Annotated in this window: 384 protein-coding genes, 1 tRNA gene, 1 other RNA gene and 1 riboswitch (1 of these 387 cut by a window edge); of the genes, 208 read left to right on the top strand and 178 right to left on the bottom strand. The window is 61.5% G+C overall.

Features of this window, described 5'->3' with window-relative positions; genetic code table 11:
- The first annotated feature begins 298 nt into the window (after positions 1-298).
- The gene (locus LPB73_RS17405) at positions 299-1,258 is read left to right on the top strand and encodes an AraC family transcriptional regulator (RefSeq protein WP_231077678.1); all 960 of its coding nucleotides are present in this window, start codon (positions 299-301) and stop codon (positions 1,256-1,258) included.
- Between the two features lie 197 nt (positions 1,259-1,455).
- Complete coding sequence (locus tag LPB73_RS17400) at positions 1,456-4,113, top strand: autotransporter outer membrane beta-barrel domain-containing protein (protein WP_231077677.1); 2,658 nt, start codon at positions 1,456-1,458, stop codon at positions 4,111-4,113.
- Positions 4,114-4,188: 75 nt separating this feature from the next.
- Here LPB73_RS17400 and mobA read toward each other — a convergent pair whose 3' ends face one another.
- The gene (gene mobA / locus LPB73_RS17395; RefSeq protein WP_231077676.1) at positions 4,189-4,818 is read right to left on the bottom strand and encodes a molybdenum cofactor guanylyltransferase MobA; all 630 of its coding nucleotides are present in this window, start codon (positions 4,816-4,818) and stop codon (positions 4,189-4,191) included.
- Between the two features lie 70 nt (positions 4,819-4,888).
- Here mobA and LPB73_RS17390 point away from each other — a divergent pair, with 70 nt between their 5' ends.
- From LPB73_RS17390 to LPB73_RS17370, 5 genes are all read left to right on the top strand, one after another.
- The gene (locus LPB73_RS17390; RefSeq protein WP_231077675.1) at positions 4,889-5,137 is read left to right on the top strand and encodes a sulfurtransferase TusA family protein; all 249 of its coding nucleotides are present in this window, start codon (positions 4,889-4,891) and stop codon (positions 5,135-5,137) included.
- Between the two features lie 200 nt (positions 5,138-5,337).
- A complete protein-coding gene (locus LPB73_RS17385) occupies positions 5,338-6,996 on the top strand; it encodes an OFA family MFS transporter (protein WP_231077674.1) in 1,659 nt (552 codons plus the stop codon).
- 87 nt (positions 6,997-7,083) lie between these two features.
- Positions 7,084-7,347, top strand: coding sequence for a hypothetical protein (locus LPB73_RS17380; protein ID WP_089267466.1), 264 nt, complete (start codon positions 7,084-7,086; stop codon positions 7,345-7,347).
- A 159-nt stretch (positions 7,348-7,506) separates the two neighbouring features.
- Positions 7,507-7,803, top strand: a complete 297-nt coding sequence (locus LPB73_RS17375; protein WP_199712044.1) for a hypothetical protein — start codon at positions 7,507-7,509, stop codon at positions 7,801-7,803.
- On the top strand, positions 7,800-7,982 hold the full coding sequence (locus LPB73_RS17370; protein WP_231077673.1) for a hypothetical protein: 183 nt from the start codon (positions 7,800-7,802) through the stop codon (positions 7,980-7,982). The genes LPB73_RS17375 and LPB73_RS17370 overlap by 4 nt, the downstream gene beginning before the upstream one ends.
- Here LPB73_RS17370 and dapA read toward each other — a convergent pair.
- Both dapA and LPB73_RS17360 read right to left on the bottom strand, forming a co-directional pair.
- Positions 7,979-8,953, bottom strand: a complete 975-nt coding sequence (gene dapA / locus LPB73_RS17365; RefSeq protein WP_231077672.1) for a 4-hydroxy-tetrahydrodipicolinate synthase — start codon at positions 8,951-8,953, stop codon at positions 7,979-7,981. The genes LPB73_RS17370 and dapA overlap by 4 nt on opposite strands.
- A 10-nt stretch (positions 8,954-8,963) precedes the next feature.
- Positions 8,964-9,233, bottom strand: a complete 270-nt coding sequence (locus tag LPB73_RS17360; RefSeq protein WP_231077671.1) for a hypothetical protein — start codon at positions 9,231-9,233, stop codon at positions 8,964-8,966.
- Positions 9,234-9,417: 184 nt separating this feature from the next.
- Between LPB73_RS17360 and LPB73_RS17355 the strand changes: the two genes are divergently transcribed.
- Positions 9,418-9,678: a DUF6496 domain-containing protein gene (locus LPB73_RS17355; RefSeq protein WP_256461199.1), complete on the top strand. Its 261-nt coding sequence runs from the start codon at positions 9,418-9,420 to the stop codon at positions 9,676-9,678.
- A 148-nt stretch (positions 9,679-9,826) separates the two neighbouring features.
- Here the strand turns inward: LPB73_RS17355 and LPB73_RS17350 are convergent, their stop codons facing one another.
- Both LPB73_RS17350 and LPB73_RS17345 read right to left on the bottom strand, forming a co-directional pair.
- Positions 9,827-10,063, bottom strand: a complete 237-nt coding sequence (locus LPB73_RS17350) for a hypothetical protein (protein WP_231077669.1) — start codon at positions 10,061-10,063, stop codon at positions 9,827-9,829.
- Positions 10,064-10,082: 19 nt separating this feature from the next.
- Positions 10,083-10,970 carry a Ku protein gene (locus LPB73_RS17345; RefSeq protein WP_231077668.1) on the bottom strand — a complete coding sequence of 296 codons (888 nt, stop codon included), beginning with the start codon at positions 10,968-10,970 and terminating at the stop codon, positions 10,083-10,085.
- 143 nt (positions 10,971-11,113) lie between these two features.
- Between LPB73_RS17345 and ligD the strand changes: the two genes are divergently transcribed.
- A complete protein-coding gene (ligD, locus tag LPB73_RS17340; protein WP_231077667.1) occupies positions 11,114-13,837 on the top strand; it encodes a DNA ligase D in 2,724 nt (907 codons plus the stop codon).
- Between the two features lie 107 nt (positions 13,838-13,944).
- Here the strand turns inward: ligD and LPB73_RS17335 are convergent, their stop codons facing one another.
- On the bottom strand, positions 13,945-14,109 hold the full coding sequence (locus tag LPB73_RS17335) for a DUF3309 family protein (RefSeq protein WP_081422059.1): 165 nt from the start codon (positions 14,107-14,109) through the stop codon (positions 13,945-13,947).
- A gap of 155 nt (positions 14,110-14,264) precedes the next feature.
- Between LPB73_RS17335 and LPB73_RS17330 the strand changes: the two genes are divergently transcribed.
- Positions 14,265-14,576: a polyhydroxyalkanoic acid system family protein gene (locus LPB73_RS17330; protein WP_231077666.1), complete on the top strand. Its 312-nt coding sequence runs from the start codon at positions 14,265-14,267 to the stop codon at positions 14,574-14,576.
- A 227-nt stretch (positions 14,577-14,803) separates the two neighbouring features.
- Here the strand turns inward: LPB73_RS17330 and treY are convergent, their stop codons facing one another.
- The 6 genes from treY to LPB73_RS17300 are packed head-to-tail and all read right to left on the bottom strand — an operon-like array spanning position 14,804 to position 28,841.
- Positions 14,804-17,596, bottom strand: a complete 2,793-nt coding sequence (gene treY, locus LPB73_RS17325; RefSeq protein ID WP_231077665.1) for a malto-oligosyltrehalose synthase — start codon at positions 17,594-17,596, stop codon at positions 14,804-14,806.
- Positions 17,596-19,362 (bottom strand): malto-oligosyltrehalose trehalohydrolase, encoded by a 1,767-nt coding sequence (gene treZ, locus LPB73_RS17320; RefSeq protein WP_231077664.1) that lies wholly within the window; start codon positions 19,360-19,362, stop codon positions 17,596-17,598. The genes treY and treZ overlap by 1 nt, the downstream gene beginning before the upstream one ends.
- On the bottom strand, positions 19,359-21,437 hold the full coding sequence (gene glgX / locus LPB73_RS17315; RefSeq protein WP_231077663.1) for a glycogen debranching protein GlgX: 2,079 nt from the start codon (positions 21,435-21,437) through the stop codon (positions 19,359-19,361). Before glgX ends, treZ begins: the two co-directional genes overlap by 4 nt.
- A 3-nt stretch (positions 21,438-21,440) precedes the next feature.
- Complete coding sequence (gene glgB / locus LPB73_RS17310) at positions 21,441-23,582, bottom strand: 1,4-alpha-glucan branching protein GlgB (RefSeq protein WP_231077662.1); 2,142 nt, start codon at positions 23,580-23,582, stop codon at positions 21,441-21,443.
- The gene (treS, locus tag LPB73_RS17305; protein WP_231077661.1) at positions 23,579-26,878 is read right to left on the bottom strand and encodes a maltose alpha-D-glucosyltransferase; all 3,300 of its coding nucleotides are present in this window, start codon (positions 26,876-26,878) and stop codon (positions 23,579-23,581) included. The genes glgB and treS overlap by 4 nt, the downstream gene beginning before the upstream one ends.
- A 10-nt stretch (positions 26,879-26,888) precedes the next feature.
- Positions 26,889-28,841, bottom strand: a complete 1,953-nt coding sequence (locus LPB73_RS17300; RefSeq protein WP_231077660.1) for an alpha-1,4-glucan--maltose-1-phosphate maltosyltransferase — start codon at positions 28,839-28,841, stop codon at positions 26,889-26,891.
- A 198-nt stretch (positions 28,842-29,039) separates the two neighbouring features.
- Between LPB73_RS17300 and malQ the strand changes: the two genes are divergently transcribed.
- Both malQ and LPB73_RS17290 read left to right on the top strand, forming a co-directional pair.
- Entirely contained in the window at positions 29,040-30,992 is a 1,953-nt protein-coding gene (malQ, locus tag LPB73_RS17295; protein ID WP_231077659.1) for a 4-alpha-glucanotransferase, read from the top strand.
- 24 nt (positions 30,993-31,016) lie between these two features.
- Complete coding sequence (locus LPB73_RS17290) at positions 31,017-32,816, top strand: glycoside hydrolase family 15 protein (protein WP_231077658.1); 1,800 nt, start codon at positions 31,017-31,019, stop codon at positions 32,814-32,816.
- A 40-nt stretch (positions 32,817-32,856) separates the two neighbouring features.
- Here the strand turns inward: LPB73_RS17290 and LPB73_RS17285 are convergent, their stop codons facing one another.
- From LPB73_RS17285 to pqqA, 15 genes are all read right to left on the bottom strand, one after another.
- Positions 32,857-33,666: an HAD family hydrolase gene (locus LPB73_RS17285; RefSeq protein WP_231077657.1), complete on the bottom strand. Its 810-nt coding sequence runs from the start codon at positions 33,664-33,666 to the stop codon at positions 32,857-32,859.
- Between the two features lie 11 nt (positions 33,667-33,677).
- On the bottom strand, positions 33,678-34,157 hold the full coding sequence (locus LPB73_RS17280) for a gluconokinase (protein ID WP_231081172.1): 480 nt from the start codon (positions 34,155-34,157) through the stop codon (positions 33,678-33,680).
- Positions 34,158-34,212: 55 nt separating this feature from the next.
- The gene (gene pgl / locus LPB73_RS17275; RefSeq protein ID WP_231077656.1) at positions 34,213-34,953 is read right to left on the bottom strand and encodes a 6-phosphogluconolactonase; all 741 of its coding nucleotides are present in this window, start codon (positions 34,951-34,953) and stop codon (positions 34,213-34,215) included.
- 4 nt (positions 34,954-34,957) lie between these two features.
- Positions 34,958-36,484, bottom strand: a complete 1,527-nt coding sequence (zwf, locus tag LPB73_RS17270) for a glucose-6-phosphate dehydrogenase (RefSeq protein WP_231077655.1) — start codon at positions 36,482-36,484, stop codon at positions 34,958-34,960.
- 5 nt (positions 36,485-36,489) lie between these two features.
- The gene (gene gnd, locus LPB73_RS17265; protein ID WP_231077654.1) at positions 36,490-37,518 is read right to left on the bottom strand and encodes a phosphogluconate dehydrogenase (NAD(+)-dependent, decarboxylating); all 1,029 of its coding nucleotides are present in this window, start codon (positions 37,516-37,518) and stop codon (positions 36,490-36,492) included.
- A 64-nt stretch (positions 37,519-37,582) separates the two neighbouring features.
- The gene (locus LPB73_RS17260) at positions 37,583-40,435 is read right to left on the bottom strand and encodes a bifunctional transaldolase/phosoglucose isomerase (RefSeq protein ID WP_231077653.1); all 2,853 of its coding nucleotides are present in this window, start codon (positions 40,433-40,435) and stop codon (positions 37,583-37,585) included.
- 334 nt (positions 40,436-40,769) lie between these two features.
- Entirely contained in the window at positions 40,770-41,222 is a 453-nt protein-coding gene (locus LPB73_RS17255) for a DsrE family protein (RefSeq protein ID WP_231077652.1), read from the bottom strand.
- Positions 41,223-41,251: 29 nt separating this feature from the next.
- The gene (locus tag LPB73_RS17250; protein WP_231077651.1) at positions 41,252-41,884 is read right to left on the bottom strand and encodes a hypothetical protein; all 633 of its coding nucleotides are present in this window, start codon (positions 41,882-41,884) and stop codon (positions 41,252-41,254) included.
- 88 nt (positions 41,885-41,972) lie between these two features.
- Positions 41,973-42,641 carry a DUF4286 family protein gene (locus LPB73_RS17245; RefSeq protein ID WP_231077650.1) on the bottom strand — a complete coding sequence of 223 codons (669 nt, stop codon included), beginning with the start codon at positions 42,639-42,641 and terminating at the stop codon, positions 41,973-41,975.
- Between the two features lie 10 nt (positions 42,642-42,651).
- The gene (gene pip / locus LPB73_RS17240; protein ID WP_231077649.1) at positions 42,652-43,629 is read right to left on the bottom strand and encodes a prolyl aminopeptidase; all 978 of its coding nucleotides are present in this window, start codon (positions 43,627-43,629) and stop codon (positions 42,652-42,654) included.
- A complete protein-coding gene (gene pqqE / locus LPB73_RS17235; protein WP_231077648.1) occupies positions 43,619-44,833 on the bottom strand; it encodes a pyrroloquinoline quinone biosynthesis protein PqqE in 1,215 nt (404 codons plus the stop codon). The genes pip and pqqE overlap by 11 nt, the downstream gene beginning before the upstream one ends.
- Positions 44,830-45,150, bottom strand: a complete 321-nt coding sequence (gene pqqD, locus LPB73_RS17230; RefSeq protein ID WP_231077647.1) for a pyrroloquinoline quinone biosynthesis peptide chaperone PqqD — start codon at positions 45,148-45,150, stop codon at positions 44,830-44,832. The genes pqqE and pqqD overlap by 4 nt, the downstream gene beginning before the upstream one ends.
- Positions 45,151-45,160: 10 nt before the next feature.
- Positions 45,161-45,931, bottom strand: coding sequence for a pyrroloquinoline-quinone synthase PqqC (pqqC, locus tag LPB73_RS17225; RefSeq protein ID WP_231077646.1), 771 nt, complete (start codon positions 45,929-45,931; stop codon positions 45,161-45,163).
- Between the two features lie 32 nt (positions 45,932-45,963).
- Entirely contained in the window at positions 45,964-46,893 is a 930-nt protein-coding gene (pqqB, locus tag LPB73_RS17220) for a pyrroloquinoline quinone biosynthesis protein PqqB (RefSeq protein ID WP_231077645.1), read from the bottom strand.
- A 107-nt stretch (positions 46,894-47,000) separates the two neighbouring features.
- Positions 47,001-47,081, bottom strand: coding sequence for a pyrroloquinoline quinone precursor peptide PqqA (pqqA, locus tag LPB73_RS17215; RefSeq protein WP_089267584.1), 81 nt, complete (start codon positions 47,079-47,081; stop codon positions 47,001-47,003).
- 292 nt (positions 47,082-47,373) lie between these two features.
- Between pqqA and LPB73_RS17210 the strand changes: the two genes are divergently transcribed.
- From LPB73_RS17210 to LPB73_RS17170, 9 genes are all read left to right on the top strand, one after another.
- On the top strand, positions 47,374-47,631 hold the full coding sequence (locus LPB73_RS17210) for a DUF6894 family protein (RefSeq protein WP_089267437.1): 258 nt from the start codon (positions 47,374-47,376) through the stop codon (positions 47,629-47,631).
- 256 nt (positions 47,632-47,887) lie between these two features.
- Positions 47,888-49,258: a PQQ-dependent sugar dehydrogenase gene (locus LPB73_RS17205; protein WP_231077644.1), complete on the top strand. Its 1,371-nt coding sequence runs from the start codon at positions 47,888-47,890 to the stop codon at positions 49,256-49,258.
- Between the two features lie 194 nt (positions 49,259-49,452).
- Positions 49,453-50,019, top strand: a complete 567-nt coding sequence (locus LPB73_RS17200; RefSeq protein WP_231077643.1) for a c-type cytochrome — start codon at positions 49,453-49,455, stop codon at positions 50,017-50,019.
- Positions 50,020-50,805: 786 nt separating this feature from the next.
- Positions 50,806-52,209: an amidase family protein gene (locus LPB73_RS17195; RefSeq protein ID WP_231077642.1), complete on the top strand. Its 1,404-nt coding sequence runs from the start codon at positions 50,806-50,808 to the stop codon at positions 52,207-52,209.
- 14 nt (positions 52,210-52,223) lie between these two features.
- Positions 52,224-52,700 carry a glutathione peroxidase gene (locus tag LPB73_RS17190; protein ID WP_089267434.1) on the top strand — a complete coding sequence of 159 codons (477 nt, stop codon included), beginning with the start codon at positions 52,224-52,226 and terminating at the stop codon, positions 52,698-52,700.
- Complete coding sequence (locus LPB73_RS17185) at positions 52,697-52,951, top strand: DUF3297 family protein (RefSeq protein ID WP_068732134.1); 255 nt, start codon at positions 52,697-52,699, stop codon at positions 52,949-52,951. The genes LPB73_RS17190 and LPB73_RS17185 overlap by 4 nt, the downstream gene beginning before the upstream one ends.
- A 198-nt stretch (positions 52,952-53,149) precedes the next feature.
- Positions 53,150-53,992, top strand: coding sequence for an ABC transporter ATP-binding protein (locus LPB73_RS17180; RefSeq protein ID WP_231081171.1), 843 nt, complete (start codon positions 53,150-53,152; stop codon positions 53,990-53,992).
- On the top strand, positions 53,992-54,774 hold the full coding sequence (locus LPB73_RS17175; RefSeq protein WP_231077641.1) for an ABC transporter permease: 783 nt from the start codon (positions 53,992-53,994) through the stop codon (positions 54,772-54,774). Before LPB73_RS17180 ends, LPB73_RS17175 begins: the two co-directional genes overlap by 1 nt.
- Before the next feature lie 7 nt (positions 54,775-54,781).
- On the top strand, positions 54,782-55,546 hold the full coding sequence (locus LPB73_RS17170; protein WP_231077640.1) for an ABC transporter permease: 765 nt from the start codon (positions 54,782-54,784) through the stop codon (positions 55,544-55,546).
- Between the two features lie 158 nt (positions 55,547-55,704).
- Here the strand turns inward: LPB73_RS17170 and LPB73_RS17165 are convergent, their stop codons facing one another.
- Genes LPB73_RS17165 through LPB73_RS17145 form a run of 5 tightly spaced genes read right to left on the bottom strand, consistent with a single transcriptional unit; the run spans position 55,705 to position 61,436 of the window.
- Positions 55,705-56,646 carry a 3-hydroxybutyryl-CoA dehydrogenase gene (locus tag LPB73_RS17165; protein ID WP_231081170.1) on the bottom strand — a complete coding sequence of 314 codons (942 nt, stop codon included), beginning with the start codon at positions 56,644-56,646 and terminating at the stop codon, positions 55,705-55,707.
- A 50-nt stretch (positions 56,647-56,696) separates the two neighbouring features.
- Positions 56,697-57,791, bottom strand: coding sequence for an NAD/NADP-dependent octopine/nopaline dehydrogenase family protein (locus tag LPB73_RS17160; protein ID WP_231077639.1), 1,095 nt, complete (start codon positions 57,789-57,791; stop codon positions 56,697-56,699).
- The gene (locus tag LPB73_RS17155; RefSeq protein WP_231077638.1) at positions 57,788-59,326 is read right to left on the bottom strand and encodes a class I adenylate-forming enzyme family protein; all 1,539 of its coding nucleotides are present in this window, start codon (positions 59,324-59,326) and stop codon (positions 57,788-57,790) included. Before LPB73_RS17155 ends, LPB73_RS17160 begins: the two co-directional genes overlap by 4 nt.
- Positions 59,327-59,328: 2 nt before the next feature.
- Positions 59,329-60,612: an acyl-CoA dehydrogenase family protein gene (locus LPB73_RS17150; protein ID WP_231077637.1), complete on the bottom strand. Its 1,284-nt coding sequence runs from the start codon at positions 60,610-60,612 to the stop codon at positions 59,329-59,331.
- Entirely contained in the window at positions 60,609-61,436 is an 828-nt protein-coding gene (locus LPB73_RS17145) for an alpha/beta fold hydrolase (protein ID WP_231077636.1), read from the bottom strand. Before LPB73_RS17145 ends, LPB73_RS17150 begins: the two co-directional genes overlap by 4 nt.
- A 250-nt stretch (positions 61,437-61,686) precedes the next feature.
- On the opposite strand from LPB73_RS17145, the gene LPB73_RS17140 reads away from it, so the two are divergent.
- Entirely contained in the window at positions 61,687-62,862 is a 1,176-nt protein-coding gene (locus LPB73_RS17140; RefSeq protein WP_231077635.1) for an acyl-CoA dehydrogenase family protein, read from the top strand.
- Between the two features lie 68 nt (positions 62,863-62,930).
- Here LPB73_RS17140 and LPB73_RS17135 read toward each other — a convergent pair whose 3' ends face one another.
- Both LPB73_RS17135 and LPB73_RS17130 read right to left on the bottom strand, forming a co-directional pair.
- A complete protein-coding gene (locus tag LPB73_RS17135; RefSeq protein ID WP_231077634.1) occupies positions 62,931-64,433 on the bottom strand; it encodes a flavin-containing monooxygenase in 1,503 nt (500 codons plus the stop codon).
- A gap of 114 nt (positions 64,434-64,547) precedes the next feature.
- On the bottom strand, positions 64,548-64,997 hold the full coding sequence (locus tag LPB73_RS17130) for a cupin domain-containing protein (protein ID WP_175367248.1): 450 nt from the start codon (positions 64,995-64,997) through the stop codon (positions 64,548-64,550).
- Between the two features lie 270 nt (positions 64,998-65,267).
- Between LPB73_RS17130 and LPB73_RS17125 the strand changes: the two genes are divergently transcribed.
- From LPB73_RS17125 to LPB73_RS17105, 5 genes are all read left to right on the top strand, one after another.
- A complete protein-coding gene (locus LPB73_RS17125; RefSeq protein ID WP_175367247.1) occupies positions 65,268-66,296 on the top strand; it encodes an AraC family transcriptional regulator in 1,029 nt (342 codons plus the stop codon).
- An 86-nt stretch (positions 66,297-66,382) separates the two neighbouring features.
- A complete protein-coding gene (locus LPB73_RS17120) occupies positions 66,383-67,144 on the top strand; it encodes an SDR family NAD(P)-dependent oxidoreductase (protein WP_175367246.1) in 762 nt (253 codons plus the stop codon).
- Between the two features lie 53 nt (positions 67,145-67,197).
- Positions 67,198-68,040 (top strand): enoyl-CoA hydratase family protein, encoded by an 843-nt coding sequence (locus LPB73_RS17115; protein WP_175367302.1) that lies wholly within the window; start codon positions 67,198-67,200, stop codon positions 68,038-68,040.
- Between the two features lie 264 nt (positions 68,041-68,304).
- Positions 68,305-70,656 (top strand): bifunctional salicylyl-CoA 5-hydroxylase/oxidoreductase, encoded by a 2,352-nt coding sequence (locus tag LPB73_RS17110; RefSeq protein WP_175367245.1) that lies wholly within the window; start codon positions 68,305-68,307, stop codon positions 70,654-70,656.
- A 58-nt stretch (positions 70,657-70,714) separates the two neighbouring features.
- Entirely contained in the window at positions 70,715-71,965 is a 1,251-nt protein-coding gene (locus tag LPB73_RS17105; protein ID WP_231077633.1) for a flavin-dependent oxidoreductase, read from the top strand.
- Between the two features lie 94 nt (positions 71,966-72,059).
- Here the strand turns inward: LPB73_RS17105 and LPB73_RS17100 are convergent, their stop codons facing one another.
- The 6 genes from LPB73_RS17100 to LPB73_RS17075 all read right to left on the bottom strand — a co-directional run bounded on the left by LPB73_RS17100 (position 72,060) and on the right by LPB73_RS17075 (position 77,222).
- A complete protein-coding gene (locus LPB73_RS17100) occupies positions 72,060-72,515 on the bottom strand; it encodes a cupin domain-containing protein (protein WP_231077632.1) in 456 nt (151 codons plus the stop codon).
- Positions 72,516-72,575: 60 nt separating this feature from the next.
- Positions 72,576-73,274: an ABC transporter ATP-binding protein gene (locus LPB73_RS17095; RefSeq protein ID WP_089267418.1), complete on the bottom strand. Its 699-nt coding sequence runs from the start codon at positions 73,272-73,274 to the stop codon at positions 72,576-72,578.
- A complete protein-coding gene (locus tag LPB73_RS17090) occupies positions 73,274-74,026 on the bottom strand; it encodes an ABC transporter ATP-binding protein (RefSeq protein ID WP_231077631.1) in 753 nt (250 codons plus the stop codon). Before LPB73_RS17090 ends, LPB73_RS17095 begins: the two co-directional genes overlap by 1 nt.
- Positions 74,023-75,012: a branched-chain amino acid ABC transporter permease gene (locus tag LPB73_RS17085; RefSeq protein WP_184514561.1), complete on the bottom strand. Its 990-nt coding sequence runs from the start codon at positions 75,010-75,012 to the stop codon at positions 74,023-74,025. The genes LPB73_RS17090 and LPB73_RS17085 overlap by 4 nt, the downstream gene beginning before the upstream one ends.
- 12 nt (positions 75,013-75,024) lie before the next feature.
- Positions 75,025-75,945 carry a branched-chain amino acid ABC transporter permease gene (locus tag LPB73_RS17080; protein WP_231077630.1) on the bottom strand — a complete coding sequence of 307 codons (921 nt, stop codon included), beginning with the start codon at positions 75,943-75,945 and terminating at the stop codon, positions 75,025-75,027.
- 101 nt (positions 75,946-76,046) lie between these two features.
- The gene (locus LPB73_RS17075) at positions 76,047-77,222 is read right to left on the bottom strand and encodes an ABC transporter substrate-binding protein (RefSeq protein WP_089267580.1); all 1,176 of its coding nucleotides are present in this window, start codon (positions 77,220-77,222) and stop codon (positions 76,047-76,049) included.
- Between the two features lie 338 nt (positions 77,223-77,560).
- Between LPB73_RS17075 and LPB73_RS17070 the strand changes: the two genes are divergently transcribed.
- The 4 genes from LPB73_RS17070 to LPB73_RS17055 all read left to right on the top strand — a co-directional run bounded on the left by LPB73_RS17070 (position 77,561) and on the right by LPB73_RS17055 (position 81,201).
- Positions 77,561-78,067 (top strand): MarR family winged helix-turn-helix transcriptional regulator, encoded by a 507-nt coding sequence (locus LPB73_RS17070; RefSeq protein ID WP_170849792.1) that lies wholly within the window; start codon positions 77,561-77,563, stop codon positions 78,065-78,067.
- Between the two features lie 10 nt (positions 78,068-78,077).
- The gene (locus LPB73_RS17065; protein WP_231077629.1) at positions 78,078-78,896 is read left to right on the top strand and encodes an alpha/beta hydrolase; all 819 of its coding nucleotides are present in this window, start codon (positions 78,078-78,080) and stop codon (positions 78,894-78,896) included.
- A gap of 144 nt (positions 78,897-79,040) precedes the next feature.
- Positions 79,041-80,708, top strand: a complete 1,668-nt coding sequence (locus tag LPB73_RS17060) for an AMP-binding protein (RefSeq protein ID WP_414716911.1) — start codon at positions 79,041-79,043, stop codon at positions 80,706-80,708.
- Positions 80,709-80,742: 34 nt separating this feature from the next.
- Complete coding sequence (locus LPB73_RS17055; RefSeq protein ID WP_414716800.1) at positions 80,743-81,201, top strand: RidA family protein; 459 nt, start codon at positions 80,743-80,745, stop codon at positions 81,199-81,201.
- 6 nt (positions 81,202-81,207) lie between these two features.
- Here the strand turns inward: LPB73_RS17055 and LPB73_RS17050 are convergent, their stop codons facing one another.
- On the bottom strand, positions 81,208-82,008 hold the full coding sequence (locus LPB73_RS17050) for an AraC family transcriptional regulator (protein WP_231077627.1): 801 nt from the start codon (positions 82,006-82,008) through the stop codon (positions 81,208-81,210).
- A gap of 63 nt (positions 82,009-82,071) precedes the next feature.
- On the opposite strand from LPB73_RS17050, the gene LPB73_RS17045 reads away from it, so the two are divergent.
- Complete coding sequence (locus LPB73_RS17045) at positions 82,072-83,250, top strand: MFS transporter (RefSeq protein WP_231077626.1); 1,179 nt, start codon at positions 82,072-82,074, stop codon at positions 83,248-83,250.
- A gap of 226 nt (positions 83,251-83,476) precedes the next feature.
- Positions 83,477-84,592 (top strand): helix-turn-helix transcriptional regulator, encoded by a 1,116-nt coding sequence (locus LPB73_RS17040; RefSeq protein WP_231077625.1) that lies wholly within the window; start codon positions 83,477-83,479, stop codon positions 84,590-84,592.
- 229 nt (positions 84,593-84,821) lie between these two features.
- Here the strand turns inward: LPB73_RS17040 and LPB73_RS17035 are convergent, their stop codons facing one another.
- On the bottom strand, positions 84,822-86,045 hold the full coding sequence (locus LPB73_RS17035; RefSeq protein ID WP_231077624.1) for a polyhydroxyalkanoate depolymerase: 1,224 nt from the start codon (positions 86,043-86,045) through the stop codon (positions 84,822-84,824).
- A gap of 180 nt (positions 86,046-86,225) precedes the next feature.
- Here LPB73_RS17035 and LPB73_RS17030 point away from each other — a divergent pair, with 180 nt between their 5' ends.
- Together LPB73_RS17030 and LPB73_RS17025 are read left to right on the top strand one after the other, a co-directional pair.
- On the top strand, positions 86,226-86,879 hold the full coding sequence (locus tag LPB73_RS17030; protein WP_231077623.1) for a glutathione S-transferase family protein: 654 nt from the start codon (positions 86,226-86,228) through the stop codon (positions 86,877-86,879).
- Between the two features lie 274 nt (positions 86,880-87,153).
- A complete protein-coding gene (locus LPB73_RS17025; protein ID WP_231081168.1) occupies positions 87,154-88,293 on the top strand; it encodes a glucuronate isomerase in 1,140 nt (379 codons plus the stop codon).
- A gap of 49 nt (positions 88,294-88,342) precedes the next feature.
- On the opposite strand, the gene LPB73_RS17020 is transcribed toward LPB73_RS17025, so the two are convergent.
- On the bottom strand, positions 88,343-88,552 hold the full coding sequence (locus tag LPB73_RS17020) for a hypothetical protein (protein ID WP_089267405.1): 210 nt from the start codon (positions 88,550-88,552) through the stop codon (positions 88,343-88,345).
- 118 nt (positions 88,553-88,670) lie between these two features.
- On the opposite strand from LPB73_RS17020, the gene LPB73_RS17015 reads away from it, so the two are divergent.
- Positions 88,671-89,051, top strand: a complete 381-nt coding sequence (locus LPB73_RS17015) for a hypothetical protein (RefSeq protein ID WP_170849791.1) — start codon at positions 88,671-88,673, stop codon at positions 89,049-89,051.
- 12 nt (positions 89,052-89,063) lie between these two features.
- Here LPB73_RS17015 and LPB73_RS17010 read toward each other — a convergent pair whose 3' ends face one another.
- From LPB73_RS17010 to LPB73_RS17000, 3 genes are all read right to left on the bottom strand, one after another.
- Positions 89,064-90,257 (bottom strand): ABC transporter substrate-binding protein, encoded by a 1,194-nt coding sequence (locus tag LPB73_RS17010; RefSeq protein ID WP_231077622.1) that lies wholly within the window; start codon positions 90,255-90,257, stop codon positions 89,064-89,066.
- A 198-nt stretch (positions 90,258-90,455) separates the two neighbouring features.
- Positions 90,456-91,682: an ABC transporter substrate-binding protein gene (locus tag LPB73_RS17005; RefSeq protein WP_120288995.1), complete on the bottom strand. Its 1,227-nt coding sequence runs from the start codon at positions 91,680-91,682 to the stop codon at positions 90,456-90,458.
- A 173-nt stretch (positions 91,683-91,855) separates the two neighbouring features.
- Entirely contained in the window at positions 91,856-92,683 is an 828-nt protein-coding gene (locus LPB73_RS17000; protein WP_231077621.1) for an enoyl-CoA hydratase/isomerase family protein, read from the bottom strand.
- 179 nt (positions 92,684-92,862) lie between these two features.
- Between LPB73_RS17000 and LPB73_RS16995 the strand changes: the two genes are divergently transcribed.
- The gene (locus LPB73_RS16995; protein WP_231077620.1) at positions 92,863-93,798 is read left to right on the top strand and encodes an SMP-30/gluconolactonase/LRE family protein; all 936 of its coding nucleotides are present in this window, start codon (positions 92,863-92,865) and stop codon (positions 93,796-93,798) included.
- A 70-nt stretch (positions 93,799-93,868) separates the two neighbouring features.
- On the top strand, positions 93,869-94,462 hold the full coding sequence (locus tag LPB73_RS16990) for a GNAT family N-acetyltransferase (RefSeq protein WP_231077619.1): 594 nt from the start codon (positions 93,869-93,871) through the stop codon (positions 94,460-94,462).
- 3 nt (positions 94,463-94,465) lie between these two features.
- On the opposite strand, the gene LPB73_RS16985 is transcribed toward LPB73_RS16990, so the two are convergent.
- On the bottom strand, positions 94,466-95,044 hold the full coding sequence (locus tag LPB73_RS16985) for a TetR/AcrR family transcriptional regulator (RefSeq protein WP_231077618.1): 579 nt from the start codon (positions 95,042-95,044) through the stop codon (positions 94,466-94,468).
- A gap of 203 nt (positions 95,045-95,247) precedes the next feature.
- On the opposite strand from LPB73_RS16985, the gene LPB73_RS16980 reads away from it, so the two are divergent.
- A complete protein-coding gene (locus LPB73_RS16980; protein WP_231077617.1) occupies positions 95,248-96,387 on the top strand; it encodes an MFS transporter in 1,140 nt (379 codons plus the stop codon).
- Between the two features lie 3 nt (positions 96,388-96,390).
- Here LPB73_RS16980 and LPB73_RS16975 read toward each other — a convergent pair whose 3' ends face one another.
- The 6 genes from LPB73_RS16975 to LPB73_RS16950 all read right to left on the bottom strand — a co-directional run bounded on the left by LPB73_RS16975 (position 96,391) and on the right by LPB73_RS16950 (position 102,695).
- Positions 96,391-97,368 carry a PDR/VanB family oxidoreductase gene (locus LPB73_RS16975; protein WP_175367225.1) on the bottom strand — a complete coding sequence of 326 codons (978 nt, stop codon included), beginning with the start codon at positions 97,366-97,368 and terminating at the stop codon, positions 96,391-96,393.
- A gap of 11 nt (positions 97,369-97,379) precedes the next feature.
- Positions 97,380-98,135 (bottom strand): GntR family transcriptional regulator, encoded by a 756-nt coding sequence (locus tag LPB73_RS16970; RefSeq protein ID WP_120289000.1) that lies wholly within the window; start codon positions 98,133-98,135, stop codon positions 97,380-97,382.
- A gap of 4 nt (positions 98,136-98,139) precedes the next feature.
- Positions 98,140-99,189 carry an aromatic ring-hydroxylating oxygenase subunit alpha gene (locus LPB73_RS16965; protein ID WP_068732211.1) on the bottom strand — a complete coding sequence of 350 codons (1,050 nt, stop codon included), beginning with the start codon at positions 99,187-99,189 and terminating at the stop codon, positions 98,140-98,142.
- Between the two features lie 192 nt (positions 99,190-99,381).
- Complete coding sequence (locus LPB73_RS16960) at positions 99,382-100,224, bottom strand: AAA family ATPase (protein WP_068732213.1); 843 nt, start codon at positions 100,222-100,224, stop codon at positions 99,382-99,384.
- 94 nt (positions 100,225-100,318) lie between these two features.
- Positions 100,319-100,561, bottom strand: coding sequence for a GlsB/YeaQ/YmgE family stress response membrane protein (locus tag LPB73_RS16955; RefSeq protein ID WP_068732215.1), 243 nt, complete (start codon positions 100,559-100,561; stop codon positions 100,319-100,321).
- A 217-nt stretch (positions 100,562-100,778) separates the two neighbouring features.
- Positions 100,779-102,695, bottom strand: coding sequence for a diguanylate cyclase (locus LPB73_RS16950; protein ID WP_231077616.1), 1,917 nt, complete (start codon positions 102,693-102,695; stop codon positions 100,779-100,781).
- A 304-nt stretch (positions 102,696-102,999) separates the two neighbouring features.
- On the opposite strand from LPB73_RS16950, the gene LPB73_RS16945 reads away from it, so the two are divergent.
- The 3 genes from LPB73_RS16945 (at position 103,000) to sseA (ending at position 105,594) form a co-directional block, all read left to right on the top strand.
- Positions 103,000-104,181, top strand: a complete 1,182-nt coding sequence (locus LPB73_RS16945) for a vWA domain-containing protein (protein ID WP_068732219.1) — start codon at positions 103,000-103,002, stop codon at positions 104,179-104,181.
- On the top strand, positions 104,178-104,588 hold the full coding sequence (locus tag LPB73_RS16940; RefSeq protein ID WP_231077615.1) for a rhodanese-like domain-containing protein: 411 nt from the start codon (positions 104,178-104,180) through the stop codon (positions 104,586-104,588). The genes LPB73_RS16945 and LPB73_RS16940 overlap by 4 nt, the downstream gene beginning before the upstream one ends.
- Before the next feature lie 151 nt (positions 104,589-104,739).
- Complete coding sequence (gene sseA / locus LPB73_RS16935) at positions 104,740-105,594, top strand: 3-mercaptopyruvate sulfurtransferase (protein ID WP_231077614.1); 855 nt, start codon at positions 104,740-104,742, stop codon at positions 105,592-105,594.
- Between the two features lie 12 nt (positions 105,595-105,606).
- Here the strand turns inward: sseA and LPB73_RS16930 are convergent, their stop codons facing one another.
- Positions 105,607-106,413 (bottom strand): hypothetical protein, encoded by an 807-nt coding sequence (locus tag LPB73_RS16930; protein ID WP_231077613.1) that lies wholly within the window; start codon positions 106,411-106,413, stop codon positions 105,607-105,609.
- Between the two features lie 358 nt (positions 106,414-106,771).
- On the opposite strand from LPB73_RS16930, the gene LPB73_RS16925 reads away from it, so the two are divergent.
- Positions 106,772-107,947, top strand: coding sequence for a L,D-transpeptidase family protein (locus tag LPB73_RS16925; protein WP_231077612.1), 1,176 nt, complete (start codon positions 106,772-106,774; stop codon positions 107,945-107,947).
- Positions 107,948-108,026: 79 nt separating this feature from the next.
- Here the strand turns inward: LPB73_RS16925 and LPB73_RS16920 are convergent, their stop codons facing one another.
- Together LPB73_RS16920 and LPB73_RS16915 are read right to left on the bottom strand one after the other, a co-directional pair.
- Positions 108,027-108,986 carry a D-2-hydroxyacid dehydrogenase family protein gene (locus tag LPB73_RS16920; RefSeq protein WP_231077611.1) on the bottom strand — a complete coding sequence of 320 codons (960 nt, stop codon included), beginning with the start codon at positions 108,984-108,986 and terminating at the stop codon, positions 108,027-108,029.
- A gap of 114 nt (positions 108,987-109,100) precedes the next feature.
- Positions 109,101-109,307 (bottom strand): hypothetical protein, encoded by a 207-nt coding sequence (locus LPB73_RS16915; protein ID WP_231077610.1) that lies wholly within the window; start codon positions 109,305-109,307, stop codon positions 109,101-109,103.
- A 231-nt stretch (positions 109,308-109,538) separates the two neighbouring features.
- Between LPB73_RS16915 and ettA the strand changes: the two genes are divergently transcribed.
- The 4 genes from ettA (at position 109,539) to LPB73_RS16895 (ending at position 113,956) form a co-directional block, all read left to right on the top strand.
- A complete protein-coding gene (ettA, locus tag LPB73_RS16910; protein WP_089267386.1) occupies positions 109,539-111,188 on the top strand; it encodes an energy-dependent translational throttle protein EttA in 1,650 nt (549 codons plus the stop codon).
- A gap of 13 nt (positions 111,189-111,201) precedes the next feature.
- Positions 111,202-111,972, top strand: a complete 771-nt coding sequence (tam, locus tag LPB73_RS16905) for a trans-aconitate 2-methyltransferase (protein WP_120289006.1) — start codon at positions 111,202-111,204, stop codon at positions 111,970-111,972.
- A gap of 107 nt (positions 111,973-112,079) precedes the next feature.
- A complete protein-coding gene (locus tag LPB73_RS16900; RefSeq protein WP_120289007.1) occupies positions 112,080-112,706 on the top strand; it encodes a TIGR00645 family protein in 627 nt (208 codons plus the stop codon).
- Positions 112,707-112,720: 14 nt separating this feature from the next.
- Positions 112,721-113,956, top strand: a complete 1,236-nt coding sequence (locus LPB73_RS16895) for a lytic murein transglycosylase (RefSeq protein ID WP_231077609.1) — start codon at positions 112,721-112,723, stop codon at positions 113,954-113,956.
- A 96-nt stretch (positions 113,957-114,052) separates the two neighbouring features.
- Here LPB73_RS16895 and LPB73_RS16890 read toward each other — a convergent pair whose 3' ends face one another.
- Together LPB73_RS16890 and LPB73_RS16885 are read right to left on the bottom strand one after the other, a co-directional pair.
- The gene (locus LPB73_RS16890) at positions 114,053-114,349 is read right to left on the bottom strand and encodes a hypothetical protein (protein ID WP_068732235.1); all 297 of its coding nucleotides are present in this window, start codon (positions 114,347-114,349) and stop codon (positions 114,053-114,055) included.
- 245 nt (positions 114,350-114,594) lie between these two features.
- On the bottom strand, positions 114,595-114,906 hold the full coding sequence (locus LPB73_RS16885; protein ID WP_068732237.1) for a hypothetical protein: 312 nt from the start codon (positions 114,904-114,906) through the stop codon (positions 114,595-114,597).
- 380 nt (positions 114,907-115,286) lie between these two features.
- Between LPB73_RS16885 and LPB73_RS16880 the strand changes: the two genes are divergently transcribed.
- Positions 115,287-115,574, top strand: a complete 288-nt coding sequence (locus tag LPB73_RS16880) for a (2Fe-2S)-binding protein (RefSeq protein WP_231077608.1) — start codon at positions 115,287-115,289, stop codon at positions 115,572-115,574.
- 150 nt (positions 115,575-115,724) lie between these two features.
- Complete coding sequence (gene bfr, locus LPB73_RS16875; RefSeq protein WP_068732242.1) at positions 115,725-116,210, top strand: bacterioferritin; 486 nt, start codon at positions 115,725-115,727, stop codon at positions 116,208-116,210.
- A 20-nt stretch (positions 116,211-116,230) separates the two neighbouring features.
- Here bfr and LPB73_RS16870 read toward each other — a convergent pair whose 3' ends face one another.
- The 5 genes from LPB73_RS16870 to LPB73_RS16850 all read right to left on the bottom strand — a co-directional run bounded on the left by LPB73_RS16870 (position 116,231) and on the right by LPB73_RS16850 (position 118,681).
- Positions 116,231-116,794 (bottom strand): hypothetical protein, encoded by a 564-nt coding sequence (locus tag LPB73_RS16870; protein WP_175367214.1) that lies wholly within the window; start codon positions 116,792-116,794, stop codon positions 116,231-116,233.
- A gap of 143 nt (positions 116,795-116,937) precedes the next feature.
- Positions 116,938-117,543, bottom strand: a complete 606-nt coding sequence (locus LPB73_RS16865) for an MSMEG_1061 family FMN-dependent PPOX-type flavoprotein (RefSeq protein ID WP_231077607.1) — start codon at positions 117,541-117,543, stop codon at positions 116,938-116,940.
- A gap of 93 nt (positions 117,544-117,636) precedes the next feature.
- Positions 117,637-117,921, bottom strand: a complete 285-nt coding sequence (locus LPB73_RS16860; RefSeq protein ID WP_231077606.1) for a hypothetical protein — start codon at positions 117,919-117,921, stop codon at positions 117,637-117,639.
- Between the two features lie 12 nt (positions 117,922-117,933).
- Entirely contained in the window at positions 117,934-118,179 is a 246-nt protein-coding gene (locus LPB73_RS16855; protein ID WP_068732250.1) for a DUF2188 domain-containing protein, read from the bottom strand.
- 148 nt (positions 118,180-118,327) lie between these two features.
- The gene (locus LPB73_RS16850; protein WP_231077605.1) at positions 118,328-118,681 is read right to left on the bottom strand and encodes a hypothetical protein; all 354 of its coding nucleotides are present in this window, start codon (positions 118,679-118,681) and stop codon (positions 118,328-118,330) included.
- 252 nt (positions 118,682-118,933) lie between these two features.
- Here LPB73_RS16850 and LPB73_RS16845 point away from each other — a divergent pair, with 252 nt between their 5' ends.
- On the top strand, positions 118,934-119,998 hold the full coding sequence (locus LPB73_RS16845) for an alpha/beta fold hydrolase (protein ID WP_231081167.1): 1,065 nt from the start codon (positions 118,934-118,936) through the stop codon (positions 119,996-119,998).
- Between the two features lie 79 nt (positions 119,999-120,077).
- On the opposite strand, the gene LPB73_RS16840 is transcribed toward LPB73_RS16845, so the two are convergent.
- Positions 120,078-120,674: a collagen-like protein gene (locus LPB73_RS16840; protein ID WP_231077604.1), complete on the bottom strand. Its 597-nt coding sequence runs from the start codon at positions 120,672-120,674 to the stop codon at positions 120,078-120,080.
- A 199-nt stretch (positions 120,675-120,873) separates the two neighbouring features.
- Here LPB73_RS16840 and LPB73_RS16835 point away from each other — a divergent pair, with 199 nt between their 5' ends.
- The gene (locus LPB73_RS16835) at positions 120,874-121,377 is read left to right on the top strand and encodes a DUF2380 domain-containing protein (RefSeq protein ID WP_175367210.1); all 504 of its coding nucleotides are present in this window, start codon (positions 120,874-120,876) and stop codon (positions 121,375-121,377) included.
- Positions 121,378-121,383: 6 nt separating this feature from the next.
- On the opposite strand, the gene LPB73_RS16830 is transcribed toward LPB73_RS16835, so the two are convergent.
- The gene (locus LPB73_RS16830; RefSeq protein WP_231077603.1) at positions 121,384-121,764 is read right to left on the bottom strand and encodes a RidA family protein; all 381 of its coding nucleotides are present in this window, start codon (positions 121,762-121,764) and stop codon (positions 121,384-121,386) included.
- Positions 121,765-121,902: 138 nt separating this feature from the next.
- Here LPB73_RS16830 and LPB73_RS16825 point away from each other — a divergent pair, with 138 nt between their 5' ends.
- The gene (locus LPB73_RS16825) at positions 121,903-122,253 is read left to right on the top strand and encodes a hypothetical protein (protein WP_231077602.1); all 351 of its coding nucleotides are present in this window, start codon (positions 121,903-121,905) and stop codon (positions 122,251-122,253) included.
- 9 nt (positions 122,254-122,262) lie between these two features.
- Here LPB73_RS16825 and LPB73_RS16820 read toward each other — a convergent pair whose 3' ends face one another.
- Positions 122,263-122,484, bottom strand: a complete 222-nt coding sequence (locus LPB73_RS16820) for a helix-turn-helix domain-containing protein (protein WP_089267375.1) — start codon at positions 122,482-122,484, stop codon at positions 122,263-122,265.
- Positions 122,485-122,964: 480 nt separating this feature from the next.
- Here LPB73_RS16820 and LPB73_RS16815 point away from each other — a divergent pair, with 480 nt between their 5' ends.
- Together LPB73_RS16815 and LPB73_RS16810 are read left to right on the top strand one after the other, a co-directional pair.
- Positions 122,965-123,624 carry a hypothetical protein gene (locus LPB73_RS16815; RefSeq protein WP_231077601.1) on the top strand — a complete coding sequence of 220 codons (660 nt, stop codon included), beginning with the start codon at positions 122,965-122,967 and terminating at the stop codon, positions 123,622-123,624.
- Between the two features lie 105 nt (positions 123,625-123,729).
- On the top strand, positions 123,730-124,110 hold the full coding sequence (locus LPB73_RS16810; protein WP_231077600.1) for a hypothetical protein: 381 nt from the start codon (positions 123,730-123,732) through the stop codon (positions 124,108-124,110).
- A 134-nt stretch (positions 124,111-124,244) separates the two neighbouring features.
- Here LPB73_RS16810 and thiC read toward each other — a convergent pair whose 3' ends face one another.
- The 7 genes from thiC to LPB73_RS16775 form a co-directional block, all read right to left on the bottom strand.
- Entirely contained in the window at positions 124,245-126,173 is a 1,929-nt protein-coding gene (gene thiC / locus LPB73_RS16805) for a phosphomethylpyrimidine synthase ThiC (RefSeq protein ID WP_231077599.1), read from the bottom strand.
- Positions 126,174-126,204: 31 nt separating this feature from the next.
- Positions 126,205-126,813, bottom strand: a complete 609-nt coding sequence (locus LPB73_RS16800) for a thiamine phosphate synthase (RefSeq protein ID WP_231077598.1) — start codon at positions 126,811-126,813, stop codon at positions 126,205-126,207.
- Positions 126,800-127,582 (bottom strand): thiazole synthase, encoded by a 783-nt coding sequence (locus LPB73_RS16795; RefSeq protein ID WP_231077597.1) that lies wholly within the window; start codon positions 127,580-127,582, stop codon positions 126,800-126,802. The genes LPB73_RS16800 and LPB73_RS16795 overlap by 14 nt, the downstream gene beginning before the upstream one ends.
- 186 nt (positions 127,583-127,768) lie before the next feature.
- A complete protein-coding gene (thiS, locus tag LPB73_RS16790) occupies positions 127,769-127,966 on the bottom strand; it encodes a sulfur carrier protein ThiS (RefSeq protein WP_068732274.1) in 198 nt (65 codons plus the stop codon).
- Positions 127,957-128,994 carry an FAD-dependent oxidoreductase gene (locus LPB73_RS16785; protein ID WP_231077596.1) on the bottom strand — a complete coding sequence of 346 codons (1,038 nt, stop codon included), beginning with the start codon at positions 128,992-128,994 and terminating at the stop codon, positions 127,957-127,959. The genes thiS and LPB73_RS16785 overlap by 10 nt, the downstream gene beginning before the upstream one ends.
- Positions 128,982-129,126: riboswitch (TPP riboswitch) on the bottom strand. Its footprint overlaps the gene before it by 13 nt.
- Positions 129,127-129,190: 64 nt before the next feature.
- Positions 129,191-129,700 (bottom strand): hypothetical protein, encoded by a 510-nt coding sequence (locus tag LPB73_RS16780; RefSeq protein WP_231077595.1) that lies wholly within the window; start codon positions 129,698-129,700, stop codon positions 129,191-129,193.
- 454 nt (positions 129,701-130,154) lie between these two features.
- Entirely contained in the window at positions 130,155-130,661 is a 507-nt protein-coding gene (locus LPB73_RS16775; RefSeq protein WP_093760568.1) for a lytic transglycosylase domain-containing protein, read from the bottom strand.
- Positions 130,662-130,879: 218 nt separating this feature from the next.
- Between LPB73_RS16775 and LPB73_RS16770 the strand changes: the two genes are divergently transcribed.
- Complete coding sequence (locus tag LPB73_RS16770; RefSeq protein WP_231077594.1) at positions 130,880-132,367, top strand: hypothetical protein; 1,488 nt, start codon at positions 130,880-130,882, stop codon at positions 132,365-132,367.
- Positions 132,368-132,370: 3 nt separating this feature from the next.
- Here LPB73_RS16770 and LPB73_RS16765 read toward each other — a convergent pair whose 3' ends face one another.
- Positions 132,371-133,693 (bottom strand): ATP-binding protein, encoded by a 1,323-nt coding sequence (locus LPB73_RS16765; RefSeq protein ID WP_231077593.1) that lies wholly within the window; start codon positions 133,691-133,693, stop codon positions 132,371-132,373.
- Positions 133,694-133,703: 10 nt separating this feature from the next.
- Positions 133,704-134,441 (bottom strand): response regulator, encoded by a 738-nt coding sequence (locus tag LPB73_RS16760; protein WP_093760564.1) that lies wholly within the window; start codon positions 134,439-134,441, stop codon positions 133,704-133,706.
- A 170-nt stretch (positions 134,442-134,611) separates the two neighbouring features.
- Between LPB73_RS16760 and LPB73_RS16755 the strand changes: the two genes are divergently transcribed.
- The 3 genes from LPB73_RS16755 to LPB73_RS16745 all read left to right on the top strand — a co-directional run bounded on the left by LPB73_RS16755 (position 134,612) and on the right by LPB73_RS16745 (position 136,362).
- Positions 134,612-135,205 carry a hypothetical protein gene (locus LPB73_RS16755; RefSeq protein WP_231077592.1) on the top strand — a complete coding sequence of 198 codons (594 nt, stop codon included), beginning with the start codon at positions 134,612-134,614 and terminating at the stop codon, positions 135,203-135,205.
- A gap of 157 nt (positions 135,206-135,362) precedes the next feature.
- The gene (locus LPB73_RS16750; protein ID WP_120289287.1) at positions 135,363-135,740 is read left to right on the top strand and encodes a PRC-barrel domain-containing protein; all 378 of its coding nucleotides are present in this window, start codon (positions 135,363-135,365) and stop codon (positions 135,738-135,740) included.
- A gap of 79 nt (positions 135,741-135,819) precedes the next feature.
- A complete protein-coding gene (locus LPB73_RS16745; RefSeq protein WP_175367198.1) occupies positions 135,820-136,362 on the top strand; it encodes a PRC-barrel domain-containing protein in 543 nt (180 codons plus the stop codon).
- A 106-nt stretch (positions 136,363-136,468) separates the two neighbouring features.
- Here the strand turns inward: LPB73_RS16745 and LPB73_RS16740 are convergent, their stop codons facing one another.
- From LPB73_RS16740 to LPB73_RS16720, 5 genes are all read right to left on the bottom strand, one after another.
- Positions 136,469-138,019 (bottom strand): DUF4403 family protein, encoded by a 1,551-nt coding sequence (locus LPB73_RS16740; RefSeq protein WP_231077591.1) that lies wholly within the window; start codon positions 138,017-138,019, stop codon positions 136,469-136,471.
- 74 nt (positions 138,020-138,093) lie between these two features.
- Positions 138,094-138,789, bottom strand: coding sequence for a L,D-transpeptidase (locus LPB73_RS16735; RefSeq protein ID WP_089267363.1), 696 nt, complete (start codon positions 138,787-138,789; stop codon positions 138,094-138,096).
- A 218-nt stretch (positions 138,790-139,007) separates the two neighbouring features.
- Positions 139,008-139,862 (bottom strand): ABC transporter permease, encoded by an 855-nt coding sequence (locus LPB73_RS16730; protein WP_231077590.1) that lies wholly within the window; start codon positions 139,860-139,862, stop codon positions 139,008-139,010.
- Position 139,863: 1 nt separating this feature from the next.
- Positions 139,864-140,667, bottom strand: a complete 804-nt coding sequence (locus LPB73_RS16725) for an ABC transporter ATP-binding protein (RefSeq protein WP_231077589.1) — start codon at positions 140,665-140,667, stop codon at positions 139,864-139,866.
- 2 nt (positions 140,668-140,669) lie between these two features.
- Positions 140,670-141,680 carry an ABC transporter substrate-binding protein gene (locus tag LPB73_RS16720; protein WP_089267360.1) on the bottom strand — a complete coding sequence of 337 codons (1,011 nt, stop codon included), beginning with the start codon at positions 141,678-141,680 and terminating at the stop codon, positions 140,670-140,672.
- 466 nt (positions 141,681-142,146) lie between these two features.
- On the opposite strand from LPB73_RS16720, the gene LPB73_RS16715 reads away from it, so the two are divergent.
- Positions 142,147-143,397, top strand: a complete 1,251-nt coding sequence (locus tag LPB73_RS16715; RefSeq protein WP_231077588.1) for an extensin family protein — start codon at positions 142,147-142,149, stop codon at positions 143,395-143,397.
- Between the two features lie 9 nt (positions 143,398-143,406).
- On the opposite strand, the gene LPB73_RS16710 is transcribed toward LPB73_RS16715, so the two are convergent.
- On the bottom strand, positions 143,407-144,039 hold the full coding sequence (locus LPB73_RS16710; RefSeq protein WP_068732302.1) for a TetR/AcrR family transcriptional regulator: 633 nt from the start codon (positions 144,037-144,039) through the stop codon (positions 143,407-143,409).
- A 185-nt stretch (positions 144,040-144,224) separates the two neighbouring features.
- Between LPB73_RS16710 and LPB73_RS16705 the strand changes: the two genes are divergently transcribed.
- The 5 genes from LPB73_RS16705 to LPB73_RS16685 all read left to right on the top strand — a co-directional run bounded on the left by LPB73_RS16705 (position 144,225) and on the right by LPB73_RS16685 (position 151,251).
- The gene (locus LPB73_RS16705) at positions 144,225-145,457 is read left to right on the top strand and encodes an HlyD family secretion protein (protein WP_231077587.1); all 1,233 of its coding nucleotides are present in this window, start codon (positions 144,225-144,227) and stop codon (positions 145,455-145,457) included.
- Positions 145,458-145,471: 14 nt separating this feature from the next.
- Positions 145,472-147,055 (top strand): DHA2 family efflux MFS transporter permease subunit, encoded by a 1,584-nt coding sequence (locus tag LPB73_RS16700; RefSeq protein ID WP_231077586.1) that lies wholly within the window; start codon positions 145,472-145,474, stop codon positions 147,053-147,055.
- Positions 147,056-147,457: 402 nt separating this feature from the next.
- Complete coding sequence (locus tag LPB73_RS16695; protein ID WP_231077585.1) at positions 147,458-149,260, top strand: ABC transporter ATP-binding protein; 1,803 nt, start codon at positions 147,458-147,460, stop codon at positions 149,258-149,260.
- A gap of 207 nt (positions 149,261-149,467) precedes the next feature.
- Positions 149,468-150,427 carry a helix-turn-helix domain-containing protein gene (locus tag LPB73_RS16690; protein WP_256461197.1) on the top strand — a complete coding sequence of 320 codons (960 nt, stop codon included), beginning with the start codon at positions 149,468-149,470 and terminating at the stop codon, positions 150,425-150,427.
- A gap of 95 nt (positions 150,428-150,522) precedes the next feature.
- Positions 150,523-151,251 carry an alpha/beta hydrolase gene (locus LPB73_RS16685; RefSeq protein ID WP_231077583.1) on the top strand — a complete coding sequence of 243 codons (729 nt, stop codon included), beginning with the start codon at positions 150,523-150,525 and terminating at the stop codon, positions 151,249-151,251.
- Between the two features lie 80 nt (positions 151,252-151,331).
- Here the strand turns inward: LPB73_RS16685 and rnpB are convergent.
- Positions 151,332-151,766: RNase P RNA component class A (gene rnpB, locus LPB73_RS16680), an RNA gene on the bottom strand.
- Positions 151,767-151,965: 199 nt separating this feature from the next.
- Between rnpB and LPB73_RS16675 the strand changes: the two genes are divergently transcribed.
- Both LPB73_RS16675 and LPB73_RS16670 read left to right on the top strand, forming a co-directional pair.
- Entirely contained in the window at positions 151,966-152,316 is a 351-nt protein-coding gene (locus LPB73_RS16675) for a YciI family protein (protein WP_068732310.1), read from the top strand.
- Positions 152,317-152,320: 4 nt separating this feature from the next.
- Positions 152,321-153,580 carry an RNA polymerase sigma factor gene (locus LPB73_RS16670; protein ID WP_231077582.1) on the top strand — a complete coding sequence of 420 codons (1,260 nt, stop codon included), beginning with the start codon at positions 152,321-152,323 and terminating at the stop codon, positions 153,578-153,580.
- Here LPB73_RS16670 and LPB73_RS16665 read toward each other — a convergent pair.
- A complete protein-coding gene (locus LPB73_RS16665; protein ID WP_089267353.1) occupies positions 153,577-154,428 on the bottom strand; it encodes an N-acetylmuramoyl-L-alanine amidase in 852 nt (283 codons plus the stop codon). The genes LPB73_RS16670 and LPB73_RS16665 overlap by 4 nt on opposite strands.
- A gap of 512 nt (positions 154,429-154,940) precedes the next feature.
- On the opposite strand from LPB73_RS16665, the gene rsmH reads away from it, so the two are divergent.
- The 10 genes from rsmH to LPB73_RS16615 all read left to right on the top strand — a co-directional run bounded on the left by rsmH (position 154,941) and on the right by LPB73_RS16615 (position 167,243).
- Complete coding sequence (gene rsmH / locus LPB73_RS16660) at positions 154,941-155,936, top strand: 16S rRNA (cytosine(1402)-N(4))-methyltransferase RsmH (protein ID WP_231077581.1); 996 nt, start codon at positions 154,941-154,943, stop codon at positions 155,934-155,936.
- 2 nt (positions 155,937-155,938) lie between these two features.
- Positions 155,939-156,319: a cell division protein FtsL gene (gene ftsL / locus LPB73_RS16655; protein ID WP_089267351.1), complete on the top strand. Its 381-nt coding sequence runs from the start codon at positions 155,939-155,941 to the stop codon at positions 156,317-156,319.
- On the top strand, positions 156,316-158,079 hold the full coding sequence (locus tag LPB73_RS16650; RefSeq protein ID WP_231077580.1) for a peptidoglycan D,D-transpeptidase FtsI family protein: 1,764 nt from the start codon (positions 156,316-156,318) through the stop codon (positions 158,077-158,079). Before ftsL ends, LPB73_RS16650 begins: the two co-directional genes overlap by 4 nt.
- A 93-nt stretch (positions 158,080-158,172) precedes the next feature.
- Positions 158,173-159,627: a UDP-N-acetylmuramoyl-L-alanyl-D-glutamate--2,6-diaminopimelate ligase gene (locus tag LPB73_RS16645; protein ID WP_231077579.1), complete on the top strand. Its 1,455-nt coding sequence runs from the start codon at positions 158,173-158,175 to the stop codon at positions 159,625-159,627.
- Positions 159,624-161,060: a UDP-N-acetylmuramoylalanyl-D-glutamyl-2,6-diaminopimelate--D-alanyl-D-alanine ligase gene (locus LPB73_RS16640; RefSeq protein WP_231077578.1), complete on the top strand. Its 1,437-nt coding sequence runs from the start codon at positions 159,624-159,626 to the stop codon at positions 161,058-161,060. The genes LPB73_RS16645 and LPB73_RS16640 overlap by 4 nt, the downstream gene beginning before the upstream one ends.
- Before the next feature lie 10 nt (positions 161,061-161,070).
- Entirely contained in the window at positions 161,071-162,153 is a 1,083-nt protein-coding gene (mraY, locus tag LPB73_RS16635; protein ID WP_093760528.1) for a phospho-N-acetylmuramoyl-pentapeptide-transferase, read from the top strand.
- A gap of 4 nt (positions 162,154-162,157) precedes the next feature.
- Positions 162,158-163,555 (top strand): UDP-N-acetylmuramoyl-L-alanine--D-glutamate ligase, encoded by a 1,398-nt coding sequence (murD, locus tag LPB73_RS16630; protein WP_231077577.1) that lies wholly within the window; start codon positions 162,158-162,160, stop codon positions 163,553-163,555.
- A 353-nt stretch (positions 163,556-163,908) separates the two neighbouring features.
- Complete coding sequence (ftsW, locus tag LPB73_RS16625; protein WP_089267347.1) at positions 163,909-165,057, top strand: putative lipid II flippase FtsW; 1,149 nt, start codon at positions 163,909-163,911, stop codon at positions 165,055-165,057.
- On the top strand, positions 165,054-166,157 hold the full coding sequence (gene murG / locus LPB73_RS16620) for an undecaprenyldiphospho-muramoylpentapeptide beta-N-acetylglucosaminyltransferase (protein ID WP_231077576.1): 1,104 nt from the start codon (positions 165,054-165,056) through the stop codon (positions 166,155-166,157). Before ftsW ends, murG begins: the two co-directional genes overlap by 4 nt.
- Before the next feature lie 51 nt (positions 166,158-166,208).
- Entirely contained in the window at positions 166,209-167,243 is a 1,035-nt protein-coding gene (locus LPB73_RS16615) for a phosphotransferase (protein ID WP_231077575.1), read from the top strand.
- Between the two features lie 17 nt (positions 167,244-167,260).
- Here the strand turns inward: LPB73_RS16615 and LPB73_RS16610 are convergent, their stop codons facing one another.
- A complete protein-coding gene (locus tag LPB73_RS16610; protein ID WP_093760520.1) occupies positions 167,261-168,163 on the bottom strand; it encodes a LysR family transcriptional regulator in 903 nt (300 codons plus the stop codon).
- 130 nt (positions 168,164-168,293) lie between these two features.
- Between LPB73_RS16610 and LPB73_RS16605 the strand changes: the two genes are divergently transcribed.
- The 3 genes from LPB73_RS16605 (at position 168,294) to murB (ending at position 171,990) form a co-directional block, all read left to right on the top strand.
- Positions 168,294-169,466 carry an MFS transporter gene (locus LPB73_RS16605; protein ID WP_231077574.1) on the top strand — a complete coding sequence of 391 codons (1,173 nt, stop codon included), beginning with the start codon at positions 168,294-168,296 and terminating at the stop codon, positions 169,464-169,466.
- Positions 169,467-169,660: 194 nt separating this feature from the next.
- Positions 169,661-171,064 carry a UDP-N-acetylmuramate--L-alanine ligase gene (gene murC, locus LPB73_RS16600; RefSeq protein WP_120289046.1) on the top strand — a complete coding sequence of 468 codons (1,404 nt, stop codon included), beginning with the start codon at positions 169,661-169,663 and terminating at the stop codon, positions 171,062-171,064.
- Positions 171,022-171,990: a UDP-N-acetylmuramate dehydrogenase gene (murB, locus tag LPB73_RS16595; protein WP_231077573.1), complete on the top strand. Its 969-nt coding sequence runs from the start codon at positions 171,022-171,024 to the stop codon at positions 171,988-171,990. Before murC ends, murB begins: the two co-directional genes overlap by 43 nt.
- A gap of 66 nt (positions 171,991-172,056) precedes the next feature.
- On the opposite strand, the gene LPB73_RS16590 is transcribed toward murB, so the two are convergent.
- Positions 172,057-172,866 (bottom strand): DUF4239 domain-containing protein, encoded by an 810-nt coding sequence (locus tag LPB73_RS16590; protein ID WP_093760512.1) that lies wholly within the window; start codon positions 172,864-172,866, stop codon positions 172,057-172,059.
- A 133-nt stretch (positions 172,867-172,999) separates the two neighbouring features.
- Between LPB73_RS16590 and LPB73_RS16585 the strand changes: the two genes are divergently transcribed.
- The 8 genes from LPB73_RS16585 to ligA all read left to right on the top strand — a co-directional run bounded on the left by LPB73_RS16585 (position 173,000) and on the right by ligA (position 185,242).
- Entirely contained in the window at positions 173,000-174,013 is a 1,014-nt protein-coding gene (locus LPB73_RS16585; RefSeq protein ID WP_089267569.1) for a D-alanine--D-alanine ligase family protein, read from the top strand.
- A gap of 516 nt (positions 174,014-174,529) precedes the next feature.
- Positions 174,530-175,534: a cell division protein FtsQ/DivIB gene (locus tag LPB73_RS16580; RefSeq protein ID WP_231077572.1), complete on the top strand. Its 1,005-nt coding sequence runs from the start codon at positions 174,530-174,532 to the stop codon at positions 175,532-175,534.
- Positions 175,531-176,856, top strand: a complete 1,326-nt coding sequence (ftsA, locus tag LPB73_RS16575; RefSeq protein ID WP_068734085.1) for a cell division protein FtsA — start codon at positions 175,531-175,533, stop codon at positions 176,854-176,856. Before LPB73_RS16580 ends, ftsA begins: the two co-directional genes overlap by 4 nt.
- 98 nt (positions 176,857-176,954) lie before the next feature.
- The gene (ftsZ, locus tag LPB73_RS16570; RefSeq protein WP_231077571.1) at positions 176,955-178,724 is read left to right on the top strand and encodes a cell division protein FtsZ; all 1,770 of its coding nucleotides are present in this window, start codon (positions 176,955-176,957) and stop codon (positions 178,722-178,724) included.
- 345 nt (positions 178,725-179,069) lie between these two features.
- Positions 179,070-180,035 carry a UDP-3-O-acyl-N-acetylglucosamine deacetylase gene (lpxC, locus tag LPB73_RS16565; protein ID WP_089267338.1) on the top strand — a complete coding sequence of 322 codons (966 nt, stop codon included), beginning with the start codon at positions 179,070-179,072 and terminating at the stop codon, positions 180,033-180,035.
- Between the two features lie 289 nt (positions 180,036-180,324).
- Positions 180,325-181,221: an outer membrane protein assembly factor BamD gene (locus tag LPB73_RS16560; protein WP_120289304.1), complete on the top strand. Its 897-nt coding sequence runs from the start codon at positions 180,325-180,327 to the stop codon at positions 181,219-181,221.
- Between the two features lie 13 nt (positions 181,222-181,234).
- A complete protein-coding gene (gene recN / locus LPB73_RS16555; RefSeq protein WP_231077570.1) occupies positions 181,235-182,908 on the top strand; it encodes a DNA repair protein RecN in 1,674 nt (557 codons plus the stop codon).
- 183 nt (positions 182,909-183,091) lie between these two features.
- Positions 183,092-185,242 carry an NAD-dependent DNA ligase LigA gene (ligA, locus tag LPB73_RS16550; protein WP_231077569.1) on the top strand — a complete coding sequence of 717 codons (2,151 nt, stop codon included), beginning with the start codon at positions 183,092-183,094 and terminating at the stop codon, positions 185,240-185,242.
- Positions 185,243-186,203: 961 nt separating this feature from the next.
- On the opposite strand, the gene LPB73_RS16545 is transcribed toward ligA, so the two are convergent.
- Positions 186,204-187,427 (bottom strand): multidrug effflux MFS transporter, encoded by a 1,224-nt coding sequence (locus LPB73_RS16545; protein WP_120289306.1) that lies wholly within the window; start codon positions 187,425-187,427, stop codon positions 186,204-186,206.
- Between the two features lie 78 nt (positions 187,428-187,505).
- On the bottom strand, positions 187,506-189,344 hold the full coding sequence (locus LPB73_RS16540) for an aminopeptidase P family protein (protein WP_231077568.1): 1,839 nt from the start codon (positions 189,342-189,344) through the stop codon (positions 187,506-187,508).
- A gap of 189 nt (positions 189,345-189,533) precedes the next feature.
- Here LPB73_RS16540 and LPB73_RS16535 point away from each other — a divergent pair, with 189 nt between their 5' ends.
- Positions 189,534-189,749 (top strand): hypothetical protein, encoded by a 216-nt coding sequence (locus LPB73_RS16535; protein WP_231077567.1) that lies wholly within the window; start codon positions 189,534-189,536, stop codon positions 189,747-189,749.
- A gap of 71 nt (positions 189,750-189,820) precedes the next feature.
- Here LPB73_RS16535 and LPB73_RS16530 read toward each other — a convergent pair whose 3' ends face one another.
- A complete protein-coding gene (locus LPB73_RS16530; RefSeq protein ID WP_231077566.1) occupies positions 189,821-190,711 on the bottom strand; it encodes a 50S ribosomal protein L11 methyltransferase in 891 nt (296 codons plus the stop codon).
- 203 nt (positions 190,712-190,914) lie between these two features.
- Positions 190,915-192,516, bottom strand: coding sequence for a phytoene desaturase family protein (locus LPB73_RS16525; RefSeq protein WP_231077565.1), 1,602 nt, complete (start codon positions 192,514-192,516; stop codon positions 190,915-190,917).
- Between the two features lie 249 nt (positions 192,517-192,765).
- Between LPB73_RS16525 and LPB73_RS16520 the strand changes: the two genes are divergently transcribed.
- Entirely contained in the window at positions 192,766-195,042 is a 2,277-nt protein-coding gene (locus LPB73_RS16520) for a spermidine synthase (RefSeq protein ID WP_231077564.1), read from the top strand.
- 60 nt (positions 195,043-195,102) lie between these two features.
- Here LPB73_RS16520 and LPB73_RS16515 read toward each other — a convergent pair whose 3' ends face one another.
- Positions 195,103-195,891 carry a L,D-transpeptidase gene (locus LPB73_RS16515; protein WP_231077563.1) on the bottom strand — a complete coding sequence of 263 codons (789 nt, stop codon included), beginning with the start codon at positions 195,889-195,891 and terminating at the stop codon, positions 195,103-195,105.
- Positions 195,892-196,169: 278 nt separating this feature from the next.
- Here LPB73_RS16515 and LPB73_RS16510 point away from each other — a divergent pair, with 278 nt between their 5' ends.
- Positions 196,170-196,496 carry a hypothetical protein gene (locus LPB73_RS16510; RefSeq protein ID WP_089268246.1) on the top strand — a complete coding sequence of 109 codons (327 nt, stop codon included), beginning with the start codon at positions 196,170-196,172 and terminating at the stop codon, positions 196,494-196,496.
- Positions 196,497-196,560: 64 nt separating this feature from the next.
- Here LPB73_RS16510 and LPB73_RS16505 read toward each other — a convergent pair whose 3' ends face one another.
- From LPB73_RS16505 to LPB73_RS16490, 4 genes are all read right to left on the bottom strand, one after another.
- On the bottom strand, positions 196,561-197,322 hold the full coding sequence (locus LPB73_RS16505) for an ABC transporter permease (protein WP_068734061.1): 762 nt from the start codon (positions 197,320-197,322) through the stop codon (positions 196,561-196,563).
- 1 nt (position 197,323) lies between these two features.
- Positions 197,324-198,244: an ABC transporter ATP-binding protein gene (locus LPB73_RS16500; protein ID WP_089268247.1), complete on the bottom strand. Its 921-nt coding sequence runs from the start codon at positions 198,242-198,244 to the stop codon at positions 197,324-197,326.
- Positions 198,245-198,398: 154 nt separating this feature from the next.
- Positions 198,399-198,680 carry a type II toxin-antitoxin system HicB family antitoxin gene (locus tag LPB73_RS16495; protein WP_089268248.1) on the bottom strand — a complete coding sequence of 94 codons (282 nt, stop codon included), beginning with the start codon at positions 198,678-198,680 and terminating at the stop codon, positions 198,399-198,401.
- Positions 198,681-198,682: 2 nt separating this feature from the next.
- Entirely contained in the window at positions 198,683-201,151 is a 2,469-nt protein-coding gene (locus tag LPB73_RS16490; protein ID WP_231077562.1) for an ATP-dependent helicase, read from the bottom strand.
- A gap of 271 nt (positions 201,152-201,422) precedes the next feature.
- Between LPB73_RS16490 and LPB73_RS16485 the strand changes: the two genes are divergently transcribed.
- Complete coding sequence (locus LPB73_RS16485; protein ID WP_115033412.1) at positions 201,423-201,596, top strand: DUF1328 domain-containing protein; 174 nt, start codon at positions 201,423-201,425, stop codon at positions 201,594-201,596.
- A 3-nt stretch (positions 201,597-201,599) separates the two neighbouring features.
- On the opposite strand, the gene LPB73_RS16480 is transcribed toward LPB73_RS16485, so the two are convergent.
- Positions 201,600-202,106 (bottom strand): thioesterase family protein, encoded by a 507-nt coding sequence (locus LPB73_RS16480; RefSeq protein WP_092151116.1) that lies wholly within the window; start codon positions 202,104-202,106, stop codon positions 201,600-201,602.
- An 81-nt stretch (positions 202,107-202,187) separates the two neighbouring features.
- Here LPB73_RS16480 and LPB73_RS16475 point away from each other — a divergent pair, with 81 nt between their 5' ends.
- The 3 genes from LPB73_RS16475 to LPB73_RS16465 all read left to right on the top strand — a co-directional run bounded on the left by LPB73_RS16475 (position 202,188) and on the right by LPB73_RS16465 (position 209,011).
- The gene (locus LPB73_RS16475; RefSeq protein WP_231077561.1) at positions 202,188-203,603 is read left to right on the top strand and encodes an FAD-binding oxidoreductase; all 1,416 of its coding nucleotides are present in this window, start codon (positions 202,188-202,190) and stop codon (positions 203,601-203,603) included.
- Positions 203,604-203,797: 194 nt separating this feature from the next.
- The gene (locus LPB73_RS16470) at positions 203,798-205,114 is read left to right on the top strand and encodes an MFS transporter (RefSeq protein WP_231077560.1); all 1,317 of its coding nucleotides are present in this window, start codon (positions 203,798-203,800) and stop codon (positions 205,112-205,114) included.
- A 225-nt stretch (positions 205,115-205,339) separates the two neighbouring features.
- Positions 205,340-209,011, top strand: coding sequence for an AsmA family protein (locus LPB73_RS16465; RefSeq protein WP_231077559.1), 3,672 nt, complete (start codon positions 205,340-205,342; stop codon positions 209,009-209,011).
- 56 nt (positions 209,012-209,067) lie between these two features.
- On the opposite strand, the gene LPB73_RS16460 is transcribed toward LPB73_RS16465, so the two are convergent.
- The 4 genes from LPB73_RS16460 to LPB73_RS16445 all read right to left on the bottom strand — a co-directional run bounded on the left by LPB73_RS16460 (position 209,068) and on the right by LPB73_RS16445 (position 211,841).
- Positions 209,068-209,325 (bottom strand): ribbon-helix-helix domain-containing protein, encoded by a 258-nt coding sequence (locus LPB73_RS16460; RefSeq protein WP_068734045.1) that lies wholly within the window; start codon positions 209,323-209,325, stop codon positions 209,068-209,070.
- Entirely contained in the window at positions 209,322-209,510 is a 189-nt protein-coding gene (locus tag LPB73_RS16455) for a DUF4169 family protein (protein ID WP_068734044.1), read from the bottom strand. Before LPB73_RS16455 ends, LPB73_RS16460 begins: the two co-directional genes overlap by 4 nt.
- A gap of 294 nt (positions 209,511-209,804) precedes the next feature.
- On the bottom strand, positions 209,805-211,217 hold the full coding sequence (fumC, locus tag LPB73_RS16450; protein ID WP_231077558.1) for a class II fumarate hydratase: 1,413 nt from the start codon (positions 211,215-211,217) through the stop codon (positions 209,805-209,807).
- A 108-nt stretch (positions 211,218-211,325) separates the two neighbouring features.
- Positions 211,326-211,841 (bottom strand): SspB family protein, encoded by a 516-nt coding sequence (locus LPB73_RS16445; protein WP_089268256.1) that lies wholly within the window; start codon positions 211,839-211,841, stop codon positions 211,326-211,328.
- Between the two features lie 256 nt (positions 211,842-212,097).
- On the opposite strand from LPB73_RS16445, the gene LPB73_RS16440 reads away from it, so the two are divergent.
- The 11 genes from LPB73_RS16440 to LPB73_RS16390 all read left to right on the top strand — a co-directional run bounded on the left by LPB73_RS16440 (position 212,098) and on the right by LPB73_RS16390 (position 222,314).
- Complete coding sequence (locus tag LPB73_RS16440) at positions 212,098-212,700, top strand: chromate transporter (RefSeq protein ID WP_231077557.1); 603 nt, start codon at positions 212,098-212,100, stop codon at positions 212,698-212,700.
- The gene (locus LPB73_RS16435) at positions 212,697-213,233 is read left to right on the top strand and encodes a chromate transporter (RefSeq protein ID WP_120289067.1); all 537 of its coding nucleotides are present in this window, start codon (positions 212,697-212,699) and stop codon (positions 213,231-213,233) included. The genes LPB73_RS16440 and LPB73_RS16435 overlap by 4 nt, the downstream gene beginning before the upstream one ends.
- Before the next feature lie 92 nt (positions 213,234-213,325).
- Positions 213,326-213,826: a tripartite tricarboxylate transporter TctB family protein gene (locus LPB73_RS16430; protein WP_089268259.1), complete on the top strand. Its 501-nt coding sequence runs from the start codon at positions 213,326-213,328 to the stop codon at positions 213,824-213,826.
- A gap of 13 nt (positions 213,827-213,839) precedes the next feature.
- The gene (locus tag LPB73_RS16425; RefSeq protein WP_170849787.1) at positions 213,840-215,405 is read left to right on the top strand and encodes a tripartite tricarboxylate transporter permease; all 1,566 of its coding nucleotides are present in this window, start codon (positions 213,840-213,842) and stop codon (positions 215,403-215,405) included.
- Positions 215,406-215,532: 127 nt separating this feature from the next.
- On the top strand, positions 215,533-216,516 hold the full coding sequence (locus LPB73_RS16420; RefSeq protein ID WP_231077556.1) for a tripartite tricarboxylate transporter substrate-binding protein: 984 nt from the start codon (positions 215,533-215,535) through the stop codon (positions 216,514-216,516).
- A 166-nt stretch (positions 216,517-216,682) separates the two neighbouring features.
- The gene (locus LPB73_RS16415) at positions 216,683-217,477 is read left to right on the top strand and encodes a thymidylate synthase (protein ID WP_231077555.1); all 795 of its coding nucleotides are present in this window, start codon (positions 216,683-216,685) and stop codon (positions 217,475-217,477) included.
- Complete coding sequence (locus LPB73_RS16410) at positions 217,474-218,010, top strand: dihydrofolate reductase (RefSeq protein WP_256461196.1); 537 nt, start codon at positions 217,474-217,476, stop codon at positions 218,008-218,010. The genes LPB73_RS16415 and LPB73_RS16410 overlap by 4 nt, the downstream gene beginning before the upstream one ends.
- A 153-nt stretch (positions 218,011-218,163) precedes the next feature.
- Positions 218,164-219,318: an FtsH protease activity modulator HflK gene (gene hflK, locus LPB73_RS16405; RefSeq protein ID WP_089268263.1), complete on the top strand. Its 1,155-nt coding sequence runs from the start codon at positions 218,164-218,166 to the stop codon at positions 219,316-219,318.
- Positions 219,315-220,208: a protease modulator HflC gene (gene hflC, locus LPB73_RS16400; protein WP_089268264.1), complete on the top strand. Its 894-nt coding sequence runs from the start codon at positions 219,315-219,317 to the stop codon at positions 220,206-220,208. The genes hflK and hflC overlap by 4 nt, the downstream gene beginning before the upstream one ends.
- A 168-nt stretch (positions 220,209-220,376) precedes the next feature.
- Positions 220,377-220,577 (top strand): DUF2065 domain-containing protein, encoded by a 201-nt coding sequence (locus tag LPB73_RS16395; RefSeq protein ID WP_068734021.1) that lies wholly within the window; start codon positions 220,377-220,379, stop codon positions 220,575-220,577.
- A gap of 198 nt (positions 220,578-220,775) precedes the next feature.
- On the top strand, positions 220,776-222,314 hold the full coding sequence (locus LPB73_RS16390) for a Do family serine endopeptidase (protein ID WP_120289070.1): 1,539 nt from the start codon (positions 220,776-220,778) through the stop codon (positions 222,312-222,314).
- Between the two features lie 1,029 nt (positions 222,315-223,343).
- Here the strand turns inward: LPB73_RS16390 and serB are convergent.
- Positions 223,344-224,234 carry a phosphoserine phosphatase SerB gene (gene serB, locus LPB73_RS16385; protein ID WP_231077554.1) on the bottom strand — a complete coding sequence of 297 codons (891 nt, stop codon included), beginning with the start codon at positions 224,232-224,234 and terminating at the stop codon, positions 223,344-223,346.
- A 3-nt stretch (positions 224,235-224,237) separates the two neighbouring features.
- Here serB and miaA point away from each other — a divergent pair, with 3 nt between their 5' ends.
- From miaA to ilvC, 8 genes are all read left to right on the top strand, one after another.
- A complete protein-coding gene (miaA, locus tag LPB73_RS16380; RefSeq protein ID WP_231077553.1) occupies positions 224,238-225,164 on the top strand; it encodes a tRNA (adenosine(37)-N6)-dimethylallyltransferase MiaA in 927 nt (308 codons plus the stop codon).
- 40 nt (positions 225,165-225,204) lie between these two features.
- Positions 225,205-225,501, top strand: a complete 297-nt coding sequence (locus LPB73_RS16375; RefSeq protein WP_231077552.1) for a type II toxin-antitoxin system RelE/ParE family toxin — start codon at positions 225,205-225,207, stop codon at positions 225,499-225,501.
- Positions 225,502-225,509: 8 nt separating this feature from the next.
- Positions 225,510-225,818 (top strand): HigA family addiction module antitoxin, encoded by a 309-nt coding sequence (locus LPB73_RS16370; protein WP_089267874.1) that lies wholly within the window; start codon positions 225,510-225,512, stop codon positions 225,816-225,818.
- A 495-nt stretch (positions 225,819-226,313) separates the two neighbouring features.
- Positions 226,314-228,092 carry an acetolactate synthase 3 large subunit gene (locus tag LPB73_RS16365; protein ID WP_231077551.1) on the top strand — a complete coding sequence of 593 codons (1,779 nt, stop codon included), beginning with the start codon at positions 226,314-226,316 and terminating at the stop codon, positions 228,090-228,092.
- 163 nt (positions 228,093-228,255) lie between these two features.
- The gene (gene ilvN / locus LPB73_RS16360) at positions 228,256-228,798 is read left to right on the top strand and encodes an acetolactate synthase small subunit (protein ID WP_068738461.1); all 543 of its coding nucleotides are present in this window, start codon (positions 228,256-228,258) and stop codon (positions 228,796-228,798) included.
- 18 nt (positions 228,799-228,816) lie between these two features.
- A complete protein-coding gene (locus tag LPB73_RS16355) occupies positions 228,817-229,689 on the top strand; it encodes an EamA family transporter (RefSeq protein WP_231077550.1) in 873 nt (290 codons plus the stop codon).
- Between the two features lie 4 nt (positions 229,690-229,693).
- The gene (locus LPB73_RS16350) at positions 229,694-230,296 is read left to right on the top strand and encodes a LysE family translocator (RefSeq protein ID WP_068738457.1); all 603 of its coding nucleotides are present in this window, start codon (positions 229,694-229,696) and stop codon (positions 230,294-230,296) included.
- Between the two features lie 154 nt (positions 230,297-230,450).
- Positions 230,451-231,470: a ketol-acid reductoisomerase gene (gene ilvC, locus LPB73_RS16345; protein ID WP_089267877.1), complete on the top strand. Its 1,020-nt coding sequence runs from the start codon at positions 230,451-230,453 to the stop codon at positions 231,468-231,470.
- Positions 231,471-231,611: 141 nt separating this feature from the next.
- Here the strand turns inward: ilvC and LPB73_RS16340 are convergent, their stop codons facing one another.
- Entirely contained in the window at positions 231,612-232,100 is a 489-nt protein-coding gene (locus tag LPB73_RS16340) for an energy transducer TonB (protein WP_231077549.1), read from the bottom strand.
- A 119-nt stretch (positions 232,101-232,219) separates the two neighbouring features.
- Between LPB73_RS16340 and LPB73_RS16335 the strand changes: the two genes are divergently transcribed.
- From LPB73_RS16335 to LPB73_RS16315, 5 genes are all read left to right on the top strand, one after another.
- A complete protein-coding gene (locus LPB73_RS16335) occupies positions 232,220-233,068 on the top strand; it encodes an SDR family NAD(P)-dependent oxidoreductase (RefSeq protein WP_231077548.1) in 849 nt (282 codons plus the stop codon).
- 73 nt (positions 233,069-233,141) lie between these two features.
- The gene (locus LPB73_RS16330; protein ID WP_231077547.1) at positions 233,142-233,885 is read left to right on the top strand and encodes a FadR/GntR family transcriptional regulator; all 744 of its coding nucleotides are present in this window, start codon (positions 233,142-233,144) and stop codon (positions 233,883-233,885) included.
- Between the two features lie 151 nt (positions 233,886-234,036).
- Entirely contained in the window at positions 234,037-235,260 is a 1,224-nt protein-coding gene (locus tag LPB73_RS16325) for an ABC transporter substrate-binding protein (protein WP_231077546.1), read from the top strand.
- Positions 235,261-235,442: 182 nt separating this feature from the next.
- Positions 235,443-237,188 (top strand): sulfatase-like hydrolase/transferase, encoded by a 1,746-nt coding sequence (locus LPB73_RS16320; protein ID WP_231077545.1) that lies wholly within the window; start codon positions 235,443-235,445, stop codon positions 237,186-237,188.
- A 181-nt stretch (positions 237,189-237,369) separates the two neighbouring features.
- Positions 237,370-239,076, top strand: coding sequence for a sulfatase-like hydrolase/transferase (locus LPB73_RS16315; RefSeq protein ID WP_231081165.1), 1,707 nt, complete (start codon positions 237,370-237,372; stop codon positions 239,074-239,076).
- Between the two features lie 91 nt (positions 239,077-239,167).
- Here the strand turns inward: LPB73_RS16315 and LPB73_RS16310 are convergent, their stop codons facing one another.
- On the bottom strand, positions 239,168-240,724 hold the full coding sequence (locus LPB73_RS16310) for an ABC transporter permease/substrate-binding protein (RefSeq protein ID WP_231077544.1): 1,557 nt from the start codon (positions 240,722-240,724) through the stop codon (positions 239,168-239,170).
- Positions 240,721-241,521, bottom strand: coding sequence for an ATP-binding cassette domain-containing protein (locus LPB73_RS16305; RefSeq protein WP_231077543.1), 801 nt, complete (start codon positions 241,519-241,521; stop codon positions 240,721-240,723). Before LPB73_RS16305 ends, LPB73_RS16310 begins: the two co-directional genes overlap by 4 nt.
- Before the next feature lie 368 nt (positions 241,522-241,889).
- Between LPB73_RS16305 and LPB73_RS16300 the strand changes: the two genes are divergently transcribed.
- Both LPB73_RS16300 and LPB73_RS16295 read left to right on the top strand, forming a co-directional pair.
- Positions 241,890-242,696, top strand: coding sequence for an ABC transporter ATP-binding protein (locus LPB73_RS16300; RefSeq protein ID WP_231081164.1), 807 nt, complete (start codon positions 241,890-241,892; stop codon positions 242,694-242,696).
- Positions 242,693-243,481, top strand: a complete 789-nt coding sequence (locus LPB73_RS16295; protein WP_231077542.1) for an ABC transporter permease — start codon at positions 242,693-242,695, stop codon at positions 243,479-243,481. Before LPB73_RS16300 ends, LPB73_RS16295 begins: the two co-directional genes overlap by 4 nt.
- Before the next feature lie 117 nt (positions 243,482-243,598).
- Here LPB73_RS16295 and LPB73_RS16290 read toward each other — a convergent pair whose 3' ends face one another.
- A complete protein-coding gene (locus LPB73_RS16290) occupies positions 243,599-244,060 on the bottom strand; it encodes a cupin domain-containing protein (protein ID WP_175366846.1) in 462 nt (153 codons plus the stop codon).
- A 130-nt stretch (positions 244,061-244,190) separates the two neighbouring features.
- On the opposite strand from LPB73_RS16290, the gene LPB73_RS16285 reads away from it, so the two are divergent.
- The 3 genes from LPB73_RS16285 to LPB73_RS16275 all read left to right on the top strand — a co-directional run bounded on the left by LPB73_RS16285 (position 244,191) and on the right by LPB73_RS16275 (position 247,001).
- Entirely contained in the window at positions 244,191-245,246 is a 1,056-nt protein-coding gene (locus tag LPB73_RS16285; protein WP_414716799.1) for an ABC transporter substrate-binding protein, read from the top strand.
- Between the two features lie 9 nt (positions 245,247-245,255).
- Complete coding sequence (locus LPB73_RS16280; protein ID WP_231077541.1) at positions 245,256-245,963, top strand: NUDIX hydrolase; 708 nt, start codon at positions 245,256-245,258, stop codon at positions 245,961-245,963.
- A 66-nt stretch (positions 245,964-246,029) separates the two neighbouring features.
- Complete coding sequence (locus LPB73_RS16275) at positions 246,030-247,001, top strand: polyphosphate kinase 2 family protein (protein ID WP_231077540.1); 972 nt, start codon at positions 246,030-246,032, stop codon at positions 246,999-247,001.
- A 154-nt stretch (positions 247,002-247,155) separates the two neighbouring features.
- On the opposite strand, the gene LPB73_RS16270 is transcribed toward LPB73_RS16275, so the two are convergent.
- The gene (locus LPB73_RS16270) at positions 247,156-248,049 is read right to left on the bottom strand and encodes a dihydrodipicolinate synthase family protein (RefSeq protein ID WP_231077539.1); all 894 of its coding nucleotides are present in this window, start codon (positions 248,047-248,049) and stop codon (positions 247,156-247,158) included.
- Between the two features lie 500 nt (positions 248,050-248,549).
- Here LPB73_RS16270 and LPB73_RS16265 point away from each other — a divergent pair, with 500 nt between their 5' ends.
- From LPB73_RS16265 to LPB73_RS16235, 7 genes are all read left to right on the top strand, one after another.
- On the top strand, positions 248,550-250,130 hold the full coding sequence (locus LPB73_RS16265; RefSeq protein ID WP_231077538.1) for a 2-isopropylmalate synthase: 1,581 nt from the start codon (positions 248,550-248,552) through the stop codon (positions 250,128-250,130).
- Between the two features lie 333 nt (positions 250,131-250,463).
- Positions 250,464-251,465: a TRAP transporter substrate-binding protein gene (locus LPB73_RS16260; RefSeq protein ID WP_231077537.1), complete on the top strand. Its 1,002-nt coding sequence runs from the start codon at positions 250,464-250,466 to the stop codon at positions 251,463-251,465.
- 144 nt (positions 251,466-251,609) lie between these two features.
- Entirely contained in the window at positions 251,610-252,185 is a 576-nt protein-coding gene (locus tag LPB73_RS16255) for a TRAP transporter small permease (RefSeq protein WP_068738416.1), read from the top strand.
- Positions 252,182-253,507 carry a TRAP transporter large permease gene (locus LPB73_RS16250; protein ID WP_175366840.1) on the top strand — a complete coding sequence of 442 codons (1,326 nt, stop codon included), beginning with the start codon at positions 252,182-252,184 and terminating at the stop codon, positions 253,505-253,507. Before LPB73_RS16255 ends, LPB73_RS16250 begins: the two co-directional genes overlap by 4 nt.
- A 138-nt stretch (positions 253,508-253,645) precedes the next feature.
- Positions 253,646-254,299 carry a Spy/CpxP family protein refolding chaperone gene (locus LPB73_RS16245; RefSeq protein ID WP_231077536.1) on the top strand — a complete coding sequence of 218 codons (654 nt, stop codon included), beginning with the start codon at positions 253,646-253,648 and terminating at the stop codon, positions 254,297-254,299.
- Between the two features lie 173 nt (positions 254,300-254,472).
- A tRNA-Lys gene (locus LPB73_RS16240) sits at positions 254,473-254,548 on the top strand.
- Between the two features lie 381 nt (positions 254,549-254,929).
- A complete protein-coding gene (locus tag LPB73_RS16235) occupies positions 254,930-255,205 on the top strand; it encodes a hypothetical protein (protein WP_093760270.1) in 276 nt (91 codons plus the stop codon).
- 352 nt (positions 255,206-255,557) lie between these two features.
- Here LPB73_RS16235 and LPB73_RS16230 read toward each other — a convergent pair whose 3' ends face one another.
- From LPB73_RS16230 to LPB73_RS16190, 9 genes are all read right to left on the bottom strand, one after another.
- Entirely contained in the window at positions 255,558-255,794 is a 237-nt protein-coding gene (locus LPB73_RS16230; protein WP_231077535.1) for a hypothetical protein, read from the bottom strand.
- 340 nt (positions 255,795-256,134) lie between these two features.
- A complete protein-coding gene (locus LPB73_RS16225; protein ID WP_231077534.1) occupies positions 256,135-256,554 on the bottom strand; it encodes a hypothetical protein in 420 nt (139 codons plus the stop codon).
- 354 nt (positions 256,555-256,908) lie between these two features.
- Positions 256,909-257,655 carry an SDR family NAD(P)-dependent oxidoreductase gene (locus LPB73_RS16220; RefSeq protein WP_231077533.1) on the bottom strand — a complete coding sequence of 249 codons (747 nt, stop codon included), beginning with the start codon at positions 257,653-257,655 and terminating at the stop codon, positions 256,909-256,911.
- Between the two features lie 39 nt (positions 257,656-257,694).
- Positions 257,695-258,654, bottom strand: a complete 960-nt coding sequence (locus LPB73_RS16215) for a sugar kinase (RefSeq protein WP_231077532.1) — start codon at positions 258,652-258,654, stop codon at positions 257,695-257,697.
- Between the two features lie 33 nt (positions 258,655-258,687).
- The gene (locus LPB73_RS16210) at positions 258,688-259,374 is read right to left on the bottom strand and encodes a class II aldolase/adducin family protein (protein ID WP_231077531.1); all 687 of its coding nucleotides are present in this window, start codon (positions 259,372-259,374) and stop codon (positions 258,688-258,690) included.
- 76 nt (positions 259,375-259,450) lie between these two features.
- Complete coding sequence (locus LPB73_RS16205) at positions 259,451-260,020, bottom strand: peroxidase-related enzyme (RefSeq protein WP_231077530.1); 570 nt, start codon at positions 260,018-260,020, stop codon at positions 259,451-259,453.
- Positions 260,021-260,035: 15 nt separating this feature from the next.
- Positions 260,036-262,348, bottom strand: a complete 2,313-nt coding sequence (locus tag LPB73_RS16200) for a molybdopterin-dependent oxidoreductase (protein ID WP_231077529.1) — start codon at positions 262,346-262,348, stop codon at positions 260,036-260,038.
- A gap of 33 nt (positions 262,349-262,381) precedes the next feature.
- Positions 262,382-263,149: a CoA transferase gene (locus LPB73_RS16195; protein ID WP_231077528.1), complete on the bottom strand. Its 768-nt coding sequence runs from the start codon at positions 263,147-263,149 to the stop codon at positions 262,382-262,384.
- Positions 263,149-263,955, bottom strand: coding sequence for a CoA transferase subunit A (locus tag LPB73_RS16190; protein WP_120290474.1), 807 nt, complete (start codon positions 263,953-263,955; stop codon positions 263,149-263,151). The genes LPB73_RS16195 and LPB73_RS16190 overlap by 1 nt, the downstream gene beginning before the upstream one ends.
- A 251-nt stretch (positions 263,956-264,206) precedes the next feature.
- Here LPB73_RS16190 and LPB73_RS16185 point away from each other — a divergent pair, with 251 nt between their 5' ends.
- The 5 genes from LPB73_RS16185 (at position 264,207) to LPB73_RS16165 (ending at position 269,866) form a co-directional block, all read left to right on the top strand.
- Positions 264,207-265,358, top strand: a complete 1,152-nt coding sequence (locus tag LPB73_RS16185; RefSeq protein WP_231077527.1) for an ABC transporter ATP-binding protein — start codon at positions 264,207-264,209, stop codon at positions 265,356-265,358.
- Positions 265,355-267,148, top strand: a complete 1,794-nt coding sequence (locus LPB73_RS16180; RefSeq protein WP_231077526.1) for an ABC transporter permease subunit — start codon at positions 265,355-265,357, stop codon at positions 267,146-267,148. Before LPB73_RS16185 ends, LPB73_RS16180 begins: the two co-directional genes overlap by 4 nt.
- A 31-nt stretch (positions 267,149-267,179) precedes the next feature.
- Positions 267,180-268,268 (top strand): extracellular solute-binding protein, encoded by a 1,089-nt coding sequence (locus LPB73_RS16175; RefSeq protein WP_231077525.1) that lies wholly within the window; start codon positions 267,180-267,182, stop codon positions 268,266-268,268.
- Positions 268,269-268,354: 86 nt separating this feature from the next.
- Positions 268,355-269,110 (top strand): IclR family transcriptional regulator, encoded by a 756-nt coding sequence (locus LPB73_RS16170; RefSeq protein WP_231077524.1) that lies wholly within the window; start codon positions 268,355-268,357, stop codon positions 269,108-269,110.
- Positions 269,111-269,650: 540 nt separating this feature from the next.
- Positions 269,651-269,866: a hypothetical protein gene (locus LPB73_RS16165; RefSeq protein WP_175366776.1), complete on the top strand. Its 216-nt coding sequence runs from the start codon at positions 269,651-269,653 to the stop codon at positions 269,864-269,866.
- 69 nt (positions 269,867-269,935) lie between these two features.
- On the opposite strand, the gene cysK is transcribed toward LPB73_RS16165, so the two are convergent.
- Positions 269,936-270,991 (bottom strand): cysteine synthase A, encoded by a 1,056-nt coding sequence (gene cysK, locus LPB73_RS16160; RefSeq protein WP_231077523.1) that lies wholly within the window; start codon positions 270,989-270,991, stop codon positions 269,936-269,938.
- 253 nt (positions 270,992-271,244) lie between these two features.
- Here cysK and LPB73_RS16155 point away from each other — a divergent pair, with 253 nt between their 5' ends.
- The 5 genes from LPB73_RS16155 to LPB73_RS16135 all read left to right on the top strand — a co-directional run bounded on the left by LPB73_RS16155 (position 271,245) and on the right by LPB73_RS16135 (position 277,291).
- Positions 271,245-273,026, top strand: a complete 1,782-nt coding sequence (locus tag LPB73_RS16155; RefSeq protein WP_231077522.1) for an adenylate/guanylate cyclase domain-containing protein — start codon at positions 271,245-271,247, stop codon at positions 273,024-273,026.
- A 617-nt stretch (positions 273,027-273,643) separates the two neighbouring features.
- On the top strand, positions 273,644-274,027 hold the full coding sequence (locus LPB73_RS16150; protein ID WP_231077521.1) for an acyltransferase family protein: 384 nt from the start codon (positions 273,644-273,646) through the stop codon (positions 274,025-274,027).
- 241 nt (positions 274,028-274,268) lie between these two features.
- The gene (locus LPB73_RS16145; RefSeq protein WP_231077520.1) at positions 274,269-274,919 is read left to right on the top strand and encodes a glutathione S-transferase family protein; all 651 of its coding nucleotides are present in this window, start codon (positions 274,269-274,271) and stop codon (positions 274,917-274,919) included.
- A gap of 44 nt (positions 274,920-274,963) precedes the next feature.
- Positions 274,964-275,743: an enoyl-CoA hydratase/isomerase family protein gene (locus LPB73_RS16140; protein ID WP_231077519.1), complete on the top strand. Its 780-nt coding sequence runs from the start codon at positions 274,964-274,966 to the stop codon at positions 275,741-275,743.
- Positions 275,744-275,899: 156 nt separating this feature from the next.
- Positions 275,900-277,291, top strand: coding sequence for a hypothetical protein (locus tag LPB73_RS16135; RefSeq protein WP_231077518.1), 1,392 nt, complete (start codon positions 275,900-275,902; stop codon positions 277,289-277,291).
- On the opposite strand, the gene LPB73_RS16130 is transcribed toward LPB73_RS16135, so the two are convergent.
- From LPB73_RS16130 to LPB73_RS16100, 7 genes are all read right to left on the bottom strand, one after another.
- Positions 277,292-277,975, bottom strand: a complete 684-nt coding sequence (locus tag LPB73_RS16130) for a class I SAM-dependent methyltransferase (protein ID WP_231077517.1) — start codon at positions 277,973-277,975, stop codon at positions 277,292-277,294.
- Positions 277,976-277,989: 14 nt separating this feature from the next.
- The gene (locus tag LPB73_RS16125) at positions 277,990-278,982 is read right to left on the bottom strand and encodes a glycosyltransferase family 2 protein (protein WP_231077516.1); all 993 of its coding nucleotides are present in this window, start codon (positions 278,980-278,982) and stop codon (positions 277,990-277,992) included.
- Positions 278,983-279,136: 154 nt separating this feature from the next.
- Complete coding sequence (locus LPB73_RS16120; protein WP_231077515.1) at positions 279,137-280,567, bottom strand: hypothetical protein; 1,431 nt, start codon at positions 280,565-280,567, stop codon at positions 279,137-279,139.
- Between the two features lie 97 nt (positions 280,568-280,664).
- Positions 280,665-281,678 (bottom strand): UDP-glucose 4-epimerase GalE, encoded by a 1,014-nt coding sequence (gene galE, locus LPB73_RS16115; RefSeq protein ID WP_231077514.1) that lies wholly within the window; start codon positions 281,676-281,678, stop codon positions 280,665-280,667.
- Between the two features lie 128 nt (positions 281,679-281,806).
- Positions 281,807-282,772 (bottom strand): metallophosphoesterase, encoded by a 966-nt coding sequence (locus tag LPB73_RS16110; protein ID WP_349768788.1) that lies wholly within the window; start codon positions 282,770-282,772, stop codon positions 281,807-281,809.
- A 7-nt stretch (positions 282,773-282,779) separates the two neighbouring features.
- Positions 282,780-283,211, bottom strand: a complete 432-nt coding sequence (locus tag LPB73_RS16105) for a GlcG/HbpS family heme-binding protein (protein WP_175366765.1) — start codon at positions 283,209-283,211, stop codon at positions 282,780-282,782.
- A 12-nt stretch (positions 283,212-283,223) separates the two neighbouring features.
- Complete coding sequence (locus LPB73_RS16100; RefSeq protein ID WP_231077513.1) at positions 283,224-286,193, bottom strand: FAD-binding and (Fe-S)-binding domain-containing protein; 2,970 nt, start codon at positions 286,191-286,193, stop codon at positions 283,224-283,226.
- 232 nt (positions 286,194-286,425) lie between these two features.
- Here LPB73_RS16100 and LPB73_RS16095 point away from each other — a divergent pair, with 232 nt between their 5' ends.
- The 5 genes from LPB73_RS16095 to LPB73_RS16075 all read left to right on the top strand — a co-directional run bounded on the left by LPB73_RS16095 (position 286,426) and on the right by LPB73_RS16075 (position 291,966).
- Positions 286,426-287,625: a pyridoxal-phosphate-dependent aminotransferase family protein gene (locus LPB73_RS16095; protein ID WP_231077512.1), complete on the top strand. Its 1,200-nt coding sequence runs from the start codon at positions 286,426-286,428 to the stop codon at positions 287,623-287,625.
- Positions 287,626-287,736: 111 nt separating this feature from the next.
- Positions 287,737-288,534, top strand: coding sequence for an enoyl-CoA hydratase/isomerase family protein (locus LPB73_RS16090; protein ID WP_231077511.1), 798 nt, complete (start codon positions 287,737-287,739; stop codon positions 288,532-288,534).
- 191 nt (positions 288,535-288,725) lie between these two features.
- Positions 288,726-289,733 (top strand): tripartite tricarboxylate transporter substrate binding protein, encoded by a 1,008-nt coding sequence (locus LPB73_RS16085; protein ID WP_184514932.1) that lies wholly within the window; start codon positions 288,726-288,728, stop codon positions 289,731-289,733.
- A gap of 162 nt (positions 289,734-289,895) precedes the next feature.
- Entirely contained in the window at positions 289,896-290,438 is a 543-nt protein-coding gene (locus LPB73_RS16080) for a tripartite tricarboxylate transporter TctB family protein (RefSeq protein WP_231077510.1), read from the top strand.
- Positions 290,439-290,448: 10 nt separating this feature from the next.
- Positions 290,449-291,966: a tripartite tricarboxylate transporter permease gene (locus LPB73_RS16075; RefSeq protein ID WP_231077509.1), complete on the top strand. Its 1,518-nt coding sequence runs from the start codon at positions 290,449-290,451 to the stop codon at positions 291,964-291,966.
- Between the two features lie 29 nt (positions 291,967-291,995).
- Here LPB73_RS16075 and LPB73_RS16070 read toward each other — a convergent pair whose 3' ends face one another.
- A complete protein-coding gene (locus LPB73_RS16070) occupies positions 291,996-292,925 on the bottom strand; it encodes a glycosyltransferase family 2 protein (protein ID WP_231077508.1) in 930 nt (309 codons plus the stop codon).
- 122 nt (positions 292,926-293,047) lie between these two features.
- On the bottom strand, positions 293,048-294,241 hold the full coding sequence (locus LPB73_RS16065) for a CaiB/BaiF CoA transferase family protein (RefSeq protein ID WP_231077507.1): 1,194 nt from the start codon (positions 294,239-294,241) through the stop codon (positions 293,048-293,050).
- Positions 294,242-294,764: 523 nt separating this feature from the next.
- Between LPB73_RS16065 and LPB73_RS16060 the strand changes: the two genes are divergently transcribed.
- Entirely contained in the window at positions 294,765-295,628 is an 864-nt protein-coding gene (locus LPB73_RS16060; protein ID WP_231077506.1) for an SDR family oxidoreductase, read from the top strand.
- Between the two features lie 80 nt (positions 295,629-295,708).
- Positions 295,709-296,635, top strand: coding sequence for a glycosyltransferase family 2 protein (locus tag LPB73_RS16055; RefSeq protein ID WP_231077505.1), 927 nt, complete (start codon positions 295,709-295,711; stop codon positions 296,633-296,635).
- 12 nt (positions 296,636-296,647) lie between these two features.
- On the opposite strand, the gene LPB73_RS16050 is transcribed toward LPB73_RS16055, so the two are convergent.
- From LPB73_RS16050 to LPB73_RS16035, 4 genes are all read right to left on the bottom strand, one after another.
- Positions 296,648-297,637: a rhamnan synthesis F family protein gene (locus LPB73_RS16050; protein ID WP_231077504.1), complete on the bottom strand. Its 990-nt coding sequence runs from the start codon at positions 297,635-297,637 to the stop codon at positions 296,648-296,650.
- Between the two features lie 22 nt (positions 297,638-297,659).
- A complete protein-coding gene (locus tag LPB73_RS16045; protein WP_231077503.1) occupies positions 297,660-298,406 on the bottom strand; it encodes an ABC transporter ATP-binding protein in 747 nt (248 codons plus the stop codon).
- A gap of 41 nt (positions 298,407-298,447) precedes the next feature.
- Entirely contained in the window at positions 298,448-299,221 is a 774-nt protein-coding gene (locus LPB73_RS16040; RefSeq protein WP_414716910.1) for an ABC transporter permease, read from the bottom strand.
- 294 nt (positions 299,222-299,515) lie between these two features.
- Positions 299,516-301,666: a glycosyltransferase family 2 protein gene (locus tag LPB73_RS16035; protein WP_231077501.1), complete on the bottom strand. Its 2,151-nt coding sequence runs from the start codon at positions 301,664-301,666 to the stop codon at positions 299,516-299,518.
- A 334-nt stretch (positions 301,667-302,000) separates the two neighbouring features.
- On the opposite strand from LPB73_RS16035, the gene LPB73_RS16030 reads away from it, so the two are divergent.
- The 16 genes from LPB73_RS16030 (at position 302,001) to LPB73_RS15955 (ending at position 322,090) form a co-directional block, all read left to right on the top strand.
- On the top strand, positions 302,001-303,431 hold the full coding sequence (locus LPB73_RS16030) for a UbiA family prenyltransferase (protein ID WP_231077500.1): 1,431 nt from the start codon (positions 302,001-302,003) through the stop codon (positions 303,429-303,431).
- Positions 303,432-303,487: 56 nt separating this feature from the next.
- Positions 303,488-304,756 carry an FAD-binding oxidoreductase gene (locus LPB73_RS16025; RefSeq protein WP_231077499.1) on the top strand — a complete coding sequence of 423 codons (1,269 nt, stop codon included), beginning with the start codon at positions 303,488-303,490 and terminating at the stop codon, positions 304,754-304,756.
- A complete protein-coding gene (locus LPB73_RS16020) occupies positions 304,753-305,505 on the top strand; it encodes an SDR family NAD(P)-dependent oxidoreductase (protein WP_231077498.1) in 753 nt (250 codons plus the stop codon). The genes LPB73_RS16025 and LPB73_RS16020 overlap by 4 nt, the downstream gene beginning before the upstream one ends.
- Positions 305,506-305,508: 3 nt before the next feature.
- Positions 305,509-306,438, top strand: coding sequence for an NAD-dependent epimerase/dehydratase family protein (locus tag LPB73_RS16015; RefSeq protein ID WP_231077497.1), 930 nt, complete (start codon positions 305,509-305,511; stop codon positions 306,436-306,438).
- A 10-nt stretch (positions 306,439-306,448) separates the two neighbouring features.
- A complete protein-coding gene (locus LPB73_RS16010; RefSeq protein ID WP_231077496.1) occupies positions 306,449-307,756 on the top strand; it encodes an NAD(P)/FAD-dependent oxidoreductase in 1,308 nt (435 codons plus the stop codon).
- The gene (locus LPB73_RS16005) at positions 307,753-308,139 is read left to right on the top strand and encodes a GtrA family protein (protein WP_231077495.1); all 387 of its coding nucleotides are present in this window, start codon (positions 307,753-307,755) and stop codon (positions 308,137-308,139) included. The genes LPB73_RS16010 and LPB73_RS16005 overlap by 4 nt, the downstream gene beginning before the upstream one ends.
- 30 nt (positions 308,140-308,169) lie before the next feature.
- A complete protein-coding gene (locus LPB73_RS16000) occupies positions 308,170-310,548 on the top strand; it encodes a hypothetical protein (protein WP_231077494.1) in 2,379 nt (792 codons plus the stop codon).
- Between the two features lie 138 nt (positions 310,549-310,686).
- Entirely contained in the window at positions 310,687-312,165 is a 1,479-nt protein-coding gene (locus tag LPB73_RS15995) for a hypothetical protein (RefSeq protein WP_231077493.1), read from the top strand.
- Positions 312,166-312,325: 160 nt separating this feature from the next.
- Positions 312,326-312,895 (top strand): dTDP-4-dehydrorhamnose 3,5-epimerase, encoded by a 570-nt coding sequence (rfbC, locus tag LPB73_RS15990; protein WP_231077492.1) that lies wholly within the window; start codon positions 312,326-312,328, stop codon positions 312,893-312,895.
- Between the two features lie 3 nt (positions 312,896-312,898).
- Positions 312,899-313,948 (top strand): dTDP-glucose 4,6-dehydratase, encoded by a 1,050-nt coding sequence (gene rfbB, locus LPB73_RS15985; RefSeq protein ID WP_231077491.1) that lies wholly within the window; start codon positions 312,899-312,901, stop codon positions 313,946-313,948.
- A 7-nt stretch (positions 313,949-313,955) separates the two neighbouring features.
- On the top strand, positions 313,956-314,843 hold the full coding sequence (gene rfbD / locus LPB73_RS15980) for a dTDP-4-dehydrorhamnose reductase (RefSeq protein ID WP_231077490.1): 888 nt from the start codon (positions 313,956-313,958) through the stop codon (positions 314,841-314,843).
- A 14-nt stretch (positions 314,844-314,857) separates the two neighbouring features.
- The gene (gene rfbA, locus LPB73_RS15975) at positions 314,858-315,727 is read left to right on the top strand and encodes a glucose-1-phosphate thymidylyltransferase RfbA (RefSeq protein WP_231077489.1); all 870 of its coding nucleotides are present in this window, start codon (positions 314,858-314,860) and stop codon (positions 315,725-315,727) included.
- A 72-nt stretch (positions 315,728-315,799) separates the two neighbouring features.
- Complete coding sequence (locus tag LPB73_RS15970) at positions 315,800-316,747, top strand: glycosyltransferase family 2 protein (protein WP_231077488.1); 948 nt, start codon at positions 315,800-315,802, stop codon at positions 316,745-316,747.
- Between the two features lie 204 nt (positions 316,748-316,951).
- Entirely contained in the window at positions 316,952-317,941 is a 990-nt protein-coding gene (gmd, locus tag LPB73_RS15965) for a GDP-mannose 4,6-dehydratase (RefSeq protein ID WP_231077487.1), read from the top strand.
- An 8-nt stretch (positions 317,942-317,949) separates the two neighbouring features.
- On the top strand, positions 317,950-318,915 hold the full coding sequence (locus tag LPB73_RS15960; protein ID WP_256461195.1) for an NAD-dependent epimerase/dehydratase family protein: 966 nt from the start codon (positions 317,950-317,952) through the stop codon (positions 318,913-318,915).
- A 199-nt stretch (positions 318,916-319,114) separates the two neighbouring features.
- Positions 319,115-322,090, top strand: a complete 2,976-nt coding sequence (locus tag LPB73_RS15955; protein WP_231077485.1) for a class I SAM-dependent methyltransferase — start codon at positions 319,115-319,117, stop codon at positions 322,088-322,090.
- A 73-nt stretch (positions 322,091-322,163) separates the two neighbouring features.
- Here LPB73_RS15955 and LPB73_RS15950 read toward each other — a convergent pair whose 3' ends face one another.
- The 9 genes from LPB73_RS15950 to LPB73_RS15910 form a co-directional block, all read right to left on the bottom strand.
- Positions 322,164-325,178 carry a methyltransferase domain-containing protein gene (locus LPB73_RS15950; RefSeq protein ID WP_231077484.1) on the bottom strand — a complete coding sequence of 1,005 codons (3,015 nt, stop codon included), beginning with the start codon at positions 325,176-325,178 and terminating at the stop codon, positions 322,164-322,166.
- On the bottom strand, positions 325,168-326,766 hold the full coding sequence (locus LPB73_RS15945; RefSeq protein WP_231077483.1) for a GMC oxidoreductase: 1,599 nt from the start codon (positions 326,764-326,766) through the stop codon (positions 325,168-325,170). Before LPB73_RS15945 ends, LPB73_RS15950 begins: the two co-directional genes overlap by 11 nt.
- Positions 326,763-328,061, bottom strand: a complete 1,299-nt coding sequence (locus LPB73_RS15940) for an NAD-dependent epimerase/dehydratase family protein (protein ID WP_231077482.1) — start codon at positions 328,059-328,061, stop codon at positions 326,763-326,765. Before LPB73_RS15940 ends, LPB73_RS15945 begins: the two co-directional genes overlap by 4 nt.
- Positions 328,062-328,187: 126 nt before the next feature.
- Complete coding sequence (locus LPB73_RS15935; RefSeq protein ID WP_231077481.1) at positions 328,188-329,243, bottom strand: glycosyltransferase; 1,056 nt, start codon at positions 329,241-329,243, stop codon at positions 328,188-328,190.
- 26 nt (positions 329,244-329,269) lie between these two features.
- Positions 329,270-331,126 carry an asparagine synthase (glutamine-hydrolyzing) gene (gene asnB, locus LPB73_RS15930; protein ID WP_231077480.1) on the bottom strand — a complete coding sequence of 619 codons (1,857 nt, stop codon included), beginning with the start codon at positions 331,124-331,126 and terminating at the stop codon, positions 329,270-329,272.
- Positions 331,127-332,185: a glycosyltransferase family 2 protein gene (locus tag LPB73_RS15925; RefSeq protein ID WP_231077479.1), complete on the bottom strand. Its 1,059-nt coding sequence runs from the start codon at positions 332,183-332,185 to the stop codon at positions 331,127-331,129. It lies immediately after the preceding gene.
- Positions 332,186-332,267: 82 nt separating this feature from the next.
- Positions 332,268-333,206, bottom strand: a complete 939-nt coding sequence (locus LPB73_RS15920) for a lysylphosphatidylglycerol synthase transmembrane domain-containing protein (RefSeq protein WP_231077478.1) — start codon at positions 333,204-333,206, stop codon at positions 332,268-332,270.
- A 58-nt stretch (positions 333,207-333,264) separates the two neighbouring features.
- Positions 333,265-334,140 carry a class I SAM-dependent methyltransferase gene (locus tag LPB73_RS15915; RefSeq protein WP_231077477.1) on the bottom strand — a complete coding sequence of 292 codons (876 nt, stop codon included), beginning with the start codon at positions 334,138-334,140 and terminating at the stop codon, positions 333,265-333,267.
- Positions 334,141-334,284: 144 nt separating this feature from the next.
- On the bottom strand, positions 334,285-336,690 hold the full coding sequence (locus LPB73_RS15910; RefSeq protein ID WP_231081284.1) for a hypothetical protein: 2,406 nt from the start codon (positions 336,688-336,690) through the stop codon (positions 334,285-334,287).
- Here LPB73_RS15910 and rffA point away from each other — a divergent pair.
- The gene (rffA, locus tag LPB73_RS15905) at positions 336,571-337,707 is read left to right on the top strand and encodes a dTDP-4-amino-4,6-dideoxygalactose transaminase (RefSeq protein ID WP_231077476.1); all 1,137 of its coding nucleotides are present in this window, start codon (positions 336,571-336,573) and stop codon (positions 337,705-337,707) included. The two genes, LPB73_RS15910 and rffA, sit on opposite strands and share 120 nt — an antisense overlap.
- 9 nt (positions 337,708-337,716) lie before the next feature.
- Here the strand turns inward: rffA and LPB73_RS15900 are convergent, their stop codons facing one another.
- Positions 337,717-338,694, bottom strand: coding sequence for a methionyl-tRNA formyltransferase (locus LPB73_RS15900; RefSeq protein ID WP_231077475.1), 978 nt, complete (start codon positions 338,692-338,694; stop codon positions 337,717-337,719).
- 6 nt (positions 338,695-338,700) lie between these two features.
- Complete coding sequence (locus LPB73_RS15895; RefSeq protein ID WP_231077474.1) at positions 338,701-339,414, bottom strand: class I SAM-dependent methyltransferase; 714 nt, start codon at positions 339,412-339,414, stop codon at positions 338,701-338,703.
- Between the two features lie 372 nt (positions 339,415-339,786).
- On the opposite strand from LPB73_RS15895, the gene LPB73_RS15890 reads away from it, so the two are divergent.
- From LPB73_RS15890 to LPB73_RS15880, 3 genes are all read left to right on the top strand, one after another.
- Complete coding sequence (locus LPB73_RS15890) at positions 339,787-341,805, top strand: hypothetical protein (protein ID WP_231077473.1); 2,019 nt, start codon at positions 339,787-339,789, stop codon at positions 341,803-341,805.
- 195 nt (positions 341,806-342,000) lie between these two features.
- Complete coding sequence (locus tag LPB73_RS15885) at positions 342,001-343,425, top strand: MBOAT family O-acyltransferase (RefSeq protein ID WP_231077472.1); 1,425 nt, start codon at positions 342,001-342,003, stop codon at positions 343,423-343,425.
- A gap of 8 nt (positions 343,426-343,433) precedes the next feature.
- The gene (locus LPB73_RS15880; RefSeq protein ID WP_231077471.1) at positions 343,434-344,585 is read left to right on the top strand and encodes an alginate O-acetyltransferase AlgX-related protein; all 1,152 of its coding nucleotides are present in this window, start codon (positions 343,434-343,436) and stop codon (positions 344,583-344,585) included.
- Here the strand turns inward: LPB73_RS15880 and LPB73_RS15875 are convergent.
- Both LPB73_RS15875 and LPB73_RS15870 read right to left on the bottom strand, forming a co-directional pair.
- Positions 344,582-345,019, bottom strand: a complete 438-nt coding sequence (locus tag LPB73_RS15875) for a GtrA family protein (protein WP_231077470.1) — start codon at positions 345,017-345,019, stop codon at positions 344,582-344,584. The genes LPB73_RS15880 and LPB73_RS15875 overlap by 4 nt on opposite strands.
- Positions 344,971-345,759 (bottom strand): class I SAM-dependent methyltransferase, encoded by a 789-nt coding sequence (locus LPB73_RS15870; protein WP_231077469.1) that lies wholly within the window; start codon positions 345,757-345,759, stop codon positions 344,971-344,973. Before LPB73_RS15870 ends, LPB73_RS15875 begins: the two co-directional genes overlap by 49 nt.
- Positions 345,760-346,751: 992 nt before the next feature.
- On the opposite strand from LPB73_RS15870, the gene LPB73_RS15865 reads away from it, so the two are divergent.
- Complete coding sequence (locus tag LPB73_RS15865; RefSeq protein WP_231077468.1) at positions 346,752-347,912, top strand: AGE family epimerase/isomerase; 1,161 nt, start codon at positions 346,752-346,754, stop codon at positions 347,910-347,912.
- 13 nt (positions 347,913-347,925) lie between these two features.
- Here LPB73_RS15865 and LPB73_RS15860 read toward each other — a convergent pair whose 3' ends face one another.
- Both LPB73_RS15860 and LPB73_RS15855 read right to left on the bottom strand, forming a co-directional pair.
- Positions 347,926-348,378, bottom strand: a complete 453-nt coding sequence (locus LPB73_RS15860) for a GtrA family protein (RefSeq protein WP_089268162.1) — start codon at positions 348,376-348,378, stop codon at positions 347,926-347,928.
- A 91-nt stretch (positions 348,379-348,469) separates the two neighbouring features.
- Complete coding sequence (locus LPB73_RS15855; protein WP_231077467.1) at positions 348,470-349,699, bottom strand: phenylacetate--CoA ligase family protein; 1,230 nt, start codon at positions 349,697-349,699, stop codon at positions 348,470-348,472.
- A 73-nt stretch (positions 349,700-349,772) separates the two neighbouring features.
- Between LPB73_RS15855 and LPB73_RS15850 the strand changes: the two genes are divergently transcribed.
- Positions 349,773-350,399 carry a TVP38/TMEM64 family protein gene (locus LPB73_RS15850; RefSeq protein ID WP_231077466.1) on the top strand — a complete coding sequence of 209 codons (627 nt, stop codon included), beginning with the start codon at positions 349,773-349,775 and terminating at the stop codon, positions 350,397-350,399.
- On the opposite strand, the gene LPB73_RS15845 is transcribed toward LPB73_RS15850, so the two are convergent.
- The 4 genes from LPB73_RS15845 to LPB73_RS15830 form a co-directional block, all read right to left on the bottom strand.
- Positions 350,396-351,235: an ABC transporter ATP-binding protein gene (locus tag LPB73_RS15845; RefSeq protein WP_231077465.1), complete on the bottom strand. Its 840-nt coding sequence runs from the start codon at positions 351,233-351,235 to the stop codon at positions 350,396-350,398. The two genes, LPB73_RS15850 and LPB73_RS15845, sit on opposite strands and share 4 nt — an antisense overlap.
- Before the next feature lie 164 nt (positions 351,236-351,399).
- Complete coding sequence (locus LPB73_RS15840; protein WP_231077464.1) at positions 351,400-352,680, bottom strand: ABC transporter substrate-binding protein; 1,281 nt, start codon at positions 352,678-352,680, stop codon at positions 351,400-351,402.
- Positions 352,681-352,740: 60 nt separating this feature from the next.
- Entirely contained in the window at positions 352,741-353,814 is a 1,074-nt protein-coding gene (locus LPB73_RS15835) for a branched-chain amino acid ABC transporter permease (RefSeq protein WP_231077463.1), read from the bottom strand.
- 5 nt (positions 353,815-353,819) lie between these two features.
- Entirely contained in the window at positions 353,820-354,713 is an 894-nt protein-coding gene (locus LPB73_RS15830) for a branched-chain amino acid ABC transporter permease (RefSeq protein ID WP_089268124.1), read from the bottom strand.
- A 78-nt stretch (positions 354,714-354,791) separates the two neighbouring features.
- Here LPB73_RS15830 and LPB73_RS15825 point away from each other — a divergent pair, with 78 nt between their 5' ends.
- On the top strand, positions 354,792-355,199 hold the full coding sequence (locus tag LPB73_RS15825) for an endonuclease domain-containing protein (protein ID WP_231077462.1): 408 nt from the start codon (positions 354,792-354,794) through the stop codon (positions 355,197-355,199).
- 128 nt (positions 355,200-355,327) lie between these two features.
- Here the strand turns inward: LPB73_RS15825 and LPB73_RS15820 are convergent, their stop codons facing one another.
- Together LPB73_RS15820 and LPB73_RS15815 are read right to left on the bottom strand one after the other, a co-directional pair.
- A complete protein-coding gene (locus LPB73_RS15820; RefSeq protein ID WP_231077461.1) occupies positions 355,328-357,259 on the bottom strand; it encodes a long-chain fatty acid--CoA ligase in 1,932 nt (643 codons plus the stop codon).
- Positions 357,256-358,077: an ABC transporter ATP-binding protein gene (locus LPB73_RS15815; RefSeq protein WP_093760123.1), complete on the bottom strand. Its 822-nt coding sequence runs from the start codon at positions 358,075-358,077 to the stop codon at positions 357,256-357,258. Before LPB73_RS15815 ends, LPB73_RS15820 begins: the two co-directional genes overlap by 4 nt.
- Positions 358,078-358,305: 228 nt before the next feature.
- Here LPB73_RS15815 and LPB73_RS15810 point away from each other — a divergent pair, with 228 nt between their 5' ends.
- The gene (locus tag LPB73_RS15810; protein ID WP_231077460.1) at positions 358,306-358,980 is read left to right on the top strand and encodes a Crp/Fnr family transcriptional regulator; all 675 of its coding nucleotides are present in this window, start codon (positions 358,306-358,308) and stop codon (positions 358,978-358,980) included.
- A gap of 68 nt (positions 358,981-359,048) precedes the next feature.
- Here the strand turns inward: LPB73_RS15810 and LPB73_RS15805 are convergent, their stop codons facing one another.
- The 7 genes from LPB73_RS15805 to LPB73_RS15775 form a co-directional block, all read right to left on the bottom strand.
- A complete protein-coding gene (locus tag LPB73_RS15805) occupies positions 359,049-359,744 on the bottom strand; it encodes an ABC transporter ATP-binding protein (RefSeq protein ID WP_089268120.1) in 696 nt (231 codons plus the stop codon).
- Positions 359,744-360,493 carry an ABC transporter ATP-binding protein gene (locus tag LPB73_RS15800; RefSeq protein WP_231077459.1) on the bottom strand — a complete coding sequence of 250 codons (750 nt, stop codon included), beginning with the start codon at positions 360,491-360,493 and terminating at the stop codon, positions 359,744-359,746. Before LPB73_RS15800 ends, LPB73_RS15805 begins: the two co-directional genes overlap by 1 nt.
- Positions 360,490-361,803 (bottom strand): branched-chain amino acid ABC transporter permease, encoded by a 1,314-nt coding sequence (locus LPB73_RS15795; RefSeq protein ID WP_231077458.1) that lies wholly within the window; start codon positions 361,801-361,803, stop codon positions 360,490-360,492. The genes LPB73_RS15800 and LPB73_RS15795 overlap by 4 nt, the downstream gene beginning before the upstream one ends.
- Complete coding sequence (locus LPB73_RS15790; RefSeq protein ID WP_068738207.1) at positions 361,800-362,747, bottom strand: branched-chain amino acid ABC transporter permease; 948 nt, start codon at positions 362,745-362,747, stop codon at positions 361,800-361,802. Before LPB73_RS15790 ends, LPB73_RS15795 begins: the two co-directional genes overlap by 4 nt.
- 202 nt (positions 362,748-362,949) lie before the next feature.
- Complete coding sequence (locus tag LPB73_RS15785) at positions 362,950-364,182, bottom strand: branched-chain amino acid ABC transporter substrate-binding protein (RefSeq protein ID WP_089268117.1); 1,233 nt, start codon at positions 364,180-364,182, stop codon at positions 362,950-362,952.
- A 128-nt stretch (positions 364,183-364,310) separates the two neighbouring features.
- On the bottom strand, positions 364,311-366,755 hold the full coding sequence (locus LPB73_RS15780) for a CaiB/BaiF CoA-transferase family protein (RefSeq protein WP_231077457.1): 2,445 nt from the start codon (positions 366,753-366,755) through the stop codon (positions 364,311-364,313).
- A 61-nt stretch (positions 366,756-366,816) separates the two neighbouring features.
- Positions 366,817-367,653 carry a uroporphyrinogen-III synthase gene (locus LPB73_RS15775; RefSeq protein WP_231077456.1) on the bottom strand — a complete coding sequence of 279 codons (837 nt, stop codon included), beginning with the start codon at positions 367,651-367,653 and terminating at the stop codon, positions 366,817-366,819.
- Between the two features lie 144 nt (positions 367,654-367,797).
- Here LPB73_RS15775 and purU point away from each other — a divergent pair, with 144 nt between their 5' ends.
- Positions 367,798-368,658, top strand: coding sequence for a formyltetrahydrofolate deformylase (purU, locus tag LPB73_RS15770; RefSeq protein ID WP_231077455.1), 861 nt, complete (start codon positions 367,798-367,800; stop codon positions 368,656-368,658).
- Between the two features lie 33 nt (positions 368,659-368,691).
- Here the strand turns inward: purU and LPB73_RS15765 are convergent, their stop codons facing one another.
- Together LPB73_RS15765 and LPB73_RS15760 are read right to left on the bottom strand one after the other, a co-directional pair.
- On the bottom strand, positions 368,692-368,871 hold the full coding sequence (locus LPB73_RS15765; RefSeq protein WP_092147566.1) for a hypothetical protein: 180 nt from the start codon (positions 368,869-368,871) through the stop codon (positions 368,692-368,694).
- Positions 368,872-369,070: 199 nt separating this feature from the next.
- The gene (locus LPB73_RS15760) at positions 369,071-370,795 is read right to left on the bottom strand and encodes a winged helix-turn-helix domain-containing protein (RefSeq protein WP_231077454.1); all 1,725 of its coding nucleotides are present in this window, start codon (positions 370,793-370,795) and stop codon (positions 369,071-369,073) included.
- Between the two features lie 213 nt (positions 370,796-371,008).
- On the opposite strand from LPB73_RS15760, the gene LPB73_RS15755 reads away from it, so the two are divergent.
- Both LPB73_RS15755 and LPB73_RS15750 read left to right on the top strand, forming a co-directional pair.
- Positions 371,009-373,804: an autotransporter outer membrane beta-barrel domain-containing protein gene (locus LPB73_RS15755; protein WP_231077453.1), complete on the top strand. Its 2,796-nt coding sequence runs from the start codon at positions 371,009-371,011 to the stop codon at positions 373,802-373,804.
- 231 nt (positions 373,805-374,035) lie between these two features.
- On the top strand, positions 374,036-377,206 hold the full coding sequence (locus LPB73_RS15750) for an autotransporter outer membrane beta-barrel domain-containing protein (RefSeq protein WP_231077452.1): 3,171 nt from the start codon (positions 374,036-374,038) through the stop codon (positions 377,204-377,206).
- Positions 377,207-378,442: 1,236 nt separating this feature from the next.
- Here LPB73_RS15750 and LPB73_RS15745 read toward each other — a convergent pair.
- Positions 378,443-380,410 (bottom strand): acyltransferase family protein, encoded by a 1,968-nt coding sequence (locus tag LPB73_RS15745; RefSeq protein WP_231077451.1) that lies wholly within the window; start codon positions 380,408-380,410, stop codon positions 378,443-378,445.
- A 265-nt stretch (positions 380,411-380,675) separates the two neighbouring features.
- The gene (locus LPB73_RS15740; RefSeq protein WP_231077450.1) at positions 380,676-380,969 is read right to left on the bottom strand and encodes a hypothetical protein; all 294 of its coding nucleotides are present in this window, start codon (positions 380,967-380,969) and stop codon (positions 380,676-380,678) included.
- A gap of 422 nt (positions 380,970-381,391) precedes the next feature.
- Between LPB73_RS15740 and LPB73_RS15735 the strand changes: the two genes are divergently transcribed.
- Positions 381,392-381,763, top strand: a complete 372-nt coding sequence (locus tag LPB73_RS15735) for a hypothetical protein (protein WP_231077449.1) — start codon at positions 381,392-381,394, stop codon at positions 381,761-381,763.
- A 1,721-nt stretch (positions 381,764-383,484) separates the two neighbouring features.
- Here LPB73_RS15735 and LPB73_RS15730 read toward each other — a convergent pair.
- The 3 genes from LPB73_RS15730 to LPB73_RS15720 all read right to left on the bottom strand — a co-directional run bounded on the left by LPB73_RS15730 (position 383,485) and on the right by LPB73_RS15720 (position 387,347).
- Positions 383,485-385,878, bottom strand: coding sequence for a M10 family metallopeptidase (locus LPB73_RS15730; RefSeq protein ID WP_231077448.1), 2,394 nt, complete (start codon positions 385,876-385,878; stop codon positions 383,485-383,487).
- A gap of 259 nt (positions 385,879-386,137) precedes the next feature.
- Positions 386,138-386,368 carry a hypothetical protein gene (locus LPB73_RS15725; protein ID WP_231077447.1) on the bottom strand — a complete coding sequence of 77 codons (231 nt, stop codon included), beginning with the start codon at positions 386,366-386,368 and terminating at the stop codon, positions 386,138-386,140.
- Between the two features lie 622 nt (positions 386,369-386,990).
- A complete protein-coding gene (locus LPB73_RS15720; RefSeq protein ID WP_231077446.1) occupies positions 386,991-387,347 on the bottom strand; it encodes a hypothetical protein in 357 nt (118 codons plus the stop codon).
- Between LPB73_RS15720 and LPB73_RS15715 the strand changes: the two genes are divergently transcribed.
- Entirely contained in the window at positions 387,346-387,588 is a 243-nt protein-coding gene (locus tag LPB73_RS15715) for a hypothetical protein (RefSeq protein ID WP_231077445.1), read from the top strand. The two genes, LPB73_RS15720 and LPB73_RS15715, sit on opposite strands and share 2 nt — an antisense overlap.
- A 795-nt stretch (positions 387,589-388,383) precedes the next feature.
- Here LPB73_RS15715 and LPB73_RS15710 read toward each other — a convergent pair.
- The gene (locus LPB73_RS15710) at positions 388,384-388,875 is read right to left on the bottom strand and encodes a MarR family winged helix-turn-helix transcriptional regulator (protein WP_231077444.1); all 492 of its coding nucleotides are present in this window, start codon (positions 388,873-388,875) and stop codon (positions 388,384-388,386) included.
- A gap of 248 nt (positions 388,876-389,123) precedes the next feature.
- Between LPB73_RS15710 and LPB73_RS15705 the strand changes: the two genes are divergently transcribed.
- The 6 genes from LPB73_RS15705 to LPB73_RS15680 all read left to right on the top strand — a co-directional run bounded on the left by LPB73_RS15705 (position 389,124) and on the right by LPB73_RS15680 (position 395,045).
- Entirely contained in the window at positions 389,124-390,293 is a 1,170-nt protein-coding gene (locus LPB73_RS15705) for an ABC transporter substrate-binding protein (RefSeq protein ID WP_231077443.1), read from the top strand.
- Positions 390,294-390,489: 196 nt separating this feature from the next.
- Entirely contained in the window at positions 390,490-391,356 is an 867-nt protein-coding gene (locus LPB73_RS15700) for a branched-chain amino acid ABC transporter permease (protein ID WP_231077442.1), read from the top strand.
- Between the two features lie 7 nt (positions 391,357-391,363).
- A complete protein-coding gene (locus tag LPB73_RS15695; RefSeq protein WP_231077441.1) occupies positions 391,364-392,407 on the top strand; it encodes a branched-chain amino acid ABC transporter permease in 1,044 nt (347 codons plus the stop codon).
- A complete protein-coding gene (locus LPB73_RS15690; RefSeq protein WP_231077440.1) occupies positions 392,404-393,156 on the top strand; it encodes an ABC transporter ATP-binding protein in 753 nt (250 codons plus the stop codon). Before LPB73_RS15695 ends, LPB73_RS15690 begins: the two co-directional genes overlap by 4 nt.
- Positions 393,149-393,895: an ABC transporter ATP-binding protein gene (locus LPB73_RS15685; protein ID WP_120290649.1), complete on the top strand. Its 747-nt coding sequence runs from the start codon at positions 393,149-393,151 to the stop codon at positions 393,893-393,895. The genes LPB73_RS15690 and LPB73_RS15685 overlap by 8 nt, the downstream gene beginning before the upstream one ends.
- A gap of 31 nt (positions 393,896-393,926) precedes the next feature.
- Positions 393,927-395,045 (top strand): cobalamin-independent methionine synthase II family protein, encoded by a 1,119-nt coding sequence (locus tag LPB73_RS15680; protein ID WP_231077439.1) that lies wholly within the window; start codon positions 393,927-393,929, stop codon positions 395,043-395,045.
- Between the two features lie 86 nt (positions 395,046-395,131).
- On the opposite strand, the gene LPB73_RS15675 is transcribed toward LPB73_RS15680, so the two are convergent.
- Positions 395,132-396,442 (bottom strand): UDP-glucose dehydrogenase family protein, encoded by a 1,311-nt coding sequence (locus tag LPB73_RS15675; RefSeq protein WP_231077438.1) that lies wholly within the window; start codon positions 396,440-396,442, stop codon positions 395,132-395,134.
- 178 nt (positions 396,443-396,620) lie between these two features.
- Here LPB73_RS15675 and LPB73_RS15670 point away from each other — a divergent pair, with 178 nt between their 5' ends.
- The 3 genes from LPB73_RS15670 to ahcY all read left to right on the top strand — a co-directional run bounded on the left by LPB73_RS15670 (position 396,621) and on the right by ahcY (position 400,857).
- Positions 396,621-397,976: a hypothetical protein gene (locus LPB73_RS15670; RefSeq protein WP_089268228.1), complete on the top strand. Its 1,356-nt coding sequence runs from the start codon at positions 396,621-396,623 to the stop codon at positions 397,974-397,976.
- Between the two features lie 60 nt (positions 397,977-398,036).
- Positions 398,037-399,230 (top strand): methionine adenosyltransferase, encoded by a 1,194-nt coding sequence (gene metK / locus LPB73_RS15665; RefSeq protein ID WP_231077437.1) that lies wholly within the window; start codon positions 398,037-398,039, stop codon positions 399,228-399,230.
- Between the two features lie 205 nt (positions 399,231-399,435).
- Positions 399,436-400,857 (top strand): adenosylhomocysteinase, encoded by a 1,422-nt coding sequence (gene ahcY / locus LPB73_RS15660; protein WP_231077436.1) that lies wholly within the window; start codon positions 399,436-399,438, stop codon positions 400,855-400,857.
- 23 nt (positions 400,858-400,880) lie between these two features.
- On the opposite strand, the gene LPB73_RS15655 is transcribed toward ahcY, so the two are convergent.
- The 6 genes from LPB73_RS15655 to LPB73_RS15630 all read right to left on the bottom strand — a co-directional run bounded on the left by LPB73_RS15655 (position 400,881) and on the right by LPB73_RS15630 (position 407,436).
- A complete protein-coding gene (locus tag LPB73_RS15655; protein WP_231077435.1) occupies positions 400,881-402,281 on the bottom strand; it encodes a S8 family serine peptidase in 1,401 nt (466 codons plus the stop codon).
- Between the two features lie 22 nt (positions 402,282-402,303).
- A complete protein-coding gene (locus tag LPB73_RS15650) occupies positions 402,304-402,600 on the bottom strand; it encodes a hypothetical protein (protein ID WP_231077434.1) in 297 nt (98 codons plus the stop codon).
- Between the two features lie 96 nt (positions 402,601-402,696).
- A complete protein-coding gene (locus tag LPB73_RS15645) occupies positions 402,697-403,722 on the bottom strand; it encodes an LLM class flavin-dependent oxidoreductase (RefSeq protein WP_231077433.1) in 1,026 nt (341 codons plus the stop codon).
- Between the two features lie 79 nt (positions 403,723-403,801).
- Positions 403,802-404,500, bottom strand: coding sequence for a fumarylacetoacetate hydrolase family protein (locus LPB73_RS15640; protein ID WP_231077432.1), 699 nt, complete (start codon positions 404,498-404,500; stop codon positions 403,802-403,804).
- A gap of 78 nt (positions 404,501-404,578) precedes the next feature.
- Positions 404,579-406,381, bottom strand: a complete 1,803-nt coding sequence (locus LPB73_RS15635) for an ABC transporter ATP-binding protein (RefSeq protein ID WP_093761976.1) — start codon at positions 406,379-406,381, stop codon at positions 404,579-404,581.
- Positions 406,382-406,626: 245 nt separating this feature from the next.
- Positions 406,627-407,436, bottom strand: a complete 810-nt coding sequence (locus LPB73_RS15630) for an outer membrane protein (protein WP_231077431.1) — start codon at positions 407,434-407,436, stop codon at positions 406,627-406,629.
- Between the two features lie 350 nt (positions 407,437-407,786).
- Between LPB73_RS15630 and LPB73_RS15625 the strand changes: the two genes are divergently transcribed.
- A complete protein-coding gene (locus LPB73_RS15625; RefSeq protein WP_231077430.1) occupies positions 407,787-408,752 on the top strand; it encodes an AraC family transcriptional regulator in 966 nt (321 codons plus the stop codon).
- A gap of 9 nt (positions 408,753-408,761) precedes the next feature.
- Here LPB73_RS15625 and galE (LPB73_RS15620) read toward each other — a convergent pair whose 3' ends face one another.
- A complete protein-coding gene (gene galE / locus LPB73_RS15620; RefSeq protein ID WP_231077429.1) occupies positions 408,762-409,775 on the bottom strand; it encodes a UDP-glucose 4-epimerase GalE in 1,014 nt (337 codons plus the stop codon).
- 115 nt (positions 409,776-409,890) lie between these two features.
- Between galE (LPB73_RS15620) and LPB73_RS15615 the strand changes: the two genes are divergently transcribed.
- Positions 409,891-410,949 carry a glycosyltransferase family 4 protein gene (locus LPB73_RS15615; RefSeq protein WP_231077428.1) on the top strand — a complete coding sequence of 353 codons (1,059 nt, stop codon included), beginning with the start codon at positions 409,891-409,893 and terminating at the stop codon, positions 410,947-410,949.
- Here the strand turns inward: LPB73_RS15615 and LPB73_RS15610 are convergent.
- Together LPB73_RS15610 and waaF are read right to left on the bottom strand one after the other, a co-directional pair.
- The gene (locus LPB73_RS15610; protein WP_231077427.1) at positions 410,931-411,461 is read right to left on the bottom strand and encodes an HAD family hydrolase; all 531 of its coding nucleotides are present in this window, start codon (positions 411,459-411,461) and stop codon (positions 410,931-410,933) included. The two genes, LPB73_RS15615 and LPB73_RS15610, sit on opposite strands and share 19 nt — an antisense overlap.
- Entirely contained in the window at positions 411,458-412,531 is a 1,074-nt protein-coding gene (waaF, locus tag LPB73_RS15605; protein ID WP_231077426.1) for a lipopolysaccharide heptosyltransferase II, read from the bottom strand. The genes LPB73_RS15610 and waaF overlap by 4 nt, the downstream gene beginning before the upstream one ends.
- Positions 412,532-412,722: 191 nt before the next feature.
- Between waaF and rfaD the strand changes: the two genes are divergently transcribed.
- From rfaD to LPB73_RS15590, 3 genes are read left to right on the top strand one after another with little or no spacing between them, the layout of a single operon-like run.
- Positions 412,723-413,703, top strand: a complete 981-nt coding sequence (rfaD, locus tag LPB73_RS15600; RefSeq protein WP_231077425.1) for an ADP-glyceromanno-heptose 6-epimerase — start codon at positions 412,723-412,725, stop codon at positions 413,701-413,703.
- Positions 413,704-413,725: 22 nt separating this feature from the next.
- Positions 413,726-415,195, top strand: a complete 1,470-nt coding sequence (gene rfaE1 / locus LPB73_RS15595; RefSeq protein ID WP_231077424.1) for a D-glycero-beta-D-manno-heptose-7-phosphate kinase — start codon at positions 413,726-413,728, stop codon at positions 415,193-415,195.
- Positions 415,192-417,102 carry a nucleoside-diphosphate sugar epimerase/dehydratase gene (locus tag LPB73_RS15590; protein ID WP_175366703.1) on the top strand — a complete coding sequence of 637 codons (1,911 nt, stop codon included), beginning with the start codon at positions 415,192-415,194 and terminating at the stop codon, positions 417,100-417,102. The genes rfaE1 and LPB73_RS15590 overlap by 4 nt, the downstream gene beginning before the upstream one ends.
- 7 nt (positions 417,103-417,109) lie before the next feature.
- Here the strand turns inward: LPB73_RS15590 and LPB73_RS15585 are convergent, their stop codons facing one another.
- Positions 417,110-418,123 (bottom strand): MraY family glycosyltransferase, encoded by a 1,014-nt coding sequence (locus LPB73_RS15585; protein WP_231077423.1) that lies wholly within the window; start codon positions 418,121-418,123, stop codon positions 417,110-417,112.
- A gap of 256 nt (positions 418,124-418,379) precedes the next feature.
- Here LPB73_RS15585 and LPB73_RS15580 point away from each other — a divergent pair, with 256 nt between their 5' ends.
- From LPB73_RS15580 to LPB73_RS15545, 8 genes are all read left to right on the top strand, one after another.
- Entirely contained in the window at positions 418,380-419,378 is a 999-nt protein-coding gene (locus tag LPB73_RS15580) for an NAD-dependent epimerase (protein WP_231077422.1), read from the top strand.
- A gap of 9 nt (positions 419,379-419,387) precedes the next feature.
- Positions 419,388-420,800, top strand: a complete 1,413-nt coding sequence (locus LPB73_RS15575) for a mannose-1-phosphate guanylyltransferase/mannose-6-phosphate isomerase (protein WP_231077421.1) — start codon at positions 419,388-419,390, stop codon at positions 420,798-420,800.
- Positions 420,801-421,192: 392 nt separating this feature from the next.
- Entirely contained in the window at positions 421,193-422,776 is a 1,584-nt protein-coding gene (locus LPB73_RS15570; RefSeq protein WP_093761952.1) for a TolC family outer membrane protein, read from the top strand.
- Between the two features lie 216 nt (positions 422,777-422,992).
- Positions 422,993-425,179: a type I secretion system permease/ATPase gene (locus LPB73_RS15565; protein WP_231077420.1), complete on the top strand. Its 2,187-nt coding sequence runs from the start codon at positions 422,993-422,995 to the stop codon at positions 425,177-425,179.
- The gene (locus LPB73_RS15560) at positions 425,166-426,500 is read left to right on the top strand and encodes an HlyD family type I secretion periplasmic adaptor subunit (RefSeq protein ID WP_116660556.1); all 1,335 of its coding nucleotides are present in this window, start codon (positions 425,166-425,168) and stop codon (positions 426,498-426,500) included. The genes LPB73_RS15565 and LPB73_RS15560 overlap by 14 nt, the downstream gene beginning before the upstream one ends.
- Before the next feature lie 224 nt (positions 426,501-426,724).
- Positions 426,725-427,762, top strand: a complete 1,038-nt coding sequence (locus LPB73_RS15555; RefSeq protein WP_231077419.1) for a transglutaminase-like cysteine peptidase — start codon at positions 426,725-426,727, stop codon at positions 427,760-427,762.
- A 124-nt stretch (positions 427,763-427,886) separates the two neighbouring features.
- Complete coding sequence (locus tag LPB73_RS15550; protein WP_089268234.1) at positions 427,887-428,231, top strand: hypothetical protein; 345 nt, start codon at positions 427,887-427,889, stop codon at positions 428,229-428,231.
- A gap of 637 nt (positions 428,232-428,868) precedes the next feature.
- Positions 428,869-446,706 carry a VCBS domain-containing protein gene (locus tag LPB73_RS15545; protein ID WP_231077418.1) on the top strand — a complete coding sequence of 5,946 codons (17,838 nt, stop codon included), beginning with the start codon at positions 428,869-428,871 and terminating at the stop codon, positions 446,704-446,706.
- A gap of 121 nt (positions 446,707-446,827) precedes the next feature.
- Here the strand turns inward: LPB73_RS15545 and LPB73_RS15540 are convergent, their stop codons facing one another.
- Positions 446,828-447,319 (bottom strand): hypothetical protein, encoded by a 492-nt coding sequence (locus LPB73_RS15540; protein ID WP_231077417.1) that lies wholly within the window; start codon positions 447,317-447,319, stop codon positions 446,828-446,830.
- A 274-nt stretch (positions 447,320-447,593) separates the two neighbouring features.
- Between LPB73_RS15540 and LPB73_RS15535 the strand changes: the two genes are divergently transcribed.
- The 5 genes from LPB73_RS15535 to LPB73_RS15515 all read left to right on the top strand — a co-directional run bounded on the left by LPB73_RS15535 (position 447,594) and on the right by LPB73_RS15515 (position 454,349).
- The gene (locus LPB73_RS15535) at positions 447,594-448,604 is read left to right on the top strand and encodes a Gfo/Idh/MocA family protein (RefSeq protein ID WP_089266940.1); all 1,011 of its coding nucleotides are present in this window, start codon (positions 447,594-447,596) and stop codon (positions 448,602-448,604) included.
- 78 nt (positions 448,605-448,682) lie between these two features.
- Positions 448,683-449,834 (top strand): DegT/DnrJ/EryC1/StrS family aminotransferase, encoded by a 1,152-nt coding sequence (locus LPB73_RS15530; protein WP_231077416.1) that lies wholly within the window; start codon positions 448,683-448,685, stop codon positions 449,832-449,834.
- A 43-nt stretch (positions 449,835-449,877) separates the two neighbouring features.
- Positions 449,878-451,410 (top strand): murein biosynthesis integral membrane protein MurJ, encoded by a 1,533-nt coding sequence (gene murJ, locus LPB73_RS15525; RefSeq protein ID WP_231077415.1) that lies wholly within the window; start codon positions 449,878-449,880, stop codon positions 451,408-451,410.
- 102 nt (positions 451,411-451,512) lie between these two features.
- Entirely contained in the window at positions 451,513-453,810 is a 2,298-nt protein-coding gene (locus LPB73_RS15520) for a xanthine dehydrogenase family protein molybdopterin-binding subunit (RefSeq protein ID WP_231077414.1), read from the top strand.
- Between the two features lie 92 nt (positions 453,811-453,902).
- Positions 453,903-454,349 carry a c-type cytochrome gene (locus LPB73_RS15515; RefSeq protein ID WP_093761935.1) on the top strand — a complete coding sequence of 149 codons (447 nt, stop codon included), beginning with the start codon at positions 453,903-453,905 and terminating at the stop codon, positions 454,347-454,349.
- Between the two features lie 77 nt (positions 454,350-454,426).
- Here LPB73_RS15515 and LPB73_RS15510 read toward each other — a convergent pair whose 3' ends face one another.
- The gene (locus LPB73_RS15510; RefSeq protein WP_089266947.1) at positions 454,427-454,849 is read right to left on the bottom strand and encodes a CHRD domain-containing protein; all 423 of its coding nucleotides are present in this window, start codon (positions 454,847-454,849) and stop codon (positions 454,427-454,429) included.
- A gap of 164 nt (positions 454,850-455,013) precedes the next feature.
- Here LPB73_RS15510 and LPB73_RS15505 point away from each other — a divergent pair, with 164 nt between their 5' ends.
- From LPB73_RS15505 to LPB73_RS15495, 3 genes are all read left to right on the top strand, one after another.
- Entirely contained in the window at positions 455,014-455,934 is a 921-nt protein-coding gene (locus tag LPB73_RS15505; RefSeq protein WP_231077413.1) for a c-type cytochrome, read from the top strand.
- Positions 455,935-456,091: 157 nt separating this feature from the next.
- Positions 456,092-457,066, top strand: a complete 975-nt coding sequence (locus tag LPB73_RS15500) for a DMT family transporter (protein WP_231077412.1) — start codon at positions 456,092-456,094, stop codon at positions 457,064-457,066.
- A 275-nt stretch (positions 457,067-457,341) separates the two neighbouring features.
- Positions 457,342-458,772 (top strand): aldehyde dehydrogenase family protein, encoded by a 1,431-nt coding sequence (locus LPB73_RS15495; RefSeq protein ID WP_068738114.1) that lies wholly within the window; start codon positions 457,342-457,344, stop codon positions 458,770-458,772.
- A gap of 199 nt (positions 458,773-458,971) precedes the next feature.
- Here LPB73_RS15495 and LPB73_RS15490 read toward each other — a convergent pair whose 3' ends face one another.
- Complete coding sequence (locus LPB73_RS15490; RefSeq protein WP_231077411.1) at positions 458,972-459,931, bottom strand: SMP-30/gluconolactonase/LRE family protein; 960 nt, start codon at positions 459,929-459,931, stop codon at positions 458,972-458,974.
- A 146-nt stretch (positions 459,932-460,077) separates the two neighbouring features.
- Between LPB73_RS15490 and LPB73_RS15485 the strand changes: the two genes are divergently transcribed.
- Positions 460,078-460,893, top strand: a complete 816-nt coding sequence (locus LPB73_RS15485) for an NAD-dependent epimerase/dehydratase family protein (RefSeq protein ID WP_231077410.1) — start codon at positions 460,078-460,080, stop codon at positions 460,891-460,893.
- A gap of 321 nt (positions 460,894-461,214) precedes the next feature.
- Positions 461,215-461,373 carry the start of an IlvD/Edd family dehydratase gene (locus LPB73_RS15480; RefSeq protein ID WP_231077409.1) on the top strand. It continues 1,548 nt past the right edge of the window, so the window shows 159 of its 1,707 coding nt (coding positions 1-159); it begins with the start codon at positions 461,215-461,217; its stop codon lies beyond the right edge, outside the window.

The following is a 461,373-nucleotide window of genomic DNA, read 5'->3' as shown; positions in this document are numbered from 1 at the left end:
GGCGAGCAGAGCTCATCGCGACGCTTTGACATATTGTAGTTGTATGCTAGTTGCCGCGCGCAGCGGAAATCATCACAACGCGCTCGCCTTTCGATGGGGCGGAATGCAAAGTTGCCGTGCCCGGATCGAACGAAGTGCGATCTCAACACGACACATGCCTGCGCCTTGCCAGAGGCGCTTGACCGATAACCCGTCCGGCACGTGTAAGGCTCCATGAGCTGTGGACGGGGAGATCAAGGACCATCGGTAAAGATGCCGACGCGATCATCCCAAAATCCTGAATACCGAAAGGCCGCCCATGCAAAAGACTGCGTTTTCGTCCAAGGACTTGCCGACTCATCTGGGCGAAAAGGCCAAGTTTGACTTGTGGCAGGATATTCACGTTGCGGAAATCTGGTCGGTCGAATACGCGGTGTCCGATAAACTGCCTTTCGAAGCTCTGATCGAGGCGACGAGCATCGGGCCGGTGGTGGTCGGCCAGATGGCCGGAACGATCAGGCAGGCGACGCGAAAGGCCCGCAATATCGCCGATGATGGCAATGATAGTTATCTCCTGCTGATCAACAAGGCCGATACCGAGTTGATCGGCGGGCAGGTCGGTCGCGACTATGCCGTCGGTCTGGGCGAAGCGGCCTTGGTCACGGCCTCGGAGCCGCTGAAAATGCTCGGTGCCGACAAGAATGTCTGGATGAACGTGGTGATTCCGCGCGAAGTTCTGACGCAAGCATTTCCGCACATCGATAGCAGGCTGGCACTGAAAATCGGCGACGACAACGAAGCGCTGGGTCTTCTCAAACGTTATTGTCACCTTCTTGAAACCGGCCCGGCTCTCGTGGATCCGGGTCTCGTTGCGCATGCGGCAACGACGATCGTCGACCTCATCGGTCTGGCGACGGGTGCGAAGGGCGGGACCGCCGAACTGGCGGGTCTGCGGGGGCTCCGTGCGGCGAGGCTACAGGCGGTCCTGGCGAATATTGCCGACAATTACGCCAACCACGGCATTTCGGCGCAAGGCGTTGCGCGGGAGCTCAAGCTGTCGGCGCGTTACGTTCATGATCTCTTGCAGGAGACCGGCATCAGCTTTTCCGAACGCGTGCTCGAATTGCGACTGCAGAAGACCTACAGGATGCTGCAGGACCGGCACAGCAGTGCGATGCGTGTCAGCGAGATCGCCATGATCTGCGGCTTCAACGACATCGCCTATTTCAATCGATGCTTTCGCCGTCGCTTCGGCTGCACGCCGAGCAGTGCGCGATAGTCACTACACGATCACGCAGTTGCACGTGCGCAATGACGATTGGCGCTGTTAACCGATCAAGCGTTGCCTGACGGGCACACCGTTCGGGAAAGCAACGCGTCTCTCTCCAGGACAATTCCTCTGCATTCCAGCCCAAGACAGCGCCTCGCAGCAATGCGACTTCTGGTGCACGGCTACCGGTTCGCAAGAGGGAATATATGTCTCCACGTTCGACGACCAGCACCATCGAGAGATCCCGGCGATACCTGACGAATGCCAGTCATCTGGCGCTCGCGATTGGCTGCGTGGCGCTTGTGTGCATTGCCTTGCCCGCTCCGGCCATGGCGGTCGATTGGACGGGGACGATATCCACGAACTGGTACACACCCGGAAATTGGGATCTCAACGCGATCCCGACGTCAGTCCAATCGGTCGTGATCAACACCACCGGCCCCAATGCGACGCTGATCAGCGGCGGGACGGCGGCGGCCGGCACAACGAATATCGGCCTGAATAATACCGGCATGCTGACAATTTCGAACGGCGGCACCCTGGCGGGCGGTCAGGCCTTCCTCGGCAATCTGTTCGGCTCGGTTGGCACTGCGACCGTTACGGGCGCGGGCTCGGTCTGGAATGCTGAGGGAATGGTGGTCGGCTATCGTGGCGCCGGCACGCTGAATATCCTGAACGGTGCGGCCGTCGACACCTCAGTGTGGGAGTTCTCTATCGGAGATCACTTTGGTGGTTCCGGGGCGGCGACCGTCGATGGTGCAGGTTCGATTTTGACCGCCAGCGATTTTGTTGTCGGTAACGGTGGAACAGGCACGCTGATGGTTTCGAACGGCGGCACGGTCGTTGGTACAACATGGACGAGCTATATAGGGCAGGCCGCAGGTTCGGTTGGCACGGCAACGGTCACAGGTCCGGGCTCCCATTTGATCGTCGCCAATAATGGCCTCGCTATCGGTCAAATGGGAAACGGCACGCTCACGATTGCAAATGGTGGTGTCGTATCGGTCAGCGGCAATGTGCTTCTTGGCTTTCAAGCAGGCTCGGTGGGTACGCTCAATATCGGCGGCGGCACCGGAGCGGCGGCGACCGCGCCGGGCACGCTCGATAGTGCGTCTGTCTTTTTCGGCAACGGGACCGGCGCGATCAATTTCAATCATACCAGCACCGGCTATACTTTTGCCCCGGATATCAGTGGGCCCGGATCGATCAACCAGCTTGCCGGCACAACTATCCTCACGGGCGATTCGGGCGGCTTCTCCGGCGCGACCAGCGTGACCGGTGGGCGGCTGGCCGTGAACGGCTCGCTCGCCAATTCGGTAGTGACGGTGTCGGGCGGCGGCATCCTGGGCGGCACGGGCACGGTCGGCGGCATCGCGGCCAATAGTGGCGGCATCGTCGGGCCCGGCAATTCGATCGGTACGTTGAACGTCAATGGCAATGTGACGTTTGCAGCGGGATCGATCTATCAGGTGGAGACCAATGCAGCCGGGCAGTCGGATAAAATTGCAGCGACAGGAAGCGCGACGCTGAACGGTGGCACAATCGTCGCCTCCGGTGCCGCGCCTCTCGGGAGCCAGTTTACGATCCTGACGGCAGCCGGCGGCATCAATGGCACTTTCGCCAGCGCCAGCGGAGCGACGGTGACGCCGTTCCTGGCCTACGGCCTGACCTACGATGCAACCAACGTCTATCTTGGCGTCAGCCGCAGCAACGTCACCTTCGCCTCGGTCGGATCGACCCGCAATCAGATCGCGGCTGGTGGAGGAGCAGATAGTCTACCGGTTGGCAGTCCATTGGTGGGCGCACTGGTGCAGCTCGATGTGGTGCAGGCCCGCGGGGCCTTCGACCAGATCTCTGGCGAGGTGCATGCCTCGGTCAAGGGCGTCATGATCGAGGATAGCCGCTTCCTGCGCGAGGCAGCGATCGATCGGCTGCGCGCTGCGTTTGACGGCGTCGGCGCGGCTGCCGCGCCGGTCACGACCTATGTCAACGGCCGCCCCGTGCTTGCACCAGCCGCCACCGACGGCATTGCGGTTTGGGGCCGCGGCTTCGGCTCCTGGGGGCAGTGGAACGGCGACGGCAATGCTGCAACCGTCAAGCGCGATATCGGCGGCTTCATGGTCGGTGCCGATGCGCCGTTCGTCGATGGATGGCGCGTCGGTGCAATCGGCGGCTACAGCCGATCGAGTTTCCGCGTCGCCGGTCGCAGCTCTTCCGGCGCCAGCGACAACTACCATGGCGGCCTTTATGGCGGCACGCAGTGGGGCGATCTCGCTTTCCGCTCCGGTCTTGCCTATACGCGGCACGATCTCTCGATCAATCGCTCGGTGGGATTTCCGGGCGTCGCCGAACTGCTGAGGAGCGACTACAGCGCCGGCACCACGCAAACCTTCGGCGAGTTCGGCTATCGCATCAGGGCAGGGCGGACGCCGCTTGGCCATCTGGCTTTCGAGCCTTTCGCCAATCTCGCTTATGTGAATCTGTCGACCGATGGTTTCACCGAGAAGGGCGGCGCCGCCGCGCTCACCAGCCGGGGCGATACCACTGGCGTCATCTTCACGACGCTGGGGCTTCGGGCGTCGACCGGCTTTGATCTCGGCAACGGCATGACCGCGACGGCGCGCGGCATGCTCGGCTGGCGTCATGCCTTTGGTGATGTCACGCCGACCTCGACGATGGCTTTCGCCGGTGGATCGCCCTTTGCCATCGCCGGTGTACCGATCGCCAGGAACGGCGCGGTCGCTGACCTTGGCCTTGACGTCAACGTCACACCAAACGCCGTGCTCGGTCTCACCTATGGCGGACAGTTCGGCTCCGGTGTCACCGACCAGACCTTGCGAGGCAATTTCGCTGTCAGGTTCTGACGCGATCGCATCACTTCGAGAGGTGGCCTGACGGCCGCTTCTCGGGTCGATGCCATTCCAAATGGCGATACGTCGCTAGTTGTCATCCAGCTCCGCAAGCCGCTCGGCTTCCGCGATGTCGTCCATCGTATTGGCATTGAAGAACGGATCGATGGGATCGGTCGGCCATTCGACGGTTGCGAGTCTGTAGCGGGACGTCCAGCGGCCGACCTTGCGGATGTCCTCGTTGACGAGCGCGTGCCGTAACTCATGGCGCAGGGAGATATCCCACAAGCCGACGACGGGGTGCGACTGTCCTACGGACGAGGCGACGGCAAGCTGCGCATTCTCCGTGGTGCGGGCGTGATGCAAACGCAAGACGAGGTCGCGCGGCAGGAACGGGCAGTCGCCGGCGACGCTGAGCATCCATGTGACGTCCGTCCGGTTGGCAGCTGTCCATTCCAGACCTGCGAGAATGCCGGCGAGGGGGCCGGGAAAATCCGCGACGTCGTCGGCAATCACCGGCAGACCGAAGGACGCAAATCGCGCGGGATCACCATTGGCGTTTAGCACCAGTCCGTCGCATTGCGGCGCGATGCGCGCGATCACACGGGCCAGGATGCTGCGGCCACCGATCTCGCGCATCGGCTTGTCGCCGCCGCCCATCCGGCGCGCGAGACCGCCCGCGAGAAGCACGCCCGGAGTGGCCGGATATGTGTTCGTCATCGCCATACCGCTGCATATGACATTTGATGCCAGCCCGATATAACGCAGTTGCACCAAGTGGAACCGCGCGATGCCTGTGACCAAGCTCGACCTGACCGGATTGAAATGCCCGTTGCCGGCGCTGATGACGCGCAAGGCGATGAAGGCACTGTCGGTGGGCGACCGGCTCGAAGTCCACTGCACGGACCCCCTCGCGGTGATCGACATCCCTGCGTTGATTCAGCAAAGCGGCGATCAGATCGAGACCTCCGAACGCAGCGGCGATGTGATCGTTTTCTTCATCGAAAAACGAAATGCTGCGATTGCAAATCACGATTGAATTGCTGCGATGCAGTGGAAATCATTGATAAATTTTCGCTCCTGATACCTTTGGACTATCGACTCCCGCAGTCGCTTCTGGCCCTGTTCTAAAGTGCGAGCGTGCGTGAATCTTTGTCCGCGCGCCGCAGGGGAATTGACGAAGCGACTTTTTCAAATCGTAGACCGGCTCAGAAGGGTCGGCTGCAGGGGAGAACTTTCATGACAAGTGTGGGCAACGCCGGAACACTGTCTGGCACCAAGCCAGGATTGCTGGAACGCGAACGCATCATTGCGACCGCCGGCTTCAACCGGTGGCTGGTTCCACCTGCTGCACTCTGTATTCATCTCTGTATCGGCATGGCCTACGGCTTCAGCGTGTTCTGGCTGCCGCTGTCGCAAGCGATCACGACACCTGCGTCGAAGGAAGTGTGCGATGGCATGAGCCTCGCCACCGAGCTGTTCACCACCACCTGTAATTGGAAGGTCGCCAGCCTCGGCTGGATGTACACGCTGTTCTTCGTGCTGCTGGGCGTTTCCGCTGCCATCTGGGGCGGCTGGCTCGAGCGCGTCGGGCCGCGCAAGGCCGGCTTCGTCTCGGCGATGTGCTGGTGCGGCGGTCTCGTGCTCGGTTCGATCGGCGTCTACACGCATCAGCTCTGGCTGCTGTGGATCGGCTCCGGCGTGATCGGCGGTGTTGGTCTCGGCCTCGGCTACATCTCGCCGGTGTCGACGCTGGTGAAGTGGTTTCCGGATCGTCGCGGCATGGCCACAGGCATGGCCATCATGGGCTTCGGCGGCGGTGCGATGATCGGCTCGCCGCTCGCCAACCTCTTGATGAACTATTTCAAGACCCCGACCGATGTCGGCGTCTGGCAGACCTTCCTCGCCATGGGCGTGATCTATTTTGTGTTCATGACCATTGGCGCGTTCTCCTATCGCATCACGCCACCGAACTGGAAGCCGGAAGGCTGGACCCCGCCGGCTACGGCGAATGCGATGATCACCACCGGCCACGTACATCTCGACAATGCGCACAAGACCAAGCAGTTCTGGCTGATCTGGGGCGTGCTCTGCCTGAACGTGTCGGCGGGCATCGGCGTCATTGGCATGGCCTCGCCGATGCTGCAGGAAATCTTTGCGGGCAAGCTGATCGGTGCGCCTGACCTCTCCTTCAGCCAGCTCTCGGCTGCACAGAAAACGGCGATCGCCGGCATCGCCGCCGGCTTCGCGGGTCTGATCTCGCTGTTCAACATCGGCGGCCGCTTCTTCTGGGCGTCTTTGTCGGACAAGCTCGGCCGCAAGAACACCTACTACACGTTCTTTATTCTCGGCATCGTGCTCTATGCACTGGTGCCGACCTTCGCGGCGATGGGCAGCAAGGTTCTGTTCGTGCTGGCCTTCGGCATCATCCTCTCGATGTATGGCGGCGGCTTCGCGACCATCCCGGCCTATCTCGCCGACATCTTCGGCACCCAGTTCGTCGGCGCGATCCACGGCCGGTTGCTGACGGCCTGGGCGACTGCGGGCATCGTCGGTCCGGTGGTGGTGAACTACATCCGTGAATTCCAGATCGCTGCCGGCGTGCCGCGGGCGCAGGTCTATGACTTCACGATGTACATCCTCGCCGGCATGCTGGTGCTGGGACTGATCTGCAACATGCTGGTGAAGCCACTGGCGCCGCATTGGTTTATGAAGCCCGAAGAAGTCGCGAAGTTGCAGGCCAAGGGCGCCGAGGCGGCGTCGGCCGGTGGAGGCTCCTATGGCATTGGCAAGGGCGGTTTCGACGGCGCCGCCATTGCCTTCTGGGCTTTCGTCGGTGTCCCGCTGTGCTGGGGCGTCTGGCTGACGCTGCAGAGCGCCGCGCGCATCTTCCAGTAAAACCTGCGCGGGACCGGCAGCGGAAGCTTCCGGTCCCATTTCACATCTGACGAACAATCTTCAAAACAAGCACATTCGGGGATAACGATGACACGCATCACTACGGGCCTCTTGGCCGCACTGTTCGTTGTGACTTCAATGGGCGTTGCTTCGGCACAGGCGCCTGCGACGCCGGCAACCCCTGCTGCGCCCGCCAAGATGAAGCTGAACAAGCAGAGTCTGAAGGACATGAAGGCGAAGTGGAGCGCCAACAAGGGCAAGCTCAAGGCCTGCCGCAAGGACGTCAAGGTCAAGGGTCTCGCCGGCGACGACCGCTGGTTCTACATCGAAGACTGCATGGCCAAGAGCTGAGCGAGCGCTGGTCTTTCCGGCAGTTCCAGCCTCCTGATCTTTATGCCGCGCCTATGAACAGGCGCGGCTGCCCGTCTCGATTTCATATGGCGACGTCCGCATCTTCTCATCATCCCGACGCGCTCATGCGCCAGGGATTTGAGAAGACGGACAACGACCATGACGATGTTCTACAATCGCGATACGCAGCTGCACGATTTCTCGGCCGACAGCGCCTATCGCAGCTACCTCATCAGCCGCAATCAGCCGCCGATCGTCCATCACTCAGGCGATATCCAATGGAAACGGCTTTGCGTAGCCATCAGGCTGACGCGTAACCACATCAAGGGCTTCTTCGCCGCCATCCACATGGCGCTGGTGGCCGACAAGATGCGCCGCGCGCGGCGTGAACTTGCGCGGGTCCGTGTGCGCGCCGCCGATACGCCGGTGCTTCCGGATCGCCGGAGCGTGCCATGAGGGAAGACCGTTCTGCAGCGCTGTTCGCGCGTATCGCCTCCTATGCGACCATCATGCCGGGCATTCTCGCCCGGCTATGGCGTTTCGTCATTGGACCTGCTGTCTATCGGCCGGCCGCGCATTATATGCGCGGACCCGGCCCGAAATGTCGTGAGAAGAACGAGCGCCCGCAAGCCTAGCGGGCGCGGCGCAGGGGCGGCGCGTCGTCGGGCTGTGCCCAGATCGCGTCCATCGCGGTGTGTACCTGCTGCTGCTCGGCATCTGTAAGCTCGATCAGCGGCAGGCGCACGGCGGCACTCCCCAGGCCCCGCAAGGTCAATGCATATTTCACCGCCGATGTAACCTGGTCCGGCGGCAGAGCTGCTGCGAGCGGCGCCAGCATGTCGGAGATGGTCGTCGCATAGCGCGGGCATCCCTGGCGGGCCGCGTAATACATGCCGCGGCAGAGCTGCGGCGCCACATTGGCCATCGCGGAGACAACGCCGTCGCCGCCGAGCAGCAGATAAGGCAGGGCTGCGGTGTCCTGTCCCGTCAGCATCCGGAAACCCGCTGGCAGCAGCGGCCGCAATCGCGCCAGTCGCCCGGCGTCGCCGGTGTCGTCGCGCAGGCCTATCAATCGTGGCGAGGCGGCGAGACCGATGAGCGTGTCGTCGGTCAGCTCACGGGCACAACGCGACGGTGCGTCATGCACAATGACCGGCAGCAATGTCGCCTCCAGGATCGCACGGAAATGCGCTGCGATGCCACTTGCTGTCGGGCGGTTGTAGTACGGCACGACCGAGATGACGGCATCGGCGCCGGCGGCCCATGCCAGCCGCGTCGATTCAATGGCGCGGCTGGTGCAGTTCGATCCCGCGCCGGCAATGACGTGGATGCGCCCGCGGGCGACGCCGGCGGCAGTCCGGATCAGCGTGGCGCGCTCGTTCGAGGTGAGCGTGTCGGCTTCGCCAGTGGTCGCACCGACGACGATGGTACTAGCGCCGGCACAGACCTGACGCTCGCACAACCGCGCGAAAGTGAGGAGATCAAGCGCACCATGCGCGTCGAACGGCGTCGGCACGTCGGCGATGATGCCGTGCAGCCAGTCGTTGGCGTGATGGGAGGCATGAGCTTGCGGGAGGGCGTGAACCCGAAGAGCAACTGTGGACATGGCGGGAAGCTCAGGCGACGCGCCGTTGTTGTAACCGTTCGACGGAGGTTGCTGCCGTGAAAGGCAGGGCGTTCATATCGAGTTCGATGAGGCCCGCCATCTCGATGATAGCTTCGGGGCGATGGCCGTTCTCGAACAGAGCATAACGCACGGCATTCGCGCGGCTGACGAATAACCCGCCGAATAGGCCGTTTTGTTCCTGCGCGACCCACTGGCCGCGGCCGTTCTTGCCGATGAAAACGAGGGATGAGCTACACGAGGGAGGTTCGATGGTGATCACTTGCAGTCTCCAGTTCATTCGCTTGAGCGAATGGCTGCAAGATGATCGGCCGCTCGTTTGAAAACGAGATGAGATGCGGTGCTGCGTTATAGGGATTTCATAAGTGCGTCCGTTCGCACATCACCCACGCGGAACCATCACCGATGATGACGATTGATCGTTTCGATCACAACGGGAGCATGGAATGGCGAAATATTCCAAGAAGGCCGCCGCGAAGGTCGCGCGGGCCATGAAGAAGCGCAAGGCCGGCACGCTGAGAAGTGGTCGTTCGAAAAAGAAGGTGACCAGCCGCAAACAAGCGATCGCTATCGGCCTGTCCGAGGCTCGCGCCGAGGGCAAGAAGGTGCCGAAGGCGCCGAAGAAAAAGACGGTGAAGAAAGCCAGCAGGAAGACGGCGGGGAAAAAGAAAGCGGCCAAAAAATCCCGGAAGTCGACGAAGGCCTGAGGCTGCGCCGATGTACGTTGATCGACGCATATGAACCAATCTTCGTCATGCCCGGGCTTGTCCCGGGCATCCACGTCTTGGGGAGAGAAAAGACGTAGATGGCCGGGACAAGCCCGGCCATGACAGTTTCGACCGAAGCGGCATCGCCTCACTTGGTCTGCAGCGTCGCCTTCAGCAGGTGGTCCTTACATTCATCGTCCTTGCCCTCCGCCATTGCTTCGCTGGCCAGGCCGATCTCGTCGGAAGCGGTCTTCTTTTGCTTGCCGTCGGCCATCTTGGCGATGGCTTCGGCGACGAAGGCGATATTCGAGGCGTTGCATTCCCTTGTCTGTAGCTGCTGCGTCTGCGCTGCCACGGTCGGCATCACCGCGAGGCCTATGATCATTCCCAAAATCTTCATGCGCTCAGCTTGCCTTGCGGTGCCGCGCCGATGACCGCGCGGCCTTCTTGGCCGGACGCTTGCGTGCTACATGCGGTCGTGACGACGAAGCGCGTTTGGTCGACTTGCCCTTGCCACCCTTGAGGCTCGCCTTCAGCGCATCCATGAGGTTGATGACGTTGTCCGGCTTCTCCTCCTTCTCGACGACCTTCACCGGCTTGCCCGCGGCCTTGCGCTTCACCAGCGTCTTCAGCGCGGTCTCATATTCATCCTTGAACCTGCTGGGATCGAAATGCGACGCCTTGCTGTCGAGGATATGCACCGCAAGGTCGATCATGTCCTTGGAGATCTTCGGCGACTTGATATCGTCGAAATAGTCCTCCTCGTCACGCACCTCATAGGGGAAGCGCAGCGTGGTGCCGAGCAGGCCCTTGCCGAGCGGCTCGATGGCGATGATGTGCTCCCGATTGGTGAGCACGATGCGCGCCAGCGCCACGCGGTTCTTGTCCTTCATGGCATCGCGGATCACGGCGAACGCATCGGCGCCTGCCTTGCCGTCGGGCGCGATGTAATAGGGGTTGTTCAGATAGCGCCGGTCGATCTCGTCGCGCGGCACGAAGTTGTCGATATCGATGGTGTGATTGCTCTCGATCTGCACGGCCTCGAGCTCTTCCTTCTCGATTTCGACATATTCGCCCTTGCTGATCTCGTAGCCGCGGCCCTTCTGCTCCTTCTCCACGACGTCGCCAGTCTCGGCATCCACCATCTGCTGCTTGAGCCGGTTGCCGGTCTCGCGGTTGATCATGTGAAATTTGGTTTTCTCGACCGAGGTCGCGGCCGGATACAGCACCACCGGGCAGGTGACGAGCGACAGCTTGAGAGAGCCTTTCCAATAGGCGCGGGGCGGGGCCATACTCGTCCTCCAACTCGATCTACAAATGAAGCGCGCAGACCGCAAAGTATTGCGCTGGCGTGGATTTCCAGGAACTTCAACGGCAGTTGCCGGTTTTGGTTCCGGGCCGGATCATGCGCCCAATGCGGTGAGTGGGGGACGGTGTGGCCGACAAGCAGCTTCAGATCTACCGCCGGAAACGTGATTTCGCGCTCACCAAGGAGCCCTCCGGCCAGATCGTGGTCGCGCCGGCGAAGCGCCGCCGCTTCGTGATCCAGAAACACGATGCCACGCGGCTGCATTACGATCTGCGGCTGGAGATGGACGGGGTGTTCAAGTCGTGGGCCGTCACGCGCGGGCCATCGATGGACCCTGCCGACAAGCGCCTCGCTGTCGAGGTCGAGGACCATCCGCTGGACTACGGCGATTTCGAAGGCACGATTCCCCGCGGACAATACGGCGGCGGCACGGTGCAGCTGTGGGACCGTGGCTATTGGGAGAGCGACGATCCGGACAAGGGCCTCAAGAAGGGCGACCTGAAATTCACGCTGGACGGCGAGAAGCTGCATGGCGGCTTCGTGCTGGTGCGCATGAAGCATGACCGCAATGGCGGCAAGCGGACCAACTGGCTTCTGATCAAGCATCGCGACGACTTCGTGATGGAAGGCAAGGCCAACACCATCCTCGACGATGACAAGTCGGTGGCGTCCGGCCGGACCATGAGCGCCATCGCCTCAGGAAAAGGGAAGGCGCCGAAACCGTTCATGATCGCGAAAACGGCAAAGATCAAACCCGATGCTATCTGGGATTCCAGCGAGGGCAGTGCTGCCGATGCGCGCGCTAATAGGGGCGGCAAGACCAAGGCTGATGTAGGGGGGGCGAGGACCGAGAAAGCTGCAGGCAAAAATGCCGTGAAAAGGAAGGCGGCCAAACCATCGGCGAAGCCGGCCAAGGTCGCGAAGATGCCTGGTTTCGTCGCGCCTCAACTTTGTACCGTTGTGGATCGGCCGCCCTCCGCGGATGGCTGGGCGCATGAAATCAAGTTCGACGGCTATCGCGTGCAACTCCGCGTCGAAGACGGCGAGGCCACCCTGAAGACACGCAAGGGGCTCGACTGGACGGAGAAGTTTCAGGCCATCGCCAGGGAAGCCACCGGCCTGCCGGACGCTATCATCGATGGCGAGATCGTCGGCCTTGACGCTCATGGCGCGCCGGATTTCGCGGCGCTGCAGGCGGCGCTGTCGGATGACGAGACCGATACGCTTATTTTTTTCGCGTTCGACCTTCTGTTCGCCGAAGGCGAAGATCTGCGGAAGCTGCCGCTTGGCGAGCGCAAGGAGCGATTGAAGGCGCTACTCGACAAAGCCCGCGGCCGTCGCAAGGAAAGCCTGATCCGCTATGTCGATCATTTCGAGACTGGTGGTGACGCCATTCTGCAGTCGGCCTGCAAACTGTCACTGGAAGGCATCGTCTCCAAGAAGCTGTCGGAGCCCTATATGTCCGGCCGCTCGCAAAACTGGACCAAGGCCAAATGCCGGGCCGGTCATGAGGTCGTGATCGGCGGATGGAAGAGTAATGCCGGCAAGTTCCGGTCGCTGATGGTCGGCGTCAACAGAGGCGATCATCTGGCCTATGTCGGCATCGTCGGCACCGGCTTCGGCCAGGACAAGGTCACGCGCATCATGCCGGCATTGAAGAAAGCGGCGGCGAAGACCAGCCCGTTCGGCGGCAAGGAGACGCCGCCGGGTGGCCGGGACGTGCACTGGCTCAAGCCCGAACTGGTGGCCGAGATCGAATTCGCAGGCTTCACCGGCGCGGGCATGGTGCGTCAGGCGTCATTCAAGGGGCTGCGGCAGGACAAGGCGGCCGATGAGGTCGAGGCCGAGACTCCCAAGAAGACCGAACTTGCCGAGCCGACGCCGAAGCGCAGCGCGAAGAAGACTGCCAAAAGCTCCGCAAGAAAAACCGCGCCCGCAAAAGCTGCGGCAGGTAATGCCGTTGTCATGGGCGTATCGATCTCCAAGCCTGACAAGGAGCTATGGCCAGATGCCGGCGATGGCGAGCCGGTCACCAAGCGCGATCTCGCGGTATATTTCGAGGCCGTGGGCGATTGGATGATGGACTATCTCAAGGGCCGCCCGTGTTCGATCGTGCGCGCGCCCGACGGCATCGACGGGCAGCAGTTCTTCCAGCGCCACGCCATGCCGGGGACATCCAACCTGCTCGAACTCGTGAAAGTCTCCGGTGACCGCAAGCCTTACTTGCAGATCGATCGGGTCGAGGGTCTTGCGGCCGTCGCGCAGATCGGCGGGCTCGAACTGCATCCGTGGAATTGCGCGCCTGATGCTCCGGATACACCGGGGCGTCTGGTGTTCGATCTCGACCCGGCGCCTGATGTGGAGTTCATTGCCGTCGTGGATGCGGCACGCGAGATGCGCGAACGGCTCTCGAGCCTCGGCATGGAGAGTTTCTGCAAGACGACCGGTGGCAAGGGCCTGCATGTGGTGGCACCGCTGCTGCACGGCGCGAAGGACAAGGTCGACTGGAAAACGGCGAAGACTTTTGCGCAGGCCGTGTGCCAGCAGATGGCCAGTGACGACCCCAAGCGCTACCTCCTCAACATGTCGAAGAAGCTGCGTGGTGGAAAGATTTTCCTCGATTATCTGCGCAACGACCGGATGTCGACCGCGGTCTCGGTGTTGTCGCCGCGAGCGCGAAAGGGGGCCACGGTGTCGATGCCGCTGACATGGCCACAGCTGCGCAAAGATCTGGATCCGAAGAATTTCACTGTGCGCAGCGTCCCGTCGCTAATGGCGAAGAGCAAGGCGTGGGCGGGTTACGAGGATGCTGCGTCGTCGATCAAGTCGGCGATCGGGAAAATGAAATGACGCTCACCGTCATCACTCGCCTTCGCGGGTGATGACGGTGAGAGCGTACGCACATGGAAAAGCGCGCGATCCTTCCGGATCGCGCGCCTTGAAATCAACATCCGCTCTTACAGCTTACCAAGCAGCAGGAGGATCAGCAGAATTACCACGATGAGGCCGAGACCGCCGCCGCCGTAATAGCCGGTGCCGTAGAACGGACCGCCGCCGATACCGCTGAAACCACCAAGCAAGGCGATAATCAGAATGATCAGAATGATAGTACCAATGGACATGGATTTCTCCTCAGCCTGGCAGACGGACAAGCCTGCTGCCTTCATGCGATAAAAACGCGCAGGCATCCCCAAGGTTCCATGAGTGAAACTTTGATTACGACTACCGTCGGGCGAAATCGCGCTTACATCCGTGTGAGCTAACAAAGGATCATGAGATGTCTGCACCGCTCGTCGTTTCCATTCCGCACAGCCTCGGCCGCGAGGAAGCTGCGCGCCGGCTCAAGACAGGACTGACACGGGCAACAACTAATGTACCAATGTTGAAAGTTGACGAGGAGCGCTGGGACGGCGACCGGATGATCTTCCGCGTCCGTGCCATGGGGCAGGCGGCGTCCGGTCATGTCGATGTTGCCGAGGATCATGTCACCGTCGAAGTGGTGCTGCCCTGGCTCCTGCAGCGCTTCGCCGAGGTGGCGCAGGCAGCGATCAAATCGCGCGGAAATCTGCTGCTCACGAAAAAGAGTTGAAGCGGCGATTGCGGCGTGCAGAAAATCTCACGCATCTTCAATGTCTGTTGCTGTGCAACATAAAAATGCCGTGCGATAGTGCGGCGCACGCGAGTTTGATCGTAAACCACTCGCAAACAATTTGATGAAAAGCTTTGAGCACGCGGAGGAAGGGAACGACCTTTCTCGAGTCGGCACGACATCCGCCAGGCCGTCCGGCCGTTGATCCCGGACGGCCTTGTCGTGTGCTATCGCAAACGCGTCGGGCGAATGCGTTTCGGCGCGGCATGTGCCTTCACGATCGCCATCGGAAGCTGCCTGAAGAGCTTGGCAACGGAGAGCTGGATCGCGCCGTTCTTCTGCGCAGAACCTTCAACGAGGTAGCCGGGCGCGATCACTGTCGCGTCGAAGGCCGTCGCCTCCGGCCAATGCCGCCCGCCTTGTGTCGCTTCGGAAAAAGCGCGTGGGATCACGACGATTGCCGCGTCGCGCTGATGCCGCCGAGCAAAGGCGATGATGTGCGCGGCATGAGGTCCGGTCACTTCAAGTGGTTCGTAATCGCCATCGGTGAAGACGGCCGCCATCTCGGTGCGGCGTTTCAAAAGCTCGCGCGTCCAGGCGAGCTTGATGTGGCCATCATCCCAGTGCTGCGCCAGTGCCGCCCAATCCGGTTGCTGCAGTGCCTTCAGCACTTTCGCGCGTTCGGCGAAATCCACCGGGCGGCGGTTATCGGGATCGACCAGCGAGAAATCCCAGAATTCGGTGCCCTGATAGAAGTCCGGCATGCCGGGAATGGTCGCTTTCAGCGTGATCTGGCTGAGTGAATTCAACGCGCCGATCAGCGATGTGCGTTTGGCAAAGGTCTCAAGCGCTGCAAGAAATTCCGGCGACTGGGTTGGGTCGAGAATGTGCTCCAGAAACGTGCGCAGACCCTTCTCATAGGCGTCGTTGGGGTTGAGCCAGCTCGTTTCCTGCTTGCCCTCGCGCGCCGCCTTCAGCGCATAGGCCTGCATCCGCTCGAGGAAGGAATTGTCCTGCCCGCCGAGCGGCCACGCGCCGATAAGCGCCTGATACAACATATACTCAAACGCTGCTGAGGGCGCGCGCATTTCGCCGTCAACAATCAGATGCGGCGCGTTCAGCAACTTCCAGCGGCTGACAGCACTGGCCCATTCACCGGGCATTTCGGCCAGCGCCAGCAAACGCGCGCGGGCATCCTCGCCGCGCTTGGTATCGTGGGTGGCCGTCGAAGTCATGCCATGCGGCCGCTCGAGCGCGCGTGTGATCATTATCTCGTGGAACGTGGTGACAGGTATCGCTTCCGCTGCCGGCTCGCCGCCAACTTCGTTGAACGCCAGCAGGCGATGATAGCGATAGAAGGCGGTGTCTTCGAGCGACTTCGCCATCGTCGGCCCGGTGAACTGCTGCACCTTCAATGCAAAGCGTCGCACCCGCGGCTTGCTATGCGCGGGGCGGCCGGGCTTCAGCAGGTCCAGCGTCAGAGCGTCGCGCAAGAAGTCGAACAAGCCTTCATCGGCGCCGAACCAGTCGGCGCGAGCTTTCTCGATGGTCGTGGCGATCAGTTGCCGGTCGAGGGCAGATGGACCGGCGGTGGAGAGATAGGTGCGATAGACCGGGAAATGCAGCACGTAAAGTTCGAAAGCCTGACGCAGCGTGTCGGCGGAGAAGTCGCGCGTCGAATAATGCCCGTTGGCGATCCGTGCCAACAGACGCGTCAGCACGGTGAATTCGCTGAGCAGCAGCGTATCGAGCACGCGGCGCTTGGCTTCCACCAGTTGCGGTTCGAATTTCGGCGAGACGTTGCTCACCTGTCGCCAGGTTTCGCCCAGTGGTTCCAGGCCTTTTTCTTGGACCAGCACCTGCGTGATCACATTGAGCCATTCATAGCCGGTGGTGCCATGTACGCCGGCGAAGGGCACCAGCTTCTCGTGCTCGCCGAGAATCTTCTCGACCACGACATAAAACGGTTTGGTGCTGTTGCCATGCGCCTCGCGGATCAGCCGGCGCAGCCGTTGGAAATATTGCGAGGGATCGTGAAGGCCGTCGATATGGTCCAGCCGCAACCCCTGCAGCTTGTCTTCGGTAATCAGCTGTTTGACCAGCGAATGGATCGCCTCGAACGTATCGGTGTCCTCGATACGCAGACCAGCGAGCGTATTGACGTCGAAGAAGCGGCGGTAGTTGATCTCGCTCGATGCCAGGCGCCACTGACCGAGCTTGTAGTGCTGGCGCTCCAGCAGCATGTGCATGGCCTGAATCTGGGCGGGCCGATCCAGCCCGGCGCGATAGGCGTCGAGGCCACGCGTGATAACCTCGGCAGCGCCGTCGATCGACGCCAGCTGCTGCTTGAAAGCCGGCGCTTCCCGCCGGTTGGGATGGCGGAGGCCCTTGTGCTTGGCCGCCAGTGTCAGGATTGCCCGGCCGGCTGGCGTGTTGCCGGCATCGGCTTCCTTGACGATGGTGCGCAGCATCTCGCTGTAGCGCTCCGGCGCGATCGGCAGCCGATGTTCGAAATACCAGGCCGAGAAGCTGCCTTCCTCGGCGTCGTATTTCAGCTCGATCTCGCCGTTGTCCAGTGCCTGGCCATAAGAGCTACCGATGATCGGTAGCAGCAGACCGCCGCGTGCGCGATAGGGCAGGGTGTCCCAGTCGATGTCGAAGGAGACGGCGTGCGGCGAGGCCTGTCCCCATTCCAGCACGTCGAGCCACCACGGATTGTCTGCGAAATGCACGCCCACATGATTGGGCACAAAGTCGAGGATCAGGCCGATATCGTTGGCCTTCAGCACGGCACTCAGGCGCTCGAAACCTTCTTCGCCGCCCAGCTCCGGATTGAGCTTGGTGTGATCGACAATGTCATAGCCATGGGTCGAGCCGGCGCGCGATTTCATGAAGGGTGAGGCATAGAGATGCGTGATGCCAAGCGCCTTCAGATAGGGGACGATGCCCGCGGTGGCATCGAAATCGAAATCCTTGGTGAGTTGAATACGGTAGGTCGCGATGGGAATCGCAGGAGCCATTATCTATCTCCGATCCGCCATACGACGGACCACGGCGTCCCCACGCCGGTGGTAGTGTTGCCCCAAATCGTTGTGCCTGTGCTCGGCGGTGCTGCGTTGACGGCCTTGTCGGAAAGATTGGCCATGAGATGCAGCCTGCTGCCGTCACCCATTGTCCAGAAGGCCGTGAGCAAGCCGTCGTCGCTCGCCTCAGCCTGGCCGAACCGTGCGCCAGCGAGGCGCGGCACGATGTGCTGCTTGCGCAATGCGAGCAGCTCGCGAACCAGCGTCAGCCGCGTCTTGCCCACCGTCGTTTCGCGATTGTCCCAATCGACGAAGGCCGAGCGGAACGAGCTCTCGTCCAGCGGATCGGGAATCTCGTCGCGATACTTTTCGTACGCGCTGGCGAATTCTTTCTTTCGGCCATTACGCACGGCATTGGCGAGATCGCCTTCGAAATCGCAGAAAAACGGGAATGGCACCTTCGAGCCCCATTCCTCGCCCTGAAACAGCATCGGCACCATCGGCGCCAGCAATGTAATGGCCAGCGCAGCTTCGATGGCCTCGGGCTTGGCCAAGGTCTCCAGCCGATCGCCAAGCGCACGATTACCGATCTGGTCGTGGTTCTGCAGGAAATTCACGAAGGCGGCCGGTGCGAGTTCGCCTGATGGTTCGCCGCGCGGTGCGCCGTCGCGATGCGCCGACGACTGGCCCTGATAGGCGAAGCCCGAGCCCAGCGCCCGTACGATATGATCGAGCGGCTTCGGTGCGTAGTCGCTGTAATAGCCCTTGTCCTCGCCGGTGAGCAGCACGTGCCAGGCATGGTGGTAGTCGTCGTTCCACTGCGCGCGATATTTGCCGCGCGGCGGGTTGGTGGCGGGATCGAGCAGAGTGGCGCGGTTGTCGTCGTTCTCGAGCACCAGATGGATCAGCCGGCCGGTGTCGGCGGCTAGCTTGCCGACCTCGCGGCTCAGCTCGTGCAGCATCGGGATCTCGCCCTGTTCGGGGATCGCATGCACAGCATCGAGCCTGAGCCCATCGAAGCGATAGTCGCGCAGCCACGCCACGGCATTCTCGATCGCGTAGGCCCGCACCTCCGGCAGGTGATAGTTGATCGCCGAGCCCCACGGCGTATGCGCATCGCCGAAGAAGGACGGTGCATATTGCCCGATGTAATTCCCTTCCGGGCCGAAATGGTTATAGACGACGTCCAGAAACACCGTCAGCCCACGCAGATGCGCCTCGTCGATCAGCGCCTTCAGATCGTCCGGGCGGCCGAACATCGCGTCCGGCGCGTACCACAATACGCCGTCATAGCCCCAGTTGCGTTTGCCGGCGAAATCGGCCAGCGGCATCAATTCGAGCGCGGTGATCCCCGTCGCCACAAGGTGATCGAGCTTGTCGATCATCGCGCGATAGGTGCCCTGCGGCGTAAAGGTACCGACATGGGTTTCAATCAGCACGGTCTCTTCCCACGGCCGCCCGCGCCAGTCGGTCGCGCGCCACGGATAGGCCTTGTGGTTGATCACTTCGGAAGGGCCGGCGATATCGTTCGGCTGAAAGTGTGAGCCGGGGTCGGGCACGTCGGTCTTGCCGTCGATCCTGAAGCGATAGGTGGCGCCGGCTTTCACATCGGAAACTTCGGCGGCGAACCAGCCGTCATCGTCGGGCTTCAAGGGATGGGATTGATCGCCAAGTACCACGTCGACGCGCTGCGCAGCGGGCGCCCAGAGGCGGAAGATCGCACCTGTCTCGGTCAGCCGTGGTCCGAACGAATGAGCGCTCATGCTGGCGTCCCCGCAAAGGCAAGCACCGAGCGCGGTGGCGCATCGATGTCGCTGCCGGGGGGCAGGATCGCGATGGAGAGCTTTTCGTCGGCGGTGTTTAGCACCTGCCGCCAGTTCTTGTATTCCAGCATCTTCGGCAGCTTGAACGGAATGCCTTCGGGCGCTGCGTTCAGCACGATGAAGATCGGATTGGTGTTGTCGCCGGAAGCGCTAAGCACATAGGACAGGAAGCGCCCGTCTGGAAACGCCCAGTCCGTCTCGGTCATCTCGTCGGCCGAGGGCGTCAGCCACAGCACGCCATAGGTGCCATCGGCGCGGCGACCGTCGAGCCAACGTTGCGTGGTGATCTGCGGAAAGCGCTGTCGCAGCTGCGCCATATGGCCGATGAAGTCGGTGAGATCGTCGTCCTTATCACCGAGATTGTCCCAGCCGACCCAGCCGATCTCGTTGTCCTGACAATAGGCATTGTTGTTGCCGCCCTGGGTATTACCGACCTCGTCGCCGGCCAGCAGCAGCGGCACGCCCTGCGCGAGGAACAGACAGGCGAGCTGGTTCTTGCGCAGCTGCCGGCGCAGCGCCAGCAGCTCGGGATCATCGGTCTGGCCCTCGACGCCGAAATTGTTGCTCAGATTGTCGCTGGAGCCATCGCGATTGTCCTCGCCATTGGCCTCGTTGTGCTTCTCGTTATAGGCAAACAGGTCGGCTAGCGGGAAACCGTCATGTACGGTGACATGGTTGATGCCAGCGCGCTGCTTGCGGCCGTCATGGTTGAACACGTCTGACGAACCTGTCATGCGACTGGACACTTCGCCGATCAGCGAGCCTTCGCCGCTCCAGTAGCGGCGCATGGCGCTGCGATATTTGTCGTTCCATTCCGACCACTGCGACGGAAACGCGCCAACCTGATAACCGCCCATGCCGAGATCCCAGGGCTCGGCGACCATTTTGACGTTCGCGAGGACAGGGTCCTGCCGGATGGCGGTGAGGAAACCGCTATTGCGATCGAAGCCATTCGGCCCGCGCGCCAGCGTGGTTGCAAGGTCGAAACGAAAGCCATCCACGTGACACACCTCAACCCAGTAGCGCAATGAATCCATCACCATCTGCAACACGCGCGGATGCGTAAGGTTCATCGAGCTGCCGCAGCCCGTGAAGTCGTCATAGAATCGTGGATTGTCCGGCATCAGCCAGTAATAGGAGGCGTTGTCGATGCCGCGATAACTCAGCGTCGGGCCGAGATGATTGCCTTCGGCGGTGTGGTTATAGACCACGTCGAGCATCACCTCGATGCCCGCATCATGCAGCCGCGCGACCGTCGTGCGGAACGCATCGAGCGGATTGTCGGTGCCGTAGCGCGCTTCGGGGGCGAAGAAGGAGAGGGTATTGTAACCCCAGTAATTCACCAGCTTCATCTCGACTAGACGCCGGTCATCGACGAAGCTGTGCACCGGCAGCAGCTCGATGGTGGTAACGCCAAGCCGTTTGAGATGCTCGATCATCGACGGTGACGACAGGCCGCGATAGGTCCCGCGCAGCCCTGGCGGCACGTCCTTGCGGGTCTGCGTCAGGCCTTTGACATGGGCCTCATAAATGATGGTGTCTTCCCAGGGTACGCTGGGACGCGCTTCCTTGCGGCCCCAGTTGAAGGTCTCGTCGACCACCACGGCCTTCGGCATGCCGCGCGCATTGTCGCGGCGATCGAAGGACAGGTCCTCGCGCGACGAGCCGGTGCGATAGCCGAAGTGAGCATCGCTCCAGACGAGACGCCCGGCCAGTTTCTTGGCATAGGGGTCGAGCAGCAGCTTGTGCGCATTGAAGCGATGTCCATGCTCCGGTTCATAAGGCCCATGCACGCGATAACCATAGAGCTGGCCCGGAGAGACATCGTTGAGATAGCCGTGAAACACGTGCTCGTTATATTCGGGCAGTTCGACGCGCTCGAGCTCGCGCCGCCCCTGGCTGTCGAACAGACACAGTTCGACCTTGGTGGCGTTCGCAGAGAACAAGGCAAAGTTGGTCCCCCGTCCGTCCCAGCTTGCGCCGAGGCGGGAGGGCATGCCGGCGGATAGTCTCATGCTCTAGAATTCCGGTACGAGAAAGAGTGCGGCCAGCGGTGGAAGGGTCAGACTGAGTTCGGGGACAAGCCCCTTGGCAATGACTTCGCCCGAATTGCCGACATTGCTGCCGCCATAATGCGCGGCGTCGGAATTCAACACCTCGCGCCAGGCGCCGGTGAACGGCACGCGGACGCGGTAATCGTGATAGACGTTCGGTGAGAAGTTCACGACCACGAGGCATTGCGTGCGCGGGTTGGCGCCCTTGCGCAGCCAGGCGAAGACGTTGTTGCCGGCATCGTCGGTGATCATCCATTCGAAGCCGGCGGGATCGCAATCGAGTTCATGCAGTGCCGGCTGGTTGCGATACAGCTCGTTGAGATCGCGGATCAGCGAGTGGATGCCAGCATGCTTGTCCTGCTCGAGCAGATGCCAGTCCAGCGATATGTCATGATTCCATTCGCGCTCCTGGGCAAATTCGCAGCCCATGAACATCAGCTTCTTGCCGGGATGTCCGAACATGAAGGCGTAATACGCACGCAGATTGGCGAACCGTTGCCAGTCGTCGCCGGGCATCCGGCCCAAAATGGATCGCTTGCCGTGCACCACTTCGTCATGGGAGAGCGGCAACACGAAATTTTCCGAGAAGGCGTATTGCAGCCCGAACAGAATGTCGTTGTGTTGGTACTTGCGATAGATCGGATCCTTGCTGATGTAATTCAGCGTGTCATGCATCCAGCCCATGTTCCACTTGTAGCCGAATCCGAGCCCGCCGAATTCGACGGGGCGTGAGACCTGCGGCCAAGCAGTGGATTCCTCCGCCGCCGTGGTCGCATTCGGAAATTTGGCGAAGACTTCGGTGTTGAAGCGGCGCAGGAAGCTGACGGCCTCGATATTCTCGCGGCCACCATATTTGTTTGGAATCCAGGCGCCGGCTTCGCGGCTGTAATCGAGATACAGCATCGAGGCGACGGCATCGACGCGCAGCCCATCCACATTGTAACGCTCGAGCCAGAACAGCGCGTTGGACACCAGGAAGTTCACGACTTCGGTGCGGCCGTAATTGTAGATCAGCGTACCCCAGTCCATGTGCCGGCCCTGCAGCGGGTTGGCATGTTCATAAAGGGCCGTGCCGTCGAAATTACCGAGGCCGTGCGGATCGTCGGGGAAATGGCCAGGCACCCAGTCGAGCAGCACGCCGAGCCCCTCGGCGTGACAGGCGTCGATCAGCAGTGCGAATTCTGCCGGCGTGCCGAAGCGGCTCGTCGGCGCATACATGCCGGTCGGCTGATAGCCCCAGGAGCCGTCAAACGGATGCTCGTTGACCGGCAGGAATTCCACATGGGTGAAGCCAAGATCGCGAGCATAGCGCGGCAGCGTTTCCGCGAGGTCACGATAGGTCAGCCATTCATTGTCGCCCTTGCGGCGCCACGAGCCCAGATGCACCTCATAGATCGACATCGGCTTGTTCAGCGCATTGATGTGATCCGGGGCAGGGCGCGGATGCGGGATCCTGGTTTCGTCGAGCACGATGGACGCTGTGGAGGGCCGCAGTTCGGCGGCGAAGGCCATCGGGTCGGATTTTTGCGTCAACTGGCCATGCGGGCCGATGATGTCGAATTTGTAGTGATCGCCGGGCATGGCACCGGGAACGAACAGCTCCCAGTAGCCGGCACCGCGCACGCGCATGGGATGACGCCGCGCATCCCAGAAATTGAAATCGCCGACCACGCTGACACGCTTTGCATTGGGTGCAAGCACGACGAAGCCGACGCCGCTGACGCCTTCAAGCACCATTGGATGGGCGCCGAGCTTGTCATAGAGCCGCTGATGGGTACCTTCGCCGAGCAGATAGAGATCGAATTCGGTGAGGATCGGCGGAAAGCGATAAGGGTCGTCGAGATCGACGGATCTGTCGCCATAGCGCGCCCGCAGTTGATATTTGGTCGAGCCATTGGCCAGTGCGCCGACAAACAGGCCGGCGTCATGGACGCGTTCCAATGCGGTCGTCGCACCGTGATCGTCGATGGCATCGACCTTCACGGCTTCGGGCAGGAAAGCACGCACGACCGTCTTGTCGGCCTCCTTGTGGGGGCCCAGATAGTGAAATGGATCGGAGTGGCGGCCTTCGACAATTGCGTAAGCCTCGGCGGGCAAATTGGTCATACGGCTTCCTCAGAATACTGGTTCAGAATGCGCAGGATGCCAGTCAGTGGCACGCGCAGCCAATCTGGCCGATGCGCAAGTTCGTATTCGATTTCATACAGCGCTTTTTCCAGGAGGAAGAAGTTCAGCATTTCTTTGGTGGCTCCCGCGTCTGCCGGCCACAGCCGTGCATCAGTCATGGTCTCGCGATAGGCGTCAACGAAAGCCGTGGTGGCACGTTCCCGCCAGGCGTCCAGTGCGGCAGCCAGCTTGCCGGTGTCGTCTGAAGTGACCTTGAGCGCGCGTTCCAGCGCTGCCGTTGCCGAATAATCGATCGAACGAATGAGCCCGGCGATATCGCGCGCAGCGGGCGCCTTGCGGCGGCGCTCATCGATCGACCTGCGCGGTTCACCCTCGAAGTCGATGATAAAGATATCATCCTTGACGATCAGCATCTGGCCGAGATGGAAATCGCCGTGATGGCGGATATTCAGTCCATCGATATTCTCCGGCAGCAGCTCGGTCAGCCACCCCCGCAAGCCGTGGCGCAGTTCCAGCACCTGATCAATCAGCGCGCGATCCGAATCCTTTGCAGAATTGCGACGTTGGGCAAGCGCACTAAATACCGGCTCCGCACGCGTGACGATTTCATTGATCCAGAGCCTGATATCGTCAGGCGACGTCGGCTCCGGCTTGAAATCCGGGATGTCGTCGCGGCTGGCCAGCGCCATCTGCATCTCCGCGACGCGGCGGCCGGTCTGCGACATATAGAGCAGATACGGCACCTGCTCTTCACTGTGCGGGGCGTGGTCATCCACCGCCAGCAGACGCTGCTCATCGGCGAAACGGTCGAGATAGGCCGATGTCACCGTCCAGGCATCGCCCTGATTCTGCACGAAGGCATGCACGATGGCGACGGCCGTGCGCTGATCACCCTCGACCAGTTCGACGCTGCCAAGCAAAGCCGGCGTATTGGTGAAACCGGCGATATCCGTCAGGAAACGGCTAACCTCGATCTCCGGATTGATGCCGGCCTGCAGCTTGCGATAGATCTTCACGACATAGTCGTTGTCGACCAATGCAGTGCTGTTGGACTGTTCGGTTTCGACCGCACGGATGTTCTCCAGCGGCGCAGCCGGCTTTTCGGCGAGCTTGGTCGTCGGCCGGAATTCCAGACGGTTGCCCTCTTCTTCGACGGTCAGTGAAATTCGCAAATTGTGCAACAGCAGCGCAATGAAGATGTGGTCGGTGGCGACGTCGAGCAGGGTACCTTCGCGCGCGCCCTGACGGACCGCGGCAAAGGCTTTCGGATTGTAGCGTTCGCGGTCGAAGCGGGTCCACTCGATCTGCATGGGCAGCAGATAGCGCGTCGCCACATTGCGCTGCGTGGTTTCGAAGAACACTAGCCATGGGCGGTTGTCGCCGATCTCGCAGAACGGGATCGCGCCGGTGAGCACGGGCTGGATCGCCTTTGGCTGTCGCTCCGGATACCAGCGGCTGCGCGCCAGGAAGGAGGGCAGCACGTCGCGCTCGAACACACCGCGCGTACGGGCGAGGGTCATCCAGGTCGAGCCAAGGGGCACCACCAGCGTTTCGAATTCCGGTACCACCGGCGGCTGCGAATGTTCGGAGACATCGCGGAGCTGCAGCTGGAACCAATAGAAGCCATAAGGCGCCAGCGTAATCATGTAAGGCAGATCGCCGATCGGCGGGAATTTGGTGCGGCCGAGCATTTCCAGCGGCACGCGTTCCTTCCACGGCGATAGATCGAGTTCGGTGGCCTGCGCGGCGCGCGACAGGTTGGCGACGCAGAGGATCGCTTCGTCGCCGAGCTGGCGCACATAAGCGAGAACGGAGCGGTTGTCGGGACGGATGAAGGTCATGGTGCCGCGACCGAAAGCTAGCGTCGATTTTCTGACAGCAATGAGCCGTTTGGTCGCCGACAGCAGTGACGATAGGCTGCGCGACTGCGCCTCCACGTTCACCGACTCGTAGCCATAGATCGGATCCATGATCGGCGGTGCATAGAGCCGCGCGGGATCGGCGCGCGAGAAGCCGCCATTGCGGTCCGGCGCCCATTGCATCGGTGTGCGCACGCCGTTGCGGTCGCCGAGATAGATATTGTCGCCCATGCCGATCTCGTCGCCGTAATAGATGATCGGCGTCCCGGGGAACGACAGCAACAACGAGTCCAGCAGCTCGATCTTGCGGCGATCGTTGTCCATCAAAGGCGCCAGGCGACGGCGAATGCCGACATTGATGCGCGCGCGCGGATCGTTCGCATAGGTCGACCACAGATAGTCGCGCTCGACGTCGGTGACCATTTCCAGCGTCAGCTCGTCGTGATTGCGCAGGAACATCGCCCACTGGCAGTCGCCGGGAATATCCGGCGTCTGCCGCATGATATCGGTGATCGGGAAGCGGTCCTCCTGCGCCAGCGCCATATAGATGCGCGGCATCAGCGGGAAGTGATACGCCATGTGGCATTCGTCGCTGTTGCCGAAATATTCCTGCACGTCCTCCGGCCATTGATTGGCCTCGGCGAGCAGCAGCTTGCCCGGCGCATAGGCATCGAGTTCGGCGCGCAAATGCTTGATGACCTTGTGGGTCTCGGGCAGGTTCTCGTTATTGGTGCCGTCGCGCTCGACAAGATAGGGGATCGCGTCCAGACGGAAGCCATCGACGCCGGCATCCAGCCAGCGTTTCATCACCTGCACCACGGCAGAGACGACGCGCGGATTGTCGAAATTCAAATCCGGCTGATGTGAGAAGAAGCGGTGCCAGTAATAGGCCTTGGCCTCCGGATCCCAGGTCCAGTTCGACTTTTCGGTATCGGTGAAGATGATCCGGGTGCTCTGATATTTCTGGTCGGTGTCGCTCCAGACATACCAGTTGCGCGCACTGGAGCCGGCCGGGCTGCGGCGGGCGCGCTTGAACCAGTCATGCTGGTCCGACGTGTGATTGATGACGAGTTCGGTAATCACGCGCAGGCCACGGCGCTTGGCTTCGTGGATGAAGCGCTTGAAGTCCTTCATCGTGCCGAAGTCGGGATGGATCGAACCATAGTCGGCGATGTCGTAGCCGTCGTCGCGGCCAGGCGACGGATAGAACGGCATCAGCCAGATGGTGGTGACGCCGAGATCCTGCAGGTAATCCAGCTTCTCGGTCAGGCCGATAAAGTCGCCGATGCCGTCATGGTTGCTGTCAGCGAATGTCTTCACATGCAGCTGATAGATGATGGCGTCCTTGTACCAGAGCTTGTCGATCTCCTCGGCGCGCTGTTTCGCTTTAACGTCGATATCGGTCATTACGTTCATGTCAACGCTTTCAGGCGAGGCAACGGAAGAAGATGGCGGGATCGCGCTGGGGATCGAGACGCAGGCGGATGCCGCCCCATTCGACGCCATGGCGCTCGCCGGTAATGATGTTCTCGACGGCGGCAACATTGCGCCGCTCGCCATCGACCATCACCTGCGTGTCGATCGGCAGCCAGAATTCATACGGATCGCGCGACAGCGCGATGGCGCCGGCGACGGTATTGGTGCCGTCGACCGACTCCTTGACGAAGCCGATGATGTTGTCGTTCTCCACCGGCATGAAGCGCAGGTTCGATGTCTGCTGTAGCGCTGGGTTGGCGCGGCGCGCGTGGTTGAGCGCGGTGATGTAGGGCTTGATATTGCCCGGCGCATTCCAGTCGCGGGTCCTGATCTCGTATTTCTCCGAGTTCAGATATTCCTCCTTGCCCGGAATGGCCTCGTGTTCGAGCAATTCGAAGCCGTTATAGATGCCATAGGTCGACGACAGCGCGGCCGCTAGTGCCACGCGCGCCTTGAACATCCAGGCTTCGCCAGATTGCAGGTGATAGGGCAGGATGTCCGGCGTGTTGACGAAGAAGTTCGGGCGATAGAATTCGCGCTCGGGATAGCCGCATAGTTCGTTGAGATACTGCTCGATTTCCCACTTCGCGGTGCGCCAGGTGAAATAGGTATAGCTCTGTGAGAAGCCGAGCTTGGCGAGGCCCTTCATCAGCTTCGGGCGCGTGAAGGCTTCCGCCAGAAACAGCGCATCGGGATGCTTCAACTGCACCTCGTGGATCGCCCATTCCCAGAACCGCAGCGGCTTGGTGTGCGGATTGTCGATGCGGAATATCTTGACGCCCTGATCGCACCAGAACAGCAGCATGTCGCGCAGCGCATTCCACAGCGATCCCGCATCTTCACAGTCGAAGTCTGGATTGTGGATGTCTTCGTATTTCTTCGGCGGGTTCTCCGCATATTTCATCGAACCGTCGGGCCGGCGCTTGAACCAGTCTGGATGGTCCTTGACCCATGGATGATCCGGCGAGCATTGCACGGCGACGTCGATAGCGACTTCCAGATCGTGTTCCTTGCACGCAGCGATCAGCGCATGGAAATCCTCCATGGTGCCGAGCTGCGGATGCAATGCGTCATGGCCGCCCTCGGCTCCGCCAATGGCATAGGGGCTGCCGACATCGTCGGGCTCGGAGGTCAGTGAATTGTTCTTGCCCTTGCGATTGGTCTTGCCGATGGGGTGGATCGGCGTGAAATACAGCACGTCGAAGCCCATGGCCTGCACGTCGGGCAGGCGGGTAATACAGTCGCGGAACGTGCCATGCTGGCCGGGTACCGTGCTCTGGCTGCGCGGCACCATCTCGTACCATGCGCCGCTGCGGGCACGCTCACGGTCGATCATCAGCGGCAGCAGCGGCGAGCGCGTCAGGTCCGAGCGTGACTGGGCCTCGCCCATGGCGGTGCGCAGCTCAGGTGACAGCAGCGGCTCATTGTCGCCGGTCTGCAGAAAATTCTCGCATTGCTTGACGATGAGCGCCGAAGCCTCGGGCCCGCCATTCTGCGCCTTGGTCATCAGACCGGCGCCTTCCAGCGCATCCAGCGTGACATCCTGTCCCGCCTTCAGCTTCAGTTCGAAGCCGTGGCGCCAGGTGGCGAATTCGTCGGTCCAGGCCTCGATCGCATACACATAGCGTCCGATGCCATCGGGGATGAATGAGCCGCCCCAGCGGTCGTTGACTTCCAGCGTCATCGGGACGCGATTCCACTCGCGGTCCTGCTCGCGGCGCCAGACGATGGCTGCGGCAATGATCTCATGACCATCGCGGTACAGGTCGGCGTAGACGGCGACAGGTTCACCCACGATGCGTTTGACCGGGAAGCGGCCAGCGTCGATGATCGGATAGATGTTTTCGATATGGAAAGCCCCGCCGATACCGGCGGTGTCCACGATTTGCGATGTTCTGTTCACGGTGATGCCATCATGAGGTGTCGTCCCTGTTCGATTTTTCAAAAAGAGACGGTGCGATCATATACAAAGCCCCGTGACAGGGGTTTGGTTCCCCGTGGAACTCAGCTTAGATCGACGCGTTGAAATCGGCTATCCTCTTCCGCAAATTCAGAAATTTCCCAGCAACTTTCGATTGTTGCTCTGCAAACAGCGTGCCGAATGGACCTTTTCACCAAAGCTGCGGAACTCGGAATCCAGACCGGTTTTCACGACGGTCAGGGCCAGTGGCACACCACGGGCGAAGCTGCCCTGAAGCTCATTCTGGACGCCATGCCGGTGCGCACGCCGCATCGCTTCGTGGCGAGTCCGGTCGTGGTCCGGGCCGGCGAGGGTGCCCGCACGGTCCTCAATGAGGCTGCCACGTTTCCCCTGACCTGGAAAATTCTCGACGGGGTTAAGGTTATCGCCGAGGGAACGACGGAGGGACGCGAGATCACCTGGCCGCGCGATCTGCCGGTCGGCGTGCACCGGCTCAGGCTGGTCGACGCCAAGAAATTCCCCGATGAGGCGCCGTTCATCGTCGCGCCGTCCAAGGCATTCCCCGGCACCTTCGATCGGTCCTGGATTCTCGCAGTACAGCTCTACGGCGTGCGCTCCGAGCGCAATTGGGGCATCGGCGATTTCACCGATCTGCAGGACCTGATCAGACTGGCCGCCGATATCGGCGCCGGCGGTGTCGGGCTCAATCCGCTGCATGCGCTGTTCGACGACCGGCCGGCCGAATGCAGTCCGTATTCGCCGAACAGCCGGCTGTTTCTCAATCCGCTCTATATCGACGTCGAGGCGCTGCCCGAATATGCGGCCAATGACAGCGGCGATATGCTGGCCACTATGCGCGCGAGCCAATTCGTCGACTATGCAGATATCGCCGCGGCGAAGTCGACAGCAATGTGTGCCGCCTTTGAGACATTTTATGCCGATCCGACATCCGAGCGTCAGAAGGCCTTTGCCGCATTCCGCGCCGAGCGCGCCCCGCTGCTGACGCGCTTCGCCTGTTTCGAGGTGCTGCGGCATCAGCAGCAGACCGCGTGGTGGGACTGGCCGTCGGAATGGCTGCTGCCTGATGACGCGACCTGTGACGCCTTCCGCGCCGGACCGGACGGCAAGGACGTGGCTTACATCGAATACGTGCAGTGGAATGCCGACCTGCAGCTCAAGGCCTGTTTTGATCTCACCATCAAGCTCGGTATGCCCGTCGGCCTCTATCTCGATGTCGCGGTCGGCGTGCAGTCCGGCGGCTTCGATGCCTGGAACGAGCAGATCGCGATCTCGCGTCATCTCTCCGTCGGTGCGCCGCCCGATGCGCTACAGCCCGCCGGACAGAACTGGGGTCTCGCCGGCTTCAATGCGGCGGGCCTGGAAGTGCAGGGCTTCGCGCCGTTCAAGGACATGCTGCGTGCCTCGATGCGCTATGCCGGCGCCGTCAGGCTTGATCACGTGCTCGGCCTCAATCGCCTTTACGTCGTGCCGCACGGCTATGACGCTGACAACGGCGCCTATGTGAAGATGCCGCTCGAAGCGCTGCTGGCCGTGACGGCGCAAGAGAGCGTGGCCAATCGCTGCGTGGTGATCGGTGAGGATCTCGGTACCGTGCCGGACGGCTTCCGCGATCATCTCGCATCCTGGGGCATCTGGTCGTATCTGGTGATGATGTTCGAGCGTGATGAACGCTATGCCTTCCGCGGCGTCGATTATTACGCGCCGAATGCGCTGGTGACCTTCAATACCCACGATCTGCCGACCTATGCCGGCTGGCGCAGCCTGCACGATCTGCAGCTGAAGCGCTCGCTGGGCATCGATCCCGGCGAGAGCGACGATGCCCGCCGCTACGCGCTGCAGATGCTCGGCGAGGCGCTGCGAGCGCAGGGCATCAATACCGAAGACTTCTACGCTGTCGCTCACTTTCTCGCGCGCACGCGGACCCGTTTGCTGGCCGTCGCGTTGGAAGACCTGTTGGGTGTGATCGATCAGCCGAATATTCCCGGCACCATCAATGAGCATCCGAACTGGCGGCAGCGGCTGCCGGCCACGGTGGAGACGATGGCCACGTCGATCGATCGTGACGCGCTGCACATTGCAACCGCGGACAGGAGTTTGTCCGCATTGACCTAAATTTTGTCAGGTGGCGGAAAGACTTTGTACAGCAATATCGAAGATTACGCGCTGATCGGCGATTGTGAGACCGCCGCTCTCGTCAACCGCAACGGGTCGATCGACTGGCTGTGCTGGCCGGCCTTCGATTCCGACGCCTGCTTTACCGCGCTGCTCGGCACCAAGGATCACGGCCGCTGGCAAATCACGCCCGACGCTCCGGTCACGGCATGCAAACGGCGCTATCGCGGCGACTCGCTCATTCTGGAAACCACGCTGGAGACCGACGACGGCGCCATCACGCTGATCGACTTCATGCCGCCGCGCGGCGCCGCCTCTGATGTGGTGCGCATCGTCCGCGGCGATCGCGGCACGGTGACGGTCCGGATGGAGCTGATCATCCGCTTCGGATTCGGCGCGGCCATCCCCTGGGTGAAGCGCGACAAGGACGGCGGAGTGCTGGCGATTTGCGGGCCCGACATGACCGTGCTGCACACGCCCGTCGAGACCCACGGCGAGAACCTCACGACCGTCGCGAAATTCGAAGTCAAACAGGGCGACAGCGTCCCGTTCGTGCTGACCTATGGGCCTTCGCATCTCAAAGTGCCAGCGCCGATCAATGTCGACGAGGCGCTGAAGGACACCGAGGAATTCTGGAAGGAATGGAGCAGCCGCTGCACCTACAAAGGCGAGCACCGCGATCTCGTGATGCGCTCGCTGATCACGCTGAAGGCGCTGATCTATGCGCCGTCCGGCGGCATTGTCGCGGCGCCGACCACGTCGCTGCCCGAAAAGCTCGGCGGCTCCAGAAATTGGGACTATCGCTTCTGCTGGCTGCGCGATGCGACATTCACGCTGCTGGTGCTGATGAACAGCGGCTACACGGATGAGGCGCGCGCCTGGTATCGCTGGCTGCTACGCGCCGTCGCCGGCGCACCGGCCGAGATGCAGATCATGTATGGCATCATGGGCCAGCGCCGCTTGCTCGAATGGGAGGCCGATTGGTTGCCCGGCTATGGCGGCGCGCTGCCGGTGCGCGTCGGCAATGCCGCGCATGCGCAGCTGCAGCTCGACGTCTATGGCGAGTTGATTGATGCCTTCCACCAGACCCGCGTTGCCAAACTCGATCTCGAGGATGGCACCTGGGCGGTGGAATGCGAGATCCTCGAACACCTCGCTTCGGTCTGGAACAAGCCCGATCACGGCATCTGGGAGCGCCGCGGCCCCGGCAAGCACTATGTGCTGTCGAAAGTCGGTTGTTGGGTTGCGTTCGACCGCGCCATCAAGAGTGCCGAGAGCTTCAATCTCAAAGGCCCTGTCGACACGTGGAAGGCGCTGCGCAAGGAGATTCATCGCGACGTTTGCGAGAAAGGGTTCGATCCTCGCGAAAACACCTTCGTGGAATCCTATGGCTCGGACGTGCTCGACGGCGCCATTCTGCTGCTGCCGGCTCTGGGTTTTCTTCCGGCCGACGATCCTCGCGTGAAGGGCACGATCGCAGCGGTCGAGAAATATCTGATACGCGATGGCTTCGTGCTGCGCCACGATCCGCGCGAGGTCACTGGCGAGGTGCAGCCCGCCGAGGGTGCGTTCCTCGCCTGCAGCCTGTGGCTGGCCGAGGCCTATATCAAGATGGGTGAGATCGCTAAGGCGGAAGAACTCTTCAATCGCGTCGTCGCGATCGCCAATGATGTCGGGCTGCTGGCGGAAGAATATGACAGCGGCGTCAAACGCCAGACCGGCAATTTCCCGCAGGCGCTGACCCATATCGCGTTGATCGCCGTGGCGCATAATCTGGCGAGCACCAAGCGTCCGCAGGAGAAGAAGGTAGAGCGGGCGAAGTAGCTCGTCTCTTAACCCTCCCCGCAAGGGGGAGGGGGTTACGTCACGTGGCATTCCTTTTCAAAATCATCTCCACCGCGCCCGCAAAGCCTTCCTCCTCATTCGATGTCGTCACATCCGTCGCCTGCGATTTCACATCGTCGCTCGCATTGCCCATGGCGATCGACATGCCTGACACCTTGAACATCGGCAGATCGTTGCGCATGTCGCCGATGGTGGCGATGGCCTCAAGGGAGATGCCGAGGCGCTGCGCCATGGCCTGCACGAAGGTGCCCTTGTTCTGATTGGGCGGCGTGACGTCGAGATAATAGTTCTGCGAGCGCACCGCGACCGCCGTATCGCCCAGCGCCTTCTGCATCGCGCCTTCGCAGCGTTCCAGCAGCGGGAAGTCGGAGCTCGCACCGACGATCTTGCAGGCCTTGGCGAGATAGGGCGAGAAGTCATCCACCATCACGGCCTCATGCTGGATGGTGTCGCGCTCATGCGGCACATATTTGCCGTCGTCGCGCTTGATCACCCATTCATCATTGGTGAAAATCCAGATATCGACGCCGTGGTCTTCCAACACTTCGATGGCGCGCTTGGTCGCAGCTTCCGGGATCAGGTGCTGCACGATCGGCTTGAGGTCGCCGTCCACCATGGAGCTGCCGTTGAACGGGCCGATCGGCAGCGTGATCCCCAGTGGCTTGACCAGGAAGCGCATGCCGACGGGCGGGCGGCTCGACGTGATTGTGAAGCCGATGCCGGCGTCTTCCAGTTTCTTCACGGCCGCCTTGGCCGTGTCGGTGAGGCGCTTGTCATGGGTGACGAGCGTGCCGTCGACATCGGACACCACGAGAGCGATCTTGGTCATGGTTTGATCCTTCAGGTCGGCAGTTGGCGGATGATGGCGGAGACGATGCCGTCGACATCGTCATCGATGGATACTGTGATCGGGCGCTCATTGGGGCCGGGGACTTCCAGCGTCTTGAACTGGCTGTCGAGCAGCGTCGGCGGCATGAAATGATTCTTCCGCGCCGCCATGCGCTTGGCGATTAGCTCCTTGGAGCCGTCGAGATAGATGATGCGAATGTCGTCGCGGCCGTGCAATAGCAGATCGCGATAGGCGCGCTTGAGCGCAGAACAGGCGACGACAAGCTTTTGGCCATCGGCGGTGACGCGGTCGATCTCGTCGGCAATGGCCTGCAGCCAGGGCCAGCGATCGTCGTCGGTGAGTGGCTGGCCCGCGCGCTGCTTCTCGATATTTGCCTTCGGGTGAAAATCGTCGCCATCGGCGAAGCGCCAGCTGAGGCGTTCAGCAAGCGTCTTCGCGATCGTGCTCTTGCCCGAACTGGAGACGCCCATCACCACCAGAGCCTTGGGTGCCAGGATCTTGGGTGCCAGAGTCTTGGGCGCGGTGTCAGCCACGCGCGTCGTCCGGGAGGGCGGCCTTGTCGCACAGCCAAACGGTTTCGCCGTCCGACCGCGCGCGATTGGCTGGCAGATCCTCGCCCTTCAGCACGCGCGTCAGGATTGCGCGCTTGTCCTCGCCGCTCATCAGGAACAGCATCTCGCGGCATGAGGCCAGTGCCGGCAGCGTCAGGCTGACGCGCGGCACGAACGGCTTCACGTGGGCTTCGGGCACGCCGACCACCCAGCGCTCTGTCACCTCGATGGCTGGATAGCCGGGGAACAACGACGCCACGTGGCCATCGGGGCCGACGCCGAGCAACACCAGATCGAACAGCGGTTTGGCTTTATCGAGTTTGTCGGCTCCGTAGAACGACTGCAGTTCGCGCGCATAGAGCGCCGCCGCGTCATCCGGATTCGCCGCATCGGTCTTGATCGGGTGCACATTCGCAAGCGGCGCGCATGCATCCAGAAACGCAGTTCGCGCCATGGTCATGTTGTTGAGCGGATCGCTTGAAGGAACGAAACGGTCGTCGCCGATGAACCAGTGTACGCGATCCCAGGGGATCTCGCTGCGGTAAGGCTCGGTAGCGAGCAGTTCATAGAGCCGCTTCGGGCTCGATCCGCCAGTCATGCAGATGGCGATGCGACCGGGATTGGCCTCGATGCGCTCGATCAGCCGCTCGGCTGCGGCTTCGGCGAGCGCTACCGCGTCCTCGACCACGACGATATGGCGATTGGGCGCTGTCATGGCGTCAGCTCAGCACGCGCCAGCTACGACCGTCGCGCTTGAGCAGGTCGTTGGCTTCGTCGGGACCTTCGCTGCCGGCGTTGTAGGTCTTCAGCCCATCCTTGCCGGCCTTCTTCCATGCATCGAGGAACGGCTGCACGGCGCGCCAGCCGGCTTCCACGCTGTCGGCGCGCTGGAACAGGATGTTGTCGCCGATCATGCAGTCATAGATCAGCGTCTCATAGCCCGTCGCCGGCGCGGCCTGGAAGTAGTCCTTATAGCGGAACTTCATCTCGACGCCGTCGATCTCCACGGCCGGACCGGGCACCTTGGTGTTGAACTTCAGCGAGATGCCTTCGTTCGGCTCCACCGCGATGACCAGAAAATTCTCGGCAAGGCTTTCCACGGACATGTCGCGGAACATCGCGAACGGTGCCTGCTTGAACTTGATCGCCACTTCGGTGCGCTTGATGCCGAGTGCCTTGCCGGTACGCAGATAAAAGGGAACGCCGGCCCAGCGCCAGTTGTCGATCGACAGCTTCATCGCTGCATAGGTCTCGGTGGTGCTGCCATCCTTGACGTCTTTGGTCTTCAGATAATCACCAATGTCGGTATCGCCCACATGGCCAGCAACATATTGCGCGCGAACCGAATTCTGCAGTGCTTCGGCTTCGGTCTGCGTGGTGACGGCGGCGAGCACTTCGGCCTTCTCGGAGCGAACCGCATTGGCCTCGAATCGCGCGGGCGGCTCCATCGCGACCAGCGATAGCAGCTGAAATAGATGGTTCGGCACCATGTCGCGCAGCGCGCCGGTCGCATCGTAGAACGAGCCGCGATGGCCCACGCCGAGTTTCTCGTCCACGGTGATCTGCACGTGATCGATATGGTTGCGATTCCAGATCGGTTCGAACATGCCATTGGCAAAGCGCAGCACCAGGATGTTCTGCACCGTCTCCTTGCCGAGATAGTGATCGATCCGGTAGATCTGCTGCTCGTTCATCAGGCCGAGCAGTTCATTATTCAGCTTCTTCGCGGATTCAAGATCGGTGCCGAACGGCTTCTCGACCACGAGGCGGCGCCACGAGCCGTTTTCCTTTAGCATGCCGGTGCGGCCGAGCTGACGCGCGATCGGCGCGAAGGCCGAAGGCGGCGTTGCCAGATAGAACAGGCGATTGCCCCCGGTGCCCCGTGCTTCCTCGAGTTTGTCGAGCTGTTCGCGCATGCGATCGAAGGATTCCGGCTCGCCCGGATCGGCCTCGATGCAGGTGACACAATTGAGCAGCTTCTGCGCGATGGCGTCGTCGACCGGGCGCGTCGCATATTGCTTCAGGCCCTTCATCAGGTCGTCGCGGAGTTCCGCGCCGGTCATGTCCTTGCGGGCGATGCCGACGACGCAGAATTTCTCCGGCAGAAGATCGGACGCCTGCAGGTTATAAAGCGCCGCGATGACCAGCCGGTGGGCGAGATCGCCGGTGACGCCGAAGATCACGAATGCGCAAGGGTCTGGCTTCTTCTTGGATTTGGCAGGGCCTGGAGCTTGTATCTCGGTCATGCGGGCTACGCCTTTGGTTTGATGATATCAGGCGCGTCCTGCCGTTTTGGATCCGGATGCTGATCGGGCTCTTTGTGGCCGCCGAAACCGGCGCGCATCGCGGATAGAATCTTCTCTGCAAATGTGTGCTCCTTGCGGGAGCGAAACCGCGCAAACAGCGCAGCCGTCAGCACCTCGGCGGGCACTGCCTCGTCGATGGCGGCATTCACCGTCCAGCGGCCTTCGCCGGAGTCCTCGACGAAGCCCGAATAGGTATCCAGCGTCTCGTTCTTGGCGAGCGCGGTGGAGGTGAGGTCGAGCAGCCATGACGGGATCACGCTGCCGCGGCGCCACACTTCGGCGATGTCAGGCAAATTCAAATCGAAGCGATGCGCCTCCGGGAGCGCCTCGATATTGGCGTTCTTCATGATGTCGAAGCCTTCGGCATAGGCCTGCATCAGTCCGTATTCGATGCCATTATGGACCATCTTGACGAAGTGCCCGGCGCCGACCGGGCCGGCATGGATATAGCCATTCTCGATGCGCGGATCGCTGTTGTCGCGGCCCGGCGTACGCGGAATGTCGCCGATGCCCGGCGCCAGTGTCTTGAAGATCGGATCGAGCCGATCGACGACGCTCTTTTCACCGCCGATCATCATGCAATAGCCGCGATCGATGCCCCAGACGCCGCCGGAAGTGCCGACGTCGATGTAATACAGGCCCTTCTCCTTCAGCGCCTGGCCGCGGCGAACATCGTCCTGCCAGAACGTGTTGCCGCCATCGATGATGGTATCGCCGGGCTCCAGCAGCCTGGTCAGCGCATCGATGGTGGTTTCGGTGATCTTGCCGGCCGGCAGCATGACCCAGACCGCGCGCGGCTTGTCGAGCTTCTTCACGAAATCTTCGAGCGACGATCCGCCGGTGGCACCTTCGGAGGCAAGGCCGCTGACGGCCTTGGCGTCCTTGTCATAGACCACGGCACTGTGACCGTTCTTCATCAGGCGGCGGACAATATTTCCGCCCATTCGGCCGAGACCGATCATGCCGAGCTGCATTGTGTGATGTCCTTTATTGATTGCGCATGACCCGAAGCAATGTCCGGGCCATGCGGATCGTCGTTTAGTTCAATGCGGCAGTAATCGCCTTGTCGAGAACAGCAAGTCCGGCCTTGAGATCGCCCTTGAGATGGATGCGCAGGGCGCGGCGGTTGCGATCCGTCAGCACGCCAAAGTCACCACGCGCCTGTGCCGCCTTGATGACACCGAACGAGGCGCGGTAATCGGGAATGGCAAGATCCTTGGCATCGTCAGCTGTGATCTGCAGGAACACGCCGGTATCGGGTCCGCCTTTGTAGGCCTGACCGGTCGAATGCAGGAAGCGTGGTCCGAATTCGGCGCAGGTCGCGACCTTCTTCCTGTCGCGTACCGCCATCCGCATGTGCTGCAGCGTGTCGATATGCGCGCTATCGCGTTCGACATAGGCCAGCAGGGCCACGTAATCGCCGGGCGTGACGCGGCGGAAATGCGCCTTTAGCCACGAGGTCAGATCGCTATTAGCGCCGGCTTTCTTTAACAGTTCGGCATTGCTGTCGTCGGTATAGAGATCGGCCTCTTTCGACGATACCACCGGCGACTCCGGCGGCAGCGAGCCGGTCTTCTCGAAGGCTTCAGTCAACTCGCGCGTCTTGATCTTGGCGGCCTCGACATCCGGCTGGTTGAACGGGTTGATGCCCAGAATCGATCCCGCAACGGCTGTCGCTATCTCGAAGCGGAAGAATTCCTGGCCGAGATGATCGATCGACGGCATCACGATGCGCGCGACGGGATGGCCGGCCTTTTCAAGCGCAGCGAGCTTGTCGTCATGGGCCTTGTCGTCTTCGCCCGAGGTGCGCAGATCGATGAAGAAACGATCGGTGCCATAGACGGAGGGTTCGCCCAGCGTTTCGCCGTCGATGGGGATCAGGCCCTTGCCGTCCTTGCCGGTGGATTCGGCGATAAGCTGCTCGGCCCATGCGCCGAAATCGGCGATCTTCTTCGAAGACAGGATGGTGACCTTGTCACGGCCATCGAGGCCGGCATTGCCCATGGCAAGGCCGAGCTGTACGCCCGGATTCTCCGAGGGCGGCACGTCCGGTCCGCAGGAGCGGACCATCGACAGCGTGAGATCGAGCAGCTTGGTGAGATCGACGCCCGCTGCAGCCGCCGGCACCAGGCCGAAGGGCGACAGCACCGAATAGCGGCCGCCGATGGTCGGGTCGCCATGGAAGACGCGGGCAAACTTTTGGGTCTTCGCGACCTTCTCCAGCGACGAGCCGGGATCGGTCACGGCGACGAAATGGCCGCCGGCCTTGTCGGCGCCGACCGCCTTGGTCACCTCGTCGAAGAAATAGTTCTTCATCACATTCGGCTCGGTGGTGCCGCCGGATTTGCTGGAAACGATGAAGAGTGTCTTGGCGATAGTCACCGCCGCGCCCATGGCGCGCACCTGTGCGGGATCGGTGGAATCCAGCACATGTAGTTTCGGGAAGCCCGACACCTTGGCAAAGGTCTGCGCCAGCACTTCCGGCCCGAGGCTCGATCCGCCCATGCCGAGCACGACCGCATCGGTAAATCCCTGCGCCTTCACCCATTTGGCGAAGTCGTTGTAGTCGGCGAGCGTGGCCTTCTCGTCAAAGGCGCTGTTCAGCCAGCCCAGCCACTTGTCTTCATCCGATCCGGTCCAGACGGATTTTTCCTTGTGCCAGAGCCGGCGGATCTTTGCGGACGCGCGCCAGTCTTCGGTCGAGGTCGCGACCTTCTTCGTGATGCCGTCGCCCAGCGCCAGCTTCTGCGCGCCGATGCTGCCGCCAAGCGACGTCGCGCGCTTGTGCGCCACCGCGCCATACAGCTTGTCGGCGGCATCGGCGAACAGCTTGACGCCGTCCTCGACGAGATGCGTCGTAATCGCATCGAGCGAAATGCCGGTCTTGGCGAGATCGGCCAGCACCTTCTTCGCATCCTCGACATTCTCTTCGAGGCTGTCGCGCACTTCGCCGTGGTCGCGGAACGCGTCCAGCGTGGCGGGCGGCACGGTGTTGACGGTGTTCTTGCCGATCAGCTCTTCCACATAGAGCGTGTCACGATAGTCCTTGCTCTTCACGCCGGTGGAAGCCCAGAGCAGACGCTGCGGCTTGGCGCCCTTGGCGGCCAGTTTCTCCCAGCGCGGGCCGGCAAACAGTTCCAGATATTCCTGATAGGCGAGTTTCGCATTGGCGATGGCGACCTTGCCCTTGAGGTCCTTGAGCCGCGCCTTCTCGGATGGATCATTGGCCTTGGCGATCTTGTCGTCGAGCTGCTTGTCGACCTGCGCATCGATGCGGCTGACGAAGAACGAGGCGACGCTGGCCACATGCGAGGGATCGCCGCCGCCGGCAACATATTTTTCCAGACCATTCAGATAGGCCTCGGCGACCTCCACATAGGTCTTCTGCGCGAACAGCAGCGTCACATTGATGCTGATGCCTTCGCCGATCAGTTGCTGGATCGCGGGCAGCCCCTCCGGCGTTGCCGGCACCTTCACCATCAGGTTTGGGCGCTTGACGCTCGCCCACAGGCGCTCCGCCTCAGTGACCGTGCCCTTGGTGTCATTGGCGAGATAGGGCGAGACTTCGAGGCTGACGAAGCCGTCGTCGCCCTTCATCTTGTCGTAAACCGGTTTCAGCACGTCGGCGGCGTGCTGGATGTCCTCGACGGCAATGTGCTCGAACAGGTCGGCAGGCGATTTGTCGCCGGACTTCAGCGCCTCGGCAATCGGGGCATCATATTCGTCCGAACTTCCGATCGCCTTCTCGAAGATCGCCGGGTTCGACGTCACGCCCTTCACGGCGTCAGTGTCGATCAGCTTCTTGAGGTCGCCTTTGGCGACGAAGCCGCGGGCGAGGAAGTCCAGCCAAACGGCCTGACCATGGGATTCGAGTGCTTTGACGGGATTCATGATGCCTTGTTCTGCTTACAATTATCAAAAGGCCGATCGCCGCGCGAAACGTTCCGCGGCCCGGTTCCAATGATCGCCCCAAACCCATACGCATGGCAAGCCGAACGGTTCCATTCAGGGCGCGGGAGCCGGATCGCAATTCCGTGTTCGCCAGATTGGCCCGGCGGCATGACAATTGTGCAAATTTTGTGCGTCGGTTTTGTAGGTTGGGGAGCGCCTCCAGCCCCTCACGTCATTGCGAGAAGCGAAGCGACGCGGCAATCCAGAGGATCACAAGCGAAGAAAGACTGGATTGCTTCGTCGCAAGGGCTCCTCGCAATGACGGCGAAGGGGGTCAGGGCCGAATATACAGATAGCCCTGCGACTGCAGCTCCGCGATCCGGACCACGCCGCCGCGGTCGGCGATGGTGAAGCCCGGCAGCAGGCCGTCCAGCGTCACATCCTGCGCCTTCATGGTGTTGCTGCAGGCGGCCAGTTGCAGGCCGGCCTTGGTGAATTTGTTAACCCGTGCGGTGATGTCGGGATTGGCGGAAGCCCGGGCAAATGACTTCAGCGCCGGGCCAAGCACGACCAGTGCAATGGTAACGTTGTCGGGGCCGCCGACACCGTCGAAATGGTTCTGGATATTGCCAAGCGCGAAATTCACCCGGTCGGCATCGGCGAGATGATAGACGACCTTGAGCTTGGCAGGCGGCTTCTGGTCGGCCGTCGCGGCACTCGCTCGCGATGCCAATAGTCCCGCGCCGACCGTCGACAGGGCGGTCCACAATAGGCTGCGTCGATTCATGGCCCGCTCCGATTTGGCGTCAATCACGCTCACTTGCTGCGCATCGCCGCGAGTTCCTTGCGGTCTGTGATCAAGGATTCACATTCCTTCAGACTCGTGCGGTCGAGCCGGAAAATCTTGTCGTCTTCGCCGCCGGTCAGCGCGTCGGCGCCGGGCTCTTCATCGGGCTTGCTGTTCTGCCAGATACGGACCCGTTCGACGCGGACCAGCGTCGCATCGATGTCTTTGGCCAGGCCGATCGCAATGCCGCCGCCATCGCAATCGACGCTGCATGCGAACTTCACCTCCTGGCCCTTGTCGGTATCCTGGATCTGGCCGCAAGAGCCGCTGGAATCCCAGTCGCCTTTGCGATGGCGATATTTGAATCCGAGCCGGAACGAGTAGGGCGTATAGCTTTCTTCGGGCGGATGCCCGGCGACGACCAGCAGCTTCATGGTGCTGACCTTCTGCTTGGGGTGCCGCGCCAGATGTTCGGCGTCATAGCGCCGGACGAAGCACGCATAGGTCAGCTTCGGACCAAGCGGGCCGGCAAACATGCGCTTGTTGAATTCGGCTGCCTTCACCGCATCGACCTTGGCCGGCTCGTCCTCGGCGCGCGCCAGCGGGCCGCCGATGGTCAGAGCGGAGGTGAGAACCAGAAGGGACAGCACACGGATGGTCATCGACGTCTCGCAAGGTGAGGCGGCCCGTTGCGGGCCAGTTCACCTTGGTCGCGTCAGAGGTACCATGCGTTCAATCAGAGATCGCCAGTCAAAGATCAGCCTTCGCCAGATCCCACATCAGCCGGTAGGTCCCTTCGGAAATCAGCTCTGCCTTTGCCGCCGCAATGGCCGCAGTGAAGCGGCCTTTCATGGTCGCGACCACCGCATCCATGTCGGTGCCGTCGATCATCACATACCAGTCGCGCGCCGCAGGATTGGGTGCGGCGGGATCGTCGGTGAGCGGCTTCGACAGCCGGGGATCGCTCTCCATCAGATGCATCGAGATGATGCCGTTGATATCGCCGGGATCGAGCTGCGCTTCGAAGGCGCTGCGCAGTTTGTCAGCGCCTTCGGCGGGTGGCCGGATGCGCACCAGCCCGAGCGCCGCGCCGCGGCCCTGACCGCGGCTGACGGTGATCCGCGCCACCGAACGCAGCATGTTCTGGAAACGGCCGATATTGGTCAGCGACCACTTGGTCTGGTTGGCCAGCGCCGTGCGATAGGCATCACTGTCCAACACGTCGAATGTCGCGGTCGAATAGAGCCCGAGATATTTCGGCCTGGCGTTCACGGCCACATAGCGCCGCGCCTCATTGAAGCCCTCGATGGCGACGCGCTCGGCAAGATGCTCGCGGTCGTACCACGCGTTGAATTCCTGCTCATGTGCCGCGTCGATATCCATCGACGTCATCAGCATTCCCGCGCCATTGATCGGCATTCCAGAAGTCCTATTTCAGTTTCGACGCCACATCGGCGATGGCCTTCATCACCGCATCGCGCATGCCGGGGTCATACAGGCTGTGGCCGGCGCCTTCAACGATGCGCACCTCCGCGTCCGCCCAGCGCCTGGCCAGGGCATGCGATGTCGCGGGCGGGCAGAGGAAATCGTAACGGCCCTGAATGATGACGCCGGGAATGCCGGTGAGTCTGCCGGCGTCTTCCATGAGCTGATGCGGCCGCATAAAGCAGTCGTGCTTGAAGTAATGCGCTTCCATCGCCGGCGTGGCCGGCATCGGCCGCGTCTGGTTGCCAAGCTCGGCAAGGTCGAGCCGCGCGCGCTTCGGCGCGATTTCCGACAAGATGGCTTCGGTGCCGCCCCAGGCGCGGATCGCCGGGACATGCACGGCCGGATCGGCATCGAGAATGCGGCGATAGAAGTTCGGCAGCGGATCGGCGCGCTCGGCTTCGGAGAGGGTGCTCAGAAAATCTCCATGCAGGCCGGGATAATGCCGCGGCAGCATGACGTTGAAGACATCGTGCAATTCTTCCCGCGTGCCGAGAAACGTTGCGCGCAGCACGATGCCGGTCACGCGATCCGGATGGGCCTGCGCATAGGCCAGCGCCAGCGTCGCGCCCCAGGAGCCGCCGACCACGAGCCATTTGTCGAAGCCGAATGTCTGTCGGATCGTTTCCATATCCACGATCAGATGCGGCAGCGTATTCGCCTCGCGTAGGCCTTTGGGCTTGCTGCGGCCGGCGCCGCGCTGATCGAACAACACGGTGTGAAAACGCTGCGGATCGAACAGCCGGCGGTGATCGGGCTGGCAGCCGGAGCCGGGGCCGCCATGCAGATAGACTGCCGGAATGCCGTCGCTGCGGCCGACGCTCTCCACATGGATTGCGTGGCCGTCGCCGACATCGAGATGTTCCGAGGTCAGCGGCGCAAACAGGTCCGCATTCACCGGGGCGGGGACATCAGCGGCCATGGACGTCGTCCGCGTCCGGCTCCAGCGTGCCGCCTTTGAAGTTGCGATAGATGAAACGGTCGCGGCCCTCAGTGGATTCCGTCTCGGCCATTTTGAAGATTTCGGCGTGAACAGGTGACAGCGTGCAGGCGGGGTCGGTATTGCCGGCATCGCCGGTCAGCGCGAAGGCCTGGCAGCGGCAGCCGCCGAAATCCACTTCCTTGAACGCGCAACTCTGACATGGCTCGGGCATCCAGCCGGTGCCGCGATAGCGGTTGAAGGCTTCGGAGTTCTGCCAGATCCAGGCGATCGAATGATTGGAGCGCACGGATTCGAATTCCATCCCGGTGATGGTCTCGGCGGCATGGCAGGGCAGGATCTTGCCTGATGGAGAGATGTTGAAGAACTGCCGGCCCCAGCCGCCCATGCATTTTTTCGGTCGCAGCGCGTAATAGTCCGGAACGACATAGTCGATATCGAGAATGCCCTTCAGGCGCACCTGCGCATCCTCGACGATGCGGCTGGTCTCCTCGATCTGATCGATGGTCGGCATCAGGGCGGCGCGGTTCTTCAGCGCCCAGCCGTAATATTGCACATTGGCGACTTCCAGCCGGTCGGCATCGAGATCGACGGCCATCTGGATGATGTCGGCGAGCTGATGCAGGTTCTGCCGGTGCATCACCGCATTCACCGTCAGCGGCAGGTCGAGTTCGCGCGTCCATTTGGCGACTTCGAGTTTCTTGTTGTGGCCATTCTTGTAACCGCCGACGCGATCCGCCACCACGGGCTCATTGCCCTGGAAGCTGATCTGCACATGGCACAGCCCGGCATCCGCCAGCGCTGCGAGCTTGTCGCGCGTCAGCAGCACCGCCGAGGTGATGAGATTGGAATACAGGCCCACATCCGTCGCATGCTGCACCAGCTCGACGATGTCCTTGCGCGCGGTTGGTTCGCCGCCGGAGAAGTGGATCTGCAGCACGCCGATTTCGGCGAGCTCGGAGAGTACCTTCTTCCATTCGTCGGTGGTCAGCTCGGTGCTGCCGCGATCGAGCTCGACGGGGTTCGAGCAATACGGGCATTGCAGCGGGCAGCGATGGGTGAGTTCGGCCAGCACGGCGAGGGGAATGCCGAAGGTTTCCGCGGTCGAGCGCGTGCGCTCCATGATCGCGAGACTGTCGGCGGGATCGGTGAAGACGGGACTGGCGTCGGTAAGCGTAGGACTCATGCTGTCTTCTCCCGCGCTTGCGTGAGAAAGCCCTTGTCGGCGAGATCCTGCAGCATCGCGAGAACATCGGTACCGATATCGTCGCGCGGCGCGGCGTATTTGGCCACCAGGAGGTCGATGATATCGGCGACGTTACGTTCGCCATCGCAAAGCTGGAGGATTTCGACGGCGATATCGTCCGGCGCCAGCACGCGCTCCGGCGCGAGGATCACCCAGCGCTGGCGCGTCTCGTCGAACTTCAGCTTGGCGTGGCGCGGCAAGATCGGCTTGCTGGCCTCGCTGACGCTGATCCGACGATTGCTGCGCAACTCCGTCATCGTTGCCTTCTTACTTGGCCGGGACGAACGCGCCCGGCGGCACATGGCCGTCCACATAGGCATGATACAGCGCATCGAGCTGCACCCACAACACATTGGTCTTGAAGATCAGTGCATTGCAAACCGCGCGGCGCTCGGCCGGCGTCGTGGCATGCTGCTTGACGTAATCCAGCGCGAAGCCGGCATCGCGGGGCGCCTGGGTCAGGCGGCGGCTGAAATAGCTCATGATGTCCGGATTGACGAAGTCATAGTGCTTCAGCATGCCAGAGATGCGCTCTTCATGCAGGTTGGGGGCGAACAGTTCCGTCAGCGACGAGGCGATGGCCTCCAGCGGCGTCCTGTCGCGCACGAAATGCACATAGGCCTCCACGGCAAAACGCGTCGCCGGCAGGATGCCTTCGGTGGATTCCACATAGGCTGAGTCGAGGCCGAGCCCTTCGGTCAGCTTCAGCCAGCGCTCGATACCGCCTTCTGCGCCGGTATCACCGTCGTGATCCTCGATCCGGTGCCGCCATTCCACGCGTGTCGCACGGTCGCGGAAGCGCGAGATCACCACCGCGTCCTTGATGGGGATCGTGCTCTGGTAATAGTAGCGGTTCAGCGCCCAGGCCTGCACCTGACCCTTGTTGAGCTTGCCGCCATGCAGCAGCTTATGAAACGGATGCAGGCTGTGATAGCGCGTCGCGCCGATATGGCGCAGCGTCTCTTCCAGTTGCGCGGCTGTCTCCAGCGGCACGGCAGCTGAAATCGAATAGGCGGAAATGGCGTTGTCGCCGATCATGTTTGCACTTGTCAGGGTAGCACCTGGGGCGTTCACAGCGTGATCTCCATGCCATTGCCGGGAATCTGCCAGCCGGCGGTGGTCAACGCGGCGCGCTCGGTGGAATCATGCAGCAGCGCCGGGTTCGAATTGTTGATGTGCAGAAAGAACTTTCTGGCGATGCCGGCATCGGCCAGTTCGCTGATCGCACCCTGCGCGCCGGACATCGACAGATGCCCCATGCTCTGGCCGGTCTTCTGGCCCAATCCTGCCGCGATGAGTTCGTCATCGCGCCAGACGGTGCCGTCGAAGAACACCAGCGGCGCGCCGGAAATGCGTTGTTTCAGTTCGGGTGTCACCCGCGCGCAGGCGGCGATAAAATAGAAATGCTTGCCGGTGGCCTTCTCGGCAATCCGCAGACCCAGCGTGTCGCCATCGCCATCTTCACCGGCCGGATGCGCCTGGCCTTCGAGATACCACGCGCTTTTGCCGGGCACGCTGAAGGACACCACTTCCAGGCCGGACGGCGCGCCATCCTGCAGCTTCGGTTCGAAAGACGTATCAATCTCGATGGCGTCGCGGCGCACGTTCTTGTCCGAGAGCACGTTGAAGATGCTGTTGGCTTTCAGGATCGCCAGCACACGTGTGTGCGCATAGATTGTAAATGGCGAACCCTCGCGCATCGACAAGAGCCCGGCCACCGCATCGACCTCGCCATTGGTGAGGATCACGCCCGCGATCGGGGAATGCCTGACATGATCGGGGTGGGGATGAAGCTGGGGCGTATCGGTGACCTGTTGTCGCAGGTCGGGCGAGGCATTGATCAGGAACCAGTTGGCATTGTCGGCCGACACCGCGATCGAGGCCTGGCCGCTCTGCAGTTCGGGTCGCTCGCTGCGCGCCGCACGACAAATCCGGCATCCGCAATTCCACTGCGGAACACCGCCGCCGGCCGCGGCTCCAAGAACGACAACACGCAACATGAGATCGCCCTGAATCCCGGCCAATTCGCGTCTCGTAAAAAGACGCGGGGCGCCCGTCAGTGACGAAGGCGCCCCCAAAACTTAAGATCTTAGCGTGAGCTCAAGTCTTACTTGCGCGCCGCGCAGGCGTACATGTTGATTTCCATGCCGACTGCAACTTCGACGATCTTCGGTGCTTTCCAGGCCATATTTATCTCCCGCTTCTCTGCAGTCAGGTACTGCATAACCACAACTCTAATCCCTGCTCAAAGGTTCGCCAACAACTTCGTCATCACAATGTGAAGCGATGGGGGTACAATATGCGTGCAATGCACAATCGGATTGCGGTGCAACATTGCAAAGGCGAGAACGTTCCATAGATAGCGAAGGCCTTTGGTTGAAAGGCACCGATTCGTCCTCGGCCCGCCGCATCTTCCGGGATATTCGCGTGGTCTGAAATCTTCTGCGTCAGCGCCCAAGCCCAGTGCCAAGAGAATTGCCATGCCGCTTTATTTCTTCAACACACGCATCAACGACGAGCTGGTGGTCGATCCCGAAGGCGAGGAGCTGCGGGATCCCGATCATGCCTGGGATGTGGCGCGGTCGATGATCCTGCAATTGCTGCGCTCCGAAGGCACGCCGAGCGATCTGCTCAAAGCGGTGCTGGAAGTCACGGACAAGGACGGCGAGATCGTGCTTGAATTTCCGTTCACCGAAGCACTGCTCGATGCCACCGATGAGTCCGCAACGCGGCATTAGAGCGTCGTCGAGCGAAGTGGGCACCGGTTCGCGTCAAGAAAACGCGTCAATACACAACGCTAGAGCCTCGGTTCTAACTCTATCAGAACCGAAAAGGCTTTAGCCGATTGCGGGAATCCGCACAGGCTTGCTCGCGCGTGATGTTTTGATTGCGCAGCGACATAAAAATATCCAACAGTGCGATCCGGAAAGCCTCGGGGGCGGCGCATCTCATGTGCTGCGAGCAGAGAAGGCTTCCGTAAAAGGGGAGAGATCCATGAGTGTCTACACGTCCGCGCGCCGGGCATTGCTTGCCGGTGCGTTCATCGGTGTCTTTACAAGCGGCGCCTTTGCCCAGCAGTCCGATACATCACCTGCAACACCGGCTCCTGCAGCAGCTCCGAGTGCAGCGCCCGCTGCTCCCGCAGCGGCGCCTGCGCCGGCCGCACCACAAGCCGCCGCTCCGGCGCCCGCAGCACCGGCCGTTGCCGCCGCGCCTGCACTGCCGCCCGGCTCGCCGCTGATCGGTCGTCCCGATGGCGCTGCCGCAGCGAAGCTCGCGCCCGTCGCGCCGCCGCCGATTCCGTCCGCCGCCGACAAGCTGCCGACTGCGAAGCTGAAGGTGCCCGCGGGCTTCAATATCGAGGTTTACGCCGCCGGCATGGCCAATGCGCGCTCGATGCGCGAGGGCGACAAGGGCACGGTCTTTGTGGGTTCGCGCCTGGTCGACAAGGTCTATGCCGTCATGAACAAGGACGGCAAGCGCCAGGTAAAGGTGCTGGCCTCCGGCCTCTATCGCCCGAACGGTCTCGCCTTCAAGGACGGCACGCTCTACATCGCCGAACTGTCGAAGATCTCGAAGATCGAAAAGGTGGAAGACAATCTCGAAAACCCGCCGAAGCCGACCATGATCTACGACAACCTGCCGAAGGACGAAGCTCATGGCTGGAAGTTCATCGGCATCGGCCCGGACAGCAAGCTCTATGTGCCGGTCGGCCAGCCCGGCAACAACGTGCTGCATGACGAGGCCCATGGCCAGATCCGCCGCATGAATCTCGATGGCACCGGCGCCGAGATCTATGTGAAGGGTGTCCGCAACACCGTCGGTTTCGACTGGAATCCGACCACCAAGCAGATGTACTTTACAGACAACGGCCGCGACTGGATGTCGGAAGCGGTGCCGGAGGATGAACTCAACCGTGTCACCAAGGCGGGTGAAGACTTCGGCGCGCCATATTGCCTACAGGGCAATATCCTCGATCCGGAATTCGGCTGGGGCAAGTCCTGCGCCGACTACACCGCGCCGGTCGGCCTGCTCGGGTCGCACACCGCGGCGCTCGGCATGCGCTTCTACACCGGCAAGATGTTCCCGGCGGCCTATAAGGATGCGATCTTCATCGCGCGCCATGGTTCCTGGAACAAGACAACGAAGCTCGGCGGTGACGTCGTTGTCGCGAAGCTTAACAAGGACGGTACGGTGAAATCCGTCGAGCCGTTCCTCACCGGCTTCATCGAGGACAACAAATATGTCGGCCGCCCCGTCGACGTGCTGCAGATGAAGGACGGATCGCTGCTGGTCTCCGACGACTGGAACGGCGCGATCTATCGCATCACCTATGGCAAGCAGAAGGTGGCGGGCGCGAAGTGACGACGTTTTCTCACCTCTCCCCGCTTGCGGGGAGAGGTCGACTGCAACGCGCGAAGCGCGTGAAAGTCGGGTGAGGGGGACTCTCGACTTGCTCCGAGCGCGGTGAGAGTCCCCCTCATCCTCACCTTCTCCCCGCAAGCGGGGAGAAGGAATTCGCCACGCCGGAGTTTCAGTATTCAGAAAGTTCAAAGCCGATGCGCCCGTTTGCCGTCATCGTAGCTCTTTTTCTCTCGACGTCCCCACTCTTCGCCGCCGAACCCATCACTGGGCGCGCCGCGCCGTGCCTCGGTTGTCACGGCGAGAAGGGTGTCTCTGAAACCGAGAACACGCCGTCGCTCGGTGCGCAGCAGCCGGCTTATTCGCTGATCCAGATCTACATGTTTCGCGAGAAGCTCCGCGTCGCGGAGCCGATGAACGACATGGTGAAGGATTTCACCGACGACGACCTGCGCCTGTTCTCGGACTATCTCGCCACGCTGCCGAAGCCGGCCGCGCTCGAAGCCGGGGATCCCGCGCGGATGCAGGCCGCCAGGGCGCTGACCTCGCAATTCCGCTGCGATAGCTGCCACAACGCTGATTTCTCGGGCCGCGACAACATTCCGCGCATCGCCAATCAGCGCGAGGACTACCTCGCCAAGACCATGCGCGAATACAAGGACAACTCCCGCCATGGCTATGACGCGACGATGGCCGACGTGATGCAGTCGATCTCCGAAGCGCAGATCGTGGAGCTGGCGTATTTTCTCGCAAGGGTGAAGTGACGTCGCGCGGGCTCGCCCGCGCGACGTCATTCCGGGGCAGGCCGGGCCGCACAGCGGACCGGAATGAGCCCGGAATCCCGACATGTTCAGCTCCCGCTGTCATTCCGGGGCGCGCGCAAAGATGCGCGCACGCCCCGGAATGACAGTTTTTGGGGGGAGACGGCATTAAACTTTTTTTCCTATTTCTTATTGACAATATCCTGCCGTGGATTATATTCCCCTTCGTCCGGCCCCGATGAGAGGGGCGAGCGCGATCGTCACGTTCGCGGGGCTGGATGCGGTGGACGCCGGAGATGCGGCGTCACGCGGTTCATGGGTGACGTCTGTCTTCGGGCAGGACGGATCTGCGCCAGCACTGCCACTGGCAAGGAGACGGCCGACCTTGGGATGGAAAGACCCCTGGACAGTGTGACGGACGACCAAGTCAAAACGCGTTCGGCTTACTCGCTTGAGGCTACCCTGTCCCTCCGCCCTGGGACATTAATTTTGGTGATGGGACCGTTCGCCATGGCAGATGTGCAAGCAACCGAAAAAACACCGCAGGCGGAACGTCGGGCACTTGCTCGGCGCCTCCGAAAGTCCTGATGCACTCTCAATTGCGGAAGACCGCATCGCATCAGGCCCAAGGGTGCAACGGGCACCTGGCGTTCCGCACGCCCTCTCACAAGGGGGGCGGGAAGGAATGCGCAAACCTCGGACGCTTCGGCGCCGCGAGAATGCGAGCGTTTGGCCGATTGGCAATCTCCGGCCGCCTGCGTTAACAAGCGACAAGCAATGGAGCACTGCATGAACGATCTCTGGCGCCTGTCGGCAACTGACCTCTCCGCACTCATTCGCGACCGCAAGGTGTCCGCCAAGGAGGCGACGGTGGCTGGCCTCGCACGGCTCGATGCTGTGAACCCTGCCATCAATGCCGTGGTCGACCATCGACCCAATGAGGCGCTGGCACGGGCGGATGCGGTCGATGCGGCGATTGCGCGCGGCGACGATGTCGGCCCGCTCGGCGGCGTGCCCATCACCGTCAAAGTGAATATCGACTACGCGACCTATCCGACATCGAATGGCGTGAAGATCCAGAACGAGATCATCGCCAAGACCAACAGCCCGGTGATCGACAATCTGCTGAAGGCTGGCGCCGTCATCATCGGCCGCACCAATTGCCCGGCATTTTCCTATCGCTGGTTCACCACCAATCAGCTCTATGGCGATACCAAAAACCCGCGCGATCCCTCGCTGACGCCCGGCGGCTCGTCAGGCGGCGCAGGCAGCGCGGTCGCCGCCGGCATCGGTCATATCGCGCATGGTACCGATATCGCGGGCTCGATTCGCTATCCCGCATATGCCTGCGGCGTGCACGGGTTGCGTCCGACCGTCGGCCGCATCGCCGCCTATAATCAGGCGCTGCCCGAGCGCATCATTTCCGGCCAAATCACCGCGGTGTCCGGCCCGCTGGCGCGCACCATCAACGATGTCCGTCTTGGCCTCGCCGCGATGTCGCAGCCCGACGCGCGCGATCCCTGGTGGGTGCCGGCGCCGCTCGAAGGACCGACGCGCGAGAAGCGTGCCGCCATGTGCTTACGGCCTGATGGTCTCGCCATCACCGCCGACGTCGAAGCTGCCGTGCGCGATGCCGGCAAGCGGCTGGAGCGGGCAGGGTGGGTCGTCGAGGAAGTCGAGAACACGCCGGCCCTGCGCGAGGCCGCCGCCTTGCAGACGCAGCTCTGGTTCGGCGATGGCTATCAGGGCATGCTGGATGCGGCCGAACGCGAGGGCGATCCCGCAGCACTGGTCTGTCTGCGCGGACAGAAGGACAAGCTCAAGGACTTCGAGAATGGCGGCCTGTCCCGCGCGCTGGTGCGCCGTTCCACCTTCGTGCGCGACTGGGAAATGTTCTTGCAGCGCTATGCCGTGGTGCTGATGCCGATGTCCGGAGAGCTGCCGTTCCCGGATCATCTGGATATGCAGGGCCAGGAAGGCTTCGATCGCGTCTGGGCCGCCCAGATGCCGCAGATTGGCATTCCCTTCATGGGCCTGCCGGCGCTGAGCGTCGCCACAGGCCTCGTCGGCCGTGCGCCGACCGGCGTGCAGGTCGTGGCCGGCCGTTACCGCGAGGATCTCTGTCTGCTGGCCGGCGAAGCCATCGAGGCCGGCGGTACCCCGCCGATGCCTTGCGACCCCGTGACGGCCTGAGAGGGATCAGTGCGATGACCGGCATCTCCGATTTTTCTGCGAACGCACTGACAGGTGAGCCTGTCGCGCTCAAGCAGTTCGAAGGAAAGGTGCTGCTGATCGTCAATACCGCCAGCGCCTGCGGATTCACGCCGCAATATGCGGGGCTGGAGAGACTGCAGCAGGATTTTGCACCGCGCGGATTTTCCGTGCTGGGCTTTCCCTGCAACCAGTTCGGCGCGCAGGAGCCGGGCGACGCCAAGGCGATCGAGAGCTTCTGCGAGGCCAATTACCACATCACCTTCCCACTGTTTGAGAAGATCGACGTGAATGGCGCCGGGGCGCATCCATTGTATAATTACCTGAAATCTGAAAAGTCCGGATTGCTGGGTTCGGGAATCAAATGGAATTTTACCAAATTCCTGATCGACCGTTCCGGACGGGTCGTCGAGCGTTTTGCGCCGACCGCCAAACCTGAATCACTGCGAGAGAAAATCGAGGCGCTGCTATGACCGATAACACCAATGCATCAGCCGATCTGCCCGATCGCCTGTCCACCGATCCGCGAAGCCCGTTCTACAATGCCGAGGTGCTGCAGCGCGATGTCGGCATTCGCTTCAAGGGTGCCGAGAAGACCAATGTCGAAGAATATTGCGTCAGCGAAGGCTGGGTGAAGGTGCCCGCCGGTGCGGCAAAGGACCGGTACGGCAATCCGCTGCTGATCAAGCTGTCGGGTCCTGTGGAGCCTTATTTCCGCGACTAAACGCACCAAAAGCGCCGAAAGTCCTGCTGCGGGAAGCTGCCCTGTTCGCAGCAGGCGCTGACTAGCAAAAAGGCGTTGCCCGCATAAATTTGAAGCTTAAAGTAATTGCGGTTTCCGGCTACGCTGCGTCCGTCAGCATGATGGACACAGTCGGGCCGTCGTGATTGCAATGCGTGCATGGCAAATGAAGGACCGGGAATGCAGGTGGTGTCGCTACGTTCGGACGCTCACGCCGAGTCGGAACCTTTATCCGGCCGCAAACCCGCTTCAGCCATGATCGAAATCGATCACGTCTCGCAGCGCTTTCAGACCTCCGGCAAGCAAAGCCACCTGGCGCTGTCGGATATCAACCTCACCATCGAAGACGGCGCCTTCGTCTCGATCCTCGGACCCTCAGGATGCGGCAAGTCGACCTTGCTCTATATCGTCGGCGGCTTCGTGCAGCCCACCGATGGCGTTGCCAAGGTGAAGGGCAAGGCGATCACGGGACCGGGTCCCGATCGCGGTCCGGTGTTTCAGGAATTCGCGCTGTTTCCGTGGAAGAACGTGCTCGGCAATGTCATGTATGGCATGCGCCAGCAGGGCATGAAGAAGGCTGAAGCCGAAACGCGCGGCCGCAAGCTGCTCGAGATGGTTGGCCTCAAGGGCTACGAGAATTTCTATCCGAAAGAACTCTCCGGCGGCATGAAGCAGCGCGTCGCGATCGCGCGCACGCTGGCCTACGATCCCGCCGTGCTGCTGATGGATGAGCCGTTCGGCGCGCTCGATGCGCATACCCGCACGCGGCTGCAGAACGATCTGCTCGACATCTGGGATACACAGCGCAAGACGGTGTTGTTCGTCACCCATTCGGTCGAGGAAGCCGTCTATCTCTCAGACAAGGTGATCGTGATGTCGCGCTCGCCGGGCTCGATCAAGGAAATCGTCGATATCGATCTGCCGCGGCCGCGCAAGCGCGCTGACCTCTTGCTCGATGCGCGTTTCCAGAAATACATCGTCGACATCGAGAAGATGATCGACGACGGCAAGGACCATCTGTGATGACCGTGCGCGGGGTGCTCAGGACACTTTCGCCATTGTTCGCCTGCATCGGGTTGCTGTGTGTCTGGCAGATTGCCTCGCTGCGGCTGGATACCGAAAGCTTCCCAACGGCACTGGAGTCGATCAAGGCCATTCCGTCGATCCTCGGGGACAAGGGATCGCTGCTGAACATTCTCGATTCCATCCGTCGCATGGCCATCGGCCTCGTACTCGCGGTGATGTTTGCAATCCCGCTCGGTTTGCTGATGGGGCGCATCAAGGCCGTGGCGTCGTTCTTCAATCCGCTGATGATGATCATCTATCCCGTGCCAAAAGCAGCGCTGATGCCCATCATCATGCTGTGGATGGGCGTTGGCGACGTCTCCAAGATCCTCGTCATCTTCCTCGGCGTCTCGCTGCCGATTATCTATCACGCGTTCCAGGGCTCCAAGGCCGTTGAAGAAAAGATGCTATGGTCCGGTGCGGCGATGGGCATGTCGGCGCCGATGCGCATGCTCCGCATCGTATTGCCGGCTGCACTGCCCGAAATTCTCACGGGCTGCCGCACGGGGCTCGTACTGGCGCTGATCACCATGATCACCTCCGAGATGATCGCGCGCCAGTCCGGCGCCGGCAACATCCTGTTCAACTCGCTCGACATGGCGCAATACGACACGGTGTTCGCGATGATCCTGATCATCGGCGCCATGGGCATCATCTTCGACGCGGCGTTCGAGAAGCTTCGTCTGTCGCTGGTGCGCTGGTCGCAGCCGCGCGACGACATGCCTCTCAGCTTTACGTGAGCGCAACATGAACCAGGAACGCATCAATTCGGTTCTGCTGGGCATCACGCCGATCGTGCTGTTTCTGGTACTCTGGCAATCCCTGATCTCCTTCGGCTTCGCGCCGACGAGCTTGTTGCCGCCGCCGGGCGCCGTGTTCGGAAAGCTGGCGAAGGATTTCTTCAACGGCGATTTCCTGCACGATATCGCCGCGACGCTGATCCGTCTGTTCGCCGGCTTCGGCATTGCCGTGGTCGTCGGCGTGTTCATCGGTCTTGCTGCAGCGGTGAGCCCGGCGGTCAATGCCGTGGTCAAGCCGCTGGTGCGCGTACTGGCGCCGATCCCGAAGATCGCGCTGTATCCGGCGCTGCTGCTGATCCTCGGCTTCGACCATGCCTCCAAGATCACGTTGGTCACCGCCGACGCGCTGTTTCCGATCCTGCTGTCGACCTATTACGGTGCGTCGATGGTCGAGCAGAAGCTGATCTGGTCGGCGATGGCCGCGGGCACGCCGCGCTGGCAGATCCTGTTCAAGGTCGTGCTGCCCGCCGCAATGCCGTCGATCCTTACGGGCTGCCGCATCGGCCTCGTGATCTCCTGCATCGTGGTGTTCCTCGCCGAGATGATCACCTCGACCGACGGCCTCGGTCACATGCTGGTACAGGCCGCGCGCACGTTCCAGACCGTGGACATGTTCGTGCCGCTGATCATGATCTCGATGCTCGGTCTGATCCTGAACAGCCTGCTGCACTGGCTGCGCAGCTATCTGCTGCGGGGCTTCCCGGAAGTATGAAGTATAGAGGCAGCTCTGCCGCTATTACTCGCCAGCCTTCATAACTAAAACTCGTCATGGCCGGGCTTGACCCGGCCATCCAACTATCGTCAGCGTTTGCGGCAAAGATGGATGCCCGGGTCAAGCCCGGGCATGACGAGAGAGTAGAGCGCGGTGCCTCAAAGCACCGGCGGCTTCTGCAACTGAAAGTGCTTCAGCAGATCCACGAACGCCGACAGCCGTCCCTCGCGATAGGCATCGACATCGAGATCTTCGTAATTGAGAAAGCCTTCGCCGGTCTTGAGGCCGATCTTGCCCTCGGCCATGTTACGGCCGACGATCTCCGGCGACGCATAGCGGTCGTTGTTCAGCGCGCCGGTCAGGTACTTGCTGGCGTAATACAGAATATCGCCGCCGCCCCAATCGACGAATTCCAAGAGGCCCAGCACTGCGAAGCGGAATCCGAAGCCGTATTTGATCGCCTTGTCGATATCCTCGGGGCTGGCAACGCCTTCCTCGACCATGCGCGCGGCTTCGTTCATGGCCATCGCCTGGATACGCGGTACGATATAGCCGGGCGTCGCGGCGCAAACTACGGGGACCTTGCCGATGCCTTCGAGCATTTCCTTCACCCGCGCGGTGATCGCCGGATCGGTCTTGGCGCCCGGCGAGACTTCGACCAGTGGCACGAGATAGGCCGGGTTCAGCCAGTGCGCATTGAGGAAGCGCTCGGGATGGTCGATGGCGCTGGAAATGTCGTCGACGAGAATGGTCGACGTCGTGGAAGCGATGATCGGCGAGGGGCCTGCGAGTTGTGATGCGCGGGCCAGCGCATCGCGCTTCTGATCGAGCACCTCTGGCACGCCTTCGAAAATGATCGCCGAACTGCTCAGCGCAGCGCCGGCACCTGATTCCGGCACGACGCTGACGCGCGACACCAGCGTTTCGATATCGGCCTCGGTCAGCAGACCGAAACGCGCCATACTGGCGAAGGTCTTGCGGATCTCGCCGATTGCCTCGACTTCCAGTGCCTTGAACTTGTCCGCCTCGCGCGCCTTGAAGTCGACGATCGCGACATTGTGGCCGGCATAGGCGAAGGCGACGGCAATGCCGCGGCCCATGCGGCCCGCGCCGAGACAGGCGATGGCGGGCAGAGAACTTACGGTTGCGCTCATGCGGCAAAGCCTTCGCGCAGCAGTTTCAGCAGCGTGGCCTGATCGAGATCGCCGAAGCCGAGGCTTGCGAGCGTGCGGCCACCCTGCAGGAAGTTCTCGCCGCAGATCGCGCCGCCGATGGCGAGGAAGGCCTTGACCAGCGGTGTCTCGACGCCCGCGAGCGTGGCGCAGGACAGGAAGAACGACAGGCCGGTGCGCAGGTCCTCGCGCATATAGCGGTGCTCGGTGAGCACGATGTGCTCGCGCCAGTCACCGCTATCAGTGAGACGATCATGCGAGCCGCGGCCGTACATCCACTCTTCGCCTTCCTTGGCGTAGTGATCCGCCAGCGGGAAATGCGCGCCGTTGTAACCAAAGGCCTCGCGGATGGCGATGCGCTCGCCGTCGAGCGCGTCGGTGACGCGGCGGATCGCCGGCTGGGTGCCTTCCTTGTGAATGTCCCAGGTCGGGAAATGCTCCAATGGCCCGGCATTCATCACGATCAGCGGTGGATGAATGATCGGACCGGCATTCATCAGCGCGCCGGACAACGCATCACCACACGGCTCGATGACGCCGGGGAAGGCCTTGTCGATGACCTTGCAGGCATAGTCCATCAGGTGAAGCGGGAACACGCCGGTCGGCAGCCGCTTGGCGCGGATGGTGATCGCCACTTCGAACGGTCCGTGTTTGCGCGCGAGCCAGGGCAGCGTGCCGGTCTCGGCGAAGGCGACCTTGGCGGTGTTGCCGGCGTCATGCGCAGCCTTGGCGAATATCATCGAGCCGAAGGTTGCAGGCGGCAGATAAACGACCTGACCATCTTTGAGGTGAGGTGCGATCCGCTTGGCGATATCAGGCTGCGCAAAGGCAGGGGCTGGGCACAAGATCAGTTCGACGTCCTTGATCGCCTCGGCGATATCAGTCGTCACCAGCGTCAACTGGGTGTCGTGTGTGCCCTGGGCATTCTTGACCTTGATGCGCGAGCCGGCCTTCTTGTGTTCGGCAACAGCTTCGGCATCGCGACGCCACAGGCGGACGTCATGGCCCTGCAGTGCGAAATCACCCGCGGCTGCGAACGAACCGTTGCCGCCACCCAATACTGCGATCTTCAATTGGTCTCTCCGTCGCTCGGCGTTGCCGCCTGAACCTGCTTCAGTTTGAAATGCTGCACCTTGCCGAGCGCGGTGCGCGGCAGGTCTGTGACGAACACAATGTCGCGCGGCTGCTTGTAGCGGGCGAGCTGCGTGAGCACATGGGCCTTCAGTGTCTCGGCGGTCACGCTGCAATTCGGCCGCAGCAGCACATAGGCGACTGGTACTTCCTGCCATTTCGGATCGGGCACACCGACGACGCCGCAATCGGCGACATCGGGATGTTCGAGCAACACACGTTCGACCTCGGCGGGATAGACGTTCTCCCCGCCGGAAATGATCATGTTCTTCTTGCGGTCGTGGACCCAGAAATAGCCGTCATCGTCGCGCGTGCCGATATCGCCGGTGCGATACCAGCCGTCATGCAGCGCCTCGCGCGTCGCGCTCTCGTTGCCCCAATATTCGTAGAACACGTTCGGGCCGCGCACAGCGATCTCGCCGGTGGCAGTGGCAGGCAGCTCGTTGCCGTCGTCGTCGATGATGATGGCTTCGCAGCACAGGCCGGGCAAACCCGTCGATCCCGTACGCGACAGGTCGCCGCCTAGTCGCGTATAGACCGCGATCGGACAGGTCTCGGTTGAACCATAGACCTGCAGCACGGGAATGCCGCGCGCCGTCAGGCGTTCGATCAGATGCGGCGGCACGATGCTGGAGCCGGTGGATACGGCCTTGAGGCAGGACACGTCGGTCGCAGCCCAGGCGGGATGCTCGCTCATCGCCTGAATGATAGCGGGTACCCAAACGGTCAGGGTGGGTCGCTCCCGCGTGATCGCTTCCAGCGTGGAGTCGGGTGTGAAGCGCGCATGGATTGTTACGGTAGCGCCGTGATGCAGCGCCGGCGTGGTCTGGATGTTGAGGCCGCCGACATGGAAGAAGGGCAGCACGGTCAGGACATGATCGTCTGACGTGAGGCCATGCATGTGCTGGCTCATCACGCCGTTCCACAGCAGCGCTTCCTGGCGCAGCACGGCACCTTTTGGGCGGCCGGTGGTGCCTGACGTGTAGACGATCAGCAGCGGGCAGGAGAGGTCGGTATGCGGATTGCGGCCATCTCCGGAAGCGCGGGACAGCAGTGTGTCGAATGTCTGGCCGGGGGCATCAGGCGCGAAATCGAACGCGATCACGCGCGTATCCGGCAAGTCCTTCGCAAGCGACGGGAGGATGGCCGCAAAGCCTTCCTCAAGCACCAGCACCTTTACCGAAGCATCGGACAGGATGAAGAGCTGCTCGGCGACCGCGAGCCGCCAGTTCAGCGGCACCATGATCGCGCCGAGGCGGGCGCAGGCATAGAGCAGGACCAGATAGTCTGGCCGGTTCATGCTCAGGATCGCGACGCGATCACCGCGACTAACGCCGCATTCCGTCTTCAGTGCCTTCGCCGTCGCCTCGATCCGCGCGTTGAACACGGCATAGCTGAGTGTCTTGCCCTCGAAATGAATCGCGGGCTTGTCCGGCGTGAATGCGGCGTTGCGGGCGATGAGGCTGGAGAGATCCACGATTACTCGTCTTTCTCACCGGCCTCATAGAGTGCCTCGCGGCCGATACGGTCGAGGCAAAGCTCGGCGGTCCAGGGCAGCATCAGCGCACCGCAGCGGCTGTCACGATAGATGCGCTCCAGCGGCAGCGTCTTCAGCATGGCCTGACCGCCGCAGGTGCGGATCGCCAGTGCGGCGAGTTCGTTGGCGCCTTCCATCACGGTGTACTGGGCGGCGTAGGCGCGTAGCACCTGCTCTTTTGACGGATTGGCACAGGCTTCGGTCACGGCCTGGAACCAGGTCGACTTGAGCTGTTCGAGCTTGATCTGCATCTGCGCCACGGCGATCTGCTTGGTCGGATACATCCGGCGCTTGACTGGCGGCATGCCCGGGATTTCGCCGCGGAGATACTTCACGGTGAAATCATACGATGCCTGTGCGAGACCGACGTAAGTCGGTGACAGCGTCAGGAACATGTGCGGCCAGCGCATCGCGGCCTGGAAGTAGACGCCGCGCGGCATCAGCGCTGCATCTTCCGGAACGAACACGTCCTTAAAGATCAGCGTGCGGGAGACCGTGCCGCGCATGCCGAGTGGATCCCAGTCGCCAACGACCGAGACGCCTTCGGACTTGGCGGAAATCGCCAGATACAGCGTGTTGCGGCGCGAAGCCTTCTCACCCTCAGCGACTTCGGTGCAGAGCACGCCGTAGTAATCGGCGAAGCCCGACAGCGACGCAAAGATCTTCTTGCCGTTGACGATCCAGCCGCCTTTGACGGGCTTCGCTTCGGTTCCGAACGCAACGCCGCCGGCGGCTGCTGCGCCGCCTTCGGAGAACGGCTGCGAATAGATCGCGCCGTCTTCGACGATGCGCTTGTAGTGGATAGCGCGGCGGCGGTGCTGTTCGGCGCGCATCTGGTCATCCATGTCGAGGTCATCGGCCAGCGGGCCGGACCACAGCGTCGAGCAGACATGCATGTTCCAGGTCAGCGCGGTGGCGCCGCAATAGCGGCCGATTTCGGCAGCGGCCAGCGAATAGGTCTGATAGCCGGCGCCCGAACCGCCATTTGCTTTCGGGATCGAGATGCCCAGCAGACCCGCCTTGTGCAGGTCCTTGTAGTTCTCCAGCGGGAAGGTGGCCTCGGTATCCCACTTCGCCGCACGGCCGGCGAAATTGGCCTGTGCGAGCTCGCGCGCCTTGGCGATCAGCCCGGCCTGTTCGTCGTCGAGACGATAGGCCTTCGGATCGAACATCGGCTTGTCGAGAACGATGCTGTCGAGATCGGGCTTGCTGGCAGGCTTGTTCATGAGGATGACCCCGAAAGGTTGTGGCTGGTTTTGAGGAAGTCGGCGAGCACTTCGTTGAATTCGCGCGGGCGTTCGAAACTGGCGAGATGCCCGACGCCTTCAAGTTCGACATAGGTCGCGCCCGGCACGAGTGCGGCCATCTTGGCCATGGTTTTCGCGGGCGCGTTGTTGTCTTTCGATCCGGATAGGACTAAAGTCGGTATTTTAATGTCCGCAATGTTCTTGCGCAGATCGAAGCCGATCATCGCCTTCATCGAGGCGCGATAGGTGTCGGGCTTCACAGACGCCATGCAGTCGCGTGCGAGTTCAAGGCCGGCAGGATCCGGATTGTCGCCGATCAGGCCGGCGACCAGCTTCGGCGCCATCGACACCATGGTCTCGCCGCGGTCGAGCGGGCCAAGCCGGGCATCGATGAAGTTCTTCTGCCATTCGCCGTCGGAGCTGCCGAAGGCGGAGGTGGTCTGCGCCAGCACGATGGCGCCGGCGAGATCGGGATAATCCACCATGAAGCGCTGCACGATCATGCCGCCAATGGAATGGCCGACCAGCACCGGTTTCCTGGCGCCAATCTGCGCGAGAAAGTCCTTCAGGGCTTCGGCGAAGGCCGGGATGCTGGGCGCCGGTAGCTGTGCTGAGCCGCCATAGCCCGGCATGTCCCAGCCGATGGCGTAGTAGCGGTCGCCGAATGCTTCGAGCTGGTGGCGCCAGCCGCGGCCGGCACCACCGATCCCGTGCAGAAACACCAGCGGCGTCGCCGCGGAATCGCCTTTGGCCTCAAAGCCGAAGCGGCCGTCCTTCGTCGTCAGGGCTGCAGAATTTGGCACGCATAGGCCTCCTGTGCTGTCGGACAAGGGCGATCCTAGCATGTCCGAGATATATGAAAAGCGATAGTTTTAGACTTAAAGGGTTGTGGATTGCCTCATCCGGAGGCGCGTCGTTTTTAGAGGTCGGCTCTCCGGTGACGGACTATGCGCCTTCCGGTTGGCGATGTTGTGATGTTCGGCCATCGCCCTTGTCCGAAATTTCTTTAGGTTTAAAACAATGCCGATTGCCGATGCATCGAGGGAGGAAGCCATGTCCGATCAGTCATTTTTGTCCTGGCCGTTTTTCGAAGACCATCACCGCGAGCTGGCCACGGGTCTGTCGCGCTGGGCCAAGGCGACATTGCCCGGTCTGGTCGATCACCATGACGTCGATGGCTCCTGCAAGCGTCTGGTGAAGGCGCTGGGTGACGGCGGATGGTTGCGCGCAGCGGTACCGGCAAGCCATGGCGGCATGTTTCCAACCTTCGATGTGCGCTCGCTGTGTCTGATCCGCGAAACGCTGGCCTATGAGACTGGTCTCGCTGACTTCGCATTTGCGATGCAGGGACTGGGTACCGGCCCGATCAGCCTGTTCGGTTCGGAAGCGTTGAAGTCGCGCTATCTGCCACGCGTCGGTAGCGGTGAGGCCATTGCAGCTTTCGCATTGTCAGAGCCCGATGCAGGTTCGGATGTCGCTGCGATGACGACGACGGCGATGCCTGATGGTCCGGATCATGTCCGCATCAATGGCCTCAAGACCTGGATCTCCAATGGCGGCATTGCCGACCAGTATGTGGTGTTCCTGCGTACTGGCGAATCCGGCGCGCGCGGCATCAGCGCATTCGTTGTCGACGCGGATACGCCTGGCTTCACGATTGCAGAGCGGATCGATGTGATCGCGCCGCATCCACTGGCCACGCTGAAATTCGAGAATTGCCGCGTGCCTCTGGCGAACCGTATCGGCAAGGACGGCGAAGGCTTCAAGGTCGCGATGGCGACGCTCGACGTGTTTCGCTCGACCGTCGGTGCTGCCGCGCTCGGCCTCGCACGACGCGCGCTCGATGAAGCGCTGCATCGCTCGGTCACGCGAAAAATGTTTGGCCATACGCTGGGCGATCTTCAGCTGACGCAAGCGGGACTCGCGGAGATGGCCACGTCCATCGATGCATCGGCCCTGCTGGTCTATCGCTCGGCCTGGACCAAGGATCAGGGCGCGGCGCGCATCACGCGTGAAGCCGCCATGGCCAAGATGTTCGCGACCGAAGCGGCACAGACCGTCATCGACCGCGCAGTGCAGATCTTCGGCGGTCTCGGCGTGCAGTCCGGCGTCAAGGTCGAGGAGCTCTATCGCGAGATCCGCGCGCTGCGCATCTATGAAGGCGCAACCGAAGTCCAGAAGGTGATTATCGGTCGCGAGCTGATCAAGAACGCCCAGACGGGGGCGTAGTAGTTAGTCGCCAATCTATCCACGTGTCGTCGTCCCCGCCTTCGCGGGGGCGACAATGGAGGGTGAAGCTACGTGGCCGCAGCCTCCGCTTTGTAGTTCGGAGCCGACGCAAGAAACCGCGCATAGGCGTCCGCATCCGGCGGTGTGAATTTCTCCACCAGCGCACCGCGCCGTTTGCTGGTGGCGCCCATGTCGTCGAGCAATTCGTCAAAATGCTTGAAGTGATAGGGCGCGACGCACAACCCGCCATAGACGCCGGCTGCGGGGCGTTCGACGCGCTTGAAATGCAGCATCTCGTCCATGTTCTGGTGCATCTCGGCTGCCGTCGGCTGCTTCGCCAGTTTGCCGTCGGCATAGCGCACCAGCCAATTGGCAGCCATTTCCGCCGTGAGCACCGAGCAGAAGCTGGAATTGAAGCCGACGAAACCCATGTCCGGCAGATCTGGATTGGCGATCACGCGATACAGCCGATACTGCCCGTCATCCTGGATGAGCTTGTCGCGATATTGCTGCGGCAAGAATGGCACGCCGAGTGCGAAGCCGATTGCCAGCACAGCAACGTCAGCTTCGACGCGCTGGCCGCCTGACATCACGATGGTCTTGCCGTCATAGTGATCGAAGGTGCCACGGACCGCCTTGATGCGTCCATCAGCGACCATCGGGAAGAAGTTAGGTGTAGCGATCGGCACCGAGCAGTTGATGCCGTCCTCGATGCGCCCTTCCGGCACCATGTCGCATTTCTTCAGCTTGAGCTGGGCCTTCAGCATGGCCTCCAGCCCGCGCCAGTTGGCCCAGATGAAAGGCTTGGCAATGGCATGGTTGACCTTCGACAGCGCGCTCAATCCCCAGCCCCGAAACATCTCTTCCTGCGCGCGGATATAGAGGATGCGCTTGAAGTTGATCAGGCCGCCGATGAAATAGGGAATGCGCCACACCGGCTCGCGATAGACAAAGGTAACGGCGCTGGCGCCGGCATTGACCGAATGCACGGCGATGTCGGTGGCCGATTTCGAGCCGCCCAGCACGACGACCTTCTTGCCTTTGACGATGGATGAATCCGTGTGCTCCGCCGAATGCAGGATGACACCGCCGGCGGCCTTGAACTTGTCTTCGCCGGGATGATGCAGTTCCTTGCGCTTGTTGAATTGTCCGGTGCAGACCGCCACGAAATCGAATGTTTCCTGCGCGGTGTTGCCAGCCGCATCGCGTGTCTCAAGCGTCCAGCCGGGCAGGCTATCTTCGCGGCGTTTCATGCTCACGACGGTCGTGTTGAAGCGCATCAGCGGGATCAGATTATAGTCGCGTGCATAGTCTGTGAGATAGGCATGGACCTGCGGCCCCTTCGGCCATTCCGGATAGCTCGCCGGCATCGGCTTGTCGGTGAAGCGATAGAGTTCCTTGGGACTCTGGGTCTGCACCTCTGGATAGGAGCGCGCTGGCTCCCAGACGCCGCCGAGATCGCCGCTGCGCTCCAGCACCGTTACCTTGTGCCCGTGTGCGGCAAAGGATTTTGCGGCGGCAAGGCCGGCGATGCCGGCGCCGATGACGCAAACATTCTTCTGTTTGACCATGGCTTATCTCCTGTTTGAATGCAGCGACGGATCGCGAGCGCGCGGGTTTACACGCGTAGGCACTGGCCTGCGCGGGACGTCCGCGACGTGTGATGTTAGGTCCGGTCGTCGAAGTTAGTCGTTGGCTTCCGGCGGCAAGAAGTTCACTTCATGCTCGGCAGAGACGCGGACGATGGCTTCGATGTCGCTCATATTGTGCAATTGCTTGAACAGGGCTTCGAGCTTCTGTGTCGGTGAGACCCAGAACAGCGCGCGAGCCGGTTTGTCCGACTTGTTGAAGTAGCCATGCGGAATGCCGCGGGGCAGACGGACGAGGTCGCCGGCATGGGCGCGGACCCACTGACCGTCGAGCTTGAGGTCGAGAATACCCTCCTGCACCAGGATGAATTCTTCCTGGGTCGGATGGATATGCACCGGCACGAACTGGCCGGGATCGCTGTTGGTCTCGAAGGCAAAGGTGGAGTCGGTCACGGCCTTCGGGAAATAGACCTGTCCAAGGATATTCCACGTGGTGCCGTTATATCCCGTGCCGTTCTGGGTAATGCCTTTTTCAAGTGCCGCCATGGTCCTGCTCCCTTGGGTTTCACGTCTGCAAGGATGCTGCGTGACCTCGGGGCCTGTCTCTAGCCGTTGAACGAATCCGCTATCCAAACGACGAAATAATTACCGGCGCAGGCGAGGGCGCGCGGCCACGCTGCGCTGCACACTCATCTTTGGAAGACGCCGGCCTGCGCATTCGTTGTGCAGCACGGCAATATTTGCGGCGCGGTGCTGGCTATGCGGCGTGATGCGACATGGATAGTCTAGGCTTCAAATAACGCAGGCGATCGGACCATGGTGTTGGACGCAGCCGTATCGAGGAATGCCCAGCCGGCCCGCGCCGCAAGGCTTGCGGCGTTCTCTCGTGTTTTCACCAGGGATATCGACGAGGCTGCCGACTCGATCGGGCGCATCTTCTGTCCGCATGCGCTGGATCCCTTGCAGCGCTCCTGGCCGGATTTTCACGCGCTCCATAACTGTGCCGCGTTCGATGGATTCTCCGTGAACTATGTCTCCTATGGTGGCTCGGTGTCGATTGATCCCGGCTGCCTCGATCGCTTTTTTCTGCTGCAGCTACCGCTGCATGGCGGTGCCCGGATCAATACCGGCGGACGAACGATCGAGGTGTCGGCAGAGCGTTCCGCGTCCTTGCTGTCGCCGACCATGCCGACAAAGATGGTCTGGCAGGACGATTGCGCCAAGCTGATCCTGCTGGTCGAACGGCGGCTGGTAGAAGAGCGCGCGGCGGCTCTGGCGGAGACATCTGGTGCTGTGATCGAGTTCGATCCGCAGGTCGATCTGAATACGCCGTTCGGTCTCGCGATCAGGTCCCAGATCGAATACCTCGTCGATCTGGCGGAGCACCGTGGACCCGGTCAGCAGATCTCGCCCATGATGGCGGCGACCCTGCGTGATTCTGTGATTGGACTGTTGCTGACCGGCCAGCGACATACGCTGACCGGTGCCATCGACCGCTCCCCGGCGCGCCTTGGTCCGCTGCCGTCAGTGCTGAGAAAGGCACGGGACTATCTTGAGGCTCATGCCACTGAGCCGCTCGATCTCGATCGGCTCGCGCGCGCAGCTGGCATCGGGATACGTTCGCTGCAGCTCGGCTTCCAGAAGCATTTCGGCATGTCGATCTCCGATGCGCTGCTGGATATCCGGCTAACGCATTTGAATGCGCGGCTGCTGCGGGCGGCGCCGGGCGAGCGCGTTATTGATATGGCCTTCGATCTTGGCTTTACCCATCCGAGCCGGATGGCCAGCTTCTACCGCGCCCGCTACGGTGAGAGCCCGTCGGATACGCTCCGCCGCAGCCGCTAGCAGCATGGCCTGCCCGTTTCTTGCAAAAGCTTGAAGTCTAAAATAATATCCAGGCAGGCTCATGGAGAGCCTGCGGAAGGTGACGCATGTCCGGATTGTCTCGCTCCTCCCACGCTCTGGTGACCGGCGGCGGCCGCGGCATCGGCCGCGCCATTGCAGCATCGTTGGTGCAGGCCGGCGCGACCGTCACCGTCCTGGGCCGCAATCTTGCAGTGCTGAACGAGGTCGTTGCCGCTGGTGACGCGCACCATGCGATGGCCGCCGACGTGTCCGATCAAGCCGCGCTGAATGCCGCGATTGCGGATGCCGCGAAACGCCAGCCGATCGATATTCTGGTGGCGAATGCGGGTGCTGCGGAGTCTGCGCCATTCGTGAAATCGGATGCAGCACTGTTCCAGCGGATGATGGACGTTAATTTCATGGGCGTCGTCTATGCAACGCAGGCTGTGCTGCCGGATATGGTCAAGCGCAAGAGCGGCCGCATCGTTGCGGTGGCTTCGACGGCTGGCCTCAAGGGCTACGGCTATGTCAGCGCCTATAGTGCAGCGAAGCATGCTGTCATCGGTCTCGTGCGCTCGGTGGCGCTGGAAGTCGCGAAAAGCGGTGTCACCGTCAACGCAGTGTGCCCAGGCTTTACCGAAACCGATCTGCTGGAAGGCAGCATCGACAACATCATGAGCAAGACCGGCCGTACGCGCGAACAAGCTGTTGCCGAATTGGCGAAGCACAATCCGCAGGGCCGTCTGGTGACGCCCGGCGAGGTCGCCGATGCCGTGTTGTGGCTGTGCGGCACTGGCGCCAGTTCCATCACCGGCCAGAGCATCGCCGTCGCTGGCGGCGAAGTCTGATCGAACCGCAACAACAAGAACCGAACAAATTACCGGGAGCCAATATGTCAGTCATGGTCAAGAACAAGGTCGCCAATCCCGTCACGCTGCCGCTGGCCGAGTTCAAGCCTGAGCATTTCCTGCTGGCGGTGGCCGATGGCATCGCGACGGTGACGCTGAACAGGCCGGAACGCAAAAACCCGCTGACCTTCCAGAGCTACCGCGAACTGACGGATTTCTTCCGCGCTTGTGCGATGGATGACGACGTCAAGGTCGTGGTCGTCACCGGTGCCGGCGGCAATTTCTCGTCGGGCGGCGACGTGTTTGAAATCATCGGCCCCTTGATCGAGATGAATACCAAGGATCTCACGGCCTTCACGCGCATGACCGGCGATCTGGTCAAGGCGATGCGCGCCTGCCCGCAGCCGATCGTGGCGGCCGTGGAAGGCATCTGCGCGGGCGCCGGCGCGATCATGGCGATGGCGTCCGACATGCGTTTGGCGGCGACCGGCGCTAAGGTCGGTTTCCTGTTCAACAAGGTAGGTCTCGCCGGCTGCGACATGGGCGCTTGCGCAATCCTGCCGCGCATCATCGGCCAGTCCCGTGCGTCGGAGCTGCTCTATACCGGCCGCTTCATGACGGCCGAGGAGGGCGAGCGCTGGGGCTTCTTCAGCCGTATCGTCGCGCCTGCAGAGGTGCTGAGCCAGGCGCAGACACTGGCCAGGCAGATTTCCGAAGGCCCGACCTATGCCAACACCATGACCAAGCGCATGCTGTCGATGGAATGGGCGATGTCGGTGGAAGAGGCGATCGAAGCCGAGGCGGTGGCGCAGGCACTGTGCATGACCACGGAGGATTTCGCCCGGGCGTTCCATGCCTTCGCGAACAAGCAGAAGCCGAAGTTTGAGGGTAATTGAGACACACGCACCGTCGTGCCCGGGATTGACCCGGGCATCCATCTTTGGCGGCAATGCGGGTGGTAAGATGGATGGCCGGGTCAGGCCCGGCCATGACAGAGTTTCAACAAGTCGCCTCGCGCGGGCGCGAGCAATTTCAAGATGCACCGCGCCGACTGACAATTTGATGTGCATCAAAGCTGGCGAATTGCCGGTTTGTCAGGCTTGCCAGGAATTGTTTTAGGTTTAAAATATCTCCATCCAGGCACGACTGCGGAGGCTGTCATGAAGATCGCGATTATCGGTGGCGGGCCGGCGGGCCTCTATTCTGCGATCCTGCTGAAGAAGCAGCGCCCGCAGGCAGAGATCACGGTCTATGAGCGCAACCGCCCTGACGATACCTTCGGTTTCGGTGTGGTGTTCTCCGACGCCACCCTCGATAATTTCGAGAAATACGATCTTCCCAGCTATCAGCGCATCACCCAGGAATTCGCTTACTGGGACGATATCGCCGTGCACTTCCGCGGCACTGTTCACCGCGTCGGCGGCAACGGCTTCTGCGGCTGTTCGCGCCGCACGCTGCTGATGATCCTGCAGGATCGGGCCCGCGAGCTCGGCGTCCATCTGCTGTTCGAGGTCGATATCACCGACGAAGCACGTTTCGCCGATGCCGATCTGATCGTACTGGCTGACGGCATCAACAGCCACTTCCGTAACAAGTATATCGAGCACTTCGCGCCCGAGGTGGATTTGCGCTCGAACAAGTTCACCTGGATGGGTTCGACCAAGCCGCTCGATGCCTTCACCTTCCTGTTCCAGGAAACCGAGTGGGGTCCGTTCATCGCCCACGCCTATCAGTATGAGGCTGGCCGTTCGACCTGGATCTTCGAAACCGATCCTGAAACTTTCAAGCGCGCCGGCCTGGAAGGCCTCGGCGAGCAGGAATCCGCCGATCGGATGCATGAGATCTTCAAGTGGTTCCTCGGCGACCACAAGCTGCTGATCAACCGTTCGATGTGGCGCAACTTCCCGATGATCCGCAACAAGCGCTGGGTCAAGGACAACATGGTGCTGCTCGGTGACGCCAAGGCGACGGCACATTTTTCCATCGGTTCGGGCACCAAGCTCGCCATGGAAGATGCCATCGCGCTGCATGATGCGATGGCGAAGGCGCCCACTGTCGAGGCCGGGTTGCACGATTACGAACACGGTCGCCGTGAGGAGGTCGAGAAGATCCAGCATTCAGCGGATGTGTCGCTGGTCTGGTTCGAGCACGTGGATCGCTTTTGGGATTTCGACCCCGTGCAGTTCGCCTTCGGCGTCATGACCCGCGCAAAGGCGATCACCTACGATAACCTGACGCTGCGTGCGCCGGACTTCGTCAAGGAAGTCGACAAGTCGTTTGCGCAGAAGGTGCAGGCGCAGGGCTTCGACGTCGATGTCGATAAGCCGGAAGTGCCGATGTTCCAGCCGTTCAAGATGCGGGATATGGTGCTTGCCAATCGCGCCGTAGTGTCGCCGATGTGCATGTATTCGGCGGAAGAGGGTGTGCCGAACGATTTCCATCTGGTGCATTACGGCTCGCGCGCCATCGGCGGCGCAGGTCTCGTCTTCACCGAAATGGTCTGCGTCGGCCGCGACGCGCGCATCACGCCTGGCTGTGCGGGACTTTGGACCGACGAGCAGGAAGCGCAGTGGAAGCGCATTGTCGATTTCGTGCACAACACGTCCGCCGCCAAGATCTGTCTGCAGCTCGGCCATGCCGGCCGCAAGGGCGCGACCAAACTGATGTGGGACGGCATGGACCGTCCGCTCGCCGATGGCGCATGGGACATCGTCTCGGCGTCGCCGCTGCCTTACTATCCGGACAGTCAGGTGCCCGCGGAAATCGATCGCGCCAGCATGGATCGTGTGAAGGCGGAGTTCGTCGCCGCGGCCATCCGCGGCGAGCGCTGTGGCTTCGACATGCTTGAGATGCATACGGCCCACGGCTATCTGCTGGCGAGTTTCCTGTCGCCGCTCACCAACAAGCGCACCGATGAATATGGTGGCTCCCTGGAGAATCGTCTGCGCTTCCCGCTCGAAGTGTTCACGGCGATGCGTCAAGCGTGGCCGGCACACAAGCCGATGTCGGTACGTTTCTCGGCGACCGACTGGGCCGAAGGTGGCAACACCGGTGACGATGCGGTGCAGATCGCCCGCGCCTTCGCCGAAGCCGGTGTCGATCTCGCCGATATCTCGACAGGCCAAACCGTCAAGGAGTCGCGTCCGATCTACGGCCGCATGTTCCAGACGCCGTTCTCGGATCAAGTCCGCAACGAGGCCCGCGTTGCCACTATGTGCGTCGGCAACATCACGTCCGCCGATCAGGTCAATACGATCCTGGCCGCCGGCCGTGCGGACCTCGTCGCGCTTGGTCGTCCGCACCTGACCGACCCGTCCTTCACCATCAAGGCGGCCGCCTGGTATGGTGCAAAGGATGCCTATTGCCCGCCACAATATATGCCCGGCAAGGATCAGATTTTCCGCAACAGCGTCAGGGACAAGCAGGATTTCGAAGACCTGAAAATTAAGGCTAAGCCGAAGACCCGCGCCGAGATGCGGGCGGAGGCCGCCAAGCCACTTGCGGCTGAATGACTGGGCATGCGAGTTTAGCGGCTAAATTCTGGGCGTTGCGTAAAGTGGAGTTGGGCTGATGAAGGCAATCATCGTGGGCGGCGGCGTCGGCGGTCTGACCACTGCCTTGATGCTGCGGGCGCGGGGCATCAATTGCGAGCTCTACGAACAGGCTGACACCATCCGCGAACTCGGCGTCGGCATCAACACGCTGCCGCACGCGATCCGCGAACTCACCGGTCTCGGCCTGCTCGATCGGCTCGATGCGGTCGCGATCCGCACCGATGAATTGCATTATCTCAATCGCCACGGTCAGGAAGTCTGGCGCGAGAAGCGCGGCTACGGCGCTGGTCATGACGTGCCGCAATTCTCGATCCACCGCGGACGTCTGCAGACTGTAATCCATCGCGCTGTCGAAGAGCGTCTTGGCGCCGAAGCGATTCACACGGGTCGTCGGCTCGGTCACTTCACGCAGGACGAAGGTGGCGTCAGCGCCTATTTCTTCGATCGCAATAACAACCATGTCGAAACCGCACGCGGCGATATCCTGATCGGCGCTGATGGCATCCATTCGAAGGTGCGCAGCACGCTGTTCCCGAACGAAGGACATCCGGTCTGGAACGGTCTGATGTTGTGGCGCGGTGCGCGCGACTGGCCGGCCTTCCTCACCGGCAATTCGATGATCGTAGCCGGCGGTCTCCACGCCAAGGTCGTGATCTATCCGATTGCCGAAGGGGAGTCGGCCGGCAACCGGCTGACAAATTGGGCGGTGCTGGTGAAGACCGGCGAGGGCGGCACGCTGCCGCCGCGCCGCGAAGACTGGTCTCGCCCCGGCAAGCGCGACGAATTGATGCCGCATGTGGCGCGTTTCAATGTGCCGCATATCGACGTGCCCGCGCTGATCACGGCGACGCCTGAGTTCTGGGAATATCCCTGCTGCGACCGCGACCCACTGCCATACTGGTCGGGCGGCCGCGTCACGCTGCTCGGTGATGCCGCGCATCCGATGTATCCGGTTGGCTCGAACGGCGCCTCGCAGGCGATCCTCGATGCGCGCGCGCTGGCCGACTCGCTGGCCCATGCCGAACATCCGCGCCAGGCGCTGATGGCCTATGAGCGCAAGCGCCTGCCTATGACGGCCGAGATCGTGCGCTCCAACCGCCGCGGAGGTCCGGAAGGCGTGATTGACGCCGTGGAGCAGATCGCGCCGGATGGCTTCGACAATGTCGAGAACGTGTTGAGCTACGCGCAGCGCGAAGCCATCGTGAAGGGCTATGCGCACAAGGCTGGCTTTGCGGCGCAGCCCGGGCTGGCCGTGGTGAACGGCTGATCCAACCGCGGCACACGGCATCAAACTGATACGAAAATGGCCGGGCAAAGCCCGGCCATTTTGCGCTGATGTCCGACGCTACAAGCGCCGCCTCTTAGGTGCCGGGAGGCGGCGGCAGGAAGTGGATGTTGTATTCGGCGGCGAGCGCCACAACGTCCTCGGGCTTCTGCTCCTTCATGTTGTGGATCGCCCAGAACAGGTCATAGAGCCGGCGGCTTGGCGAGACCCAGAACAGCACCTTGGCGTTCTGATCGGACTTGTTGAAGATGCCGTGCGGAATGCCGCGCTGCAGGCGCACCAGATCGCCCGGCGTAGCCGACGTTTCAGATCCGCCGAGGAAGAAGTCCAGCTTGCCTTCGAGGATGTAGAGATACTCATCCTGGTCGGGATGGATGTGCGGCGGCACGAAAGTGCCGGGCGGGAAGGTGGCGTGCCACGAGAACGAATCCTCGCTGCAGTTCTTCGGCACATAGGTCTGGCCGAGGATGTTCCAGGTAATGCCCTGCATGCCTTCATTGGCGCGGGTGATGCCGGCGATCTCGGTCTTCATGGTTGGTCCTTCCTTGGGTCACGCATTACGACGCGTCGGGTGGTACTCGAAAACAGTTGATCAAACGTGGAGAAAACGGTCCTTCACGGTGGAGTCGCTCTTCAGTTGCTCGGATGTGCCGGTCCACACGACGCGGCCCTTTTCGATCACGACATGACGATCGGCGAAGCCGGCCAGCGCATCGACATTCTTGTCGATGACCAGAATGGACTGACGCTCGGCCTTGAGCTTCTTCAGGCAATTCCAGATCTCAAGGCGAATGAGCGGGGCGAGGCCTTCGGTGGCCTCATCGAGAATGAGCAGCTTCGGATTGGTCATCAGCGCGCGGCCGACGGCCAGCATCTGCTGCTCGCCCCCCGACAACTGCGTGCCGAGATTGCTGCGACGTTCCTTGAGGCGTGGAAACAGCTCGTAGATCTTGTCGAGCGTCCAGCGTGCCGGCGGATGCCGCACAGCGGCGGTGGCGACCAGGTTTTCTTCCACGGTCAGCGTCGGGAAGATCTGGCGGCCCTCGGGCACGAGACCGATGCCCGCCTGGGCGATGCGATAGGACGGCAGCCCGGCCATCGGCTTGTCGTCGAATGTGACGGTGCCGCCGGTTGGATGGATCAGGCCCATGATAGCGTTGATGGTGGTCGTCTTGCCCATGCCGTTGCGGCCGAGCAGGGTGACGACCTCGCCGGCATTGATGGTGAGCGAGATATCGAACAGCACCTTGGCCGCGCCGTAAGCAGCCTGAAGATTTGAGACTGAGAGCATCAGGCGGCCTCCTCGCCGAGATAGGCAGCGCGGACTTCCGCATTGTCGCGAATGCTCCGCGGTGAACCGGAGGCGATGATGCGTCCGTAAACAAGGACCGAGACGCGGTCAGCCAGTGCGAACACGGCGTCCATATCGTGTTCGATCAGCACGATGGGAAGCTCCTTGCGCAGCTCCTGCAGCGTGTTGATCAGCCGCTGCGATTCATCGTGGCTGGTGCCGGCGAGCGGTTCGTCGAGCAGCAGCAGTTTTGGCTTTGCAGCCAGCGCAATGGCGATTTCGAGCTGGCGTTTCTCGCCATGCGACATCTGCCCGGCTGGCACGCTTGCGCGAGCGGCGAGGCCGAAGCGCGACAGCAGCGCCATGGCGGTGTCGTTCAGCGCTGGTTCCTTCGACGCATCGCCGAAGAAGCTGAAGCTTGAGCCGCTGCGTGCCTGAACGGCGATGGCGACATTCTCCAGCGCCGAGAAGCGTGGCAGGATCGAGGTGATCTGGAACGAGCGCACCAGGCCCATCCGCGCGCGCTCCGCCATCGGCAAACGCGAAACGTCCTGTCCATCGAAGATGATACGGCCGGAGTCTGATTGTGCGTGACCGGAGATCTGGTGGATCAGCGTGGTCTTGCCGGCACCGTTGGGGCCGATGATGGCGTGCAACTCGCCGGCTTCGATGTTCAGCGACACATCGTCGGTGACGCGTAGCGCGCCGTAATTCTTGCAGATGTTCTGCAGCTGAAGCGGAGCGTTACTCATGATTTGCTCCCGAACAGGCCGGTGATGCCCCCGCGTGCATAGAGCACGACGAGAATGAGAATGGGTCCGAAGATCAGCGCCCAGTTTTCCGTGTAATGCGACAGGATGTCCGCCAGCAGGCTGAACACGGCTGCGCCGATGATTGCGCCATGCAGCGAGCCGAGGCCGCCAAGGACCAGTACGAAAATCAGGTCGCCGGAGCGTTGCCAGGCCGTATAGGCCGGACTGACGAACTCAGTCTGGTTGGCAAGCAGAAACCCGGACACGCCGGCGATCATGCCCGCAATGACGTAGGCGGTGAGCTGATAACGATAGGGCGCAAAGCCGATCGCTTCCATGCGCACGGGATTTTCGCGAATGCCGCGTAGCACCCGACCGAAGCGTGACGCGACGATGGCGCGGAGCAGCAGATAAGCGCCGAGCAGCACGCCGAAGGCGACGTAATACATCGCCACATCGTTCTTCAGGAACTTCGAGCCGAAGAACATGCTGCGCGATGCCAGCGTTAGCCCGTCGTCGCCGCCATAGGCAGCCAGCGACGTGCCGAGGAAGAACAGCATCTGGCCGAAAGCCAGCGTGATCATGATGAAATAGACGCCCTTGGTCCGCAGCGAGATCGCGCCTGTGAAGAGAGCGAAGATGAGCGAGACACCGAGCGCCACCGCAAGCTGGATGAAGCCGTCGGTGATTCCGTGGCTGGAAAGGATCGCGACGCTGTAGGCGCCGAGACCGACATAGGCGGCATGGCCGAACGAGATCATCGCGCCGTAGCCGATCAGCAGATCGAGCGACATGGCGGCGAGCGCCAGGATCATGATGCGCGTGACCAACGCCAGGATGAAGCTCTGCGATCCCCACAGCACCGAGAGCGGCACCAGGGCGAAGATCGCGAAAACGATCAGCGGCAGCACATAGGCGCGGCTGGTACGCAGCGGCGTTGCGAGGGCAGGCGAAGCGGGGGTGTCGAGGTCGACGAGATTGTTCATGGTCTGCTCCCGTTACTGTTTGGACGGGAACAGGCCGGATGGCCGGAAGAACAGCACCGCAGCCATCAGGATATAGATCAGCATTGGCGCAATGGCGCGGCCGGTCTGGCTGGCCGCCGAGGGATCAAGCAGCAGCTTGAGCAGCGTGGGCGCGAAGAAACGTCCGAGCGTATCGACGAGACCGATCAGCAGCGCCGCGATGAAGGCACCGCGGATCGAGCCGATGCCGCCGATGACGATCACCACGAAAGCAAGAATGAGCACATTGTCGCCCATGCCGGGCTCTACCGAGAGGATCGGTGCAACCATGGCGCCGGCGAAGCCCGCGAGCATGGCGCCGACGCCGAACACGATGGTGAACAGCAGGCGGATGTTGACGCCCAGCGCGGAGACCATGGCGGCGTTGCTGGCGCCGGCACGCACGAGCATGCCAAGCTTGGTCTTGTTGACGACGAGATAGAGCGCGAGGCCGACAGCAAGACCGACGGCGATGATGACGAGACGCCACACCGGATAGAGCATGCCGTCGGTGATCTCGATCGCGCCCGACAGCGCGTCAGGAATTGCAACATTTAGCGGCGCAGCGCCCCAGATGTATTTCACGGCCTGATTGAGGAAGATGATGACCCCAAAGGTCGCGAGCACCTGATCGAGATGGTCGCGGTCATACAGGTGTCGAAAGATCAGGACCTCCAGCAGGAGCCCGAAAATCAGGGCTGCTGGCAGCGCCAGTGCGAGGCCGGCGACGAAACTTCCGGTCATGGCGGTGAAGGCGGCGACCAGATAGGCGCCGACCATGTATTGCACACCATGCGCAAGATTGATGAAGTCCATGACGCCGAACACCAGCGTGAGGCCGGCGGCGATCAGGAATAGGATCAATCCGAACTGCAAGCCGTTCAGGATCTGGACGAGGGCAAGCGTGAGGGTCATCAGATAACTTGGTTTCTATACTGAGATAAACACGGCCGATAAAACACCGGGCCGTCCCGCCTTCGCGGCAACGGCCCGGTGATGAGTGATCGCCAGGGCGATTACTGCGCAGCGCAGTCCTTGGCGTAGCGATCGCCGTAGTTCGAGAACACCTTCTCGACGATCTCGGTCTGGAACTTGCCGTCAGCGCGCTTGGCCACCTTGGTCAGGAAGAAGTCCTGAACGGGATAGCCGTTGTTGCTGAACTTGAAGCCGCCACGGATCGACGGGAAGTCGGCCTTCTTCATGGCTGCAGCCACCTTGGCCTTGTCCGAGAGGTCGCCCTTCACGGCAACGACGGCGCTGTTGATCAGCATGGCCGCGTCGTAGGACTGGAAGGCGTAGGTCGCCGGCACGCTGTTATAAGCTTTCTCGTATTCTGCCACGAACTTCTTGTTCTGCGGAGTGTCGAGGGTCGGTGCCCAGTTCGAGCCACCGAACATGCCGATCGCGGCATCCTGCTGAGCCGGCAGCGTCGATTCATCGACGGTGAAGGTCGACAGGAACGGGATGCGGTCGAGCAGGCCGGCCTGCTTGTACTGCTTGACGAGGTTCACGCCCATGCCGCCCGGCATGAAGGTGAGCACGGCATCAGGCTTCATCGATGCGATCTTGGAGAGCTCGGCCTGGAAGTCGAGCGTGCCAAGCGGGATGAAAGACTCTTCGAGAATCTCGCCCTTGAAGTCCATCTTCACGCCGGCGACGAAGTCCTTGCCGGCCTGATAGTTCGGGGTCATCAGATAGATCTTCTTGTAGCCGCGCTTCTGGGCGACGTTACCGAGGATCTGGTGGATCTGGTCGTTCTGATACGATGTCACATAGAAATACGGATTGCACTCCTTGCCCGCGTAGCTCGACGGACCGGCATTCGGCGAGATCAGGAAGGTCTTGTTCTCGGTGACCGGCTTGTGGATCGCGCCCAGGATGTTGGAGAAGATCGGACCGACCACGAAGTCGACCTTGTCGCGCTCAAGCAGACCCTTGACCTTGGTGACGGCGACGTCCGGCTTAAGTTCGTCATCAACAACGATGACTTCGACGTCCTTGCCGCCCATCTTCCCGCCGAGATCCTTGACAGCGAGGTTGAAGCCGTCGCGGGCCTGCTGTCCGAGCACGGCACCGGCGCCCGACAGCGACACGATCACGCCAACCTTGATCTTTTCCTGAGCCATGGCCGGGATGGCCGAAACGCTCATCATCAGGGCGGCCAAACCGGCCAATTTGAGAGACTGCTTCATTAACTTCTCCTCCACTCGGCCGCGACAGGCAGCCGAAAAACGTGCCAACCCAAATTCTGTTCTTTTGCCTAGATTATGCTCACGACGGGCGCAGCCGCAAGCAATGTAAATGACTTCCAGGCGTCAGAAATCAGCCGAATACCCTATGCAAACCGTAGGCCAATTTATTTGAACCTTAAAGAAATATTCAAAATCGACGGCGGTCAAGGCTGCGGCGTTTTGGCTTGCGGTCGGGCGGAAATTCCTTGAAGGTCAAAGGATCGGCGCCGGGGCGGTACGAGATTGTGGATTGCCGGTCTCGTGGCCGCCGCGGGAGCTCAAGCAGGTAAGATTGCATCATGATTCTCGATTCCGAGACCAAGGCTGTCGAACTTCCCGATGATCACGGCGATGAGCTGCGCCTGTGGCTCCGGCTCCTGACCTGTACGACATTGATCGAGGGTGAAGTCCGCAGCCGCTTGCGCGAACGCTTCGATGTTACGCTCCCACGCTTCGATCTGATGGCTCAGCTCGACAAAGTGCCCGACGGTATGACCCTGTCGGATGTCTCGAAGCGCATGATGGTGTCGAACGGCAACGTGACCGGCTTGGTCGAGCGTCTTGTCGAATCCGGCCACGTCGATCGCCGCACCTCCGACACCGATCGTCGGGTGCAGGTGATCCGGCTCACCAAACTCGGCCGCGCCGAGTTCCGCAAGATGGCCGAAGAGCATGAGACCTGGATCGCCGAAATCTTCACGGATCTGGCGCCGAAGGATGTCCGCGAACTGATGCGGCTGCTCGCCAAGACCAAGGCTTCTGCGCAGAAAGCGGCGCAAAAGGCAGCGAACGGCAAGGTGCCGTAAACGCGACGCGGTGAGTGCAGTGATCGATCTCGAAGCCGAATACAACAATCGCGCAAAAGTCCCGGAAAGCTCTGCGCTGATCGCCGGCTGGGCACAGGACGCCAAAGCCTATCGCGACAGCGGCGTGCAGATGCGGGCCATTCCATATGGCTCAGGCGCACGGCACACGATCGACTACTTTCCCGCCAGCGACAAAGGTCCGATTGTCGTCTTCATTCACGGTGGCTACTGGCAGGCGCTGGATGCCTCGTTCTTCAGCCATCTGGCGCGCGGGCTGAACAGCCATGGCATCAGCGTGGCGATCCCCAGTTACGATTTGTGTCCGAACGTCTCGGTCGGCGACATCATTGTGCAGATGCGTGCGGCGACCCGCGAACTGGCAAAGCTCGGCGGGCGGCTTGTCGTGTCGGGGCATTCCGCGGGCGGTCATCTCGCCGCCTGCATGCTGGCGACGGATTGGCGCGCGCTCGATTCCGCGCTGCCGCAGGACCTGATTGTCGGTGCCTATGCGATCTCCGGGTTGTTCGATCTGGCGCCGCTGGTGCCGACGTCGATCAACAATGCATTGCATTTGAACGATGCCGGCGCCCGTGAGGTCAGTCCGTTGTTCTGGCCGGCGCCTTCGCACGGGTCTCTCGATGCGGTGGTTGGTGGCGACGAGGGTGTCGAATATTTGCGGCAGAGCCAAAGCATCGTCGACGCCTGGGGTGTCCATATTCCCGCGCGCTTCGAGGCGCTTCCCGGCGCAAATCATTTTACCGCCGTCGCACCGCTGGCCGATCCGCAGTCCGCCATGGTGCTGCGGCTGAAGACGCTGGCCACGCTTTAGGCGCGGTTGCCTAAACAAACTGCGCAAATTCGCATCCTCCGCCGAAAATTTCGGCGTGCCCCAAGACTCCGCAGTTGCGGAAAACTGTTTTAAGTCTAAAATGATATTTGGATGACGTTGCCGGGCATCTGACGTGACGGGAGCATTGCAATGGCCGCTGATACTCAGCTGACAAAGCCTTATACGGCGCATGTTGATACGTTCGCGCGGGACAATATGCCCCCGCCGGAACAGCTACCGGAGTTTCTGTCCACCCGGCCGGAATTTCACTATCCGCCGCGCATCAATTGCGTTGTGCCATTTCTCGATCGCTGGGTCGCCGAGGGGCGCGGCGATGCGCCGTGCATGATCGGGCTGAACGAGAGCTACACCTATCGCGAGCTCTATGAGCTCGTGAACAAGATCAGCAACGTTCTGGTCAACGAGCTTGGCCTGGTTACCGGCGGTCGCGTGCTGCTGCGTTCGGCCAACAATCCGATGATGGTTGCAACCTATCTCGCCATCATCAAGGCCGGCGGCGTTTGCGTGTCGACCATGCCGCTGCTGCGCGCCAAGGAACTGTCCTATCCGCTGCAGAAGGCGAAGATCTCGCTGGCGCTGTGCGACAGCAAGCTGTCCGACGAAATGGAGAAGGCCAAGGCGGTTTCGCCCGAACTCAAGCGCGTTGTCTACTGGGGCACCGGCGAAGCCGAACTCGATGCGATGATCGCCGAGGCCAGCCCGGAATTCACCGCCGTCGATACGGCCTCGGATGATATCTGCCTGATCGCCTTCACGTCGGGCACAACGGGCGACCCGAAGGGCACCATGCATTTCCACCGCGACATGCTCGCGGTGTGCGACGGATTCGCACGCAATGTGCTGCGCGCCAGCCCGGAAGATCGCTTTATCGGTTCGGCGCCGCTGGCCTTCACGTTTGGCTTTGGCGGCGTACTGTTCCCGCTGCATATCGGTGCGTCCTTCGTGGTGCTCGAGAAGGCCGGCCCGGAAGAGCTGCCGGTGGCTGTTGCCAAGCACAAGGTCACGGTCTGCTTCACCGCGCCGACCGCCTATCGGGCCATTCTTGGCAAGATCGACCAGTATGATCTCTCGACGCTGCGCAAATGCGTCTCCGCCGGTGAGACGCTGCCGAAGGGCACTTACGACGCATGGCTGAAGGCAACTGGCATCAAGCTGATGGATGGCATCGGCGGCACCGAAATGCTGCACATCTTCATCTGCGCCATCGAAGAGGAAATTCGTCCGGGCTCGACCGGCAAGCCGGTGCCCGGCTATGTCGCCAGGATCGTTGACGACGAAGGCAACGAAGTGGCGCCCGGCACGCTAGGCCGTCTCGCCGTGAAGGGCCCGACGGGCTGCAAGTATCTCGCTGATCCGCGTCAGCTAAAATTCGTGCAGAACGGCTGGAATATCACCGGCGATACCTTCCTGATGGATGAGGACGGCTACTTCTGGTATCAGTCGCGCTCGGACGACATGATCGTGTCGGCGGGTTACAATATTGCCGGCCCCGACGTTGAAGCTGCGTTGCTCACCCATGAAGCCGTCGTCGATTGCGGCGTTGTCGGTTGCCCCGATGCCGACCGCGGCATGATCGTAAAGGCTTATGTCGTTCTCGCTCCCGGTCAGGCAGGGAGCGACGCGCTGGCGACCGAGTTGCAGAATCACGTGAAGCGCGAGATCGCGCCTTACAAATATCCGCGCGCCATCGAGTTCGTGACGCAACTGCCCAAGACCGAGACCGGCAAGCTGAAGCGCTTTGCGCTTCGCCAGCAGGCCGCGGCGGGCGCGTCACCGACCGTTGCCGCATAAGTTTGAAGACGTTTCTTTCAGGGAGGATTGCCCGGTGAATGCACCAAAGGGCCCGACATTGACCGTGGTGCCAAACGCAAAGGGCGATGTTGCAGCATCCGTTTCGCGCGCATTGCAGCCGAGTGGCTGGCCGAAGCCCAAAGGCTATGCCAACGGCATGACGGCAGATGGCCGCATCGTCGTGACCGGTGGTGTAATTGGCTGGGACGCCGAGGAGAAGCTGAAGCCGGATTTTGTATCGCAGGTGCGTCAGGCACTGCAGAACATTTCTGACATTCTCGCGGAAGGTGGCGCCAGGCCGGAGCATCTTGTGCGGCTGACCTGGTATGTCGTCGATATGGAAGAATATCTCGGCAATCTCAAAGCGCTCGGCCAAGCCTATCGCGAAATCTTCGGCGCGCACTATCCGGCCATGGCGCTGGTGCAGGTCGTGCGTCTGGTTGAACTCGCCGCGCGCGTCGAGATCGAGGCGACTGCGGTGGTGCCGCGCTAAGCGGCGCTACTTCGCCTCGATAAACTCTGTCGGGCTCTTGCCCGTCACTTGCCGGAACGCGTGCGAAAACGCGGAGAAGCTGGCATAGCCGAGATCGGCAGCGAGCTGCTTCACCGAGGCGTTGCGGTTCATCGACAGTCGTTCGATCGCCTCTGCGATCCGCGCGCGTTGACACCAGCTCTTGAAGCTCAGTTGCGTCTCGGCCGAAAAAAGCCGCGATAGTGTACGTGCAGACGTGCCGACGGCGCGCGCCAGTGTTTCGATCTCGTAAGTCTGCGTCGGATCGGTCAGCACCATCTCCGCCGCGCGTCGGCAGCGCGGCTCCTGCGGTAGCGGCATGAAGGTCGTGGGATCGCCTGCCTGATGCAGCTCGAGCATGGCAATCTCGATCAATAGCTGATTGCGCGTGACGTCATCGCGCCCATCGAATAGCGCCAGGATCGACTCGTGCAACAGGCGCGACACGCGAACCACGAACTCCGCGGCGAGATCGCCATTGCGTCGATCCTGCGCCAGCCAGTCGACGTTGAAATACAGCGAACGCATCTCGATGTCGGCCAGCACGTCGATGGCGTGGGGCAGGTGGGCCGGCACCCAGACCGCGCGATCCGGTGGCACCAGCCAACGGCCCTTCGGAGTCGTGACCTGCATAGTGCCCGCAGCGGCGAATACGAGTTGCGCCTCGCGATGGGCATGAGTGTCCAGCCGGATACCCTTGAGGTAGCGCGTTGCCAGGATGTGGACACCGTCGGTCGCCGGGCGCCGGCGATCGGATAAGTCCAGGATTGGCGGTTCTGCGACATTCATTGGCAACATCCCGTTAGAGCAAGCTCATATAACGGCATTCCAAGATTGCCAAGGAATCGATTCATGAACGTCCCCAGCCGGGTCATCACTCTCGTTAATGTCGCCCATTTCATCGACCACTACGCGATGCTGATCTTTGCGGCAGCGGTGCTCGTGATGGGTCCGGCCATGCATATGACCTATACTGAGCTGCTGCCCTATGCGACGCCGGGCTTCATGGCGTTTGGAGCCGGCTCGCTGGTGACCGGCTGGCTCGGGGACCGCTGGAGCCGTCGCCACATGATGGTGATCTTCTTCTACGGCATCGGTCTGTCGATGATGGCTGTCGGCCTGGTGCAGACGCCTTTGCAGCTTGGTGCGGCGCTGTTCTCGGTTGGCCTGTTCGCGTCGATCTATCATCCGGTCGGCACGGCGATGATCGTCTCCTATGCCGACAAGCTCGGCAGTGCGATGGGCATTAACGGCGTGTTCGGCAATTTCGGCGTGGCATCTTCCGCACTGATCACCGGCGTACTCGGTCAGTTCCTCGGCTGGCGCTGGGCCTTCATCATTCCCGGCCTGGTCACCGTCGCGGCCGGCGTTGTCTTCATGCGCGAGGTCGCGCATGAAGATCGCTCGGGATTCAAACAGGCTGCGGCGCAAGCGCGCGTCGCGAAGTCCGACATGTGGCGCGTGATCCTTGCACTGTTGGTCACGGTGGTCGCGATCTCCACCGTCTTCAACGCCATCACCGTCGCGCTGCCAAAACTGTTTGCCGAGCGTCTGTCCGACATGACGGACAGCCCGGCATTGCTTGGCATCATTGCCGCCTGCGTTTACGTCTTCGGCGCGGCAACCCAGTACAACATCGGCAAGCTGATCGATAAGCACTCGCTGAAGGCGGTGAGCGTTCCGTTGTCGCTGGTGCTCGCGCCGTTCCTGTATTTCGCAGCGTCGCAGTCGAACATCTCACTGATTGTCGTCGCGATCGGAATCATCATTGGTCTGTTCGGGCAGATCACCGTCAACGAGGCGATTGTCGGCAAGTATACAAGCGAGGAGTGGCGCTCGCGCGCCTATGCCGTGCGTTATTTCGTTGGCTTTACCGCAGCGGGAGCCTCGGTCGGGCTTGTCGCGTGGTTGTACGAGCAGGGTGGCTTCATCATGATGTTGCACGCCTTTGCCGCCTTGTCGGCGCTGGTGATCGTCGCTGCACTGATTTTGCCGCGGGAGTTGCCGCCGGCAAAAGCGCCTCTGGCATAAAACCTCTCGCTTGACACTGGCGAGCAGCGCGAGACCGGTCTAGTTAGGCGGTGAATACCATTCGCCTCCTGAACGGCGGCTGGCGAAAGTGGCATTTCGCGCACATCAGCATCGTGATCGCAGATTTCCGAATGGTCTCGGGAATTGTCTGGTGTCTGCGGTGTTGCATGATGGGTGCTCTGCTTTCTGACCGTGATGACCGAGACGCGAGCCGCCGGAAACCGTGTTGCTGGATACATCCGTGAATTTTGAAACGCTCGTCGACGAGATTTATGAAGCGGGAGTTTTGCCGGAGCGTTGGCCGCAGGTGTTCGATCGCCTGGCGGCGATGGCAGATGCCGAAGGGGCGATGATTTTCGCATCCGCGCCTGGCATTCCGCGGTGGACGTCATCTGAGAGAATTCGCGAGCGGATCGATCGTTGGACCAAGAGTCCCTATGCGACCAAGAATCCACGAAGCGCCAGACTAATCGCGGAAAACGAGCCGTGGTTTCTGACGGACCTGGACCGGTTCACGATGGAAGAACTCGACAATGAGAGCTTCTATCGGGACATTCTCCGGCCGGCGGGTCTCGGCTGGTGCGCCGGTACCTCGGTACGGTCTCCCTCCGGTGATACGCTCGTGATTTCGGTAGAGAAGGCTTACGCCAAGGGGCCGGTTGAACGCGCTGTGGCGGATCAACTGGATGGCCTCCGGCCTCATCTGGCCCGCGCGGCGGTGTTGTCTGGTCGTCTGGGCTTCGAACGTGCCCGCACGGCGGTTGCGACACTTCAGATGATTGGCCTTCCCGCGAGTGCGGTCAGTCAGGAGGGGCGCGTTATCGCGGCCAATCCTGGGTTCATTTCCAGCACGACGATTGTCGGCATTGGCGCGCAGGATCAGGTGCAGTTCGCCTCGCAGGTCGCTCAGACCATGTTTATCGAGGCGCTAAGCAAGCCCTTGTCTCTGTCGAAAACGGGCCGTTCAATTCCAATTTCTGGGACTGAGCACAGCCCACCCTTGATCGCGCATGTGCTGCCCCTCCGTCTGGCTGGCCTCGATGTTTTTGCGGGCGCTATGTCGATCCTGCTCCTGACGCCGATCACCCACCAGCAGCGCAGCCCGGGTCCGGAGCTTCTGCAGGCTTTGTTCGATTTGACGCCGGCTGAAGCGCGGATCACCAGCCTTTTGATCGACGGCAACTCAGTCGCCGCCATCTCGAAAATGCAGAGCGTCAGCCTGAATACTGTGCGGACCCAGCTGAAATCCGTCTTCTTGAAAACCGGCGTCGAGCGGCAGGTGGACCTGGTTCGGCTTCTGGGCCAGCCGCGAGTTCAATTGATCCCGGACCGGGACGCCTGAAAAATCCAAGAAAAAGGCCGGCACGATGGCCGGCCTTGATGCGTAAGTATGTCCGGTGAAAAATCGTGCAGTCGTCAATACACGGTCCGCCGAAGCGGTAATAAGAAACCGCTGCTATGCTGCTGAAGCAGCGGCGAAACAATTCCCGGTATCGACGTAGGTTATTCCTGCGACATCCGCGTCACCAATTTGGGTGAAGCGCCCGACTATTTGTATACAACGTAGGGTTTCACGAATTCACGTGAACAAAATCCCGCAGCAGCGGGTAGATCTCGTTGTTCCAACGGCGTCCGCTGAATACACCGTAGTGGCCGACACCGGCCTGCATGTGATGGACTTTGCGATAGGCTCGCACGCCGGTGCAGAGATCCTGGGCTGCTAGAGTCTGGCCGATCGAGCAGATATCATCCTTCTCGCCCTCGACCGTCATCAGCCCCATGCGCTTGATCGATGCGCAGTTCACGGTCCGGCCCTTGTAGGTCAGCTTGCCTTGCGGCAACAGATGCTCCTGGAACACGTCGCGGATGGTGTCGATATAGAACTCTCCTGGCAGATCCATCACGGCGAAATATTCATCATAGAACGTCTTGATGACTTCCGCCTTCTCAGTCTCGCCCTTGGCGAGATGATTGGCGAGATCGACATGTGACTTGATGTGCCGCTCGAGATTCATCGAGACGAATGCAGTCAACTGAATGAAGCCGGGATAGACCTGCCGGAACGCGCCTTTGCACTGGAACGGCACGTAGTTGATCATGTTCTCTTCGAACCACTTCAACGGCTTGCTCTTGGCGAACTCGTTGACCTTGGTCGGCTGAATGCGCGTATCGATCGGGCCTGCCATTAATGTCAGGCTTGCCGGGCGGGCGGGGTGATTGTCTTCCGACATGATAGCTGCTGCAGCCAGCGCCGACACGGACGGTTGGCAAATCGCGACCATGTGGGAACGCGGGCCGAGCTCATTCATGAATGTGATCAGGTGCTCGGTATATTCGTCGAGGCCGAACTTGCCCTGATTGAGCGGTATGTCGCGCGGGTTATGCCAGTCTGTGATATAGACGTCATGATCCTGCAGCAGGGTCTTCACGGTGCCGCGCAGCAGCGTCGCGAAGTGGCCGGACATCGGCGCCACCAGCAGCATGCGCGGCTGCTCCGGCGCATTCTCTTTCTTGAAGTGTAGCAGCGATCCGAATGGCGTCTTGAAGGTGACTTCTTCCGTCACCTCATGCTCGTCGTTGCCGACCATCACCTTGCCGATATCGAATTCGGGCCGATGATAGGTGAGGGCGGAGCGTGAGATCAGCTCAAGTGCTGCTGCGAGGCGGCCGAACAGTTTCTCGGACGTGCCGGCCGGGACGAGATTGAGGTACTTCAATGCAGCAGACGCACCGGTGCGCCAAGGTGCTGTCAGATCCATGTGATTCTGGTAGGCCTGATACATCATTGACATCATCCGGAGCTATCCCTGCTGTGTTGCTATGCAATATTGAAGCCAGAGAAGAGTCAATTCGTCTGGAAAACTGGCACGTGGTTTGCTGAATAAAATTAAAGCAGCACAAGCAATGGGCAGCCGGGAACCGGTTACCCCGAGGGCTGACCGGCTGCCTGGGTTCGGGCGTAAGGGGGATAAGTCATGGTCAACGCGACACTCACCATCAGCAGCAAGAACTACTCGTCGTGGTCATTGCGAGGGTGGCTGCTGACAAAATTCTCAGGCCTTGAGTTCGACGAAGTCGTTACGGCGCCGGACGATGCCTCCGCCAAGGCCGAGATCCTGTTGCTGTCTTCATCGATCCTGGTGCCCTGCCTGCGCCATGAAGGGGCGGTGGTCTGGGATACGCTGGCAATCGCCGAATATCTCAACGAGATCATGCCGGAAGCAAAGCTATTGCCGGCGGACCGCATCCTGCGGGCGCATTGCCGCTCGATTTCGGGTGAAATCCATTCCGGCTTCACGACATTGCGAGCGTCGCTGCCGGTCAACATCAAGGGGCATTTTCCGAACTTCAAGGTCTGGTCGCGCGCGCAAGCCGATATCGACCGGATCTGCACAATCTGGCGCGAGTGTCTGTCGAAGTCCGGCGGCCCTTTCCTGTTCGGCACCCGCAGCATGGCGGACGCCATGTATGCGCCGGTGGTGACGCGCTTCGCGACCTATGACGTCAAGCTCGATCCGCAGCTATCAGCCTATGCCAGCATGGTGATGAACCTGCCCGAAATGCAGGAATGGATTGCTGCGGCCAGGCAGGAGCCTACCGATATCGAAGAGCTCGAGGTTGAGTACTGATTGATAGTTCGGCAACGCCATGCCGGCTTACGGATCGGGCAGGGCGTGCTCAACTTGTATCCAGAGTTTGTAGCGCTTGCCCGGGGATTTGCGCGTTTTGGCCGCCAGATCACCTGCTAACGCGCGCGATTGGTATCAAAACGCCTTTGACGCAAGCTGGCGCGATTTTCGCATAGCAGCAATTTCTCGCGAGCCGCATTGCGTTGGCTGCCGATCGATTGCACGCCAATCACAGTTCGGTCCCCGGGTGTTTTTAAACACGTTGGAGGATCCCATGAATGTACATGCTGCGATCGACCTCAAATGGCCTGGGCTTAAGCACCCGAACGGCGATCCTCTCCGCCTGAATCATGGGGATTTCGTAGCGATTGATCGGCACAAGGACACGACATACGAGGCGACCTATCGCCCGCAGGCACTTTATAGCCGCGCCAATGAGGGCTTTCACGCCAACAACGAAACTTTCCTGCTCCATGAGGTCGCGACCAATCTGCCGATCTATCGCGAAGATACTGGCCCTACCGATTTCCATCTCCACCTGCCACCAGGCGGCTTCCAGCTCGTGCTGGTTACGTCGGGCATGTTCACCTTCGATTACGATGGGCGCTTCTACAATGTCGGCCCTGGCGCAGTGATGCTGCAAAGCGCGATCGTGCATCGTCAGCTGTTCTACACCTGGTCGGGATTGTCTACCGAGGAGAACCTGAAGACGCCGCAGACGGTGGTGCCCGATCCCCTCTCCATGGGCTACTCCGGCAAGTTTCTCGAAGCCTTCGTGACGGATCCGACGACCTTCCCGAACCCGACAATCGTGGGTCCGGATCAGATCAACGAAGCCGAGACGCCACGTATGGCCTGGACCCATGCGCTGCATGATCGTCCGGACGATGCAGGCTTCTGGCTTCAGGATCCGCTGGCACTGGATGCGCTCTTCAAGCTGCTGGCTGATGACACCATCAAGTCGGCGGCGCCCGTCTATGTGCGCGATATTGGCATCGAGGCTCCGAGCGGTCATCTTGTCACCGGTCACATCATCGCAACCGATCCGCATGGCAAGTCCCTCTTGCCGAAGAGCTCCGCGGCGGCCGTGGATGCCGCCTCTTTCGCGAGAGGTGAGGTTGTCATCTATCGCGTCATTCGTGGCATGGCGGAATTCAGGGATAGTGCCGGAAAGACGTTCGAACTTGCGGCCGGTGACGTGGTGACGGCGGGCAAGAATTCGACCAGCCTCATCGGGATGGGCGAAAATACGCAAGTCCTCCGGCTTGGCCTGCTGAAAGGCATGGAGCAGCTTCGAAGCTGGACGCCGACCCAACGCGATGAAATCGACGGCCTGGCGGCCAAGATCATTACACAGAAGGACATCCGTCCCCTGCGGACCGAGGGCAAGCCTGTCGGCTATCTGTACGCGTAAGCGCTCGTCGGCGCAGTGCACCGCCGCCCCTGAAGCAGGTACACGGCGCTCACGCTGTACGTGGCAGCCGCCATCCGACCACGCGTGCCTCGACCATGCTGCCTGTCTCGGCGTTGCGCCATTCGCCATCAATGAACTGGCAAGGGAAGGGCAGCTGATAAGTGCCGCTGTGGTCCTCGCACAACACTTGCACCACCTGATCAGGCTCAGGATCACCCTGGCCATCGAATTCGGCCAGCCGTCGTTCACGCGTCGCCATGAGGTGCTCCGGTCCAAGGAACGGGCGGACATCTTCTTCGTTCCCATCACACCTGGTTGACAGCCGGGCGCCAGCACCGCTTGGTCTTGGCGGCATGACGGACATGATGGGGAAAACGATGCGCGGCCGAACAATCCTTGCGATGACATTGCTGACCATTTTGGGCGCCGCCAAGGCGCAGGCGCAGGATGTGCCGGGAATCGAGATCTGCACGGTCGAAAAGACCATGGAGCGTCGCACCAGCTGCCTGCAAAGCAATGTCAATTTTCTGCAGCAGACATTGGGCAAGCTGCGGCTTGATCAGCAACAGCGGCTGGATGCGGCCAACCGTCAGGTCGAGGCGCTGAAGGCTACCGTCGTTGCCCTGCAGAAGACGGTGGAGGAGCTACAGGCGGCGCAGAAGAAGCCGGCGCCGGCTGCGAAGGAAGCTCCGGCTGCCGCGAAAGACGCGCCGGCGGCCAAGGATGCGCCAGCGCCTGCCAAGGATGCCGCGAAATAGGGCGCTCTCGTCCTACTCGCTGCTCAGCACGGGTCCGAACAGTTCCCAGCGTTCGCCCTTGAAACGCATCATCTGCAACTGCTGCAGCGGGCTGTAGTCGGTTGGGCTGGTCTTGACGCGGGTACCGGGCAGGAAGATGCCGACCTCATAATCGAGGCTCGTGGCCTGCTTCATCACATTCTCCCGCGTGAGCGTGTCGCCGCATCGCTCCAGGATATGCGCCAGCGTGCGCGCGATGCCGAAGCCGTACAGCGTGTAGATGTCGTTCTTGTCGCCGTCGGGATAATACTTGTCCATGAAGGCAAGCCATTCCTTGATGGTCGGATCGTCCTTCCACTGCGGATCGGTGGGGTCCTTCATATAGGCTGCGCTGATCACGCCCTGCGCATTGTCGAAGCCTGCGGGCTTGATCACCGAGCCGACCGATTGCGACACGTTGACCAGCATCTGCACCGGCTTCCAGTTCAGCTCGGCCACCTTCTTGATCGCCTGCGCGGCGAACTTGGGCGAGGCGATGTTCAGGAACACATCGGGATTGGCGGTCCTGATCTGGACGATCTGCGAATCTACTGTCGGTGAGCTGGTCTCGAAGCTCGCCTGTACCGTGATCATCTTGTCGGCCTTGTCGCCGAGTCCTTCGCGTACGCCGCTGAAATAGTCCTTCCCCATGTCGTCGTTCTGGAACAGCACGCCGATCCTCGCATCGGGATGGTTCTTCAGAATCCATGCAGCCCAGATGCGCCCCTCATTGTGGTAGCTGGGCGACCAGCCCATGGTCCACGGGAAGTGCTTTGGGTCGGCCCATTTCGAGGCGCCGGACGATACGAAGAGATGCGGTACTTTCTTGAGGTTCATGTATTTCTGGATCGCGGAATTCGTCGCGGTGCCCAAGGGATTAAACAGCAGCAGCACTTCGTCGCTCTCGACCAGCTTGCGCGCCTGTTCCACCGTCTTCGGCGGCGAGTAGGCATCGTCATAGCTGATGAAAGTGATCTTGCGGCCGTTGATGCCGCCCTGATCGTTCAGCATCCTGAAATACGCCGCTTCGGATTTTCCGATCGAGGCATAGGACGATGCCGGTCCGCTATAGGGCATGATGTTGCCGACCTTGATCTCGGTATCGCTGGCGCCCGGATCGTATTTCTTCTGCGCGTGAGATGGCGCGGCCAGCACGCCGAGCATGAGCGCGGCAAAAGCGAGAGTCATTCCCCGGGGCAGTATCCTGAGCATCGTTTCCTCTGACGTCTTGTATGTCCGCGGTGCGGTCCATCTGAGTGGACCGTCGATCGCCGCAGCTTGCGTCGAGTATGCACGATTGAGGAGAGGGGGCCAGCAACGAGAGCGCGTGGCTCAGCACGCGTGCGTCCCCTCTGGCTCAGGAGAGGGGACGCCGGAGCGTATTGCTTACGAGTTCTTCTCGCCGGACATCAGCGGGCCGAACAGCTCCCAGCTTTCGCCCTTGAACCGCTGCATCTGAAGCTGCTCCAGCGGGCTGAAGTCGGTCGGGCTGGTCTTGATCTTGGTGCCCGGCAGATAGATGCCGATCTCCATGTTCAGGCTCGCCGCCTGCTTCATGATGTTTTCGCGCGTGAGGTCATCGCCGCATTGCTTGAGCACCTGGACGATGCCCTGCGAGACGCCGTAGCCGAACACGGTGGCGCCGTCTTCCTTGTCGCCTTCGGGATAGTACTTGTCCATGAAGGCCGACCATTCCAGCATGCCGGGATCGTTCTTCCATGTTGGATCCTTGGGATCCTTCATATAGGCCGCGCTGAGCACGTCCTGCGAGTTGGCATAGCCCGCGGGCTTCATCACGCTGCCGACAGATGCCGAGACATTGGTGACGATGTGAACGGGCTTCCAGCCCATTTCGCCGACCTTCTTGATCGCCTGTGCAGCGAATTTTGGCGTGGCGATGTTGATGAAGACATCCGGATTGGCTGCCTTGATCTGCACGATCTGTGAATCCACCGTTGGTGACGCCGTCTCATAAGGCACCTCAGAGACGATGTAATCTTTGACCTTATCGCCGAACCCCTCGTGCAGTCCGATGATGTAATCCTTGCCGAAGTCATCATTGGCATAGAGCACGCCGACTTTCTTGCCGGGATGATTTTTCATGATGTATTGCGCGTAGATGCGCGCCTCGGCCTGGTAGCTCGGCTGCCAGCCCATGGTCCATGGGAAGTTCTTCGGATCGGCCCATTTCGCGGCGCCCGTCGAGACGAACAGCTGCGGCACCTTCTTGGTGTTCATGTATTTCTGGATCGCCGTATTTCCCGGCGTGCCGAGCGGGTTCATGATGAACAGCACTTCGTCATTCTCGACCAGCTTGCGCGCTTGCTCCACCGTCTTCGGCGGGCTGTAGCCGTCGTCATAGCTGATGAAGGTGATCTTGCGGCCATTGATGCCGCCCTTCTCGTTGATCATCTTGAAATAGGCGGCCTCGGTTTTTCCGATCGTCGCGTAGGAGGACGCCGGGCCGCTATACGGCATGATGTTGCCGATCTTGATCTCGGTATCGGTGGCGCCAGTATCGTATTTTTTCTGCGCGTGGCTTGCGGTGGACGTAAGCGCTACGACAACGCCGGCGAGCAAAGTCACTCGCAGAACTTTCCAGTCATGCTGCATGGTCAAGTGTCCTCCCTGTGGTTCGATCAACCGCATCGGCCCGTCTATGCAGGCTTTTGTGATGCGGCTCGAATGCCGGGAGTATGCACCAAGCCTTGAAGTTGGAAAGCTGACTTAATCAGCAAAGCATGACGCGGCGCACAACACCGCGTCGATATGTTTGTGCGTCGCGCTCACTTGCCAGTGAATTTGGCTGGGCGCTTTTCAAGAAACGACGCCATGCCTTCGCGGAAATCCGCTGTGCGAAACAGCGGCAGCAATTGCAGGAACACGTGATGGACGTGGTCGCCAAAGCTCTCGGACAGACCTGAGCGCATCATGCGTTTGGCTGCCTGCACTGCGAGCGGCGCATTGGCGGCAATCTCGGCCGCCACTGCATTGGCGCGCGTCATCAATTCCGCATCATCAACCACCTCGTTGGTAAGGCCCATTTCGAGGCTTTCGCGCGCCGACAGTGTGCGGCCTGTGAAGATCAGCTCGGCTGCCTTGGCCCAGCCAATCATCCTCGGCAGAAACCAGGTGCCGCCGGATTCAGGCACCACGCCACGTTTCACGAAGGCCGCGGCGAATTTGGCACTCTCCGACATGATACGCATGTCGCAGCCGAGCGCGACGTCCATGCCATAGCCGGCCGCGGCGCCATTCATGGCGCATATGGTCGGCTTCTCCATGTTGAACATCACGATCGGGGGCGCGGTCTTGAGATCGAGCGTGGTGCGGCTGTTGTTGGCGTCATTGGCGGAGCCGATGCCGGTGCCCTTGGTGGCGCTGGCCATGTCGAGCCCGGCGCAGAAGGCGCGGCCGGTGGCCGTCAGGATCACCACGCGGACTTCGGGATCAGCGTCCGCTTTCAGGAACAGTTCGCTGAGCTGCGACAGCATCTCGCGTGAGATCGTGTTCAACCGTTGCGGGCGATTGAGCGTGACGGTCGCGATGCCATGGGCGACAGAGTAGAGCACTTCTTCATCGGCTTCAGGCGCAACTGCGGTGTCGGTCGGCATCGGTTTCCTCGGACTTTTCGCGTTATCGTTGATTGCAGCTAAAGCCGAATGGAAATTCCACGCAAGTGGCCATGCATTTGCGCGGCTTGGCAGCGCCGGACATGTTTGCTCTACTTTCGTCACGCTGCGTCGCCCACCCAGGGTGCGATAACAAACCAAGAAAATGTCAGGGAGTTTCCATGTCCAGCCCCAACATCCGCGTCCTCGCCACCGATCTCGCATTCCCCGAAGGCCCGGTGGTGATGCCGGACGGCTCCGTCATTCTGGTCGAGATCCGTGCGCAGCAACTGACGCGGGTGTGGCCCGATGGCCGCAAGGAAGTGGTTGCGAAAATCCCGGGCGGCCCGAACGGCGCAGCGCTCGGCCCTGACGGCAAGATGTATCTCTGCAACAATGGTGGCTTCAGCTGGGCGGCGTCGCGCGGCGCCATCATGCCTGGCGCGCCGGAGCCACATGAATATATCGGCGGCTCGATCCAGCGCGTGGACCTCTCTAACGGCAAGGTCGAAACCCTGTTCGACAAATGCGGCGCGCATCCGCTGAAGGGACCGAACGATCTGGTGTTCGACAAGCAGGGCGGGCTCTGGTTCACCGATCTCGGCAAGCGTCGCCATCGCGACATGGATGTCGGCGCGTTCTATTACATGAAGCCGGGTGCTACCGAAGTCGTCGAAGGGCATTTCGGCATGTTGCCGGCCAACGGCATCGGTCTGTCGCCGGACGAGAAGACTGTGTACGTGGCCGAGACGCCGACGGCGCGGTTGTGGGCCTTTGATGTTGGCGCGCCCGGCGAGGTAAAGCCGAGTGGCGTGATCTATCGCGGTGAGCGCGGCCGTCCCATCGCGGGTCTTGGCGGCTATCAGATGTTCGATTCTCTCGCGGTGGAAGCCTCCGGCAATGTCTGCGTCGCAACACTGGTCAGCGGCTGCATCTCGGTGATTGCGCCGGACGGAAAATTGGTGGAACAGATACAAACTGGCGACCGCGTCACCACGAATATCGCATTCGGCGGCCCCGAGCTGAAGACGGCCTATATCACGCTGTCGGGCAAGGGCGAGCTGATCGCGATGGACTGGCCGCGCGGTGGCTTGCCGCTCAATTTCTTGAACAAGTAGCCCGAGCGCGATCAGCAAAAGTGGAAGCCGGTTTTGCGTCCGATCGCGCGTCTAGAACGAAGGAAGACCGATGCCGTGGCTTGAACCCGTTACGCTCAGTGGACCTCGCGCCCAGCTCGAACCTCTTGCCAAAGATCACTGCGATGGCCTGATCGAGGCCGCCAAGTCAGGCGACCTTTCGAAGATCTGGTACACGGCGATCCCAACGCCCGAAAAGATGAGCGCCGAGATTGACCGTCGGCTCGCTCTGCAGGCATCAGGCGCGATGCTGCCATTCACGGTGAAAGATGCCGACGGCAAGATCGCCGGCATGACGACCTATATGAATGTCGATGCCGCCAACCGCCGGGTCGAGATCGGTTCGACCTGGTATGGCAAGTGGGTGCAGCGCACCGCGCTCAACACCCAGTGCAAGCTGCTGTTGCTCGGGCATGCGTTCGAGAAGCTGGATTGCATCGCGGTGGAATTCCGCACGCATTTCTTCAACCATCAGTCCCGTCGCGCCATTGAGCGGCTCGGCGCCAAGCAGGACGGCATCCTGCGCAATCACCAGATCGCGCCGAACGGCACGCTGCGCGATACGGTTGTCTATAGTATCTTGCCCGGCGAATGGCCGACGGTGAAGGCGCATCTGACCTATCAGCTGGACGAGAAGCCGCGCTGACGATCAGCTGGCGGTGCGTCGCTTGCGGGCAGGCGGATAAATCCGGTCAATCAGGCGATTGCAATAATCGGATGTCGGTATTTGTTCGCTGAATAGCGCGCGATAGATGATCGGCGCCACCACATGGTCGATCACCTCGTCGATGTCGAAGGGCGTCTCGCCGCGCGCTTTGGCGCGTGCGTTAAGGGTGGTGAGGTGATCGCAGGTGAAGCCCGCGCAGGCGCTCGGCAGTCCCTCCTTCAGGGCCGACAACACGTCCCGCATAAGCGCCTGGCCGACCGGAGACGACATCTCTTCGGCATATTGCTCGATGAAGGCGCGCAGATCGCTTTCGACCGCGCCGGTGTCGTCGGGATCCGCGATCGGCCGCAGCCGCGCTACGGCGACGTCGGCAAGCAGCGCGGACAGATCGCCCCAGCGTCGATAGATGGTTGACGGCGTCACGCCAGCCTCGGCAGCGATCTGCGGCACGGTGATCTGGTTTCGGGTGGAAAGAGCCCCCAATTTGCGGACAGCATCATGCACGGCGCTCTGGATACGCGCGCTGCGTCCACCGATCCGGACTCGTTCCTTCACCGTCACATCGTTCTCCCACGGTCGCACATGTGCGAAAAACTGAGATTCTTAACGCAAAATATTTGCATTAAGCTCTCGGCCAACCTAGATGCCTAATGCAACTATTTAGCTTTTAGGAATGAGCTATGCAAGGCAACGCCGAAAAGACGTGTGTTTCCAATGCTCAAGCATCACCCGCCAGAGCCGGTTGGGTGTTGAAGCCATCGGCCATGACGGCATTCAGTTTTGCCGGGGCCGCGCTGGTCGCAGCCAGCAGTAGCGCGGTGACGCCGCTGTATCGGCTCTACCAGCAGTCGATGCACCTCTCGCCATTGATGATCACGCTGGTGTTTGCGGTCTATGCGATCAGCCTGCTGGCCGCGCTGCTGACCGTCGGCGGTCTGTCCGATTATGTCGGACGCCGTCCGGTCATTCTCGGCGGTCTGCTGCTGAATGCTGTCGCGATGGTGCTGTTCTCTTATGCCAATGATGTCGGGCAATTGATCCTCGCGCGTGCCGTGCAGGGCCTGTGCGTCGGCACGGCGACAACGGCATTGGGCGCTGCGATCCTCGATACCGACCGCAAGCGCGGACCGCTGCTCAACAGCGTGACCGCCTTTCTTGGCCTGATGGTCGGCGCGCTCGGCGCGGCGGCGCTCGTCACCTTCGCGCCCGATCCGCTGCATCTGGTCTATGAGGTTCTATTCGCGCTGACGGCCGTGATGATTATGCTGCTGTTCGTAATGCCCGAGACCGTGTCGCGCAAATCGGGCGCGCTGGCTTCGCTGCGGCCGCATGTGCGCGTGCCCAGCCAATCGCGTGCCGCGCTGCTGCGCGTTGCACCGGCCACCGTCGCCACATGGGCGTTGGGCGGTTTCAGTCTGTCCTTGATGCCCACGGTGGTCGCAACAACGATGGGCGTCTCCGCGCCTTGGGTCGGCGGCGTTGTGGTCGCGACCCTGATGCTCGCTGCAGCACTGACCGTGGCCGCCCTTCGGCAGCTTCCGGCGCAGCGGTTGCTGGTGATTGGCACGGCCGCACTGTCGCTGGGCGTCCTCGTCTCGCTGCTCGGCATCTGGCAGCACAGCGTTGCGATGCTGTTTGCCGGTTCGGTGATCGCAGGTTTCGGCTTCGGCGCGTCCTTCGCCGGCTCGCTGAGCACGCTGCTGCCGACCGCCGAGGCGCATCAGCGCGCCGGTTTGCTGGCGGCGTTCTATGTGTTGTCCTATCTGGCCTTCAGCCTGCCGGCACTCGCTGCAGGCGTGGCTGTGCCATATGCCGGACTGGCCGTCGTGGCCTATGTCTATGGCGCCGTGGTCATCGTGCTCGCGATCATGTCGATGATTGCGTCGCTGCGCGGTGAACGCTGACGGTCAGACAGCGTCCGGCTGATACAACGTATCCACTGTCACCGTGCCGACGACGCGCGAGACGCAGGGACAGATCTTCGTATTGCCGCTCTTCTGGTGATCGCTGAAGAAGACGTCGCGATGATCGATTTCGCCGTCGACGGCGAGAACGTCGATGGCGCAGACCCCGCATTCGCCGCGTTCGCAGTCCGACATCACCTCGAAGCCGGCCTCGTTGAGCGCTGCCAGCATCGAGCGGCTTTGCGGCACTACGATCTCCGCGCCGCTGCCCTTCAGCCGAACGCGAAATTCCGTAGTTGGCAGGAGACCGCTGGAGCCGAAGGTTTCATAGCGCAGATCAGCGGGGGCGCGTCCGGCGGCGTTCCATTCGCGCCGGGCTGCTTCCAGCATGCGCATCGGGCCACAGAGGATGACGATGGCATCGTGAGGCAAGGCAGCAAAGGTCGCGGCGAAATCCAGTCGTGCGCCTTCATGGCTGGCGTGCACCGTCAGGCGGTCGCCGAGCAGCGTCGATAGTTCATCGAGATAGGCGGCTTCGCTGCGAGCCTTCACCGCATAATGCAGCTGCAGATCGATGGCTTTGCTGTGGAGCGCTGCGGCAATGCCGGTGATCGGCGTGATGCCGATGCCGCCAGCGATCAGGCAGTATGTCCCACGATTCCAGTCGATGTCGTAGAGCGATGACGGGCTGGAGATCTCCAGCCGCGCGCCGACTTGCAGTGCCCACATGGCTTTGGAGCCGCCGCGGCTATCCGGTGCCAGCCGCACAGCGATACGCAGCAACTCGTTGCTGCGTTCTCCCACCAGCGAATAGGATCGCGTCTGTGGCTGGCCGTCGATCAGGAGGCTGACATTGATGTGGCTGCCGAGAGGGTAGGACGACAGCGGTGTATCCGGCTTCAGCGTGATCTCGCGAATGTTCGGCGCCACATTGCGCGTGGCCTCGACGCGGCATCCCATCCAGTGTTCTGCAAAACGCATGAAGGTCTCCGTCAATCCGCCGGTGTCGAGGTCAGCAATGCCAGTGCAGGCAGCAGATCGAGATGATTGCGATTGCGCAGTGCCAGCCGCAGATTGCGCACGGCAAGCCGCGCATGCTCACGCATGATCGCCTCGGCGCGTGCTCCTTCGCGATTCTCGATGGCGTCGACGACGATGCGGTGATGTTCCTGGCCGATCAGCAGGATGTTGTGCGCTTCCGGCAGCGCTGACTGCGCCATCACGAAGGCGCTGGGCGAGGCAAAGGGCATCGCCGAAACACGATCTATCTGCCGGATCACCGGCGCGCTGCCGGAAAGGTCGGTCAGCAGCGCATGGAAACGGGCGTTCATGGTGACATAGGCGGAGAAGGCTTCCACCGAGATCGGATCCTGGCGCACCAACTGATCCAGATCGGACAGGCATTCCTTCAACGGTTCGAGATTGCGCGCGCTGGCGCCGCGCTCGGCGGCGAAGCGGGCTGCGAGGCCTTCCAGCGTACCGCGCAGTTCGATGGAGTCGAGAATGTCGCGCTCGGAAAACGCCTTCACCATGAAGCCGCCGGAGGGGATCGCCTGCAGCAGACCCTCATCTTCCAGACGCACCAGTGCGAGGCGCACCGGCGTGCGCGAGACGCTGGTGATTTCCACAGCCTGCAATTCGCTGATGCGCTCGCCCGAGCGCAGCGTGCCGGACAGGATCATGTCGCGCAGTGCGAGCTGCGCACGCACGGTCTGCGAGACGGAGCGTTCGGTATCGCGTTCGCTCATGATTTTACTCTGCCGCCTGCAGTTTGGGTGGCGTGCTTTCCTTCGCCACCATGCGGTCGATGACCCGTCGGCACCACATCGCGCCGGCATCGATATTGAGGTTGTAAAAGACGCGATCGGGGTTCTCGTTCATCGCCTTCTGCTGCGCTTCGAGAATGATTTCGTCCTCGCGGAAAATACCCGCGACGCCTTCGCGGATTTCCGTGGTGATCTTCTGCTCGGTGATGCGGTGGTTGCGCACAAAGGCCCAGAAATAGTGGCAGGTGGTCTCGGTTTCCGGCGTCATGGTGTTGAGCACGAAGCCATTGACGCCCTGCGAGCGATCGCCTTCCGGCGCGCCGGTTCCCGCCGGTGCGACGCCGACGTCGATATTCACCGTGCTCGGCGCCTGGAAGTGGATGATCTGCCAGCGATCGACGGGGCCAGGCTTGCGCAACTGCGCGGCCCAGAATGGCGGCGCCTCAATGCCCTTCATCCAGCGCGTCACCGTCACGGTCTTGTCGCCATGGGTGACATCGAAAGGAGATTCAGCGACGTCGTCCTGACCGATGCTGGAGCCGTGCACGAAAGTTTCGTGGGTGAGATCCATCAGATTGTCGACCACGAGGCGGTAGTCGCACTTCGCGTGAATCGTCTTGCCGTCGCCGGCCCATTCCGGATCGTCATTCCAGTGCATGTCCGGCACTAGTGCCGGATCTGCCAGCGCCGGGTCGCCCATCCACAGCCAGATGAAGCGATGCCGCTCGACCACGGGATAGGAGCGCACGCAGGCGGAGGGATTGATGGTCTCCTGCGAGGGCATGAAGGTGCAGCGGCCCTGCGCGTTGTATTTCAGGCCGTGATAGCCGCAGACCACAGTGTCGCCCTCGAGGCGTCCCTTGGACAGCGGCACCAGCCGGTGCCAGCAGGCATCCTCCAGCGCGCTGACGCCGCCATCGGAGCGTCGATAGATCACCACATGCTTGCCGCAGATCGTGCGCGGGAAAAGCTGGTGCTTGATGTCGGCATCCCAGGCGGCGGCGTACCAGGCGTTCAGCGGGAATGAAGCGGGCATCGTATTCCTCCGTGGCGCAGTTCTTGAGTCCTGTCTGTATACAGGTCTGGCGTTTGAAGGGACGATACCTCAATAAAACGGGAATTAGAACCAGTTTATGTATACTGAAATTGGAAAATATCTGCGGAATAGGTATTAAAAAACCGCCCCTGAGGGCGGTTTTCCGTGAAGGCTGTATACCTCGATGGTGGATCAGACTTCCCGTCTGTTCAAAAACGCCAGCCGCTCGAACAGGTGCACGTCCTGCTCGTTCTTCAACAGCGCACCATGCAGCGGCGGGATCAGCTTGCGCGGGTCGCGCTCCCGCAGCATCTCCGGCGACATATCCTCATTGACCAGCAGCTTCAGCCAGTCGAGCAGTTCCGACGTCGATGGCTTCTTCTTGAGGCCGGGCACGTCGCGCACCTCGAAGAAAATACGCATCGCTTCGGCGACGAGGCGATGCTTGATGCCGGGGAAGTGGACCTCGACGATCTGGTTCATGGTGTCGATGTCAGGGAACTTGATGTAGTGGAAGAAGCAACGGCGCAGAAACGCGTCGGGCAATTCCTTCTCGTTGTTCGATGTGATCATCACGATCGGGCGCTTTGCCGCCTTGATGGTCTCGCCGGTCTCGTAAACATGGAATTCCATGCGGTCGAGCTCGAGCAGAAGGTCGTTCGGGAATTCGATGTCAGCCTTGTCGATTTCGTCGATCAGCAGCACCGGTCGCTCTGCATGGGTGAAAGCTTCCCACAGCTTGCCGCGCTTGATGTAGTTGCCGATGTCTGAAACGCGGGGATCGCCGAGCTGGCTGTCGCGCAGGCGCGAGACGGCATCGTATTCGTAGAGGCCTTGCTGCGCCTTTGTGGTCGACTTGATGTGCCAGGTCAGCAGCGGTGCGCCCAGCGCCTTGGCGACTTCCTCGGCCAGTACAGTCTTGCCGGTGCCAGGCTCGCCCTTCACCAGCAGCGGGCGTTCGAGCACGATAGCGGCATTGACCGCGACCTTGAGATCATCGGTCGCGACATAGTTTTCGGTGCCGGTAAATTTCATGGAGACTTTGCCTTGTTTCTTCTTGTCGCGCGGACGCGCGCCGCCGAAAATGATGGAATCGCGGTAGGCGATCGCAGAGTGAGGGGATGCGACGTCAGCGCCGGATCAGCGACAGGATGACGAGCACGATCACCGCGCCGATGGTGGCGTTGATGATGTCGCGGATCGCCCCAACGCCAAGGCTCACACCCAGGCGCGGCAGCAGCCAGCCAGCGACCAGTGCGCCGATGATGCCGATGACGATATTGCCGAGCAGGCCGAAGCCGGCGCCACGAACGATCAACCCGGCCAGCCAGCCAGCAATGGCGCCGATCAGCAATGCTGCGAGAATTCCCATGGATCAATCCTTCGCGGGCGACATCAAGTGACGCGCCATTCCTGTTGTGATCATCAGCCGTCGGCCAATTTGGCCAGCCGGCACGTTTCCGGGCGAAGTTTAATTGAATTATTGGTCAGGTCCAGCCACCATTCCGGGCACTTCGCGGGACCTTTTGCGATGACGAAGAACATATCATGGCGGGGAAAAGCCAGACGGTCTGGCGGCAATTGGCGGATCAGCTGTTGTGCGAAAAGCCCGCGCTGAAATATTCGCGTTGCAGCGCCGAATTGGCGACAACGCAATCTCGACCACGTCGTTTGGCCTCGTAAAGCGCCAGATCGGCCTCGCCGACCAGGACGGCTTCGTTCGAGGTCAGGCTGTTCCGGCTGGCGACGCCGACGCTGATCGACAGGTGGCCGCGGGTTGATGCCATATTTGGAATCTCCAATGCCCTGACTCGAAGACGCAGGGCTTCCGCGATAGTGATCGCATCGGCCTCGGATACGTCCGGCAAAACGATGGCGAACTCCTCGCCGCCATAACGTGCGGACAATGCCGGCGTATTGATCGTGGCATCGGCAATGACGGCCGCGACGCGTTTGAGGCATTCGTCGCCGGCCTGGTGGCCGTTGCTGTCATTATAGCCCTTGAAGTTGTCGACATCGATCAAAAGCACCGACATCTCGTCGTGCTGCTCAAAGACGCGGCGCAGAAAGCCGTCGAGTGTGCGGCGGTTGGCGAGCCCCGTCAGCCCGTCAGTGGTCGCGAGTTCTGCGAGCTTTGTATTCAACGACGTCAACTCGTCCTGCATGCTTTTTCGAAGGGTGACGTCGCGCAGCACGCCTACGATTTCGACCTTGTCGCGATCGATCTCGCGGGTGGCCAGTTTGAAGTTAACCTCCACCCAAGCGAGTGAATGGTCGTCACGATAAGTTCGAAAAATCACGGTGCGGTTCGCTGTGAGATCTTTCAATTGCGCGCTGGCCGCCTTCACGGTTTCCACATCCTCCGGGTGCACCAGTTCGAAGCAGGAGCGCCCGAGCAGATCTTTCGGATTATGCCCCAAAACGAATTCGACCGAATGCGAGACGAAGACGATATTTCCAAAGCGATCGAGCAGGATAATAACATCGGCGATGTTGTCGGCGAGCAGGCGATAGCGGGACTCGCGCTCGCGGAGCGCGTGTTCCATGTTGAGCCGGAAGCGAAACTGGGTCGATAGCAGGGCGGCGAGCAGGATCACGGTGCAGAGCAGGACTGAAGCAACGATAACGTCGGAGAGCAGATTGCTCTTCCATATCGCCAACACCTGATCTTCCGGAATCGCGACTGTGACGATCAGCGGATACTGCGTGGTTTGCTCGTAGCTGAAATATTTGGTGATGCCGTCGAACGGCGAATCGATCTTGTAGAAGCCTGCCAGACTCTGTTTCAGACGGGTCTGAATGAGCTGAGTTCCGGAGAGGTCCTTCCCAACTTCCATCGATGGCCAGTGAATCAGCAGTATGCCGTCGCTTCGGATCAGGCTGATGCCGCCGCTCTCGCCGATCTGGAATGTTTTGTAGAAATCGCTGAAGTACTGGTTGTCGATCGCGCCCGTCAGTACACCTTTGAAGCTGCCGTCGGGGCCGTCGATCCGCTTCGACAGGATGATTGATGTACGGCCGGTTAGCCGCGACGTGATGGGGGCGTTGATCCTGATATTGGAGTCGGTGTGGTCGCGATGATAAATGAAATAGTCGCGGTCGGAATTATTGTGCGTTGGCGTTTCCGGCAGCGAGGAATAGCGCCAGTTCCCAAGCGTATCGAATACACCGATTTCGCGCAGCTGTGGCAGTGCATTCGCCGTGTTGGCCAGAAACGTGTTGAAGCGATCCGGCTGCGGGTTTTGGTACTTCAGCAGATCCGCCATCCCGCTCATGGCGATGTCGATGGCCTGTATCGAGCGCGAAGCATGTTCGACCAGCGAATGTGCGAGGTTTCGACTGTCGGTTTCGCTTTGCGCCAATACGGTCTGGCGGGCATCGAGCGCCTTCCAGACGACAAGCCCGAGCACGCACGCGCTCATCGCCAGCACGAACAGCGTGACGATCACACCCGGCGCGGAGAGTCGGCTCGGCGAACTGCTGGTCAGTGTCGTGGGTACGGTCATTCGTTTCAATGTTGACAGCAAAACAGGCCATCACCATGGCCGTCGTTGCTTTCACGATAGCTAAGAATGCCCGCCGATGGCGGGACACCGCGCTGCGTGGTTACTGACGCCGGAATTGTTGAAACAAATACCTGCAATCTGACAAGCGATTGCTTCACCATGCCGCGGAGCGGAATTCGCCCCGGTTTGACTGATAAATCTCGCTTATTCCCGATATGCGCCGCGATGGCGCACCACGGAGCGGTGTAGGCTTCTACCACATCCGGCCCTTGACGGACGCGGGTGGTCGGGCAATCTGTCAATCATGTTCTTGCAATTCTTCACATCGCTGCGCGATGCACAGGTCCCGGTGACCCTGCGCGAATATCTCACGCTGATGGAGGCGCTCGACGCCGACCTCGCTGATCAGTCGGTGGAGAATTTCTATTATTTGTCCCGTGCAGCGCTGGTGAAGGACGAGCGCAATCTCGACAAGTTCGATCGGGTGTTCGGGACGGTCTTCAAGGGGCTTGAGAGCCTGCTCGACGCTATGGAAAAGGCGGAGATTCCGGCCGAGTGGCTGAAGAAGCTCGCCGAGAAATATCTCACCGAGGAAGAAAAGAAGCAGATCGAGGCCATGGGCTGGGACAAGCTCATGGAAACCCTGCGGAAGCGCCTTGAAGAGCAGAAGGAACGTCATCAGGGCGGCAACAAATGGATCGGCACCGCCGGGACATCACCGTTTGGTGCCGAAGGCTACAATCCCGAAGGCATCCGTATCGGCCAGGAAAAGAGCCGCCACCGGCGCGCGGTGAAGGTCTGGGACAAGCGCGAGTTCAAGGATCTCGACGGCAACGTCGAGCTTGGAATCCGCAATATCAAGGTGGCGCTGCGCCGTCTGCGCAAGTTTGCCCGCACCGGTGCGCCGGATGAACTCGATCTCGACACCACGATTCGGGAGACCGCCAATCACGGCTATCTCGACGTCCACATGCGTCCGGAACGGCGCAACGCGGTCAAGGTGCTGGTGTTCTTCGATATCGGCGGATCCATGGATTCGCATATCGAGCAGGTCGAGGAACTGTTTTCGGCGGCGAAGAGCGAATTCAAGCACATGGAGTATTTCTACTTCCACAACTGCCTCTATGAAGGCGTGTGGAAGCAGAACAAACGTCGCTTCACGGACCGCACGCCGACTTGGGACGTGCTGCACAAATATGCCCATGACTACAAGATCGTGTTCGTTGGCGATGCCTCGATGTCGCCTTACGAGATCATGGTGCCCGGCGGTTCGGTCGAACATGTGAACGAAGAGTCCGGCTCGGTCTGGCTGGAGCGCATCACGCAGACCTATCCGAATGCGGTGTGGCTCAATCCTGTCGCCAAGCGGCACTGGGATTACTCGGAGTCCACGACCATCATTCGGCGACTGTTCTCGGAACGGATGTATCCGCTGACGATTGAAGGTCTCGAAGGTGCAATGAAGGAACTGGTGCGAAAAGCATGACGCAGACGATTACCCGCGGCTACAAGGCGCTGCTCGACGAAGCTAACGCGCAGATCGAGACCATGAGCGTCGAGGACGTAATGAAAGCGGCGGAAAGCCCGGATGTGGTCATCGTCGATATCCGCGATCCCCGCGAGATCGAACGCGAAGGCAAGATCCCGGGCTCGTTCTCCTGCACCCGCGGCATGCTGGAATTCTGGATCGATCCGGAAAGTCCCTATGGCAAGCCGATCTTCCAGGAAGACAAGAAATTCATTTTCCATTGCGCCAGCGGCTGGCGCTCGGCGCTGGCGGCCAAGACCGCAGCCGATATGGGCCTGAAGCCGGTGGCGCATCTGGGCGGTGGCTTCACCGCCTGGCGCAATGCGGGCGGCGCGGTCGAGAAGGTCGAGTCGAAGGCGAAGTAATCGCGCTGCATCGTGATGAGCGCGTAACCCTCAATCGTCGTGCCCGGGCTTGTCCCGGGCACCCACGTCTTACACATTACGCGATGCAAGACGTGGATGACCGGGACAAGCCCGGCCATGACGATCGTATTGAGCACCACAGGACAGTCCGATGACCAGCACCGATCCTCTCGTCTCCACCGAATGGCTTGCCGCTCATCTCGGCGATCCCAAGGTCAAGGTCATCGACGCCTCATTCAAGATGCCCGGGGTGCTCCCGCTGCCGGTCGATGACTATCTCGCTGCGCATATTCCGGGCGCGGTGTTCTTCGATGTCGATGCAGTGTCAGATCATTCCGTTGATCTGCCTCATATGTATCCGGATGCTGACCAGTTCGCCCGAGATGTTGGTGCGCTCGGCATTTCCTCCGATGATACGGTTGTCGCCTATGATGCAGGCGGCTGGGTTGCGGCGCCGCGGGCGTGGTGGATGTTCCTCTCTTACGGCCACGCCAATGTGAAGGTGCTCGATGGCGGGTTGAAGAAATGGAAGGCCGAAGGGCGTGCGATAGAAACCGGAAAGTCGTCACCGAAGCCTGGCACTTTCAGCGCCACACTCGACAAGTCGTATATTCGTAGCAAGGCGCAGGTGGTTGCCAATCTGGATTCGCGCAAAGAGCAATTGATCGATGCGCGTGCCGCCAATCGCTTCGAGGGAATTGTCCCTGAACCGCGCGCGGGCATTCGCTCCGGTCACATCCCCGCCAGCCGCAACCTGCCTTACAACCTGTTGTTCGACGCTGCGACCGGCACGATGAAGCCGCTCGAAGAGTTGCGCCAAGCCTTCACCGGCACGGGGCTCGATCTCGACAAGCCTATCGTCACCACATGTGGCTCCGGCGTATCTGCGGCGGTGTTGACTTTGGCGCTTTATCGTCTCGGCGTGCGCGGTTCGGCGCTCTATGACGGCTCGTGGTCGGAATGGGGGCAGCCCGACGGTCCGCCCGTCGCGACCGGGCCGGCGTAATCGGGATCAAGGTCAGCGCGCGACCGGCAATCCGAACGGGTCGGTCGGCTGTTGTGCAGCGGCAGCCATAGGCCTTGAGGCTACACGCCGCTTTTTGACGGTGACGCGCTTCTTCACGACCTTCTTGGCGGGCTCTGCAGCAGGCTTGGCTTTCGGCAATGGTACCGACTCGGTATCGATGGGCGGTCCACCCAGCATCGCAATTTTCGTCGAAGACAATCTTGCGTCGTCATCAGTCAGCGTGGCTGTCGGCTGTGGCCCCGCTGGCGTTGCTACAACCTCTGCTGCGGCGGCTGGTGCAGGAACGACGGCAGGCTCGGGAGGAGGGGCGGCAACTGGTTCGACGGAGGTCGCTGGTGCGACGGCAACCGTCGTTAGAGGTTCCCGCTCTTCGATCTTCGTTGCTTCCGACTTCGCTACAACGTCAGGCTTCGGCGTCGCCGCCACCACCGGGGCAGTAATCTCGACAACCGGTGCGGCCGGCGTCGACAAGGGCGCGGCGGTCTCGGGCAAGGCGGTCTTTTCCGGCTCCGCAGGAGCCGCGATGGGGGGCACCTGTTCTGCCGCCGATGTCACGGGGACCGCTGGTGGCGCGACAGTCTCAGGGGTGGAGGCTGGTGCCTCGACGCGCAGCATGGCCAATGTCGGCGGAGCTTCGACGGGCTGCTGCGCAAAGACGGCCTGCGGCGCGCGCCTGGTCGGAATGGTCGCGAATTCCTGATGAGCAGAGCGCAGCAGGGCTGCGGCACCAAGGCCGAAGACCACCAACGAGACTGTGAGCAGGACGGCTGCGAACAGAAATCGGAAACCCGGAAGCATGAATGGCAGTTCCGCCTTCGGACAGACCGTGGAAGGCTTTCGAACGACGGGGACGCGGTGACAACACTGGAAGCGGCCCGTTCCGCAGAATCGGCTGCCGCCAAAGCGTCGCGAATCAGGACCATTTGAGGATAACGCACGGCCTCAGGAACCGTTTGTTAAAAAGTGAGATGCACAACTGAGGACGCATTCCTGAGCAGTGATTTCAGCGGAGGTGAGGCAAGATAGCCACGCCGGCGTGTGATCTCGCGAATATGACCGAAATGGGAAGCTTTTTTCCGGAATTGTCTTGAATGCGCCGCTATCCTGCGCGATCTGACGGCATGTTCCGGTTTTTGCTTGAGCTTATACAAGGGCAATGATGATCAAGCGTGTTTTGACGACATTGGCGACCGTGGCTCTCGGTAGCGTCGCGGGTCATTCGCTCGCGGTGGCGCAGGGCTATCCTGTGGGCACGCCAAGCGGTTATTCGATCCCGGCCGACCCCAATTATCCCCCGGGCGGCTATCCGGCCAATTCACGCGCCGATCGCGCGCTGGACGCCATGCCGGATTTTGATGCGCTCGACGAAGATGACGCGCCGCCCTCTCGCGGTGGCCGGCCGATGACGGGGCTGTCCGCGCCCGGAATTGCGCCCCAGAGCCCGGTGATGTCTCCGGACGATCCGCGCTACGGTCGCCCTGCTGGTGCTGCCCCGGTTTATTCCGATCGCGCCATGCCGCAGGGCCCGGTCATGTCGCCGGACGATCCACGCTATGGCCGCCCGATGGCGCCGCCGGTGGTGTATTCGAACCGCGGCAATGGCGATGGCGCAATGCGTCCGCCTGAAGGCATGGGCGGGCAAGGCGCTCCTGTGACAGGCTCCGTTCAGGGGCAGGGTCTGGGCGCCAATGGCAGCTCCGTGATGGTGGCTTCATTGCCTCCGGAAGATCAGCCGGAAACCGGTCCGGCGCAGCTGCCGCCGCAGTTCCGCCGGCAGGAAGTCAATTTCGTCACGAAGGAGCCCGCGGGCACCATCGTCGTCGATACGCCGAACTTCTATTTGTACTATGTGCTCGGCAACAACCGTGCGATGCGCTATGGCGTGCGCGTCGGTCGTGATGGTTTCACCTGGAACGGTGTCCAGAAGATCACCCGCAAGGCGGAGTGGCCGGATTGGCATCCGCCAACTGAGATGATCGAGCGCCAGCCCTATCTGCCGCGCTTTATGGCCGGCGGCGAAGGCAATCCGCTCGGCGCCCGCGCCATGTATCTCGGTTCCACCGTCTATCGTATTCACGGCACCAATCAGCCGTCGACGATCGGCAAGTCCGTGTCGTCTGGCTGCTTCGGCATGCTCAACGACGACGTGTCGGATCTGTTCGAACGTGCCAAGGTTGGTACCCGCGTGGTGGTGATGCCCGGCAAGGCTCCGGCGACCACGGCTTCGGCTCAGCCGGTCCCCGGTCCGAGCGCGAATGCCGCTCCTGCGCCGCTGCCCGGCACCCAGCCGACATCGGTTCAGCCGCTGCCGGCTCCGGTCAGCATTCGCTGATTTCTTCAGCTGATTTCGAGAAAATGGGCGCCGTGTGATCACACGGCGCCCGTTTTCTTTTGCGCAGTGAGCGCTTGCGTCAGTTGAGCTTGCGGACGGGGGCGCTGTTCAACCAGCCGCCGATGCCCTCGATCATCTCTGCATAGATCCGCTTGTAATTTTCGGCGGTGACATAACCGAGATGCGGTGTGATCACGACATTGTCGAGCTTGCGCAGCGGGCTGTCGAGCGGCAGTGGTTCATGGGAATAGGTGTCGACACCTGCACCGGCAATTTTCCCGGCCTGCAAGGTCTCGAGCAGTGCGACTTCATCCACGATCGGGCCGCGTGCTGTGTTGATGAGATAGGCGGTTGGTTTCATGCGTGCGAGATCCGCCCGTGACACCAATCCGCGCGAGCGATCACTCAGCACGAGGTGGATCGTGATGATGTCGGCCTGGGCGAACAGTTCTTCCTTGGTCGCGTAGGTCACGCCGGCTTTTTCGCAGGCCTCGGGCGTCAGATTGGTGCTCCAGGCAATGGTCTTCATCCCAAGCGCGCGGCCGATGCCGGCGACCTGGCTGCCGAGCTTGCCGAGGCCGATGATTCCCAGCGTCTTGCCTTCGATGTCCTCGCCGACGGTAACCTGCCAGGGCTTGCCGGCCTTCATGCGTGCGTTTTCAAAGCCGATCTTGCGGGTCAGTTCCAGCATCAGGCCGATGGTCAGGCCGGCCGTCGGATTGCCCACCATCGCGGTACCGCAGACCGTTATGCCACGAGCCTTCGCGGCCTCGAAATCGATCGCGGCATTGCGCATGCCGGAAGTGATCAGCAGCTTGAGTTTCGGCAGCGCCTCGAACATCGCGCGTGGAAACGGCGTCCGCTCGCGCATGGCGCAGATGATTTCGAAATCCTTCAGCGCTGCAGCCGCTTCGTCCGCTGAGGCGAACGGCTTGTCGAAGACGATGATCTCAATGCGGTCGGCGAGTGCGCTCCAGTCACCAAGCGTCAGGGCCACGTTCTGATAGTCGTCGAGAATTGCACAGCGCAGCCGCGTCATGGGATCGTCCATCCGGTGTGGTGATGACGGTGTTGAAGCCGTCAGGGGATGGACACATTGCGCGCCTCGCGGGCGTGCGCAAGCGTCTGCATCGTCGGCGGCAGTGCGATCAGCTTAATGTGAGGGCGGGACCGGCGCGGACGGGTCCTTGGCGCGACAGGCGGGGCCTGGGCCGCGCATGTAATGCTGCTCGGGCCGGTAAGGATCGAAGGCGGCGACGAAAAACAGCTGCCAGAACGTCCGGATTTCGTGGAGTAGGCCTGGGCGCGCCGCGCTGGTTTCGGCGGCGGCTGGAGAGGGGACTGATGTAGTGATCGCCATGACGAGGCTCCGCCTGTCTGCTCGCGACTTCAGTCGCGAGGGGCATGATTGATCGCCCTGGGAGCACTCTTGGCGGAAGTCGTTAAAAAGCGGTTTTAATTGTCATAATGGCTGCCTCGAAGAAGTGCAGAGTTACCAAATCCTTAAGACCCCCGGTTGCCCTTTCGGGGCCACGCCGCTACATCAGCGACAACCCATTTTTCACGCCCGCGACGGTTTTCAAGGATCACGATGGCTCGCCAATTCGTCTACTTCATGCAGGGTCTGACCAAGGCCTATCCGACCCGCAAGGTGCTGGATAACGTCCATTTGTCGTTCTATCCGGACGCCAAGATCGGCGTGCTCGGTGTCAACGGCGCCGGTAAGTCGACGCTGCTCAAGATCATGGCTGGCCTGGACAAGGAATACACCGGCGAGGCGTGGGTCGCGCAGGGCGCGCGCGTCGGCTACCTCGAACAGGAACCGCAGCTCGATGCGTCTTTGAACGTCCGCGAGAACGTCATGCTTGGTGTCGCCAAGCAGAAGGCTGTTCTCGATCGCTACAACGAGCTGGCGATGAACTACTCGGAAGAGACCGCTGACGAGATGACCAAGCTGCAGGACGAGATCGAGGCGCAAGGCCTCTGGGATCTCGACAGCAAGGTCGACCAGGCGATGGATGCGCTACGTTGTCCGCCTGACGATGCCGACGTCACCAAGCTCTCCGGCGGTGAACGCCGCCGCGTCGCGCTCTGCAAGCTGCTGCTCGATGCACCCGAACTGCTGCTGCTCGACGAACCGACCAACCATCTCGACGCCGAATCCGTGTCGTGGCTCGAAGGTCATCTGCGCAACTATCCGGGTGCGATCCTGATCGTGACCCATGACCGCTATTTCCTCGACAATGTGACGTCCTGGATTCTCGAACTCGATCGCGGCCGCGGCATTCCCTACGAGGGCAACTACTCGTCCTGGCTGGTGCAGAAGCAGAAGCGTCTGGCACAGGAAGGCCGCGAGGACGCAGCCCATCAGAAGACGCTGGAACGCGAGCAGGAGTGGATCGCTTCGTCGCCCAAGGCCCGTCAGGCCAAATCGAAGGCGCGCTACCAGCGCTATGACGAGTTGCTCAAGAAGGCCAGCGAGAAGCAGACTCAGGGTGCGCAGATCACCATTCCGGTGGCCGAGCGCCTCGGCGACAACGTCGTCGACTTCGAAGGTCTCACCAAGGCCTATGGTGATCGTGTGCTGATCGACGATCTGACCTTCAAGCTGCCGCCCGGCGGTATCGTCGGCGTCATCGGCGCCAATGGCGCCGGCAAGACGACGCTGTTCAAGATGATCACCGGACAGGAGAAGCCCGATAGCGGCACGATCACTGTCGGTGAGACCGTTCATCTCGGTTATGTCGATCAGTCGCGCGATGCGCTCGACGGCAAGAAGACTGTCTGGGAGGAAATCTCGGGGAATAACGAACTGATCCTGCTCGGCAAGAAGGAAGTCAATTCGCGCGGCTACTGCTCGTCATTCAACTTCAAGGGCGGCGATCAGCAGAAGAAAGTCGGCGCATTGTCGGGCGGTGAGCGCAACCGCGTGCATCTCGCCAAGATGCTGAAGTCCGGCGCCAACGTCCTGCTGCTCGACGAACCGACCAACGATCTCGACGTCGACACGCTACGTGCGCTGGAAGAGGCGCTGGAAGACTTCGCCGGTTGCGCCGTGATCATCAGCCATGACCGCTGGTTCCTCGACCGTATCGCGACGCATATGCTCGCTTTCGAAGGCGACAGCCATGTCGAATGGTTTGAGGGTAACTTCCAGGACTACGAGAAGGACAAGATGCGTCGTCTCGGGCAGGATTCGATCATCCCGCATCGCGTGAAATACAAGAAACTGACGCGCTGAGGAGAACTCTCAAATGGCCGACTGGAGCGCGCAGCAGTATCTGAAGTTCGAGGACGAGCGAACCAGGCCGGCACGGGATCTGCTCGCGCAGATTCCGCTTCTCGATGCCCGCAAGGTCGTCGACATCGGCTGCGGGCCTGGCAACTCGACGGAGCTTCTGGTCAATCGCTGGCCGCAAGCGTCGGTCATCGGTGTCGATACGTCGGCCGATATGTTGCGGCAGGCGCGGGAACGTCTGCCCGCGCAGACTTTCATTGAAGCCAATATCGCCCATTGGGTGGCGCCGGCCGGCTCCGATGTCTTGTTTGCCAATGCCGTGTTTCAGTGGGTGCCGGATCACATCAAGCAGCTGAAACGTCTGGTCACTGCATTGCCGCAGGGCGGCGTGCTGGCTGTGCAAATGCCGGACAATCTCGACGAGCCCTCGCACATCCTGATGCGCGAGGTCGCCTATCTCGAGCCGTGGCGTGCGCAGCTCTCAAAGGCTGCGGAGCTGCGTGACTCGCTGCCGAAGCCCGGCGCGTATTACGATGCGCTGCAGCCGCTGTGTTCCCGCGTCGAGATCTGGCACACCGTCTACAATCATGCGTTGGCCGATGCCACCGCGATCGTGGAATGGGTGAAGGGCACCGGGCTGCGCCCGTTCGTCGACCCGCTGGAGCCGCCGGAGCGCAAGGCTTACATCGCTGAGTATACCGCGCGCATCGCCGCCAGCTATTTGCCGCAGGCGGATGGCAAGGTTCTGCTGAAATTTCCACGGATCTTCATTGTCGCTGTCAAATAGCTGATGCGGCCAGTTGCCGCGCATTCACGACATCATCGCGTCCAGAACGCGCCGTTATAAGATCGGCGCTTCCATTGCATTCCGATTCGACCCATAGCGAGCCCCCCATGTCCATGACGCCCGAAACGCCATTGCCGCCCAGAGGAAAAGGCGGGGCGATGCGACCGATTCCGGCGCTGATCTTTGGCTCGCGCTGGCTGCAGCTGCCGCTCTATATCGGCCTGATCGTGGCGCAGTGCGTCTATGTCGTGCTGTTCCTCAAGGAGCTCTGGCACCTCATCGCACACTCGTTCGACTTCAGCGAACAGCAGATCATGCTGGTCGTGCTGGGTCTGATCGACGTTGTGATGATTTCCAACCTGCTGGTGATGGTGATCGTCGGCGGCTACGAGACCTTCGTGTCGCGGCTCAATCTGAACGGTCACCCGGACGAGCCGGAATGGCTCAGCCACGTCAATGCCAGCGTGCTGAAGATCAAGCTGGCGATGGCGATCATCGGCATCTCGTCGATCCATCTGCTGCGCACCTTCATCGAGGCCGGCAATCTCGGAAGCACCAGCGCGCGCACGACGAACTACACCGAGGTGGGCGTGATGTGGCAGACCATCATCCACATCGTGTTCATTCTCTCGGCCGTTGGCATCGCCTATGTGGACAAGCTCTCGAACGGAGTTGTTCCGCATTCGCCAGAAAACGGTCACGGCAAGCAGGGCCATGGAGGCCACGCGCATTGAAATTGAAGCCGGGCATGTGGACGACACTGCGACCGCTCTCAGTCGTCGTCATCCTGTGCCTGATAATCGGGCCGGTTCCGTTGCTTGCTGCACCTGACGCCGGCTTCACCACCTTCATTGCTTCGCTCTGGCCGGAAGCCCAACAGGCGGGCGTCTCGCGCAAGACCTTCGATGAGGTCACGCGCGGGCTGGAGCCGGACTACAAGCTTCCGGATCTCATTCTGCCCGGCCGTCCTGCGACTGGCGCGCCGTCGCAGGCGGAATTCGTGCAGGTGCCCGCGGATTATGTGAAGGAAGCCAGCATCATCCGGCTGGCCGGCGAAGGGCAGCGGCTGCTGCAGAAGCATCGCGCGACACTCACCGCCATCGAGCAGCGCTTCGGCGTGCCGGCAACAATCATTCTGGCGATCTGGGGGCGCGAGACCGATTACGGTCGGTATGAGTTGCCCTATGACGGCATTCGCGTGCTGGCGACGCAAGCCTATGTCGGTCGCCGCAAGGACCAGTATCGCGGCGAGTTCATCGCGGCACTGAAGCTGATCGAGCGCGGCGACGTATCGCGCAAGGATCTGCGTGTGTCCTGGGGCGGCGCGACGGGGCTCACGCAATTCCTCCCGTCGGAACTGGATAAGCACGGCGTCGATTTCGACGGCGACGGCCGTGTCGATATCTGGAAATCAATCCCGGATGCGCTGGCATCCGCGGCGCAGCAACTCACCAACAAGGGCTGGCAGCGCGGTCTGCGCTGGGCCTATGAAGTGCGTGCGCCGGCCAATGCCGACTGTACGATGGGTGTGCCAGAAGTCACCCGGCCGATTGGGGAGTGGATTCGTGCCGGCTTCATTCCGGTCCGTGGCGAGAAGCTCAGCGCGGCGGAGCAGGCGCAGCCGGCATCGCTGCTGCAGCCGGAGGGCATCTATGGCCCGGCCTTCCTGACGACGAAGAACTATTTCGTCATCAAGGAATACAATTTCTCCGATCTCTATGTGCTGTTCGTCGGCCATCTCAGTGATCGAATGGCCAATGCGCAGCCGTTTGCAGCGCCGTGGTCGGCATCGAACCAGTTGCGCAGCACCGATGTCGAGGCCATGCAGCGGCACCTGACGAGGCTTGGTCTCTATGCCGACAAGATGGACGGCAAGGCCGGCATGAAGACGCGTGCCGCGCTCGGAGCCTATCAGAAGTCCGCGGGTCTCAAGGTCGATTGCTGGCCCAGCGAGACGGTGTTGCGCGCGATGAACGCGAGATAGTCAGCCTTTCGAATGGCTAACGAAAAACCCGGACGCGCGAGCGGCCGGGTTTTGAATGTGGATCGCCGCGCAGTGCTGCGCGACGGTTAGGTCAGATCAATCGCAAACTTCGACCGGGCGCGAACGCCAGACGCCGCGATATTCGTCCCAGACGCGCTGGCGGACGACACGGCATTCCGGTTCGACATAAACCGGAGCGGGGGCGTAGCCGTAGCCGTAGGCCGGAGCCGGACGGCTGGCTGCAATGGCGCCACCGAGGAGAGCGCCACCGATCAGGCCACCGGCAACGCCAGCGGCGATGCGGCCACCATCGGCCTTTGCGGCAGGCGCAACAGCAACCAGCGAACCGGCAACCGTCGCGGCGGCGAGCAAGGCGGAAATCGTCTTCTTCATCTCAAGTCTCTCCAGAAGGGCGCCGCAAGCGACGCACGGTTAAAGGTCTACTCACGCTGCGATTCGAACTGACGGTCTCACTTAGAAGCGCCCAACCGTCAATTCGATGTAAACGTTAGCCAGTCAGTGCTCCGAAAAAGCGGTTTTTTCGGGCCATTGCAAGCATCACGCACTGGAAATGTCGTAGGTTTCCGATGCGTAACAGGAGATCAGAGTGATCTCAGAGATCACATGATCCCGCGATCTCAGCCGCACACGCGGACGCGGCGAATGCGCCAGCCATAGCCGTCCCAAAAACGCTGACGTTGCCAGAAACAATCGCCGTAATAGCCCGGGCCGGCCACATAGGCAGGACGGCCGTAATAGCCGTAGCCGGGACCATAGTATCCCGAGCCGGCAGCGATCGCGCCGCCAAGCAGGGCGCCGCCAATCAGACCTGCAGCCACCGCGCCACCGCCGCCATGTCCACGCCAGTGCTGCGCGCTTGCCGATGTCGGAGCCATGGCGGAAACGGCCAGGGTGGCAACGGCGGCAATGGCCATCAGAGTTTTCTTCATGGCATTCCCTTTCTCAATCGGGCTGCGCTCACACATAGCGCTGCCTGACGCGAAAAGTTTCATACTTCACTTGAATGATCAATGAACGGGACCGCGCGATCCAGGTTACATCTTGATATTAAAGCCATTCCGGACGGAGGTCCGCGACCCTCTCCAAGGGCATGCCGCGTTGCAGGCGGTTACTGGATAGGGGCATCTGTCGGCTAGCCGTCTTCTGATCATGGCGCTTGCGAGCGCTTAGACGAATTTTAGATTCGTTCCAATTTCTTCCATGCGATCAGTAGTTTGGAATAGCTTCAAAGTCGGCGTTTTCCTTTTGCATCGGGGCGGCCTCTTACATATCCAAGAGGGGTCCTGACCTGCGAGTTCGCCTTCATCTCATGATCGTTTGTTCCTGCAACGTCTTTTCCGACCATGATGTCCGTACTGCCGTTGCCGGAGCGCGTCCGCCGCGTACGCCGGGGCAGGTCTATGGATGCCTCGGCTGCAGCGCCCAGTGCGGACGGTGCGTACGGACGATCAAGAAGATCATGGACGAAGCGCTGGGCGCCTGTGCCAAGTCCTGCTGTGCCGGCTGTCCGCATACGGCGGCCCATGGGCAGTCTCACACCGAGACTCATGCGCATATCGAACTGGCAGATATTGCCTCGATCGAAGCGGCAGCCTAAACACTTATAAATTCAACAGCTTTCCAGCTTTTCCACGCCCTTTGCCGAATTGAGCAAAGAAGGGTTGTCCTGTCGGTGAATCTGATTTAGAAACATTCTAAATTCAGACGAGGGCCTGTTTCGGACGGGTTCAGCAGACAGGAGAACATCATGAAGGGCGACCCGAAGGTCATCGAATTCCTCAACAAGGGCCTGCGCAGTGAGCTCACCGCGATCAGCCAATATTGGCTGCACTTCCGGCTCCTGAATCACTGGGGCTTGGTCGACATGGCCAAGATGTGGCGCAAGGAATCCATCGAAGAGATGAATCACGCGGATCGTTTTACCGATCGCATTCTCTTTCTGGACGGCTTCCCGAACATGCAGGTTCTCGATCCGTTGCGCATCGGCCAGACGGTCAAGGAAATCATCGAATGCGATCTGGCCGCCGAAATCGGCGCCCGCACGCTTTATGAAGAAGCGGCCACCTACTGCCACGGCGTCAAGGATTACGTCTCGCGCGATCTGTTCGAAAAGCTGATGAAGGATGAGGAAGGTCACATCGACTTCCTCGAAACCCAGCTCGACCTGATCGAGCGGATCGGCATTGATCTCTACACCCAGAAGCACATGGGTGGCCTTGAGAGCGAGTTCTAAGCCTGGATCTTTGCGGTGTCTCAATAGACGCCGGACAATGTCGTCCGCCCCTGTTCTGGCAGGGGCGGTTTCGGCATATCGCATTTCGCGAATGCCGCGCGGATCGCCGCAGTCGATCCCTCCAGCGGATATTCGACGGCCGTTCGGCCCCCGTTGATCGACCTGATCCGGACGTACAACGTCTTCGCACCGGCAAGCTCGCTGACGAAGGTCGCGATCTCTGCCCTGTCTTCGATGACGATGATCTGGTTTCCCCGCACCACCCGCGAGCCGACGTCGTCGTGACCAGGTTTTCCATCGAAGCGATAGCCGAGCACCGTGTTGCGGTTGCTGCCGATCTTGAAATCAAAGGCGAAGCGGATCAACGGCGCGCCATCGATGCATGTCAGCAGCAATGACGAGACGCGTGGAAAATCCACATTGCTGTTTGACGCTTCGGCAAAGACATAGGCGCTGGGCAATTCGGCCCCGGTAATGCGGTCGATTTGGTGCGGGATCAGCCATTCGCCCGCATAGGTTTCGTCCCGCTCCGTTACGAACGGATCACGCACGCAGCCGCCAAGCATGAGGCCCGCGACTGTCATCAGCTGGATCAACGCAACGCCATGCACAACGCTCTCCCCAAGCGTCGTGATTATACAACCTTAAGTGATAATTTCAAATAGAGGTTGTGCGTGGATGACCGCGGCTGCCGGAGCTCCTTTTGGATCCGGGCGAGGCCGACGAGCTACAACTGCTGGCGATAGGCGACGTCGATCTGTTCCTGAGTCATCGGTTCACCGAGTTTCGTCTGGTCGTGAACCATTTCGGAGATGCTCGGCATCACGGAGCGCTTTACCTGCACCTCCGGCGACCACAGCTTCGAGCGCATCAGCGCCTTGCCGCAATGGAAATAGGCTTCGGTCACGGCGATGCTCAACACTGCGCGCGGGAGCTTGCCGAACTCTTCCATCGACGCCATCAGTTCCGGGTCTTTAATCAGCTTGGCGACGCCACTGACACGCAAGGTGTCGTCGATGCCCGGAACGAAGAAGATCAGCTGCACATGGCCGCTGCCCGCCATCAGATTCTGGAACGTATCGATGCGGTTGTTGCCGGGACGGTCCGGCATCTGCAACTCGGTCGGCGAGGCGATCCGCACGAAGCCGACGCCGCCACCGCGCGGCGATGCATCGACGGTGCCGTCGGGACCCGACGAAGCAAGCACGCAGAACGGCGACAGCGAGATGAACTTGCTGGAGTGCATATCGAGCGTCGGTCGCGCCTTGGCGATCACGCGCGGATGCGGCGTTGGATAAATGGTGCGGAGTTCGTCTGCTGCGACGTCGGTCACGTCTGCTCTCCCGATATGATTTGATAACTCAAAACTAGCATGGTGGCGCCTTGCGGAAAAGTCGCGCAGACAGCACCGCAACCGACGCCGGAGTCACCACGCGACTCCATAACGAATGTTGTTTGCCGATTTGGCCCGTTCGCTATGAGTCTGTGGCGTCTTTGTGTGGCCCGGGCCAATTGATGACGCCGGCCCCCAACGCAACCGTGTGCGTGTCACGAGTGCAAGCGATGCGGCAATTTCAATGACGCCCCTGTCGATGATGAGTTCGCGCGCGAAGGGCATCCAGGCGGGCGTGATGAGCAATAAATTCGCCGGCATGGCGAGATACGCAATGCCGGCGCCATTGGACGCGTTGAGGTCAGTTGGATCATTCACCTGTCTTCGCGATCAGGCCTTGTCGATGATGTGGGTGTTGGGACGATCACTGCCCGAGGCAGTTTCCTCGTGCCACTGCCCTTTTTCGTCCTCATAGGCAATCACCTCGGTGCGTCCCGGCACCCTCTGCTCGGCCGCGGCGCGCTTGGCGGCTGCGGTGGCGAGTGCGTGCGTCGCATACGGCTCGGAGAAGACGGCGCCAACCTTATAGGCCCAACCGCCATCATGCTCGACGATCACATAGGTCACTTCCGTCATATCAGTCTCTCTTTATCCTGTAGTGCCCGCGGCGAGGTGACGGCGGGGCCAGAGTGACCTAACGCGCCGCGCGCAGAATTAGCCTCAAATTGGGCCCGATTGCCTGTGGATTGCAAGGCCGCACCCTGGCACCGTTTCGTGATCGTCATCATGCGGCGTCAGCCGGAACGAAACAGCTGATGATGATCTCGCCGCGATGGCGCACATACCAGACGACGGCTTCGCCGACGGGGTTGCCGCGATCGCGGATTACGGCACGCGTCGGCACCTCCGTCCATATGCCTTCGATCGGTACCCAATAGGCGCCGTTGCGGACGTCATATTCGGTGCGATGGCCGTCGGAGATATCGCAACACGGCACGCCATTAGGGCTGATGACGCTTTTGAACCAGTTCCGGATATCGTCGGGCACATCGCTGAACTGGCCGCGATCGATGGCGTGAGCGGTCGTCGCCATCACGGTAAGCACTGCCAGCAGCACCACTTGAATCAATCCCCGCATGCGAACCTCACGGTGTTGCATCACGCGCGGACGCCGGGTGCCGCACGGGACGACTCGGATTCTTGCGATGATTAAGCCCGAGCTATGGCGGCGACGCCTGCCCAAAAATTATACCCGGAGCGACGAGCTGGGGATCGCTGCGCTGCAGTATCGATCTGTTGGTCTCCTGGCTCACGCTGCCGTGCTAGCATCTGTGTCAAGCGGCCCGATCAAATGGCTGCGCCGGGGAGGATGACGATGCCCAGCCGTTCTATGCGCGCGTTGTGCGCTGCTGCTGTCGTGACATGTGCTTCGCTTGCTGCCGTGACCGCGTTCGCCGCTGATTATCCGGCGCCAAAGCAGGGCGACTGGATCGCGAAGGATTTCAAGTTTCATACTGGCCATGTGATGCCGGAGTTGAAGCTGCATTACACGACGGTGGGTGAGCCGAGCGGCCAGCCGGTGCTGGTGCTGCATGGCACCGGCGGTTCGGCGCAGAGCATATTGACGCCTGCTTTTGCGGGCGAGTTATTCGGCGCGGGCCGGCCGCTCGATGCCACAAAATATTACATCATCATTCCCGATGCGGTCGGCCACGGCAAATCGTCGAAACCCTCTGATGGCATGAAGACCGCATTTCCGAAGTACAATTACGACGATATGGTCGATGCCCAGCACCGGCTGCTGATCGAAGGGCTCGGCATCAAGCATGTGCGCATGGTGATCGGCAATTCCATGGGCGGCATGCATGCGTGGATCTGGGGCACGAAATATCCCGATGTGATGGATACCCTGGTGCCGATGGCATCGCAACCGACCGAGATGAGCGCGCGAAACTGGATGATGCGGCGCATGATGATCGAGACCGTGCGCGCCGATCCAGACTACAAGGCCGGCAACTACACATCGCAGCCCGGCATGATCAAATTTGCCAGCGTGATGTATGGCATCGCGACAGCCGGCGGCACGCTGGCCTATCAGATGCTGGCGCCGACCGGCGAGGCCGCCGACAAGAATGTCGATGACCGGCTCAAGGCGCCATTTGTCGCCGATGCAAATGATTTCATCTATCAGTGGGAATCGTCGCGCGACTACAATCCATCAGCAGGTCTGGACAAGATCACATCCGTCGTGCTCGCGATCAACGCTGCCGATGACGAGCGCAATCCGCCGGAGACCGGGTTGATGGATGCCGCGCTGAAGCGGATCAAAAACGCGAAGATGCTGCTGATCCCGGCAAGCACCGAGACCCGTGGTCATCTCACGACGGGCGGTGCGAAATTCTATAAGCAACAGCTTCAGGAGCTGCTGCAGACCGCACCGCAGCGGACCATGTAAGAAGTAAAGGCGACGGGCCGGCATTGCGGCGCGTCGCCTGATCTGTTGTCGCGCGTCCGTATCGAGCGACGCAGCGGTGCTAGTCGTCCTTGTTCTTCTTGCGCTTCTTCTTTTTCTTGCCGTCGTCGGTTTCATCGGACTCATCCGCGATGGCGGCTTCGGCCTCGATCATCGCGGCGACACGTTCAACGGCTTCCTGCTGCTCGCGCAGCAGCGCCTCTTCGCGCTCCTGGGCTTCGCGCAGGCGCATCTGGCGGTGGTCTTCCCAGGCGTCGAACACCATGTGCAGCCACGGCATGATCTGCTCGAGGCTCGGCAGCGTGCCGGGAGGACCCTGCTCGCCGCGCGGCCCGGCTTCACCCTGCACACCGGGTTTGCCCTGAAGGCCCTGTTCACCCCGTGGTCCCTGCGGCCCGGCCTTGCCCTGCGGTCCGATCGGACCAGGCTTGCCGTCGGCGCCAGCCTTACCATTGACGCCAGCCTTACCCTGAGGGCCTGCTTCGCCGCGCTTGCCCTGAGGCCCCGGCTTGCCATTGGCGCCGGCTTTGCCGGCCAGGCCCGGCTTGCCCTGCGCGCCGTCCGGCCCCGGCCGTCCGGGATGGCCCTGCGGTCCGGGAAGTCCCGGTTCGCCGCGGGGGCCGCGTAATCCGGTTTGGCTGATCGTATCTTTTGCCACGCCTCACACTCCGTATTGATTCTGTCCGGCCGCTTTTAACAGGGGATGGATGACGGCTTCAATTCGCCGCTGCTGCCATGCCACCACAGACATTGCCGGTTGCGCTTCACCACATGCGGACTAGCATCGGCTGTCGCTTGACCTGCTGGCACCCGCGCCAGTTTGGCGTGGCGGCGAACAGAAGATCAGGGAGGAGAACATGCGGAGAGGGCAGGTTCTGTGGTTGCTGTGCGGCGCTGTGGCGCTGCTGGGGGCACCTGCGCCGGCCGCGGCTGCCGGACAGCTCGCTGTCGCGGTAGCCGATTTCGACTATAGCGACACCTCCGGCGAGGAGGCCGACCAATCCGCGCAGCATCGCGACCGCATGACCATCTTCGCTGCACTGCTGCGCGACGGGCTGGCGCAGCGCGACTACCGCGTGGTGCGCCCGGCCTGTCCGCAGCCCGCCTGCACCGCCGTCAGCATGGCGCCCGACGATCTCGTCGCCGCAGCGCGCCGCGACGGTGCGCGTTACCTGGTCTATGGCGGCATCCGCAAGATGAGTACGCTGGTGCAATGGGGCGAGGTGCAGTTGTTCGATGTCGAGCGCGAGCAGCTGGTGATGCGTCGCGCCGTCACCTTCCGCGGCGATACCGACACAGCGTTCCGCCGCGCCGCCGATTTCGTCAGCGAGACGGTGAAGGATGCGATGGCTGGCCGATGAGCGTCGTCACGATAGCGAAGCCACACACTCGATCTCGATCAGCATTGCCGGATTGGGCAGCGCCTGAACCACGCAAGTGGTGCGCGCCGGATAGGGCGGTGGTCCGAAGGCTTCGGCATACAGCGCATTCATGGGAGCCACGTCGGACGCGCGCGTCAGCAGCACGTTGACCTTGACGAGGTGCGAGATGTCGGTGCCTGCATCCTTCAGCACTCGTTTGATCGTGCGCACCACAAATCCGAACTGCGCCTCGAAGTGCTCCGGCAATTGGCCATTGGCGTCGAAACCGGGAATGCCGGAGACGAACAGGAGATCGCCGACCCGCGCCGCATAGGACAGCGGCGGCGCCTTGATTCCGGGAGGGGGCGGGAAGTGCTGGATGGGCATGATCAGGCCTCGCGCTCATGTGTGACGGGCCAGCGTAGCAGGTCTACGCAAGGGGCGCCCGCGAATTGCCGGGCCCGGTCGAACCGGAACGGGATCCGCGGCGACTTACGCTCTCATCAGGGCAACGGGCGACGACATATGAAATCCTATCTGGCGCTGCTGACCTTGTTGGCCCTCACGAGCGCAACGCATGCCGGCGAGATACGCCTAGGGGCGTCCATGCAGGTAAAACCGGATTCGATCTGGTTCGGGGATCGCGCGAAGCTGGCGCGATGGCAGGCACTGAAGAAAGCCGGCAATTCAAAAGCTCTGGCGTCGTATCAGGATGGCCTGCTGCAGGCCCGCAAGGCATGGCAATTCACCAGGCCGCTCACTGTCAGAATTCGCGGCTTTGAGCCGAAGGCGCATCTCGTCGACGTCGAGATGCAGACCGAAGGCCGGCTGCAGGGCTCCACATGGGTGCTGGATCCCGACGCGCTCCAGCAATAGCGCCGTGCGCTAGCCGTGCGCCGGCACGTCGGCCCCATCCGCTGAATACTGTTTGATCTTGTTACGCATGGTGCGGACGGAGACGCCAAGCACGCGGGCGGCGTGGGTGCGGTTGCCGTCGCAGCGCGCCAGCGTCTGTAGCATCAGTTCGCGTTCGACCTCATGGACAGTCGCGCCGATCAGCATCGTCACGACCTCGCTGGGATCTGACGAGGGCGCAAACATGTCCATTTCAGCCGGCGAATCGTCACGCGGGCGGCGAAGGGACTCGTAAAGGGATTCCTGGATCATGGGTATCTCCCGATCAACGCCTGCTTCGTTGCGCGAAGCAACAACATCGAGAACGAACAGCCCCCAGCCGTTGCGTTGCGGCAGGTTGGGCGCGATTGGTTAACGAAAGGTTAATCCATGGGTACCATTGGGTGTATCGCCGGGATTTTGCAACAAAGAAAGTCGGTTTGTCTGCGCTCGGCGCCTTGGAACCCGGCATGTCGATAAGCGCACAGAATCCGCGCTAGATATTGGCACCGCGGTTATAGGCTTCGATCAGCTGGTTATAGTCGCGCAGCAGCCGAGCAGGGGAGCCCTCGACCGTCCAGGCGATCGACAGGCCCCCGGGGCGTTCACCTAGGTAACACCCATTCTCATTAAATAAGACTTTACGCCTAGGCTTAAAATCTTTATTATGGCCTCGAATGAGAGGAGGATGCAATGAATGCTCTGTTAGATTTCAAGCGTGGCCTGTTCTTCATGGCGGACGAACTCAGCGATATCAAAAGGGAGCTGATTTTCAGGCGGTTGCTCCGCTTGACTATCAAAGCTGGCTACAAGGATGATCAGGATCGGGATGAGCTTGGTAGGTGGACTAGCGAGGGAGGCGTCACGGTCGAGACTTCTGATGGATTCCTTACGGGAATTCCAAGTATCGATGAAACCTCCCAGGCTCTAAGCGATACGCTGGTTAGCGTTATGGAGACGTTGGAGTATCTGCCAACGATGAGTGCATCTCAGTACGGAATCGCTGTTCATGCCGCGTTCGGTGCGGCGGTGAGCCTACAAGATTTGCCCGGTGTCGGGGATATCGAACGAAGCTTCAGTCTTGACGCCGTAGATCCGACTTATGGCATGGCCGGAACGATCAGGACCGATTTGACCCTTCGCGATATTCAGGGCGACGTCATTGCGATCTACGATGTAAAAACCGGCAATGCGAGGATGTCTTCCGCCAGGGCAGATGAGCTTCGCGAAATGACGCGGTCATCGCCCAATACGCCCGTGTTTGAGCTGAATGTCGTTCGAGGGGTTTCTCGAAAGTCGCGTGGTGCAATGTCCCGGTGTACGATCCGCATCGTGTCGTTTTGCTCTAACTAAGCTTGGAGGAACAACAGAATGTCGATGGAAATATATGTTCTTTCCGAACTCCGCCTCGTTTCGATCCAGGAATGGCAAAGGTCAATCGATGCCACAGGAGTTTCAATGAAGCTGTCGACCGGGACGCCATTCGCTAAATTGCGAGGGGCGCTGCCTGTTTTATTAGATCGCAAACCTTCACACTTCGAATGCGATCACTGGGATGTGAAAGATTTCGTCCGTACTTATCCTGACGTTCAGTCTGGCCATCGAAGTAAATATGCTCTCGCGATACGTTGGGGGGCAGATGCCGATACCGCATCCTCCGCTTATAGTGCCGCGGCTGGTTATGCCCGAGCAACTGGTGGTTTTATATTCGATTGCCAAGAAGGGGCCGTGATTTCGTTGGAACGCGCCATCGAAATTGCCGATGAATTGAAACACAGTGGGCCTGCAATAGAGGCTGCTGTGCGCACAGTTATGCAACGGTTCAGACGAGGTAAATGACCACCAATTTACCCGCTGGGGAATTTCACGGGCAGTGTTTGTGAAAATTCATCTCTCCGACAACAGAAAAGCCGGGCAATCGCCCGGCCTTTGGTGTTTGTTGTTCGGTCACTAACTCAGGGTAAGGAGGCGTCTTACAACGCCTTATTACTCTCCTTCACAGCCTCGGCCTGCACATAGACCTGCTGGCCCATGTCCTTGAACTTCTGGCTCATGCTGGCCATGCCGTCCTCGATCACGCCAGACATCGACATGCCCATCGTCGCTGTGCCGCCGAGGTTCAGTGCGGCTTTCTCGTTGTCGCCGAGGGTCGCCGCGTAGTCGCGCACGTCCTGCGTGATCTTCATCGAGCAGAACTTCGGTCCACACATCGAGCAGAAATGCGCGACCTTGTGGGCGTCCTTCGGCAGCGTCTCGTCGTGATAGGCGACGGCGGTTTCCGGGTCCAAGCCGAGATTGAACTGATCCTGCCAGCGGAAATCAAAACGGGCGCGTGACAGCGCGTCGTCGCGCATCTGCGCGGCGGGATGGCCTTTGGCAAGATCCGAGGCATGCGCTGAGATCTTGTAGGTGATCACGCCGACCTTGACGTCGTCGCGGTTGGGCAGGCCGAGATGCTCCTTCGGCGTCACGTAGCACAGCATCGAACAGCCGAACCAGCCGATCATGGCGGCGCCGATGCCCGAGGTGATGTGGTCGTAGCCCGGCGCGATGTCGGTGGTCAGTGGCCCCAGGGTGTAGAACGGCGCTTCGCCGCATTCCTTGAGCTGCTTGTCCATGTTGATCTTGATCTTGTGCAGCGGCACATGGCCGGGGCCTTCGATCATCACCTGGCAGCCCTTCGCCCATGCCACCTTGGTGAGTTCGCCCAAGGTTTCGAGTTCGGCGAACTGGGCGCGGTCGTTGGCATCCGCGATCGAGCCGGGACGCAACCCGTCGCCGAGCGAGAACGACACGTCATACTTGCGCATGATGTCGCAGATTTCCTCGAAGTGGGTGTAGAGGAAGCTCTCCTGGTGATGCGCCAGGCACCACTTGGCCATGATCGAGCCGCCGCGCGAGACGATGCCGGTGACGCGGTTGGCGGTGAGATGGATGTAGGCCAGCCGGACGCCGGCATGAATGGTGAAGTAGTCGACGCCCTGTTCGCACTGCTCAATCAGGGTGTCCTTGTAAAGCTCCCAGGTCAGCTTGACCGGATCGCCGTCGCACTTCTCCAGTGCCTGATAGATCGGCACGGTGCCGATCGGGATCGGCGCATTGCGCAGGATCCATTCACGGGTGGTGTGGATGTTGCGGCCCGTCGAGAGGTCCATCACAGTGTCGGCACCCCAGCGGATCGCCCACACCATCTTGTCGACTTCTTCCTCGACCGACGAGGTCACGGCGGAGTTGCCGATATTGGCATTGATCTTGGTGAGGAAGTTGCGGCCGATGATCATCGGCTCCAACTCGGCGTGGTTAATATTGCAGGGGATGATGGCGCGGCCGCGCGCGATTTCCGAGCGCACGAATTCCGGCGTGACGAACAGCGGCACTTCGGCACCGAAGCTCTCGCCATCGGCGCGCGCGGCCTCGGCGCGCTCGAGCTGGACCTTGCGGCCGAGGTTCTCGCGCTCGGCGACGTAGATCATTTCCTTGGTGATGATGCCGGCGCGGGCGAACTCATATTGCGTGATCATGTGATCGCCGGTGCCGCGCAGCGGCTTGTGATAGGCCTTGAACGACTTCGCAGCATGCGCTGCGCCGACATTGCCGTTGTCTTCCGGCTTGATCTCGCGGCCCTGATATTCCTCGACGCCGCCGCGTTCCTTGACCCAATCGAGACGCGCGCGGGACAGCCCGTTATTGACGTCGATCAGCACGTCCGGATCGGTATAGGGACCCGACGTGTCATAGACCGGCAGGTTCGGCTCGCCGGCGCCTTCCGAGAGAATGATCTCGCGCAGCGGCACGCGCAGGTCCGGCGCGCTCTCCGGGATCGCGTAGATCTTGCGCGACGAGGGCAGGTTGCCGGTGGTGACGGCGGGCAGGGTGGTGTCGGGATTGGAGCGGATGTTCATGGACTAATCCTCCGTTGTCGTTCTTGAAATGTCAGGCGGCTTTGGCGGATGCGCCAAGCCATTGATGGACGCGAGCGTCCGGGTCTGCGTGTTGGGTGACGTCGCTGACGACGGCGATGGAATCCGCGCCAGCGGCAAAGATCTCTGCGGCTTGTTCGAACTTGATGCCGCCGATCGCCACCAGCGGCAGCGTGCCGATGCGCTTCTTCCAGACCGAGATTTTCGGAATGCCCTGCGGCGCGAAGCGCATGGATTTCAGCGTGGTGAAGAAGATCGGCCCGAGCGCGACGTAATCCGGCTTCGCGCTTAATGCGGTTTCAAGTTCGTCCTCGTCATGGGTCGAGAGGCCCAGCGTGATGCCGGCCTTGCGGATCGCGGCAACATCGGCCTCGGCCAGATCTTCCTGGCCGAGATGCAGATGCTGCGCCTTGAGGTCGATGGCGACGCGCCAGTAGTCGTTGACCACCAGCTTCGTCTTGGTGCCGTTGGTCACGGTCAGCGCCTCGCGAAACAGCGTGGTCGCCGCTGCGTCGTCGAGATCCTTGGCGCGAAGCTGCACGGTGCCGACGCCCAGCTGCGTGAGGCGCTTCACCCACGCTACGGTGTCGACGACGGGATAGAAACGGTCAGGATACGGCATGCCAGAACGGTGTCCCGATGACTGGAGTGGAAGGAGAAGCGAAATCGCGCGCGCCCATCAGGCCGGCCTCGAAGCCGGTGCGGCCGGCCTCGACGGCGAGGCGGAAGGCATTGGCCATGGCGACGGGATCGGCCGCCTTGGCGACGGCGGTGTTGAGCAGCACGGCGTCATAGCCGAGCTCAAGCGCTTCGGCGGCATGTGACGGCGCGCCCAAGCCGGCATCGACAACGAGCGTGATATCCGGCAGGCGGTCGCGCATCAGCTTCAGTGCGTCGGCATTGATGATGCCGCGTGCGCTGCCGATCGGTGCCGCCCATGGCATCACCACCTTGCAGCCGGCATCCACCAGACGCATCGCGACGCTGAGATCCTCGGTGCAATAGGGGAACACCTCGAAGCCGTCCTTGATCAGGATATCGGCGGCTTCGACGAGACCAACCACGTCGGGCTGCAGCGTGTCATTGTCGGCGATCACCTCGAGCTTGATCCAGGACGTGCCGAACAATTCGCGCGCGAGCTTTCCGGTCGTGACTGCCTCGCGCACGCTGCGGCAGCCCGCGGTGTTGGGCAGCACGGTGACGTCGAGTTCTCTAATCAGCGACCAGAACGCATCGCCGGTCTTGCCGCCGGCGGATTCACGCCGCAGCGACACGGTGACGATGCCGGCGCCGGAGGCGCGGATCGCGTCCTGCATGATCGCGGGTGACGGATAGAGCGCCGATCCGATCAGCAGGCGTGACTTAAACTCTTTGCCGTAGAAATTCACCATGAACTCGCTCCATGGTTTGCGTGCTCCCTCCCCCCTTGCGGGGGAGGGTTGGGGAGGGGGGTAGAGCCAGGCGAGAGCGTCGCGGTAAGAGTCCCTTTGTGGACCCCCGCCCCCGACCCCTTCCCGCAAGGGGGAGGGGAGCACAGCGGCCTTTGCGAATTGATCACGTCAAGGAGGTGCACGTTCTCACCCTCCCTGCCGTGGCGTGATGATCTCGATCTCGTCGCCTGCCTTGAGTGGCGTCTGCGCCCATGCGCTGCGTGGCACCACGTCGAAATTCAGCGCAATGGCACAGTGCGTGCCTTCGTAGTCCAGTTCCTGCAGCAGCGCACCGACATGCGACGCCTCGATCTCGCGGTGCTCGCCATTGACGATCACTTGCATTGCATCACCTCATTATCGATCTCGCCCCGCTTGATATAGTTGAGCGTCAGCTCCGCCAGCGCAGGCGCCAGCAGGAAGCCGTGGCGATAGAGGCCGTTCACCGCAATCGTGTTCTTGTCGATCGCAATGCGCGGCAGGTTGTCGGGAAAGGCCGGACGAAGTCCCGAGCCGAATTCGAGAATGCGCGCTTCGGCAAAGGCCGGATGCACCGCATAGGCAGCGCCGAGCAGTTCGAGCGCGGAGCGCACGCTGACGTCGGTATCCTCGCCCTCGATGGAAGTCGCGCCGAGCATGAAGCGGTTGTCCGCGCGAGGGATCACGTAAAGCGGCCAGCGCGGATGCATCAGGCGGATCGGGCGCGACAGCTGTACTTCATCTGTCTCGACGATGATGATTTCGCCCTTGACGCCGCGCAGCTTCGGCGTGCTGGCATCATCACGTGCCGCAAGCCCGCGGCAATCGATCACCAGACCGTCGAGATCTTTCGGCTGCTGCTCGCTGTTGTATTTGATGATGCCGCCGGCGGCGCTAATCCGGGCGTGGAGTTGCGGCAGCACGCGGCGCGGCTCCACATGCCCTTCGCCGGGATAGAACAGCCCGTCGCGAAACCGTCCTTCGAGCGACGGCTCGATCTCGGCGACGCCTGCTGCATCCAGCCGCGTATGGCCGGAGGTCATCTTGGCGAAGCGTTCGAAATCGGCGCGGTCCCGCGCATGTGCAACGACCAGCGAGCCATTGAACGGTGTGTCGGGGAGTTCCTCGCGCCACAGATCGAGTGCACGTAGGCCGAGGCGGGAGACCACAGGCTCGGAGACTTCGGCTTCGCACCAAGGCGCCAGCATGCCGCCGGCCCAATGGCTGGTGGCGTCGCGCATGCTGGCATCGCTGCGCTCATGCAGAGTCACGGCGTGACCGGCCTTGGCCAGCATCAACGCCTGCCAAGCGCCGGCAATGCCAGCGCCAATCACTGATATCGATTGACCCGCCACGGGAGAGTCCCCGCGCGGAGATTGCGTAGTCTGAAACATCCCTGTCCCTTCGCCGGCATGACCCGGATCAGGTTCAAAGGGTCACCGCGGTCTCGCGCGTCTCTTCCGGAACAGGAAAAGTGCAAGCTTGCGGTATCTCAGCTCCTCGTCGGAGCCCCCCTCGGAACGACTCTAATGTAAACCTATGGATGGGCGTGTCAACGCGGCCCCGTCTCGTCGTGAGTGCGGGACTTGCCTATCGCGGTTCGCCAGTTGTTATCCAGGCTGGCATATCAGGGGAAAGATCGCGATTTTCCCGAAAAATTCTGATTTTTCGCTCCTGCTCGGACAGAAAAATTAGTCTGGCTTCGCGGCCGATTTCTCGATGATAGGAACCCGTCTGAACGCCGTAGAACAAGAAAAGAGAGAACAGAAAAACACTAAAGCCGACCAAAGATCGATTTTTCACGTCGATACCGAATAGGTAAATATTGAGGCCACCGACGAGCGTGAGGACTGCCGGAATGATCGTCCCGACCGCGGGAGAGCGGCTGACGCCAGTCAGGTATCCTGCGACAAAGGCAACTAGCGAAATCGGCAGCGCAAATCCGATTCCAACAGGCAGGTTGGCTCGCAGTTTTGTTGAGTAGGGCAGTAAGGAGTTCTGCAGAGAGAAGACGAACGCAAAGAGAGCGCCCGCTAGTGCACCGAAAATGAGAGGCTGCGAAATGACCGCAAAGAACGAGCTGGTGCCAAATTCAAGCATCAGATTGCGTTTTCGAACCGCTTAGACTTGGACCACGGCATGTTTGCTGTTGGTGGGCCCATGTTGATGGGACAAAGACCTTGAGCAAAGCAGTCGCTCAGCTGCTTCTTTCTTGCGACATCGAATTTTTCCGAGAACGATGCTGCACAAATTTCTTGGCAAAGTTGTTTCGCGTCCTTCTGGAGCGGGCCTTTTGCCGGTCCGGGCTCGGTCGCGAATGACGGGGTGACAACCATTAAACAAAGGGCAAAGGCCAACCGACCATACATAGAATCATCTCCCGAATTTCGAAGATGCTTGCTTTTAATATCCGTACAAAATCAACTTAAAGTAGCATTTTAGCTTGAATAACGCCAGCGAAAAGCAGTGATATCTTCACGTTACCAATACTTATATGCGTGAACGCAGTGATCGGTGCATGTGTTGGCCGACCCCGATTTCAATGCGGCGGGACTTACGGCTTCAAAGCTTGGGCGTTGGCATTAGCCGCGTTCTGCAGGTGCAGGCGCTCGGCATCCTTGGCGAAGAGTGGCTGATGCGGCGGCGCGGAAACCTCGCGGCGCTGGCGCTTGGCGGCATAGTAGTAGCCGCCGGCATAGTAGGACACCGCGCGGTTGTGATTGCCGTTCGCGGCGCGATAGGCGCCAGCGAGATATTTCACCGCGTAAGTGAGATTGGTGTTGGGATCGCGGAGGCCTTCGGCGGTGCCGGTGTAGCCAACGCCGCGCGCGGTCGCGAGCTTGATCTGCATCAGGCCGATGGTGCCGCCGCGGCCGATCAGATTGGGATGATACTTGCTTTCGCGCACGATCACACGATGCACCAGCGCCTCGGGCACGCCATTGGCCTGGGCATGGGTGGCAACCATGGCGTCGTAGTCGGCACGCTGCTGCGCGGATGCCAGTTGCGGAAGAGCGGCAACAGCCAGAATCGTCGCCAAGGACAGAGAAATACGTTTCATGAATGGTCTCGAAAACTTCGTTCTCCGCCTGTAGCGGAGGCAGCCTTTCAGACGGCCTAAACCATCCGATTCAATTATCCGAGATGAGGGCTCGAATTGAGTCTTTCTGTAGGCCAGATTCGCGAGTTCCGCCCGATATTTACCCCAAATTATGCCCTCTCGTGATTTGCTGCGGTATTCCGGCGCTTTTCTTGCGACTTTCCAGGGGCATGCCGCGCATGACGATGTCCGCCACCCATTCCTCCGAGGCCCGCAAGACGATGCACGGGCTGCTCCCGCTCTGGGTGGGGATTGCGGTCTATACGCTGTGGCTCGCGGCGGGCAACGCCCTCCTGAGAGATCCGGATGCGTATTGGCAGATCGCAGTCGGGCAGTGGATTCTCGATCACCATGCGGTGCCGACGACCGATATCTACTCGTTCACGATGTACGGCCAGCCATGGATCTCGACCCAGTGGCTGTCTCAGGTCCTCTACGCGGTCGCCTATGCCGGCGCGGGCTGGACCGGCGTGGTGGTGCTTGCTGTCGCTGCGCTGGCTGTGACAATGGCGCTGTTGGCGCGCTTTCTCGATAAGCGCCTGCCGGCCACGGTGACGATCATTTTCGTCGCGACGGCTCTCGCGCTGATGGCGGGGCATGTTGTTGCGCGGCCGCATCTGCTGGCGATGCCGGTGATGGTGGCATGGGTCGCCGGTCTCGTGAATGCGATGGATCGCAGGAGTGTGCCATCCTTCTGGCTGCTGCCGCTGATGGCGCTTTGGGCCAACCTGCATGGCGGCTTCATTCTCGGATTGGCGCTGATCGGCCCGATCGGGATCGATGCGATCTGGCATGCACCGAAGACGATGCAGCGCGCGCTGCTGCTGCGCTGGGCGCTGTTCGGCATTGCCGCGTTGGCAGCAAGTTGCGTGACGCCTTATGGCTGGGACTCGCTGCTGGCGTCGCGTCGCATTCTCAATCTCGGTGAAGCGCTGGCGCTGATCGGCGAATGGCGGCCTGCGAATTTCAATCATGCCGGGCCTCTGGAACTGACCGTGCTGGCAGCGTTCGCGCTGGCGCTGTGGCGCGGAATCACGCTGCCGCCGATGCGCATCGTGCTCGTGATCGGCTTCGTGTTCATGGCGCTCAGTCACGTGCGCAACGCCGAAGTGCTGGCGCTGCTGGCGCCGATGGTCTTGGCGACGCCGCTTGGCCAACAAATCGGTGGACCTCAGATGCCGGCGGCCAATCATGTATCGCCGTCGCGGCATCTGCTGTTCGCGGGGATCGCGATCTGCCTGATTGCCGGAACGTTCGTACTGGCGTCCGTGCAGCGCTACATGCCGCTCGAGGCGGCTGCGCCCGCGAAGGCGGTGACTGAACTCCAGAAGCTCAAGCTCCGCCGCGTGTTCAACGATTACGACTTCGGCGGCTATCTGATCGCGCGTGGGGTGCCGACCTTCATCGATGGCCGTACCGAATTGTTCGGGACGAAGCTGATGGTCGACCACAACAATGCCAGCGGTCTAATCGAGCCTAACAATCTGTTCCGGCTGCTGAAGGACTACGACATCGAGGCGACCTTGCTGCGAACCCAAAGCGCGGCGACCAAGCTGCTCGATCGCGTCGATGGTTGGGAGAAGGTCTATAGCGATGACATCGCTACGATCCATCTGCGCAAGCCGGGTGCGGTCCACAGCGTTGCACCTGCGGTGAAGGCGAACTGAGCGCTACGCTGCGGCTCTGTCCGTATCGCGTGCCGGCAGCGTGATGCGGACGATCAGGCCACGCGGCTGGCGATCCAGCAGTGTCAATTCGCCGCCATGGGCCAACGTTACGGCGCGGGCGATCGACAGGCCGAGGCCGAAGCCGGCAGCTTCATGATCCATGTTGCGGGCGTCGTCGCCGCGTACGAAGGGCTGCAGCATCGCGCTCTTTTGTGCGTCCGAAATGCCAGGACCGTCATCGGTGACGTCGATGATGGCGCCGCCCTCGGACATCGTCAGAGAGATATTCGCTTCCGAGCCGAACTTCACGGCGTTCTCGACCAGGTTGGTCACTGCGCGATGGAGATCGTCGGGCCGGGCCATCGCCATGGCGTGGGACGGGCCCTGATAGGTCACCATATGCCCGATGTCGGCAAACTGGTCGGCGATCAGCTGCAGGGTTGTGGCGATATCCGTCAGCGTCATCTCTTCCAGCCGACGGTCGTTGCGCAGGAATGACAGCACGGCTTCGAGCATCGATCGCATCTGATCGAGGTCACGCAGCATGTGGCGGCGATGGCCGTCGTCCTCGATGAATTCCGAACGGAGACGCAGCCGCGTAATCGGCGTACGCAAATCATGGCTGATGGCGGCGAGCATCTTGGTGCGGTCGTCAATCAGCGTGCCGATGCGCTCGCGCATCCGATTCAGCGCGCGTGCCACCGAGCGAATTTCTTCGGGGCCGCGCTCGGGCAGGGGCTCAGCCGAGCCGTTCAGGCTGAACTCTTCTGCTGCCTTGGCAAAGGCCGAAAGCGGCGCGGACAGCATGCGGGCCGCCCACAGGCCCAGCAGCGTCAGGCTGATCACCACGAACAGAAACGTCAGAACCCAAGGACCGCCCAGAAAGAAGCCTGGTCGTCGCTCCGGTAGACTACTGAAGGAGAACATGTCGCCGTCCGGGAGGGTGACCCCGATCCGGTCCGGCGCGCCACCGATCGTCAGCAGTCGCGCGTCGGAACCAAGCAGCCGGCGTAAGCTGTGACGCGGATAGTCGGGGCCATCGTCGGTCGTGATCGTTGCATCCCGAGGGACTGGCCGGATGTCGAATTTGGGAAAGGCGTTTTTCAAATTGACCAGAAGTTCCGGGCGATCGGCGATCGGTGTCGCCTTCAGCAAGCGAACGATCGCGATCAACTCGCCGTGGCCACGATCCCGCTCTTGATCATTCGGGTCCGGCCTCATCAACGTGAACAGCAGCGAGAGAACGATGTGGATCGCCACGATCGACATCACCACCAGGGCGGTGATCTGGCCGCTGATCCGACGCAGATTGAGGACGCTGAACATCTCGATGAAACTAGTTGGTCGTCGCCGTTGCGACCGCTTCCACCGTCGGCGTAAACATGTAGCCGCCCGAACGCACCGTCTTGATCATTTGCGCGTCCTGCGGGTCGACCTCGATCTTGCGGCGGATACGGCTGACCAGCACGTCGATGCTGCGTTCGAATGAGCCGGCGCTGCGGCCCTGCGTGAGATCGAGCAGGCTGTCGCGCGACAGTACCCGACCGGAGCGTTCGACAAAGGCGCGCAGCAGATCGAATTCGGCCGAGGTCATGGCGACGCGCGCGCCTTCGGGATTACGCAATTCGCGCAGGCGCAGGTCGATCTGCCAGCCTGCGAATGACAGCGCCGTGGCGTTCGGCGTGGCGCTGGCATTGAGCGCCGTGGCCTGTCGGCGCAGCACCGCATTGATGCGTGCGAGCAGTTCGCGCGGATTGAAGGGCTTTGGCAGGTAGTCGTCGGCGCCCATTTCGAGGCCGAGGATGCGGTCCACGTCTTCGCCACGCGCCGTCAGCATGATGATCGGCAGTTGCGACTCGGCGCGCACCTTGCGGCACAGGCTGAGGCCGTCTTCGCCGGGCAGCATCACGTCGAGGATCAGCAGGTCGACACGGGTGTCGGCCATCACCTTTTCCATCTCGCGCCCGTCGGCAGCGGTGGTGACGTTGCAGGAATTGGTACGCAGATACTTCGCGATCAGCGTACGGGTTTCGCGGTCGTCTTCTACGACCAGGATGTTCGGTACGTTTGCCATGCGAACTCTTTTGGCCGGGATCGGCGCGGGCTGCAGAAGTTTTTTGTTTCGGACTATTGCTGGTGGCTGGGGCGCAACAAACCGCAACATGTCAGCAAGGCAATAACAAGACCTCGTTAAGAAGGTTAACCGCAAGTTGCGAGCACTAAGCAAGCACCTTGGAGCAGATCATGACCTCTATCTCGGCTGCGTCCAGCAGTTCCTACCAATCCCCCCTTCAGAAACTGCAGCAGGAGCTGCAGGCCGAGCTTTCCTCCGGAAAGATCAGCAGCGGCGATCAGGATGCGCTGTCCTCTGCTTTAACCGATATCGACTCGTCGCTGCAGGCCGACCGTTCGAGCCAGAGCAGCGACAGCCGGCCGTCGCCGGACGAGATGAAATCGAAGATCGACGATCTCATCAGTGCCCAGGTGTCCAGCGGCAAGCTGACCTCCGACCAGGCCACCGAATTGCAGGGCGTGTTCCAGTCGGCCTTCGCCGATGGCGGTCCGGGTGGAGCAGGCGGCGCTCGCGGTGCCGGTGGTCCATCTCCCGGCGGGGGACCCGGCGGCCCACCGCCGTCGGATAGCGCCGATAGTACCGACAGCACCGATGATACGGACAGTGCGACCAGTATCTCCGATATCATGAAGCAGTTCCTGGACTCGCTGAAGCAATCGCTGGAGGCCTCGTCTTCAAGCTCCTACAGCGCGAGCGGCACCAGCGCTACAGCATCCAGCAGCAAGGCGTCATTCACCGCCCTGCTGATCGACTACCAGACCTGATACGAAGACCGCGACGCTTACGACCAGGCTGACGCCACCATCTTTCCCGCAAGGGAAAGGTGGTGGTTTCTTTTGTGCAGGTCACTTTCGCGCTATTGCCGGAACAAGGAACACGTCCGGGCATTGTTACCCCTTCAATTGATTTATGGAGGCGACAATGACTCCCGACGTCATGACGAAGCCGCATAGCCTGATTGCGAGCGACCGGATCGAGGGAACGGCGGTACGACGTCCGAATGGCGAACGCATCGGTCATATCGAACGTCTGATGATCGACAAGATCAGCGGCAAAGTGTCCTACGCGATTCTGAGCTTCGGCGGCTTTCTCGGTCTCGGTTCGAATCTGCTGCCGCTGCCTTGGGCGCGGCTGACCTTCAATCGCACGCTCGACGCGTATCAACTTGATATCAGCGAAGAGGAATTGCGCAGCGCGCCGTCATTCACCGAGAAACGCGAGTTCGACTGGGGCGACAGGTCGCAGGAAGAAGCGCTGCATCGCCACTACGGCGTCGCACCCTATTGGGGCGAATTCTAACGACCAATTTCGGTGGAACCGGAACAGTCATTGTACCTCCGCGTTGGTTTTGGACGACCCACAACGACAGGAGGAACATATGTTCAAGAAATACATGACGGCTGGTATCGTTGGTTCGGCGTTGCTGGCAACCGCAGCTTTCGCGCAGAGCCCGAGCGCAACTACGACAACCACAGCCCCGGCAGCTGCGCCGGTCACCGCATCTGATACGACGTTCAATGGCAACTGGCGTACATCGAAGGTGGTCGGTCTGAGCGTATATAACGAAGCCAATGAGAGCCTCGGCTCGATCAACGATCTCCTGACCGACAAGCAGGGAAACATCAAGGCGGTGGTGATTGGCGTCGGTGGTTTCCTCGGTGTCGGCGAACGCCTGATCGCCGTGCCTTATGACAAGATCAAATTCGTGAACGAGCCGGTCGCAACAATGGCGTCTTCAACTGGCGGTTCGTCGGGCATGAAGTCGACCTCGCCCCCAAGCGGCATGACCACGGGTGCAGCCACCTCGGGTGCAGCTCCCGCAGCCGCCAAGGCTAATCCTTGGTACCCCGACCATGCCGTGCTCAGCGGCGCCAGCAAGGATCAATTGAAGGCGATGCCTGAGTTCAAGTATGCGATGTAAGGCCTTTTGCGTCACGTTGTGACAACGCGAGCCAAGAACCAGTAAGCTGACGATAAGGGCGCGCCCGTTTTGCGGGTGCGCTCTTCACCGCGTCATCGCGTTGAATCTACAGCCCCGGCAACGCCGTCACATTCACATTGATGGCGCCATCGGCTTCCGCGATCACCCGGAGTGTTTTGGAATCGAAGGCGATCCCGCCAAGGCGGAGGCTGCTGATCTCGGCGCCGACGCGGATGCCGTTTTCGTTCTTCTGGAAATCTGCGATGACGGCGGCGATCTTCTTTTGCGCGTTCGAGGCAAAAGGCTTCAGATCGATGGTCGCTCGTTCGGCCAGCGTCTTCTGGAGCAACGGCATAGCTGCACGTGCTGCCGCGCCGAGCAGGCCAAAGGCCGCTTCTGATTCAACGGCAAGTTCCAGATCGGTAAAGCGCAGCGTCTGTGCCGCTTGATCGAGCGCAGGCTTGCCCCAGACATGGACGGTTGCTTCGCCGCCAAGACCGAACCAGCTCTGCTTCTCCTTGGCATTCACCAGCAACGAGATGAGCAGGCGGTCGCCGGATGCCGAGACAGTTGCCTTCTTCACCGTCACTGCGACCGCGCCGGAATTGTCTTCCGGGAATGTCTTGCCGACGAGTTGCGCCTCGATGATCTTGTTCAGTTCAGTGAAAGGCATGTCCACGGGCACACCGATGCTGAGTTTGCCGGGGCCGGGCGGCACGATGGCGAGTGTGGCGGGGAACGGACAATTTGGCTGCGTCTGTGTTGAGGTCACGCGTGTTTCGGCCTCGACGCCGAGTGTCAGCGTCAAATTGCTGGCATCGATGCGCGGCTGGGCGGCGACGGCACGCGTCGGCTTCAGTTCGATGAACAGGTTCTGCAATGCGCTCGCACCTTGCAGCGGGATCGACCGGCAGAGTTTGGCCCATTCGCGCCGGGCATTCTGTTCGAAAGCGGGATCGTTGCGCAGGCGTTGCTGCAGGGCGATGATCTGCTCGTTGACAGCATTGTCGATCATCGGCTTGACCTGCGCGGGCACATTGATGCGGGCACCGGCGACCGCGACATTGGTATCGCCGAGTGTCACCTGCGCGGCCAGGTTCGGGTCGATCCGCCAGTTCGGGGTCAGCCGGGGCTGCGCCGAGACCACCACATTGCCGCGGATTTCCGCATTGGCATTGACGTTCTTGATGTTGATGTTGCCAAGCTGCTTGGCAACATTGCCGCCAAGCAGGTTGCCGAGCGCGCCGCCCAGCGCATCGCGCACATTCGTCGAGATGGCGCCGGTGACATTGAGCGCGCCGGTCAGCGGCGCGGACATGGTCAGCGTGTCCTGCGCGCCGGTCGCCGCGATAGGACCGCGTGCGGCGGTCCACTTGATATCGGCATCCTGCAGCAATTGCTGTACGGGATTGTCAGCCGTGCCGTTGAAGCTGCGCGGTGCGCCGCGGTCTGCGGCATCGCGGATCGCGGTGAGTGCAATGGCGACCGGCGCGATGATGCTTGAACTGCGTGCGGGTGAGGGTGGCAGTGGCGGCAATGCGACCAGCACCGGCGCCGATCCGGTGCCGCGCGGAGCCACATAGTCCATCACCTTGAGTGCGACCATGAAAAAGACGGCGACCAGCACCGCGCCGATGAGAATTGGTTTCAGACGCATGATGTCCCCGCTCGAAAACGCGGGGACATTACAATGCTGTGGTGACGCGCGCCAGTTAGGAGCCGCGCCTCAGATTAGCCACGCTTGCCGCTTGCGCTGTCTGCACGGCGATCCATCGGCAGCACGACGACCTTGGTGCCGACTGTGACGCGGGAATACAGATCCGAGACGTCCTGATTGGTGAGGCGGATGCAGCCGGACGACACCTGCGTGCCGATGGTCTCCGGCATATTGGTCCCGTGGATGCGATAGATGGTGCCGCCGAGATACATGGCACGGGCGCCAAGCGGGTTGCCGGGGCCGCCGGCCATGTGGCGTGGCAGATAGGGCTGGCGTGCGATCATTTCAGCCGGCGGGGTCCATGCCGGCCATTCGGCCTTGCGAGTCACGGTTTGTACGCCGGACCATGTGAAACCATCGCGGCCGACGCCGATGCCGTAGCGGAGCGCCTGACCGTTGCCGAGCACGTAATACAGATAGGTGTTCGGCGTATCGACGATGATCGTGCCGGCGGCCTCGCGGGTCGGATAGTTGACGATCTGCCGCCTGAAGCGCGCGGGCTGTTCGATGGCAGAGCGCTCGTCATCCATCTGCGGCGACTGCACATAGGGCGCAGGCTCGCTCTGGACCGGCGGCGCCATGAAGAACGGAAACAGCGGCAGCGGCGTTGCGGCTGCCGGATGGGCAAAGGAGAATGCGCCGGCAAGGAGCGCGCCGATTGCGACGGCAGCGCGGCGAATTTTTCGTTCGAAAGAAGCGAGGGTGATCATGGGAATCTCCGTTTGAGCGCCTGTGAATGAGCGCCCGTTCGGCGCCTCGTTGGCAGGAGATGTACCCAGCGGCCGTTTCAGGAGATTTGCGTCAATTCTGCAAAACGGTTTCGTCGCGGCGGGGAAATGTGTCGTCGCGGGGGGAGGCGGACAACATTGTTGCACCGGGAATGACCGCCGGCGCGCTGATTTGAATCAAGCGCGCCGGGCTTCAGTGGTCACTCGTTAACGGTGGTATCCGGGCGCCAGGTCAGCAGCCGGTTTTCGATCATGGTCAGGATCCATTCGGCCAGCAGCGCCACGATCGCGATAACGATCATCGCGGCGAACACGCCGTTGGAATCGAACGAGCCCTGTGCGGTCGCGATCAGCAGGCCCATGCCTTCGCGGGCGCCCAAAAACTCTCCGACGATGGCACCGACCAGCGCGAAGCCGAACGAGACATGCAGGCTGGCGAGAATCCAGGACAGCGCCGAAGGCAGCACCACAGCGCGGGTCATCTGCCAGTTGCTGGCGCCGAGGATGCGTGCATTGGCGATCAGGTTCTTGTCAGCCTCGCGTACGCCCTGGAAGGCATTGGCGAACACCACGAAGAACACCATCACGACGGCTAGCGCGATCTTCGATGCCGCGCCAAGGCCGAGGGCGACGATGAAGATCGAGCCGAGCACGACGCGTGGGATCGAATTCGCGACCTTGATGTAGATCGAGAACACGTCTGACAGCAGTTGGTTACGCCCCAGCGCGATGCCGCACAGGATGCCCATGGCGGAGCCAATCAGGAAGCCGGCGCCAGCCTCATAGATTGTCACCCAAATCTGCTTCCACAGCGGGCCGATGGAGGTGCCGTTCTCGGTCCAGTCGATCAGCTTGGTGACGATGCCGGATGGCTGGCCGAAGAAGAACGGATCGATCACGCCGAGGCGGACGCCGAATTCCCAGCCGCCGATCAGGAATACGAGAACGGCAAGCCGCAGCGCCAGCACCAGGCGCTGATGGCGGCGCAGGCGCTGCACGGCGGTCTCGATGCGGCCGTCAGTGGCGAGGGGGGCGGTCACTGTTGTCTCGGTCATGTCAGTGTCCTGCCCGGGCGCGCAACACTTCCTCGCGCAGGTCGTCAGAGATCTTTCGCGCAATGGCGATGAAACGTTCGTCGTAGCGCAGCGTCGCGACATCGCGTGGACGCGGCAGGTCGATGGTGTGGACGGACTTCACGCGCGCCGGTCGTGTGGTCAGCACCGCGACGCGATCGGCGAGCAGGATGGCTTCGTCGAGATCGTGGGTGACGAACAGCACCGCCGATTTCGCCTGCGCCCAGAGCTGCAGCAATTCCTCCTGCATCAGTTCGCGGGTCTGCACGTCGAGCGCGGAGAATGGCTCGTCCATCAGCAGCACCTGCGGATTGTTGATGAAAGTCTGCGCCAGCGCCACGCGCTTGCGCATGCCGCCGGAGAGCTGATGCGGATGATGATGTTCGAAGCCCTTCAGGCCGACACGAATGATCCAGTCGCGCGCGGTGGCCTCTGCCTTGTCTTTCGCCACGCCACGAAACAGCGGCCCGGCCATGACATTGCCGAGCACGTCGCGCCACGGAAACACTGCATCCTGCTGGAACACGAAGCCAACGCGCCGATCAACACCGGTCACCGGCGCATCGAACAATGTGACTTCGCCGCCTTGCGGGCGGGCGAGGCCGGCGATCAGTCCCAGCGTCGTCGACTTGCCGCAGCCGGTCGGGCCCACCACGGCCATGAATTCACCGGGCGCGATGGTGAGGTCGAAATCCTCCAGCGCGGAGAGAACGTCACCCGAAGGCGTGACGAAGCGGCGCGCGACGTTCTTCAGCGCGACGGCGGAGGGCGATGCAATTGCTGACATGCTCAGTTCGTCGCGTTGGCTTTGACCACGAAATCCGTGGTGTAGGTCTTGGCGAGGTCGATGGTCTTGCCCTTGAGGTTGGGCGAGAAGCTGTTCAGCACGCTCAGCACCGATTCCGGCGCACCCGCTGGCATCATGCCGTCCACGGAGTATTGCGGCTTGCCTTCGCGCAGACCCTGCACATAGAGATCGAGTTCGCCGGCATAATAGTCCTTCGGCATTTGAGCTGCGATTTCCTCGGGCGAGTGGGTATTCATCCACTTCAGCGTCTTCACGAAGGCATTGACGACCTTCTGTGCCGTCTCCTTGTTCGCTTCCATCCAGGCGCGGTCCATATAGAGACACGCGGCCGGATAATCGCCGCCAAGTGCAGCGCGGGTGCTTTCCGGCGTCCGCAGATCGATGCCGACTTTGGCCGTGCCGTTCTTCACCGCGCGCGCCACCGTCGGCTCCGTGGTCATGCCGGAAACGATCTTGCCCTGCTGCATGGAAGCGAGGAACGTATCGCCGGCGCCGACCGGCACCAGCGTGTAGTCCTGCATCTTCAGCCCCGCTTTGGCGGCGAGCGCGCGGGTCAGGAAGTCGGTGGCAGAGCCGAGGCCGGTGACGCCAAGCGCCTGGCCCTTCCAGTTGGCGGGATCCTTCAGCTTGTCCGCATCGGCGGCCTTCACCAGCACGACTTCGCCAGGCGCGATCGCGAATTGCACCACTGAGGTGATGAATTTGCCCTTGGATTGCAGGTCGATGGTGTGATCGTAGAAGCCGACCACGCCTTGCACTTCGCGGGCGAGCAAAGCGGTCGCCGCCTGCGAGCCGGAGGTGGAGTTGAACAGTTCGACGTCGAGCCCCTGTTCCTTGAAGAAGCCGAGCTGCGCTGCCAGTTTCGCCGGCAGATAGATCTGCTTGTCGATACCGCCAACCATGATCTTGATCGGGGTTTGCGCTGCAGCGGGGGCTGCAAGTGCAGCGGCGAGTGATACAGCCGCAATGGTTGCGGCAAAGAATTTGCGCATGGACGTTTCCTGACTTCTGAATTTGGCGCTGGTCTACTGCGCGGGCGGTCATCCCGGTCCACGCGCAAGCGCTCGCAACGGGGGCATCAGGCAAGGCCTGCGTCAAACTGTCAATCGGCTATTGGCAGGTCACAACAGCAAAAAGCGCCCGCTCGGGAGAGCGGACGCCATAGGTGAGAAAGCTTCATGGGATTAGGGCTCTACAGCACGCCAAATACGATAGCGCCGACGAAGGCGATTGCCGCATAGGCGGCCACAACGCTCAGTTGGCCGAACATAGTCATGGGAACCCTCCCTTTGACGTTGTCGCGCGGAGTAACGCGAAAGCTGGCAGTCCGTTCCCGCAGAAAAGAGAAGGAAGTCGACCAACTGCTGCCGTAGCGGTACGAGCGTCGGCAACATGGTAAATCAAACGTGAATTCAATGCGTTGAAGAGTCTTTAAAACATTTCGACCACCTTGCGCGAATGACGCGCAGAGTTCGTTTGTATCTCGTCGGCTCCGTCGTCCTTGTTTCGCTTGCGGGTTGCGGACGCGGTCTGTTTCAGACCCAGGAACGTGAACCATGGCGTGCCGAGGCAGAAGTCGCATGTCTCAAATCCGGCACGGTGAAAGAGGGCGCTGATCTCGTTCGGATCAACCCGATTTCCGGGCCCGGTGTCTGCGGCGCTGAATTTCCCTTGAAGGTCGCAGCCCTCGGCGAGGCCAGCAGCAGCTATGGTTTTGCCGATGAAACCTTGCGGCCGCCTGGCGGCATTAGCGGTGCAAGCCAGCCGCGTTGGCCGGTGCAGCAGCAGCCACAAGCCATGGCGCGCCCCGCCAGCAGCTATCCGAATTCCTATCCGCAAGCTGCCGCGCCGCAGCAGCCATCTTATGGCGGTTCCTCTTACGGCGGCGCACCCAATAACGGACCGATCTCGCTAAACGCGCCGGGCGTGCCGCCGGACAATGAAGACGAAATCGAATTGCCGCCGGAAGGTTCGCCGCAGACGATGCGCGCGCCGCAGCAAGAGCAGCCGCGCGCGCCTTACGGCCGCTATAGTTCAGGTGTGCAGCAGAGCCAGCCGCCGCAGGACTATGCCCCACAGCGTCTTGGACCGGGACAGGGCAATGTCACGGGCTCGGTCGGCCCCGTCGTCGTGAAACCGACGGCGACGCTGGCCTGTCCGATCGTCTCGGCACTCGACAAGTGGCTCGCGGAGTCCGTGCAGCCGGCAGCGATGCGCTGGTTCGGCGTCCGCGTCGCCGAGATCAAGCAGATCTCCGCTTATTCGTGCCGCGGCATGAACGGCAATTCGCGCGCGCATATTTCCGAGCATGCGTTCGGCAATGCGCTCGATATCTCCGCCTTCGTCCTCGCCGATGGTCGCAGTGTCTCGGTGAAGGCAGGCTGGAAGGGCATGCCGGAAGAGCAGGGCTTCCTGCGCGACATCCAGGGCGGCGCGTGCCAAGTCTTCAACACCGTGCTGGCGCCGGGCTCCAACGTCTATCACTACGATCACATTCACGTGGATCTGATGCGCCGGCCCAAGCGCCCGGTGATCTGTCAGCCGGCGGCCGTGTCGGGCGAGGAGATTGCCGCTCGCGCGCAAAGTCGCAATCCCTATGCCGGGCGCAACAGCAATGACTACGGCGGCGTGACCGGCTCGATCGGGCGCACGGCCAAGAAGTCGACGCGCAAATCGCCTGACGACGAGGACTTCTACGAGAACGAATAAGCTAGCGCGTCAGATGCGGTAGGCCGCGAGGAACATCCGCACCGCACTGTCGACGACCTTGTCGATCTCCGCGCGCGTCGGTGTCGGCTTGGCCTGGAAGATGAAGGGCTGAAACAGCGTCGCCTGGCAGGACATCATGAATTGCGCGGCGGCCAGTTCGGTATCCTTGATTTCCAGTTCCTTCGCAGCGACGCGGGCATCGAGATAGGTCGCGACCTGCCGGATCGCGTGTGCCAACACCGCTTCATAAAAGCGTTTGCCGACATCGGGCATGCGCTCCGCGATGGCCATCACGGTACGGATCGCCGAGCCGCCGCCGGGCCGACACAGCAACTGGATATAGGCGCGGCCGAACTCGCCGAGCGTGGTCACAGCATCGCGTTCCGGATCGAGATTGAAGACAGCTTTGCCCTGCTCGAGCTTCTCCTGCTCGACGATCGACTCAAACAGCGCGCTCTTGTCGGTGAAATAGACGTAGAGCGTGCCCTTGGAGACGCCGGCGGCACGTGCGATCTCGCCCATGCTGGCGCCGTCGAAGCCCAGATCCAGGAAGACTTTTCGCGCACCGTCGAGAATTTGGCGGCGCTTGGCGCTGTCTTCCTCGCCGACAGGCGAGAGGGGGGCAGGGTGGGAGGCAACCATTCGTTCAGCCTGTTCGATGAATCAGCGGGATATCGCCCGCGATGAAACCGGAATAACGCGAAATCGTGATGAACTGACCAAACTCTATCTTGACCGAACCGTTCGGTCAATTTACATATTGCCGCAGCAAGCGGGGACCCGGCATGTCCGATGGTGTCCGCATTCTCACGTTTGAGGAGGCCGGAATGGCCGGACCACGCGACCAGGCTGCCCGTATCATTCGCCCCGAAGGCGAGACTGACAGCGCGCCGGTACGCGTCGTGTCGCCCGCAGCGGATGAACCCGCAGCCCGCGGTCCTGCGGATGCGCCCGCACCTGAACAGCCCGCCACAGCAGCACCGGCCGCGACCGCGCAGACCGCTGCTCCAAAATCCGGCAAGAAGAAAAAAGTGCTGCTCGGTGTCGGCGCGCTGCTCGCCGTCGCAGGCGTCTATTATGGCGTGAACTATTATCTGGTCGGCCGCTTCATCGTCTCGACCGACGACGCCTATGTCCGCGCCAGCAACACCACGCTGGGTGCGCGCGTATCGGGCCACATCGCGCAGATCCTGCCGGGCGACAACGTCGCGGTGAAGGCCGGCGAGGTGATCTTCAGGATCGATGACGGCGACTATCGCATCGCCGTCGATGCCGCCAAGCGCAAGATCGACACCCAGAAGGCCACCATCGAACGGATCGGCCGTCAGGTCGGCGCGCAGGAAAGCGCCGTCGAGCAGGCGCAGGCCCAACTCGCATCGGCCGATGCGGCTGCCAATCGCGCCTCGCTTGAATTCGACCGTCAGGAAACGCTGAGCAAGCAGGGTTTTGCCTCGCGCTCGGTCTACGAGACCTCGCAGTCGAACCGTGATCAGACCTCGGCTGCCGTCAAGGCCGCGAAGGCATCCGTCGACTCCGCCAAAAGCAGCGTCGAAGTGACAAAGGCGCAGCAGAACGAAGCGCGTGCGCAGCTCGCCGAATTGCAGAGCGCGCTGGACAAGGCCGTGCGTGATCTCGACTTCACCACCGTGAAGTCGCCGGTGGATGGCATCTTTTCGAACCGCCTCGTGTCGACCGGCGATTTCATCAGCGCCGGCCAGCGTCTCGGCAATGTCGTGCCGCTCAACGACGTCTATATCGATGCCAATTTCAAGGAGACGCAGCTGCGCCGCCTGAAGCCGGGTCAGCCGGTCTCGATCGAGCTCGATGCCGATAGCAGCCGCGCCATCGAAGGCACGGTGGAAAGCCTCGCGCCGGCCGCCGGCTCGGTATTCACGCTGCTGCCGCCGGATAACGCCACCGGCAACTTCACCAAGATCGTGCAGCGCGTGCCTGTACGTCTCAGGGTGCCGGCTGACGTCGCCAAGGAAAACCTGCTGCGCGCCGGCATGTCGGTCTATGTCCGCGTCAATACCAAGCCGGGTGCAGAGCCCGCGCGCTAAGTCAGGGCAAGCAGATGTCCACGACAACCACCGTGTCAGGCGCACCGCCGGCCGCTCCGGCTGCGGACTATGTCGCGCCGAAACGCCTGATCGCGTTTCTGATCATGGTGTTCGGCATGTTCATGTCGATCCTGGACATCCAGATCGTCTCGGCCTCGCTGTCTGAAATCCAGGCCGGATTGTCCGCGTCGTCCAGCGAAGTCTCCTGGGTGCAGACGGCCTATCTGATCGCGGAAGTGATCGCGATCCCGCTGTCCGGTTTCCTCTCGCGCGCGCTCGGCACACGCTTGTTGTTCGCCATCTCCGCCGCCGGATTCACCTTCGCCAGCCTGATGTGCGGTTTCACCTCGTCGATCGAGCAGATGATCCTGTGGCGTGCGATCCAGGGTTTCCTCGGCGCCGGCATGATCCCGACGGTGTTCGCCTCGGCCTATACGGTGTTTCCGCGCTCCAAATTCCACATCGTCGGCCCGATCATCGGTCTCGTCGCGACGCTGGCGCCGACCATCGGACCCACGGTGGGCGGCTACATCACCGATGCGCTGTCATGGCACTGGCTGTTCTTCATCAACGTGGTGCCGGGCATCGGCATCACCATCGGCGTGCTCGCGCTGGTGGATTTCGACGAGCCGCATTTCGAACTGCTCGATCATTTCGACTGGTGGGGCCTCGGCTTCATGGCGGGTTTCCTCGGTTCGCTGGAATATGTGCTGGAAGAGGGGCCGCGTAACGACTGGTTCCAGGACACGTCAATTGCGATCTTCGCGGTGATCTGCCTGCTGTCGGCCATCGCATTTTTCTGGCGCGTGCTGACGGCGCGGGAGCCCATCGTCGACATCCGTGCCTTCACGGATCGCAATTTCGCGCTGGGCTGTCTGTTCTCATTCTGCGTCGGCATCGGGCTCTACGGCCTGACCTATCTCTATCCGCGTTATCTCGCGGAGATCCGCGGCTACAGCGCGCTGATGATCGGCGAGACCATGTTCGTCTCGGGCGTGGCGATGTTCCTGACGGCGCCGCTGGTGGCGCGTCTGATGCAGAAGATCGACATGCGCTATCTCATCATGGCGGGATTGGTGCTGTTCGCTGCGGGCACATGGCAGATGACATGGGTTACGCGCGATTTCGATTTCTACGAACTGCTCTTGCCACAGATCCTGCGCGGCATCGGCATGATGATGGCCATGGTGCCGATCAACAACATCGCGCTCGGCACGCTGGCGCCGCAGATGCTGAAGAACGCTTCCGGCCTGTTCAACCTGACGCGCAACCTTGGCGGGGCGCTCGGCCTCGCGCTGATCAACACCGTGCTCGATCACCGCACCGACTTCCACATCACCCGGCTGCACGACAAGGTCACCTGGGGCAATGCGCAGGCGGTCGAAATGCTCAATATGTTCACCCAGAAGTTCCAAGGCATGGGCGACGCGTCGCGCATGGCCATGAAGCAGCTGTCGCAGATCGTGCATCGTCAGGCCGTGGTGATGAGCTTTGGCGACGCGTTCTTCGCGCTGTCGGTGTTCTATGTCGGTCTCAGCCTCATGGTGATGCTGCTGAACAAGCCCAGCAATCCCGCGGCTGCAGGCGGCGGACACTAGAGCGTTTTCGAGCGAAGTGGATGCCGGTTCGCGTCAAGAAAACGCGTCAAAACAAAAAGCTAGAGCGGCTGGAGCGGTTCTATCGCCAATCAGCGATTGAAGCCGGCCATCATGTTGCCAAAAGTCGGCGGCACATCTATAAAATTACCTTCCATTGCTCGAACCCGAGGGAGAGTCTGCATGAAGTCGATTGATCTGCTCTCCGGAATTCTCGGTTCGGTGCACGCATGCGGGTTTATGCGGGCTCGGTAAGCCCCGGTTTCCGCCTCTGCCGGTCGGGCCTGATGTCCCGACCATTCTGATTTTTCCCGTTTCTGTACTTTTAGGACGCTCGCGCTCGGTCTGGCCGTTGCGCGTCAAACCATGGAGCTGGTCTGCGCAGGGGCGCTGCCGGATGAAGTCATGACTCTGAAATCGAAGGACCGCGCCGCCGCCATCCGCGTGGTGATCCCTTTCGTGATCCGGCATTGGTTCCGGCAGCCCGGACGCGCGGCGACAGTTGCTGTCGGTCTGCTCGGCGCAACGGTGGCCGATCTGTTCATGCCGCTATTCTCCGGGCAACTGGTCGATGCCGTCACCAAAGGCGGTGCCGATCCGGTGGCCCGGCAGGCGGCACTCACAGCCTTCGGCGCCATCGTGGCGCTTGGCGCGATGTCGATGTTGCTGCGGCTGCTCGGCATCCACGCCATCGTCCCGTTCACGCTGCGCATCATGTCGGATCTGTCGCGCGAGGCCTTCGCGCGCGTGCAGCGTTTTTCGACCGACTGGCACGCCAACAGCTTCGCGGGCTCCACGGTGCGCAAGGTCACGCGCGGCATGTGGGCGGTCGATCTGCTCAATGACACGCTGTTGATGGCGCTGCTGCCGTCGCTGGTGGTGTTGCTTGGCTCGATGCTGCTGCTCGGCTGGCACTGGCCGGCGCTGGGCGGCGTGATCGCCGTCGGTACGGTGGTCTATATCGCCATGACCGTGTGGTTCTCCACGCGTTACATAGCGCCGGCCGCGCGCGTGTCGAATGCATGGGACACCAAGGTCGGCGGTACGCTGGCCGATGCGCTGACCTGTAACGCCGTGGTGAAATCCTTCGGCGCGGAAAGCCGTGAGGACGGTCGGCTGGGGCAGGTGATCGGCCGCTGGCGCGTGCGCGTGGCGCGCACATGGTATCGCTACAACACCACGAGCACGGTGCAGCTCGCAGTGCTCCTCTGCGTGCGCACGGCGGTGATCGGCGGCGCCTTGTGGCTGTGGCTGGACGGACAGGCCACGGCCGGTGATGTCACCTATGTGCTGACGAGCTATGTCGTCATTCACGGCTATCTGCGCGATGTCGGCATGCACATCAACAACCTGCAGCGTTCGGTGAACGACATGGAGGAGCTTGTCGCGATTCATGATGTCGCGCTCGGCATCGCCGATGCGCCGGATGCGCAGCCGATTGCGATCACCGGCGGGCGCATCCTGTTCGACGATGTGACGTTCCACTATGGCGGTCATGCCACGCCGCTCTATGACGGGCTGTCGGTCGACATCCGCGCCGGCGAGCGCGTCGGTCTGGTCGGGCGTTCGGGCTCCGGCAAGACGACATTCGTGAAGCTGATCCAGCGGCTCTATGATGTGTCGGGTGGTCAGATCATGATCGACGGTCAGAACATCGCCGATGTCACGCAGGAATCGTTGCGTAGTCGTATTGCGATTGTGCAGCAGGATCCGATCCTGTTTCACCGTTCGCTGGCCGACAACATCGCCTATGGCCGGCCCGGCGCCAGCATGGCGGCGATTGAACAGGCGGCGCGGCTGGCGAATGCGCATGACTTCATCACCCGGCTGCCGAAAGGCTACGGCACGCTGGTCGGTGAGCGTGGTGTGAAACTGTCGGGCGGCGAGCGGCAGCGTGTCGCTCTGGCGCGTGCGTTCCTGGCGGATGCACCGGTGCTGATTCTGGACGAGGCGACATCGAGTCTCGATTCAGAGTCGGAGGCGTTGATCCAGGAGGCGATGGAGCGGCTGATGAAAGGCCGCACCTCGATCGTGATCGCGCATCGCCTGTCGACGGTGCGCAGCCTCGATCGCATTCTGGTATTCGATCACGGGCATATCGCGGAAGAGGGCACCCATGCCACGCTCACAGCGCGACCGGGTGGCATCTATCGCGGCCTGTTCGAACGGCAGGTGCTGGATCTCGATCGCACCGCCGCCGCGGAATGATATCAGGAAGGAACGGGGGCCGCCGTTGGCCCTCGTTCGCATTTTGGCGCATGTCGTGAATGCGTTCGTCCCCCGTGGGCGAGCCGATCGTGGCGACACCCGCACGGTGACGCCCGTCGTCGCAAAATCGGATGTCGTTGACAGTTCCTGCTTTGCGCAACACTCTGTCGATCCTGCGACCAGTATAGACCGTATTGGGGCTCGACGATGGATTGCTCGCCGGACATTCAGACATGGTCGACTGCTCTCGTCGAGCCGGAACGACGGCTGGATTACTGGATTTCCGCTGTCTGCGAAGGCTTTCTGGAGATGGATATCGCCAGCCTCGCGCCCGCGAGCTTTGCGTCTGAACTTCAGCGCGGGCAGCTCGATGTGATTGGGGTCAATCAAGTTCGAGGCGATCCCCAGCATGTCTATCGCACCAGACGCGCCATCGCGCGCGGCCAGTCCAGTTTTTACTATCTGCTTTGCAAGACCGACCGGAACTGGTCGGCCACGCAATGCGAGAGAACGGCGATGTTGCGCCCCCATGATCTTCTTCTGGTGGATTCGCGGCGCCCCTATGAATTTCATTTTCCGGTGACGTCGGACACGATTTCGCTGGAGCTGCCGATGGGTTGGGTCGAGCGCTGGCTTACCGCGCCCGAGCAGCATCTTGGCCGGGTGATTGATGGACAGTCTGGCTGGGGACTGGCACTGAGCGGCTTCGTCCGGCAATGGTCACCGGAACTGGCCGTTCGCAGTCCGCTGCCGGCGTCTCTCCTCGTCGATCAATTGGGAGCCCTGCTGGCTCTGACACTGGAAGGCGATGTGACGCAGTCGCCGACGGAGACGTCTGGCACGGCCGCGCTGATTGATCGGATTCGTCGCGCTCTGCGCGAACGCTATGCCGAGCCCGGCCTCACTGCAGCGTCGATTGCCGCGCAACTGCAAATCTCGGAGCGCACGCTGCATCGCGGTCTCGCCAGCGCGTCCGTGACCTTTAGCGGGCTGCTTGCCGACTGCCGCATGTCAATGGCCCGCAAGATGCTGGCCGAGCCGCGCTTCGACCGTGTGAGTATCGGTGGCATCGGCCAGAAGGTCGGCCTGACGGATCCATCACACTTTATCCGCCAGTGCCGCAAATATCTGGGGGTGACACCCGGCGAGTTCAGGCGCCGACGATAGCCTGTGACGCAAATCGTCGATTGGGCTGGCACAATCCGGCCATCTGCCCGGCATGTCGGTGATTATGAATGTTCGGGAAACATCGGGAGGATTGCATGGCAGATCTATACGTCCTGGTTCACGGTGCCTGGCACACGGGGAAGGAGATGGACGCGGTCGCCGGTCATCTGCGGGCGAGCGGGCATGTAGTTCATTGCCCGACGGTCGCTGGCAACAACGCGAATGACGACCGCAGCACAGTTGGGCTTGCGCAGGCTATCGCTTCGATCGCGGATTATATCGAGAAGGAAGATCTGCGGGACATACGCCTTGTCGGACACAGCTATGGCGGCATGGTGATTTCGGGCGTCGCGGACCGTATGGCAGAACGCATCAAGCGGCTGGTCTATGTCAACGCCTTCGTTCCGCTGGACGGACAGTCGCTCAACGACATGGTGCCCCCGCATTACCTTGGCCTGTTCGATTCCATCGCTGCCGCCAACAACAACGCGGTGATGCTGCCGTTCGAAATCTGGCGTGACGCTTTTATCAACGATGCCGATTTCGGACTGGCGAAGTCGGCCTATGAGCAACTCAATCCGCATCCCTACAAGACATTCACCGACAAGATTTCGCTGAGCAAGCCTCTCGCCGAACTTGCGGTCGGGAAATCCTACGTGAATTGTCAGCAGGACATTGCGCTGCCACACAGCCTGCCATGGCATCCCCGACTATCCGAACGTCTTGGTCTGTTTCGGCTGGTCGAATGTCCGGGGAGCCATGAAATGTTCTTCAGCAATCCTGCACGCCTCGCAGAGGCGATCATTCAGGCAGGACGGGACTGAAGCAGATTTCGGTGCGGTCATCGGCGCCAAAACTGGCGAAGGGCCCGGCGTTTTGCGCCGGGCCCTTCGTTGTTCAGAAAGTTATCAGCCGGCCTGTAAGCCGGGTTCTGTAGGGCATCGCCGATTTGCACCGGCGATACGTGACGGCCATTCCTCTGGGACCATAGTTGCCTATGGCCTCAAGCAACCTACCCGGACAGCGAGCAAGACATTGCCCCGCAGTGTTATCGCTCAAGGTGAGCGAACTGACTGCTTTGCCGTCCCTATTCGGTTTTGCTCCCGGTGTGGTTTGCCATGCCGTTTCCGTTGCCGGATACGCGGTGCGCTCTTACCGCACCTTTTCACCCTTACCGCACCAACTCCTTGCGGAGGGAGGCGAGGCGGTTCGTTCTCTGTGGCACTTTCCCTGGGGTCACCCCCGCCGGACGTTATCCGGCACCGTATGTCGATGGAGCCCGGACTTTCCTCTCCCGCAGCCTTTCGACCGTAGCGGGAGCGGCCGTCCAGCCGACTGACGGCACAGGCATGGAGGCTCAGGGCCGTGGCGTCAAGCCAGGAACGCGCGCAGTCTTTGCCAAAATAAATTATCCTGAAGATGTCGTTCTGCTGCCGGTTCGTTCGACTGACCGCATGATCCCGGAAAGTGGCAACCAGTTTTCGGACCCGATCATGCCCATGTCACGGCGAATGCGCCGCTCAAGAGGAGAGAACGCAATGCAGTATCTGCTGATGATCTACCAGAACGAAGCCGAATACGCGAAAATGGACGCCGCCACAGGCAAGAAGATGCTTGAGGAATATGGCGCGTTCACCCAGTCCATCGTCCAGAGCGGCAATTTCAAGGCCGGTGACCGGCTGCAACCGACGACCACAGCGACCACGGTGCAGGTGCGCGACGGCAAGATGCTCACCACCGATGGTCCGTTCGCCGAGACGCGCGAACAGCTCGCTGGTTACTATCTGGTCGACGCCAAGGATCTCGATGCCGCACTGGCGATTGCGGCGCGGATTCCCAGTGCGCGGGTCGGTTCGATCGAGGTGCGGCCGATCTGGGTCTATAACTGACACCATGACGCTGGCCGAAATCGACAGGATCTTTCGCAACGAGGCGGGTCGCGCGCTGGCGACGCTGATCCGCCTCGTCGGCGATTTCGATTTGGCTGAAGATGCGTTGCAGGATGCCTTCGCGGTTGCGCTTGAAAAATGGCCAACCGCCGAGCCGCCGGCAAACCCGCGTGCGTGGCTTGTCAATGTCGGGCGCAACAAGGCGATCGACCGTGTCAGGCGTCTGGTCTCGTTTCGCGACAAGCAGGAACAGGTGACGCACGAGCTGTTGCTGAATGCGTGCGCAAATGACGATCGCTGTGATGACGCCGTTCTCGACGACGACATGTTGCGGCTGATTTTCATCTGCTGCCATCCGGCTTTCGCCGTGGAGGTGCAGGTGATGCTGACGCTGCGAACCGTCTGTGGATTGAGCACCGCTCAGGTGGCACGGGCGTTTCTGATCGGCGAAGACGCCATGGCGCAGCGTCTGGTGCGTGCCAAACAGAAGATCCGCATCGCCGGAATTCCCTATGAAGTGCCTGTGCTGGATGCGCTCGAACAGCGCCTGCGTGGCGTGTTGGCCGTGATCTATCTGGTTTTCACCGAAGGCTACGTTGCCACGTCAGGTGACGATCTGATGCGGCCGGACCTGGCGCGAGAAGCAATCCGGCTGGCTCGTTTGCTTGATGCGCTGATGCCGCAGCGACGCGAGATCAAAGGCCTGCTGGCGCTGATGCTGCTGCACGACGCGCGCCGCTCCGGTCGTGCGACGGCGGATGGCGATATCGTGCTGCTGGAAGCGCAGGATCGGTCGCTGTGGGATCACCAACAGATTGCCGAGGGATTGCGGCTGGTCGAGGACGCATTGCACGCTCCGGGCCGACCCGATGACTATGTGGTGCAGGCCGCGATCGCGGCGCTGCATGCGCAGGCGCCGAGCTATCAAGCCACCGACTGGCCGCAGATCGCTGGGCTCTACGAAGTTCTGCTGCGGATCAGGCCATCGCCGGTGATCGAGCTCAACCATGCCGCCGCGGTGGCGATGGTCGATGGTCCGCTGCGTGCCTTGAATCTGGTCGACGCATTGCAGGCGAGGGGCGGGCTCGACGGCTACGATCTGCTGCCGGCGGTGCGCGCCGACCTGTTGCGCCGTCTTGGCCGGCGCGATGCCGCCCGCGATGCGTATCATCGGGCCAGTGCGGCCACACAACTTGAGCCATTGCGTCGGCTTTACGCGCGCCGATTGGCTGAGCTGGACGAGATGACCGATCCGGAGATCTAGGCTGTCGCTTCGCTGGGCAGGCTGGCGAGCAGGGCCTGCAGCGTGGTCAGCGTCGAGTGATCCACGAGACCGTCGACGCGCTCGGGACGGAAATGGCGCTGGAAGGCGGTGACCACTTCCATGGTCGGAGCATTGTACTGGCCATCGGTCTCGATGCCGTAGCCATAGCGCGCCAATGCATGCTGCAGCGCCAGTACGTCGTCGCCTGCAGTGCCGAGTTTCATGGTTTCGCCGCGCACGATCGGCGCCGGCATCACCCAGTGTCCGACGCCCGAATTGGCCAGCGAGTGCCACGGGAATTTTTCGCCGGGATCCTTCTTGCGCGAGGGCGAGACGTCGGAATGGCCGAGCACGCGATGCGGCTGCAGGTCATGACGCAGCATGATGCCGCGGCAGAGTGCTGTGACGGCGGCGATCTGCCGGCTCGGAAAATCCGGATAGCCCCAGTCATGACCGCGATTGATGATCTCGATGCCGATCGAGCAGGAATTGATGTCCTCTTCGCCGGCCCAGAAACCGACGCCGGCGTGCCAGGCCCGCTTGGCTTCCGGCACCGTCTGCACGATGCGTCCATCCTCGAGCACGATGTAATGCGCAGAGACATCGGTGCCCGCGCTGCACAGGCGCGCGATCGCGCCTTCCGGATCGGGCATGCCGGTATAGTGCAGCACGATCATGTCGGGCACGAGGCCCTTGTTACGGTCACCGAAATTCGGCGACGGGATCACGTCGGAAACGACGGATGAATCCGGGGTAAAGGTCGGCATGTCCGCGGCGCCCTTGGGAATCGGGAGGGCGCGTTGACGCTTGGAGTCGGATCCAGCGGGTGCGGACGTAGGTGAAGCCATCAGAAAACTCAAATCAGTCACGAGAACAGTGGCACATATCGGTTGCGCCGCAGGCGCGTACTATCCTCGACCGGCACCTTGCTATGCAACGACTGCATGACAGTTTTGCCCCATTTTTATCCACTGTGGGCTTAAAGCATCAGCACTACGATGAAACCGGCACTTGCAATTGATCAACTGCTCTCCAACCCATCAACGCTTTCTTAACGCTAAGTGCCGTTACTGAGTGGTGAAGAGCCAACCTGAAAAGGGTGGCCAAAGTTCCATTTTGACGTTCAAATCCCATGGCAATCCCGACAAATCCATGCGGACGTCCGGCCTTTCCCGCGCCAAACGCGGGTGGTGCGTCGAATGGAACCCGCAATCGCGCGGCGACCGGGCTTTTCAGGAGGAAAAGCCAGGCGGCGCGCCGACAGTTGAGGCGACATGGGCCTGTTCGTGTCCAGTTTGATTTTGCGCCTCGATGCGAAGGAACGGAACGCGCTGTCTGCACGCCTCCGGCCGGCGCGCGCATGAGCACGCCCGATACAAGACATATCTCCGTTCTCGGCGTTGAAGCCGTCGACATGCTGAGCCCGCGCGCCGGTGGTATTTATGTCGATGCCACATTCGGCGCAGGCGGCTATTCCCGCGCCATTCTCGCGACCGAGCGAACCCGCGTCATCGCCATCGATCGCGACCGGACCGCCATCGCGGGTGGTTTCGATCTGGTCGACGCATCTGACGGCCGTCTCACGCTGGTCGAGGATCGCTTCTCCAATCTCGCCGATGTGTGTGCTGCGCAGGGCGAGCCGCTGGTCGATGGCGTCGTGATGGATGTCGGCGTCTCGTCGATGCAGATCGATCAGGCCGAACGCGGCTTCTCCTTCCGTTTCGACGGCCCGCTCGACATGCGCATGAGCCAGCACGGGCCGACCGCGGCCGATGTGGTGGCGAAGGCGTCCGAGGCCGATCTTGCCAATATCATCTATATCTTCGGCGAGGAGCGGCACTCCCGCTCTGTTGCGCGCGCGATCGTCGCGGCGCGCAAGGAAGCGCCGATCGAAACGACGAAACAGCTCGTCGATATCGTGCAGAAGGTCGTGTGGGCCAAGCCCGGCGAAATCCATCCGGCGACGCGGACATTCCAGGCGCTACGCATCTTCGTCAATGCAGAGCTCGACGAACTCCATACCGCGCTCGCCGCCGCCGAGCGCGTGCTGAAGCCGGGCGGCCGGCTGTCGGTGGTCTCGTTCCATTCGCTGGAAGACCGTATCGTCAAGAATTTCATGACCGAACGCAGCAAGACCGGCGGCGGATCGCGGCATCTGCCGGAGGTCGCGCAATCCCGTCCGCGCTTCTCGCTCGTCAACAAGCGCCCGATCACTGCTGGCGACGAAGAACTCAAGGCCAATCCGCGCGCGCGCTCTGCGAAGCTGCGCGGCGCCGAGCGCACCGATGCGCCGGCACAGGATGCCGGCCCGTTGCCGGGCTGGCCGACGCTTGCCTCTGTGATGAGGGGAGGCTGACCATGCGGATCATCCACCTTCTCGTCATCGCCGTTCTCGTCTTCGCCGCCGCCTATGTCTATCGCATCAAGATGGAATCCACGGTGCGCACCGAGAAGGTGCTGCGCCTGCATGCCGATATTCGCGAACAGCGCGATGCGATCGCGTCGTTGCGTGCCGAATGGGCCAAGCTGGATGCGCCGATGCGGCTGCAGGGTCTGGCCGAACGTCATCTCAAGCTGCAGCCGGTGACGGCGCAGCAATTCGACACGATGAAGAACCTGCCGGATCGGCCGCCGAACTTTGCCAAGCCCGGTGAGCCCGATCCGATCGGCGCGATGATCCACACCATCGATCCGGATATCGTGACCGGTTCGCTGCCGGCGCCGGAGGATCCGCAGTGACAGGTCCGCAACTCGACCCGAACAAACCGATCACCCGGCCGCCGGAGCCCTGGCGCCAGCGTCTGATCCGCAGTCTGCTCTACGGGCGCAACGTCGATCGTGCGGCGAAGGCACGCGCGCGCGTCGGTCTTGCGATGATCGCGTTCGGCGGTGTGTACGGCATCATTGCCGTGCGTCTGATCATGTTCGCCGTCAACGGCGACACCCATGCCGAGCGCCGCTCCACGCGTGACGCCATCGCGACCGCACGTCCCGATATCGTCGATCGCAACGGCGCGATCCTGGCGACCGACGTGAAGTCACCGTCGCTGTTCTCGGAGCCGCGCCGCATCATCGACAAGGACGAAGCGGTCGAATTGCTCACTGGCGCATTGCCTGATCTCGACGGCGCCGAAGTGCGCGAGCGGATCATGAGCAAGAAGGGCTTTGCCTGGCTGAAGCGCGAGATCACGCCGCAGCAGCAGCGCGACATTCATCGCCTCGGCATTCCGGGCATCGGCTTCCTGCGCGAGAACAAGCGCGTCTATCCGAGCGGTGCGGCGGTCTCGCATCTGATCGGCCTGACTAATATCGACAACCAGGGCATTGCGGGGATCGAGAAATGGCTAGACAGCAATGGCCTCGCGGATCTGCATCGCGCGGGCTTCGCATCCGACCGTCTGCAGAAGCCGGTCGAGCTCGCCGTCGACCTGCGCGTTGAACATGCGCTGCGTGACGAACTGCTCAAGGCCAAGGCGAAGTACAGCGCCAAGGCGGCGTCGGGTCTGGTGTCGAACGTGAAGACCGGCGAGATCGTCGCCATGGTCTCGCTGCCTGACTTCGATCCGAACAATCCCAAGGAAGCGCACGATCCCGATCGCATCAATCGCCTGACCACCGGCGTCTATGAAATGGGCTCGACCTTCAAGACGCTGACGCTGGCGATGGCGCTCGACAGTGGCAAGGCCAATCTCAATACGATGTATGACGCGCGCTATCCGCTCAGTTACGGCAAGTTCAAGATCCACGACACCCATCCGGTGCCGCGTCCGATCTCGCTCACCGAAGTCTTCACTTTTTCGTCAAACGTCGGTGCTGCGAAGATCGCGCTCGGGCAGGGCGTCGAAGCGCACAAGGCGTTCCTGAAGAAAGTCGGCCAGCTTGATCGCCTGCGCACCGAACTGCCGGAAAGCGCGATGCCGATCGTGCCGAAACGTTGGGGTGAACTGAACACCATCACCATCGCATTCGGTCACGGTATGGCCGTGGCGCCGCTGCAGGCGGTGATGGGCGTCAATGCGATGATCAATGGCGGTTTGCTAATCCCGCCGACCTTCCTGAAGCGCACCGAAGAGGAAGCGCGGGAGATCGGCAAGCGCGTCATCAAGAAAGAGACCAGCGACAAGGTGCGTTACATGATGCGCCTAAATGCCGAGACCGGTTCGGCGCGGCAGGCCGAAGCCAGGGCCAAGGGTTACTATCTCGGTGGCAAGACCGGTACGGCCGAGAAGGTCGTCAACGGCCGCTATTCCAAGAAGCAGGTGCTGAATTCCTTTACCGCCGTGCTGCCGATGGACAATCCGCAATTCCAGGTTCTGGTGATGCTGGACGAGCCGAAGGCGCTGCCGGAAACCCATGGTTTCATCACCTCGGGCTGGAATGCGGTGCCGACGGGGGGCAATGTGATCGCCCGTATCGCGCCGCTTTTGGGGCTTGAGCCGCGCTTCGATCTGGCGCCGTCCGACCGCCTTATTCTTGCGACATCCAAGGTGACTCAGTAACGCCGCATCTGCGCTTTACAGCCGGTGCAAAATGCGGTTTGCGTGGCGTTGCGGAACCCGATGTGTCCCTCGATCTGGCCTGCCCGGAGCAGCATGAAACTACGCGATTTGTTCAACCCTGATGCCGTGATGGAGCAGTCCGCAAGGGACGTCACCGTCACCGGACTGGCTGTGGACAGCCGCGCAGTGAAACCGGGCGATCTGTTCTTTGCACTCGCCGGTGCGAAGACCGACGGTTCGCGTTTCATCGCACAGGCACTGGCGTCGGGTGCCGTCGCTGTCGCCGGTGACAAGCCCGACGATGTGTCCGTACCCTTCGTGCGCACGCCCAATCCGCGCCTTGCGCTGGCTCTCGCGGCGTCGAAATTCTATCCGCGTCAGCCAGCGGTCATTGCCGCCGTCACGGGGACATCGGGCAAGACCTCGGTCGCATCCTTTGCACGCGAGATCTGGGGCCGCCTCGGATATGCCTCTGCCAGCATCGGCACCATCGGTCTCGTCTCGCCGAAGCGCACCGTCTATGGCTCGCTGACCACGCCGGATCCGATCTCGCTACACCAACAGATCGACGAGATCACCGGCGAGGGCGTCACTCATCTCGCGCTCGAAGCGTCGTCCCATGGCCTCGATCAATTCAGGCTTGATGGCGTGCGCGTCAGCGCCGCCGGCTTCACCAACCTGTCGCGCGATCACATGGACTACCATCCGGATGTCGCGCACTATCTCAGTGCCAAGCTGCGTCTGTTTCTCAATCTCGTCATTGACGGCGGCGTTGCCGTGATCGCTGCCGATCATGAGCATTCGCCGCAGGTGATCCATGCCGCACAGTCGCGCCACCTGCGTCTGATGAAGGTCGGTCGCAAGGGCGACGGCGTGGGCGAGGGTATTCGCCTTGTGGAGGCCACGGTCGAAGGCTTCGCGCAGAAACTCACACTTGAGCATCGCGGCAAGAGCCATCAGATCAAGCTGCCACTGGTCGGTGAATTCCAGATCGAGAACGCGCTGGTCGCGGCCGGTCTTGTGATCGGTACCGGCGGTGATGTCGATCCGACATTCGCCGCGCTCGAACATCTCCAAGGCGCCAAGGGGCGTCTCGAGCAGGTCGGCGCGCACAATGGCGCGCCGGTGTTCGTCGATTACGCACACAAGCCGGATGCACTGGCGAAGGCACTGCAGGCCCTGCGCCCTTACGCAAAGCGCAAGCTCGTCGTGGTGTTCGGCGCCGGCGGTGATCGCGATGCCGGCAAGCGGCCGCTGATGGGCGAGATTGCCGCCGAGAATGCCGACAGCGTGATCGTCACCGATGACAATCCGCGCAGCGAGAATCCTGCCACCATCCGCGCTGCCATTCTGGCCGCTGCGAAAGGCGCCATCGAAATCGGTGATCGCGCCGAAGCCATTCGCGTGGCCGTCGAGGGTCTGCAGCCCGGCGATGCCCTGCTGATCGCCGGCAAGGGCCACGAGACCGGACAGATCGTCGGTGACCGCACGCTGCCGTTCAGCGATCACGAGGCCGCCGCAGCGGCGCTTGCCAAGAGGACTGCATGAGCGAGTTTCTTTGGACATCTGCCGCGATGGCCGACGCGATGCACGCCACAATACAGGGCGCGCTGCCGGAAGGCATCACCGGCATCTCCATCGATACCCGCACCATCAAGCCGGGCGAGGCTTATTTCGCGATCAAGGGCGACGTGCATGACGGCCACGCCTTTGTCGAGGCCGCGCTGAAAGCCGGCGCTGGTCTCGCCGTCGTCGAAGCGGCGCAGCGCGACAAGTTTCCCACCGATGCGAGCCTGCTCGTCGTTGAGGATGTCCTCGCAGGTCTCGTCGCACTCGGCATCGCATCGCGTGCACGCCTGAAAGCGCCGATCATCGCAATCACTGGTTCGGTCGGCAAGACCTCGACCAAGGAAGCGCTGCGCCGCGTGCTGGAAGCGCAGGGCAAGACGCATGCGTCGGTCGCCTCGTTCAACAATCACTGGGGCGTGCCGCTGACGCTGGCGCGTTGTCCGGCCGATGTGCGCTTTGCGATCTTCGAAATCGGCATGAACCACGCGGGTGAAATCGAGACGCTGGTGAAGATGGTGCGACCGCATTTCGCCGTCATCACCACCGTCGAGCCGGTGCATCTGGAATTCTTCGCGGGCGTTGAAGCGATCGCCGACGCCAAGGCCGAAATCTTCTCGGGGCTTGAGCACGATGGCGTCGCGATCCTCAATCGCGACAATGCGCAATTCGCGCGGTTGCAGAAGAGCGCCAAGAAGGCAGGCGTCTCGCGCATCGTCTCGTTCGGTGCCGACCAGAAGGCTGAGGCGCGGTTGCTCGACGTCTCATTGCACCCAACCTGCTCGGCGGTGCACGCCAATATCCTCGGCCATGACGTCACCTACAAGCTCGGTATGCCCGGCCGCCACATGGCAATGAATTCGCTGGCGGTGCTGGCGGCAGCCGAATTGATGGGCGCCGATCTCGTTCATGCCGCGCTGACGCTGTCGCAGGTCGTGCCCGCTGTGGGCCGCGGTGCTCGCCATGTGCTCGAAGTGCCGGGCGGCGAGGCGACGCTGATTGATGAGAGCTACAATGCCAATCCGGCTTCGATGGCGGCCGCCATCAACGTGCTGGGCGCTGCGGCTGTCGGGCCAAAGGGCCGTCGCATTGCGGTGCTCGGCGACATGCTCGAACTCGGCGCCGATGGCGCGAAACTTCATGCCGGGTTGCTGGATGCGGTGCAGTCCAATGGCATCGATCTGGTATTTTGCTGTGGTCCCCTGATGCGCAATCTTTGGGACGCCCTTTCCACGGGCAAGCGGGGCGGCTATGCCGGGGATGCGGCGGCGCTCGAATCGCAGGTGCTGGCCGCAATCCGCGCCGGTGACGCCATCATGGTCAAGGGCTCGCTCGGCTCGAAGATGAAACCGATTGTCTCCGCGCTCGAAAAGCGCTTTCCCGGCAACGCCGCGCTCGACGACGCCGCGGTATAGGGCGGACTGAATGTTCTACTGGCTGATCGACTTCGCGGGCACCGTGCCGGTGTTCAACGTGTTCCGCTACATCACCTTCCGCACCGGCGGCGCAGTGGTCACCGGCGCACTGTTCGTGTTCCTGTTCGGACCCTGGATCATCGACAATCTGCGCCTGCGCCAGGGCAAAGGTCAGCCGATCCGCACCGACGGCCCGCAGTCGCATCTGGTCAAGGTGGGCACGCCGACCATGGGCGGGCTGATGATCCTGTCCGGCCTCGTGGTCTCCACGCTGCTCTGGGCCAATCCGCGCAATCCCTATGTCTGGATCGTGCTGGCCGTGACGCTCGGCTTCGGCTTCGTCGGCTTCTATGATGATTATCTCAAGGTCACCAAGCAGAGCCACAAGGGCTTTGCCGGTCGCACACGCCTTATGATCGAATTCATCATCGCGGGTGCCGCCTGTTTCGCCTTCGTCAAGCTCGGCCGCGATCCGCTGTCCTCCTCGCTGGTGATCCCGTTCCTCAAGGACGTGATCGTGAATTTCGGCTGGTTCTTCGTGCTGTTCGGTGCCTTCATCGTCGTTGGCGCCGGCAATGCCGTGAACCTCACTGACGGTCTCGATGGTCTGGCCATCGTGCCTGTCATGATCGCATCGGCCTCGTTCGGCATGATCGCCTATCTCGCCGGCAACGCGGTGTTCTCCGACTACCTGCAGATCAACTACGTCGCGGGCACCGGTGAACTCGCTGTGCTCTGCGGCGCGGTGCTCGGGGCAGGGCTTGGCTTCCTCTGGTTCAACGCGCCGCCGGCCTCGATTTTCATGGGCGATACCGGCTCGCTGGCGCTGGGCGGCATGCTCGGCTCCATCGCGGTGGCCGTGAAGCACGAGATCGTGCTCGCGGTGATCGGCGGCCTGTTCGTGCTCGAAGCCGTATCGGTGATCGTGCAGGTCACCTCCTTCAAGCTCACCGGCAAGCGCGTGTTTCGCATGGCGCCGATCCATCACCACTTCGAGCAGAAGGGCTGGACCGAGCCGCAGATCGTCATTCGCTTCTGGATCATCTCGGTGATGCTGGCGCTGGTCGGCCTCTCCACGCTGAAGCTGCGGTGATCTCGTGATCCCCGTCACCTCATTCGCCGGCAAGACCGTCGCCGTGTTCGGGCTCGGCGGCTCCGGCCTCGCGTCCTGCCACGCGCTGCAGGCGGGCGGTGCCGAAGTCATCGCCTGTGACGACAGCATCGACAGAATGGTCCAGGCCACGCAGGCCGGTTTCATTACCGCCGATTTGCGCACGGTGGCATGGGGTGCCTTTGCCGCATTGATCCTGACGCCCGGTGTGCCGCTGACGCATCCGGCGCCGCATTGGACAGTCGTCGCCGCGAAAGCAGCAGGCGTCGAAGTCATCGGCGACATCGAATTATTCTGCCGTGAGCGCAAGCTGCATGCGCCCGATGCGCCTTTCGTTGCTATCACTGGCACCAACGGCAAATCGACGACGACAGCGCTCGTTGCGCATCTGATGCGCGAGGCGGGTTTCGATACGCAGATGGGCGGCAATATCGGTACCGCGATCCTGTCGCTCGAGCCACCGCGCGCTGGCCGCGTCCATGTGATCGAGATGTCGTCCTATCAGATCGATCTCACGCCCTCGCTCGATCCGTCGGTCGGCATCCTGCTCAATGTCACGCCCGATCACATCGATCGTCACGGCACTTTGGCGCACTACGCTGCGGTGAAGGAACGTCTTGTCGCCGGTGTGCAGGTGAGTGGTACGGCGATCATCGGCGTCGATGACGACTGGTGCAGCAAGGCCGCTGATCGCATCGAGCAGTCCGGCAAGCGCGTGATCCGCGTTTCTGTCGAACATCCGCTGGCCGATGGCCTCACCATCCGTGGCAGCAGCATCGTGCGCAATGCCGGCGGCGCGCAGAGCGATGTCGTCGATATCGCGGGTATCGGCTCGCTGCGCGGCCTGCACAACGCGCAGAATGCAGCATGTGCCTCGGCGGCAGCGCTGGCACTGGGCGTCAGTTCAGCCGTGCTGCAGAAGGGCCTGCGCAGCTTTCCCGGTCTTGCCCATCGCATGGAGCAGGTCGGGCGTCAGGGCGCGACGTTGTTTGTCAACGACTCCAAGGGCACCAATGCCGACGCTGCGGCGAAAGCGCTGTCGTCCTTCAACGACATTTTCTGGATTGCCGGTGGCAAGCAGAAGGAAGGCGGCATCACTTCGCTGGCCGAATTCTTCCCGCGCATCCGGAACGCCTATCTGATCGGCGAAGCGGCCAATGATTTTGCGCAGACGCTGGACGGCAAGGTGCCGTATGAGATCAGCGTTAGTCTCGACGTCGCCGTGGCCAACGCCGCGCGCGATGCCGCGGAGGCTGGGCTCGCTGAACCCGTCGTGCTGCTGTCACCCGCCTGCGCCTCATTCGACCAGTTCCGGAACTTTGAAATTCGGGGCGACCGGTTCCGGGAACTGGTGCTGGCGCTGGATGGGGTGAGGGCGGTTTAGTTTTCTTTACCTCTCCCCGCATAGCGGGGAGAGGTCGGATCGCTGCGAAGCGAAGCTTCGTTGCGATCCGGGTGAGGGGCAGGGCACTGACTCTCCACAACTGAGAACTCACGGATCCCTCAGATCTCTCTCGTGCGGAAACGTTGCCGGCCGACCCGATGGTGCTTCGATGGCGCGTGCCCCGTGCCTTGCCCCTCACCCGAAATCCTCGCTTCGCTCCGATTTCGACCTCTCCCCGCAAACGCGGGGAGAGGTAAGCCAGCCCCATTCCCTCCAAATTTTCACAATCCATTAACCGTCTGGCAACCACGATGGCCCATCGATAGGAGTTCATCGACCCGCAGGACGCGCTTATGATCTCTCGCGAACAACGCACGCCGCTCAGCGAATGGTGGTGGACCGTGGACCGCCTGCTGCTGGCGGCGATCATCGCGCTGATGCTGGCCGGGGTTATCCTCTCGCTCGCGGCGTCGCCGCCGGTGGCGACCCGCATCGGGCTCGATCCGTTCCACTTCTTCAACCGGCATATCCTGTTCCTGGTGCCGTCGATTATCGTACTGATCGGCGTGTCCTTCATGACGCCGCGGCAGATCCGTCGTTCGGCCCTTGTCGTGTTCGCGATCTCCATCGTGCTGATCCTGGCGACCTTGCTGATCGGGCCGGAAGTGAAGGGCGCCAAGCGCTGGATCACCATTCTCGGCATCAACATCCAGGCGTCGGAATCCGCCAAGCCGGCTTTCGTCGTCATCGCCGCCTGGCTATTCTCGGAATCCGCGCGCAAGCCGGAGATGCCGGCGACCTCGATGGCGATCGTCCTGCTGATGATGCTGGTGTCGCTGCTGGTGATGCAGCCTGACTTCGGCCAGACTATGCTGATCCTGATGGCCTGGGGTTCGCTGTTCTTCATCGCCGGCATGCGCATGGTCTGGGTGTTCGGCCTCGGCGCCACCGCGGCAGGCGGGCTATTGATGGCTTACTTCCTGGTGCCGCACGTGGCCGGCCGTATCAAACGCTTCATGGATCCGGCTTCGGGTGACACGTTCCAGGTCGACACCGCCATGGAGGCCTTCTCGAATGGCGGCTGGTTCGGCCTCGGGCCGGGCGAGGGCATTGCCAAGCGCAGCCTGCCGGACAGCCACACCGACTTCGTCTTTGCCGTGGGCGCCGAAGAGTTCGGCATCCTGCTGTGCCTCGCCGTGCTCAGCCTGTTTGCCTTCATCGTGATCCGCGCGATGTCGCGCGCTTACGCCACCGAAGATCTGTTCTCGCGTTTTGCTGCGTCGGGTCTCGCGATCCTGTTTGGCGTGCAGGCGGCGATCAACATGGCGGTGAATCTGCATCTGATCCCCGCCAAGGGCATGACGCTGCCCTTCATTTCCTATGGCGGCTCGTCGATGATCTCGCTGGCTTACAGCGTCGGCATGCTGCTCGCTTTGACGCGGATGCGCCCGCGCACCGAAGTCGAGGCGATCGACGCCCACGTCGCGCGCACTTACGCGTGATGAGTACCGCGCCCCTCATATTGCTGGCGGCGGGCGGCACCGGCGGACATCTGTTTCCGGCGGAAGCGCTCGGCGTTGCGCTGATGAAGCGCGGGCTGCGCGTCCGGCTCGTGACAGATGCGCGTGCGCTGAAATATAGCGGTCTGTTTTCGCGCGAGATGATCGACGTGGTGCCGAGCGAGACGGTGCGCTCCCGCAATCCCATCTCACTGGCCCGCACCGCGATCATGCTCGCTGCCGGCACCGCGATGGCGCTGAATCTGATGCGCAGCCTGAAGCCCGCGGCGGTGATCGGCTTCGGTGGCTATCCGACTGTGCCGCCACTGTTTGCCGCGCGTCTGTTCGGCATTCCCACCCTCATTCACGATTCCAACGCCGTGATGGGCCGCGCCAATCGCATGCTGTCCGGCAAGGTCAGCGCCATCGCGACGTCGTTGCCCGGCGTGCTCGACCGCGATCCCGAATTGTCGAAGAAGACCACCACGACAGGCACTCCGATGCGCCCGGCGATCCTCGCGGCCGCCGCCGTCCCCTATGCCGCGCCGGATCTCACCGGGCCATTCCGCTTGCTCGTCGTCGGCGGCAGCCAGGGCGCGCGCATCATGGCTGATATCGTCCCGCCGGCGATCGAGCGTCTCGAACCGGCGCTGTGGAATCGCCTCGTGCTCACACAACAGGTGCGCGACGAAGACATGAGCCGTGTGCGTGCGGTCTATGACAAGCTCAAGATCAGGGCCGAACTCGCACCGTTCTTCAGCGATCTCCCCGCGCGTCTCGCGTCAGCCCAACTCGTCATCTCGCGTTCCGGTGCGGGCACCGTCGCCGAACTCGGGGCCATCGGGCGGCCGTCCATTCTGGTGCCGCTGCCCGGTGCGCTCGATCAGGATCAGTTCGCCAATGCCGGTGTGCTTGCCGATGCCGGCGGCGCACTCCGCATCGCGCAGAGCGACTTTACGCCGGATCGTCTGGCGGCTGAAATCTCGGCGCTGGCCGGCGAGCCGTCGCGGTTGACCGCGATGGCCTCAGGCGCCCGCAAGGTCGGCAAGCTCGATGCCGCGGAGCGTTTGGCGGATCTGGTCGCCAAGGTCGCGAAGATTTAGGTCATCGGTTCTGCTACACGTCGTTCCCACGCGGTTCGCCCCGGGGGGACAATGAGCGGAGAGCATCTTTCCAATATTCCGATGACGCACCGCGAGACGGCGAGGGTCGCGCTCAGGGCGACCGTCGGTTCTGCAACCATCGATTCCATCCGGCCGATTCCAGGTGGCGTCTCGGGTGCTTTTGTCTATCGAGTAGCCGCCGGCGATCGCCGCTACGTATTGCGCATGGAGGGGGCCGCAAGTCCGCTGCGTAATCCGCACCAATATACGTCGATGCGCATCGCCGCACAGGCAGGGATCGCGCCGCGGCTGCACTATGTGGATGAGACCGCACGTGTCGCGGTGATGGATTTCATCGTCGAACAGCCTCTGCAGTCCTATCCCGGCGGCCCTCACGCTTTGGCACAGGCGCTGGGAGACATGCTGCGGCGCCTGCAGGGCACGCCAAGGTTCGGGCGCTTCGTCGACTATCCGGATATCACAGCTCGGCTGTGGGCCCATGTCTGCCGCACAAATCTGTTTGCGCCCGGTGTGCTCGATGCCCACACGCAGCGTCTGGCAGACCTCCGTAGCGCCTATACGTGGAATAGCGACGAGGCGGTTTCCAGCCACAACGATATCCTGCCGCGCAACCTTCTGTTCGATGGCGAGCGTCTGTGGCTGGTCGATTGGGAGTCGGCCTATTGCAACGATCCCGTCGTCGATATGGCGACCATGCTCGATAACTTTGCGCCGTCACCTGAACTCGAAGAGGTGCTTTTGCAGGCATGGCTCGGTTACCCGCCTGATCGCAGCCTGCGCGATCGACTCGAACTGATGCGCGCGCTCACCCGTCTGTTTTATGCGGGCGTCCAGTTCAGCGCGGTCGCGACCGCGTCGCGCTCGGTGCCGGACACGGATCTCTCGGCTCCTACACTTGCGGAATTCCAGCAGGCCTTGCGCGATGGGCGGCTGGCGCCCGACGCGTTGGAGACCAGGCATCTGCTTGGAAAGATGTATCTCGCTGCATTTTTCACGGGCGAGAAACCGCCGGGGCTGCCTCCGCCGATCAGTGCCTTTCAAGTGATGGGCACAGCGGAGGCATGACGACGAGATGCTGGACGCTACAGCCTCACGGTCTCCACCAGATAATCCAGAAACGCCCGCACCCTTGCGGGCAATTGCCCGCCGTGGCCGACGAACACCGCGTGGATCGGTTCGATGTCGCCTGGATTGAAAGCTTCGAGCACCGGCACCAGCCGGCCGGCTTTGATATCGGCCTCGACGTGAAAGCGCGCCAGTCGCGCGAGGCCCATGCCGGCCACGGCGAGGTGCTGCATCGCTTCGCCGTCGCTGACGAGGGCATTCCCTGACGGCATCACGGCGATTGTTTCGCCGCCGATCTTGAACGGCCAGCCGTTCTCCCACTTGGCAAAGCCGAAGCGCAGCAGATTATGGTCAGCGAGATCGTCCGGCGTCTTGGGTGTGCCGCGCTCTTTGAGATAGTCCGGCGCGGCAACCACCACCATCCGGCTCTCGCCGAGTTTGCGCGCCAGCAGTCGTGACTCGCGCATCAAGCCAACGCGAATGGCGACATCGGCGCGCTCTTCCAGGAGATCCACGACGAGATCGGTCAGCACGACCTCGACCTTGATGTCGGGATAGCGCTTCGCGAAATCCGGCAGCAGCGGCAGCAGGAGACGCAGGCCGAAGGGCACGCTGGTATTGACGCGCAGCAGGCCGCTCGGTGTTGCGCCGATGGCAGCTTCGCGTTCGGCCGCGCTGATCTCGTCGAGAATGCGTAGTGCGCGCTCATAGAAAGCGCTGCCTTCCGGCGTGAGCTGAAGCTTGCGCGTCGAGCGATTGATGAGCCGCACGCCGAGCCGCCCTTCCAGCCGCGCCACCAGTTTGCTGACGGCAGAGGGGGTCATCCGGAAGGCCCGCGCCGCGGTCGAAAAACCGCCGAGCTCGACCACGCGGGTGAACACTTCCATCTCGCCGGAGCGGTTGACGTCCAGTCGTGACATCTGACTTCAATCTATTGAGTGAATTCAATTCACAAATATTGTGCCTATGCCACGTCTATCTCATCAATGTCCGGAGGTCCACATCTCCCGCTGTCGGGCATCTGGCCCGTTTCACGCACGGGATAGGATCATGCCTCTCGCACTCTACGCGCTTACCGCCGGCGCCTTCGGAATTGGTGTCACCGAATTCGTCATCATGGGTCTCCTGATCGAGGTCGGCGGCGACCTCGGCGTGTCGATCCCGGCAGCGGGTCTGCTGATCTCGGGCTATGCGTTGGGTGTCGTGCTCGGCGCCCCGATCATGACCGTCGCGACCGCCCGCTGGCCGCGCAAGACCGTGCTGCTGGTGCTGATGGCAATCTTCACCATCGGCAATCTCGCTTGCGCCCTGGCGCCGGATTACTGGAGCCTGATGGCGGCACGCGTGCTCACGGCTTTCGCGCATGGCACCTTCTTCGGCGTCGGCTCGGTGGTGGCGACCACGCTGGTGGCGCCGGACAAAAAGGCCTCGGCCATCGCCATCATGTTCACCGGTCTGACCGTGGCGAATATTCTCGGCGTGCCATTCGGTACCTGGCTGGGGCAGGGGTTTGGCTGGCGCGCGACCTTCTTCTCCGTGACCGCCGTTGGCGTCGCCGCCTTCGCAATCATCGCACTGTTCGTGCCGCAAGATAAGGAAAAGCCCGCGCCGTCGAATCTGAAACAGGATCTCGCGGTGCTCGCGCGTCCGCAGGTGCTGCTTGGCCTGCTCACTACGGTGCTGAGCTGGATTGGTGTATTCGCGCTGTTCACCTACATCGCGCCGATCCTGACCCGGCTGGCCGGCTTTTCGGAGACCGCGGTGTCGCCGATCCTGCTGGTGTTCGGCGGCGGGCTGGTGGTCGGCAATCTGGTCGGCGGACGGCTCGCCGACCGCTGGCTGCTGCCGACGGTGCTGGGCAGCCTCGCTGCACTGGCGGTGGTGCTGTTCCTGATGACCTTCGCTGTTCACAGCCAGATCGCCGTGGTGGCATTCGTGGCGCTGCTCGGCGCCGTGGGCTTCGCCACCGTGCCGCCGTTGCAGATGTGGGTGCTGGAGAAGGCCCATGGCGCCGGCCAGAGCCTGGCCTCGAGCTTCAACATCGCGGCGTTCAATCTCGGCAACGCCATCGGGGCCTGGCTCGGCGGTGCGGTGATCGATCACGGGGGTCTCGCTTCGGTGCCGTGGGTCGCTGCATTGGCGCCGCTGGCAGCGCTCGCTGTGGCACTTTGCGCAATCCGCTTCGACCGGGGGCGGGCTGCGGTTCCCGCGGCGGCAGAGTAGGGCACAGCAGCAGCGAAGGTGGCGGATTCGTCTGATCCGCAAGCCAAATTTCCGTCTTTTTCGTCATGGCCGGGCTTGTCCCGGCCATCCACGTCTGTTTGAAGGAGTCATCTGTTAGACAAGCCTTGGATGCCCGGACGTCCAGCGAAGCTCGCTTCGCGCTGCCCGGACATGATGGAACATAGAGACGCCCCATGAGACTGCCGCGCGAAATCGGACCTATTCACTTTGTCGGTATCGGCGGCATCGGCATGAGCGGCATCGCCGAGGTGCTGTGCAATCTCGGCTACACCGTGCAGGGCTCGGACGCTTCCGAAAGCGCCAATGTCAATCGTCTGCGCGAAAAAGGCATCACCATTCATGTCGGTCACAAGGCCGATAACGTGTCCGGCGCCGACGTGCTCGTCGTCTCCACCGCGATCAAGCGCGACAATCCGGAACTGATGGCCGCGCGCGCCCAGCGCATTCCCGTGGTGCGCCGCGCCGAGATGCTCGCCGAGCTGATGCGCTTGAAGAGCTGCGTGGCCATCGCCGGCACCCATGGCAAGACCACAACGACGTCGATGGTCGCCGCATTGCTCGATGCCGGCGAACTCGATCCCACCGTGATCAATGGCGGCATCATCAATGCCTATGGCACCAATGCGCGGCTCGGCGCCGGTGAATGGATGGTCGTCGAAGCCGACGAGAGCGACGGCACATTCCTCAAGTTGCCCGCCGACGTCGCCATCGTCACCAATGTCGATCCCGAACATCTCGATCACTTCAAGACCTTCGATGCCGTGCAGGACGCGTTCCGCCACTTTGTCGAGAACGTGCCGTTCTACGGCTTCGCCGTGATGTGCATCGATCACCCCGTGGTGCAGAGCATCGTCGGCAAGATCGAGGATCGCCGCATCATCACTTACGGACAGAATCCGCAGGCCGATGCGCGGCTGGTCGATCTGAAGCCTGCGAATGGCGGCTCGTCCTTCAAGGTCGCGTTCCGCGACCGCAAGGCCGGCACCTCGCATGAAATTGACAATCTGCTGCTGCCGATGCCGGGTCGTCACAACGCGCTCAATGCCACGGCGGCGATAGCCGTCGCGCATGAACTCGGCATGTCCGATGAGGCGATCCGCAAGGCCATCGCCGGCTTCGGCGGCGTCAAGCGCCGCTTCACCAAGACCGGCGAGTGGAATGGCGTCACCATCATCGACGATTACGGCCATCACCCCGTGGAGATTTCGGCCGTGCTGCGCGCCGCGCGTGAAAGCACCGCGGGCAAGGTGATCGCCGTGGTGCAGCCGCATCGCTACACGCGCCTGCAGTCGCTGTTTGAGGAATTCTGCACCTGCTTTAACGACGCCGACACGGTGATCGTCGCCGACGTATATCCCGCCGGCGAGGCGCCGATCGAAGGCATCGACCGTGACAATTTCGTGCTCGGCCTGCGCGCCCACGGCCATCGCGAAGTGATCCCGCTGCAGGAATCTGCCGCACTTGCGGGTCTTGTCGCGGGCGTTGCAAAGAGCGGCGATACGGTGGTGTGCTTGGGTGCAGGCAACATCACGCAATGGGCTTACGCATTGCCGGGCGAATTGAAGGCGCTGGGCTAAGCGTGGCTAGCTTTCCCGACATCACACCCGATCTCAAAGCTACGATGCCCGATCTGCGCGGGCGTCTGCTCGCGAACGAGTCCCTCGCACCGCTGACATGGTTTCGCGTCGGTGGTCCCGCACAGGTGCTGTTCACGCCGGCCGATGAGGACGATCTCGCTTACTTCCTGTCAAAGCTGCCGAGCGACATCCCGGTCATCGTCGTCGGCGTCGGTTCCAATCTGATCGTGCGCGATGGCGGGCTCAACGGCGTCGTTATTCGTCTGAGCCCGCGTGGGTTCGGCGCAACATCAGCCGAAGGCGATATCGTCAGCGCGGGCACCGCCGCGCTAGACAAGCGCGTGGCGGAAACGGCAGCAGCAGCGAATGTCGGCGGGCTGGAATTCTACTTCGGCATTCCCGGATCGATCGGCGGCGCGCTGCGGATGAATGCCGGCGCCAATGGCGACGAGACCAAGGATGTACTGATCGAGGCGACCGGCATCGGCCGCGATGGCACGAAGCACGTCTTCGATAATGCCGGCATGCAATTCGTCTATCGCAATTCCGGCGTCTCACCGTCGATCATTTTCACGTCAGCAAAGTTTCGCGGGACGATCACCGATTCCGCCGCGATCCGCGCGCGGATGGAAGAAGTGCAAGCGCATCGCGAGACCGCGCAGCCAATCCGCGAGAAGACCGGTGGCTCGACGTTTAAGAACCCGCCCGGTCACTCCGCGTGGAAGCTGGTCGATGCCGCCGGCTGCCGCGGACTGCGCGTCGGCGGCGCGCAGGTGTCGGAGATGCACTGTAATTTCCTGATCAACACAGGCGATGCGACAGCGAGCGATATCGAAACGCTCGGCGAGACCGTGCGTGCGCGCGTGCTGGCGCAGTCGGGCATCGACCTGCACTGGGAAATCAAGCGGATCGGCGTCGCGCCGTAACACGATATGTCTGACGCGTTTCCTTAACGCGAACCGGCACCACTTCGCTCGGAAACGCTTGGGCTGCTATTTCGGCGGTGGCGGTAGTGCCGACGCCGGTCCGGCCTCGCTGATGCTCAGCAGATTTTCCAGTGGCGCAGGGGCGACGCGGAAGGCGCCGTCGAACGGATGCTCCTGAAGCGCGATAATGCCGAGAGCGACGATGGCACCGCTGGCGAACACCGTGAGCGCCGCGAGCATGGCCCGCGGACGTTCCAGATGAACCAGCGCCAGCGCCAGTTGTGTGATCAGCCCGAGCAGCAGGACCGATGTCCATTTCAGATCGTTGGTGTGGTCGGTCGACAGGCTGAGCCGGTCATTGCGCGCGGTCCCCGCGCGGATCGAGGCGCCCATCAGCGCCCCATGCACCGTGTTGCTGGCATCGCGCGTGATGGCGGGATCGCTGATTTCGCGCAGCAGGCTGTCATAGGCCACATCGGTGCGCGGCGACTTCAGGCCGAGAAGCATTGCCGGCCATTCCTCCGTCACTTCCGATGTCACATAGGCCTTCAGCGCAGCGCGTATGTTGGACATGTCGGTGACCGATGCCACGCTCAGCGTATGGATGTTGCGCAACTCGCCGGCCTCGATCTGAACGGCGCGGACGGCCTGGCGGTTGCGGTCGCCGACGTCGCTGGCAAGGAAGCCCGTGAGCAGGCCGAACAGGATAGCCACCGAGGAAAAGAAAGGCGCGACGATGCCGTGGAGGGACTTCAGCCGCATCGACAGCAGCCGGCTGGATGTCAGCCCCACGAGGATCAGCGCGACTCCGTAATAGATGGTGCCCAGCGTCGCGAAGATGCCGAAGGTAGAGAGTTCGAGCCAGGCTCTGATCATCAGGTTACTTCCATGTCACCGCGGGGTGGGCTCGCAAAACCGCCCCCGACAAGGCATTATATGACTCGGCTAGCTCGATGCTATTGCCTTGTCGGCAGCGGCGCGATTCGCGGATGGGTTCGGAGACGACACGATGACGGAGCAGGCGAGACCTCAGCGGATCACCATCATGTTTGGTGGCCTGAACAAGGAGCGTCTGGTGTCGGTGGCCTCCGCACAGGCCCTGCACAGCGCGCTGCCCGATGCGGATCTGTGGTTCTGGGATGCCGATGACCGCGTCTACGAGACGTCGGGCACGGCGCTGCTCTCCCATGATCGTCCGTTCGAGGATCCGTTCAAGCCCGGTGGCAGCAGCATCGGCGTGCTGACGCAGGCGCTCGACAAGGCCCAAGCCGAGAACCGTGTGCTGGTGCTCGGCATGCATGGCGGCGCTGCGGAGAATGGTGAGCTGCAGGTGATGTGCGAAATGCGCGGCATCCCGTTCACGGGTTCCGGTTCGGCGTCATCCAATCTGTCTTTCGACAAGGTCGGCGCAAAGCGCTTCGCAGCCATCGCAGGCGTGCCCATCGCGGCGGGTGTCGCATTGAACGACATGGAAGCTGCGCTCGCCGAATACGGCAAGCTGATCGCCAAGCCCGCGCGTGACGGATCGAGCTACGGTCTGATGTTCGTCAATGCGAAGCAGGATCTCGTCGCCGTGCGCAATGCGGCCAAGACCGAGGACTATGTGATTGAGCCGTTCGTCGCTGGCGTCGAGGCGACCTGCGCCGTGCTGGAGCAGGCCGATGGCTCGCTGATCGCATTGCCGCCGATCGAGATCATTCCGGCCGATGGCGGTTTCGATTACGAGGCGAAGTATCTCGCCAAATCGACGCAGGAGATCTGCCCCGGGCGTTTCACGCCGGAGGTTTCAGCGGCGATCATGGATTTCGCGGTGAAGGCGCACCGCGCGATGTCGTGCCGCGGCTATTCGCGGTCGGACTTCATCGTGTCGGCCAAAGGCCCAGTCTATCTGGAGACCAACACGCTTCCGGGCCTGACCAAAGCCTCGCTCTATCCCAAGGCGCTGAATGCCCAGGGGATCAGTTTCGTGGATTTCCTGAATGGGCAGATCGAGCTCGCGGTGAAGCGGGCAGGCGGCTTTTAACCTCTCCCCGCTCTGTGCGGGGAGAGGTCGCCGCGTCTTCGCGGCGGGTGAGGGGCAGCGCACCGTGCTCTCCTCATCGCTGGCGTTTGCAGATCGAAGCGCCCCTCACCCCAGCCCTCTCCCCGCAAGAGCGGGGCGACGGAGCGCACCAGCGCTTCACCGCCGCAACCCGATCCCCGCGTTAATTCCGGCAACGGGCGATGCTGGCCACGAAGCCGCCGCAGTTCCCTCGGGCGCGTCGGCCACACCTCGGCTAAAGTCTTCCACAGCCGCATCAAATCGCGCTCTGCGCCCATCCCCTTTACACTTTGTTTACCAGGAAGGCCGAAGGTTAACGCTGGCGGCGCGTGTGCGCTTGGCTGCCGAGGCGTGAGCTTTGCGGGGATTCCGTGACGACGCGTATCGATGGAAAACCGGCCTTTTTCAAAGGCTTGAATCCATCCCGGCAGGACCGAGACGTCACTCGCGCCTCAAGTCCCGCGCCAATGCGGACGTAACCTGTGACGAGCTCGTGGTATGGATGGTGGAGGACGCCTCTCTCGGTCGGTGCGACCCTTGAGGCCCCAAGCTGATCTTAAAATGGCTGCCCTTGGGGCAGGCATTCTGCTGCGCGAGCAGCTGAGCCCGCTCGCCCGCTTCTGGGCCCGCTTTCGTGCCGCCAAGCCTGCCGTCCGCGAACAGAGCTCCAATCGCTTCATCGCGATGCTCGAGCGCCATGTGCCGCGCCGCGTCGGCATTGCGGCCACCGTGCTGATGCTGACGGGCAGCGTCGCGCTCGGCGTGGTCAAGGGCAATCACGTCGACGAAATGGTCGAGGCCTTCAGCGATGCGCGCAATGCTGCGGCCAATGCCGCCGGCTTCCGCATTGCCTCCGTCATTCTCAACGGCCGCAAGCAGCTGACCCAGGACGAGATCCTGGCCATCGGCGGCGTCAATGGTCGCTCCTCGCTGTTCTTCCTCGATGCCGCGGCTGTCCGCGACAAGCTCAAGGCCAATCCGTGGATCGCCGACGCCAATGTGCTGAAGCTGTATCCGAACCGTCTGCAGATCGATGTCACCGAGCGCACGGCCTTTGCGCTGTGGCAGGAGGACGGTCGTCTCTCGGTGATCGCCGATGACGGTGCCGTTCTCGAAAACTACGTCTCGCGCCGCTTCATGTCGCTGCCGCTGGTGGTGGGCAAGGGCGCCGACAGCAACGCCAGGGATTTCCTGGCACTACTCGATCGCTACCCGCAGGTCCGCTCGGTCACCAAGGCCGCGATCTTCGTCGGCGAGCGCCGCTGGAATCTCCGCCTGAAGGATGGCCTCGACATTCGCCTCCCGGAAATCGACGTCGGCAACGCGCTGGCCATGCTCAGCAAGCTCGACAAGGAAGATCGCCTGTTCTCGCGCGACATCGTCGCCATCGACATGCGGCTGTCGGATCGGCTGACCGTGCGGCTGTCGGAAGACGCCGCGAAGGCGCGCGAAGATCTGTTCAAGGCACAAGACAAGTCCAAGAAGAAGGCTGGCGCGGCATGACCGGTCTCGATCGCAACCAGGCGCCGAAAACGCGTCAGATGGCCGCCAACCGCACCGCGCTGGTGGCGTCGCTGGACGTCGGCACCAGCAAGATCGCGTGCATGATCGCGCGTCTGCGGCCATCCGCGCCGAACGAAGCCCTGCGCGGCCGCAGCCATGCGGTTGAACTGATCGGCTACAGCCAGATCCAGTCGCGCGGCGTCAAGTCCGGTGCGATCGTCGATATGGGCGAGGCCGAGCAGGCCGTCCGTCAGGCGGTGGCGCTGGCCGAACGTATGGCCAAGGTTCGCGTCGAATCCGTTTTGCTGTCGGTGTCGGCCGGTCGCCTGCAGGGCCAACTGATTGAAGCGTCAGCCGATATCAAGGGCGGCGCCGTCACGGCGTCCGATATCGCACGTGTCACCTCGACCGGCATGCGCCACGCGACGCCGCCGGGCCGCACGGTGCTGCATGCATTGCCGGTCGGCTATTCACTCGATGGCGTGAAGGGCATTCGCGATCCCAAGGGCATGGTCGCCTCGCAGTTCGGCGTCGATATGAATGTCGTCACTGCGGACGCGACGGTCGCGCGTAACCTGATGCTGGTCGTCGAGCGCTGCCATCTCAACGTCGAAGCCATGGCTGCGGCGCCTTATGTCGCAGGTCTCTCTGTTCTCACCGACGACGAGACCGATCTCGGTGCTGCGGTCGTCGAGATGGGCGCAGGTACGACAACGATCGCGACCTATTCCGGCGGACGCTTCGTGCACGCGTCGGGATTTGCGGTCGGCGGGCAACACATCACCATGGATCTTGCGCGCGGACTCGGTGCTTGCATCGCGGATGCCGAGCGAATCAAGACGTTATATGGCACGGTGCTGACGGGTGGCTCCGATGCGCGCGAACTGATGAACGTGCCGACGGCTGGTGATAACGATCGCGATTTTCCGCAGGTCGTATCCCGCGCCACGATCGCGAACATCGTGCGTCAGCGTGCCGAGGAGATTTTTGAAATGGTCAGGGACCGGTTGGCGGATTCGCCCTTCGCTGCAGAACCGCGCGCACGCGTGGTGCTGTCAGGCGGCGCGTCGCAGCTCACGGGCCTTGCCGAACTCGGCAGCCAGATTCTCGGACGGTCCGTTCGCATTGCACGACCACTCGGTTTCGGCCGGCTGCCCAATGAAGCCAAGAGCGCTTCGTTCGCGGTGCCGTCGGGCCTCCTAGTCTATCCGCAATTCGCTCATCTTGAACATGTCGAACCGCGGCATACGCGGCAGCTCAAGACAGGGACCAGTGACGGTTATTTCGGAAAGGTCGGACGATGGCTTCGAGAGGGCTTCTGATGAAATTTTTCCGGCCAGTGTTTTTTCCATCTCCGACGCCATTGGCCACCGGCCAATGGCATGACCACACAACGCGCGCGTAATCGAGAGGCAACCTCATGACCATCAATCTCAACGTTCCTGATATCAGCGAGCTGAAGCCCCGCATTACCGTGTTCGGTGTCGGTGGCGCTGGCGGCAACGCCGTCAACAACATGATCACCGCCGGTCTGCAGGGCGTCGATTTCGTCGTCGCCAACACGGATGCGCAGGCGCTGACCATGTCGAAGGCCCAGCGCATCGTGCAGATGGGCACGCAGGTCACCCAGGGCCTCGGCGCCGGTTCGCAGCCCGACGTTGGCGCTGCCGCCGCGCAGGAAGTCATCGACGAAATCCGTGATCACCTGACCGGCGCCAACATGGTGTTCGTCACTGCCGGCATGGGCGGCGGCACTGGCACCGGTGCAGCGCCCGTCATCGCCAAGACCGCGCGCGACATGGGCATCCTCACCGTCGGCGTGATCACCAAGCCGTTCCACTTTGAAGGCCAGCGCCGCATGCGCACCGCCGAAGCCGGCATTGCCGAGCTGCACAAGGTGGTCGACACGCTGCTGATCATCCCGAACCAGAACCTGTTCCGGGTCGCCAACGAGAAGACCACTTTCGCCGACGCTTTCGCGATGGCCGACCAGGTGCTCTACTCGGGCGTTGCCTGCATCACCGACCTGATGGTCAAGGAAGGCCTCATCAACCTCGACTTTGCCGACGTGCGCGCAGTCATGAAGGAGATGGGCAAGGCGATGATGGGTACCGGCGAAGCCACCGGTGAGAAGCGCGCGCTGACCGCAGCGGAAGCTGCGATCGCCAACCCGCTGATCGACGATAGCTCGATGAAGGGTGCCCGCGGCCTGCTGATCTCGATCACCGGCGGCAAGGATCTGACCCTGTTCGAAGTCGACGAAGCCGCGACCCGTATTCGCGAAGAAGTCGATGCCGACGCCAACATCATTGTCGGCGCCACCTTCGACGAGAGCCTCGACGGCGTGATCCGCGTGTCGGTCGTCGCCACCGGCATCGAGCAGGCCATGCTGGCTCGCAATTCCTCGGCTCCGGTCACCACCGTGACCTCAGCGGTTGCGGCTCCTGCCGGCAACGGCGCTCCGGATGCCCGCCTGGCCGATCTGACCGCGCGTCTCCGCGCGGACAACCAGCGTCTCGCTGCCGCAGCGGCTGCCAAATCTGTCGGCGCTCCGGCGCCCGCTGCTGCGCCCCGTGCCCCGGCGACCAGCCATGAGCGTGCCGCGCTCGCCGCCATCGCCGCTGCTGTGGCTCCGGAAGCCGCTGCGCCGCAGCAGTATGGCGACGTGATGGTGCGTCCGATCGCGCAGAAGCCCTCGCTGTTCCCGGAAGCGCCGCGTCAGGAAGCCCCTGTCGAAGCGCCGATCCCCGAACAGTTCATTCCGCCATCGGCCGAACGTGCTCCGCTGCGCGCTCCGCGGATGCCGAAATTCGAAGAACTGCCGATGCCGGCCCAGAACGAGATCCGTCAGGCACGTGGCGAATCGGAAGAGGAACCGCAGAAGGCTCGCCTGTCGCTGCTGCAGCGTCTGGCCAATGTCGGTCTCGGCCGTCGCGACGAGGAAACGGAAGCGCCGGTCTCCGGTCGTCCGTCGGCCCCGCCGATGGCTCCGATGCCGCCGCTGCCCGAGCGTAAGCCACAGCGCAGCGTCGCCCAGCAGATGGGTAACGAGCCGCCGGTGTCCGAATACGCCCGCCGTCCGGCCCCGCAGGGTCTTGATTCTCATGGCCGCCCGGCACCTGTTGCGCCGGCGCCACAGGGCGATGATCATCTGGATATCCCGGCCTTCCTGCGCCGCCAGACCAGCTGACCTTTGTTACAATCGTGACGACGACAGAAGCCCCGGCTGGATCAGCCGGGGCTTTCGTTTGTGACAGCCACCAAAAGGCGTAGGATTTCTTAACCTATTGATAGTAAGTCATTAATCTTTACCGTCGCGCTCTGCCAAGGCTCGAAACGGCCGTGGAACCGGCAGAAATTTTGGTTAACCCCTGGCCTGATTGCGGCAAAGGTGGGGTAACAATCGGTAAAAAAGCGTGAGTTGGCGCACTTTGTGGCAGGGGTTAATGTGACTGCGACTCGGGGACTCAGGAGGCCGCAAGGTTCGACTGAGAGAGTCCCTCTCATGACGAGAGGCTACTTGGGTGGGTACCTTATGACTTTCAGCCGACAGACAACGCTTGGATCGCAAGCCACCGTTACCGGTGTCGGCGTCCATTCTGGAAAGCCTGTCAGTCTCACGCTTGGACCTGCGCCCGTCGATGCAGGTTATATTTTTGTTCGCACCGGTCTTGAAGGTGCTGATCGCGAAATCCAGGCCGACGCCAAATCCGTTATCGCCACCGAGTTTGCCACCGTGCTCGGCGATCGTGAAGGCCCAATCGTTTCCACCGCCGAACATGTTCTCGCTGCGCTGCGCGGCATGGGCATCGACAACGCCACCATCGAAGTCGATGGACCGGAAGTGCCGATCATGGACGGCTCCGCAGCCGCCTTCGTCGCCGCCATCGATCAGGCCGGCGTTGTGGAGCAGGGCGCCCGTCGCCGCTTCATTCAGGTTCTCAAACCGGTGCAGGTTGCCATCGGTGACTCGTTCGGCGAAATCCGCCCCCACGCTGCGGGTTTCCGCGCCGAAGTCGAAATCAGCTTCGCCAATCCGGTGATTGGCCGCCAGAGCTACGTGCTCGATCTCAATCCCGAATCCTTCCGCCGCGATATCGCCCGTGCCCGCACCTTCGGTTGCATGAACGACGTGGCCCGCCTCTGGAGCGCCGGTTTTGCGCTCGGCGCGTCCTTCGAGAATTCCGTCGTGTTCGACGATGACAAGCTGCTCAACACCGAAGGCCTGCGCTACAGCGATGAATGCGCCCGCCACAAGGTGCTCGACGCCGTCGGCGATCTGGCGCTGGCCGGTCTGCCGATCCTCGGCGCCTACCGCTCGGTGCGCGGCGGCCACAAGCTCAACAATGCCGTGCTCTGCGCCCTGATGGCCGATCGTTCGGCTTGGAAGATCGTCGAAGCCGATGCCGTCCCTGTCCGCCGCGGCCGCGCCAGCGCCGATGTCACCTCGGGCATGCTTGGTGGCATGATCGCCCCGGCTTTCGGCCCGGACGTTTCCTAAAGATCGGGCTTTTCGGGCCTCTTTCACCCGCTGCCGGTATTTTGCGTTGCGCTTTTGCGGGCCCGTGGACCTTTGCGTGCATCGGGACATCCCCGGTAACCATAACCGCCTGTATCTCCACATCCTTCGCCTTAATCCGGGCGAAATGGCTCCGTATCCGGTTGGTTAACGGATGTCATTCGGGTAGATAGAGCACGCGGTCAAGCGAAGCTGCGGGCGCGTATCCGGTTGGTCCGTGATTGTGCGCGTACCGCGCAGACACCGCATGAAGGCGTCAGGTCTCAGATATATGTCGGCACAGCGCATTACGCTCGAATCCCGTGATTCCCTGCTCACCCGCTTCGGCCGCCATGTGCGGTTGGCGTCGGGCCTCATCGTGCTGGCCGTGCCGCTGAGTGGCTGCGGCACCGGCGCACTGTGGGACAAGTTCGGCACCAAGGACGACACTTTCGTCGAGGAGCCCGCCGACAAGCTCTACAATGAGGGCTTGTACCTCATGAACAACAACAAGGATCCCAAGGCCGCCGCGAAGAAATTCGAGGAAGTCGATCGTCAGCATCCGTATTCGGAATGGGCGCGCAAGTCGCTGCTGATGTCGGCCTATGCGGCCTACGAATCCGCCGACTACGACACCTGCATCGGCTCGGCCACGCGCTATGTGACGCTGCATCCCGGTAGCCCGGATGCGGCCTATGCGCAGTATCTGATCGCCGCCTCGCATTACGACCAGATCCCGGACATCTCGCGCGACCAGGGCCGCACCGAAAAGGCAATGGCTGCGCTCGAGGAAGTGGTCCGCAAATATCCGACCTCGGAATATGCGACCTCGGCCAAGAAGAAGCTGGAAGGCGCACGCGACCAGATTGCCGGCAAGGAAATGGAAATCGGCCGCTACAATCTCGACAAGCGCAACTACACCGGCGCCATCAACCGCTTCAAGACCGTCGTGACACAGTACCAGACCACGCGTCACGTCGAGGAGGCGCTGATGCGCCTGACCGAGGCCTATATGGCGATCGGCGTGGTCAACGAGGCGCAGACCGCTGCCGCCGTGCTTGGCCACAACTTTCCTGACAGCAAGTGGTACAAAGACGCCTACAATCTTGTAAAGTCCGGCGGTCTCGAGCCGAGCGAGAACAAGGGGTCTTACCTGAGCAAGGCCTTCAAGAGATTTGGCCTCGGTTAGGAACTGACCTCCCATGCTGGCCCGTCTGTCGATCCGTGACATCGTCCTGATCGAACGGCTCGATATCGAGTTTTCCCGCGGTCTTGCAGTGCTGACCGGTGAAACCGGCGCCGGCAAATCCATTCTTCTCGATGCCTTCGCGCTGGCCCTCGGCGGCCGTGGCGATGCCGGCCTCGTGCGCCACGGCGTCGAGCAGGGCCAGGTGACGGCCGTGTTCGACCTGGCCAAGGGCCATCCGGCACTGGCGATTCTCAAAGACAACGGCTTCGACGACGATTCCGGCGAGATGATTCTGCGCCGCGTGCAGCTCGCCGACGGCCGCACCCGTGCCTTCATCAACGATCAAGCGATCTCCGTGCAGACGATGAAGGCGGTCGGCGCGGCGCTGGTCGAGATTCACGGCCAGCACGACGAGCGCGCCCTGGTGGACGCAGCCACGCATCGCCGGCTGCTCGATGCCTTCGCCGGACTGGAGAAGGACGTCACCGCGCTGGAGACGCTCTGGGAAGCCCGCAAGACCGCCTATGCGGCGCTGGAGACCCATCGCGCCAATATGGAGCGCGCCGCCCGCGATGCCGATTATCTGCGCCACGCCGCGGATGAGCTGAAGAAGCTCAATCCGAAGGACGGCGAGGAGAGCAAGCTTGCAGAGCGCCGCACCGGCATGATGCAGGGCGAGAAGATCGCGGCCGATTTACGCGAGGCCCAGGACGCTGTGTCCGGCCATCATTCGCCGATTTCGTCGCTGGCCGCCGCCGTGCGCCGGCTGGAGCGCCGCGCCGGTTCATCGCCGTCGCTGGTCGAGCCCGCGGTGAAGGCGATCGACGTCGCCATCAACGCGCTGGAAGAAGCCGACCAGCATCTTGCCGCCGCGCTCATCGCCGCCGATTTCGATCCTGCGGAACTCGAGCGCATCGAGGAACGGCTGTTCGCGCTGCGCGGCGCCGCGCGCAAATATTCGACGCCGGTCGACGGGCTCGCCGCGCTGGCCGCGAAATACTTTGCCGATGTCGCCACCATCGATGCCGGCGCCGGCCAGCTCAAGGGGCTGGAGAGCGCGGCGTCGGAGGCCGACAAGAAGTATAGCGCTGCGGCGACCAAGCTTTCGGCGTCGCGCGTCAAGTTCGCAGAGAAGCTCAACAAGGCCGTCATCGCCGAGCTCGGCCCGCTCAAGCTCGAACGCGCCAAGTTCATCACCCAGGTCGACAGCGATGCGGCGACGCCGGGTCCACACGGCATCGACCGTGTCGAATTCTGGGTTCAGACCAATCCCGGCACCCGCCCGGGCCCGATGATGAAGGTCGCCTCCGGCGGCGAACTCTCGCGCTTCCTGCTGGCGCTGAAAGTTGTGCTCTCCGACAAGGGCTCCGCGCCAACCTTGGTGTTCGACGAAATCGACACCGGTGTCGGCGGCGCGGTGGCCGACGCCATCGGCGCCCGCCTGGCGCGACTCGCCGGCAAGGTGCAGGTGATGGCCGTCACCCACGCGCCGCAGGTCGCGGCTCGGGCCGACCAGCATCTGCTGATCTCCAAGGACGCCCTCGACAAGGGCAAGCGCGTCGCGACGCGCGTCAACACGCTGGCCGAGGATCACCGCCGCGAGGAAATCGCGCGGATGCTGGCAGGTGCGGAGATTACCGCCGAGGCGCGGGCCGCAGCGGATCGGTTGCTCAAGGGCGCGGCCTGATTTGAACTGTCATTCCGGGGTGCTCGCGCTTGCGAGCGAACCCGGAACCGCGACGTGCGCCTTGTTTCACCATTGTACTCCGTCATGCCCGGCCTTGTGCCGGGCATCCACGTCTTTACAACAGCGCTTCAAGACGTGGATGGCCGGGACAAGCCCGGCCATGACGAACATCGGTGACCGCGTATGGCAAAACCCGCAAAAACTTCCTCCGACATCTCCACGCTGACGAAGCCCAAAGCGAAGATCGAGCTGATGCGGCTGTCGCTGGAGATGGAAGCGCACAACAAGCGCTACTATCAGGACGACGCGCCGACGGTGTCGGATGCGGACTACGACGCGCTGCGTCGCCGGGTCGAGGCGATCGAAGCCAAATTCCCCGATCTCGTCACCGGCGCGTCGCCGACACAGACGGTCGGCGCAGCGCCCGCGCGCGGCTTTGCCAAGGTGCAGCATGTGGTGCCGATGCTGTCGCTGGGCAACGCGTTCAGCGATGAGGAAGTGACCGAATTCGTGGAGCGCATCCAGCGCTTTCTCAAACTTGATGAGATCCCGGCCATCGTCGCCGAGCCGAAGATCGACGGCCTGTCGCTGTCGCTGCGCTACGAGAACGGTGAGTTGATCCGCGCCGCTACGCGGGGTGACGGATTCACCGGCGAGGACGTCACTGCGAATGTCCGCACCATCAAGGACATTCCCGAGAAGCTGAAAGGCAAGCACATCCCTGCCGCCTGCGAGCTGCGCGGCGAGGTCTATATGCTCAAGAGCGACTTCCTTGCGCTCAACAAGAAGCAGGAAGAGGCCGGCGACACCGTGTTCGCAAATCCGCGCAACTCGGCAGCGGGCTCATTGCGCCAAAAGGACGTGGCGATCACCGCGTCACGTCCGCTGAAATTCTTCGCCTATGCCTGGGGCGAGATGTCGGATTATCCGATGCCGGAGCCGACCCAGCACGCGATGATCGCGTGGCTGGACAAGGCCGGTTTCACTGTCAATCCCGAAATCACATTGTGCAAGAGCGTCGACGATGCGCTCGCCTTCTATCGCCGCATCGGCGAGATCAGGGCCAAGCTCGGCTATGATATCGACGGTGTCGTCTACAAGGTCGACCGCATCGACTGGCAGGCGCGGCTCGGTTTCGCCGGCCGCGCGCCGCGCTGGGCGATCGCACATAAATTCGCGGCCGAGCAGGCGACGACGGTGCTGGAGAAAATCGATATCCAGGTCGGCCGCACCGGCGCGCTGACGCCGGTGGCGCGGCTGACGCCGATCACCGTTGGCGGCGTCGTAGTGTCGAATGCAACGCTGCACAATGCGGACTATATCGCCGGCATCGGCAATGACGGCCAGCCGCTGCGCGACGGCGTCGATATCCGCGAAGGCGACACCGTCATCGTGCAGCGCGCCGGCGACGTCATCCCGCAGGTCGTCAATGTTGTCCTCGACAAGCGCCCGAAGAGCGCAAAGCCGTATGAATTTCCCACCAAGTGTCCGGTCTGCGGCAGCCATGCCATCCGCGAGAATGACGAAGTCGTCACGCGCTGCACCGGCGCGCTGGTCTGCCCGGCGCAGGCGGTCGAGAAGCTCAAGCATTTTGTCTCGCGGCTGGCCTTCGATATCGACGGGCTCGGCGACAAGCAGATCCAGGAATTCTACGACGAGGGCATCATCATGCATCCCGTCGATATCTTCACGCTGGCTAAACGCGACGAGCGCAACACCAAGAAGCTGCGCGATCGTGAAGGCTATGGCGAGACCTCGGTGCGCAACCTGTTCGCCGCCATCGATGACCGCCGCAAGATCGAGCTCAATCGGCTGATCTTCGCGCTCGGTATCCGTCACATCGGCGAAGGCAATGCCAAGCTGCTGGCGCGACACTACGGTTCGTTTGCTGCGTTTCGCGAGGCGATGCTCGCGGCTGCTGCGGGGCAGGGCACCGAGGAGAATACGTCCGAAGCCTATGCCGATCTCAACGCCATCGACGGCATCGGTGAAATCGTCGCGGACGCGGTGGTCGAGTTCTTCGCCGAGAAACGTAACGTGAAGGTGCTCGACGAATTGCTTGGCGAGATCGAGGTGCTCGATGTCGCGCAGGCCAAGACCGATACGCCGGTCGCGGGCAAGACGGTGGTGTTCACGGGCTCGCTGACCAAGTTCACGCGCGACGAGGCCAAAGCCGGTGCCGAGCGCCTCGGCGCCAAGGTCGCAGGCTCGGTGTCGAAGAAGACGGACTATGTGGTGGCCGGTGAGGATGCAGGCTCGAAGCTCACCAAGGCGCGCGATCTCGGCGTGGCTGTGCTCACGGAAGATGAGTGGCTGGCGCTGCTTGGGGGGTAGGGGCGGTTGGCCGGTATTGCGGGGCGCTCATCTCTCCACTGTCATTCCGGGGCGCGCGTCGCCGGCAAAGCCGGCAGAGCGCGAACCTCAGCCACTCCACTTGGAGTGGCGGGGAATCCCGACGTGTTTGGCACGATCAGAAACTCCCATGCTGGGATTCCGGGTTCGCGCGCGCAAAGATGCACGCACGCCCCGGAATGACAGTGTGAGGCGGCAAGACAGCGCCTAAACATTTTTTCCTATCTGCCGTTGACAGCATCCCTAACTTGATTATATTCCCCTCCGTCCTATCCCGATGAGAGGGGCGAGCGCGATCGTCACGTTCGCGGGGTGGGATGCGATGGACGCCGGAGATGCGGCGTTACGCGGTTCATGGGGGACGTCTGTCTTCGGGCAGGACGGATCTGCGCCAGCACTGCCACTGGCAAGGAGACGGCCGACCTTGGGATGGATAACCCCCTGGACAGTGTGACGGACGACCAAGTCAAAACGCGTTCGGCTTACTCGCTTGAGGCTCCCTTCCCATCGCCTTGGGACTTTAATTCGCGATCGGAGCGTTCGTCGAGGCAAAGTGCAAGCAACCGAAAAAACACCGCAGGCGGAACGTCGGGCACTTGCTCGGCGCCTCCGAAAGTCCTGATGCACTCTCAATTGCGGAAGACCGCATTCGCATCAGGCCCAAGGGTGCAACGGGCACCCGGCGTTCCGCACGCCCTCTCACAAGAGGGTGGGAATGCAGAAGACGACGGCGCCCCCGCGCCGCAAACAATGGGGGTGATGACGCATGTCTGAAGAGCAGTGGCTGTTTGACAGTTGAATCAGGAGAGACGTGGCGCTCCATGGTCACGACATACTCAGTCGTCATGCGCGGGCTTGTCCCGCGTATCCACGCCTTCGACATCCACAGCAAGGCGTGGATGGCCGGAACAAGTCCGGCCATGACGTGGAGAGAAAAGCGCTCCTACAACAACCCGCTCTCCTCGCCTTCGGCCTGTTCGATCAGTTCTTCCGTCACGACGGTCTTGCGGCGGGGGACCAGGAAGATCATCGCGGCTGCGCAGCCGCAGGACAGCACGACGAGCGCGATGTTGAGCGGCACCGGCGTTGCGAAATGGCCGCCGAGCCACGCGCCGAATTGCGAGCACAACGAACCCAGGCCCATCTGCAGGAAGCCCATCATGCCGGATGCCGTGCCCGCGGCCTGCGGACGAATGCTGAGCGCACCCGCCGCACCGTTCGACATCACGAAGGCATTGCCGAACATCACGATCATATGGGTGAGGAACAGCCAGGCCGGATTCTGGTTCAGCCCGGTGAGGCCCCAGACCACGTTGAGCATGGCGCCGCCGAATTGCAGCGCGAGGCCGAACCAGATCAGTTGTTCGATGGTCCGGCGCGGCGCGAAGCGCACGCAACACAGATTGCCGACGAGGTAAGCGAGGCCGGACGTCGCGAACCATGCGCCATATTCGGCCGAGGTACGGCCCATCTGCGTGACAACGACATAGGGGCCGCCGCCGGCAAAGGTGAAGATGATCCAGGAGGCCACGACGTAACACAGCAAATAGCCGATGAAGGTCCGGCTGCGCAGCAGGACGCGGGAGTCGGCGATGAAGCCGCCGCCGCTCACGTCACTGGCTGCGCGCCGTCTCGTTTCGGGCAGGAAGAATGCGATGGCCAGTGTGACGACCAGCGACGAAGCGGTGACGACATAGAAGATCGCGCGCCATCCGAAGCCGGTTTCCAAGAGACCGCCGGCCAGCGGGCTCAGCATCTGCGCGATCATCATCACGGCGATCACGAGGCTGATCATCGCGCCGACGCGTTCGCGCGGATAGAGATCCCTGATGATCGCGCGGCTCATCACCATGCCCGTGGCGCCGCCCAGCGCCTGAAAGAACCGCGCGGCGATCAGCTGCGGCAATGTGAGCGCAAAGCTGCTGCCGATGCCGGCGATCACCATCAGGCCGAGACCGGCAAGCAGCACCGGGCGCCGGCCGAATTTATCGGACAATGGCCCCATGATGAGCTGCGAGAAGGCGAGCCCGACCATGTAGAGCGACACCGTCATCTGCGCGATCGAGATGTCGGCGTCGAAGGTGCGCGCGAGTTCGGGCAGCGCGGGCACCAGCATATAGAGCGAGATCGGCGCGATGCCGGTCATCACCACCAGCAACAGCAGCATCACCCGCGATGTGGAGAGGTCGACGGCGTCGACTTTTGGAATAGGCGGGCTGTAATTCACGTGGTGGCTGTTCTCTCGCTATTGCGGCTGCGTCAGCGGCTCTGTCGCTGCTTCGAGCCATGTGCGCGTCGCTTCATCATCGAGCAGCGGCATCACCTCGCGACGGACGCGGGCGTGATAGTCGTTGATCCATTTCAGCTCGCGCTTGCTGATGCGATGCGTATTGATCAGCCGGCGGTCGATCGGCGCCAGCGTCAGCGTTTCGAATTCATTCATCGGCTGTTCGGCGCCCTCGATATGGGCTTCGACAACCAGTTCGAGATTCTCGATGCGAATGCCGAAGGCGTCGGTCTTGTAGTAGCCGGGCTCATTGGAGAGGATCATGCCACGTTTGAGCGGCGTAGTGCCGAGCTTGGAGATCCGCGCCGGGCCTTCATGCACCGACAGATAGCTGCCAACGCCGTGGCCGGTGCCATGGGCGAAATCGAGGCCGGCATGCCAGAGGAACTGCCGCGCCAGCGTATCGAGCTGTGCGCCGGTGGTGCCGTCGGGAAACGCGGCGCGTGCGATGGCGATATGACCGCGCAACACGCGGGTGAAGCGGTCGCGCATTTCGTCGGTGGGTTCGCCGATGGCGATGGTGCGGGTGACGTCGGTAGTGCCGTCTTCGTATTGCGCGCCGGAATCGATCAGCAGCAGATCACCCAGCGCGATACGGCGATTGGTCTTGCGGGTAACGCGGTAATGCACGATTGCGCCGTTCGGCCCGGTGCCGGCGATGGTCGGAAACGACACGTCCTTCAGCGCGCCGGTCTGGCGGCGGAAGGTCTCCAGCGCCTCGACGGTGTCGATCTCGGTGAGCTTGCCCTTCGGCGCCTCGCGGTCGATCCAGGCGAGAAAGCGCGCCAGTGCCACAGCATCGCGGCGATGCGCGGTCTGCGTGCCCTTGATCTCGACGGGATTCTTCACTGCCTTGAGCAGAGCGACGGGATCGGCGCCGCGCACGGGCTTGCCGCCTGCGGCTGTGATCAAGCGGCTCAGCGCATCGGCGGCGGTGGCATTGTCGAGCGCAATCGAAGCACCCGAGGCGGCGAGGTTTGCGAGCGCCGACGTCAGCGCATCCGGCTCCTGCACATCGGCCGAGACTTCAAGATGGTTGCGCGTGCTGTTGGAGAGCTTGCGGTGGTTGATGAAGATCTGCGGCCGGCCGATCTTCGGGACCAGCGCATAGGACAGCGGCAGCGGCGTATGGGAGACATCTGCGCCGCGGATATTGAAGGCCCAGGCGACCGCATGGGAATCCGACAGCACCAGCGCATCGACACGCAGACGCTCCATCTCGCCGCGGATCTGGGCGAGCTTGTCGGCTTCGGAAACGCCGGCATAGTTGAGCGGGTGAATCGATACCGCGCCGAGCGGCGGCGCCGGGCGCTCGGCCCACACCTGGTCGAGCGGATTGCTGTCGACCGCCACCAGTTCGGCGCCGGCCTTGGCGCAGGCCGCTGCCAGCCTCTCGGCTGCCGCAGAAGTGTGCAGCCACGGATCAAATCCGAGACGATCTTCGGGCTTCAGGTGGTCGGTGAGCCAGCTCTCCGGCGGCGGCTCGACCAGCGACTGGATGCTCCACGCATTCACATCGACTTGTTTGGCGGCCTGCAGCGTATACCGGCCATCCACGAACACGGCGGCGTCCTGCAACAGCACGATCGCCATGCCGGCCGATCCGGTGAAGCCGGTGAGCCAGGCCAGCCGCTCGTCGGAGGGCGGCACATATTCGTTCTGCTGCTGATCGGCGCGGGGAATCACGAAGCCTGTCAGTTTCCGGCGCAGCAATTCCTCGCGAAATGCGGCCAGCCGCGCAGTCAGCGCCACGCCGCTTTCGGGCTCCTCAAAACTCTGGAAATGGGCTTCGAACATCGCGGGATCATCCTATGGGTGCGCTGTCAGGCCTGCAATCGAGGGGCAGGGTTGCGCAGATTTGGCACAAGTTATGCTTGAAATCTGATGGTTGTGTTCAACCGGATGGAACAACGTCCCCCGGCTCGTGTTGTCGGTGCGATGCTTGGCCATTCAGAGTGTCTCAACTCAACGAAGAGGGGATACACAATGCCTGCTTTTACGTTCGAGAAAATTTCGCCACCCGCCACGCTTGGCCATTCCCAGCCTACCCAGGTGCAGTCCACCCAAACTCCGCCCAGTCAGCCAAATCAACGTAGCGGTATCATCCAGATTCTGGGCCGTTTCGTCGAAGTCCGCGTGACGCGCGTCGAGCGGCTGGAAAATGCAACGCTTCGTCGCCGCGACGTACCGCCCCCGAAGTAGCAAAATCAGCCGTCAGCTTTAGCCAGATCGCCCGTCGTTATTCCGGAGTTCGGAAAATGACGAATGGCGTATCAGCCTGTGCGCTGCATCAACAGGCTGCTCCAGCCCTCAACGATCTGATGCTTGCGTAGCACCAGCCCGCGGGCGCGATAGGCGGCGATCACGCTCATCGCCTGATGCGGCAACAGGCCGGACAGGATCACCATTCCGTTGCGGGTGAGGTGTCGTGCCATATCGGTCGACATCGCGCGGAGTGGATTGGCGAGGATGTTTGCGAGGATCAGATCGAACGGCGCACGATCACCGAAGGCCGGCGACGAGAAGCCCGTTGCGCAAACGGTATCGACGAGATTACCGACGCCGTTGAGCCGCATATTCTCGCGCGCCACCTTCACAGACATCGGATCGATATCGGTCGCCAGCACGCGGCGTTTCGTGGCCTTGGCTGCAGCGATGGCCAGCACGCCTGTGCCGGTACCCAGATCGAGCATCCGTTTCGGTGCCTTCGCGCGCAGCACATAATCGAGATAGATGAGGCAGCCGCGCGTGGTGCCGTGATGGCCGGTGCCAAAAGCGAGTGCGGCTTCGATCTCGATGCCCAGCTGATTGGGACGCACCTTGTCGCGGTCGTGCTGGCCGTGAACGATGAAGCGGCCGGCTCGCACCGGAACGAGGCCTTCAAGGCTCTCCTTGACCCAGTCCTTGGCCTCGATGCTGTCGAACACGATGCTCGCCGCCACGGTGTCATCCGAGGCGAGGCTGACGAGGTCGCGGATCGACGCCTGGTCCGGCGGGTCGGCGAAATGGACGGTGACGTCCCAGCGGCCCTCGGGGCTCTCGAATGCAGCAATCGCGGCCTGGCCTTCCTCGAAACTCTCGGTGAGGAGATCGACGATGCGCTTGGCGCTGAATTCGTCGCCGACGGCGAAGGTGGCGCGGCTGGTTCCTTGGGGCGTGGTCATCGCGGGTCCGGGTGGCGTCGTTAACAGGGTCTGCACAGCTTAGGCGCGCTTGGTACAGGGTTTATACCGGCGGGGATACAGAGGCGATACAGTGGCGATGCACAGGGTTATAAGCTGATTATACCGCCGTCCTCCCGAGCTTTCGCACAGGCTTGTTCAGGACCCATCCACTGCCTATGCACAGGCTTATCCACAGGATGTCCTCAGCCGAACAGCGCCCGGTGGTCCGTGAGGATCGCCTTGGCCGCATTGTGGCCGGGGGCACCTGTGACGCCCCCGCCGGGATGCGCGCCGGAGCCGCAGTGATAGAGCCCCTTCAGCGGGCCGCGATAATCCGCATGGCCGAGCATCGGGCGGGCCGAGAACAGCTGGTTCAGCGAGAGCGCGCCATGGAAGATGTCGCCGCCGAGCAGGCCGAAGTCGCGCTCCAGATCGAGCGGTGACAGCGCCTGCCGGCCGATCACGCTGGCGGCAAAGCCCGGTGCATAGTCATCGACGGTCTTGATCATCAGGTCCGCGACTTCGTTCCGATGGTCATCCCAGGATGCGCCGTTGGGGAGTGTCGGCGCAACATGCTGGCAAAAGAGACTGGCGACGTGCTGGCCTGGTGGGCTGAGGCTGTCATCAAGAGTGGAGGGGATCAGTACTTCGACAATCGGCTGGCGGCTCCAGCCGTGCTGCTTCGCATCGAGCCAGGCGCGATCCATGTAGGCGAGACTTGGCGCGATGATAATGCCGGCCGAGAGATGGTCGCCGTTGCCAGGCAGTGCGGTGAATGAGGGCAGGGCGTTCAGCGCGACATTCATGCGGAACGTGCCGGAACCATTGCGCCAGTTATGGATGCGATCGAGGAACGGCTTGGGCAGCGCATCCGCCGGCATCAGCCGTGTATATAGCAGCTTCGGATTGACGTTGGAGGCGACATATTTCGCGCGGATACTCTCGCCATTGTCGAGGATGACGCCGACGACCTTGTCGTTCTCCACGAGGACTTCGCGCACGCCGTTGTCGAGTTCGATCTGCACGCCGTGCGAGCGTGCCGCGGCGGCCATAGCCTGCGTGATCGCGCCCATGCCGCCGATGGCGTGGCCCCAGACGCCTTTCTTGCCGTTCACCTCGCCGAAGGCATGGTGCAGCATCACATAGGCCGAACCGGCGGCATAGGGGCTCGCATAGTTGCCGACCACGGCATCGAAGCCGAACAATGCCTTGACCAGATCATGCTCGAAAACGTCGTCAAGCATCTCGCCGGCGGAGCAGGTGAACAGATCGAGCAATACGCGCTGCTGTTCGATGGTCAGTGCGTTGAGAATCCTGGCGGTGCCGAGCGCATTGATGGCTTCGCTGATCGCGCCGAGACCGAAACCTTGCACGACGTTCGGCGGTGAACGCAGCACGAAATCCCTGAGCACATCGGCGATGACTTCGAGCTCATGCGAGAACGCGCCAATCCGCTCGGCATCGCGCGCGTTGAGCTTGGCAACCGACTGTTGCGTGCGGCCTTCACCTGTCAGGAGATAGCTGCCGTCCGGTGCGGGAATGAAATTCTGCGCCTTGCGCTCGACGATCCGCAGGCCGTGTTCGGCGAGCTTCAGATCAGAGGCGATCTGCGGGTTGAGCAGGCTGACAGTGTAGGCCGCGACGGAATTGCGGAAGCCGGGGTGAAACTCCTGCGTCACCGCGGCGCCGCCAACCACGGAACGTCGTTCGACCACCTTCACGCGCAGCCCGCTCATGGCGAGATAGGCCGCGCAAGTGAGGCCGTTATGGCCGGCGCCGATGATCAAAACGTCGGTGTCTGACATGTCCGCTTCAACAAAGCCTGCTAGAGCGTTTTCGTGCGAAGTGGCGACCGGTTCGCATGAAGAAAACGCGTCAAACGAAAATAGGGCCCTCTTTATCGAAGAGGCGCGCGCGCGGCACAAGGCCGCCCATCACGATTGTGGTTCCATAGTTAGCGCACATTGCCCGAAACGGTGCCATATGCTCCATTCCCGCCCGCCGGTCCCCTGCCGGATTCTCGCCTTTCTGCCGCGCAATATGCTGGAGCCTTCATGAGTTCGTCGCAGCCCGTCGCCGCCCCAAACTCGGCCTCCCGCAATCGGCTCCTTCTGGTGGTTTACACCGCGGCGATCTTCACCAGCGCGCTGCTGTTGTTCTCGGTGCAGCCCCTGTTCACCAAGATGGTGCTGCCGCGGCTCGGCGGGTCGCCGGCGGTGTGGTCGGTGGCGATGGTGTTCTTCCAGTCGCTGCTGCTCGGCGGCTATGCCTATGCCCATTACCTGATGCAATTGCGAAGCCGGCTGGTGCCGATCGTCGTTCATCTCCTGTTGCTGGTTGTTGCGCTGCTGACGCTGCCGCTGTCCATCGCGTCGGGCTGGGGCACGCCGCCGGAAAGTGGCTATGCGTTCTGGCTGCTCGGCCTGTTCGGGGTGTCCATCGGCCTGCCGTTCTTCGCACTCGCTGCGAACAATCCGCTGCTGCAGGCCTGGTTCGTGCGCACGGGCCATCCCAATGGCCACGATCCGTATTTTCTCTATGCGTCGTCGAATATCGGGAGCTTTCTCGCTCTGCTGACCTATCCGGTGCTGCTGGAGCCGATGTTTTCGCTGCGCACGCAGAACCTCATCTGGACGTCCGGCTATGGCCTACTGATCCTGCTGATCGCCGGCTGCGGCGTCTTGCTACTGAAGTCGCCGCCGATTGCGGTCATTGAACCGGGGGCTGATGCCATCGACGCGCCGGCGCCGAGCTGGGCGCTGCGTGCCCGCTGGATATTCCTCGCGGCTGTCCCGTCCGGCCTGCTGATCGCGGTCACCGCGCACATCTCGACAGACGTCGCTGCGGCGCCGTTGCTCTGGGTGCTGCCGCTGTCGCTATATCTGCTGACCTGGGTGCTAGTGTTCCAGTCGCGGCCGCTGCTGCCGCATACGTGGATTCTCATGCTGCAGCCGCTGGCGATTGCCGGCGTCATCGTGTTGCTCGCGGTTGGCGGCGAACAGAATCTGCTGCTGACCCTCGGTGGTCATCTGTTGTGCTTCTTCATTATTGCCATGGCGTGCCATGGTGAATTGGCCCGGCAGCGTCCGGCTGCTCGGTATCTCACGGGCTACTACGTCGCACTCTCATTCGGCGGCATGGTGGGTGGTCTGTTTGCTGGCCTGATCGCGCCATTCACATTTTCATGGATCGCGGAATACCCGATCCTGATCGCATTTGCCGTGCTGTGCAGGCCGTCTTTGCCGGAGCGGTATTCCGGCTGGGCGCGCTGGTACTGGATCGCACTGGTCATCGCCGCCGTGGTGCTGATTGCACCGAGCTATACGACTGGCAAGCTGTTTACATGGATCGAAGCCCAGCGCGTCTATGTCGTCAGCACCGTCGCTGTCGTCAGCATGATCGTTGCGATCCTGCTAAGGGCCGATCGGCTCAAGCTCGTGGCGATCACCGTTCTTGCGCTGGCGCTGATCCGTTTCTACCCGGCAGACGACGGCCGGGTTGAAACCGTGCGCAGTTTCTTCGGCGTGCACAAGATCGTGGTGACGCCGAACAACCAGTATCACGTGCTGATGCATGGCACGACGATCCATGGCGCCGAGAAGTATCTCAACGACGATGGCACGCCGGTGACCGGCCGGCCGGAGCCGATCTCCTATTATTACAAGGACGGCGGCATCGGGCAGGCGATCACTGCGGTGCGTGCGCGCAAGGGTGCGCCACTGCGCGTGGCGGTGATCGGGCTAGGTTCGGGGTCGCTGACCTGCGCGTCGGCGCCCGGCGAGGATTGGAAGTTTTTCGAGATCGACCAGTCGATGGTCGATACCGCCAGGGATCCGAAATATTTCAGCTACATCCAGAAGTGCGAGCCGGACGTCAAGCCGGTGATCGGCGATGCGCGACTGACCTTCGCGAAGGAGCCTGACGGCGTCTACGACCTCATCATCGTTGATGCCTATTCGTCGGACGCGATCCCGATCCATCTGGCGACCGAGGAGGCGATGGAGATTTACAAGGAAAAGCTCGCCCCGCAGGGCGCCGTCGTCATGCACGTTTCGAACCGGCATCTCGAACTCGCCAGCGTCGTTGTCGGAATCGCCGATGCCAATGACATGAAGAGCTGGGTCTATTCGGAGGATTCCGGCCGCGACAACGAATATATCTTCTCGACAAACGTCGTCATCTCCGCCCATGACGCCGCCGATGTCGGCTCCATCGCGACGTCATCGCAATGGGCCCTGACCGAGGCGAACGACGATCAGCGAGTCTGGACCGACGATTATTCCAACGTGCTCGGCGCCGTGTGGCGCCGGCTGCGGGACGGGGACAACTAAGGCATTTTCAAGCGAAGTGGACGCCGGTTCGCTTCAGGAAAACGCGTCACACATGTTCGCTCAGTAATCGCCGAAGAAGCCGCGCGGCTGATAGGGCCGCGGCGCGTAGGCCTGCGGCGGGTATTGCCGGCTGTAATAGCCGCGATTGGCGTAATACTGCTGGGTCTCGGCTTCCGTCATGCGGCGATAGCCGGGAGGGGCCGGATAACGCTGACCGTCATTGCCATCGGCCGGATAGATGTAACGATCGTCATCCGCCGGCTGCACCTGACGCGCGACGCGGCGGCCCGGCGCCACGGCCTGCGGAGTGAGATCCACCGGATTGCCGGCAGCGTCATAGGACGGCGCGGCGGGTGCGATGTCGCGGCGGGCGACGGCAGATGGCTTCGCCGGGCGCGGATTGCGGGCGAGGGCGACCTGCGAGGAGCCGGTCAGCGTGACGGTGGCGTTGAGCACCCCGTCGGCCTTCACCATGGCGAACAGGGTCGCAGCATTCTCACGCGACAGCCGCACGCAGCCATGGGAGGCCGGCGAGCCCAGGCGGCTCACGGAATCGGTGCCGTGGATGGCGTGGCCCTTCTTGGTGAAGAAGATGGCATGGGGCATTGGCGCGTCGTCGAATTCCTTGGAGAAGTGATCCTCCTCCATGCGGAATGTCTGGAAGCTGCCATTCGGGGTCTCGTAGGATGGAATGCCTGACGAGACCGGCCAGCGATATTTCTCGACGCCGTCCTGAACGACGGTCAGCTGCTGGGCATCCTTGTCGACGGTAATGGCAATCTTGGCCTGCGCAGTGTTGGTGGCGGCGAAAACGGCGAGACCCGCAAGGGTCATATAAAACGAACGCATCTTACCTTGGCCTCCGGGCCGTAACCTGTTGTACCGCCTACCGTCCCGCACCCAATATGCATATCGGGCGGCCCGCGTGCCAGTGACAGTTTCGTGCATCCTTAATGTTGGGCTAGGCGGCACCAAGGCGGCGACCGGGCCGAAAGAGGGCTCGGCCCGACCCGACGATGCGCGATAGGAAGCTTCTCATGGAGGCAGATGGAACCGGTTCCTAGGTCGCGCGTTGCCCTCCCACAATCGCAAGCGGCGAATTCTCGCCGCTCAGAGGGAAGCTCCAGATGACCGTTAAGACCGCTGTGTTGCCGATCAGTTCGTCGATGAAGACCCGCCTGGCATTCGCCGCGGGCGTGCTGGCTCTGGTCGCCATGCCGCATTTTGCGCAGGCGCAGGGCGTATTCCGGGGTGGTGAGCAGGGGGCCAACCAAGGTTACCGTGACGGCAATCGCGCCGCCGGACCGGTTGGCGGTGTGGTCGGTGGCGCAGTTGGCCTTGGCGTCGGCGCGGCCGTGGGCGGCGTCAAGGGCGTGCTCGGTATTCCCGAGGGGCGACGGACACAGTGCCGCGGCTATTACAACCGCCATGGCAAATTCCGCTGCTATCGCTAATCGGATATTGATTTGAAATGAAAATGGCCCGGTTCAAACCGGGCCATTTTTGCTATCAGCGATTTCAGTTTTTCAGTTTGTAGCCGGTCTTGAAAATCCACCAGACGACGAACATGCAAATCACCAGGAACATGCAGGTGACGCCGATGCTCCAGCCGACGCTGACGTCGGAGATTTCGTAGAAGCTCCAGCGGAAGCCACTGATCAGATACACGACCGGATTGAGCAGCGTGACGGTTCGCCAACCCGACGGCAGCATGCTGACGGAGTAGAAGCTACCGCCCAGGAAGGTCAGTGGCGTCACCACCAGCAGCGGGATCGCCTGCAGTTTCTCGAAGCCGTCGGCCCAGATGCCGATGATGAAGCCGAACAGGCTGAACGTCACTGCCGTCAGCACCAGGAAGGTCAGCATCCACCACGGATGTAGGATGTGCAGCGGCACGAACAGTCCGGCGGTGGCCAGAATGATCAGGCCCAGCAGGATCGACTTGGTCGCAGCAGCACCGACATAGCCGAGCACGACTTCGACGTAAGACACCGGCGCCGACAGCAATTCATAGATCGTACCGGTGAATTTGGGGAAATAGATGCCGAACGAGGCGTTGGAAATGCTCTGCGTGAGTACCGACAGCATCACGAGACCAGGCACGATGAAGGTGCCGTAGCTGACGCCCTCGATGGAGGTGATGCGCGAGCCGATCGCGGCGCCGAACACCACGAAATACAGCGAGGTGGAAATCACCGGCGAAACGATGCTCTGCAGCACGGTGCGCCAGGTGCGCGCCATTTCGAACAGATAGATGGCGCGGACAGCTCTGAAGTTCATGTTACTTCCTCACCAGGCTGACGAAGATGTCTTCGAGTGAGCTCTGCGTGGTGTCGAGATCGGAGAAGCGGATGCCGGATTCGCGGAGATCGCCGAGCAGGCTGGTGATCCCGGTACGTTCGCTCTTGGTGTCATAGCTGTAGATCAACTGATGGCCGTCCGCTGCCAGTTCGAGGTTGTAGTGAGCCAGGCTGGCTGGAATCTCCGTGACCTTGCCTTGCAGATACAGCTTGAGCTGCTTCTTGCCGAGCTGCTCCATCAGCTTGGTCTTTTCCTCGATCAGGATGATCTCGCCCTTGTTGATGACGCCGATGCGGTCGGCCATCTCCTCGGCTTCTTCGATGTAATGCGTGGTGAGGATCACTGTGACGCCTGCGGCGCGCAGCGTGCGCACCACTTCCCACATGCCCTTGCGCAATTCGACATCGACGCCGGCGGTGGGCTCGTCGAGGAACAGGATTTGCGGCTCGTGCGACAGCGCCTTGGCGATCATCACGCGGCGCTTCATGCCGCCGGACAGCGTAATGATCTTGTTATCCTTCTTGTCCCACAGCGAGAGGTCTTTCAGGATTTTCTCGATCAGCGCCGGGTTCTTCGGTTTGCCGAACAGGCCGCGGCTGAAACTGACCGTGGCCCAAACCGATTCGAAGGCGTCGGTGTGCAGTTCCTGCGGCACCAGCCCGATCAGCGACCGCGCGGCGCGATAGTCCCGGGCGATGTCGTGACCATCGACCATGACCTTGCCGGAGGTGGCATTGGCGATGCCACAGATGATGCTGATCATCGTCGTCTTGCCAGCGCCGTTCGGCCCTAGCAGCGCGAAGATCTCGCCGCGGTTGATGTCGAGGTCGATACCCTTCAGGGCCGTAAAGCCCGAGGCATAGCTCTTGGTCAGATTGGAAACGGAAATGATGGGAGACATCGGCGATATGATCGTTCGAAAAGGGGAAGGCAGAGGACCGGGCGGTCATACCGGGACGCACGAACGGCGCAGCCGAAACGGCTTTGTCGGGCGCGGGGTGCGTACATAGGAATGCAGATGCGCCGGCGCAATCGCGGAACAGGCGATTTTAGGGCTATTCTGCGGCTTCGTAGTCGATCTCGACAATCGTGCCACCGTCGGCCGCATCGGCAAATGCAGGGTCGCTGGTTAATTGCTCGATGGTGCGCGGCGTCGGAAGGCCGCTCGAGCCGTCCGGATTGCGCCAGTCTCCGGCCGCGTATTCGAGCGTTTCCTCGGCTTCCTCGATCGCTTCATCGAGGGTGTCACCGGCGGTCACGATGCCGGGCAGGTCGGGAAAGGAAACGTTGAAGGTGCCGCTGGCATCCTTCTGAATGAGCGCGATGTAGACCGGCATTGTCAGACGCGTTCCACGAAACTGTCGACGACCTTCTTCTCACCCGCCTTCTCGAAGACGATGGTGAGCTTGTTGCCGTCGATCTTGGTCACATTGCCGTAGCCGAACTTCTGGTGGAAGACGCGATCCTGCAGCGTGAAGTCGGACTCCGTGCCGGTGGACTTCGCGATCAACTCGCCTTCGATGGTCATCGGCCGCTTGTTTCGCGATGAAGAGGAGCCGCCGAAAGGCGACTGGCCTTCGCTGAAGCCGCTGCCGCCTTGTCCGCCGCCGCGCGAGCGGTTGGCCTGCGCGCGCTGCCAGCCCGGTGTCGAATAGCTTGAGCCGAAGGACTCCACATTGTCGAAGCGCGATGCGCCGTAGCCGCCTGCGCCGCCCCAGCCCGAACCGCCCTTTGATTCCGTGATCTCGACATTGGCCGCCGGCAATTCATCGAGGAAGCGCGACGGCATCGTCGTGTTCCAGGTGCCGTGAATGCGCCGGTTGGTTGCGAAATAGAGTTTGGCGCGGCGGCGCGCGCGGGTGATGCCGACATGGGCGAGGCGGCGTTCTTCCTCGAGTCCGGCGCGGCCCTGATCGTCGAGCGCGCGCTGATGCGGAAACAGGCCTTCTTCCCAGCCCGGTAGAAAGACGTTGTCGAATTCGAGCCCCTTGGCGGAATGCAGTGTCATCACCGACACGGCATCCTCGTCGGCACCGCCTTCGCGATCCATCACCAGCGAGATGTGTTCGAGGAATCCTTGCAGGTTCTCGAACTCCTCCATCGAGCGCACCAGTTCCTTGAGGTTCTCAAGGCGGCCGGCAGCATCGGCGGAGCGATCCTTCTGCCACATGTCGGTGTAGCCACTTTCGTCGAGCACGACTTCGGCGAGTTCGGTATGCGGCATGACTTCGCTTTGCTTGCGCCAGCGCTCGAAGCTCATCATCAGATCGCGCAGGCTGCCGCGCGCCTTCGGCTTCATCTCGTCGGTCTCGACGACCTGACGGGCAGCCTCAGAGAGCGGAATGCGGCGACGACGTGCGTGATCGTGCAGCATCTGCACGGTGGCATCGCCGAGGCCGCGCTTGGGCACATTGACGATGCGCTCGAAGGCGAGATCGTCGGCCGGCGAATTGATTACGCGCAGATAGGCCAGTGCGTCGCGGATTTCGGCGCGCTCATAGAAGCGCGGGCCGCCAATGACCCGATAGGGCAGGCCGAGCGTAACGAAGCGATCTTCAAACTCGCGCATTTGGAACGAAGCGCGGACGAGGATCGCGATGTCGTTGAGCTTGTTGCCCTCGCGCTGCAATTGTTCGATCTCTTCGCCGATCGCGCGTGCTTCTTCTTCTGAATCCCAGGAGCCGGTGACGGTGACCTTCTCGCCATCGACATCCTCGGTGCGCAGCGTCTTGCCGAGGCGGCCTTCGTTATGCGCGATCAGATGCGAGGCCGCGGCGAGGATATGGCCGGTCGAACGATAGTTGCGCTCCAGCCGGACGACCTTGGCGCCGGGAAAATCATGTTCGAAGCGCAGGATGTTGTCGACCTCGGCGCCGCGCCAGCCATAGATCGACTGATCGTCGTCGCCGACGCAGCAGATGTTCTTGAGCGGTGCGGTCGGTTTGTTGTCTGCTGATGGCGCGTCCGCTTCCGGCAGCACACGCTGCCCCGGCGCCTGCGACAGCAGCCGCAGCCACAGATACTGCGCGACGTTGGTGTCCTGATATTCGTCGACGAGGATATATTTGAAGCGCTGCTGATACTGCTTCAGCACGTCCGGATGCTCGCGGAACAGCCGGATACATTCCAGCAGGAGGTCGCCGAAATCCGCGGCGTTGAGTGTCTTCAACCGATCCTGATAGGCGGCGTAGAGCTTGCCGCCCTTGCCATTGCCGAACACGGCGGCTTCGCCTGACGGCACCTGCGATGGCGTCAGTCCGCGGTTCTTCCAGCCGTCGATCAGGTTGGCCAGCATCCGCGCCGGCCAGCGCTTGTCGTCGATATTGTCAGCCTGCAGGAGTTGCTTGAGCAGCCGGATCTGGTCGTCGGTGTCGAGCACCGTGAAATTGGATTTCAGCTGCACCAGTTCGGCATGGGTGCGCAGGATGCGGCCACCGATCGAGTGGAAGGTGCCAAGCCACGGCATGCCCTCGACCGCCTGGCCGAGCATGGTGCCAAGCCGGTGCTTCATCTCCCGCGCGGCCTTGTTGGTGAAGGTCACCGACAGGATTTCGCCGGGTCGCGCACGGCCCATACTAGGGATGTGGGCAATCCGCGAGGTCAAAACCTTGGTCTTGCCGGTGCCGGCACCCGCGAGCACGAGGACAGGGCCGTCGAGCGTCTCGACGGCGTCGCGCTGCTCCGGATTGAGCCCGCTCAGATACTGTGCCGCTGGCGCCGCAGCAGCGCGCGCACGCGCACCAATGCCGCCCGCCGCCGGTTGGTAGGCAGGGAGATCGTTGGTGGGCATTTTGCGTGCGTCATTCATGCGAATCGTATTCCGCCCACGTTGGCACCGTGGGGCCTTAAAGGGGAGCCTTCTTAGCAGGATAGGAGGGCATATAGGAGCGAGAGGCTTCTGGCGACAGACTTATCCCCGCATGCGGCTCATCTGACGCCCGTTGGCACGCAGGAGCGCTCTCGTTTCAGTGATGTTGGCTGGTACGTGGGTCGGGAACTTTCGTTTTCGCTCCGGCTTGTTTCAGCATCAAGCGCGACGGCGAATGCCGCGTCAAAAGCCAAAAACTGAGGTTTGTGCCATGTTCAGCTGGGTTGTTACCTTCCTCGTTATCGCTCTTATTGCCGGCGTTCTCGGCTTCGGCGGTATCGCCGGCGCCTCCATCGAAATCGCCAAGGCGATCTTCTTCATCGCCATCGTCCTGTTCCTGATTTCGGCCGTTGTGGGCCTCGTCCGCGGCCGCACGCGCGTCTGACGGTTATTTCTTCGAGGGCATCCCGATCGATCGGCCGATGCCCTCGGGGCGATCTACGGATCGGTGCGCATTGGCCAGCGCCTGCACGCGGGCGCTGATATCAGGCGGAAACGGCGCAACCTTCCGGGCCGTCATGTCCATGTGGAGCGTCATGTTTTCCGACGTCGCCGACAGCCATCCCTCGGTGGCGTGGCGCAACTCCTTGAAGGTGTGAATGCGCTTGTCGTCCGCAGCGACAACCAGGATCGAGACCTGCGCGGGATCACCGAGATGGATTTCCCTGACATAGCGAACATGGCATTCGGCCGTGAAGGTCGAGTTGTTGCGCGCCCTCATATATTCGGGACCGATCCCGATCTTGAGCCAAAGGTCGTCGATCGCCCGGTCGAACAGCACGTTGTAATAGGCCATGTTGAGATGGCCATTATAGTCGATCCATTGCGGTTCGATCTGCATGACATGCGCCCGGAAAGGGACGGGTTGCAGCAGATCGTCGGTTGGCTCAGTCATCGGTAATTCCTGTCCCGCTCTCACGTCTCTTGACCCGTTATACAACCTTTGCCACGGTCCCGCCGCGTCGGAGGGACTGCTGTGGCTAGCATTGCGAACAATTTGAAACGACCGGAGCCGAAGGCCTTGGCCACGACGCTTGAAGCGCTGACGGCGCGTTTTGGCAATCGACTGGTGACGTCGCAGGCGGTTCGCGAGCAGCATGGCCATACCACGACATGGCTTGCCAACCAGCCGCCGGATGGCGTCGTGTTCGCGCAGGAAACCGCGGATATCCAGGACGTGGTCCGGATTTGTGCAGCGAACAAAGTTCCGGTGATCGCATTCGGCACCGGCACGTCGCTGGAAGGTCAGGTCAATGCGCCGGCAGGTGGCATCTGCATCGACATGCGCGATATGAACAATATCCTCGAAGTGCACAGCGAAGACCTCGACTGCGTGATTCAGCCCGGCGTCACGCGCAAGGCGCTCAACGAAAATCTGCGCGACCAAGGCCTGTTCTTCCCGATCGATCCCGGTGCCGATGCGTCGCTTGGCGGCATGGCGTCGACGCGCGCCTCCGGCACTAACGCAGTGCGTTACGGGACGATGCGCGACAATGTGCTCGCGCTCAAGGTCGTGCGCGCCGATGGTGAGATCATCAAGACTGGCACCCGCGCGAAGAAATCTTCGGCGGGGTACGACCTGACGCATCTGTTTGTCGGCGCCGAGGGCACGCTGGGCATCATCAGCGAGCTGACCATCAAGCTGCGTGGCATTCCTGAAACCATGGCTGCCGCGTCATGTTCGTTCGCTACGGTGGCAGGTGCCTGTCAGGCGACGATTCTCGCGATTCAGACCGGCATTCCCGTTGCAAGGATTGAGCTGCTGAATGAGGCGCAGGTTCGTGCCTGTAATTCCTATTCCAAGCTGACGCTGCCGGAAACGCCGCTGCTGCTGCTGGAATTTCATGGCAGCGAGGCCGAAGTGGCCGAGCAATCGCGAAATTTTCACGAGATCGCACTGGAATGCGGCGGTGGCGATTTCTCGTGGACGACGAAGCCGGAAGATCGCACCAAGCTCTGGCAGGCCCGTCACGATGCCTACTGGTCGGTGAAGAGCATGCGGCCGGGTTCCGACGTCGCGGCCACCGACGTCTGTGTGCCGATTTCCAAACTCGCGGAATGTGTCGCTGCGACCGAAGAGGATCTCGCACGCCTCGGCCTGTTGGCGCCCATCGTCGGCCACGTCGGCGATGGCAACTTTCATTGCTCGATGGTCTGCGATCGCAACGATGCCAACGAGGTCGCCCGCGCTGAGGACTTCATGCATCGCCTCGCTCAACGGGCGCAGGCGATGGGGGGCACCTGCACGGGTGAACATGGCATCGGGCAAGGCAAGCAAAAGTATATGCAGGCCGAACTGGGCATTGAGGCGCTCGACGCCATGCGGGCGCTCAAGAAGGCGCTCGATCCCGACAATATCTTCAATCCCGGGAAAATCCTGCCGCCGGCGTGACGCCAGATTGCCGCGTCCGGTCAGGCCGAATGCGGACGGGAAAATTCGGCAGCAGCGGCGATGCTTAACTATTCTTAAAAAGTTTAAAGTTGTAGATATAATTATATACCAGCATGGATTGCGCTTTTCGGTTACGGAAGGTGCAATCAAAAAGCTTTGACGCAGAATGCGTCCAATAAAAAAGGCATCATCCGATGCGGCTACCGTTTTTCTATGGTTGGGTCATCGTCGCCGTCACGTTCGTTTCCATGGCCATCGGGGTCAATGCGCGGACATCGTTCTCGCTGTTCTTCCCGCCAATTCTCCAGGAATTCGGCTGGGACCGTGGCGTCACTGCCGGTGCCTTTTCATTCGGCTTCCTGATTTCCGCGATCATGAGCCCGCTGATGGGCAGGCTGATGGATCGTGGCGGCCCTCGCGCGGTGATGGAGCTTGGCACCGTGCTGATGGCAGCCGGCTTGTTGCTGGCGCCGCTGACGACGCAGCCGTGGCATCTCTACCTGACCATCGGCGTTCTGGTCGGCGCAGGCAGCGTCTGCCTCGGCTATTCCGGACAATCGCTGTTTCTGCCGAATTGGTTCAGCCGCAAGCGCGGCCTCGCGGTCGGTCTCGCATTCGCCGGTGTCGGCATCGGGTCTGTGACGGTACTGCCCTGGGTGCAGGTGATGATCGAGCAGACCGGTTGGCGCACCGCCTGCACGGCGGTCGGGCTCGTGGTGCTGGTCGTGCTCGTGCCGATCAACCTGCTGCTGCGCAAACGCCCGCAGGACATGGGACTCTTGCCGGATGGCGATCAGGCGCTGACCTCGTCGGCGAAGCATGTATCCAACGTAGTTGACCCGGTTTGGGCCAGTATCGACTGGACGCTGGCACGCGCCATACGAACGGCGCGGTTCTGGTGGCTGGCGCTCGGCCTGTTCGGTGGGCTGTATGCCTGGTATGCCGTCCAGGTCCATCAAACCAAGTATCTGCTCGACATCGGCTTCACGCCGGGTGTCGCCGCTTGGGCGCTCGGTATGGTCAGTCTGTTCGGTGTGCCCGGCCAGATATTTCTGGGCCATCTGTCCGATCGCATCGGCCGCGAATGGATCTGGACCGTCAGCGGTGTCGGTTTCGCAATCTGCTTTGCGTCCCTGATTGCGCTGGAGTCCGTGCCGAGTCTGGCGCTCGTCTATGTCATGGTGATCTCGCAGGGCCTGCTGGGCTATGGCGTGACGTCCATCATGGGCGCCGTGGTTTCCGAGATTTTCCAGGGCGAGCATTTCGGCAGCATTTTCGGCACGCTCATGCTGGCCGCGCTGGCCGGCGGCGCCGCCGGTCCTCTAGTGACAGGCGTTCTGCACGACCACTTTGGTACCTATACGCCTGCATTTGCCCTTGGAATCGCAGTCAGCTTCCTCGCGACCTTCGCGGTCTGGATGGCGTCGCCGGGCAAGGTAAGGGCGGTGGCCGGACGTTTGCACCGCGCCCACGGCGCCGCAAAACCGCTGGAGCAGGGTGCTTCGACTTGATCGAAGCCGGGCGATTTGCCGCAAGCGGATGGCGAGGGATGGCTGATCTGGCCATCTATTGCGTGCTGTGACTTCGCCACAGTTGGTTCTATAAATAGATGCGTTCCCGCGTATTTCTGCGTGGCCCTGCAACGTCTGTAAGGCGTATTGCCCAGTGACGTGCTGCAATGCACTTTGCCTGGCAGGCAGGCGGATATTCTGCCGGAACGCTTGAGGGGAGATTCGGTGCAGACGACACTGCTCGGCCTGGCAATTGCATTTATCCTGGCGCTGGTTGCTGCTCTGGTCGGGCCCTATTTCGTCGACTGGAATCAGTTCCGCCCGCAATTCGAGGCTGAAGCCACGCGCGTGGTCGGTGCGCCCGTTCGCGTCAGCGGCGGGCTGGAGGCGCGGCTGCTGCCGGCGCCCTCACTGCGGCTGCAATCGATCACGGTGGGCAGTCCCAACGATCTCGGCAGGATCCGTGCAGACAATCTCGATGTGGAATTCAGCCTGAGTTCGTTGATGCGCGGCGAATGGCGCGCAACAGAACTCACCATCGGCGGCGCCGCGGTCGATCTCGGCCTCAATGCGCAGGGGCGTATCGAACTTCCGGCTTCCACCGGGCCATTCAATCTTGGCGCGCTGGCGATAGACCGGTTGAACGTCACCGGTCGCGTCGCGCTCCATGATGCGGCGAGCAAGAGCACGCTCGAACTCTACGACGTCGCCTTCAGCGGCGATGTTCGCTCATTGGCGGCCGGCGCCATGCGCGGTGACGGCAATTTCCTGTTGTCGGGCGCGCGCTATCCGTTCCGTTTGTCCTCCGGGCCGACCGGCGACGGCAACGGCACGCGCGTTCGTTTTACTGTGGACCCCGGCGAGAAGCCCTTGTCCGTCGATCTCGATGGCGTACTAAACTTCGACAATCGCACGCCACGCTTCGACGGCGCACTGACTCTCGCAAGCCCGGCCGGCCTGAAGGCGAATGGCGCGAGCGATCAACTGCCGACGCCGTGGCGCGTCTTCGCCAAGGTCAAGGCCGACCCGGCGGCTGCGCATATGGAAGCGCTTGAAGCCAGCTATGGCGCGGAAGAGACCGCTTTCAGGTTCGCTGGTCTTGCTGACATGCGCTTTGGCACATCGCCACTGCTGCATGCGGTGCTGTCGGCCAAGCAACTGGATGCCGATCGGCTGCTCTCCAGGGATCAAGCGACCAACGATGCAGTGACGCCATTGCCGGCGTTGCGAAGGCTGCTGGCGAGCATGCCGATGGTGCCCTTCGCCACACAGATCGAGATTGGCGTGGAGCAGATCATGCTCGGCGGAAAGCCCGTGCAGAATATCGGCGCGGATCTGCGCGGTGATCCAGCGACATGGACGATCGATCGTCTTGAGTTTCGTGCGCCAGGTGCGACCCGCGTCACGTTGAGCGGCGGCGCAGCGCAGTTTGGTGCATCGGATGGCTTCAAGGGGGCCATCGTGGTCGAGTCGTCCGATCCGGATACGCTTGCTGCGTGGCTCAAGGGCCGAACAGACATTGGCTTGCGCAATCAGAAGCCGCTACGCATTCGCGGCAATATCACTTCGGTGTCCAATCGCTTGGCCATCGAGGCACTGAAGGCGGAGATCGACGGGGGTACGATCGAAGGTCGTGCTGCATATTCGTATTCCTCGGCTGCTGGCGGCTCCCGCTTCGATGCCGACCTGAAGGCCGACCGGCTCGATCTCGACGCAGCGGTGGCTTTGATCCGATCGCTTGGCGAGCCGCAGGCCGAGTGGCCAGATGCAGGGCAGGTGTCACTCGATATCGGCCGTGCTGTGTCAGCCGGGCAGGAGATGCGCCCGTTCGTGGCGCAACTGGCCTACAGCCCAAAGACGATCTCGGTCGATCGCTTCAAAGTCGGTGAAGCCACCGGCCTTATGCTCGACGGCCGCGCGTCGTTCGATCGCATGGAAGCCACGGGCGGACTGACAATCAACGCCACATCCGCATCGATGAGTCAGATCAGCAACTTGCTCACACCGCTGGCGCCGTCTGTTGCGGCGAGGCTCAGCGCCATGACCGCGACGCCCGGCGCGGTTCGAGTCAAACTGTCGCTCGATCTGGCAAAGGATCAACAACGCGCCGATCGCACAAATGCGCGCGCTGTATTCGATATCGATGCACCGCAAGTAAAGGGGACGACGACGCTGACCGCATCTGCTCCCGTAGCGGCGATGCGTGGCGTTGACCTCAATGAACTGTCGCGCAGCGATGTGGCACTCGAGTCCAAATTGGCCGGGCCGGGCGGAAAACTTCTCGCATTGCTGGGTCTGAGTAACGTGATCGCCGCAAGCGATGCCATTGTGAATTTCGAAGGATCGGCAAAGGGGCAATGGCGCGCGCCGCTGCGCGTCACGGCAAAACTGTCCGGCGCGGATGTTGATGCCGATGTTCAGGGCAGTGCAGAACCTTGGGCGGGATCACCGAAAGCATCGCTTGCGCTTGCAATACGTCGCGCCAATCTGGCGCCGCTGGTCGCTCTCAAGCCGTCGGATACGGCCGCGCAGAATGTCAGCCTGTCATCGCGGCTCACATTGAACGGCGACAAAGTTACGTTGGAGGATATCGACAGCACACTGGCTGGCTCACGCGTGCGCGGCCGTATTGCGCTGACGCTCGGTGCCGAGAAAGCCATCGATGGTCAGATCGGCATGGATGCGATCGAACTTGGACCGGCCTTTGGTCTCGCTGTGGGCACGAGAGGTCGCGACGCCACGGATCCGCTCGGGCATGGTGTGCTGCAGGGATGGCGCGGGCAGTTGGCCTTTCAGGCGCTGCGCGGGACATTGCCTGGCGGTGTTGAATTGCGTCCCATCAGTGGCACTGTGAAGAGTGATGGCCAGGCCCTGACGATCGATACGATCAAAGGGTCTGTCGGTGGCGGCGAGATCACGGCCGATGTCGATCTGAAGCCATCGATCAGCGGATATGCGCTCGGCGCCCGCGTGCAATTCGCCGGAATCGATGGCGCTGATTTGCGCTATCGTTCCCTGACAATGCCCGCGGGCAAAACATCGCTGCGGATGACGCTGGCCAGTCAGGGGCGCAGTGCCTCGGCTCTGGAAGGCGCATTGTCCGGCAGTGGATTGCTGACGATCGACGGGGCGCGCATCAATGGCCTCGATCCACGTGCCTTCGACATTGCCATTCGCGCCAGCGATTCTGGGCAGGCCACGAATGACGTCAAGTTGCGTCAGATCGTCGATACCGCGATCGCCGCCGGTGCATTGTCCGTAACTTCGGTGCAGGTCCCGTTCAGTATCAAGGATAGCCGCCTGCGCGTTGGTGCGACGACGCTCGATGGCGAAGGAGGGCGTGCGATCGTGTCAGGAGGTTACGACATCGTTGCCGACCAGGTGGATATGCGCGCGACATTGACCGGCACGAGCGCGGGGACGTCGAGCGTTCGACCGGAAGTTCAGATATTCGCGGTGGGAACGCCTGAAAAGCTTGATCGCACGCTAGATGTGGCGGCGTTATCATCCTGGCTCGCAGTGCGCGCAATCGATCGCGAGACGCGCCGGCTTGATTCGCTTGAACGCGGTGAGTTGCCACCGGCGGCTGTGCCCGTTGCCGTTCCTCCGCCGTCCGCCTCGCTGCCCGTCGACACGCAGACGCCTGCGAGCGATCCACCGACAGCCTCTGCGCCCTCCGATGTGCTTCTTCCCGGTCGCGATCCGCGCCGTCTTGCACCGAAGGCTGCTACGCCTCGTCCTGCGACACCGCCTGTTGCAAGTCAGCAGGTTGCGCCGCTGCCAGCACCCATTGAAGTTCGTCCGGCACCCGGTGCTGCGCGCGCACCAAGGCCGAGGCCCGCGCCTCCGCTAGTACTGACACCGCCGACCGCGAGTTCAGCGCGGCCGACGTTCTGACGATGACTCAGCAAACACGACCGACGGCGAAGCGATTCGCTGAAGGTCGGCTGTGTTTACGCCGAGAGATTGTGTTCCGGCATCCGCTGTTGCGGAACGGCACGTGTACGGAAGTAATCGAGCACGAACAGCCGAATCGCGGACGACAAATTGCCCTGCTGACGGTTTGTGTCGATCTCACCAACCAGCTCGGAAAGCGTCATGTCGCGAAGATTCGAAATCTCCTTCATGCCGTTCCAGAACGCCTCTTCGAGACTCACGCTGGTCTTGTGACCCGCAACAACGATCGATCTCTTAACTACGGGCGATTTCATGATGCGTCCTCGCCATCGATGTGATGCTGATCCAGCACGTTGTTCGCACGGACTGTGCGCTGCTCCTGCAATGTTCGTTCTGACTTAGTTCGTCCGAAGCGCGCACGGTTTATATCGGCTTGTTTTGCCGATTCCTCTCGTGCAGTGCGCTTCTTGAAGCGATTGAGATTGATCAGGTCACCCATGATCGCTCCTGTCTTTAAAAAATGATGGGGTGGGAAACGTCGTCTTCACCATCCAGTAGTTGTACGAGACGAGGGTGAATTCGGTTTCGGTATCCATCCTAAAATATTCTCCGTAGTTCCAAACAAGCTCCGCAGAAAAATGAAGTCATCTACGAAGCGTAACCAGATCACCTTCTGCTGTATCACAAGGAAAAACGCGTCTGATATGCGACCATTCTAACCATTTAGCAGATATGAATTATAACTATTTCCTTCTGGAGTTATTCTCAACAAGCTGTGAGCAAATATTCTTGCTTACCCAGGATGTATCATTTTGGCCGGCTGAACAAGAAGATCGAACTCTGCTGCACTAACAAAACCGAGCCGCAGCGCTTCCTCCTTCAATGTCGTTCCGTTTGCATGAGCAACCTTAGCTACTTTCGCCGCGTTATCGTAACCGATTTTCGGTGCGAGTGCAGTCACGAGCATCAGTGATCGTTCCATCAACTCATGAATTCGTTTTTCATCGGCGCGAATGCCGTTGATGCAGTGCTCTGTGAAGGATCGCGCAACGTCTGCCATCAATTGGATGGACTGCATCATGCAATGGGCCATCACCGGCTTGTAGACATTGAGCTCGAAGTGACCCTGACTGCCGGCCACCGTAATTGCCGTGTGGTTACCGAATACCTGACAGCATACCATTGTCATTGCTTCACATTGTGTCGGATTTACCTTTCCAGGCATGATCGATGAGCCAGGCTCGTTCTCCGGAAGTATCAATTCGCCGAGTCCGGAACGGGGCCCGGATCCGAGCAGCCGGATGTCGTTTGCAATCTTAAATATACTAGTTGCAGCCGAGTTGATCGCACCGTGTGCAAACACATAGGCGTCGTTTGATGCTAGTGCTTCGAATTTGTTCGGTGCAGTGATGAAAGGCAGCTTGGTAATTGTTGCTGCGTGCTTCGCGAACAGCTTCGCAAAACGAGGCTTGGAGTTGAGGCCGGTCCCGACTGCAGTTCCACCTTGGGCGAGCGGATAGAGATCCTTCACGACGCTTCGTAGGCGTTTGATGCCGCTTTCGATCTGTGCGGCATAGCCTGAAAACTCCTGCCCGAGAGTGAGCGGCGTCGCGTCTTGTGTATGTGTACGTCCGATCTTCACGATCTTTGCGAAGGCTTTTTCCTTCTTGCGCAACGCAGCATGTAGTTCGCTTAGTGCGGGGATGAGGTACTCAACAATACCCTGCGTTGCCGCAATGTGCATCGCAGTCGGAAACGAATCGTTGGACGATTGACTCATGTTGACATGGTCATTGGGATGCACTGGCTTCTTCGCGCCGCGTTCACCGCCAAGAAGCTCGTTCGCACGATTGGCAATGACCTCGTTGAGATTCATGTTGGTCTGCGTGCCGGAGCCGGTTTGCCAAACGACCAGTGGGAAGTGATCATCCAGCTTCCCGTCGATGACTTCGCGTGCTGCGCTCACAATGGCCTTTGCAAGCTTGGCCTCGAGAAGTTTGAGTTCGCGATTGGTTTCGGCCGCCGCCAGCTTGACGATGCCGAGCGCGCGAATGATCGGCATAGGCATGCGATCATGGCCGATCTTGAAATTCTGTCGCGACCGTTCCGTTTGGGCTCCCCAATAACGATCCGCTGCGACCTCGATCGGACCGAAGCTGTCGGTTTCGGTGCGGGTGGTGGCGGAGGTCTTCGAGGATTTGGCCATGGGTACGGTCCTTGCGATGCCGCGCTCCCTGCAGAGACTTCTGGCGGGTGCGGCGCATAAGAATGGGGCCGCGCGAACGCGGCCCCGGCACCTTACAACGTCTTGCGATTATTTTTTCCGGAAGCGGTCTAAACGGACGACTTCTGCACCTTCGCCCGATTTTGGCGGTTCTTCCTCTGAAGCAGGCGCGGGCGGAGCCGGAGGGGCGGCGAGAGCAGATGCCGCAGTGGCTGCGGACGACGCACCGGCAGCCGGGGTCTCTACAGCGGTTTCGGTTTCGAACTGCAGGCCGAACTGCACCGAGGGATCGTAGAAACTCTTGATGGCGTTGAACGGCACGACGAGGCGCTCGGGGATGCCGTTAAAGGACAGGCCGACCTCGAAGCGATCTTCGGTGACCACGAGATCCCAGAACTGATGCTGCAGGATCACCGTCATTTCCTCTGGATACTGGGCCAGCAGGCGCGGCGACAGTTTGACGCCGTCGGCCGTTGAAACGAAGGTGATAAAGAAGTGGTGCTCGCCCGGCAGGCCATGCTCGGCAGCGTCGATCAGCACGCGCCGCAGAACGCCACGAAGGGCGTCGCGCGCCAGCACATCGTATCGAATATGATCGGTTGCCATCGGTCGGTCCCGTCGCTTGTCTTGGTCATGGCCATATATGGAGTGAGGGCGAGGCCGGAGGCCGACTCGCGTCACATACTGTTCTATCTATTCTATCCCGGTCTTGACCCGAGGTCAGCAGCCGGAAAAGCTGGCGCCCTCTATATATGACGCAAATTGGACGCGATACAGCCGGGCGGTCATTTCAACCGCCGATTGGCGTGGAAACAGGCAAAAATCGATTGGCCCGATGGGCGGATGGCCCTAGTTCTGGACCATGCGCCCAAGTTCACGTCAGGCTGACGCCCCCATTGCGGAACTCGCGTCGGCATCGCCGCCGGGACTGCTGACGCTATTCCTTGCCTTTGCAAAGATGTCCCTGGCCGGTTTCGGTGGCGTTCTGGTTTGGGCGCGCCGGGCGATCGTCGAGCAGCACGGCTGGATGACGCCCGAGGAATTCAACGAGACTTTCGCACTTTGCCATTTCTTGCCGGGGCCGAATATCGTCAATCTGTCGGTGGTGTTCGGGGCGCGGTTTCGCGGTGTGCCTGGCGCCATTGCAGCCTTTGCGGGATTGCTGGGGCCGCCCGTGGTCATCGTGACCATTCTGGCGATCCTGTATGCACGCTTTGGGGATATCGAAGCGCTGCGGCGCACACTGGCCGGCGTCTCATGCGCTGCCGTTGGACTGCTGTTCGCGGTAATTTTCCGAATGATGCTGCCTCTTCTGAAGAAGCGTGAGCCGGTCAGCTTGGCGCTCCTGATCGCCGTTTTCGTCGCCGTTGGCGTGATGCGATGGCCATTGCCGACGGTTCTTCTGGTATCGATTCCCGTCAGTATCGGCCTGACCATGTTGATGCGACGGCGGGCGGCAGCATGAACGACGCCACTCCCGGATCGCTTGTCACGCTGGCCTGGTCGTTCGGGCTGATGTCGCTTTTTGCCGTGGGCGGCGCCAATTCGGCCATTCCCGAAATTCATCGGCTCGCGGTCGATGTCAACCACTGGATGTCCGACAAGCAGTTCGCGGATGTGTTTGCGATCTCGCAGCTGTCGCCGGGGCCGAACGTTCTCATTGTGACGCTGATCGGCTATCAGGTCGCCGGCATCCTCGGTGCGATGGTTGCAACACTGGCCATGTGCGGGCCGACGGCCGTGTTTGCTTATTTTGTCAGCCAATTGCTTGCGCGGTCGGGCCACGCGCAATGGCCGGGAATCGTACAGGCCGCGCTGGTCCCCTTATCGATAGGTCTCATGAGCGCGAGCGGGTTGGTTCTGCTGTTCGCTTCTGACACCACCTGGACGGCGTTTCTGGTAACGGGGAGCGCCGCCGTTTTGGCGTTTGCCACGCGGCTTAACCCGCTATGGTTGTTAGTTGCCGGGGGCCTTCTTGGTTTCGCTGGCGTTCTCTGACGAAAATCGCTAGCAAGCTTGACCACGGAGCCGTTGGGCGGTCTCCGAACGATGTTGTTTGGGCTAAATGCTCGTGACAGGGGAACGTACCAATGAGTGATGCGCCGAGCCATGCGCCGGAGAAATCCATCTTACCGAGCTGGGTCAAAGGCCCTCAAGACTTTATCGGCGGCCTTGCTTTGGTGGCGATTGCTGCATTTGCTCTGTGGGCATCCAGCGATCTGCAGGGCATGCATGGCTTCTCGTTCGGAGCAGGTACCGCGCCGCGGATGTTCGGCATTCTGCTGCTGGGTCTTGGTGCAGCCGTAACCGTTGTCGGCATTTTCACAGAAGGCCCCGGGCTCTCCAAGTTCCACTGGCGCGGTCCGTTTTTTGTGGCGCTGGCCATTCTGGTTTTCGCGGTCGGCATTCGTCCGATGGGCATGATCTTCGCGGCGATGTCGAGTTTTCTGATTGCTGCGCTCGGCACGCCCGAGACGCGTTGGAAAGAAACGATCATCGTTGGCGCCTGCCTCACGGGCTTCTGCGCCTTGCTGTTCCCGTATGCGCTTGGTCTGCCGTTGCAGATGTGGCCGACATTTCTGATCCGCTAAGAACGAGGGCGTCATGGGTGATCTTTTTTCGAATCTCGGTCTTGGCTTCAGCACCGTCTTCCAGTTCGTGCAGTGGACGCCGGCGTTCCTCGGCGGAATGTCGATCCCGCTTCCGATCAATATTCTTCTCTGTCTGATCGGTGCGCTGGTCGGTACGCTGGTCGGCGTTCTGCCGGGCATCGGTACCATTGCCACCGTGGCGATGTTGCTGCCGATCACGTTCGGTCTGCCGCCGGTCGGCGCGCTGATCATGCTCGCCGGCATCTATTACGGTGCGCAATATGGCGGTTCGACCACGTCGATCCTGGTCAATATTCCGGGTGAAGCAGGTTCGGTCGTAACTGCGCTCGACGGCTTCCAGATGGCGAAGCAGGGCCGTGCCGGTCCGGCGCTCGCGATTGCAGCAATCGGCTCGTTCTTTGCGGGTTGCGTTGCGACGGTCCTTATCGCTGTGCTCGGCGCGCCGCTCACCAAGCTCGCGCTTGCGTTCGGTCCTGCAGAATACTTCTCGCTGATGGTGCTCGGCCTGATCTTTGCCGTGGTGCTCGCCAAGGGCTCGGTTCTGAAGGCGATCGCGATGATCGTGTTCGGTCTGCTGCTGTCCATGGTTGGTTCCGACATCGAAACCGGCGCGTCGCGCATGTCGTTCAACATCCCTGAACTCGCTGACGGCCTGGGTTTTGCTACGGTCGCCATGGGTCTGTTCGGCTTTGCGGAAATCATCCGCAACCTGGATGCGGGCGGCGAGGAAGATCGCCAGCTCGTGCAGCAGAAGGTCACGGGCCTGATGCCGACCAAGAAGGATTTGAAGGACTCTGCGCCTGCAATTCTGCGCGGCACCGTGCTCGGCTCCATTCTCGGCATTCTGCCGGGCGGCGGCGCGGTCATCGCATCCTTCGCGGCCTATACGCTTGAGAAGAAGCTGTCGAAGGATCCGAAGCGTTTCGGTCGTGGAGCGATCGAAGGCGTTGCAGCGCCGGAAAGCGCCAACAACGCTGCAGCGCAAACCTCGTTCATCCCGCTGCTCACCCTCGGCATTCCGCCGAACGCCGTGATGGCGCTGATGGTCGGCGCGATGACCATCCACGGCATCGTGCCGGGTCCGCAGGTGATGCAGAAGCAGCCGGAACTCGTCTGGGGCATGATCGCCTCGATGTGGATCGGCAACCTGATGCTGCTCGTCATCAACCTGCCGATGGTCGGCATCTGGGTTCGGCTGCTTCGTGTGCCGTATCGCCTGATGTTCCCGTCAATCGTGGTGTTCTGCAGCATCGGCATCTATTCGGTGAACAACGCACCGATGGATGTGGTGCTCGCAGGCGTGTTCGGTTTGCTCGGCTACTGGCTGATCAAGCATGACTTCGAACCGGCGCCGCTGCTGCTCGGCATGGTGCTTGGTCCGCTGATGGAAGAGAACCTGCGTCGTGCACTGCTGATCTCGCGCGGCGATGCGACGGTGTTTTTCACCCGTCCGTTGTCGGCCACCCTGATGGCAATCTCGGCGTTCCTGCTGATCCTCGCTGTGCTTCCCGCACTGCGAAAGAAGCGCGACGAAGTCTTCGTCGAATCCGAGAGCTGACGAATCTATCCACGCATCTGCGTCGTTACGCCACGGCCCGAAGTCGAATAGACTTCGGGCCTTTGCTTGTATTCAGTCCCGCGACTGTCGTTATTTTCGCGGCAAAAACATTTTCGGAGGAAACCAAATGAAACTGTTCAATCGCAGAGTTGCGATCAGTGGCCTGGCGGCCGTCGCCGGCTTCGGCGCACTGGCAACCACTGTTCAGGCGCAGGAATACCCGACGCGCAACATCACCATGATCGTGCCGTTCGCGGCCGGTGGCCCCACCGACGTCATCGCGCGCATCGTCGCCGCGGACATGTCGAAGACGCTCGGCCAGCAGATCATCATCGAGAACGTCGTCGGCGCTGGCGGCACGACCGGCGCGACGCGTGCAGCGCGCGCGGCCAATGACGGCTACACGATCATCACCGGCCACATGGGCACCCATGCTGCGGCGGTGCCGCTGTATCCGAAGCTCGCTTATCACCCCGAGAAGGATTTCGAGCCTGTCGCGCTGCTGGCCGGCACGCCAATTCTGATCCTGGCGAGGAAGGATTTCGCGCCGAAGGATCTCAAGGAATTCGTCACCTATGTGAAGGCCAACAGCGACAAGTTGAACATGGCCCATGCCGGCGTCGGTTCTGTGTCGTATTCGTCCTGCGAATTGCTGAGCTCGGTTCTGGATATCAAGCCGACCGGCGTGCCGTTCAATGGCACCGGTCCGGCGATGAACGCGCTGGTCGGTGGTCAGGTCGATTATATGTGCGACCAGATCGTCAACGCGGTTCCGCAGATCAAGGGCGGCACCATCAAGGCCTATGCCATCGCGACGCCCGATCGTAACCCGTCGCTGCCGGACGTCCCGACCACCACCGAAGCCGGGCTGCCGAAGTATCAGGCCTCGGCCTGGAACGCGATCTTCGCGCCCAAGGGCACGCCTGCCGCGATCACTGCCAAGCTGAACGCCGCGGCCGCCAAGGCGCTCGACGACGAAAACGTCAAGAAGCGTCTGCTCGATCTCGGTTCGGACATTCCGAAGCCGGAAGCCCGCACCCAGGCTGCGCTCGGTTCGCTGGTGAAGAGCGAAGTCGAGAAGTGGTCGGCGGTATTGAAGCCCGCGATGTGATCGGAACCGGCTAACCGGTTGATTTCAAGGGCTGGATCCCCAGGGATCCAGCCCTTGCCGTTTGCGGGGCAGGGACACACTTTTTCGGGTATAATCCGGGAATCGGCGTGTCCGACCACCGGACGAGGCGATAAGTTCGCCCGCTCACAAGCCCGCAAGATCGACCATGAACCAGTATCACGACCTGCTAGAGCGAATCCTGAGCGACGGTGCCGAGAAGCACGACCGCACCGGCACAGGCACGCTGTCGGTGTTCGGCCATCAGATGCGCTTCAAGCTCAGTGATGGCTTCCCCGTCCTGACCACCAAGAAGCTGTCGCTCAAGGCGATCATCCACGAGCTGCTGTGGTTTTTGGCAGGCGATACCAATATCAAATATCTCAAGGACCACGGCGTCTCGATCTGGGATGAATGGGCAGACGCCAATGGTGATCTCGGTCCGGTCTATGGATCGCAGTGGCGCTCGTGGCCTACGGCGGACGGACGCAGCATCGACCAGATCGCCAATGTGGTCGACATGATCAAGCGCAATCCGGACTCGCGCCGGCTGATCGTGACGGCATGGAATCCCGCCGAGATCGACAAGATGGCGCTGCCGCCGTGCCATTGCTTGTTCCAGTTCTACGTCGCCAACGGCAAGCTGTCCTGCCAGCTCTATCAGCGCTCGGCAGATGTTTTCTTGGGCGTGCCGTTCAACATCGCGTCCTACGCACTGCTGACGATGATGATCGCGCAGGTCACGGGTCTCAAGGCTGGTGACTTCATCCATACGCTCGGCGATGCGCATCTCTATTCCAACCATCTGGAGCAGGCGCGGCTGCAGTTGACGCGGCCGACGCGTACGCTGCCGGTGATGAAGATCAATCCGGACGTGAGGGACATCTTCGCGTTCCGCTACGAGGACTTCACCCTCGAAGGTTACGACCCGCATCCGCACATCAAGGCCGAGGTCGCGGTTTGACCGCAGCGACACCCGTTCCTCAGATCGTCCTCATCTACGCCGTAGCCGAGAACGGCGTGATCGGGCAGGGCAACGCCATGCCATGGCGGCTGAAGTCGGACATGCAGCGGCTCAAGGCGCTGACCATCGGCAAGCCGATCGTGATGGGGCGCAAGACGTTCGAGTCGTTTCCGAAGCGACCGCTGCCGGGCCGCACCAATATCGTCATCACGCGCAATGCCGACTATCAGGCCGCGGGAGCCGTCGTCACCACGTCGCTTGCCGATGCGCGCGCGGTGGCGACTGGCGATGCGCTGCGGCGTTTGGTCACTGAGATTGCCGTGATCGGCGGCGCCGAGATCTATGCCCAATGGATGGGGATCGCCGACCGTCTCGAAGTGACCGAAGTTCACGCGCAGCCGACCGGCGATACCTTTATGCCGCCGGTCGATCTCACTGTGTGGGAAGAAGTTGCGCGCGTCAGGAATGCGGCGGCGGGCGAGGACAGCGTCGATTTCTCCTATGTGACATATTGCCGGAGAGCGGCTCGTTAACCGCGTTTTCCGCCCGTTAACATTGACTTTTGCGGCCTCGGGCATAGCTCCAACGATCAAGAACCCCGCGTTGTAAGAGCTGGGGTCGTCCCCTATAAAGCCATGCAGACGTGGCGAGACCGGTATGTCCGGCCGCGCAGAGGAGAGTGTTGAATGCCGTGGAAGAATCAAGGCGGAGGCCCATGGGGCTCTGGTCCGAAGGGACCCTGGGGTTCTGGTCCGCAATCGTCCGGACCGAGGCCGCCTGATCTTGAGGATCTGCTGCGCAAGGGGCAGGACCGTCTGCAGTCGATGCTGCCCGGCGGCTTCGTCAGCGGCATGGGCATCGCGCTCGTGCTCGCCGTGGCGCTCGTGATCTGGGGTCTGTCCGGTTTCTTCCGCGTGCAGTCCGAAGAGCTCGGTGTCGTGCTGCGCTTCGGCAAGCATGTCCGCACCGTGCAGCCCGGCCTGAACTATCATCTGCCTTATCCGATCGAGACCGTGCTTTTGCCGAAGGCGCTACGCGTATCGACGCTGTCGGTCGGCATGTCGATCCTGGAAGACACCGGTCGCCGTGGCCGCACCATTCGCGATGTGCCGGAAGAGAGCCTGATGCTGACCGGCGACGAGAACATCGTCGATGTCGACTTCACCGTGTTGTGGCGCATCAAGCCCGACGGTGTCGGCAACTTCCTGTTCAACATCCAGAACCCCGAAGGCACCGTGAAAGCGGTCGCCGAAAGCGTGATGCGTGAAGTGGTTGGCCGCGCCAACATTCAGCCGATCCTCACCGGCGCACGCACCACCACCGAAACCCAGGTGCAGGAACTGATGCAGAAGACGCTCGACGGCTATAGCGCCGGCGTCCTGATCCAGCAGGTCCAGCTGCAGAAGGTCGATCCGCCGGCACAGGTGATCGACGCATTCCGTGACGTGCAGGCGGCACAGGCCGACGCCCAGCGTTTGCAGAACGAAGCCCAGACCTACACCAACCGCGTCGTTCCCGATGCGCGCGGTCGCGCTGCGCAGATCCTGCAGGTCGCCGAAGGCTATCGCGAACAGGCGATCGCCGAAGCCAAGGGCCAGAGCGCGCGCTTCCTGAAGGTCTACGACGAGTACAAAAAGGCGCCTGACGTAACCCGTCAGCGTATCTATCTCGAAACCATGGAGCGGATCTTCGGCGGTGCCGAGAAGCTGGTCTATGACGGCGGCCAGGGCGCCGGTGCTTCGCAAGGCGTCGTGCCTTACCTTCCCTTGAATGAACTGACGCCGCGGCGTCAGCCTCCGGCGCCATCTGGTCAGCCTCAGCAGAGCGGGAGCACCCGATGAAAACCGGTATCTCAGGTATCGTTGCACTAATTGTAGTGCTGGTGCTGGTCATCGTGGGCTTCGGCTCGATCTATACGGTGCGCCAGACTGAACAGGCCCTCGTGGTGCGACTCGGCGAGCCCGTCCGCGTGGTCACCGAGCCCGGTCTGAACTTCAAGATCCCGTTCATCGACAGCGTGATCTCGATCGACAAGCGTATCCTCGATCTGGAAAACCCGGCTCAGGAAATCATCGCCAATGACCAGCGTCGTCTGGTGGTCGATGCCTTCGCTCGCTACAAGATCAAGAATGCCCTGCGCTTCTACCAGAGCATCGGCTCGATCCAGGCGGCCAACATCCAGCTCACCACGCTGCTCAACGCGGCCATGCGCCGTGTGCTCGGCGAGGTCACCTTCATCCAGATCGTGCGCGACGAGCGTGAGAACCTGATGAACAAGATCCGCGAGCAACTCGACAAGGAAGCCGACGGTTACGGCATCTCCGTCGTGGACGTTCGTATCCGCCGCGCCGATCTGCCGGAGGCGAACAGCCAGGCGGTGTATCAGCGGATGCAGACCGAGCGTCAGCGGGAAGCTGCTGAATTCCGCGCCGGCGGTGGCCAGAAGGCGCAGGAGATTCGCTCCAAGGCCGATCGTGAAGCAACGGTCATCATCGCTGATGCGAACTCGACGGCTGAACAAACCCGCGGTGCGGGCGACGGCGAGCGCAACCGTCTGTTTGCCGAATCCTACGGCCAGGATCCGGAGTTCTTCGCGTTCTACCGCTCGATGACGGCTTACGAGAACGGATTGAAGAGCAACGACACCCGCTTCCTGCTGCGGCCGGATTCGGAGTTCTTCCGCTTCTTCGCCAATCCGTCGGGAAAGCCCCCCGCGGCAAAGCCGCAGTAACGGCGTCACTGGTTAAGCTTACGCGGATACCTGTTTTGCGTTCGCTGCCACTCTGATCTAAAGGATGAGGCGCGCCATCGTGGCGCGCCTCATTTGTTTTCAGAAAAGCGCCAAGAAAACTGCCAAGAAACTGTGGCCAGGGTGCGAAGGTTCGGGAGTTGACGTCAGATGAGGTCCATAGCGTTTGCCGACTTCCTCATCGGCATCGGAATCCTGTTCGTATTCGAAGGCATCCTGTTCCTGGCATTTCCCGGATGGATGCGCCGCGCGATGAAGAGCGCGCTGCAAAGCCCTGACAACATCCTGCGCATTGCCGGTCTGGTCTCGGCCGTCGGCGGCCTGATCCTGATCTGGGCGATCCGGCGCTAGCGGCGGCTCATAATCTCTCCGGGCGTCCGAAAAAGCTCTTCCGGATCAACGCGATCGTGCACGTTTACGTCCGCATTCCGCCGCAATCCACGTCCCAGATGGGCCAGTCGGATGGCCCGCGCGAAGGCTTGCGCGATGTCGCCGTTCGGGCGCACTCTCAACCAAATTTGCCGACTCTCTTTTGGAGACGTTTCCGACATGTCCATCGCTCATCCCTCTCTGAGCTCCGTTTCGCGCCGCGCATCGTATAGTGGCCTGCGTCCGCTGCTGACGGCGCTTTGTTTTGGCGCCGCGGTCGCCACATTTTCCGCACCGGCCTCGGCCCGCGGACCGGATGGCATCGCCGACGTTGCCGAGAAGGTGATCGATTCCGTGGTCAATATCTCGACCACCTCGACCGTCGAGGCGAAGAACAGCGACAAGGGGGAGGGCGGTGGCCGCGGGGCGATGCCGCAACTGCCGCCAGGCTCGCCGTTCGAGGAGTTCTTCGATGACTTCTTCAAGAACCGCGGCGGGCGCCCCGGCGGCGACAAGAATGGCGGCCTGCAGCCGCGCAAGACCAATTCGCTGGGCTCCGGTTTCATCATCGACACCTCGGGCGTCGTGGTCACGAACAACCATGTCATCGATGGTGCCGACGAGATCACCGTCATCATGAATGACGGCACCAAGATCAAGGCGGAGCTGGTCGGCGTCGACAAGAAGACCGATCTGGCGGTGCTGAAGTTCACACCGGTGAAGCCGGTGGTTGCCGTGAAGTTCGGCGACAGTGAAAAGCTGCGGCTTGGCGAGTGGGTGATCGCCATCGGCAATCCGTTTTCGCTCGGTGGCAGCGTCACTGCGGGCATCGTCTCGGCGCGTAACCGCGAGATCAGCAACAACAGCCCCTATGACAGCTACATCCAGACCGACGCCTCGATCAATCGCGGCAATTCGGGCGGTCCGCTGTTCAACCTCGAGGGCGAAGTGGTCGGCGTGAATACGCTGATCATCTCGCCCACCGGCGGCTCCATCGGCCTCGGCTTCGCCGTGCCGTCGAAGACCGTGGTCGGCGTCATCGAGCAGCTGCGCGAATACAAGGAAGTCCGCCGCGGCTGGCTCGGCGTGCGCATCCAGCCGGTGACGGACGAGATTGCCGAGAGCCTGAACATCAAGCCGGCGCGCGGCGCACTGATCGCCGGCGTCGACGACAAGGGCCCGGCCAAGCCTGCCGGCCTCGAGCCCGGCGATGTGGTGATCAAGTTCGACGGTCGTGACGTCAAGGAGCCGAAGGACCTGTCGCGCATCGTTGCCGGCACCGCCGTCGGCAAGGCGGTCAATGTGCTGATCATTCGCAAGGGCAAGGAAGAGACCAAGCAGGTCACCCTCGGCCGTCTCGAGGATGACAAGCCGGTGCAGGCCTCGATCAAGGCCACGCCGGAAGCCGAGAAGCCGGCGACGCAGAAGGCGCTGGGCCTCGACCTCACCGGCCTCAGCAAGGATCTGCGCACCAAGTACAAGATCAAGGACAGCGTGAAGGGCGTCATCGTGACCGGCGTCGATGCCGGCTCCGACGCCGCCGAGAAGCGCCTGGCCGCCGGCGACGTCATCGTCGAGGTCGCGCAGGAAGCGGTCACCAATGCTGCCGACGTCAAGAAGCGCGTCGATGCCTTGAAGAAGGACGGCAAGAAGTCGGTGCTGCTGCTGGTGTCGAATGCCGAAGGCGAGCTGCGCTTCGTTGCGCTGAGCGTGCAGTAGGGGCGCTTTCTTCTCCCTCCCTCAAGCGCGGCGAAGCCGCGCGCAGCGGGGAGGGTGGCGCGTTTGAGAGCGAAGCGAACAAACGTGACGGGTGGGGCGCCCCACGTGAGGGCGTCGCTCGTGGCACCCCCACCCCGGCCTCCACTTCGTCGATGCTGCGCATCGCCTCGTTCGGCCGACCCGCCCCACCTAGCGAAGCTTCGCTTCGCGCGGGGGGAGGGATACTTCTGGCGCCACCGCGCCATCGCAGATGTGAATGTCAAACAGCCACTGCTCTTCGGACATGCGTCATCGCCCCCATTGTTTGCGGCGCGGGGGCGCCGTCGTAGTTTGCATTCCCGCCCTCTTGCGAGAGGGCGTGCGGAACGCCGGGTGCCCGTTGCACCCTTGGGCCTGATGCGATGCGGTCTTCCGCAATTGAGTGTGCATCAGGACTTTCGGAGGCGCCGAGCAAGTGCCCGGCGTTCCGCATACGGTGTTTTTTCGGTTGCCTGCACATCTGCCATGGCGAACGGTCCCATCACCAAAATTAATGTCCCAGGGCGGAGGGACAGGGTAGCCGCAAAGCACTTGGCCGAACGCGTTTTGACTTGGTCGTCCGTCACACTGTCCAGGGAGTCTTTCCATCCCAACGCCGGCCGTCTCCTTGCCAGTGGCAGTGCTGGCGCAGATCCGTCCTGCCCGAAGACAGACGTCCCCCCCAAACCGCGTGACGCCGCATCTCCGGCGTCCACCGCATCCTGCCCCGCGAACGTGACGATCACGATCGCCCCTCTCGGTGGGCAGGACGATGGGGAATATAATCAAGGAAGGGATATTGTCAACGGGAGATAGGAAAAAATGTTTGGCGCGGTCTTGCCGCCCACGCTGTCATTCCGGGGCGGCTGCGCGCCTTCGCGCAGGCGAACCCGGAATCCCGACATGTTTGCGCTGAACATGTCGAGATTCCCCGCCACTCCAATTGGAGTGGCTGAGGTTCGCACTACGCGGCTGCGCCGCTTTCATGCGCCCCGGAATGACGAGTACTGTTCAGCTCACAAACTCGCTGCGTTTGTAGCCCTGTGCATAGAGCAGCGCCGTGAGATCGCCGTGATCGATCCGCGCTGCTGCGGCAGCTGCCACCGCAGGCTTGGCGTGATACGCAACGCCGAGGCCGGCATCCTGGATCATCGCGAGATCGTTGGCGCCGTCGCCGACGGCCATGGTGTCGAGATTGTCGAGATCGAAGGACTCGCGCAGCTCCACGAGTGTGGCGAGTTTCGCGGCCTTGCCGAGGATCGGCTCGGCCACCGTGCCGGTCAGCTTGCCATCCGCGACATGCAACACGTTGGCGCGGTTTTCCTGGAAGCCAACGAGTTCGGCGACCTTGGCTGTGAACAGCGTGAAGCCGCCGGAGACGAGGCAGGTATAGGCGCCATTGGCGCGCATGGTCTGCACCAGCTCGCGGCCGCCCGGCGTCAGCGTGATGCGCTCGGCCAGCACTTGGTCGACGACGCCGACCTTGAGATCCTTGAGCAGCGCGACACGCTCGCGCAGCGCCGGTTCGAATTCGATCTCGCCGCGCATGGCGCGCTCGGTGATCGCAGCCACATGGGCCTTGAGGCCGGCGAAGTCAGCGAGCTCGTCGATACATTCCTGGCCGATCATGGTGGAATCCATGTCGGCGAGAAAAAGCTTCTTGCGCCGGTCGCTGACAGGCTGCACGACAACGTCGATCGGCATGTCGCCGCGGGCAGCACGGAGGCGGTCGCCGAGCGCGAGCATGTTGTGGTCGCTGGCAAACATGATATCTGCGGCGACACCGTCGCTCAGCCAGTGCGTCTCGGTGTCGCCCGGCAGAAGTGCGCGCAGACCGTCGACCACCGTGCTATCGAGAGCGGGATTGGCGGGATTGCAGATCAGGGTCGCGACGAGAGACATGACGTGAGTTCCAGTCCGGACAACAGAGCGCTGCTTATCGCAGGGCCGACCGCCAGCGGCAAGTCGGCGCTGGCGCTGGCCGTGGCGCGCGCGCAGAACGGCGTGGTCATCAATACCGACAGCATGCAGGTCTATCGCGACCTGCGCGTGCTGACGGCGCGGCCGACGGTCGAGGAAGAAGCGCAGGCGTCGCACCGGCTCTATGGCTCCGTCGATGCCGCGGTGAATTTCTCCGCCGGCGCCTGGGTCGAGGAGGCGGCGCGGGTGCTTGCCGAGGTCCGGACGCAAGGCAAACTGCCGATCTTCATCGGCGGCTCCGGACTATACTTCAAGGCGCTGACGCGCGGGCTCTCGGCCGTACCGCCCGTCGCCGCCGAGGTGCGCGACGATGTCCGCGCGCGTCTGGAAAGGGATGGGCCGGAGGCGCTGCATGCGCAGCTCGCTTTGGTTGATCCGGTCTCCGCCGCGCGGCTCAATCTGCGCGACCGCACGCGCATCGCCCGCGCGCTGGAAGTCGTGGAGGCGACGGGACGTTCGCTGACCGACTGGCACAGCGAGGGCCTGCCGCCGCTGCTGCCGCCGGAGGGCGTCACCGCGCTGTTTCTGGCGCCAGACCGCGACGAGCTCTATGCGCGGATCGATGCGCGGTTCGGGCGAATGCTGGACGAGGGAGCGCTGGACGAAGTCGCGGCACTGGCTGCGCGCGGTCTAGACCCGCTGCTGCCGGCGATGAAGGCTCATGGCGTGCCGGCGCTGATCCGGCATATCCGCGGCGAGATCTCGCGCGAGGAGGCCGCGGAGATCGGCCGCGCCGATACGCGGCACTACGCCAAGCGGCAGTTCACGTGGTTTCGGCATCAACTGCCGGAGTTCGCGTGGGTGACGGTGGAGGAGGCGGGGACGAGCTTGGCCAGAGCTCTTGTCAGTTGACCCATAGGGTGGTACAGTGGCTCATCTGGGAGGCATCTGAATGATCGTCGGGTTTCGCGATGATTGGTTGCGGGCCTTCTTCGTGGACGACGTCCATTCTCGCAACATTCCGGCAGACCTTGAAAGCCGACTGTTTCGCAAGCTTCAGATGATCGACGATGCGACCACCGATCAGGATCTGCGCGTACCGCCGAGCAATCATTTCGAAAAGCTGCGCGGCAAACTTGGCGGCTCGCACTCGATCCGCGTCAACAACCAATGGCGGCTGATCTTCCGCTGGGATAGCAGCCGCGGCGAAGCGTCGGATCTTTATCTCGACGATCACAGCTATCGATGAGGTGACTCATGCTGATGACCAAACGCAAGCCGGCCACTGTCGGTGAAATCCTGGTCGAGGAATTCATGCAGCCGCTTGGCCTGACACAAGGGACATTGGCAAAGGCGATGGGTGTCCAGCGCAAGCATGTGAACGAGTTGTGCAACGATCGCCGTAACGTGACCGCGGCGACCGCGCTCATTCTCGCGCGCGTCTTCGGCAACAGCCCGGACTTCTGGCTGAACGTGCAGCGCCGCGGCGATTTGTGGGAGGCGATGAACTCGCCGCAGGAACTAGCGCGGATCGAACGTGCGACGCCTCTGGTGAAGGCGGCTTAGGCCTGCAAACCAACACGCCGTCATGGCCGGGCAGCACGAAGCGAGCTCGCTAGATGTCCCGGCCATTCACGTCTTCGCTTGCGGCCAAAGGCGTGGATACCCGGCATTCGCCGGGCATGACGATGGAGGGCGGGTGACCCGTACGTCGGCACGCATATCTGCCCGCCCGTTTTTTCCGCTCGCCGAATGCCAAAGACCCGGCTAGGCTCCAAAATCAGCGCGATCACAGCAACTTCCCTTGACATCCCCCGTTTGCTGGCTATGTTCCGCGCAAGTTATGAAAAGTCGGACCGATCCTGTGCGCAACAAAGTTACAAATCTCCTTATTATCGTGGTACCCTGGCGCACCGCCGGGGGTAGCTGACGGCTACCCACGAACCGAGCGGTGTGCACAGGGTCCTGAACGGGCCCTTTTTTATTGTCTGAACTTCAAGCTTTCCGAACCTAGCGACCATCCAGACCAAGCCGCGCCGCAGAGCGCATCCGGAGCGAACCATGAGCGACAGCAAGCCTCACGATCCCAATCAGATGACCGGCGCAGCGATGATCGTGCGCGCGCTTGCTGATCATGGCGTCAAGCACATCTTCGGCTATCCCGGCGGTGCGGTGCTGCCGATCTATGACGAGATCTATCAGCAGTCCGAGGTCGAGCACATTCTGGTCCGCCACGAGCAGGGCGCCGGCCATGCCGCCGAAGGCTATGCGCGCTCCACCGGACTGCCGGGCGTCGTGCTGGTGACGTCCGGTCCGGGCGCCACCAACATGGTGACGCCGCTGGCCGACGCGCTGATGGATTCGATCCCGCTGGTCTGCATCACCGGACAGGTCCCGACGCATCTCATTGGTAACGACGCGTTCCAGGAATGCGACACCGTCGGCATTACGCGGCCCTGCACCAAGCACAACTGGCTGGTCCGCGACGTCAACGATCTCGCCAAGGTGCTGCATGAAGCCTTCTATGTTGCGACCACCGGCCGTCCTGGCCCGGTCGTCGTCGACGTGCCGAAGGATGTGCAGTTCGCCACCGGCACCTATCATCCGCCGCGCAAGTCGGACGTCCATATCTCCTATTCGCCGCGCGTAAAGGGTGATGCCAATGCGATCCGCAAGGCGGTGTCGCTGCTGGCGGGTGCCAAGAAGCCGATCATCTATTCCGGCGGCGGCGTGATCAATTCGGGTCTCGCGGCCTCGAAGCTGCTGCGCGAGCTGGTCGAAGTCACCGGTTTCCCGATCACCTCGACGCTGATGGGCCTCGGCGCCTATCCGGCATCCGGCCCGAACTGGCTGGGCATGCTGGGCATGCACGGCACTTATGAAGCCAACATGGCAATGCATGACTGCGACGTCATGCTGTGCGTCGGCGCGCGCTTCGACGACCGCATCACCGGCCGCACCGATGCGTTCTCGCCGAACTCGAAGAAGATCCATATCGACATCGATCCGTCGTCGATCAACAAGAACATCCGCGTCGACGTGCCGATCATCGGCGATTGCGGCAATGTGCTGGGCGATATCCTGCAGGTGTTCAAATCCGAGGCGAAGAAGCCCGACACCAAGGACTGGTGGAAGACCATCGCCACCTGGCGCGCGCGCAATTCGCTGGCCTATAAGACGAATAACGATGTGATCCTGCCGCAATTCGCGATCCAGCGGTTATTCGAGGCGACGCGCGGCCACGACACCTACATCACCACGGAAGTCGGCCAGCATCAGATGTGGGCGGCGCAGTTCTTCGGCTTTGAGGAGCCGCATCGCTGGATGACGTCCGGCGGTTTGGGCACCATGGGCTACGGCCTGCCGGCGGCGCTCGGCGTGCAGGTCGCGCATCCGGACTCGCTGGTCATCGATATCGGCGGCGATGCCTCGGTGCAGATGACGATGCAGGAAATGTCGGCGGCGGTTCAGCACGAATTGCCGATCAAGATCTTCATCCTCAACAACCAGTATATGGGCATGGTGCGCCAGTGGCAGCAGCTGCTGCATGGCAACCGGCTGTCCCATTCCTATTCGGAAGCGCTGCCCGATTTCGTCAAGCTTGCCGAGGCCTATGGCGGAGTTGGATTCCAGTGCAGCAAGCCCGGCGATCTCGACGGCGCACTGCAGGAAATGATCAAGGTGAAGAAGCCGGTGCTGTTCGACTGCCGCGTTGCCGCACTGGAGAACTGCTTCCCGATGATCCCGTCCGGCAAGGCGCATAACGAAATGCTGCTGCCGCTGGAAGCGAATGATGAAGCCACCGCGGCAGCCTTCGCCGGCGGCAAGGCGCTGGTGTGATGCAGATAACACAGGCCCTCATCCTGAGGAGCCGCACTCTTGTGCGGCGTCTCGAAGGATGAGTGTCCAAGCTCATGGTTCGAGACGCGCGAAGCCGCGCTCCTCACCATGAGGGATGTAACATCGTGGCGAAAGCCAAACGAGACTTCGACAGGGAATGACAATGGAACAGCCTGCCTCCGCCTATTTCATGGAAGAGCGTCACGATCCCAACGAGACGCATACGCTGACGGTGCTCGTCGCCAATGAGCCCGGCGTGCTCGCGCGCGTCATCGGTCTTTTCTCCGGCCGCGGCTACAACATCGAAAGTCTCACGGTGTCCGAGACCGAGAGCCACAAGCATGTCTCGCGCATCACCATCGTTACCACGGGCACGCCGATGGTGATCACGCAGATCAAGCATCAGCTCGATCGCATGATCCCGGTGCATCGCGTGGTCGACATGACGCTGACCGGCCGCTCCATCGAGCGTGAGCTTGCGATGGTGAAGCTGCGCGGCACCGGCGAGCATCGCGTCGAGGCGCTGCGCCTCGCCGAAGCGTTCCGCGCCCGTGTGATCGATGCGACCATCGAGAGCTTTGTGTTCGAGATCACCGGCAATACCGGCAAGATCAACCAGTTCATCGACCTGATGCGGCCGCTTGGCCTCGTCGAGATCTCGCGCACCGGCGTTGCCGCCATCAGCCGCGGACCGGAGGGGATGTAGCCTCCGCGCATCGCAGTCATGAAACCTCTCGACATCGCGTTGGCCGTTGCAGTGGCCGTGATCTGGGGCGTCGGCTTCGTGCTGACCCGGATGGCGGTCGACGAGATGTCGTCGACACTGCTCACCACGCTGCGCTTCGGCATCACGGCGCTGCCGTGCCTGTTCCTGCCGAAGCCGAAACTGTCATGGCTGCTGATCGTCGCGACAAGCTGGCTGCTGGTGGCGCAATTCCTGGCGCAGACCTATGGCATGGCGCATGGCGTGCCGGCGGGGTTGACCTCGGTGATCGTGCAGAGCCAGGCGCTGTTCACGGTGGGGGCTGCAGCGCTGTTCCTGCGCGAATTGCCGACCCGGCAGCAGGTCGCGGGTATCGCCATCGCCATGGGCGGGCTGCTGATGATCTGTTTCACGGTCGGCTATGACTTCAGCGTGTTCCCCTTCACGGTGCTGATGACGGCGCCGGTGAGCTTTGCCTTTTCCAATCTGCTGCTGCGCCGCGCGCAGGGCGTGCCGATGCTCGACCTGTTCGCGTGGATCAGTCTCGTGGCGCTGCTGCCGTTGCTGGTGGTGCTGTTCAGCGGCGATGGCGCAAGCACGACGTGGCAATCGCTCACGCATGCCTCGTTGAAGGCGTTCGCCTGTGTGCTGTTTCTCGCGGTGGTCGGCACCACGCTGGGTTACTGGATCTGGGGCCGGTTGCTGCGTGATTATTCCGCGGCGCAGGTCGTGCCGTTCGCGCTGCTGGTGCCCTTTATCGGGGCGGCGGCGTCGAGCGTCACGTTCGGCGAACAGTTTGGATCACTGCGGCTCGCCGGTATGATCATCGTCGTCTGCGGCATTGCCGTGATGTTGCTGTCGAAGCGCCCACCCACTCTTGTCGAGGTGGTCTGAGGTCATGTCGCAACAACTCTTGTTCGCCTTTATCGTGTTCGCCATCGTGATGTTCTTCACGCCCGGTCCGAACAACATCATGCTGCTCGCGTCGGGGCTGAATTTTGGCTTTCGTCGCACGCTGCCGCATGTCTTCGGCGTCACCGTCGGTTTCGCCTTCATGGTCGCCGTCACGGGCCTCGGATTGGGGGCGGTCTTCACCTCCTATCCGGTGCTGCACACCATCCTGAAATATGCCGGCGCCGCGTATCTCGTTTATCTCGCCTTTGCGATCGGGATGTCCGGTCCGCCCAATCCCGGTGACGCCGAACGGCGCCGGCCGATGACGTTTTTCGGCGCAGCGCTGTTTCAATGGGTCAACGTCAAGGGCTGGGTGATGGTGATCGGCACCATCACCGCCTATGCGGCGATTGCGAACTATCCCTGGAACATCCTGCTGCAGGTCGCCCTGTCGCTGCTGCTCGGGTTCGTGTCCTGCGTCACCTGGGTGCTGTGCGGCACCTCGCTGCAATCGCTGGTAAAATCGCCTGGCGCGGTCAGGGCGTTCAATATCGTCATGGGGCTGCTGCTGCTGGCCTCGCTGTATCCGGTGCTGGTCGAGCTATGAGCCTGACGCGCAGCGTAAAATCACCGTCGCGGGCTTGTCTCGCGGCACCCGTCGCCCTAGAAACCGGCGGCAATTCATGGTCTTCGGCCATTCGGCTTGAGACCGGTTCGAACGGGCAGCTTTGAAATATAGTTGCTGAAGAGAGGAAATACCCATGCGAGTTTATTACGATCGCGACGCCGACCTGAACCTGATCAAGGGCAAGAAGGTCTGCATCGTCGGCTACGGCAGCCAGGGCCATGCCCATGCGCTGAACCTCAAGGACTCCGGCGTCAAGGACGTGGTCATTGCGCTGCGCAAGGGCTCGGCCACCGCGAAGAAGGCGGAAGCCGCCGGCTTCAAGGTGATGGAAGTCGCCGAAGCTGCCAAGTGGGCCGACCTGATGATGATGCTCACCCCCGACGAATTGCAGGGCGACATCTATCGCGACCACATGCACGACAACATGAAGAAGGGCGCAGCGCTCGTCTTCGCACACGGTCTCAACGTGCACTTCAACCTGCTCGACCCGCGCGAAGATCTCGACGTGCTGATGATCGCGCCGAAGGGCCCAGGCCACACCGTGCGTTCGGAATATCAGCGCGGCGGCGGCGTGCCCTGCCTGATCGCGGTTCACAAGGACGTCTCGGGCAATGCCCATGACCTCGGCCTGTCCTACGCTTCGGCAGTGGGCGGCGGCCGCGCCGGCATCATCGAGACCTCGTTCAAGGAAGAGTGCGAAACCGATCTGTTCGGCGAACAGGCCGTTCTCTGCGGCGGCACCGTCGAATTGATCCGCGCCGGTTTCGAGACGCTGGTGGAAGCCGGCTACGCGCCGGAAATGGCTTACTTCGAGTGCCTGCACGAGCTGAAGCTGATCGTCGACCTGATCTATGAAGGCGGCATCGCCAACATGAACTACTCGATCTCCAACACCGCGGAATACGGCGAATACGTCACCGGCCCGCGCATCGTCACCTCGGAAACCAAGGCCGAGATGAAGCGCGTGCTGACCGACATTCAGTCCGGCAAGTTCGCCCGCGACTGGATGCTGGAAAACAAGGTCAACCAGGCCTCGTTCAAGGCGACCCGTCAGCGCAACAACGCGCATCCGATCGAGGAAGTGGGCGCCAAGCTCCGCGACATGATGCCGTGGATCAAGGAAAAGGCGCTGGTCGACAAGACCAAGAACTAAGCGCTTCGCTTAGGCGCAGCTATGATGGGACCGCGGCAACGCGGTCCCATTTCTTTTGAAATGTACAATGCGTGATGAGCTCACCGAAATGGCCAGCCCGCAAAGTCCGCGCCAGGTATTTGCCACATGCTATCCGGGAGTTCACGTGCCATGCAGGCGCGCGGCTCTGCCGCCATGGGAGGACGGGCCCGAATAGGCTATCGGCACGCCGACCGCCAGAACCGCTTTAGGGTATATCGATGGCAGTGGCGCGAATGGGCCGGCCATCCGCACAACGGCGAGAGCTGCACCGTCAAGTTCGGTGTTTCCAGAACTCCTTAAGACGGTAGCCTCGACCACCCGACCACTGCGGTTCACCGCAAGACAGACGACCACACGTCCGCGAAGTCCCGCCTCGGCAAGCCGCTTTGCCGTTCGCATGATCCGCGCGGTTGTGTGCTGCCGCCATGCGCGCATGGCCGGACTCGCGGTCATGGCTTCGGGGCCAGTTGTCGGTGCAATCTGCGCTTCCGCACTCGTTGCCATTGCGGCGAGCAACACGGCGACGCCGATTGCTCGCCGCATGGTCATATTGAGTCCTTTGCTCTGCTTCGTGTGGTTGGCCGGGGTTGAGGCAAAAACAGGAAGCATGTCGAGCCCTTGAGATTGGATGACGGAAGCCAATAGATGAGTGATATCATATTGCGCCCACTTTCTTCCATTTTCTGGGTACTGAGACAACCTTCGCACCATGTCGAGCAGGTCACCGCATGAATGCTATTGTTATCACCGGCGTCTCCACGGGCATCGGCCACGCCACGGCGAAGCTTCTACTCGCGCGCGGTTTTCGCGTATTCGGCAGTGTCCGTAGGCAGGTTGATACAGAGCGGTTGCAAGCCGAGTTCGGCGCGAACTTCATCCCGCTGCTGTTCGATGTCACCGACGAGGCCGCTGTGTTGGCCGCCGCTGCGCAGGTCCGTGCCGCGCTGAACGGCGAGACGCTTGCAGGGCTCGTCAACAATGCCGGCGTTGCGGTGCCGGGCGCGCTGCTCGATCTGGCGGTGGACGAGTTTCGCCAGCAGATCGAGATCAATGTGATGGGGCCGGTGATCGTCACCAAGGCCTTCGCGCCGCTGCTCGGCGCCGATCCGGCAATGACGGGCACGCCCGGGCGCATCGTGATGATGAGTTCGGTGTCCGGACAGTTCGGCAATCCACTGCTGTCGCCCTATAGCGCGTCGAAATTCGCACTGGAAGGATTGGCCGAGAGCCTGCGGAGCGAATTCATGCTGTTCGGCATCGACGTGCTGGTGATCGCGCCGGGGGCCGTGCGCACGCCGATCTGGGACAAGGCCGACGCCATCGATATGGCGCGCTTCGATGCGTCGCCGTTTCTGCCGGCGCTAACGAAGCTGCGCGAGATGCTGATGAAGCTGGCGAAGAACGGGCTGCCGCCGGAGACGATCGGCGAGCTGGTTCATCAGGCGTTGACCAGGCCCAACCCGAAAGTGCGCGTGGTGGCATCGCCGCAGCCGGTTCAGACTTGGATCGCCGGTTGGCTGCCGCGGCGCTGGCTGGACGGCATTATGGCGAAGCAGTTGGGATTACGGCCCAAATAGCGGGGCCATTTGTCGCCTCGACAGGGCGGCTAAAATTGGCTAACTGGTACTACCAGATTGGTAGGGTCAGCCCATGCTCGCTGCGGTCAGCACTGATACGTCCGACGCCGTTCGGAAAACGCTCCAATTCGTTCGGCACCACCGGCTGTCGAAGGGCGACCGGCTGCCGTCCGAGCGGGACCTGTCTGAGCGGTTCGGGGTGACGCGCAGTTCGGTTCGCGAGGCGCTGGCGGTGCTCGATGCCATGCGCATCACCGAGCGGAAGCCCAAATCCGGCATCTATCTGCGCAACACGCTGGAGGACAGCGGCCTCGATGCACTGGTGCTGCAGGCCGATCTGGGTGTCACGTTCGATGCGCAGGTGACGCGCGATGCTATCGAGGCGCGGATCATCTGCGAGGAGCAGGCGTTCCGGCTCGCTTGCCAGCGCCGCACCGATGCCGATCTCTCAAAGCTGCACGGACTGCTGGACACCTATGCGGCGCTGGCCGCCAACGGCCGCAACATGGCCGACGAAGACGTTGAGTTTCATCTTGCCGTGGCTGCCGCGAGCCAGAACCGCATTCTCGTGCGCACGATTACGCCTTTGATGCTGATGAGCACGCGCGGGCGTCGCCGTTATTTCGAGTCGGCGGCGCTACGCCAGCGCTCGCTCGACGATCACCGCGCTTTCGTCGCGGCCATCGAAGCGCGCGACGAAATCGCTGTCACCGCGCTCGTTCATCGCCATGTGCAGATCGCTGCCGCCGACATTGAGGCGCTGGCTGATCACGCCGCGACCGACCTCGATCATTCCGACACCGACCGCAAGGACTGAGGTTCACGAACAACACATGCACCTGACGAGCCGCTCGACAATCCCGACCAACGGGAAGGCTCGGATCGAATACGGCAACGGCCGTAGCGGCACCACCGCACGCACTGGAAACGCAAAAGAAGGACGTATGATGCGTATGAAGACAACTGCCATGACTGCAACTTCGATGGCCGCTTGGGCGGTCGCCGTTGCGATGGTCGCAAGCCCGGCGCTGGCGCAGAAGAAGTATGGCCCCGGCGCCAGCGATACCGAAATCAAGATCGGCAACACCGTGCCCTATAGCGGCCCGGCGTCTGCTTACGGCATTCTCGGCAAGTCCTATGCCGCCTATTTCAAGAAGATCAATGATGAGGGCGGCATCAACGGCCGCAAGATCGTCTTCATCTCCTATGACGACGCCTATTCGCCGCCGAAGACCGTGGAGCAGACCCGAAAGCTGGTCGAGAGCGACGAGGTGATGGCGATCGTCGGCAATGTCGGCACCGCCGCGAATGCCGCGATCCAGAAATACGTCAATGCCAAGAAGACGCCGCAACTGTTTCTCGCGACCGGTGCCACCCGCTGGAACGATCCGAAGCAGTTTCCATGGACCATGGGCTGGCTGCCGAGCTACCACGCCGAAGCTGCGGCCTATGCGAAGTATCTTCTGAAGGAGAAGCCGGATGCCAAGATCGGCGTGCTCTATCAGAATGACGATTTCGGCAAGGACTATCTGAAGGGACTGAAGGAAGGTTTCGGCGACAAGGCGGCGTCAAGGATCGTGGCTGAAGCGAGCTACGAGGTTTCCGAGCCGACCATCGACTCGCAGATCGTCAAGCTGAAGGCCGCTGGCGTCGATACGCTGTTCTCCTTTGCTGTCGGAAAATTCGCCGCACAGTCGATCAAGAAAGTCGCCGAGCTCGGCTGGAAGCCGCTGCACATCGTGCCGAATGCGAGTTCGTCGGTGGGCAGCGTGATCCGTCCGGCAGGCTTCGAGAATGCGCAGGACGTTTTGTCCGCAACCTTCGCCAAGGATCCAACCGACCCGCAATGGAAGGACGATCCGGGCATGCAGAAGTTCTACGCCTATGTCGAGAAGTATATTCCGGAAGGGAAGGCGATGGAGAGCACCGTGCTATCCGGCTACAGCATCGCCCAGACCATGGTCGAGGCGCTGAAGCAGTGCGGCGACGATCTCACCCATGAGAACCTGATGAAGCAGGCCGCCAACCTCAAGAACGTGCAGCTGGACGGGTTGCTGCCGGGCGTGACCGTCAACACCAGCCCGACCGACTTCTCGCCCATCGACCAGTTCCAGATGATGAGCTTCAAGGGCGAGCGCTGGCAGCGCTTCGGCGAGATCATCAAGGGCGAGACGCCAACCGCAGTGCGGTAGAGGCGAGGGATGACGACGGCAGGCGGCGCTCGGACCGGCACCGCCTGCGTCGAAAGGTTCATTGTCCGTTCATGACGCCTGTATTACGATTTTGTGACATTCCGCAGGGTCCGGGCGCGGCGTGAGCCGGCTGGCCGTTGCCAGACAGGGCAGTTTTCTTGCCGGGTGTTCGCAGGCAAGTCATGCTGCCGTCGCCGATCTCAGTCTCTCCGGCGCAAGCCGGCCGCCGCTTCAAGGAGCGATTGGCGGCCGTCTGGCAATATGTTCGGCAGTGGCCGCTGCGCACGGCGCTGATCGCTGCGATCCATGCCCTCGCGATCTATGTTCTCGCCTCGGTCGAATATGGCCCGTTCGCCACCACGCTGGCGCTGTTCACCTGGGGTTTGCTGAACTTCCTGTTCCTCGCGCTGTTCAAGCGGCCGGGGGTCAGCGCGGTGCTGTCGCTGTTGCTGGTGACGACGCTGATCGTGTTGTCGCAGTTCAAGTTCGGCATCACGCAGCTCACGCTGACCTTCCTGGATTTCCTGATCATCGATCGCGACACGATCTCGTTCCTGCATTCGATCTTCCCGCAATTGCGGACCTGGCTACTGATCGCCGCCGCCGTCGCGCTGCCGATCCTGTGGCTGATCTGGCGCGCCGATCCGTTCCGCCTGCGCCGCCGCAGTGCGCTGGCCTGTGCGGGCGTCTGCATGGCGGGGATCGTCGGCCTGTCGGCGGCCAATCCCGAGAAGCCATGGGAGCCGTTCCAGGGCGTCAATCACATCTCCAATCTGGCGCGCTCGGGTGTCGTCTCCGTCTCGCATCTCACCGCGACCGGCTGGATCGAGGCGGATTCCAAGAGCCTCGTGAGTTCGGCGCAGGCCTCGCCGATGACCACCTGCGAGCCCGGTGTGAAGCGGCCGAACATCGTGATGGTGCTGGACGAGTCGTCCTTCGATATTTCCGCGGCGCCCGGCATCAAAGTGCCGGCTGGCTACCACGATAACTTCAAGTCGGCGGATGGCCAGCAGCGCGCGCTGATCACCGAATCCAGCGGCGGCCCGACCTGGTACACCGAGTTCAATATCTTCACCGGGCTCTCTGCGCGCTCCTTCGGCGCATTGAAGTTTTATGTGACGCGGATCGCCGCCGGGAAGATCTCGCGCGGCCTGCCGCAGGCGTTGCAACGCTGCGGCTACAAGACCTTCTCGCTCTATCCGACCTACGGCAATTTCCTCAGCGCCCGCAGCTTCCAAGAGGGCGCTGGCATCGATGGCTTCATCGACATGGCGGCGATGGGCGTGAGCAAGGACATGCAGCCCGACAGGTTCTATTTCGATCAGGCCAGGGACCTCATCGCGCGCGAGAGCAAGACCGACCAGCCGGTCTTCGTGCTGGTCTATCTCACCGCCAATCACTTCCCGTGGACCACGACCTATCGCGACGACCTGACGCCGGCCGGCTGGCAGGCGCCGGGCAATACGGCGGAGGTGGATGAGTATATCCGCCGCCAGGCCATGACGGCTGCGGACTACAAGGACTTTGTCGCGCAGCTCCAGAAGGATCATCCGGCCGAGCCGTTCCTGTTGGTGCGGTTCGGCGATCACCAGCCGGCAATCGCGCAGAAACTGCTGGAGCCCGAACTGTCGCAGCCGAAGCGCGCCGACCGGATCATGACGCATGATGTCAGATACTATGCGACCTACTACGCCATCGATGCGCTGAACTACCGGCCCGAACTGTCATCGGCGCTACCGGTGCTCGATGCCGCCTATCTGCCGCTCATGGTGCAGGAGGCAGCACGCGTGCCGCTCGATCCGTCCTTTATCGAGCAGAAGAAGATCATGCTTCGCTGCAAGGGCGTGTTCTATGGCTGCAAGGGCGGCGATGAAGCCAGCCGGTTCAATCGGTGGCTGATCGATGCGGGGCTGATCAAGGATCTCTGACCCGGCCGGCTGCAGCAGTGAGGGCAGGGTGTCTGTCCATCCCGTTCAGGCCAAGGTCATTGCCCGTTCATGACGATTACATTACAAATTAATGACATATCGCAGTTTCCGGCTGCGACATGCGCCCTCTGGCCGTCGCCAGCCCAGGCCCGAGGCCTCGCCGGTGGTGTTGCGTGCCGCCATGGCGCCTCCGCTCAATCCAGTACCCAGCGTCTCGACCAGTGCTGTCGCCGCGCCGACCAGCGTGTGGCGGCTGTTGGCCGTGGCTGCACCGCATTTCGGCGCGCTGCTGGTGATGTTCCAGACCGAGACCGATCTGGTGGGTCGGATCGGCTTCGTGCTGGCCTGGGCCATTCTCAACTTTTTCTGGATTGCGCTGCTGCGCCGTCCCGCGCTGTCGGGAGCGCTGTCGCTGACCCTGGTCGTCATCTTGGTGCTGCTGTCGCGGCTGAAGCACGACGTGGTGCAGATGACCGCGAACTTCGTCGACCTGATGGTGATCGACCGCGATACCGCAGCCTTCCTGTTCACGATCTTTCCGAACCTGCGCTGGTCCGCCATCGGCGCTGCCGTGGTGGTGCTGCCGCTGATGTATGCGCTGTGGTGGCTCGATCCGTTCCGCATTCGACGGCTGCCGGCGCTCGCCGCGCTGACGGCTTGCCTCGCCGCATTGACGGGATATGCGTTGGCCTGGCCGGATGAAGCCTGGCGCGGCTATTACGATGACGGCTATCTGTCGAAATTCGCGCGCTCCGGCGTTACCGCGGTGTCGGACTTCAGCAGCCACGGTTTCATGGAGTCCGACGCGGTCATCACCGAGCGGCTGAAGTTGCCGCTGGAGGATTCTTGCCATCCGGCGGGACGTCGTCCGCACATCATCATGGTGCATGACGAGTCGTCCTTCGACATCCGTCAGGCCGCCGGCGTGAAGACGCCGAAAGGCTATGGCAGCCACTTCAATTCATGGGATGGCAAGGCGCGCAAATTTCTCGCCGAGAGCAATGGTGGGCCGAGCTGGTTCACCGAATACAACGTATTGGCCGGACTCTCGTCGCGCTCGTTCGGGCCGTTCTCCTATTTCGTCACGCGCATCGCTTCGGGCCGCGTGGAGCGCGGATTGCCACTGGCGCTGCGCCGCTGCGGCTATAGCACCATCTCGCTCTATCCGGCCTTCGGCGCCTTCATGAGCGCGCGCAGCTTCCAGACCACCACCGGCGTCGAGCGCTTCTATGACGCCAAGGATCTTGGTGCCAAGGGCGTCGAGCCCGACAGCTTCTTCTACGATTCAGCGGCGCGCCTGATGGCCGAGCAGCCGCCGGCCAGTCCGCTATTCATGTTCGTCTATCTCGCCGCCAATCACTTTCCGTGGGAAACCAAGTTTCGCCCCGACATGACGCCAGGCTGGCGTGCGCCCGGCAATGTGCCGGTGGTTGATGAATATCTGCGCCGGCAAGCGATGAGCGTCGATCACTATGGTGCGTTCGTCGCGAAGCTGAAGAAGCAGTTTCCAGCGCAGCCGTTCCTGATCGTACGCTATGGCGATCATCAGCCGGAATTCGCGCCGGGCATTCTCGATCCCAACATGGATGAAGCGGGCCTCGGCAAGAAGCTGCAGAGTTACGACCCGCGCTACTACGCGACCTATTACGCCATCGACGCGATCAATTTCGAACCGGTGAAGAGCGCGACGGTGATGGACACGATCGACGGGCCGTATCTGCCGCTGGTCATTCAGGAGGCCGCGGGCATTCCGCTGGACCCGTCCTTCGAGGAGCAAAAGAAGATCATGCTTCGCTGCAAGGGACTATTTTACGCCTGCAAGGACGGCGCGGAAGCGCGACGATTCAATCGCCTGTTGATCGATGCGGGGATGATCAAGAATTTGTAACGCCGGAGTTCGTCGGATGGGTAGAGCGCAGCGAAATCCATCGCTTTCGTGGCTCGCCATTGATGGGTTTCGCGAAGACGCTCTACCCATCCTACTTTTTCATCCTGTCCCACATCCACCGGGCCACACTCTCCGGCGAGCTCGTCGCATCATTCCCGGCGGCGCGCAGGTTCGCTTCGCGCATCAAGGTCAGATCGATCTTCCCGAGCAGCGGCTGCAACGCGCTGCGCAGCTTCTCGTCATCCGCGCGTTTCGGCGCCAGCAGCATGATCGCGTCATAGGGCGGGATCGCATGTTTGGGATCGTCCAGCACCACGAGATCGTATTTCGCGATCAGTCCGTCGCTGGTATAGCCGGCGATGACGTCGATCTCGCCGGAGGCAACAGCGGCATACATGAAATCGGGCTGCATGGTGCGCTGGGCCTTGAATGACAGGCCATAGGCTGCCTTCAGCCCCGCCCATTCCGGCCGCGAGAAGAATTCGTAATCGCCGGCGATGGTCATATTGCTGCTCAGCGCCGCGAGATCGGCTGCAGTCCTGATGCCCAGCGCTTGCGCCTTCATACGCGGCATCACCAGCGCATAGGCATTGGCGAAACCGAGTTCGCCGAACAGCGTGATGCCCTGCTTGGCAAGCGTCGTCTTCAGCTCGGTCAGCAGTTGCTCGCGCGGCAGGATCTCGGTGCGGTGAAACTGGTTGGCCCACAGCGTGCCCGAATAGTCGATGTAGACATCGATATCGCCGGAGGCCAGCGCATCGTAGATCACGCTGGAGCCGAGACCCTGCCGCGTCGTGGCGGGCAGGCCGGCCGCTTGCAGCCGCTGCGACATCAGCGCGGCCAGCACATATTGTTCGGTGAAGGTCTTGGCGCCGACCACGATGCGTGTGCCGGAGCGGGCGAATGACGGCGCGAGTGTGACGATCACCAGCGCCGCGATACCGAGCACGCCGATGGCGGTGCGGATACGGCTCCGCAGGCGGATGCCGGTTTCGATCAGCGCCAGCAATTGATCGACGGCCAGTGCAAGAATTGCCGCGGCGACGCAGCCGAAGATCACCAGCACCCAGTTCTGCGTCTGCAAGCCCGCAAAGATGTAGTTGCCGAGCGAGGTCTGGCCGATCGGCGTCGACAGTGTCGCGGTGCCGATGACCCACACCGCCGAAGTGCGGATGCCGGCCATCATGACAGGCAATGCCAGCGGCAGTTCCACCATCGTCAGCGATTGCCGCGGCGTCATGCCGACGCCTTGCGCGGCCTCGGACAATGCGGGATCGACGCCGTTCAATCCGGTGATGGTGTTGCGCAGCACCGGCAGCATCGAATACATCGCCAGCGCCAGCACCGCGGGCAGAAAGCCGAAGGCCGAGAAGCTGGCGCCGAGATATTGCAGCGACAGCGCCGCGAGCGCCAGCAGCAGCGGATAGAACAGGGCCAGCAATGCCAGGCCCGGAATGGTCTGCACGATGCTGGCGATGCCGAGCAGGGCGCCGCGCAGCACCGGCCGATGTCGCGCGATGATGGCCAGCGGCAGGCTGATGACGAGGCCGAGCGCCAGTGCAGCAAGGCTGACGCGCACGTGGCTGCCGAGATAATCCGGCAGATGCCCAAGCGCGTCGCTCCAGCGGGGATCGGTGAACAGGCTCATGGTGCGCCGTCCTGCGGCGCCGAACCATCCTTCGGCAGCAGTATCTGAAGTCGTTTCGCCTGCCGGCGCGGTGTGCCCAGCAACTCGCCGACATAGGGATCGGTGCTTTCGGACAACTCAGTGGGCGTGCCCTCCGCGAGCAGTTTACCGGAGTGCATCACCGCGATCCGGTCCGCGAGCAGGATCGCCTCGGTCATGTCATGGGTGATCATGATGGTGGTGAGGCCGAGGCTGCGATGTAGCGCGCGGTAGTCGTCGCCAAGCGCATCGCGGGTCAGCGGGTCGAGCGCGCCGAACGGCTCGTCCATCAGCACGATGCGCGGCTTCGCAGCCAATGCCCGCGCGACACCGACGCGCTGGCGCTGGCCGCCGGAGAGTTCGTGCGGGAAGCGGTCGCGATGCTGCTTGCGGTCAAGGCGCACAAGATCGAGCAATTCATCGACGCGATCCGCGATATCTCTGGCGGGCGTACCCAGCAGTCTGGGCGTGATGCCGATGTTGTCTTTGATGCTCATATGCGGAAACAACCCGCCGCTCTGGAACACGTAGCCGATGCGCCGGCGCAGTTCGATGGGATCGACCTGCGCGACGTCCTCGCCGGCGATGGTGATGTGTCCCGCGTCCGGCGCGATCAGCCGGTTGGCCAGCCGCATCAGCGTGGTCTTGCCTGAGCCGGAGCCGCCGACCACCGCGAGGAACTCGCCTTCGGCCACGTCGAGCGAGACACCGTCGACGGCGTGAATGCGGCCGCCGTCGAAGCTCTTGCTGATATGGGAGAAGCGGATGAGGGGACTCATGCGCCGGATATCTTACGCGGTGCGTCGTCGCTTACCCTCCCCTGGAGGGGGAGGGTCGCCACGTGCGAAGCACGTGGCGGGGTGGGGTGAATGGGAAGCTCCATGGATGAACATGTCACCCCACCCCGGACAACGCGACCGCTGCTGCGCATCGTTCGCGTCGCCCGACCCTCCCCCTCCAGGGGAGGGTGAAGATGGGGCGCCATCGATGTACCGAGTTCTGAAATCATCGCTGCAAAGCTATCATGCAGCATCTGGCCCACCAACCCGGCCCCACCGTTGAATTGTCTGCCCTGCGGCGCTAAGCCAGTCCCGGAACAAAAACACTTTGGGGGACGCGCGTGCAGGCAGGTGGGGCCGCGGCATCGATGGCGGTGGCGCTTGATGACGCGACAGTGGCGTTCGGTATTGCCGACAATCGCATCTATACGGCGGTGGAGAAGGCGACGCTCCGGGTCGCGGATGGCGAGTTCGTTGCCATTGTCGGACCGACCGGCTGTGGCAAATCCACATTGCTCAATGTCGCTGCCGGGCTGCTGGCGCCAGCCTCCGGTGCTGTCCGGATATTCGATCAGCCGTTGAACGGCTTGAACGCACAGGCCGGCTATCTGTTTCAGGCCGACGCCTTGTTTCCCTGGAAGACCGCGCTGGACAATGTCGCCATCGGGCTGGAGATCGCCGGCACAGCACGCGACGAGGCGCTAACGCGGGCGCAGGACTGGTTGACCTCGGTGGGTCTCGGGGCCTTCGCCGGGCGCTATCCGCATATGCTGTCGGGCGGCCAGCGCAAGCGCGTTGGTCTTGCGCAGGTGCTGATCCGCAATCCGAAAATTCTGCTGATGGATGAGCCGTTCGGGCCGCTTGACGCACAGACCCGGCAGGTGATGGGCAACCTGTTGCTGGATCTGTGGAGCAGGAACCGCAAGGCGGTGCTGTTCGTCACCCACGATCTCGAAGAGGCGATCGCGCTGGCGGATCGCGTCGTCATCATGTCGGCGGGGCCGGGCTCGCGCATCATCGGCGACTGGAAAGTGCCGTTGCCGCGGCCGCGCGATATTTTCGAAGTGCGGCTCGACAAGGATTTTCACGCGCTTCACCGCGAGATCTGGAGCGTGCTGAAGGACGAAGTGATGAAGGGCTATGCGCAGTCCGCTGGTATGGGAGCCGCGTCATGACGCGGCCTGTATTGCTGCTGTGTCAGGTGCTCGTCGCCGTGGTCGTCATCGGGCTGTGGCATGTGTTCACCACCGTGCCGATGTTTGGCCGCATCCTGCTGCCGCCGTTCTTCTTCTCCAACCCATGGGATGTCGGCAGCCAGATTGTTAGCTGGTTCGCGTCAGGCATTATCTGGAAGCATCTCGGCATTACACTGCTGGAATCCGTGCTGGCCTTTGTCATCGGCTCCACACTGGGCGTGCTGATCGGCTTCTGGTTTGCGCGCCAGCCGCGGCTTGCAGCGATCTTCGATCCCTATGTGAAGATGGCCAATGCGCTGCCGCGCGTGGTGCTGGCGCCGATCTTCGCATTGTGGCTCGGGCTCGGTATCTGGTCGAAAGTCGCGCTCGGTGTCACGCTGGTGTTCTTCATCGTATTCTTCAACGTCTATCAGGGCGTCAAGGAAGTCTCGCCGACGGTGCTCGCCAATGGCCGCATGCTGGGCATGAGCGAGCGGCAGTTGATGCGCCATGTATTCTGGCCATCGGCGCTGTCGTGGATGTTCTCGTCGCTGCACACCGCGGTGGGCTTTGCCGTCGTCGGCGCAGTGGTCGGCGAATATCTGGGATCGGCGGCGGGGCTGGGTTATGTCATCCAGCAGGCGGAAGGCACATTCGATGTGGCCGGCGTGTTTGCCGGCATGTTCGTGCTGTCGGCCTTTGTCATCGCCATCGATGTGCTAGTGTCGGTGGTAGAGAAGCGCTTGCTGGTGTGGAAGCCGGTGGCGAGCGAAGGGCGGAGCTGAGATGGGTGAGGGGGAGCTAGCGAGTGAAACACTGGCTCCCCTCACCCGGATCACGCGCTGTCGCTTGTGATCCGACCTCTCCCCGCAAGCGGGGCGAGGTTAAGCAGAGCCCGTGGCTTACGGCAGCGGCTTGGTGTCGTCCGGTGCCTGCGGTGGGGTCTTGATGGCGATGGCGCGGAACGGCTTGCCGTCGGGCTTGGTGCCGCCATGGGGCGTGCCCTTCGGGATGATGATGAGGTCGCCGGCCTTGACCTGAACTTCCTTGTCGCCCAGCCACACGGTCCCGGTGCCTTCGAGGATGTACTGGATCTCGTTGGTGTTGGGATGCATGTGCTTTACCACATTGCCGTCCTGCACCGAAATGGTGGCGCCATCGGCCTGCATGAACATCTTGGAGCGGAAGCCGGTGGGCGAGGCCGGGCCGAGTGCGTCGCCGACGAGTTCGGGGACGTGGATGACCTGGGCGGTGATGTTTTCCGCGGCATGTGCCGGCGTGATGCCCTCGGGCACGAGATGCGTGATGAGACAACCCGCGGCGAAGGCTGCGGTGATCGAGAGTGTCGCAGTGATGCGCTTCATGAACGTTCCCCCTGGATGACAATGATTTGCCGCGCGGATGCTATGTCGCGGGACGTGGGTTGACCAGTGCCGGCTTTCCAACCGGCGGAGGCTCCTCTATCCTCCGCGCCTGATAGCAGCGGAGGAAACAATGACAAAAAATATAAAAACCGGCTTGAACCGTTTATTCCCCACACGTCTTTTCCTTGCGGGTCTGCTGTCGCTGTTTCTCGTTCATCCCGCTGCAGCGCAAACCAAGGTGACCATCGCCATCGGCGGCGGGGCGTGCCTGTGCTATCTGCCGACCGTGCTGGCCAAGCAGCTCGGCGAATACGAGAAAGCGGGTCTCGCCGTCGAACTGGTCGACCTCAAGGGCGGCTCCGATGCGTTGAAAGCCGTGCTCGGCGGCAGCGCCGATGTGGTCTCCGGCTATTTCGATCATTGCGTCAATCTCGCCGCCAAGAAGCAGGAGCTGCAGAGCTTCGTGGTCTATGACCGCTATCCCGGTCTCGTGCTGGTGGTGTCGCCGAAGCACACCGGCAAGATCACGTCGATCAAGGATCTCGCCGGCAAGAAAGTCGGCGTCAGCGCGCCGGGCTCGTCGACAGACTTCTTCCTGAAGTATCAGCTCAAGAAAAACGGTCTCGATCCGGCTGGCACCGCCGTGATCGGCGTGGGCCTCGGCGCGACCGCGGTGGCGGCGATGGAGCAGGGGCAGATCGAAGCCGCCGTCATGCTCGACCCTGCCGTCACCGTGCTGCAAGGCAGCCACAAAGACCTCACGATTCTCAGCGATACCCGGACGCAGAAGGACACGCTGGCGGTGTTCTCCGGCGAATATCCCGGTGGCGCGCTGTATTCGACGACCGCATGGGTCAAGGGACACGAGAAGGAAGTGCAGGGGCTGACCAACGCGATCATGAACACGCTGAAGTGGATCCACAGTCATACGCCGGAAGAGATCATGGCGAAGATGCCCGAAGGTATCGTCGGCAAGGACAAGGAGCTCTATCTCGCAGCGCTCAAGAACACGCTCCCGATGTATTCGGAGACGGGGCTGATGGATCCGAAGGGCGCGGCTGCCGTGCTCGCCGTGTTCAGCGAAGGCTCGCCTGAGGTGGCCAAGGCCAATATCGATGTCAGCAAGACCTACACCAATAAATATGTCGAGCAGTTCGCCAAGACGATGGGGACGAATGCGAAGTAGGTTCTGCGCATGATGACGCCGGTCATTCACCGCGTCACGCAACTCGACCTCACACGCAGCGATTGGCAGTGGCCATTCGCGCGTGAGCGGCGGGAGGAGATCGACGCTCACTTTGCCCTGAAGCGCGCCGAGAAGCCGCAACTGTTCAATGGGCGCGTATTGCTGGCGCGCAATGCGCAGTTCACCGGCGATCAGTTTCGCGCGGACTATTTCGAGACCGATTTTGCGAGCTTTCTGGCGTGGCGGGATTGGCGCTGTCCCGATCCGGATGTGTTCAACGGATTTGGCATGGGCGCGCTGCGTGCCAGCGACGGCGCCTTCGTGCTCGGCGAGATGGGGCAACATACATCCAATGCCGGACGTATCTATTTTGCGGCGGGCACGCCTGATCTGGACGACCTGCGCGGCGATGTGGTCGATATTGCCGGCAGTGTGACCCGTGAAGTCGAGGAAGAGCTCGGTCTGACGGAAGCCGATTACCGGGCCGACGCTGGCTGGTCCTGCGTCGTGACGGATTTCTCGGTGGCGATGATGCGTCTTCTCGATGCGGATCAGCCGGGCGAGGTATTGCGTAGCACCATCGAAGCCAATCTTGCCGGTCAGGCGTCTCCTGAGCTCAGCGGAATTCATCTGGTGCGCAGCGAAGCCGACTTCACCCCGACGATGCCGCTGTTTGTGACAGCGTTTATGGCAGCGCAGCTGACGCCAGCGGCGTGATCTGCTGGTATTGCCGGGATCGGCACGCTACGCTTGCAATCCCCGTGTCCCGGAGTTGCCGATCTCATGTCTGCCAAGCCAGTTGTGTCCGCGTTGAAGTCCTATATCGAGCCGTATCGGATTGATGGGTCGAAGGCTTTTCATCTCAAGGCGCATGACACCAATGGCAGCGGCGGGCTGCACAAGGAAACCGGCAAGAAGATCATCGAGGCCAACCGCCGCCGGCTGCAGGAGCTGCAGGAGAAGCTCTATGCGCAGGATCGCTGGTCGCTGCTGCTGATCTTCCAGGGCATGGATGCCGCTGGGAAGGACAGCGCCATCGAAAGCGTGTTCGACGGCATCAATCCGCAGGGCTGCGAGGTGCATTCGTTCAAGACGCCGTCGTCGAACGAACTCGATCACGATTTCATGTGGCGTCACACCATCGCGCTGCCGCAGCGCGGACGCATCGGCATCTTCAATCGCTCCTATTACGAGGAATGTCTTGTCGTCCGTGTGCATCCGGAGATTCTCGCCAAGCAGAAGATCCCGGCGGAGCTGGTGACGAAGGATATCTGGCGCGAGCGCTTCGAGGACATCACCGCCTTCGAGAAATACCTCGCGCGCAACGGCACCGTGGTGCTAAAGTTCTTTCTCAACGTCTCCAAGGAAGAGCAGCGCGAGCGCTTCCTCGATCGTCTCGAGCAGCCGGCCAAGAACTGGAAGTTCTCATCGGCCGATATCGCCGAGCGCGCGTTGTGGGACAAGTATCAGGAGGCCTATGAGGACCTGATCAAGCATACGTCCTGCGAGGAAGCGCCATGGCATGTGGTGCCGGCGGATCGCAAATGGTTCTCGCGCGTGGTGATCGGCTCGGCCATCGTCAACGCGCTGGAGAAGCTGGACCTGCACTTCCCCACCGTGGACGGCGAGGCGAAGAAGGACTTTACGCTGATCCGCGAGGCGCTGGAGAAGGAAGGGCCGCCAAGGGAAGGCAAGCCTGTGGTGAAGAAGGTCGCGAAGAAGAAGGTGGCCAAGAAGAAAGCGGCGAAGCACTAGGACTTGGCTCGTCATTCCGGGGCGTGCGAGCGTAGCTCGCGCGAACCCGGAATCTTGGAGTGCTTGGCTCTACGGAGACTCCTATGTTGAGATTCCGGGCTCGGTCTCGTCGCCTTTGGCGACGATCCCGCCCCGGAATGACAGTGTGTAACGCCTAGCTCAGCTTCAATTCCTTCAGCACCTTTGCCACCTTCTCTTGCGCCGCATCCGTCAGCGGCAGCACCGGGCGCGGTGGCTTCGCATCCGTCAGCCCCATCTGCTCCGCAGCCGCATACATCACGCGCAGGCTGGAAAATTGCTTGAACAGATCCCACAGCGGCTGCATCGCGCCGTTGAGGCGGCGCGCTTCGTCGGCATTGCCGGCCTGCGCTGCGCGGGTGATGGCCAGACAGCTCTTTGGAAACAGGCCCGCCGCCACGCAATACCAGGCATCGCCGCCGGCCAGCAGCGTCTCCATCGAATTCCAGTCCCCGGCATAGCCGACCGAGAAATCTGATGGCACGGCGGCACGCATCTGCTTCAGGTGATCTGCCGCGAAGCTGGCTTCGGGGGAGGTGCCCTTCACCGCGACGACGCCGGGAATACGCGCGATGCGGCCGACAAGATCGGGCGTGAACTTGAAATGCGTGGTGGCAAAGTTGTCGTAGATCACGATCGGCAATTTGCTTTCGCCGGCGACCGTTTTGAAATGTTCGAACACTTCATCCTCGGTGAGCGGCGTATAGGACACCGGCGCCAGCAGGCCTGCGGCGGCGCCGGCCGCCTTGGCGTCGCGGGCGAGTTCGATCGTCTCGTCGGTGCGGAGCGCGCCGATGCCGACCAGCACGGGGACGCGGCCGTTCACCTCCGCAACGGCGGCTTCAGTGGCACGCCGACGCTCGTCGCGGGAGAGGAACGGGTAAGAACCGGTGCTGCCCAGGAGGCCAATGGAATCGACCTTGGCCGCCGCCAGCGGCGCCACCAGCCGCCGTAGCGCGGGCGTATCGACCCTGCCATTCGTATTCATCGACGTGATCGGGAAAGCGGATAATCCCTTGGCGAAAGTCATCGTCCTGTCCTCGCAATTGCCGTTCGGTCTTAGGGCAAAAGGATTGCTGCGAAAACGTCCAGTTGGGGATGTTCTGGCTAGGCCAGTCGGCGACGCGCCCGAGCGCTTCCCAAGAGGATTTAGGTCAGTCTTCCTGACCCTCTTAGCCGTTGCAGGGCCCCGCATTTGTCGTCTAGAACGACCTCAGGCCCTCGTCGGCAACGAACCATCAAGGGTTTTCCTTGAGACTGGTTTCGGCCGAGGATGTGGGCCTGAAGGTGTGGCAATGCTGATTCGCAGCGACATGGTTGGAGTTTCCGGGGGAGTGGCTGTTGCCGCTGGTCCCGACGCGATTCCGGCTGCGCTGCGCTCGAACCTCCTTCTTGGCGGGCTGCTTCTGCTTATCTGCCCCTGAGCGCCGTCTGGGCCGTTTGGCCTGGGTACTCAGGGGATCATGACATTCAGAACCATCAGCTCCCTCTGGCGCCCAGACAGATGCGCCCCGACCTAAGGAATATCTCATGACTTCGACCACCCCGTCCGTTCAGGACAAGTCCGACAAGGACCGCGTCATCATTTTCGACACCACCTTGCGCGACGGCGAGCAGTGCCCCGGCGCCACCATGACCTTCGAGGAAAAGCTGGAGATCGCCGCGATGCTCGACACCATGGGTGTCGACGTCATCGAGGCCGGCTTCCCGATCGCCTCCGACGGCGACTTCGAAGCCGTCAACGAGATCGCCAAGCGTACCAAGAATGCCGTGGTCTGCGGCCTGTCCCGCGCCGGCCAGAAGGACATCGACCGCTGCGCCGAGGCGATCCGCCCGGCCAAGCGCGGCCGCATCCATTCCTTCCTGTCCACCTCGCCGGTGCACATGAAGTACAAACTGCAGATGGAGCCGGATGCCGTCCACGATCTGGTGATCTCGTCAGTGACTCGTGCCCGCAACCATACCGATGACGTCGAGTGGTCGTCGGAAGACGGCACCCGCACCGAATTCGACTTTCTGTGCCGCTGCGTCGAGTCGGCGATCAAGGCCGGTGCGACCACGATCAACATCCCCGACACCGTCGGCTATTCGGTGCCCGAGGAATATTACGACCTGTTCAAGCGCGTGCGCGAGAACGTGCCGAATTCCGACAAGGCGATCTTCTCGGTTCACTGCCACAACGACCTCGGCATGGCCGTCGCCAATTCGATGGCCGGCATCCGCGGCGGTGCGCGGCAGATCGAATGCACCATCAATGGCATCGGCGAGCGTGCCGGCAATGCTGCGCTGGAAGAGATCGTGATGGCGATGAAGGTGCGCAATGACAAATTGCCGTACTGGAACAACATCGACACCACGATGCTGATGCGCGCCTCGAAGGAAGTCTCCGCCGCAACCTCGTTCCCGGTGCAGTACAACAAGGCGATCGTCGGCCGTAACGCCTTCGCCCATGAGAGCGGCATCCATCAGGACGGCATGTTGAAGAACGCGCAGACCTACGAGATCATGCTGCCGGAGACGGTGGGCGTGAAGCAGACCTCGCTGGTGATGGGCAAGCATTCCGGCCGCCATGCCTTCATCCACAAGCTGGAGGAGATGGGCTACAAGCTGGGTCAGAACCAGTTGGAAGACGCATTCGTGCGCTTCAAGGCGTTGGCCGACCGCAAGAAGGACATCTACGACGAGGATCTGGAAGCGCTGGTCGATCAGGAAATGACCGCCGCCCATGATCGTATCAAGCTGGTGTCGCTGACGGTGATCGCCGGCACCCATGGTCCGCAGCGTGCCACCATGAAGCTGAACATCGACGGCGTGGTGAAGATCGAGGAGGCCGAGGGCAACGGTCCGGTCGATGCGGTGTTCAACTGCATCAAGGCGCTGGTGCCGCACGAGGCCAAGCTGGAACTGTATCAGGTCCACGCCGTCACCGAAGGCACCGACGCGCAGGCGGAAGTGTCGGTGCGTCTGGCCCATGAGGGCCGCTCGATGACCTCGCGCGCCGCCGATCCGGATACGCTGGTCGCTTCGGCGAAGGCCTATCTCGGTGGGCTGAACAAGATCGTCATGAAGCGCGCGCGCGACATGCCGACAGCGGTTGCTGCCGCGAGCTGATCTGGGATAACCTCTCCCCGCTCTGCGCGGGGAGAGGTCGCGCGCTCTTACGCGCGGGTGAGGGGCGGTTCGTTGTCCTCTCATCCCTCACTTACTGACGGGTCGCACCCGCACGATTCCCCACGCTGTTAGGCCATTGCCTCACCCCGCCCCTCTCCCCGTGCAGAACGGGGAGAGGGAGCAGGCGCTCCGCGTTTTGCGTTGCAGCATCGATTTCATGTTGCACCCCTGCGAACGGGCAATGGTGTTTGCGCATTGATCTCTATATTGCTGCAACTGGCATACAAGCGGGAGCCGCTCAATGAGCTCCCACGTCATTACGGGGAGAAACACATGCGCAAATTGATTTTCGCAGCAGCATCGGTTGCCGCGCTTGCATTGATAGGACCGGCCGCCGCGCAGGCGCCTATCATCATCAAATTCAGCCATGTCGTCGCGCCGAACACGCCGAAGGGCCTCGCTGCGGAGAAGTTCAAGGAACTCGCCGAGAAATACACCGACGGCAAGGTCAAGGTCGAAGTCTATCCGAACTCGCAGCTCTACAAGGACAAGGAAGAGCTGGAAGCCTTGCAGCTCGGCGCGGTGCAAATGCTGGCGCCGTCGAACTCGAAGTTCGGGCCGATCGGCGTCAAGGAGTTCGAGGTTTTCGATCTTCCCTACATCCTTCCGGACCTCGCCACCCTGCGCAAGGTGACTGACGGCCCGCTCGGCGCGAAACTGCTCAAGCTGCTGGATTCCAAAGGCATGACCGGCCTTGCCTATTGGGACAACGGCTTCAAGCAGATGACCGCGAACAAGAAGTTGCTCACTCCCGCGGACTACAAAGGTATGAAGTTCCGCATCCAGTCGTCAAAGGTGCTGGAAGCTCAATTCCGCACGCTTGGCGCGATTCCGCAGGTGATGGCGTTCTCGGAAGTGTACCAGGCGCTGCAGACGGGCGTGGTCGATGGTCAGGAGAATACGCCGTCGAACATCTACACCCAGAAAATGCATGAGGTGCAGAAGTACACCACGCTGACCAACCACGGTTACATCGGTTACGTGGTGGTGGTGAACAAGAAATTCTGGGATGGCATTCCGGCGGATACTCGCGGCCTTCTGGAAAAGGCCATGAAGGAAGCCACCGCCTATGGCAACGGCCAGTCGGCGAAGGAAAACGACGACGCGCTCGCCGAGATGAAGAAGAGCGGCAAGACCGAATTTGTTACACTGACGCCGGAGCAAGATGCCGGCATGCGCAAGGCGGTGGAGTCGGTTTATACCGATGTAGCAGGCCGGGTAGGCAAGCCACTGATCGACGAATTTCTCAAGGAAACGCGCGGCGCCACCAACTAGGATTGACGATGTGAGCTTCCGCGCCCTCGGGTGCGGAAGCCACTGACGCCCCGGGGGCCGCAGTTGCCTGACTGCGGAATGGGGTTAGCGCAAGGTCACGCCGCGATCAGATCAATTGCCGGTTGACCCGCACTGGGGGACTAAATGTTTCTTCGCATCCTCGATCGGCTTGAGGAACTGCTGATCATGACATTGATCGCGGCCGCGACCGTGATCATTTTCATTGCAGTGGCACATCGCTACCTCGTCGGCATCCCGTTCTTCTATCCGTTTTTGTTCCCGATCCACCTGTCGTGGGCGCAGGAGCTGTGCATCTTGATGTTTGTGTGGATGGCGAAGTTCGGCGCCGCCTACGGCGTGCGGACCGGCATCCATGTCGGCGTCGATGTGCTGGTGAACCAACTCGACCCGCCCTGGCGCAAGACGGTGGTGATGTTCGGTCTGCTCTGCGGCGCGCTCTTCACCTTTGTGGTCGGGAGCATGGGCGCGAAATTCGTCTACGGGCTGATGTACACCGATCAGGTGACGCCCGATCTCGAACTGCCGAGCTGGATCATCTATCTCTGTGTTCCGCTCGGCTCCTATCTGATGTGCTTCCGCTTCCTGCAGGTTGCTCGCAAGTTCTGGCGCACCGGCGAACTCCCACATCATGACGAGACCGACGTGGAGGGGATCGATCCCGAAGCCGCCGCCGCCAGCGCCGCGAGGATCATCCGATGATCGCTGCCATTATTTTCGGACTGCTTGTTGTGCTGATGCTGACGGGCATGCCGATCTCGATCGCGCTCGGTCTCACGGTGCTGACGTTCCTGTTTTTCATGACCAACGTGCCGATCGAATCCGTCGCGCTGAAGCTGTTTACCGGCATCGAGAAGTTCGAGATCATGGCGATCCCGTTCTTCATCCTCGCCGGAAACTTCCTTACGCATGGCGGCGTCGCGCGGCGAATGATCGAATTCGCGCGGACGATGATCGGCCATTGGGCCGGCGGACTGGGCATTGCAGCCACGATGGCCGCCGCGCTGTTTTCAGCGGTGTCGGGGTCTTCGCCGGCGACTGTGGTGGCGATCGGCTCGATCATGCTGCCGGCCATGCTTTCGGTCGGCTACCCGAAGCGCTTTGCTGCCGGCATCATCGTTACCGGCGGCGCGCTCGGCAACCTGATTCCGCCTTCGATCATCATGGTGATCTACGCAGTATCGACCAGCGGTGCGGTTTACTTCGGTCCCGCCGGCGAGAAGGTCTCTTCCGCCTCGGTCGGACAATTGTTCATGGCCGGAATGATACCGGGTGTGATCCTGGCCGTCATGCTCTCCGCCACGACCTGGTATCGCGCGTGGAAGAACAACTATCCGCGCATACCCAAGGCAACCTGGGCCGAGAGCTGGCACGCCTTTCGGGAATCAGCTTGGGGCATTTCGCTGATCGTTATCGTGCTGGGAGGCATCTATCTCGGCTGGTTCACGCCGACGGAAGCCGCCGCCATGAGCGCCGTCTACGCCTTCCTGATCGAGATGTTCATCTACAAGGACATGAAGTGGAAGGACGTGCCCAAGGTTCTTCTGATCTCGGCCAGCATGAGCGCGATGATCCTCTACATCGTCACCAACGCGGTGTTGTTCTCGTTCCTGATGACCAGCGAGCAGATCCCGCAGGCGATGTCGAACTGGATCACGAACAGCGGCATCAACTGGATCACCTTCCTGCTGGTGGTGAACCTGCTGCTGCTGCTCGCGGGCAATGTGATGGAGCCGTCCTCGATCGTTCTGATCATGGCGCCGATCCTTTATCCGATCGCCGTCAAGCTCGGCATTCATCCGGTGCACTTCGGCATCATCATCGTGGTCAATATGGAAATCGGCATGTGTCATCCGCCGGTGGGACTCAATCTCTACGTCGCCTCCGGTATCGCGAAGATGGGGATCACCGAACTCTCCATTGCCGTGCTGCCGTGGCTGATCACGCTGCTGATTTTCCTCGGCCTCATCACCTACATTCCGGAACTCTCGCTGTGGCTGCCGCGATTGCTCGGGATGCTGTGACAAAAGAATTCTGAAGTGTGTTCCATCGTGAATGCATATTCAGAAAACGAACACATCCGGAAAACATATGGCCAAAGCGTAAGTTGAAGGTCCGGCGGCGCGGGATCATCTTCAGGTGACTTTCCAAAGGAGGTTGCCATGAAGAAGATCTTGCTCGCCGGTGCCGCTGTTGCCGTGATCGCCGGTTCTACCGCGGTCTATGCCCAGCACCGTCCATGGATGCATCATCACGTCAGAATGAATCCGGAAGACCGCGCTGCGTTCGCCGATGCGCGCATCGCTGCCGTGAAGGCCGGTCTCAAGCTGACGCCGGATCAGGAGAAGATGTGGCCGGCCGTTGAGAGCGCGGTGCGCGATTTCGCCAAGCTGCGCATCGACCGCGCCAATGCGCGCATGGAAGAGCGCAAGAACCGCGACGACGACGCGAAGCGGGCCGACACGCCGGACAATCCGGTCGCCCGCCTGCAGCAGCGCGCCGGCGACATGGCCACCACGGCCGCCGCGCTGAAGAAGATCGCCGATGCCGCCGACCCGCTCTACAAGACCCTCGATGACGGGCAGAAGCGGCGACTGGCAGTGCTGACCCATATGGACCGCCGCTTCGGCGGCGGGGAGGGCGGCTGGCGTCACCGTGGCCCGCGCCCGGGCTATGAGCGCGGCAGCTTCGAAGGCGAGGGATTCGGCCCTCCCGGCTTCGATCGCCCGCGTTTCGGCGATGACGACGATCGCGGTCCCGGTGGCCCCGGCGACAGATTCGAGCGCAACCCCGCGCCGGGCGCCGAACGGCTCTGATCTGGAGCAGTTTTCCACGGTCGCAACAACGAAGAAGCCGCTGAAATCCAGCGGCTTTTTCGCATTTTTGCGATTGCGAAAATCGGTGCAATTTTTGTGACAGCGTCGCTGGACATCCCCGGATCGCTTTGCTAAACGACGCCGTCCCCACGGGGATATCCGGATCTGGATCCGGGCGCATAGCTCAGTTGGTAGAGCAGGTGACTCTTAATCACCGGGTCCTAGGTTCGAGCCCTAGTGCGCCCACCAAAAAATCTCAACAAATCAGTTTGTTAGAATTTCGGTGGTCAGTCATTCCGACCGGACGTCGTCTGTCATTCTGACGGGTCGCCTGCTTTTGGTCTTTTGCTGAGCCATCCATCAGCCAGACGGCCAAGCCACGAAGAAACGTCGAAAACCCGTTGAGCCTCCTCCGCGCGCTGCAGCGGTCTTTCCGGAGGTCTTTGCGAACCCGAGCGAAACCGCAGACAGAATTTTTCTATTGGTCCCGTACCCTCTGCTGGAGGTGGCCAGGTGGAACCGCCGGGATGCGTGTACGTTCCTACATCTGGAGAAACAGCATTCCGGTGCCGTCGTGCGGCGCGCTTTGCATTCAAGTCCAATCACCAAGCAGCAAATGGGAGTTTGTCGATGCTCAGCGCCTTCATCAACGGAAAAGACATCAAAACCGGTACCGTGATTTCTGTCGTCGCCAAATCGGTGGCGCCGGGAGAAACGCTTGCGCTCGAATACCCAAACAAAAGTCGGGTGTCAGGTAAGGTAATCTCAGCTTCGCACAGCGAGCTCGAATTGGAGATCAATTCGGAGGCTTGGCGGCTGCGTCCACACGCCCCGAGCGACAGCACCATCCACAATGACCTGTCCGATAAAGATGCATCATTCTGGACGGTCCAGGCGAAGCTCTAGACTATTCGTCCTGGCCGGTTTGCGACCTCAGGCCTGGTTTGAAAACCGCGGTGGCCGAATTTAAGAAACGTTAGGGGCAGACGGGCCACTATCTGTAGATGAAGCTCTTTTTGCGGCTTTGCGCGGGTTCGGCGGCCGGTATTCTGGCGACGGTAATCTTGTGTCTAGCGCTCATGCTGGGCGCCAGTCAGTTCGGAATACCCAACGATCATCCTGTGGTGAAGTACATGATCCATGGCATCGCAACGATATGCTGGGTGTTGGGAATAGGCGCCGGCCTGTATTTTCATTTTCGGCACCGATCTGGTTTTAGGCTTCCCAAGCAGTAAAGCCGCCTCAGTGGGCGGCTCTTTCATTTTGGCGACCTGGGGGCGGATCGGTGGATAGTCTCAAAGCCCACGCGCGGTTCGTTCAGGATCTTCGCCAGAGGATCGTGTTTCGGAGTCGTCCGAGGGGATGCCGTCGGTTTGTGCCGGCGCTCGGCGACCATCGCGCGCTCGGCATTGGCCGCGCGCGAACCGTGCTCTTCAACAAAGCCGATCCTGGGTTCGTCGAGCAGCTTGGACTGCCATGCTTTTGTGTTCGTCATTCCGGCATTCTAGCCGATGGCGTGCGGCTCTGCAAAAGCCCGCGGGTGAGGCGGGTGGGGATCGTACGCGCAACGCCGCCCTGGGCGGAGTATGATCGCCCCGGCGACGTTGGCTAAACACTGGGCCCTCAAATCCCCAGTTCAAATTGGTACGATGGACGTGGCTGAAAGGTTCAAGGGAGCCAAAGAAAAAACGCCCGAGGGCATCGAGCGGGTTATGGCGGTCTGCGGTTCGGCGATATGCCGCGAGACGTCGAGCATAGCCAAGACCCTACCAATGCAATGAAAACCCGCCGAGCTGCGCCGGCGGGTTTCTTCTGCCTACTGGCGATACGGCTCGTCAGGGAGTGGTCCGAGCGGCCCGCGGCGTCGCTGCAGGCGCAGCGGTCCTGGTTTTCTGGATTGCCTGGCTGACCGGTAATTGCAGCACGATTGCCTTCTGCCCGGGCCTCAGGTCTGTGACGAGAACAATCCTGCCATTTGAGAATTCCAGCGCGTCGTGGTGATTGTGATACTGGCCCATGTCAATTTGACGAAACCGGGCTAGTCGATCGTTGACGTTGCGGCGAAACACCCATCCATCGACTCGGACGTTTTCTTCAAAAGCGATCTCGGTGCCAGGGCGAAGGCATACCGCAACGTTTGGATCGTCGAAGCTTGCGAACCCTTTGGTCGTCGTCGAAGGAAATCTTGCCGATACCAACCTATCCGCCACCTCTGCGGGACGGTTGGCGACCGCGTGCAGGCTGTAATCACACATGGATGCGCTCCTATGGACGGCCACCCAGCAAATGCTGCAACATCCGTGAACCCCGTTGGTTGCAGCGCGGGGCAAAAAAAGCTGCCGGCCCAGGCGTCACCTCATTCTGACCGCGCCAAAATTCCAAGCCTAACGTCCAGATAGGCGCGTCCAGGATCGCTTCGACGTTCGACCGCCGCCTTCACGCGTTTGCTCGAAGTGCTGCGCCATCGTTCGTGAGTATGGAGCAGGAGCCACCGCATGGTTCAGCCCGTTGCTGTCCATGCAGTGGTGCGCGGTCCCGGATACGCACGTCCGCGAAGTCCGGCAGGGTCGTGCGTTCGTTGCCGAGCGTCGATCTCGGATTGAGGTCGATTAGCTGTAGAAGATACCTCCATCCACGTTGAGTGCCTGGCCCGTCACGAAGGCGGAATCGTCGGAGGCGAAGAATGCGACGGGGCCGACGACGTCTTCCGGCTCGCCGAGCCGATGCAGGTCGGTGATCTTCTCGAAATAGGTGACCCGCTCCGGATCGCGCAGGTTGTTGCGGCCCATCTCGGTGAGGATGATGCCGGGGCATACGGCATTCACCGTGATGCCATGGCCACCGAATTCCATCGACGAGACCCGCGTGAAGCCCACCACAGCGGATTTCGACGCGGCATAATGCGACTGGCCGGGACCGCCGGTGCGCGCGGCCAGCGAGGCGATGTTGACGATGCGCCCGTATTTGCGCTCCTTCATGTGGACGACCATCGCCTGGGTCATCTGGAACACGCCGCGGACGTTCACGGCGAAGGTCTGGTCCCAGTGTTCGGGCGTGGTTTCTTCGATGCTCGCGAGACGCAGGATGCCGGCATTGTTGACGAGAACATCGACATGGTCGAGAGCCGCGACCGCTTCCGCAACCGAGCGCTGGCAATCCTCGAGCTTGCTGACATCGGCCAGAACCGGAATGCACTTGGTCCCGAGCTTCTTCACATCGGTGACGGTCTCCAGCAGCGTGCTCTCCTGCGCTGCGATGTCGGTCAGAGCGAGATTGTAGCCGCGCTCGGCGAGGCCAAGGGCGATGGCGCGTCCGATTCCGCGGCTGGCACCGGTGACGATGGCATGTCTGGTCATGTGATGTTCCTGCTTCTATGAAAGCTGTCGATGGATGAATTAGGCGCGCGCGCCGCGGACGGGCAGCGTGTTCATCGCCTTGACCGTTTCCTCGAAGGACACGAGATTGGCGCCGGAACCGAGCCCCGTCGCGACGGTGGCGGCGGTGGCTGTCGCCAGTTTTGCGCAGTCCAGCAGGTCCCAGTCGCGGACGAGGCCGGCGATGAAGCCGCCGGTATAGGAATCGCCGCAGCCGGAGGTGTCGCGCACCTTCACCTCGAAAGCCGGCACCGTGAACTGCCGTCCGTCGCGCGTCATGATGAAAGAGCCGTGCTCGCCGAGCGAGATCGCGCAGGCACCGGCGCCCTTGCCGATGAAATATTGCGCGCAGGCCGCGGGGTCGTCGGTGCCGACCAGCGCGTGGGTCTCGTCGATGCTCGGCATGAAGAAGTCCGTATAGGGCATCAGCGGTTCGACCAGTGCCAGCGTCTCGCCGCGTGCCTGGATGAGATCGACGGTGGTGATGCAGCCGGCCGCCTTGGCGTCGCGCAGCAGCGCCACCGTCGGCTCGCCGTCCATCGCCAGCAGCGACCCGACGCCGCCAAGATGCAGCACCTTGCTGCGGCAGGCGGCTTTCTGCGCTTCGGGCGAAATCTTCCAGCGTGCGGAGGCGCCGCGCGCATGCAACACCGGCCGCGAGCCATCCGGACGGATCGGCAGGATGGTGGCGGAGGTCGGCACGCCGGCCATCCGCTCCATCACCGAAATATCGATGCCCTCGCGCTGCATCGCATTCAGCACCCAGTCGGCCTTTTCGTCGGCGCCGACCGCGCCGACGGCGAGCGCCTTCAGTCCGAGACGCGCGCAGGGCACCACGGTGCCGCCCGCGGTGCCGGCGACCGTGAGCCGGATCTCATCGATCAGCGCGCGGCCGCCGCCGGCCGGGATTTCAGTGACGGGGACGCCGAGGATGTCCAGGATATAGGTACCGCAGACGCTGACGTCGTGGGGATGGGCCATATGGCAAGTCTCGCAATTGTTGGTGCTGGTTGGTTAGGTCGAGGTTTTCGGCGTGCCGTCGCTGTCGCGCAGGCCGTATTGTCCCCATCGCTTCAGGATGCTGTCGATCTCGGCATCCGGCAGCAGCGGCGGCGTGCCGAGTTGCAAGCAGCCGTGATACTGCTTGGCGAGCACTTCGACCTCCACCGCAAGCCACATCGCCTTGCGCAGATTGGGGCCGATGGCGATCAGCCCGTGATGGGCGAGCAGGCAGGCGCGGCGATAGCGCAGCGCCTCCAGTGCCGCTTGCGACAGTTCCGCGGTGCCATATTGCGCATAGGGCGCGCAGGGGATGTCGTTGCCGCCGGCCGCCGCGATCATGTAGTGGATCGCGGGAATGCTGCGGTTCATGATCGCGATGATCGTGCAGAAGATCGGATGCGCGTGCACGACGGCATTCGTTTCGGGCTTGGCCTTGAGTATGTCGAGGTGGAAACGCCATTCCGTCGAGGGCACGCGGCCAGCCGGCGCCGTCCACGAGCCATCCCATTTCATCGCGACGATGTCTTCCGGCCGCATGCTGTCATAGGGAACACCGGACGGCGTCAGCAGGATGCCGTCCCCGGTGCGGACGCTGATATTGCCGGACGTGCCCTGATTGATACCGGCAGCCGACATTTCGTGGCAGGCATCGATGATGGCCTGCCGGGTTGCGACGTCTGCGGCGCTTGGATGCGTCATGGCTTGTTTCCTCGAAAGTCGTCGCTGCGGCTCTTACCGGCCGCTGCGGGCGATCGTTATATCGGTGCGAGGCGGGTCAGCGCCCCATGGCGAAGAATTCGTCGTTCGGCCGCATGCTGGTGACATTCGCCAACCGGTTCGACATGCCGAAGAAGGCGGCGATGGCAGCGATATCCCAGACGTCGTCCTCCGTGAAGTCGTGGCGCTTCAGCGCCTCGATATCGGCATCGCCGACCTCGTAAGCCTGCATCGAGACCTTCATGGCGAAATCGAGCATCGCGCGCTGCCGCGGCGTGATGTCGGCCTTGCGATAGTTCACCGCGATCTGGTCGGCAATCAGCGGGTTCTTGGCGCGGACGCGCAGGATGGCACCATGCGCCACCACGCAATACTGGCACTGGTTGGCATTGCTGGTGGCCACCACGATCATCTCGCGCTCGGCCTTGGTGATCGGGCCTGGCTTGTCCATCAGCGCATCATGATAGGCGAAGAAGGCGCGGAATTCGTCGGGCCGATGCGCCAGTGTCAGGAACACGTTGGGCACGAAGCCGGACTTTTCCTGCACCGCGAGGATGCGCGTGCGGATGTCCTCCGGCAGGCTGGAGATTTCGGGGACGGGGAAGCGGCTGATGGCTGGGGTGGTCATGGTTTCTGTTTCCTCTCAGGCGGTCGCGAGTGCAACCAGTCTGTCCTGGTATTCTTCAAAAGCGTCGCGTTGATCTGCAATATGGGGTTCGGCGCGGACCAGGCATGTATGCGCCGAGCAGCCCTGGCCGAATTGCGAGGTGCCGATGTCGAGCGTCAGCACGTTCGGATTGCCGGCGACTTCGAGACCGGTCTCGGCGCGCGGGGTGAACCAGGCGCCGGTCGGCAGCACCAGCACGCCGGAGCGCACGCTGTCGGTGACGTCAGCAGTGGCGAGACAGGCGCCGCGTGCATTCCAGATGCGGATGGTCTGTCCGTCGCTGATGCCGCGCGCCGCGGCGTCGTCGGGATGCAGCCGTGCCTGTTCGCGGCCGTTGCGCTTGTTGGCCACGCTGGCGACGCCGGTTTCGATCTGGCTGTGCAGCCGGCCGGCCGGTTGATGCGAGATCATGTGCAAGTCGGACGCATCGCTGCCGCTGCCGAGCCATTCCGCCGGCTCAACCCAGGCCGGATGCGACGGACAATCGGCATAACCGAGCCGGGCAAGGGTCTTGCTGCCGAGCACAATCTTGCCGCTTTCGGTCTTGAGCGCATGCGCCTCGGGATCGATGCGGAAATCGGCGAGGAAAGTGTGGTCGGCGCGCACCGGGCAGCGCGCATAGCCGTCGTGCCAGAATGTTTCGAAGTCGGGCATGTCGAAGCCGAGCCGCTCGGAGGCGTCCTGCCGGCTCGCCTCATAAAGATGACGGACCCAGCCGATTTCGTCGCGGCCTTCGTTGAAGCGGTCGGCAACGCCGAGCTTGCCGGCGATGCGGTCGAAAATCTCGAAGTCGGGCAGTGAGTCTCCGACCGGCTTGATGGCCTGTTTCATCGCAATGATGAAGTCGGAGCGCCTGTTGCCGGCAAGGTCGTTGCGTTCGATCGATGTGGTCGCCGGTAGCACGATGTCGGCGCGCTGTGCCGTCGCGGTGAACATCGGATCCTGGACGATAATGGTCTCGGGCCGCGTCCAGGCTTCGGACAGCCGGTTGAGATCCTGATGGTGATGATAGGGATTGCCGCCGGCCCAGTAGACCAGCCTTGTGTCCGGATAGGTTCGCGTCTCGCCCTCATAGGTGAAGGTCGCGCCGGGATTGAGCAACATGTCGCTGATGCGCGCCACCGGGATGAAGCTATCGATCGGGCGCGTGAGTTGCGAGATGGCCGGTGACTTGCCGAGATTGATGGGCGAGCCGACGCCGCCGAGCGAGGCATAGCCGTAGCCGACACCGCCGCCCGGCAGCCCGATCTGGCCGATGATGGAGGCGAGGCCGAGCGCTGCCCAGAACGGCTGCTCGCCATGATGTGCGCGCTGCAGGCTCCAGCTCACGGTAAGCATGCTGCGGGTATCGACGAGGCGTCGCGCCAGCTGGCGGATGCCGTCGGCATCGAGCCCACAGATCTCCGCGGCCCAGGCTGCATCCTTGCGAATGCCGTCTGACGAGCCGTCGAGATAGCCGAGCAGTTGCTCGGCGCCGCTGGTGCAGCGATCAAGGAAATCCCGGGCGTGCCGGCCTGCCTTCACGATCTCGCCGGCGAGGCCCAGCATCAGCGCGGTGTCAGTGTTCGGGCGGATCGGCCACCATTCGGCATCGACCCAATCCGGCATATCGTCCTTCAGCGGCGAGACGTGAACGATGCGGATGCCGCGCTCGGCGATTTTCCTGAGATAGGATTCGAGGCGGTGGGTGCCGATGCCACCGGCCTCGGTCTGCGCAGTGCGCGGCGATAGCGCGCCGAACACCACAAGCGTGTCGGTGTGTGCGGCTATGGTGTCGAGCGTATTGGCCTGGCCGTCGCAAGCATCCGAGCTTCCCAGCGTATGGCGCAGGATCACCGGGCCGGCAGCAATGGAATACGTATCCACATGCCGGGTGAAGCCGCCGATCAGATTGAGCATGCGCTTGAGCAAAGACGACGCATGATGCAGGCGGCCCGAATTGGTCCAGCCATAGGAGCCCGCGAAGATCGACGCATTGCCGTGGGTGTTCGAGACGCGACGGATTTCGTCGGCCACCAGCGTGGTCGCCTCATCCCAGCTGACGGGCACGAACTTCTCCGCGCCGCGCTTGCGCCGATCGCTGTGCTCGCGCTTGTCGAGCCAGCCGGAGCGCACCATCGGACGCAGAACGCGGCGTTCAGGATTGGCCCATTCCGGCACCGAATGGATGATCGGCGAGGGGGCGGGATCATGGGCGAACGGCTCGATGCCCACGATCTGTTCGTCCTGCACGAGGATCGTATAGGCGCCCCAGTGACTGCAATGCGGGATCCGCTTGATCTCACTCACGCATCGTCTCCGTGTCGTTGCTCGCCGGTCCTGTCAGGATGCATGGGACAGCGGCCGTTCCATCTCGCGCCGCATCTGCGCGGCGAAGTCCGGATAGGTTTCGGCGACCTCGTCGTAAACACGCCCGCGCAGCAAAGCCAGCGTCTGCGGATCCGGCAGCGCGGTCTGTTCCGGCTGGCTTTCATGGGTGAACTGGAAGCCGGTGGCGTCCTTGATACCTGCGAGGTCGTGTCCGGGATGGACGCTCTGCAGGTCGAAGCCCGGACGCCTCTTGTCGAAGCGGAACAGCGCCTTGCTGGTCAACAGCGCGATCGGGCCGCCACTGCGGTAAACGCCATCGTCGCTGACGCCGGGCGTGCTGATGAAATCCACCTTCTCGACCAGAGCACGCGGCGTGTGCTCCTCGCGAAACAAGATCACGCGCGGCACGACGTAATACAGATAGGCCGATCCGAACGAGCCGGGCCATCGCACTTGCGTTTGCGGATAGTCGCCGGTGCCCACCAGATTGACGTTGCCACGGCCGTCGATCTGGCCGCCTCCGAGGAAGAAGGCATCGATGCGGCCCTGGCCGGCGCAATCGAACAGTTCGGCCGAGCCGTTGGTGAAGAAATTGTGCTCCACCGATCCGAGGATCGAGATGCGCGGGCCTTTCTCGCCGGCCTGCTGCTTTAGCGCTCGCAGCAGCATGGCGCCGGCCGCGGGGATCGGTGAGGACGCACCGACAGCGACATGCCGGACGCCGTCGAGCAGTTTGGCGACGGTGCAGATCAGGATTTCGCGCGGGTGAACCTCGCTCATCATGCGGGTTCCATCTGTGCGTTCGTCATGTAGTCGGCAAAACCCTCGGCGCTGCGCGCGGCGCGCGCATAGCGCAGGATCTCGGCCGTGTCGGTCGGATACTCGCCCCACAGGCCGTAGGGCCAAGCGCCCTTCGGCGCGACGGCGACTTCGGTGACATAGAGCGCCGGCAGCACGCCCGCTGCGCTCATCTCATTGGCGAGCAGGCTGTCGTCCACGATGCGCTCGACAGTGACGAGTGTGGTGGCCGATGCATAAGCCATCGCGGCGAGTTCGCGGCGTCGTCCGATCCACACATTGCCGAAACGGTCAGCCATCGGCGCGTGGAAGATCGTGATATCGGGTTTGATCGCGGGGATGAGCACGATGGGATCGCCGCCATCCGCCAGCGGATTGTCGATGACGCGCCAGTCGCTGCGATGGTGCAGGAGGTCGCTGCCGATCAGTCCGCGCATCGGCATGAACGGGCTGCCTTTCTGCGCGGCCATCAGGCCGGCATGGATAGCGGGGCAGGTGGCGTCCTTCAATGCGATCGCGCCGTTCCTGACGGCTGCGTTGAAGCGCGGTGCGCCGCCGGCTTCGCCGAGCGATACGGCGCTGGTCTCGACCGACCGAACCAGACCGGCGCCGACGAGTTGGTCCACCTGAAGGCCACCGGTCGGCACGCAGACGAGATCGAGATTGCGTGTGTTGCGTTCAATGATCGGGCGCGTCATTGCCATCGAGACGCCGGCATAATCCACCGGCAGCGCCAGCCGGACCCCCGGCTCCACATACTTCGCCAACGCGCGAAGATCGCTTACCACAATTCGCCTCCCGATTTATATGTTCTATATTGTAGAACATGGTTCTAAATAAAATTAGTCGCGCGGCGCCGCGGCTGTCAATCCGTTTGTGTCGCGAAGCACTTTGCCAATAGGGGAAAATGCAGACCCGTCGGTAAGTCGATGACGATCGGCGCGTCGTCGCATCGCGCATTCACTTGACAAGACGATGCGTCACGCCAACAATAATTGGAATAACGTCTCATAATATAGAACGACCAGGGAGGTTGATGATGGCTGAGCCATTGGCGCTGCGCGTGGGACATTCCGGCGCGGGTGTTCCGGCGTCGCAGTCGGGCGGCGCAAGCGAGCGTCAGGTCATCGGTTCGCGCATCGCAGTTCGCGATGCCGAGAAACGGTACGGCCAGTTCCATGCCGTCAATCGTATCAATCTCGATATCGAACCCGGCGAATTCATCACGCTGCTCGGCCCGTCCGGCAGCGGCAAGACCACATTGCTGAACCTGCTGGCCGGTTTCCAGAGCCTCGACGGCGGCGAGATTCTCGTGGACGGCAGGCCGGTGCACAACGTGCCCACGCATAAGCGCGGATTCGGCATGGTGTTCCAGAGCTATGCGCTGTTTCCCAACATGACGGTGACACAGAATGTCGCGTTCCCGCTGCGCATGGCCGGCGTCGATCGCGCCACCACCGAGCGGCGCGTCGCCGAGACGCTGGAAATCATGCGCCTGTCGGATCATGCGAACAAATCGCCGTCGGAAATGTCCGGCGGACAGCAACAGCGCGTCGCCATTGCGCGCGCCATCGTGATGCGGCCGAAGGTCGTGCTGATGGACGAGCCGCTCAGCGCGCTCGACCGCCGGCTGCGCGAATCAATCCAGATCGAGATACGCGATCTGCATCAGACGATCGGCAGCACGATCCTGTTCGTGACACATGATCAGGGCGAAGCGCTCACCATGAGCGATCGCATCGCCGTGCTGGATGCCGGCAGGATCGTGCAGATCGGCCGCCCGCTCGACATCTATCGTCACCCGTCCAATCGTTTTGTGGCGTCGTTTGTCGGCGAGAGCAATCTGATTGAAGCCGAGATCATGCAGAAGCGCGGCACCACCGTGACGCTGAAGAACCGCGCTGGCTATGTGTTCGATGCCGAGAGCCGCGACGCCATCGATGTCGGTCGCGTCACCGTGCTGGTGCGGCCCGAGCGCATCGCGATTACCAGCGAGCCAACCGCAAGCTCGACTCCGGTGACTGTGACGTCAGCGATCTTCCTCGGCGAGATCCTGCGCATCGAGGCGCAGATGGACGGCGGCGACACGCTGCTGATCCGCTGCACCGACACCGCCAGGCGGCCGCTGCCCGATATCGGCGATCGCCTGCATGTGAGCTGGGGTCCGGCAGACTGCTGGGTGCTGACATGACGACGATCTCGCTGTCCGAGGAGCCGCGGCATCAGGCGAGCTCCAGCCTGGCCATGAAGCTCAAGAACCCCGCGCTGCTGCTGCTGCCCGCGGTCGCTTTCCTGTCGTTCATCTATCTGCTGCCGCTGGTCGATCTCATTCGCATCAGTATCAGCGGGCCAAGCTGGCTGACCTATTTCCAACGCGTCTTTGCGGTGCCGCTCTATTGGGAATCGCTGGTCCGCACCATGCAGATCTCGGTCACGGTCGCATTCCTGTGCCTGTTGTTCGGCTATCCCACCGCACTCCTGATCCATCGCACCCGCGGCATCACCCGCGCGCTGATCGCCACCGCGATCGTGCTGCCATACTTCATCGCGATCCTGATCCGCACCTATGCATGGATGGTGCTGCTTGGCCGCAATGGACCGGTCAACAAATTTCTGGTGTCGATCGGTATCCTGAGCGAGCCGGTCCAGCTCTTGTTTCACCGCGGCACCGTGCTGCTCGGCATGACGGCGGTGCTGCTGCCGCTGATGGTGCTGACCATCTATTCGAGCGTGTCGCGGCTCGATCCCGGTCTCACACGCGCGGCGCTGGCCAGCGGTGCGGGGCCTATTGCCGTGTTTTGGCGGGTGCTGCTGCCGCTGACGCTGCCCGGCATTGGCGCCGGCTTCCTGCTGGTTTTCGTGGCCGCGATCGGCTTCTTCATCACGCCGACACTGCTCGGCGGCCCGGGCGACCAGATGTTCGCCATGCATATCACGCAGCAGGCGGACTCGGTGACGTCTGAGGGCTTCCTGCAGGCGCTGGGCGTCGTGTTGTTGTTGATCACGCTGCTGGTGGTTGCCATCGCCGGACGTTTCCTTGGCCTGGAATTCATCTGGGGCGGGCGCAAGCTCACCGAGACGACAGCAGGGAAGGTCGCGCCAGCGGCAACGTCCGCCACCGCGCGTCGCAGTTTCGGCAGCGCATTCGCCGACGCCATCGGCTGGCCGCTGCTCCGGCTGTTCGGCATGCTGCCGGCCAGTTGCGGCACATGGACGGTCCGTCTGATGGGTGGCTTGGTGGTCGCGCTTCTGATCCTGCCCATTATCGTGGTCATGATCATCTCGTTCAGCAGCGCCAGCTATCTGACCTTTCCGCCGCCGGGCTTCTCGCTGCGCTGGTACGAGCAGTTCTTCTCCGACACCAACTGGATGCGCGCGTTCTGGACATCCGCGCTGATCGCGGCAGTCTCGGCCTTCATTGCGGTCGGTCTCGGTACATGCGCGGCGCTGGGCATCGTCAGGGGTAATGTGCGCGGCAAATCCGCGATCATGCTGCTGCTGGTCAGCCCGATCATCGTGCCGCCGGTGGTGCTCGGCTTGTCGCTCTACACGCTGTTCCTGAAGTTCGATCTGGTCGGCTCGGTGTTCGGCCTTGCGGCGGCCCATGCCATCGGCGGTTTGCCGATCGTGGTGGTGATCCTGTCTGCTGCGCTGCAGAACGTGGACTCGCGGCTCGAACAGGCCGCCTCGGTCCATGGCGCGTCGTCGCTCACGGTGCTGCGGCTGGTGACGCTGCCGGCGATTGCGCCGGGCCTTGCGGCCGCGACCTTCTTTGCGTTCCTGCATTCGTTCGACGAATTGGTGCTGACCCTGTTCCTGTCGAGCGCTCAGTTGAAGACGCTTCCGTTGATGCTGTGGGGCGACATCAATTACCGGCTCAACCCGGTACTGGCCGTCGTGTCCACGCTCGAAGTGCTGCTGGTCGTGGGAGGACTGTTCCTCGCCCGGCCAGTGCTCGCAACGTCGCAAAAAGCGACCTGATGACAAACGATCAAACAGGAGGAAACACACTATGATGGGAATGAAACGCTTCAGGCTGCCGGCCTTGGCTTCGGCGGCGTTCATCGCCATGGGGACGGGTCTGGCCGTTGCCCAGAGCAACGTCGTCATCATGCAGGATCCGGGTGGCGGCTATGGCGATGCCCTGCGCAAGGTGATGTACGATCCGTTCGAGAAGGAAACCGGCATCAAGGTCGTCACCGTGCAGGAAGCGCGCAGCGGTCCGCGCATCAAGGCGCAGGCCGAAGCTGGCAAGGCGCAGTGGGATCTGACCTTCATCTTTGATCAGGAAACCAAGCTGCTCGGCGACTGCTGCCTGGCTGACATCGACTATTCCAAACTGTCGGAATCCGCGCAGAAGACCCTGGCGGCGATGCCGGACAATCTGAAGCGCAAGAAGGGCGTCGCACTGCAAGTGATCGGCGTCGGCCTCGTCTACAACAAGGACAAGTTCAAGGGCGATAAGGCACCGCAGAACTGGGCCGACTTCTGGGACGTGAAGAAGTTTCCGGGGCGCCGCTGCATGCCAGCCTGGCCGCGCTTCACCTTCGAGGCGGCGCTGATGGCCGACGGTGTCGACAAGAGCAAGCTGTATCCGATCGACATGGAGCGTGCGCTCAAGAAGATCAAGGAGATCAAGCCGCACATCGTCAAATGGTGGACCACCGCCGCGCAGCCGCCGCAGCTGATCCTCGATGGCGAAGCCGATATGTGCCAGGCCTATACGGGCTCGATGAGCAAACTGGCGCTGGAAGGCGCTCCGATTGATCTCACCTTCAATCAGGGCTTCGTCTATTACGACTTCTTCTCTATCCCGAAGGGCGCGCCGAACTATGACAACGCGCTCAAGCTGCTGTCCTGGCGTCTCGACCCCAAGCGCGCCGCCCAGCTGACCTCCACTTTCCCAGTCGCGCTTCCTTCGAAGGTCGTGTTCGATGCGGCGACGGACAAGAACGTCGCGCGCTATTGGGCCAATAATCCTGAGAACGTCTCCAAGGCGATCGAATGGAGCCCGGACTTCTGGGGGGCGCCATCGCCCGCGGGCAATTCGACCAATGAAGAATATGCGCAGGAAAAGCTGAACGCACTGCTTGCTCAGTAAATCGCGCCACACAACAATGAGACCGGCGGCGGCCCAAGGCCGCCGGTCAGCCCGCAACAGAGAACTACCTCACATCGGCTGCTTGGATGGACAAGGCATTTATCAAGGGACTGAGGCTCCTCGAGGCGCTCGCGATGAGCGAGCAGCCGCGCGGGGTCACCGATCTCGCCAATGAGCTGAAGTTCACCAAGAGCAATGTGCATCGACTGCTGGCGACGCTGCAATCGCAGGGCTTCGTTCGCCAGATTCCGCCGCACAGCACCTATGAGCTCACAACCAAGCTATGGGTGCTCGGCAACCATGTCATTCAGCGCATGGATCTCATCCGTATCGCACGTCCGGCGATGACGGCGCTGGCCGAAGTCACCGGAGAGACCGTTCATCTGTCGGTGCTCGAGGGTACCGACGTTGTCTATGTGGACAAGATTGAAAGCGCGCATCATATCCGTGCGCATACCAGCGTCGGCATGCGTGCGCCTGCATTCACCATGGCAACCGGGAAGGCGATGCTCGCGCAAATGCCAGACGAATATCTGGAGAACTTTCGCCCGCATCTCAGGCGTTATACGGATACGACGCGAACGACCATCGAGGAGTTGCGCGAAGACATCCATGCGGCACGGGTACAAGGTTACTCGTCAGTGCTGCATGGCGAGTGGCGGGAAGGTATCGCCGCCTGTGCTTGCGCCATCGTTGGACGCTCCGGTGAACTCGTCGGAGCCATCGGCATGTCTGGCCCCGACATCCGGGTCAAGCGAAAGCAGATCAAGGAATACGCCGTTCACGTGATGGAAGCGGCGCGCGCCATCGGCCTGGCACTCGGCCATGTTCGTGCGATGTGAACAATGGCTGCCCATTCGAAGTCCGTGATACCGCATCGATGCTTCGGTTTGGACGCCTGAATCACGTCTAAGCCGATGCCTTCAATCGGCAAAAAACGGAAGACCGTACTTGCGAGATTACCCCGTAAGCGGACATATCCGGACATGCCAAAATCGACCCGAATGACCCACACCAGACATGGGCTGTTTCGATCTCCTGGGCACCGGCGCGCGCGGTCGCAGGAGCGCGGCAAGCACAGGGACGTCACCCGCGACGCCGCGAAATAACTGGTAGTACTCTCGCAAACCGTCGCGTTCGCTGTGAAAGCGAAAGTTGATCGACTGCCGCTATTGCGTGGTGGCCTTGGCTGAGCATCGTCGGCCATACGGCCATCGCCAGTGATCAACGAGGTGTCCGCTGCACGCGTTTTGCATGTCCTGCTTCGAAGTCGCTGCCGGCGAATCTACTTTCAATGGCGACAACTGAATCGCCACGATTTCGCCTCCGAGCGATCGGCTAATCTCGCAACGTCACGCAATGATTCTCGCGAGGCATTTGGGATGAATGATTTGATCCTCTGGAACGAGCTAACGCGCCGCGAACAGCGAATTATGAACAAGCTGTTCGGCGGCGGATCAGCCTATGGTGATGGTCCGATAGAAACAGTCAACCTCATGCGGCTCGGTCTGATCACCGAAAGCGGATTAACCTCGGCCGGCCTCGAGTTATTCATTGCTGCTTTCAAAGCGCAACGAGACGTCTGTCGGGCGAACTGATGGCGCGTAGAGCATCGTTCCGGTCCGCGCCTCATAACGTCGGATGTTCTTTTATTCGATCTTTGCAAATCAAGAGCCAGGCTTGAGCTGTCCGTTCGGCGTAGAGCGTGAGATCTCAAGCTCTTCCTCGTTCATGTCTGCCGACACATCAGCGAAAAGGGGTGTGCTCAAATAGCGCTCGCCGGTATCGGGAAGCATGCAGAGAATATTTGCCCCTTTCTCTGCCTCGGCTGCAACCTTGAGCGCGCCCGCAAAGGTTGCGCCTGAGGTAATACCCACAAAGATGCCCTCTTTGGTAGCAAGGTCCTTGCTGCAGCGAATGGCATCCGGACCGGAGATGGCTAAGATGCGATCGATGACCTTCATTGCGACGGCATCGTCGGTGAGTTTCGGGATGAAATCCGGCGTCCAGCCTTGCATCGGATGGGGCTTGAATGTCGGATGCGGGGCGGCCGGAGTTCCATCTGAGTTTCGCGACTGCGGGGTGCCACTGGCCAACAACTGCGCATCCTCTGGCTCGCAAACCACTATCTTCGTTTCGGGACGCTCCTCTGCGAGCACCCGCGCGACGCCCTTTAACGTTCCGCCCGTTCCATAGCCCGTGACCCAATAATCCAACCGTTCTCCGGAGAAATCGTCGAGTATCTCACGCGCTGTCGTACGCGAATGAATATCGGGATTGGCTTCATTCTCAAACTGCCTAGTCATGTACCAGCCATGCGCCCTGGCGAGCTCGATGGTCTTGTTGATCATGCCTACGGCGCGCTCAGCCGCGGGAGTTACGATGACCTTCGCTCCAAGGAACCGCATGAGCTTACGCCGCTCGACGCTAAATGGCTCTGCCATGGTGATCACAAGCGGGTATCCCTTGGCGGCGCAGACCATGGCAAGACCAATGCCCGTATTTCCACTTGTCGCCTCTATGACCGTCTGACCAGGCTTGAGCTCTCCGGATTTTTCGGCCGCCTCGATTACTCCGAGAGCCAATCGGTCCTTCACTGAACTAAGCGGGTTGAAGGCTTCAATTTTTACGAAGAGATTCACGCCTTCCGGCGCCAGACGATTGATCCGCACTACCGGCGTATTACCGATCGTTTCGACGATACTTTGATATTTCCGTCCCATGATGCATTTCCCGACATTGCGTTGTTTGCGACGGCTCCAATTGCCATGCATTGCGTCGAAGCTGCCCTCGGTTATTGGGGACAATCATTGGGCGCGCAAGAGTTAGCTTTCAGGGCGTACCCGACTTCACCGCCCGTCCTGATTGATCGTAGCGCGGCAAATGGACCTGTTTTGAACATTGTACCTAGCGGAACAGCCACCGCCTATGCTTTGGTAGAGGCAGATAGTTTTTCACCGAGCCAGGGAGCGTTTTTTGCCCGGCGAGCGCGTGGAACGGCGACTGGCGGCTGTGCTGGCGGCGGATGTCGCCGGCTATAGCCGGTTGATGGGTCATGCCGAGGAGCGCACGCTTGCGGAGCTAAAGACGTTTCGAAAGACGCTTGTCGATCCCAGGATCGCCACGCACTGCGGTCGCATCGTCAAGACCACTGGCGATGGCATGCTGGTCGAATTCGCCAGTGCTGTCGATGCAGCGCGCTGTTCGGTGGAAATCCAGCAAGAGATGGCTCAACAAAACGCCGCCGTTCCGCCGGAACTCAGGATTGAATTTCGCATCGGCATACACGTTGGGGACATCATCATCGACGACAACGATATTTTCGGCGATGGTGTCAACATCGCAGCCCGTCTTGAGGGAATTGCCGAGCCAGGCGGCATCTGCATCTCCGATGATGCACACAGGCAAATTCGCGGCAAGCTCGACGTCGCCTTCGACGACATCGGCGAGCAGACTTTAAAGAATATTGCCGAGCCAATGCGCGTATGGCTCATACGGCTTGCCCGCGAGAGCGCCCCTGCGATCCCGTCAAATTCGTCTGCGAAACAAGTTCGAGATCTAGCGCTACCTGACAAACCGTCCATCGTCGTCCTGCCGTTCGACAACATGTCCGCTGAGGCGGGTCAGGATTACCTTGCTGATGGTATCGTCGAGGCAATTACTGCAGCTCTTTCGTGCATTCGCTCTTTTTTCGTCATCGCCCGTAGCTCAGCGTTCACCTATAAGGGCCGCGCGATAAATGCGCGCAACGTCGGTAAGGAGTTGGGCGTTGCTTATTTGCTTGAGGGTAGCGTGCAGAAAGTCGGCAATCGCCTCCGCATTATCGTTCAGCTAATCGAAACCGAGGGAGGGGCACATGTTTGGAGCTCACGCTTTGACGGCGCAGTCGACGAGTTCTTTGACCTCGAAGACCGAATAACGGAGCAGGTGGCAGGCGCTCTACAGCCTTCCATCCGCATTGCCGAGATTGAGCGGTCGCGACGCAAACGGCCGCAAGACCTGAGCAGCTATGACTATACTATGAGAGCGATGCCTCATGTCTGGGCGTTGGAGAAGGAAGAAAGCGCTAAAGCGATTGAACTTCTCGAAAAGGCGCTCGCGATTGATCCCGAATATCCCCTAGCTTTGTCGCTTGCTGGTTGGTGCCACGCCCAGCGCTCGGTCTATAACTGGGCGGACGACATCGTTGGAAGCCAGGCAATGGCGCGATCGCTCGCCGAGCGGGCAGCAGAGATGAGTGGCGATGACCCTATCATTCTGGCGGTACTCGGCGCAGTGCACACATTTGTACGCAACCATGGAACCGCGCGTATACTGCTTGAGCGAGCCGTCAGCCTCGACCCCAACGCTGCATGGGCCTGGAGTAGGCTCGGATGGCTAGAGAACTATGCCGATCAGCCTCAGAAGGCGATTGACAATTTCGAGCGCGCTCTGCGCCTGAGCCCGATTGATCCAATGAATTTCAACAACTATGTAGGAATAGCCTCTGCGCATGAAGTAGCGCAAGAATACGACAAGGCTGCCGCGTTCTATAGGCGCGCCCTCGAAGAACGGCCAAACGCTAGTTGGATTTATCGCAATTTGGCGTCGGTCCTGTCGGGAGCCGGCCGGGTCGGCGAAGCTAAACAAGCATTCGAGGAGTTGATGCTTACTTACCCCGATCTGACGATTTCAAAATTCAAACAGGCAATGGTGTTTTCGCCTGCTGTTCTGAACCGTATGGCAGAAAATCTCCGAAAGCTCGGGTTGCCTGACTAGGACGACCGGAGAGAGCCGGCCGGCATCGATACCTTTCCGAGCACATCTCGATGAGTTGACTTCCGCTTGTGGGACTTTTCGGACCTGAGGCGATGTCCGACCTGAGTCCGTTATTGGCACCTAAGCGGACGTCCGCCGTCCGCTCCAAGTTTATGGGGTCACGCCCTAGTGAGGCATCCACATCGTTGTCGCCTGATCGCTCGTCTCGTGTTGCTCAAGGCGATCGGCTTCCTGGCGGTATGCATGCGATGCTTCGACAAGTCGCGTGACAGTGACGGCATCCAGAATAGTCTTTGCCAACCGTTCGGCGCGGGTCGCTTGTTCCCTGAGATACTGAACCCTGGTCATCTAGTGCCCTCACACTTGTCGATACAAGTTGAGTCAATTTCGATCGTTCCCAGCCTGTTCCTAGATCCTTAACGGATCGTAAGCGGTGGTGGAGTCGCAGTGAAGTTTGTCCAGGTTGTGGTAAACGCGGCGGCGTCAACCCTAACGCTCCCGTGCCAACGGGCATTCAGGTTAAAGCCGAACGTTTCGCCTGAGGTGGTAGACATATAAATCGTCTTCACCCTCGTTATTCGCGCTGTTGCTATCCCGGTTCAAACGGGGAGATCGCAATGACGGAGAATGCAGGCATCGCCAAGCGGCTGGAGAAATTTCCGGCTTTCGACGGCTTTCGGGGGATTGGCGTGGTGGTGGTGGTGTTCACCCATTGCCCGCAGGTGCGGGACCGCAGCGCCTACAACGCGATCTGGTACGTCAATCAGCTGTCACGCGTGGGCTATATCGCGCTCGACATCTTCTTCGTGATCTCAGGCTTCTTCATCACGCGTTTGCTGCTGCCGGTCAGCACAATGGGAGCAGACATCGCCCAAGACGGCCGGCTCGCCGGGTTTGCGCGCGCAGCATTTTTCTCCCCGGAGGATCGCGCCAGACCGGTCGACGAGCCTCCGCAGCAGACGACGATCTGGCCAGGAGTTCGTCGCAGTCAGGCGAAATAATGTCGGCTTCGCCGCCGGCCGCATCAGTTGCAATCGAAACGCGAAGCCGTCGTGACCAGCCTCGGTGACGTGCGCGTGGAGATGGGTGTCGTTGATCGGGAAGGGTGACACCGGTCTGCCGAGACCATGTAGCGAGGGGCGAGTCTTGACGAAGAAGGGCAAGGCTTGACGAAGCGTCGCGGCTGCTTCTCATTGGCTGGCAGCACGGCGATAGTCTGTGCCAGCCTGGAGGTCTCGTCCGATGATCACGCTCTACCACTGCGCCCGCGCGCGCTCGTTCCGCCCGCTATGGACGCTTGAAGAGCTCGGGCTGCCCTATGAGCTGAAGATGCTGCCGTTCCCGCCGCGTGTCTTTGCCAAGGAATATCTCGGCATCAATCCGCTCGGTACCATCCCGCTGATGCTCGATGGCGAGACCCGGATGACGGAATCGGCGGCGATCGCGCAATATCTGGTGACCAAATACGGTCCGACGCCGCTGGCCGTCGGCATCGACGAGCCGGACTACGGCGCGTTCCTGAACTGGCTGCATTTCGGCGAGGCGACGCTGACCTTCCCGCAGGCGCTGGTGCTGCGTTATTCGAAGCTCGAGCCGGAAGAGCGCCGTCATCCGCAGGTGGTCGAGGATTATTCGAAGTTCTTTCTTGGACGGTTGCGTATGATCGAGATCATCACCACCGGCAAAGACTATGTCTGCGCCGGCCGTTTCACCGCCGCGGACATTTCCGTCGGCTATGCACTGCTGCTGGCCAATCGTCTCGGGCTTGCATCGCAATTCGGGCCGAGCGTCACAGCCTATTGGGCGCGATTGCAGCAGCGCGAGGGCTACCTGCGTGCGGTTGAGTCCGAGAACCGCGCCGGCGACGCGCTGGGTTTGGCGCGCCGCTTCTGAGCGGCTATACCAACCGCATCAACCTCAACCAAGCGAGCAGACCGATGGCCGATGATAGCGTAATCCTGGAGAAGAAGGGCGCCGCACTCTGGATCACCATCAACCGGCCGGAGAAGCGCAATGCCATGAATGGCGATGTCATCGCCGGCATCGCCAACGGCTATCGCACCGCCCACGAGGATGCGGGCGTACGGGTGATCGTTCTGACCGGCGCGGGCGAGAAGGCGTTCTGCGCCGGCGCCGATCTCGCCAATGCCGGCGCGGCCTTCTCGATGGATTTCTCCAAGCCCAATGGCGATCTCGCCGATCTCATGCGGCTGTCGCAAAACGCCACCAAACCCGCCATCGCCCGCGTTAACGGCGTCTGCATGGCCGGTGGCATGGGTTTGCTCTGCATGACCGACATGGCGGTGGCCGCGGACAACGCGATCTTCGGTTTGCCCGAGGTGAAGGTCGGCGTGTTTCCCATGCAGGTGCTGGCGCTGCTGCAGTCCATTGCGCCGCGTCGCCTGGTCAACGAATGGTGCATCACCGGCGAGCCGTTCGACGCGCAAACCGCGCTTGGCGCTGGCCTGCTGAATCACGTGGTGCCGGCGGCCGAGCTCGACAGCAAGGTCGACTGGCTGATCGCTCGCATCACCGACAAGTCGCCGACCGCGATCCGCCGCGGAAAATATGCGATGCGCGCCATCGCCGCGATGTCGTTCGACGAGAGCATCGCCTATACCGAAAGCCAGATCGCGATCCTGTCGATGACCGAGGATGCGAAAGAAGGCCTCAAGGCGTTTGGCGAGAAGCGCAAGCCAGTGTGGTCAGGCAAATAGGGCGGCTCTCGGTGGCGCGCCACGACAGACCATCGAGCCGGCGCACGGGCGCATCGTCAGCCTTAAAGTGGAATTAACAGTGTCGCCGTACCCTCGTAGCCCGTGAGCGACCAGGCCATCAGCAGCCCAGCCAAACAGTTCCCGGTGCGGGCAACGATGCCTTTGCTGGTGAGCGCGTGCGTCTATGGCCTGCTGCTGGCGCTCGGGCCGCGGCTGCTGAACGATCCGGACAGCTATTCTCATATCGCGATCGGCCGCTGGATCCTGGCGAATGGCGTCATTCCGTCGACCGACTCGTTCTCCTTTTCCATGCATGGCGGTCATTGGCTTGCCTTCGAATGGCTCTCCGAGGTCATTTACGGGGCGGTCTATACGTTTGCCGGCTGGCAAGGCGTCGTGGCGCTCGCTGCCGCGGCCATCGCGCTTTCCGTCGGGATTCTGACCCGGTTCCTGCTGCGCGAACTTGCGCCGAAGCCGGTATTGATCATCGTTACAGCCGTGGTCGTTCTTCTCGCGCCCCATCTGCTGGCGCGGCCGCATGTATTGGCACTTCCGGTCATGATGACCTGGGCGACCGCGCTCGTTCGTGCCATGGATACGCGTGCACGACCGCCTTACTGGGCGTTACCGCTGCTGGTCCTTTGGGCCAATCTCCACGGCAGCGTCATCCTGGCACTGGGGTTGATCGGACCCGCCATCCTCGAAGTCCTCATACGAAACAAGCTTCGCGAGCGGCCTCGCGAAGTGCTCCATTGGCTCGCTTTCACGGCTCTCGCTGTTGCCGCATCCTGCCTGACCCCTTACGGGCCCGGCACGCTGTTGATGCCGCTGACGACGCTCGGTCTTGGCGATGCGCTCAACTGGATCGGCGAATGGCGGCCACAGAATTTCGGCCGCATCGGGATCTTTGAGATCCTGCTGCTGGGGGGAATCTTTGCGCTGTCGCGCGGCGTGACGCTTCCCATGGTGCGGGCGCTGGTCTTAATCGGCCTGTTGCATTTTGCTTTGGCGCAGGTGCGCAACGTCGATCTGCTTGCCATGCTGGCGCCGCTCTATCTTGCCGCGCCGATCGCGCGGCAGTTTCGCAGCTGGGCCGCATCCAATGAGGTCGGCTCAGGTCGGACGCTGCAGGTCGGTGCCGTCGGTGTCATGATCCTGGCGACCGTAATCGCTTCGGCGCGCGACGTTCGCCCCGCCGCGCGAAATACGCCGCAGGCAGCGGTGGCCAGCGCCGGTCTGACCGCGGCGAACCGCGTGCTCAACGATTATTCGTTTGGCGGCTATCTGATCTTCGCGGGAATTCCCACTTTCATCGATGGTCGCGGTGAACTCTATGGCGGTCGCTTTCTTCATCGCTACAACAGCGGCCTCTCGCTGGCGGACCTGAATGATTTTCTGAAGCTGCTCGACGATTACAAAATAGATGCCACGCTGCTGGAGCCGGAAACTCCGGCGGTGGCGTTGCTCGATCGGCTGCCAGACTGGAAGCGCGTCTATGGCGACGACGTCGCGGTGGTCCACAAGCGGCAGAATGCAACGGCGAAGTAATTAAGCAGTGGCGAAAGTGGCGTATTGTGCGCCAAGCGGCAGGCCGCTGAAGGCGTTTTCGACACGCCGCGCGGCTTTCGCTTCCCACGGCAGTAGCAGGAAATGATGCGAAGCGATGTCGCGGAGGCTGGCGCCCGCCATGATCTTTTGCGTCTTGCCCGCGCCGAGCAATACCGCGTCGCGATCGAACTCACAGCGCGCGACAGCAAAACGGGTCAGCGGATTGAACGGGTTGTGTTCGATGACACAGACCAGCCCTCCTGGCCGCACAACGCGCCGCATCTCACGCATGAAACCCGCCCATTCCGCGGGCGGGACGTGATGCATGACGCAGATCGTGGTGACCAGATCGAAGCTGGCATCGGCGAACGGAAAGACGTTGCCGTCGAAGGCCCGGTAGTCGACGTCGGGGTTGTCGACCTGTGCCTGCGCAATACTGGCGGAGGATACGTCTATGCCGCTGAGTTGACCGACCATGCCGCGCAGCAGTGGATGGAAGCTGCCAACGCCGCAGCCGACATCGAGCATGTCAGGCTTTTTTGATTGAAGCCGCGCTGCGATCAATTCGCGCAATAGATCAGCCTTGGCGCGCATGAAGAAGCTATGCGGCAGGCCGGAAAAGTCGATCGAGGATTGAACGACGTCGCGGTAGTTGCTGCGGTAGCTGTCGAACAGCTGGCTCATGACAATCCGCTCCGTCAGGCGCTGCGCGAGGTGCGGTAAGATGCTTCGCTTTGATCGCGGTCGAAACCGACGCGGTTTTGCACGACATAAAGTGGACGATGTTTCGCTTCTGCGTGAATGCGCCCGACATAAAGGCCGACGATGCCGGTCATCAGCATGTTCAACCCGCAGAGTAGCGACACGATAACGATGATCGACGACCAGCCGGCGACCAGATGCGGGTCGTTCGTCATCCACAGCAGCAACACCCAGCCGCCATACAGCAGAGCCAGGCTCGACACCACGAGACCGCACCAGATCGCCAGCCGCAGCGGCGCGTCGGAAAAGCCCAGCGCAGCGGACATGGCAAGCCGTGCCATCTTGAACAGCGGATACTTGGTTTCGCCGGCGGCGCGTTCGAGGCGATGGAAGCTCACTTCGGCCTGCCGGAAGCCGAGCCAGGCGATCATGCCGCGCACGAAGCGATCGCGCTCCGGCATCTGGCGCAACGCGTCCAGCACCTTGCGGTCGATCAGTCGGAAATCGCCGACGTCTGCCGGGATACGAACCGAGGTCATACGGCCAAGCACCCGATAGAACACATGGGCGGTGGCGCGCTTGAACGCGCTTTCACCCGCGCGGGACAGGCGGCGCGCATAGACCACGTCATTGCCTTCGCGCCACTTGGCGATCAGTTGTTCGACGACTTCAGGCGGGTCCTGCAAATCCGCGTCCATGACGACGATCGCGTCGCCTTGCGCGGCGTCCATGCCGGCCGTGATGGCCACCTGGTGGCCGAAATTGCGCGACAGGCCGATGTAACGGAAGCGTGGATCACTCTTGGCGAGTGCCTGCAGCACGATGGGGCTGGTGTCGCAGCTGCCGTCGTCCACGAAGATGGCTTCCGCGGGCGCGTCGAGGCGGTCGAGCAGCAGTCCCAGCCGGCGGACCAACACAGGCAGCACGGCCTCCTCGTTATAGACCGGCACGACGATGCTGTAGATGATCCGCCCGCCATCAATCGCCATTTTGGAGTTCCGCCCTGCTGAATGGCGGGATCCTAGGCCCTGATGGTTAAGGCGGCCTTGCAAAGAGCCTTGAAATCAGGCGCCTTGGGCCGCCTTTGCGCGGTTCCATGAGGCAGGCCCAGGTGCGAACCAGACCGCGTGGCGGTTCGCTCGGCTATGGCCGTCTGTCAATCTTGTACAGGACAAATCGTGCAGACCTGTCCACCTCTTGCAATCTGTCGGGCAGCGGGGGCGCCGCAGCGGGACCGAGCACATAGAGATAGTCGAAGTCCCTGTGCCAGGTCTGGATGAAGGACGGCGCGCCGTCAGGCGCGTTGCCGGTGGCGATTGCACTGAGCAACCGCATCGGCACGGGCCCGCCATAAGGAATGGCAAGACGTTGCACGGTGGCACTGGGGCGAAGCGGCTGCTTGCCGGTCTCGGTGAACACGTTGGGGACGAACGCATTGGCGTAATGCACGGCCAGGGTCGGGGCATAGGCCATCGGATATTCTGTCAGGTCGTTGAACGGCGGGTCATCGCCATTGCCGCTTGTCCCGACAAGAACCAGTGCACCGCGATCAAGCTTCTGGAACGAAGCGATCAGCGCCGCATAGTCGGCGCGATAGGAGAGCCAGACGGCAAAGACGGTTGCGAGATTGGCGAGGATGACGCCGCTGACCACCAGCAAGGCGGCAGCGAGCGATCGCCGGTCCGGCAGGGATAGTGAGCAGAAGGCCGCAACGATGATCACCGCGCCGGGGATAATCCGGAGGTCAGCAAATGATGTGCCGAGAAGCTTCGAAGGGATGATGAGATAGAGAAACGAAAAGCCGGCAACAAGCCAGATGCCGACCGGTTCGATCTTCAGAACCTCGCATTTGAACGCCAGATACAGCGATACCAGCAGGACCAGAACGCTGATGGCGGAGACCGTCATGTTATAGCCATTGAGGATACGGAATACCCAAACTGGCTTGTACTGAAGCAGCCACTCCGTGCCGTCACTGCCGACCGATCCGGAGGTCGCGCGCATCACGATCAGCAAGAGCACCACAGGCAGTGCGAGAAGGACGAGGCGCAACAGAGTCGCGCGATAGGGCACCTTCCGCTGATGGGCGCGCCAAAGTTCATACAGACCGATGGCTGCGCCATAGATGCCGAGCGAAAAGAAGTGGACCGCGAAAAGTGCCGGGACGAAACAGGCATTGACGACGAGCCGTATCAGCGGAGCACGCTCGATCACCGCCAGATAGGCGGCGATGCCCCAGAGCGAGATACCCAGGCCGAATTCGAAATTCAGAAACCCCCAGCTGAAGGGCAGGCAATAGACGAACAGAAGCGCAGCAAAGCCGCCGATCTGAACACGGCCCTTTGCAACCCGCTCCAGCGCGAGCGCCCCGCTAATGATCAGTAACTGACTGCAGAGCAAAAACAGCCGGGTTGCGTTCTCGACGCCGACCCATCGTGCGATCTGCGGGACGAGCAGATCCATGCCGAGATTCGGATACAGCGCCCAGTGCACCTCGTAATACGGGTTGGCGCCGGGCTGCCCATTTTGGGCCAGAAGATACATGCGGGCGAGGTGGTTGACATAATCGACCATCGCCGGAATCGGAGTCAGCACAGTCGGGAGAAGCGATACGCCCGCAAGCAATACAAAAACGATTATTCCCGCGGACCGCATGTTGGCCGGGGCGGGATTACTGGTCGAGATAGCCATTGGGATTTTTCTGCTGCCAGTTCCAGGCATCGCGGCACATATCCGAAATATCGCGCCGGGCACGCCATCCCAGCGTTTCTTCGGCAACGTCGCCGCTCGCGTAGTAGCTGGCGATGTCACCGGCCCGTCGTGGTGCGAAGGCAAAAGGAATCGTCCTGCCGCTCACAGCTGTATAGGCATCGACCAGCTCCAGCACGCTTGTGCCTCGTCCGGTTCCCAGATTGACTTTGAGGACCTTCTGCTTGTGGACATGGTCAAGGGCGGCGACATGGCCGGCGGCCAGATCGACCACATGGACATAGTCGCGTATGCCGGTGCCGTCCGATGTCGGGTAATCGTTGCCAAAAACATTAAGCACAGGCAGTCGCCCGATCGCGACGCGCGAAATATAGGGCATGAGATTGTTCGGAACGCCGTTGGGATCTTCCCCGATCAACCCACTTTCGTGGCTGCCGACCGGATTGAAATAGCGGAGAATTGCGACATTCAACGGGGGCAGGGAATGTGCAATGTCGCTCAGTAATTCCTCGGCCTGCAATTTGGTGCGGCCATAGGGGCTGAATGGTGCGAGCTTGTGGTCCTCCCGCAAGGGCAGTACGTCCGGCTCGCCATAGACGGTCGCCGACGACGAGAACACGATATTGCGCACGCCGGTCTGCTGCATGGCCTGCGCCAGCCTCAGCGTGCCGACCACGTTGCAGTCGTAATACTCGGCCGAGCTGGTGACGGAATCCGCAACCGACTTCAGCCCGGCGAGATGAATGACGGCGCTGAAGCGATGCGCCGACAGTGCCGATATCAGCGCTTCGACGTCGCGCACGTCGCCCTTGACCACTTCGGGAGCGGTGCCGGTGATCCGCCGGATGCGGTTGATGACTTCGGGATGGCTGTTGCAGAAATTGTCATAGACGACGACGTTGCGGCCGGCATGGATCAGCTCCACGCAGATATGCGAACCTATAAACCCAGCACCGCCTGTAATCATCACCGTCATGTCGGAATGGTCCTGCCTGGAAGCCGTCGGGCGACCATTGACACTAGCCCTGTCAGCTTAATAAACGGCAGCTCGTGGTGACAGGTGGCGGCCGACAGCGGCTTTGGTTAGTAAATCGTATCCAAGAACTAGCCGATGCGTTTCAGCCGGTGCAGCGTCACTTCCGGAGGGCAATTCAGCCGCACCGGGAGCAGACTGGTGCCGACGCCGACGGACGTATAGCCGGCCATGCCTTCATGGCGCCACGCGCCGTTGCCCATATGGCGCGGCAGCACAGCTTCCAGCTTGATGGCGTAGCCGCCGGGCAGGCAGAGCTGGCCGCCATGGGTGTGGCCGCTCAACATCAGATCGAAATCGTGCTCGGCCGCCTCGGCATAGGTCTCCGGCGTGTGCGATAGCAGGATCGAGAAGGCGTCCTTCGGAATTTGCGACGCGACCTTCGGGATGTCGTCGGCAAGGTAGAAATGCGGATCGTCGACACCGGCGAGATAGATCCTCTCGTCGCCGCGAGCGATCGTCTCGCATTCGTTGAACATCATGCGGATGCCCATGGCTTCCAGCGCCGGCGTCATGCGGATGCTGTCGTGATTGCCGAGAACGCCATAGACGGGATCGCGCAGCCTCGCGCGCAGTTCACCGACACCTGCGGTGGCGCGCTGATACGGCCCATAGGTCTTGCCGCGATAGTCGCCGGTCAACACACAGATGTCGTAATCGAGATCGCCGACGAAGGAGATCAGGTGGCGCAGTGCATCCTCGCTGAGATCGACGTGGAGATCGCTGATATGCAGGATCGTGAACCCGTCGAACGCGGCAGGCAGGCGCGGTGAGGCAACAGCATTCTCGCGGACCAATACGCGGTTGGCCTCGCGGCGGGCGCGGCCATAGAGGCCGGTGAGTTGCAGCGCGATTCGGACGATCGGCGGCGCGGTGAGCCAGTTCTCCAGATTGAAGAACAGGCGGCCCTGGCCGAACAGCTGGTGATCCCGATGGGTCTCGATCTCCAGCCGTGCCTTCACATGCGCATCCCCGATACGGTCGATCAGCGGGCGTAGCGCGCTGTCGTCGATCGGGGGATGCGGTGGCTGAGTCAACGTCGATCTAGCCGGTCGAGGCCTTGAGGCCGGCCGTCTCGATGCCCGCGACGGCTGCGATCTCGTCATTGTCGGATGTATCGCCAGAGATGCCGATGGCGCCGAGCAGGCTGCCCGATGTGTCATGAATGAGAACGCCACCCGGCACCGGGATCAGCGCGCCGCGTGCCATGGTATTCACGGCATCGATGAAGAACGGCTGTTCCTCGGCACGCTTGAACAATGCCCGCGAGCCGAGCCCCATGGCCAATGCGCCATAGGCTTTTCCGTGGGCGACTTCGCCGCGCATCAGGCTGGTGCCGTCCTGCGCGATGGTGGCCTTCACGCAGCCGCGAGCGTCGAGCACCGTGATGACCATGGGCTTGAGCTTCATCTCGATCACCTTGGCGAGAGCGCCATCAATGATCTTGCGGGCTGTATCGAGGGTGAGGTCGGCCATATCGGTTGTTTCCTAGTTGAGCGTGGCAGAATGGACGTTTGTTGTCGCGCCGTCGAGGCTCATGGCCAGCACGCGCGCGACATGCAACGCGTGACGGGAGGCGCCGTCAGCGATCTGGTGCCGACAGGATGTGCCGTCGGCGATGATCAGCGTATCGGCGTTGGCCTTGCGCACGGCGGGTAGCAAGGACGCTTCGGCCATCTGGATCGAGACGTCATAGGTGTCGGCACCATAGCCGAACGCGCCCGCCATGCCGCAGCAACTGGATTCGATGGTCTCGACCTTCAGATCCGGGATAAGGCGCAAGGCCTGTTCGACCGGCTTGAACGCACCGAATGACTTTTGATGGCAGTGGCCATGCACTATGGCCTTCGGCGCGATCGGCTTCAGCGGCAGTTGCAGACGGCCGGCCTCGGCCTCGCGGACCAGGAATTCCTCGAACAGCATAGCGTGCGCGCTGACGCTCCTGGCCGTATCGTCGGAACGTAGCGACAGCAATTCATCGCGTAGCGTCAGCAGGCAGCTCGGCTCAAGGCCGACAATCGGCACGCCGCGTGCCGCGAAGGGTGCATAGGTGGCAACGAGGCGATCCAGCTCGGCGCGGGCCTGATCGATGAGGCCTGCCGAAAGGAAGGTACGGCCGCAGCACAGGGCACGACTGCTGCGATCCACCGGCTTCGGCAGATGCACGCGATAGCCACCGGCGGTGAGCACGCGCAGTGCGTCGTCGAGATTCTCGCGCTCATAGGCGCGGTTGAAGGTGTCGACGAACAGCACGACCTCGCGACCATCGGCGGGGCCGACGGCGTCGGCATCCCTGTGAAATACGTCGCTGCGCCATTCCGGCAGGCTGCGCTTGGCGCTGATCCCTGCATAGCGTTCCAGCAGGTTGCGCAGCAGCGGGCTCTTGTTGCGCAAATTCGCCAGCGGTGCGGCGCGTGCGGCCAATGCAGCGTAGCGCGGCAGATAGCCGACAAGGCGATCGCGCAGCGTGAGACCATGTTTCGCGACGCGTGCGGACAGAACCTCGATCTTCATCTTGGCCATATCGACGCCGGTTGGGCATTCATGGCGGCAGGCCTTGCACGACACGCAAAGTTTCATCGTGTCGGCCATGGCATCCGACGTCAGCGCATCCGGACCAAGCTGGCCGGAGATCGCCAGCCGCAGCGTGTTGGCGCGGCCGCGGGTGACGTCCTTCTCGTTGCGCGTGGCGCGATAGGACGGGCACATCACGCCGCCCTCTAACTTCCGGCATGTGCCATTGTTGTTGCACATTTCGATGGCGCCCTGGAAACCGCCGCCGGCGCCGGGCCAGCCGGACCAGTCGAGCGCGGTCTTCAATTCGCCGACGCGATAATCCGGCGTGTAACGAAACAGCGAACGATCGTCCATCTTGGGCGGATCGACGATCTTGCCGGGATTGAGAACATTCTGCGGATCGAAGCGATGCTTCACTTCGGCAAAGTCGCTGATGATCTGCTCGCCGAACATTTCGGCGTGGAATTCCGAACGCACGAGGCCGTCGCCGTGCTCGCCGGAATGCGAGCCCTTGTATTCCCTGACTATCGCGAAGGCTTCTTCGGCGATGGCGCGCATTGCCTTGACGTCCTTGTCGAGCTTCAGGTTCAGCACCGGGCGGACATGCAGGCAGCCTTCCGAGGCGTGTGCATACATGGTGCCGGTGGTGTCGTGCTTCCTGAATATCGCGGACAGGCGTTCGGTATAGTCGGCCAGATGCGGCAGCGGCACCGCGCAGTCCTCGATGAAGGACACCGGCTTGCCGTCCTGCTTCATCGACATCATGACATTGAGCCCGGCCGCGCGAAACTCGGCAATGCCAGCCTGAAGCGCTGGCTCGGTGACGTCGACCACTCCGCCCCATTTGCGCGGCGGGTTGTTCCAGCCAAAGCCGAGATCGCGCATCAATGCGCCCAGCTCTTTCAGCTTGGCGGCATTCGCGGCCTGATCCTCTTCCGCGAATTCGACGATCAGCAGCGCATCCGGATCGCCGCGCACCGCGCTCTTGATGATCGGCTGGAACATCGCGATGTCGCGGCCGAGTGCGATCATGGTTCGGTCGACGAGTTCGACGGCGATGGGCTTGAGCTTGACCAGATGCTGGGTCGCATCCATCGCTTCATAGAAGCTGCCGAAGTGACAGACACCGAGCGCCTTGCTGCCGATGAGCGGCCAAAGCTTGAGTTCGACCTGCGTGGTGAAGGCGAGGGTGCCTTCGGAGCCGACCAGCAGATGCGCCATGTTGTTGGCGGTGTTGCGCGGCGTGAGCGCATCGAGATTGTAGCCGCCGACACGGCGCTGCACCTGCGGGAAGCGCTCAGCGATCTCGGTCGCTTCGCGCTCACCGAGCGCCAGCATGTCGCGAAACAGGGCAGGCGCATCGTCCCCGGAATTTACTTCGCCGAAATGCAGCAGGTTGCCGTCCGCCAGTGCAGCATCCATCGCGATCGTGTTGTCGCGCATGGTGCCGTAACGCAGCGAGCGACCGCCGCATGAATTGTTGCCGGCCATGCCGCCGATGGTGGCGCGTGACGCGGTGGAGACATCGACTGGAAACCACAGCCCGTGTTTCTTGAGCTGCCGGTTGAGATCGTCCAGCACAATGCCGGGCTCGACGATGCAGGTGCGGTTCTCGACGTCGAGCGAGATGAGCTTGTTGAGATGTTTGGAGAGGTCGATGACCATGCCGTCATTGACGGTCTGTCCGCATTGCGAGGTACCGCCGCCGCGCGGCGTAACGATGCGGCCATCGTCGCGGCAGATCGCCAGCGCGCGCAGCGCCTCGTCGATGGTGCGCGGAACGACCACACCGAACGGTACGATCTGGTAGAACGAGGCATCGGTGGCATAACGGCCGCGATTGAACAGGTCGAAGAACACATCGCCGGAGACTTCTCGTGACAGCTTGGCAGCCAGCGCGCTGTCTGCAGCCGTGCTCCGAATGATTGCCGCCTTCGCCATGGATTCCCGCCTTGTCCCTCTATCGTCCTGTCTTGCATCCGGATTCCGGCTTGGCAACCCGGAGGTGCCGCGCTCCGGCAGTGGCAATAAGGAGCTACGGGAGGGATAAGAAATCCTCATGGCTGCCCCACGTTTTTCTTCGGCGCTCTGGTATACCAGACGCGGGACAAGCCGTTTGAAAGGTGCTATCCGAGCGTTTCAATAAAAATGGACTCCCTGGGAAGGACGAGACATGACCGTGCACACCGGAAGGCATTTCCTGCAGATTCCTGGCCCGACCAACGTACCCGACCGGGTGCTGCGGGCGATGGATATGCCCACGCTGGACCATCGCGGTCCCGAATTCGCCGAGCTCGGTCTCCATGTCATTGCTGCGATGCAGCGTGTATTCCGGACCAAGCAGCCGGTCATGATCTATCCGTCCTCGGGCACGGGCGCCTGGGAAGCCGCCATCGTCAACACGCTGTCGCCGGGCGACAAGGTGCTGATGGCCGAGACCGGCCAATTCGCCACGCTATGGCGGGGTCTTGCCGAGAAGTTCAAGCTCGATATCGATTTCGTGCCGGGCGACTGGCGCCACGGCGCCGATCTCGCCGAGATCGAGAAGCGTCTCGCCGCCGACAAGTCGCATGCGATCAAGGCCGTGATGATCGTCCATAACGAGACTTCGACCGGTTGCGTCACCCATCCGCAGGATGTCCGCAAGATCATGGACCGCGTGAAGCACCCGGCGCTGCTGATGGTCGACACCGTCTCGGGTCTCGGCTCGCTCGAATACGAACATGACGCCTGGGGCATCGACGTCTCCGTCGCCGGTTCGCAGAAGGGCCTGATGCTGCCGCCGGGCCTCGGCTTCAACGCCGTGTCCGACAAGGCGCTTGCCGCCTCCAAGACCAACAACTCCTTCCGGTCCTATTGGGATTGGGAAGAGATCATCACCGCCAACAAGCTCGGCTCCTGGCCCTATACGCCCGCGACCAACCTGCTCTATGCGCTGAAGGAAGGCGTGGCGATGCTGGAGGAGGAGGGGCTCGATAACGTGTTCGCGCGCCACAAGCGCCATGGCGCCGCCGCCCGCGCCGCTGTCAAGGCCTGGGGCCTCGAGACCGTCTCCATCGAGTCGCATGATCACTCGCCGGCACTGACCGCCGTGCTGATGCCGGAAGGGCATGACGCCGACAAGTTCCGCAAGGTGGTGCTGGACAATTTCGACATGTCGCTCGGCACCGGCCTCAACAAGTGGAAGGGCAAGATCTTCCGCATCGGCCATATCGGCCACTTCAACGATCTGATGCTGATGGGCACACTGTCCGGCGTCGAGATGGGTCTCGAACTCGCCAAGGTCCCGCACCGCGCTGGCGGCGTGATGGCAGCGATGGATGTGCTGACCGGCAAAAGCGTAGTGCCGATGACCAAGGCGGCGGTGGCTTAAAGCGCACGAATTCCCGTCTTTGAGGCCTAACAATCTACTGGAGGCTGGAGCATAATCGCTCCAGCCTTTTCAACATGTTGCGGCGGAATGCTGCACCAGAGGACGAATCACATGAACGCACCAACGCCCGCCACTGAAGACCTGCTGTATTCCGTCGAGAACGGGATCGCCAAGATCACCTTCAACCGTCCGCAGGCGCGCAATGCCATGCTGTTCTCGATGTATGAGCGGATGGCGGAGATTTGCCAGGCGGCCAATGAGGACCGCTCGATCAAGGCGATCATCCTGACCGGCACCGGCGACAAGGCCTTCGCCTCGGGCACCGATATTTCGCAGTTCCGCGAATTCAAGACGGCGCAGGATGCGCTCGATTACGAGGCCCGGATCGACCGCGTGCTCACCGCGCTGGAGACCTGCCGGGTGCCGACCATCGCCGCGATCGCCGGTGCCTGCACCGGCGGCGGCGCCGGCATTGCCGCCTGCTGCGACCTGCGCATCGGTACGGCTGCCACGCGCATGGGCTTCCCGATTGCCCGCACCCTCGGCAACTGCCTGTCGATGTCCAATATCAGCCGTGTGATGGCGCTGGTCGGACCGGCCCGCACCAAGGACATGATCTTCACCGCCCGCCTCATCGAGGCCGACGAGGCGCTGGCGCTGGGCCTGATCAACGAGATCGTGCCCGATGTCGAGACGCTGCAGCGCCGCGCGCTGGAACTCGCGCAACTGGTGGCCAGCCACGCGCCGATCACCCTCGAAGTGACCAAGGAAGCCGTGCGCCGGCTGCGCCCGACCCTGACCCGCGAGGAGGGCAAGGATCTCGTGCTCAAGGCCTATATGAGCGAGGATTTCCGCGAGGGCATGGATGCCTTCCTGAACAAGCGCAAGCCGAACTGGCAGGGCAAATAACGGGCAGGCGGTGGTCTCGGGCGATCGCCTCATTCCGCCGCTCGGCAGCTGAACAGGGTGCCGGCCCCTGACCAAAGTCGGCTTTCGCATGCGCGGGACATGCTTGAAGTCACGGTCAATACCCCGCACAATAGAACCAATGAAAAATGGCGGGCATCCAATGTCCGCCGATCTCTACAGGGAAGAAACCAATGTCCAAGTCGATCAGGGCCACAGCTGCGCTTGCAGCCGTGCTCGCAAGCGCGCCCATCCTCTCATCGGCCACATCGCCAGCCATCGCCTGGGAGCCCACGAAGCCCGTCGAAATCGTGGTTGCAGCGGGCGCCGGCGGCGCCTCCGACCAGATGGCACGCATGATGCAGGCCGCGATCCAGAAGAACAATCTGATGAAGGCGCCGGTGGTGGTGTCGCTGAAGGGCGGGGCCTCCGGCGCTGAAGCGCTGATCTACATGAAGTCCAGCGACGGTGACGCCAACAAGGTGCTGATCGCCTATTCGCTGATCTACATGCTGCCGCTGTCGGCCAAGATTCCGTTCAACTGGCGCGACCTGACGCCGGTGTCCGTCGTCGCGATGGACCAGTTCGTGCTGTGGGACAATGCGGGCGGCGCCAAGACGGTGAAGGAATTCATCGCGGCGGCCAAGGCTGCATCGTCGCCGTTCAAGATGGGCGGCACCGGATCCAAGCGTGAAGACCACGTCCTGACGGTGTTCATGGAAAAGCAGACCGGCGCCAAGTTCTCCTATCTGCCCTACAAGTCAGGCGGCGAGGCGGCGACGCAGCTCGTCGGCAATCACACCGAAGCCAACGTCAACAACCCCAGCGAGAATCTCGAAGTCTGGCGCGCCGGCCAGGTGCGTGCGCTCTGCGTGTTCGACAAGGAACGCATCTCCTACAAGACCAAGGTCACCGAGACGCAGTCGTGGAACGACATCCCGACCTGCAAGGAAGAGGGCCTCGACGTGCAGTATCTGATGCTGCGCGCCATGTTCCTGCCCGGCAAGGTGACGCCCGAGCAGCAGGCTTTCTATGTCGACCTGTTCGAGAAGGTGACCAAGACGGCCGAATACAAGGACTACATGGAGAAGCAGGCGCTGAAGCCGATCTTCCTGAAGGGGCCGGAGATGCTCAAGTTCCTCGAAGAGGACGATGCGCTCAACAAGTCGCTGATGACCGAAGCGGGATTCGTGGCGAAGTAAGCCAATGACTGTCATGCCCCGCGAAAGCGGGGCATCCAGTAAACATCGACAGCGAGAAAGCCACTGACGGCTCCGCATACTGGATCACCGCTTTCGCGGGTGATGACAAGTTTCTTTGATGTACGAGTGTGCATCCTTTCTCCACCCTCAGAAACCATGCCCATGTCCAACACCGACCTCGAAATCATCGTCGAAGATCCCACCGCCCCAGAGGACGACTCGCCCTCCGTCGTCAGTACGCGCACCATCGAGATCATCGTCTCGCTGGTCCTGCTGGCACTGGCCATCGTGCTTGGCTTCGACAACTGGCGCACCGGCATCGCCTGGGATTCCACCGGGCCTCAGCCCGGCTATTTCCCGTTCTATCTCTCGGTCATTCTCGGTGGTGCCAGCCTCTATGGACTGATCGCGACATTCTTCGCCCGAAGTGGCGGTTCCGACACTTTCGTCACCCGCGCACAATTGCGGCGCGTGGCGCTGGTGTTCATTCCCACCGCACTGTTTTGTCTCGCCACGCAATTCCTCGGCATCTATGTCGCGAGCTTCGTGCTGATCGCCGGCTTCATGCGCATGGTCGGCAAGATCGCGCTGTGGAAGTCGCTGCTCACCGCCTTCGTGTTCACCGCGATCATGTTCGTCACCTTCGATGTCGCGTTCGACGTCATCATGCCGAAGGGGCCGATCGAATCGGCTCTCGGTCGCTAGGACTACTGAAATGGAAGCCTTCGGACTGTTGATGCACGGCTTCGCCGTGCTGATGACCTGGAAGATCATCTCGCTGATGGTCGTCGGTCTCGTGCTCGGCATCTTTGTCGGCGTGCTGCCGGGCCTCGGTGGCCCCAACGGCGTCGCCATTCTGTTGCCGCTGACCTTCACCATGGATCCGACCTCGGCCATCGTGATGTTGTCCTGCATCTATTGGGGCGCGCTGTTCGGCGGCGCCATCACCTCGATCCTGTTCAATATCCCCGGCGAGGCGTGGTCGGTGGCCACGACCTTCGACGGCTATCCGATGGCGCAGCAGGGCAAGGCCGCGGAAGCACTGACAGCGGCGTTTACCTCGTCCTTCATCGGGTCGCTGGTGGCGGTGATGCTGATCACATTCCTGGCGCCGATGATTTCATCCTTTGCGCTGAAATTCGGCCCGCCGGAATTCTTTGCGGTCTATCTTCTGACCTTCTGCTCCTTCGTCGGCCTCGGCCGCGAGGCCAAGCACAAGACCGTCATCTCGATGGCGCTGGGGCTGCTGATCGCCGGCATCGGCATGGACACGGTGTCGGGCAATCTGCGCATGACCTTCGGCTCGGACAATCTCCTGCGCGGCATCAACTTCCTCGTCGCGGTAATCGGCCTGTTCGGCATCAGCGAAATCCTGCTCACCATGGAAGAGCGCCTCGCGCTGCGCGGCCACGCCGCCAAGATCAGCCTGCGCACGGTGCTCAAGGTCTGGATGGACCTGCCGAAATACTGGGTGACGTTGCTGCGCTCGTCGGTGATCGGCTGCTGGCTTGGCATCACGCCGGGCGGCGCCATTGCGGCGTCCTTCATGGGCTATAATCTCGCCAAGCGCTTCTCCAAGGATCCCGAAAGCTTCGGCAAGGGGCGCATCGAAGGCGTATTCGCGCCGGAGACCGCGGCGCATGCGTCAGGCACCGCAGCGCTGCTGCCGATGCTGGCGCTCGGCATTCCCGGCTCGGGCACCGCGGCGATCCTGCTCGGCGGCCTGATGGTGTGGGGCCTCAACCCAGGCCCGCTGCTGTTCGTCGAGCACAAGGATTTCGTCTGGGGCCTGATTGCCTCGATGTATCTCGGCAATGTGGTCGGTCTCGTCATCGTGCTGACGACCGTGCCGGTCTTCGCCTCGATCCTGCGCGTGCCGTTTGCGGCAGTGGCCCCGATGATCGTGGTATCCTGCGCCATCGGCGCCTATGCGATCCAGAATGCCATGTTCGACATCTGGCTGATGCTGGGCTTCGGCGTCGTCGGCTATGTGTTCAAGAAGATCGGTATTCCGCTGGCGCCATTCACGCTGGCGCTGGTGCTTGGCAGCCGCGCCGAGGATGCGTTCCGCCTCGCCATGATCGGCTCCGGCGGCAGCGTCGGTGTGTTCTGGTCCAATGGCCTCGTCGGCACCATCACCACGCTGGCGATTACGCTGCTGTTCTGGCCGGTGATCGATCGTGCCTTTACGGCCGTTGCGCGCATCTGGCGGCCGACGCCGGTGACGACGTAAGTCGTGCTCGCGCGTGGCTGGATGGAGGCCTAATCCGGCAGTGACGGCTGCGCCAGGTATGCCAGCAGCTTTATCTCGCGGCGTCCGCGAGTGACAGTGTCGAGCACGAGGCCCGACGAAAATGAGAGCACGCCGACGATCATCAGGCCAGTCGAGAGTACGGCGGTGGGCAGCCGAGGCACCAAACCTGTTTCCAGATAGGTGACGGTGACGGGAATCGCGAGGCCGATGGAGACGATGCCGAAAAACAGGCCAATTGTGCCGAAGAAGCGCAGCGGCTTTTCCGAACGATAGAGCTTCATGATGGTGCCGAGGATCCGGAAGCCATCCTTCCACGTATTGAGCTTGCTGGTGGAGCCCTGCGGTCGCGCGAAATACGGCGTCTCGATTTCAGCGACCGGCAGTGCGAGCTGCAGCGCATGAACGCTCAGTTCGGTCTCGATCTCGAAACCATCGGACAGCACTGGGAAGGATTTGACGAAGCGTCTCGAGAATACGCGATAGCCTGACAGCACATCCTTGAAGTTCTGACCGAACGTCATAGACAGAAAGCCGGTGAGCAGCGAGTTACCGGTACGGTGGCCAAGGCGATAGGCAGCAACCTGCTGTTCGATGCGGCGGCCCACCACCATGTCGAGGCGATCGTTTAGCAGCGCTTCGATCATGGCTGGTGCGGATGTCGCGTCGTAGGTCGCATCGCCATCTACAAGAACGTAGATATCGGCATCGATGTCACCGAACATGCGGCGGACGACATGACCCTTGCCTTGACGGGAGTCGCTGCGAACAATTGCACCCGCCTGCGAGGCTACTTCACCCGTCCGATCTGTCGAGTTGTTGTCGTAGACATAAATCGTGGCGGCCGGCAGCACCTTCCGGAAATCGTGCACGACTGTTGCGACTGCGACCTCTTCATTGAAGCAGGGGATCAGGATAGCGACGCGGGGCGGTGCGGTCATGGAGCCTTCCTGCGGGTTCGAGGCGCAGCACGATCTCCGATCGACTGTACCCGGACGAATATGTGCTCCCGATTAATGCAGCCTATGGCGTTAATTTTCACAGTATTTGACAGCTCGCGGCCTCAGACCACCTTGCCTCGTCGCAATTCGGCGATCTCTTCGGCACCGAAGCCGAATTCGGCGAGTAGCTCCTCTGTCTGCTCGCCGACTTCCGGCGGCCGAGCGGCCATGTGGCTCGGCGTGCGTGACAGCGTGAAGGGCTGAGCGACCAGCGTGATCTTGCGGTTCTGGTCGTTGGGCACGTCCTGCGCGAGGCCAAGGTGCTTAACCTGCGCGTCGGCGAACATCTGGTCGACGGAGTAGATCGGACCGCACGGCACACCGGCGGCATTGAGGTCGTTGACCCATTCCTCCGTGGTGCGCTTTGCGGTGCAGGCGCTGATCGCGGCATTGAGCGCGTCGCGATTCTTCGAGCGCGCGGGGCCGGTGGCGTAATCGGGATTGGTGATCAGTTCGGGCGCGCCGATCGCCTGTGCGCAGCGCTCCCAGATCTTGCCGCCGGTGGCGGCGATATTGATGTAGCCGTCGGAGGTCTTGAACACGCCGGTAGGGATGCTGGTTGGGTGGTTGTTGCCGGCCTGTTTCGGCACATCCTGCTCCATCAGCCAGCGGGCGGCCTGGAAATCCAGCATGAAGATCTGGGCCTGCAACAGCGAGGTCTGGACCCACTGACCCTGACCGGACACATCGCGCTCCAGCAGGGCTGTGAGCACGCCCAGTGCGCAGAACAGCCCGGCGGTGAGATCAGCCACGGGAATGCCGACCCGCATCGGGCCTTCGCCGGGCGCGCCTGTGATCGACATCAACCCGCCCATGCCCTGCGCGATCTGATCGAAGCCCGGTCGCTTGTGATAGGGGCCGTCCTGGCCGAAACCGGAAATGCTGCCATAGACGATGCCGGGATTGATCGCCTTCAGGCTCTCGTAATCAATACCGAGCCGCGTCTTTACATCCGGGCGAAAATTCTCGACCACCACATCGGCTTTCTCGACCAGACGCTTGAACACGGCGAGACCGCGCGGGTCCTTCAGGTTCAAGGTCATGGCCCGCTTGTTGCGGTGCAGGTTCTGGAAGTCCGAGCCCCGCCGGGGGCCGCCGGGCTGTTCAGAACCGGCGTCATCGCTCAGCGCATCGATCTTGATGACATTGGCCCCCCAATCCGCGAACTGCCGGACAGCCGTCGGGCCGGAGCGGATCCGGGTCAGGTCGAGCACGGTAAAGCGGGAGAGGGCCTGCGAGGCGCGCGGGAAGGGCATTCAGAGGGCTCCGGAATGACGCAAGGTTGGGCCGAGAACCACTACCTTTCGCGCAAACCGGCGGGCTTGTCATGCCCCGCCGTCGCCGGCGGGGCGTGCATCCTCGCCACTCCGCGCAAAAATCGATGTAACCGGGATGTCACATCCGGTTGCAGTCGGGGGGCGAACTCGCGTGATCGCTTGAGCATCCGCATAACTGGTTGAATGCTCGAGCAGTATTTGGAGTTTTGCGTATGTTTGAAGGGTACTCTGCTTGGACTTACCCTTTTTGTGGTCGGCCGGCGATGCGGCTGATGGCCCGGAGGGCGGACGTGCTGCATGGCGAGTTTCTTCAGTCGCAGGCGTCATCTCGGGCCCCCGCATGCATCCATTGTTCGCGCTAGTGTCGCGCGTTCTGACCGGAGCCCGGTCGCTGGCCCGGTGCTAACGCAGGCGACTGGTCGATAGCCCTGCGCGACGGGATCGACTAGATCTCGTGTGGCTGCGGACTGCGGCTACGCGCCAAGCGGTGGATTGATCGAATATGGAAAGTCTGGTGATCGGCGCTTCCGGCATTGTCGGTGGCTATATCGTGGAGCAGCTTGTGCGCTCCGGGCAGCGTCCGCAAGCGCTCTCCCGCCAGCCACGGCAAAGCGCTGGCGTGGATTGGCTGCAGGGAGATTTGGCAGACCCCGCTGCGCTGCAAGTTCCTGCCGTTAAGACGCTATACTGTACCGTTGAGATCGGATTGCTAGCGAATGCCCTGCCGCAGATCGCCTCGCCATCGTTGAAGCGCGTGGTGGCCTTCACCTCGACCAGCATCGTCACCAAGATCGAATCCGAAATCCTTGCCGAGCGCGAACTGCTGCAGCGGCTTGCCGATGGCGAGCGGCGGCTGATCGCGACCTGCGAGCAGCTCGGCATCGGCTGGACGATCCTACGTCCCACCGTGATCTATGCCGAAGGCAGGGATGGTAACGTGTCGAGACTGGCGCGGCTGATCCAGCGCTTCGGCTTCCTGCCCTTGATGGGCAACGGCGAGGGAAGGCGACAGCCTGTCCACGCAGAAGATTTGGCGATCGGTGCGATTGCAGCTGCGCGCAGCACCGCGGCGGTGAATAAGACATATGCGGTGCCAGGCGGTGAAATCCTCAGCTATCGCGAAATGGTCGAGCGGATCTTCGATGCCCTTGGCAAGCCGCGTCGGATCGTATCGGCGCCACCGGTTATCTGGCGGTTGGCTTTCGCTCTCGCAAAGCCATTTTTCCCTCATGCTAATATGGCAATGGGCACTCGCATGTCGAAGGACATGGTGTTCGACGCCGCACCTGCGGCGACCGATTTCGGTTGGGCGCCGCGAGGCTTTCGTCCCGACTTCACATTCATGACACCGTCCGGGGCTCTTTAAGCGCGGATTTCCTGCGGCCGGAAAATGGTCTAGACACCGCCGATCGATCGCCGCCCCTCCATCTCCATCAGGATTTCGCATTGCCTTCCCAAGATCCAACTGTCGTCATTTTACTCGCCACCCGGAACGGTGCGGAATTCCTGCAACCGCAGCTCGATTCGTTCCGCGCGCAGACCTACGGCAATTGGGCGTTGCTGGTATCAGACGACGGTTCGACCGATGACACTGTCGAGATCATCCAACGCTTCGCCAGCAGCGTTCCGCAGCCGGTCGTGATTGTGCCTGGACCGCAAAAGGGATTCTGGCAGAATTTTGTGATGCTGGTACGCAGCGAGGCGATCAATGGTGATCTGTTCGCCTATAGCGATCAGGATGACATCTGGTTTCCCGAGAAGCTCGCCAGGGCCGTGGACTGGTTCAATGTGCGGGCGGAATTGCCTGCGCTGTATTTCACGCGCACCGAACTGATGCATGGCGACGGCACGCCGGCCGGCTTTTCGCCGCTGTTCACGCGCGCCCCGATGTTCCGCAACGCGCTGGTGCAGAACATCGGCGGCGGCAATACCATGGTGTTCAACCGCAGCGCGCGGGCAGCTTTGCTGACGACGCCGACCGATGCCGAGCTCGTCTCCCACGACTGGTGGACCTATCAGGTAGTGACCGGCATCGGCGGCGACGCTTATTATGATCCATGGCCAAGTCTGAAGTACCGCCAGCACGGCCAGAACATTGTCGGCGCCAACATCGGCTGGCGCGCGCGCATGGTGCGCCTGACGGCCCTCGCCAATGGCCGCGTGGTATCGTGGAACGAAGTCAACCTTCGTGTTCTCAGTCGGATGCGTGATACGCTCACACCGGAAAATGCCGGCGTGGTTGATCTCTATGCGAGGGCTCGGCGAGCCTCGTGGCCGATGCGGCTGTGGCTGATCTGGAAGTCCGGCGTGTACCGGCAGAGCTTGGTGGAGAACATTGGGCTGTCGGTCGGCGCATTGTTCGGCAAGATTTAGCAGGCTTCGCCGTCACCGCTCCAAGTGGCGCGCGATCATGCTGACATCGTATTCGCTATGTGCGACGATCACCTGCGGCCACAACGACGTGCCTGGCACGTCGTTGGGATTAGACGTCAGCAGGTCGCGCTTGATGAACGGGCAGGCGTAGTCGGTGATCAGCACGTCCCAAAAAAACTGTGTCGGATTGACGACGCCTTCCTTCATTATCTGCGCGCGAAACCGCTCGAAGGCGCCGTGTTCGGATCCCGGGGGAACTTGGCGCGCCAGCCGTTCCCTGGCGGTGGCTGCCACGGCGCCGTAAGGCGCGAGCACACCGGCTTTTAGCTGCGCGTCCTGCAGAATTTGCGTGAGTTTGACCTCGGCGTTCCGGATAACCCACATCCTGTGATTGATGTATGGGAGGTCGCTCCAAAAGTTCTTGAAGACCGTCGATCTCAGTGCGTTCGGCAGAAACACCATGAAGAACGTCTGGATGTGATACCGATTTTCGAAGCTGTCGACGATGCCCCAGAAATCGGTGGTCGATTCGTCGATCTTTCCAAGCGTGTCCTGAAGATCCCAGAATGGCCCGTAGACGCTGTCGTTCATCAGGACCAAGCTGTCGAGTCGCTTGAGGTCGGCAATCAATGCGATGCCGTCTTTGTAGGCGCCGAAGTCGTAGCCGATATTGAAGCGCCAGATCAGCTCCTTGCAGAGCGGCTGCACGCGCGAGCGGCTTTCGACGGGGAGCCGCGGCGCGTTGGATACGAAGGTGACGCGATAACCCGCACCGACGAGTTCGCACAGCTGGTGCACGACGTAGTCGTGGACAATTCCGCCTCTGTCGAAGTGTACATAGATCGCCGCACGTGAGGCGTCGCGCAGCGGGTCGTCGCCTTCGATGCGTTCCCTGATGTAGTTTCCGCGCCGGGCGACTTTGCCGAACAGGCCGATCGCCCAGTCCTGGACCGGCAGGTATAGCCGGCGCCCCGCGCGAACGACGTCCCTGAGACGATCCATCGCGCTGCTCTCTCCAAAAAGCTTAAGCTGCTCCGGTCTCGGCCGCATACGCGTCGAGCACTTCATCGATGGGGCCGGACGCCTTGATCTGTCCTTGGTCCATCCAGATGCCTTGGTTGCAAAACTTCCGGCAGGTCTCGATGCTGTGTGAAGCTAGTACCATGATACTGGCTTTTTCCACGAAAGATTGCACGCGATGCTGCGCCTTGCTTAGGAAGCTGGCGTCGCCGGCCATGATCCATTCGTCCATTAGCAGGATTTCGGGCGCAAAGCAGGTCGCCACCGCAAAGGTCAGTCGGGTCATCATGCCGGACGAGTAGGTGCGTACGGGAACATCGAGATAGTCGCCGAGCGCTGTGAATTCGGCGATGTCAGCCATCCGCTCTTCAATCTCGCCGCGCGACAGGCCAAGGATCATGCCGCGCAGGCGGATGTTGTCGTAGCCGCTGATCTCGTTGTCGATGCCGAGGCCGATGTCGAACATCGGAGAAATCCGCCCGCGGCTTTCGACCGTGCCGGTGACGGGTTCGTACACGCCGGCCATGACGCGCAACAAGGTAGTCTTGCCGGCGCCGTTGGAGCCAATCAGGGCGACGCGGTCGCCGGCGACGAATTGCAGCGAGACGTCTCGCAGGGCTTCCACGATGATGCGATGGCTGGCATCGGCCGCCATATGTCCGCCGGAGCCACGAAACAGCAGGCTCTTCTTCAGCGACCGCGAACCGCCGTGATAGATCGGAAAGGAGACGTTGACATTGCGAAGCGTCATCTCGGCATTCTTGACGGGTACGGATAGAGGCGCGTTCATGATCAGACCCAGTAGGCGATGCGCGCGCGGTAGCGCGTGAAAAACACGCTCGCGACGGCCAGATTGATCAGCGTAATCAAGAGCACCGCCATATAATGCTTCGCCGTCGGCATCTGCCCCAGGAGCGGTGCGCGGACGATCTCGATGAGGTGGTAGAAAGGATTCAGTTCCGCGAGATAGGCTCGGTTCTGCAGCAGTTCAGGCTTCCAGAAGATGGGCGTGACGAAAAACACGATCTGCACGACCGAGGTCACTACCTGGGGAACGTCGCGAAACCGTGCGGAAATGATGCCGATGCACAGGTTGGCCAGCGCTCCGTTGAGCAGCACCAGGATCAGGCCGGGGATCGCCAGCAGCATCACGGCGCCGGGCCAGAACTGGAAGTACAACAGCACGCCGAAATAGATCACGAAGTTATGCGCAAAGATGACAAACTTGCTCCAGGTCGAGCGATAGACATAGACCGAATAGGGCAGCCGGATTTGCTTGATGTAGGATTCCGAGCCGGTGAACAGCGTACCTGCTTCGGCCAGAAAGCCAGACAGCAGATTCCACACCAGCAGGCCGACGCAGAGGAACGGGAGGAATTCGCGGATCGGCATCTTGAACAGTTCGGCATAGAGAATGCCGAGTGCGATCACCATGATCGCCATGCTTGCCGTCAGCCAGAACGGTCCAAGAATGGAGCGCCGATAACGCTGCAGGATGTCGTTCCAGCCCAGTGTGACCCACAGCCGCCACAGGGACAGGCCTTCGATCGCGTCGGACCATGCGATCGCCGCAGCGCTTCGCGGTTTGCGGGCGGTGGTCTGATCGAAAAAGTTGCTGTCAAGACTAGTTTTCAACGGCGGTCAATCTGTAGAGGTTGCAAATTGCGCGGCAACTGCTGCGGTATTCGCGGTGTTCAAATTTGAGGAAGGAACACCCTATCTGGACCGTCGTGTCAACGTTGGTTTCTCCGATACCGGCCGCGCAAACTTGCCCCCGAGAGGCCGCCTCGAGGCATTTCGGCAAGCCGGAGTGTGGCTTTTCGAAGTTGGACTGTGGTCGAAAAGAATCTCGGCTTGGCATCATGCCTTCCACGGCTTGCGCAAGCGGGGCGGCCGCGCAAGTGAGGGCGTGATGGAGTTCAGGGACAGATTGGGATTGTAAAACGGGTCGGACAATAGCCGATTGCCCCATTTTCGACGCATGAACTGCGATTCGAGGCGGAAACGTTCCTGCTTCTCGCCACCGACATCCAAACCGCGCGATTTGGACTCGTGATGTGCAAGGACTGCAAAGGGTGTCCAGATGATCCGATAGCCGGCCGCCCGAACCTGCATACAGAGATCGATATCGTTAAACGCGACGGCTAGATTGTCCGCATCGAGGCCGCCCACCTTGTCGAACAGCGCCCGACGAATGAGAAGGCAAGCGCCCGTGACGGCGCCCACATCCTGCGCGAGAGCCAATCGACAAAAGGTACCGTTTTCGTCGCCGGCGGCTCTGGCGTAGCGATGACCGGCCACCCCGCCGATCCCCAGCACCACGCCGGCGTGCTGCAGCGTGCCGTCGGGGTAGAGCAGCTTGGGTCCGACGATCCCGACTTCCGGATCGGAAAAATACCGGACCATCTCCTTGAGCCATCCGGCATCGATCATCGAGATGTCGTTGTTCATCAGAAGCACCAGCTCTCCCGTGGAGAGTGCGGCCGCCTTGTTGTTGATATCGGAATAGTTGAACGCGCCCCTGCACGCGACGACCCGTATGCCCCGTGCCTGCACGGCGGAAAGATACGTCAACGTCTCAGGCTGGATGCTTTCGTTGTCGGCAATGATGATCTCGAGGTCGGGATAGTCGGTGTGGTTTTCGAGGCCGTCGATGGCCACGCGCAGCACATCGAGATAGTCGCGCGTCGGCACGATCACCGAAACTCTTGGCCAGGGCTGCGGGTCCGGCCGGACGACGCGATGGAAGCTTCCCATCACGTCCTTGACCGTGACAGCCGTGCCGAGGCCGGAAAAATACTCGATGAGCGCCTGCCGCGCAGCCGCGGTGGCCTTGCGAAGGTTGGTGGACGACATGGTGCCCGCCCCTTCGAAGATGCGCCAGTGATAGAGAACGTAAGGAATATGAACGACCGGTCCCTGCGTCGCGGAAATCACCCGAAGCGCCAGATCGTAGTCCTGGCTGCCTTCAAAGCCTTCGCGAAAGCCGCCGGCTTGTTCAACGGCAGAAAGTTTATATGCCGTCAGGTGGTTGAGATAGTTCTGCCCGTGGAACAGCTCTGGACTCCAGTCGGGCTTGAAATGCGGATCGCATCTTTTGCCATTGGCATCCAGCTTGTCTTCGTCCGAATAGAAAACGTCGGCATTCGGGTGTCGCTGTATCGCTTCCGCGATCATGTAAAGGGCATGCTCCGAGAGCACGTCGTCGTGGTCGAGGAGGGCGACGTACGCGCCGGTCGCAAGTGCCAGCGCGGAATTGCTTGCCGCGGAGATGTGTCCGTTGGTCGGGCGATAGGCGCATTTGATGCGACTGTCCTGCCGGCTGTAGGCCTCCAGCACTTTCCGGATGTGCGGCGCCTTCGAGGCGTCATCCGCGATGCATAATTCCCAATGCGGATAGATCTGCGCGATCAGGCTGTCGATCGTCGCGCGAAGGATCGGCTCCGGGGTTTCGTACACCGGCACGATTACCGAGATCAGCGGCGTTGTTTGAAACCCGGCTATGTGGGCTACGATCTCTTCACGGTCGACGGTGGATAGCGTGTCGAAATCCTCGACCCACTGGGAGTAGTGCTGTGCGATCTGGTTGACATGTCTAGAGGCTGCCCGTCGCAGAACGGCGAGCAGCCGCGGCCCGGCGATCGCCCGGAGTTGCCGGGGCACCCCATAGCGCACCATGCGAAAGGTGGATTGGGCGATCCGAAACGAGACCCGCTGAACATTCGGCGGAAGCCTGTCCGTCAGGGAAAGCAGCAGGTGGGCTGTTCGCCAGGCCGGCGATCGGGTGACGGCGTCGAGTTCTTCCTGCAGCCGTGCGATCGTGGCCTCGGCTTCCGTTAAGTCCCGCTGCAGGTTTTCGATCTTTTTTTGATCGTTGGCGTACGCGTTCGCCTCGTTGCGGACCTTGCCCCGATCGTCATTGCTACGGTGCTGCACGTCCGCAGGCTCGGCATGCAGATCACCAGCCTCGTTCATCGCGCACGTGGTCGCCAAAACTGGATCGGTTGTCATCAACTACTTGCTTCATCGAGAAGGAAATTCGCGCCACCAGCACTACTTAGAGCCATCCTAAGCTGAAGCCAATTTGTTCCCAAGGGGTCACTTGTGTACAGGATTATCTCGGCGGTGCGGCGAGGACCGCTCTATGCAGCGATCTGATGGACGGCGCCGCGACATCGGGCGGGAAAGTGGAACATTTGCGCTCGACCGCTTTTGCCCGTACACCAATTCAAGGCGTGGCGGCGACGGTTTTCATATATTTTTCCTTGTTTTGTAAGCGAATCCAGAAAGTTTCGACGTGTTCCGCGCTTTGGTAGACGTACTTGTTAACGAGTTCATTTGAGCGATGATCGACACACGAAAATTGCCGCTGATCGTCGATCTCGACGGCACCTTTCTCAAGGTCGACAGCCTTTTCGAGACCTTTGCTGCCGGACTGTTTGCCAGCACTTTTGGCAGCCTGCTTGCTTTGCTTGAACTACGCAACGGCATTTCCGCCTTCAAGCAGCGGCTGACGCGGGTGGCGGAGCCCGATGTGGACAGTTTCCCGGTCCGCGAGGAACTGCTCGCCTATCTCGAGCAGGAGGCCCATGCCGGCCGCGAGATCCATCTTGCCACGGCCGCCGACCGGGTCATCGCCCTCAAGGTCGCCAGCCGGTTTCCGCTGTTCAGGTCGGTCAACGGCAGCGAGGGCGGCCTCAACCTGAAGGGGCAGAACAAGGCCGACCGGTTGTTGCAGCAGTTTCCCGATGGCTTTGTCTATGCCGGTGACAGCACCGTCGACCTGCCGGTCTGGCGCAGTGCGAAAGCGGCCGTGGTGGTGTCGTCGAGCCGGGCGCTGGTCGATGCCGTCGAGGCCGGCGGGACGCCGGTCGAGCGGGCGTTCGGCGACAAGCCCCATGGCCGCGCGGTCTGGCTGAAGGCGTTGCGCCCGCACCAGTGGGCCAAGAACATGATCGTGCTGGTGCCGGTGGCGTTGGGCTGGCGTGACGTCACGCCGGAGGGGCTGCTGCGCGCTTTGGTGATGGTCGGCCTGCTCTGCATGGTCGCATCGCTAACTTACCTCGTCAACGACATGGCGGACCTCGCCTCGGACCGCAAGCACTGGTCGAAGCGCCGCCGCGGCTTTGCCTCCGGCGCGATCCCGGTGCGCGATGGCCTGCTGGTGGTCAGCGCCGTGCTGCCGGTGGCCTGTATCGTCGCGTTGCTGGTCGCGCCTCTCGCGGGGCTTTGCTTGCTGTTCTATGTGGCGGTGACGCTGGGCTATTCGTTTGGCTGGAAGCGAATTCCGCTGTTCGACACCTTCGTCATAGCCCTGCTGTTCACGATCCGCATCCTGATCGGCATTGCGGCGGCGGATCTGGAGCCGTCGGCTTGGCTGCTGACGTTTTCGATGTTCTTCTTCTTCTCGCTGGCGCTGGCCAAGCGCCATACCGAGATTTTGCGCGCGGCCGAGCACAGCTTGCAGAAACTGGAAGGCCGCGGTTATCAGGCCGGCGACGAAGGCCTGACGCTGGCGTTCGGCAGCGCGGCTTCGATGGCCTCGATCGTCATTGTCGTGCTGTATCTTGTCGAGGAGGTTTTCGCCCGCCAGATCTACCACACACCGGCGTGGCTCTGGGTGGCGCCGATCGCTATCTTCCTATTCAGTTGCCGCATCTGGGTATTGTCGCACCGCGGCCGGATGACCGACGATCCGGTGGCATTTGCGCTGCGCGACAATGTTAGCCTCGGTCTCGGCGTGCTGGTCGCCGTGGCCATCCTGTTGGCCTTGTGACCAGCTTCGTGGAACGCGCCGATGTTCTCTCGTGGGGGCGGACCCCACGCACCCTTATGCGCGTCGCGCGTCCATCGTTTCCTGACGAACTAGCTCCGCTTGTCAGGCGGGGCGCCGGGCCGGCCCACGGCCTGCTGGCAGGCGGGCTTCGGCGCTCCTATGGCGACAGTTGCATTAACGACGGCGGTGCCCTGATCGAAATGATCGGCCTCGACCGCTTCATCCTCTTCGACCGGGCCACTGGCTTGCTCGAGGCAGAGGCTGGCGTCAGCCTGGCGGATATTCTGAAGCTGGCGATTCCCGCCGGCTTCTTCCTGCCGGTTACCCCCGGCACCAAATTCGCCACCCTCGGCGGCGCCATCGCTAACGACGTGCACGGCAAGAACCATCACCGCGCCGGCACCTTTGGGCGCTGGATCCGCAGCCTCAGCCTGTTGCGCTCCGATGGCAGCGAGAGCGTGGTCGATGATGATGATACTTCCGGTCTGTTCGCGGCCACAGTCGGCGGCTTGGGTCTAACCGGCGTCATCACCCGTGCCACGCTGCAACTAGTGCCGATCATCAGCTCGAACATGGCGGTGCAGACAATCCCGTTTGGCAACCTGCAAGAATTCTTCGCGCTGTCGGCGGAGAGCGACTCCAGCCACGATTATACTGTCGCGTGGGTTGATTGCCTGGCCAAGGGCGACCGGCTCGGCCGTGGCATCTTCACCCGGGCCCGTCACGTCAGCGACGACGATTTGCGCGTTAAGCCGCGGGGGGGGCCAAGCGTCCCCTTTGACGCCCCAGGCTTCCTGCTCAACCGGGTGTCGATTGCGGCGTTCAACGAGGCCTATTTCCGGCTCGCCGGCCGTGCCCGGCAGGCCACCGTGTCCTACGACCCGTTCTTCTACCCGCTCGATGCCATCGGTGACTGGAACCGGCTCTATGGCCCGCGCGGTTTCTATCAATACCAGAGCGTGGTGCCGCCGGCTGTAGCCGCGGAGGCCACGGCCGAGATGCTGCGGACCATCGCCGCTGCCGGGCAGGGCTCCTTCCTGGCCGTGCTAAAGACCTTTGGCGATATCGCTTCGCCCGGCCTGCTGTCGTTCCCCCGGCAGGGAACCACGCTGGCGCTGGACTTCGCCAATCGCGGGGGACCGACCCTTTGGCTGCTTGACAAGCTCGATGCGATTGTCAGAGAAGCCGGAGGGCGCCTTTACCCAGCCAAGGATGGCCGGCTGCCGCCAGCAATGTTCAGGGCTGGCTATCCGGCGCTGGACCTATTCACAACGCACCTGGACCCCGGGATGTCGTCGACATTCTGGCGGCGGATGACCTCATGACAACGCCAAATCCGCTTCGTGTACTGATCCTCGGCGCCGGTTCCGGCATCGCCCAGGCGACCGCCCGGTTGTACGCGGCCGAGGGCGCCACCATCGGTCTCGCCGGCCGCAACGCCGAGCGCCTGGCTGTCATCGCCGCTGACCTCAAGGCGCGCGGCGCCGCCGTCACCGAAATCTTCGACGTCGATTTCACCGCCCCGGACGCCGCCGCCACGCTGGCAGGCATGGTCGCGAAACTAGGCGGGCTGGACCACGTCATTCTGGCCTATGGCGTGCTCGGCGACCAGGCGACCGCCGACCGCGACGAAGCCGCGGCGCTGGCCATCATCGACGTCAATTTCCGCTCCGCCGCCGCCTGGACGCTGGCCGTCGCCAACCTTTTGGAGCGCCAGGGCAGGGGCTCGCTGGTGGTGCTCGGCTCCGTGGCCGGCGACCGCGGCCGCCGCTCGAATTATGTCTACGGCGCCGCCAAGGCCGGCCTCGCCGTGCTGGTGCAGGGGATCAGCCACCGCTTCCGCGGCGTCGGGCCGCGCGTCGTCATCGTCAAGCCCGGCCCGACCGACACCGCGATGACCGCCGGCATGGCCAAAGGCGGCCCGATGTGGGCGACACCGGAGGCGGTCGCGGCGGTGGTGCGCAAGGCGGCTGACAGCGGCGGTCCGGTGGTCTACGCGCCGGCGCGCTGGCGGCTGATCATGGCGATCATCCGCAACATCCCGGCCGCCATCTTCAACAAGATGAACTTCTAGCCCATGCGCAAGATCATCATCACCGGCGCCGCGGGTCTCGTCGGGCAGAATCTGGTGGCGCGGCTCAAGGCCCGTTCCGGGTTCGAACTCATCGGCATCGACAAGCACGCCGCCAATGTCGCGTTGTTTCGCGACGTGCATCCCGACGTCACGATGATCGAGGCGGATCTCGCCGAGCCCGGTGCATGGGCGGAATGCTTCGTTGGCGCGGATACGGTGGTGGTCAACCAGGCCCAGATCGGCGGCCTGTTCATCGAAGAGTTCGTCGCCAACAACGTCACCGCCACCGAGCATATCCTGGCCGCCGCGCACGCCCATGCCGTGCCTTACGTGGTTGGTATCTCCTCGTCGGTGGTGAATTCCTCGGCTAACGATTTCTACACCCAGACCAAGACTGCGCAGGAAAAGCTCTTCGACGCCTGCACCATCCCGCATGTGACGCTACGCCCGACGCTGATGTTCGGCTGGTTCGACCGCAAGCATCTTGGCTGGTTGCGCCGCTTCATGGACAAGGCGCCGGTGTTTCCCATCCCCGCCGACGGCAATTTCATGCGTCAGCCGCTCTATGTCGGCGATCTCGTCTCGATCATCGTGGCGTCCATCGAGCAGCGCAAGACCGGGACGTTCGACATCTCGGGCCTCGAGAAGATCTCCTATGGCGGCCTCATCGGCATGATCCACGACATCGTCAAGCCGCGTGCGAAAATCGTGCATATTCCCTATGCGCTGTTCTGGGCGCTGCTGTGGGTCTATGCCCGTATCGACAAGAAACCGCCGTTCACCACCGGGCAACTCGAAGCGCTGGTGATTCCAGAAACCTTTCCAGTAATCGACTGGCCCGGAGAATTCAGCGTTGCCTCGACGTCGCTGCGTCAGGCGCTGTCCGAGACCTACCTGCATCCCGACCATTCGAAGATCATCCTGTCCTTCTAGGAGTTTTGCCATGAGCCGCATCGTTGTGTTGGGAGCAGGCCCCATGGGCCTCGCCGCCGCGCAGCGCGCGGTGACGCTGGGCCACGAGGTCGACCTGATCGAGGCCGATACCAAGGCCGGCGGCATGGCCGCGCATTTCGATTTTTCCGGCGTCTCAATCGAGCGCTTCTATCATTTCGTCTGCAAATCCGACACGCCGACCTTCGAGCTGATGCACGAGCTCGGCATCGGCGACCGGATGCGCTGGGTCGATACGTCCATGGCGTACTACACCCATGGCAAGGTGCATAAATGGGGCGATCCCGTTTCGCTGCTGACTTTTCCGCACCTCACCTTGATGGAGAAGATCCGGACCGGGCTGCAGATGTTCCTGACCACGAAGTCGAAAAACTTCGACCGCATCGAACATCTGACCTCGCGAAAATGGATCGAGGGCGGCTCCGGCATATCGGTCTACAACAAATTGTGGAAGCGGCTACAGGAGCTAAAGTTTTACGAATATGCCGACGAGGTCGCAGCGTCGTGGATTGCGACCCGCATCAAGCGCATCGGCAATTCGCGCAAATCGATTTTCCAGGAACAGCTCGGCTATATCGACGGCGGCTCGGAGACGCTGGTGGAGGCCATTGCCGACGATATCCGCCGCAAGGGCGGCCGCATCCATCTCAGTATGCCGGCCGAGCAGGTGATCGTGCAGGATGGCCGCGTCACCGCGGTGCGCGCCGGCGGCCGTGAGTTCGCGGCCGACGCGGTGATCTCGACCGTCCCCGTGCCGCTGGTCAATCGCCTGGTGCCGGACCTGCCGCAGGATTGGCAGGATAGATATGCCGCGATCAAGAACATCGGCGTGGTCTGCCTGCTGTTCAAGCTGCGCCAATCCGTGACGCCGCATTTCTGGGTCAACATCGTCGCCGACGACATCGAGATCCCCGGCCTGATCGAGTTCTCCAACCTGCGCCGCGTCGGCGACGCCATCGTCTATGTGCCGTATTACATGCCGGTGACCCAGCCGAAATGGCAGTGGTCCGATGAGCAGTTCATCGACGAGGCGTTCGGCTACATCAAGCACATCAATCCCGCGATTGGTGACGCCGACCTGCTCGACGCCAAGGTCGGCCGCCTGCGCCACGCCCAGCCGATCTGCGAGCCCGGCTTCGCGGACAAATTGCCACCGGTGCAAACGCCGATCGCCGGGCTGCAGATTGCCGACACCTGCTACTATTATCCCGAGGATCGCGGCGTTGCGGAGAGCATCCGGCTCGGGCGGTGCATGGCGGAACAGGCGGGCGTGGCGGCATCGCAAGGCGCGCAGCTGTGAATGTCGAATTCGCCCGTTTCGCGCTGGCCGGCGGCCTCGCTGCTGCCGTCAACATCCTGTCACGCTGGCTACTCTCGTCGTTCGTACGCTTCGAGATCGCCGTCGTCATCGCCTATCTGATCGGCATGATCACCGCGTTCATCCTAACGCGGCAATTCGTGTTCGAACGCTCCGACCGTCACGTCCGCAGCGAAGCGACGCGCTTCGCGCTGGTTAATCTGGTGGCGCTTGCGCAGGTGTGGATCGTCAGCGTGGGTCTCGCCGAGTGGGTGCTTCCATGGCTCGGTATCGTCTGGCAAAAGGATCTGATGGCTCACGCTATCGGCGTCATCAGCCCGATCGCGACGAGCTATTTCGGGCACAAGAAGTTCACGTTCGGGTAGTTCCGCGTCGACGGTCTGAGGAAGATTTTTATGCGCTTCCAGCGCCTCGATCTATCACGACTTGCACCGGGTGTCGGCCAACTCATGCTCGCGTTGGTCGTGTTCTTGGTATCCGCAGCGTGCATCCGGCCGGCAACTTTCGGATTTCCGAGCGCCGGCCTCGATGCTTCCTGGGTCTATGCCGTCTCGAATGCCGTAGAGAAGGGTTCTGCATTCGGCTCGGAGATCGTCTTTACCTCGGGGCCGTTGTCGAGCTTTTACCACCGCATGTTTCCGCATGAAATGGCTCCGGCGATTATCGCTTTGGATTGCCTGTGGCTAGTCGTCTTTGCCGTTCAGCTGAGACGGATGTTGGTACCGCTGTTTCACGCAAGTGAACGGCGCGTACTTCTCGCCATTTTTCTGCTCTGCCTGGTTCTGCTGTCCGAGCGGTTGCTGCGTGATGGACTGATGCTCTTCTTCGTCTTCGCTTCGGGCTATCTGTATGCCTCCCGAAAGGTTGGCGCCCTGGTCATGACGGCGTCGATCGTCGTGGTGGCGGCCTTTGCGATGGCCAAGTTCTCGGTGCTGGTGCTTGCTCTGCCGGTGTTTCTGATCGTCGATCTGCTGTCGGTCTCGCGCCGCGAAATCCCGTACAAGACTGCTTCGTTCCTCGTCTGCGCAGTGGCGTTTTTCGTAGCGGCGGGCCAGTCGCTGTCGAATTTGCCGGCCTACCTGCAGGCCTCGCTCGAAGTGTCGAAAGGCTATTCCGCTGGAATGAGCATCGACGGCGCGCCGGATTCGATCTGGCTGTGGGGCGTCTCCAGCTTTGCCATTGTCGTGGTCGCGGCGCTAGCGACGTGGCCCACCATCAAAGTTCGTGGGCCGGGCCGAGCGACGGCGATCGCGCAACTGCTGCTGTTGATTGGCTATCTGTTCGTCCTGATGAAGGCCGGGTTTGTCCGCCACGACGGCCATTCCCTGATCGCGTGGACCGGGCTGTTCCTGGCCGTTCCTGCGGTGGCTCTGGCGAGCGGACCGATATGGAAGAAGTACTATCCGTTTGAAGTGGTCCTATTTATCAGCTTTATGTATCTTTACGCGCCTTACCTTCAGAAGATGCCGCTCGGCGTACTCAATCCGGGCGGCATTATCGCGCGCTCGATTACGAATCTTGAAGGCGTGGCGGATTTTGCGCTTCGGCCGCGCGGCTGGATGGCCGAAAAAGAACAGCAGTTTTCGGCGGCCCGCGAGCGACTGCATGCGACGTCCCATATGCCCGCCGTCAGCGGCAGCGTGGACATCATCCCGTCGCGGCAAAGCGAAGTGATTGCGGCGCAACTGGACTACCGTCCGCGGCCGACGATCCAGGAGTATACCACCTATTCGCCGCTGCTAATTCAACGAAACCGCGAGTTCTATCTGTCGCCGAAGGCACCGGACTTCGTATTCTTCGCCCCGGGATCGATCGATGGCCGCCATCCCGCATCCGCCGAGGGGGCGCTGTGGCCGCTGTTGCTGCAGCGTTACGAGCCGTTTGAACGCAGCAACGACCTGCTGGTACTGCGCAAGCGGCCGCAACCGCTTCCCGATGTGCTCGGCGCTCCGATTGGCCGTCGCGTCAGACTTGGCGAGCGCATCGACGTGCCCGCATCGACGGCGCCGCTGTTCGTCAAGATTGATGTGCAATACAGCGTTTTGGGCCGGCTGGCCGAGCAACTCCTGAAGCCGCCCTCCATTTTGCTGCGCGCGTTCTACGCGGAAGGGCCCTCCGAAGACTATCGGCTGATCCCCGGTATGGCCCGGGAAGGCGCCATCCTAGTCCCGACCCTCGCCACCTCGCAGATGTTTCTGCAACTGTTTGATGGCGCCGCAGCCGCCAACAGCCGGATGCGGCCGGTGGCTTTTTCAGTCGTCGAAAGCTGGCGGCAATCATGGGCTTACAAATCGGACGTAGCAATCTCCTTCGCGGAAATCGACACGGGCATCCTGAGCCGAGCGGATAAGTCTGCATGGAAATCTAGGCTCAAAGTCGCCGGCCATTCCGGTTTGCAGGCGATCATCGACAGCAACCGGCTTAGCCCCCCAATGGTAGGGCCGTCGGCTGAGGGCCTGTTCGCGCACGCGCCGTCCGAACTGACATTGGCTGTCGGCTCCTCGTCATCGATCGAGATTGGCTTCGGCATGCGCGATTCCGCGTGGCAGGGCGGTAATAATTCGAGAGGTGCGTGTTTCTCGATTGTCGGCGATTCTGCGCAGCAACTGTTCTCGCGCTGCCTCAATCCGACCGCTGTGGTATCCGATCGCGGGCTGCAGTCGGCGAAGATCGCGCTTCCCGCGGGTGGGGGCCAGCTCAAGTTCCGGACGTCCTGCATGGATAATTGCAATTGGGCTTGGTCGTACTGGAGCAAGGTAGATCTCATGCCATGATGGCACGACGCATCCTGTTGAACCGATCAGCGGGCACGGTACTGATTGGGCCTGGTCGGACTTCCGTTCGATCCCGGATTTATCGTATTGCGGCACTTAAATGATTTTGCAGGGTCGTGATTTGATGCGGGCCGCTCGATGAATTCAAATGACGGAGTGGTCCACCAACGCACGCTAGCTTTGGCGATCGCAGCGGTTGCGCTTCTGTGCTTCAAGTTCACGTTCATTGGAGCTTTTGCCGGGCCGGTGCCGTTCTGGGACGAGTGGGACGCCCAGGGACACAATCTGTTTCTGCCCTACCTGGATGGAAGGCTGGGCCTGCTCGACTGGTTCGCCGCGCACAACGAACATCGGGCGACGTCGGCACGCGTGGTCTGGCTGCTTACATTTATTTCTACAGGGCGCTGGGATACGATCGCCATCATGATGGTAAACGCCGTCGTTCATACTGCGGCCATTGTGTTGATTGCACGCGTGCTGTCCGAGAAGACTTCTCGAAATACGGCGCTCGCAATTATTGCATCGACTGCAATTCTCCTTGCTGTTCCTTTTGGTTGGGAAAATTCGATCTGGTCCCTGCAGACCATGTGGTATTTCCTATTGCTGTTTTCTTACCTGGCGCTTCTGTTGCTCTGTGGTTCGTCGCCATTTTCATCAAGGTGGTGGCTGGGCATCGCTCTTTCGGTCTGTGCCTATTTTAGCATGTCATCGGCCGTCGCTACGCCGATGGCAGCTGCCGCAATCACGCTCCTGCAAATGTACACGCGGGGGCGCCGTGGAATGCGGGAGTATCTCGTGTTGTTGTCATATCTTGCGCTGGCAGGCGTGATGATCTTCTACGTCCCTCGACTCAACCCGACCGAAGCGGGCGGCCTTTGGACGAAGGCTGTCATACTTTTTAACGGTATTGTCCGCTATGCGAGCTGGCCGCTGCCGTCGGGCTTGTTTTCGGCGCTTGCATTGAACACGCCCGCTTCGGTTTTGGCCGTGCGAATGATCGCACAGCGTGTTGCGGACAATGACGTCCGCTGGAAGATTTTGGCTTTGATCCTCTGGGTCTGGATTGCCATCGCCATGATTGCCTTCGGGCGTCCAACCGGAGATGGCGGGTCGTCACGATATCAGGATATTCTGCTTGTCGGGATTACGATCAATTTCTGCTTGGTGCTTAGAGCCGTTTCGGACGTTGCATCATCCAGCCGATTGCTGTTGGTCGGACGCATATGGGTCGTGGTCGTGTCCGGGGTGCTGGTCCACTATTTCTCCCAGGTAACCTCCAGAGATATTCGCTCGCGCTACAACGGCTCCTATCAGCATGTCGGTATCGTTGCCGAGTATCTCGATAAGCGAGACCAGGCCAAGCTGGAAAGTAATGGAGCCAAGCTTCCGTATCCTTTCGCTGATCGCATGGTTGCGGTGCTTTCTCACCCGGGTCTGGCGAAGTCCTTGCGAAGCCAGATCCGGAAAGACATGCCGGGCAGGGCCAAGTTGTTTTGGACGACCGTTACCGAAGCAGGGCCATTCCGGCATTTCCTGTTCGTTATGAGCCCGCTTTTACTGGCCTATTCGATGCTGATTTATGGTCTTGTCGCTTTTGGGTGGGCACGGGTCCCTTAAAGCCCGGTCCGGTTCGCTCCATCTGGAAATTGACTAAGCGCAGCAAAGGCTTGTAAGGCTATGCCGCGTTTGGAGTCGACGTTGCCGGGCCGTGGCGCAGCAACGATTTCGTCAACGGAATCCGGGCAGATCAACTGACCAGTCCAGAAATTGATAGACCATGCAGATAGAACGCCTCGAAATTCCCGATATCTGGCTGGTGACCCCGGCCAAGCATGGCGACGCGCGGGGCTTCTTTTCCGAGACGTTTCGTGCCGACGAGTTCGCGAAGCATGGCCTGACCACGCCCTTCATCCAGGACAACCATGTCCGCTCTACCCAGAAGGGTGTGCTGCGCGGCCTGCACTTCCAGACGCCGCCGCACGCCCAGGGCAAGCTGGTGCGCTGTACGCGCGGTTCCATCCTCGATGTTGCCGTCGATATCCGCACCGGCTCGCCGAGTTACGGACGCCACGTGGCGGCCGAGCTGTCGGCAGACAACTGGAACCAGTTGTGGGTGCCGGCCGGCTTCGCGCACGGCTATCTGACACTGGAGGATGACTGCGAAGTCATCTACAAGGTGACCGATTATTACGCGCCTGAATGTGATCGCGGCCTCGCCTGGGATGATCCGGCGCTGGGGATCGAGTGGGGCATTTCGGCCGCTGATGTGGTGTTGTCGGACAAGGACCGCAAGCAACCCAAGCTGGCGGAGATGCTGCCGGCATTCGACTATATTCGTCAGGAGTAATGGATGCGGGTTCTCGTCACCGGCGGCGCCGGCTTTATCGGGTCGGCGGTCTGCCGGCATTTCATTGCCGATCTAGGCTATGACGTCGTCGTGCTGGACAAGATGACCTATGCGGGCAATCTCGCCTCGCTGGTACCGGTGGCATCCAGCCCGCGCTACGCGTTCGAGAAGCACGACATCTGCGACGCAGTCGTAGTTAACGCGATCTTCGAGAAATACCAACCGGACGCGGTGGTGCATCTCGCCGCTGAAAGCCATGTCGACCGTTCGATCTCCGGCTCCGACGTGTTTGTGCAGACCAACGTCATGGGCACCTTCACGCTGCTGGAGGCAGCGCGCAGTTATCTCAAGACGCGCGCGAATAACGCGATAGACTTCCGCTTCATCCACGTCTCCACCGACGAGGTCTACGGATCGCTCGGCGCCGAGGGTCTGTTCACTGAGACCACGCCCTACGATCCGTCCTCGCCCTATTCGGCGACCAAGGCCGCGTCCGATCACCTCGCCAAAGCGTGGCACCGCACCTATGGCATGCCGGTGATCGTGTCGAACTGCTCGAACAATTACGGTCCGTATCATTTCCCGGAAAAGCTGATCCCGCTGGTCATATTGAACGCGCTGGACCGCAAGACGCTGCCGGTTTATGGCGACGGATCGAACGTGCGCGACTGGCTCTACGTCGAGGACCACGCCCGCGCGCTCGGCGTCATATTGTCGAAGGGCGTGCCCGGCGAGACCTACAACATCGGCGGCCGCAACGAGCGCAAGAATCTCGACGTGGTCGAACAGATATGTACCTGGATGGACGAGCTGCGCCCGGCCAATACCTCGCATCACGACCTGATTTCCTTTGTCACCGACCGGCCCGGCCACGACCAGCGCTATGCGATCGATGCCACCAAGCTGGAAAACGAGCTCGGCTGGCGCGCCCAGGAGACTTTTGAGACCGGCATCGAGAAGACGGTCCGCTGGTATCTCGACAACGCCGCATGGTGGGAGCCGCTACGCCAGAAGGTCTATGGCGGCGAGCGCCTCGGCCTGGTCAAGGCGTGAGGCCCGCATGCGTCTATATGTGATTGGCGGCGAGGGGCAGGTCGCCCGCGCGCTGCGGGAAGCGGCCGTGGGCCGTTCAGACATCGTGTTCGGCAGCAGCAGCCGCGCCGAGCTGGACCTGCTGAATCCTGCCTCCATCGACCAGGCGCTGGATGCGTTTCGCCCCGATGTGGTCATCAACCCGGCGGCCTATACTGCCGTCGACAAGGCCGAGGTCGAGCCGCAGCTGGCCTTCGCCATCAATCGCGACGGTGCCGGGGCGGTGGCGGCGGCCGCCGCCGCTCAAAACGCGCCGGTGATCCACTTCTCGACCGATTACGTTTATGATGGGAAGAAGACGGGCGCCTACGTGGAGAGCGATCCGGTGGTCCCGCAGGGGGTCTATGGCCAGTCCAAGCTGGCGGGCGAACAGGCGGTCACCGCCGCACATCCCCGCCACGTGGTTCTGCGCACCTCTTGGGTCTATGCGCCGTTCGGCAGCAATTTCGTCCGCACCATGCTGCGGCTGGCCGCAGAGCGCGACCGGCTACGGGTGGTAGACGACCAAGTCGGCTGTCCGACCTATGCGCCGGATATTGCGGACGCGGTGCTGGCGATCGCCGAGCGCATCGCAGGGGAGCGCTGGCGCCCGGAATATGCCGGGGTTACGCATCTGGCGGGGCCAGACACGCTGACGTGGTGCGGCTTCGCCCGCGAAATCATGCGGCAATCCGCGCTGCATGGCGGGCGTTCCGTCCCGGTCGATGCCATTTCCACAGCCGATTACCCGACGCCGGCGGCGCGGCCGGCCAATTCGCGGCTGTCGACGGCGAGGCTGGCTGAGGTGTTTGACATCCAGCTGCAATCGATGGAAACGTCCCTTGCGAATTGCTTGGATCGTCTCCTGCAATCTTAGACGAGGGTGGGTTTTTGAAGGGCATCATTCTAGCCGGCGGCAGCGGCACGCGGCTTTATCCGATGACGCTGGTCACGTCGAAGCAGCTGCTGCCCGTCTATGACAAGCCGATGATCTACTATCCGCTCAGCACACTGATGCTGGCCGGAATCCGCGAGATTCTGATCATCTCCACCCCGCACGATCTGCCGTTGTTCCAGGCGCTGTTGGGCGATGGCGCCCGCTGGGGCCTGTCGCTGTCCTATGCCGAGCAGCCGAAGCCGGAAGGCCTGGCGCAGGCCTTCATCATCGGTGCAAAGTTCGTCGAGGGCGGTCCATCCGCGCTGATCCTCGGCGACAATATCTTCTTCGGCCACGGTTTGCCGGACCTCATGGCCAGCGCGACCTCGCGCGCCTCCGGTGCCACGGTGTTCGCCTATCATGTCGCGGACCCGGAGCGTTACGGCGTGGTCGCCTTCGACGCCGATGGCAGGGCCACCTCGATCGAGGAAAAGCCGCTGCAGCCGAAATCGAATTTTGCAGTGACAGGGCTGTATTTCTACGACCAGCACGTGGTGGATATCGCCGCCAACATCAAGCCGTCGGCGCGGGGCGAGCTGGAGATTACCGACGTCAACCGCGTCTATCTGGAACGCGGCATACTCGGCGTGCAGAAGATGGGCCGCGGCTTCACGTGGCTCGACACCGGCACGCCGGATAGCCTGATGGAAGCCGCGGAGTTCGTCGCGACGCTGGAGCGGCGCCAGGGGTTTCGGATTGCCTGCCCAGAAGAGGTGGCGTTCAACCAAGGCTACATCGACCGCGACCAGCTAGCGAAGATCGGCGAAGAGCTGGGGAAGAGCGAGTACGCGAAATACGTTCGTGGATTGGCTGCGGGGGCGTAGGCGAAGCCAAACTCGCAATGTACCAAGTTCGAGAAGCGTAACATCTGCGCCTGCGTTCGCATAAGGTAAGAAATGAAAGTCGCTGCGGTCATCCCTTGCTATCGGGTTAGCAAGCACATCATTGATGTCGTCGAGCGAACGTTGCCGGTCGTCGACATGATCTATGTTGTCGACGATCAATGTCCCGAAGGTTCGGGCGCCCTTGTGGTAGAGCATTTTCCTTCCGCGAAGGTCCGCGTCATCCAGCATCAAGTCAATCAAGGCGTCGGCGGGGCGGTTGTCTCGGGTTATCGCGCCGCCCTAGCGGACAATATCGATGTCGTCGTCAAAGTCGACGGCGACGGGCAAATGGATCCGCTGCAGATCGCATCATTGATTGCACCAATCGTTGCACGCCGTGCCGATTACACCAAAGGCAATCGATTTTTCAATATCGAAGATCTACGTCAAATGCCGTTTGTCCGAGTGTTGGGAAATTCGGCGCTGTCGTTCGTTAACAAGATCTCGACCGGCTACTGGAATATCATGGACCCCACGAATGGCTTCACGGCAATCCACAAGTCGACGTTGAAGATGCTCGATCTGGATAAGCTGGCGGCGCGTTATTTTTTTGAGTCCGATATGTTGTTCCGGCTTAGCATCGTTCGCGCTACGGTGCGTGATGTATCGATGCCGGCGTTCTATGGCGATGAGCAGAGCAATCTTCGTATCAGCAAGGTGCTGTTCGACTTTCCCGGAAGGTATCTGCTCAATTTCTCTAAACGCTTCTTCTACAATTACATTCTGCGCGACGTTAGCATTGGGACTATCGAAACCATCGTAGGAATTTTCCTGATGGTTTTCGGCGTGACCTGGGGGGTGTACAATTGGATCGGCAACGGTATGCACGGTGTCGAGACGCCGGCCGGAACGGTGATGCTGGCGTCGTTGCCGATCATCCTGGGCTCGCAGCTGCTGCTGGCCGCAGTGGCATACGATATTTACAACGTCCCCAGCGAGCCGCTGCAGGGCGGCGCCTGACGAAGTCGGGGGATCGCTGGAAACACCAACGTCGCGGCAGGTCGCAGTCCTCTCGGACGGCCAGCTAGATCAATGTTGCACGGCATTTTATAATCCTTGCGACAATACGACGGCTATGCCCTAGATGCCGAGGTGACAACCTCCGGCGCAACCGGTATTGAAGGTCGCTGGCAGGCTTGCTGACAGGATTACAAAGCTGAGCTTATGACCGAGAATATTGCATTTCTGACTGGAATCACAGGCCAAGACGGAGCGTACCTGGCCAAGTTCCTCGTCGACAAGGGCTACGCCGTGCACGGCCTGCTGCGCCGAAGTGCGTCTGCAGATGTGGTCGCGAGTCGCCTCAAGTGGATTGGTGTCGATGGTCAGGTGACATTGCATGACGGCAATTTGACGGATCTCTCCAGCCTGATCCGAATTCTCGGCGATGTTCGGCCCTCCGAAGTTTACAATCTGGCGGCGCAATCCTTCGTCAAATCGTCTTGGCAACAGCCGCTACTGACTGGCAACGTTACAGGGATGGGTGCGGCCAACATGTTGGAGGCCGTGCGCATCGTTTGCCCGGAAGCGCGTTTTTACCAAGCGTCTTCGTCCGAAATGTACGGGCTGATTCAGGAGCCCATTCAGTCTGAGACCACGCCTTTCTATCCGCGCTCGCCGTATGCAGCGGCAAAGCTTTACGGGCACTGGATGACGGTGAATTACCGCGAGAGTTTCGGCATGCACGCCTCCAGCGGCATCCTGTTCAATCACGAGTCGCCGCTACGCGGCATCGAGTTCGTCACCCGGAAAATCACTGCCGCTGTGGCGCAGATCAAGCTCGGGCGGCAAAAGACACTCTCGTTGGGCAACCTCGACGCCAAGCGCGATTGGGGGCATGCTCGCGACTACACCAAAGCCATGTGGTTGATGCTGCAGCAGGATGTGCCGGACGATTACGTCATCGCCACGGGAAGGACGACGTCAGTCAGGGAGTTTTGCTCGCTGGCATTCGCCTGCGCCGGGCTCAATATGGAAGATCACGTTGTGATTGATCCGAAGTATCTTCGCGCGGCTGAAGTCGATGTCTTGCATGGGGACGCTTCAAAGGCCCATTCCCGCTTGGGCTGGAAATCCGAGACGACCCTAGAGCAGTTGGTTGCGGAGATGGTGCAAGCCGATCTTACGCGGTTCAAGCTCCATGAGCATCTGTGATCCATCACATGTCTTCTCAGCCTCGGGTACTAATCACGGGAGCCGGCGGATTTGCGGGGCCGCATTTGGTAACCGCGCTCCGACGTGCCTATGGGGAAGCGGTTTCGATTTTCGGTACAGCCCTACAAGCGCATGAGCATCCTATCGTCGGGACGATTTCCGCACTCGACGTGACTGCCCCCGCGGCGGTTCGCGAGGCGATCGCACAATACAGGCCAAGTCACATCGTCAACCTCGCGGCGATCGCTGCACCGTCTGCGGCGAATGCGGATCCGGCCGTGGGCTGGCGGGTTCATCTGGATGCGACCCGCAGTATAGCGATGGCCATTCTCGACGTCGCTCCGACCTGTGTTCTGGTGCATGTGGGATCCGGGCTGGTCTATGGCGACACTGCGAGGTCGGGCATGCCGCTCGATGAAGACGCGGTGCTGGCGCCGACAGATGAATACGGCGCGTCGAAAGCGGCGGCCGATCTCGCGCTAGGCGCGCTGGTTACGAAAGGACTAAAGTGCATTCGGTTTCGGCCCTTCAATCATACCGGGCCCGGACAGACCGATGCTTTCGTCATCCCCGCATTCGCCATGCAGATCGCACGGATCGAAGCCCGCCTCGTTCCCGCGGTCATGCGTGTTGGAAATCTCGAGGCGCGCCGGGACTTTCTCGATGTCCGTGATGTCGCGGATGCCTATGTCCTGGGTATTCAACGCAGTGACCACTTGGAGCCCGGCCTGATCTTGAATGTGGCTTCCGGGATCCCGCGCAAGATATCCGACATTCTGACGATGTTGTTGTCCCAGACTGAGATGAGCATCGCCGTGGAGGTCGATCCGGCGAGAGCGCAGGCTTCTGGCCTTAGCGTTGTTGTGGGTGACGCCACCAGGGCACGCCACGTCCTCGATTGGACGCCGGGGCACGATTTCGAGACAACGGTTCGTGACGTTCTGAACGATTGCCGATCTCGCTTAGAATTGTAAATTCAACCAACCACAGTATCTCGCGCAGATCCGTTGAACCAGGTCACGAGTACAGCTTTAACGTTGATCCGAAGTATGCTGACCTTATAAAGCTTTCTAGAAAGATCCCAACCTTTTTGACAATCGTTTGAGTAAAGGATTTCGCGTGTCGGTTAAATGCATTTCATCTTGTTCGTTCTGGCTCCCTGAACGATCAAGCGTGGGTTCTGGTTGGGCCGAGCATGCACCGTTTGCCTTCTGGTTGATCGATGCTTACCGTCCGAAAACTATTGTCGAGCTCGGCACGCACATGGGGTACTCGTTCGGTGCCTTCTGCCAGGCGGTTGAGAATTTGAACATCGACACCCAGTGTTATGCGATCGACACCTGGCAGGGCGACGTGCACGCCGGACGCTACGGCGATGTCGTGTATGACGAACTGAAAGCTTATGTCGATGGCCGGTATTCCGGCTTCGCCCATATGATCCGTTCGACATTCGACGACGCGCTAGCGAGCTTCGCAGATGGATCCATCGATCTGCTACACATTGATGGGCGGCACTTTTTCGAGGATGTCAGCCACGACTTCCACTCGTGGATTCCGAAGTTGAAACCCAATGCGATTGTGTTGTTTCATGACACCAACGTCCACGAACGGGGGTTTGGCGTTTACAAGCTTTGGGCCGAGCTAGCGCAGAAGCATCCTCATTTCGAGTTCCTGCACGGCAACGGTCTTGGCGTGCTGGGAATGGGGAGCGAATTTCCGCCGGCTGTCCGCGATCTGTTCGACGCCGCCAGCGGCGCAGCCGCAGACGGTGTCCGCGACAGCTACAGCCGGCTCGGGGCTGCTGCGTCGGACCATTTCGAGATGACCGTTTTCATGACTTCTGAAGTTGCCGAAGCCAGGGCGCGGAGGCTTGAAATTCTGCTCCAGGAAGCGTCCAAGCGTGCTGTTCAGGGAGCGGAACGGGAAGCCAACGCAGTAAAGGTCATCGAGACGCTCACGACGAGGGCCGATGCCGCGGAGCATTCGCTCCGAGTCATGCAGAGCAGCATCGCAGTGCGCATCTTGTCCCGATTGCGCGGCATTGTTCTGCGGTTTCCTCTCGTCGCAAGAGTGCTCCGTCGGATCCTGCTATTGGCTTGGAGAATGCTCAGGGTGTTGCGCGGTGCAGCTCGAGGCGCATTGCGTGGCAACCCGTCTGACAGCCTGATCGCACCTCGGAAGGAATATTCGTTCGCAGATGCCGCCGCCATCCAGTTTCCCAACGCGTCGGAGCCCGTGGTCTCGATCGTCATTTCCACCTATGGTCAGGCGGATCTGACGCTGGCTTGTCTCGCGTCGATTGCGAAGTTTCGGCCACGGTGTGCGACCGAAGTCCTGGTTGTTGACGACGCGTTTCCGGATGCGGCCGAGGCGTCGCGACTGAAAGCTGTCAGCGGAATTCAGCTGTCGCGCAATGAGACAAATCTCGGGTTCTTGCTGAGCTGCAATCGCGCCGCCGAGCGGGCAAACGGAAAATATCTTTATTTCCTGAACAACGATACCGAACTGCGCCCGGGCGCCATCGACGCTTTGGTCGACAGGCTGGAAGCGCATGCCGATGTCGGCATGGTCGGCTCGAAGCTGCTGTTTCCTGACGGAAAGCTGCAGGAAGCCGGCGGAATCATGTGGAAAGATGCATCCGGATGGAATTACGGCCGCGGTCAGGATCCCGCGCTGCCGGAGTTCAACTACGTTCGCGAAGTGGATTACTGCTCCGGTGCCTCGATCATGGTTCGCCGCGATCTGTTCGCCAGCCTGGGCGGATTCGATGAGTCGTTCGCCCCCGCCTATTACGAGGACGTCGACTTGGCCTTCCGCATTCGTGCCCGCGGGTTGAAGGTCTTGTACGAGCCGCAGTCGGTCGTCATCCACCACGAAGGCATGTCGCACGGCACCGACCTGCAGCAGGGCGTGAAGGCCCATCAGGTCGTGAACCAGGCGCGGATGATGGAGCGTTGGGGCGCCGATCTAGCGAGCAACAACTTTGCCAATGGCGAGCGCGTGATTCGAGCCAGGGACCGTGCGGCGGCGCGGAAGCTCATACTTGTGATCGACCATTATGTTCCGCAACCGGACCAGGACGCGGGATCGCGCAGCGCCATGGGCATCATTGACAGCTTGGTAGACGCAGGCTGGGTGATAAAATTCTGGCCGCACGGCCGCGGCTACGATGATAAGTATACGCCCTTGCTCGAACAGCGGGGCATTGAGGTGTTGGACAACCGCGCGGCCGGCGATCTTCCAACCTGGATGAAGCAGCATGGCGAAGAATTGGACCACGTCCTGGCGATCCGGCCGGATGTCGCGGCTTATGCAATTCCGAGCTTGCTGGGCACAACCAACGCCACTCTAAGTTTTTACGGCGTCGACTTGCATTTTGCCCGGATGCGGCGGCAGGCCAAGCTCGACGGCGATGCTCAGGGCGAAGTCGCCGCAGGTAGAATGGAGCGCCTCGAGCGCCGCGTCTGGCGCAACTTCGATGTCGTCATCTATCCGTCGGAGGAAGAAGCCGCCGTGGTGCGCGAAATATCGCCAGGCACGGTTGCCTGCGGGATCGTGCCGTTCTTTTTCGACCAACATCCGCCGCATCCGTCGCCTCCGCTGGGGCGAACGCTCCTGTTCGTGGCGGGCTTTGCTCACGCGCCCAACGTCGATGCCGCCAGATTCCTGGTGGATCAGATACTGCCGGAACTCGAACGTAAGACCGGCTCCCTCAAGGTCATTCTGGCGGGCTCCCGTCCAACAGCCGAAGTGCTGGCGCTGGCTTCGCCAAACGTGAAGGTCACTGGCTATATTTCGGACATCGCCCTAGATGAGCTTTACCGAAGCTGCCGTGTCGCCGTGGCTCCGCTTCGGTTCGGTGCTGGCGTGAAAGGCAAGGTGATCGAGGCGCTTAGCCGTGGGCTGCCGCTGGTGACCACGTCGATCGGTGCGCAGGGCATATCGGGGCTGGCGGGCATCGTCCCGGTTCACGACGATGTCGTGAGTCTGTGCGACGCTTTGGCGGGCCTGCTGACGGATGATACGGCCTGGATTACCCAATCGGCGGCTCAACGAGCTTTCGCACAGGAGTTCTACTCGCGCGACAGCATGGCACGATCCGTACTTTCGGCGCTCGACCACGGCAGGAACGAGCGGCCGGCCAGCTGATCCTCAAGTGACTGGACGGTCGTTCGCCAGTTACTGGCAGGCGGCCGTCCGCAGTTTACTCTGTCGGCCACGATCAGGGACGCGCGTGCAGCTCATAAAGTGCAAGCCATCCGATGCGCGTGATCAAACGCCCCTTGGTCTGTAGGTAGGCGTCGGCGGCTTTTTCGAGCGGCGTCACTCCGGTGGTGTTGACGACGACGCGGGAGGGGGCGATCTGCGCGATCAATTTCGCGAAATCCTGTTCGCTCTTTACGGCGGAAAAATCGGCGGCGTAGCGCGAGTTGTGCCATGTGCTGTAGATGGCCGTCCCCGTCAGTAACGCGCCGAACGGGTTGCTGACATAGAGAACCCGCGCTGCGGGGCCGGCCTGTTCATTGATGACGCGGTTGACGATGCGTTCTGGCGCTTGAAAGAATTCAAGTTGACGACGAGCGTTCTCGTCGCAGCACGCGGCCAGGTCGGAGATACCAAGCACGCCGGCGCCGGCCGGCATCTTGTAAAAGTTCAACCCAACGATGACGACCACTAGGCAGGCGAGCGGAATCTGCATTAGGCGAACTTTGCGAATGTGCTCGATCGCCAGCGCGACGGGCACCATCAGCAGCGGCACGAAGATCATTAGATAGCGCACATATTGAATCTGCGCGGCAAAGGTGATCCCGAAGAAGAGGCCAAGGCCGCCGCAGAAAAGCGCGGTCCGGTTGCGGCCCGCCAGCGCCGCGACAAGGCCGGCGGCAAGAAATACAAATAGCGTGAAGCCGAGCGCGCCGTTATAGGCCTCGACAAAATTGCCAGTGGCGAAGGTGGCGTCGTAGAGAAACGTCACGGAGAACTTGCCGATCCAGCGGCCATCGACAAAATTGACTGGCGGAAAGAACGGTGACTTGAAAATCTGGTTATAGAACGGAAACACCGGGTTTCCCGTCTTCAGCCACGCGTAGTAGTACGGCCATAGCGCAACGACGCCGGTGGCAAGCGTGATCGCCACGACAGGCATCAATGATCGCGGCGTCCTTCTGCCGCGCAAGCAGAGCGCGAGGCTGATCGCTCCGATTACGACCGCAGCGATGGCGCCATGGAGTTTGACCATAGTGGCACCGGCGAGGAGCATCATGATCGCCAGATGATCGCGCCCCAGGATGCGAAACGAGGCGACAACCATGGCGAGGATGGCGGTCGTCAGGAACAGCGCTACCGTGTTCTCGACGAACAGCGTCGACGATTCGATGAAAGTCAGCGGGATCGAGACCAGCAGTGCAATCGCCCAGACCGATACCGAGCGGGAACAGATGCGGGAGATGATTTGGAACGTCGCCACGCAGGTAAAAAAGAACGCGGCAAAGTTCAGAAGACGGGCTGCGGTTTCACCCTGCAGCATAAACATGTCGGCATAGAGCATGTCGGCGGCGTTCGGCATGAACGAAAAGGCATTGCCGGGATCGTAGCTCCAAGCGTGATGCGCCGACATGAACGATGGGATATAAAGATGCGATAAGAGGGCGTCGAAGAAGCGATCCGGCAACGCCACCATCGCCAGATGCATCGATAGGATCACGACGCACACCACCAGTCCCGCGTTTCGGACGACGTCCCCGTAACCCGGCTTTGCCGGCGGCGCGAATGCGCTGGCCAATGACGACCGCAGCTGACCACGGATCGTTGGCTTGGCGGCGGCCAGCAGGATCGGCAATCCCAATACGACCGCATGGGTCGCCGCCATGTTGACGGGAATTGACGCGACCATCGTGAACAGCATCGCGTAGATCGACCAGCCCGTTACAACAGTAATGACGTCTTCAGCCGGATCTTGTCGGGTTCTGAAGCGCTGCAACGTGAGCATGCCGAGACACCACGATGACAGCAGGAAGAGTAGCACGACAGCGGTTGCGGCCGGTCCGCATATGGTTGTGGTGAATGCCAGCAGCAACAGGGCCAGCACGGTTTCCGCCTTGCGCCCATACCTGGCCGCTGCAAAGCACGCGGCGATCGCAAGCAAACCGACAACGGCGAAAAGGAGGCCCGTCTGATTGACCAGCAGTCTCTGCCAGAGCGACTCGGCGAGCAGGTTGGATTGCACCAGTCCAAAGATGCCGAGCGCGGTACTGGCAATGAGGACGAGGGTGGGAATGTCGCGGATCGCGCTTGCCCACTTTGGTGCGTGCATCGGTGGTGTGTCAGAGGGCGGCGGCGATGTCGTAGGCGGCGTCGCCTTCGCAGGAGGCTTTGCCGCCGCACCGCCTGTCGCGGTGGCCGTCGAGCCTGACCGCCTGGCTAGGATCGGCAGGCTCCACGGGTGTTTATGCAGGATTCCCCATTCCGGCACGTCCTGCTCGAAGAACTGGGTGTTGACGAAACCCGCGTCGTCGAGATGGCGTTGCAACGCGGCTCGGCTGTACACGCGCATTTCCAGCGTCGTACCGGGTCCGCCGTGAAACACGAGGTTTTCGTGAAGAGTATGCCCGCCATCCCTGCTGCGGTTGACCATCACATAGTCATCGGCAAACCGGACGATCTCGAAATTGTGCAGTTCCGGGAAATGCTCTTTCGTCTGTTCTTCGTTGGTGAACGGGACGGTCAGGATCAGCACGCCGCCGGGCTTGAGGACGTCGAGCGCATGCTGAAACGCGATCTGCGCCGGCGGGGGCACGTGTTCGAAGACCTCGGTCGAAATCAGAAAGTCGCAGCTCGCATTGCGATCGCCTACCGGCTTGCAAATATCGAAGAACGGCTCCTGGTGATAGTAGGTGTTAGTATAGTCGAACTTGTCAGCCAGCGGCACGGCGTAGCCATCCCAATCGGAAAGCCCGATGCCGGTGATCTGCGGGCTCACCGGGAAGTCCGGCAGCGCCATGGAGCGGCCAAACAGACTGAGGCTGAGCAGATGAACAATGCTGCGGAAGCGTACTGAGGATCCGCACTGTGAGCAGGACGGGACTTCCCGGTCGATGGTCTCGACCGGGATCCCCTTGGCCATGTGCCCGCAGACGTTGCACTTAAAATCCATTTTGTCTCCGGCCGTCATTGGACGTCGCTGTCGTTGGATATCGCGGTTACACCGCATGAATTGCGGAGTGCGGTCAATATCCAACTACCTTGCGCGTGGCGACATGGCTCGCTATGCGATCGGCGTTTGCCATAATGGTTAGGGTGTGGGACTTGGCGGGCAGGCTCGGCAGACTCGCGCCGTCGACCGCGAACACGCCCGGCATGCCGGCGACTTCCCCGAATGCATCGGTCTGTCCGGGTTCGGGACAGGCCTTCATCGGAAGCGATCCTGCGTAATGCACGTCGGTGCCCGGCGAGCTCAAAATGCACGCGCCGGGCGGTACGATGCCGCCTACGGCCAACATCGCCTTCCTGAGGCTTCGGCTCACGGTTTGGAACGCGGTGTCGAGATCGGGGGAGAACTGGCCGCGAACATGCAGGCTGCGGTCTTCCGAGAGGGTGAGCCGGTGCTCGGACAGGGAACCCGGGAAGAACACGTTGCCGACCACGCATGATGCTAGAAAGTGCCGCATGACGTCGATGCCGTACCGCTTCGTCAGTGGGAGGAAGTCGAGGAATTCGCTGACCGGAAGCCCTTGCGTCGAGAACAGCCCGGCATAGGCCGTATCTTCGCCCTGGTCGGACGTGAACGCCATCGCCAGTTGCGAACTGGCAAAGCCGTCCTGCTGCGCAGTGCCGAGCGCGCGCGGCATCCACGCCAGAAAGGCTGCGGTGGGATTGGAAAAGAACCGCACGGGTTTGCCGACGAGGTCGAGATAATCCAGCACGAAGCGTGTACTGGCGATGCAGCCTGCGGCAAGGAGGATCGTCCTGCCGTGGACTTCGAACGCGGTGCCTGAACGCCGGTCATGGACATGCACTGTCCACGCGTCGCCCTGTTTGACGAGGCGGTCGGCGACAGTGCCGTCCAGATGCCAGAGGTTCGAGTTTTTCTTCAGCGCGGCCAGATCGAAGCGGGCATTGTACAGGGCGCCGCGGGAGCAGCCCCACAGGCAGTTGCTGGAAAGGTCACAGCCGAGACGACCTTCAAAATCGTCCGCGAGCGCGGCCATGCGCGGCCGGCCCATTTGTATGTTCAATTGCCTGAATTTGGCGATACACGCTTGGTACCGGGCGAGAATGCCGGTGTGGATTTCATCCAGCGCAATGGGCCGCTGAGCCCATTCGTCCAGACCGAAGAAATCTCGAAGATCGTCGTTGCCGCGGCCGCTGACCCCGATGCGCCGTGTGACGCGCTCGTATGACGGCAGCAGGTCATCTGCAGCGAATGGAAACGCCGCAAGGTCCTGGCTGCTGAAACGCGAGACGCCGCAGCCCCAGGCGTTCGACAGGCCGCCCGTGGCGAGGGATCCGACGGCACTGAAATTATCCGTGTGGATGCGGTTCTCGCGCTGGAAGTCCGAGAACACGCTAGCCAGCGCCGGAACTCTAAACTTTGGCGACGACAGCGCGCGGGTTTTCAGCGCATGGAAATCGCTGCCCAGCATCCAGCGCCACTGATGCGGGTCAGCGCTCCGTGCGTCCGAATACCCTGCCGGTGGCAGGGTCGGCGAATGTCCCAGGTCACCGTCAATCATCAGCACCCGCAAGCCGCGATTCAGCAGCGGAAACGCAGCCGATACCCCGGCCGGGCCGGAGCCCAGGATGATGGCGTCGTAGAGATCCGTCATTGTGCGGGGCGCTCTAACGCTTTCAGGACAATTGTCAGCGGTCTCGCCAGGATGAGGCTGCCGATACGCATGAGACTGTCCTTCGCCACCGCTGCTCCTATCGCGAAAAGCGCCATCACCGGCCCAACCGGCCTGTCCCGCATGAAGCGCTTCGAGCCGAGCGGCGATGCTTCGGCGATCAGGACCGCACAAGACAGTCGCGACCTCAATCTTGAAGCTTTCTGTTTAGCGGCGGCGCCTTCGAGTGCAGCAATCAACACCGGAAACTGCTCAAGGATTGCCGGAAAGGCGATAGGTGCGTCAGCGCCATAGAGCGCAGTCACGGCATTCACGTAACGGCGCAGCAGCGAGGCGGGCGGCGATTGGCGAAGAATGTAGGTCAGCAGGACTCGTGCTTCGCGCAGTTGGCGTCGCAACTGTCCGTTTCCGCTGCGATGCATGCCGTCTTCGAGCGGGCGAAGGCGGAGGCCCAATCGCTCGAGATCGACCGACGTGCGCATCTCCCCCATTGCGTACAGAGATTGGATGCGGCCGAGATCCGGAGCGCGGGGAAAAACGGCGGCAACCGGCGTGATCAGTGAAAGCAGGAACGCCGGGAACGGAACGAATATCCGCCCCGCGCGAACATAGTCACGCGCCAAGATGCGAAGGAACTGCGTGAAGGTGATGGAGGCGTCCTGCGCCAGGTTGATGATGCCGGCACTGCGTCGCTCGACTGCCTGGATCAGGCCGGAAGCGAGATCGTCGACGTGAATGGGTTGTACCATGGGAGCTGGCAGGAACGACGGCAGGACAGGCAGGCTTTTGACGAAGCTGTACAGCTGGCCGAACAGCCCTCGAGGTGTTCCGCCATAGACGAGGCCAGGGCGGATAATACAGCCGGCGGTTTGCTGCATGATCTGTTCGACCTGCCACTTCGCGCGGCCATAATCGGTTGCTGCATCGGGAGATGCCGTCTGGCTCGACACAAAAACGAGTGGAAGGTTGTTCTGTTGGGCCGCACGGATGATCCGGGTCGCGGCGTTCACCTCGCTGGCGACGTCGGTGCGAGTTCCTGCCTGCGTATCTGCGGCAAGATGGAGGATGGCGACGCATCCGGCCGGGATGTCGATCTCACCCTCATCCTTTAGGTCATAGTGCTGAAAGCCGACGCCGGTCAGGTTCGGCTGCCGGCGGGAGAGGGCGACGACGCCATACCCACTCGACCGGGCCGCGCGCACGGTCGAGCGGCCTATGTATCCCGTCGCGCCCGTGATGGCGATGACGCCCTTCTGCGGCGGCGATGGATCCGTCATTCTCAGTGGCTTCCGCGTCTTCGATGCACGCACTTAGCACGGCGTGTCGCCAAAAGGCGTGCATTTTTGCGGCTTTAGCAGCGGCTGCGCAAGAGCATTGTGGGAACGTGCCGGGCGGGCGACACCCTAATCATACGCACTAAAGGCTTCCGCTTGAGGCCATAGCGTTTCTGCGATTTGCTGGAGTTGTGCGCTTTTCTCATGGGTCATGTTTTGGACCGCAGCAGCCAGCCTGGCCGCGCTGCCGGGCAGATCTTCGCGGTCGATGGCGACGACGGCACCCCTGTCGGCCAGGTCGATGCAACCGGGCCCCTCAAGGGTGGTGGCCACCAGCTTTCCGGCCAGAAGGGCTTCCCGGATAACCGAATTGGTATCCTCCCCAAATGCCATGCGGATGACGCCGGAGGCGCCGATCAGCCAGTCGTCGTAATTTTGAACCGAGCCCGGAAACACGATGCTGCCGTCGCTCCGCGCCTCGTATTCGGTCTGCAGCACATCGATGGCTGGGCCGTCGCCGATGATTGCCAGACACGCATCGCCGTCGAGTTGCGCGCGCGTCAGTTCGAACAATGCCACCGCTTCGGCATGCCCCTTTTGGGCAATGCCGCGACCCACGGATACGAACGAGAACGTGGCAGGATAGAGCTTCGGGGCGTCGCTTTGCCGGCGCGTGACTGGGTAGACTTGGTCGCGCAGGCGGGGAGGATGTAGGCCAAAGGCGGCGTAATCGTTCCACAGCAGCACATTGAGGTAGAAACGCTGGTAGCGCCTCGCAAAGATCCAGAACAGCGCCTGGATTGGGAAGGGAAGCTGACTACGGTTGCAATCCAGCCCGGCGCTCACTTTTGGCGACTGCCAAAGCTTTATCATCGACGCATAGGCAAACGCTGCGAACAGCTTCAAATGGATGAAATCGAAGTGTGCGCTATTTCTGCGATAGAATTTGAAGAAGGCCAGAAACGAGCGCGGATCGAGAACTGCGACGTAGCTGTACGGCCGCCCGGTCAAGAAGACGACCTCGGCGCCGGCTGCCCGCAGGCGCTCGGCGTAAATGTCGTTCCTGAAGATGGACACGATCGTGACGCGGCTTTCGTTGCGCACGAACTTGCAGTAATTCAGGACGAACTCCTGCACGCCGCCAACGCCTAGATGATCCAGAATAAAGCAAATGTTTCTTTGCAAGATGAATCTCCGGCCGGTTCGATGCGTCAGGCGATACGCGGGCGGCGCTGTTGCAATGTCAGCGCACACCACAGCGCGCCGCGGTGATCGCGCTTTCTGTCATGATGCTCCTGCCAGAAGCGCTGGAGCGTGCGCCTATCCAGCATCGGTGCATGGCCAAGAACGTCTTTCGGCATATCGCGCAGCCAGCGCGCCAGCGGAATGCCGAAGCCTTTCTTGCGCCTCTCAAGCAGATTGGCCGGCAGGCGCTTCGCCGCCGACTTCCGCAGAATCCACTTCGTCACGCCGCCGCGCAGCTTGACCGATGACGGCAGCCGCCGCGCGAAATCGGCCACATCGTTGTCGAGGAACGGCGCCCGCACTTCAAGGCTGTTGCGCATGCTGGCGCGATCGCTTTTCACCATGATGTCGTCGGCGAGATAGAAGTTGGTGTAGAATTCGAGCGTCCGGTCGACCAGACCCAGACTTGCAGAATTATCCCAGGCGGTGATGGCTTCGCTGTACAGATCCTCAACGTCGACCGGCTCTGCCAGCAGCTCCGTGATATTGGACGGGGAGGCGGGGCCGAGCCAGATCGGATTCCATAGCGCCGGCCGTAGGCCGAGACCGCGCAGGCCGCGGTTGAGCTTGAAATCGAGGCTCATGTTGCGGTCGGACGGCGGCATCCGCGCAGCCAGGGCGGCCAGGGCGGCGTGGACGGGGCGGGGCACCGCGCGGTGATAAAGCTGGGCCCTCGCGAGAACCTTGAAGGGATCGTAGCCGGCAAACAATTCGTCGCCGCCGTCGCCGGACAAGGCCACGGTGACATGGCGACGGGCGAACTTGCACAGTAGATAGGTCGGCAAGATCGAGCTGTCGCCGAGCGGCTCGTCGATAATGGACGGCAGCTCGGTCAGCAGCGCCCGGGCGGTGTCGAGATCACACATCTCGGTCCGGTGATGCGAGCCGACATGCTGGGCCATCTGCGCGGCGTAGACCGACTCGTCGAAGCTTTCTTCGTGGAAGCCGATGGCGAAGCTCTCGATGCTTTCCGGCGGGCGCAGCTGCGCCGCGTGGCTGAGGATGGTACTGCTGTCGAGGCCGCCGGACAGAAAGATGCCGAGCGGCTTGTCGCTGTCGAGGCGCAACGACACTGACTTCGTCAGCAGGCCGTCGAGCTCCTCGGCCCAACGGTCGAGGTTGCCTGCTGGCGCGGCATCAGCCTCGATGGCGAAGCGCCAGTAGCGATGCAGCCGGCTCTGCTGGGTCTTGATGTCGATCTCGAGCGCATGCCCCTGCGGCAGCTTGGCGATGGCCTTGTAGGGCGTGAGTGGGGCCGGGAAGAAGCCGTAGGCGAGATATTTTCGAATGGAGGCGGGGTCCATCGCGGCAGCCGAATGACTGGGATGGGCGAGAATGGCCGAGAGTTCGGATGCAAATACGATTCCGCCGGGGCCATGCCCGTAGAACAGCGGCTTCTCGCCGAACCGGTCGCGCGCCAGAATGAGACGCGAGGTCCGCCGATCGAGAAGCGCGAAGGCGAACATGCCGTTCAGCCGTTCGAGAAGATCGAGACCCCATTCTTCCCAGCCATGCACCAGCACCTCGGTGTCGCTGTGATCGCTGCGGAACACGTGCCCGCGAGCCACGAGCTCCGTCCGCAAGGCGGCGTGGTTGTAGATCATGCCGTTGAAGACGACACCGACGAGACCATCCTCGTTCCACATCGGCTGCTGGCCGAGCGCGATGTCAATGACGGCCAGACGGCGGTGGCCGAGATACACGGCATGGTCGCGGTCGATGAAGCGACCTTCGCCGTCCGGGCCGCGATGGGCCAGAGCATCGGTCATAGCCGTGAGCAACGCCTCATCGCCGCGGCCGATGAAGCCGGCAATGCCGCACATTCAGGCGGTCCTCTTGCCGTCCGGGGCCTCTCCGCTTTGGCCTATCACGCTGCGGACGGCGTATTGCGTCTTGCCCTGGGACTCGAAATAGATCCGGACCAGCACCTCGGCCAGAAGTCCCAGCAGGATGCACATGATGCCGGTCATGGCGCCGAACATCGCCATCAGCGGCAGCGGCGTCTGAATGAAGGAGACCTTGCTGAACAGCTTCAGCCATACCGCGTAGATGGTGGCAAGGCCGCTTAGCGCAAAGAACAGCGCGCCCACGCCGCCGAACACATAGATCGGCTTGGTATCATACTGGGTCAGGAACTTGACCAGCAGCAGGTCGAGCAGCACCTTGAAGATGCGTTCGAGGCCGTATTTCGAGGTTCCAAAGCGGCGTGGATGATGGTTCACCACCATTTCGGTGATCTTGGCACCCTGCCATCGCGCGAAGATGGGCACGAAGCGGTGCATTTCGCCGTAGAGCCGGAATCCCGACAACACGTCGCGACGATAAGCCTTCAGCGAACAACCGTAATCGTGCAGATGGACACCGGAGATCACGGAGATGAGTTTGTTGGCAATCCGGCTCGGGAGAACCCGGCGAAAGCTTGCATCTTGACGGTTGCGCCGCCAGCCGGATACAACGTCAAAGCCCTCGCCGATCTTGGCAACCAGTCGGACAATATCCTGTGGATCGTTCTGCAAATCGCCATCCATCGGAACGATGATGTCGCCCCGAGCATGATCGATTCCTGCCATCAGGGCGGCGGTCTGGCCGAAATTGCGTTGCAGGTCGACAAGCCTGAAGTTCTCGGGAAAACGTTGCACCTGATCGGTTAGCTTCGCGACGGTTTCGTCGCTGCTGCCATCGTTGACGAAGACGATTTCCCAGCGCCACGGCGCTGTCGTCAGCGCCTCGGACAGCTGCTCGCACAGGGCGTCCACGCTCTCCGCTTCATCGTACATGGGGATGACGACTGAGACCATGGAGCCGGTCTGTCCGTCTTTATTCAGGAGCGGCGATTCCGAACCGGCCGCAGTTACACGTGGAGAAACGGGCACGTTTTGCATGATTAGAGGCTATTAGAAGAGTGACTGGGTGATTGCAAGCGGAGGACGAGCGCAGGGGCTTCCAGGGGCAGCCATAGCCTTTCTACGGATGCTCCGGTTCGACCTCTTTGCTGGTCGGTAACAACATAAGGATAGCGCCCACGACGACCATTGCGAGTTGCAGCCCGAGCAGCGCGAGCGACAGCGCAAGAGCCTGATCGGTAGCGATGCCGAAACCTCCGAGCATTCCTACGAGGGTGACATCGCGCAGTCCAATGCCTCCGATCGAGATCGGCAACAGCAGGACAAGGGACATCACGCAAATTACGACTGCCCAAGTGGCCAAAGATAAGTTGATTCCAAGGGCCGATCCCAGCCATGCGCAGTTAGCGACTACCACGCCTTGAAATGCGAGTCCCATAAGGACCGACGCAATGAGTATTCGCGGGGTCGATGAGGATACGCGGGTGGCCCGTATCGTGTCGCCGAACTGGCGGCTGATGCCGGCTGGCAGCCAGCCGAGTAGACGGTCAGCGTTAGTTTCGTTGAGGCAGAATATTGCGAGCAGAGCTGCCAGCAGCATCGCCATCGCCGCCGTCAGTGTCGGCGCTATGACCGGATCGAGATGCTGCGTATTGAGCAGCAAGCCGCCGATACCGAGGATCAGAAGCCCGACGAGCCCGGTGATGCGGTCGAACAGGACGGCGGCAACGATCCGGTGCAGTTCGGCGGGCGAGCGCAGAAGGTAGCCCGCTTTTGCGATATCACCGCCCACCTGTCCGAGGAAAACCACGCTGTAGATCTGGGAGATGATGCTGACACGCAGGATGGCGCCCACTGATCGTTCGGTCAGGAGTATCTTCGTCTTGTAAGCCTGCACGAGCAAAGCGAAAAACGAGACCGCCGTGATGGCTGCAGCAAGCAGCGGCGGCAGCGAGAGCAGCCTTTTCCCCGCTTCCGCCACATCGACTTTCAGGCTGATGAGCGCAAACAGCGCTATGGTCGTAAGCAGCTTGACGATCGGATTGCCGATGAACCTCATCTGTCTTCGCCGTCATTTGAATTGCTGCGATAGGGCGCGGACGTCGGGCCCCGTCGGTTCACGCCTTGCGCCGAAGCACAAGCACGAACGGCGTCTCCCAATGCAGCTTGATGCCGAGTTTGATGACGGCTTGATCGAGGTGGAGACGCTTCAGTAGGCGAACGCCTTGCTTCACGGTGCCGACTCCGTTCCACTCCGAAAACTGCAGACTGTTGATGCGCTCGCGAAAAATCTCCTGACCAGTCGAGACGACCTCGATCTTGTTCCTGAGAGGCAAAAGCCAGGCCATCAGCTTACCGTGGGTGATGAATTGCAGCGTGTCTGCGAATTCGGGCGAGCGGCCACGCAACCGGGCGATGATCTTGAAAAGCCATTTCGGCGTATGCGGTAGCATGAAGAAGTTGTAGTGCCCCTCCCACCACGATCCATAATTAGGAAAGTTGATGACGGCGACCCCGCCGGGCTTCAGTACACGGGCGATCTCCGATAGTACGGCCTTGGGGTCTTGGGTGTGCTCAAGACAAGAGACGGAATAGATCGCATCGAAACTTGCGTCCGCATACGGCATGGACTCACCGATACCTTCCTCGATGACCGAGCCTGTTATGCCGGCCGAAGCCAGAAGCCGTCGCGAGATATCTAGCGTGGCGGCGTAGGGTGGCAATCCGGGCTCGATGCCGTGACAGTCGCAAACATTGTTGGTGCGGCAGTAATAGACAAACGTGCCGAAGCCGGAGCCGACTTCGAGCACGCGGGATTCCGGGGTAATGGACGCAAAGCGGCTCAACTCGCGGACCTGCTCGGCGCTGCGTTCGACTGAGACGAACTCACGCGCGAGGCGGTCGATCGGGGTCTTACAGAAATCGGAGACGTGGGTGTCGGTCAGGAAATTTTCGATATCCTTGACGAAAATATCTGGAACCGGCGTAGCCATCTAGGGGACATCCTTCACATCAACAGCGCTCATTAATCCGGTCCGCGCGGCTTGTCGATGTATAACGGACGGTTTTGTCCGGTTGAGCGGCTCGCTTTCGGCTGCTCCCGCCGCAACGATGCCGCCCCATCATGCCGCACGGCGCTACGGCGCAGCAGTGACATCAAAAGGGACGGCGTTGGTGACCAAGCCGGTATTTGTATTGACTACCTTCAGCCAGTGACGCCCCTCTGCGATCAGCAGGTCCGCAGGAACCAGCGCTGAAACGGCTGTGCCATCAACAAATGTCTTGAGAGGGAGATCGTCGAGCAAAATGGCTGCCCCGATCCCCGCCGGCGCGGATAGTTTGGTCCATATCGCCGATTCGCCACTTGGCTGACGATTGAACGGGACGCCGATAGCCGCCTTCTCGGGTCCATACGCGACGATCGCTTCACGTCGTTCAGGGGTGGCTGGCGCGGGATCGCGAATCCAGACCGTCCCCATGCCGAAGGACACGGAGCGGGCATAGGTCCGCCTGATATAGTCCATGTATCGCGCAGCCCAGACGTCAAATCGAGAAATCTCGGTGTGGTTTGGTGCCCAGTCGAGCACGATCACAACCGGCGGCCGCACCTCCAACGTCAGGGCGATGGCGCGATCGATCCACCCCGGATAGAGGAGCGGTGTGCCGTCATCGACGTAGTGCTCCTTGAACAGCAGCCGTCGGTCCGTCATGAAGGCGAAGCCGGCGCAGTAAGGCACACAGACGATCCGGTCTCCGGGCTTGGAATTCTGCTCGATCAGCTCGAAAATATCGGTGTAGAGCCGCTTCTGGTCCGCGGACACGAACTGGCGGACGCCGTTTCGACCGGCAAAAACGGTATCGCGCTGCGCTTGCTTAGGGCCCCAGCCACTGTCGTCGATAAACACGCCATATGCCACAAACAGGCCCATCTGGACCGCAATGACAACCACCGCGGCGGCCTTCAGCAACCGTCTGACCGGTGATGTGGATGTGAGGTCGCGGGACAGCCAGAGCCTCACACAGACTACCAGAATGGTGTAGGCGTGCATGAAGCTGATGAAATGCACCCAGTCCGGCCTGAACAATGCAAAACCCGGCCATTGCACGGCCGCGATCATCAGCAGCGACAACCGAAGCCGGTTGTCGGCGGCAGCCGCGGGCACCAACACCAGACGGCAGGCGAGGTTCAATCCAACAACGACCAGCACCGCCGAACTCGAATAGATCAGGAAAGAAAAGATGCGTTGCGGAAGCGTGCCATGGATGAGTGCGCCGAGCGGCAGGATCTTGAGAAACGATGCAGTCTGCTTGCCGGAATCCTTGATGACGTCGTCCATGCCACCAGCGTGGCTGAGGAAAAACAAGAGACGCCAGGGGTAGCTCAACAGGTCGGCCAGAAAGGGCTGCAGATATCCATCGAAAGCCGCGTGCAGAATGACCGGCGAAAGCGTCAAGAGAATAATCACGGCGCTGACAGCGATCATCTTCAGCAGATAACCGAGACGCGCCGCTGGCGCGCTCGGGGTCTGCCAGGCGCGCAGCATCAGCAGGATTCCTAGTGCCGCCGTGTAGAGGTAACCGAAATCCGGCCGCAACGCGAAATTGACGCCGATCGCGGCCGCCGTTGCGGCCAGCGGCCAGAATTCCCGTCCGTTCTCCGCTCTTGCAAAGCAGATCAGCGGATAGGCGAACAGCGCAAGGCTGAGCATGCGGATCGCCGAGGCATAGAACGGCGGTACGCAGAGCACGCAGAGAAATGCGATGCCAGCGGCGATGGCACTGCCGGACGCTTTTCGTGCGGCGAGCCAGATCAAGCAGGCGGAGGCGAAGATGACGATTTGAAAGACCGCAAGTATGGCGCCGAAATGAGCACCCCAGACGCGAAACACGCCGATACCGAGGAAGTACCACAGCGGGCCGTATCCGACGGCATCGCCGAACTTGGCGCCGAGCGTCAGCTCGCGGACGTACTGCGCGTAGGAACCCATATCGCCCCAGTCGAAGCCCAGGCGATAGGCATCTCCGTAATAGATAAACGCGAAGATGCTGGCCGCCAGCAGAAAGGCCAATTCGGCATAGCTTGGGAGATAGCCGTCGGTCGCGCGCGGCTCTGTTCGCGAAATGGCTGCGCGCGCCATGGTTGAGCTTCCCACAGGATCCGTTGGTGACGTCCGCCCAGGCGGGAGACGCTGCAAGCCGCCGCTCCATGAGCAGGCCTTGTATGGGAGACTGACCGGGGGGCTGTCAATCAACTGCGCACCGGCGCGCAGACTGATCGAATGATTTTCTCCACTAGCCATGATGGAGCGTTTGCGACATGGTCCGCGCGATTCAAAAGTTGAAGTCTGGCCGATGTCGAAGGTCCCGCGATTTTCGAGGGATGTTGAGCATGGCATTCTCAACCCAGCGTTGGTGTCGGCAAAATGGCTTACCGGATCCCGTTCAACCGGCCCTTGGCTGGTCCACGCGCAATTAAATACCTTACCGACGTCTGCGGAGCGGAGCATTTGTCGGGTGATGGCCGCTTCACCCGTCTGTGCCATGAATGGCTGGAGGAGCACATTGGCGTGCGTCGCGCGCTTCTTACCACCTCAGGCACATCGGCGCTGGACATGGCGGCGATCCTGGCCGACCTAAAGCCCGGCGACGAGGTCATCATGCCCTCGTTCACCTTTAGTTCGTCGGCGAACGCCATCGTGCTACGCGGCGCCGTACCGATATTTGTCGATATTCGCGAAGACACGCTGAATCTCGATGAGCGTCTGATTGAGGCGGCGATCACGCCCAGAACCCGCGCGATCATGGTCGTGCACTATGCCGGTGTCGCCTGTGCCATGGATCCCATCATGGACATTGCGGCTCGGCACGGCCTCGTGGTGATCGAGGATGCCGCTCAGGCGATCTTGTCCAGCTATCGCGGCCGGCCGCTGGGGTCCATCGGACAGACAGCGGCCCTGAGTTTTCACGAGACCAAAAACATCAGTTCGGGCGAGGGCGGCGCGCTGCTAATCAACGACCCGGCGATCGTCGAGAAGGCCGAGATCATTCGTGAAAAGGGCACCAACCGGACGGCTTTCGCGCGCGGCGAAATCCAGAAATATACTTGGGTGGATCTGGGTTCGAGCTATCTGCCCAGCGACATTATCAGTGCCTTCCTCTGGTCGCAGATGGAAATCGCGCAGGACCTGACTGCAAGGCGCGTCTCGCTTTGGAACCGCTATCATGCACACTTTGCCGAACTGGAGCAGGCAGGCGTTCTTCGTCGCCCCTACGTCCCCGAGGACGTCGTCTTCAACGGGCATATCTACTATCTGTTGTTGCCGGACCAGGCAAAGCGGGACGCCCTGATCGCGGCCTTGCGCGCCGAAAGCATCAACGCCGTATTTCACTATATCCCGTTGCACAGCGCACCGGCTGGCCAGCGTTTCGGCCGCACCGATGGGGCGCTGGTTCACACGGACGATCTCAGCGCCCGCCTCGTGCGCCTGCCGCTGTGGATCGGCCTGGACGAGGGTGTGGATGTCGTCGCCGATACCGTCAAGCGGATGTTGTCGCGCTGATAGCGCCAGTCACTCGCCGAGCCTTTGCCGGAGCGAGGTGAAATGTAGCTGCGTTTGATCGGGGAGTGTCGCCCTCACGATGCGCAGGATGCCCTGGCCGCAGACGATTTCGGCCGTCAGCCTTGTCGGTCCGATAGCCCATATTTTGCCCGGCTGACGGTTGACGAAAGCCAGATCGGGTAACTCTTGCGCGTGCTCGATCCTGATTTCATTGCCCTGATAGCGCGTCTTCGCGCCAAGGTAGGGCCAGCCGAGCGCGTCGATGAAACGGCGGATATCAGCCGCCGATTGAGTCCAGTCGATCGTATAGTCTTCTTCGCTACGCCATATCGAATATGTGGCGTCAGCCTCGACCTGCGCGCTACCCACCAGCGGCCCCGTCCTGGCTGCAGCCAGCAAGCGTTTCGCCAGAGCGGCATAGGCGCCGCCGAGCTTGTCATAGACCTCCCGAACCGTCACCGGATAGGTCACACGAAGCGGTTCTTGATCAAGGATATCGCCGGTATCGACTCCGGGCTCCGGCCTGAAAGCAGACACGCCTAGCTTGTCATCACCTGCGATCAGGGCTGCGACTGTCGGCGCGAAGCCGCGGTATCTCGGCAGCAGCGAATCGTGGAAGACGATGAAACGCGGATCGATCTCGTGGATCAAGAACTGCCAGCCGACGCAGAAGACGAACTGTGATGCCTGATAGGATGACGGCGCGAGAGCATGCTTGTCCACGAACGCCACGTCGTGATCCTGACACAGCCGCTTGATCTCATCGTACGCGTTGCAGAGCGTGCCTTTGCTTGGATAGGAGCAGACCACGTCGATCGACGATTCCTCGATCGTGCGGCGGAGAAAATTGAACCCTTTTGCGCCGGCGACAAACAGTGAGATGGTCGTCACGGTCCTGCTTTCGCTGTTCCCGAAAATCACGAGGCAATCAGCCAGCCAATCGCAAGAGTTTGCCAACTGCGCTAACGGTTGTCCGACAATTTCCACACGATTTCAAATTTCCGAGGTCTGCGGGCGCATCAACACCATGTGGATGTTCTGAGAGAATAACCCGTTTCCGTCGAAACGGTCCAGAAACCGGCCCACCCGGTAGAGGGCGCCGGCCGGAAGTGTTGACAGCCATGGTGCGGCTGGCGTCCAGAGGAGGGCAGTGACTGCCATCGAGACCGCTTGGCATGCCATACGAAAGATGCCGCCGCCATTGCTCTGAAACACCACCTGCAATCCGGCCTGCTCTGCCAAGCGTGTTAACCCGAAGCGGGTAAAGCGAAAGTAGTCGTGGGGCCAGCCATGCAGGTAATACATGAACGGAACCGAAAGAATTACGTGACCACCCGGGCGCAGAATCCTGTGAAGCTCGGGCAACACCCGCCATGGCTCCGGCGTATGTTCCATTACAGAGCAGCAAAAAACCGTGTCGATGGTCTCATCCCTAAGCGGAACCGCGCCTTGCAGATCGGCACAAAAGGTCAGTTCGGCATGCTCGACGGTGTAGTCCGTCGACATATAGTGCGTCGCCAAAGGTTGCAGCAGCGAACGCCATGCCATTCGTCCAGCGCCAGCATCAAGCACGACACCTTTCGTATAGGTATTGATCAGAGGAATGAGTTCATTGGCCAGCGACCGGTGGTCAACAGCTATTTGCCAGAATGTGTCGGTGCCGATGGTTTCGGAGCAGGCCTTGTGCCAGCGGGTCTTAAAATTCATCGTTATTCCGCGCCTGCCATGCTCTCGGAGATTGTGTGTCGCCGACCTTACGTGTTGATTCTGCGGGCTTGGCGTAACCCGTTGCTGGGATGGCTCGATGATTACTCTCATTTGAGCACAGCGAACTGGCCACCCATCTTTTCGCACGTTATGACACAAATGGATATGAGAACAACCGCCATCACGGCGGCAGGATATCGTCCCACAGATCAGGGTTTTGCCGTCATGTTCTGACGGTCTCTACTGTCCTGCAATCGAGCCACGGGCTGTCACCGGGCTCCAGCCGATTTCACAGGTCAATGCTGCCAAATTAGCTCTAACCGGTTCTGGTTGATGAAATTTTTGACTGAGATCAATCTCGCAGAAATTGCGATGACGATTGCCGTGATCTTTGCGGGTATCTATGCAGCGAAGCGGCTTTACGCAGGGCTCCATTTTACGACAGATCTGCATATGGAGGAGTGGAGAAGGCCCGAAATCCTAATTTCCGGCGTGGTCGCAATCGTCGCATTGCTGCTGTCGGTGAGCGAAGTAACCCAGTTTATGACGCTGGATGAGACGGCTTTCGGCGAAGTGTTGCGCAATCCGCTCGACCGAAATATCGCTTCCAATTGGGCGCAAGGCGCCTCCCATACCGCGAATCTGATCTGGGTTCCCATCACACGCGGACTTCAGGCGCTCTCGGCGTTGCCGGCAACGATCGACGCCTCGCTTAAGGGGGTCCATTGGCTGCTGGGAATGGCGCTCATTTTCTGCATCATCTGGAATGTCCAGGCGCTGCTGTCATGGTCATTGGCGGAAAGGCAGCTGCTCGCTTTGGTCCTCATCGGCGTGCTGTATGTGCTGCCGGTCGACAATCTGGCCCTCAAGACGTTGAACTACGACCTGATCTCGCTGTTCGGCAGCACGGCGGCAGTTCTGTTTGTTGCTCGGGGACATGCCGAATCGAATCCCAAGTTTTTTTGGATCGGACTGACGGTCGCAGCGCTGGCGGCCCAGGAAAAGCTGAATGCCTCGCTGATCCTACTGGTGCTGTGCTTCGTGGTCGGCGTAATCGAAGGCGCCGCCAGTCGGTCGCATCCTGTCACAACGGCGATAATCTCGACTCTCAAAGCGATGGTTCTGGCCCTTGCGGTGAGCCTGGCTTCCTATGGTCTTGCGGCTATCAGTCTGATTGGCGACCCGGCGCTTTCAGTGCTGTTGAGGACCTTGCCTTTGTTCATGGAATTGCTCACCGTCTGGATCTACGCGCCGCTCCGGTTCGTGTTCGGCATCGGCGATGCCCTCGCGGATCCCGCTGTCCGAGTCTGGTATGCTTGGGTGGCCACAGCGTTGACGTTGGTTTTACTGCCCGTGGTTGCTGCCTTGGTGGTCGTGGCGCGAACGCGCTTTGTTGCTGGCCTTACCTGGTTCATGCGCCATTCCGCATTTTCTTTCCCTGCCGGATTGGGCGTGCTTCTTGCGGCCGGCGTCGCTGGCCTGTATTTGGTCAGCCCGTTTTTTGCACCAATGGTGCCGCTCGATCCGTCGATGAGGGTTGGATCGATCAATGGCGTGCAGCTGCATTTTAGCACGGTCGGCCCCGTCGCCCATCGTCTCGCCGCGGTTGGCTTTGCCTATGGCGTCTTCATCGCGGCCTTTCCGACCGCCTTGCTAGTGGCTGCGGGCGCGACGGCGCTCAGGCTGGCATGGCGGCCGCGCGCGGCGCCGTTCTTCGACCTGATGTTTGCCATTGCGCTCGTGACGCCGGGCCTTCTTGCGCTGATGAACACGCCGACCTTCAACCGCTACCTCAACCTGCCGATCCTGTGGGCCGCCATCGTGATGGTCGTGCGGATCGTGGAGGTGTGGATGCCGGTGGTGCGGGCGCGACGATGGGCACGGATGGCGTGGCCGGCCATCGTGGTCCTGATGATCGCCGAAGTCGCGCCGTTCCGGCCGCTTTATGCGGCGTTTCGGCCGATCACCGTGAACTATCCGGGGGCCGACGCGCCGGCTCCAGGCCACCTCAATTTCTCATGGACCGGATGGGGGGAGGAGACAATTCTGGCGGGCAAGCTGATCGATGACGAATGCCGGAAACAGGGCCAGCTCGCTGGCGTCGATTGCGGCAAGGTCGGCATCTGGTCGGTCTACAATGCCCGATGGTATCCGAAACCGGGCGTACAGGTTCATCAAAGCGGTGGGGGGTATGTGACGGGCGATGCCTGGCCGGCCGGCGCTGACACGTACTATGTCATCAACCGCCAGCTTGTCGCGGGCGGACTGCTGCAAACGCTTCCGGAGATATCGCCGGATTTCGTCGTCGGTTATCGCGGGTTCGCCATGGCGTGGGTGTTCCGCGGCGATCGTTTGAAGTCCGCCGGCTACCGTTTCGTCTGGCCTCAGTAGAGGTCGAACGGGGGCTGATCCGCTAGGTTTCAACAGCTTGTTCATAACGAGTCGCGAAGTCCTCCCACTTTGTTTGGAACCGTGGGGTTGTAAGGCCGATCAATTGCTTCGATCCCTGCCGCGTGATATGCGGAAATTCATAGTGGCAAGGTTATTTTCCTCACCCCATCGTCGCAACGAGACAAGTCGCGCTCAATGTCCTTCAGTTCGCCCGGCTTCATCTTTGCCTTCATGCCGGTATTTTTCGCTTGCTACTACGTGCTGCCGTCGGCGTGGCGAAACGGCTGGCTCATGCTGGCGAGCCTGGCTTTTTACAGCATCGATGGCGGCCTCGCAACGTGGGTTCTGATCGCGTCGATCATGGTGAATTACGGCATCGGCTTGCTGATCGAGGGACGATCGTCGCGGGCGCAAGCCGCGTTGCTGCTCGTGATCGGCATCGTGCTGAATCTGATCCCGTTACTTTACTACAAGTATTGGAACTTCTTAATCTCCTCCGCGAATGACGTGCGCGGACTTGCCGGGATCGGCGGTTCATTTTCGCTCGCCGATATCGCGCTTCCGGCGGGCATCTCATTCTTCACGTTTCAGGGGCTGTCTTACATCATAGACATCTACCGTCGCGAATGCCGGTCGGCGCGCACCATCGTCGATTTCGGAATGTATCACACGCTCTTCCCACAGCTCGTTGCTGGACCGATCGTGCGTTATCGTGAGGTCGAGCGCACCATCATCAATCGTCCCGTTGCGATGGACGATGTGGAGCAGGGGATTCTTCGCTTCTGCATCGGCCTCGCCAAGAAGATCATCATCGCCGACAGCATGGGCGTAGTGGCGGATAGCGTCTTTCATCTTGCCCCCGGCCAGTTGACCATGACGGCCGCCTGGGTCGGCGCGCTGGCCTATACCCTGCAGATATTTTTCGATTTCTCGGGCTATTCGGACATGGCCATCGGCCTCGGCAAAGCGCTCGGATTCCGGTTTCCCGAGAATTTCAATCAGCCCTATCGCTCGCTCAGCATCACCGAATTCTGGCGTCGGTGGCACATGACGCTGTCACGCTGGTTCCGTGATTATGTCTACATTCCCCTTGGTGGAAATCGTGAGGGGCATGGCCGAACCTATTTCAATCTTGTCGTCGTGTTCTTCCTGTGCGGGCTGTGGCATGGTGCCGCCTACACGTTCATATTGTGGGGGCTCTATCACGGCGCGCTGCTGGTTGCCGAACGCGCCAGGGGAGGCGCTCTGATGGCGCGTCTGCCGCCGGTTGTGAGCTGGGCGCTGACCTTGCTGCTAGTAATCGTCGGATGGGTATTCTTTCGTGCGGCGACGCTTGGTCAGGCTGTCGCCTTCCTCAAGGCCATGGCCGGGTTCGGCTCGCCCGATGCCATGTTCGATCTGGCTATCGTGCTGTCTCCCGACAAGCTGTTGTTCTTTGCGATCGGCTGGATCATTGCTCTTTGGCCTGCAGGATATGTACTCCGTATGCCGGGCGTGGTTACACTCGGTGATGGCCCGACCCGCCTGCTGCGGCAGGTGGGAACGCTCGCGCTGTTCGTCTATTCCGCCGCGCTGGTGGCGACCAACGGTTTCAATCCGTTTATCTATTTTCGGTTCTGAAATCGATCATGCGCGCCCGTATCTTCGTCCTGATCTTCGCCGTGCTGATCTTCCTGCCCTTGCTGCAGATGACCACTGGCATCGTTCCGGTGGCGCCTGTCAGCGAGAACCGTAGTCTTGCGACCGCGCCAAGCACAGCGACCCCGCTGGAACGCATTCCACGCGTGGCGAATGAGTGGTTCAACGATCATTTCGGCCTGCGGCCACTGTTGATCCGCCTCAAGACGCAGATCGACTACAATCTGTTCGGAACGTCTGACCGTGTGCTCGTCGGCAAGGATGGCTGGTTGTTCTATCGGTCGACGGTGAATGTCGAGCCGCCCGTGGTCGAGGCGCTTCTCAGCGGCCCGGCGGAGGAGCGGATCGTGCGCGGTATGCGGGACTTCAGCGACGCGCTGGAGCAGGCTGGAATTCACACGATCCTCATCGTCAACATGATGAGCGATCGCTTCTATGGGGACAAGCTTCCAGCGGCCGCACTGCGCCGGCCTGCCCAGCCGCGTATCGATCATCTGGTCGCGAAGCTTCGTGCGCTGCCGAACGTAAAATTCATCGACAGTTTCGCGATATTGCGGGCGGCGATGTCGGCACGTCCTGTGTTTCATAAGACCGATTTTCACTGGAACGATCCGGCAGCATTTCTGGTGGCAAAGGCCGCCGTGGACGCCATGAGCGTCAGGGAAGATTTTCCGAAATCGGCATGGTCTCACCCGCTTGAAATACAAACCATGCCGCTGAGCGGCGGCATCGCATCCTTTATGCCGCTGTTTCTGCCGCCATCCGAAGATGCACTGATGGTGAAGCCGAACTACAGATGGGGGCCTGATCTCAAGCAGCAGTCCCATGTCGGGCTGTTCGAATCGCTGACCGCGACGACACCCGGCGCTTCGGGCTTCCTGCCTCCCGCTATTTTCGTCGGCGACAGCTTTCTCGACGGCATGATCCGGGCAGGTCTGCAGTCACCATTTGTCTCGACGGCCCGCATTCGCTGGAACGATGGCGTCAAGCTGAGCGTGATCGCTGCGAATCTTCCTGTGGATGCGCGGTGGATGCTTATCGAATTCATCGAAGTCCAGCTCGGCGCTATGAACGCTTTCGCCGATGTCGACGATGTGGCCAAGGCGGTTGAGATATTGCGGAAACGGGAGCCGCCTCGCTAGGGATTCGTTTCGGTTCGGCGCGGACGAAACACAAAACTCTTGGCGATGAAGAACGATAGGCCGACGGAGATCACGTCCGATATCAGCTTCGAGATCAGCACGTTTGGCAAAACCATGTTGATCATCAGCAGCAGGAACGAGGCGAGGATGCTGTTGGCGATAATTGCTGCCGTATATTTCGCGATCTGAAGCAGGATGGATTCGCGCTGCAGCGCGAAAAAGGTGACATATCGGTGCGCAATGAAAGCGAACGTACCTGCCAAAGCCTTTCCCAGGACATTGGCGACTAGGACATCCGGGCAAATGCTGTGAGTCAGAACATAAAATGATCCAATGTCGATGCCATAGGCGATGCATTGGACCAGAATGTAGATCGCCGGGCGCCTCAATCCCTTGACTTCCTGATGACGATCACGTGGTGGAGCGCGACCCATCGATTGAAAGGCGAAAGCCCGCCTTCCACGCCCTTGATGACGGAAGTCAAAGCGTCGGGAAGCAACTGCCGGAAGTTAAGCCCGCCGGACAACAGGTATCTCATGTAGTTTCCAAGCGGCGCCTGGTGAACGATGGGCAAGGATGGGAACAGTCTATCGTAGCGGGCGCGGTCGCGCTCGAAGACAACGTAGCTTAGTGCCTGGTTTGCGTCGGACATGGCTCCAGAGGCCTGACTGTCCCAGTTTGGACTGTTTTTATCGAACCCCTCGGAAGCGAACAGCCGCTTGTACAATACCGACGCAACTGGGCTCCAATAAGGCTCGACCAGCACGGCGCCGCCGCCCGGGACCAACACGCGGTCTAGCTCCGAAAAGAACTTCTCCGGTTGCGGCAGATGATGAAAACAGTGCTGCCCGAAGATGGTTCTGACCGACCCGTCCGCCACGTCCATGGCCTGAGCGTCCATGACGCGGTCGATGCTGGTGGACGGAACTACGTCGGTTGCCAGAACCGATGGATAACTGCGCTTGATTGGATAAACGCCAGCGCCGATTTCGATGTCCTGACCATTGCCCTCGAGGAGCTGTCGGCTCAGTTTCCACATCAAGCCATGGATCTCGGTAAACACCTCCCGGATCATCGGTTTTTTGTTTAGAATCGCCTCATGGGCCGTCATGCGGTCGGTCGAATCTACATCGATTTTGTCGAGCAGAGGCTCGCGTAGAAAATCGGCTAACATTTACAAGTTTTCCATTCGAACAGCGCTTTAGCCCACCTTACGACGCGCCTTGCTACGTGGAAAGGCGATACCCGCTACTGCACGGTCCGTCGACCGGAGGATGTCTATCAGGCATCTGGTGAGACGCTTTTCGTGTCGGCCGGAACGCTGCAAATATTCGGGGCGGGGGGCATGTCAGCTTTCGAACACCTGAATTCGGCATTGCGGATCGCCTGACGTGCAGAATGGGAATAGCCGCCCACACCATCGGGGACACGCATCACAATCACACCGAGCAGAAGTCCAGCAGGTTGTATCAGTTTCCGGGGCGTTGACCCAGCCCGGCCTCAAGATTAGGTCATTCCCGCCCCACTTATCGAACGGCTCGTCGCAAAACCATCGTAAGGTAGCCCGTACGTAGCCTTGGCCGTATCGTCCGTATTTGTTCCCGCCTTCATTTCCGTGGAAGGTGGAAAGTGTTTTTGGATAGAGAAGGCCTTGATCCATCGAAATGAGGAAATCAGTTCCTTAGCGTCCTTGTCTCTTGGTCTCATCCGACGCTACTGAATGCAGCGCCACATTGATTCGCGCTAACTGCCTGCTTGAGATCGTCGGCCTTCATGATGTCATGTAGAGGACTGGGCGCAGAAACGGGGTGGCTGCGCGTTTCAGGCCGTCAGCGCTCACCTGTAAAATCAGCGAAGACGAGCTGGTCGCCGGCCGAAGCATGCAGGGATCTCCTTAGCGATCTAATACATTCTGATCGGAACCTCCCGAGGCTCGGTGTTTCAGGTTCTCCGCAATCCGATCGTCAATGTCGCTGCACAGTTGAACAAGGTCATCCCTGCGTTTGTTTCTAGCGCTTGCAAATTTGTCGATAGTGGGGAGCAATCAGGGATTATCGTGCTGTCACAGGCGTCAAGTTTGAAAAAGTCCACCTTTGCAACGAGCCTCGACGTAGTATGGTTGTGTGGCTGAATCCTCCATTCTCCAGTCTATCCAATAGGTATGCGATGCCCGAAGCTCCCAGCGTCTTACCGAGCACCGAAGCGGATGCCGTGAGCATCGTCGCGCAGCTCAGGACGCGTATGATCGGGCAGTCGCTTCCGCTATGGGCCCACGAAGGTTGCGATCCGCTGACAGGCGGTTTTGTGGAACGCCTTGACCGAGACGGGTGCGCCGATATCGTCGCCCCCCGCCGTGTCCGCGTGCAGGCCCGCCAGATCTATTGCTTCGCCAAGGCTGCGCAGCTCGGCTGGTATCCTGACGGCGCCGAGATTGCGCGTAAGGGTCTCGATTACATGCTGGCCAAAGCTAAGGCGCCGGATGGCAAGCCGGGCTTCGTGCATATTCTCGCGCCCGATGGCTCGGTGCTCAATCCGCTGCGTGACACCTACGATCATGCCTTCGTCCTTCTCGCGCTCGCGACCGTGTATCAGCTGGATCGTGATGCGCGCGTGCGCGCCGAGATCGACAAATTGCTGCAGTTCATCGATACGCAACTGCGCTCATCCGACGGTGGTTATCTCGAGGGCGGGCCGGCTTCGATGCCGCGTCGGCAGAATCCGCAGATGCATCTTCTGGAAGCCTTCATCGCGGCCTTCGACGCGACCCATGATCAGGCGTTTCAGGCGCGGGCCGGCGATCTCTTCGGTCTGTTCACGTCGAACCTGTTCGATGCGAAAAAGGGCGTGCTCGGCGAGTATTTCGAACAGGACTGGTCGCGGATCGAGCCGGTCAGCGTCGAGCCCGGCCATCAGGCCGAATGGGTCTGGCTGCTCAAGGGCTTTGAGCGCATCACCGGCTGCCCGACCGGCAAGCAGCGTGCCGCGTTGCTCGAATCCGCGCTGCGCTATCGCGACGCTACCGGTTGTCTGGTGGACGAAGGCGACGCCCAGGGCAATATCGTCAAGGCAACGCGGCGCTGTTGGCCGCAAACGGAGATTGTCAAAGCGTGGGTCGCGCAGGCGGAGTCTGGCGTCGAAGGCGCTGCCGACGAGGCACGCGCGGCGCTGATGCGGCTGGACAAATATTATCTGCAGCATTCCGTCAAAGGCGGCTGGTACGATCAGTTCGACGGTGAGGGACGCTCGCTGGTCGATACGATCCCGGCGTCATCCTTCTATCATATTCTATGCGCGGTCGCTGAAGCCGAACGGGTGCTCGGCGCCTGACGGGCTGTGCGATCTATCGGATGGCTTCGTTCGGATCCGTCGGCTTGGTCCGGAACACCACGAAATGCGACATCGTGAAGTTCACGATGAAGCTGACCAAAATGGCCAGAAGCTTGGCGGCATAGACCGGCATGAAGTGCGACAGCACCACGAGCGTGGTGGTGGTCGCGATCACGCCTAATACACCCGAGGCGACGAAGCTGAGATAATCCTTCCGTCGCAGCACGCGGCCGGATTCGGCGCGGAACGTGATCATGGTGTTCATCACGTAGGAACACGATACAGCCACCAGCCAGGCTATGACATTTGCAGGCACCAGCGGCAGCTTCAGCACCTGATAGGCGAGGGTGAAGATGGCGAGATCGATGAGGGTGTTGCCGAGGCCGATCACGCCGAAGCTGATGATCTTCGACACCGTGGGGCGCGACAGCCAAGTCTCGACAATTTGTGGTAAAATCAGTCTCACGGCAGCAGGCATCCTCGATCTGGGCGGCTGCATAGCAGGATCGCCCGGGGAAGTCCGGCTTTTTATGATGCGCCGCGGCAGTCCTGCGCGGTCAGTTCCCGCGCTCGTCCGCGATGATCTTGCCGTCATTGGGCAGCGAGGCCGGCGCCACCAGCTCCACGGCCCCACCGAGCTTGCTGACGGCCCGGAGCGTGGCCGTGACGGCTTCCTGCAGCCCGGGGCTGTCCGGCGCCGCCGCTTCGGCTTTCAGCACCATGGCGTCATTTTCACCGTCTCTGGACACCACCAGCCGTAGCCGGCCGAGTTCCGGGTGACGCTTGCCGATTTCGGCGACCTGTTCGGGCCGCACGAACATGCCCTTGACCTTGGTGGCCTGGTCGGCCCGGCCCATCCAGCCCCGGATGCGCATATTGCTGCGACCGCAGGTGCTGGGGCCGGGCAGGGCGGCCGTCAGGTCGCCGAGTGCCAGCCGGATCCACGGGTGGTGTGGATCCAGTGATGTAACCACGATCTCGCCGACATCGCCCTCGGCCACGGGTTCACCGGTCCCGGGGGTCACGATTTCCAGGATCAGGTCCTCATTGACGATCAGGCCGTCCCGGGCGGTGCTCTCATAGGCGATGAAACCAAGATCAGCTGTGGCGAAGGCCTGATAGGCCTCGACACCGCGCGATGCGATCTCGGCCTGCAGCGAGGGTGGGAAGGCCGCGCCGGACACCATGGCGCGCTTGATGGATGACATGTCGCGCTGGGTAGCCTTGCCGGCATCGAGCAGAATCTTCAGGAAATCCGGCGTGCCGCTATAGGCTGATGGGCGATAAGCCTCGATCAATTCCAGCTGCTGCTCGACATTGCCGGGACCCGCAGGGATCACGGCGCAGCCGAGCGCCCGCGCAGCGCCGTCGAAGATGAAGCCGCCGGGGGTCACGTGATAGCTGAAAGTATTCAGCACCACGTCGCCCGCGCGGAAACCTGCGGCATAGAGCGCTCGCGCGCCGCGCCAGGGATCGGCCTGTTTCGACTCCGGCTCGAAAATGGGCCCGGGCGAGGTGAACAACCGGCCAAACGAGCCGGTCGCGCCTGACACGAAACCGCCGAACGGTGGGCTGGCCTTGTGCAGGGCCGGCAGGTCGGATTTGCGCAGCACCGGCAATTGCGCCAGCGCCGCGCGGTTGATAATGGCGGCGGGATCGATACCGTTGAGATGCTCCGCATAAGCGGGTGCCTGCATCGCGTGGCGCAGTACATCCGGCAGGCGCGAAAACAGATTGGCCTGGCGCTGCGACGGATCGCAATTTTCGAGTGTGTCGAAGTGGCGCATCTGGGTGTGTCCTGGTGGTTTGGCGTCGTCTCGGTTATTCCGGTAGCCTGTGGCGCCGTGCTAGTGGGAAATCATGTCGTCAGAACGCATTGTCCAATGGCTCGAAAGCTTCGGCCAACTTGATCTTCCTGCTGCCGTTGTGCTCGCCGCATTGGTGGTTGCCTCTTCGTTTTTGCCGGTCCCACGAACATTCATCGTGCTCGGCGCTGGTGCTGCGTTCGGCTTGCGGTCTCTCGTCGTCATTGTTCCAGTCGCCGTGGCTGCATCCGTTTTGGCCTTCATGCTGGCACGCTCTGTTCTGCGCGGCTGGGTGGAACGGCAGACCGAGAAACGCGCGGCCTGGCGCCTCATTGCCCAGGCCGTCGATGACGAAGGCTGGCGCATCGTCGCACTGATGCGGTTCGGCGGACCATTGCCCAATTCGGTGCAAAATTATCTGTTCGGTTTGACAAATATCGGACTGCTCCCGTTCGCCCTGGTCACTTTCGTGTTCACGCTGCCGCAGATCGTGCTTTACGTGTATCTCGGTGCGTCCGGACGGGCGTTGTTGCTCGATGATGGACCAATGCCGCTCAACCGTGTGCTGATTGCCATGGCCCTGGTCATTGTGCTTGTCATCCTGTTGCTGGTGTCGCGCCGCATTCGCGCGATCCTTGCGTGCAAGACCGGCGTCATGACGGCAGAGGCTGCCAGCAGCTAAAGCCATCGCTTGCGTCGCTTGAAGCTCTTCAGATTCTTGAAGCTCTTGCGCTGGTCGCCGGCGCCGCCGAGATAGAACTCCTTCACGTCCTCATTGTCGCGGAGTTCGTCGGCGGTGCCGTCGAGCACCACCTTGCCCTGTTCCATGATGTAGCCATGGCTGGCGACCGATAGCGCCGCGCGGGCATTTTGTTCCACGAGCAGAATGGTGACGCCGAGATCGCGGTTGATCTTCTTGATGATGGCGAACACCTCTTTCACCAGCAGCGGCGACAGTCCCATGGAGGGTTCGTCCATCAGGATCATCTTCGGCCGCGCCATCAGCGCTCGCCCGATCGCCAGCATCTGCTGCTCGCCGCCGGAGAGATAGCCGGCGAGGCCGGTGCGCTCCTTCAGGCGCGGGAAATAATCGAACACCATGTCGATATCGGTGGAGACCTCGTTGTCCCTGCGCGTGAAGGCGCCGAGCCGCAGGTTCTCCAGTGACGTCATGTCGGACACGATGCGGCGGCCTTCCATCACCTGGAAGATGCCGCGGCGGACGATCTTGTCGGGATCGATGCCGTCGATGCGCGTGCCATCGAACAGGATTTCGCCGCGCGTGACTTCGCCGTCTTCGGTTTTCAACAGGCCGGAGATCGCCTTCAATGTGGTCGACTTGCCGGCACCATTGGCGCCGAGCAGCGCGACGATAGCGCCCTTCGGCACCTCCATGCTCAAGCCGCGCAGCACAAGGATCACGTCGTCATAGACGACCTCGATATTGCGGATGTCGAGGAGCGGGGAGTTGGCGGGGGCCACTGCAATCTTCGTCTCGGGCTGAAGTGTAGTTTGCACAGTTGTCACTCCGGTCGCTGTTCTTTTTCCTCCCCCCTGCGGGGAGGGTGGCCGGCCCACTTGGGCCGGTCGGGTGGGGGTGCCACAAGCGCCGTCGCTAGTGGCACCCCCACCCCTGACCCCTCCCCGCAAGGGGGAGGGGAACATCGGCGTCTTAGTTCAAACTACCACCCATGCCATTCCGGCTTGCGCGGCAGCTCCACGGTCTTCACCTTCTCCAGCTTGATCGTGCCCTTGGCCATCAGGTCGTTGAGATCGCCATCGGTCGCGCCGGAGACCTTCGAGCGATACAGATCGACCTTGGTGGTCGGGCGGTGATCCTTGTCGGTCCAGGTCGAGGGATTGCAGACGCCTTCCATGCCGGCCGGCACCCAATCCTTCTTCTGATAGAAGCCCTTGGCGACGTTCTCGCCGGTGGCGCCGCCGTTCTTCGCGGCCCAGTCCAGCGCTTCCTTCATGTAGAGCGAAGTGCAGACCGCCGCGATGTAGTGCACCGGGCGATAGATCTTGCCCGAAGGATCGGAGATCTTGGAAATCTCCTGCACCGTCTTCATGCCCGGCGCGTTGCCGCCCCAGCTCACCGCCGTGCGCAGCGGGAAGATCACGCCATCGGCAGCATCGCCTGCGGCCTTTGCCGCGTTCTCGTCCATGCCCCACACATTGCTCATGAACTGTACGTCGACGCCGGCTGCCTTGCAGGCCTTCATCACGGAGATATTCGAAGCTGCGGTGTTGCCGAGATAAGCATAGTTCGCGCCGGCGCTCTTCAGGCTGAGGCACTGTGCGCTGTAGTCACCGGGCGCGAGTGCGAAGACCAATGGCGGCAGGACGTCAAAGCCGAGTTCGGCAGCAAGCGCTTCACCCGCGGCCTTCGGCGCGTTGGGGTAGGGATGATTGGCACCCATATGGACATATTTCGGCTTGCCAGACTTGCCCTTGGACTTCCAGTCCTCTGCGGCCCAGGTCAGTTCGGCGCGCAGCGCGTCCGAATAGGACGGGCCGTAGAAGAAGTTATACGGCGCAGGCTTCGCCTTGCCGCCGGCGCCGGTCGGGTCGGTCAGCGCGGCCGAATAGGAGCCCGAGATATCCGGGATCTTGTCCTGCGCCAGGAAGCCGGTGAGCGCTTCGGTATCTGCCGTGCCCCAGCCCATGATCGCCGCGACCTTGTCGGCGCCGGACCACTTCTTGTACAGCGCGATCGCGCGCGGCACCTGATAGCCATAGTCGTTGCTATCGAGGTTGACCTGCTTGCCGCCGATGCCACCGTTCTTGTTGATCCAGGCATAGGTATCGACCACGCCCTGGCCATAGGGCGTGCCGACGTCAGACGTGCCGCCGGAATAATCGGCAAGATGGCCGACGGCGATCTGCGCCTGCGCACTTGCGGATGCGCCCGCGATGAGAAGGGCAATGGATGCGGACGTTAGAAATGTTTTCATCGTCATGAGCATTCTCCCGTTGGATTTTATATTTTGTGGTCTCGTGCCGTCCGTCCCGTTCAAGCGTCAATGCGAGAACGGGTAGAGTTTCCAGTAGGTCTTGATCTGTCGCCAGCGATGCGCGAGCCCGTCGGGTTCGAACACCAGGAAGGCGATGATGATGAGGCCGATGGCGATCTCGCGCAGAAAGGTCAGGTTGTTGTTGAGCGCCAGCGCTTTGTCGATGACGCCGCCCTTCAGCTCCATGCTGATCCATTCCATCGCTTCCGGCACCAGCACCACGAAGGCCGTGCCCATCAGCGTGCCCATGATCGAGCCGGTACCGCCGATGATGACCATTGCGAGGAACAGGATCGAGCGCTCGATGCCGAAACCCTCGTTGGAGACCACGAGCTGGTTATGCGCGTACAGCGCGCCGGCGATGCCGGCGAAGAACGCCGCGAGGCCGAAGGACAACGTGCGATATTTGGTGAGATTGATGCCCATGATCTCGGCCGAGAGATAGTGATCACGCACAGCCACCAGCGCGCGGCCGTCGCGCGAGCGCATCAGGTTGGTAACCAGCAGATAGCTCGCCACCACATAGGCCAGCACCACATAGAAATACTGCCGGTCGCCGCGCAGCGTATGGTCGAAGATCGAGAACGCTTTGGCCGTCGCCGGCACCGAGCCGCCGCTGAACCAGTCGGCGCGGGAGAAGAAGTCGAGCAGAATGTATTGCGCGGCCAGCGTGGCGATAACGAGGTACAGCCCCTTCAACCGCGCCGCCGGCAGGCCGAAAATGAGTCCCACGATGGCCGTTACCACGCCGGCGATGGGAATCGAGAAAAACACCGGGATCGGATAGTTGTTGGAGATATAGGCCGAGGTGAAAGCGCCGAACAGGAAGAACGCGGCGTGGCCGATGGAAATCTGGCCGGTAAAGCCGACCAGGATGTTGAGCCCCAGCGCCGCGATGCCGTAGATGCCGATCATGATCAGCTGGCTGAGCCAGTATTCGCTGAGCAGTTGCGGCGCGAAGCAGATCAGCACCACGCCGAGGATCGCCGCGTTGCGGCTGGTGGTGGTTGGGAAGATGGTGGTGTCGACCGCATAGCTGGTGCGGAAGTCGCCGGCCGGGATGAGGGAGGGACTGGCCATGATGCTTACACCCGCTCGATGTCTTTGGTGCCGAACAGGCCGTAAGGCTTGATCATCAGGATGATGATGAGCACATAGAAGGGCGCCACTTCATACAGATTGCCCCAATGCAGATATTCGCTGTCGATGAACTGCGCGAAATTCTCGAGGAGCCCGATGATGATGCCGCCGACCACCGCGCCGCCGATGGAGTCGAGGCCGCCGAGGATGACCGCCGGAAACACCTTGATGCCGTAGATCGACAGGCCCGATGAGACGCCGTTGACCACGGCAACCACGACGCCCGCGACGGCGGAAACCATCGCCGAGATGGCCCAGGCCATGGCGAATACCGTCTTCACGGAAATGCCGAGCGATTGCGCCACCTGCTGGTTGAACGCGGTGGCGCGCATCGCAAGGCCCCATTTCGACACCTTGAAGAACCAAGCCATGCCGATCATCATCGCGACCGATACTACGAGGCTCATCACATAGACGGTCTGGATCTGCAGGCTACCGATCGTCACCGACTGGCTGGTGAAGACACGCGGGAATGGCTGCGGGTTGACGCCATAGATCCATTTTAGCGCGGCCTGGAATACCGCCGAGAGTGCGATCGTCACCATGATCACCGAGATGACCGGCTCGCCGACCAGCGGCCGCAGGATCACGACCTGGATCAGGATGCCGAAGGCGAACATGAACACCAGTGTCATCGGCATGCCCAGCCAGAACGGCACCTGGTATTTGGTCAGCAGCGTCCAGCACACCCAGGCGCCGATCAGCAGTAATTCGCCTTGCGCGAAATTCACGACCTGCGTCGCCTTGTAGATCAGCACGAACGACATCGCGACTACGCCATACAGCGTGCCGACCACGAGGCCGTTGACCAGAAGCTGGAGGAGGAACTGCGTGTTCATGCGATGGCCGGAGTGCTAACCTCTCCCCGCTTGCGGGGAGAGGTCGGCGCGCAGCGCCGGGTGAGGGGGAGCTTCCACATGCGCAAGGCCAATGCGGTCAGAACCACACGTGCCAGAAGGCTGCGGCGAGATTCGACCGATGCCGAGAATGCGCTTTGGTATCGCCTTCGCGCACGTTCCTTGGACGGGCACAAGTTTGTGCGACAAGAGTCGATCGGCAACTACATCGTCGATCTGATCTGCCGGGAGCGGCGCCTGATCGTTGAGGTGGATGGTGGGCAACACGCTGACAATGTGCGCGATGTTGCCCGTGACCAGTGGCTGGTCGAGCATCATTACCGGGTGCTCAGATTCTGGAACCATGATGTCTTGGACAATATCGAGGGTGTTCTCGAAGTCATTGCGACGGCGCTTGCGGAAGCTCCCCCTTACCCGGATCGCAAGAGCGATCCGACCTCTCCCCGCAAGCGGGGAGAGGTTAGCTAGAACCGAGACGCCGCAGTTTCTTAACCTCCCCCCGCTTGCGGGGAGAGGTCGGCAGGCGCGCGTTAGCGCGCGTGCCGAGTGAGGGGGGCGCTCAGCGGAGTGCTGACCTATCGAAGCGCGAAGACCCATCATTCCGCCGCCTCCATGCGCGCGCCATCACGCGCCATATCCACCACAACCAATCGCGTGCGGATGCGCTGCGACGTGCCGTCCTGGAAGCGGATGGTGGTGTCGACGGGGATATCCCGGGCGCCGCCATAGATGCCGTCGATGATATCGGCGTATTTCTCGTTGATGACGCTGCGGCGGACTTTTCGCGTGCGGGTCAATTCGCCGTCGTCGGCGTCGAGCTCCTTGTAGAGCAGCAGGAATTTGGCGATCCGCTGAGCTGGCGGCAGCGTGGCATTCACCGTCGCGACTTCCTTGCGGATCATCTCATAGACCTCCGGGCGCGACGACAGGTCCGTATAGGTCGTGAACGAGATGCGGTTCTTCTCCGCCCATTTCGAGATGATCGAGAAGCGGATGCAGATCATCGCCGCGAGCGCATCGCGGTTGTCGCCAAGCACCACGGTCTCGGCGATGTAGGGGGAGAATTTCAGCTTGTTCTCGATATATTGCGGGGAGAAGCGCTCGCCGCGCGCGGTCTGCGCCAGATCCTTGATGCGGTCGATGACGACGAGTTGCTCGTTATCATTGAAATAGCCGGCGTCGCCGGAATGCATCCAGCCATCGCGCAGATCGGCAGCTGAGGCCTCCGGCGATTTGTAATAGCCGAGGAACATATTGGGGTGCCTGACCACGATCTCGCCGACGCCCTGCACATCGGGATCGCGGACTTCGATCTCGATGCCGCTGCCCATGGCGATGCCGGTGGTGTCGGGATCGACGGCATCCGGCGGATGCAGCGTGAAGGCGCCCAGCGTTTCGGTCTGGCCATAGAGCGTGCGTAGCGGCACGCCCATAGCGCGGAAGAATTTGAACGTATCCGGGCCGAGCGCCGCGCCGCCGGTGGCGGCCGAGCGCAAGCGTGTGAAGCCGAGACGATCGCGCAGCGCGCGGAACAACAACGTATCGGCCACGGCCGAGCGCTTGCCTTGCGCGAGTGCGGACAGGCCCGACTTCATGCCGAGCTCATACAGGCTCTGCTTCAGCGGCGACGAATCCATCACCCGTGCGCGCACGTCAGCTGCGATACCTTCCCAGACGCGCGGCGCGAACAGCACGAAGGTCGGCGCGATCTCGCGAAAATCGTTCATCATGGTGTCGGCCTGCTCGACGAAGTTGACCTTCATCCTGCTCAGAAGGCCTTTGCCGAGCGCATAGACCTGTTCCATGATCCAGGGGAGCGGTAGCACCGACACATATTCGTCATCCGGTCCCTTGGGATCGAAGGACAGATACACTGCGCAATGGCCGAGCACGCGGCCCGCGGCGAGCATCGCCAGCTTCGGGTTGGATGTCGTGCCTGACGTGGTGCAGAGGATCGCGACATCCTCGCCCTGCGTCGCATCGACCAGTTGATCGTAGAGGCCCGGCTCGCGCGCCGCACGGTCGCGGCCCATCTGGGCGAGCCTGTCGGCTTCCAGCAGACGTGGATCATCGTATTTTCGCATGCCGCGCGGATCGCTGTAGACGATGTGCTTCAGCGCAGGGACTCGCTCGGCGAGGGTGAGCAGCTTGTCGACCTGTTCTTCATCCTCGGCGAACACGATCTTGGCTTCGCCGTAGTTGAGGAGATAGGCGGCTTCCTCATCCAGTACGTCGCGATACAGACCGAGGCTCATGCCACCGATGGCATGCGCGGCGATCTCGGCAGCGACCCAGTCCGGCCGGTTATCGCCGATAATGCCGATGACATCACCACGCGCGATGCCGAGCTCGACCATGCCGAGCGTGAAATCCTTCACCCGCGCATGGTAGTCGTTCCAGGTGAACTCCCGCCAAAGCCCGAAATCCTTCTCGCGCAGCGCGATCTCTTGGCCATGTTCTTTGGCGTTGAGGCGCAGCAGCTTCGGATAGGTATCTGCCTGTTTGACGCGTCCGGCATAGTCCATCATGCGGCACTCTCCGCAGCGATAGGCGCATGGTCGGGATCGACGAGGGCTTCGTCTTCTTCACCGAGATAGGCGCGCTTGACGTGTGGATCGGCGAGCACGGCAGCCGGATCGCCCTCGGCGATCTTGCGGCCGAAATCCAGCACCATCACGCGATGGGAGATGTCCATCACGACGCCCATGTCGTGTTCGATCATCATCACCGTCATCCCGTATTCTTCATTGAGATCGACGATATAACGCGCCATGTCCTCCTTCTCCTCGAAGTTCATGCCAGCCATCGGCTCGTCGAGGAGGATGAGGTTGGGCTCCAGCGCCATCGCGCGGGCGAGTTCGACGCGTTTGCGCAGACCATAGGGAAGGGTGCCAGCGGTCGCCTTGCGCACGCTCTGCAGATCGAGGAAGTCGATGATCTCCTCGACCTTGCGGCGATGCTCGAGCTCTTCCTTGCGCGCGCCGGTCAGCCAGTACAGCGAGCCGGTGAGGAAGTTGTTCTTCAGGAGGTGATGGCGGCCGACCATGATGTTGTCGAGCACGCTCATATGATGAAACAGCGCGAGGTTCTGAAAGGTGCGGCCGATGCCGAGACCGGGGCGGGCATTCGGGTTGAGTCCGGTGATATCCTTGCCGTGATAGAACAGCTGGCCTTCGGTGGGGCGATAGCGGCCGGAGATGCAGTTGACGATGGAGGTCTTGCCGGCGCCGTTCGGCCCGATGATTGAGAACAGTTCGCCGTCATTGACAGCGAAGCTCACATCGGTGAGCGCGCGAACGCCACCAAAGCGCAGTGACACCCCGCGCACGTCCAGAGCAACCGCCACTCAAATCCTCCCAGATACGGCGCTTGTCGCGCTCTTTATCCACGTTCCTCGGATGGTCTCGAGCCTATATCGCCCGGTCACGCTAAGCCATTCTACTAATGACCTTTCACGGTGGTCTTCCCTACGTCAAATCGGTATCCTGAAATGTCTCGCGGCGGACAATCTGCCTGCCAATTTGTCGCGCGAGCGTTCTTTTGCGCTGCAACATTCGAAGTGAAGCCGGACCCTATGATTGCTGCAGATCATCTCAAGCGCATCGCGGCCTGGGCGCGGGACCTGAACGAGAAGGAGATCGAGGTCGCGCGCGCGGGCATCGTCGAGAAGTCGTTCAAGGCGAATGAATTCGTCTGCATGCGCGGTGACCAGTTCGAATACTGGACCGGCGTGGTGAGCGGTCTGGCGAAGATCGGCACCATCTCGCGCAGCGGCAAGGAGGTCAGTATCACCGGCCTGACGGCCGGTGCGTGGTTCGGCGAGGGCAGCGTGCTGAAGAACGAGCCGCGCCGCTACGACATTGTCCCGCTACGCGACTCCAAGCTCGCATTCATGGAGCGCCCGGCATTTATGTGGCTGTTCGAGAACAGTGTCGGCTTCAACCGCTTCCTGGTCTCGCTGTTGAACGAACGGCTCGGTCAATTCATCGCACTGACTGAATATGGCCGCAGGCTCGACGCCACAGGGCGCCTCGCGCGCTGCATTGCCTCGCTGTTCAACCCGATCCTCTATCGCGACGCGACCAGGCATCTGGATATCACCCAGGAAGAACTCGGTGCCATCACCGGCATATCACGGCAAAAGGCCAACCAATGCCTGCAGACGTTGGAAAAGGAGGGTCTGCTGCGGCTCGAATATGGCGGCGTAACAGTGGTCGATCTTGAAAAGCTGGGCAGCTACGGCGATTAGGCCGTGGCCAGGAGGCAGCGGTGGCGCGTTTCCTCTCCCCGCAAGCGGGGAGAGGAAAGGAAGAGCGCTCAGACTTCCAGCCATTCCCTGCGCACGGCGTCATTGGCCTTGAGTTCGGCCGGTGTTCCCTCGAACACGATGCGGCCGTGGCCCATCACATAGACCCGGTGCGAGATGCGCAGCGCGATCGAGAGCTTTTGCTCGACCAGCAGGATCGCCACGCCGCGGCGCGCGATCTCGGCGATGAGGTCGCCGACCTGCTGCACGATGATGGGCGCGAGGCCTTCGGTGGGCTCGTCGATCATCACGAGTTCAGGATCGCCCATCAGCGTCCGGCAGATCGTCAGCATCTGCTTCTCGCCGCCGGAGAGCACGCCGGCCGCAGTGTCGGCGCGCGCGGCGAGGTTCGGAAACATGCCAAGCATGTCGTCGAGCTTCCACTTGCCGGGATGACGCGGATCCTTGATCCCCAGCATCAGGTTCTGCCGTACCGTGAGGCCCGGAAAGATGTCGCGATGCTCCGGCACGTAGCCGAGGCCGAGATGCGCGATCCTGAAGCTCGGCAGGCCGGCGATATTGGCGCCCTTGAAGGTGATCGTGCCGTGCGGCGGCACTTCACCCATGATGGCCTTCACGGTGGTGGAGCGCCCGACGCCGTTGCGGCCGAGCAGCGAGACTACTTCGCCGGCATCGATATGCAGATCGACGCCCTGCAGGATGTGGCTCTTGCCGTAATAGGCGTGCAGGTCCTGAACTTGGAGCATCACGCCACTTCCTCGCCGAGATAGGCTTCCTTGACCTTGGGATTGCCGCGGATTTCCTCCGGCGTCCCCGACGCGATGATCTGGCCGTAGACCAGAACCGAGATGCGGTCGGCGAGGCCGAACACCACGCTCATGTCGTGCTCGACGATCAGCAGCGTGCGGCCCTCGGTCAGCCGCCGGATCAGCGCCACGGCACGCTCGGTCTCGGCGTGACTCATGCCGGCCGTGGGCTCGTCCAGCAGGATGACATCGGCGCCGCCGGCAATGGTGATGCCGATTTCAAGCGCGCGCTGTTCGGCATAGGTCAGAAGACCCGCGGGCACGTCGCGGCGCGATACGAGGTTGATATCCTGCAGGATCTGCGCGGTGCGGTCGCGCACCTCGGGCAGGTTGTCGACATTCTTCCAGAACGCGTAACGATGGCCGGTCGCCCACAGCACGGCGCAGCGCAGGTTCTCCCACACGCTCATCTTGGCAAAGACGTTGGTGACCTGAAAACTGCGCGACAGCCCGCGGCGGTTGATCTGGAACGGCGGCAGGCCGGAGATCACCTGATCGCGCAGCAGGATGCTGCCGACTGATGGCTTCATATAGCCTGATATCAGATTGAACAGGGTGGACTTGCCGGCGCCATTGGGGCCGATCAGCGCGTGGCGTTCGCCTTGGGCGACCGTCAGGTTGACGTTGCGGATCACGGAGGTGATGCCGAAGGTTTTCTCGACGCCGCGCAGCTCGATGGCGGTGCTCATGCGGCCACTCCCTTCTCGCGTGCGGCGGTGAGGGCGTCGTCCCAGCTTGCCGCGACGCGGGCCCAGGTCTTGCGCGCGACGATAAAGCCGCCGATCAGCAGCACGGCGGCAACGGCCCAGATTGCCGGGTTCGCTGCATCGAATGGAATCCCGAAGGCTTTGATGTGTGAATCCTCGCCGGGATTGACGGTGAAGTGGACAGTGGTCTCGATCGCCAGCATGAGGCCGGTGATCATCGCCAGCGTCGGTATGAAGGCGACGAGATAGCTCGGTAGCACACGGCTGAGCGTGCCGCCTTTCAGCAATGGACGATGCATCATCAGAAGGCCGGTGATGCCGCCGGGCGCGAACATCACCACGGCGATGAAGATCAGGCCGAAATAGAGCTGCCAGACCTGCGTGAGATCGGAGAGGCCGAGCGACAGCAGCGTGACGAAGATCGCGCCGACGATCGGGCCGATGAAGAAGCCGACGCCGCCGATATAGGTGGCGAACAGCACGGTGCCGGACTGCACAGCGCCGAGATAGGCCGAATTGGCGATCTCGAAATTGATCGCGGCCAGCGCGCCCGCTACGCCGGCAAACAGGCCGGAGAAGCAGAAGGCGATATAACGGATGATGTGCGGATCGTAGCCGACGAACTGCACACGTTCGGGATTGTCGCGCACGGCGTTGCACATGCGCCCCAGCGGCGTGCGGGTGAGGGCATACATCGCGATGACGGCGATCAACGTCCAGGCCGCGACCAGATAATAGATCTGGATCTGCGGGCCGAAGCTCCAGTCGAACAGACGAAGCACCTTGGTGCGGTTGGCGGAGACGCCGGCTTCGCCGCCGAAGAAGGTGCGCAGGATCAGCGCCGAGGATGCGACGAGTTCTGCGACGCCAAGCGAGATCATCGCAAAGGCCGTACCGGAGCGCCGCGTCGACACCCAGCCGAGCAGCATGGCGAAGACGAGGCCGGCTGCGCCGCCGACCAGCGGCACCAGCGGCAGCGGGATCGCGAACTTGTTCCTGGCGATGATGTTGATGGCGTGGATCGCCAAAAAGCCGCCGAGGCCGTAGTAGACCGCGTGGCCGAAGGACAGCATGCCGGTCTGACCGAGCAGGATATTGTAGGACAGCGAGAAGATGATCGAAATGCCGATCAGGCTGAAGGTGGTCAGCGATCCGCCCGATGAGAACAGTTTCGGCAGCACCAGCAGCGCCAACGCAGCAGCGATCCAGATGCCGTAGAACTTCAGCCGGTCGGAGGCGGCGGGGCGGGGCGGCGCGATGGTTGCCGGAATTTTGGCGGTGGCGTCGCTCATGTGTCGCGTGTTCCCAGCAGGCCCATCGGGCGGAAGATCAGGATCAGCACCAGCAGCAGATAGGGCATGATCGGTGCGATCTGGGCGACGGTGACGTTCCAGATGTCGGACAGCCAGGTGGCGGCATAGTCGGGGCTGAGCGGGCCGAAGGCGCCGGCCAGCGAGCCGTTCATCGACACAGCAAAAGTCTGCACGAGGCCGATCAGCAATGATGCGATGAAGGCACCAGGCAGCGAGCCGAGGCCACCAACGACCACGACGACGAACAGGATCGGGCCCAGCAAACCGGCCATGTTGGATTGCGTCACCAGCGCCGGGCCTGCGATCACGCCGGCGACGGCGGCGAGCGCGGTGCCGACGCCGAACACCAGCATGAAGATGCGTCCGACATTGTGTCCGAGATGGCCGACCATGTGCGGATGGGTCAGCGCCGCCTGTACGATCAGGCCGATGCGCGTGCGCTTCAACACCACGAGCAATCCGATAAAGATTACGATGGAGACGACCAGCATGAAGATCTTGAAGGCCGGGTAGTTGGTGGAGAACAGCGTGAAGGCCGGGAAGTCGAGCAGCGGCGGTACGCGGAAATCGACCGGGCTCTTGCCCCAGATAATCTGCACGATCTCCTCGATGGCGAAAGCAAGCCCGAAGGTGAACAGCAGCTCGGCGACGTGGCCGTTCTTGTGAACGTGACGCAGGCCGTAGCGTTCGACTGCGGCGCCGAGCGCACCGGCGAGCAGTGGTGCAAGGATCAGCGCCGGCCAGAAGCCGAACCAGCGGCTGATCTGGAAGCCGAAAAATGCGCCGAGCATGTAGAAACTGGCATGGGCGAAGTTCAGCACGCCGAGCATGCTGAAGATCACCGTCAGGCCAGAGGCCATCAGGAACAGCAGCATGCCGTAGAGGACGCCGTTGAGCGTGGAAATGACGATCAGTTCAAGCACGAAGTATCTGCCTCTCGGGTGAGGAGTGTGCCGGAGTGCGGCGGCGTCTTAACCTCTCCCCGCTTGCGGGGAGAGGTCGGATTGCGCAGCAATCCGGGTGAGGGGGAGGCAGTGAGTGAAACTGAGAGTCCCCCTCATCCGTCCCGAACTTGCTCTGCAAGTTCGGTCCACCTTCTCCCCGCAGGCGGGGAGAAGGCAGGGCTTACGGCCGTTCCATCTTGCAGGTCGTCGGCAGCACCGTCTGCGGCGTGTCGATCTTGGCGGCCAGCTTCCAGCCCCAGCCGGTCTTTTCCTCGTCGAACGGCTCCTTGTCGGTGCGTTCGCCGAACGAGGCGATATACATCGGCTGGAAGAACTGGTGGTCGTCCTTGCGCATATTGCCCTTGCCGCCGTCGAACACCTCGAACTCCATGCCTTCGAGGGCAGCAGCCACCTTCACCGGATCGAGCGACTTGGCTTTCTCGGCGGCCGCGGCGAACATGCGCATCTCGTTCACGGCGCGCGGATAGAACAGGCTGAAGTCATACTTCGCGCGCAGCGCCTTTTCGAACACGTCGGCCGAGGCATGGCCGAGATTCGGGATGCCTTCAGCAATCTGGAACACCTGATGATTCAGGCCGGCCTGCTTGATGGCGGTCGGGCCACCGGTGCCGCCGGCGTAATAGGTGAACCAGCTCACCTTGAGGCCCGCGTCAGCAGCAGCCTTCAGCAAGAGGGCAAAATCCTGACCCCAGTTGCCGGTGATGACGCTGTCGGCACCAGATGCCTTGATCTTCGCGATGTAGGGCGCAAAGTCGGTGATCTTCAGCAGCGGATGCAGTTCGTCGCCGACGATCTTCACGTCGGGCCGCTTGGCGCCGAGCATGGCGCGCGCCTGGCTGCGCACCGACTGGCCGAACGAGTAGTCCTGATTGATCAGGTAGACGTTCTTCACCGCAGGCACGGTCTTGATGTAGTTGGTGAGCGCTTCCATCTTGATGTCTGAATTGGCATCCCAGCGGAAATGCCAGAAGCTGCATTTCTCGTTGGTCAACACCGGATCGACGGCCGCATAGTTGAAGTACAGGACTTCCTTGCCGGGATTGCGGTCATTGAACTTGGTGACGAAATCCGACAGCGCACCGGCGACCGACGAGCCGTTGCCCTGGGTGATGTAGCGAATGCCGCCATCGATCGCCTTCTGTGCCTGGATCAGGCTCTCTTGCGGATTGGTCTTGTTGTCGAGGGGGACGATCTCGACCTTCTTGCCGAGAATGCCGCCCTTGGCGTTCAGCTCGTCGGCGAGAAACTGGAAGGTCTTGAGGCCGACTTCGCCGACGCTGGCGCCGCCGCCGGACAGTGGATCGATATAACCGATCTTCACGGTCTCCTGCGCCATCGCCGTGCCGCCGAGCATCGGCAGCGCAATAGACGCAATGAGGGCTAGTTTGCGCATGGTGTTTCTCCCTGGAAGCATTTGTGCTGGCCGTTGTCGCGACGCCGAATCTTTTGATCCATCCGTCGCTGGCCTTATGCCGGGAGTGTGAGCCAAGGCGGTAGAAGCTGCAAGCCTCACTTGCTGCCTCACTTGGTCGTAGGCGCAACCTTCGCTTTCTTGGATATTGCAGCGTCGCCAATGATTTCCGCGGCGCGCAATTGGTCGATTTCGATGGCACTGAGGCCCAGGAGATCGCGCAGGACTTCCTCATTGTGCTGGCCGAGCGTCGGCGCCAGCCGGGTGATCGGGTAGGGCAGTTTTGCACTGCCTTCGCGATAGGCAACGGAGGGCAGTAGATGCGGGCCCATAAATACCTTGGTCACAGGCTGCCAATGTCCGACTGCGAGCAGGTGCGGATCCCCGGCCAGATCGAGCGGCAGTCGCGCGGTACCCGCGGGCACGCCGGCGTCCTGCAGCGTCACCATGGCCAGATCCGGCCGCACCGTCGTCGTCCAGTGCCGGACCGCGACCTCGATACGGTCCTCCTCGGCGCGGCGGCCCTCGGCTGTGGCAAGTGCGGCGTCATCGGCCAGGTCGTTGCGATGCATGACCTTGCACAGCGCTTGCCATTCCTCGTCGCTGCGCACGGCAATGGTGATCCACTGATCTTCGCCGAGACACGGGAAGCAACCATTCGGCACGAAGCGCGGATGCCGGTTGCCAATGCGCGGGCCGGATTTGCCGGTGGCTGATTGCTCGATGACAGAGGGTGCGACAAGAGGCAGCAGGGCTTCCGTCGCACTGAGATCGATGTGCTGGCCGAGGCCGGTATTCTTCTGATGCATGAAGCCGAGCATCAATGCCGCCGCAGCACTGACGCCGCCGAAGGGATCGCCGAGCGCGGCATGCAGCATGGTCGGCGGATCGCCTTCGCGGCCGGTGACGGAGGGCAGGCCTGAGGCCTGTTCTAGCGTCGAGCCATAGGCGCGCACGCCGCTCCATGGACCGGTCATGCCGAAGGCGGGCATCGTCACCACGACGAGACGCGGATTGATCTTGTGCATGGCTGCTGCATCAAGGCCCATGCGCGGCAGCACGTCGGCGGCATAGTTGTCGATCACCGCATCGGCGCCGGCGAGCAGTTGTTTCAGCAGCTCCTTGCCGCGCGAATTGGTGAGATCCAGCGTGATGCCGCGTTTGTTGCGGTTCATCTGCTGAAACCAGTAGATCTTCTCGTAGGTGCGTTCCGGAAAATACGGGCCGCGCGGATCGGTGCCGCGAAACCAGTCCGGATATTGGCAGGACTCGACCTTGATGACGTCGGCGCCGAGATCGCCCATCTGCCGTGTTGCCGATGGCCCGGCCCATCCCATGGTGAGATCGATAATGCGCAGCCCCTTCAGCGGCTGCGGATCATCAGGTGTTGCCTGCCGCGTCGCTACGCGCTGATGCGTGGGCAGGGCGTCGATCGTGTCATCGCCGGCAAATGGCGCGCGGCCATTGGGCTTCGGCCGCGAGCCGGTGAGTGTCTGCGGCAGCACCGGCGCATCGAATGATGCCGTTCCAATCTCGACTTTCGCGAAGGCGCCGCGATCGCGATAGTATTGCTGCTTCAGCAGCGTCTCCATGTCGGGCACGACAGCGAGCGGAAGACGCAGCTTGATGCCCATCTCGAACCATTCGTTGGCGCTCTTGTGCATCAGGATGGGCTGGAAGATATCGAACAGCGCTTTGGAATTGTTGGTGCGCGCGAGACCGTCGTTGAACTGCGGCTCTGTCTCCAGTTCGGGAAGGCCGAGCATCACGCAGAATGCGGCCCATTGCGCCGGTGTCACGACGGTGATGCCGAGCCAGCCGTCTTTGGTTGGAAAATTGCCGACGGGATAGCCGCGGCCGAACCGGTTGATGGCCATGCGTGGCCGCGTGAAGCCGACCTCCAGCGCGAGTCCTGTGTCGAACTCGCTGATCTGCAGCATCGACTCATGTGCGCTGACGGCAAAGCGTCGTGCGCCGGTGTTGCGATCATACATGCCGGCCAGCGTCGGGATGAACGCAGTGAGGCCGGCCATGACGGCGATCTGGCCGTCGCGCGGCAGCACCGGCGGGCCTTCCTGCGCACCGACCAGCTTCACGCTGCCCGCGAGACTGCGACAGACGGAGTCCGTCGTCTGATAATTGCTGTAGAGGCCGTGTTCGCCGAACCACGAGATCGCGGTGATCGCGAGGCCGGGTTGCTCGTTGCGCAGATCATCATGCGTCAGGAGTGAGTTCGGAATCTCCGAAGGCGCGCGCGCGTCGATCAGCAGGTCGCATGTCGCAAGCAATGCACGAACACGCGCGACATCGTCGGACTTGTTGAGATCGGCGATGACACTGCGCTTGTTGGTATTCAGCCAGGCGAAATATCCGCTCTCGCGGCGGCCATTGCCGGCATCGACGAGCGGCGGGTATTGCCGCGCATGATCGCCGCCCGGCGGTTCGATCTTGATGACCTCGGCGCCGAAATCGGAAAACAGTTTGCCGCAGTAATCCAGCGTATCGCCGGATCCGATTTCCGCGACACGCAAATCCGATAGTGGCAAGTTTGGCATTTCCGCCCGATCATTTTTTTATGTGTCGGGGCATCATGTCGAGATGTGTGCGGGCGTCAAGTCATTCGGCGCGCGCTGCAGCCTTGTCGAGCGCGATCGACATCGCCGAGATCAGCGGCTTCATGAAGAACGCATCATTGGCTGGATAGATGTCGGCCTCGAGGCCGTACGATTTCAATTCATCAGACACGACGGGACCAACCGATGCGATCGGTGTCTTTGCAAGTGCACTGCGCAATTGATCCTCGCGGCCATGCGCCTTCGCAGCATCGACGAGACGGCGCACCTGACCCGAACTCGTCAGCGCGATGGCATCGACGCGGCCGGCTTCCATTTCGTCGATGGCCGAGAGGATGTTCGTTTCAGCGGCCTTGGAGTCGTAGACGTAAGGCAGCACCGTATCGACCTCGGCGCCGCAGGCGGTGATCGCTGATATCAGAACGGTGTGGTCCTTCTCGGGATAGAGCTGCAGGCCGAGGCGATGGCCTTTGAGATCGAGCCGCGACAGCATTTCGGCGACGCCTTCGGAGGTCGGCTTCTCGGTGGTGATGTCAGCCTCGAGGCCGATCTCGCGCAAGGCGCGACCGGGCTTCGGTCCGCGTGCGAATTTGCGGGATTTGCCGACCGCGGCGACGAACTCTTTTTCGATGCCGCGTTGACGCACGATTTTCATCATCCGGCGAAGCCCTTCGCCGGTCATTAAAACGAGGTCGTCGAACGGGTTAGCAATGAACCGGCCGATCCAGGCCTCGACCGGAGCGGAATCCGGCGCGTCCTCGATGGTGAACATCGGACATTGCAGCACATTGGCGCCCTGTTCGGTCAGCAGGCGGGAGAATTGCGCTTCCTCGCGGGTCTCCAGGATCAGGATGCGGTAACCGTTGAGCTTGTCAGCCATCTCTGTTTTCTGCCTGTTTTCGCACGTTAATTCGCTGGCAATGACGTCCATATTGCAGCGCGCAATTGGATTGGCGCAAGGCCGCCGCGGATGATAGAGCAGGGCCTCAATTTCCAGTTCACTTGAAGCAGATCAGCCCGTCCCATGTCCCATCAATATGTTCTGACCCTGTCCTGTCCAGATCGCCCCGGCATCGTGTCCGCTGTATCGACCTTCCTGGCCCAAAATGGCCAGAATATTCTCGATGCCCAGCAGTTCAACGATGTCGAGACCGGCCACTTCTTCATGCGCGTCGTGTTCAACGCCGCGGATGTGAATGTCGAGCTGGCGGCGCTGAAGACCGGCTTCGGGGCCATCGCCGAGCGCTTCAAGATGGACTGGCAGATGCGGGACCGGGCGACCCGTCGCCGCGTCATGCTGCTGGTGTCGAAGTCCGATCACTGCCTCGTCGATATCCTGTATCGCTGGCGCACCGGCGATCTCGACATGATCCCGACCGCGATCGTCTCGAATCATCCGCGCGAAGCCTTCAAGGATCTCGATTTCGGCGACATCCCATTCCACCACATGCCGATCACCAAGGAGACCAAGCGCGAGCAGGAGCAGGCGATCTGGGATCTGGTCGGCACGACCGAGACCGAGCTGGTGGTGCTGGCGCGTTACATGCAGATCCTGTCCGACGAGATGTCGGCGAAACTGTCCGGCAAGTGCATCAACATCCATCATTCGTTCCTGCCGGGCTTCAAGGGCGCACGGCCCTATCACCAGGCCCATGCCCGCGGCGTCAAGCTGATCGGCGCCACCGCGCATTACGTGACCAGCGATCTCGACGAAGGTCCGATCATCGACCAGGACGTCGAGCGCATCAGCCATCGCGACACGCCGGAAGAACTCGTGGCCAAGGGGCGCGACATCGAACGCCGCGTGCTGGCGCGCGCCATGCGCTATCACCTTGAGGATCGCGTGATCCTCAACGGCATGAAGACCGTTGTTTTCATGAACTGAGCGACGCCGTCGCGGCGCCGCACGATAGCGCGATCAGCGAACGGCTTCTGCAGAGGGCGATGTGGCGGGGTCCGGCCCGGTCATGGCGCCGGATTGCTGCTGCTCGTGCCGCTTCGCATAGGCCTCGTATTCGGGAGAGCCAGGACGCGGAGGCGCGTCTGCTGGCAGGCCGCCAGCCCATGCCGGGATCAGGTCGGCCATGCCGCCGGCCATGAATGAACTGATCGAGCCACAACCGCCAAGGCTGCAGGACAACAGCACAAGACAAACAAAAGCGGGGACGCGGCGGGATACTGGCATTGTGGCAACGTTGTTTGAGGCGGTCTGCGGAATATAGCAGATCTGCGACGGGTTTTGCCGACAATTGAAGGCAAATCAATGGTCAAATATTACCGAGCGTGGCTGGGCGATCTCAGTGCGCCGGCAATCCGGCCGCGATCAGCGCCTGTTCGATCCGGCCGCGCGCTTCCATATATGCGGCGCTGACATTCTTGGTCGGGATCCCGATGTTGCTCACTGTCGAACCGGGCCGCAGCTTCAAGCCTTGCGTCAAAGCCGCCTGTGCTTCGTCCGTGCGGCCCAACCGCTGGTAGGCCGCGGCCAGCAGCACAAGCGGACGCCCGGAGGCCGGCGTGATGGCGATGGACCGTTGCAGCCAGGGCAATGCTTCTTCGTCGCGGCCCATCATCAGGTAGCTCACTCCCGCGCCAAGCAGCCAGGTCCAGCGCGACACCGGCGGCGTATCAAACCGGTTGGCTTGCTTGAACGTTGCCAGCGCGTCCTCGAACCGGCCAAGCGGAAGTTGCCCGAGGCCTATGTGGTACAACGCCATTCCGTTCCAGGGATCGAACGCCAATGTTCTGGCGCAAACCACCAGGCTTTCGACAAATTCATTGGTCGCGTTGAGAAAGCGGCAATAGGCTTCGAGCACCGGAATAGAACTGGGTCTGGTCCGCACCGCGCGCTCCAGCATGGCCTTGGCATTTTTCTCCGCTGCGGCGGCGTCGTCCGGGCCGTACCAGACCATCTGGATGCCGCGCATTTGCAGCGCCGCGAGCGCGACTTGCAGGTCGGCATTGTTGGGCTCTTCGGCGAGCGCTTTTTCCAGCATCGCCTGCGCCGTGGCGAAACGCTCGCGTGTGGTCTGGTTGATTGAGGCGATGGCCTGCTCGATCGCAACCCTGGCATTGCCGGGCGAACGGCCGACGGTTGCAGCGGTTCGTGCACCCGGCTCAAGAAGCGCGTTGATGCGAAGCGCGAGCGGATGTCCAAGTCCCGCCGCCAGCCGGGACCGTTGCATCCCGAGGTCTGGCTCTTCCAGGTCTGAATCCTTGAAGCTGACGGCCACCGGCACAGTCCACACCACTTCGCCGGTCGCCGTCCTAGTCATGCGCGCACGCAGCTCCCACGACCGCTCGCCTTTCGCCAGTTCGCCATTCACGACGAAGTCCGGTTGTGTCGCAAGTGGCGATGCCGGCTGCGGCGCGGTTTGCGTCATCACGCGAATATTGTCGATCTTCGCCAGGCCATCGACGAGACGCGTGGTCACGTTCGCTGCCGTCTCGGCGACCTGACTGTCGCTGCCCACACCGGCGATCGGCATCACGGCGATGGTCGGCGGCGCTCGCCCGAAGATGACATCCGGACCGAAGATCGGGGCGGCAACGGCCAGTCCAACGATCGCGCCGAGCCCCGCCATTGCGGCGAGCGCCGCGGGTCCGCGCAAGCCGAACAACCGCCGCCGTTCGATGGGTTCAGCGGCGGCCACGGCGCGGGCAGGCTCCCCGCTCAAGGCGGCCAGCGGCAACGCGGCTGGCGTCTCCACGGCGGCCGGTTCGGCCAACATCTCGACATCGAACATATAGCCGCGGCCGGACACGAGCTTGATCACCTGCCGCTGATCGTCGCCCAGCGCGGTACGAAGCTCCCGGATGCACTGAAACAGGCTGTCTTCGCCGACATGGACGTTCGGCCAGACCGCCTCCATCAGCTCCTGTTTGCTGATGATGCGGCCGGCGTTGGCTGCGAACAGCGCCAGCATATCGAAGGTTTTCGGCCGAAGCTTGATGGCTTTGCCGTCTGGCCCGCGCAGCTCGGCGCGCAGCCGATCAAATTCAAAGCCAGCAAAACGGTACACCGTGCCTCCGCGGTTTCCCGAAACCGTCCGGGGCCAGCAATTACCAGAAAACGCGCCGTGCGGGCGTCTGATCGCAAGATATCAGAAAAACTTCAGAAAATACGCGCGCTGCTTCAGGACGCCCGCGCGCCACCCGTGCGACGTTGATTCTGCCGTCTCGGGCCTTCGGTTGCCGAAATGCCCGAGCGACGGCGAACTGGAATGGGGTGGCGGGTGGCGCTAGGGCTTTTCAACCAGAGACTCGCCAACCAGAGACTTGGGCCGGCGCGCCGGCTGCGGGCCATTTTGCTGGCGTCGTCGGCACTGGGCCTGGCGCCCGTTTTGGCGGCGCTGCCGGCGGCGGCGCAGGATTCGACCTGGCTGCTCAATCCCGGCTCTAACAACTACAACCTGGCTGGTAACTGGAGCGCGGGGGTGCCGACCGGCACCGCGACATTCGGAGTCACGAACGCCGCCTCTGTGGTTATCACTGCCGATATTGTGTTCGACAGCTGGATTTTTTCCGCCGGGGCGCCGGCCTACACGTTCTCAAGCGACAATCTCAGAACGCTTGAGTTCAGCGGCGGCGGCATTTCCGTCCTTGGCGGCAGCGTCAATTTTATCAATGGCGGACTGCTGAATTTCAACAATGCCAGCACCGCTGGCAGCGCCACGCTGACGAACCCGGGTATTTTGTCTTTTAATCAAACCAGCACGGCCGGCAGCGCCAATATCGTCAACACCTACGTTTTGGGGTTTTATAATAACAGCACGGCCGCAAACGCTACCATCAACAGCAGCAATTCGATGTCGTTCAACGGAACGACGACAGCGGGCAATGCGAGGATCACGAATACCGGCAATCTCGCTTTCAACGCGAGCAGCACAGCCGGCAGCGCGACCATTACCAGTACCAATGACCTGTTTTTCAGTAATAGTGCGACGGCTGGCGGCGCCACGATCACCAATTCAAACTTGCTGCGTTTTCTTGACACAAGCAGCGCCGGAAACGCGTCCATTCTCAATGTCAACTTGATGTATTTCTACAACGCCTCCACGGCCGGCAGTGCGGCGATAACCAACGGCGGTTTGCTAAACTTTATAAGTACGAGTACGGGTGGCACCGCTGCGATTACCAATGGCGCGGCAGGCGTCACGGATTTCAGCGCTCATGTCGGCGCGCTTGGCGTCGGTTCGATTGCCGGCGGCGGCTCGTTCACCCTCGGCGCCAACCAACTGACCGTCGGCGGCAATGATCTGTCGACCAATGTCACCGGAATCATTGCTGATGGTGGCCATGGCGCCGGCGGCATCGGCGGGTCGCTTGTCAAAGCCGGCACCGGCACGCTGACATTGTCCGGCGCCAACACCTATACCGGTGCGACCACGGTCAATGGCGGCGCGCTGATCGTCAATGGCTCGATTGCCTCGTCATTGATGCTCACCGTCAACAATGGCGCCATGCTCGGTGGCACCGGCACGCTCGGCAACACGACGATTGCATCGGGCGGCACACTGGCGCCGGGCAACTCGATCGGCACCATCACCGTCAATGGCAACCTGACCTTCGGCGCCGGGTCGAACTACAATGTCGAGGTCTCGCCGTATTCATCCGACCGCACCAATGTCACCGGCAGCGCTACGCTGAACGGCGGCACTGTCAATGCCAGCTTCGCGGCGGGCTCTTACGTTGTCAGGCAATACGCCATCCTCAACGCTACCGGCGGTCTTGGTGGCACCACCTTCAACGCGCTCGTTAACAGCAATCTGCCGTCAGGCTTCAGGACCAGCCTGAGCTACGACGCCAACAATGCCTATCTGGATCTGGCGCTTGCCTTCATCGCGCCGCCGAACACGGGCCTCAGCGGCAATCAGTCCGGCGTCGGTAGCGCGCTGGTCAATTACTTCAACCGCAATGGCGGCATTCCGCTGGTCTATGGCGGACTGACCGCCACCGGGCTGACGCAGGCCTCCGGCGAGACTGCAACGGGATCGCAGCAGATCGCCATGGGGGCGACGACGCAGTTCATGGGATCGATGACCGACGTCTTTGCAGCAGGTCGCGGCGGCACGGCGCCGGGCGCGATGGGATTCGCCGACACCAACGCTGACACATCGACAGCGAAGAGCCGTGCGGCGCGCGATGCCTATGCGATGTTCACGAAAGCACCACTGGCGCAAGCCTATGATCCGCGCTGGAGCGTGTGGGCGTCGGGCTTCGGCGGTACGCAGACCACCGATGGCAATGCGGCCGCCGGTTCGAATACATCGAGCAGCCGCATCGGCGGCGTCGCCGTCGGCGCCGACTATCTGATCTCGCCCAACACCGTCGCCGGTTTTGCGATGGCCGGCGGCGGCACCAGCTTCAGCGTGACAGGCGGCGGCTCCGGTCGCTCCGACCTGTTCCAGATCGGCGGCTTCGTGCGCCACGCGATCGGCTCGACCTATCTGTCCGGCGCACTGGCCTATGGCTGGCAGGACGTCACCACCAACCGCGCTGTGATGACGGATCAGTTGCAGGCGCGTTTCAGCCCCAATACGTTTTCGGGACGTTTTGAAGTCGGCAATCGCACCGTCACGTCATGGCAGGGCGGCCTCGGTCTCACGCCTTACGCCGCCGTCCAGTTCACCGCCGTCATGTTGCCGGCCTATGCGGAAACCGCTGTCGCCGGCAGCAACGCCTTCGCGCTCAGCTACACATCCAAGACCGTGAACGACACCCGCAGCGAACTTGGCCTGCGCACCGACAAGTCCTTCGCTGTCAACGATGCGATCCTGACGCTGCGCGGCCGCGCGGCTTGGGCGCATGATTTCAACACCGACCGCGCCGCATCGGCGACGTTCATGTCGCTGCCCGGCGCGAGCTTCGTCGTCAACGGCGCAGCGGCGGCGCATGACGCCGCGCTGACCACGGCCTCGGCCGAGATGAGCTTCACCAGCGGCCTCTCGGTGGCGGCGACATTCGAGGGTGAGTTCTCGGATGTCACGCGCAGCTACGCCGGAAAGGGCGTTGCGCGCTACACATGGTGATCGCGCCTGTCTGATGGGTGACGTCGGCTTGGTCGTCGTGCAAGGACGCGCCAACGGGCTGTGACTTTCCGGCGACATTGCCGGGAAATCACCTGCCGAACCGACCATTTTGGGGTGCCGCGCGTCGCTTTGCGCAAAATGCGACGACGGCGCGGTTCCATTGTGGCAGGGTCCGCTCCGATACACGGCTTCGCCGCGCCCTTGAGCGTCGAAATGCAACGGGGTGAGCGGGTGGCGATACGGGTTCTCAACGATCGTTTCGGCGCGGCGCGCCGGTTACGGGCCATTTTGCTGGCCTCGTCGGCGCTGTGCATCGCGCCCTTTTTGGCGGCGCTGCCGGCGGCGGCGCAGGACGCCACCTGGCTGAACACGCCCGGCAGCGGCGACTTCAACACGGCAGCGAACTGGGGTCCGGCCGCGGTGCCGACCGGCACCGCGTTCTTCGGCACGTCCGGCGTCGCCGCGCTGTCATTTTCGGCCTCTACGACCCTCGGCGGCTGGACCTTCAATGCCGGTGCTTCGGCTTACAGCTTCACCGTCGGCAGCAGTCTCTTTTTCACCGGCGCCGGCATCGTCGTCAACGGCGGTTCAGTCGACATTACCAACAACAGCGTAATGACTTTCGCCAACTCCAGCACGGCCGGCAGTGCCACCATCGCCAACAACTTCCAACTGCAATTCATCAACACCAGCACGGCCGGCAACGCGGCCATCACCAATGGCGCGGCGGGCACCACGGATTTCGGCGGATCGACCGGCCCCCTTGGCGACAACAAGCTCAGCGCCGGCTCGATCAACGGCGGCGGCACTTTCAGACTGGGCCAAAACGAGTTGACGGTCGGTGGCAACAACTTCTCCACCAACGTCACCGGCGTCATCGCCGACGGCGGCACCGGCGGCTCGCTGGTGAAGACCGGCGCCGGCGCGATGATCCTGTCCGGGATCAACACCTACACCGGCGGCACGACCTTTGCCGGCGGCACGATTAGCGTCGCGCAGGATGCCAATCTCGGCGGCGCAGCGGGGGCGCTGACCTTCACCGGCGGCACGCTGCAGACGACTGCCGGCTTTTCATCGGCGCGCAACATTGCTTTGGGCACTGGCGGCGGCACCCTGCAGGTCGATACCGGCACCCTCGGACTGTCCGGCAATATCGCGGACAGCGGCGGGACGCCTGGCGCATTGACCAAGAGCGGCGCCGGCACATTGTCGCTCACCGGCAACAGCATTTATACCGGCGCCACCAATATTCTTGCCGGCACGCTGCTCGCGAGCGGCTCGCTCAGCCCGGACAGCGCCTATACGATCGCGGCCGGCGCCACGCTGGCCCTCGACAACCCGTTCCAGTTCATCGGCTCGCTGGCCGGCGCCGGCAGCGTGACCAATGCCAACGCCGCCGATGCGGTTCTGGTCGTCGGCCTCAACAACAGCAGCACGACCTTTGCCGGCGTGATCAGAGATGGCGCGGCGGCGAAGATGTCGCTGTGGATCGACGGCACCGGCGTCACGACACTGACCGGCGCCAACACCTATACCGGCGGCACCGCGATCTGCTTCTGCTCGACGCTGCAGATCGGCAATGGCGGCACCACCGGTTCGATTGTCGGCGATGTCGCCAACGGCGGCACGCTGATCTTCAATCGCTCGAACTTCTACAGCTTCGACGGAGTCATTTCTGACAGCGGCGCCGACCAGGGCAAACTGGTGAAGACCGGTGCGGGCGACACCGTGCTGAGCGGGATCAACACCTACACCGGCACGACGACGGTCGACGTCGGCACGCTCAGCGTCAACGGTTCGATCGCATCGTCGTCGCTGACTACGGTGAATCCAGGCGGCACGCTCGGCGGCAACGGTTTTGTCGGCGACACGCTGATCAATGGCGGCACGCTGGCGCCCGGCAACTCGATCGGCACGCTCAATGTCACTGGCAGCCTGACGATGACGGCGGCATCGACCTATCTGGTGCAGATCTCCGGAGCATCATCCGACAAGACCATCGTCACCGGCACCGCGACGCTGGCCGGCAAACTCGCGGTCGATCCGCTGGCGCGCATCGCCGCGACGACGACCTATACGATCCTGACTGCCGGCGCGATCAGCGGCAGCTTCGACACGACAACCCTGGTCAACAACTTCGCGCGCAATGCGCGGCTGAGCTATGTGGGCAACGACGTGTTGCTGACCGTCGATCCCGGCCTGCTCAGCCCGAACCTGCCGGACAGTGCCAGCCGCAATCAGAAGGCCGTCGCAACCGCCATCGACAATGCGCTGGTGAGCGGCGGCACGATGCCGGGCCAGTTCAACGCGCTGTTTGCGCTCACCGGCGATGCACTGCGCAACGCGCTGACGCAGACCTCGGGGGAAACCGCGACGGGATCGCAGCAGACGACCTTCAACGCCATGACGCAGTTCATGGGCATGATGACCGATCCGTTCAGCGCGGGCAGGGGATTCGATGCGCCCGGTGCGATGGGATATGCGGATACGCGCAAGCCGCGCGATGCCTTCGCGATGTTGACCAAGGCGCCGCCGCGCGCGCCGTCCTTCGAGGCACGCTGGAGCGTCTGGGCGTCGGGCTTCGGCGGGTCGCAGACCACCGACGGCAATGCGGCGACGGGATCGAACACCGCGCGCAGCAGCATCGGCGGCACCGCCGTTGGCGCCGACGTGCTGTTGTCGCCGAACACGGTGGCCGGCTTCTCGCTCGCGGGCGCCGGCACGAATTTCTCCGTGGCCAATGGCGGCAGCGGTCATTCGGACATGTTTCAGATGGGCGCCTTCGTGCGCCACAGCGTGTCGTCTGCCTATATCACCGCCGCGGCCGCCTATGGCTGGCAGGACGTCACCACCGATCGCATCGTGACCGTCGCCGGCCTCGATCGCCTGCATGCGCAATTCACTGCGAACTCCTATTCGGCGCGTGTCGAAGGCGGTAATCGCACTGTGAGTTCATGGCTCGGCGGCGTCGGCGTGACGCCCTATGTCGCCGCGCAGGTGATCACATTCGACCTGCCGTCCTATGCGGAAACCGTCAATGGCGGCGCCAGCACCTTTGCGCTGAACTACGCGGGCAAGACAGTGACATCGACCCGCAGCGAACTCGGCCTGCGCACCGACAAGTCCTTCGCCGTCAACGATGCGATGCTGACGCTGCGTGGCCGCGCGGCGTGGGCGCATGACTTCAACAGCGATCGCAGCGTGGCCGCCACGTTCCAGTCGCTGCCCGGCGCATCGTTCACGGTGTCCGGCGCAGCGCCGGCACGCGATGCGGCGCTGACCACGGCCTCGGCCGAACTGGCATGGAGTAACGGCCTTTCCGTCGCTGCCACATTCGAGGGCGAGTTCTCGGATGTCACGCGCAGCTATGCCGGCAAGGGTGTTGCGCGTTATACGTGGTAACAGGTGCCGAGGGCGCGGTGCGCTGCGCGCATTCGTTCGGCAGAAATCTGAAAATAATCCTTGACGTCATTCCAGTGCGGATTATACTCCCTTGCATCCCGTCCCACTTTGAGGGGCGTTGCCAGGGACGCTTGTTAGCGCGGGGCGGGATGTGGCGCCTGCGGCGGGAGGGAGACGTTCCCTCACGCACTCGGGAGGCCTTGGGTCACCGTCCGGCCCCACTACGGGGGTCTGCCACTCATGCTGGCTGGACGTGGCATTGGTGAACGGCGGGAAACCGTCGGGATAAGCGGACTGCGGAGGTCTGCGCCTTTGCCCGGAAGAACGGTCCCGGGGACAGAAATCGCCACGATGGAGCGTCGAAAGGCGTTTCCGCGGCCTCTGCTGTCCGGCGATCCGGACACTACGCTGCGGCACTAACTGAAGTCGCGCCTTTCGGCGCTTCATCTCCCTCATTCTTGAGGGAGGCCACCGGGGCTGCCACGCACGCGCACAGGCGCGGGCAAGGACGGCGCGTGGCCGCACTCAGCCATGTCGTCTCACGCCGTGATCTTGCGCTTCGATGCAGCGGGTTTGCGAACCTGTACCGCGTTGACCGCCGGTGCCTGTGCCAGCAGGCGGCCCAGCATGTCGATCAACTTTTCGACTTCCTTCTCATCGAGGCAATCCAGCAGGACCCGTTCGCGTTGCTGTTGACGGCATCGAGCGCTGCTTCGTCGTCAGCGTTCGAAAATCGGCGATCCAAAGTCATTTCGACGGGGCAGAACTCACGGCGCGCGCGTGGGCGTCACCAACGCGCCGTCGAAAGCGTCGCTGTAAAACACCGTGCTGATGTTGGGACTATAAAGCTCTTCCCGCTTCCCATTCTATAGGCGGGGTGAAGCCAAAATCTACCGATGGGCCGATCCGATCGATGCCGACTGCGCCGTTTGCGATCTTACCGTCGGCATGAATCAACGTCTTCAGAAAGTCGATGATCTCCTAGGTCGAGAGCTTCACGGCATTCAAGTCGGCGTTGGCCTTCGCCGCCGGCGACGGTCGTGTCCAGCTGCCATTCCGGTACGAAACGCAATCGTACTGGCGGGTGTGGTCATTTGTCGACAACGGCCGGCGCCAACGAATGTGCGCGGGTGCCGGTGCCGCAATGGCTATCGGGTCGACCAAGCCGAGGCGCTACTATGAAATCGTGCTTTTGGAAGAGGTGCTTGCTAGAAGTGATGCATGTCGCGCGAGCAGTCAGGGTCGCGCTTCTAGATCCAGCGGCGTGGCCCGAATTAGTTTTATGAAGGCGGTCTCCGCACGACCCCCCATATATCGTGCTCCGGCCACTGAGAAATGTCCGCCGTCAATATAGAGCCACGCGCCGTCTCTAACGACAGGGCATTGCTCATCGCAAAGGTAGTCGACAGGCAACAGTACATCGACTTGCGCGGGCCATTTGGCACGCACTCTCTCAAGCATGGAGTTCAGATCCGCCCCTTTGCGGATCATGTCGTCCCGGTTAACGAGAGGGCACGGATCCTGCGGGGCGTGCCAGAGTGGGCCTGGCATCAGCCTTGTTTTGTCGATGGCGCAATCGTTGGAAACCTGCTCACCAATTAACAGGAAATGTCGACCGGTGTGCCTCAGGAGTTCGATCGTCGCTTCGATGCTGCTTTGTAGTTGAGCCAATGTCCGCTCGGGGCCAGGAGGGATATCGCTTCGGACGAACTCGGAAGTGACCTTCTGGTCGGCGTACAAGCTCCAATATTGACCGAGGATGACATTGGTCGTGGTGGGTCTTAACCGGGAAAAGATCGCATCCTGCATAGCTTTACAATGTTTGCGGCGCTCATCGTCGATAGGAGCAATGCCTACCAAAATTGGGCAACCGCCAACGACTGTTGTTTCACCGCGCATGCGGAGCCGGGCCAAAAGTGGATCAAGTGCCGCGACGTATTGGTGAGCATATGAATCACCAACGATCTCCAAACCAAGAGGTCCCGCGGCGTCACCGAATATGCAGCGGTCCTGCTTGGCGTTGCATGGGGCGAGACCGAATGATTGAAGTTTGCCGAATTCGACCGAGGCTGCGGAAAGCCGTCGTGGCCATCCTTCCATCAGGAACGTCGAATGAGTGATGGCAACCAGCACCATTACTAACGCCATGTAACGCAGCAGCGGCACGCGTTTCGACGTGGTCAAAACTGGATTTGGTTTGCGGAATGGCTGTTCGATGAACCGATACATAAGAAAGGCGACCGCCGCCATCAGCGCGGCAAGAATGCCGGTGATCGCAGGAGTTATCGCGTCGGGCCCAAATATGTACTTCGTGAAAAACAAGATCGGCCAGTGGCAGAGATATAGCGAATAGGAAATAGCGCCGAGCCCTTGCGCTACAGGGTTGTTGAAAATCGTGGCGGTGCGGGTCCTTGACCCTGCCCAAATCACGGCTCCTGCACCAAGGCATGGAAGCAGGGAGCCCGTTCCGGGAAGTGGCGTGGCGGCGTCGAAACAGAATATCGATCCTAGGATCGCTATCATTCCGGCGATGCCGATCGCTTCTGCGAGTATTGCAGAGAGGTGCGCGCGGCGTTCCGCGAGCAGAACTAGCGTTCCAATCGAAAATTCAAATATTCGGAACGGCATCAAATAGAACACCGCCTGGGCGTCGTGCGGCAGATAAAGCAAGCAAGCCAGGAAGGACACGGCGGCGACCAGAAGCACGTACTGGAGAATATGTTTGCTGGCGCGAATGCCGACTAAAAATGCCGGCCAGAGCAAGTAGAACTGCTCCTCAACCGACAACGACCAGCAGTGCAGGAGCGGAAGCTGCTCAGATGTTGCGGCAAAATATTGCCTGGATTCACGCCAGTATTGAATGTTGGCGATCGATAACAGCGCGTGCGTAGATTCCTTCGCCAGTCCTCGGAAGAGCTCTGGTGCTAGCCAGAGCGAACCAGCGACGAAGGAAGCGACAATGGTAAAGATTAGTGCGGGAAGGATGCGTCGAGCGCGCCGCACGTAAAAATCTAAGAATGAAAAGGTTCCCCGCTCCAGGTCAGCTAAGATGCTTTTGGAAATGAGGTAACCCGAGATTACGAAGAAGATGTCGACGCCGACGAAACCTCCGGCGAGTGCGCTGATATTGAGATGACAGAGTATAACAGCCAACACAGCGACGGCCCGCAGGCCGGCAATCTCGGGACGGAACGAGCCGGTCATTCTTTAGCTATGAAGATTATTGTGTGTAAAACGCCGGGCGAAGGCGGAATCGAAGCCAGCCGGCAGCTTGAACTTGAACATTGTGGCCCCTGATTTCTCGACATTTCGGGATATTTCTACACCGACACGTCGAGCCGAGCCACTCATTCAAAAAAACGATGGAAACCACCGCGGCCATCGCTGTCTTGGGTTCAGCCAGCAGAAGGAGTCGTTAGAGGTTCCGCGCCGACGATGAGTCTATTGGCCCATCGACGATCATTGAAATCTAGCGATACAGCGATTTCAGATGAGCCAGAATATCTGCATCGCACCAGTAAATGACGGCGACCGCAAAGCCCCAGAAGGCAAGCGGCTCAAGAAACCGGCGCCAAGTGTTGAAGGCGGACAGAACAATGCAGACGACAGCGATGATCAGTGCTTTGACGATAGATCCGCTAAACATCCAGATCGAGAAGGCAGCCATACTGGCGACAATGGGGGCCTTCATCAGCTTCACGGCGTGTTGCCGGAAAAACGCCATGAGCTCGGCGTCGGTCGGCTCAATATAAGATTCAGTCATAGAATCTCCTCCAGCCAATGCTGGCGAGTCTACGGGGGCACCTTCGCGGCGTAAAGCCCGGTTGAATCTATCGTTCGGTACAATTTTTAAAAAACTAAGCGGTTGCCTTGGGCGACCGGCTGCCATTCCCTAAATGACTCCCATCGTTGCCCTTGGCAGGCGGTCTCATTTGTCCGGTGTCGGATGATCAGACGCGGCGACGGAACGAATATCGCGCGGAGAGTAAAGCCAGAGTTTCGTACACTTCGGGCACTTAAGGCTGAACATCGCTGGCGGCGGATCGGGCACGTCAAGCCGGATGACAAAGAGCAGCCCACGCAATCCAGGGCCGACTGACCATTCGCGGTCATATGGGCAAACTTTCAAGAACATTTTCCTATCACAACTAGAGGACACTCCAATGACGCCAATCGCCGCACTCGTTGCGCCAGGACTCTGGGCGCAACGGGGCCGGTCGTAAAGACCATGCAACTGGCGTTGAAGGGGCGGGGACAATCAGAGTCGCTACATTCTGGATGAGTATTCAACGCCAGATCACGGAAGCCAAGACGGAGGCTTCCGCCGCCGGTCTGCGCGGTCTTCAGGCCAATCTCAAGATCGACGGGTTGCAAACCGATCTATCGGATTTTCGGATCTATGCCGAAAAGGAATTTCGTGAACCACGACGATCTCAAAAGGAACTGGTCGGCCGTCACGAGGCCCAGTTCGACAATCTGCGAGAGGAACTGAAGGGCATCACCACCCGTCTTGATCGGCTTTTGGAGAGCCGCATCCCGCCAAACGCGCACGCGTGATGAGACGGCTCAGCGCCCGCTGGGTCTGGGGCGCCGAGCCTAACCAACAGCCGCTGAGGAAAGCTGCCGGCTTCGTAAAAAATCAGAGCAAACGTAATTCGTTCCTCGGGAAGATCCGCCGGGCCGCCACGCCGAGCTCGTGCGGAATGATCCGAGCCCAGCGTAAGAAATTCACGAGGCTCGGCGGCGTCCAGTTGGGGCAGGAAGACCGCCGAGCCAGGCCAACAGCCTCTGCAAAAGATGCTGACCGGCGGGAAAAGAGACAATAACAAATTTCGTTCCAGCAAAGCCGACGACGAAACGGCCCGACGTCATCGTGTGACGTATGTCACAGAACGCTGGAGGTTTTCCTGTACAATTATCCAGCCGAATTAGCCATCTGCAAGGTCGACTCCCGGTCGGGCGACGTGGCTTTAAAAGTGCAGTCTACGGTGATCTGGCGGGGGGCGTGTATGGGTGTTGGGGAGCCTGAATACTTAATTCGCCGACTGGCTGACGATCGGTTCGCGATCGAAGCCCGTTGGCCGACGGGTAAAACTAAATTAATGGCTGGATCTTTTGCTCGGCAAGCGGACGCAACGCGATTTGCTAGCCGATTGCGCTCCAAGCCAACAGCTTTAGCCCGCGACGAGATTGCGGAGACCGCCTCTGACTCCGGATACACCGTCGACTTCTTGGCCTTCAAACACGATCTCACGCTAGAGGAGGCGAGCCAACTACTTCGCGAGATCGGAAACTCTCGTAAAAAGCTGGATGCAGCAGTCACGGCATTAAAGCAAAACCGTGCTCGGGCTTTGAAGCCATAGACTCATGCCGCGCGGTGCCTAGGAACAGGTTCTCGCGATAGCCAACGCAATCGGCATGGGCGGTATCGCGCGCGTCACCGTCCAGTAGCCCAGGCCCCCGAGAGGCGATCGGGATGCCCCGGTCTTGTTTACGGAGCGATTCTCAGCCGGCGAGAAACTAAGCGACTTGAGACAGAAATCCGGTTCATTGACGTCGCCGGTTGCGGGCTCTCGCAAACTCTTTGCATCTTCGAGATATCGCTCTCAGTCGAGCAGCCGCTGCGATCGCTTCTCGTTGGCTCTTCGTCATGGACGTCTTCGGCCCAGCGCGACTAACCGATCCAGCATCTCGTGGTTATTAGCGCGGTTCGACACGCTCTTGCATCGTTGCTGCCGAGGCCGAGGCCGAAATAATTGCAAGAGTGAGTACGCTAACAATGATGCTCTTCATAAAAAAAACTCTTGGGTAAGCGAAAGTTGGAGTTTGTGTAGTTTAGTTCGGTGAACGCAAGCAATATCTGCCGAGAAAAAACCGCCGGCATTCTCGCGCGGCGTCTACCGGAACTACTCAAAATTGACTGGTACTAAAAATCGGGTCGATCATAGCGTAATTTCCTCATTATTCGTCAGTGTGGGAGAGGGGAGACCACTTTCGCTGGAACGATCTTGGGCTTTGATAGATCGTTGTAGTCGATGACGATCGTTGCTCCGTTCTCTGGATCGCATCTCTGAACGTAAAGGCGCTGCCTCTCCACATACCTCTGATTTGATGCATCATCGGGATTCGAAGATGATCCGTCCCGCGCGGTTGAGCCCAGTTGGGCGTCCCGGAAAGGGTTTTGTCGTGTGGATACAGCCGTGCCTGTCACGCCCGACGCGCGCATCGACCTCTCGACATGATTGCGGCATTCCCGCAGACAGCTACGGTCGCGAGTATCAGATGAAGAAATAATCGCTGGCATGAATCGACACGCCGGCGGCAAAGGTGATGGTCTCGTGCGCCAGGCCGTCGGCCGAATTGACGGTCCAATGAGTTGTATCGCTCTGGGTGAACGTCGCACCATCGGCGGCAAGGCCGTAGCCGATGAAATGTAGCTGATCGCCGGCCGCCGCGCCATTGCCAGCGAAGTCGCCCACGGTGTCGCCGATCGCCTGTCCGCGATGAAACACGAAGCTGTCATTGCCGACGCCGCCAATCAGCAGATCCATGCCGCCGCCGCCATCGAGGATATTGTCGGTGGCATCGCCAAAAATTGTATCGTTATAGGACGAGCCGGTGACGTTCTGGATCGCCCAGAGTTCGCCGTTGAATCCGTTCCAAGTGGCATGCGCGCCGAGATTGGCGATCACGGCTGTGGTGGCATGGGAAAAGCTCGCAGTATCGTTGCCACCGCCGCCGTAAAGGCGGTCTCCTCCGCCGGCGCCGCCGTCAAGGATGTTGTCTCCGGCATCGCCGAAAAGGGTGTCGCCCAGCGCAGTTCCGATGACGTTCTCCACGCTCCAAACCTCTCCGCTAAATCCGTTCCACGTGGCGTGTGCACCGAGATTGACGATGGTAGGCGCTGCGGAACTGGCGAAGCTCACCGTGTCATTGCCGTCGCCGCCGTAAATGCGGTCGCCGCCGCCGTTGCCGCCATCAATCACATTGTCCGACGCATCACCGAAAATCGTGTCGGCATAGGCCGAGCCCACCACATTCGCGATGCTCCACATCTCGCCCGCGGCACCGTTCCACGTGGCGTGTGCGCCTAGGTTGATGATGGCGGCCCCAGTCGCATGCGCGAAGCTGACCGTGTCATTGCCGCCGCTGCCGTAGAACCGGTCGCCGCCACCGGCGCCGCCGTCGAGCACGTTGTCAGTCGCGCTGCCGAAGATCGTGTCTGCGAACGCCGTGCCGATGGCATTCTCGATGCTCGCCAGCGAGTCGTAAGTCCCGTGCCAGACAATGTTGGCGCCCAGGTTGATGATCACGCTGGTGGATGCGTTCTCATAGCTGACCGTGTCGCGGCCAAGCGTTCCGTAGAAGTTTGACGCGGACGCGGTGCCGTAGAACGTTATGCCGGTCATCGCCGAGAAAGTGGCGCTGGTCGAAAGGAGCCCGTCAGAGAACATCATCCATTCGACATTGAACAGCAGATCGCTGCCGGTTGGCGACCCGGCACGCAGGTCAACGACGTTGAGGGCGCCGTTGGACAGAAACGAGTACTGATATTGCCCGCTGGCACCATCAAAGACCGCAATATCCGTCCCGTTGCCGCCATCGAGATAATCGTTGCCGCTGTCGCCATACAGATAGTCGTTGCCATCGACACCGTACAAGACGTCCGCGCCGGCACCGCCGTGCAGGAGGTTGCCCGATGCACTGCCGGTCATCATGTCGTTTCCGGCGCCACCGATGGCATTCTCGATCGACGCCGACAGCGCGATGCCAATGTTGCCAACCAGTCCGCCGATCGAGCAGAACGAGCCTGCATTCAGATTGATCGTCTGGGCCTGAGCGTAGCCCGAACAGTCCAGTGTGTCGTTGCCGCCGCTGTCGAATATGGTCAGTGCGGGAGCGCGGCTGTAGGCGCTGAAGTCGTATATGCTGCCGGCGCTCGAATGAAAGCCGTAGACAGTGTCGCCGAGACGCGTAGTGGTCGAAGCGCCGTAAATCGTCGCCATAGCATAGATGTCGGCCATCTGCGGCGTGACCACGTAGCGGTACGAGCTGCCGCCGTAATTGTTCTCGGGGAAATACGACATAACAGAATATTGCCAGGTGTCGTTGGCAAAGAGGTTGTCGGTACCGTATGCCGCCGACCCGTTATAGGGGCCCTGGTGTCCGAGACCGAGGGCGTGGCCGGTTTCGTGTAGATAGGTCTGGAAGCCGTAGCTGTCGATGCCGGTCTTGCCGTCGTTGGCGCCGCCGTCGGTGGTGATCCAGTCCGTGCTGATGTTGATCGTCGCGGAGGTGAGTATGCCCGACCCGTTGTAGGAATCGTTGGTCACGGCCCGCATCGACCCGGAATGGGCGTATGTGATTTGCGCGGCCGTATGCACCTGAACGAAGGTGATGTTGGCGACCTCGTGCCAAGCCGTCAGCGCAGAAACTGCAAGGAACTGCTCGGCGGCATTCAACCCGTCTATATTGTATGTGACCGTCGTCGGAGACCAATGGTGGGCAAAAAGGCCATTGCCGATCCAGAATCCGTTGACCAAATAGTCGGCGAGCTGCGCGACGGTTCCTGTGGGCTGCGTCATCGATAATGCACCTATGTGAGCCCAGCGCCCGTCATCCGGCGAGCGCGAATCGCAAACTTTATACGTGGTCAAATCAAGCAACGGCAAGAATGAACGAGACTTTAACGGCCGGAAGCTTCGGGAGCAATATGGCACCAGTAAAGGCGCCGAGTGCCCGCCAGCGGCGCGGCTGCCAGGTGTCGATGACCGAGTGTCCCGGCATTGGGCGTCCGGTGCACGAGAGCGTCAGCAACCTATTCGCTTGCGCTACTAGCATTTGCGACGGTGTCGTCACGCTGGGCCTTCCCAATCGCCAGGATCGACCAGACGCAAACGACAAAGAAAATCGTAATTAACGCCAAGCTCATCATTCGGTTTGATTCCATTCTTGGAGCCATGGATCGGTACTGCTTGGGTTTGCTCTGAGCTGCTCCGCTTTGCGAAGATGTTCTTCTGTCGAAATCAGAAAATAGCTGATGATTGACATGATCGTTCCGAGCGCGGACCCCGCCGCTACCCACCACAATTCTCGCACCGAGATCTCGCATTTCAACGCTGTGTCATCTGGCAGACTATTTTGGTATTCTTTGTCACCCATCAGTCTCACACTCCATTTGCGCTGAGGTGACCCCTGCGATTTCGCATGCTAATGCTGGCACTCGGGAGACCTTACGGGGGCCGGTAGAATGGCATGCCTACCTATGGCACGGTATACGGAGCTGGCGTGAACAAGCACTCATTTTGGGATAGCTTGGTCCTGAGGCGACAATCCCAATATTTCGGCACCATGATGCCCGCTATCAAAATAGCGAAACACACGAGACAAAAGACAGCTAGCCGACCGTCTGCTTTCATCCCACCATATTAGCGGATGGCGGGGCGGGCGTCATCCTTGCCCATGCGCAAGAACCGCACTGAGATTGAGGCGGCCCGTGCGGCCGATCCATGGCCATGGCTTGATGATCTGCTAACCTGGAGCAGGCGCAACGGATCACCATGACGACGCGATGGGCCTACCGCAGTCAACCGCTTAAACGGACGGGATCACGTTGGAACTCCGCCTATCGAGCATCGTTCCCCGGCAGGTGCGCTGTCTGCGCTGAGCTCAGAGCGATCGTGAAAGAAAACTACAATCGTCTTTCCGAGCGGCATTAAAGTTGAACGGTGGTCGCATGGAAGGTCGCTGGTCGCACCCCGGAACGTGTCTCGTAACTTCATATTCAATCAGTGAGGCTGCACCCCAACGCGACTTCGAAACGGTCCGTCGCATTGGAGTCCGCCGGTGCAGCGGGCTTTTTATTGGTCAGTGGGTGTTGGTGTCTTTTCACTTCTCCAAGTCCGGCCTTGGCGTATCCGCCAGGCTCCGGGTCGGTGGTGTGCTGAGCGTTCCGCTTCCATAGCTCGTTACTCTGTGATCGCTTACCCCAGTCCTGCTTATCGCGGTCGTCATCGCTTGGAGAGGTTATTTTTTCGGCGCTCACGTCTGTCTTTCCAGTTAGATGTTCGTAACCTCCGCTTTCATCGTGCGTTCCCTGTTTAGGCGGAACGAATCCAAATTGTGCCGTTTGAATAGGCATGAGAGACGATCCTGACCGTGTTCACTTCGCTGTCCTCATGGAAGAGGCGATCCAGATTGCATGGGACTATCTGGAACGGGCAGGCGAGATCGAGGACGCCGAGTTCTGCAGTCACACTCTGCTGCACTCTGTCGAAACCATGATCCGGCAGGGGGTACGGAGCCGCCTGCTACTCTCAAACAGAGCCATTGCTCAATACATGGAAGCTCTCGAAGCTCGCACGCTTCAGGCGGCCTCGTAGAAGGGCAATGACAATGGTGATGGGCGGAAATCGAACTTTCTTCAGACGCCAGCAGACGGGCGTTGGATGGCTCGTCGAAAAGTGGCTGGCTTATTGTCAGGCTGAAATATGTCGACGGTCGAACCGGCGGCCTCAAGAGAAGTAAAGGGCGACGATAACCTAGGACTTGGCGTCCTCGTCATTTTCCTGCTGGTGCTGGGCTTGCCCTTACTGCTCTTGTGATGCCTAGAGCTAGGCCACTGACAGCAAGAATACTGCGGTCGCAATGAGCACCACAGCTGTCATCGCCGCGATCATCATTGAAAGCACGCGCATGGCCTAACGAAGCGGGTGCGTACCGGGTCATCAAGAGCGAATTGCCAGGATCAGATATGCAGAGCAGAATCGGTCAATGGTGGACAGACACGCACGATCAGAGGCAAGAAGCGGAACTCGCCGCCGCGCTTGCGGTCCAGCTGGCGGCGGTCGCTACGGTGAGCCTACGGTTAGCCGTACGGATGTTGGCTCCGCTCGGGGGCGGGGCAATTGGCCAGTTCCGATGCATGCCGGACAATATGGTGGAGATAGACGCCGTCATGACCCATGCGATGGCTGCAAAAGTTTTGGCTGCCAGATCCGAGGCGTTGAGCGAATCCAAGGGGGCTTCTCGGGCGGCTTAAACGGTCGCATCCTGGCGGATGTGCTTCCGGGGTGCTTCCGGCGGTATAAAGAGAGAAGGCGGCGTTTCGCCCTAAGTCATTGAAAAGACTGGTGCTGCCAGACAGGATTGAGCTGTCTATCTCTCCAAAGATTGCCTCAGACGGCCGTCTTGCGCCGCGGTGTCGCGGGTTTGCGGACCTGCACCGCGTTGACCGCCGGTGCCTGTGCCAGCAGGCGGCCCAGCATGTCGATCAGCTTTTCGACTTCCTTCTCATCGAGGCAATCCAGCAGGACCCGTTCGCGGTCCAGCGCCAGCTCGATGATCCGGTCATGCAGCGCGCGGCCGGATTTGGTCAGGATGACGACGCGCCTGTTGTCGCCGGCCAGATCGGTCACTGTCACGCTGCCGTTATCGACCAGAGATTTAAGGGTGCGACTGACGAGACCCTTGTCGAGATCGAAATACTGGCAAATCTGTTGTGCGGTGCACGCGTCTTCGCTGGCGAGCTTCGAGAGGATTCGCCATTCCGTGACGCCGACGCCGAATTCGCGCCGATAGGCACTCGAGGCACCCGCGGCGAGCTTGTTGCCCAGGAAATTGATGAGCGCCGGTACATATCGTCCATGGTTGATCACCGGCTTTGTCATCTGGATACGATCTGCAATCTGAAATGAACGGAAATCGAGCGGCCCGTGAATGCTTGGCTAGACTTTAGCAGCATGCCACGATGCGTCGGAATTACGCAGTTCAACAGACCGCGTTGTGTTGTCAACCCAGCCGTTGACAGGTCAACATGGCTCCGTTATCGCGGGCGATCATCATCGCGGGCGACAGCGTATGGGGACTATGACTTCACGGCCTTGAAGAGCCGGCATCACCTACAGAGGAGGAATTAATGCTGAGGAATTTCATTTCCGCGACCGTGGCTGCTGTCGGCGTGCTGTCCATCGGCGGGCTCGCGCAAGCGCAGGAGACCGTCAAGATCGGTCTGATCGTGCCGATGACCGGTGGTCAGGCTTCGACCGGCCAGCAGATCAACAACGCCATCAAGCTCTATCAGCAGAAGAACGGCGACACCGTTGCCGGCAAGAAGGTCGAAGTCATCCTCAAGGATGACGCGGCGCTGCCTGACAACACCAAGCGCCTCGCGCAGGAACTGATCGTCAACGAGAAGGTCAACATCATCGCCGGCTTCGGCGTCACGCCGGCTGCGCTCGCCGCTGCGCCGCTCGCGACCCAGGCCAAGGTGCCGGAAATCGTGATGGCTGCCGGCACCTCGATCATCACCGAGCGTTCGCCCTATATCGTGCGCACCTCGTTCACGCTGGCACAGTCCTCCACCATCATCGGTGACTGGGCTGCCAAGAACGGCATCAAGAAGGTCGCGACGCTGACCTCCGACTACGCACCGGGCAACGACGCACTGCAGTTCTTCAAGGAACACTTCACCGCCGGTGGCGGCGAGATTGTCGAAGAGGTCAAGGTGCCGCTCGCCAATCCCGATTTCGCGCCGTTTCTGCAGCGCATGAAGGACAGCAAGCCCGACGCGGTGTTCGTGTTCGTGCCCGCCGGGCAGGGCGGCAACTTCATGAAGCAGTATGCCGAGCGTGGCCTCGACAAGTCCGGCATCAAGGTGATCGGACCCGGCGACGTGATGGACGACGACCTGCTCAACAACATGGGCGATGCAGCCTTGGGCGCCGTGACCGCGCATCTGTATTCGGCAGCCCATCCGTCGGCGATGAACAAGGAGTTCGTTGCGGCTTACAAGAAGGCCTACAACACCCGCCCGGGCTTCATGGCCGTCGGCGGCTGGGACGGCATCCATCTCGTCTATGAGGCGCTGAAGAAGACCGGCGGCAAGGCCGATGGCGACAGCCTGATCGCGGCGATGAAGGGCATGAAGTGGGAGAGCCCGCGCGGCCCGATCTCGATCGATCCGGAGACCCGCGACATCGTGCAGAACATCTATATCCGCAAGGTCGAGAAGGTGGACGGCGAACTCTACAACATCGAATTCGCGACCTTCGAGGCGGTGAAGGATCCCGGCAAGACGAAGAAGTAAGCGACACTTTTTCGGAAGTGTAGTAAGCTCCGCCATCGGCAATTTCCCTCCCCGCGCTTGCGTGGGGAGGGGTAGGGTGGGGCGCCACACGCGCCGCTCTTTATGCGGCACCACCCCCGCCCGACCGGCCCAAAAGGGCCGGCCACCCTCTCCACGCAAGCGGGGGAGGGACAAGACAGAAAGTGCTCACCATCCCATGACCCTTCTCACCATTCTGTTCGACGGCGTCGCCTACGGCATGTTGCTGTTCGTGCTGGCGTGCGGGCTGGCGGTGACGCTGGGCCTGATGAACTTCGTCAACCTCGCGCATGGCGCCTTCGCCATGGCAGGCGGTTATGCCTGCGCGATCCTGGTCAATCGCGCCGGCTTGCCATTCTTTGCGGCTTTGCCGATTGCTTTCGTGGTGAGCGCTGCGATCGGCGCCGTGCTGGAGCGATCGCTATATCGCCACCTCTATACGCGCAGCCATCTCGACCAAGTGCTGTTCACCATCGGCCTCGTCTTCATGTCCGTGACGGCGATGGACTACTTCATGGGCTCGTCGCAGACCTTTATCCATTTGCCGGATTATCTGCAGGGTCAGATCAATCTGTTCGGCCTTGGCGTCGGCCGCTATCGCCTGATGATCATCGTGATCTGCGGATTGCTCACCATCGCATTGCAGATGATCCTGTCGAAGACGCGCTTCGGCAGCCGGCTGCGCGCCGCGGTCGACGATCCGCGCGCTGCGTCAGGTTTGGGCATCAACGTTCCGCAGGTCTTCGCGCTGACCTTTGCGTTCGGCTGTGGGCTTGCTGGTATGGGCGGCGCACTTGGCGCGGAAATCCTCGGCCTCGATCCGTATTTCCCGCTGAAGTTCATGATCTACTTCCTGATCGTGGTGACGGTCGGCGGTTCGTCCAGCATCACCGGGCCGTTCCTGGCATCGCTGCTGCTGGGCATCGGCGATGTCGCCGGCAAATATTACGTGCCGAAGCTCGGCGCCTTCGTGATCTACACCATGATGATCGTGATCCTGATCTGGCGCCCGAACGGCCTGTTCGGCCGCACCGCGGCGCGGTGAGGGCATCATGAGCGCAAACAGCACCACCCATCCGGAAGTCGGCACCTTCGCCATGGCGCGTGCGCAATGGCGCTGGCCCGAAGTCGTGTTCTGGCTCGCCGCCGCAGGCTGCATCCTGCTGTTCCCGAACCGCTACCTGATCCTGACCGAGATCGCCTGGCTCGCGCTGTTTGCGCTCTCGCTCGATCTCATCCTCGGCTATGCCGGCATCGTGTCGCTCGGCCACGCCGCATTCTTTGGCTTTGGCGGCTATGCGGCGGGGCTGCTCGCATTACACGGCATTGTCACGGAGCCTGTGATCGCATTGGTCGTTGCTGGTCTCGCCGCGATGGCGCTTGGCTTCGTGACGAGCTTTCTCGTCATGCGCGGGTCAGATCTGACGCGGCTGATGGTGACGCTCGGTATTGCGCTGTTGCTGCGCGAACTCGCCAACCGCTTTTCAAATATCACCGGCGGATCCGATGGCCTTCAGGGCATCGAGATGGCGCCGATCCTCGGCCAGTTCTCGTTCGATATCTTCGGCAAGGTCGGCTTCATCTATTGTCTCTGCGTGCTGTTCGTCTTGTTCCTGCTGGCGCGACGCATCGTGCATTCGCCGTTCGGCCTGTCGCTGCGAGCGATCCGCAACAATCCGCTGCGCGCCTCGGCGATTGGCATTCCCGTCAATCGCCGGCTGATCGCGATCTACACCATCGCCGCCTTCTACGCAGGCGTTGCCGGTGCACTCTCGACGCAGACGACGGCGCTCGCCTCGCTCGACGGTTTTGCCTTCGATCGCTCGGCTGACCTGATGCTGGTCCTGATCATCGGCGGCACCGGCTATCTCTATGGCGGCTTGATCGGTGCGGTGATCTTCAAACTGCTGCAGGAGCTGTTCTCGACGTTGACGCCGCAATACTGGCAGTTCTGGATCGGCGCCGTGCTGGTGGTCATCGTGCTGATCGGCCGCGACCGCATGCATCGCTGGGCGATGTTCCTGCCGCGCCTGATCGCAAGCAAGTTCAGCCGCGCCAAGACGCCGGTCGTTGCGCCGGAAAGTGAGGCGCCATGACCATCGCGCTGGAAACCGTCAATCTCGAAAAGTCCTTCGGTGGCCTCCGCGTCACGCGCGATCTGTCGCTGAAGATCGAGGCCGGCGCGCGTCACGCGCTGATCGGCCCGAACGGTGCCGGCAAGACAACCGTGATCAATCTTCTGACCGGTGTGCTCAAGCCCAATTCCGGCCGCATCTTCCTCGAGGGCAACGACATCACCGGACTGCCGGTGCACAAACGCGTCTTGCGCGGGCTGTCGCGCACCTTCCAGATCAATCAGCTCTATCCCGACATGACTCCGCTGGAGACGGTCGGTCTCGCTGCGTCCGAACATCTCGGCCATGGCAGCGACTGGTGGCGTCGCATGGGCACCCGCAGTGACGTCAATGACGCGATCGCGGAAAACCTCGCGCGCTTTCACCTGCTCGACGTCATGAACGAGCCGACGGCGACATTGCCCTATGGCAAGCAGCGCCTTCTCGAGATCGCCGTCGCCATCGCCACCAAGCCGCGTGTGCTGCTGCTCGACGAGCCGGCTGCGGGTGTGCCGGAAAGCGAGCGCCACGATATTCTCTCGGCCGTCGCCAGCCTGCCGCGCGACGTCACCGTGTTGCTGATCGAGCACGACATGGATCTGGTATTCTCCTTTGCCGATCGCATCTCTGTGCTGGTTGCGGGCGCCATGCTGGTGGAAGGCCCCCCGGACGAAGTGGCGCGCGATCCGCGCGTGAAGGCCGTGTATCTGGGCGAGGGCGCCGATGTCTGATCTTCTCGACATCAATGACCTGCGCGCGGGCTATGGCGAAGCCGTGGTCATTCCCAAGATGACGCTGCAACTCGGCGAAAGCCAGGTACTGGCACTGCTCGGGCGCAACGGCACCGGCAAGACCACGCTGATCAATTCCATCGTCGGCGTTACCCGCCGCTTCAGCGGCACGCTGAAGCTCGGTGGAAAAGACATCACGTCGCTGCGGCCGGACCAGCGTGCGCGAGCCGGCATCGGCTGGGTGCCGCAGGAGCGCAATATCTTCCGCTCGCTCACCGTGGAAGAAAACATGACTGCCGTGGCGCAGCCCGGGCCATGGGACGTCAAGAAGATCTACGAGATGTTTCCGCGGCTCGAAGAGCGCAAGAACAATTTCGGCAATCAGCTGTCTGGCGGTGAACAGCAGATGCTGGCGATTGGCCGTGCACTGACGCTCAATCCGCAGGTGCTGCTGCTGGACGAACCGACCGAAGGCCTTGCGCCGATCATCGTCGATGAATTGCTGGCAGCGCTGGGCAAGATCACACGCGCCGGCGGCATCTGTTCCATCATCGTGGAACAGAATGCCCAAAAAATACTCGGGCTTGCCGATCGTGTCGTGATATTGGAACGCGGTACCATCGTGCATGATGCAACGAGTGCAGCGTTGAAATCCGATCCTGCCGTGCTGGAGCATTTCCTCGGCGTCGCCGGCGCGGCCGGCAGCAAGAATAAACACACGGCCGGCACACCCGGCTGATCTGCAAACCGAGCATTCTGGAGTAACGACTATGCAGAGAACCAAAGCCCCGTTCCGTGCCGACGAAGTCGGCAGCCTGTTGCGGCCCGCATCGATCAAGGAAGCGCGCGCCAAGCTGGAGAAGGGCGAGATTTCGGCTGACGATCTGCGCAAGGTCGAAGACATCGAGATCGAGAAGGTTGTGCATCGCCAGGCCTCGACCGGCCTCAAGCTCGCCACCGACGGCGAGTTCCGTCGTTCGTGGTGGCACTTCGACTTCCTCGCCAAGCTGACTGGCTGCGAACTCTATCATCCTGACACCGGCATCCAGTTCACCGGCGTCGAGACCCGTCATGACTCGGTGCGCGTGATCGGCAAGGTGGATTTCCCCGACGATCATCCGATGCTTGCGCACTTCAAGTTCCTGAAGAAGCACTGCGACACCGCCGGCGTCACCGCGAAAATGACCATCCCGTCGCCGGCAGTTCTGCATTTCCGCGGCGGTCGCAAGGCGATCTCGAAGGAGGTCTATCCGGATATCGAAGTGTTCTTCGAGGATCTGGCCAAGACCTATCGCAAGGCGGTGAAGGCGTTCTACGACGCCGGCTGCCGCTACCTGCAGTTCGACGACACGGTCTGGGCCTATCTCTGCTCGGAAGATGAGCTGAACAAGGTTCGTGCGCGCGGCGAGGATGCCGACAATCTGCAGCAGATCTATTCGCGCATCATCAATTACGCGATCGCCGAGCGTCCTGCGGATATGGTGATCACCACGCATGTCTGCCGCGGCAACTTCCGCTCCACCTGGATTTCGTCGGGCGGCTACGAGCCAGTGGCCGAAACGCTGCTCGCTGGTACCAATTACGACGGCTACTTCCTCGAATACGATTCGGACCGTGCCGGCGGCTTCGAACCGCTGCGCTTCCTGCCGAAGGGCAACAAGGTCGTCGTGGTCGGTGTGATCACCTCGAAGTTCGGTGAGCTCGAGAAGAAGGAAGACATCAAGGCGCGCCTGCAAGAGGCTTCGAAGTTCGCGCCGCTCGAGCAACTGGCCGTGTCGCCGCAATGCGGTTTCGCGTCCACCGAGGAAGGCAATATCCTCAGCGAGGAAGAGCAGTGGGCCAAGTTGAAGCTCGCGGTGGATGTGGCGAACGAAGTGTGGGGCAAGTAAGCCCGCTGTCGCCTGACTGGCGGCTCGCCAACAAAAATGCCCGGCTTTTGCCGGGCATTTGCATTTAGTCTCCTGACGATGAGCTCTCAGGACTTGCCGCGGCCCACGCTTTCATAGGTGAAGCCGGCCTTCTCCATCTCCTCGGGGCGGTAGATGTTGCGCAGGTCCACGATGACCGGCTGCTTCATCTTCTGCTTCACTTGCGCGAGGTCGAGCGCGCGGAATTGTTCCCACTCGGTCACGATCACCAGCGCGTCGGCGCCAGTCGCGCATGCATAGGCATCGTCGCAATAGGTGATATCCGGCAGTTCGTGCCTGGCCTGTTCCATACCGACGGGATCGTAGGCCTGCACGGTCGCGCCGAGATCCTGAAGCGCGGTGATCAAGGGGATCGACGGCGCCTCGCGCATGTCGTCGGTGTTGGGCTTGAACGTCAGTCCGAGTACGCCGACGGTCTTGCCGCGCAGATTGCCGCCGAGCGCGGCAGAAACCTTGCGGGCCATGGCGCGCTTGCGGCTATCGTTGACGGTGAGGACGGCCTCGACGATCCGCAGGGGCGCGTCATAGTCTTGACCGGTCTTGACCAGTGCGCGGGTATCCTTCGGAAAACACGAGCCACCGAAGCCGGGACCCGCATGCAGGAATTTCGCGCCGATGCGGTTATCGAGCCCGATGCCACGCGCGACGTCCTGGACATCCGCGCCGGTCCGCTCGGCCAGATCGGCGATTTCATTGATGAAGGTGATCTTGGTCGCGAGGAACGCGTTGGCGGCGTATTTGATCAGCTCGGCCGTGCGCCGACCCGTATACATGATGGGCGCCTGATTGAGATAAAGCGGACGATAGATCTCCGAGATCACTGTGCGTGCGCGCTCGTCGTCGGTGCCGACCACGATCCGGTCGGGATGCTTGAAGTCGCGGATCGCGGCGCCTTCGCGCAGGAATTCCGGGTTTGACGCCACGGCGACGTCGGCGTCGGGATTGGTTTCCCTGATGATACGTTCCACATCGTCGCCGGTGCCGACCGGCACGGTCGACTTGGTGATCACCACGGTAAAATCGCGCAGGTTGGCGGCGATCTCGCGCGCGGCGGCATGCACGTAGCTGAGATCGGCGTGGCCATCGCCGCGGCGGGACGGGGTGCCGACCGCGATGAACACGGCATCCGCCGTCTTCACGGCTTCACTGAGGTCGAGACTGAAGCCGAGCCGGCCGCTTTTCACATTGCTGGCCACCAGCGCGTCCAGGCCGGGCTCGAAGATCGGGATCTCGCCACGGAGCAGGGCGTCGATCTTGCTGCTGTCCTTGTCCACGCAGATCACGTTATGGCCGAAATCGGCGAAGCAGGCGCCGGACACAAGGCCGACGTAACCGGTGCCGATCATCGCAATGCGCATGGAGAAAGCCCGTTTTGAGTGATCGAGAGGCGAGAATTTGAACTTGCCACATCCTAGCAGAAGCGCACGACTTTCACACGACGGCAGGCGGATCGAAGGGGGCATTTCATCTGTGGGCAGACTGTGCTAAAGAGTGGGCCAAGCATAATTCTGCCCACTTCCGGTCACATCCCCGCACATGAAGAACGATCAGATCCTCGGAATCATCTCGGATTTCTGCCGACAGGCGGAGATGGCGGAGTCGACCTTCGGTCGCCGGGCCGTCAACGACGGCAAGCTGGTGAATCGCCTGCGTGAGGGAAAGCGCATCACCATCGACACGTTGGAGCGGATTCAGGCCTTCATTGCCCAATCGATGCCGGAGGGCGTGCCGCCGCCACGCGGGCTGGAGCCGCCAATCGAACGTCGCGATCCGCGCAGCAATTTCCGCTTCTTCGAGAACCGGCAGAAATACCTGCTGTTTGTCCATACCTGCTCGGAAAAGCGGGTCATTGCCGATCGCGTCGGCCTCGAATTGGCAAGCATCCATCCGCGCCCGCCTGCGCTGCGGGTGTTCGATGCGGGCGTTGGCGATGGCACGGTGCTGGCGCGGGTGATGCGCTCGATGCACGGCCGTTTTCCGCATATGCCATTCTATATCGCCGGCAAGGAGCTCAGCCTCGAGGACGTCCGGCTGACGCTGGATAAGGTGCCGGATCGGCTGTTCGAACATCCAGCCACGGTCTTCGTGCTGACCAACATGCACTATGCTGAGGCGCCCACACTGACCCCGGCATCGCCGGCCGCCGCAGCCGCCATGATCTGGCACGAAGTTCCGCTGCGGGGCGCTTCGTCCGGCGAATTCGCTGACCAGATCGCCGGACTTGGAGCTTTTCTTGAGGACAACTGGCGGGCCAGCATCAACCCCCGATCAGGCATGCCGACCTATGAACGGCCCGTGGCGCTGGTGGTTTATCGCGAGGATCACCGGTTCCTGCTGGATTCTATTATCCCCCGCGCAGGGCGCACGGAGGCCAATTTTGACCTGATTATCGCCTCCCAGCCCTATCGGGCGAAGTCTTCGGTACAATTTCGGGCCAAACGGATCATGGCGCCGCTGGCCCGGGCGCTGCGGGCAGGTGGGCGACTGATCGGTATCCACTCGCATGGGCAGGACCCCGGTATGGAGATCGTCCAAGCCGTCTGGCCCAAAGAAAACCCTTTCGCCGTGAGCCGTCATGAGCTATTGCGCGCAGTGAAATACGAGCTGGGCTCAGCCGGCCGCGATCTGAACTTCAATGCCTATTCCGACCAGCGGTCGATCTTTCGCTACGCCATGGAGGCGCTGCCGAACGAGGTGACCGGATCGATCGGAACTTCGACGGCTTTTGCAGCGTGGAACGCGGCGGTTTACGTGGCTCAAATCGAGGATGACCGTTTGACGGAAGTGACGGAGAGCGGCCGTTACCTGGATGCCACCCGAGAAGTTTTGCGCAAGCACAACGGTCTCTGGTTCTACGACGAATCCTACGTCATCTCGCGGCGTCGCGACTGACATTTCTGGAACAATGTGACAAAGGCTGCCGGGCTCCGGCGCAACCTAGAGGACCAGTTGATGCGCGCGTCTTATCTCTTCACCAGTGAATCGGTTTCCGAAGGCCATCCCGACAAGGTCTGCGACCGTATCTCCGACGAGATCGTCGATCTGTTCTTCCGCGAAGGCCCGAAGGCGGGCATTGATCCTTGGGATATTCGCGCTGCCTGCGAAACCCTCGCCACCACCAACAAGGTTGTGATCGCCGGCGAGACCCGCGGTCCATCCACCGTCACCAACGACCACATTGAAGCCGTCGTTCGCGCCGCCATCAAGGACATCGGCTACGAGCAGGACGGTTTCCACTGGAAGACCGCCGACGTCGAGATTCTGCTGCATCCGCAGTCGGCCGATATCGCACAGGGCGTCGATGCCAAGCAGCCGACCAATGCCGAAGAAGGCGCTGGCGACCAGGGCATCATGTTCGGTTACGCTACCAACGAAACGCCCGAGCTGATGCCGGCACCGATCTTCTACGCGCACAAGATTCTGCGCCTGATCTCGGAAGCCCGTCATGCCGGTACCGAAAAGGTGCTCGGTCCGGACTCCAAGAGCCAGGTCACCGTGCAGTACGAAAACGGCAGGCCCGTTGGTGTGCGCGAAATCGTCGTCTCGCATCAGCATCTCGTTGAGGACATGACCTCGAACCAGGTGCGCGAACGCGTCGAGCCCTACGTCCGCAAGGCGCTGCCGGATGGCTGGATCAGCGACAAGACGATCTGGCACATCAACCCAACCGGCAAGTTCTTCATCGGCGGTCCCGATGGCGACGCAGGCCTGACCGGCCGCAAGATCATCGTCGACACCTACGGCGGCGCAGCCCCGCATGGTGGCGGTGCATTCTCGGGTAAGGACTCCACCAAGGTGGACCGTTCGGCCGCTTACGCTGCGCGTTACGTCGCCAAGAACATCGTCGCCGCAGGCCTCGCCGACAAGGCGACGCTGCAGCTCGCTTACGCCATCGGCGTAGCGCGCCCGCTGTCGATCTATGTCGATACTCACGGCACCGGCAAGGTCGCTGACGATGCCATCGAGAAGGCCGTTGCTGCCGCGATGGATCTGACGCCGCGCGGCATCCGCAAGCATCTCGACCTTAACAAGCCGATCTACGCCCGCACGTCGGCCTACGGTCATTTCGGTCGCACGCCGGATGCCGACGGCGGCTTCTCCTGGGAGAAGACCGACCTCGTCGATGCGCTGAAGCGCAACGTCTGATCTTACTTTCCCTTTCCCCCGGCGAAGCTTTGCGCAGCGGGAGAGGGTGCCTTCGCGAAGCGAAGGCGGGAGAGGGCCCACGACCAGCCCCCTCTCCGAACCGAGTATGTCGTGACCGTCTGTGCAGCCCTCTCCCGCGAGGGGAGAGGGCGCAATTATGAGCGTCCGCGAGAACCTCTCGCACTATAGGAACAAGGATTCAAATATGACCGCCCCCAACGGTTTCACCGACTACATCGTCAAGGACATCAACCTCGCCGCCTTCGGCCGCAAGGAGCTCTCGATCGCCGAGACCGAGATGCCAGGCCTGATGGCCACCCGCGAAGAATACGGCCCGAAGCAGGTGCTGAAGGGCGCCCGCATCGCCGGCTCGCTGCACATGACCATTCAGACCGGCGTGTTGATCGAGACGCTGAAGGCACTCGGCGCCGACATTCGCTGGGTCTCGTGCAACATCTATTCGACCCAGGATCACGCAGCGGCCGCGATCGCCGCCGCCGGCATTCCGGTGTTCGCCATCAAGGGCGAAACCCTGACCGAATACTGGGACTACACTGCAAAGCTGTTCGACTGGCACGGCGGCGGTCACCCCAACATGATCCTCGATGACGGCGGCGATGCCACCATGTATGTCCATCTCGGCCTCAAGGCAGAGAACGGCGACACGGCGTTCCTGGACAAGCCCGCTTCGGAAGAAGAGGAAGTGTTCTTCGCGCTGCTCAAGAAGCAGCTCAAGGAAAAGCCGAAGGGCTACTTCAAGGCGATTGCCGAGAGCATCAAGGGCGTCTCGGAAGAAACCACAACGGGCGTGCATCGCCTGTACGACATGCAGAAGGCCGGCACGCTGCTGTGGCCCGCGATCAACGTCAATGACTCCGTCACCAAGTCGAAGTTCGACAACCTCTATGGCTGCCGTGAATCGCTGGTCGACGGCATCCGCCGCGGCACCGACGTGATGATGTCGGGTAAGGTCGCGATGGTCGCCGGCTTCGGCGACGTCGGCAAGGGCTCGGCCGCTTCGTTGCGCCAGGCCGGCTGCCGCGTGATGGTCTCCGAAGTCGATCCGATCTGCGCGCTGCAGGCGGCGATGGAAGGCTATCAGGTCGTCACGATGGAAGACGCCGCGCCTCAGGCCGACATCTTCGTCACCGCGACCGGCAACAAGGACATCATCACCATCGAGCACATGCGCGCGATGAAGGATCGTGCCATCGTCTGTAACATCGGTCACTTCGATAACGAGATCCAGATCGCGTCGCTGAAGAACCTGAAGTGGGACAACATCAAGCCGCAGGTCGACGAAATCACGTTCCCCGACGGTCACCGCATCATCATGCTGTCGGAAGGCCGCCTCGTGAACCTCGGCAATGCCATGGGTCACCCGTCCTTCGTGATGTCGGCATCCTTCACCAACCAGACGCTGGCGCAGATCGAACTCTATGCCAACAACAAGGACGGCAAGTACAAGAAGGAAGTCTACGTGCTGCCGAAGTCGCTCGACGAGAAGGTGGCGATGCTGCATCTCGCCAAGATCGGCGTGAACCTCACCAAGCTGCGCAAGGACCAGGCCGACTATATCGGCGTGAAGCAGGAAGGTCCGTTCAAGGCAGACCACTACCGCTACTGAGTTCGGTTTGCCTATGACGGGCGTCAGGTCATCGATGCGATAAACTCGCAGGCTGACCTGACGCTTGCTAAACCCGCACCGGTCGCAAGGTCCGGGCCAACTGCGGCTTGAGTGCCCATCGCAGTTGTGCCGGACGCAACATCAGTTGCTGTCTTCGACAGAGCTGTTCGAGCCTGCTCGCTATTAACGTTTTTACGAATCTCTTTTAGCAAGGCGACGGCTCCCGCCAATTGAGGGCAGGCGGCCGATGTGCCTGAGAAAATCCCCCAGCCCGTGCCCTTTCGGTTGGACGAGAAGTTCAGACCATCCAATGTGGAGGTGGGTGGAACCGGCAGCATGATATGATTTTTCTGTGGATTCGAGCCTGCCGCACCTACGACCCCACACAGATCGGGAATTCTACGCCCAGGATAGAACTGGCTCTCGAACGAGCTGGCATAGCTCGATGCTTCGAGTGATCCGTCCTCAAGGATGGTCACACCACCTGCCGAAATCACTTGGGGCATACAGCCTGGAAACGCGTGATGGCCGTTGCCTGAAGAGAACACAACGATAATGCCGGCTTGAACGGCGTCGGACAGGATGGTCTCGATATCGACCATCTCGTTGAAGAAATTTGGGTCCGCGATCTTGAGCTGATCACGCGACCTGACGTCTACATCATACCCCCATGAATTCGACATAACATCAGGACCGAGGCCGATCGCCGCTTCCAGTGAAGACGCCGCGCTGATGCTGCTCTTGACGCCATACACCGTGCAATCCGGCGCAATCGCGAATATATTGGCGCACTCGCCAGTGCCGTGTCCGGTTGGATCATCCTGCGGATTCTCTGCTCCTGGCGCGGCGGAAGCGATGAGTTTGTAGCCGTTCGCTGCGAAGAACGGGTGCGGGAAGAATCCGCTGTCGACCATAGCGACTTTGACGCCACGTCCGGTCCAGTCCTGTCGATGGGCACGCGGCGCGTTCAGCGCAGCGCGGACGTCATCGAGATGGAGATGGGGAACGTCTTCCGATGGCGGGCGATAGGAGGCGCTGTAAAATTCAATCGGACGAGGAATGTAGGCGTAGTCAATTGTATCCTTAAGCGGAGTGGGTATTTTGAGGGCCTTCTCTGGCACCAGGAAAGTTTCGGCTTGTGGCGTCCGGTTCTTGTGGCGATCAGAATATTCGCCGGGCTGCAACGTCACGCCGAACAGCTCATTGAACTCCTGTCGGCCCATTGCAAGCTCGACGCGATTCTTTTCGGTCGGTTTTACCTCTACCGATCTGTTTGCAGCGAAGTAGTTGAGAGCCGAACGTGCCCGAGCCGGATCTGGTGAGAATTCCTGCGGTTTTATCTGAATGGATTCCAGAGCAAAATCGAGCCGAGGTGCGCGGCTGCGCGATTTCGGCACCAACCGTACAACGACCTGATCCGCCACGATTACCCCCACCGATGGTTAGTTACGGAAACGGGGTCGGCCTTCTCGGAAAATATGCCCGATAACCCATCCCGCCCGGAAGCCGACCAAAGGTCGGCTCACCTTTAAATTGAGGTGAGTTCTCGATAAAATCAATGCGTGTTTCAAAGAATTGTTCAATTAAAGATTGCTTTCCTTCGACCATGAGGCTCCTTGGCGTAGCCGCCTCAATAGAAAAGCCTGCCGCATTAAGCTGGCTGCCCGCGGTTGTCGAGATCCCAGCGCTCGGGGAATCTAGAGCGATCCGTAGTGTCAGGATTGGGTCATTGTTGTCGGGCATTCGATACCTCGAACCGGCCTAGCCAGGATAATAGCACGAAACGTCCGGGTATCGAGCAGTCCTCCAGCTTTGTATCTTGCCGCGTTCGTGGTCCGCTCAGCGTAGAATATCCCGCACCATCGGAATGACCTTTGTTCCGTACAGCTCGATACACGTCATCAGCTTCTCATGCGGCAATGGTCCCGCGCTGTATTTCAGATCGAAGCGCGAAATGCCGAGCGCCTTCGCGGTTTTTGCGATCTTCTTCGCCACGGTCTCTGGCGATCCCACATAGAGCGAGCCGTGTTCGGCTTCCTGGTCGAATTCGCGGCGCTGCATCGGTGGCCAGCCGCGCTCCTTGCCGATGCGATCGCGCATTGCTTTGTAGTCGGACCACAGTTCTTCGCGCGCCTGCTCGTCGCTGGCGGCGACATAGCCCGGCGAATGCACGCCGATCGGCTTCACCGGTCGATCAATCTGTGCGTAGGCGCGATGATAGAGATCGACATAGGGTTTGAACCGCTCCGGCTCGCCGCCGATGATCGCCAGCATCAGAGGCATGTCATAGCGCACCGCGCGAACGACTGACTCAGGACTGCCGCCGACGCCAATCCAGGTCTTGAGCGTGCCGGTCTCGACGGGCGGATAGACGCGCTGATTGGTGAGCGGCGGGCGGGTCGTGCCGCTCCAGGTCACTTCCGACTCGGACGCCAGCGCTGCGAACAGATCGAGCTTGTCCTCGAACAGCGTCTCGTACTGGTCGAGCTTGAAGCCGAACAGCGGGAAGGATTCGGTGAACGAGCCGCGGCCGAGGATGACCTCGGCGCGGCCGTTCGATGCGGCATCCACGGTGGCAAAGCGCTGGAAAACGCGGATCGGATCGTCGGAGCTCAGCACGGTCACGGCGGATCCGAGGCGAATACGCTTGGTGCGTGCGGCGATGGCCGCGAGCACGACTTCGGGCGCGGATACGGCGAAGTCGGCGCGGTGATGCTCGCCGACACCGAAGAAATCGACACCAAGCTGGTCGGCCAGCACCGCTTCATCGATGACGTTACGGATCACCTGTGCGTGCGACAGCATCTCGCCGTCCGCACCGCGTGTGACGTCGCCAAATGTATCGAGACCGAGTTCGAGAGGCATGAGCGGTTTCCCTGACGAGCGCTGAAACGAAAAAGGCCGCGCGTGACGCGCGGCCTTTCGCAGTAAAGGCGTGCCTGACTTACTTGGGTTTGGTGATTTCGAACTTCAAGGTGCCGATGCCATCGACGCCGCATTCGACCTTGTCGCCCGGCTGAAGCGCCGCCACGCCGGCAGGGGTGCCGGTCAGGATGACGTCGCCGGCGCCGAGTTCGACCTGCAGCGAGAGCTTGGAAATGATCTCGGCGATGTTCCAGATCATCTCGGACAGGTCGCCCTTCTGGCGTTCGGTACCGTTCACCGAGAGCCAGATCTTACCCTTGGAGGGGTGGCCGACCTTCGAAGCGGGGACGAGCGCGCCTGACGGCGCCGACATGTCGAACGACTTGCCGATTTCCCAGGGCTGCTCTTTCTTGCGCGAGATGGTCTGGAGGTCGCGGCGGGTGAGATCGACGCTGACGCCATAGCCCCAGACGTGATCGAGTGCCTTTTCCGGCGAGATGTTGAGGCCGCCGCTCTTCAGCGCGACAACGAGTTCGACCTCGTGCTGCATGTCCTTGGTCAGTGTCGGGTAGGGGATCTCGCTGCCATCCGGTACGATCATATCGGCGTGCTTGGCGAAGAAGAAGGGAGGGTTGCGTTCATCATTGCCGAGTTCGCGGATGTGCTCGAGATAGTTGCGTCCCACGCACCAGACACGGCGCACCGGGAATTTCGAAGTCTCGCCCTGAACGGCGATGGCGGCCTGCGGCGGAGGGGCGATAACGAACGATGCGGTCATGGACGGCTCTCGGGCTGGTTGTGAAGGCTGGGATCAAAACGGATGCCGCGCTTGCGCGGCAGAAAACAGAGGCAAGTCTTACGCCGACGCATGAAGCGGTGCCAGCGGCGAAGCATCACGATGTTGCAAGCGGAAGAACGACGCGTAGCGTCCGCCACGGCGCAGCAGGTCGTCGTGGCGGCCGCGCTCGACGATCTCGCCGCCCTCGACCACAAGAATGGCGTCGGCGTGCATGATGGTGTGCAGGCGGTGCGCAATGACGATCGTGGTGCGATTCTGGCAGAGATGCTCGATGGCTTCCTGCACCGATTTTTCGGATTCGGAATCTAGCGCTGCGGTAGCTTCGTCCAGCAGGATGACCGGCGCGTTCTTCACCAGCGCGCGCGCAATGGCGATGCGCTGGCGCTGGCCGCCGGAGAGTTGTGCGCCGTGCTCGCCGACCGGCGTCTCATATCCGAGCGGGAAGCCCATGATGAAATCATGGGCGCAGGCGGCCTTGGCTGCCGCGACGATCTCGTCTTCCGTGGCGCCCGGTTTGCCGAAGGCGATGTTTTCGCGGATCGTGCCGCGGAACAGATAGACATCCTGGCCGACATAGGCGGTCTGGCCGCGCAGTGAGCGCCGCGAGACTTGGCCGATCGACTGGCCATCGATGGTGATGTCGCCTTCGCTGACCTCATAGAGTCGCAGCAGCAGTGCCAGCACCGTGGACTTGCCGCCGCCGGACGGACCGACCAGCGCGGTAACCTTGCCGGGCTCGGCGACGAAGCTCATGCGGTTGAGCACGACCTCGTTGGGGCGATAGCGGAACGTCACGTCATGCAGCTCGACGCGCGCATCGGTCAGTTTGAGCGCCGGTTTGTGGTCGTCATTTGGCTCGGAAGCCGGACTGTCCACGATCTCCAGCAGTGTATGCGCGCCGATGATCTGACTGTTGAGATCGATGTTCAGCCGCGCCAGCCGCTTCGCCGGCTCATAGGCCAGCAGGAAGGCGGTGACGAAGGAAAAGAATTGCCCGGGTGTCGCGCCCATCGCCACCACGCGATAGCCGCCATACATCAGCGACGCCGCGATGGCGAAACCGCCGAGGGTTTCCATCAGCGGGCTGGAGCGGCTGGAGACGCGCGCCATCTTGTTGGCGTTCTGCTCGACGGCCGTGATGCTCGCTTCCATGCGCTGCTGCATGGTCTGTTCGAGCGTGAAGGCCTTCACCGTGCGGATGCCCTGCAGCGATTCCTGCATCACTTCCAGAATCTCGGTGGTGCCGGTGAACTGGTTGCGAGCGAGGCCCTTGATGCGGCGGACCAGTTTGCGCAGCACCAGCATCGCGGGCGGCGCGACCAGGAAACCGAACAGCGCCATATAGGGATCCTGCATCACCATCACGCCGACTAGCGCGATCAGCGACAGCAGATCGCGGCCGACGGCGTTGATTAGCAGGCTGAGCACTTGGGTCACCGAATTGGCGCCGGCGGTGAGCCGCTGCAGGAATTCCGACGAATGTCGCTCCGAGAAAAAACCGATGCTCTCGTTCATCAGCTTGGCAAAAAGCCGGCGCTGATTGTTGGCAACGATGGCGTTGGAGATCTTCGAAAGAATGACGGTATGGCCGTAGGTCGACGCGCCCTTGATCAGGAAGATCACCACCACGAAGCCCGAGAACAGCGCGATCCGCTCGATGCTCTTGTCCACATAGGCTTGGTTGATAACCTCGCCGAGCATATAGGCGGCACCTGCGGTGGTCGCGGCGGAGACGGCCATCAGCAGGAAGGCCAGGAGGTAGCGCCGCCAATAGGTGACCGCCTGTTCGGCGACCAAGCGGCGGATCAGCGCCCAGGCGCCGTAAGGATCGTCAGTGACTTTGCGAGTAATCTTGGCCATCCGCGGTCCAGCGACGGCGCCGGGCAGGGATTTGCCGAGGCGTCAGGGTCAGCTTGCGAAACAGCCGCCTGATTGCCCGTTAAATCGCGGTTTTTCAAGCCAAAATCGGGCTTGCCAAGACTTTGTTAACCCATTGGCCCGGCGGTGTCCGTCGCCGGATTCGGGCCGATTTTGCCCTAGAATCTCTCGAAAGCACGGCACGCGACAGGTAGCGCCATGCTTCCGGTTGGCAGGATGTAACCCGATCAGAACCGGTAATTCACGCCCGCTTTCATGGTGTGGAACCTGGTATCGACCGAGATGCTGGAGTTGGAGGAGAAGCCATTGGCGACGTCGTTGACGGCGGTGGAGAACAGCGTGCTCCGGCCGAGATCCACATAGAGATATTCGGTCTTGAATGACCATTGGGGCGCGAAGGCATATTCAAGGCCGGCACCCGCGGTCCAGCCCCACTGTGTCTGGCCGGCTGACACCGCCGCAACCTGGCCGAGCACACCATTCGGGCCGGTCAGAGTAAAGTTCCCGTTGGTGTTGACCCGGCCATAGGCGCCGCCGCCGGTGCCGTACAGAAACACGCGGTCCCATGCATAGCCGAGCCGCCCGCGAATCGTGCCGAACCATTCGACTTCGGAGCCGGTGCCGAATGCCGCGGACGTGGTCACGCCGTTATTGTTCAGCGTCTGATTACCCTCGAATCGGCCCTTAATGCCGGACCACTGGAAGTCGGTCTCGATGCCGACGACGAAGCCGCCGTTGTATTGATAGTTGTAACCAGCCTGTCCGCCGCCGAAGAAACCGCTTGAGGTTAGGCTGAATTTACCCGCGGTGCTGGCAACCAGAGGATCAGTTTCGGCCTGCAACTGCCGCTGTGTAGCCTGAAATGGATAGTCGAACTTGTCGCCGCCGAAACCGACATTGGCGCCGACGTAGAAGCCGGTCCAAGAGAACACCTGGACGGGCGCGACGGGCGCCTTCACCGGATAGGGCATGTCGGCCGCAATGGCAGGAACGGCTACACCGATAAGCAGTGCTGCGCCAGCGAATACTCTCTTCATGATCAGGCCCCTCAGTTTCTTGCTCTCGGCAAGTGATTTCCGATGCATCGCCGTCATCAGCGATCGCATGTGAAGTGTCGTCGAGCGAAGACATCTGCGAATGATGCCGGGACTCGCGGCTTCCACGTGCACAATGACAGGGCTGGCGGAGAGGTCTTGTTCACGCGCGTAGCAGATTTTAGTTCTCGCGCACTGCCACTAAACTTCGCGTCGATGTGGCGTTGTCGCAACAGCACATATGCGCACTACACAAGCGCAGTTGCTGACGTCTGATGTTGTCATGCCGAACATTTATTCGTGATGCGGTCGCTTGGTGCTGCTACATTGGTCGTCGGAAATGAGTTGGACGCATGCATCAGGCCAGTTTTGTCTCAGATGGATTTGATCCGGAATTGCTGGATCATCAGAAATTCGCACTGTGGTGCGAAAACATGGAAGCGCTCACCTGCTGCGTGGACATCACACGTGCCGAAGATCGGCCATTCTCGGCCTTCGTGCACTGGGCAGATTATTCGAAGGTGCGGGTCACGCGGTTCGGCGGCACGTTCAGTCGAATCCGGCGATCCAGAACGGCAATCTCGCGCGGACCCGACGATGATTTCTGTTTGATGTTTCATCGAGGCGAGGGGATGCTGGTTGTCGATCAGGTCGGGCGCGAGACGGCCTTGTCGTCAGATCGCGCATTTCTTGGCACAAACGGACGTCCGGCCGATTTGCGATCGGATGCGGATTTCTCGTCGACGACGCTGACCGTCAGCAGGGAGCGCCTGTTGCCCCTCATTGGCAATGTCGACGATCTCCTGATCCAGCCGCTCGACGAACGGCGCGCAGCCGTGGCTCATCTGAGACGCTACATCGACATCTCGGTCGATCTGCTGCGCGATCCGCATGATGCGGAGCTCGACAGCCATATCAGCACGACATTGCTGGATCTGACGGCGCTCGCGCTAGGTGCCCGCGGCGACGCTGCGCAACTTGCGTCGATGCGCGGTCTGCGCGCGTCGCGAACGCAGGAAATCATCGCCGAGATCGATCGCCATTTCGCGGATCCGGGTTTCTCGGTGGGGCAGGTCGCGCGTCGGTTGGATTTGTCGCCGCGCTATCTCCAGGACCTTCTGCAAGATACCGGATCGAGTTTCACCGAACGCCTTCTGGAGTGCCGTCTGCAACATGCAATGCGTTTGCTGACGAGCGAGCAGGGCGATCGGCTGAAGATCAGTGAGATCGCGCTGGCCAGTGGCTTCAACGAGATCTCATACTTCAATCAGCGGTTTCGACGGCGTTTCGGAGAGACGCCGACGCAGTGCCGGCGCTGATCTAACTACTCAGGCCGATTTCGCCATCAATTCGATGCCATGGCGCTCGCGGGCGAGCTTCTCTTCCCAGGCCAGCGCGTGGCGGGCGATGGTTTCGAGATCGTCGTATTGGGGCGTCCAGTCGAGCGTCGCGCGGATTCGGGTGGTATCGGCGATCATGGTCATGATGTCGCCGTCGCGGCGCGGGGCGTATTGAACCGCGAAATTTCGGCCCGATGCACGGCGCACGGCTTCGATGGTTTCCAGCACCGAATAGCCGCGGCCATAGCCGCAATTCAGGGTCGTGGATGCGCCGCCTTCGCGCAGGTAGCTCAATGCGGCGCGGTGGGCCTGAACGAGGTCGCTAACATGGATGAAGTCGCGGATGCAGCTTCCGTCGGGCGTCGGGTAATCGGTTCCGAATACGTCGATCTTGCTGCGCTGGCCGGTGGCGGCCTCGACGGCGATCTTGAGCAGATGCGTCGCGCCCATGGTGGCCAGACCGGTGCGGCCCTGCGGATCGGCGCCGGCGACGTTGAAGTAACGCAGCGCGACGAACTCCATGCCATAGGCCGGTGCGATGTCGTGCAGCATGATCTCGGTCATCAGCTTCGATGATCCGTAAGGCGACAGCGGACGCGTTGGGGCATCTTCTGCCACCGGCGTGAAATCGGGATTGCCGTAGACGGCAGCGGTCGACGAGAAGATAAATTTTTTGACGCCGCATTTCACTGCCGCGCTGAGCAGGTTGCGTGTCGTCATCGTGTTGTTGCGATAGTAGGCAAGCGGGTCGCGCATCGATTCCGGCACGACGACAGAGCCCGCAAAATGGATGATGGCGTCGATGCCATGGGCAGCAATGACGCCCTCGACAAGGTTCTCATCAGCGATATCGCCGATAAACAGCGGAACGCCCTCCGGGAGATATGTTGAGAAGCCCGTCGACAAATTGTCGATCACGACCACGCTCTCGCCGGCTTCCACCAGCGCATGGACCATGTGACTTCCGATATAACCGGCGCCGCCGGTGACAAGGACGGTCATTGGATTTACTCACTCTCCCGTTTTGGGAACGCTATCGCGCCCGGGATGAAGAGTGGGTTTCGACGGCCGGCAACTGGCCACTATGCTTAATGTTGCGTATAGGAAATCGGGCGAAATGGAGTCACCTGTGCCGATTGCGGGCAAAACGGCCGATAAACTGCAGCTGATCGTCACGAATCTGCACTGGCGCTACTCCGGTGTGACGGCGACCAATCGCATGGTGGCGCCGAAACTCGCAGACATGTTCGACGCGGCTTGGCTTGGATCCGACGCGCCCGCCGGCATTGCGCGCATGGATATCGGCGATCTCGTGAAATTGTGGCTGCGCCGCAAGCCGGTGATCTGGCACGCGCGGCGCAACAACGAGATGATTGCCGGCGTTCTGCTCAAGGCGCTCGGGTGGCCGCTGAAACTGCTCTTTACCTCGGCTGCGCAGCGCCATCATACGTGGATCACGCGCTGGCTGATCGGCAGGATGGACGCCATCATCGCCACCAGCGAGATCTCCGCGTCGTATCTGAAGCGATCGGCGACTGTGGTGACGCATGGCGTCGATACCGATCGCTACGCGCCGCCCATCGATCGTGCGGCGGCGTTTGCGGAAGCGAGTTTACCGGGGCGCTATGCGATTGGTTGCTTCGGCCGCGTGCGTGCGCAGAAGGGAACTGATCTTTTCGTCGATGCGATGTGCGAGTTGTTGCCGCGCTATCCGGATTTCACCGCTGTCATTGTCGGGGCAATCACGCCGGACCAGATCGGCTTTGCCAATGAGCTCAAGAAGAAGATCGCTGACGCCGGTCTGCAGTCGCGCATCGTCATCACCGGCGAATTGCCGATCGAAGAGGTCGGGCGATGGTATCGACGCCTGACGATTTACGCATTTACCTCGCGCAATGAGGGCTTCGGTCTGACACTGATCGAGGCGATGTCTGCAGGAGCAGCGCTGGTCGCAACGCGTGCGGGCGCCGCGGAGATCGTGGTCGAGGAGGGCGTGACGGGCAAGCTCGTGCCAACCGGCGATGCAGTGGCACTCACGCTAGCATTGGAGCCGCTGATGCGCGATCCCGATGCCGCTGCAGCCATGGGTGAACGTGCGCGCCAGCGTGTGCTCGACAAATTCAGCCTCGATGCAGAAGCGCGCGGAATCGCGGAAGTTTATCGCAGGCTGCTCTGACCCTGCAGGATATCCGCAACGAACGCGTCCAAGTCACCGCCGGCAAACAGGAAGCCGGGTAGATGCGCGGCCTTGGCCGCTTCGATATCCGTATCGCGGTCGCCGATGGCAAAACTGCCTTTGCGTTGCACAGGCCAGTGCTGCATCAGATCGAGGATCATGCCCGGGCTCGGCTTACGCCAGTGATGATCTTCCAGATAGCCCGCAACTGATCCGGCCGGATGGTGCGGGCAATAGCGGACGTCATCGATGCGGGCGCCTTGTGCGGCGAGTTCGGAGCGCATCCACTTAAACAGCGTATTGAGCTCGTCTTCGGTGAAATAACCGCGTGCGACGCCGGACTGGTTCGAAAACAGGAAGACGAAATAGCCGGCGTCGTTGAGCCGGCGAATGGCCTTGGCCGCATTCGGCATCCAGCGGATGCGATCGGATGTGCCCATATAGCCGTCGTCGTAATTGATGACGCCGTCGCGATCCAGAAACGCAGCGGGCTTTGTTTGCGTTGTCGTCATATCTGCGCGCTTCTGTTGGATGCCTCGGCCATCACGCCTTGAATGATTCCGGCAACGTCGTCGGCCGGGATGTCGCGCATGCAGGCGTGGTTATTCATGGTGCAGACCGGCCTGTGGCAAGGCTGGCAGGGAACGATGGTCTTGGTCTGTACTGTCGCCGCCAGCGGATTGAGGGGGCCCCATAGTTGCGGGCTGGTCGGTCCGAAAATGCCGACGGTTGGCGTGCCCACGGCGGCCGCAATATGCATCAGGCCGGAATCGTTGGCCACGGCGACATTGGCGGCGGCCATGCCGATCACGCCATTGCGTAGGTCGTTGGTCGTAAGATCGCGGGCGCGGGGACCGGCGGCAGCAATGATCTCATTGGCGAGGTCCTTCTCGCCGGGGCCGCCGATGACCCAGACGTCCAGCCCGCGCGCGACCAGCAGTTTTGCTGCCTCGGCATAATAGGTCCAGCGCTTGGACGAGCCCACCGAGCCGGGTCCGAGCGCCACTGCCGGACCGGCTCCCAGCCCATTGGCCTGCCGCCAGCGCGCGATCTCGTCGGCGGGCACGCGGAACTGGGGCACCGGCCATTCCGGCGGCAGCGGCGTGCCCTCCGGCAGCGCCAGCGCGCATTTCTTGTCGATCATGCGCGGCAGCTTCTTCTCGCCCCAGCGCCACTGGTTGATCAGGCCGAAGCGCGCCTCGCCAACAAAGCCGATGCGCTCCGGGATGCCGGCCAGAGCGGGTGCCAGAGCCGATTTCCAGGTCCGCGGCATCACCAGCGCGGTGCCGTAGTTCCGTGCGCGGAGGGTGTCCGCCAGTTCCCATTGCTTGGCGAGCGCGAGCTGGCTGCGCGGCAGGTCCCAGACGATGCCTGAGCGTACGCCCGGCATGTAGTCGACCAGCGGGGCGACCAGTCTGGTCACCAGCAAATCAACCGGCCGGTTCGGCCAGCGCTCTTTCAGGACCCGGACGACCGTATGACCCCGGACGAAATCGCCGATCCACATATAGGGCACGATCAGGATCGGCCGGGTATCGTCCGGATCGACCATCACGCCCTGGTATGGGGAATTTACGTTCATTCTTTCAAGGACTTCGCTGTTCTGCCGCAGGCAACATCCGGCTCAAATCGGTACCCGCTCCGTTCCGGCAGGTAAAGCCATTTGGGTTGCTTCCAAATATGTCCCCACGGTCTTTATGACATCCCTGCGCCCAAGTTGCCTGTGGGGCAGGGTTGAGGCAAAGGTGGGTCAATCATGAGATCGGGGACTTCATGCTGCTTGTGACCGGAGGGGCCGGTTTTATCGGATCGAATGTCGTGGCCGCGTTGAACGACGCCGGCCGCGCGGACGTGGCCGTCTGCGATGTGCTCGGCCATGATGGAAAATGGCGTAATCTCGCCAAGCGGCAACTTGCGGATGTGGTGCCGCCAACCGAGCTGATGGACTGGCTGAAGGGCCGCAAGCTCGATGCGGTCATTCATCTCGGCGCGATTTCGGAAACCACCGCGACCGACGGTGATCTGGTCATCGAGACGAACTTCCGGCTGTCGATGCGCTTGTTGGACTGGTGCACGGCCAATGCGACGCCGCTGATTTATGCATCGTCCGCTTCGACCTATGGCGACGGCGCGGAGGGCTTTCGCGACGAGCAGAGCGTTCCTGAACTCAAGAAACTGCGGCCGATGAATCTCTATGGCTGGAGCAAGCACCTGTTCGACCTCGCGGTGGCCGAGCGCGTCGCCAAGGGCGATAAGATGCCGCCGCAATGGGCCGGCCTGAAGTTCTTCAACGTGTTCGGGCCGAACGAGTACCACAAGGGCTCGATGATGAGCGTGCTGGCGCGGCGCTTCGACGACATCAAGGCCGGCCGCAGCATCCAGCTGTTCAAGTCGCATCGCGAAGGTATTGCCGATGGCGATCAGCGCCGCGACTTCATCTATGTCGAGGACGTCGTCCGCGTAATGATGTGGCTGCTGGCGTCACCCAATGTCAGCGGCATCTTCAATGTCGGCACCGGAACCGCACGCAGCTTCAAGGATCTGATGCTGGCTGCCTACACTGCACTCGGCACCAGGCCGAACATCGACTATATCGACATGCCCGAGCAGATTCGCGGCAGCTATCAGTACTTCACGCAGAGCGAAGTCGATCGGTTGCGCGGCGCCGGCTACAACGGCGGTTTTACAACATTGGAAGATGCGGTCTCGCATTATGTGAAGGGCTTCCTCGACCAGCCCGATCGCTTCCGTTGACGGCACAACAGGTACCGGTGTGATGTTTGATTTCGACGCCCTGTCGCACGCGATTGCCGACCAGACAGTGCTCTGCGTCGGCGATCTGATGCTCGACGAATTCGTCTATGGCGAGGTGTCGCGGATTTCGCCGGAAGCACCTGCGCCGGTCATCGCGGTTCAGCGCAGCGAGATCAATATCGGCGGCGCCGGAAATGTCGCACGCAATATTGCAGCCCTCGGCGCGAAATGCATCTTTGTCGGTCTGGTCGGTGAGGACGATGCCGGTGCAACGCTCAAGAATGCGCTCGCGCAGGAGCCTCTGATCGAAGCATTGCTGGTTGCGGATTCATCGCGTCCGACGACGCGCAAGGTGCGCTTCGTGTCCGAGCATTTCTCGACACATATGCTGCGCGCCGACTGGGAACTGGCGGCGCCTGCGTCCGCGTCCGTCGAAAAGCAATTGATCGATACAATTTTGCCGCAGCTCGCGCGTGCCGACATCGTACTGCTGTCTGACTACGCCAAGGGTGTGCTGACCGCGCGGGTGATCCGCAACGTTATCGATGCGGCGAAGAAGCTCGGCAAGCGCGTCATCGTCGATCCCAAGAGCGCAAATTTTGCGATTTATCGCGGCGCGACCTTGCTGACGCCGAACCGCAAGGAATTCGCCGAGGCAACGCGCAGCCGTGCGGATAGCGACATCAACATCGCGACTGCCGCGCAGGAAGCGATGATTCTGGCGGACTGCGCCGCGATGCTGGTAACCCAGAGCGAGCATGGCATGACGTTGGTGCCACGCGATGGTGAGCCCATCCATGTGCCGGCGCTGCCGGTCAAGGTACGCGACGTCTCGGGCGCCGGTGATACGGTGGCGGCGATGCTGGCTGTAGCGCTGGCGGCCGGGGCTGACTGGGAAGCGGCGTTGCGCGCGGCAACTGCCGCAGCAGCGGTCGCTGTCAGCAAGAAGGGGACGGCGGTGGTCACACCGTCCGAACTGCGTCGCCGGATTTTGCCGCATGCGTTTCTGGCCGCTGAAGAGAAAATCGTGGCATCAACTGAGCTCAATGCGCAACTGGCCGACTGGCGCAAGCAGCAGTTGCGGATCGGTTTCACCAACGGCTGTTTCGATATCCTGCATCCCGGTCATGTAAAGGTTCTGACGGCAGCGCGCGCGACTTGCGATCGCCTGATCGTCGGCCTCAACAGCGACGCGTCGGTGAAGCGTCTGAAGGGCGAGGGGCGCCCGGTGCAGGACGAACGCGCCCGCGCAGAAGTGCTTGCGGCGCTGGAGGCGGTCGATCTGGTCGTGATTTTCGAAGAGGATACCCCACTGAACCTGATTACGCAGATCGCGCCGGCGACGCTGGTCAAAGGCGGCGATTACACGCGAGAGCAGGTGGTTGGCCATGAGGTTGTCGCCGCCAACGGCGGAGAGGTGATCCTGATCGATATCCTCCAAGGCCACAGCACGACGTCGCTGGTCGAGCGCGCGCGCAGCGGACAGTCATGACACGCATCACACAGTTTTCTGCCCGTAACTGGCTGATTGCGACGCATGACGCCATCGTCACGGCGGCCGCGGTCGTTCTCAGCTTCGTGCTGCGTTTCGATGGCGAAAATCTGTGGGATCGGCTGCCGCTGCTCCTGAAGATCCTGCCGTATTTCGTCGTCTTCAGCTTTTTCGTCTGTTACCTGTTCAATCTGACGACGACGAAGTGGCGCTTCATTTCGCTGCCAGACCTGCTGAATATCATCAAGGCATCCACGGTGCTGACGGGCGCGCTTCTGGTGCTCGACTATATCTTCCTGGCGCCGAACGTGTACGGCACGTTCTTCCTCGGCAAGACAACGATCATCATCTACTGGTTCATCCAGATATTCTTTCTGAGCGGATCACGACTGGCCTATCGCTATTTCCGCTACACGCGTACGCGCAATCAGGCGCGCGCGATGGATGCGTCACCGGCACTGCTGATTGGTCGTGCGGCCGATGCCGAGGTGTTCTTGCGCGGCATTGAGAGTGGTGCCGTCAAGCGCATGTGGCCGGTTGGTATCTTGTCGCCGGCGATGTCCGATCGCGGACAGGCGATCCGAGGTGTGCCGGTCCTCGGCGGCATCGACGATCTCGGTAATGTCGTTGATGACTTCAGCACGCGGCAACGCCCGATCGAACGGATCGTGATGACGCCGTCGGCGTTTGAAGCAGAGGCGTTGCCCGAGTCGGTACTGATGCGTGCGCGCAAGCTCGGGCTGACGGTCAGCCGGATTCCGTCACTCGAGGAAAGCCGCGATACGCCGCAATTGGCGCCGGTGGCAGTCGAGGATCTGTTGCTGCGGCCGAGCGTCAAGATCGACTATGCCCGACTGGAGAATTTCGTGCGCGGCAAGGCGATCGTCGTGACCGGCGGTGGCGGCTCGATCGGCTACGAGATCTGCGACCGCGTCATCACGTTCGGCGCGGCACGGCTGCTCATTATCGAGAATTCAGAACCGGCGCTTCATGCGGCTATGGAAAAGCTGGCGGCCAAAGTCACCAGCGCAGCGATCGAGGGCCGCATCGCCGATGTCAGGGACCGCGAGCGCATTCATCAACTGATGATCGCCTTCAAGCCGGATGCGGTGTTTCACGCAGCTGCGCTGAAACATGTGCCGATCCTGGAGCGTGACTGGGGCGAGGGTGTCAAGACCAACATCTTCGGTTCTGTGAATGTCGCCGATGCGGCGCTCGCATCGGGCGCTGATGCGATGGTGATGATCTCGACCGACAAGGCAATCGAGCCGGTGTCGATGCTTGGCCTCACCAAGCGTTTTGCCGAGATGTATTGCCAGGCGCTCGATGGCGACGCCATCAGCGGCAGTGACGCCAAATCACCCATGCGGCTAATCTCGGTGCGGTTCGGTAATGTTCTGGCGTCGAATGGGTCCGTCGTGCCGAAGTTCAAGGCGCAGATCGAAGCCGGTGGGCCGGTGACGGTGACGCACCCCGATATGGTGCGCTACTTCATGACCATCCGCGAGGCCTGCGATCTAGTCGTCACCGCGGCAACCCATGCGATGAACGCGCAGCATGCCGATGCATCGGTCTATGTGCTCAGCATGGGGCAACCGGTGAAGATCGTCGATCTCGCCGACCGCATGATCCGGCTGTCCGGTCTTCAGCCCGGCTACGATATCGATATCGTGTTCACCGGTGTCCGACCGGGCGAGCGGCTCAACGAGATATTGTTCGCCGAGCAGGAGCCAACCAGCGAGATCGGTATTGCTGGCATCGTCGCTGCCCGCCCGAACGAACTGCCGCTGGAGACGCTGAACAGCTGGCTTGCGATCTTGCAGAAAGCCATTGAGGCGGATCAGCACGAGGTCGCTGTGGCGACGTTGAAGGATGCGGTGCCGGAATATCGGGCGGCGGCGCAGTGAGTCTGCGTCAGCGGCGCGGCGTCGAGAATGCCTTCAATACCGCGGCGACGGCGACGCTGCCAAGGACAAGCAGAGCTGTGTCGGCGACGCTTGAGCGGAGATAGATCGACAGCCCGGCCAGTACCGCCAGGCCGATATTGAGCACGAACACCGTTCGCACAACCTCGATCACGGCGAAGCCATTGTCCGTCGCGCGCTGATAGAAGTGCGAGCGATGCGCCAGCCACACCGGCTCGCGTTTTGCCACCCGCCGGAGCAGGGTGATGGTCGCGTCGGCAAGGTAATACAGCGGCAGCAGGATGGCGGCAGCCAGATGGTGCGCATAGGCCAGTTGCAGGAAGCACCAAGCCAGCAACAGCCCGATGGGAAGGCTGCCGACGTCGCCCAGAAACATCTTCGCAACGGGCCGATTGAACGGCGCGAAGCCGAGTGTGGCGCCGCATAGTGCAGCGGCAATGAGCGCCGTCGATAACGGCAGTTGCCCGGAGAAGCCGATCAGCACCAGCGCCGCAGTGATCGGAATCACTTCGGCCACTGTGATCCAGTCGAGCCCATCCATGAAATTCACGAGATTGACGAACCAGAGTGCAGCCAGCAGCAGCAAGCCGCGTTCGATCCAGAGAGGCAGGTCCGGTGTAATCTGCAGTGTCGGGGGCAGAGCAAACAGGATCGCGGCAATACTGACGGCTTGCAGCAGCAGTCGCGGCGTCACGGAAATCGGACGCAGATCATCAATCGCGCCGATGGTCGCGATCAGGATCGTTGCACCGAACAGCACCCACAGTGCCGGTGTCGCTGAGACGGGGAGAACTGCAACGGAGAGCCCGGCCACCAGCAGTGTGACTGATATCACCGCGATGCCGGCGCCTTGCGGTGTCGGCACCTTGTGGGACGATCGGGCGTTCGGTCGCGCCATTGCATAGCGGATGAGCAGCGGATGAATAGCGTTGATGCAAACCGCGGACAGAACGGCGGCTACAACCAGAGCGACGAAGGTTGTAATCAATTCGAATGACGACATCGGGATGACATTGATCGCAGGAAAGACATGCGTTGCGGGGAAGATTTGGGTCGCAATGAGACAAATAGTTCGGAGTTATGCACGGCGGCTCTTCTTACCCTGTTTTCATGGCATAGCTAGCGGCGAAGGCCGCGCTTCTGACGCAATCGGATGCTGCGATGCCGAAGTGTTGCAACATCATCGCCTGGATGGCTAATGGAATGCGACACGGATCGTCATGCAACATGGCGATTTCTGGCGAATGTCTGGGGACACGATGTCTGAACAACCCATCTTTGTCACCGGTGCTGCCGGCTTCATCGGTTTCCACGTGACGCGGCAGCTGCTGGCCGAAGGCCGAACGGTCGTTGGTCTCGATAGCGTCAACAGCTATTACGATCCGGCGCTGAAGGAGGCGCGGCTGAAGCTGCTGGAGGGCCAGCCTCGCTTTACCTTTGTGAGAGCGAATCTGGCAGATCGTCCCGCGATCTCGGCGCTGTTTGGCGAATACAAATTCCCTGTTGTCATTCATCTCGCTGCGCAGGCGGGTGTGCGCTATTCCATCGAGCAGCCGCACGCCTATGCCGATGCCAACCTCGAGGGCTTTCTCAATATCCTCGAAGGATGCCGGCACAATGGCTGCGCGCATCTGCTCTATGCGTCGTCATCCTCGGTCTATGGCGCCAACAAGAAGAAACCGTTCTCCGTCAGCGACAGAGTCGACAATCCGGTCAGTCTCTATGCTGCGACGAAGAAGGCCAACGAGTTGATGGCGCATTCCTACAGCCATCTCTATCGCCTGCCGACCACCGGGCTTCGTTTCTTCACCGTCTATGGTCCTTGGGGCCGGCCGGATATGGCGATCTTCCTGTTTACCAAGGCGATCCTCGACAAGCAGCCGATCAAGCTCTTCAATCACGGCAACATGCGACGCGACTTCACCTATGTCGACGACGTTGTCGGTGCTATCGGGCGGCTGATTGATCATGTGCCGACGGGTAGCGAGGACGAGGCGCCAGCGCGAATCTACAACGTCGGTAACCACAAGCCAGAGGACCTTTTGCATGTGGTCTCGGTTCTTGAGAAGGAACTGGGGCTTGAGGCGATCAAGACGATGCTGCCGATGCAGCCGGGCGATGTGCCTGAGACTTTTGCCGATGTGGACGATCTGATGCGTGACGTCGGCTTCAAGCCGGATACCTCGATCGAGGAGGGGATTCGGCAATTCGTGACGTGGTATCGCAGCCACTACGGTAATCTGAACGCGAAGGGTTGAGAGCGACTGATGAGCAAGCGCATTATTCCCCTGATCATGTGTGGCGGTGCCGGTACGCGCCTGTGGCCGTCGTCGCGTGAGGGGCGCCCGAAGCAATTTCTGCCACTATTCGGGCCGCGCTCGACCTTTCAGGACACCGTGATTCGCGTGTCCGATGCTGGCCTGTTCGATCGTCCCATTGTCATCACCAGTGCCGCCTATCGGTTCATGGTGCGCGAACAACTCGCCGAGATCGGGCTCGATGCAGACATTCTGCTCGAGCCGGCGCGGCGCGATTCAGGCCCGGCCATTGCCGCCGGTGCCGCGTTCGCCCAAACCCGCGATGAGGACGCGGTCGTGCTTGCACTTGCGGCTGATCACGTGGTGCGCGACGTGCCGGCTTTCGTGGCGGCGTGCCGGGCTGGTCTGGTGGTTGCCGATGCCGGGCATATCGTGACGTTCGGCGTGCAACCGGAGCGTCCGGCCACCGAATACGGCTATATTTCACCAGGCCAGTCGCTTTCTGACAAGGTGAAGAGCGTCGCCAAATTCGTCGAGAAGCCGGACCTGCAGACGGCAACCGGTTATATTGAGGCCGGCTATCTCTGGAACAGCGGCAACTTCATGTTTCGGGCGGGGATGCTGCTCGATGAATATCGTGGTGTCGACGCCGATAGTGTCGAGACCATCATCAGCGCTGTGGCGAAGGCCGGCCGCGATCTCGGCTTCTTTACGCTCGATGCGGACGCTTTCGGGAAGGCAAAATCGATCTCTGTCGACTATGCCGTGATGGAGAAGACGAGGAAGGCGGCCGTGGTGCCGGTGTCCTGCGGCTGGTCGGATGTCGGCTCGTGGCTCGCAGTGTGGGAGCTGTCCGACAAGGATGCGCAGGGCAATGCCGCGCAGGGTGTGGCGGTGTTCGAGGACTCGCGCAACTGCAACGTGGCCAGCGATGGTCCGGTGGTGGCGCTGGAGGGCGTTGACGATCTCGTGGTGGTGGCGACGCACGACGCCGTGCTGGTTTCCCGTCAGAAGGATGCCAACGGCTTGAAACGGCTTGTGGCAAAGCTGAAGGTCACGGCGCCACAGGTCACCGAGGATCATCTCAAGGTGCATCGCCCATGGGGATCTGTGCAGGCTCTTGAGGATGGCGAGCGCTATCAGGTCAAGCGCCTCGTGGTGAAAGCCGGCGAGCGGCTGTCACTCCAGATGCACCACCATCGCTCCGAGCACTGGATCGTTGTGCGTGGCAGCGCGAAGGTGACGATCAACGATCTGATCAAGACCGTCCACGAGAACGAGTCGATCTATATCCCGCTCGGTGCCACGCATCGTCTGGAAAACCCCGGCAAGATTCCGCTCGAGCTGATCGAAGTGCAGACAGGCAGCTATCTTGGCGAGGACGACATCGTTCGCATCGAGGATGACTACAAGCGGAACTAGCGGCCGTCGGGCGATACTCGCCCGAATCGATGCACCCACAGCGTGCATTCGCCTGAATTGGTGCCGGTGAGGGGCTACCGCGATCCCTTCATGTCGTATCTTTTTCCATTTTACGAAATAGCGATGGTTGCCACAATTGGGCGCGCTCTGGCCCGCCCAGCGCGCATTCATCGTCCTGGGGGCAGTTCTGCCACTCACGAAATCGTGTTAACCTGTTGTTAGGAATTGATAAATACCTGAAATCAGGACCGAAAATGACAGTGCCGTGACGGATAAGCGGACCGTGCCGCCTCCGGACGAGGTAATGCATTCTTGCAACAATGAGTCAGTTTTCGATCCAAAATGTGGCTTTCGGATTGCGGCAAGTTCCGTTTCTTGTTAGCGCTCAATCCATGAAGCAGATCGCAAAGATTTTCCTTGTAGTTGTATTGCTGGGATCGAGCGGCAAGTTCGCTCATGCAGCCGAACCATTTTTCATTCTTGACGCCATCAATCAGGCGGTAAAGACGAACCCAGGTGTCGGCGAGGCGTCTGCCAATCGCCGCGCCACCGAAGCCGAGCTTCGCCAGAGCCAAGGTACTTTGCTGCCTCAGATCAGGCTGCAGGCGAATACCGGCCCCGAGATGTTGAACCGGGCAATCGTTCCTGCGCCGGCCGGCAATGGCTCTTATGTCAACGGCAGCGAGGCGTCGGTAACGGTGCGCCAGCTGGTGTTCGACGGCTTTGCGTCCATCAACGACATCTGGCGTCAGGCTGCGCGCGTCGATGCTGCGGCGTTCCGGGTGCTTGAACGAACCGAACTGATCGCGCTCGATGCGGCTGAAGCCTATGTCGATGTGACCCGCTATTTGCGTCTGGTCGCGCTTGCCGAACAAAATCTCAAGGTTCATCTCGAATTGCGCGCCAATGTCCGTGCGCGTTTCGCTGGCGGTCGTGCCGGTGAGGGCGATACACAGCAGGCGGAAGAGCGGGTGGCTGCAGCAGAGGCCGTGTTGTCGGATTTCCGCCTCAGCCTCGATTTCGCGCGCGCCAAGTATCGCAAGACCGTTGGTCTTGAACCGTTCAATGTGCGTTTCCCCGGTCGCCTGCCCGATATGCCGGCCACCAAGAACGAGTCGCTCGACGTCGCCTTCAAGTACAATCCGACGATCCGCGCCGCTGGTGCAGATGTCGATGCGGCCAAGCGCGCTTTCGACTCGACCGCCGGCGCATTCGTTCCGAACGTCGCCCTGGAAGGCCGCGCGCTGCGCGGCAAGGACTCGATCACCTATCCGGGCAACCGCGACGAAGTCAGCGGCAAGGTTGTTGTGAGCTGGGATATCTTCCGCGGCGGTCAGGATGCGTGGAAGCGCGCCGAAGCTGGCGAACGCATGATCGAGCAGCAACAGCGCCATGCACGCCTGCAGCGTGATGCGCTGGAGTCGCTCGACAAGGCATGGGCTGCGCGGACGATCACGACGGAACGTGCAGCGGCGCTGGTGCGTGAAGTTGAAGCGGCTCGCCGTACTTTCGTGGCTTACAACAAGGAATACGAGCTCGGCCAGCGCACGCTGATCGATCTGCTGAACTCGCAGAACCAGTATTTCAACGCCAACGTCTCGCTGGTGTCCGCACGTGGCGTCACCGTGTTCGCCGACTATCAGTTGCTGGCGGCCATGGGACAGCTGCTGTCCTATCTGAAGACCGGCAAGCCGCCGGAGTCTGAGCCGATCGAGAGCCGTGCATCCGGTCTTATCCCGTATCGCCTGCCGCCGATCCTGCTGACGGCGCCGGAGCCGGGATCCGAACCGCTTAATACGGTTTTGCCCTTCCAGACCTGGAATTCGCCTTTCGCACCGGCGCTGGAACCGAAAGCCGTGCTGTTCGGTGATCGCTGGGCCTCGCAAGATCTGTCGAACGCTAACGCATTGTTCGTGACATCGGGCCAGGTCGGGCAGGGCAGCGTGTCGGCCGATGCTTCTGCGGGGCGCCGTTAACCAATTAAGCACGCGGATTTATAATCCGCGGTCGGGTTTACCGTAAGTTCAGCAATTCGTCTGAACCGCGAAATAGTGCAGGCGCTCCGCAAGGATCGCCTGTAAAGCTGGCAAGTCATATTTTGTAAGGCCAGTAGATCCGCGCACGGGTCATACAAGGCGCCTGGAATTTCCGAGGCTGCATTGAACATTCGCTCACCCCAGTTCGATATTGCAATGGACCTGCCGGCTGCGCCCGTAGCGGAGGTCGAGCATCAGCATGCTGATCCGTTAACGGACAGCCTGCTTTATCTCGCCGCTCACCACGGCAGAGCTGTCAGCCGCAGTGCGCTGCTTGCCGGTCTCCCGGTCGAGCGCGGCGTGCTGACAACGGCTCTGTATGAGCGCGCGGCGCAGCGGGCGGGCCTCGAGGCCGAACTGAACGAGCGACCGCTCAAGGATATCCCTGCACTGGTCCTGCCTGCTGTGCTTCTGTTTCACGATGGTTCGACGCGGATTCTGCGCGGCATCGATCTGGCGAGTGGCCGTCTGACACTGGCAACCCCCGTCGGTGACGGTGCAATCGCCATGGAGCGGATCGAAGCCGTCGAAGAGAAATATGCCGGCTTCGTCTATTTCGTCCGTCCGGCGTCCGTCAGCGATCCGCGCGCTGTCGCCGCCGGCGATTTGCCGAAGGCGCACTGGTTCTGGTCGGTCGTCAGCCGGTTCGGCTCTAACTACAGCCATGTCGCCATTGCAGCTTTCATCGTCAACATGCTGGCGCTCGCCGCGCCGCTGTTCACCATGAGCGTGTATGACCGCGTCATCCCGAATGGTGCGATCCCGTCGCTGGTCGCACTTGGTATCGGTCTGTCGCTGGCGATCGCTTTCGACTTCCTGCTCAAGGTGGTCCGCAGCCGCATCATCGACATGACCGGCAAGAAGATCGACGTGGTGCTGGCGTCGAACATCTTCGAACATGTGATGGCGCTGAAGATGGACAAGCGTCCGCCCTCGGTCGGCATTCTCGCCAATCAGATGCGCGACTTCGACTCGGTGCGCGAATTCTTCACATCGGGCACGGTCGTGTCGGCGACCGATATGATATTCGCGATCATCTTCATTGCGGTGCTGTTCGTGATTGCCGGGCCGCTGGCCTGGATCCCGCTCGCGATGCTGCCCGTCATGATCCTCGTCGGCCTCTTGATCCAGCGGCCGCTCGATCGTGCGATGAAGCGTCTGCAGGCGGAATCGGCCGCACGTCACGGCATCCTCATCGAGTCGCTGAACGGTATCGAGACCGTTCGCGCTGTCGCCGGCGAAAGCCGCGTACAGACAGTGTGGGAACGTTCCGTTGCAGCGACGGCACGTTCAAGCGAAGGTGTGCAGTTCTGGTCGTCGCTGGCGATGACCAGTGCGAGCGTGGCGACGCAGTTGTGCAGCCTGTTGCTGGTCGTGGTCGGTGTGTTCCTCATTCTTGACGGCAAGCTGTCGGTCGGTGCGCTGGTTGCGGCCAATATGTTGTCGGGCCGCATTCTCGGTCCCATCGCGGGCATCGCGGCCGTGATGACGCGCGCGACGCAAACCATGTCGGCCCTGCGGTCGATCGATCGCCTGATGGCGACGGAGCGCGAGCGGCCGCCGGAAAAAATCTTCGTGGCCCGCGAGATCACCAAGGGCAGCATCGAATTCCGCAATGTCAGCTTTTCCTATCCGAACAGCCCGGCCAAAGCCCTCGACGGCATCTCTTTCCACGTGAAGCCTGGCGAGAAGATCGGCATCATCGGCCGGGTCGGCTCAGGCAAGACCACAGTCGGCCGTCTGGCGACGGCGTTCTATCCGCCGAGCGAAGGCAGCATCCTGATCGACGGCATCGATATCCGGCAATACGACCCGGCGGACCTGCGCGCCGGCATCGGTTTCGTGCTGCAGGACACCGATCTGTTCTATGGCAAGCTGCGCGACAACATCACGCTTGGCCGTCCCGATGCGACCGATGAGGAAGTGCTCGCGGCTGCACGGCTGTCCGGCGTCGAGACCTTCATCGCCGGTCATCCGCAGGGCTACGATATGATGGTTGCCGAAGGCGGCCGTAGCCTGTCGGGCGGCCAGAAGCAGGCGATCGGCCTCGCACGTGTGCTGATCCGCAAGCCGCGCGTGTTGTTTCTCGACGAACCCACGGCGCATTTCGATGTGCGCAGTGAAGGTGAATTCCTCGATCGCCTCAAGACACTCGCCAAGGGTGAGATGTCCATTATCGTTTCGACGCATCGTCCGTCGCTCCTGTCGCTGGTCGATCGCATTCTCGTGTTCGACAACGGCAAGATCGTCGCCGACGGTCCCGCCGATCAGATCCTGACGCGCTTGCGTCCGCAGCCGCAGGCTCCTCAAGCCGCGGGGAGGCCGGTCAATGTCGCAGTCTGATTTCGCATTTTCGAACGACGTTCGTGCGGCCATGGAAATGCGCACGCCGCGGACGGCGCGGATGTTGTTGATGACCGTCACCGGTCTGCTCGTCGTGTTCCTGCTTTGGGCACACTTCGCCGTGCTGGATGAAGTGAAGCGCGGCAATGGCAAGGTGGTGCCGTCGCGCCAGACCCAGGTGGTGCAATCGCTTGAAGGCGGCATCATCAGCGAATTGCTGATTCAGGAAGGCGCCATCGTCAGAAAGGATCAGCCGCTGGCGCGCATCGAAGATACCAACTTCGCGGCGCAGTTTGGCGAAATCCGCGAGCGGCGCGGTGCCATGGCTGCCCGCGTGATCCGACTGGAAGCGGAGACCTTCGGCAAGACCAGCGTCGAGTTTCCGGAAGATCTCACGAAGCTTGCACCGCGTGCGGTTCAGACCGAACGTAGCGTGTTCGACGCCCATATGCGCAAGCTTGCGCAGGACATCGACGTGATTGCGCAGCAGGAATGGCAGAAGAAAAAGGAAATCGATGAGCTCCGTGCGTCGGAAACCCGCTTCTCCGAGACGCTGACGCTGCTGACCCGCGAAACCTTGCTGACGCGCCGGCTCTATGAGCAGAAGGTTGTTCCCGAGATCGAGATGCTGCGGTCCGACCGGCAGGCCACCGACATGCGCGGCCAGCTCGCGGTGGTGCAGGCAACCATGGTCAAGACGGAGGCCGCCGTGAAGGAAGCGCAGTCGCGACTTCTCAATATCACCACGGCATTTCGTTCCACGGCGGAAGATGATCTCGCGAAATCGCGCGGCGATCTCGCGGTGCTCGACGAAAACATCAAGTCCGCGCAGGATCGCGTTCGGCGCACCGAATTGCGGTCGCCGGTCTACGGCATCGTTAACAGACTCAACGTCACCACCATCGGTGCGGTCGTTGCACCAGGCGCCAGCGTGATGGAGATCGTGCCGCTTGAGGATACGCTGCTGGTCGAGGGGCGCATTCGTCCGCAGGACATCGCCTTCATCCGTCCGGACCATGAAGCGGTGGTGAAGCTCAGCGCCTACGACTCTTCGGTCTATGGATCGCTTCACGGCCGGGTCGAACGTATCAGCGCCGATACCATCACCGACGAGAAGGGTGACAAGAATGAGCGCGGCGAGACGTTCTACCGCGTCATGGTGCGCACCGAAAAGAACCACCTCGGCACTGCCGAGCAGCCGCTGCCGATCATTCCCGGCATGGTAGCGACAGTGGAAGTCCTGACCGGCAAGAAGTCGGTGCTGGATTATCTCGTGAAGCCTGCGCGCATGCTGCGTGACGAGGCGTTTCGTGAACGCTGATAGCGCTACGGAGCATCTCCGCTGCTCCGTATGTTACCTTGCTCCCAGTCCATCAGAGTCAACGAACTCTTAAAACGCAGGCTTCGCTAAAATTCGAGCGAATGCGTTGGTAGGCGATTGAGCGCGTTCAACGACATACCCGCACAGGTTGACGTGTTTTAACCGGCCTGAAGCAGCCCCCGATTTATCCCTGATGCCACAAGATCCGGACGGGGATCGACGCAATGACGTCGGCCGATGCTCCGGACAACGGGGCGTCAGTCATGTTGCGTATCGATCAGACGCGGGCATTCCCGCGTGCGCTGGGGTTCGTGCTCGCCGGTGTCGTAAGCGTCAGCGCTTGCGATGGAGCATTTGCAAAGTCACGCGCGAAGAAGACGGTGCTTGAGCGCCCCGTGATGGAATCGGCGATCGCGGGCATGACCGCGCCGCCGGTTCGGTTCTTCACGATCAACCAGGTGCTGGCCAAGCGTGACAGCGAGAACCGTGCAAAGCCCGGCAATATCGAACTCGCATCCTTGGACGCGTCGCAGGGATCAGATGCCAAGGTGATCAGCGATGCGCCGTCTCCGGCCGCGATCCTGCCTGCCACCAGCGAGGAGCCGTTCGGCCTGTTCACGTTCCGCGCGCCTGAAGGGTTGCTATGGACGAAATGGCGCGGTGTGGAAGAGCGTATGCGCGCCGACTTGAAATCGATCGAGGATTGCAAGGCTGATAGCGAGAACTGCGCCGCCGGCGCGCGCAAGTTTGTCGCCGTCACGCGTTCTGCCGCCGAGTTGGGTCTGCGCACACGCGTCGAGGCGATCAATCGCGACGTCAACTATGCGATCCGCTATGTCGGAGACTATCAGCAGCACGGCGTCGCCGATCTGTGGAGTTCGCCGCTTGAGACGCTGTCTGCGGGCATCGGTGATTGCGAAGATTATGCGATCGCCAAATTCGCCATGCTCGTCGCAACGGGCGTGCCGGAGGCCGATATCAAGATGATGCTGGTGCGCGACATGGCGGTGCGCCAGGACCATGCGGTGCTAACCGTCCGTGTCGATGGCCGCTGGCTGGTGCTCGACAATCGCTACTCCCGACTGTCGGAAACACGTGATCTGCCGCATTTCATGCCGCTTTTCGCTATCGACCACAAAGGCGTTAGCCTGTTCGCCGCGCCCTATGCCGCGCGTCCCCATCATGAGAGCGAGACCGACATGTTGCCCGCGGCCGAGATAGACGGCTTCGGCGGCGGCTCTTCCTTGCCGCTGGCGCTCTGAGATAGTTCGACAACACAACGTCGATAATCGGCCTGATATCGACGTTTTATGCGCTTCGCGATCTTGTACTTCCGTGCATCTTGGGCTCTTAATGCGCCAGGGTGAGGTCGACGAGGGGATTGAGATGCGCTTCAAGCACACGTTGTTGGGTTTGTTGGTGGCGGCCGGAATGGCTTCCGGTGCAACTGTCTCGCATGCCGAAGGCCTGCTTCCAGGCGCTGCCTTCTCCGTCGATTGTCAGAATGGGGCGGTCTACAAGCTGACCTCCGGCCGGGTGACCTTTCCCGGTGATATCGTCACCGGCCATCTGTACCTGACCCCGCACCGTGCGATGCCTGTTCGCCTGATCCCGATGGGTGAGGGATATCGCTATGCAGGCCGTGGCGTATGGCTGGATGGCATTCGCGAGCACGCGCTGTTGTATCGGGCCAAGTATAGCCCGGTCGCGTGCGTCGTTACCCGCATCTAGACTTTTATCCTATCAATTATCTCCTGCGATAGCAGTCCTGCGATAGCGAGTTGCGTATCTGCGCAGCTTGCCGATTCACGTCTGTGTCCGGAGAACAAGTCCGCGATCCCAGAGATTCGCGGAATGCGCACTGCAAATGGCGACCTTGCCATCTGGCCGTGACACGAATGCGCTTTAAGCAACTGTCCCATTTCGAAATTTACTCGCGAAGGGCGATCACTGCGCGACGGTTCGCGCGGCTGTCGATATCGGCTCGCGAAAGCAAATTCAGGCGCCCGTCCAATATTGGCGGACGTGCCTGTGGTTGTGAGCTGATTTCGTTGTTCAGTGCGATATGAGAAGTCATCTTACAAAGTATAAAATAAGTCGTTTTTTCGAATACTTTCTTATTTTTACAATAGATACGCCGCGATTTGTGGATTTTTCCGGGCATTCCCAAAAATAGACTGTCTAGACGAAGTATTACTGTGGAATGGTTCATCTTTATTAATACGCTGTTTCATTTTTGAACTTAACCAATGCAACGAAAACGCTTCAAATTTTACAGGTATTCATTGACGTCTCTGCGTTCTTAAGAATATTTTAACCCTCGCAGGACTTGGACGTTTTTCGGTCCGATCAGCTTGAGGTTGTAGTCATGAACGCTCCCGTATTGCTCGCGCAGCTCGCCGGTTCCACCACGCAGACCCCGCCGTCTCCGAAGAACCTGAAGCTCGAGAAGCCGCAAAATGGGCAGGCGATTTCGGTCCATCTCGACGGGAACACCAAGCTCGATTTTGCTGATATCGCGAGCGAGAAGCTGACCTTCGTCAAGGTCGGTGAAAAGCTGATCATCCTGTTCGACAATCAGTCGACGGTGACTGTCGATCCGGTGTTCGACTCGATGGGCAAGCCGCTCACCGATCTCGCATTCGACATGGGCTCCGATCGCACGCTGACAGGCGAGCAGTTCGCGCAAACATTTCCGATCACCACCGATCAGTCCGTTCTGCCCGCAGCCGGCGGTGCAACGGGCCCGACGGGCGGCGCGAATTTCGGTGATGCGACCGTCGGCGCGCTCGGTGCTTCGGGCGCGCGTCTCGCGCTGCTGACGGGCGAAGACACTGGCGGCGGCTTCGACAATCTGGACGATGGAACGCCTAACCCGTCGCCGATTCCCGGTGGCGTGACGGCGGTGACGCTGAACGAAGACGGTTTTGCGGAAGGTAATCTCGGCGGCACCGGTGACACGGGCGGCACCGCGACGTCCGTGACCGGTTCGCTCAATGTCGATTTCGGTACCGATGGTTCGAATCGCAGCTTCGCATTCTCGCTCAATCAGCCGACGCTCGCCGGCCTGACCTCGGATGGTCAGACCGTTCAGCTCGCTTTCACCACCGTGAACGGCCAGCCCGTGCTGATCGGCTATGTCGGTGGCGATTTCAATGCCGCCGCCAATCAGGTCTTCACGGTGTCCCTGGATGCTTCATCGCTGCAGGGCAACTATACCTTCACGCTGTTGCGTCCGCTCGATCATCCGATCGGCGGCACCGAAGACACGATCAATCTCTCGATCAACGTGATCGCGACGGATGGTAGTGGCGACACTGTGGCCGTCACGATTCCGATCGGCATCAACGACGATACGCCAGTGATCGGCACGCCTGCCGATGCCGCGCTGACGGATCCGCTGTCCGGCAATCCGGCGACGCAGACGGGCTCGCTGGGAATCTCCTGGGGTGCCGATCGCTACAACGATCATGTCGATGGCGGCGTATCCGCGACCACCGGCGCAACGGGCGACCGCTCGGCCGTGTTTGCCAACACGCAGGTGACGGCCACTGGCGACGGCGCAACGGCCATCGGTACGCTGACGTCGCATGGCGAGACCGTCCACTACGTGCTGCTCGAAAACGGCACTGTGCTGGTTGCCTATACAGGCGCGACCGCGCCGACCAGCCTCGCCGATCTACAGCAGAGCGGCACGCCGAGCGGTGAAGGCGAGGGTGGCGAAGGTGGAATTGCCAACAACGTCGTCTTCGTCGTGACCCTGTCCGACGCCAGCAATAGCGGCAGCTATGTCGTCACCCAGTATCGTTCGCTGGATCACGATAATGGTTCAGCCACGTTCCAGAACATCGATCTGGCCTTCAACTTCACTGCGACAGACAGCGATGGCGATACGGTCAACGGCACGCTGCATGCGGTGATCGCGGATACAGTGCCGGTTGTGACCGGTCCGGCCGACGCAAGCACACTGAGCGAAGGCAACGGCGAAACGCCGCCGAGCGAAGGCGGCGAGGACATGCTCTCCTTGCTGGTGGTCGGCGGTTCGTTTACGCCGAAGGACACGGGCGCCGTATCGCTGCACATCGATTGGCGTTCGGACAATCAGAATCCGACTGCTGCGGGCGGCGCGCATGATCGCTCGGTCACATTCACCGCTGCGACGCAAACCGCTCTCGAAAACCTCGGCCTGACTTCCGACGGCGCGACGATCATCTACACGATCTCCGCGGGGGGCACTTTGCTGACGGCAACGACTGCTGCCACCGAAGGCCATAGCGCGCGCACCATCTTTACTGTGCAGTTGTCTGACAGCGGAAATGGCAGCTACGACTTCACCTTGCTGGACAATCTGGACCATCGGGGCAGCTCCGAAGGCAGCCAGGCGCTGACATTTGGCTTCATTGCGACCGACAGCGATGGCGACTCGACGGTTCCAGCGAGTTTCACGGTCAATATCACCGACGAAGCCTTGTCTTTCTCCGCCGAAGGAGTCGTGCCCCAGTTCGTCGATGAAGAAGGCAATGCCGGCGACAGCTATCCTTCCAATCCGGGCGATCTGGCGGGCGAAGGCAAGACGGCAACGGCATCGCTGAACATTTCGTGGGGAGCAGACGACGGCAACAGCTCCGTGAACGGCGGCTTCAGCGGCACGCAGGTCAATGGCGATCGTTCGGTCGTCTTTGCGGATAACGCGATTGCTGCGCTTCAAAATCAGAATCTCACGTCGAACGGCGTCGCGCTGCAGTATGTCCTGTCGACCGATGGTACGACGCTGACGGCCTATCAGGGTTCAGGCCGTCTCGATGGCGACAAGGTGTTCGCCGTCACGCTGTCCGATCAGGGCAACGGTTCGTACAATTTCACGATGCTGGGTCATCTCGATCACCCGATTTCGGGCGTTGAAGACGATCTGACGCCGGTATTCAATTTCACGGCGCGCGACGGCGACGGCGATGCGATCTCTTCGAGCTTTTCGGTGACGATCAACGACGACGCGCCAGTGGTGCCAGTCACCACGCCGGTCAATCTGATTATCAATGGCGACTTCTCCGCCGGCGACTGGTCGGGCGTCGCGAGCTGGGGCAATTACAGCACCAATGTCACCGGCTGGACCATTACCGGCGACCGTCTCGAGCGCGTCAATAGTGGCTATCTCGGCGCGACCTTGCCGAATGGCGGTCACATGGTGGATCTGGAAGCCTCGCCCGGCGACCTGACCCTGTCCCAGACCATTGGCGACATGACCACCGGCCAGACCTATCATCTGTCCTTCGCGATCGGCGAAGCGACGGGGCCGTATGGTGCACATCTGGAAGTGTATTGGAACGGCACCCTGGTTGGCAGTTATTCGCCGCAAACCGGCGCGATGCAGACCATTGATCTGACTGTCGTTGCCGATGGCACCAGCAACACGCTGTCGTTCAAGGAAACGGGCGCCATCGATAACAGCGGCACCTTCCTCGCTAATGTCAGCCTGACGGCGGCAGCGGTCGGCATCGTCGATGAAGATGGTTTGGCCAACGGCGTGGCAGGCGGTGTCGGTGATGTCGCCGGTCAGGTGACCGTGGTCACTCATGCGCTGAATATTTTGTGGGGCTCCGATAACGGCAACAGCGTCGTTGATGGCGGCATCACGGGCTTGCCGGTGAATGGTGACCGCGCCGTTACTTTCGATGCGTCGAACGTGAGCGCGCTGTCGGCCTTGGGCCTGACCCATAACGGCACCGTGATCACCTATCAAATCTCTGCCGACGGCACCAAGCTGATCGCCTCGGCAGGAGAGCAGGAGATCTTCCACGTCGCGTTGTCCGACGTTGACACCGGCTCCTACACTTTCACGCTGACCGGCAGTATCGATCACCCGCTCCATTCGGTCGAAGACAATGTGACGCTGAACTTCGCAGTTCGTGCGACTGACAGCGATGGTGACAGCATTCCCACGTCATTCGCCGTTCTGGTCAACGACGATGCCCCTTCGATCGGCAAGATCGGCGATCAGACGATTGCAGAAAGCACCAGCACCGAGTTCTCCAATACCTTCCTGACTCAGACTCTGTCTGACGTTTCGTTGAATATCTCGTGGGGTGCGGACGACAACAATTCCGGCGCGTTCAATCGCTCTGTCGCCTTCGATGCCGCGCTCGCTGGTACGGCACCGAGCGGTCTGACTTCGAACGGCGTTGCCTTGATCTATGCGCTGTCGGCTGACGGCACCGGGCTGACGGCCTATCGTTTTGACGGCACCAATTATATCGGAGTCGGTGGCGGCAATCTCGGTACCTCGCCATCGGATGCTGCACGCGTGTTCAGCGTGCAACTGTCGGATCTCGGCAACGGTAGCTACACGTTCCAGCTCTACGACAATCTCGATCACAAGACGGGCGATGGGACATCGCTCAATCTCTCGTTCGGTTTCACCGCGACCGACAGCGACGGCGATACGACTCCGATCTCGAATTTCACCGTTGTCGTCACCGATAATGTCCCGCTGCTGGTCGGTAATGCCGACGTCGGCGCGCTCACGGAAACGGGACTGCCGACAGTCTCGTCGACCTTTGGCAACCTTGGCATCGACTGGAATGCCGATGATCGTGGTTCGGCCCATCTTGAGTTCGTAAAGGATTCCAATGGCCTGGCCATCGTTCCGCAGGGTCTGACCTCGGACGGTGTTGCGCTTGCCTACACTGTGCGCCTCGCGGCCAACGGTGTTGATGAAGAGCTCGTCGCCTACAAGGTCGGCGACACTGTGGACCATCCCGTGTTCATCGTCGCGCTGAATGGTCTGGTCAATCCGGCCTTCGCTGCCACGCTGTTCCAGAATCTCGACCATGTCGGCGCTGGTAACGACAGCAGCCTGACGCTCACCTTCACGGCGCATGCGATCGATGGCGATGGCGATACGGTTGATCGCACCTTCACGATCACAGTCGCGGACACCAAGGCGACGGTCGGGACACCCGAGTCGGCTCGGGCGGATGAGGACGCGTTCGGCAATCCGGCCGGCCTCAGCCTGATCACGGACAGTGCTATCGACACCGATAACAACAACCGCACCGTCGGCGGAAAGCTCAACATTTCCTGGGGCAGTGACGATTCCAATACGGTCGTCAATGGCGGCATCACCGGCGCTCCGGTGGCCGGCGATCGCGCTGTGACATTCGACGCGTCGAATATCACGACGCTGCTTGGCCTGAACCTGACGCATAACGGAGCGGCGCTGAGCTATCAGATCAGTGCCGATGGCCAGACTCTGACTGCGAAGGCGAATGGCGAGGAGATCTTCAACGTCAAGCTGTCGGACGTTGACAACGGTTCCTACATCTTCACGCTGACGCGTAACCTCGACCATCCCGACCACTCGGGTGAGGACAATCTGAACCTGACCTTCAAGTTCATCGCGACGGACTCCGATGGCGATGCAACGACTGCGACGTTCAATGTTGCCGTCAACGACGATAGCCCGGTGATCGGCACCCCGGCCTCGGCCCAGGCCGACGATAGTTCACTCGGCAATGTGGCGGGTCTGTCGATCATCACGGACTCGAGCATCGATACCGACAACAGCAGCAAGACCGTTGGCGGCAAACTCAATATCTCCTGGGGTGCCGACGACGGCAACAATCTCGGCAATGTCGGCATTACCGGTGCTTCCTCGGTCAACGGCGATCGCGCTGTGACGTTCGATGTGAACGCGACCAATACGGCACTTAACGCGCTTCATCTGACCCATGACGGTACGTCTCTGGTCTATAGCTACAGCTCGGGTAATTCGCTGCTGACGGCGAAGGCCAACGGCGCGACCGTGTTCACGGTGCAGCTATCGGATGACGGTTCGGGTAAATACATCTTCACGCTTGTCGACAGCCTCGATCATCCGACCCACGGCACGGCAGATAATCTCAATCTGACCTTCAGTTTCATCGCCACCGACGGCGATGGCGACAAGGCGACCTCCACCTTTGCGGTCGCCGTCAACGACGATCTTCCGACCATCGGCAGCCCGGCTGCATCACGAGTCGATGAGGACGATCTGTCGGCCGGAAATCATGATGGCCTTGCGCCGATCACCGATGGGACGGTCGATACCGACAGCAGCCGACTGACCGTGGGCGGCAAGCTCGGCATTTCGTGGGGGGCTGATGACGGCAACAGCTCCGTCAATGGCGGCATCAATGGCGCGTCAGTGAATGGCGACCGCGCCGTCACCTTCGATAGCGCGACGACGGCTGCGCTGACCTCGCAGCATCTCTCTCAGGGCGGCGTTGAGCTGACCTATGTCATCAGCAACAACGGCACGGTGCTGAAGGGCATGGCCGGTACGGCGGAAGTGTTCAGCGTCACGCTGTCCGACCAGAACGACGGTTCGTACATCTTTACGCTCAAGGGCAAGCTCGACCATCCGGATACGACAACCGAAGACAATATCGACCTGACCTTCAACTTCACCGCAACGGACAGCGACGGCGATACGGCCACGTCATCCTTCAAGGTCACCGTCAACGACGACGCACCGACCGCTGCTGGCGAAACCGCTACGGTGGCTGAATCCTCGCCGGCGCTCGGCACCGGCAACATCATTCTCGCTTTCGATCGTTCCGGAAGCATGAATGACGATCCCGATGGCTCGGGCGGTTTCTCGTCGCGGCTTGCGCTGGCGAAGGCTGCAGCCATTAATCTCTTGAATACGAGCAATGCTGATCAGGTTCTGATTGTGACATTCTCGGACAACGCCACGTCCTCGGCTTGGATGACTAAGGCGCAGGCGATCGCGTATATCAACAGCAATTCGTTCCCGGGAACGAACGGTGGCACGGACTACGACAACGCCACGGCCGCAATCCAGGGCGCCACGATTCCGTCTGGCGGTACCTCGGTCTACTTCTTCACCGATGGCCAGCCGACAGGTAGCGGCGGTCTCAACAGCACGGAACGTGCTGCATGGGAAAGCTTCCTGCAAAGCAAGAGCATGACGTCCTACGCCGTCGGCGTGGGTAACGGCATCGGCGCCAACGATCCCGACCTCAACGATGTCGCCTATCCCGGCTCACCGCTGATCATCACAACGGCCAACGATCCGGCGCTGCTCGGCACCATCACGCCGACGCTGCCGACCTCGGTTACCGGCAATATTCTCAGCAATGACCACTTCGGCGCCGATGGTGGGCGGATTCTGTCCATCACGATCGGCAGCGTCACCTATACTTGGAATGGCTCGTCGACCATCACCAAGAGTGGGGGGGAAACCGGTACGATCTCCGGCAGTGCGTTGTCGATCGACACAGGCATCAATGGTCACCTGAACTTCAACTTCTCGACCGGCGCCTGGAGCTACAACGCGCCGGCCCAGCTCGTGACCAACACGACCGAAACGTTCTCCTACACATTGATCGATGGCGATAAGGACACCGCCGGCGCCAATCTGGTCATCAGCGTCACCGCGGTGAATGACGCGCCGACCAACACCGTTCCGACCGCGCGCGTTGTGAATGAAGACACGGCGATCGTTTTCAGTTCCGGCAACAGCAACGCGATCTCGATCGCGGATGCCGATCACAACGGTGGCAACGAAACCGTCACGCTGTCGGTGCTGCACGGCAATCTGACGTTGTCGGGTCTGAGCGGTCTCACCGTGACCGGAAACGGCACCGGCAATGTGACCGTCACAGGCACGGTTGCGGCAATCAATTCCGCACTGAACGGCCTGAGCTATCTGCCGTCCAACAACTACAACGGCGCTGATACGCTAACGATCGTGACCAACGACAACGGCAACAATGGCGTGGGCGGTGCCAAGAGCGACACCGACACGATCGCCATTACCATCAACCCGGTGAACGATGCGCCCGTGATCACGCCGGAAACGCGTGAAGTTTCGTATATCGAGAACGGTAACGATCTGAAGCTGCTGTCGAATGCCGTCGTCACCGATCCGGACAATCCGACGTCGCTCAACGGTGGCTTTATCTCAGTGACCCTGGGCAACACTGTGTCTGGCGATCAGCTCCAGATTGCCGACAATAGCAGCGTCCGCCTGCAGGGCAGCAATGTGCAGGTCTCCAACGGCTTCGGCGGCTGGACCACGATCGGCACGATTTCGGCCGGCGGCTTCGGCGGTACGTCCGTCACCATCACCCTGAATTCGAATGCCGATGTGGCTGATGTGCAGACTGTCGTGCGCAGCCTGGCGTTCTATTCGAGCTCCGATAATCCGACCGGCGTGGACCGCACGGCGACCATCACCTTCAACGATGGCGGCCATGACGGAAGCGGCGGCCCATTGTCCGACACCTCGACGGTGACCATTCATGTCACTCCGGTCAACGACGTGCCGGTGATCGCTGGCGGTTCCGAGCGCTCGGTTTCGGTGGCGGAGAACACCACAGGAGTGACCACCGTAACGTCCACAGATCCTGACGGTGGCACGCCGACTTACTCGATCGTGCAGACGTCAGGTACGGATTGGGCGAAGTTCACGATCAATCCGGTCACCGGAGCGCTCAGCTTCAACGCAGCACCCGATTACGAAAATCCGACCGATGTTGGCGGCACCAACGGCAACAACACCTACGAGGTTGACGTCCGCGTGTCGGACGGCAATGGCGGTACGGCCGTTCAGACCATCAACGTCACCGTCACCAATGTGAACGAGGCGCCGGTTCTGGCGCCGGACACGAATTCGATCAGCTATACGGAGAACGGCAACGCGCTGAAGCTGATGCCGAACGCGTCGGTCACCGATCCGGATAGCCCGTCGAGCTTCGTGGGCGGTTCGATCACCGCCTCGCTCGGTGCGACCGCGGTCAGCGGCGACCAGCTGGTATTCGCCGGTAGTAGCGGCGTCTCGTTGGTCGGCAATGTCATCTGGGTTGGTTTCACCGTGGTCGGAACCGTGAGCGGTTACGGCACTGCAAACATGACGATCAGCCTCGCGGCTGGCGCCACCGACGGCAATGTCGAAACGGTGCTGAAGGCTCTCGCCTATCAGTCGACCTCTGAGAACCCGACGGGTGCGGATCGCACGGCGACCGTCACCTTCAACGACGGTGGCAATGACGGCAGTGGCCCGGCGTTGTCCGATACGTCGACTGTCACCATCCATGTCACGCCGGTGAACGATGCACCGGTTGCCATCAACGACACGGGCTCGGCTACGGAGAAGGGCGGCGTTGCCAATGCCACCGGCGGCAGCAATGCCACCGGCAATGTGCTGAGCAACGACAGCGATGTCGATGATCTCCAGACCTCGCTGGTGGTTTCCGGCGTGCGCGTCGGCACCGCCGGCAGCACCGGGACCGTCGGTTCGACTCTGACCGGCGCGCATGGCTCGCTGGTGCTCAATGCCAACGGGACCTACACCTATGTCATCGACGAGACCGATGCGCAGGTGCAGGCACTGAACGTCAATGGCACCATCACCGATACTTTCACCTATACGGTCCGGGATCCGAGCGGTGCGACCGATACGGCCCAGCTCACGATCACCATCAACGGTGCCAATGATGCACCGGTGGCGACCGACGATACGGGCAGCGCCACCGAAAAGGGCGGCGTCAGCAACGGCAGCGGCGGTATCACTGCGACGGGCAATGTGCGGACCAACGACGGCGATGTCGACAACACGACGTCCTCGCTGGTCATTTCCGCCGTTCGCACCGGCGGGGAAGCCGGTACGGGTACTGCAGGTACAGTCGGTTCGTCACTGGCTGGCCAGTATGGCAGCCTCAAGCTCAATTCCGACGGCAGCTACACCTACACGGTCACGGAAACGAACAGCACGGTCCAGGCTCTGAACGTCGGTCAGTCTGTCACCGAAACCTTCACCTATACGGTGCGCGATGCGGGTGGTCTTACCGACACAGCCCAGCTCGTGATCACGATCAATGGCGCCAACGACGCGGCTGTCATCACCGGTAACGTCACCGGCTCGGTGACGGAAGCGAGCGGCGTTGCCAATGCTACGCCCGGAATCCCGACCGCGACCGGCGATCTCAACGCGACCGATGTGGACAATGCTGCGACCTTCACGGTGCAGAGCAATGTCACGACCAGCTACGGCACCTTCTCGATCGGTGCCGACGGCGCCTGGACCTATAACCTGAACAACGCCAACAGCACAGTTCAGGGCCTGAACAACGGCGGCACGCTTCACGACCTGATCACCGTCACAACGGCGGACGGCACCTCCAAGCAGATCGACGTCACCATCAACGGCGCCAACGACGCTGCAGTTGTGTCTTCCGCAACGGTGAACCTCACCGAGACGAATGCCGCTGCGTCCATCAGCACTACCGGCTCGCTGACGATCACTGACGTCGACAACTCTGCGACCTTTGTTGCCCAGAACAATGTCAACGGCACTTACGGCAAGTTCTCCATCACCACTGGCGGTGCATGGACCTACACGGCCAGCTCGGCTCATGACGAATTCCAGGTCGGCCAGATCTATACCGACACCTTCACAGTGAGCGCAGCGGACGGCACGCAGACCAGCGTGACGATCAAGATCGCCGGCACCAATGACGCGCCTGTGCTGACCGTGACGAATGGTATCAGCGACGACATCGGCGATGGCTTCCAGAGCGGCGGTTATGCTGGCTCGACCGGCAGCCCGAACCTGTGGACCACGAACTGGACCGAAGTCGGTGACAACAACTCATCAAGCAACGGCGACATCCGAATTTCATCCAGCGGCGGTAACTCTTACGTTCGACTGGGTGATAGCGACGGTTCAAATTCATCCTTGCAACGCACGGTCGATCTCAGCGGAACGTCGTCGGCCACGCTGACCTTCGACTATCGGCGCGTTGATCTCGATAGTTCGAGTGACCAGGTTTTCGTGCAGGTCTCGACCGATGGCGTGAACTTCACGCAGATTGCTGTGATCGGTGGTGGAAACTTCGATGACAATGGCTTCTTGAGCGCCAGCATCGATCTCTCAGCCTACCGTTCGAGCACAACGACGATTCGCTTTGTGGCGTCGGGTGGGCTTGGCGACAACGATTACGTCTATCTCGATAACGTCAATATCTCCTACAGCAACGAGCCGACTTTCACCGAGAACGGCTCGGCGGTCGCGATTATCAGCAACGCGACGCTGTCCGACGTCGACGATGCAAACATGGCGTCGGCCACGGTTGTCCTGACCAACAAGCAGGCCGGTGATCAGCTCTGGATCAACAGCACGGCTCTGTCGAACGGTTCGACCGGCACCGTGAACGGTGTGTCTTACTCGGTGGCGGAATCCGCGGGCGCAATCACCATTACCTTCAGCGGGCCCGCGACCAAGGCGGCCTATGAGTTGGCCATCGAGGCGGTGAAATACGCCAGCACCAGCGAGAATCCATCCACGACGGATCGCTCGTTCCAGATCACCGTCAATGACGGACACGACAATTCCAACACCGGAACGGCTGTCGTCCAGGTCATTGCCGTCAACGACGTACCGCTGGCGGTGAACGACACCGGCATGGCGACTGAAAAGGGCGGCGTGGCCAATGGCACCGGCGGCAGCAATGCCACCGGCAATGTGCTGAGCAACGACACCGATGCCGAGACTGCCAGCGCATTGCTGGTCGTCTCGTCCATTCGCACCGGTACGGAAGCCGGCAGCGGCACGTCCGGCACGGTTGGTTCGTCGCTGCTGGGCACTTATGGCACGCTGACGCTGAATGCCGACGGTACCTACAGTTACGTTCTCAATGACGGCCTCCCGGCGGTTCAGGCGCTGAATGTCGGCGGCACACTGACTGAAACCTTCACTTATACTGTGAAAGATACAGGCAATCTGACCGACACTGCGCAGCTGGTGATCACCATCAACGGCACCAACGACGCCGCGGTCATCACGGGGGCGACCTCTGGTACGGCCCTCGAGGAGGGCTACCTCTCCGCTGGATCTCCGGCGTCGGGCGATCTCAACTCGACCGATATCGATAACGCCGCCGATGCCTGGACCGCCGTCGCTACGGCTACTGCGACGGCCAGTGGTTATGGTAAGTACACGATCGATGCGACCGGGCACTGGACCTATACCGTCAACGACGCGAATACGACGGTGAATGCGCTGCAAGTCGGTCAGCATCTCACCGATACCTTCACCGTCCATACGGTGGATGGCACCGCGCAGGTTGTTACGGTCACGATCAACGGCGCCAATGATGCGCCTGTTGCAAATGACGACAACCTCTTTGGCGCGGGCGTGGCCCAGAATGTCATCACGACGTTCTCGACCGGCCTGCTGCTTGCCAATGATACGGATCCCGAGGGCGACACGCTCAAGGTGCATTATGTCAGCGAGACGTCCGGCGCCGGTGCCAAGCTCACGCTGGATAAAGCAACGGGCATCATCACCTATGATCCCGCCACCTACGATCCGGCGGATCAGAATTCGATCTATATCAAAATTCTGCAGCAGCTTGCCGTCGGGCAAACCATGACCGACAGCTTCACATATGTGATCGACGACGGTCATGGCGCGCTGATTTCGGCAACGGGGCATCTCACCATCGTCGGCACCAACGATGCGCCGGTGATTACGTCCGTCGCAAGCGACGCCAAGGGAACGGTGGTGGAAGACGCCGTAGTCAATGCCGTCAGCGGCCAGTTGACCGCTTTCGATATCGACAATGATGCGAATGATGCGCCCCAAAGCTGGACGATTTCCGGTACGCCAGCCTATGGCACCATCGCGATCGATGCGACCGGCAAGTGGACCTACACGCTGAATAACAGCTTGCCGGGAGTCCAGGCTCTGGCCGATGGGCAGCAGGTCACAGAAGTCTTCACCGCAACGGTGACTGATAACCATGGCGCCACGGCAACCCAGACGGTGACGGTCACGGTGACCGGCACGAACGACGCGCCGGTGCTGACCGGCGATCACACCGCGACCGTGGCCGAAGGTGGTACCTACACGATCGTTGCCGCGGATCTCGGCTTCTCGGATCCGGACGACGTTGCGTCGGGCGTGACCTTCACCGCGTCGTCACTCGTCAACGGCACGCTCCAGGTCAACGGCGTAACGGCGACGACGTTCACGGGCACCGAGCTTGCTGCGGGTCAGGTGAAGTTCTTACACAATGGGGGCGAGGCCAGTTCGGCAAGCTTCCAGATCAAGGTTGAGGACGGCAACGAGGATAACTCGACGCCGGTGAATCAGGCCTTCACCTTCACCGTGACACCGGTGAATGACGGCGTGGCCACGATCTCGATCACCGATACGACCCAGACCGCCACCGCTCCGAAGGTTGGTGATGTGTTGAATGCGACGCTCGGTGCCGATCCTGACGGTGCAGAATCCAGCATCGTCTATCATTGGCTCCGTGACGGCACCGAGGTGTCGAGCGGGACGTCCTCTTCCTATACGCTTGGGTCAAGCGACGCAGGGCACGCAATCTCGGCCTATGCGACCTATATTGATGGCCAGGGCTTCCACGACACCACGGCAACCACTGCGCAGACGGTGGCCGTGATTAGTGCCAACAACGCACCGGCCTTTACGACCAGCGATGTGGCAGGCGGCGTGGTTGAGGATGCCGGAACAACACAGGGCGCGACCCTTATCCAGAACGGCAACTTCGAAAACTATGACTATGCCAACTCCTTTGCCGCGAACTGGACGCCATCCAGTTCCGGCGGCTTCTGGAGCCCGGCTTGGTATGCAAACCACACAAGCTCGGGCTTCCTGGGGATGGTCGAATACGGCGGCAATGAAAGCTTCAGCCAGACCGCGATCCCGACCACTGCCGGCACAAGCTATCTCCTCGACTTCTGGGTCCTGGAATATTCGACCACTGCGACGCTCTACGTGCAGTGGAACGGCAATACGATCGCCGCTGCCAGCGATGGAACCGGGGGCTGGAAGGAATACAAGGTCACGGTGACCGGGACCGGCAACGACACGCTGACCTTCATCGGCAACGATCCCAACTATACGTCGATGCGCCTCGACGACGTTTCGGTGACGAAGTTCACCGCCAACACAACGCAGACCGCGTCTGGTGTGCTGCACTTCACCGACGAGGCTGCCGACACCCATACGGCCAGCTTCACGCAGGGCAGCGCGCTCAACTCTGCAGGGACGGCCTATCTCGGCACGTTCAGCCTCGATAGCGTAACGGAAACGAGTGGCACCGACTCGATCGGCTGGCACTTCTCGGCCAGCAACAGCGCCCTGCAGTCCCTCGCGGCCGGACAGACGGTAACCCAGACCTATGAAGTCGCGGTTACCGACGACCACGCCAACACGTCCATCAAGGAAGTCACGGTGACGCTGACCGGCGTCAACGACGCCCCGGTGTTCGGATCGGGCACCGCCACGGGGGTCGTGGCGCAATCGACCCTGCCGACGGGCAATCTGCTGACGAATGGCGGATTCGATACCGGCAATACCAGCGGCTGGACGGTGGTGGCGCAGCCCAATACTTACGCGCAGGCTGACAGCACGTTCAATTTTGCCAGCGGCAACACTTGGAATTTCGACGTCTATGGCACCAACCCTGCAACCAGAGAAGGCATCGCGACGATTTCGCAGTCGATCAGCACCGTCGCCGGTCAGCACTATCTGCTGGCGTTCGACTATGCGGGAGCCTATGGGCTGAGCCCGGATTCGACGCTGAAGGTCTCGTGGGCCGGCTCGCAGATCATCTCGTTGAGCGGCATCCAGAATACCAACACCGATAGCGGCGTTGGTTCGCCCTATACCTATCTGGTCACGGGTGATGGCAACTCCGACGCGCTGACCTTTGCCTTCGACGCGAAGAACCAGGACCTGCGCATCGACAGCGTCTCGCTGGTGCGGGCCGAAGTCGCGCAGGGGTCGATCAGCTTCAGCGACGTCGATCTGACCGACAACACGTATACGGTGTCGGTGGCGAGCAAGACCGTGAACCCCTACGGTTACATGACCGCGACGGTCGACGAGGCCACCGACCAGGTGAATTGGACCTTCGTGGTCAAGGATTCCGAGATTGCGGGTCTCGCCGTCGGCCAAAGTGTCAACGAAACCTACACGCTGACGCTCGACGATCATCATGGCGGCGTCGTCACCAAGGACGTTACTGTCACGGTGAACGGCTTGCCAGGAGCTCCCGTCATCACCGGTATCACGGCCGCCAGCGATAGCGGTGCGATCGGTGACAACATCACCAACGATACGACGCCGTCCTTCGTCGGCACGGCGCAGGCGTTCTCGACCGTCACGGTCAAGGACGGCGCCACGGTCCTCGGCACCACCACGGCAGACGCCAACGGCGCGTGGACCTTTACGCCGGATGCGGGGCATGCGTTGTCGTCGACCACGCACACCACCATCACCGCGACCGCGACCGATATCGCGGGACACGTCAGTGCTGCTTCCGCCAACTACACACTGACGATCGACACCTCGGCCCCCAGCAGCCTGGCTGGAACGACGCTGGATCTGACCGACGCTAGCGACAGCGCGGGTGCCAGCAACAGCGACAACATCACCAAGATTACGACGCCGACCATCACGGTGGGGCATCTTAACGGTATCCCAATGTCAGTTGGAGACGTCATCCAGATCATTGATACCAACCACGGCAACGCCGTGGTGGGCAGCTACACCGTCCAGGCAGGCGATCTGAATGGCAGCAGCCAATGGAATAGCGCCGGTGGCGGTGCTGGCGGCGTCAAGGATATCGTCCTCACAACCCTTGATGATGGTGCGCATAACTTCACTGTGCAGTTGGTCGACAAGGCCGGCAACACCGGCACCCAGGGCGGCACGTTGACGGTGACGGAAGACACCACGGCGCCGAGTGCGCCGAGCATTAGCGTTATCGACAATGTCGGTAATATCCAGAGCACGAACCTGGCGGACGGCGCGTTCAGCGACGATACGCAGCTTGTGGTGCACGTCAGTCTGACGGGTACAGGGGCTGTCGCGGGCGACACGGTGCAGCTCTCGAACAACACCACGGCACTGGGCGGTGCGGTGACGTTAACGGGCGCGAATATCACCGCCGGCTTCGTCGATATCACGACGCCGACGCTGACCAACGGATCGTCCTACAACCTGAGAGCTGCGATTACGGACGTGGCAGGTAATGTCGGCGCATTGTCCACCAACGGTGCCAATGACGTGACGATCGATACGACCAAGCCGACGGTGAGCGGCGAGGCCATCACCAGCGCGACCGGTATCCAGAATGGCTATCTCAATGGCGGCGATGTCGTGAGCATCACCGTCAACATGAGCGAGGTTGTGACGGTGACCGGCACGCCACAACTGGGGCTGAATATCAACGGCGCCACGGTGCAGGCGAACTACGCATCGGGCAGCGGCAGTTCGACGTTGGTGTTCACCTACACGATCGTGGCAGGTCAGAACGACAGCAACGGCATCAGCATCAACACCAATGCGCTGAGTTTGAACAGTGGCACGATCCGCGACGCGGCTGGAAACGACGCGACGCTGACCTTCGGTACGGTTTCGGACAACGCCAGCTACAAGGTCGATGCGATCGCTCCGAATGCTCCGACCGGACTGCAATACACTACGAGCGGTACCGATCGCTTCTTCTGGAATGCGGCGACGGACAACACAGGCGGATCGGGGATTGATCACTATCTCTATGAAACCGACACCGGAACACTGACGTCACCTCTTGGTAATTTCACTTCTACAACGGCTCTTTCCGTCAGCTATGCTCCGAGCGGAACCGCTGGCCGTACCGTTTTCGTTGAGTCGGTCGACGTTGCCGGTAATGTTAGTGCCGCCTCGCGGATAACGTTCACGGCTCCCGCCGGGACCTCTGGCGAGGCTATCAACCTCGCACTGACCGCTCCGACCGACCACGTCGGCTTGGTCTCGCTCACCATCGCCGGTCTCGCCGCCGGCTGGACTCTGAGCGAGGGTACGCACAACGCTGACGGAACCTGGTCGATCCTGACCAGCGACCCGTCGTCGCTCTCGGTCACGTCGCCCGACGGCTACACTGGCGCGCTGGTTCTCCACGTTACCGAAACCTGGACCAACGCCGACGGCAGCACGGGCACTGCCTATGTCGCCGACAACGTCGAAGCCTATGCCAAGGGTGCGCCGATCTTTGCCTGGTCGGGCGACGATACGCTCACCGCGTCGAGCGGGGACGACACGTTGGTGTTCGCCAACAAGATCGGCACCGACGTTGTGCACCACTTCGATACCGTGCACGATAAGATCGATCTGATCGGCTTCGCCGGCTTCTCGAGCTTCGCGGACGTTCAAGCGCATCTCGGCACCGATGCGGCAGGTAACGCCATCATCACGCTCGGCGATGGTCAAACGATCACCTTGAACGGCGTCAGTGCTGCGTCGCTCAGCGCGGACGACTTCCTGTTCAACGAGACCCCACTCACGCACAATGCGGGCGATATCGTACTCAGCAATGGTGCACTGATGCCGTTCAGCGGTGTGCTCGACAACACCGGCAGCATCCACCTCGCTTCGACCGGTGGTGAAACCGCCTTTGAGATCGTGCAGCGTGGTCTCACGCTGCTCGGTGGCGGAACGGTAACGCTGTCCGATAGTTCGTCGAATGTCATCTTCGGCAGCGCCGACGATGTCACGCTGACCAATGTCGACAACACTATCTCCGGCGCGGGCCAGTTCGGCGATGGCCATCTCACACTGGTCAACGAAGGCACGATCGTTGCCGACGGCAGCAATGCGCTCGTCATCGATACTGGCGACAACGCGGTCATCAACAGCGGCACACTGGAAGCAACCGGCACCGGTGGGCTCAATGTGCACAGTGATGTCGTCAACAATGGTCTGGTGTGGGCTAACGGCGGCGACCTGGACTTCGATGGCAATGTAACCGGCAGTGGTTCAGCGCTGTTGTCAGGCCATGCCAGCCTCGAACTCGGCGGTGCGTTCAACGAGCACATCCTGTTCGACAGCACGGCCGAAGGCACGCTGGTGCTCGATCATGCGGCCGACTTCGGCGGCTTGGTATCCGGCTTTGATGGCAACGACACCATTGATCTCGCCGACATCCTCGGGAGCACGGCCTCGGTGAACTACACCGAAAACGCTCAGGGCACCGGTGGTGTTCTGACGGTGACGGATGGCGCTCACACGGCCAACATCGCATTTGCCGGACAGTATTCGACTGCTGACTTCCACCTCAGCAGCGATGCCAGCAACCATGTGTTGGTCCAGCTCGAAAGCCAGGCCCGTCAATTGACGAACGCAGCCTGATTTTTGCGACAGCCGGGAAGGCACAACAAAAATCGCCGGAGGATAACCTCCGGCGATTTTATTTAATGGGTGTTATAAATGAAGGAATGGCCGCACGGGCCAGTGAGATCGGACTTGCCTGTCAGATCTTCTGCCCCGCCGGCGCCTTCGGTGCAGCGGGCACCACGCCACCACTACCGCCCACATCGATCCTGATCCGCTGCACCTCCGTGCGTCCCGCCGGATACTTCACCTCGATGGTGACTTCGTCGCTGCCGACGAAGTCGGCCTTCGATTGATAGAAGGCGATGAAGCCCGGCACTTCCAAAGCGAGGCACTGCTTGTAGTTGGTGGCGCTCACCTTGCCGCGCTTGATGCTGACGGTGCCGTTCGCAGGTGGGGTCACCATGCGCAAGGCGGGCAGGGTGCCCGAGGTGCAGTCGGGCTGGACGTTGAGATAAACGCCGACCTGGAAATTACGCGCGGTCGGTCCCTTGGCGGTCCGCTCGACGACAGTCGGTGTCGCGGCAGGCGGCGTGGGCGAGGGCGTCTGCGCCCAGACGGCGGTTCCGGCATCGGTTCCCGCCAGAGTGCTTATGACGAGACTCAGCGCGACAACCGGCTTGCGAAACATGGAATTTCTCTCGATTGGCAGGTGATAACAGCGCGTCGCGACATCCCAAGGATGCAGCAAAAGTGCTGTCATATCAATGGATCGCAGGTCCGCGGGCCGGGTCGACGAGGGGCGGTTGGCCGGTCTCACGACTTGGTGTAATTCTTTGAATCAAAACGTGTTTGGGTAGCTCCGCGGGGCAATCGCCACATCTGTGGCGGACATGCTAGGAGAACCCACGGCGCCAGTATGGTGAATCGCCGCGCCGGCTCTTAAGAATTCTGAGGTTTGTTGAATGGTGTCGAAAGAAACTTCCGCAGCGAAGGACGCGGTGCGCACGCTGCGTGTCGGCGTCGTGGGCGCAGGTGTCATGGGCACCAATCATGGCCGCGTGCTGGCCGGGCTGCCGGGCATCGAAATGGTCGGCATCGTCGATCCCATGCTCGAACATCGCACCCGTGCCGAGAAACTGATCGGCTGCAAGACCTTTGCCGATCTGGACGCGCTGCTGGCTGCTGGCGTCGATGCCGTGACTATTGCAGCGCCCACTCACTTGCATCACGAAGTCGCGCTCGCCTGCATCGCCAAGGGCATCCATGTCCTGGTCGAGAAGCCGATAGCATCGACCGTGGAAGAGGGACGCGAGATCGTCGATGCCGCGCAAAAGGCTGGCGTGACTCTGATGATCGGCCATGTGGAGCGTTTCAACCCTGCCGTCGCCACCATCAAGAAGGCGATCGAGGGCGAGGACATTCTGTCGATCGGCATCACGCGCGTCGGCCCGTTCCCGCCGCGCATGTCCAATGTTGGCGTTGTCATCGATCTTGCCGTGCATGACATCGACCTGATCCGCTGGTTCACCGAGAGCGACATCGTCGAGGTGCAGCCGCAGCTGGCTTCCGCCGTCGCCGAGCGCGAAGACATTGCGCTGCTGCAGTTCCGCACGGCATCCGGCGTACTCGCTCATATCAACACCAACTGGCTCACGCCGTTCAAAGCGCGCACCGTCACGGTCGCAACGCGCGGCAAATATGTGATGGGCGATCTGCTGACCCGGCAGGTCACCGAATGTTTCGGCTTCAAGACCGATGGCAGCTATTCGATGCGCCATCTGCCGGTCGGGCAGGACGAGCCGCTACGCGCCGAATTGATGGCGTTTCTCGATGCGGTGCGCACCGGCGGCGTGCCGGCTGTGACTGGCGAGGAGGGCGTCGCCTCCCTCGAAATCGCGATCCAGTGCCTGGAAGCGCCGAAGAAGCGCGCGGCCACAGCATCACGCCCGGCGCCCCGCAAGGTGGTTGGCTGACGCAAGCGCGGCCCGGCGCATGCATGCGCCGGCGTCCAATATCCAGACTTCAACACGACACTCTGCAGGCCAGGCATCATGAACCAGCATACCCGCATCGACCCCGTTCCCTTCATCGACCTCAATGCGCAGCGTCAGCGGCTGGGCGCGTCGATCGACGAGGCGGTCACCCGCGTGCTCAATCACTGCCAGTTCATCAACGGCCCGGAAGTCGCCAAGTTGGAGGCCGAGCTCGCCAAATATTGCGGCGCCAAGCATGTGATCAGCTGTGCCAGCGGTACCGATGCCCTGATGATGGTGCTGATGGCCAAGAAGATCGGCCCGGGCGATGCCGTGCTGTGCCCGTCCTTCACCTTCTGCGCCACCGGCGAGGCCGTGGCGCTGGTCGGCGCGGCGCCCGTGTTTGTCGAAGTCGATGAAGTCACTTTCAACATCAGCCCTGAGTCCGTGAAGCGTGGCATTGCCGCCGCCAAAAAGGCCGGCCTCAAGCCTCGGGCGATCATCCCGGTCGATCTGTTCGGCCAGCCCGCGGATCTCGATGCGATCAACGCCATCGCCGAAGCCGAGGGCCTGTTCGTGCTGGAAGACGCCGCGCAGGCCTTCGGCGCGACCTATAAAGGCAAGCGCATCGGCACCTCGGCGCTGGCCACCACCACCAGCTTTTTCCCGGCCAAGCCGCTCGGCTGTTTCGGCGACGGCGGCGCGATCTTCACCGATGACGACCAGCTCGCCGAGGACCTGCGCAGCATCCGCATCCATGGCCAGGGCTCCGACAAATACGACAATGTCCGGCTGGGGATCACCGGCCGCCTCGACACCATCCAGGCCGCGGTGCTGCTGGAAAAGCTGAAGATCTTCGACGACGAAATCGCCGCCCGCAACAAAGTAGCCGACCGCTACGCCCGCAGCCTCGGCAATCTCGTCACGGTGCCGCGAGTCGCCGAAGGCAATACGTCGATCTGGGCCTGCTACGTGATCCGCCTGCCGAAGGGCACGGACCGCGTCGCCTTTGCCAATGCGCTGAAGGCGCAGGGCGTGCCGACCGCGATCTATTACGCGAAGTCGATGCATATGCAGACCGCCTATAGGGACTATCCGGTTGTCGATGGCGGCTTGCCGGTCTGCGAGGCGCTGTCGGCCGACGTCATCAGCTTGCCGGTGCATGCCTATCTCGACGAGGCTACCCAGGATCGTGTCATCCAGGCTGTGCGCGACGCGTTGGCGACCTAAGTTGAGCATTTTGCACCGCCGCTTCATGCTGTAGAAGCGGCTGATGCTGGGACGCATTTTCACCGTCGGCGGATATACGCTGCTCTCGCGGATCACCGGTTTCGCGCGCGACATCATGCTCGCGGCGATCCTTGGCGCCGGGCCGGTGGCCGACGCCTTCTTCGTGGCGCTGCGGCTGCCCAATCATTTTCGCGCCATTTTCGCCGAAGGCGCGTTTAATGCCGCTTTTGTGCCAGCCTATGCTCATTTGACCGGTAAGGGCGGCCCACAATCGGCGCATCTGTTTGCCGACCGCATTTTCACACTGCTGTTTGCGTCGCAGGTCGTGCTGCTCATCCTGGCCATTCTGTTTATGCCACAGGCCATGAGCATCCTGGCGCCGGGCTTCACCGACGATCCCGCGCAGCGTCATCTCGCCATCGAGCTGACACGCATCACCTTTCCCTATCTGTTGCTGATCACGCTGGTGACGCTCTATGGCGGCATGCTGAACGTCATGCAGCGCTTTGCCAGTGCCGCGGCGGCCTCGATCTTCCTCAATATCTCAATGATGGCGACACTGGCGCTGGCCGCGTTCTTTCCGAGTGCAGGCCATGCGGCAGCCTGGGGCGTGCTGATTTCGGGCTTTCTGCAATATTTCCTGCTTGCCGGAGACTTGCAGCGCCATGGCGGGCTACCGCGTTTCGCGCCGCTGCGTCTCGACGAGGACGTGCGCGGCTTCTTCCGCGCGCTCGGCCCGGCGACGCTCGGCTCCATGGGCACGCAAGTCGCATTGTTTGCCGACACCATCATCGCGACCTTCCTGCCGGTCGGCGCGCTGTCGGCGCTGTATTATGCCGACCGTCTCAACCAGTTGCCGATCGGGGTGATCGGCATCGCCATCGGCACGGTGCTTCTGCCTGAAATGTCGCGGCGGATGGCGGCAGACGATCACGTTGGCGCCATGGGCGCGCAGCGCCGTGCCTTCCTGTTCTCGCTGTTGTTCTCGCTGCCCTTCGTCGCCGCATTCCTCGTGGTGCCCGATGTCATCATGCGCGCGATGTTTGCCCGCGGGGCCTTCACCAAGGCAGATGCTGCTGTCGCTGCGGCGACGCTCGCCGCCTATGCCATTGCGCTCATCCCCTTCGTGATGATCCGCAGCGCGGTTGCAACTTTCAACGCCCGCAAGGACACCACGACGCCGATGATTGCCGCGCTCACCGGCATCGCAGTCAACGTCGCGCTGAAGATTCTGCTGATGGGGCCTCTGGCGCAGATTGGCCTCGCGCTTGGCACCGCGGCGGGAGCCTGGATCAATCTGTTGCTCGTGATCTTCTTCGCCATGCGGGCCGGCTATCTCGAATTCGACCGCGCATTCCTGCTGGCACTCGGCAAATTCGCGCTGACCGGCGTGGTCCTCGCTGCGGTGCTATGGGGGACCGCGCGTCTTGCGGCGGAGCAGTTCGCGGGCCTCACCAGCCTCCGCGACGAAGCGACGCTGGGAGTTCTCATCATCGTGACCGTCCTGGTCTATTCGGCATTGGTCCTGACGCTTTTCGGCAAAAGCTGGTTGCGCAGCCTGGTCCGCGCCAGATAGCTCGCTTCATCGTGTCCCAAAGTCGGGCAGGGCGACGCCCCGTGCCACTTGCCGCCGTTCTCCCGCAGTGTAGATTGAGTCTAAACTGCATGCGGAGGAACGATGGCCCCCATCAAATTCGGCGTTGGACAGAGTGTCCTGCGCAAAGAAGACGACGCCCTTATTCGTGGCCGTGGCCGCTATACCGACGATCACGCGCCCGCCACGCTGCATGCCCTTGTGCTGCGCTCGCCGCATGCCCACGCCAATTTTACGATCGATGTGACTAAGGCGCGCGCTCTTCCTGGTGTCGCTGCGATTCTGACGGCGGAGGACACCAAGGACCTCGGCGGTCTGCCGTGCCTGTTCAATCTCGAGGATCATCCTTTCACCGGGCCGGATTATCCGATCCTCGCCGCCGGGGAAGTCCGCCATGTCGGCGACGCCGTGGCCTTCGTGGTTGCGGAGACTGTCGCGCAGGCGCGCGATGCGATTGAGGCGATCGAGGTCGACTGGAAGTCGCTGCCGTCTGTGAACGGTCTGGTCAATGCCGTCGCCAAGGGCGCGCCGCAGGTGTGGGCCAAGCATGCCGGCAATGTGCTGTTCGATGTGCCGATCGGCGACAAGAAGGCGGTCGATGCGGTGTTCGCCAAGGCACCCGTGATCGCCGAAGTGAAGATCGTCAATCCACGCGTCATCATCAATTATATGGAGACCCGCGCGGCGATCTGCGAATACGATGCCAAGCGCGATTACACGACGCTGACCATCGGCAGCCAGGGCAGCCATCGTCTGCGCGACATCCTCTGCGATAACGTGCTGAAGATGCCGAAGGACAAGATGCGCGTGATCTGCCCTGATGTCGGCGGCGGTTTCGGCACGCGGCTGTTTCCCTATCGTGAATATGCGCTGGTGGCCTTTGCCGCCAAGAAGCTCGGCAAGAATGTGAAGTGGGCGGCGGATCGCACCGATCACTTCCTCGGCGACGCGCAGGGCCGTGACAATGTCACCCATGCACGCATGGCGCTCAGCGAGGACGGCAAGTTTCTCGCCATGGATGTCGACCTGATGGCCGACATGGGCGCCTATCTGTCGACCTTCGGGCCGTACATTCCGCATGGCGGCGCCGGCATGTTGCCGGGGCTCTACGACATCCAGGCCTTCCACTGCCGCGTCCGCACGGTGTTCACCAATTCTGTGCCGGTGGATGCCTATCGCGGCGCCGGCCGTCCGGAGGCAGCCTATGTCGTCGAGCGTCTCGTCGATCAATGCGCGCGCAAGCTCGGCATGACGCCGGATGCGATCCGCCGCAAGAATTTCATTTCGCCGAAGGCGATGCCGTACAAGACCGCGACCGGCAAGGTGTACGACTCCGGCGATTTCACCGCGCATATGAAACGCGCGATGGATGTCGCGGGCTGGAAGGAATTTCCAAAGCGGGCCAAGGCCGCGAAGAAGGAGGGCCTGGTTCGCGGCATCGGCATGGCCACCTATGTGGAAGTCTGTGGCACCATGGGCGACGAGACCGCCAATGTTGCTGTTGGCGCCGATGGCGACATCACCATCTTGATCGGCACGCAATCGACCGGGCAGGGTCACCACACCGCCTATGCCCAGATCGTCGCCGAACAGTTCGGTGTGACACCGGACCGCGTCCACATCGTCCAGGGCGACACGGCGAAGGTGGCGACCGGTCTCGGTACCGGCGGCTCCGCATCGATCCCGACCGGTGGCGTCAGCGTGCAGCGCGCCACCAGGCAGCTCGGTATCAACCTCAAGGAGCTAGCGGCGGATGTGCTGGAAACCAGCGCGGCCGATCTCGAGATCGACGGCGGCGTAGTGAAGATCGCGGGCACCGATCGCTCGGTGTCATTCGCCGATCTCGCGAAGAAGGCTGATCCGTCGAAGCTCAATGCGTCGGAAACCTTCAGCAGCGCCGACGGCACCTTCCCCAACGGCACCCATCTGGTCGAAGTCGAGATTGATCCTGCGACCGGCAAGATCGCCATTGTCAATTACGTCATCGTCGACGATTTCGGCGTCACGCTGAATCCGTTGCTGCTGGCCGGCCAGGTTCATGGCGGCACCATGCAGGGCATCGGCCAGGCGCTCATGGAGCAGGCGATCTATGATCCCGAGGACGGCCAGCTCGTCACCGGCACTTTCATGGACTATGCGCTGCCGCGCGCGGCCGACGGCGCGCCGATCTCGTTCGAGACCCACAACATCCCCTGCGTGACCAATCCGCTGGGGGTGAAGGGGGCTGGCGAGGCTGGCGCCATCGGCTCCTGTCCGGCCGTGATGAACGCCATCATCGATGGTCTCTATCGCGAATACAAAATCGAGCACGTCGACATGCCTGCAACTCCTGAGCGGGTGTGGATGGCGATCCGCGAGCACGAACGGCTCCACACGCTGTAAAGCGCCGCCGCCGGGAATAGCCGGATGGCGGCGGGGTTCATCTACATGTTGCGAACTAGTCCTAATTGAATTCCAAACAGGGGTATTGGTTGATGAAACGTGCGCTTCTCGTTGTCGGAGCTTTGCTGTTGGGTGTGGGGGCGGTCTCGGCCCAGCAGGAGATCGTCAAGGAACGCCAGACGCTGATGAAGTCCAATGGTCGCGCTCTTGGCGGCACGCTCAGCGCGATGGCCAAGGGCGACAAGCCCTATGATCAGGCCGCGGTCGAGGCCGCGCTGACCGTGCTGGACGAAACCGCCAAGAAGCTGCCGACGCTGTTTCCGGACAGCACCAAGGGCCTGAAGGCTGAAGGTGACTATTCGACGTCACCGAAGGTCTGGGAAGACAAGGCCGGTTTCGATGCCCACATCGTCACCTTCGCCAAGGCCGTCACCGACGCCAAGGCCAAGATCAAGGATCTCGACAGCCTCAAGGCGAATGTCGGCGGCATCGGCAAGGCATGCGGCGGCTGCCACGAGACGTTCAGGCTGAAGATCTGAGCTCGATTGTGAACTCTGAATGAGAGGGCGAACGCCGTAGCGCTCGCCCTTTTGTTCAACCATCGTTGGTTCGAATGTTACTTCGTCACCTGTCCGCGGATCTCGCCGCCTTTGTTGGCCTCAGTGTGGATGTTGACATAGTACTTGCCGGCCAACAGGTCGGCGGCCTGTGCGTCGGTCAGCGTGGCGCTGCCTTCGGAGCCGGATGTGGCTGGTGTGATCGGTACGGCCACTCCGGCATTCTTGCCGGCTTCGGCGGGGCCGTGGAAATGCGCCATGGTCGCAGGACCCGTGAGGCCGGAATAGGTCAGCTTCCAGGTCAGCTTCTTGGTGGCGGGATCGAAGTCGATATCGGCGGTGCCCTTGCCGGCGCTGGTATTGGCGGGCACTTCGGAGGCGCTGTCGAGGGTCGCCTTCATCTTGTCGGCGGAAGCGGGGCCGGCGAGGGCGATGCTGGCGCCGAGTGCGAGGGACGCGAGCATGATCGAACGAGGTGACATGGTTTTCTCCCTGATGATGGTGAGGTCGTCATGGCTGGAAACATCCGAGACGCCAATTCATTCCCCCGGGAGCCTAAGGGATGGATCACGGTTTCGTTCCGGCAGCGACTGTTCGACGCGCTTTATGTGCTGAAGTTTGACCCGGATACCAATTGGACATGCACGTGCTGAAACGGCTTTTCATTCTCGCATTTGTCGCGGCTGTCGTCGGCCTCGGCGTGTTCTGCTGGCTGACGATTCCAGTAACGGTGGCTGCGAGCACGCTCCCGCCGCACACGCCCAATCCGGGCAATGGCGCAGTGGTCTTCAATGCCGGTGGCTGCTCGTCATGCCATGCGACGCCGGCGCAGCAGGATCGGCTCAAGCTTGGCGGCGGGCTGCCGCTCACATCGCCGTTCGGTACGTTCTATGTGCCAAACATCTCGCCGGATCCGGTCGCCGGGATAGGCCGCTGGAGCGAGGCTGATTTCGTCACGGCGCTGTTGAAGGGGACGTCGCCGAACGGTTCGCATTACTTTCCGGCCTTTCCCTACACGTCCTATCAGCAGATGAAGATGGAGGACGTGCGCGATCTGTTCGGCTATCTAAAGACGCTGCCACAGGTCGCCAGCAAGGCGCCTGATCATGCGGTGCCATTCCCGTTCAACATCCGCCGCAATCTCGGCGTCTGGAAGCTGCTGTTCCTCGATGGCAAACCCTTCGAGGCGGATGCATCGAAGTCGCCGCAGTGGAATCGCGGCAGCTATCTGGTGAATGCGCTGGGCCACTGTGCCGAGTGCCACAGCCCGCGCAATGCGCTGGGCGGCATCGTGACGGCACAGCGCTTTGCCGGAGGTCCTAATCCTGACGGAGAGGGTTGGGTACCCAACATCACCCAAAAGCGTCTCGGTGACTGGAGCGAAAAGGACATCGCGTATTTTCTCGAAACCGGGCAGACCCCGGACGGTGACACCGCCGGTGGCTCAATGGCCCGCGTGATCCGCAATACCTCCCAGTTGAGCGCCGACGACCGCTCGGCGATGGCGCTCTATCTGAAGTCGCTCCCTGCGGTGGAGGGGCCCATCAGGCCCGCCAAAAAGGGCTAAAACCGCCCGCGCAAGGTTGGGTTGTGGCGAGGTGCAGCCCTGCATGGAAACCCGCCAAGCCATGTCGCATCGGCGGTTTTCGTGAGGAGGCTCACGTGATTGTGTGCTGCAACATGAAGACCCCCACGATTCCCCTGATCTCCATTTCCCCGAACTCATGAACATCTTCAAAGCCGTGTCGCTGAAGATTGCCAGCACCATGGCGTTTGCCATCATGGGCGCGCAGGGGCGCTATCTCGGCAGCGACGTGCCGCTCGGCGAGATCGTGTTTGCCCGCGGGTTGTTTGCGCTGATCCCGATCGTGCTCTTTTTCGGCTGGCGCGGTCAATTGCGCGGCGCGCTGCGCACGAACCGTGTCTCCGCGCATCTGGTGCGCGGCTCGTTCAGCGTGATCGGGACGTTCTGCACCTTCGGCGCGCTGGCGCGATTGCCGATCGCGGATGTGACCGCCATCGCCTTCATCGCGCCGCTGATCACCGTGGTTTTCGCCGCGATCTTCCTGAAGGAGCAGGTCCATGCCTATCGCTGGTCGGCGGTGGCGATCGGCTTTTCCGGCGTGATCCTGATGCTGTCGCCGTATTTCCACGACCACGCGGCGCTGACCACGTCGATGATCATCGGTCTGTCGCTGGCGCTGCTCAATGCCTTCTCGTCGGGCGGTGCGACCATCCAGATCCGCCGGCTGACCGCAACGGAGTCCTCATCCGCGATTGTCATCTTCATGACGCTGATCGTGATGGCGGCGTCGCTGCTCACGGCGCCATTCGGCTGGCGCTGGCCGACGAGTTTCGAACTGGCCTTATTGGTCGGCATCGGCATTTCCGGTGGCCTCGGGCAGATGCTGTTCACCGAGAGCTATCGCTATGCGCCGGCGTCCTTCCTGGCGCCGTTTGACTATACGGCGATGCTGTGGGCCTTCCTGCTCGGCTTCTGGATGTTCGGCGAAGTGCCGACGCCTTACGTGGTCGGCGGCGCGGTGATCGTCGCGGGCGCAGGCATTTTCGTCATTCTGCGTGAGCGCCATCTCGGCCTGAAGCGGCTGCGTGACACACCGATGTCGCCGATTTCCACCATGGCCGATGATGAAGCCGATCCGGATGCGCCTATTGCCGTCCGCGCAAAGTCGCGCTGATTTTTCGGTCAATTTTGTTGCAATGCACACTGCGCTTTGCTGGCAAGCTGTGCCATTTCGATTTTAGAACGCGCGCAAAACACGGGGCCTTGCTCCTGCCACGCGGCTGGATTTATATGCATTTGCTGCTTTCACGCGGCACCCCGTGCATGACGGGCTCATGAGGCGAAATGACCGCGCAAGGGTGCTTGCCGGACGTGTCGTTCCTTCCCAGATAGACCCGGCTGCACAGAATTTTCTGACGACAGACGTTCCCGCAATCAAAGAGGTTACCAATGGTCAACCGCCTGCAATTCTACATCGATGGCGCCTGGGTCGATCCCGTCGTCAAGAAGACCACCCCTGTCGTCAATCCGGCGACTGAAGATGCGATGTACGACATTGCGCTGGGCTCCAAGGCCGACGTCGACAAGGCTGTCGCCGCTGCCAAGCGCGCTTTCGAGACGTTCTCCCAGACCACCCGTGAAGAGCGCATCGCGCTGCTCGAAAAGATCATCGCGGTCTACAAGACCCGCATGTCGGATATCGGTGCGTCGGTCTCCGACGAAATGGGCGCTCCGCTGCCGATGGCCGAGAAGCTGCAGGCCGGTGCCGGGCTCGGTCACCTCGTCGCCACGCTCGACGTGCTGAAGACCTACAAGTTCGACGAGGCGCACAACGCCGCCATGATCACGAAGGAGCCGATTGGCGTCGTTGGCATGATCACCCCGTGGAATTGGCCGCTGAACCAGATCGCCTGCAAGGTCGCGCCTGCGCTCGCCGCTGGCTGCACCATGCTCTTGAAGCCGTCGGAATACACCCCGACCTCAGCGCTGATCTTCGCGGAAATCCTCCATGAAGCCGGCGTGCCGAAGGGCGTGTTCAACCTCGTGAATGGCTTGGGCCCCGACGTCGGCGTCGCCATGAGCGAACATCCCGACATCGACATGATCTCCTTTACCGGTTCGACCCGCGCCGGCATCGACGTTGCCAAGCGCGCCGCGAACACCGTGAAGCGCGTCAGCCAGGAGCTCGGTGGCAAGTCGCCGAACGTGATCCTCGATGGCGCCGACTTCGTGAAGGCCGTCACCGGCGGCGTCGCGCACATGTTCAACAACTCCGGACAGTCGTGCAACGCGCCGAGCCGCATGATCGTGCCGCAGGCGAAGATGAAGGAAATCGCTGCCATCGCGAAGGCGCAGGCCGACAAGACCAAGGCCGGCGATCCGCGCGCTGATGGCACCGTGATCGGTCCGGTGGTCAATCGCGGCCAGTGGGACAAGATCCAGGGCCTGATCCAGAAGGGCATCGAGGAAGGCGCCACGCTGGTCGCCGGTGGCCCCGGCCTGCCGGAAGGCGTCAACAAGGGCTTCTATGTGCGTCCGACGATCTTCGCCGACGTCACCGAGAACATGACCATCGCGCGCGAGGAAATCTTCGGGCCGGTGCTTGTGATCATGGGGTCCAAGGACGAAGCCGATGCGCTCCGCATCGCCAACGACACGCCCTATGGCCTCGCTGGCTACGTCTCGGCTGACACGGTTGAGAACGCCCGCAAGTTCGGCCGTCGCATCCGCGCGGGCAACGTCAACCTGCAGGGCGCTCCGAACGATCGCACGGCGCCGTTCGGCGGCTACAAGCAGTCCGGCAACGGCCGCGAATGGGGCAAGCATGGTCTCGAGGACTTCCTCGAAGTCAAGGCGATCGCAGGCTACACCGCGGCGTAAGACCGCGTCGTTGAAGCGCAAGCTTCGTGACTGAAAACGCCGGCATGGAGCCATCCATGCCGGCGTTTTTGTTTCTACGATGGTCTCTCCGCCGTCATTGCGAGGAGCGAAGCGACGCGGCAATCCAGAAGGCCACAAGCGTGGCAAGACTGGATTGCTTCGCTACGCTCGCAATGACGTTGAGAGGGCGGTGTACCCGTCAGCCCCCCAGCGCCCCCTGCGTGTTCACATACACCGCATAGATCGACTGGCTCGATGCCATGAACAGCCGGTTGCGTTTCACGCCGCCGAAACAGACATTGGCGCAGCGCTCGGGCAGCGCGATGCGGCCGATCTGTTCGCCGTCGGGCGCGAAGATGAAGACACCGTCGAGCTCCGGCTTGCCCATGCCCCAGCCGCACCATAGATTGCCATCGATATCGCAGCGCATGCCGTCGGGCGTGCCCGGGCCCGCATCGATCAGTACGCGCTTGTTCTTGAGTGTCTTGCCGTCGGCAGCAACGTCGTAAGCGAGAATCTTGCGGTTCGGCACACCGCGGGATTCCACGACATAGAGCAGCTTCTCGTCCGGTGAAAAGCATAGCCCGTTGGGGCCGAGCACATCGTCGGCGACAATGGTGGACGTCAACGTATCGCCATCGATGCGATAGATATTCTGTCCGATCTCAGATGGCGCTTTGTTGCCCTCATAGTCGCTCATCAGGCCGAACGGCGGATCGGTGAACCAGATCGAGCCGTCGGACTTCGCCACGACGTCATTCGGCGAGTTCAGTTTCTTGCCTTCGAAATTATCCATCAGCACCGTGATGGAACCGTCATATTCGGTGCGGGTGATGCGGCGCCCGTGTTCGCAGGTGATCAGGCGCCCCTGGCGATCCCGCGTATTGCCATTGCCGTAATTCGATGGTTTGCGGAAATCGCTGATCGCGCCGGTTTCCTCTTCCCATTTGATAATGCGGTTGTTGGGAATGTCCGAACACAACAGATAGCGGCCGTCACCGAAATAGACCGGCCCTTCGGCCCAGCGCATGCCGGTGGCGATGCGTTCAATGGCGCCGAGCTTGATCCAGTATTTTTCGAAGCGGGGATCGAGGGCGTGAATGGCGGGGTCGGGATAATAGGTCGCCGGCTGCCAGCCGCGCGATGATGTGTCGGACATTGGCGTCTCGTTCTCTGTCGTTTCCTCGGATGCGTTTGCTAACATTGGCGAGGGTAGGCGGCAAGCAATGCCGGTTCCACTGCCTTGCCGTCGCGCCCGCGCCGCGCCATACTTGTCTGACAACTGACAACATTACGAGGGACGGAATGAAGATCTTGATGACGGGCGCATCTGGCGGAATTGGCACGCGCTTGCGGGAATTGCTCCCGCCGATCTATCCGGACCTCGTGCTGAGCGATCTCACAACGCCGCCAAATCTCAAGCCAAACGAAAATTTCAAGCAGGCCGATCTGGCCGATCTCGCCGCGGTGGAGGCGATCTGCGAAGGCGTCGATGGCATCCTGCATTTCGGCGGTTTCTCGGTGGAGGGGCCATGGGACACCATCCTGCAGGCCAATATCATCGGCGGTTACAATCTGTTCGAGGCCGCGCGCAAGAAGGGCGTCAAGCGCATTATCTTCGCGTCGTCCAATCACGCGGTCGGCTTCTATCCACGCCACAGCAAAATCCCGCCGGATGTCACGGCGCGACCGGACAGCCGCTACGGCGTCAGCAAGGTGTTCGGCGAGGCGGTGGGCTCGCTCTACGCCGACAAATATGGACTGTCGGTGACATGTCTGCGCATCGGCAATTTCGGTGACCGTCCGCTGGATCAGCGCCGGCTATCGATCTGGCTGAAGCCAGAGGATCTGGTGCAGCTCTGCCAGATCGGCCTCGAACATCCCGCGATCCATTTCGAGGTGCTGTATGGCGCATCCTATAACGAGCGCGCCTGGTGGGATAACTCCCGCGCCTATGAACTCGGCTATCGCCCGATCGGTAAGGCCGAGGATCACCGCGAACACGCGATGGCGGAACAGGCGAAGATGAAACCCGATCCGGTCGGTGATTTCTATCAGGGCGGCGCATTTTGCAGCGCCGAATTCGCCGGCGACTTCAGCAAGGTCTGGGAGCCGAAGTAAGACGGCCCTTCCTTGAGATTGTGTGCCGGCCGTGCGCTCCTTCTCCCCGCTCTGCGCGGGGAGAAGGGTGGGATGAGGGGCGGGGCAGGCGCTCTCGCCAATTCGAGAACGAGAAGCTCGCTGTGAATGTGGGCGCGGCGCGATCCGAGATTACTTCGATGTGGAGAGCGCCTCCATGCCCCTCACCCGACCGGCTGTGCCGCTCGACCTCTCCCCGCGCAGAGCGGGGAGAGGTTAGGCTGCAACGTCCGGCGCCCGTTGACATCCTTTCCAGCGGCTTCATAAGAAGCATTCAAAACAAGCTTGGAATGGGAACGCGACATGGCCGACGGATTGCGCAAGGGGCTGACCAGTTACGGCGATGCCGGGTTCTCGCTGTTCCTGCGCAAGGCCTTCATCAAGGCCATGGGTTATTCCGACGATGCGCTGGACCGGCCCATCGTCGGGATCACAAACACCCATAGCGACTACAATCCTTGC

The organism is Tardiphaga sp. 37S4, from assembly GCF_021044645.1.
GTDB classification, from domain to species: Bacteria; Pseudomonadota; Alphaproteobacteria; order Rhizobiales; family Xanthobacteraceae; genus Tardiphaga; species Tardiphaga robiniae.
Note: the sequence above shows the minus strand (reverse complement) of the source record. Positions and strands in the feature narration are given on the sequence as shown.

Bases quoted from the DNA above. Each gene is read 5' to 3' on its own strand.
- LPB73_RS16310 (WP_231077544.1), bottom strand. From the start codon at position 240,724: ATGAGCCTGTTCACCGATCCCCGCTGGAGCGACGCGCTTGGGCATCTG.
- bfr (WP_068732242.1), top strand. From the start codon at position 115,725: ATGAAGGGCGACCCGAAGGTCATCGAATTCCTCAACAAGGGCCTGCGC.
- LPB73_RS16735 (WP_089267363.1), bottom strand. From the start codon at position 138,789: ATGATCACCCTCGCTTCTTTCGAACGAAAAATTCGCCGCGCTGCCGTC.
- LPB73_RS15830 (WP_089268124.1), bottom strand. From the start codon at position 354,713: ATGAACACGCAGTTCCTCCTCCAGCTTCTGGTCAACGGCCTCGTGGTC.
- LPB73_RS15920 (WP_231077478.1), bottom strand. From the start codon at position 333,206: ATGAGGTTCATCGGCAATCCGATCGTCAAGCTGCTTACGACCATAGCG.
- LPB73_RS17125 (WP_175367247.1), top strand. From the start codon at position 65,268: ATGGTGTTGGACGCAGCCGTATCGAGGAATGCCCAGCCGGCCCGCGCC.
- LPB73_RS17205 (WP_231077644.1), top strand. From the start codon at position 47,888: ATGAGTGTCTACACGTCCGCGCGCCGGGCATTGCTTGCCGGTGCGTTC.
- LPB73_RS16255 (WP_068738416.1), top strand. From the start codon at position 251,610: ATGTTTCTTCGCATCCTCGATCGGCTTGAGGAACTGCTGATCATGACA.
- LPB73_RS16785 (WP_231077596.1), bottom strand. From the start codon at position 128,994: ATGTTTCAGACTACGCAATCTCCGCGCGGGGACTCTCCCGTGGCGGGT.
- LPB73_RS17210 (WP_089267437.1), top strand. From the start codon at position 47,374: ATGCCGCTTTATTTCTTCAACACACGCATCAACGACGAGCTGGTGGTC.
- LPB73_RS15775 (WP_231077456.1), bottom strand. From the start codon at position 367,653: ATGGCTGACAAGCTCAACGGTTACCGCATCCTGATCCTGGAGACCCGC.
- LPB73_RS16820 (WP_089267375.1), bottom strand. From the start codon at position 122,484: ATGGACATGTTTGCGCCCTCGTCAGATCCCAGCGAGGTCGTGACGATG.
- LPB73_RS15535 (WP_089266940.1), top strand. From the start codon at position 447,594: ATGGTGTCGAAAGAAACTTCCGCAGCGAAGGACGCGGTGCGCACGCTG.
- LPB73_RS16080 (WP_231077510.1), top strand. From the start codon at position 289,896: ATGTCCAACACCGACCTCGAAATCATCGTCGAAGATCCCACCGCCCCA.
- LPB73_RS15715 (WP_231077445.1), top strand. From the start codon at position 387,346: ATGAGAGACGATCCTGACCGTGTTCACTTCGCTGTCCTCATGGAAGAG.
- LPB73_RS17255 (WP_231077652.1), bottom strand. From the start codon at position 41,222: ATGAATCGACGCAGCCTATTGTGGACCGCCCTGTCGACGGTCGGCGCG.
- LPB73_RS16725 (WP_231077589.1), bottom strand. From the start codon at position 140,667: ATGTCAGCAATTGCATCGCCCTCCGCCGTCGCGCTGAAGAACGTCGCG.
- LPB73_RS16060 (WP_231077506.1), top strand. From the start codon at position 294,765: ATGGAAAGTCTGGTGATCGGCGCTTCCGGCATTGTCGGTGGCTATATC.
- LPB73_RS15550 (WP_089268234.1), top strand. From the start codon at position 427,887: ATGCGCTTCAAGCACACGTTGTTGGGTTTGTTGGTGGCGGCCGGAATG.
- LPB73_RS15850 (WP_231077466.1), top strand. From the start codon at position 349,773: ATGTCGTCAGAACGCATTGTCCAATGGCTCGAAAGCTTCGGCCAACTT.
- LPB73_RS15745 (WP_231077451.1), bottom strand. From the start codon at position 380,410: ATGACCGGCTCGTTCCGTCCCGAGATTGCCGGCCTGCGGGCCGTCGCT.
- LPB73_RS16750 (WP_120289287.1), top strand. From the start codon at position 135,363: ATGACTCCCGACGTCATGACGAAGCCGCATAGCCTGATTGCGAGCGAC.
- LPB73_RS16490 (WP_231077562.1), bottom strand. From the start codon at position 201,151: ATGAATGACGCACGCAAAATGCCCACCAACGATCTCCCTGCCTACCAA.
- LPB73_RS17030 (WP_231077623.1), top strand. From the start codon at position 86,226: ATGGTCAACGCGACACTCACCATCAGCAGCAAGAACTACTCGTCGTGG.
- LPB73_RS16880 (WP_231077608.1), top strand. From the start codon at position 115,287: ATGATCGTTTGTTCCTGCAACGTCTTTTCCGACCATGATGTCCGTACT.
- rsmH (WP_231077581.1), top strand. From the start codon at position 154,941: ATGAGCACGCCCGATACAAGACATATCTCCGTTCTCGGCGTTGAAGCC.
- LPB73_RS16265 (WP_231077538.1), top strand. From the start codon at position 248,550: ATGACTTCGACCACCCCGTCCGTTCAGGACAAGTCCGACAAGGACCGC.
- LPB73_RS16185 (WP_231077527.1), top strand. From the start codon at position 264,207: ATGGCTGAGCCATTGGCGCTGCGCGTGGGACATTCCGGCGCGGGTGTT.
- LPB73_RS16415 (WP_231077555.1), top strand. From the start codon at position 216,683: ATGAACCAGTATCACGACCTGCTAGAGCGAATCCTGAGCGACGGTGCC.
- LPB73_RS16460 (WP_068734045.1), bottom strand. From the start codon at position 209,325: ATGAAATCGCCCGTAGTTAAGAGATCGATCGTTGTTGCGGGTCACAAG.
- LPB73_RS16125 (WP_231077516.1), bottom strand. From the start codon at position 278,982: ATGGCGATTGATGGCGGGCGGATCATCTACAGCATCGTCGTGCCGGTC.
- LPB73_RS17090 (WP_231077631.1), bottom strand. From the start codon at position 74,026: ATGAGTAACGCTCCGCTTCAGCTGCAGAACATCTGCAAGAATTACGGC.
- LPB73_RS17035 (WP_231077624.1), bottom strand. From the start codon at position 86,045: ATGATGTCAATGATGTATCAGGCCTACCAGAATCACATGGATCTGACA.
- LPB73_RS16355 (WP_231077550.1), top strand. From the start codon at position 228,817: ATGAAACCTCTCGACATCGCGTTGGCCGTTGCAGTGGCCGTGATCTGG.
- LPB73_RS16020 (WP_231077498.1), top strand. From the start codon at position 304,753: ATGACAACGCCAAATCCGCTTCGTGTACTGATCCTCGGCGCCGGTTCC.
- LPB73_RS15725 (WP_231077447.1), bottom strand. From the start codon at position 386,368: ATGGGTGACAAAGAATACCAAAATAGTCTGCCAGATGACACAGCGTTG.
- fumC (WP_231077558.1), bottom strand. From the start codon at position 211,217: ATGGCCAAATCCTCGAAGACCTCCGCCACCACCCGCACCGAAACCGAC.
- LPB73_RS16435 (WP_120289067.1), top strand. From the start codon at position 212,697: ATGAACGACGCCACTCCCGGATCGCTTGTCACGCTGGCCTGGTCGTTC.
- LPB73_RS17080 (WP_231077630.1), bottom strand. From the start codon at position 75,945: ATGACCCTCACGCTTGCCCTCGTCCAGATCCTGAACGGCTTGCAGTTC.
- dapA (WP_231077672.1), bottom strand. From the start codon at position 8,953: ATGTCCACAGTTGCTCTTCGGGTTCACGCCCTCCCGCAAGCTCATGCC.
- LPB73_RS16525 (WP_231077565.1), bottom strand. From the start codon at position 192,516: ATGTCAGACACCGACGTTTTGATCATCGGCGCCGGCCATAACGGCCTC.
- tam (WP_120289006.1), top strand. From the start codon at position 111,202: ATGGCCGACTGGAGCGCGCAGCAGTATCTGAAGTTCGAGGACGAGCGA.
- LPB73_RS16340 (WP_231077549.1), bottom strand. From the start codon at position 232,100: ATGCTTCCTGTTTTTGCCTCAACCCCGGCCAACCACACGAAGCAGAGC.
- LPB73_RS16235 (WP_093760270.1), top strand. From the start codon at position 254,930: ATGCTCAGCGCCTTCATCAACGGAAAAGACATCAAAACCGGTACCGTG.
- LPB73_RS16365 (WP_231077551.1), top strand. From the start codon at position 226,314: ATGAGCGACAGCAAGCCTCACGATCCCAATCAGATGACCGGCGCAGCG.
- LPB73_RS16250 (WP_175366840.1), top strand. From the start codon at position 252,182: ATGATCGCTGCCATTATTTTCGGACTGCTTGTTGTGCTGATGCTGACG.
- LPB73_RS15910 (WP_231081284.1), bottom strand. From the start codon at position 336,690: ATGGCACAGACGGGTGAAGCGGCCATCACCCGACAAATGCTCCGCTCC.
- LPB73_RS15610 (WP_231077427.1), bottom strand. From the start codon at position 411,461: ATGACGACAACGCAAACAAAGCCCGCTGCGTTTCTGGATCGCGACGGC.
- LPB73_RS16585 (WP_089267569.1), top strand. From the start codon at position 173,000: ATGACGGAGCAGGCGAGACCTCAGCGGATCACCATCATGTTTGGTGGC.
- LPB73_RS15885 (WP_231077472.1), top strand. From the start codon at position 342,001: ATGTCCTTCAGTTCGCCCGGCTTCATCTTTGCCTTCATGCCGGTATTT.
- murB (WP_231077573.1), top strand. From the start codon at position 171,022: ATGGGCTTACGCATTGCCGGGCGAATTGAAGGCGCTGGGCTAAGCGTG.
- hflK (WP_089268263.1), top strand. From the start codon at position 218,164: ATGCCGTGGAAGAATCAAGGCGGAGGCCCATGGGGCTCTGGTCCGAAG.
- LPB73_RS16135 (WP_231077518.1), top strand. From the start codon at position 275,900: ATGCCTTTGCTGGTGAGCGCGTGCGTCTATGGCCTGCTGCTGGCGCTC.
- LPB73_RS17120 (WP_175367246.1), top strand. From the start codon at position 66,383: ATGTCCGGATTGTCTCGCTCCTCCCACGCTCTGGTGACCGGCGGCGGC.
- LPB73_RS16390 (WP_120289070.1), top strand. From the start codon at position 220,776: ATGTCCATCGCTCATCCCTCTCTGAGCTCCGTTTCGCGCCGCGCATCG.
- LPB73_RS17335 (WP_081422059.1), bottom strand. From the start codon at position 14,109: ATGTCCATTGGTACTATCATTCTGATCATTCTGATTATCGCCTTGCTT.
- LPB73_RS16305 (WP_231077543.1), bottom strand. From the start codon at position 241,521: ATGAGTCCCCTCATCCGCTTCTCCCATATCAGCAAGAGCTTCGACGGC.
- LPB73_RS15490 (WP_231077411.1), bottom strand. From the start codon at position 459,931: ATGTCCGACACATCATCGCGCGGCTGGCAGCCGGCGACCTATTATCCC.
- LPB73_RS16730 (WP_231077590.1), bottom strand. From the start codon at position 139,862: ATGACCGAGACAACAGTGACCGCCCCCCTCGCCACTGACGGCCGCATC.
- LPB73_RS17400 (WP_231077677.1), top strand. From the start codon at position 1,456: ATGTCTCCACGTTCGACGACCAGCACCATCGAGAGATCCCGGCGATAC.
- LPB73_RS16715 (WP_231077588.1), top strand. From the start codon at position 142,147: ATGACGCGCAGAGTTCGTTTGTATCTCGTCGGCTCCGTCGTCCTTGTT.
- LPB73_RS16165 (WP_175366776.1), top strand. From the start codon at position 269,651: ATGAATGATTTGATCCTCTGGAACGAGCTAACGCGCCGCGAACAGCGA.
- LPB73_RS15500 (WP_231077412.1), top strand. From the start codon at position 456,092: ATGAACATCTTCAAAGCCGTGTCGCTGAAGATTGCCAGCACCATGGCG.
- LPB73_RS16320 (WP_231077545.1), top strand. From the start codon at position 235,443: ATGCTGCCGTCGCCGATCTCAGTCTCTCCGGCGCAAGCCGGCCGCCGC.
- rffA (WP_231077476.1), top strand. From the start codon at position 336,571: ATGGCTTACCGGATCCCGTTCAACCGGCCCTTGGCTGGTCCACGCGCA.
- LPB73_RS16290 (WP_175366846.1), bottom strand. From the start codon at position 244,060: ATGAAGCGCATCACTGCGACACTCTCGATCACCGCAGCCTTCGCCGCG.
- LPB73_RS16485 (WP_115033412.1), top strand. From the start codon at position 201,423: ATGTTCAGCTGGGTTGTTACCTTCCTCGTTATCGCTCTTATTGCCGGC.
- rfbB (WP_231077491.1), top strand. From the start codon at position 312,899: ATGCGGGTTCTCGTCACCGGCGGCGCCGGCTTTATCGGGTCGGCGGTC.
- serB (WP_231077554.1), bottom strand. From the start codon at position 224,234: ATGTCTCTCGTCGCGACCCTGATCTGCAATCCCGCCAATCCCGCTCTC.
- LPB73_RS16545 (WP_120289306.1), bottom strand. From the start codon at position 187,427: ATGCTGCTGTTGCTGGTGGTGATGACCGGCATCGCGCCGATCTCGCTC.
- LPB73_RS15590 (WP_175366703.1), top strand. From the start codon at position 415,192: ATGACACGCATCACACAGTTTTCTGCCCGTAACTGGCTGATTGCGACG.
- LPB73_RS16810 (WP_231077600.1), top strand. From the start codon at position 123,730: ATGAAGCTGTCGACCGGGACGCCATTCGCTAAATTGCGAGGGGCGCTG.
- purU (WP_231077455.1), top strand. From the start codon at position 367,798: ATGTCCCATCAATATGTTCTGACCCTGTCCTGTCCAGATCGCCCCGGC.
- LPB73_RS15700 (WP_231077442.1), top strand. From the start codon at position 390,490: ATGACCCTTCTCACCATTCTGTTCGACGGCGTCGCCTACGGCATGTTG.
- LPB73_RS16760 (WP_093760564.1), bottom strand. From the start codon at position 134,441: ATGGCAAACGTACCGAACATCCTGGTCGTAGAAGACGACCGCGAAACC.
- LPB73_RS17100 (WP_231077632.1), bottom strand. From the start codon at position 72,515: ATGAAGACCGAGATCGCCGGCATCACCCGCGCCAATGAAGGCATGCAG.
- LPB73_RS16030 (WP_231077500.1), top strand. From the start codon at position 302,001: ATGATCGACACACGAAAATTGCCGCTGATCGTCGATCTCGACGGCACC.
- pqqB (WP_231077645.1), bottom strand. From the start codon at position 46,893: ATGTTGCGTGTTGTCGTTCTTGGAGCCGCGGCCGGCGGCGGTGTTCCG.
- LPB73_RS16795 (WP_231077597.1), bottom strand. From the start codon at position 127,582: ATGGTGAATTTCTACGGCAAAGAGTTTAAGTCACGCCTGCTGATCGGA.
- LPB73_RS16245 (WP_231077536.1), top strand. From the start codon at position 253,646: ATGAAGAAGATCTTGCTCGCCGGTGCCGCTGTTGCCGTGATCGCCGGT.
- LPB73_RS17190 (WP_089267434.1), top strand. From the start codon at position 52,224: ATGACCGGCATCTCCGATTTTTCTGCGAACGCACTGACAGGTGAGCCT.
- LPB73_RS15925 (WP_231077479.1), bottom strand. From the start codon at position 332,185: ATGCAAAACGTGCCCGTTTCTCCACGTGTAACTGCGGCCGGTTCGGAA.
- thiC (WP_231077599.1), bottom strand. From the start codon at position 126,173: ATGAACATCCGCTCCAATCCCGACACCACCCTGCCCGCCGTCACCACC.
- LPB73_RS16270 (WP_231077539.1), bottom strand. From the start codon at position 248,049: ATGACTTTCGCCAAGGGATTATCCGCTTTCCCGATCACGTCGATGAAT.
- LPB73_RS16900 (WP_120289007.1), top strand. From the start codon at position 112,080: ATGTCCATGACGCCCGAAACGCCATTGCCGCCCAGAGGAAAAGGCGGG.
- rfaD (WP_231077425.1), top strand. From the start codon at position 412,723: ATGCTGCTTGTGACCGGAGGGGCCGGTTTTATCGGATCGAATGTCGTG.
- LPB73_RS15585 (WP_231077423.1), bottom strand. From the start codon at position 418,123: ATGTCGTCATTCGAATTGATTACAACCTTCGTCGCTCTGGTTGTAGCC.
- LPB73_RS15630 (WP_231077431.1), bottom strand. From the start codon at position 407,436: ATGAAGAGAGTATTCGCTGGCGCAGCACTGCTTATCGGTGTAGCCGTT.
- LPB73_RS16050 (WP_231077504.1), bottom strand. From the start codon at position 297,637: ATGGATCGTCTCAGGGACGTCGTTCGCGCGGGGCGCCGGCTATACCTG.
- LPB73_RS16195 (WP_231077528.1), bottom strand. From the start codon at position 263,149: ATGAGCGAGGTTCACCCGCGCGAAATCCTGATCTGCACCGTCGCCAAA.
- LPB73_RS15825 (WP_231077462.1), top strand. From the start codon at position 354,792: ATGCGCAAGGCCAATGCGGTCAGAACCACACGTGCCAGAAGGCTGCGG.
- LPB73_RS15810 (WP_231077460.1), top strand. From the start codon at position 358,306: ATGATTGCTGCAGATCATCTCAAGCGCATCGCGGCCTGGGCGCGGGAC.
- LPB73_RS16315 (WP_231081165.1), top strand. From the start codon at position 237,370: ATGGCGCCTCCGCTCAATCCAGTACCCAGCGTCTCGACCAGTGCTGTC.
- pqqC (WP_231077646.1), bottom strand. From the start codon at position 45,931: ATGATCGGCGACAACGCCATTTCCGCCTATTCGATTTCAGCTGCCGTG.
- LPB73_RS16885 (WP_068732237.1), bottom strand. From the start codon at position 114,906: ATGAAGAAAACTCTGATGGCCATTGCCGCCGTTGCCACCCTGGCCGTT.
- LPB73_RS16670 (WP_231077582.1), top strand. From the start codon at position 152,321: ATGACGCTGGCCGAAATCGACAGGATCTTTCGCAACGAGGCGGGTCGC.
- LPB73_RS15835 (WP_231077463.1), bottom strand. From the start codon at position 353,814: ATGGCCAGTCCCTCCCTCATCCCGGCCGGCGACTTCCGCACCAGCTAT.
- recN (WP_231077570.1), top strand. From the start codon at position 181,235: ATGCTGGCCCGTCTGTCGATCCGTGACATCGTCCTGATCGAACGGCTC.
- zwf (WP_231077655.1), bottom strand. From the start codon at position 36,484: ATGACCGAGATACAAGCTCCAGGCCCTGCCAAATCCAAGAAGAAGCCA.
- LPB73_RS16120 (WP_231077515.1), bottom strand. From the start codon at position 280,567: ATGGTCGATTATGTCAACCACCTCGCCCGCATGTATCTTCTGGCCCAA.
- LPB73_RS16175 (WP_231077525.1), top strand. From the start codon at position 267,180: ATGATGGGAATGAAACGCTTCAGGCTGCCGGCCTTGGCTTCGGCGGCG.
- LPB73_RS15565 (WP_231077420.1), top strand. From the start codon at position 422,993: ATGGACCTGCCGGCTGCGCCCGTAGCGGAGGTCGAGCATCAGCATGCT.
- LPB73_RS16965 (WP_068732211.1), bottom strand. From the start codon at position 99,189: ATGCCCGCTTCATTCCCGCTGAACGCCTGGTACGCCGCCGCCTGGGAT.
- ftsL (WP_089267351.1), top strand. From the start codon at position 155,939: ATGCGGATCATCCACCTTCTCGTCATCGCCGTTCTCGTCTTCGCCGCC.
- LPB73_RS16505 (WP_068734061.1), bottom strand. From the start codon at position 197,322: ATGAACTTCAGAGCTGTCCGCGCCATCTATCTGTTCGAAATGGCGCGC.
- LPB73_RS16280 (WP_231077541.1), top strand. From the start codon at position 245,256: ATGATGACGCCGGTCATTCACCGCGTCACGCAACTCGACCTCACACGC.
- LPB73_RS15510 (WP_089266947.1), bottom strand. From the start codon at position 454,849: ATGTCACCTCGTTCGATCATGCTCGCGTCCCTCGCACTCGGCGCCAGC.
- LPB73_RS15945 (WP_231077483.1), bottom strand. From the start codon at position 326,766: ATGACGGATCTCTACGACGCCATCATCCTGGGCTCCGGCCCGGCCGGG.
- LPB73_RS15615 (WP_231077428.1), top strand. From the start codon at position 409,891: ATGGAGTCACCTGTGCCGATTGCGGGCAAAACGGCCGATAAACTGCAG.
- LPB73_RS16560 (WP_120289304.1), top strand. From the start codon at position 180,325: ATGTCGGCACAGCGCATTACGCTCGAATCCCGTGATTCCCTGCTCACC.
- sseA (WP_231077614.1), top strand. From the start codon at position 104,740: ATGACCAGCACCGATCCTCTCGTCTCCACCGAATGGCTTGCCGCTCAT.
- LPB73_RS16740 (WP_231077591.1), bottom strand. From the start codon at position 138,019: ATGCGTCTGAAACCAATTCTCATCGGCGCGGTGCTGGTCGCCGTCTTT.
- LPB73_RS17000 (WP_231077621.1), bottom strand. From the start codon at position 92,683: ATGCCGACCGACACCGCAGTTGCGCCTGAAGCCGATGAAGAAGTGCTC.
- glgB (WP_231077662.1), bottom strand. From the start codon at position 23,582: ATGACCAATTTGCCCGCCGAGGCTTACGCAATTGTCGAAGGCCGCCAC.
- LPB73_RS16440 (WP_231077557.1), top strand. From the start codon at position 212,098: ATGCGCCCAAGTTCACGTCAGGCTGACGCCCCCATTGCGGAACTCGCG.
- asnB (WP_231077480.1), bottom strand. From the start codon at position 331,126: ATGTGCGGCATTGCCGGCTTCATCGGCCGCGGCGATGAGGCGTTGCTC.
- LPB73_RS16745 (WP_175367198.1), top strand. From the start codon at position 135,820: ATGTTCAAGAAATACATGACGGCTGGTATCGTTGGTTCGGCGTTGCTG.
- LPB73_RS16300 (WP_231081164.1), top strand. From the start codon at position 241,890: ATGGCGGTGGCGCTTGATGACGCGACAGTGGCGTTCGGTATTGCCGAC.
- LPB73_RS16675 (WP_068732310.1), top strand. From the start codon at position 151,966: ATGCAGTATCTGCTGATGATCTACCAGAACGAAGCCGAATACGCGAAA.
- LPB73_RS16695 (WP_231077585.1), top strand. From the start codon at position 147,458: ATGACTCTGAAATCGAAGGACCGCGCCGCCGCCATCCGCGTGGTGATC.
- LPB73_RS16230 (WP_231077535.1), bottom strand. From the start codon at position 255,794: ATGACGAACACAAAAGCATGGCAGTCCAAGCTGCTCGACGAACCCAGG.
- LPB73_RS16690 (WP_256461197.1), top strand. From the start codon at position 149,468: ATGGATTGCTCGCCGGACATTCAGACATGGTCGACTGCTCTCGTCGAG.
- LPB73_RS16520 (WP_231077564.1), top strand. From the start codon at position 192,766: ATGAGTTCGTCGCAGCCCGTCGCCGCCCCAAACTCGGCCTCCCGCAAT.
- LPB73_RS16140 (WP_231077519.1), top strand. From the start codon at position 274,964: ATGGCCGATGATAGCGTAATCCTGGAGAAGAAGGGCGCCGCACTCTGG.
- LPB73_RS17165 (WP_231081170.1), bottom strand. From the start codon at position 56,646: ATGGGCCGCGGCATTGCCGTCGCCTTCGCCTATGCCGGCCACAATGTC.
- LPB73_RS16845 (WP_231081167.1), top strand. From the start codon at position 118,934: ATGCGCGCGTTGTGCGCTGCTGCTGTCGTGACATGTGCTTCGCTTGCT.
- LPB73_RS16480 (WP_092151116.1), bottom strand. From the start codon at position 202,106: ATGACTGAGCCAACCGACGATCTGCTGCAACCCGTCCCTTTCCGGGCG.
- LPB73_RS17260 (WP_231077653.1), bottom strand. From the start codon at position 40,435: ATGAATCCCGTCAAAGCACTCGAATCCCATGGTCAGGCCGTTTGGCTG.
- glgX (WP_231077663.1), bottom strand. From the start codon at position 21,437: ATGAGACTATCCGCCGGCATGCCCTCCCGCCTCGGCGCAAGCTGGGAC.
- LPB73_RS17355 (WP_256461199.1), top strand. From the start codon at position 9,418: ATGGCGAAATATTCCAAGAAGGCCGCCGCGAAGGTCGCGCGGGCCATG.
- LPB73_RS16065 (WP_231077507.1), bottom strand. From the start codon at position 294,241: ATGCCCTTCCCGCGCGCCTCGCAGGCCCTCTCCCGCTTTACCGTGCTC.
- LPB73_RS16095 (WP_231077512.1), top strand. From the start codon at position 286,426: ATGACCGTGCACACCGGAAGGCATTTCCTGCAGATTCCTGGCCCGACC.
- LPB73_RS16615 (WP_231077575.1), top strand. From the start codon at position 166,209: ATGAGCGGAGAGCATCTTTCCAATATTCCGATGACGCACCGCGAGACG.
- LPB73_RS16755 (WP_231077592.1), top strand. From the start codon at position 134,612: ATGACCTCTATCTCGGCTGCGTCCAGCAGTTCCTACCAATCCCCCCTT.
- LPB73_RS16090 (WP_231077511.1), top strand. From the start codon at position 287,737: ATGAACGCACCAACGCCCGCCACTGAAGACCTGCTGTATTCCGTCGAG.
- LPB73_RS16955 (WP_068732215.1), bottom strand. From the start codon at position 100,561: ATGGGAATTCTCGCAGCATTGCTGATCGGCGCCATTGCTGGCTGGCTG.
- LPB73_RS15695 (WP_231077441.1), top strand. From the start codon at position 391,364: ATGAGCGCAAACAGCACCACCCATCCGGAAGTCGGCACCTTCGCCATG.
- LPB73_RS16035 (WP_231077501.1), bottom strand. From the start codon at position 301,666: ATGACAACCGATCCAGTTTTGGCGACCACGTGCGCGATGAACGAGGCT.
- ilvC (WP_089267877.1), top strand. From the start codon at position 230,451: ATGCGAGTTTATTACGATCGCGACGCCGACCTGAACCTGATCAAGGGC.
- LPB73_RS17045 (WP_231077626.1), top strand. From the start codon at position 82,072: ATGAACGTCCCCAGCCGGGTCATCACTCTCGTTAATGTCGCCCATTTC.
- LPB73_RS17170 (WP_231077640.1), top strand. From the start codon at position 54,782: ATGAACCAGGAACGCATCAATTCGGTTCTGCTGGGCATCACGCCGATC.
- pqqA (WP_089267584.1), bottom strand. From the start codon at position 47,081: ATGGCCTGGAAAGCACCGAAGATCGTCGAAGTTGCAGTCGGCATGGAA.
- LPB73_RS16370 (WP_089267874.1), top strand. From the start codon at position 225,510: ATGCTGATGACCAAACGCAAGCCGGCCACTGTCGGTGAAATCCTGGTC.
- LPB73_RS16930 (WP_231077613.1), bottom strand. From the start codon at position 106,413: ATGCTTCCGGGTTTCCGATTTCTGTTCGCAGCCGTCCTGCTCACAGTC.
- rfbD (WP_231077490.1), top strand. From the start codon at position 313,956: ATGCGTCTATATGTGATTGGCGGCGAGGGGCAGGTCGCCCGCGCGCTG.
- LPB73_RS16495 (WP_089268248.1), bottom strand. From the start codon at position 198,680: ATGCCGGTCTACATCGCGCTCATTCAGAAGGATGCCAGCGGCACCTTC.
- LPB73_RS15940 (WP_231077482.1), bottom strand. From the start codon at position 328,061: ATGACGGATCCATCGCCGCCGCAGAAGGGCGTCATCGCCATCACGGGC.
- LPB73_RS16815 (WP_231077601.1), top strand. From the start codon at position 122,965: ATGAATGCTCTGTTAGATTTCAAGCGTGGCCTGTTCTTCATGGCGGAC.
- LPB73_RS16130 (WP_231077517.1), bottom strand. From the start codon at position 277,975: ATGAGCCAGCTGTTCGACAGCTACCGCAGCAACTACCGCGACGTCGTT.
- LPB73_RS16220 (WP_231077533.1), bottom strand. From the start codon at position 257,655: ATGACCAGACATGCCATCGTCACCGGTGCCAGCCGCGGAATCGGACGC.
- LPB73_RS17115 (WP_175367302.1), top strand. From the start codon at position 67,198: ATGGTCAAGAACAAGGTCGCCAATCCCGTCACGCTGCCGCTGGCCGAG.
- ahcY (WP_231077436.1), top strand. From the start codon at position 399,436: ATGACCGCCCCCAACGGTTTCACCGACTACATCGTCAAGGACATCAAC.
- LPB73_RS15635 (WP_093761976.1), bottom strand. From the start codon at position 406,381: ATGGCCAAGATTACTCGCAAAGTCACTGACGATCCTTACGGCGCCTGG.
- galE (WP_231077514.1), bottom strand. From the start codon at position 281,678: ATGACGGTGATGATTACAGGCGGTGCTGGGTTTATAGGTTCGCATATC.
- galE (WP_231077429.1), bottom strand. From the start codon at position 409,775: ATGACCGTCCTTGTCACCGGCGGCGCCGGTTATATCGGAAGTCACATG.
- gnd (WP_231077654.1), bottom strand. From the start codon at position 37,518: ATGCAGCTCGGCATGATCGGTCTCGGCCGAATGGGCGGAAATATTGTC.
- LPB73_RS17025 (WP_231081168.1), top strand. From the start codon at position 87,154: ATGAATGTACATGCTGCGATCGACCTCAAATGGCCTGGGCTTAAGCAC.
- LPB73_RS16395 (WP_068734021.1), top strand. From the start codon at position 220,377: ATGAGGTCCATAGCGTTTGCCGACTTCCTCATCGGCATCGGAATCCTG.
- LPB73_RS16285 (WP_414716799.1), top strand. From the start codon at position 244,191: ATGACAAAAAATATAAAAACCGGCTTGAACCGTTTATTCCCCACACGT.
- LPB73_RS16045 (WP_231077503.1), bottom strand. From the start codon at position 298,406: ATGACGCTTCGCAATGTCAACGTCTCCTTTCCGATCTATCACGGCGGT.
- LPB73_RS15555 (WP_231077419.1), top strand. From the start codon at position 426,725: ATGACGTCGGCCGATGCTCCGGACAACGGGGCGTCAGTCATGTTGCGT.
- LPB73_RS16420 (WP_231077556.1), top strand. From the start codon at position 215,533: ATGAAACTGTTCAATCGCAGAGTTGCGATCAGTGGCCTGGCGGCCGTC.
- LPB73_RS15800 (WP_231077459.1), bottom strand. From the start codon at position 360,493: ATGAGCACCGCCATCGAGCTGCGCGGCGTCGAGAAAACCTTCGGCATC.
- LPB73_RS16640 (WP_231077578.1), top strand. From the start codon at position 159,624: ATGAGCGAGTTTCTTTGGACATCTGCCGCGATGGCCGACGCGATGCAC.
- LPB73_RS16225 (WP_231077534.1), bottom strand. From the start codon at position 256,554: ATGTGTGATTACAGCCTGCACGCGGTCGCCAACCGTCCCGCAGAGGTG.
- ligA (WP_231077569.1), top strand. From the start codon at position 183,092: ATGGCAAAACCCGCAAAAACTTCCTCCGACATCTCCACGCTGACGAAG.
- LPB73_RS16610 (WP_093760520.1), bottom strand. From the start codon at position 168,163: ATGTCACGACTGGACGTCAACCGCTCCGGCGAGATGGAAGTGTTCACC.
- LPB73_RS16800 (WP_231077598.1), bottom strand. From the start codon at position 126,813: ATGCCGTATCCTGACCGTTTCTATCCCGTCGTCGACACCGTAGCGTGG.
- treY (WP_231077665.1), bottom strand. From the start codon at position 17,596: ATGGCTCCTGCGATTCCCATCGCGACCTACCGTATTCAACTCACCAAG.
- LPB73_RS16075 (WP_231077509.1), top strand. From the start codon at position 290,449: ATGGAAGCCTTCGGACTGTTGATGCACGGCTTCGCCGTGCTGATGACC.
- LPB73_RS16015 (WP_231077497.1), top strand. From the start codon at position 305,509: ATGCGCAAGATCATCATCACCGGCGCCGCGGGTCTCGTCGGGCAGAAT.
- pqqD (WP_231077647.1), bottom strand. From the start codon at position 45,150: ATGACGGAGTTGCGCAGCAATCGTCGGATCAGCGTCAGCGAGGCCAGC.
- LPB73_RS16975 (WP_175367225.1), bottom strand. From the start codon at position 97,368: ATGCGTTTTGCAGAACACTGGATGGGATGCCGCGTCGAGGCCACGCGC.
- LPB73_RS15995 (WP_231077493.1), top strand. From the start codon at position 310,687: ATGAATTCAAATGACGGAGTGGTCCACCAACGCACGCTAGCTTTGGCG.
- malQ (WP_231077659.1), top strand. From the start codon at position 29,040: ATGGACCTTTTCACCAAAGCTGCGGAACTCGGAATCCAGACCGGTTTT.
- LPB73_RS17285 (WP_231077657.1), bottom strand. From the start codon at position 33,666: ATGACCAAGATCGCTCTCGTGGTGTCCGATGTCGACGGCACGCTCGTC.
- LPB73_RS15650 (WP_231077434.1), bottom strand. From the start codon at position 402,600: ATGCCCGACAACAATGACCCAATCCTGACACTACGGATCGCTCTAGAT.
- LPB73_RS16850 (WP_231077605.1), bottom strand. From the start codon at position 118,681: ATGCGGGGATTGATTCAAGTGGTGCTGCTGGCAGTGCTTACCGTGATG.
- LPB73_RS15895 (WP_231077474.1), bottom strand. From the start codon at position 339,414: ATGAATTTTAAGACCCGCTGGCACAAGGCCTGCTCCGAAACCATCGGC.
- LPB73_RS16780 (WP_231077595.1), bottom strand. From the start codon at position 129,700: ATGCTTGAATTTGGCACCAGCTCGTTCTTTGCGGTCATTTCGCAGCCT.
- LPB73_RS16920 (WP_231077611.1), bottom strand. From the start codon at position 108,986: ATGACGCGGCTGCGCTGTGCAATTCTCGACGACTATCAGAACGTGGCC.
- LPB73_RS15560 (WP_116660556.1), top strand. From the start codon at position 425,166: ATGTCGCAGTCTGATTTCGCATTTTCGAACGACGTTCGTGCGGCCATG.
- LPB73_RS16145 (WP_231077520.1), top strand. From the start codon at position 274,269: ATGATCACGCTCTACCACTGCGCCCGCGCGCGCTCGTTCCGCCCGCTA.
- ilvN (WP_068738461.1), top strand. From the start codon at position 228,256: ATGGAACAGCCTGCCTCCGCCTATTTCATGGAAGAGCGTCACGATCCC.
- pip (WP_231077649.1), bottom strand. From the start codon at position 43,629: ATGGCCGCTGATGTCCCCGCCCCGGTGAATGCGGACCTGTTTGCGCCG.
- LPB73_RS16010 (WP_231077496.1), top strand. From the start codon at position 306,449: ATGAGCCGCATCGTTGTGTTGGGAGCAGGCCCCATGGGCCTCGCCGCC.
- rfaE1 (WP_231077424.1), top strand. From the start codon at position 413,726: ATGTTTGATTTCGACGCCCTGTCGCACGCGATTGCCGACCAGACAGTG.
- LPB73_RS16665 (WP_089267353.1), bottom strand. From the start codon at position 154,428: ATGGCTTCACCTACGTCCGCACCCGCTGGATCCGACTCCAAGCGTCAA.
- LPB73_RS15705 (WP_231077443.1), top strand. From the start codon at position 389,124: ATGCTGAGGAATTTCATTTCCGCGACCGTGGCTGCTGTCGGCGTGCTG.
- LPB73_RS17140 (WP_231077635.1), top strand. From the start codon at position 61,687: ATGTCCGATCAGTCATTTTTGTCCTGGCCGTTTTTCGAAGACCATCAC.
- LPB73_RS16335 (WP_231077548.1), top strand. From the start codon at position 232,220: ATGAATGCTATTGTTATCACCGGCGTCTCCACGGGCATCGGCCACGCC.
- LPB73_RS15970 (WP_231077488.1), top strand. From the start codon at position 315,800: ATGAAAGTCGCTGCGGTCATCCCTTGCTATCGGGTTAGCAAGCACATC.
- LPB73_RS16445 (WP_089268256.1), bottom strand. From the start codon at position 211,841: ATGGCAACCGATCATATTCGATACGATGTGCTGGCGCGCGACGCCCTT.
- LPB73_RS17010 (WP_231077622.1), bottom strand. From the start codon at position 90,257: ATGACTCTCGCTTTTGCCGCGCTCATGCTCGGCGTGCTGGCCGCGCCA.
- LPB73_RS17345 (WP_231077668.1), bottom strand. From the start codon at position 10,970: ATGGCCCCGCCCCGCGCCTATTGGAAAGGCTCTCTCAAGCTGTCGCTC.
- LPB73_RS15890 (WP_231077473.1), top strand. From the start codon at position 339,787: ATGACGATTGCCGTGATCTTTGCGGGTATCTATGCAGCGAAGCGGCTT.
- LPB73_RS15785 (WP_089268117.1), bottom strand. From the start codon at position 364,182: ATGCGCAAACTAGCCCTCATTGCGTCTATTGCGCTGCCGATGCTCGGC.
- LPB73_RS17250 (WP_231077651.1), bottom strand. From the start codon at position 41,884: ATGACCATCCGTGTGCTGTCCCTTCTGGTTCTCACCTCCGCTCTGACC.
- LPB73_RS17405 (WP_231077678.1), top strand. From the start codon at position 299: ATGCAAAAGACTGCGTTTTCGTCCAAGGACTTGCCGACTCATCTGGGC.
- LPB73_RS16430 (WP_089268259.1), top strand. From the start codon at position 213,326: ATGAGTGATGCGCCGAGCCATGCGCCGGAGAAATCCATCTTACCGAGC.
- LPB73_RS15740 (WP_231077450.1), bottom strand. From the start codon at position 380,969: ATGACTGAATCTTATATTGAGCCGACCGACGCCGAGCTCATGGCGTTT.
- LPB73_RS15545 (WP_231077418.1), top strand. From the start codon at position 428,869: ATGAACGCTCCCGTATTGCTCGCGCAGCTCGCCGGTTCCACCACGCAG.
- LPB73_RS15840 (WP_231077464.1), bottom strand. From the start codon at position 352,680: ATGACGATGAAAACATTTCTAACGTCCGCATCCATTGCCCTTCTCATC.
- LPB73_RS17200 (WP_231077643.1), top strand. From the start codon at position 49,453: ATGCGCCCGTTTGCCGTCATCGTAGCTCTTTTTCTCTCGACGTCCCCA.
- LPB73_RS17280 (WP_231081172.1), bottom strand. From the start codon at position 34,157: ATGGGCGTCTCCAGTTCGGGCAAGAGCACGATCGCGAAGACGCTTGCT.
- LPB73_RS15625 (WP_231077430.1), top strand. From the start codon at position 407,787: ATGCATCAGGCCAGTTTTGTCTCAGATGGATTTGATCCGGAATTGCTG.
- LPB73_RS15865 (WP_231077468.1), top strand. From the start codon at position 346,752: ATGCCCGAAGCTCCCAGCGTCTTACCGAGCACCGAAGCGGATGCCGTG.
- pgl (WP_231077656.1), bottom strand. From the start codon at position 34,953: ATGACAGCGCCCAATCGCCATATCGTCGTGGTCGAGGACGCGGTAGCG.
- LPB73_RS16710 (WP_068732302.1), bottom strand. From the start codon at position 144,039: ATGGTTGCCTCCCACCCTGCCCCCCTCTCGCCTGTCGGCGAGGAAGAC.
- LPB73_RS16100 (WP_231077513.1), bottom strand. From the start codon at position 286,193: ATGGCGAAGGCGGCAATCATTCGGAGCACGGCTGCAGACAGCGCGCTG.
- murJ (WP_231077415.1), top strand. From the start codon at position 449,878: ATGCTGGGACGCATTTTCACCGTCGGCGGATATACGCTGCTCTCGCGG.
- LPB73_RS16825 (WP_231077602.1), top strand. From the start codon at position 121,903: ATGAAATCCTATCTGGCGCTGCTGACCTTGTTGGCCCTCACGAGCGCA.
- LPB73_RS15640 (WP_231077432.1), bottom strand. From the start codon at position 404,500: ATGACCGCATCGTTCGTTATCGCCCCTCCGCCGCAGGCCGCCATCGCC.
- LPB73_RS16205 (WP_231077530.1), bottom strand. From the start codon at position 260,020: ATGACCACCCCAGCCATCAGCCGCTTCCCCGTCCCCGAAATCTCCAGC.
- rfbC (WP_231077492.1), top strand. From the start codon at position 312,326: ATGCAGATAGAACGCCTCGAAATTCCCGATATCTGGCTGGTGACCCCG.
- LPB73_RS16990 (WP_231077619.1), top strand. From the start codon at position 93,869: ATGCCGTGGCTTGAACCCGTTACGCTCAGTGGACCTCGCGCCCAGCTC.
- ftsZ (WP_231077571.1), top strand. From the start codon at position 176,955: ATGACCATCAATCTCAACGTTCCTGATATCAGCGAGCTGAAGCCCCGC.
- LPB73_RS15580 (WP_231077422.1), top strand. From the start codon at position 418,380: ATGTCTGAACAACCCATCTTTGTCACCGGTGCTGCCGGCTTCATCGGT.
- pqqE (WP_231077648.1), bottom strand. From the start codon at position 44,833: ATGAGTCCTACGCTTACCGACGCCAGTCCCGTCTTCACCGATCCCGCC.
- LPB73_RS15765 (WP_092147566.1), bottom strand. From the start codon at position 368,871: ATGGCCGGCGGCATGGCCGACCTGATCCCGGCATGGGCTGGCGGCCTG.
- LPB73_RS17075 (WP_089267580.1), bottom strand. From the start codon at position 77,222: ATGAAGCAGTCTCTCAAATTGGCCGGTTTGGCCGCCCTGATGATGAGC.
- LPB73_RS15690 (WP_231077440.1), top strand. From the start codon at position 392,404: ATGACCATCGCGCTGGAAACCGTCAATCTCGAAAAGTCCTTCGGTGGC.
- LPB73_RS16720 (WP_089267360.1), bottom strand. From the start codon at position 141,680: ATGCGCAAATTCTTTGCCGCAACCATTGCGGCTGTATCACTCGCCGCT.
- LPB73_RS16835 (WP_175367210.1), top strand. From the start codon at position 120,874: ATGCGGAGAGGGCAGGTTCTGTGGTTGCTGTGCGGCGCTGTGGCGCTG.
- treS (WP_231077661.1), bottom strand. From the start codon at position 26,878: ATGAACGTAATGACCGATATCGACGTTAAAGCGAAACAGCGCGCCGAG.
- LPB73_RS16295 (WP_231077542.1), top strand. From the start codon at position 242,693: ATGACGCGGCCTGTATTGCTGCTGTGTCAGGTGCTCGTCGCCGTGGTC.
- LPB73_RS16945 (WP_068732219.1), top strand. From the start codon at position 103,000: ATGTTCTTGCAATTCTTCACATCGCTGCGCGATGCACAGGTCCCGGTG.
- LPB73_RS16580 (WP_231077572.1), top strand. From the start codon at position 174,530: ATGGATGGTGGAGGACGCCTCTCTCGGTCGGTGCGACCCTTGAGGCCC.
- LPB73_RS15805 (WP_089268120.1), bottom strand. From the start codon at position 359,744: ATGCTCCAAGTTCAGGACCTGCACGCCTATTACGGCAAGAGCCACATC.
- LPB73_RS15710 (WP_231077444.1), bottom strand. From the start codon at position 388,875: ATGACAAAGCCGGTGATCAACCATGGACGATATGTACCGGCGCTCATC.
- LPB73_RS16530 (WP_231077566.1), bottom strand. From the start codon at position 190,711: ATGACCACGCCCCAAGGAACCAGCCGCGCCACCTTCGCCGTCGGCGAC.
- LPB73_RS16895 (WP_231077609.1), top strand. From the start codon at position 112,721: ATGTGGACGACACTGCGACCGCTCTCAGTCGTCGTCATCCTGTGCCTG.
- LPB73_RS16645 (WP_231077579.1), top strand. From the start codon at position 158,173: ATGAAACTACGCGATTTGTTCAACCCTGATGCCGTGATGGAGCAGTCC.
- LPB73_RS15780 (WP_231077457.1), bottom strand. From the start codon at position 366,755: ATGCCAAACTTGCCACTATCGGATTTGCGTGTCGCGGAAATCGGATCC.
- LPB73_RS16540 (WP_231077568.1), bottom strand. From the start codon at position 189,344: ATGTTCGAAGCCCATTTCCAGAGTTTTGAGGAGCCCGAAAGCGGCGTG.
- LPB73_RS16940 (WP_231077615.1), top strand. From the start codon at position 104,178: ATGACGCAGACGATTACCCGCGGCTACAAGGCGCTGCTCGACGAAGCT.
- LPB73_RS17385 (WP_231077674.1), top strand. From the start codon at position 5,338: ATGACAAGTGTGGGCAACGCCGGAACACTGTCTGGCACCAAGCCAGGA.
- LPB73_RS16605 (WP_231077574.1), top strand. From the start codon at position 168,294: ATGCCTCTCGCACTCTACGCGCTTACCGCCGGCGCCTTCGGAATTGGT.
- LPB73_RS16700 (WP_231077586.1), top strand. From the start codon at position 145,472: ATGTCCACGACAACCACCGTGTCAGGCGCACCGCCGGCCGCTCCGGCT.
- LPB73_RS16510 (WP_089268246.1), top strand. From the start codon at position 196,170: ATGACCGTTAAGACCGCTGTGTTGCCGATCAGTTCGTCGATGAAGACC.
- LPB73_RS16330 (WP_231077547.1), top strand. From the start codon at position 233,142: ATGCTCGCTGCGGTCAGCACTGATACGTCCGACGCCGTTCGGAAAACG.
- LPB73_RS16890 (WP_068732235.1), bottom strand. From the start codon at position 114,349: ATGAAGAAGACGATTTCCGCCTTGCTCGCCGCCGCGACGGTTGCCGGT.
- LPB73_RS16765 (WP_231077593.1), bottom strand. From the start codon at position 133,693: ATGTTCAGCGTCCTCAATCTGCGTCGGATCAGCGGCCAGATCACCGCC.
- LPB73_RS16105 (WP_175366765.1), bottom strand. From the start codon at position 283,211: ATGGCCGACCTCACCCTCGATACAGCCCGCAAGATCATTGATGGCGCT.
- LPB73_RS16855 (WP_068732250.1), bottom strand. From the start codon at position 118,179: ATGACGGAAGTGACCTATGTGATCGTCGAGCATGATGGCGGTTGGGCC.
- LPB73_RS16275 (WP_231077540.1), top strand. From the start codon at position 246,030: ATGTCTGCCAAGCCAGTTGTGTCCGCGTTGAAGTCCTATATCGAGCCG.
- LPB73_RS15570 (WP_093761952.1), top strand. From the start codon at position 421,193: ATGAAGCAGATCGCAAAGATTTTCCTTGTAGTTGTATTGCTGGGATCG.
- ettA (WP_089267386.1), top strand. From the start codon at position 109,539: ATGGCTCGCCAATTCGTCTACTTCATGCAGGGTCTGACCAAGGCCTAT.
- LPB73_RS16085 (WP_184514932.1), top strand. From the start codon at position 288,726: ATGTCCAAGTCGATCAGGGCCACAGCTGCGCTTGCAGCCGTGCTCGCA.
- LPB73_RS17150 (WP_231077637.1), bottom strand. From the start codon at position 60,612: ATGAACAAGCCTGCCAGCAAGCCCGATCTCGACAGCATCGTTCTCGAC.
- LPB73_RS16970 (WP_120289000.1), bottom strand. From the start codon at position 98,135: ATGAGCGAACGCGATACCGAACGCTCCGTCTCGCAGACCGTGCGTGCG.
- murC (WP_120289046.1), top strand. From the start codon at position 169,661: ATGAGACTGCCGCGCGAAATCGGACCTATTCACTTTGTCGGTATCGGC.
- metK (WP_231077437.1), top strand. From the start codon at position 398,037: ATGCGCGCGTCTTATCTCTTCACCAGTGAATCGGTTTCCGAAGGCCAT.
- LPB73_RS16915 (WP_231077610.1), bottom strand. From the start codon at position 109,307: ATGGCGATCACTACATCAGTCCCCTCTCCAGCCGCCGCCGAAACCAGC.
- LPB73_RS15795 (WP_231077458.1), bottom strand. From the start codon at position 361,803: ATGAGCGACGCCACCGCCAAAATTCCGGCAACCATCGCGCCGCCCCGC.
- LPB73_RS16470 (WP_231077560.1), top strand. From the start codon at position 203,798: ATGCGGCTACCGTTTTTCTATGGTTGGGTCATCGTCGCCGTCACGTTC.
- LPB73_RS15720 (WP_231077446.1), bottom strand. From the start codon at position 387,347: ATGCCTATTCAAACGGCACAATTTGGATTCGTTCCGCCTAAACAGGGA.
- LPB73_RS15540 (WP_231077417.1), bottom strand. From the start codon at position 447,319: ATGTTTCGCAAGCCGGTTGTCGCGCTGAGTCTCGTCATAAGCACTCTG.
- LPB73_RS16515 (WP_231077563.1), bottom strand. From the start codon at position 195,891: ATGCGTTCGTTTTATATGACCCTTGCGGGTCTCGCCGTTTTCGCCGCC.
- LPB73_RS16770 (WP_231077594.1), top strand. From the start codon at position 130,880: ATGACGATGTCCGCCACCCATTCCTCCGAGGCCCGCAAGACGATGCAC.
- LPB73_RS15915 (WP_231077477.1), bottom strand. From the start codon at position 334,140: ATGGCTACGCCGGTTCCAGATATTTTCGTCAAGGATATCGAAAATTTC.
- LPB73_RS16325 (WP_231077546.1), top strand. From the start codon at position 234,037: ATGACTGCAACTTCGATGGCCGCTTGGGCGGTCGCCGTTGCGATGGTC.
- LPB73_RS15675 (WP_231077438.1), bottom strand. From the start codon at position 396,442: ATGCGCATTGCGATGATCGGCACCGGTTACGTCGGCCTTGTGTCCGGC.
- LPB73_RS15670 (WP_089268228.1), top strand. From the start codon at position 396,621: ATGAAGAACGATCAGATCCTCGGAATCATCTCGGATTTCTGCCGACAG.
- LPB73_RS15680 (WP_231077439.1), top strand. From the start codon at position 393,927: ATGCAGAGAACCAAAGCCCCGTTCCGTGCCGACGAAGTCGGCAGCCTG.
- hflC (WP_089268264.1), top strand. From the start codon at position 219,315: ATGAAAACCGGTATCTCAGGTATCGTTGCACTAATTGTAGTGCTGGTG.
- LPB73_RS16775 (WP_093760568.1), bottom strand. From the start codon at position 130,661: ATGAAACGTATTTCTCTGTCCTTGGCGACGATTCTGGCTGTTGCCGCT.
- LPB73_RS15495 (WP_068738114.1), top strand. From the start codon at position 457,342: ATGGTCAACCGCCTGCAATTCTACATCGATGGCGCCTGGGTCGATCCC.
- LPB73_RS16350 (WP_068738457.1), top strand. From the start codon at position 229,694: ATGTCGCAACAACTCTTGTTCGCCTTTATCGTGTTCGCCATCGTGATG.
- LPB73_RS16070 (WP_231077508.1), bottom strand. From the start codon at position 292,925: ATGACCGCACCGCCCCGCGTCGCTATCCTGATCCCCTGCTTCAATGAA.
- LPB73_RS17020 (WP_089267405.1), bottom strand. From the start codon at position 88,552: ATGGCGACGCGTGAACGACGGCTGGCCGAATTCGATGGCCAGGGTGAT.
- LPB73_RS15960 (WP_256461195.1), top strand. From the start codon at position 317,950: ATGTCTTCTCAGCCTCGGGTACTAATCACGGGAGCCGGCGGATTTGCG.
- LPB73_RS15870 (WP_231077469.1), bottom strand. From the start codon at position 345,759: ATGTTAGCCGATTTTCTACGCGAGCCTCTGCTCGACAAAATCGATGTA.
- cysK (WP_231077523.1), bottom strand. From the start codon at position 270,991: ATGGGACGGAAATATCAAAGTATCGTCGAAACGATCGGTAATACGCCG.
- LPB73_RS16500 (WP_089268247.1), bottom strand. From the start codon at position 198,244: ATGTCTCCCATCATTTCCGTTTCCAATCTGACCAAGAGCTATGCCTCG.
- LPB73_RS16150 (WP_231077521.1), top strand. From the start codon at position 273,644: ATGACGGAGAATGCAGGCATCGCCAAGCGGCTGGAGAAATTTCCGGCT.
- LPB73_RS15685 (WP_120290649.1), top strand. From the start codon at position 393,149: ATGTCTGATCTTCTCGACATCAATGACCTGCGCGCGGGCTATGGCGAA.
- LPB73_RS17375 (WP_199712044.1), top strand. From the start codon at position 7,507: ATGACGATGTTCTACAATCGCGATACGCAGCTGCACGATTTCTCGGCC.
- LPB73_RS16960 (WP_068732213.1), bottom strand. From the start codon at position 100,224: ATGAAATTTACCGGCACCGAAAACTATGTCGCGACCGATGATCTCAAG.
- LPB73_RS16375 (WP_231077552.1), top strand. From the start codon at position 225,205: ATGATCGTCGGGTTTCGCGATGATTGGTTGCGGGCCTTCTTCGTGGAC.
- LPB73_RS17070 (WP_170849792.1), top strand. From the start codon at position 77,561: ATGATTCTCGATTCCGAGACCAAGGCTGTCGAACTTCCCGATGATCAC.
- LPB73_RS16590 (WP_093760512.1), bottom strand. From the start codon at position 172,866: ATGATCAGAGCCTGGCTCGAACTCTCTACCTTCGGCATCTTCGCGACG.
- LPB73_RS16870 (WP_175367214.1), bottom strand. From the start codon at position 116,794: ATGACAGTCGCGGGCCTCATGCTTGGCGGCTGCGTGCGTGATCCGTTC.
- LPB73_RS16830 (WP_231077603.1), bottom strand. From the start codon at position 121,764: ATGCCCATCCAGCACTTCCCGCCCCCTCCCGGAATCAAGGCGCCGCCG.
- LPB73_RS15520 (WP_231077414.1), top strand. From the start codon at position 451,513: ATGGCCCCCATCAAATTCGGCGTTGGACAGAGTGTCCTGCGCAAAGAA.
- LPB73_RS16685 (WP_231077583.1), top strand. From the start codon at position 150,523: ATGGCAGATCTATACGTCCTGGTTCACGGTGCCTGGCACACGGGGAAG.
- waaF (WP_231077426.1), bottom strand. From the start codon at position 412,531: ATGAACGTAAATTCCCCATACCAGGGCGTGATGGTCGATCCGGACGAT.
- LPB73_RS17390 (WP_231077675.1), top strand. From the start codon at position 4,889: ATGCCTGTGACCAAGCTCGACCTGACCGGATTGAAATGCCCGTTGCCG.
- LPB73_RS17195 (WP_231077642.1), top strand. From the start codon at position 50,806: ATGAACGATCTCTGGCGCCTGTCGGCAACTGACCTCTCCGCACTCATT.
- LPB73_RS17105 (WP_231077633.1), top strand. From the start codon at position 70,715: ATGAAGGCAATCATCGTGGGCGGCGGCGTCGGCGGTCTGACCACTGCC.
- LPB73_RS16995 (WP_231077620.1), top strand. From the start codon at position 92,863: ATGTCCAGCCCCAACATCCGCGTCCTCGCCACCGATCTCGCATTCCCC.
- LPB73_RS17050 (WP_231077627.1), bottom strand. From the start codon at position 82,008: ATGAATGTCGCAGAACCGCCAATCCTGGACTTATCCGATCGCCGGCGC.
- LPB73_RS16000 (WP_231077494.1), top strand. From the start codon at position 308,170: ATGCGCTTCCAGCGCCTCGATCTATCACGACTTGCACCGGGTGTCGGC.
- LPB73_RS17005 (WP_120288995.1), bottom strand. From the start codon at position 91,682: ATGCAGCATGACTGGAAAGTTCTGCGAGTGACTTTGCTCGCCGGCGTT.
- LPB73_RS16260 (WP_231077537.1), top strand. From the start codon at position 250,464: ATGCGCAAATTGATTTTCGCAGCAGCATCGGTTGCCGCGCTTGCATTG.
- LPB73_RS15645 (WP_231077433.1), bottom strand. From the start codon at position 403,722: ATGCCTCTCGAACTCGGTCTCGATACATTTGGCGACGTCACACGCGGT.
- LPB73_RS17110 (WP_175367245.1), top strand. From the start codon at position 68,305: ATGAAGATCGCGATTATCGGTGGCGGGCCGGCGGGCCTCTATTCTGCG.
- ftsW (WP_089267347.1), top strand. From the start codon at position 163,909: ATGATCTCTCGCGAACAACGCACGCCGCTCAGCGAATGGTGGTGGACC.
- thiS (WP_068732274.1), bottom strand. From the start codon at position 127,966: ATGCAAGTGATCGTCAATGGCGAGCACCGCGAGATCGAGGCGTCGCAT.
- LPB73_RS16025 (WP_231077499.1), top strand. From the start codon at position 303,488: ATGCGCGTCGCGCGTCCATCGTTTCCTGACGAACTAGCTCCGCTTGTC.
- LPB73_RS17015 (WP_170849791.1), top strand. From the start codon at position 88,671: ATGCGCGGCCGAACAATCCTTGCGATGACATTGCTGACCATTTTGGGC.
- LPB73_RS15880 (WP_231077471.1), top strand. From the start codon at position 343,434: ATGCGCGCCCGTATCTTCGTCCTGATCTTCGCCGTGCTGATCTTCCTG.
- LPB73_RS17130 (WP_175367248.1), bottom strand. From the start codon at position 64,997: ATGGCGGCACTTGAAAAAGGCATTACCCAGAACGGCACGGGATATAAC.
- LPB73_RS17180 (WP_231081171.1), top strand. From the start codon at position 53,150: ATGCAGGTGGTGTCGCTACGTTCGGACGCTCACGCCGAGTCGGAACCT.
- lpxC (WP_089267338.1), top strand. From the start codon at position 179,070: ATGACTTTCAGCCGACAGACAACGCTTGGATCGCAAGCCACCGTTACC.
- LPB73_RS17185 (WP_068732134.1), top strand. From the start codon at position 52,697: ATGACCGATAACACCAATGCATCAGCCGATCTGCCCGATCGCCTGTCC.
- LPB73_RS15855 (WP_231077467.1), bottom strand. From the start codon at position 349,699: ATGCGCCACTTCGACACACTCGAAAATTGCGATCCGTCGCAGCGCCAG.
- LPB73_RS16925 (WP_231077612.1), top strand. From the start codon at position 106,772: ATGATGATCAAGCGTGTTTTGACGACATTGGCGACCGTGGCTCTCGGT.
- LPB73_RS16455 (WP_068734044.1), bottom strand. From the start codon at position 209,510: ATGGGTGACCTGATCAATCTCAATCGCTTCAAGAAGCGCACTGCACGA.
- LPB73_RS17135 (WP_231077634.1), bottom strand. From the start codon at position 64,433: ATGGTCAAACAGAAGAATGTTTGCGTCATCGGCGCCGGCATCGCCGGC.
- LPB73_RS17330 (WP_231077666.1), top strand. From the start codon at position 14,265: ATGTCTGCACCGCTCGTCGTTTCCATTCCGCACAGCCTCGGCCGCGAG.
- LPB73_RS16535 (WP_231077567.1), top strand. From the start codon at position 189,534: ATGCCTGCTTTTACGTTCGAGAAAATTTCGCCACCCGCCACGCTTGGC.
- LPB73_RS17350 (WP_231077669.1), bottom strand. From the start codon at position 10,063: ATGATCATAGGCCTCGCGGTGATGCCGACCGTGGCAGCGCAGACGCAG.
- mraY (WP_093760528.1), top strand. From the start codon at position 161,071: ATGTTCTACTGGCTGATCGACTTCGCGGGCACCGTGCCGGTGTTCAAC.
- LPB73_RS17175 (WP_231077641.1), top strand. From the start codon at position 53,992: ATGACCGTGCGCGGGGTGCTCAGGACACTTTCGCCATTGTTCGCCTGC.
- LPB73_RS17085 (WP_184514561.1), bottom strand. From the start codon at position 75,012: ATGAACAATCTCGTCGACCTCGACACCCCCGCTTCGCCTGCCCTCGCA.
- ftsA (WP_068734085.1), top strand. From the start codon at position 175,531: ATGACCGGTCTCGATCGCAACCAGGCGCCGAAAACGCGTCAGATGGCC.
- LPB73_RS15820 (WP_231077461.1), bottom strand. From the start codon at position 357,259: ATGATGGACTATGCCGGACGCGTCAAACAGGCAGATACCTATCCGAAG.
- LPB73_RS15875 (WP_231077470.1), bottom strand. From the start codon at position 345,019: ATGGGTCGCGCTCCACCACGTGATCGTCATCAGGAAGTCAAGGGATTG.
- LPB73_RS16170 (WP_231077524.1), top strand. From the start codon at position 268,355: ATGGACAAGGCATTTATCAAGGGACTGAGGCTCCTCGAGGCGCTCGCG.
- LPB73_RS15485 (WP_231077410.1), top strand. From the start codon at position 460,078: ATGAAGATCTTGATGACGGGCGCATCTGGCGGAATTGGCACGCGCTTG.
- LPB73_RS16980 (WP_231077617.1), top strand. From the start codon at position 95,248: ATGACGGCATTCAGTTTTGCCGGGGCCGCGCTGGTCGCAGCCAGCAGT.
- LPB73_RS17095 (WP_089267418.1), bottom strand. From the start codon at position 73,274: ATGCTCTCAGTCTCAAATCTTCAGGCTGCTTACGGCGCGGCCAAGGTG.
- LPB73_RS16705 (WP_231077587.1), top strand. From the start codon at position 144,225: ATGGCCGGACCACGCGACCAGGCTGCCCGTATCATTCGCCCCGAAGGC.
- gmd (WP_231077487.1), top strand. From the start codon at position 316,952: ATGACCGAGAATATTGCATTTCTGACTGGAATCACAGGCCAAGACGGA.
- LPB73_RS15575 (WP_231077421.1), top strand. From the start codon at position 419,388: ATGAGCAAGCGCATTATTCCCCTGATCATGTGTGGCGGTGCCGGTACG.
- LPB73_RS16425 (WP_170849787.1), top strand. From the start codon at position 213,840: ATGGGTGATCTTTTTTCGAATCTCGGTCTTGGCTTCAGCACCGTCTTC.
- LPB73_RS16210 (WP_231077531.1), bottom strand. From the start codon at position 259,374: ATGACGCATCCAAGCGCCGCAGACGTCGCAACCCGGCAGGCCATCATC.
- LPB73_RS17245 (WP_231077650.1), bottom strand. From the start codon at position 42,641: ATGCCGATCAATGGCGCGGGAATGCTGATGACGTCGATGGATATCGAC.
- LPB73_RS16180 (WP_231077526.1), top strand. From the start codon at position 265,355: ATGACGACGATCTCGCTGTCCGAGGAGCCGCGGCATCAGGCGAGCTCC.
- LPB73_RS16215 (WP_231077532.1), bottom strand. From the start codon at position 258,654: ATGGCCCATCCCCACGACGTCAGCGTCTGCGGTACCTATATCCTGGAC.
- LPB73_RS15530 (WP_231077416.1), top strand. From the start codon at position 448,683: ATGAACCAGCATACCCGCATCGACCCCGTTCCCTTCATCGACCTCAAT.
- LPB73_RS15515 (WP_093761935.1), top strand. From the start codon at position 453,903: ATGAAACGTGCGCTTCTCGTTGTCGGAGCTTTGCTGTTGGGTGTGGGG.
- treZ (WP_231077664.1), bottom strand. From the start codon at position 19,362: ATGAGCGCTCATTCGTTCGGACCACGGCTGACCGAGACAGGTGCGATC.
- LPB73_RS17380 (WP_089267466.1), top strand. From the start codon at position 7,084: ATGACACGCATCACTACGGGCCTCTTGGCCGCACTGTTCGTTGTGACT.
- LPB73_RS17370 (WP_231077673.1), top strand. From the start codon at position 7,800: ATGAGGGAAGACCGTTCTGCAGCGCTGTTCGCGCGTATCGCCTCCTAT.
- mobA (WP_231077676.1), bottom strand. From the start codon at position 4,818: ATGACGAACACATATCCGGCCACTCCGGGCGTGCTTCTCGCGGGCGGT.
- LPB73_RS16950 (WP_231077616.1), bottom strand. From the start codon at position 102,695: ATGACCGTACCCACGACACTGACCAGCAGTTCGCCGAGCCGACTCTCC.